Source organism: Paenibacillus alba, from assembly GCF_013204855.1.
Taxonomy (GTDB): Bacteria; Bacillota; Bacilli; order Paenibacillales; family NBRC-103111; genus Paenibacillus_E; species Paenibacillus_E alba.
The window spans coordinates 1-461,373 of the sequence record NZ_JABMKZ010000003.1; the positions used below are offsets into that span (position 1 = coordinate 1).

Annotated in this window: 408 protein-coding genes, 3 tRNA genes, 1 other RNA gene, 3 pseudogenes, 2 riboswitches and 3 other annotated features (1 of these 420 only partly in view); of the genes and pseudogenes, 332 read left to right on the top strand and 83 right to left on the bottom strand. The window is 47.0% G+C overall.

All coding sequences use genetic code 11. The annotated features are described in order from the left end of the window. Positions 1–401: 401 nt before the first annotated feature. A complete protein-coding gene (locus tag HQN90_RS03575; protein WP_173216509.1) occupies positions 402–1,622 on the bottom strand; it encodes a PASTA domain-containing protein in 1,221 nt (406 codons plus the stop codon). A 229-nt stretch (positions 1,623–1,851) separates the two neighbouring features. Between HQN90_RS03575 and HQN90_RS03580 the strand changes: the two genes are divergently transcribed. From HQN90_RS03580 to HQN90_RS03590, 3 genes are all read left to right on the top strand, one after another. Next, positions 1,852–3,498: a hydroxysqualene dehydroxylase gene (locus HQN90_RS03580; protein WP_173216510.1), complete on the top strand. Its 1,647-nt coding sequence runs from the start codon at positions 1,852–1,854 to the stop codon at positions 3,496–3,498. Between the two features lie 37 nt (positions 3,499–3,535). Continuing rightward, positions 3,536–7,294 carry an ATP-binding protein gene (locus tag HQN90_RS03585; protein WP_173216511.1) on the top strand — a complete coding sequence of 1,253 codons (3,759 nt, stop codon included), beginning with the start codon at positions 3,536–3,538 and terminating at the stop codon, positions 7,292–7,294. A 195-nt stretch (positions 7,295–7,489) separates the two neighbouring features. Continuing rightward, entirely contained in the window at positions 7,490–8,728 is a 1,239-nt protein-coding gene (locus HQN90_RS03590) for an ATP-binding protein (RefSeq protein WP_420851031.1), read from the top strand. A 66-nt stretch (positions 8,729–8,794) separates the two neighbouring features. Here HQN90_RS03590 and HQN90_RS03595 read toward each other — a convergent pair whose 3' ends face one another. Further along, positions 8,795–9,133: a L,D-transpeptidase gene (locus tag HQN90_RS03595; RefSeq protein WP_173216513.1), complete on the bottom strand. Its 339-nt coding sequence runs from the start codon at positions 9,131–9,133 to the stop codon at positions 8,795–8,797. 168 nt (positions 9,134–9,301) lie between these two features. Between HQN90_RS03595 and HQN90_RS03600 the strand changes: the two genes are divergently transcribed. The 4 genes from HQN90_RS03600 (at position 9,302) to HQN90_RS03615 (ending at position 14,682) form a co-directional block, all read left to right on the top strand. Beyond that, on the top strand, positions 9,302–10,471 hold the full coding sequence (locus tag HQN90_RS03600; protein WP_173216514.1) for an iron-containing alcohol dehydrogenase: 1,170 nt from the start codon (positions 9,302–9,304) through the stop codon (positions 10,469–10,471). A 959-nt stretch (positions 10,472–11,430) separates the two neighbouring features. Beyond that, positions 11,431–12,894, top strand: a complete 1,464-nt coding sequence (locus HQN90_RS03605) for an RICIN domain-containing protein (RefSeq protein WP_173216515.1) — start codon at positions 11,431–11,433, stop codon at positions 12,892–12,894. 172 nt (positions 12,895–13,066) lie between these two features. Next, positions 13,067–13,834: an AAA family ATPase gene (locus tag HQN90_RS03610; RefSeq protein WP_173216516.1), complete on the top strand. Its 768-nt coding sequence runs from the start codon at positions 13,067–13,069 to the stop codon at positions 13,832–13,834. A gap of 32 nt (positions 13,835–13,866) precedes the next feature. Next, entirely contained in the window at positions 13,867–14,682 is an 816-nt protein-coding gene (locus HQN90_RS03615) for a sporulation protein (protein ID WP_173216517.1), read from the top strand. Positions 14,683–14,846: 164 nt separating this feature from the next. Here the strand turns inward: HQN90_RS03615 and HQN90_RS03620 are convergent, their stop codons facing one another. The 4 genes from HQN90_RS03620 to HQN90_RS03635 are packed head-to-tail and all read right to left on the bottom strand — an operon-like array spanning position 14,847 to position 19,386. Then, positions 14,847–15,542: an LrgB family protein gene (locus tag HQN90_RS03620; RefSeq protein WP_173216518.1), complete on the bottom strand. Its 696-nt coding sequence runs from the start codon at positions 15,540–15,542 to the stop codon at positions 14,847–14,849. Beyond that, on the bottom strand, positions 15,539–15,892 hold the full coding sequence (locus tag HQN90_RS03625) for a CidA/LrgA family protein (RefSeq protein ID WP_173216519.1): 354 nt from the start codon (positions 15,890–15,892) through the stop codon (positions 15,539–15,541). Before HQN90_RS03625 ends, HQN90_RS03620 begins: the two co-directional genes overlap by 4 nt. A gap of 38 nt (positions 15,893–15,930) precedes the next feature. Continuing rightward, positions 15,931–17,736 carry a cache domain-containing sensor histidine kinase gene (locus tag HQN90_RS03630; protein ID WP_173216520.1) on the bottom strand — a complete coding sequence of 602 codons (1,806 nt, stop codon included), beginning with the start codon at positions 17,734–17,736 and terminating at the stop codon, positions 15,931–15,933. Continuing rightward, complete coding sequence (locus HQN90_RS03635) at positions 17,737–19,386, bottom strand: response regulator (RefSeq protein WP_173216521.1); 1,650 nt, start codon at positions 19,384–19,386, stop codon at positions 17,737–17,739. A 216-nt stretch (positions 19,387–19,602) separates the two neighbouring features. Between HQN90_RS03635 and HQN90_RS03640 the strand changes: the two genes are divergently transcribed. From HQN90_RS03640 to HQN90_RS03665, 6 genes are all read left to right on the top strand, one after another. Beyond that, positions 19,603–20,988 (top strand): ABC transporter substrate-binding protein, encoded by a 1,386-nt coding sequence (locus HQN90_RS03640; protein WP_173216522.1) that lies wholly within the window; start codon positions 19,603–19,605, stop codon positions 20,986–20,988. A gap of 76 nt (positions 20,989–21,064) precedes the next feature. Further along, entirely contained in the window at positions 21,065–21,961 is an 897-nt protein-coding gene (locus HQN90_RS03645; protein ID WP_173216523.1) for a carbohydrate ABC transporter permease, read from the top strand. A 9-nt stretch (positions 21,962–21,970) separates the two neighbouring features. Next, a complete protein-coding gene (locus tag HQN90_RS03650; protein WP_173216524.1) occupies positions 21,971–22,864 on the top strand; it encodes an ABC transporter permease subunit in 894 nt (297 codons plus the stop codon). Positions 22,865–22,902: 38 nt separating this feature from the next. Further along, on the top strand, positions 22,903–23,832 hold the full coding sequence (locus HQN90_RS03655) for a dihydrodipicolinate synthase family protein (protein ID WP_173216525.1): 930 nt from the start codon (positions 22,903–22,905) through the stop codon (positions 23,830–23,832). Continuing rightward, positions 23,829–24,509 (top strand): N-acetylmannosamine-6-phosphate 2-epimerase, encoded by a 681-nt coding sequence (locus tag HQN90_RS03660; protein WP_173216526.1) that lies wholly within the window; start codon positions 23,829–23,831, stop codon positions 24,507–24,509. Before HQN90_RS03655 ends, HQN90_RS03660 begins: the two co-directional genes overlap by 4 nt. Positions 24,510–24,526: 17 nt before the next feature. Beyond that, positions 24,527–25,513: an ROK family protein gene (locus HQN90_RS03665; RefSeq protein WP_173216527.1), complete on the top strand. Its 987-nt coding sequence runs from the start codon at positions 24,527–24,529 to the stop codon at positions 25,511–25,513. A gap of 396 nt (positions 25,514–25,909) precedes the next feature. On the opposite strand, the gene HQN90_RS03670 is transcribed toward HQN90_RS03665, so the two are convergent. The 4 genes from HQN90_RS03670 to HQN90_RS03685 all read right to left on the bottom strand — a co-directional run bounded on the left by HQN90_RS03670 (position 25,910) and on the right by HQN90_RS03685 (position 28,627). Continuing rightward, on the bottom strand, positions 25,910–26,269 hold the full coding sequence (locus HQN90_RS03670; protein WP_173216528.1) for a hypothetical protein: 360 nt from the start codon (positions 26,267–26,269) through the stop codon (positions 25,910–25,912). Between the two features lie 354 nt (positions 26,270–26,623). After that, positions 26,624–27,511 (bottom strand): LysR family transcriptional regulator, encoded by an 888-nt coding sequence (locus tag HQN90_RS03675; protein WP_173216529.1) that lies wholly within the window; start codon positions 27,509–27,511, stop codon positions 26,624–26,626. 82 nt (positions 27,512–27,593) lie between these two features. Further along, on the bottom strand, positions 27,594–28,352 hold the full coding sequence (gene tatC / locus HQN90_RS03680) for a twin-arginine translocase subunit TatC (protein ID WP_173216530.1): 759 nt from the start codon (positions 28,350–28,352) through the stop codon (positions 27,594–27,596). A gap of 44 nt (positions 28,353–28,396) precedes the next feature. Beyond that, positions 28,397–28,627 (bottom strand): MerR family transcriptional regulator, encoded by a 231-nt coding sequence (locus HQN90_RS03685; RefSeq protein ID WP_173216531.1) that lies wholly within the window; start codon positions 28,625–28,627, stop codon positions 28,397–28,399. 224 nt (positions 28,628–28,851) lie between these two features. Here HQN90_RS03685 and HQN90_RS03690 point away from each other — a divergent pair, with 224 nt between their 5' ends. The 9 genes from HQN90_RS03690 (at position 28,852) to HQN90_RS03730 (ending at position 36,424) form a co-directional block, all read left to right on the top strand. Next, a complete protein-coding gene (locus HQN90_RS03690; RefSeq protein ID WP_173216532.1) occupies positions 28,852–30,459 on the top strand; it encodes a flavin monoamine oxidase family protein in 1,608 nt (535 codons plus the stop codon). A 21-nt stretch (positions 30,460–30,480) separates the two neighbouring features. Next, on the top strand, positions 30,481–31,041 hold the full coding sequence (locus HQN90_RS03695; protein ID WP_326075011.1) for a RidA family protein: 561 nt from the start codon (positions 30,481–30,483) through the stop codon (positions 31,039–31,041). A gap of 21 nt (positions 31,042–31,062) precedes the next feature. Continuing rightward, a complete protein-coding gene (tatA, locus tag HQN90_RS03700; protein WP_173216533.1) occupies positions 31,063–31,275 on the top strand; it encodes a twin-arginine translocase TatA/TatE family subunit in 213 nt (70 codons plus the stop codon). Between the two features lie 191 nt (positions 31,276–31,466). Further along, positions 31,467–32,312 (top strand): helix-turn-helix domain-containing protein, encoded by an 846-nt coding sequence (locus HQN90_RS03705; protein WP_173216534.1) that lies wholly within the window; start codon positions 31,467–31,469, stop codon positions 32,310–32,312. 118 nt (positions 32,313–32,430) lie between these two features. Continuing rightward, positions 32,431–34,227: a CBM96 family carbohydrate-binding protein gene (locus tag HQN90_RS03710; RefSeq protein ID WP_216855196.1), complete on the top strand. Its 1,797-nt coding sequence runs from the start codon at positions 32,431–32,433 to the stop codon at positions 34,225–34,227. A 125-nt stretch (positions 34,228–34,352) separates the two neighbouring features. Next, on the top strand, positions 34,353–35,198 hold the full coding sequence (locus HQN90_RS03715; RefSeq protein ID WP_173216536.1) for an SDR family oxidoreductase: 846 nt from the start codon (positions 34,353–34,355) through the stop codon (positions 35,196–35,198). A gap of 38 nt (positions 35,199–35,236) precedes the next feature. Next, positions 35,237–35,746, top strand: a complete 510-nt coding sequence (locus HQN90_RS03720; RefSeq protein WP_173216537.1) for a methyltransferase — start codon at positions 35,237–35,239, stop codon at positions 35,744–35,746. A gap of 98 nt (positions 35,747–35,844) precedes the next feature. Then, complete coding sequence (locus HQN90_RS03725) at positions 35,845–36,198, top strand: VOC family protein (RefSeq protein WP_173217042.1); 354 nt, start codon at positions 35,845–35,847, stop codon at positions 36,196–36,198. Positions 36,199–36,214: 16 nt separating this feature from the next. Continuing rightward, entirely contained in the window at positions 36,215–36,424 is a 210-nt protein-coding gene (locus HQN90_RS03730; protein WP_173216538.1) for a hypothetical protein, read from the top strand. A 470-nt stretch (positions 36,425–36,894) separates the two neighbouring features. On the opposite strand, the gene HQN90_RS03735 is transcribed toward HQN90_RS03730, so the two are convergent. Both HQN90_RS03735 and HQN90_RS03740 read right to left on the bottom strand, forming a co-directional pair. Continuing rightward, entirely contained in the window at positions 36,895–37,206 is a 312-nt protein-coding gene (locus tag HQN90_RS03735; RefSeq protein WP_173216539.1) for a hypothetical protein, read from the bottom strand. Beyond that, a complete protein-coding gene (locus tag HQN90_RS03740; protein WP_173216540.1) occupies positions 37,203–38,219 on the bottom strand; it encodes a LacI family DNA-binding transcriptional regulator in 1,017 nt (338 codons plus the stop codon). Before HQN90_RS03740 ends, HQN90_RS03735 begins: the two co-directional genes overlap by 4 nt. A gap of 124 nt (positions 38,220–38,343) precedes the next feature. Between HQN90_RS03740 and fucU the strand changes: the two genes are divergently transcribed. The 7 genes from fucU to HQN90_RS03775 all read left to right on the top strand — a co-directional run bounded on the left by fucU (position 38,344) and on the right by HQN90_RS03775 (position 52,393). Further along, on the top strand, positions 38,344–38,769 hold the full coding sequence (gene fucU / locus HQN90_RS03745; RefSeq protein WP_173216541.1) for an L-fucose mutarotase: 426 nt from the start codon (positions 38,344–38,346) through the stop codon (positions 38,767–38,769). A gap of 261 nt (positions 38,770–39,030) precedes the next feature. After that, on the top strand, positions 39,031–45,579 hold the full coding sequence (locus tag HQN90_RS03750) for an S-layer homology domain-containing protein (protein WP_173216542.1): 6,549 nt from the start codon (positions 39,031–39,033) through the stop codon (positions 45,577–45,579). 175 nt (positions 45,580–45,754) lie between these two features. Further along, on the top strand, positions 45,755–47,077 hold the full coding sequence (locus HQN90_RS03755) for a response regulator (RefSeq protein WP_173216543.1): 1,323 nt from the start codon (positions 45,755–45,757) through the stop codon (positions 47,075–47,077). Between the two features lie 111 nt (positions 47,078–47,188). Next, positions 47,189–48,613 carry an ABC transporter substrate-binding protein gene (locus HQN90_RS03760; protein WP_173216544.1) on the top strand — a complete coding sequence of 475 codons (1,425 nt, stop codon included), beginning with the start codon at positions 47,189–47,191 and terminating at the stop codon, positions 48,611–48,613. A gap of 64 nt (positions 48,614–48,677) precedes the next feature. After that, positions 48,678–49,589 carry a carbohydrate ABC transporter permease gene (locus HQN90_RS03765; protein WP_246362058.1) on the top strand — a complete coding sequence of 304 codons (912 nt, stop codon included), beginning with the start codon at positions 48,678–48,680 and terminating at the stop codon, positions 49,587–49,589. Beyond that, on the top strand, positions 49,586–50,467 hold the full coding sequence (locus HQN90_RS03770) for a carbohydrate ABC transporter permease (protein WP_173216545.1): 882 nt from the start codon (positions 49,586–49,588) through the stop codon (positions 50,465–50,467). Before HQN90_RS03765 ends, HQN90_RS03770 begins: the two co-directional genes overlap by 4 nt. Positions 50,468–50,617: 150 nt before the next feature. After that, positions 50,618–52,393 carry a sensor histidine kinase gene (locus HQN90_RS03775; RefSeq protein WP_173216546.1) on the top strand — a complete coding sequence of 592 codons (1,776 nt, stop codon included), beginning with the start codon at positions 50,618–50,620 and terminating at the stop codon, positions 52,391–52,393. Between the two features lie 599 nt (positions 52,394–52,992). Here the strand turns inward: HQN90_RS03775 and HQN90_RS03780 are convergent. Together HQN90_RS03780 and HQN90_RS03785 are read right to left on the bottom strand one after the other, a co-directional pair. Then, entirely contained in the window at positions 52,993–53,187 is a 195-nt protein-coding gene (locus HQN90_RS03780) for a hypothetical protein (RefSeq protein WP_173216547.1), read from the bottom strand. A 105-nt stretch (positions 53,188–53,292) separates the two neighbouring features. Next, positions 53,293–54,174 (bottom strand): AraC family transcriptional regulator, encoded by an 882-nt coding sequence (locus HQN90_RS03785; RefSeq protein WP_173216548.1) that lies wholly within the window; start codon positions 54,172–54,174, stop codon positions 53,293–53,295. A 324-nt stretch (positions 54,175–54,498) separates the two neighbouring features. On the opposite strand from HQN90_RS03785, the gene HQN90_RS03790 reads away from it, so the two are divergent. The 21 genes from HQN90_RS03790 (at position 54,499) to HQN90_RS03890 (ending at position 75,325) form a co-directional block, all read left to right on the top strand. Further along, positions 54,499–55,698 (top strand): LLM class flavin-dependent oxidoreductase, encoded by a 1,200-nt coding sequence (locus tag HQN90_RS03790; protein WP_173216549.1) that lies wholly within the window; start codon positions 54,499–54,501, stop codon positions 55,696–55,698. 15 nt (positions 55,699–55,713) lie between these two features. Continuing rightward, a complete protein-coding gene (locus HQN90_RS03795) occupies positions 55,714–57,009 on the top strand; it encodes an ABC transporter substrate-binding protein (RefSeq protein WP_173216550.1) in 1,296 nt (431 codons plus the stop codon). A gap of 1 nt (position 57,010) precedes the next feature. Then, positions 57,011–57,886, top strand: a complete 876-nt coding sequence (locus HQN90_RS03800; RefSeq protein WP_173216551.1) for a carbohydrate ABC transporter permease — start codon at positions 57,011–57,013, stop codon at positions 57,884–57,886. Positions 57,887–57,908: 22 nt separating this feature from the next. Then, a complete protein-coding gene (locus tag HQN90_RS03805; protein ID WP_173216552.1) occupies positions 57,909–58,724 on the top strand; it encodes a carbohydrate ABC transporter permease in 816 nt (271 codons plus the stop codon). Positions 58,725–59,514: 790 nt separating this feature from the next. Next, positions 59,515–59,679, top strand: coding sequence for a hypothetical protein (locus HQN90_RS03810; protein ID WP_173216553.1), 165 nt, complete (start codon positions 59,515–59,517; stop codon positions 59,677–59,679). Between the two features lie 19 nt (positions 59,680–59,698). Further along, the gene (locus HQN90_RS03815) at positions 59,699–59,914 is read left to right on the top strand and encodes a hypothetical protein (protein WP_173216554.1); all 216 of its coding nucleotides are present in this window, start codon (positions 59,699–59,701) and stop codon (positions 59,912–59,914) included. 126 nt (positions 59,915–60,040) lie between these two features. Next, entirely contained in the window at positions 60,041–60,334 is a 294-nt protein-coding gene (locus tag HQN90_RS03820; protein WP_173216555.1) for an HPr family phosphocarrier protein, read from the top strand. 31 nt (positions 60,335–60,365) lie between these two features. Then, on the top strand, positions 60,366–61,241 hold the full coding sequence (locus tag HQN90_RS03825; RefSeq protein ID WP_173216556.1) for a LysR family transcriptional regulator: 876 nt from the start codon (positions 60,366–60,368) through the stop codon (positions 61,239–61,241). Between the two features lie 202 nt (positions 61,242–61,443). Further along, positions 61,444–62,778 (top strand): LLM class flavin-dependent oxidoreductase, encoded by a 1,335-nt coding sequence (locus tag HQN90_RS03830; RefSeq protein WP_173216557.1) that lies wholly within the window; start codon positions 61,444–61,446, stop codon positions 62,776–62,778. Between the two features lie 60 nt (positions 62,779–62,838). Then, on the top strand, positions 62,839–64,167 hold the full coding sequence (locus tag HQN90_RS03835) for an NtaA/DmoA family FMN-dependent monooxygenase (RefSeq protein ID WP_173216558.1): 1,329 nt from the start codon (positions 62,839–62,841) through the stop codon (positions 64,165–64,167). Between the two features lie 32 nt (positions 64,168–64,199). Continuing rightward, on the top strand, positions 64,200–65,846 hold the full coding sequence (locus HQN90_RS03840; protein WP_173216559.1) for an ABC transporter substrate-binding protein: 1,647 nt from the start codon (positions 64,200–64,202) through the stop codon (positions 65,844–65,846). A 21-nt stretch (positions 65,847–65,867) separates the two neighbouring features. Further along, a complete protein-coding gene (locus HQN90_RS03845) occupies positions 65,868–66,794 on the top strand; it encodes an ABC transporter permease (RefSeq protein WP_173216560.1) in 927 nt (308 codons plus the stop codon). Between the two features lie 34 nt (positions 66,795–66,828). Then, positions 66,829–67,722 (top strand): ABC transporter permease, encoded by an 894-nt coding sequence (locus HQN90_RS03850; RefSeq protein WP_173216561.1) that lies wholly within the window; start codon positions 66,829–66,831, stop codon positions 67,720–67,722. A gap of 15 nt (positions 67,723–67,737) precedes the next feature. Next, entirely contained in the window at positions 67,738–69,789 is a 2,052-nt protein-coding gene (locus tag HQN90_RS39250) for a dipeptide ABC transporter ATP-binding protein (protein WP_173216562.1), read from the top strand. Positions 69,790–69,925: 136 nt separating this feature from the next. Further along, entirely contained in the window at positions 69,926–70,789 is an 864-nt protein-coding gene (locus HQN90_RS03860; RefSeq protein ID WP_173216563.1) for a transporter substrate-binding domain-containing protein, read from the top strand. Continuing rightward, the gene (locus HQN90_RS03865) at positions 70,790–71,488 is read left to right on the top strand and encodes an amino acid ABC transporter permease (protein WP_173216564.1); all 699 of its coding nucleotides are present in this window, start codon (positions 70,790–70,792) and stop codon (positions 71,486–71,488) included. A gap of 9 nt (positions 71,489–71,497) precedes the next feature. Further along, complete coding sequence (locus HQN90_RS03870) at positions 71,498–72,208, top strand: amino acid ABC transporter permease (RefSeq protein ID WP_173216565.1); 711 nt, start codon at positions 71,498–71,500, stop codon at positions 72,206–72,208. A 25-nt stretch (positions 72,209–72,233) separates the two neighbouring features. After that, complete coding sequence (gene solA, locus HQN90_RS03875; RefSeq protein WP_476739321.1) at positions 72,234–73,379, top strand: N-methyl-L-tryptophan oxidase; 1,146 nt, start codon at positions 72,234–72,236, stop codon at positions 73,377–73,379. 19 nt (positions 73,380–73,398) lie between these two features. Then, positions 73,399–73,896, top strand: coding sequence for a GNAT family N-acetyltransferase (locus HQN90_RS03880; RefSeq protein ID WP_173216567.1), 498 nt, complete (start codon positions 73,399–73,401; stop codon positions 73,894–73,896). Between the two features lie 89 nt (positions 73,897–73,985). Continuing rightward, the gene (locus HQN90_RS03885) at positions 73,986–74,993 is read left to right on the top strand and encodes an LLM class flavin-dependent oxidoreductase (RefSeq protein ID WP_173216568.1); all 1,008 of its coding nucleotides are present in this window, start codon (positions 73,986–73,988) and stop codon (positions 74,991–74,993) included. A 110-nt stretch (positions 74,994–75,103) separates the two neighbouring features. Continuing rightward, entirely contained in the window at positions 75,104–75,325 is a 222-nt protein-coding gene (locus HQN90_RS03890; protein ID WP_173216569.1) for a hypothetical protein, read from the top strand. 590 nt (positions 75,326–75,915) lie between these two features. Here the strand turns inward: HQN90_RS03890 and HQN90_RS03895 are convergent. Beyond that, positions 75,916–76,506 carry a TetR/AcrR family transcriptional regulator gene (locus tag HQN90_RS03895; RefSeq protein WP_173216570.1) on the bottom strand — a complete coding sequence of 197 codons (591 nt, stop codon included), beginning with the start codon at positions 76,504–76,506 and terminating at the stop codon, positions 75,916–75,918. 189 nt (positions 76,507–76,695) lie between these two features. Here HQN90_RS03895 and HQN90_RS03900 point away from each other — a divergent pair, with 189 nt between their 5' ends. The 6 genes and pseudogenes from HQN90_RS03900 (at position 76,696) to HQN90_RS39530 (ending at position 84,767) form a co-directional block, all read left to right on the top strand. Further along, entirely contained in the window at positions 76,696–77,358 is a 663-nt protein-coding gene (locus HQN90_RS03900; RefSeq protein ID WP_173216571.1) for a nitroreductase family protein, read from the top strand. Between the two features lie 325 nt (positions 77,359–77,683). Continuing rightward, on the top strand, positions 77,684–78,682 hold the full coding sequence (locus HQN90_RS38515; protein WP_246362060.1) for a helix-turn-helix domain-containing protein: 999 nt from the start codon (positions 77,684–77,686) through the stop codon (positions 78,680–78,682). Positions 78,683–78,888: 206 nt separating this feature from the next. Continuing rightward, entirely contained in the window at positions 78,889–79,833 is a 945-nt protein-coding gene (locus HQN90_RS03910) for an ABC transporter substrate-binding protein (RefSeq protein ID WP_173216572.1), read from the top strand. An 18-nt stretch (positions 79,834–79,851) separates the two neighbouring features. Further along, positions 79,852–81,675, top strand: a complete 1,824-nt coding sequence (locus tag HQN90_RS03915; protein WP_173216573.1) for an ABC transporter ATP-binding protein — start codon at positions 79,852–79,854, stop codon at positions 81,673–81,675. Next, entirely contained in the window at positions 81,656–83,395 is a 1,740-nt protein-coding gene (locus HQN90_RS03920; RefSeq protein WP_173216574.1) for an ATP-binding cassette domain-containing protein, read from the top strand. Before HQN90_RS03915 ends, HQN90_RS03920 begins: the two co-directional genes overlap by 20 nt. Positions 83,396–83,589: 194 nt before the next feature. Beyond that, a pseudogene (locus tag HQN90_RS39530) lies at positions 83,590–84,767 on the top strand (IS3 family transposase). A gap of 81 nt (positions 84,768–84,848) precedes the next feature. Here the strand turns inward: HQN90_RS39530 and HQN90_RS03930 are convergent. Beyond that, positions 84,849–85,454 (bottom strand): DJ-1/PfpI family protein, encoded by a 606-nt coding sequence (locus tag HQN90_RS03930; RefSeq protein ID WP_173216575.1) that lies wholly within the window; start codon positions 85,452–85,454, stop codon positions 84,849–84,851. 60 nt (positions 85,455–85,514) lie between these two features. Beyond that, positions 85,515–85,593: riboswitch (ZMP/ZTP riboswitch) on the bottom strand. 166 nt (positions 85,594–85,759) lie between these two features. Between HQN90_RS03930 and HQN90_RS03935 the strand changes: the two genes are divergently transcribed. Next, a complete protein-coding gene (locus HQN90_RS03935) occupies positions 85,760–86,233 on the top strand; it encodes a GlcG/HbpS family heme-binding protein (protein ID WP_173216576.1) in 474 nt (157 codons plus the stop codon). A 63-nt stretch (positions 86,234–86,296) separates the two neighbouring features. Here HQN90_RS03935 and HQN90_RS03940 read toward each other — a convergent pair whose 3' ends face one another. Genes HQN90_RS03940 through kduI form a run of 4 tightly spaced genes read right to left on the bottom strand, consistent with a single transcriptional unit; the run spans position 86,297 to position 89,522 of the window. After that, entirely contained in the window at positions 86,297–87,127 is an 831-nt protein-coding gene (locus HQN90_RS03940; protein WP_173216577.1) for a sugar phosphate isomerase/epimerase family protein, read from the bottom strand. Then, on the bottom strand, positions 87,128–87,880 hold the full coding sequence (gene kduD, locus HQN90_RS03945) for a 2-dehydro-3-deoxy-D-gluconate 5-dehydrogenase KduD (RefSeq protein WP_173216578.1): 753 nt from the start codon (positions 87,878–87,880) through the stop codon (positions 87,128–87,130). Positions 87,881–87,898: 18 nt separating this feature from the next. Then, positions 87,899–88,654 (bottom strand): DeoR/GlpR family DNA-binding transcription regulator, encoded by a 756-nt coding sequence (locus HQN90_RS03950; RefSeq protein WP_173216579.1) that lies wholly within the window; start codon positions 88,652–88,654, stop codon positions 87,899–87,901. Positions 88,655–88,688: 34 nt separating this feature from the next. Beyond that, positions 88,689–89,522, bottom strand: coding sequence for a 5-dehydro-4-deoxy-D-glucuronate isomerase (gene kduI, locus HQN90_RS03955; protein WP_173216580.1), 834 nt, complete (start codon positions 89,520–89,522; stop codon positions 88,689–88,691). A 175-nt stretch (positions 89,523–89,697) separates the two neighbouring features. Here kduI and HQN90_RS03960 point away from each other — a divergent pair, with 175 nt between their 5' ends. The 5 genes from HQN90_RS03960 to HQN90_RS03980 all read left to right on the top strand — a co-directional run bounded on the left by HQN90_RS03960 (position 89,698) and on the right by HQN90_RS03980 (position 94,271). Next, positions 89,698–89,862: a hypothetical protein gene (locus HQN90_RS03960; RefSeq protein WP_158082052.1), complete on the top strand. Its 165-nt coding sequence runs from the start codon at positions 89,698–89,700 to the stop codon at positions 89,860–89,862. Positions 89,863–89,976: 114 nt separating this feature from the next. Beyond that, positions 89,977–91,185, top strand: coding sequence for an aspartate aminotransferase family protein (locus tag HQN90_RS03965; protein WP_173216581.1), 1,209 nt, complete (start codon positions 89,977–89,979; stop codon positions 91,183–91,185). Between the two features lie 92 nt (positions 91,186–91,277). Continuing rightward, positions 91,278–92,189, top strand: a complete 912-nt coding sequence (locus tag HQN90_RS03970; RefSeq protein WP_420851028.1) for an AraC family transcriptional regulator — start codon at positions 91,278–91,280, stop codon at positions 92,187–92,189. Positions 92,190–92,295: 106 nt separating this feature from the next. Beyond that, positions 92,296–93,801: an alpha-glucosidase/alpha-galactosidase gene (gene melA / locus HQN90_RS03975; protein WP_173216582.1), complete on the top strand. Its 1,506-nt coding sequence runs from the start codon at positions 92,296–92,298 to the stop codon at positions 93,799–93,801. 152 nt (positions 93,802–93,953) lie between these two features. Further along, complete coding sequence (locus HQN90_RS03980; RefSeq protein WP_079411866.1) at positions 93,954–94,271, top strand: cupin domain-containing protein; 318 nt, start codon at positions 93,954–93,956, stop codon at positions 94,269–94,271. Positions 94,272–94,338: 67 nt separating this feature from the next. Here the strand turns inward: HQN90_RS03980 and HQN90_RS03985 are convergent, their stop codons facing one another. After that, the gene (locus HQN90_RS03985; protein WP_173216583.1) at positions 94,339–94,944 is read right to left on the bottom strand and encodes a LysE family transporter; all 606 of its coding nucleotides are present in this window, start codon (positions 94,942–94,944) and stop codon (positions 94,339–94,341) included. Positions 94,945–95,061: 117 nt separating this feature from the next. Here HQN90_RS03985 and HQN90_RS03990 point away from each other — a divergent pair, with 117 nt between their 5' ends. After that, complete coding sequence (locus HQN90_RS03990) at positions 95,062–96,519, top strand: aminotransferase class I/II-fold pyridoxal phosphate-dependent enzyme (protein WP_173216584.1); 1,458 nt, start codon at positions 95,062–95,064, stop codon at positions 96,517–96,519. 108 nt (positions 96,520–96,627) lie between these two features. Further along, positions 96,628–96,963 (top strand): L-rhamnose mutarotase, encoded by a 336-nt coding sequence (locus tag HQN90_RS03995; RefSeq protein ID WP_338042274.1) that lies wholly within the window; start codon positions 96,628–96,630, stop codon positions 96,961–96,963. A 1,427-nt stretch (positions 96,964–98,390) separates the two neighbouring features. On the opposite strand, the gene HQN90_RS04000 is transcribed toward HQN90_RS03995, so the two are convergent. Together HQN90_RS04000 and HQN90_RS04005 are read right to left on the bottom strand one after the other, a co-directional pair. Further along, positions 98,391–100,169, bottom strand: coding sequence for a cache domain-containing sensor histidine kinase (locus HQN90_RS04000; protein ID WP_173216585.1), 1,779 nt, complete (start codon positions 100,167–100,169; stop codon positions 98,391–98,393). Further along, on the bottom strand, positions 100,166–101,740 hold the full coding sequence (locus HQN90_RS04005) for a response regulator (protein ID WP_173216586.1): 1,575 nt from the start codon (positions 101,738–101,740) through the stop codon (positions 100,166–100,168). Before HQN90_RS04005 ends, HQN90_RS04000 begins: the two co-directional genes overlap by 4 nt. Positions 101,741–101,925: 185 nt before the next feature. On the opposite strand from HQN90_RS04005, the gene HQN90_RS04010 reads away from it, so the two are divergent. The 15 genes from HQN90_RS04010 to HQN90_RS04080 all read left to right on the top strand — a co-directional run bounded on the left by HQN90_RS04010 (position 101,926) and on the right by HQN90_RS04080 (position 117,417). Next, the gene (locus HQN90_RS04010) at positions 101,926–102,843 is read left to right on the top strand and encodes an ABC transporter permease (RefSeq protein ID WP_173216587.1); all 918 of its coding nucleotides are present in this window, start codon (positions 101,926–101,928) and stop codon (positions 102,841–102,843) included. Between the two features lie 27 nt (positions 102,844–102,870). Beyond that, positions 102,871–103,770, top strand: coding sequence for a carbohydrate ABC transporter permease (locus HQN90_RS04015; protein WP_173216588.1), 900 nt, complete (start codon positions 102,871–102,873; stop codon positions 103,768–103,770). 61 nt (positions 103,771–103,831) lie between these two features. Further along, positions 103,832–105,391: an ABC transporter substrate-binding protein gene (locus tag HQN90_RS04020; protein WP_246362062.1), complete on the top strand. Its 1,560-nt coding sequence runs from the start codon at positions 103,832–103,834 to the stop codon at positions 105,389–105,391. Between the two features lie 166 nt (positions 105,392–105,557). Next, positions 105,558–107,327: a sensor histidine kinase gene (locus HQN90_RS04025; protein ID WP_173216589.1), complete on the top strand. Its 1,770-nt coding sequence runs from the start codon at positions 105,558–105,560 to the stop codon at positions 107,325–107,327. Between the two features lie 6 nt (positions 107,328–107,333). Further along, positions 107,334–108,887: a response regulator gene (locus tag HQN90_RS04030; RefSeq protein ID WP_173216590.1), complete on the top strand. Its 1,554-nt coding sequence runs from the start codon at positions 107,334–107,336 to the stop codon at positions 108,885–108,887. 116 nt (positions 108,888–109,003) lie between these two features. Beyond that, positions 109,004–110,332: an ABC transporter substrate-binding protein gene (locus tag HQN90_RS04035; protein ID WP_173216591.1), complete on the top strand. Its 1,329-nt coding sequence runs from the start codon at positions 109,004–109,006 to the stop codon at positions 110,330–110,332. Between the two features lie 85 nt (positions 110,333–110,417). Further along, on the top strand, positions 110,418–111,305 hold the full coding sequence (locus HQN90_RS04040; protein WP_173216592.1) for a carbohydrate ABC transporter permease: 888 nt from the start codon (positions 110,418–110,420) through the stop codon (positions 111,303–111,305). Between the two features lie 12 nt (positions 111,306–111,317). Next, positions 111,318–112,163 carry a carbohydrate ABC transporter permease gene (locus HQN90_RS04045; protein WP_420851029.1) on the top strand — a complete coding sequence of 282 codons (846 nt, stop codon included), beginning with the start codon at positions 111,318–111,320 and terminating at the stop codon, positions 112,161–112,163. 53 nt (positions 112,164–112,216) lie between these two features. Next, positions 112,217–113,242 carry a glycoside hydrolase family 88/105 protein gene (locus HQN90_RS04050; RefSeq protein WP_173216593.1) on the top strand — a complete coding sequence of 342 codons (1,026 nt, stop codon included), beginning with the start codon at positions 112,217–112,219 and terminating at the stop codon, positions 113,240–113,242. A 10-nt stretch (positions 113,243–113,252) separates the two neighbouring features. Then, positions 113,253–114,368 carry a rhamnogalacturonan acetylesterase gene (locus tag HQN90_RS04055; protein ID WP_173216594.1) on the top strand — a complete coding sequence of 372 codons (1,116 nt, stop codon included), beginning with the start codon at positions 113,253–113,255 and terminating at the stop codon, positions 114,366–114,368. Positions 114,369–114,477: 109 nt separating this feature from the next. Next, complete coding sequence (locus tag HQN90_RS04060) at positions 114,478–115,299, top strand: prenyltransferase (RefSeq protein WP_173216595.1); 822 nt, start codon at positions 114,478–114,480, stop codon at positions 115,297–115,299. 95 nt (positions 115,300–115,394) lie between these two features. Then, complete coding sequence (locus HQN90_RS04065) at positions 115,395–116,126, top strand: DUF6081 family protein (RefSeq protein WP_173216596.1); 732 nt, start codon at positions 115,395–115,397, stop codon at positions 116,124–116,126. A 41-nt stretch (positions 116,127–116,167) separates the two neighbouring features. Beyond that, positions 116,168–116,407 carry a hypothetical protein gene (locus tag HQN90_RS04070; RefSeq protein WP_173216597.1) on the top strand — a complete coding sequence of 80 codons (240 nt, stop codon included), beginning with the start codon at positions 116,168–116,170 and terminating at the stop codon, positions 116,405–116,407. An 83-nt stretch (positions 116,408–116,490) separates the two neighbouring features. Then, a complete protein-coding gene (locus tag HQN90_RS04075; protein ID WP_173216598.1) occupies positions 116,491–117,249 on the top strand; it encodes a C1 family peptidase in 759 nt (252 codons plus the stop codon). A gap of 27 nt (positions 117,250–117,276) precedes the next feature. After that, a complete protein-coding gene (locus tag HQN90_RS04080; protein ID WP_173216599.1) occupies positions 117,277–117,417 on the top strand; it encodes an N-acetylmuramoyl-L-alanine amidase in 141 nt (46 codons plus the stop codon). A 177-nt stretch (positions 117,418–117,594) separates the two neighbouring features. Here HQN90_RS04080 and HQN90_RS04085 read toward each other — a convergent pair whose 3' ends face one another. Beyond that, positions 117,595–117,801 carry a DUF1657 domain-containing protein gene (locus HQN90_RS04085; protein WP_079411817.1) on the bottom strand — a complete coding sequence of 69 codons (207 nt, stop codon included), beginning with the start codon at positions 117,799–117,801 and terminating at the stop codon, positions 117,595–117,597. A gap of 195 nt (positions 117,802–117,996) precedes the next feature. On the opposite strand from HQN90_RS04085, the gene HQN90_RS04090 reads away from it, so the two are divergent. The 19 genes from HQN90_RS04090 (at position 117,997) to leuS (ending at position 135,193) form a co-directional block, all read left to right on the top strand. After that, a complete protein-coding gene (locus HQN90_RS04090) occupies positions 117,997–118,857 on the top strand; it encodes a DUF421 domain-containing protein (RefSeq protein WP_173216600.1) in 861 nt (286 codons plus the stop codon). A 27-nt stretch (positions 118,858–118,884) separates the two neighbouring features. Continuing rightward, positions 118,885–119,358 (top strand): stage V sporulation protein AC, encoded by a 474-nt coding sequence (gene spoVAC, locus HQN90_RS04095; protein WP_173216601.1) that lies wholly within the window; start codon positions 118,885–118,887, stop codon positions 119,356–119,358. 4 nt (positions 119,359–119,362) lie between these two features. Then, complete coding sequence (gene spoVAD, locus HQN90_RS04100) at positions 119,363–120,382, top strand: stage V sporulation protein AD (RefSeq protein WP_173216602.1); 1,020 nt, start codon at positions 119,363–119,365, stop codon at positions 120,380–120,382. Then, entirely contained in the window at positions 120,379–120,729 is a 351-nt protein-coding gene (spoVAE, locus tag HQN90_RS04105; protein WP_079411808.1) for a stage V sporulation protein AE, read from the top strand. Before spoVAD ends, spoVAE begins: the two co-directional genes overlap by 4 nt. Positions 120,730–120,973: 244 nt before the next feature. Continuing rightward, on the top strand, positions 120,974–121,933 hold the full coding sequence (locus tag HQN90_RS04110; RefSeq protein ID WP_173216603.1) for an AAA family ATPase: 960 nt from the start codon (positions 120,974–120,976) through the stop codon (positions 121,931–121,933). A 4-nt stretch (positions 121,934–121,937) separates the two neighbouring features. Beyond that, positions 121,938–123,221: a DUF58 domain-containing protein gene (locus HQN90_RS04115; protein WP_173216604.1), complete on the top strand. Its 1,284-nt coding sequence runs from the start codon at positions 121,938–121,940 to the stop codon at positions 123,219–123,221. After that, the gene (locus tag HQN90_RS04120) at positions 123,214–123,699 is read left to right on the top strand and encodes a hypothetical protein (protein ID WP_173216605.1); all 486 of its coding nucleotides are present in this window, start codon (positions 123,214–123,216) and stop codon (positions 123,697–123,699) included. The genes HQN90_RS04115 and HQN90_RS04120 overlap by 8 nt, the downstream gene beginning before the upstream one ends. A 12-nt stretch (positions 123,700–123,711) precedes the next feature. Continuing rightward, complete coding sequence (locus HQN90_RS04125) at positions 123,712–125,445, top strand: DUF4129 domain-containing transglutaminase family protein (protein WP_173216606.1); 1,734 nt, start codon at positions 123,712–123,714, stop codon at positions 125,443–125,445. Between the two features lie 56 nt (positions 125,446–125,501). Further along, positions 125,502–126,278, top strand: a complete 777-nt coding sequence (locus tag HQN90_RS04130) for an alpha/beta hydrolase (protein WP_173216607.1) — start codon at positions 125,502–125,504, stop codon at positions 126,276–126,278. A 93-nt stretch (positions 126,279–126,371) separates the two neighbouring features. Next, positions 126,372–126,866 (top strand): YqeG family HAD IIIA-type phosphatase, encoded by a 495-nt coding sequence (locus HQN90_RS04135; protein WP_173216608.1) that lies wholly within the window; start codon positions 126,372–126,374, stop codon positions 126,864–126,866. Positions 126,867–126,874: 8 nt separating this feature from the next. Then, the gene (gene yqeH / locus HQN90_RS04140) at positions 126,875–127,990 is read left to right on the top strand and encodes a ribosome biogenesis GTPase YqeH (RefSeq protein ID WP_173216609.1); all 1,116 of its coding nucleotides are present in this window, start codon (positions 126,875–126,877) and stop codon (positions 127,988–127,990) included. A gap of 17 nt (positions 127,991–128,007) precedes the next feature. Next, on the top strand, positions 128,008–128,868 hold the full coding sequence (aroE, locus tag HQN90_RS04145) for a shikimate dehydrogenase (RefSeq protein WP_173216610.1): 861 nt from the start codon (positions 128,008–128,010) through the stop codon (positions 128,866–128,868). Between the two features lie 23 nt (positions 128,869–128,891). After that, positions 128,892–129,185: a ribosome assembly RNA-binding protein YhbY gene (gene yhbY / locus HQN90_RS04150; protein WP_173216611.1), complete on the top strand. Its 294-nt coding sequence runs from the start codon at positions 128,892–128,894 to the stop codon at positions 129,183–129,185. Between the two features lie 12 nt (positions 129,186–129,197). After that, the gene (locus tag HQN90_RS04155) at positions 129,198–129,785 is read left to right on the top strand and encodes a nicotinate-nucleotide adenylyltransferase (RefSeq protein ID WP_173216612.1); all 588 of its coding nucleotides are present in this window, start codon (positions 129,198–129,200) and stop codon (positions 129,783–129,785) included. Then, positions 129,775–130,344, top strand: a complete 570-nt coding sequence (gene yqeK, locus HQN90_RS04160; protein WP_173216613.1) for a bis(5'-nucleosyl)-tetraphosphatase (symmetrical) YqeK — start codon at positions 129,775–129,777, stop codon at positions 130,342–130,344. The genes HQN90_RS04155 and yqeK overlap by 11 nt, the downstream gene beginning before the upstream one ends. 15 nt (positions 130,345–130,359) lie before the next feature. Further along, the gene (rsfS, locus tag HQN90_RS04165) at positions 130,360–130,707 is read left to right on the top strand and encodes a ribosome silencing factor (protein ID WP_173216614.1); all 348 of its coding nucleotides are present in this window, start codon (positions 130,360–130,362) and stop codon (positions 130,705–130,707) included. Beyond that, a complete protein-coding gene (locus tag HQN90_RS04170; protein ID WP_173216615.1) occupies positions 130,704–131,597 on the top strand; it encodes a CvfB family protein in 894 nt (297 codons plus the stop codon). The genes rsfS and HQN90_RS04170 overlap by 4 nt, the downstream gene beginning before the upstream one ends. A gap of 1 nt (position 131,598) precedes the next feature. After that, the gene (locus tag HQN90_RS04175; protein WP_173216616.1) at positions 131,599–132,360 is read left to right on the top strand and encodes a class I SAM-dependent DNA methyltransferase; all 762 of its coding nucleotides are present in this window, start codon (positions 131,599–131,601) and stop codon (positions 132,358–132,360) included. A gap of 70 nt (positions 132,361–132,430) precedes the next feature. Next, positions 132,431–132,667 (top strand) — a binding site (T-box leader). 66 nt (positions 132,668–132,733) lie between these two features. Then, the gene (gene leuS / locus HQN90_RS04180) at positions 132,734–135,193 is read left to right on the top strand and encodes a leucine--tRNA ligase (protein WP_173216617.1); all 2,460 of its coding nucleotides are present in this window, start codon (positions 132,734–132,736) and stop codon (positions 135,191–135,193) included. 26 nt (positions 135,194–135,219) lie between these two features. Here leuS and comER read toward each other — a convergent pair whose 3' ends face one another. Continuing rightward, positions 135,220–136,047, bottom strand: coding sequence for a late competence protein ComER (comER, locus tag HQN90_RS04185; RefSeq protein ID WP_173216618.1), 828 nt, complete (start codon positions 136,045–136,047; stop codon positions 135,220–135,222). Between the two features lie 171 nt (positions 136,048–136,218). Between comER and HQN90_RS04190 the strand changes: the two genes are divergently transcribed. The 4 genes from HQN90_RS04190 to HQN90_RS04205 all read left to right on the top strand — a co-directional run bounded on the left by HQN90_RS04190 (position 136,219) and on the right by HQN90_RS04205 (position 142,127). Continuing rightward, positions 136,219–136,647: a ComEA family DNA-binding protein gene (locus HQN90_RS04190; protein ID WP_246362064.1), complete on the top strand. Its 429-nt coding sequence runs from the start codon at positions 136,219–136,221 to the stop codon at positions 136,645–136,647. Positions 136,648–136,749: 102 nt separating this feature from the next. Continuing rightward, positions 136,750–137,262, top strand: coding sequence for a deoxycytidylate deaminase (locus HQN90_RS04195; RefSeq protein ID WP_173216619.1), 513 nt, complete (start codon positions 136,750–136,752; stop codon positions 137,260–137,262). A 106-nt stretch (positions 137,263–137,368) separates the two neighbouring features. Then, on the top strand, positions 137,369–139,942 hold the full coding sequence (locus HQN90_RS04200) for a DNA internalization-related competence protein ComEC/Rec2 (protein ID WP_173216620.1): 2,574 nt from the start codon (positions 137,369–137,371) through the stop codon (positions 139,940–139,942). Positions 139,943–140,090: 148 nt separating this feature from the next. Next, a complete protein-coding gene (locus HQN90_RS04205; RefSeq protein ID WP_173216621.1) occupies positions 140,091–142,127 on the top strand; it encodes a methyl-accepting chemotaxis protein in 2,037 nt (678 codons plus the stop codon). 70 nt (positions 142,128–142,197) lie between these two features. Here the strand turns inward: HQN90_RS04205 and HQN90_RS04210 are convergent, their stop codons facing one another. Genes HQN90_RS04210 through HQN90_RS04225 form a run of 4 tightly spaced genes read right to left on the bottom strand, consistent with a single transcriptional unit; the run spans position 142,198 to position 146,265 of the window. Then, the gene (locus HQN90_RS04210; RefSeq protein WP_173216508.1) at positions 142,198–142,404 is read right to left on the bottom strand and encodes a hypothetical protein; all 207 of its coding nucleotides are present in this window, start codon (positions 142,402–142,404) and stop codon (positions 142,198–142,200) included. Positions 142,405–142,408: 4 nt separating this feature from the next. Next, complete coding sequence (locus HQN90_RS04215) at positions 142,409–143,593, bottom strand: Ger(x)C family spore germination protein (protein WP_173216622.1); 1,185 nt, start codon at positions 143,591–143,593, stop codon at positions 142,409–142,411. After that, complete coding sequence (locus tag HQN90_RS04220) at positions 143,583–144,692, bottom strand: GerAB/ArcD/ProY family transporter (RefSeq protein ID WP_173216623.1); 1,110 nt, start codon at positions 144,690–144,692, stop codon at positions 143,583–143,585. Before HQN90_RS04220 ends, HQN90_RS04215 begins: the two co-directional genes overlap by 11 nt. Position 144,693: 1 nt before the next feature. Further along, a complete protein-coding gene (locus tag HQN90_RS04225) occupies positions 144,694–146,265 on the bottom strand; it encodes a spore germination protein (protein WP_173216624.1) in 1,572 nt (523 codons plus the stop codon). A gap of 169 nt (positions 146,266–146,434) precedes the next feature. On the opposite strand from HQN90_RS04225, the gene HQN90_RS04230 reads away from it, so the two are divergent. From HQN90_RS04230 to holA, 7 genes are all read left to right on the top strand, one after another. Then, positions 146,435–147,319 (top strand): ABC transporter ATP-binding protein, encoded by an 885-nt coding sequence (locus tag HQN90_RS04230; protein ID WP_173216625.1) that lies wholly within the window; start codon positions 146,435–146,437, stop codon positions 147,317–147,319. A 26-nt stretch (positions 147,320–147,345) separates the two neighbouring features. After that, positions 147,346–148,086 (top strand): ABC transporter permease, encoded by a 741-nt coding sequence (locus tag HQN90_RS04235; RefSeq protein WP_246362066.1) that lies wholly within the window; start codon positions 147,346–147,348, stop codon positions 148,084–148,086. Positions 148,087–148,089: 3 nt separating this feature from the next. Next, positions 148,090–149,220, top strand: a complete 1,131-nt coding sequence (locus HQN90_RS04240; RefSeq protein WP_173216627.1) for a sensor histidine kinase — start codon at positions 148,090–148,092, stop codon at positions 149,218–149,220. A 6-nt stretch (positions 149,221–149,226) separates the two neighbouring features. Next, positions 149,227–149,829, top strand: a complete 603-nt coding sequence (locus HQN90_RS04245; protein ID WP_173216628.1) for a response regulator transcription factor — start codon at positions 149,227–149,229, stop codon at positions 149,827–149,829. Positions 149,830–150,144: 315 nt separating this feature from the next. Then, a complete protein-coding gene (locus HQN90_RS04250) occupies positions 150,145–150,693 on the top strand; it encodes an RNA polymerase sigma factor (RefSeq protein WP_079411753.1) in 549 nt (182 codons plus the stop codon). Then, a complete protein-coding gene (locus tag HQN90_RS04255) occupies positions 150,690–151,913 on the top strand; it encodes an anti-sigma factor (protein WP_173216629.1) in 1,224 nt (407 codons plus the stop codon). The genes HQN90_RS04250 and HQN90_RS04255 overlap by 4 nt, the downstream gene beginning before the upstream one ends. 217 nt (positions 151,914–152,130) lie before the next feature. Continuing rightward, a complete protein-coding gene (holA, locus tag HQN90_RS04260; protein ID WP_173216630.1) occupies positions 152,131–153,150 on the top strand; it encodes a DNA polymerase III subunit delta in 1,020 nt (339 codons plus the stop codon). 69 nt (positions 153,151–153,219) lie between these two features. Here the strand turns inward: holA and rpsT are convergent, their stop codons facing one another. Then, positions 153,220–153,489: a 30S ribosomal protein S20 gene (gene rpsT, locus HQN90_RS04265; RefSeq protein ID WP_079411747.1), complete on the bottom strand. Its 270-nt coding sequence runs from the start codon at positions 153,487–153,489 to the stop codon at positions 153,220–153,222. Positions 153,490–153,685: 196 nt separating this feature from the next. Between rpsT and gpr the strand changes: the two genes are divergently transcribed. The 20 genes from gpr (at position 153,686) to HQN90_RS04365 (ending at position 174,033) form a co-directional block, all read left to right on the top strand. Beyond that, a complete protein-coding gene (gene gpr / locus HQN90_RS04270; protein ID WP_246362068.1) occupies positions 153,686–154,684 on the top strand; it encodes a GPR endopeptidase in 999 nt (332 codons plus the stop codon). Positions 154,685–154,787: 103 nt separating this feature from the next. Continuing rightward, on the top strand, positions 154,788–155,294 hold the full coding sequence (locus tag HQN90_RS04275; protein WP_173216632.1) for a TIR domain-containing protein: 507 nt from the start codon (positions 154,788–154,790) through the stop codon (positions 155,292–155,294). After that, complete coding sequence (locus tag HQN90_RS04280) at positions 155,291–156,268, top strand: TIR domain-containing protein (protein WP_173216633.1); 978 nt, start codon at positions 155,291–155,293, stop codon at positions 156,266–156,268. The genes HQN90_RS04275 and HQN90_RS04280 overlap by 4 nt, the downstream gene beginning before the upstream one ends. Beyond that, positions 156,240–156,407 carry a hypothetical protein gene (locus HQN90_RS04285; RefSeq protein ID WP_173216634.1) on the top strand — a complete coding sequence of 56 codons (168 nt, stop codon included), beginning with the start codon at positions 156,240–156,242 and terminating at the stop codon, positions 156,405–156,407. The genes HQN90_RS04280 and HQN90_RS04285 overlap by 29 nt, the downstream gene beginning before the upstream one ends. A 451-nt stretch (positions 156,408–156,858) precedes the next feature. Then, a complete protein-coding gene (spoIIP, locus tag HQN90_RS04290) occupies positions 156,859–158,091 on the top strand; it encodes a stage II sporulation protein P (protein WP_173216635.1) in 1,233 nt (410 codons plus the stop codon). A gap of 53 nt (positions 158,092–158,144) precedes the next feature. Next, positions 158,145–158,543, top strand: coding sequence for a DUF3679 domain-containing protein (locus HQN90_RS04295; RefSeq protein ID WP_173216636.1), 399 nt, complete (start codon positions 158,145–158,147; stop codon positions 158,541–158,543). Positions 158,544–158,618: 75 nt separating this feature from the next. Further along, positions 158,619–160,433 (top strand): translation elongation factor 4, encoded by a 1,815-nt coding sequence (gene lepA / locus HQN90_RS04300; RefSeq protein ID WP_173216637.1) that lies wholly within the window; start codon positions 158,619–158,621, stop codon positions 160,431–160,433. 76 nt (positions 160,434–160,509) lie between these two features. Beyond that, complete coding sequence (gene hemW / locus HQN90_RS04305; protein WP_173216638.1) at positions 160,510–161,661, top strand: radical SAM family heme chaperone HemW; 1,152 nt, start codon at positions 160,510–160,512, stop codon at positions 161,659–161,661. A gap of 168 nt (positions 161,662–161,829) precedes the next feature. After that, positions 161,830–162,303 (top strand): N-acetyltransferase, encoded by a 474-nt coding sequence (locus HQN90_RS04310; RefSeq protein WP_338042275.1) that lies wholly within the window; start codon positions 161,830–161,832, stop codon positions 162,301–162,303. A 112-nt stretch (positions 162,304–162,415) separates the two neighbouring features. Continuing rightward, positions 162,416–163,444, top strand: coding sequence for a heat-inducible transcriptional repressor HrcA (gene hrcA / locus HQN90_RS04315; RefSeq protein WP_173216640.1), 1,029 nt, complete (start codon positions 162,416–162,418; stop codon positions 163,442–163,444). Beyond that, entirely contained in the window at positions 163,441–164,985 is a 1,545-nt protein-coding gene (locus HQN90_RS04320) for a TCP-1/cpn60 chaperonin family protein (RefSeq protein ID WP_173216641.1), read from the top strand. Before hrcA ends, HQN90_RS04320 begins: the two co-directional genes overlap by 4 nt. Before the next feature lie 60 nt (positions 164,986–165,045). Continuing rightward, complete coding sequence (gene grpE, locus HQN90_RS04325; protein ID WP_173216642.1) at positions 165,046–165,615, top strand: nucleotide exchange factor GrpE; 570 nt, start codon at positions 165,046–165,048, stop codon at positions 165,613–165,615. 67 nt (positions 165,616–165,682) lie between these two features. Further along, entirely contained in the window at positions 165,683–167,521 is a 1,839-nt protein-coding gene (gene dnaK, locus HQN90_RS04330) for a molecular chaperone DnaK (RefSeq protein WP_173216643.1), read from the top strand. Positions 167,522–167,659: 138 nt separating this feature from the next. Further along, positions 167,660–168,778 carry a molecular chaperone DnaJ gene (gene dnaJ / locus HQN90_RS04335; RefSeq protein WP_079411717.1) on the top strand — a complete coding sequence of 373 codons (1,119 nt, stop codon included), beginning with the start codon at positions 167,660–167,662 and terminating at the stop codon, positions 168,776–168,778. A gap of 214 nt (positions 168,779–168,992) precedes the next feature. After that, positions 168,993–170,735 carry an alkaline phosphatase gene (locus HQN90_RS04340; protein ID WP_173216644.1) on the top strand — a complete coding sequence of 581 codons (1,743 nt, stop codon included), beginning with the start codon at positions 168,993–168,995 and terminating at the stop codon, positions 170,733–170,735. Positions 170,736–170,819: 84 nt separating this feature from the next. Beyond that, positions 170,820–171,497, top strand: coding sequence for an ABC transporter ATP-binding protein (locus HQN90_RS04345; protein ID WP_173216645.1), 678 nt, complete (start codon positions 170,820–170,822; stop codon positions 171,495–171,497). Beyond that, positions 171,494–172,693: an ABC transporter permease gene (locus HQN90_RS04350; protein WP_173216646.1), complete on the top strand. Its 1,200-nt coding sequence runs from the start codon at positions 171,494–171,496 to the stop codon at positions 172,691–172,693. The genes HQN90_RS04345 and HQN90_RS04350 overlap by 4 nt, the downstream gene beginning before the upstream one ends. Before the next feature lie 10 nt (positions 172,694–172,703). Further along, a complete protein-coding gene (locus HQN90_RS38520; protein ID WP_246362070.1) occupies positions 172,704–173,519 on the top strand; it encodes a hypothetical protein in 816 nt (271 codons plus the stop codon). 84 nt (positions 173,520–173,603) lie between these two features. Beyond that, positions 173,604–173,756: a YfhD family protein gene (locus tag HQN90_RS04360; RefSeq protein WP_173216647.1), complete on the top strand. Its 153-nt coding sequence runs from the start codon at positions 173,604–173,606 to the stop codon at positions 173,754–173,756. Between the two features lies 1 nt (position 173,757). Then, positions 173,758–174,033, top strand: a complete 276-nt coding sequence (locus HQN90_RS04365) for a hypothetical protein (RefSeq protein ID WP_173216648.1) — start codon at positions 173,758–173,760, stop codon at positions 174,031–174,033. A 61-nt stretch (positions 174,034–174,094) separates the two neighbouring features. On the opposite strand, the gene HQN90_RS04370 is transcribed toward HQN90_RS04365, so the two are convergent. Beyond that, on the bottom strand, positions 174,095–174,901 hold the full coding sequence (locus HQN90_RS04370; RefSeq protein ID WP_173216649.1) for a glycerophosphodiester phosphodiesterase: 807 nt from the start codon (positions 174,899–174,901) through the stop codon (positions 174,095–174,097). Between the two features lie 240 nt (positions 174,902–175,141). Here HQN90_RS04370 and prmA point away from each other — a divergent pair, with 240 nt between their 5' ends. The 5 genes and pseudogenes from prmA to HQN90_RS04395 form a co-directional block, all read left to right on the top strand. Further along, entirely contained in the window at positions 175,142–176,116 is a 975-nt protein-coding gene (gene prmA / locus HQN90_RS04375; protein WP_173216650.1) for a 50S ribosomal protein L11 methyltransferase, read from the top strand. A gap of 10 nt (positions 176,117–176,126) precedes the next feature. Continuing rightward, positions 176,127–176,798 carry a site-2 protease family protein gene (locus HQN90_RS04380; RefSeq protein WP_173216651.1) on the top strand — a complete coding sequence of 224 codons (672 nt, stop codon included), beginning with the start codon at positions 176,127–176,129 and terminating at the stop codon, positions 176,796–176,798. 105 nt (positions 176,799–176,903) lie between these two features. Then, complete coding sequence (locus HQN90_RS04385) at positions 176,904–177,671, top strand: 16S rRNA (uracil(1498)-N(3))-methyltransferase (RefSeq protein WP_173216652.1); 768 nt, start codon at positions 176,904–176,906, stop codon at positions 177,669–177,671. Positions 177,672–177,676: 5 nt separating this feature from the next. Further along, complete coding sequence (gene mtaB, locus HQN90_RS04390; RefSeq protein WP_173216653.1) at positions 177,677–179,017, top strand: tRNA (N(6)-L-threonylcarbamoyladenosine(37)-C(2))-methylthiotransferase MtaB; 1,341 nt, start codon at positions 177,677–177,679, stop codon at positions 179,015–179,017. 99 nt (positions 179,018–179,116) lie between these two features. Then, a pseudogene (locus HQN90_RS04395) lies at positions 179,117–179,215 on the top strand (deoxyribose-phosphate aldolase); the annotation flags it as partial. Here HQN90_RS04395 and HQN90_RS04400 read toward each other — a convergent pair. Next, positions 179,178–180,185, bottom strand: coding sequence for a Na/Pi cotransporter family protein (locus tag HQN90_RS04400; RefSeq protein ID WP_173216654.1), 1,008 nt, complete (start codon positions 180,183–180,185; stop codon positions 179,178–179,180). The pseudogene HQN90_RS04395 and the gene HQN90_RS04400 sit on opposite strands and share 38 nt — an antisense overlap. A 123-nt stretch (positions 180,186–180,308) precedes the next feature. On the opposite strand from HQN90_RS04400, the gene HQN90_RS04405 reads away from it, so the two are divergent. The 16 genes from HQN90_RS04405 to HQN90_RS04480 all read left to right on the top strand — a co-directional run bounded on the left by HQN90_RS04405 (position 180,309) and on the right by HQN90_RS04480 (position 216,036). Further along, positions 180,309–181,679, top strand: coding sequence for a class I SAM-dependent rRNA methyltransferase (locus tag HQN90_RS04405; protein WP_173216655.1), 1,371 nt, complete (start codon positions 180,309–180,311; stop codon positions 181,677–181,679). A gap of 381 nt (positions 181,680–182,060) precedes the next feature. Beyond that, positions 182,061–183,176, top strand: a complete 1,116-nt coding sequence (locus HQN90_RS04410) for a citrate synthase/methylcitrate synthase (protein WP_173216656.1) — start codon at positions 182,061–182,063, stop codon at positions 183,174–183,176. Between the two features lie 188 nt (positions 183,177–183,364). Beyond that, positions 183,365–186,892 carry a helicase-exonuclease AddAB subunit AddB gene (gene addB / locus HQN90_RS04415; RefSeq protein ID WP_173216657.1) on the top strand — a complete coding sequence of 1,176 codons (3,528 nt, stop codon included), beginning with the start codon at positions 183,365–183,367 and terminating at the stop codon, positions 186,890–186,892. A 25-nt stretch (positions 186,893–186,917) separates the two neighbouring features. Beyond that, complete coding sequence (gene addA / locus HQN90_RS04420) at positions 186,918–190,880, top strand: helicase-exonuclease AddAB subunit AddA (RefSeq protein ID WP_338042276.1); 3,963 nt, start codon at positions 186,918–186,920, stop codon at positions 190,878–190,880. Positions 190,881–190,896: 16 nt separating this feature from the next. Beyond that, positions 190,897–192,075, top strand: coding sequence for an exonuclease SbcCD subunit D (locus HQN90_RS04425; RefSeq protein WP_173216658.1), 1,179 nt, complete (start codon positions 190,897–190,899; stop codon positions 192,073–192,075). Between the two features lie 671 nt (positions 192,076–192,746). Then, positions 192,747–196,196: an SbcC/MukB-like Walker B domain-containing protein gene (locus tag HQN90_RS04430; protein ID WP_173216659.1), complete on the top strand. Its 3,450-nt coding sequence runs from the start codon at positions 192,747–192,749 to the stop codon at positions 196,194–196,196. A gap of 388 nt (positions 196,197–196,584) precedes the next feature. Continuing rightward, on the top strand, positions 196,585–197,682 hold the full coding sequence (locus HQN90_RS04435; protein ID WP_246362074.1) for a S1 family peptidase: 1,098 nt from the start codon (positions 196,585–196,587) through the stop codon (positions 197,680–197,682). A 140-nt stretch (positions 197,683–197,822) separates the two neighbouring features. Then, the gene (locus tag HQN90_RS04440) at positions 197,823–199,769 is read left to right on the top strand and encodes a stalk domain-containing protein (RefSeq protein ID WP_216855202.1); all 1,947 of its coding nucleotides are present in this window, start codon (positions 197,823–197,825) and stop codon (positions 199,767–199,769) included. A gap of 287 nt (positions 199,770–200,056) precedes the next feature. Then, a complete protein-coding gene (locus tag HQN90_RS04445; protein ID WP_079411675.1) occupies positions 200,057–201,082 on the top strand; it encodes a LacI family DNA-binding transcriptional regulator in 1,026 nt (341 codons plus the stop codon). Positions 201,083–201,116: 34 nt separating this feature from the next. Further along, positions 201,117–202,001 (top strand): carbohydrate ABC transporter permease, encoded by an 885-nt coding sequence (locus tag HQN90_RS04450; RefSeq protein WP_079411673.1) that lies wholly within the window; start codon positions 201,117–201,119, stop codon positions 201,999–202,001. After that, entirely contained in the window at positions 201,991–202,821 is an 831-nt protein-coding gene (locus HQN90_RS04455) for a carbohydrate ABC transporter permease (protein WP_173216660.1), read from the top strand. The genes HQN90_RS04450 and HQN90_RS04455 overlap by 11 nt, the downstream gene beginning before the upstream one ends. Before the next feature lie 99 nt (positions 202,822–202,920). Beyond that, on the top strand, positions 202,921–204,264 hold the full coding sequence (locus HQN90_RS04460; RefSeq protein ID WP_173216661.1) for an ABC transporter substrate-binding protein: 1,344 nt from the start codon (positions 202,921–202,923) through the stop codon (positions 204,262–204,264). 94 nt (positions 204,265–204,358) lie between these two features. Next, entirely contained in the window at positions 204,359–208,060 is a 3,702-nt protein-coding gene (locus HQN90_RS39535; RefSeq protein WP_173216662.1) for a TIM-barrel domain-containing protein, read from the top strand. Beyond that, the gene (locus HQN90_RS04470; protein ID WP_173216663.1) at positions 208,057–208,683 is read left to right on the top strand and encodes a thioesterase domain-containing protein; all 627 of its coding nucleotides are present in this window, start codon (positions 208,057–208,059) and stop codon (positions 208,681–208,683) included. The genes HQN90_RS39535 and HQN90_RS04470 overlap by 4 nt, the downstream gene beginning before the upstream one ends. A gap of 162 nt (positions 208,684–208,845) precedes the next feature. After that, the gene (locus HQN90_RS04475; protein ID WP_173216664.1) at positions 208,846–212,121 is read left to right on the top strand and encodes a TIM-barrel domain-containing protein; all 3,276 of its coding nucleotides are present in this window, start codon (positions 208,846–208,848) and stop codon (positions 212,119–212,121) included. Between the two features lie 51 nt (positions 212,122–212,172). Beyond that, complete coding sequence (locus HQN90_RS04480; RefSeq protein WP_246362075.1) at positions 212,173–216,036, top strand: TIM-barrel domain-containing protein; 3,864 nt, start codon at positions 212,173–212,175, stop codon at positions 216,034–216,036. 78 nt (positions 216,037–216,114) lie between these two features. On the opposite strand, the gene HQN90_RS04485 is transcribed toward HQN90_RS04480, so the two are convergent. Then, positions 216,115–218,037, bottom strand: a complete 1,923-nt coding sequence (locus HQN90_RS04485; protein WP_246362077.1) for an FAD-dependent oxidoreductase — start codon at positions 218,035–218,037, stop codon at positions 216,115–216,117. A gap of 191 nt (positions 218,038–218,228) precedes the next feature. Between HQN90_RS04485 and rsgA the strand changes: the two genes are divergently transcribed. The 26 genes from rsgA to rnpB all read left to right on the top strand — a co-directional run bounded on the left by rsgA (position 218,229) and on the right by rnpB (position 240,346). Further along, positions 218,229–219,293 carry a ribosome small subunit-dependent GTPase A gene (gene rsgA / locus HQN90_RS04490; RefSeq protein ID WP_246362078.1) on the top strand — a complete coding sequence of 355 codons (1,065 nt, stop codon included), beginning with the start codon at positions 218,229–218,231 and terminating at the stop codon, positions 219,291–219,293. An 82-nt stretch (positions 219,294–219,375) separates the two neighbouring features. Further along, positions 219,376–219,684, top strand: a complete 309-nt coding sequence (locus tag HQN90_RS04495; RefSeq protein WP_173216665.1) for a hypothetical protein — start codon at positions 219,376–219,378, stop codon at positions 219,682–219,684. 161 nt (positions 219,685–219,845) lie between these two features. Continuing rightward, complete coding sequence (locus HQN90_RS04500) at positions 219,846–220,196, top strand: histidine triad nucleotide-binding protein (RefSeq protein WP_173216666.1); 351 nt, start codon at positions 219,846–219,848, stop codon at positions 220,194–220,196. A gap of 114 nt (positions 220,197–220,310) precedes the next feature. Beyond that, positions 220,311–220,484 carry a 30S ribosomal protein S21 gene (rpsU, locus tag HQN90_RS04505; RefSeq protein WP_029195880.1) on the top strand — a complete coding sequence of 58 codons (174 nt, stop codon included), beginning with the start codon at positions 220,311–220,313 and terminating at the stop codon, positions 220,482–220,484. A gap of 8 nt (positions 220,485–220,492) precedes the next feature. Then, the gene (locus tag HQN90_RS04510; RefSeq protein ID WP_173216667.1) at positions 220,493–220,936 is read left to right on the top strand and encodes a GatB/YqeY domain-containing protein; all 444 of its coding nucleotides are present in this window, start codon (positions 220,493–220,495) and stop codon (positions 220,934–220,936) included. Positions 220,937–221,066: 130 nt separating this feature from the next. Further along, positions 221,067–221,732, top strand: coding sequence for an NfeD family protein (locus HQN90_RS04515; RefSeq protein WP_173216668.1), 666 nt, complete (start codon positions 221,067–221,069; stop codon positions 221,730–221,732). Between the two features lie 11 nt (positions 221,733–221,743). Then, positions 221,744–222,733, top strand: coding sequence for a flotillin-like protein FloA (gene floA, locus HQN90_RS04520; RefSeq protein ID WP_216855203.1), 990 nt, complete (start codon positions 221,744–221,746; stop codon positions 222,731–222,733). 20 nt (positions 222,734–222,753) lie between these two features. Further along, positions 222,754–223,215 (top strand): hypothetical protein, encoded by a 462-nt coding sequence (locus tag HQN90_RS04525; RefSeq protein ID WP_173216669.1) that lies wholly within the window; start codon positions 222,754–222,756, stop codon positions 223,213–223,215. Positions 223,216–224,051: 836 nt separating this feature from the next. Beyond that, positions 224,052–224,330, top strand: coding sequence for a sporulation protein YqfC (yqfC, locus tag HQN90_RS04530; protein ID WP_079419892.1), 279 nt, complete (start codon positions 224,052–224,054; stop codon positions 224,328–224,330). A gap of 38 nt (positions 224,331–224,368) precedes the next feature. Beyond that, positions 224,369–225,562 carry a sporulation protein YqfD gene (yqfD, locus tag HQN90_RS04535; protein ID WP_173216670.1) on the top strand — a complete coding sequence of 398 codons (1,194 nt, stop codon included), beginning with the start codon at positions 224,369–224,371 and terminating at the stop codon, positions 225,560–225,562. A gap of 6 nt (positions 225,563–225,568) precedes the next feature. Beyond that, on the top strand, positions 225,569–226,534 hold the full coding sequence (locus HQN90_RS04540; RefSeq protein ID WP_173216671.1) for a PhoH family protein: 966 nt from the start codon (positions 225,569–225,571) through the stop codon (positions 226,532–226,534). A 38-nt stretch (positions 226,535–226,572) separates the two neighbouring features. Then, positions 226,573–228,801: an HD family phosphohydrolase gene (locus tag HQN90_RS04545; RefSeq protein WP_173217056.1), complete on the top strand. Its 2,229-nt coding sequence runs from the start codon at positions 226,573–226,575 to the stop codon at positions 228,799–228,801. Positions 228,802–228,830: 29 nt separating this feature from the next. After that, positions 228,831–229,364 (top strand): rRNA maturation RNase YbeY, encoded by a 534-nt coding sequence (gene ybeY / locus HQN90_RS04550; RefSeq protein ID WP_173216672.1) that lies wholly within the window; start codon positions 228,831–228,833, stop codon positions 229,362–229,364. After that, positions 229,364–230,068, top strand: a complete 705-nt coding sequence (locus tag HQN90_RS04555) for a diacylglycerol kinase (protein WP_173216673.1) — start codon at positions 229,364–229,366, stop codon at positions 230,066–230,068. Before ybeY ends, HQN90_RS04555 begins: the two co-directional genes overlap by 1 nt. 32 nt (positions 230,069–230,100) lie before the next feature. Continuing rightward, positions 230,101–230,514, top strand: coding sequence for a cytidine deaminase (locus HQN90_RS04560; protein WP_173216674.1), 414 nt, complete (start codon positions 230,101–230,103; stop codon positions 230,512–230,514). 6 nt (positions 230,515–230,520) lie between these two features. Continuing rightward, a complete protein-coding gene (gene era / locus HQN90_RS04565; protein WP_079419909.1) occupies positions 230,521–231,420 on the top strand; it encodes a GTPase Era in 900 nt (299 codons plus the stop codon). 98 nt (positions 231,421–231,518) lie between these two features. Continuing rightward, on the top strand, positions 231,519–231,671 hold the full coding sequence (locus HQN90_RS04570) for a YqzL family protein (protein WP_079419911.1): 153 nt from the start codon (positions 231,519–231,521) through the stop codon (positions 231,669–231,671). A gap of 45 nt (positions 231,672–231,716) precedes the next feature. Further along, positions 231,717–232,466: a DNA repair protein RecO gene (gene recO / locus HQN90_RS04575; RefSeq protein WP_173216675.1), complete on the top strand. Its 750-nt coding sequence runs from the start codon at positions 231,717–231,719 to the stop codon at positions 232,464–232,466. A 185-nt stretch (positions 232,467–232,651) separates the two neighbouring features. Beyond that, complete coding sequence (locus HQN90_RS04580; RefSeq protein ID WP_173216676.1) at positions 232,652–233,467, top strand: pyruvate, water dikinase regulatory protein; 816 nt, start codon at positions 232,652–232,654, stop codon at positions 233,465–233,467. Between the two features lie 92 nt (positions 233,468–233,559). After that, positions 233,560–234,024, top strand: coding sequence for a YaiI/YqxD family protein (locus tag HQN90_RS04585; protein WP_173216677.1), 465 nt, complete (start codon positions 233,560–233,562; stop codon positions 234,022–234,024). A gap of 48 nt (positions 234,025–234,072) precedes the next feature. Then, on the top strand, positions 234,073–235,920 hold the full coding sequence (gene dnaG, locus HQN90_RS04590; RefSeq protein ID WP_173216678.1) for a DNA primase: 1,848 nt from the start codon (positions 234,073–234,075) through the stop codon (positions 235,918–235,920). A 36-nt stretch (positions 235,921–235,956) separates the two neighbouring features. After that, on the top strand, positions 235,957–237,072 hold the full coding sequence (gene rpoD / locus HQN90_RS04595) for an RNA polymerase sigma factor RpoD (protein ID WP_028558036.1): 1,116 nt from the start codon (positions 235,957–235,959) through the stop codon (positions 237,070–237,072). Positions 237,073–237,182: 110 nt separating this feature from the next. Then, a complete protein-coding gene (locus HQN90_RS04600) occupies positions 237,183–238,013 on the top strand; it encodes a hypothetical protein (RefSeq protein WP_173216679.1) in 831 nt (276 codons plus the stop codon). Positions 238,014–238,016: 3 nt separating this feature from the next. Then, entirely contained in the window at positions 238,017–238,781 is a 765-nt protein-coding gene (locus tag HQN90_RS04605) for a tRNA (adenine(22)-N(1))-methyltransferase (protein WP_173216680.1), read from the top strand. Then, a complete protein-coding gene (locus tag HQN90_RS04610) occupies positions 238,757–239,866 on the top strand; it encodes a Nif3-like dinuclear metal center hexameric protein (RefSeq protein ID WP_173216681.1) in 1,110 nt (369 codons plus the stop codon). The genes HQN90_RS04605 and HQN90_RS04610 overlap by 25 nt, the downstream gene beginning before the upstream one ends. A gap of 62 nt (positions 239,867–239,928) precedes the next feature. Then, positions 239,929–240,346: RNase P RNA component class A (rnpB, locus tag HQN90_RS04615), an RNA gene on the top strand. A gap of 144 nt (positions 240,347–240,490) precedes the next feature. On the opposite strand, the gene HQN90_RS04620 is transcribed toward rnpB, so the two are convergent. Continuing rightward, the gene (locus tag HQN90_RS04620; protein ID WP_173216682.1) at positions 240,491–242,428 is read right to left on the bottom strand and encodes a S8 family peptidase; all 1,938 of its coding nucleotides are present in this window, start codon (positions 242,426–242,428) and stop codon (positions 240,491–240,493) included. A gap of 171 nt (positions 242,429–242,599) precedes the next feature. Here HQN90_RS04620 and HQN90_RS04625 point away from each other — a divergent pair, with 171 nt between their 5' ends. The 15 genes from HQN90_RS04625 (at position 242,600) to HQN90_RS04695 (ending at position 258,713) form a co-directional block, all read left to right on the top strand. Further along, positions 242,600–243,100 (top strand): YpuI family protein, encoded by a 501-nt coding sequence (locus HQN90_RS04625; protein WP_173216683.1) that lies wholly within the window; start codon positions 242,600–242,602, stop codon positions 243,098–243,100. Between the two features lie 76 nt (positions 243,101–243,176). Further along, positions 243,177–244,271 carry a glycoside hydrolase family 15 protein gene (locus HQN90_RS04630; RefSeq protein ID WP_173216684.1) on the top strand — a complete coding sequence of 365 codons (1,095 nt, stop codon included), beginning with the start codon at positions 243,177–243,179 and terminating at the stop codon, positions 244,269–244,271. A 47-nt stretch (positions 244,272–244,318) separates the two neighbouring features. After that, on the top strand, positions 244,319–244,534 hold the full coding sequence (locus HQN90_RS04635; RefSeq protein ID WP_079419937.1) for a DUF1540 domain-containing protein: 216 nt from the start codon (positions 244,319–244,321) through the stop codon (positions 244,532–244,534). Between the two features lie 21 nt (positions 244,535–244,555). Continuing rightward, a complete protein-coding gene (locus HQN90_RS04640; protein WP_173216685.1) occupies positions 244,556–244,993 on the top strand; it encodes a fatty acid desaturase family protein in 438 nt (145 codons plus the stop codon). A 333-nt stretch (positions 244,994–245,326) separates the two neighbouring features. Then, complete coding sequence (locus tag HQN90_RS04645; RefSeq protein WP_173217057.1) at positions 245,327–246,619, top strand: hemolysin family protein; 1,293 nt, start codon at positions 245,327–245,329, stop codon at positions 246,617–246,619. Positions 246,620–246,738: 119 nt separating this feature from the next. Then, positions 246,739–247,458 carry a lytic transglycosylase domain-containing protein gene (locus HQN90_RS04650; RefSeq protein ID WP_173216686.1) on the top strand — a complete coding sequence of 240 codons (720 nt, stop codon included), beginning with the start codon at positions 246,739–246,741 and terminating at the stop codon, positions 247,456–247,458. Positions 247,459–247,581: 123 nt separating this feature from the next. Beyond that, positions 247,582–248,760 carry a cysteine desulfurase family protein gene (locus HQN90_RS04655; protein WP_173216687.1) on the top strand — a complete coding sequence of 393 codons (1,179 nt, stop codon included), beginning with the start codon at positions 247,582–247,584 and terminating at the stop codon, positions 248,758–248,760. Further along, on the top strand, positions 248,757–249,965 hold the full coding sequence (thiI, locus tag HQN90_RS04660) for a tRNA uracil 4-sulfurtransferase ThiI (protein ID WP_173216688.1): 1,209 nt from the start codon (positions 248,757–248,759) through the stop codon (positions 249,963–249,965). Before HQN90_RS04655 ends, thiI begins: the two co-directional genes overlap by 4 nt. Positions 249,966–250,033: 68 nt before the next feature. After that, positions 250,034–250,714, top strand: coding sequence for a TerC family protein (locus tag HQN90_RS04665; protein WP_173216689.1), 681 nt, complete (start codon positions 250,034–250,036; stop codon positions 250,712–250,714). A gap of 125 nt (positions 250,715–250,839) precedes the next feature. After that, positions 250,840–253,263: a DUF7408 domain-containing protein gene (locus HQN90_RS04670; protein WP_173216690.1), complete on the top strand. Its 2,424-nt coding sequence runs from the start codon at positions 250,840–250,842 to the stop codon at positions 253,261–253,263. After that, positions 253,263–254,216 carry an ABC transporter ATP-binding protein gene (locus HQN90_RS04675; protein WP_173217058.1) on the top strand — a complete coding sequence of 318 codons (954 nt, stop codon included), beginning with the start codon at positions 253,263–253,265 and terminating at the stop codon, positions 254,214–254,216. Before HQN90_RS04670 ends, HQN90_RS04675 begins: the two co-directional genes overlap by 1 nt. Next, complete coding sequence (locus HQN90_RS04680; protein WP_246362080.1) at positions 254,188–255,024, top strand: ABC transporter permease; 837 nt, start codon at positions 254,188–254,190, stop codon at positions 255,022–255,024. The genes HQN90_RS04675 and HQN90_RS04680 overlap by 29 nt, the downstream gene beginning before the upstream one ends. 62 nt (positions 255,025–255,086) lie before the next feature. Then, positions 255,087–256,796, top strand: a complete 1,710-nt coding sequence (locus tag HQN90_RS04685) for a hypothetical protein (RefSeq protein ID WP_173216691.1) — start codon at positions 255,087–255,089, stop codon at positions 256,794–256,796. Positions 256,797–256,824: 28 nt separating this feature from the next. Next, entirely contained in the window at positions 256,825–257,814 is a 990-nt protein-coding gene (locus HQN90_RS04690; protein WP_173216692.1) for an AAA family ATPase, read from the top strand. Continuing rightward, entirely contained in the window at positions 257,811–258,713 is a 903-nt protein-coding gene (locus HQN90_RS04695) for a DUF58 domain-containing protein (RefSeq protein ID WP_173216693.1), read from the top strand. Before HQN90_RS04690 ends, HQN90_RS04695 begins: the two co-directional genes overlap by 4 nt. Here HQN90_RS04695 and HQN90_RS04700 read toward each other — a convergent pair. Further along, on the bottom strand, positions 258,710–259,918 hold the full coding sequence (locus HQN90_RS04700; protein ID WP_173216694.1) for an MFS transporter: 1,209 nt from the start codon (positions 259,916–259,918) through the stop codon (positions 258,710–258,712). The genes HQN90_RS04695 and HQN90_RS04700 overlap by 4 nt on opposite strands. A 136-nt stretch (positions 259,919–260,054) precedes the next feature. Between HQN90_RS04700 and HQN90_RS04705 the strand changes: the two genes are divergently transcribed. The 8 genes from HQN90_RS04705 to HQN90_RS04740 all read left to right on the top strand — a co-directional run bounded on the left by HQN90_RS04705 (position 260,055) and on the right by HQN90_RS04740 (position 268,932). Then, positions 260,055–262,010, top strand: coding sequence for a vWA domain-containing protein (locus tag HQN90_RS04705; RefSeq protein WP_173216695.1), 1,956 nt, complete (start codon positions 260,055–260,057; stop codon positions 262,008–262,010). Further along, on the top strand, positions 261,994–264,858 hold the full coding sequence (locus tag HQN90_RS04710; RefSeq protein ID WP_173216696.1) for a VWA domain-containing protein: 2,865 nt from the start codon (positions 261,994–261,996) through the stop codon (positions 264,856–264,858). The genes HQN90_RS04705 and HQN90_RS04710 overlap by 17 nt, the downstream gene beginning before the upstream one ends. Before the next feature lie 100 nt (positions 264,859–264,958). Then, entirely contained in the window at positions 264,959–265,441 is a 483-nt protein-coding gene (locus HQN90_RS04715) for a hypothetical protein (RefSeq protein WP_173216697.1), read from the top strand. A 164-nt stretch (positions 265,442–265,605) separates the two neighbouring features. Beyond that, positions 265,606–267,447: a translational GTPase TypA gene (gene typA, locus HQN90_RS04720; RefSeq protein WP_173216698.1), complete on the top strand. Its 1,842-nt coding sequence runs from the start codon at positions 265,606–265,608 to the stop codon at positions 267,445–267,447. A 125-nt stretch (positions 267,448–267,572) separates the two neighbouring features. Beyond that, positions 267,573–267,857, top strand: coding sequence for a YlaH-like family protein (locus tag HQN90_RS04725; protein ID WP_420851030.1), 285 nt, complete (start codon positions 267,573–267,575; stop codon positions 267,855–267,857). Between the two features lie 34 nt (positions 267,858–267,891). Further along, positions 267,892–268,329, top strand: a complete 438-nt coding sequence (locus HQN90_RS04730) for a hypothetical protein (RefSeq protein ID WP_173216699.1) — start codon at positions 267,892–267,894, stop codon at positions 268,327–268,329. A 1-nt stretch (position 268,330) separates the two neighbouring features. Continuing rightward, positions 268,331–268,612, top strand: coding sequence for a hypothetical protein (locus HQN90_RS04735; RefSeq protein WP_173216700.1), 282 nt, complete (start codon positions 268,331–268,333; stop codon positions 268,610–268,612). Between the two features lie 176 nt (positions 268,613–268,788). Beyond that, positions 268,789–268,932: a hypothetical protein gene (locus HQN90_RS04740; RefSeq protein ID WP_173216701.1), complete on the top strand. Its 144-nt coding sequence runs from the start codon at positions 268,789–268,791 to the stop codon at positions 268,930–268,932. 43 nt (positions 268,933–268,975) lie between these two features. On the opposite strand, the gene HQN90_RS04745 is transcribed toward HQN90_RS04740, so the two are convergent. Beyond that, a complete protein-coding gene (locus HQN90_RS04745) occupies positions 268,976–269,521 on the bottom strand; it encodes a YhcN/YlaJ family sporulation lipoprotein (RefSeq protein WP_173216702.1) in 546 nt (181 codons plus the stop codon). 113 nt (positions 269,522–269,634) lie between these two features. On the opposite strand from HQN90_RS04745, the gene HQN90_RS04750 reads away from it, so the two are divergent. Next, complete coding sequence (locus tag HQN90_RS04750) at positions 269,635–270,966, top strand: PhoH family protein (RefSeq protein ID WP_173216703.1); 1,332 nt, start codon at positions 269,635–269,637, stop codon at positions 270,964–270,966. A 317-nt stretch (positions 270,967–271,283) separates the two neighbouring features. Here the strand turns inward: HQN90_RS04750 and HQN90_RS04755 are convergent, their stop codons facing one another. The 3 genes from HQN90_RS04755 to HQN90_RS04765 all read right to left on the bottom strand — a co-directional run bounded on the left by HQN90_RS04755 (position 271,284) and on the right by HQN90_RS04765 (position 273,972). Then, positions 271,284–271,775: a hypothetical protein gene (locus HQN90_RS04755; protein ID WP_173216704.1), complete on the bottom strand. Its 492-nt coding sequence runs from the start codon at positions 271,773–271,775 to the stop codon at positions 271,284–271,286. A gap of 36 nt (positions 271,776–271,811) precedes the next feature. After that, entirely contained in the window at positions 271,812–272,906 is a 1,095-nt protein-coding gene (locus tag HQN90_RS04760) for a coiled-coil domain-containing protein (protein ID WP_173216705.1), read from the bottom strand. Between the two features lie 100 nt (positions 272,907–273,006). Next, a complete protein-coding gene (locus HQN90_RS04765; protein ID WP_173216706.1) occupies positions 273,007–273,972 on the bottom strand; it encodes a hypothetical protein in 966 nt (321 codons plus the stop codon). Between the two features lie 87 nt (positions 273,973–274,059). On the opposite strand from HQN90_RS04765, the gene HQN90_RS04770 reads away from it, so the two are divergent. Then, positions 274,060–275,190, top strand: a complete 1,131-nt coding sequence (locus HQN90_RS04770; protein WP_173216707.1) for a class I SAM-dependent methyltransferase — start codon at positions 274,060–274,062, stop codon at positions 275,188–275,190. Between the two features lie 46 nt (positions 275,191–275,236). Here the strand turns inward: HQN90_RS04770 and HQN90_RS04775 are convergent, their stop codons facing one another. Continuing rightward, a complete protein-coding gene (locus HQN90_RS04775) occupies positions 275,237–275,467 on the bottom strand; it encodes a DUF2626 domain-containing protein (RefSeq protein ID WP_028558057.1) in 231 nt (76 codons plus the stop codon). Positions 275,468–275,837: 370 nt separating this feature from the next. Here HQN90_RS04775 and HQN90_RS04780 point away from each other — a divergent pair, with 370 nt between their 5' ends. The 38 genes from HQN90_RS04780 (at position 275,838) to ileS (ending at position 319,546) form a co-directional block, all read left to right on the top strand. Continuing rightward, a complete protein-coding gene (locus HQN90_RS04780; RefSeq protein WP_173216708.1) occupies positions 275,838–276,491 on the top strand; it encodes an RsfA family transcriptional regulator in 654 nt (217 codons plus the stop codon). A gap of 105 nt (positions 276,492–276,596) precedes the next feature. Further along, positions 276,597–277,544, top strand: coding sequence for a ketopantoate reductase family protein (locus HQN90_RS04785; RefSeq protein WP_173216709.1), 948 nt, complete (start codon positions 276,597–276,599; stop codon positions 277,542–277,544). Positions 277,545–277,557: 13 nt separating this feature from the next. Continuing rightward, positions 277,558–277,959, top strand: a complete 402-nt coding sequence (locus tag HQN90_RS04790) for a DUF3397 domain-containing protein (RefSeq protein ID WP_173216710.1) — start codon at positions 277,558–277,560, stop codon at positions 277,957–277,959. A 398-nt stretch (positions 277,960–278,357) separates the two neighbouring features. Continuing rightward, the gene (locus tag HQN90_RS04795; protein ID WP_173216711.1) at positions 278,358–280,034 is read left to right on the top strand and encodes a peptide ABC transporter substrate-binding protein; all 1,677 of its coding nucleotides are present in this window, start codon (positions 278,358–278,360) and stop codon (positions 280,032–280,034) included. 105 nt (positions 280,035–280,139) lie between these two features. Continuing rightward, entirely contained in the window at positions 280,140–281,072 is a 933-nt protein-coding gene (locus HQN90_RS04800; RefSeq protein ID WP_173216712.1) for an ABC transporter permease, read from the top strand. Between the two features lie 3 nt (positions 281,073–281,075). Beyond that, positions 281,076–282,008, top strand: coding sequence for an ABC transporter permease (locus tag HQN90_RS04805; protein ID WP_173216713.1), 933 nt, complete (start codon positions 281,076–281,078; stop codon positions 282,006–282,008). A gap of 13 nt (positions 282,009–282,021) precedes the next feature. Beyond that, positions 282,022–283,062 carry an ABC transporter ATP-binding protein gene (locus HQN90_RS04810; protein WP_173216714.1) on the top strand — a complete coding sequence of 347 codons (1,041 nt, stop codon included), beginning with the start codon at positions 282,022–282,024 and terminating at the stop codon, positions 283,060–283,062. Next, positions 283,052–284,008, top strand: a complete 957-nt coding sequence (locus tag HQN90_RS04815; RefSeq protein WP_173216715.1) for an ABC transporter ATP-binding protein — start codon at positions 283,052–283,054, stop codon at positions 284,006–284,008. The genes HQN90_RS04810 and HQN90_RS04815 overlap by 11 nt, the downstream gene beginning before the upstream one ends. A gap of 152 nt (positions 284,009–284,160) precedes the next feature. Further along, positions 284,161–285,795 carry a bacillithiol biosynthesis cysteine-adding enzyme BshC gene (bshC, locus tag HQN90_RS04820; protein WP_173216716.1) on the top strand — a complete coding sequence of 545 codons (1,635 nt, stop codon included), beginning with the start codon at positions 284,161–284,163 and terminating at the stop codon, positions 285,793–285,795. 12 nt (positions 285,796–285,807) lie between these two features. After that, complete coding sequence (locus HQN90_RS04825; protein WP_173216717.1) at positions 285,808–287,070, top strand: adenosylhomocysteinase; 1,263 nt, start codon at positions 285,808–285,810, stop codon at positions 287,068–287,070. Positions 287,071–287,632: 562 nt separating this feature from the next. Next, positions 287,633–288,790, top strand: coding sequence for a DUF4349 domain-containing protein (locus tag HQN90_RS04830; protein ID WP_173216718.1), 1,158 nt, complete (start codon positions 287,633–287,635; stop codon positions 288,788–288,790). Positions 288,791–288,909: 119 nt separating this feature from the next. Further along, positions 288,910–289,347, top strand: a complete 438-nt coding sequence (gene mraZ, locus HQN90_RS04835) for a division/cell wall cluster transcriptional repressor MraZ (RefSeq protein WP_079420022.1) — start codon at positions 288,910–288,912, stop codon at positions 289,345–289,347. Between the two features lie 50 nt (positions 289,348–289,397). Next, positions 289,398–290,348, top strand: coding sequence for a 16S rRNA (cytosine(1402)-N(4))-methyltransferase RsmH (gene rsmH / locus HQN90_RS04840; RefSeq protein WP_079420024.1), 951 nt, complete (start codon positions 289,398–289,400; stop codon positions 290,346–290,348). Positions 290,349–290,368: 20 nt separating this feature from the next. Continuing rightward, positions 290,369–290,803 (top strand): cell division protein FtsL, encoded by a 435-nt coding sequence (ftsL, locus tag HQN90_RS04845; RefSeq protein WP_173216719.1) that lies wholly within the window; start codon positions 290,369–290,371, stop codon positions 290,801–290,803. 15 nt (positions 290,804–290,818) lie between these two features. Further along, a complete protein-coding gene (locus tag HQN90_RS04850) occupies positions 290,819–293,101 on the top strand; it encodes a penicillin-binding transpeptidase domain-containing protein (RefSeq protein WP_173216720.1) in 2,283 nt (760 codons plus the stop codon). 85 nt (positions 293,102–293,186) lie between these two features. Beyond that, a complete protein-coding gene (locus HQN90_RS04855; RefSeq protein WP_173216721.1) occupies positions 293,187–295,115 on the top strand; it encodes a stage V sporulation protein D in 1,929 nt (642 codons plus the stop codon). A 106-nt stretch (positions 295,116–295,221) separates the two neighbouring features. After that, a complete protein-coding gene (locus HQN90_RS04860; protein ID WP_173216722.1) occupies positions 295,222–296,709 on the top strand; it encodes a UDP-N-acetylmuramoyl-L-alanyl-D-glutamate--2,6-diaminopimelate ligase in 1,488 nt (495 codons plus the stop codon). Further along, the gene (locus tag HQN90_RS04865; protein WP_173216723.1) at positions 296,706–298,112 is read left to right on the top strand and encodes a UDP-N-acetylmuramoyl-tripeptide--D-alanyl-D-alanine ligase; all 1,407 of its coding nucleotides are present in this window, start codon (positions 296,706–296,708) and stop codon (positions 298,110–298,112) included. The genes HQN90_RS04860 and HQN90_RS04865 overlap by 4 nt, the downstream gene beginning before the upstream one ends. A 99-nt stretch (positions 298,113–298,211) precedes the next feature. After that, a complete protein-coding gene (gene mraY, locus HQN90_RS04870) occupies positions 298,212–299,147 on the top strand; it encodes a phospho-N-acetylmuramoyl-pentapeptide-transferase (RefSeq protein WP_144028644.1) in 936 nt (311 codons plus the stop codon). A 3-nt stretch (positions 299,148–299,150) separates the two neighbouring features. Beyond that, positions 299,151–300,545 carry a UDP-N-acetylmuramoyl-L-alanine--D-glutamate ligase gene (gene murD, locus HQN90_RS04875; protein WP_173216724.1) on the top strand — a complete coding sequence of 465 codons (1,395 nt, stop codon included), beginning with the start codon at positions 299,151–299,153 and terminating at the stop codon, positions 300,543–300,545. Positions 300,546–300,635: 90 nt separating this feature from the next. Continuing rightward, on the top strand, positions 300,636–301,733 hold the full coding sequence (spoVE, locus tag HQN90_RS04880) for a stage V sporulation protein E (protein WP_173216725.1): 1,098 nt from the start codon (positions 300,636–300,638) through the stop codon (positions 301,731–301,733). A 7-nt stretch (positions 301,734–301,740) separates the two neighbouring features. Continuing rightward, complete coding sequence (locus HQN90_RS04885; protein WP_173216726.1) at positions 301,741–302,811, top strand: undecaprenyldiphospho-muramoylpentapeptide beta-N-acetylglucosaminyltransferase; 1,071 nt, start codon at positions 301,741–301,743, stop codon at positions 302,809–302,811. A 206-nt stretch (positions 302,812–303,017) separates the two neighbouring features. Further along, on the top strand, positions 303,018–303,923 hold the full coding sequence (murB, locus tag HQN90_RS04890) for a UDP-N-acetylmuramate dehydrogenase (RefSeq protein ID WP_173216727.1): 906 nt from the start codon (positions 303,018–303,020) through the stop codon (positions 303,921–303,923). Positions 303,924–303,938: 15 nt separating this feature from the next. Next, the gene (gene murA / locus HQN90_RS04895; protein ID WP_079420051.1) at positions 303,939–305,207 is read left to right on the top strand and encodes a UDP-N-acetylglucosamine 1-carboxyvinyltransferase; all 1,269 of its coding nucleotides are present in this window, start codon (positions 303,939–303,941) and stop codon (positions 305,205–305,207) included. Between the two features lie 123 nt (positions 305,208–305,330). After that, a complete protein-coding gene (locus tag HQN90_RS04900) occupies positions 305,331–306,245 on the top strand; it encodes a cell division protein FtsQ/DivIB (protein WP_173216728.1) in 915 nt (304 codons plus the stop codon). Between the two features lie 275 nt (positions 306,246–306,520). Beyond that, the gene (gene ftsA / locus HQN90_RS04905; protein WP_173216729.1) at positions 306,521–307,768 is read left to right on the top strand and encodes a cell division protein FtsA; all 1,248 of its coding nucleotides are present in this window, start codon (positions 306,521–306,523) and stop codon (positions 307,766–307,768) included. 30 nt (positions 307,769–307,798) lie between these two features. Then, positions 307,799–308,923 (top strand): cell division protein FtsZ, encoded by a 1,125-nt coding sequence (gene ftsZ, locus HQN90_RS04910; RefSeq protein ID WP_173216730.1) that lies wholly within the window; start codon positions 307,799–307,801, stop codon positions 308,921–308,923. 232 nt (positions 308,924–309,155) lie between these two features. After that, complete coding sequence (gene spoIIGA, locus HQN90_RS04915) at positions 309,156–310,079, top strand: sigma-E processing peptidase SpoIIGA (RefSeq protein WP_173216731.1); 924 nt, start codon at positions 309,156–309,158, stop codon at positions 310,077–310,079. Between the two features lie 321 nt (positions 310,080–310,400). After that, complete coding sequence (gene sigE, locus HQN90_RS04920) at positions 310,401–311,123, top strand: RNA polymerase sporulation sigma factor SigE (protein ID WP_079420064.1); 723 nt, start codon at positions 310,401–310,403, stop codon at positions 311,121–311,123. Positions 311,124–311,285: 162 nt separating this feature from the next. Continuing rightward, a complete protein-coding gene (gene sigG, locus HQN90_RS04925) occupies positions 311,286–312,068 on the top strand; it encodes an RNA polymerase sporulation sigma factor SigG (RefSeq protein WP_079420066.1) in 783 nt (260 codons plus the stop codon). 136 nt (positions 312,069–312,204) lie between these two features. Continuing rightward, the gene (locus HQN90_RS04930; RefSeq protein ID WP_173216732.1) at positions 312,205–312,504 is read left to right on the top strand and encodes a YlmC/YmxH family sporulation protein; all 300 of its coding nucleotides are present in this window, start codon (positions 312,205–312,207) and stop codon (positions 312,502–312,504) included. A gap of 112 nt (positions 312,505–312,616) precedes the next feature. After that, positions 312,617–313,489, top strand: coding sequence for a peptidoglycan editing factor PgeF (gene pgeF, locus HQN90_RS04935; protein ID WP_173216733.1), 873 nt, complete (start codon positions 312,617–312,619; stop codon positions 313,487–313,489). 18 nt (positions 313,490–313,507) lie between these two features. Continuing rightward, a complete protein-coding gene (locus HQN90_RS04940; protein ID WP_173216734.1) occupies positions 313,508–314,194 on the top strand; it encodes a YggS family pyridoxal phosphate-dependent enzyme in 687 nt (228 codons plus the stop codon). Between the two features lie 52 nt (positions 314,195–314,246). Then, a complete protein-coding gene (locus HQN90_RS04945; protein ID WP_079420075.1) occupies positions 314,247–314,669 on the top strand; it encodes a cell division protein SepF in 423 nt (140 codons plus the stop codon). 65 nt (positions 314,670–314,734) lie between these two features. After that, positions 314,735–314,974, top strand: a complete 240-nt coding sequence (locus HQN90_RS04950) for a YggT family protein (RefSeq protein ID WP_173217060.1) — start codon at positions 314,735–314,737, stop codon at positions 314,972–314,974. 2 nt (positions 314,975–314,976) lie between these two features. After that, entirely contained in the window at positions 314,977–315,759 is a 783-nt protein-coding gene (locus HQN90_RS04955; RefSeq protein WP_216855205.1) for a YlmH family RNA-binding protein, read from the top strand. A gap of 154 nt (positions 315,760–315,913) precedes the next feature. Further along, a complete protein-coding gene (locus HQN90_RS04960; RefSeq protein ID WP_079420079.1) occupies positions 315,914–316,390 on the top strand; it encodes a DivIVA domain-containing protein in 477 nt (158 codons plus the stop codon). Between the two features lie 74 nt (positions 316,391–316,464). Continuing rightward, positions 316,465–316,708 (top strand) — a binding site (T-box leader). A 69-nt stretch (positions 316,709–316,777) separates the two neighbouring features. Next, the gene (gene ileS / locus HQN90_RS04965) at positions 316,778–319,546 is read left to right on the top strand and encodes an isoleucine--tRNA ligase (protein WP_173216735.1); all 2,769 of its coding nucleotides are present in this window, start codon (positions 316,778–316,780) and stop codon (positions 319,544–319,546) included. Between the two features lie 55 nt (positions 319,547–319,601). Here the strand turns inward: ileS and HQN90_RS04970 are convergent, their stop codons facing one another. Next, the gene (locus HQN90_RS04970; protein ID WP_173216736.1) at positions 319,602–320,345 is read right to left on the bottom strand and encodes a TraR/DksA C4-type zinc finger protein; all 744 of its coding nucleotides are present in this window, start codon (positions 320,343–320,345) and stop codon (positions 319,602–319,604) included. Positions 320,346–320,475: 130 nt separating this feature from the next. Here HQN90_RS04970 and lspA point away from each other — a divergent pair, with 130 nt between their 5' ends. From lspA to HQN90_RS04985, 3 genes are read left to right on the top strand one after another with little or no spacing between them, the layout of a single operon-like run. Further along, positions 320,476–320,994 carry a signal peptidase II gene (gene lspA / locus HQN90_RS04975; RefSeq protein WP_173216737.1) on the top strand — a complete coding sequence of 173 codons (519 nt, stop codon included), beginning with the start codon at positions 320,476–320,478 and terminating at the stop codon, positions 320,992–320,994. Continuing rightward, positions 320,969–321,919: an RluA family pseudouridine synthase gene (locus tag HQN90_RS04980; RefSeq protein ID WP_173216738.1), complete on the top strand. Its 951-nt coding sequence runs from the start codon at positions 320,969–320,971 to the stop codon at positions 321,917–321,919. The genes lspA and HQN90_RS04980 overlap by 26 nt, the downstream gene beginning before the upstream one ends. Before the next feature lie 31 nt (positions 321,920–321,950). Beyond that, positions 321,951–323,108 carry an aminotransferase A gene (locus tag HQN90_RS04985; RefSeq protein ID WP_173216739.1) on the top strand — a complete coding sequence of 386 codons (1,158 nt, stop codon included), beginning with the start codon at positions 321,951–321,953 and terminating at the stop codon, positions 323,106–323,108. 345 nt (positions 323,109–323,453) lie between these two features. Here HQN90_RS04985 and HQN90_RS04990 read toward each other — a convergent pair whose 3' ends face one another. The 4 genes from HQN90_RS04990 to HQN90_RS05005 all read right to left on the bottom strand — a co-directional run bounded on the left by HQN90_RS04990 (position 323,454) and on the right by HQN90_RS05005 (position 329,083). Beyond that, positions 323,454–324,581: an N-acetyldiaminopimelate deacetylase gene (locus HQN90_RS04990; protein WP_173216740.1), complete on the bottom strand. Its 1,128-nt coding sequence runs from the start codon at positions 324,579–324,581 to the stop codon at positions 323,454–323,456. A gap of 21 nt (positions 324,582–324,602) precedes the next feature. Further along, positions 324,603–325,313: a 2,3,4,5-tetrahydropyridine-2,6-dicarboxylate N-acetyltransferase gene (gene dapD, locus HQN90_RS04995; RefSeq protein ID WP_173216741.1), complete on the bottom strand. Its 711-nt coding sequence runs from the start codon at positions 325,311–325,313 to the stop codon at positions 324,603–324,605. A 165-nt stretch (positions 325,314–325,478) separates the two neighbouring features. Beyond that, complete coding sequence (locus HQN90_RS05000; RefSeq protein ID WP_173216742.1) at positions 325,479–327,362, bottom strand: ABC transporter ATP-binding protein; 1,884 nt, start codon at positions 327,360–327,362, stop codon at positions 325,479–325,481. Continuing rightward, positions 327,359–329,083 carry an ABC transporter ATP-binding protein gene (locus HQN90_RS05005; protein WP_173216743.1) on the bottom strand — a complete coding sequence of 575 codons (1,725 nt, stop codon included), beginning with the start codon at positions 329,081–329,083 and terminating at the stop codon, positions 327,359–327,361. The genes HQN90_RS05000 and HQN90_RS05005 overlap by 4 nt, the downstream gene beginning before the upstream one ends. Positions 329,084–329,484: 401 nt before the next feature. Here HQN90_RS05005 and pyrR point away from each other — a divergent pair, with 401 nt between their 5' ends. From pyrR to HQN90_RS05045, 8 genes are all read left to right on the top strand, one after another. Beyond that, positions 329,485–330,033: a bifunctional pyr operon transcriptional regulator/uracil phosphoribosyltransferase PyrR gene (pyrR, locus tag HQN90_RS05010; protein ID WP_079420508.1), complete on the top strand. Its 549-nt coding sequence runs from the start codon at positions 329,485–329,487 to the stop codon at positions 330,031–330,033. Between the two features lie 11 nt (positions 330,034–330,044). Then, positions 330,045–330,944, top strand: coding sequence for an aspartate carbamoyltransferase catalytic subunit (locus HQN90_RS05015; protein ID WP_420851032.1), 900 nt, complete (start codon positions 330,045–330,047; stop codon positions 330,942–330,944). Positions 330,945–330,964: 20 nt separating this feature from the next. Continuing rightward, the gene (locus tag HQN90_RS05020; RefSeq protein WP_173216745.1) at positions 330,965–332,248 is read left to right on the top strand and encodes a dihydroorotase; all 1,284 of its coding nucleotides are present in this window, start codon (positions 330,965–330,967) and stop codon (positions 332,246–332,248) included. Positions 332,249–332,404: 156 nt separating this feature from the next. Further along, positions 332,405–333,577, top strand: coding sequence for a glutamine-hydrolyzing carbamoyl-phosphate synthase small subunit (gene carA / locus HQN90_RS05025; protein ID WP_173216746.1), 1,173 nt, complete (start codon positions 332,405–332,407; stop codon positions 333,575–333,577). Then, a complete protein-coding gene (gene carB / locus HQN90_RS05030; protein ID WP_173216747.1) occupies positions 333,564–336,773 on the top strand; it encodes a carbamoyl-phosphate synthase large subunit in 3,210 nt (1,069 codons plus the stop codon). Before carA ends, carB begins: the two co-directional genes overlap by 14 nt. Positions 336,774–336,827: 54 nt before the next feature. Further along, on the top strand, positions 336,828–337,517 hold the full coding sequence (gene pyrF / locus HQN90_RS05035) for an orotidine-5'-phosphate decarboxylase (RefSeq protein ID WP_216855224.1): 690 nt from the start codon (positions 336,828–336,830) through the stop codon (positions 337,515–337,517). A 42-nt stretch (positions 337,518–337,559) separates the two neighbouring features. Then, a complete protein-coding gene (gene pyrE / locus HQN90_RS05040; protein ID WP_173216748.1) occupies positions 337,560–338,201 on the top strand; it encodes an orotate phosphoribosyltransferase in 642 nt (213 codons plus the stop codon). Positions 338,202–338,294: 93 nt separating this feature from the next. Further along, positions 338,295–338,381, top strand: a riboswitch (cyclic di-GMP riboswitch). A gap of 20 nt (positions 338,382–338,401) precedes the next feature. Then, entirely contained in the window at positions 338,402–338,602 is a 201-nt protein-coding gene (locus tag HQN90_RS05045) for a putative motility protein (RefSeq protein ID WP_173216749.1), read from the top strand. 59 nt (positions 338,603–338,661) lie between these two features. Here HQN90_RS05045 and HQN90_RS05050 read toward each other — a convergent pair whose 3' ends face one another. Further along, positions 338,662–339,543, bottom strand: a complete 882-nt coding sequence (locus tag HQN90_RS05050) for a LysR family transcriptional regulator (protein WP_173216750.1) — start codon at positions 339,541–339,543, stop codon at positions 338,662–338,664. 123 nt (positions 339,544–339,666) lie between these two features. Between HQN90_RS05050 and dapA the strand changes: the two genes are divergently transcribed. Both dapA and HQN90_RS05060 read left to right on the top strand, forming a co-directional pair. After that, a complete protein-coding gene (gene dapA / locus HQN90_RS05055; protein WP_173216751.1) occupies positions 339,667–340,542 on the top strand; it encodes a 4-hydroxy-tetrahydrodipicolinate synthase in 876 nt (291 codons plus the stop codon). Between the two features lie 19 nt (positions 340,543–340,561). Then, positions 340,562–340,945: a RidA family protein gene (locus HQN90_RS05060; RefSeq protein WP_173216752.1), complete on the top strand. Its 384-nt coding sequence runs from the start codon at positions 340,562–340,564 to the stop codon at positions 340,943–340,945. 1,181 nt (positions 340,946–342,126) lie between these two features. Here the strand turns inward: HQN90_RS05060 and HQN90_RS05065 are convergent. Then, a complete protein-coding gene (locus tag HQN90_RS05065; RefSeq protein WP_173216753.1) occupies positions 342,127–342,633 on the bottom strand; it encodes a GNAT family N-acetyltransferase in 507 nt (168 codons plus the stop codon). Positions 342,634–342,655: 22 nt separating this feature from the next. After that, positions 342,656–344,032: a dipeptidase gene (locus HQN90_RS05070; protein WP_173216754.1), complete on the bottom strand. Its 1,377-nt coding sequence runs from the start codon at positions 344,030–344,032 to the stop codon at positions 342,656–342,658. Between the two features lie 339 nt (positions 344,033–344,371). Here HQN90_RS05070 and HQN90_RS05075 point away from each other — a divergent pair, with 339 nt between their 5' ends. The 15 genes from HQN90_RS05075 (at position 344,372) to HQN90_RS05145 (ending at position 362,834) form a co-directional block, all read left to right on the top strand. After that, complete coding sequence (locus tag HQN90_RS05075; RefSeq protein WP_173216755.1) at positions 344,372–345,142, top strand: ABC transporter ATP-binding protein; 771 nt, start codon at positions 344,372–344,374, stop codon at positions 345,140–345,142. Beyond that, complete coding sequence (locus tag HQN90_RS05080) at positions 345,105–346,205, top strand: efflux RND transporter periplasmic adaptor subunit (RefSeq protein WP_173216756.1); 1,101 nt, start codon at positions 345,105–345,107, stop codon at positions 346,203–346,205. Before HQN90_RS05075 ends, HQN90_RS05080 begins: the two co-directional genes overlap by 38 nt. Next, a complete protein-coding gene (locus tag HQN90_RS05085) occupies positions 346,205–349,123 on the top strand; it encodes an ABC transporter permease (RefSeq protein ID WP_173216757.1) in 2,919 nt (972 codons plus the stop codon). Before HQN90_RS05080 ends, HQN90_RS05085 begins: the two co-directional genes overlap by 1 nt. Before the next feature lies 1 nt (position 349,124). Beyond that, positions 349,125–350,039 carry an ABC transporter ATP-binding protein gene (locus HQN90_RS05090; RefSeq protein ID WP_173216758.1) on the top strand — a complete coding sequence of 305 codons (915 nt, stop codon included), beginning with the start codon at positions 349,125–349,127 and terminating at the stop codon, positions 350,037–350,039. Continuing rightward, the gene (locus tag HQN90_RS05095; protein WP_173216759.1) at positions 350,036–351,514 is read left to right on the top strand and encodes an ABC transporter substrate-binding protein; all 1,479 of its coding nucleotides are present in this window, start codon (positions 350,036–350,038) and stop codon (positions 351,512–351,514) included. Before HQN90_RS05090 ends, HQN90_RS05095 begins: the two co-directional genes overlap by 4 nt. Positions 351,515–351,572: 58 nt before the next feature. Next, complete coding sequence (locus HQN90_RS05100; RefSeq protein WP_173216760.1) at positions 351,573–353,723, top strand: hypothetical protein; 2,151 nt, start codon at positions 351,573–351,575, stop codon at positions 353,721–353,723. Positions 353,724–353,999: 276 nt separating this feature from the next. Continuing rightward, on the top strand, positions 354,000–357,110 hold the full coding sequence (locus tag HQN90_RS05105) for an efflux RND transporter permease subunit (protein WP_173216761.1): 3,111 nt from the start codon (positions 354,000–354,002) through the stop codon (positions 357,108–357,110). A 29-nt stretch (positions 357,111–357,139) separates the two neighbouring features. Beyond that, on the top strand, positions 357,140–358,396 hold the full coding sequence (locus HQN90_RS05110) for an efflux RND transporter periplasmic adaptor subunit (RefSeq protein WP_246362081.1): 1,257 nt from the start codon (positions 357,140–357,142) through the stop codon (positions 358,394–358,396). Positions 358,397–358,420: 24 nt separating this feature from the next. Next, positions 358,421–360,172, top strand: coding sequence for a hypothetical protein (locus HQN90_RS05115; protein WP_173216763.1), 1,752 nt, complete (start codon positions 358,421–358,423; stop codon positions 360,170–360,172). A 163-nt stretch (positions 360,173–360,335) separates the two neighbouring features. After that, entirely contained in the window at positions 360,336–360,500 is a 165-nt protein-coding gene (locus tag HQN90_RS05120; RefSeq protein ID WP_167356966.1) for a hypothetical protein, read from the top strand. Between the two features lie 92 nt (positions 360,501–360,592). After that, a tRNA-Met gene (locus tag HQN90_RS05125) sits at positions 360,593–360,669 on the top strand. A 14-nt stretch (positions 360,670–360,683) separates the two neighbouring features. Beyond that, positions 360,684–360,757: transfer RNA gene (locus HQN90_RS05130), tRNA-Ile, on the top strand. Between the two features lie 78 nt (positions 360,758–360,835). Next, on the top strand, positions 360,836–361,114 hold the full coding sequence (locus tag HQN90_RS05135) for a DUF2277 domain-containing protein (RefSeq protein ID WP_173217063.1): 279 nt from the start codon (positions 360,836–360,838) through the stop codon (positions 361,112–361,114). 146 nt (positions 361,115–361,260) lie between these two features. Further along, positions 361,261–362,007: a DUF1906 domain-containing protein gene (locus tag HQN90_RS05140; RefSeq protein ID WP_173216764.1), complete on the top strand. Its 747-nt coding sequence runs from the start codon at positions 361,261–361,263 to the stop codon at positions 362,005–362,007. 77 nt (positions 362,008–362,084) lie between these two features. Continuing rightward, the gene (locus HQN90_RS05145) at positions 362,085–362,834 is read left to right on the top strand and encodes a stalk domain-containing protein (protein WP_173216765.1); all 750 of its coding nucleotides are present in this window, start codon (positions 362,085–362,087) and stop codon (positions 362,832–362,834) included. A 48-nt stretch (positions 362,835–362,882) separates the two neighbouring features. Here HQN90_RS05145 and HQN90_RS05150 read toward each other — a convergent pair whose 3' ends face one another. After that, positions 362,883–364,079, bottom strand: a complete 1,197-nt coding sequence (locus HQN90_RS05150) for a hypothetical protein (RefSeq protein WP_173216766.1) — start codon at positions 364,077–364,079, stop codon at positions 362,883–362,885. An 85-nt stretch (positions 364,080–364,164) separates the two neighbouring features. Here HQN90_RS05150 and HQN90_RS05155 point away from each other — a divergent pair, with 85 nt between their 5' ends. From HQN90_RS05155 to HQN90_RS39850, 3 genes and pseudogenes are all read left to right on the top strand, one after another. Continuing rightward, positions 364,165–364,998, top strand: a complete 834-nt coding sequence (locus tag HQN90_RS05155) for an alpha/beta hydrolase family protein (protein WP_338042277.1) — start codon at positions 364,165–364,167, stop codon at positions 364,996–364,998. Between the two features lie 39 nt (positions 364,999–365,037). Further along, positions 365,038–365,547 carry a metallophosphoesterase gene (locus HQN90_RS05160; RefSeq protein WP_173216767.1) on the top strand — a complete coding sequence of 170 codons (510 nt, stop codon included), beginning with the start codon at positions 365,038–365,040 and terminating at the stop codon, positions 365,545–365,547. 120 nt (positions 365,548–365,667) lie between these two features. Further along, a pseudogene (locus tag HQN90_RS39850) lies at positions 365,668–366,989 on the top strand (IS91 family transposase). A gap of 378 nt (positions 366,990–367,367) precedes the next feature. On the opposite strand, the gene HQN90_RS05170 reads toward HQN90_RS39850, so the two are convergent. Then, positions 367,368–367,595: a hypothetical protein gene (locus tag HQN90_RS05170; protein ID WP_173216768.1), complete on the bottom strand. Its 228-nt coding sequence runs from the start codon at positions 367,593–367,595 to the stop codon at positions 367,368–367,370. Between the two features lie 265 nt (positions 367,596–367,860). Between HQN90_RS05170 and HQN90_RS05175 the strand changes: the two genes are divergently transcribed. From HQN90_RS05175 to HQN90_RS05185, 3 genes are all read left to right on the top strand, one after another. Beyond that, positions 367,861–368,160 (top strand): hypothetical protein, encoded by a 300-nt coding sequence (locus HQN90_RS05175; protein ID WP_173216769.1) that lies wholly within the window; start codon positions 367,861–367,863, stop codon positions 368,158–368,160. 358 nt (positions 368,161–368,518) lie between these two features. Beyond that, positions 368,519–368,659, top strand: a complete 141-nt coding sequence (locus HQN90_RS05180) for a hypothetical protein (protein WP_173216770.1) — start codon at positions 368,519–368,521, stop codon at positions 368,657–368,659. 2 nt (positions 368,660–368,661) lie between these two features. Next, positions 368,662–368,889 (top strand): hypothetical protein, encoded by a 228-nt coding sequence (locus tag HQN90_RS05185; protein WP_173216771.1) that lies wholly within the window; start codon positions 368,662–368,664, stop codon positions 368,887–368,889. Positions 368,890–369,088: 199 nt separating this feature from the next. Here the strand turns inward: HQN90_RS05185 and HQN90_RS05190 are convergent, their stop codons facing one another. Together HQN90_RS05190 and HQN90_RS05195 are read right to left on the bottom strand one after the other, a co-directional pair. After that, positions 369,089–369,784 carry a hypothetical protein gene (locus tag HQN90_RS05190; RefSeq protein ID WP_173216772.1) on the bottom strand — a complete coding sequence of 232 codons (696 nt, stop codon included), beginning with the start codon at positions 369,782–369,784 and terminating at the stop codon, positions 369,089–369,091. Between the two features lie 299 nt (positions 369,785–370,083). Beyond that, positions 370,084–370,156 (bottom strand) — tRNA-Val (locus HQN90_RS05195). 360 nt (positions 370,157–370,516) lie between these two features. Between HQN90_RS05195 and HQN90_RS05200 the strand changes: the two genes are divergently transcribed. Continuing rightward, entirely contained in the window at positions 370,517–370,711 is a 195-nt protein-coding gene (locus HQN90_RS05200; RefSeq protein ID WP_079420361.1) for a hypothetical protein, read from the top strand. A gap of 129 nt (positions 370,712–370,840) precedes the next feature. Here HQN90_RS05200 and HQN90_RS05205 read toward each other — a convergent pair whose 3' ends face one another. From HQN90_RS05205 to HQN90_RS05215, 3 genes are all read right to left on the bottom strand, one after another. After that, positions 370,841–371,131: a hypothetical protein gene (locus HQN90_RS05205; RefSeq protein ID WP_173216773.1), complete on the bottom strand. Its 291-nt coding sequence runs from the start codon at positions 371,129–371,131 to the stop codon at positions 370,841–370,843. Positions 371,132–371,329: 198 nt separating this feature from the next. After that, entirely contained in the window at positions 371,330–371,539 is a 210-nt protein-coding gene (locus tag HQN90_RS05210; protein WP_057302991.1) for an alpha/beta-type small acid-soluble spore protein, read from the bottom strand. A gap of 177 nt (positions 371,540–371,716) precedes the next feature. Beyond that, entirely contained in the window at positions 371,717–371,872 is a 156-nt protein-coding gene (locus HQN90_RS05215) for a hypothetical protein (RefSeq protein ID WP_158082356.1), read from the bottom strand. Positions 371,873–372,144: 272 nt separating this feature from the next. Here HQN90_RS05215 and HQN90_RS05220 point away from each other — a divergent pair, with 272 nt between their 5' ends. From HQN90_RS05220 to HQN90_RS05235, 4 genes are all read left to right on the top strand, one after another. Then, a complete protein-coding gene (locus HQN90_RS05220; protein ID WP_173216774.1) occupies positions 372,145–372,471 on the top strand; it encodes a hypothetical protein in 327 nt (108 codons plus the stop codon). Between the two features lie 162 nt (positions 372,472–372,633). Continuing rightward, positions 372,634–373,185 (top strand): superoxide dismutase family protein, encoded by a 552-nt coding sequence (locus HQN90_RS05225; RefSeq protein WP_173216775.1) that lies wholly within the window; start codon positions 372,634–372,636, stop codon positions 373,183–373,185. Between the two features lie 22 nt (positions 373,186–373,207). Next, positions 373,208–373,933 (top strand): hypothetical protein, encoded by a 726-nt coding sequence (locus tag HQN90_RS39855; RefSeq protein ID WP_173216776.1) that lies wholly within the window; start codon positions 373,208–373,210, stop codon positions 373,931–373,933. A gap of 212 nt (positions 373,934–374,145) precedes the next feature. Next, complete coding sequence (locus HQN90_RS05235) at positions 374,146–374,310, top strand: hypothetical protein (protein ID WP_173216777.1); 165 nt, start codon at positions 374,146–374,148, stop codon at positions 374,308–374,310. Position 374,311: 1 nt separating this feature from the next. On the opposite strand, the gene HQN90_RS05240 is transcribed toward HQN90_RS05235, so the two are convergent. The 4 genes from HQN90_RS05240 to HQN90_RS05255 all read right to left on the bottom strand — a co-directional run bounded on the left by HQN90_RS05240 (position 374,312) and on the right by HQN90_RS05255 (position 378,447). Beyond that, positions 374,312–375,400 (bottom strand): Ger(x)C family spore germination protein, encoded by a 1,089-nt coding sequence (locus HQN90_RS05240; protein ID WP_173216778.1) that lies wholly within the window; start codon positions 375,398–375,400, stop codon positions 374,312–374,314. Then, positions 375,397–376,371 carry a hypothetical protein gene (locus tag HQN90_RS05245; protein ID WP_173216779.1) on the bottom strand — a complete coding sequence of 325 codons (975 nt, stop codon included), beginning with the start codon at positions 376,369–376,371 and terminating at the stop codon, positions 375,397–375,399. The genes HQN90_RS05240 and HQN90_RS05245 overlap by 4 nt, the downstream gene beginning before the upstream one ends. A gap of 135 nt (positions 376,372–376,506) precedes the next feature. Beyond that, complete coding sequence (locus tag HQN90_RS05250; RefSeq protein ID WP_246362083.1) at positions 376,507–377,826, bottom strand: spore germination protein; 1,320 nt, start codon at positions 377,824–377,826, stop codon at positions 376,507–376,509. Between the two features lie 189 nt (positions 377,827–378,015). Next, complete coding sequence (locus tag HQN90_RS05255; protein WP_173216780.1) at positions 378,016–378,447, bottom strand: CBS domain-containing protein; 432 nt, start codon at positions 378,445–378,447, stop codon at positions 378,016–378,018. 180 nt (positions 378,448–378,627) lie between these two features. On the opposite strand from HQN90_RS05255, the gene HQN90_RS05260 reads away from it, so the two are divergent. Together HQN90_RS05260 and HQN90_RS05265 are read left to right on the top strand one after the other, a co-directional pair. Continuing rightward, complete coding sequence (locus HQN90_RS05260) at positions 378,628–379,086, top strand: divergent PAP2 family protein (RefSeq protein ID WP_173216781.1); 459 nt, start codon at positions 378,628–378,630, stop codon at positions 379,084–379,086. A 72-nt stretch (positions 379,087–379,158) separates the two neighbouring features. Beyond that, positions 379,159–379,599 carry a GNAT family N-acetyltransferase gene (locus HQN90_RS05265; protein ID WP_173216782.1) on the top strand — a complete coding sequence of 147 codons (441 nt, stop codon included), beginning with the start codon at positions 379,159–379,161 and terminating at the stop codon, positions 379,597–379,599. Here HQN90_RS05265 and HQN90_RS05270 read toward each other — a convergent pair. Both HQN90_RS05270 and HQN90_RS05275 read right to left on the bottom strand, forming a co-directional pair. Then, entirely contained in the window at positions 379,592–381,208 is a 1,617-nt protein-coding gene (locus tag HQN90_RS05270; RefSeq protein ID WP_338042279.1) for an ATP-binding protein, read from the bottom strand. The two genes, HQN90_RS05265 and HQN90_RS05270, sit on opposite strands and share 8 nt — an antisense overlap. Positions 381,209–381,368: 160 nt before the next feature. Beyond that, positions 381,369–382,121, bottom strand: a complete 753-nt coding sequence (locus HQN90_RS05275) for an MBL fold metallo-hydrolase (protein WP_173216783.1) — start codon at positions 382,119–382,121, stop codon at positions 381,369–381,371. A 152-nt stretch (positions 382,122–382,273) separates the two neighbouring features. On the opposite strand from HQN90_RS05275, the gene HQN90_RS05280 reads away from it, so the two are divergent. The 3 genes from HQN90_RS05280 to HQN90_RS05290 all read left to right on the top strand — a co-directional run bounded on the left by HQN90_RS05280 (position 382,274) and on the right by HQN90_RS05290 (position 384,271). After that, the gene (locus tag HQN90_RS05280) at positions 382,274–383,170 is read left to right on the top strand and encodes an alpha/beta hydrolase (RefSeq protein ID WP_173216784.1); all 897 of its coding nucleotides are present in this window, start codon (positions 382,274–382,276) and stop codon (positions 383,168–383,170) included. 80 nt (positions 383,171–383,250) lie between these two features. After that, positions 383,251–383,868: a stalk domain-containing protein gene (locus tag HQN90_RS05285; protein WP_173216785.1), complete on the top strand. Its 618-nt coding sequence runs from the start codon at positions 383,251–383,253 to the stop codon at positions 383,866–383,868. A 91-nt stretch (positions 383,869–383,959) separates the two neighbouring features. Beyond that, a complete protein-coding gene (locus tag HQN90_RS05290) occupies positions 383,960–384,271 on the top strand; it encodes a DUF1292 domain-containing protein (RefSeq protein ID WP_173216786.1) in 312 nt (103 codons plus the stop codon). Positions 384,272–384,332: 61 nt separating this feature from the next. Here HQN90_RS05290 and HQN90_RS05295 read toward each other — a convergent pair whose 3' ends face one another. Continuing rightward, a complete protein-coding gene (locus HQN90_RS05295) occupies positions 384,333–384,752 on the bottom strand; it encodes a DUF1885 family protein (protein WP_079420391.1) in 420 nt (139 codons plus the stop codon). A gap of 86 nt (positions 384,753–384,838) precedes the next feature. After that, positions 384,839–386,308 carry an aminotransferase class I/II-fold pyridoxal phosphate-dependent enzyme gene (locus HQN90_RS05300; RefSeq protein ID WP_173216787.1) on the bottom strand — a complete coding sequence of 490 codons (1,470 nt, stop codon included), beginning with the start codon at positions 386,306–386,308 and terminating at the stop codon, positions 384,839–384,841. A gap of 171 nt (positions 386,309–386,479) precedes the next feature. Here HQN90_RS05300 and HQN90_RS05305 point away from each other — a divergent pair, with 171 nt between their 5' ends. Next, entirely contained in the window at positions 386,480–387,730 is a 1,251-nt protein-coding gene (locus tag HQN90_RS05305) for an MFS transporter (RefSeq protein ID WP_173216788.1), read from the top strand. Positions 387,731–387,764: 34 nt separating this feature from the next. Then, a complete protein-coding gene (locus tag HQN90_RS05310; protein WP_173216789.1) occupies positions 387,765–388,934 on the top strand; it encodes an MFS transporter in 1,170 nt (389 codons plus the stop codon). Positions 388,935–388,994: 60 nt separating this feature from the next. Here the strand turns inward: HQN90_RS05310 and HQN90_RS05315 are convergent, their stop codons facing one another. The 5 genes from HQN90_RS05315 to HQN90_RS05335 all read right to left on the bottom strand — a co-directional run bounded on the left by HQN90_RS05315 (position 388,995) and on the right by HQN90_RS05335 (position 393,783). Continuing rightward, complete coding sequence (locus HQN90_RS05315) at positions 388,995–389,594, bottom strand: TetR/AcrR family transcriptional regulator (RefSeq protein WP_173217067.1); 600 nt, start codon at positions 389,592–389,594, stop codon at positions 388,995–388,997. Positions 389,595–389,706: 112 nt separating this feature from the next. Continuing rightward, the gene (locus HQN90_RS05320; protein WP_173216790.1) at positions 389,707–390,735 is read right to left on the bottom strand and encodes an ABC transporter permease; all 1,029 of its coding nucleotides are present in this window, start codon (positions 390,733–390,735) and stop codon (positions 389,707–389,709) included. Then, complete coding sequence (locus HQN90_RS05325) at positions 390,732–391,460, bottom strand: ABC transporter ATP-binding protein (protein WP_173216791.1); 729 nt, start codon at positions 391,458–391,460, stop codon at positions 390,732–390,734. The genes HQN90_RS05320 and HQN90_RS05325 overlap by 4 nt, the downstream gene beginning before the upstream one ends. An 879-nt stretch (positions 391,461–392,339) precedes the next feature. After that, complete coding sequence (locus HQN90_RS05330) at positions 392,340–393,032, bottom strand: DUF2680 domain-containing protein (RefSeq protein ID WP_173216792.1); 693 nt, start codon at positions 393,030–393,032, stop codon at positions 392,340–392,342. A gap of 118 nt (positions 393,033–393,150) precedes the next feature. Beyond that, positions 393,151–393,783: a YktB family protein gene (locus HQN90_RS05335; protein ID WP_173216793.1), complete on the bottom strand. Its 633-nt coding sequence runs from the start codon at positions 393,781–393,783 to the stop codon at positions 393,151–393,153. Between the two features lie 190 nt (positions 393,784–393,973). On the opposite strand from HQN90_RS05335, the gene HQN90_RS05340 reads away from it, so the two are divergent. Beyond that, complete coding sequence (locus tag HQN90_RS05340) at positions 393,974–394,831, top strand: stalk domain-containing protein (protein ID WP_173216794.1); 858 nt, start codon at positions 393,974–393,976, stop codon at positions 394,829–394,831. A 1-nt stretch (position 394,832) separates the two neighbouring features. Here HQN90_RS05340 and HQN90_RS05345 read toward each other — a convergent pair whose 3' ends face one another. Together HQN90_RS05345 and HQN90_RS05350 are read right to left on the bottom strand one after the other, a co-directional pair. Beyond that, entirely contained in the window at positions 394,833–395,489 is a 657-nt protein-coding gene (locus tag HQN90_RS05345) for a response regulator transcription factor (RefSeq protein WP_173216795.1), read from the bottom strand. Positions 395,490–395,510: 21 nt separating this feature from the next. Next, positions 395,511–396,647: a sensor histidine kinase gene (locus tag HQN90_RS05350; RefSeq protein ID WP_173216796.1), complete on the bottom strand. Its 1,137-nt coding sequence runs from the start codon at positions 396,645–396,647 to the stop codon at positions 395,511–395,513. A gap of 190 nt (positions 396,648–396,837) precedes the next feature. Between HQN90_RS05350 and HQN90_RS05355 the strand changes: the two genes are divergently transcribed. The 3 genes from HQN90_RS05355 to HQN90_RS05365 are packed head-to-tail and all read left to right on the top strand — an operon-like array spanning position 396,838 to position 400,114. Continuing rightward, positions 396,838–397,773, top strand: a complete 936-nt coding sequence (locus HQN90_RS05355; RefSeq protein ID WP_173216797.1) for an ABC transporter ATP-binding protein — start codon at positions 396,838–396,840, stop codon at positions 397,771–397,773. A 12-nt stretch (positions 397,774–397,785) separates the two neighbouring features. Then, positions 397,786–398,967 (top strand): ABC transporter permease, encoded by a 1,182-nt coding sequence (locus HQN90_RS05360; RefSeq protein ID WP_173216798.1) that lies wholly within the window; start codon positions 397,786–397,788, stop codon positions 398,965–398,967. Continuing rightward, positions 398,960–400,114 (top strand): ABC transporter permease, encoded by a 1,155-nt coding sequence (locus HQN90_RS05365; protein WP_173216799.1) that lies wholly within the window; start codon positions 398,960–398,962, stop codon positions 400,112–400,114. Before HQN90_RS05360 ends, HQN90_RS05365 begins: the two co-directional genes overlap by 8 nt. 54 nt (positions 400,115–400,168) lie before the next feature. Here the strand turns inward: HQN90_RS05365 and HQN90_RS05370 are convergent, their stop codons facing one another. Next, positions 400,169–400,273: a YjcZ family sporulation protein gene (locus HQN90_RS05370; protein ID WP_079420421.1), complete on the bottom strand. Its 105-nt coding sequence runs from the start codon at positions 400,271–400,273 to the stop codon at positions 400,169–400,171. Between the two features lie 224 nt (positions 400,274–400,497). Here HQN90_RS05370 and HQN90_RS05375 point away from each other — a divergent pair, with 224 nt between their 5' ends. From HQN90_RS05375 to gndA, 13 genes are all read left to right on the top strand, one after another. Beyond that, the gene (locus HQN90_RS05375; protein ID WP_167388055.1) at positions 400,498–400,734 is read left to right on the top strand and encodes a DUF6953 family protein; all 237 of its coding nucleotides are present in this window, start codon (positions 400,498–400,500) and stop codon (positions 400,732–400,734) included. A gap of 214 nt (positions 400,735–400,948) precedes the next feature. Continuing rightward, a complete protein-coding gene (locus tag HQN90_RS05380; RefSeq protein WP_173216800.1) occupies positions 400,949–401,545 on the top strand; it encodes a hypothetical protein in 597 nt (198 codons plus the stop codon). A 249-nt stretch (positions 401,546–401,794) separates the two neighbouring features. Further along, the gene (locus HQN90_RS05385; protein WP_338042280.1) at positions 401,795–402,727 is read left to right on the top strand and encodes a carbohydrate ABC transporter permease; all 933 of its coding nucleotides are present in this window, start codon (positions 401,795–401,797) and stop codon (positions 402,725–402,727) included. Further along, positions 402,724–403,572 (top strand): carbohydrate ABC transporter permease, encoded by an 849-nt coding sequence (locus HQN90_RS05390; protein ID WP_173216801.1) that lies wholly within the window; start codon positions 402,724–402,726, stop codon positions 403,570–403,572. Before HQN90_RS05385 ends, HQN90_RS05390 begins: the two co-directional genes overlap by 4 nt. Positions 403,573–403,621: 49 nt before the next feature. Next, entirely contained in the window at positions 403,622–404,974 is a 1,353-nt protein-coding gene (locus HQN90_RS05395; RefSeq protein WP_173216802.1) for an ABC transporter substrate-binding protein, read from the top strand. Between the two features lie 140 nt (positions 404,975–405,114). Continuing rightward, positions 405,115–406,110 (top strand): LacI family DNA-binding transcriptional regulator, encoded by a 996-nt coding sequence (locus tag HQN90_RS05400; RefSeq protein ID WP_173216803.1) that lies wholly within the window; start codon positions 405,115–405,117, stop codon positions 406,108–406,110. Positions 406,111–406,138: 28 nt separating this feature from the next. After that, positions 406,139–407,137 (top strand): N-acetylglucosamine kinase, encoded by a 999-nt coding sequence (locus HQN90_RS05405; protein WP_173216804.1) that lies wholly within the window; start codon positions 406,139–406,141, stop codon positions 407,135–407,137. A 5-nt stretch (positions 407,138–407,142) separates the two neighbouring features. After that, entirely contained in the window at positions 407,143–408,444 is a 1,302-nt protein-coding gene (locus HQN90_RS05410; RefSeq protein WP_173216805.1) for a 6-phospho-beta-glucosidase, read from the top strand. 102 nt (positions 408,445–408,546) lie between these two features. Beyond that, on the top strand, positions 408,547–409,551 hold the full coding sequence (locus HQN90_RS05415) for a LacI family DNA-binding transcriptional regulator (protein ID WP_173216806.1): 1,005 nt from the start codon (positions 408,547–408,549) through the stop codon (positions 409,549–409,551). Between the two features lie 17 nt (positions 409,552–409,568). Next, positions 409,569–410,840: a nickel pincer cofactor-dependent isomerase, group 22 gene (locus tag HQN90_RS05420; RefSeq protein WP_173216807.1), complete on the top strand. Its 1,272-nt coding sequence runs from the start codon at positions 409,569–409,571 to the stop codon at positions 410,838–410,840. Further along, positions 410,837–412,444, top strand: a complete 1,608-nt coding sequence (gntK, locus tag HQN90_RS05425; RefSeq protein WP_173216808.1) for a gluconokinase — start codon at positions 410,837–410,839, stop codon at positions 412,442–412,444. Before HQN90_RS05420 ends, gntK begins: the two co-directional genes overlap by 4 nt. A 58-nt stretch (positions 412,445–412,502) precedes the next feature. Further along, complete coding sequence (locus HQN90_RS05430; protein ID WP_173216809.1) at positions 412,503–413,270, top strand: SDR family oxidoreductase; 768 nt, start codon at positions 412,503–412,505, stop codon at positions 413,268–413,270. A 36-nt stretch (positions 413,271–413,306) separates the two neighbouring features. Further along, the gene (gndA, locus tag HQN90_RS05435) at positions 413,307–414,719 is read left to right on the top strand and encodes an NADP-dependent phosphogluconate dehydrogenase (protein ID WP_173216810.1); all 1,413 of its coding nucleotides are present in this window, start codon (positions 413,307–413,309) and stop codon (positions 414,717–414,719) included. A 12-nt stretch (positions 414,720–414,731) separates the two neighbouring features. Here the strand turns inward: gndA and HQN90_RS05440 are convergent, their stop codons facing one another. Further along, the gene (locus HQN90_RS05440) at positions 414,732–415,031 is read right to left on the bottom strand and encodes a hypothetical protein (protein WP_079420446.1); all 300 of its coding nucleotides are present in this window, start codon (positions 415,029–415,031) and stop codon (positions 414,732–414,734) included. Positions 415,032–415,172: 141 nt separating this feature from the next. Between HQN90_RS05440 and HQN90_RS05445 the strand changes: the two genes are divergently transcribed. Beyond that, on the top strand, positions 415,173–415,727 hold the full coding sequence (locus HQN90_RS05445) for a shikimate kinase (protein WP_216855207.1): 555 nt from the start codon (positions 415,173–415,175) through the stop codon (positions 415,725–415,727). 5 nt (positions 415,728–415,732) lie between these two features. Here HQN90_RS05445 and HQN90_RS05450 read toward each other — a convergent pair whose 3' ends face one another. Further along, complete coding sequence (locus HQN90_RS05450; protein ID WP_173216811.1) at positions 415,733–416,023, bottom strand: rhodanese-like domain-containing protein; 291 nt, start codon at positions 416,021–416,023, stop codon at positions 415,733–415,735. A gap of 272 nt (positions 416,024–416,295) precedes the next feature. On the opposite strand from HQN90_RS05450, the gene aroA reads away from it, so the two are divergent. Genes aroA through HQN90_RS05465 form a run of 3 tightly spaced genes read left to right on the top strand, consistent with a single transcriptional unit; the run spans position 416,296 to position 418,884 of the window. After that, positions 416,296–417,591 carry a 3-phosphoshikimate 1-carboxyvinyltransferase gene (gene aroA / locus HQN90_RS05455; protein WP_173216812.1) on the top strand — a complete coding sequence of 432 codons (1,296 nt, stop codon included), beginning with the start codon at positions 416,296–416,298 and terminating at the stop codon, positions 417,589–417,591. Between the two features lie 34 nt (positions 417,592–417,625). After that, the gene (locus tag HQN90_RS05460) at positions 417,626–418,447 is read left to right on the top strand and encodes a C39 family peptidase (protein WP_173216813.1); all 822 of its coding nucleotides are present in this window, start codon (positions 417,626–417,628) and stop codon (positions 418,445–418,447) included. A gap of 11 nt (positions 418,448–418,458) precedes the next feature. Then, positions 418,459–418,884 carry a CoA-binding protein gene (locus HQN90_RS05465; protein ID WP_079420454.1) on the top strand — a complete coding sequence of 142 codons (426 nt, stop codon included), beginning with the start codon at positions 418,459–418,461 and terminating at the stop codon, positions 418,882–418,884. Between the two features lie 554 nt (positions 418,885–419,438). On the opposite strand, the gene HQN90_RS05470 is transcribed toward HQN90_RS05465, so the two are convergent. Beyond that, entirely contained in the window at positions 419,439–420,005 is a 567-nt protein-coding gene (locus HQN90_RS05470; protein WP_173216814.1) for an FAD-dependent oxidoreductase, read from the bottom strand. A 203-nt stretch (positions 420,006–420,208) separates the two neighbouring features. On the opposite strand from HQN90_RS05470, the gene HQN90_RS05475 reads away from it, so the two are divergent. The 7 genes from HQN90_RS05475 to HQN90_RS05505 all read left to right on the top strand — a co-directional run bounded on the left by HQN90_RS05475 (position 420,209) and on the right by HQN90_RS05505 (position 427,828). Then, entirely contained in the window at positions 420,209–420,949 is a 741-nt protein-coding gene (locus HQN90_RS05475; protein ID WP_216855208.1) for a hypothetical protein, read from the top strand. Positions 420,950–421,147: 198 nt separating this feature from the next. Beyond that, positions 421,148–423,037, top strand: coding sequence for a glucose PTS transporter subunit IIA (locus HQN90_RS05480; RefSeq protein ID WP_173216815.1), 1,890 nt, complete (start codon positions 421,148–421,150; stop codon positions 423,035–423,037). Next, entirely contained in the window at positions 423,034–424,773 is a 1,740-nt protein-coding gene (gene ptsP / locus HQN90_RS05485; protein WP_173216816.1) for a phosphoenolpyruvate--protein phosphotransferase, read from the top strand. Before HQN90_RS05480 ends, ptsP begins: the two co-directional genes overlap by 4 nt. 2 nt (positions 424,774–424,775) lie before the next feature. Continuing rightward, a complete protein-coding gene (locus HQN90_RS05490) occupies positions 424,776–425,318 on the top strand; it encodes a type 1 glutamine amidotransferase domain-containing protein (RefSeq protein WP_173216817.1) in 543 nt (180 codons plus the stop codon). A gap of 125 nt (positions 425,319–425,443) precedes the next feature. Next, the gene (locus HQN90_RS05495; protein WP_079420463.1) at positions 425,444–425,851 is read left to right on the top strand and encodes a hypothetical protein; all 408 of its coding nucleotides are present in this window, start codon (positions 425,444–425,446) and stop codon (positions 425,849–425,851) included. A 179-nt stretch (positions 425,852–426,030) separates the two neighbouring features. Further along, positions 426,031–427,038: a catabolite control protein A gene (ccpA, locus tag HQN90_RS05500; RefSeq protein ID WP_173216818.1), complete on the top strand. Its 1,008-nt coding sequence runs from the start codon at positions 426,031–426,033 to the stop codon at positions 427,036–427,038. Between the two features lie 88 nt (positions 427,039–427,126). Continuing rightward, complete coding sequence (locus HQN90_RS05505; protein ID WP_173216819.1) at positions 427,127–427,828, top strand: 5'-methylthioadenosine/adenosylhomocysteine nucleosidase; 702 nt, start codon at positions 427,127–427,129, stop codon at positions 427,826–427,828. Positions 427,829–427,961: 133 nt separating this feature from the next. On the opposite strand, the gene HQN90_RS05510 is transcribed toward HQN90_RS05505, so the two are convergent. After that, on the bottom strand, positions 427,962–429,149 hold the full coding sequence (locus HQN90_RS05510; protein ID WP_173216820.1) for an acetoin utilization protein AcuC: 1,188 nt from the start codon (positions 429,147–429,149) through the stop codon (positions 427,962–427,964). A 69-nt stretch (positions 429,150–429,218) separates the two neighbouring features. Continuing rightward, on the bottom strand, positions 429,219–429,857 hold the full coding sequence (locus HQN90_RS05515) for a GNAT family N-acetyltransferase (RefSeq protein ID WP_173216821.1): 639 nt from the start codon (positions 429,855–429,857) through the stop codon (positions 429,219–429,221). Between the two features lie 222 nt (positions 429,858–430,079). Between HQN90_RS05515 and acsA the strand changes: the two genes are divergently transcribed. After that, the gene (acsA, locus tag HQN90_RS05520) at positions 430,080–431,804 is read left to right on the top strand and encodes an acetate--CoA ligase (protein ID WP_173216822.1); all 1,725 of its coding nucleotides are present in this window, start codon (positions 430,080–430,082) and stop codon (positions 431,802–431,804) included. A gap of 706 nt (positions 431,805–432,510) precedes the next feature. Here acsA and HQN90_RS05525 read toward each other — a convergent pair. Continuing rightward, positions 432,511–435,702, bottom strand: coding sequence for a transglycosylase domain-containing protein (locus HQN90_RS05525; protein ID WP_173216823.1), 3,192 nt, complete (start codon positions 435,700–435,702; stop codon positions 432,511–432,513). 128 nt (positions 435,703–435,830) lie between these two features. After that, positions 435,831–436,104, top strand: a binding site (T-box leader). Positions 436,105–436,153: 49 nt separating this feature from the next. On the opposite strand from HQN90_RS05525, the gene tyrS reads away from it, so the two are divergent. Further along, complete coding sequence (gene tyrS, locus HQN90_RS05530; protein WP_173216824.1) at positions 436,154–437,413, top strand: tyrosine--tRNA ligase; 1,260 nt, start codon at positions 436,154–436,156, stop codon at positions 437,411–437,413. Between the two features lie 288 nt (positions 437,414–437,701). On the opposite strand, the gene rpsD is transcribed toward tyrS, so the two are convergent. After that, entirely contained in the window at positions 437,702–438,301 is a 600-nt protein-coding gene (gene rpsD / locus HQN90_RS05535) for a 30S ribosomal protein S4 (RefSeq protein ID WP_079416295.1), read from the bottom strand. A gap of 352 nt (positions 438,302–438,653) precedes the next feature. On the opposite strand from rpsD, the gene HQN90_RS05540 reads away from it, so the two are divergent. The 4 genes from HQN90_RS05540 (at position 438,654) to HQN90_RS05555 (ending at position 442,287) form a co-directional block, all read left to right on the top strand. Then, a complete protein-coding gene (locus HQN90_RS05540; RefSeq protein WP_246362084.1) occupies positions 438,654–440,642 on the top strand; it encodes a sensor domain-containing diguanylate cyclase in 1,989 nt (662 codons plus the stop codon). A 342-nt stretch (positions 440,643–440,984) separates the two neighbouring features. After that, positions 440,985–441,515 carry a TVP38/TMEM64 family protein gene (locus tag HQN90_RS05545; RefSeq protein WP_246362086.1) on the top strand — a complete coding sequence of 177 codons (531 nt, stop codon included), beginning with the start codon at positions 440,985–440,987 and terminating at the stop codon, positions 441,513–441,515. A gap of 114 nt (positions 441,516–441,629) precedes the next feature. Continuing rightward, a complete protein-coding gene (locus HQN90_RS05550) occupies positions 441,630–441,878 on the top strand; it encodes an HPr family phosphocarrier protein (RefSeq protein ID WP_079416288.1) in 249 nt (82 codons plus the stop codon). A gap of 121 nt (positions 441,879–441,999) precedes the next feature. After that, positions 442,000–442,287, top strand: coding sequence for an Fpa/YlaN family protein (locus HQN90_RS05555; protein WP_079416286.1), 288 nt, complete (start codon positions 442,000–442,002; stop codon positions 442,285–442,287). 38 nt (positions 442,288–442,325) lie between these two features. Here the strand turns inward: HQN90_RS05555 and cax are convergent, their stop codons facing one another. Further along, positions 442,326–443,372 (bottom strand): calcium/proton exchanger, encoded by a 1,047-nt coding sequence (gene cax / locus HQN90_RS05560; RefSeq protein ID WP_173216825.1) that lies wholly within the window; start codon positions 443,370–443,372, stop codon positions 442,326–442,328. 160 nt (positions 443,373–443,532) lie between these two features. Here cax and HQN90_RS05565 point away from each other — a divergent pair, with 160 nt between their 5' ends. Beyond that, on the top strand, positions 443,533–443,910 hold the full coding sequence (locus tag HQN90_RS05565; protein ID WP_173216826.1) for an Asp23/Gls24 family envelope stress response protein: 378 nt from the start codon (positions 443,533–443,535) through the stop codon (positions 443,908–443,910). A 32-nt stretch (positions 443,911–443,942) separates the two neighbouring features. Here the strand turns inward: HQN90_RS05565 and ftsW are convergent, their stop codons facing one another. After that, positions 443,943–445,091 carry a putative lipid II flippase FtsW gene (gene ftsW / locus HQN90_RS05570; protein WP_173216827.1) on the bottom strand — a complete coding sequence of 383 codons (1,149 nt, stop codon included), beginning with the start codon at positions 445,089–445,091 and terminating at the stop codon, positions 443,943–443,945. Positions 445,092–445,104: 13 nt separating this feature from the next. Continuing rightward, positions 445,105–445,452, bottom strand: a complete 348-nt coding sequence (locus HQN90_RS05575; protein ID WP_173216828.1) for a YugN family protein — start codon at positions 445,450–445,452, stop codon at positions 445,105–445,107. Positions 445,453–445,655: 203 nt separating this feature from the next. On the opposite strand from HQN90_RS05575, the gene HQN90_RS05580 reads away from it, so the two are divergent. The 5 genes from HQN90_RS05580 to HQN90_RS05600 all read left to right on the top strand — a co-directional run bounded on the left by HQN90_RS05580 (position 445,656) and on the right by HQN90_RS05600 (position 451,995). Then, on the top strand, positions 445,656–446,825 hold the full coding sequence (locus tag HQN90_RS05580; protein WP_173216829.1) for a M20 family metallopeptidase: 1,170 nt from the start codon (positions 445,656–445,658) through the stop codon (positions 446,823–446,825). Between the two features lie 63 nt (positions 446,826–446,888). Next, positions 446,889–447,329, top strand: coding sequence for a CBS domain-containing protein (locus HQN90_RS05585; RefSeq protein WP_173216830.1), 441 nt, complete (start codon positions 446,889–446,891; stop codon positions 447,327–447,329). Positions 447,330–447,479: 150 nt separating this feature from the next. Further along, a complete protein-coding gene (locus HQN90_RS05590) occupies positions 447,480–449,588 on the top strand; it encodes a PAS domain-containing sensor histidine kinase (RefSeq protein ID WP_173216831.1) in 2,109 nt (702 codons plus the stop codon). Positions 449,589–449,745: 157 nt separating this feature from the next. After that, the gene (locus HQN90_RS05595) at positions 449,746–450,894 is read left to right on the top strand and encodes a Gfo/Idh/MocA family protein (protein WP_173216832.1); all 1,149 of its coding nucleotides are present in this window, start codon (positions 449,746–449,748) and stop codon (positions 450,892–450,894) included. A gap of 27 nt (positions 450,895–450,921) precedes the next feature. Continuing rightward, a complete protein-coding gene (locus HQN90_RS05600; protein ID WP_173216833.1) occupies positions 450,922–451,995 on the top strand; it encodes a Gfo/Idh/MocA family protein in 1,074 nt (357 codons plus the stop codon). On the opposite strand, the gene HQN90_RS05605 is transcribed toward HQN90_RS05600, so the two are convergent. Then, positions 451,940–452,866, bottom strand: coding sequence for a LysR family transcriptional regulator (locus tag HQN90_RS05605; RefSeq protein WP_173216834.1), 927 nt, complete (start codon positions 452,864–452,866; stop codon positions 451,940–451,942). The two genes, HQN90_RS05600 and HQN90_RS05605, sit on opposite strands and share 56 nt — an antisense overlap. Positions 452,867–453,236: 370 nt before the next feature. Between HQN90_RS05605 and HQN90_RS05610 the strand changes: the two genes are divergently transcribed. From HQN90_RS05610 to HQN90_RS05620, 3 genes are all read left to right on the top strand, one after another. Then, a complete protein-coding gene (locus HQN90_RS05610) occupies positions 453,237–454,946 on the top strand; it encodes a DNA repair helicase XPB (RefSeq protein WP_173216835.1) in 1,710 nt (569 codons plus the stop codon). Continuing rightward, the gene (locus HQN90_RS05615; RefSeq protein WP_173216836.1) at positions 454,936–456,933 is read left to right on the top strand and encodes a helicase-associated domain-containing protein; all 1,998 of its coding nucleotides are present in this window, start codon (positions 454,936–454,938) and stop codon (positions 456,931–456,933) included. The genes HQN90_RS05610 and HQN90_RS05615 overlap by 11 nt, the downstream gene beginning before the upstream one ends. 127 nt (positions 456,934–457,060) lie before the next feature. Continuing rightward, positions 457,061–457,510: a YlbF/YmcA family competence regulator gene (locus tag HQN90_RS05620; protein ID WP_173216837.1), complete on the top strand. Its 450-nt coding sequence runs from the start codon at positions 457,061–457,063 to the stop codon at positions 457,508–457,510. A 5-nt stretch (positions 457,511–457,515) separates the two neighbouring features. Here the strand turns inward: HQN90_RS05620 and HQN90_RS05625 are convergent, their stop codons facing one another. After that, the gene (locus tag HQN90_RS05625) at positions 457,516–458,520 is read right to left on the bottom strand and encodes an asparaginase (RefSeq protein ID WP_173216838.1); all 1,005 of its coding nucleotides are present in this window, start codon (positions 458,518–458,520) and stop codon (positions 457,516–457,518) included. 47 nt (positions 458,521–458,567) lie between these two features. On the opposite strand from HQN90_RS05625, the gene HQN90_RS05630 reads away from it, so the two are divergent. From HQN90_RS05630 to HQN90_RS05645, 4 genes are all read left to right on the top strand, one after another. Next, positions 458,568–458,831, top strand: coding sequence for a YlbG family protein (locus tag HQN90_RS05630; protein ID WP_029195610.1), 264 nt, complete (start codon positions 458,568–458,570; stop codon positions 458,829–458,831). A gap of 211 nt (positions 458,832–459,042) precedes the next feature. Then, entirely contained in the window at positions 459,043–459,480 is a 438-nt protein-coding gene (locus HQN90_RS05635; protein ID WP_079416258.1) for a hypothetical protein, read from the top strand. A 111-nt stretch (positions 459,481–459,591) separates the two neighbouring features. After that, on the top strand, positions 459,592–460,503 hold the full coding sequence (locus HQN90_RS05640; protein ID WP_173216839.1) for a selenium metabolism-associated LysR family transcriptional regulator: 912 nt from the start codon (positions 459,592–459,594) through the stop codon (positions 460,501–460,503). Between the two features lie 76 nt (positions 460,504–460,579). Next, positions 460,580–461,373: the 5' portion of a PHP domain-containing protein gene (locus HQN90_RS05645; RefSeq protein WP_173216840.1), read on the top strand. 64 nt of this gene lie beyond the right edge of the window; 794 of the gene's 858 nt are visible here — the first part of the coding sequence; the start codon lies at positions 460,580–460,582; its stop codon lies beyond the right edge, outside the window.

Here is a 461,373-nt window from a genome sequence, read left to right on the forward strand (position 1 = left end):
CATAATCCGATCAATTTCTTCTATATTCATTATGCCTCTCACCTCGTTCACTCTAAGTATTGGTACTATCTATTAAACCAAATTTTAGAATTTGAATAAGGTCCTGAGTAGTAACCATTTTTGCAGGCTTTCGCGTATTGGGACCCTACGCCCTGAGCGAATAGAAGCACAAAATCTCAAATGATGTGTGCGAAAGTCATTAGGCTATTCACTGCTTAGCATGCAGGCGTATCTCATTTTATCAACTCACGTTCGTCATTTACGTAAGCAAAAGATCTCGGTTTATCGAAAAAAGCCTATAAGTCCCTTTATGAGGGGGCTTATAGGCTTTTTTAAGTATCAATGCTTATAAGGGTGACTTCGTAGCGGAAGCAGGCGCAGGTACTGAATTAGATTACCTTCTAATTATTTCCCTTGCTCAACCAGAAGGTGACATTGTCGCCCTCTAAGCCTTTGGTGCCAGCCGGCGGGTCTTGTCTAATGACGGTTCCCTTCGGCAAATCGCTTGCCTCAATGAAAAATTCATAGTGCAGCCCTGCAGCCAGCACTTGCTGGTGAGCGTCTTCTTGGGATAGGCCGATGAGATTCGGAATGACGACTTCTTCGGCTTGTTTGGTTGAATCTCCTCGAAGCTTCGGAGTTGGGCTAGCCACCGGAGTTGCTGTCGGAGGCAATTGCTTTGTGTCTGTTTGGGTTGGTGGCACCTCAACAGGCTGACTTGGCTTATTTGCAGGCCATAGGGCCCAGACGATAATAAGGACTACGACGAATAGAGCGATTGCGCCAAGCGCGGCTTTTTTTAGCCAGCTGGCGGATTGTTCTGGTTTTCGGTTTGAGCGTGTTTCTGCTGTTTCCATAGGTTCATCATCCTGAGGCTTATCGACCGACCGATTTGGATGTACAATCTCGCTATGTATAGGTTCTGAGTCTTGCTGATGTGCGGATGAAGGCAAGCTTCGCAAGCCGAATATCAGCGAGGAGAGAGAGGCTTGGCCTTGGCAGACAAGCTTCACCAGCCGAATCAGGGCCAACTTTTGCTCATAAGTGGCAGAAGGAATGGAAGCACGCTCCAAATGCGTATGCATCACTTCAAAAGCGCCAGGAATCGTGTCAGTTCCCGTGAAGAGTTGAATCATTAAGCGGCAAAGTCCCACAGCCCCTTGGTTCTGTGGATTGCCCAGGTCCCAGTAATTGATGACGGATAGCTTATCATGATCTGAAAGCCAGAGATTCTCGGGATCAACGGAGAAGCCTGTAATGCGCTCTTCCATGGCATCCAGCAAGGAAACTCCGAGATCGGCAATCAGTGTGACGATATGAGGATACGTCCAACCCTTCATTCTTTGGGAGAATAAGGAACCAGGTTTGGCTTGCAGGATGATTGTTACGGAAGCTTCATCAACCGAGGTGTCGAGGATATGCTGAAAGCCATCATGAATGAATGCTGCTTTATGATTAAGTTTGCGGATATAATCGACGCCAGATTGCCCGGCACTCAGCTCTATTTGATAAAGAAGGACCTTTCGTGTCAGAAATGTATCGTCACCGTACGTCAGTTTCCCCTGTGGTAAAGAGCGGATCGGAGCTCCCGGCATATACCTTGTTCCTATTTTGTTTTGCATGCGAATAACATCCTCTCCGAAGTAGCTCTTCAGGATTTCTCTCTATTATATATGATTCGTGCACTTTTAGGAATTTAGGATCAAACATATTCGGAATAGAAAACGGGATGGTTTGTCTTCTATTTTCTTTTTCTATTTCTATTGAACTAAAGTCTATGATTCGTATGACCTAGATGATATGATGGATTTACAGAATTATTTACAATAAGATCCAAATTGAGGAGGAAAAATGGTGAAAAAAGTCGCAATTTTGGGCGGCGGTGTCGCTGGATTAAGTGCCGCGCATGAGCTAATTATCAGAGGTTATGAGGTTTCAGTCTACGAGTTTAAGAGTATTCCAGGGGGAAAAGCCAGAAGTATGCCTTACGTCGGAAGCGGGACAGATGGCAGGAAAGATCTTCCCGGGGAGCATGGCTTCCGCTTATTTCCTCGCTTTTATCGGCATGTTATTGATACGTTGAAACGAATTCCATATGAAAATGGTTATGTGTATGATAACTTAATGGAAGTAACACGTTTAGACATTGCAACCTATACAGCTCCGCTGCTGCCGCTGCTGGCTAAAATCGAATTCAGCTTAGATAATTTCTTGGTCGTGCTTAAGGATCTTTTTGACAACGGTTTAGGACTTACGGTAGAAGACATAGAACAATACGGACGCAAGATGTGGCAGGTGATGACCAGCTGTGATGAACGTATTCGTGATGAATATAATCTTATTGATTGGTGGAACTTTATTGAGGCTGATCAACAATCCCCTGCCTTTCAAAAAATATTCGCTGGATTTACCAAAACCCTCGTTGCTTGCCAATCCAAAATCGCTAACACCCAGACGGTAGGCCCTGTCGCAGTGCAAATGACCCTAGATATTACAACACCAGGTACAAGCTTCGTACGTCTTTTGAACGGTCCAACGAATGATAAATGGATTAATCCTTGGCTCGCTTTTTTACAAGAGCATGGCGTAGATTATCATTTGGCAGCCAAAGTTGAAAGATTAGATTGCGCGGATGGCGTGATTCGTGGAGCCAAAATTACGGAAAATGGTCAAACCTTTGACATTGAGGCGGATTATTACATTGCTGCCTTCCCTGTGGAAGTGATGGGGAAATTCGTGACGGATGCCATGCTGCAGGCAGATCCTTCTCTTGCCGGCGTACAAAAGCTTGTAGATTCTGTTGCTTGGATGAACGGCATTCAGTATTATTTGAAGGAAGAGCTGCCGATCACGCATGGTCATGTTATTTACCTAGATGCGCCTTGGTCGCTGACATCGGTTTCCCAGAAACAGTTCTGGCCGGATGTTGATCTTAGCCAATATGGGGACGGCACCGTGAAAGGTGTTTTATCCGTTGATATTTCCGACTGGGACACCCCTGGTATTTTGTTCGGCAAGTCCGCTACCTATTGTACGGCTGAAGAAATTAAGGCAGAAGTATGGGCACAAATGAAGAAAAGTTTGAATGTAGATGGCGCTGTTATTTTGGAAGATGAAGTGCTGCATTCTTGGTTCTTGGATACCGATATACAGTTTGAGAACCCCGAACAAGCATGTACGAATATGGAGCCGCTGCTTATTAATCGTGTTGGTACTTGGGATTTAAGACCGGAAGCCTACACGGCAATTCCCAATCTGTTTCTTGCTGCTGACTACGTTCGTACGAATACGAATCTAGCAACTATGGAAGGAGCGAATGAAGCGGCGCGTCGGGCGGTTAATGCGATTTTGAAGCAAGACAATTCTACAGAAGAGCCATGTGAGATTTGGGATATGTACACGTTTGAGCTTTGGAATATTGATGTGTTGAAGCCTTATCATCACCATGACAAGCGTCGTTTTGAAAAAGGACTTCCTTGGGATGGCAAGCTTTTTTAGAGACGTACCTAGCTGCTTGTTTTACTAGGAGGAGTTTATGCTTATTTTGCCCGAATACGAATTAATCAGACAAATATATCAAGGTGACCGAACCGTGCTTTATCGGGCCGTTCATAAACCGACCATGGAAAAAGTGATTATCAAAACACTGCGCTCTGATTTTCCACTTTCCACGGATATTGCCAGATTGAAGCGAGAATTTGAAATTGGTAAAATGCTGGATATTCCCGGCATTGTTAAGCCGCTCGGGCTGCCCAAGCATCAGAACGGTGTCGCACTTATTCTGGAAGATTTTGATGGAGATACGTTATCTGCATATTTCCCGCTTTTTCGCCAGTCATTACAAGCGTTCTTAATCTATGCGATCCAATTGATCAAAATTGTCGGAGATATTCATCAACGCTATGTCATACATAAAGATATTAAACCTAGCAATATTATTATGAATCCGGAACGGCAGATTATGAAGCTTGCGGATTTCAGCATCTCGTCTTTCACTAGAGAACGGCAGGAAATGCTGGACCCCCTCATGCTTGAGGGGACGCTTAGCTATATGTCGCCCGAACAAACGGGGCGTATGAATCGGATTATCGATTATCGCTCCGACTATTACTCCTTAGGCGTTACATTCTATGAAATGCTCACCGGGATCCTTCCGTTTCAAACGGAAGATCCGGTAGAGCTGATTCATTCACACTTAGCGGTGACGCCAATCCCACCGGACAACATCCGAATGGATATTCCTAAGCCGCTTTCGGATATTGTGATGAAGCTGCTTGCGAAGAATGCGGAAGAGCGCTATCAAAGCGCCTACGGCATCATTCAGGATCTTGAGCATTGCTTGATGATCAGCAAGTCGCCGGATGAGCTGGAGCACTTTGCCATTGGACTCTATGACATGACCGATATGTTTCAAATCCCGCAAGGCTTGTACGGCCGCGCGAATGAAATTGAGAAGCTCCTTCATGTATATGGACGTGCTGTGCATGGATCACTTGAAGCCGTTTGGGTAACAGGGGAATCCGGGTATGGCAAGTCCTTTCTGATTGCCGAGACGATGAAAACCATCATGAAGGATAATGGTTGGTTTTTATCAGGCCGGTTCGAACCGAACAAGCAGCATGTTTCCTACCATGCTTTGGCGAGGGCCTTGCGGCAACTGGTTCGGCAGCTTTTGACAGAGAAAGATCAACAGATTGAAGAGTATCGCGGACGTTTGCTCAAAGCACTGGGGACAAGCGGTAAAGTCTTGATCGATCTTATACCGGAGCTTGTGCTACTTATCGGTGAACAGCCTAATGCCAAGCAACTGCCTCCGCAGGAGACGCAGAATCGATTACACTATTTGCTGCAGCAATTTTTGTTCATTTTCTGTGCCAAGGATAGGCCAATTGTCTTGTTTCTCGACGATCTGCAGTGGGCGGATGCCGCTTCTTTGCAATTTATTGAGCTGCTTTTGAACGATTCGCAGATGCGGCACTTCCTCTTCATTGGCTCCTATCGAAGCGAGTATGACAATCTGTTATCCTCTACGCATGTTCAACTGCTGGATAAGCTGCCAGCTCGACTTACTTCAGAGATGATCCGTCTGCAGCCGCTTGTCATTGGGGATGTTCAACTGCTGATTGCGGATTCATTGAAAACAGAGCATCAGCAGGTGGTGGAGCTGGCACAGCTCATCCTGCAAAAAACCGGCGGCAACCCCTTTTTCGTCAAGCAATTTCTAACGGCGTTGTATGAACAGAATTTGCTGACCTTCAGTTATGAAGCTAATCGTTGGATTTGGGATATGAATGAAATTCAGAAGCTTCGGATTACGGATAACCTGATGTTTCTCCTTGCGGAGAAGCTCCAGCGCATGCCGCCTAGAACACAGTATTTACTGCGGTTGGCTGCTTGTCTTGGCGCTTCTTTTGATTTGGAAGCACTGGGAATCATTGCTATGACCCCGTTTGCCGAGGTTTTGCAGGAATTGGAAATTTCAATTCAAACCGGCCTTATTATTCCAGTGGGAACCGATTATAAATTTTACACCGAAATACAGGGGAATTCAGCGGCGCAAGACATCCGGTTTATGTTTGTGCATGATTCAATTCAAGAAGCCGTTTATGGTTCCATTGAGCAAGCGCTGCTGCCTGAAATGCATTACACGATCGCGAATAAGCTGATGGAACATTTACATGAAACAGATATCGAACAGCGGTTGTTCGATATCGTGAATCATATGAACATCGGTTCTGCTCTAATCGCGGGGCGACAGGAGATTATCCAACTGCTCGAGTTTAATCTTCGCGCAGGCCGCAAAGCCAAATCCTCCAATGCCTACCGCTCTGCTCTGCAATACTACAATAAAGCTTTGGCCTTACTGAGGTTGGTAGAAGGTACAGAATTGGCAGAGCTTAGCTTTTCTATTCGATTGGAGAAATCTGAGGTGCTTTATTTGAACGGCCAGGCGGACGAGGCGGAAGCTTCCTACGAACTGCTGCTCTCCGACGCGCGGACGAACGAATTAAAGCTGGAAGTCTATAATTTACAAGTGATTTTGTATACGAATGTCGGGAAACAGCACAAAAGTGTGGAAGTGGGCTTGAAAGCATTAGCGGAGCAAGGACTTCGGATTCCGAAAGAGCCAACAAGTGTGAATATTTTCTTGGCTTATATGAATTTGAAAGCAAAGATTGGGCGGAAGAATACACTTCAATTGTATGATCTGCCACTGATGGAAGATGCCTACATGACGCGGCTCATGAATTTGATGATGAGTATAGCAGTCTCTGCTTATTTCGTGAATACGAATTTATTTGTGTTGTTTATGTTTATTATGACCAAGAGTGCGTTGAAACACGGGAATTCTTCCATTATGGCCTACGTATACGGGTCTTATGGATTGATCCTGGGATCAGGCTTCGGCGATTATCAGCTTGGCTATCAATATGGTCAGTTGGGGGACAGAATGAATGCCAGATTTCAGTCCCATCAGTTCCGCAGCAAAAGCCACTTTTCCTTCGGATTATTCGTTACCCCATGGGTTAAGCCTCTGCAAGTGTGCTTGGAGCATCTGCAAGAATCGTTCAAAAGCGGGATCGAGGATGGGGACTTGGTTTTTGCCGGGTATGCGCTTACGTATCAGGTCTTGGTGAAAGATTTTCAAGGTGTCGCCCTTGCTGAAGTGCAGGAGGATCTGGATAAGCACTATCGCATTCTAGAGCAAACGAATCATCATGATACGCTGCTTATGATGGAGATGCTTCGCATGGTCATTCTGAATCTGGAAGGGAAAGCAGCGAATCCCCTCATTATTGGCATTGATGAAGAAGACGAGGAACAATTCGTTCGCAAGCTGGAGATTCATTCGAATCAAGTTATCTTGCATGAATACAAAGTGAAGAAAATCATGATTAATTATTTGTTCGGACAATATGCGGAAGCGCTTAAAGCTGGCAAGGATGCCGAACCGATGCAAGCTGTTTCTTTCGGTTTGTTCCATATTCCTGAGAATTATTTCTATTACGCACTTTCGATTGCGGCTGTTTACAAGGATGCAGCCGTTGTTGAACAAAAGATGTTCGCTAAGTTGATGCGCAAAATGCTGCGCAAGATGGATAAATGGGCTGCGCATTGTCCGGAAAATTTCTCCCACTTGAGCTTGCTGATGCATGCTGAATGGAATCGCGTGACTGGCAATGTGCCGAAAGCGGAGCATGGATATGAACATGCCATTCGTCAAGCAAGGGAGCAAGGCTTTATTCAACATGAAGCCATTGCTTGCGAGCTGGCAGGGCGGCTGTATAAGTAAGCCGGCCGTGATAAAATCGCCAAAACCTATTTGATAGATGCTTACTACGGTTACTTGAGCTGGGGAGCGAAGGCCAAAGCTGATGAGCTGAAGATGAGGTATCCGAATTATTTAACCTCATTGAAGGAACAGCAGGATTGGAGTACAACGAATATTAGCGATTACTCGCTGCAGGCATTAGACTTCATGACGATTATGAACACATCCCGATCGTTGTCCAGTGAGGTCAATCTGGAGCAACTAATCAAGCGATTAATGGAGATTGTTACATTTTCCTCCGGCGCAGAGCGAAGCATTTTGGTTCTCAAAGAGAGAGACAACTTGTTTGTTGAAGCCGAAATGCTGGCTCTGGACGGGAAAGATTCTTGCATCGTGAACCCGGTTGCGCTAGAAACGAAAGAAGATCTCCCAGCAGCGGTCATTCAATTCGTAGCACGTACCAAAGAAGGTGTCGTACTGGACGATGCTGCGAATACCGGCTTCTTCACCCACGACCCGTATATTCGCGAGACTGACGCGAAATCCATTTTCTGTGAGCCTATCCTGCATCAAGGCAATCTCGTTGGGGTCTTTTATCTGGAAAATAATTTAATTCGCAATGCGTTTACTTCCGATCGTTTGGATATCATCAAGCTGCTTTCGGCTCAGGCGGCCATCTCCATTGAAAATGCAAGATTGTACAACGATTTGGAGTCCAAAGTGAAAGAGCGGACGAATGAATTGATCCTGATGGAAACATCGCGCCGGGATTTGTTGTCCAATATTTCACATGATTTGGGAACGCCGTTAACGTCGATCCAAGGCTATGTTGAGGCTATTCTGGATGGTGTGATTCAAGAGCCTGAAGAGCAAAGAAAGTATTTGTCAGTCGTTCATATGCGAATAGTGGGTATTCAGCGGCTTATTACGGATTTATACCAGCTTAGTCGACTTGAGACCAAACAGTTTCATTTCCAGCTGGCTCCAACTTCCTGCCAAACGATGGTTCGGCAATTGTTTGCCAAATACGAGCTGGACGCGGCAAATGCGGGAATTACGTATACCTTGGATATGTCTCCGACAGAAGGAGAAGATTTGCTTCTCACGGTAGATACGGATCGTATTGAACAGGTGTATGCGAATATTTTGTACAATGCGATTAAATTTTCTGCCCGAGGTGGATTTATTAATGTGCTTGTCACCATAAGACCGGAGCCTTTTGAACTCGTTATTCGAGTGACGGATACCGGTGTTGGGATTAGCGAAGAGGACTTACCGCATATTTTCGAAAGATTCTATAAGGTATCCAAATCACGGAGTACGTCAGGCGGCAGTGGACTTGGACTCGCGATTGCCAAGGAGATTGTCCAATATCATGGCGGGCAGATCTGGGCAGAGAGCCGGCTGGGCAAAGGCTGCAGTATTTCGTTTTCGCTGCCTGTGCATCGAATCTAATCGGCAGTTGGGTAAGAACCGTATGTCTCACATGATGGTATGTGACATATACGGTTCTTTTTTTCGTTAGGAGCGAATTGTAACCCGCGTGTGAATGGGGACGATAGCAGCTAATTGAAGCACATCCTCGTTAAACATCCGGATACAGCCATGGGAGGTTCTCCGGCCAACCGAGGAAGGATCATTGGTTCCGTGAATGCCATAGTGCGGCTTGCTTAAACCCATCCAGAATACGCCAAAAGGACCGCCGGGATTAGGCTGCTTGTTAATGATAAAATACTCGCCTGTGGGTGTTTTGGTTAGCATTTTGCCAATGCCTATGGTGAACGCGCGTACGACACGATTGACATCCAGCAGATACAATTGAAAATCGGTCAGGTCGACAATAATTCGATAGTTAGGCATGAATGGATCACCTCTGTCTATCTTATGAAAGATGGCTGGGGATGAACAGGGCGTTTGCTAATCGTGCATAGGATAATTGATACTTTGACATGGATTCACTCGTTTTCGGAATTTCTGTCTACATATGATATAATTTTGAAGAATTCAGTCATCAAAGGAGAGACAGACATGCAGTCATTTCTACAGTATAATCCAACCCGAATCTGGTTTGGTCAAGGGCAGATCAAGCAGTTAAAGCAGGAGCTGGGTACTGCCGGCAAAAAAGTATTACTCGTCTATGGCGGCGGGAGCATAAAAACAAATGGCGTTTATGATGCTGTCCGAGAACAGCTTGAAGATATGCAAGCCGAAGTCGTCGAATTATCCGGCGTTGAACCGAATCCGCGGCTTACAACGGTACAGAAGGGGATACAATTGTGCCGCGACAATCAGATTGACCTCATTTTGGCCGTTGGCGGGGGCAGTGTAATTGACTGTGTAAAAGCTATTGCCGTCGGCGCTTATTATGAGGGGGATGTCTGGGATATCATTACCCGCAAAGCGACGCCAACCCGAGCGCTTCCGTTCGGTACGGTTTTGACGCTTGCAGCTACAGGCTCAGAGATGAATAATATATCCGTCATTACGCATTGGGAACGGAACGAGAAACGCGGCTGGGGCAGCCCTTTTGCTTATCCGACATTCTCCATACTGGATCCGGAGTTCACCTTTTCGGTACCAAGGGATCAGACGGTCTATGGGATTGTCGATATGATGTCGCATGTGCTTGAGCAGTATTTCCACAGAACAGAGCATGCGGAGATGATGGACCGCTTCATGGAATCTGTCTTATTGACCGTCATTGAAGCCGCACCGAAACTGCTGGCTAATTTGAACAGCTATGAGCATCGAGCTACCGTAATGTATGCTGGTACAACGGCGTTCAATGGGCTTTTGTCCAGCGGCACGGATGGCGGAGACTGGGCATCGCATCAGATTGAGCACGGCTTGTCAGCGATCTATGACATTCCACACGGTGGCGGCTTAGCCATCGTATTCCCGAACTGGATGCGGCATTGTGCGGAAGAAGATCCGTCCCGAATGAAGAAGCTGGCCGTAGCCGTATTTGGCATAGATTCAACAGGTAAAACAGACTATGAAGTTGCTATTGAAGGGTGTCAGGCCCTTCGCGATTTCTGGAATTCGCTCGGAGCGCCGAATCGACTTGGCGATTATGGGATCGATGACAGCCGACTTGACGAGCTCGTGCATAAATCCTTCATGAAAGACCAAGTAGGCCAGTATAAAATCATGACTCGGGATACGGTTAGAGACATTTTGCTGCGATCTTTATCGTGAAAAATAGGGGCTGACGCGGGGGACAGCGTCAGTAGAAGGGGAAGAGCATCTAGCGCTGAGCCTGCCGAAAAGGCAGTCTCAGCAGCCGAAAAGCCTCCGACCCGCGCTGAGGCGGCGAAAAAAGCAGTCTCGCCCGGTGAAGCAGGCGGAATCTTCGCGAATGCCCGCTGAGCCTGCCGAAAAAGCAGTCTCGCCCGGCGAAGTGGGCGGAATCTTCGCGAATGCCCGCTGAGCCTGCCGAAAAGGCAGTCTCAGCAGCCGAAAAGCCTCCGCCCCGCGTTGAGCCGGCGGAAAAAGCAGTCTCGCCCGGCGAAGTAGGCGGAATCTTCGCGAATGCCCGCTGAGCCTGCCGAAAAGGCAGTCTCAGCAGCCGGAAAGCCTCCGACCCGCGCTGAGGCGGCGGAAAAAGCAGTCTCGCCCGGCGAAGTGGGCGGAATCTTCGCGAATGCTCGCTGAGCCTGCCGAAAAGGCAGTCTCAGCAGCCGAAAAGCCCCCGACCCGCGCTGAGGCGGCGAAAAAAGCAGTCTCGCCCGGCTGCACGTAAAAGAATCGTAAGGGGATAACTCAGATTCTCTTTCATTTTTTTTCGCCAGAAGTGGAAGGCAGCTCGAAGTAGAACAGAAGAGGGATGGGTGTGAGGGTGTAAAGGCGCTTTGCGATTGGAACCCCACATCCATTCCTACCCGCAGACAAAAGTATGGGTTTACACATAAAAGGACCGTCAGGATGTTTTTCCTGACGGTTTTTCTTACTTTAGCGCCCAAAAAGTTGCAAAAGTTCATACTTCTGCGGGATTATTCAGTAGAAATAAAGCCCGCTTTCCTTATATTGTAAGTCTAAGGAGGTGATGCATTCGTAATTATGTAAGCGCTTAATCGCCAGTGATCTTTGTAAAAGGAACAGCTTGTGAAGCCAAACCTATGTACACAAATGCAACCAAAGAGAGGATGGATTTTGTGATGAAAAAGACAATGCTTCGCTCTTTATGCTACCTGTTGGTCGTTGTGCTGGGATTACAGCTGGTGAGTGTTTGGTTATTTTCAAATGAAACAGAGGCTGCTGCCGTAAACGTGCAGAATGGCATTCAGTTCAAGGACACGAGTGGAAATATCATTCATGCTCATGGCGGTGGTATTCTTAAAGTGGGCAGCTATTATTACTGGTTTGGTGAAAATCGTAATGCGGACGGTACGTTCAATGCGGTGTCCTGCTACCGCTCGAGTGATCTCAAAACATGGGAGTTCCGCAGCAATGTCCTGACGAAAAACTCAGCAGCTGAACTGAATGTATCTAATATTGAGAGGCCTAAAGTTATCTATAACAGCTCAACGAATAAATTCGTCCTATGGATGCATTGGGAAAATGGCGTCGACTATGGGCAAGCGCGGACAGCAGTGGCTTCATCCAGCACAGTGGATGGAGCCTATACGTATCAAGGAAGCTTCCGTCCGCTTGGTTATGATTCGCGGGATATGACCGTTTTCAACGATAACGGGACCGCTTATTTGATTTCGGCAACAAGAGTGAATGCAGATATGAACATTTATAAATTAACGCCCGATTTCCTTGGTGTTGATTCGTTGGTTCAGACGTTATGGGTGGGGCAATACCGTGAAGCGCCGGCTATGTTTAAACGGAATGGCGTCTATTTTCTGGTAACTTCCGGTGCGACCGGTTGGGATCCGAACCAAGGGAAATACGCCACAGCTACGAGTATTACAGGAACTTGGAGCGGGCTCAGTAATTTCGGTGACGCCACAACCTATGATTCTCAAAGCGCCTATGTGCTGCCGATAGAAGGCTCCAGCTCAACGACTTATCTCTACATGGGGGATCGCTGGGCTGGTGCTTGGAGCGGCAAGGTGATGGAATCCCGATATGTTTGGCTGCCGCTGTCGTTTCCTTCCAGCACTTCACTATCCATGAGCTGGGGCAGCAATGTCAGTTTGGATATAAGCACAGGGACGGTGACGGCTTCCTCGCCGGCGATCGATACGAATGCTTATTACATTCTGGAGAACCGCAATGGGGGCAAAGCGCTCAACGTCCTGAATCAAGGGACAGCTGACGGCGATAATCTGGAACAATATATCGATAGCGGCTGGTATAGTCAGCAATGGAAATTCGTCAGTGTCGGCAGCGGATACTACAAAATTATGAATCGCGCCAGCGGCAAATTAATCGGCGTTGAGAGTGGTTCAACCGCAGATGGCGCAATCATCGAGCAGTGGGCAGATGGCGGCTGGACGAGTCAGCACTGGCAAATTGTGGATGGCGGAGCCGGGAATTTCAAGCTGAAAAATCGAGCAACATCGAAAATCATTGATATTTCCGGTGCTTCCAAGACGAATGGCGGCGCAGCGATTCAATGGACGGACAATGGCGGTAAAAATCAACAATGGCGGCTTTTGAAAGTTGAATAGGTAAACTTGAAAAACTATCCTTCGTACAATTTTACGAGGGATAGTTTTTTGCGTGTCATCGAATATCGTATATGGAAATTTTTATATGATTCTGCTAGGATAAAAGTGAACATCATGACGGGGAGAACGTCGAGGAATTAACGTCATACGCATGGAGGAGCTACCAACACGAATGCCATTTTTACAACGAGTTTCCCTAGATTGGTCCCAGTTGTCACAAGTGGAGAAAGATCAATATCCATATCATATCCCGACCATCCAGTCCTTTGATGAGTATCGGTTCGAATCCAATGTGACCTTCTTTATTGGCAACAATGGTTCTGGCAAATCAACGCTGCTGGAAGCCATCGGCGTGTCCTGCGGGTTTAGTGTCGTAGGAGGCAGAGATCTTACCATTACCAAGGAGAAAGACGATGTATCACTAGCCAAAATTATGAGATTGTCATGGCTGCCAAAGATCAGCAACGGTTTCTTTTTCCGGGCGGAGACTTTTGATACGTTTGCCGGCTATATAGATCAATTGGCGAAAGAACCTTTCGTGGGCCAATCGGCCTACGCGCCTTATGGCGGGAAATCGCTCAATGAGCAGTCGCATGGACAAGCGTTTTTGACCTTTTTTAAAAACCGATTGGATCGCAAGGGCATCTATTTGCTGGACGAGCCAGAGTCTGCTTTATCCCCCCAAAACCAGCTGGCGTTCTTGCGGATTATTTGGGAATTAGAACAGCAAGGCCAAGCACAGTTTATTATTGCTACCCATTCTCCGATCTTAATGGCTTATCCTCAGGCGCGCATTTTGCAATTTTCAGAAACATCCATTGAGCCAATCCAGTATGAAGACACAGATCATTTTAATTTGACGAGAGATTTTTTGAACCATAGAGAACGGTATTTCCGGGCGTTGTTTGCAGAGGATGATGACAGCGAGCAAGAAGATTAAATTTATGATACATATAGGGGGATTATTCAGCCGTGGCCTTTTTTAAGAAAATGTTAGCCCGAGTGGGAATTGGCAATGTGGATATAGATACGCAGTTTCATACGGAAGAATTTATACCTGGTGAGATCGTTGAAGGGATTATTAAAGCTAAAGGCGGAAGTGTTGAGCAAAAGGTAGATCGTATTTATTTTCAAATTATGACGGAATACTTGAAGCCAGTGGAGACGGATGCCAATCGCGATGGTCGCACGGAAGTGCGTTTAGAGAAAGAAAGCATCGTGGTAGCGAATATTTTGCTTGCGGAGAGTCTGGTTTTTGCGCCAGGGGAAGAGCTTGAAATTCCTTTTGAGTTCATGCTTCCACATGAAACGCCAATTTCAATCGGTGTAAGTCCGATTTGGATTCGAACGGGTTTGGATATTAATAATGCCGTTGATCCTTCCGATCGGGATGACATTGAAGTATTGGCCCATCCGCATGTTGCTGTCATTTTTGAAGCGCTGGAAGAACTGGGCTTTCATTTGCATCAAGCGGAGAACGAATACTACCCGCAAGCGGATTATCACTTGCCGTTTATTCAGAATTTCGAATTCATTCCTTATCAAAATGGGGAGTACCGAAGCACGGTGGATGAGCTTGAGCTTGTTTTGTACCCAGATGAAGATGGTGTTGACATCATTATGGAGTTCGACCGCAAAACGCGCGGCTTCAAAGGGCTTATGGCTGATATGCTTGATCTGGACGAATCTCATGAGCGTTATTATTTCGATGCGGAAGAGCTGGAGGAAGGTGCTTCCTCTGTGGCGGACCGATTCAGGGAGATTTTTGATGAGTTGCTGGAAGGCTGAAAGCAGCTTGGGTACGTTGTGAAGCAGCTTTGCGAGCACTTCCAGAGCCTGTATGCTGCTGCAGCCAAAAGAAGGAGCTGTCCCATAAGTAGATACATCTACTTGCGGGCAGCTCCTTCTTTTATTTTGCTCATTGCCTTGCTGCTAACCTGCTCCAGTCGCAGTCACCCTCGCAACCACCAATAGACCGGTATAAATAATACGGAGGTAATGATCCCTGCGGCCCCCATGGCAAAACCGCTAAGGCTGCCCTGTAGCTCGGAATCCTTAACGAGCTTAGCTGTTCCTATGCCATGAGCTGCGGTTCCTAGGGCGATGCCGATCGAAAGGCTATCCTTGAAGCCAAGCCACGTTAAGAGCTGTTTCCCGATCATACTGCCAAAAAGGCCGGTAAGCACAGTCAATACGGAGGTAAGCTCCGGCAAGCCTCCTAAGTGTCGCGATATCTCTATCGCGATAGGGGAACTGACCGACTTGGGCATCATGCTCAGCAGGATGTCGCGGCTTCCGCCAAGCAGCCCGATGAAGGCTGCGGCACTGATCATACCGGTCAGTGAACCGACGGTAACGGAAACGAGAATGCCGGCGAGATGGCGTTTGATCAAGCCTGCATGTTTATAAAGAGGAACACCAAGCGCAACGGTTGCTGGACCTAATAAGAGCGTTAGCATATCCCCGCCCATCTTGTAAGCAGAATAGGGGATGTGGCAAGCGAGCAGCAGAATGATAATAAAACCGGAACAAATAAACAACGGATGAAGCCAGCGCCAGCGCTGCTGAATAAGCTGGGCGCCTGTATAGGCCACTACGCTAAGGGCAATGCCAAACAAGGGCTGATTGACCCATTCGCTGAAGCTCATGATACATCACCGTCCGATTCCTTGCGCTGCAGCTTAGTTGTGAGAAATCCGGTTACGATAAGGACAGCCATAGAGCTGCCAATGATGCCAACGCTAATGGATAACCAATTGGATGCAATAAGTGGGAAAAAAACCATCGTTCCAACTACAAAAGGGGTAAAAAACAGCATCATATGCCCTGTAAGCCAGCCGGCTGCGGATTCGACCCAAGAGAGTTTAATCCACTTCGCAAACAGCGAGATCGTAAACAGGATGAGGCCAATGACATTTCCGGGAAGCGGAATATGCAGGCTCCATTGAAGCCAAGTGCCAAGTAAATGAAAAGCAAGCAAGATTGCAAAACCTAACATAAGATCACCTTCAAGTATAGGTATGGATAAAACAGGGATTAAGCAGGAATTCGGATCGTAACGGTAGTTCCTTCTCCCAGTTGACTGTCAATAGCTAGACCATACTGCTCTCCGAAATAAAAGAGGATACGATCATGCACATTTTTAACCCCGATATGATCTTCATCCAGCGTATCAGAAGGCAGAGAAAGCCGGAAGCGCAGCTGCTCAAGCTTCTCCTCGCTCATCCCTACGCCATTATCCTTAATCATAATGAGCATATCATTGCCTGATTTCATGGATGAAACTTCGAGCAGGCCAGGTCCGTTTCGACGTTCCAATCCATGAACGATCGCATTTTCGATCAAAGGCTGAAGCGAGAAATGCATGACCTGCAGGTTTTCGCTGCCCTCAGCAAGCCGTTCTGTGTATTGAATTTTATCGCCAAAACGCAGCTGCTGTATGTTCACATATAGTCGAATATGTTCAAGTTCTTCCTTTAAGGGAACAGTCTCTTTCCCTGTTTGAATATGGATGCGGAACAGTCTGCCGATCATCCCGACCATTTCGCTAATTTCCCGTTGTTGATTGATGACAGCTTTCATCTGAATCGATTCTAGGACATTAGCAAGGAAATGAGGATTGATTTGGCTTTTTAAGGCACCGTATTGGGCTACTTTTTGCTGAACTTTGGCCATGGAGGAGCGCTCAATATAGATTTGCAAGTCTTCCACCATTTTGCGAATGCCTTGATAGAGCACGCCGAATTCATCCTGCCGGTCACTGCTTAAATCGACATCGAATTTGCCTAAACCGACCAATTTGACTTGTCTGCTTAATAAAATAATTGGCTTCGTCACGCGAGCGGACAGGATGAACATGAACAGGATCGCTGTGCCGAGTGAGAGGAAGGCGAGAGTCAGAACAATTTTGATCAGAACATCGGCTTGTTTGGTCATCTCTTTTTCATCAATATATTGGATAACCTTCCAGCCTGAATAAGGAGAAGTAACAAAGTTAATAAAGGAATCATTTCCGGAAAAATGAGCATAAAAGCTGCCCGCGTCTTCTTTGAGGACGGTATCCATATTCTGATTTTTAATGCTTGTCGACAAGGCCGGTTTGGATTCATTCCGCTCTGAATTGTAAATGACTCCGCCATTGTTATCAATAATAATGAAATTGCGCTTGCTGACCTCGGATAACTTTAAAATTTCCCGTAAAGAGTCCAGTCGAATGTCGATCAGCATAGTGCCGATGGGCTGCTTGCTGCCGACTTTATTAATCACTCTGGCAATCGAGATGACGTTATTTTTGGCATTCACGCGATGAAAAGGAAGGTGAGCGCCGAACAGGACGATGCCGCCATTGCGCGCCTGTGTTTGTACATACCAGTCTTCATGCGTGAAGTCCTTCACATCGTAATCAGACCGATTGAAATTGGTGGAGTAGAAGACGCGGGAACCGGCATAGATTTGTACGCTGTCGACATTCTTGATCGTCATTTCGATCGAGCTAATGAAATGCTCAATAATATTTCCATATTGAATTTTTTGATCATTTCCATTATCGTTTTTGTCCAGTGTCCAATTCTCCAAGGCTCCTTGAAGTTGTCCGTCCATTTGAGCATTAAGCGTACCTTTTTCGATGCTTTGCAAGTATTGGTCGATGTTGAAGGATAAATTCGTCAGAATTAAATTGGAGCTGCTTTGATACTCGTTTTTGACGGCTTGCATGGAAAATAGATAAATAATGACGGAAATAATCAATAAGGGTATGGTAATAATGAGAATCATCAGCATGAAAATTTGGTGATTCACATGCTTCATGCGAAGCTTTTGTTTCAATTGTCTCAATCTAGGCAATTAGGACCAACCCCATTTTTTCCTGTAGTCTGTTGGTGTCATTTGCGTGATGCTTCGAAACGTTTTGACAAAATGCTTGTAGCTTTTGTAGCCGCACATCGAGCAAACATCGGTTACCAGATGCTCCGGCTTTTTCAAGCATTCCTGTGCATATTCAATTCTAATTTCGGTCACAAACCGCATGTAATTTTTATCGAGCTTTCTTTTGAACAAACGGCTTAAATAAGAGGGATTGTAGAAGAAACGGTCTGCCACCATCTGCAAGGTCACATCTTGTGCAATGTGCTGCTTAATGAAGGAAGCGATATGCTCGAATATCAGTACGTCTTGCTGCTGATTGTGCGAGGAGCCGCCTTTGTAAACCGTTCCCAGATGAGCCATCCAAGCGCCAAGCCAATGAAAGAGAGCATCAAGTGTCGGGAAATCATCCACGCATGTCAGGGTTAATAGCTTATCACTATATACGCCTTCGATGGGGATACCATTTTTAATTGCAAAGCGAATGGAAACGCTAATGATTTCTTGTAAATAAGCTAGCCATTTCGCTGGCGAAATATGGGGCATATGGATTACGATTTCCTGTCCTAAGCGCTGTAAAAGCTGCTGAATGTCCACTTCGTTTGCGCTTTCAATACTGGCCAGGAGCTGTTTTTTATCATTCTCATTCAGTTGAATTAACGCCGTCTTATGGGCATGAGGTATATCGCCGGACGGAAGAAAGAAGAGAGAGCGATCCTTGTGATAATAACGCTGAAGCAAGGCTTTGTCCGTTTGCTGCAGCATTATACTTAACTCCGACAATTGATTCGTCAGCGTGCCGATGGCCATGAACAGTGAAACGGCAAGTGTTTGATTGACTTGCTCTATGAATTGCTTTAAGTGATCTCGGGCGCTTTCCTGCGCAGATGTGCTCCCCCCAGAATCCATGATCACAATGACGTATAATTTGGATTTGTACATATAGGTTAGAGTTTGTCTGTGAATCTGATTGCCATAAAGGAAAGATACAGCCTGTTCGATCATGGTTAAAGCTTGCTGTCTTAATATTTTTTTGGATGGAGGAAGCGCTGACATGACGGGCAGCCAAGTGACGACAAGTGGGAGATAGGTGTAATTGTCGCTGTCGAAATCATACAGATGCTGCAATCCGTCTTCTCCAATAAGCAGTTGTTCTTCTTCAAGCAGCAATTGAACAAACTCACTGCCTTTGTACAGCTTGCTTTCTCTGGAGGCTTGTTCCCACTGGGAATGGGTTTGCACGTTGTTATGATTGTGGACGACTTGCTTCATGCAGGCTTGAATGGTAGCCAAGCTATCTTCATATTCCAAGGGTTTAAGCAGAAAAGCGTGCACACCGCCCAAGCGGATGGCTCTCTGGGCATACTCAAATTCATTAAAACCTGTCAAAATGATAAATACGGTATCAGGCAGCTTCAAGCGAATTTGTTCAATCATTTGAAGTCCGTCCATCTCGGGCATGCGAATATCCGTGATCACCAGATCTGGCCGCTCTCGCCATGCTGTTTCTATGCCGGTCTTTCCATTATCTGCGTCGACAATGGAAGTAACGCCTAGTTCCTGCCAAGCAAAATAATGCTTAAGACCTGTTCTGATGAGTGGTTCATCCTCGACAATCATAAGTTTATACATGAATCCCCCACAAGGTTAAGACCTGTTTATTCTTTACACAAATTATATACTAAAAATCGCGATAAATCGTGATTGTAAATGTTAGGTAAACAAACAGGTCAGAATACGACCATGGAAGTAAAAACTCGGGGATTCTATCGATTTTCATTCTGCCTTATGCTAGGTGCAAGGAATGAGAGCAATTTACTATTCCAATAAATTCACGGGGGTACTTAGATGAGGGCAATGAAAAAAGGGTTAATGACAGTTTTAGGCGTCGCGCTTGTAGGATCACAGCTAGTAGCATGTTCCAATACGACTGATCAGAATAAGCCTGCAGCCACACAAGATGCTCAGAAGCCTGCGGCAACCCAAGCGGCTGCCAAGCCTGTAGAGATTACATGGTGGAACTTCCCTAACTTCCAAACGTTAGATGGCGAAGTTGGCAAATACGAGAAACAAATCATTGCTGCCTTCAATGAAAAACATCCTGAAATTAAAGTTAATCTGGAAATGATCACCTTTGATGGTGGTCCTCAGAAACTGAACGTGGCTATCTCCTCCAATACAGCGCCTGACGTTATCTATGACGCTCCAGGTCGTATTATCGACTGGGGGAAGAAGAAGCTTCTAGCTCCACTGAATGACATCATACCCGCAGACATCAAGAACGATATTGCTCCAGCTTTCTGGAAGCAATCCACCGTGGGCGACCAGATTGTCATGTATCCTTTGAACACAGGTCCATTCATGATGGCTGTCAACAAGACCGTATTTGAGAAAATCGGCGCTCTTGACTTGCTTCCATTAAGCAGACCGGATCGTACATGGACAGTCGCGGAATATGAGAAAGCCTTGAACGCGGTTAAAGAAAAAGCGCCGGAGATCATTCCGACCGGATTCTTCGCAAAAAGTACAGCAGGTGATCAAGGAACACGCGCCTACTTGGCTAACTTGGGTGTCTCCAGATTTTTGACGGAGGATAACAGCAAAGTAGCGATTAATACCGAGAATGCCGGCAAAGCCTTGGATTGGGTTGTGAAAGCTACCAAAGACAAAATCAGTGTAGCCGGAGCTGCTTCCCTCGCTGCTGCCGATGTGAATGACTTGTTCCTGCAAGGTAAGTTGGCGTTCACACTGAATTATTCACCGGTTCTCAAAGCTCAGAATGTGGCGAACAAAAAAGTGCAGTTTGACGATGTGCTGCTGCCATTCCCTACGCTTGATGGATCGAAGCCTAAATTAGAGCCATTCCTTGGCGGTTTAGCGATTTTCAATAACGGCAATGCCGATAAAATTGCCGCATCGAAGAAATTTATTGACTTCGTCGTGAACGATCCGGTTTGGGGTAAGAAAAACATCATTCAAACGGGTGGATTGTCGGCTCGTACATCCATTACAGGACTATATAATGATCCGGAATACAAATATGCCGATCTGGCACGTCAATTCATCACGGATCCTCCAACCATTGCAGACGGTTATGCAGAAATTCGCACATTCTGGTTCCCAGAATTGCAACGTGCTCTTACTGGCGGAGCAACAGGCAAAGAAGCTTTGGATGCCTTTGCCGCTAAAGCGAATGATGCGATTGCCAAAGCGAAAGCGCAAAATCAAAAATAAAGCAAATTTGGAGATTGGAGTAGCGTAGCAAGCAGCGCTGCTCCTTTCACTAAACACATGAAATGGGGAGAAGGAAATGGAGGCAACGGTTAGCAAATCGAGAAAATTTGTCATACGCGACTGGCTGATGAGCTATCTCTTTTTACTTCCAGCGTTTGGATTTTTTCTAGTTTTTGTCGCATATCCGATGCTAAGAGGCGTTTATATTAGTTTTTTTGATTATTCACTGCGGAATTTTGACTTCGTTGGACTAGATAATTATGTCTCTTTATTTCATAACGAAACGTTCCTGAAGTCCATGCGAAATACGATATTGCTTGTCGTTATTGCGGTTCCTATCGTCATTGTGTTTTCCGTATTCGTGGCTGTTAACATTTATAAAATGAAGGAATTGTCCAGATCATTTTTCAGAGGCGTTTTTTATTTGCCGGCTGTATCTTCGGTCGTAAGCATTACGGTCGTTTGGGGATGGATTTATCATCCAAACTATGGGATTCTCAATTATTTGACAGGCATGCTTGGGTTTGAGCCTATATCCTGGTTAGGCGATACGAGAACTGCTCTATTAGCCATCATAGCTGTTTTAATCACCACATCGGTCGGCCAGCCGATCATTCTGTATGTCGCTTCGTTGGGCAACATTCCCACTTCCTATATGGAGGCAGCGGAAATCGACCGTGCAACACCATGGCAGATTTTCTTGAAAATCGTGTGGCCGATGCTGATGCCGACCAATCTCTACGTCATTGTTATTACTACGATTAATACGTTTCAGTGCTTCGCGCTCATCCAATTGCTAACATCAGGTGGTCCTGTGTATAGCACATCCACTGTCATGTACGGCGTATATGAACAAGCGTTTCTACTCGGGCACTTCGGAATTGCTTCCGCGATGGGCATTCTGTTGGCGATCGTGATCGGAATCATCTCGACGATCCAATTCAAATATTTCGGCAGCGATGTAGAGTACTAGGAGGTCACCATGACATCAAATGCACATGTGCAAGTACATTCCCAACAGCTTAGGCGCAAAAGCAAAAACAGTTTAAAACGAGAATGGACCCCGATGAAGGTGCTTTCTACTGTTTTGTTGCTGATATCGACGCTAGTTTTTATCTTTCCGTTTTATTGGATTGTGACAGGAGCTTTTAAAATTCAAACGGTAGCGACAGCCATTCCGCCGGAGTGGTTCCCGCTTAAACCGACCTTGAGCAACTGGCTGGAACTGTTCAAAAACCCGATTTGGCGCTGGACGCTGAACAGTTTTATCATATCTATCGTTGAAATGGCGGCGGTGTGCCTTGTTTCTTCGACGGCTGGCTATGTGCTTGCCAAGAAATTATTTCCCGGCAGAAAAATCATCTTCACGATGTTTATTGCAGCGATGGCACTGCCTAAGCAAGTTATTCTTGTTCCGCTGTTTACCATGTTGGCTAACTTCGGTTGGGTCAATACGTACCATGGACTCATTCTGCCGGCGATCGGCTGGCCGTTTGGCGTGTTCCTGATGAAGCAGTTCGCGCAAACCATTCCAGGCGAATTGATTGAGGCGGCGAAGATGGATGGCTGCTCAGAAATCCGCTTGTTTTCAACGATTGTTTTGCCGCTGCTTAAGCCTGCTTTGGGTGCTTTGGCTATTTTCACCTTTATTGCTTCATGGAATGACTATTTCAGCCAACTGATTATGGTGCGCTCCACGTCCATGATGACACTTCCGCTTGGTGTCTCTATGATGACGACGCAAAGTGAATTTTTGACCAACTATGGCGTGTTGATGGCAGGTGCGGCACTGGCTTCCGTGCCGATGATTGCGATATTCCTCATCTTCCAGAAAGCATTTACACAAGGGATTACGATGGGTGCTGTAAAAGGGTAATGAACGAAGAGAGAAAAAAACTCGGAGGTAGGAACATAATGAAAACCTATGACTTAGAACGCTTTAAAGGGATAACGATTGCCATGTATTCAAGCTATAACGAGGCAGGTGACATTGATCAAAAAGCTGCGCGACAACTAGCGCGTTACTATGCCAAGTCAGGTGTCAAAGGGCTGTATGTAGGAGGAAGTTCAGGAGAAGGCATGCTGCAATCGGTGGAAGAACGCAAGCAAATGTTGGAGTCTGTTGTGGCAGAAGTTGGCCAAGAGCTGACGATTATCGCGCATGTCGGTGCTGCTGCTACCCGTGACAGTGTAGAGCTGGCTCGCCATGCCGAAGCTGTAGGGGCTCATGCGGTGTCTGCTGTGCCGGCCATTTATTACCGGCTATCGCCTCAAAGTGTGGAAACACATTGGCAAGAGATCGTTGACAGTACCGATCTGCCATTCATTATTTACCATATTCCACAAACGACGGGCTTCCAATTATCGAAGAGTCTTCTCGTCAAAATGGCGGAACAAGACAAAGTCATCGGTGTCAAAATCTCAGCCGAAAGCACCTTTGAGCTGCAGCAGTTCAAGGCTGCCGGAGGGAAAGATTTCTTGGTCCTTAATGGTCCTGACGAACAATACTTGGCTGGGCGAAGCATAGGCGCAGATGGAGGAATCGGCGGTACTTATGGCGTTATGCCTGAGCTTTTTCTGAAAATCGAAAGCTGCTATGTCCAAGGGCAAATGGCCGAGGCTCAGAAATGGCAGTTTATCGTTAATGAGCTTATAGTCGAATTGCTATCCTTCCCATCCTTATATGGAGCTTGCAAAGCTATTTTAAAACTTCGTGGCTATGATACCGGCGAACCAAGGCTGCCGCTGCTGCCCATCCCAGCTTCTGAATTGAAGCGTGTAGAGAAATTAAACCAGCGGATCTTAAGCTATATTTCGCAAGCTGAAGGGGTCGTACAAGAATGAACGGACCTCGCGATATTTTTACGGTCAAAGGATTAATTGTCTCTTGTCAGGCGCTTGCTGATGAGCCGCTTCATGGTGGAGATACGATGGCCAAAATGGCAAGAGCAGCGGTAAGTGCGGGTGCGATAGGCATTCGGACGAATGGAGTTGTCGATATTGTCAAGATCAAACAAGAGGTGGATGTGCCTGTCATTGGTCTTATCAAAAAGGATATCGAAGGGTCGGACATATTCATTACGCCAACGATAGATGAAGTGAAGGCAATTGTGATGGCAGGAGCGGACATTGTTGCTTTGGATGTGACGGATCGAGAAGGCCGATTGGATGCAGTAAAACCGCTCATTGCCTATGCCCACGAGATGGGGGTCGCCGTTATGGCGGATATTTCTACACTGGATGAAGGACTTGCAGCGGAGCAATTGGGTGTGGACTACATCGGCACCACCCTTTCCGGCTATACCTCTTACAGCAGGCAGGCTGAGGAGCCGGATTTTGAGCTGCTTCGGCAGTTAGTAGAGAAAGTGAAAGTCCCTGTTGTTGCTGAAGGACGTATTTGGACACCAGAGGATGCCGCTAAAGCGTTGGCAACTGGGGCAGCCTACGTCGTGGTGGGGAGCGCCATTACTAGGCCGCAATTAATTACCGCACGTTATGTTCAAGCATTGCGCAATCTTTAGGGGCAGGGGGATAATCCATGGAAATGAACCTTCATGATCCGGATTCGGACTATGCCATTGGTGTTGATATCGGCGGAACGAAAATTAATGCCGGTGTAGTCAATTCGCAGGGCGAGGTGCTGCACACCGTCAGCCTAGCGACATGCGCCGGTCAGGTGAACACCGCCGATCGCGTGCAGCAAGCCATTCAACAATTGATTGCTGAAGCAAGTGCGAAGCAGCCAAATCTTCGCTACAAAGGAATTGGCGTAGGCAGTGCCGGTCAAGTCGATTGGGAGGAAGGCAGCATTCGTTCAGCTTCCGATATCCTCCCCGGCTATGCGGGGACTCCACTTCGCAGCTTGCTGCAGAAGTGGTTTGCGTTGCCAACGATCGTGGACAACGATGTAAACGTATTGGCTTTGACAGAGAAGCATCTTGGAGCAGGCAAAGCTGTGGATCATTTCCTTTGTCTGGCGCTGGGGACTGGCGTTGGCGGAGCTATTGTTGTGAATGGTCAACTGGTTCACGGGTGTTGGGGAGCAGGGGGAGAGTTAGGCCACCTGTCCGTAGATTTTAACGGTCTGCCCTGCCTTTGCGGTGGGATCGGCTGCCTTGAGCAGTATGCGTCAGGAACGAATATAGCTCGGCGTATGCTGGAACGGCTGGCGCAAATCGGAAGCCGGGAGGAATCATTGGATTCTCGCATGGTGTTTGCGCGCTGGCGGGCAGGGGATGTTACGGCAACGGAAATTATGAATGAGACGATAGCTGCGCTTGGCGCCGCAATGGCGTCATTCATCCATATGTTCAATCCGGCATTAATCGTGATTGGCGGCGGGGTCGCTGAGGCGGGGGGGCCGTTGCTCGATGGGATCCGGAACGAAGTGACACGCAGATCCATGCCTTCGATGCGAGAGGGCGTTCAAATCGAATTGGCGTACCATGGCAATTGGAGTGGGATGATTGGCGCTGCGCTGCAAATCTGGGAGTATCCTTTCGTTAAGGCATCGAGCCTGCGTTGAGGTAGGCTGAGCCAGCCCAAAAGGCAGTCTCAGCAGGGGGAAAGCACCGAATCCGCTCTGAGCCTGCCGAAAAGGCAGGCTCAACTGGCGGAAAAGGCCGCATCCCCGCAAATGCAAGCTGAGCTAGCCAAAAAGGCAGTCTCAGCGGGGAGAAAGTGCCGAATCTGCTCTGAGCCTGCCGAAAAGGCAGGCTCAACTGGCAAAAAAGGCCGCATCCCCGCAAATGCAAGCTGAGCCAGCCGAATTTGCGAAAGCCAAAAGAAACCAAACCTTGGTAAAATGGAAGCGTCGAGCAACCATTGAACTCGGAGCGGTTTTTTTGGTTTTCTTTTGGTTTTCTTTTGTACGTACTAATATAGTAAAAAAAGGCCAAGCGGCCTCTATTATTATTAGCTGCTAAGCATGGACAACCTGCTTGAGTTCCAGTTTGACTGTGGTCAAATAGGTGAGCTCAGGTGTTGAGAAAAAGTCTGCCAAGCGCCGAAGTCGCATGTAAATCGTGCGTAAAATAACGGAATCCATTTCCGTGATCATACTCCGATTCGCGATATAATCCTGCATGCTTACCTTGATCAGGTAGTCGCTGTCGCGCAACTCGGCAGATCTTTGCTTATTTGAAAGGTCTCCGGGATTCAGGGAATATGTCGTTTGCCGGAGAGCGCTTTGATAAAGTTCGAGGCAAGCTTTGGAGATATGTACGAATCTTTTGGCTCCTATTGCATCCGTTACAGCAAGTAATTGATTTTTTGCATCCAATGAGCTTTTCTTCAAATAAACGATTTCGTGAGGGGCAATGCCCTCTGTCAGTAGACGAATAATGATTGCATCCTGCGGGTTGATGCACCGAGTCTCAATAAAATGGATTTTTTCTAGTGTAAGAATACGAAATCAGCATCCCTTCAAATAGGTGTAAGTAGTTGTTTTCAGCAACTTTTCATTGTGCTTTCAGTAATAAGCAACTATATATACTATGCGAAGGCGGAGGCAGTTATGACTATTTCTTAATGGTGCAGAAAAAGATTGCAGTTGGAAGAGCGAGGATAAGAGGGGGCTGCATACGTCGGTTGGATATGCATGTTGTGCATGCAGCTGCAAGTGTGGACTTGGATATTACAATGTCGTAATGATTGCTTTCAATTCTTTGATAAACTCTTTGCAAGCGAGGGATTGATGGCGCCCTTTTAATCGCAAGGTGCTGAAGATAACATCCATATCCTCGCCAGTGATTTCTAAGGGCACAATGCTGCCTGTTTGAACATAAGGATCATATTTTAAGCCAATTTCCGTATAAAATCCAATGGCAATACTCTCGGCAATGATTCGTTTGGACGCTTCTGAATTCCCCAGCTTGAATAAAATATTAGGCTCTCCATACTTTTTCAACTTGTTAATGAGAAATTCCGAATTTAAGAGAAGGGGTTGATGAACAAGCTCTTCGAATGAAAGGCTTGTCCGATGAGCAAACTTTGAGTTTTTCCCCACACAGGCCATGATCCGGCTCTCCAGCAAAAATTCTCTGATGAACGTCGTCGTCCGATCTTCATAATTCCGAGACTCAGCAATTAATCCAATATCCACTTTGCCAGATTGAACTTCTTGTTTAATTTGGGGATAATCCAGCACCGTCATGACAAGTTCAACGCCCGTGTGTTTCGCTTTGAATACAGCTAAGGTTGGAGGCAGCACGCTTAAACATAAGCTTGGTACGGAAGCGATGGAGAGGGATCCTGAGAGATGGTTGGCTTGAAATCCGGCCGTCTCGCGGAGTTCCTCTACTTTATGAATAATTTCTTCCGCTTTGCTAATGATTAATTTGCCTTCTTCCGTCGGGACGGCCCCATAACGTGAACGATTAAATAACTTGACGCCAAGTTCATCTTCCAAATTGACAATAGCTTGGCTAATATTGGGCTGGGAGACGTGCAGCTTTTCGGCGGCAAGGGAGATAGAGCCAGTTTGATTAATCTCAATCATATAGATCAGTTGTTCAATCCGCATAGTTCTCCTTTATTGGGAAGCTATTTGATGACGTAAATATATCCCAAAAGCCGATCCTAAGCAATGATAGAGAAGCCCTATTTTAAGAGACGCCGTATTCTACATTCCGTATGCTTTGCTCCTTCATTTGAGCTTTATTGACCAAACGAGACAGCAAGACGCTTATTTCATACAAGGCGAACAAGGGAATAGCGACCATAAGGTGAGAGATTAAATCAGGCGGAGAGATGAGACTGGCTGTGACCACAAGCAGAAGATAGGCGTATCTGCGAAACTGATGAAGCAGCTTTGGATTCAACACTTTCAGCCTAGTAAGAAACATCACGATGATGGGGAGTTCAAAAGCTGTGGATAATGGCAGGATAATATTCAGCATGAAGCTAAAATATGGGGCAACCCCGTAGGTTTGGGTTAAACCAAGGTTCTCGGTAATGGAGACCGTGAAGGCCATGCACATCGGGAAAACAATAAAATAGGAAAATGTTAAACCGATGATGAAGCACAATAAGCTATAAGGAATATAACGGAGTGCAGCAGTTTGTTCTTCCTTGGTCAGACCTTGCTTAACGAAGCCCCAGATTTGATACAGGATAAAAGGCAAGGTAAGAGTGAGGGAAATGACAAAAGCAATCATCATATAGAGGCGAATGCCATCCATGGGGGAAAAGACATGCCAAGCCATATCCGATGCCGGCGGAGTTTGCTTGAAATAGAGGAGAATCTTACGGGCGGCCAAAAAGCCAGCAATCATGGTTAAAATAAGTACGATCAGCACGCGAATGATGCGTGTTCGCAGTTCAGATAAATGTTGGGTGAGAGACATCATTTCTTTGATTGGCATCACAGACACCTCCTGAGCTAGGGGTAGATATCGCTATAATGAACTTAGCATCCAAGCATACGCTTTAATTCAACCGTATGGTAGCCATTGGTTAACTTTGTGTGAATGTCCATAATGGTCTGAATATCCTCGAACGAATATTTCCGAACGCCTCCTTTGCTTCTATCTGGGAAAACGAGTTTGCGATCCTCATAGTACCGAATCTGTCTCTCCGATAATCCTGTCAATTCGCTTACCACACCGATCTGAATCACTTTCTTCTTCGTCATCGACATAGGCATCATCCAACCTTTCTGTTATGTTAGATAAAATGACTTTAATGTGACGTTTGTGTGAGATAACTCTATCACCAAAGCCTTGATTTGATCAAATAAGCCGTTCTTATCTAGGTATAATTATAATTTATGTAATGTAATCTTACATGTAATGCTGACGGATACGTCATCTGCTGGTACGGTTAAGGAGCGGTTTATCCTAACTTAATCGAGGAGATGGAAGCATGGAGAAGACACCGATCAAAGAAAATGAGATTACACGTAGAGAATTTTTAACTACAGTCGGCAAAATAGGAGGGTCAGCCGCACTTTTTAGCGTTATGGGAACATTGGGTCTGTTATCTCCGGAAACGATGAAAGCGGCGGATTACACCCCGCCTTCCGGTTTTGATCTCACTTCAACGAACCGTAATGGGAAAAAGGTTATCATTCTAGGTGCAGGGATTGCTGGCATGACGGCTGCTTATGAGCTGGGTATGGCAGGGTATCAGTGCACGATTTTGGAAGCCAGAGCTCGCTCAGGCGGTAGAGCTTGGTCTGTTCGCCGAGGGACAACCGTAACGGAGCTTGGAGGCAGCAAGCAGGTTGCGCGTTTTGATAATGGGATGTTTTTCAATGCAGGGCCGATGCGGATCCCGCAGTTTCATGTGACGCTGGATTATGCTCGTAAATTTGGCGTTGCGATCGAGCCATTTAACAATGTGAATGAGAGCGGCTATTACTATAACGAGAATGTGGGCGAGTTGTCGGGCGTGAAAGTTCCCAAACGTCAAGCGAAAGCGGATGTGAGGGGGTATGTGGCCGAGATGCTGGCTAAGGCAGTCAATCAGAAGGCGTTGGATCTGCCGCTAACTACAGATGAGAAAGCGAAGCTAGTGACTTATTTGAAAACGGAAGGGGATCTGAATGCGGATCTGTTCTACAAAGGCTCAGAAAGAGCTGGCTATACAGAGGAACCAGGCGGGAAGTTCGATTCGGGTGTGCGCAAAGATCCATTTAGTTTAAAAGCCATTATTAATTCCGGTTTTGGACAATTTTTTAGCAGCGAATACAGCTATGATCAACAAATGATGATGTTCCACCCGGTTGGCGGGATGGATCAAATTGCCAAAGCCTTTGAGAAGCGGGTCGGAGACCGCATTGAATTCCATGCGGAAGTACAGGAAATTAAGCAGTCTTCCGACGGGGTGCGTATTCTATACAAAGATTTGAGCAGCGGCGCAGGCAAGGAAGTTGCCGGAGACTTTTGTATATGTACAATTCCGCTGCCTGTCCTTAAGGATATTAAGGCAGATTTCTCTGCTGAAATGTCAACGGCGATTTCCAAAATCAGCTACGCCTCCGCCGGCAAAATTGGTCTCCAATTCAAACGTCGATTCTGGGAGGAAGACGAGTACATCTATGGCGGAAGCTCGCTGACGAATATGGATATTTCCAGTATTTATTACCCGCCGAACGATTATTTTGCCAAAAAAGGCATCCTGTTAGGTTATTATGCTTTCGGTGGCAATGCTGACAAGCTTGGTAAAATGACGCCTGCCCAAAGGGAGGATTATGCTTTAAGCCAAGGGGCCAAAATTCATCCCCAATATTATCAAGAGTTCGAAGCTTCTTTCTCTATCGATTGGAAGAAAATCAAATATAACTTGGGCGGATGGGCTTCTTATACGGCGGATGACCGCAAAACGTATTACCCAACGCTGTGTAAGCCGGATGGCCGAATCTACTTGGCTGGCGAGCATATCAGCTATATCACTGCTTGGCAAGCTGGCGCTATTGAGTCTGCAAGGAAAGTGGTCACTGAAATTCACGAGCGTGTCATGAAAGAGTAGACGATTGAGGAGCGATGAACGATGATGATAACGAAAAAAGTGAAGACAATTGCGGCAGTCACGATTGGTTCATGCCTCATCTGTGTTAGCGCCTATGCGGCTGGCGCGGAAAAGTCCAGCAAGTATCCAGCGGAGCCGATTAATGAAGTGGAGTTTTATGGAAGTCCTGCCTCCTCCATATCTTCCGGTGTATCCGTCCCGGCCGGCTCAGCTTCTTTATTCACAAGCGGAACGGTGCCTCCTGTTTTGAATAAAGAGGGTAAAACGGTGTATGAGCGTTACGGTGACACGAAAACGCAAGGAATTGGCATTCTGAAAGAAATTGAGAAGCAGTTGAAAGAGAAGGGACTTACGCTTGCCGACGTTGCTTATCTCCGCGTCTATATAACGGCGGATGCTGCCAAAGAAGGCAAATTCGACTATCAAGGCTGGTTTGACGCTTATGCGCAATTTTTCGGCAATGAAGCGAATCCTGTCAAGCCGGCTCGTTCCACGGTTGGTGTCGCAGGTCTCGTTAGCGCCGATTGGCTTATTGAGATTGAAGCTGTAGCGGTATATCCGAAACGCCATAATCAAGACTAACGAAACGGAGATGATGTGTTTATGCTGCAAAATATTGGGTTTCCAGGTCTCATGCTAATCTTAGTTGTTGTTCTTGTCTTGTTTGGACCCTCCAAGCTGCCAGAGCTTGGTCGCGCAGTAGGCCGTACGCTGCATGAGTTTAAAAACTCAGCCCGGGAGCTTGTCGGCGAGGGCAAAGAAGTGCCTGAACACATCGAACCTTCCGATAAACGGATGGAGAAATCCAACGTTTAGCCCATGATCCGTTAGCCTGTATCCAGGAATGCTCCCAAGCTGGCGAGCAGTTGGATGCAGGCTTTTTTCATGCGTAAAAAACACTGGAAAGCCTTGGATTTACACAATCATTCCTGGCACAGTTGTGGTAAAGTGTGCTCACGATGGAACGTCCAAATCATTCCATTATCCGGAGTCTGGAGGGATGGCTGTTGAAGTTAAGCACAAGTGTTGATGTAAGGAAAGAACCATTTCATCTCAATCACTATAAGTGTTGTCGCAAGCAGGCTTGGGAAATTTATCATGCTCATCCTTGTATGGAATTTCTATTTGTCTTCGAAGGTCATGGAACTGTGGAAGTGAACAAGCAATTGCTCAGCATAGAACCTGGTACATTGCTTGTATTTCAGCCGTTTCAACTGCATCGCATACAAATGAAAGGACCTTTCATCCGTTCCATCCTCATGTTTGATCCATATAAGCTGGATGGTGCGCTGCTGGCTTTTAACGGTATCCGCAAATGGTTTAACATTCTTTGGAAGAAGGAATTAACATGTCAAGCTTTGCCGCAGCAACAGCATGTTGCCAATCTGTTTGAGAATTTGAATACAAAGCTTAAGAACGTTCCCGCTAACAAGCAGCAAGAAGAATTTATCCTCTGCCTGTTGTCTATTCTTCGGCATCTTGAGCCGTATGAGAAGGAAATTTATAAAGGCAAGGAAGATGCGGGCAAACCGCGTTTCAGTCATACAGCCATGCAAATGATCGAGTGGATTGAGCTTCACTACAAAGAGAAATTTGATCTGAGCAGGATGTCTGAGGACCTACATTTGTCTACGTATTATTTATCACATATGTTTCGGCAGTCGACAGGCAGCTCCATCACGGAGTTTATTATCTCGCGCAGATTAAAGGAAGCATGCCTGCTGCTTGAAACGACAACGAAAACGGCGAGCTTCATAGCTCAAGAGGTTGGATTTCTGAATGGCTCCTATTTCTGTCGGGTGTTCAAAGCTGTCTTAGGAATAACACCCAGAGTTTACCGCATGCAGCTCTAAATAACCGCAACACAGTGCAAATTTAGGGCAATAGACTGGCACATGGATGCTTTGCAATCTTTTATACTGAGAAATGTAAGCGTTGTCCAAAATAGAACTTATAGGAGGAATGATTCGTGTGATCAAACAATTCGCAAGTTTCACAGGTAGATCAGGGGTGATTACCTTGATATCATCCTTAATCGTTATGGCCGTCCCGACGGTTGCCAGCGCAGCTACGACTACGCTCAGCCCATCGGATGATTCTTACGTGCACCAAGGGAATGCGGCTTCCAATTTTGGGACAGCGACATCGCTCTATGTCAAAAATGATCCTAGCGCAGCTCGCCTTACCTTTCTGAAATTTAACCTAACAGGCTTGACTGGGGTGACAAGTGCCAAACTGCGTATTTATGGCAGCGCTTCCTCCTCGACTGTGCTTTCGGCTTATCAGACGACGGACAGCTGGACACAGTCAGCCATCACTTGGAATAACAAACCAGCGGTTGGCAGTTCCGCAGGCAGTGTACCCATTAACACAACAGACACATACAACGAGATTGACGTGACTTCCTACGTAACGGCAGAAGCAGCTGGGGATGCAGTTGTTTCGTTTGCCTTGCAAGAAAGCGTAGGGAAATATACAACGCTAAACAGCAGTGAAAATGCTGCGAACAAGCCGCAGCTTGTCGTCGTGAGCGGCGGAGGTACTACGGGAGATACGCAGGCGCCTACGGTTCCGACGGGATTGACAGGCACGGCAGCGTCCAGCAGTCAAATTAATTTGAACTGGAGCGCTTCTTCCGATAACGTTGGCGTGACCGGATATGATGTGTACCGGAATGGCGTTTTCCTCAAAAGCGTCAGCGGCACTTCGACCAGCGACACGGGTTTAACCGCCTCAACCGTTTATAGCTATTATCTCAAAGCGAAGGATGCAGCCGGGAATGTTTCGGCACAAAGCAGCAGCATTAATGTTACAACAACTGGAGGAACAGCACCGCCAAGCTGCTCGAATGCCCTGAATACAACAACGGCTATTCAAAATGCCCTGAAAAATGCGACGGCTGGCACGGTCATTTCCATTGCGCCAGGCACTTATGTCGGCAATCGTTCAACCAGCGGTGATCCAGGCGGGCAAGGTCTATTTTTCTCCGATAAAAATGGAACGTCCGCCAACCCCATCATCTTGAAAAGCTGTGATGCCGCCAATCCCGCTATCCTGAAAGGGGCGAATGTGAACGATGGTTCCTACGGGATTCACTTGACCGGTGACTACTGGCAAATTCGCGATATCGAAGTGACGAATGCGCAAAAGGGGATCATCATTGACAATGGGAACCGCAATCTTTTGAACAATGTCAACGTTCACAATGTAGGGGATGAAGGTGTGCATTTCCGTGATGGAAGTTCCTACAATACGCTGGAATATTCGTTGATCTACGATACAGGGAAGTATCAGGCGGGTTATGGCGAAGGCGCTTATGTAGGATCAGATTCCAGTTCCAACTACGAGCATGTGGTGACAGGCAATGTCATTAGCCATACGAATTTCAATGGCGGCATTACGGCTGAGCATATTGATGTCAAAGAAGGCGCCAGCGGTACGATTATTGAATATTGCACGTTTAACGGAACCGGCATCAGTGGTGAGAACAGCGCAGACAGCTTTGTTGATGTAAAAGGAGTAAATACGATTGTTCGCTATAATCAAGGCTATCGTAACGGCAATGCGAACATCCTGGATGCTTTCCAGGTTCGCACGCATGGAACTGACTATGCAACGGGCACGAACAATTCGTTTAACAACAATACGGTAAACTTGGACAATTCGAGTGGATATGTCGTCTTTGCGACAAGCGCGGCAACGGGTACAAAGGCAGTGAATGATACGCGTACAGGCGGCGGAAATTTATACAACAACAACGTGAACTAATGGCATCATAGGGAAGGGCCGGGGCGGCAGCGCTCCGGCTTTTTGGTGTGGAAATTCTTTTTCATATCGACATTGTGTGAGGAGTATGGGAATATGAAGGAATGAGAGAAATTTGGAGGGCGGCTATGGATCATTTCAGTAAACCTGTCGCGCTTGTGACAGGCGCATCGAGTGGATTTGGCCTCTTGACAGCTATAGCTTTAGCTCGAAAGGGGTATCAGGTTGTTGCGTCTATGCGTGATCTTGGCAAAAGCGGACTTTTGCTCGAACAAGCGGAACAAGTTGGCGTCAAGGACTGCGTGGAGACGGTGCAGATTGATGTGACCAATCATAGCTCGATTGAACAGGCTGTTTCTGATATCATGTATACATATGGAAGAATGGATGCGCTTATCAACAATGCAGGTTATGCTGTTGGCGGCTATGTGGAAGATGTGCCAATGGACGCGTGGAGAGCGCAGTTCGAAACGAATGTATTCGGCGTCATCGCGATGACCAAAGCCGTCCTTCCTCACATGCGCGTACAGAAATCCGGCTGTATTGTGAATGTAAGCAGCGTGAGTGGACTCTCCGCTTTTCCGGGCTATGCGCCATACAGTGCATCGAAATTCGCAATTGAAGGCTTTAGCGAGTCGCTTCGCCTAGAAATGCTGCCTTTTGGTGTTCGTGTCGTATTGGTGGAGCCCGGCGCTTACAAGACCGACATTTGGCGAAAAGGATTCGAGGCTGTTCATACTACGGAGGAATCTCCGTATTGGAAGCTGCTCAGCCGAATGCTGATCTATTCTCGCAAAGCCGCAGCCCATGCGCCTGATCCGCAGGAAGTCGCTGATGAAATCGCCAGGATTGTGGACAATCCTCGTCCTAAGCTGCGATATCCGCTGGGGCGGGGCGTGAAGCTGGGGCTGCGGGCAAGAAGTCTTTTGCCATGGAAGTGGTATGAAGGCGTGTTACAAAGGGTGTTGAAATGAAGCAAAAAGCAAAGCAGATATGTTGAGGAGTGAAATGAATGTCTCGCAAGTGGGAAAGAATGGTTAGTAAAAACTCGAAAAAAATCAACAAGGATCGCTCTAAAAAGGGGATTGCACCTATTTCCACAGATCCGGATCGCCCTGAAGTATTTAAAGGCCGCAGCATTATGCTTGCGCTGTTTTTTATACTGATTTCGATCTTTTTGCTTGCCACGTTGACGAAAACAGATGGTGATACCATGTATTGGTATACGACTTCCGCTTATTTGGTTGTTGGTGTTTTTATCTATTTTGTTCGTCGGCCTTATTTGAAAGTTTCGAAGACAAGCCTCTCCAAGAGAGGGCTGGCCAGGGAGCTTGTGCTGACGCCAAGTCATATCAAAGAGATTGTTTATTCGCCAGGCCAAGTCATTATTGACTTGAACGGCAAGTCACCGCGCTGGGTATATACCAAAACGTTGAATCGGTTCGACGTTGCGGCAATGGCGGGAAGATTGAAGAAATTCGCCGAACAGAACCAGATTTCATTTGTAGATAAAACGGTGTAAGCCGAACTTGCAAAGCCACCAAGAAAGCCTCTACTCCGTGTGTTCCAAGCCTGGGGATGGAGGTCTATTTTTTGCAGCTGAAAGGAGATGGATTAGTGATGAAGGTGACACGTATTGTTGCGAATATCGAGACGCAGGATGTGCAGGAAGCAAAAAAGTTTTACCAAGATATACTCGGGCTGGAAATTCTTATGGATCATGGATGGATCGCAACTTATGGCTCTAGTGAAGAGATGAGTGTCCAAGTTAGTTTTGCTTCTCAGGGAGGGTCTGGGACGCCAACACCAGATCTGTCGATTGAAGTTGACGATGTCGATGCTGCTTTAACGCGCATGCGGGAGGCTGGGGTTTCGATCCTGTATGGTCCGGTTAATGAACCGTGGGGCGTGCGTCGCTTCTATGTGCGCGACCCGTTCGGCAAGCTAATCAATATCCTTGCTCATGTAGAGTAGGGAGGACCCGACAGGTGTGGAGGGGCTCTCGATCCGCAATATTACAAAGAACCATAGCAGCTTCGTGACATACACGGGTGCTTATGGTTCTTTTTTGTATATACGTGTTGATGCTGTAAATGGGATTACTTTAAAAGAGGAGCTGCGGGCGGCAGTATGGAAGTGGATGGATGGTGATTGGGAGGGGATTTGTGTGCGGGAAATGTGTGGCAGAGACGGTGGGTGAGTGGGAAGGCACAAGTCAGTGGAAGTGTATGGCAGAGAAGCAGGATGATGAGTAGGAAGGTACTATTGAGCAGAAAATGCGTGGAAAGCGGGCTGAGTGACGAGTTAGGGGGATAGAGAGCGGAAAATGCGTGGTAGAGAGGGTGGATCGAGAAGGTACTATAGAGCAGAAATTGTGTGGCAGAGTGGGTGAGTGATGAGTAGGAAGGTACTATTGAGCAGAAAATGCGTGGAAAGAAGGCTGAGTGACGAGTGGGAGGGAACTACGGTACGCTAATTACTCGTAAATGGGGTGATTGGGGAGTGAGAGGGAACTGAGATACGCTATTTGAGCGTTTCCCCCCTTGAAGGGGGCATAAACCGTGAAATAGGGGAACGTAGTTCCCTTACGCCATGAAAATGGGCGGTTTTGCACGAAATAGAGGACCACAGTTCCCTTTGGGGGTGACGGGGGAAGCCGAAGCCGCCACCTCAATCATAGCTGTCCTCATCAACGCGCAGTTCGTTGTCCATAATCAACTCGGCTTCGGTTTCAAAATTCAAAAGAAGCGGGCCAGGGAGCCGCTCGGCAATCTCCTGCATGGTATCCATGGCCATCAGCTCATCTAGGGTCCGTGGTTTGGGGTCTAGGGCAAGCACCCATTCACGGAGCGCATCAATGAAAACATAAAAGGACGATTGGAATTGATCAGCAACGGCTTCCTGCTCATCGCTTTGGTAGGCAGTCATGGCCTTCCAGTTGGCTAAAGTTGCAAGCAAGGCTTGCTCTACATGTGTATTCATCGGTTCTCCTTAGGCGGTTGTGTCGATGCGCGAATTAAAAGCTCTGAGGGCAGAATCATCTTGCGATGCTCTTGCGCGGAATCCCCTTCGATCCGGTCGATGAGCAGCTGCATGCCCAGCAAGCCGAATTGATAAGCGGGTTGGGAGGCCACTGTCAAAAAGGGGTTGATGGCGTCTACCGGGCCAAAATCGTCAAAGCAAACAACCGAAATATCTCCCGGAACTTGCAGGCCGCGGTGCCGCAGCGATTGGATAATGCCTACAGCCAGCATATTGTTGGCCGCGAAGATAGCGGTTGGCGGATTTTCATGGTGCAGCAGGGCATCAAGCGCAGTCTCGTCGTGGAAGTCGCGGTAATTCAGATGGACGACCAAGGAATCCTCGACAGACAAGCCGCTGAGCAAATGGGCTTCGCGATAGCCGGTATAGCGCAAGCGAGCTGTTGACACATCCGGCGAACCATTGATTAAAGCGATGCGGCGATGGCCCAAGCCAATGAGATGGTCAACAAGCTTGCGAGCTCCTTCTTTGCTGTCCCCCAGCACGAGATCCGCCTCGATTTCCGGTATTTCCCGATCCAAGACGACGAAGGGGATTTGATGCTTCTGCAGCTGCTGCAAATTCTCGAGCGATTGGTCGCCGGTTGGCGCGAACAGCACGCCATCCACACGCGTGGAAAGAATCATCTCCACGTATCCTTTTTCTTTGGCGTAATCCTCGTCGCTATTGGCAAAAAGCAAGCGGTACCCCGCGCGAAGCGCTGCATCCTCCGCACCGCGGGCAAGCGTTGTATAGAACGGATTCGTAATATCCGTAATAAGCAAAGAAAGAATGTTCGTTTTCTGAAGGACTAAGCTGCGAGCCATCGAGTTTGGAATATAGTTGAGATCTTCCATAACTTTGCGCACCCGCTTGCGTGTAGCCTCGCTGATTCGTCCCGTTTGGTTAATGACGCGAGAGACGGTCATGGCCGAGACGCCGGCTTTTTCAGCGATATCATAAATTGTAATCATCGTTACGTTACCTTTTCGTGTCTTTCTATTTGTCTATTGTATAGAAATTAAGGATTGACAGCAAGGTATAAAATTGTTAATTTTGAGTTATCGATAACACACATTTTTCAAGGAGGTTCTGAATATGCTGAAAGGTATCCCTTCGATCCTGTCGCCTGAGCTTTTGAAGGTGTTAATGGAGATGGGGCATGGGGATGAAATCATCCTAGCGGATGGCAATTTCCCTGCTGCAAGTCATACGAACCGGTTGCTGCGCTGTGATGGGCATGGCGTTCCGGAACTATTGGAAGCGATTTTATCCTTGTATCCCCTCGATACATATAGTGAACAGCCTGTCGCGCTAATGGCTGTCGTTCCGGGAGATCAAGTAGAAACTCCGATTTGGGGCGTATACGAAGAGCTCATCGGGAAACATGCACCTCCGGCCATTGAATATGTCGAAAGGTTTGCCTTCTATGAACGCGCCAAGAAAGCGTATGCGATTGTAGCGACGAGCGAGAAGGCGTTGTATGCCAATATCATTTTGAAAAAAGGTGTCATTTCGAATTAAAAGAATTACCGATAACTCTAACATTGCCTATCGTGCTGATGAAATCGGCAGAATTTATTGCAGCAAATGAAATAAGTCTTAATGTCCATACACCTGTTCTCATCGAAAACGATGGGGATGGGTGTTTTTGCGTAAAGAAGTCGTAAAGAAGTAATGTTGGACATGATTTCCATAATATTACACATTGTTCAAGTGAAAGCGCATTCCTATACTGGAAGACAGGTACTCATCTTATCTATCCATTGGAGGTATTAAAGAGTCATGTTGAAGTGGAAACGGTTGCTTCTTATTTGGATGGCGATTCTGCTTATGCTGCCTTTTCAGAATGGCGCGGCACTGGCGGTTGATGCCCCTGCGGTGAATGACACAGGCGCACAGGGAGCTAGTGGCGCTGCTTTTGTGAAAATTAAGAACAAATGGCAGAGCAATTATTTATACGAGGATGCAGCAGGCGTTATTCGTTACGGTTTTACGAGTATGTCAGATCAAACCGCTCATTGGGTGATCGAGGATGTACCTGGCAACAGCAGCTTCAAGCGGATCAAAAACCGCTCAACCGGCCACTTTATCGTGATGGGCACCAGCGTTGCCAGGAGAGATGCCTTGCGAAGCGCTGCGGTTTCCGTTAGCACGGCTGCCGATCAGTGGCAGTTCAGGAACGGGACCGGGGAGAACTTTATCACGATTCGGAGCGTGACGGATCTCGCGCAGGACTTCTTTATTCATGAAGAAGACCAGCTTGGCTTTGCTCAGGTGAGCAGCGATATCAATGCGGCTTTCGACAGTCCGCAGTGGCAGCTTGAAGCCGTGTCTGACGAGGTTCCTGTGCGGATCTCCAACTTGTTTAGAGAAGGACAATATTTGTATGAGGATAAATTAACGAATGAAGTTAAGTTTGCCAAGCTGCCGATGGATGACATAAGCACTTATTGGGTCATTGAACATATCCAAGATGGCGGGAGCGGCGTACCCATTGTGCGGTTAAGGAATCAGCAAAGCGGCCATTACATTACGCAAGGCACGCTATGGGCTCCGATCAAGAGCTTGCCGATGGCAGCCACGACGAAAAATCAATGGCTCATGGCGGCTGGAACGTCCGATGGCTGGTTGACGTTTAGCAACGTTTATGCCAAAGGGACGGATCGTATCCCCGGAGATCCCGATGAAATTGATGCGGGCAGTCAAATCTACGTGTTGAATACACAGTTTGAGGATACTTCGGCACGCTCGAATAATTGGTCCGTTCTGGATCGGGCGAATGCGCAGTGGAGAATCGAACTTGTCTCAGAGCTCAAGCCGGTTCGGATCGCTAATTACACCTCAGAAGCTGTGAGCGATAAGTATCTGTATGAGGAGCAAGGCCTTGTGAAATATGGCGCTATAGCCTCGGGATCGGTCACAACGGCAGTGTATCAATGGGTCGTGGAAGATTACAACGGAAAGAAAAGACTGCGCAACGTAGGTACGGGTCATTACATGACGGAACCGAATCAGGCCCAGCCCGCAGCTCCTTTGCTAAGCACATCTTTGAACAGCGGGTCGACGGCAGGTCAATGGTCGATTGCAAATTCGAAGACGTATGATGATTACGTCACCGTCCAAAGCACTGTTTATGGAAATGCCTATATCCATACTTCCAATCAGCTTGGTTTCGCTCAGTCCAGCCTAGTGAGTCCCGATGCGGACGCTGCGCAGTGGCTTTTCGAAGATCCATCTGTGATCGCAGGCGTTGAGCAATTCGTGCAAATCACGAATGCATGGAATTCATTAGCCTTGATTGAAGATGCTGACAGCAATTTGAAGTATGGCAATGTCAAAGAAGATGATCAGCGCGCACAATGGGTCATTGAGAAATTTGCTGGACGCAAGCGGATTAAGAACCGAGCGACCGGTCATTATATCAATACGGAAAATCCTGTTAACGGCCACTTGCGTGTGACGCCAGTTGAGGATTCCTGGAGAAGTGCGGTATGGGTCATCGAAACGATCAATGGCAATACCAAGCAGATTCATAGCAGCAATGACGCCAATACAGATCCTAATCATCAGAAATTTATCAACGTTCAGAATTTGATTAAATATGCGGAGTACAGCGAAATTCCATCGTCATGGCAAAGCAAGAACTGGCGATTCGTTCCGGTAGCAGCGGGTGTGCCTAAGCCTATACGTTTTAAAAATAAAGCAACAAATCTCTATTTGTATGAAAATGCGGATCATGTACTGAAATACGGCGATAAGCCGGACAGTGATCTATCTTCTCTCTGGTTCCTGAATACGTCTCAAAATGATGCCAACTACAAGTATCTGATTAATGTCCAAAGCGGATCCGGCGTTACGTTGGAAAATGTTGTTCCTCATATTGAGCAAGATTCGCCGCCAGATTCGTTAATTACGTATCCAACTATAGATGTGAATTGGAAGAGTGCCAACTGGATTATAGAAGATGCAAACATTCCAGGTTATGTGAAGCTGAAGAGCGGCTGGACGCAAGCTCACTATATGTACGCAGATGTGAGCCAGCAAGATTTCAAAGTGAGCAAATTGAAAGGCAATGATGACAGCGCCTTATTTGCTATGGAAATCGTTACACTGCCTCCTAATTTGCCAAACGGTCAGAAACGGATTAAAAATGTAGACAATGGACAATATTTGTATGAAAACAGCAGAGGCATCGTGATGTACGGCTCGCCGGCTGCGAATGATGGCTATTCCCATTGGATTATCGAATCGGACAATGGTGTTCAGCGATTCAAAAATGCGGCAACAGGCCATTATATGTCGACGAATTCCGCGTATGAATTCATTTCTTATTCCCAAGCGCCGGATTTTCAATCGTCTCAATGGGTTATTGAGGATATCGCAGGGGCAGGGAAATACTGGATTCGCAGTTATCAGGCAGACTTCAATGATGAGTATTTAAATGTTGTCAACAATGCGGGCTACCCGGAGCGGGGACTGTATGCACGCAGTGCAGGCGGCAACGAGAAGAAGCTGCAATGGACGTTTGAGGAGGCTGTTCTGCCGCTGGTTAAGCCAGACCTCACAGAACAGCGCTATACCGATACGGGAACACCGATTATAGAGGACACAGGCTACATTCAACTGATTAATAAAGCTACGCAAGAAGCTGTTCAGGAGGTTAATGGGCAAGTGTCCACAGCGGCTTTGCCGAATAATTCGCCCAGCGCGCAATGGATCGTTCAGGATTTCAACGGACATAAGTTAATCAAGAATCGCGCGTCAGGTCATTGGCTGCAAGCTCTGCCAACGGCAGACGGAGCTATTGGCACCGGTTCTGATCGGAATCAGCTCAACAGCCAGTGGATGATTGATGATTTCCTGGGCTACAAGCTGATAAGCTCAGCGGCAGTACCGCAAATCTTATTTAGCGATGGTTCATCTGTCAAACAGGGAGTCGTCGACGCTAAACAAGCTGTGGCTGAGTGGACGTTTGAACCTGTTCGCGGTGATGCCATTTATGAAGCTGAATATGCTTTCGTTGGCGGCGGTGTTCAAGTCGCGGCAAGCAGCAGTTCTTTTACAGGATCAGGTTATCTTGACCAATTCTCGGCGGTTGGCGCCAAAGCCATTATCGCCGTCAATGCGCAAGAAGCGGCGTCATATCAAGCGGCTGTGCGTTATTTGAACAGCAGTACAACGAATCAAACGCTAAGTCTTGTGGTTAACGGGCTCAGCCTAAGTCAGCTAACGTTGGACGCTGGCAGCGGCTGGCAAGAGAAGGAGGTCACCCTCCCATTACGTGCAGGCTATAACTCGGTGTCTTTTGAACATTTGGCGGGGGATAGCGGGATGGTTGCGATTGATCGTTTGACGGTTCATGATTCCGTGAATAAAGCGTACCGTGGGGCCATTGAAACCTATACGACCTATGAAGCAGAGCACGGACAGACGAATGGCCAGCTAATCGGGCCTTCGCGTATTTACAGAGATTTGGCCGCTGAAGCATCTGGCAGGCAAGCGGTGAAACTTGACCAAACCGGTCAGTACGTGCAATTCCAGCTGGCGAAGAAGGCCAATTCACTCGTGCTGCGCTACTCTATTCCAGACAGTGCTGATGGGAATGGTCTCGAAGCTAAACTGGGGCTATATGTCAATGATGTCAAGGTGAAGGATCTTGATTTAACGTCCAAATACGCTTGGGAATATGGCAATTATCCTTGGTCTAATGAGCCTGGTCAAGGAAGCGCCCATCGCTTCTTCGATGAAATTCATACGTTGATTGGAAATGTAGAAGCCGGTGCAACCATCAAGCTTCAGAAGGACAGCGGCAATGACGCGAGTTCCTATGTGATTGATTTCGTCGAAATGGAGCAAGCGCCTGAAGCTTATTCACAGCCAAGCGGGTTCCTCTCCATTAGCGATTTTGGTGCTGCTGCGAGTGATGGCTTGGATGACTCGCAAGCCTTGAAGGCAGCTATTGCGGCAGCCAAGTTACAACACAAAGGAGTCTGGATTCCGGCAGGTGTGTTCGAACTTGCCAATGACAACGGCGGCTTTATTGCCGATGATAAGAAAGACGGCGAGGAAGATACAACCAAGTTGTTCATCTTGGATGATGTGACCATTCGTGGCGCGGGCATGTGGCATACGACGCTCAAAGGCGCCAAGTTCTTTGCCAATGGCAGCCATATCGGCGTCTATGATCTGGCTATCGACGGAGAGCTCAATGTGCGCAAGGATGATGCTCACACGAATGCTTTTGAGGGTGCGTTTGGAACGGGCTCGACCGTTCAGCAGGTGTGGATCGAACATACCAAAACAGGGATGTGGATCGCAAGACCGCAGCTGAGCTATGGGCTGAACAGCGATAACTTTACGAATGAATTCTATGTTGGCGGCTTAAGAATGCGCAATCTCATGGCTGACGGCATTAACTTCAGTACGAATACCAAGAACAGCATGGTGGAGCAGTCTCATGTGCGTTATGCCGGCGATGATGGACTTGCGATGTGGTCCACGGTGATCAAAGGGGCTTACCCTGATGATTATACGGATAATAATATGTTCCGTTACGACACGGTTCAGCTGCCATGGCTGTCTAATAATATGGTTGTGTTTGGCGGCAAAGACAACAAGATGCAGGACAATATTTTGCAGGATACGATTGGCTTGGGGGGCGGTATTGCGGTATCGACGCGCTTTAGCCCGCTGACTCCATTTAGAGGAACAACGCGTGTGGAACGCAATACCCTCATTCGCACAGGCAGTCGCGATGCAGGACTTCATGCGAATTTCGGCGCGATATGGGTCTATGCGGATACGAAAGCAATCGACAGCGATGTTCTTATCCAAGATAATATTATGCTGGATAATACGTATCAAGGTATTTCCATTCAAGGCACTTCCCCTGTAAGCAATGTGACATTCAAGAATAATGTCATTGACGGAGCGGGTACGAATGGTTTCGAAGTGGCTAGTACGATAACGGGATCTGTGAATGTAGACAATGTGATTATTCGTCAAGCACGTATTCAAGATGTGGCGAATAGCGCGGGTTCGAATTTGACAGTCGTTGAGTCAGGGCGCGGCTTCTCGAGCATTCATCCCGATCAGCCGACGGTTCCTCCCGTTTCCAGCGGTGGTTCAGGAGGAGGGGGAGGAGGTTTATCTGCAACACCAAATCCAACTCGCATATCAGTTGCAGATAAATGGTTTACGGATGCAATCGCTGACAAGCAGCAAGCGATTACGATCAGCAGCGGTTCAACGAGCGAAGCTGTGGAGTTCGAGATTTCGCTTGCAGCATTATTGAAGCTTTACTCTGCTCTTCCTGACGCTCATGTATCTCTTCAGCACTTGAATGCAAGCTACGAGCTTCCAGCGGATATTGCTTCATTGCTGAGCGCTGAAGCCAAGCTCCTTGATCCATCGCAGAGCAGGTTGAAAGTGAGAATAGAGAAAGTGAACGAGACAGACCTTGCTGCGATCAAGCAAGCAGCCGCCAAGCAGGAAAATGAGCTGGTTGGGTATCCGATCCGCTTCGAGCTTAGCTTAGTGAATGGCGATCAAACGATCACCCTAAAGCAGTTTGGCCGTATCTATGTGACGCGCACCATTACGCTCGATCGAGTGATCGATGCGAATACAGCATCAGCAGCCATTTATCATCCCGAAACAGGTGAATTCCAATACGTCCCGGCTGAATTCAAGGCCGTTAACGGGCAGACGGAAGCCGCTATCCACAGTACGGGCAATTCTATCTATACCATTATTCAACATGCCCGGACTTTCGGCGATCTGACAGGTCATTGGGCTAGGAAAGATATCGAGCTGCTTGCGGCGAAGCATATCGTGAACGGTCAAACAGCCTCTTCGTTTGCACCTGATCAGAGCGTGACCAGAGCTGAGTTAGCAGCCTTGTTAGTGCGTGCTCTGGGGCTTTCCGCAGGTGAGTCGGTTAAAGCTGACTTCCGTGATGTCAACTCGAAGGACTGGTATTACAGCGATATCCAGACGGCTGCTGAGTATGCACTCATCAACGGATATGAGGATCAGTCGTTCAAGCCTGATCAAACCGTGACAAGAGAAGAAATGGCTTTGATGGTTGTACGCGCCGGGAAGCTTCGGCCAGCTTCTGGGACGGAGACTGTGTCCTCGGGACGGCTAGCTGCCTACACAGATGCTGCTTCAATCAGCAGCTGGGCTCAAGACGCTTTCGCACAAGTGGTGTCTAGCGGCATTATCCAAGGGAAAAGTACCTCAACCCTGGAGCCTCAGGCACTCGCAACGCGCGCCGAATCAACCGTTATTTTGCATCGCCTGCTGCAAAGCATGCATCTCATGAATTAAGCGGATTTCATGCGTCACTGGAAAGGAGCTGTCGCTCTGTCTTCGCGGACGGAGCAGGCAGCTCTTCTTTATTCTCCCGAATATCGGACATGATTACCGTAATAAAATACCTATCCACAGCCATCGTTGTACACTAAAATAGTAATGATGCATATAAGAATGACGAGGTGGACCTATGGTTAATATTCTGGTTGTAGACGACGAACCGATGATTTGCAAAGGTGTTGCGTCCATATTGAAACAGTCGAAGCTGGACATCGCTGAGGTGTTCATCGCATATAACGGGTTTGAAGCCTTGGATTTTATACATTTGGAGAAGATTGATCTTGTATTTACCGATATCCAGATGGAAAAAATGAACGGGATCGAGCTCATTGAAAATATTTTTATGGAAGATCCGACGATTCCGATTGTTATTTTATCCGCCCATGGCGAATTCGAATATGCCCAGAAAGCGATCCGTTTCGGAGCGAAGGAGTATTTGGTGAAGCCGATCACGCCGCCTCATCTTATCTCCGTTGCCACGAAGCTGTTGCAGGAGAAGGAAGAGAAGCAGCAGCACTTCTCCGAATGGGAGGGCTACCGAGGACTTCCTGAGCATACGACGCTTGAGCTGAACTATTATTTGAATGAGCTTGTGACAGCTACGCTGCATGAGTCTGAGGTGCCGGACATTATGGAGAAGCTTGGCAATCGCATGACAGGAACCTTCTACAGCATGCTCGTTATTAAGCTGGCTTTGGATCGGGGCGGGATTCATGATCAGGCCATTGCGACCCTGAAGGACCGCAGTTTGCTGAAATATGCAGCGCTCAATATCATTGAAGAGACGGCCAATCAATGGCGCCATCTCGTATTCAACACCCATAACTCAACCTTCTCGCTGCTGCTGCAAATACCGGAAGAGGAGAATCGTGGCACTCAAAGCATTAACCAACTGCTTATGGTTGCTCAGATGATTCATACGAATTTGCAGAAATACGTCAACGTGAAATGCCAGATCGGGATTAGCCGCATACGCGAAGGCGTTACGCAGTGGCCTGTTATTTATCAGGAAGCGATAGAGAGCTTGACGTGGAGCGAGACGCATAAAGGCCACTACATGTTCTACATTGATGATATCGGCAAAACGACGAATGAACAAAATTTAACCCATACGCAAGTGGATGAGGCTAATAATCGCATTGTATTTGAGACGAAAACGTATATTGAAGGGCATTTTTGCGACAAAGGCTTGAAGCTTCAGGATATCGCAGATGCGGTGCATTTAAGCCCTAATTATTTGAGTTATTTGTTCAAAAAAGTGATGGGCATCAACATTTGGGACTATGTCACGCAGCTTCGCATGGAGAAAGGAAGGCAGCTGATCCTTACGACGGATAAGCGCAGATACGAAATTTCAGAGGAAATCGGCTATGAATCTCCAGAGCATTTCAGTAAAATTTTCAAGAAACATTTCGGGATGAATATATCAGAGATCAAACAAACGGGATCGTAACATGTGACACGATTAGCGTAATACGACACATCGTCGGCCTCAGACATTCCCTTTATAATCTAAATTGTAGCAGCAAAACATATGATGAAACGATTGAAAGGGGAACTACACATGAGAAAGAAGAATGCTTCCGCACTTGGTGCTATTGCACTGACGGTCCTATTAGCAGGGTGTGGCACCAGCACGACAACAACGAGCACAGCAGCGCCTACCTCGGCGGCAACTACAGGCAGTACAGCGACAACGGCACCGGCTGCAGCCAAAAAGGTGACAATTACGGCGCAAGGCTTCAAGCCTGACCAGAAGGAAAAAAATGATCAGCTGGATCAGCGTATTGCCCGCTTCAAGGCGAAATTCCCGAATGTTGATTTCAAGAAGGACGACTGGCAGTACAACCCGCTGGAAATCGGAATCAAAATGGCATCGAACAGTGCGCCAACGGAATATACGACTTATGCAACAGAAGGCAAGGTTCTCGTTGATAAGAAGTGGGTTGCTGACATTACCGATTCCATCAATGGCTGGGAGCATGCCAAGGATATGAATGATTTGCTTTCCAAGCCGTTTGTCGTTAATGGGAAAACCTACGGTGTGCCAATCGATGGTTATGTAATGACCATTACGTTAAATAAAAAGCTTTTCAAGGAAAAAGGCGTAGATCTTCCTCCTATGGATTGGACTTGGGATGATCTGTTGACGGCAGCTAGAAAAATCAATGATCCGGCCAAAGGGATCGCAGGCTTTATTCCGATGGGCAAAGGTCCGGAAGCCGGTTGGAACTGGACGAATTTCCTTTATGCTGCAGGCGGAGATGTCCAAAAGCTTGATAATGGCAAAGTCGTTGGTCTTTTCAACTCTGACGCAGGCTTGAAAGCGCTTGAATTCTATAAAAAGTTGAAAGATGAGAACTTGATTCCGCAGAACTGGGCACTTGGCTATGGCGATGCCTTGAATGCTTTCTCCCAAGGTCGCGGTGCGATGGTGATGTGCGGAAGCGGAAATGCCGCAGATACGGCGATTAATGAAGGCGGTATCAGCAAAGAAGATCTCGTTGTCTATCCAATGCCTTCGATTACCAAAGGCGGTAAGCATACAGGTGTTCTGGGCGGCAACTACCGTGTTATCAATCCGAAAAGCGACAAGGATCAACAGCAAGTGGCTTTCAAATGGATTACAGACGAGTACTTCACAGACGATTTCTTGAATTCCACGAAAAAAGAAATCGAAGATCGCAAAGGCAAAAATCGCGTTTACATTCCGCAACCGATCAACTACTGGAAGGATTCTTCCGACTTCGGTAAAAAATATACAGATTTACTAGCGAAATACGATAATGTTTTCAAATATGATCCACAACTGATCAGCCTTTGGGACGGCAAGCCGGAAGCGCAATATGAAGCGCAAAAATATTACACTGAGCTGGCTAATGTGATTCAGAAAGTGTTCACAACCAAAGACGTTGATCTGAAAAAGACGTTGGAAGAAGCTTCGAACAAAGTACAAACTGAAGTGTTTGATAAAGTAAAGGTCGAATAGGGACGGGAACATCGGATCTAAGCCGTTTCACGGTTTAGGTCCGATTTTATAAGGAGTGTTCAGGATGGATACAGAGCTGAATGTACGGCCAATCACAGCCGAGCGTGCTGTCAAAAAGAAAATGAATTGGTATTTGTGGGGAACATTGTTCATCCTGCCGGAAATTATTTTATTTATCATCTTTTTATGGGTACCCATTTTCAAAGGAATCTTCTATAGCTTTTACACGATTGATTTCGTGGATGGCAATCATTTTATTGGAATTGATAACTACCTGAGCATTTTTAAAGACAGCTTATTATTCACTTCGATAAAAAACACCTTGTATTATATGGGTTTAGGTATTGTACTCGGTTTCTGGATACCGCCTCTGATTGCAATTATTATTTCTGAATTAAAATGGTTCCAAGGCGCTGCCCGCATTATCGGTTATTTGCCTAGCGCGGTTCCGGCGATTGTACTTTATGGAATGTGGCAGTGGTTCTTTGATGCTGTAGGTCCGATCAATAGTCTGTTTCAAACCTTGGGCATTCCCAAAGTGGAATTCTTCAGCCCGAAGATGGCGATGGTTTCCATCGTATTGTTAGAAACGTGGCAAAACTTTGGCTCGGCAACACTCATCTACATTGCAGCCGTTGTGGGAATTCCAAGAGATGTGTATGAAGCTGCCGAAATCGACGGTGCAAGCGTTTGGCAGCGTATCCGTCACATTACGTTACCAAGTATTAAGACGCTGATGCTGCTCTTGCTCTTATTGCAAGTGATCACAACATCCCAGAATTTCCAGGCGCAGCTGTCGATGACGGACGGCGGGCCTAACAATGCGACGCTGACATATCTGTTATGGATGAACCACACAGCGTTCCGCGATCTTGATTTCGGCAAGGCGAGCGCAATGGGGAGCTTAATGTTCTTCTTCTTGATCCTGTTATCCATTATTTACAACTTGATGCAACGTAGGGGGGAAAAGGCATGAAGCCAGCAGAGCGAGGCATTATTTCGGGTTATGACATGAAAAAGGGTTCTGTGAAATTCGGCTATACCCTTATGATTCTGGTCATGATCGTGATTGCGATTACGACGTTGTATCCTTTTTTTAACACCTTTTTTGGATCGCTCAAAACGCGTGAAGAGTTTTTCGCTTTTCCGCCGACTTTTTTCCCGAAAAACTGGATTTGGACAAATTATAAAGATGCATGGAGCGGGTTCGACCTGCCGTTATTAACCTTTTTGAAGAATACGGTTTTCATCTACGTCGGAAATGTTGTTTGCTCGCTGCTGCTGATTGGTTTGGCTGCATATGCGCTGTCTCATCTAAGAGTACCTTTCAAGCGGGTGGTTACGCTATTCTTCTTCTCAACCTTGCTGATTCCGCCAGCGACGTATATCGTGCCTAACTTTCTGAATTTACAAAGCTTAGGGATGATTAACACGTATTGGGCTTTCTGGCTGCCGGCTGCGGCCAATGCCTATTTCATGCTGCTGCTGAAAAACTTCTTCGATGGCATTCACAAGGAAATTCTGGAAGCCGCACGAATTGATGGAGCCAGCGAGTTCAGCTCCTTCATCCGCATTGCGGTTCCGCTTTCGATGCCGATCATCGGGACCTTGTTAATGCTAACTTTCTCGACTACCTGGAACGAATTCTATTGGTCCAGCATCGTGATGACAGAGAAGGAAATGTACCCTCTGGCTACGGGCATTTACCGATACGTGATTTACTCAACTTCCGTCATCCCATGGAGTGTGCGGTTCGCCATCCTGATGATGGCGATGGCACCGCCGATTGTCTTTTTCCTTATTTTCCAAAAGTTTATTATCCGCGGTTTATCCGTTTCCGGAGTGAAAGGGTAACGAAAAGAACGCCCCTCAGAATGTTTATTCTGACGGCGTTTTCTTTTGCGTAAAGGAGTTTGTTCCCGCAGCATCGAAGCTACATAGATAGAGAAAGCAATGAATGAAGTTTGATCTAAGGTGATGGGTAGGAGAGGAAGGAATGCCGACATGCTAAAAAGGCTGCGCAATATGAATTTGATGAAAAAGTTGATCGTGCTGCTCATCATATTCGTCGTCATCCCAATTTTGGTTTTGGATCTGTTGGTCGCGAAGAAATTGGAGTCCATTACGGAAGAGCAAGTGGGCAATGCCCTTCTTCAGCTTGTGCAGGGGAGTCACTTGACGCTGGACCGGGAAACGAACGATTTTGAGGAAAAAACAGAGAAAATCATGATCTCTCAGGAAATTCAACAGCTGGCCAGCATTTCAACCTCATCGGAGTATGAGCGTTTTGAAATATTCAAAGCTTTGGATAAATATTTGAGCAACTATTCGACGAATGCGGTTCGCTATTCCTTATTTTTCTCGGATAAAGATAAGATGTACTCCTTCGTGCCGAATTCGGATCTTTTGAATAACGGAATCTTCTATTCAACGGATATGAATGCGCTATCTTGGTACAAAGAAGTGAGCCAAGCCAAGGGTAAAGGCATCATCAGCGTTATTGATAAATTTGGTTATAATCCCTACAATTTGCAAACGGTCGCTTATCTTCGGCAATTAAACAGCATCTATAACGGTGAGACCGTGATTGGCTACTTGGTTGTATCCGGCATTGAGACGCCGCTGCAAATGGATTTCACCCCCTTTGACCGCTATGCGGACGGTGAAGTGATGATGCTGAACCAAGACAATGTGGTTTTGGCGACGAATACAGAGAAATTTCAGATCGGTGCCAAGGCGTATGTCCCCACAGGCAAAGTGGAAGGTGTGTATAAGTTAAAAGAGGACGGTCATGAATATATGTGCGTGCTTCACACCAGTGAAAGTACGAATACGAAGCTGCTCATGCGCGTCCCGGTGCAGTCCATCATTATTGATCATATTAGTGTGCAACGCTTAGTGGACTGGATTATGCTTATTTATTTCCTTATTCTAATTTTGGCCAGTATGTACTTTATCCAATCCATTCTTAAACCGATTTCACGTCTAGCCCGAATTACGAATTCGTATCACCCTGGCAGACCGCTTGCGATTTCACTTCACTCGGATAGCAAAAACGAAATCGTGCTGCTGAACAATCAATTTATCCGCATGACGGATCGTTTGAATCAAACGATCTATGATCAATATGAGCTGGAGCTGAAGCATAAGGAGATTGAGCTTTCGATCCTGCATACGCAAATTAATCCCCACCTGCTGTATAACACGCTGGAGTCTGTCTATTGGCATACCTTGATGGAAGGCGCTAATGAATCGGCGGAAATGATTAAAGATTTGTCCCTCATCATGCGAATCGGGCTTAGCAAAGGCAAGCTGTTGATACCGGTGATGGAGGAGATCAACCATGCGGAGGCTTACGTTCGCTTGCAGCTTTTCCGCTACGAATATGCGTTTCAAGTGCATTGGGATATGGAAGAGGAAGCGAAGCATTTCCTTATTCCCAAGGTGATTTTACAACCAGTCATTGAAAATGCGATTCTGCACGGCATCAAAAATATGAGTCATGATGGTGAATTGTGGATTTCCGTACGCAAGCTTGAGGATAAAGTGATGATTAGTGTGGAAGATAATGGATATCGGCAGGCGAATATCGACTTGTTGAATGCGATTCTGAAAGGGAAGGAAAGCAGCCGCGGCTTCGGCATTATTAATGTTCAGAAGCGGATTCAGCTGCACTTCGGGGAAAGCTATGGCCTGCATTACAGTCATCGTGAAGGCAGCCAAGGGGTGCGAGCTTGGATCGAGCTTCCGGCGATTACGGATGAGAATGAATTGAAGTAGTCCTTCTATCTGGGACGCTGCCATTTCTTCCGGTAGGCATTCCATCGTCTGACAAATATCTTCGTCATCGCGAGGCTTGTCGCTTTCGGGCAGAATCTAATGGTGTGTTTCGAGCAAAAGCCCGGTTAGCCGTTCAACAAATCTATGGACGGGCCGGACATGCAAATCGGCTGCAAGGGAAGTGCCTCCATACCACTACAAAGGAGCCAGAGAAGCCTTATTCCCACGTCGTGTGGGATTAAGGCTCTTTGGCATACCTGCCAGGCGCCCAAGTTGCACACCCCCACACATTTACAGATCTACACCTCCATACCTCCATACCTCCATACCTCCACAGCTCCGAGCACCCAGCCCGCATCGAAAAGGAACTACGATCCGCTATTTTTCCGAAATAGCGGCATTCTGCTGCGAAACGGAACTAGGGTACCTTATTTCATGCCAGAATCGGTTAAATCAGGCATAAACGATGAAATAAGGGATCTGAATTCCCTTTGAGCGGAAAATCGCTCGTTTTTCAGCAAATAAAGGATCTGAGTTCCCTTTCGCAGTCTTTCGCAGCGCCAATCCCTTGTTTCACCGTCCATGTGCCTTGCAGTTCTTTAGTTCAGCGGAAAATCAGTTTGGGGATCCTCGCTGAGGCTGTTTTCCATCACCTCTACATAATTGTCAACCGTGTCCAGAACCTGGCTCAGCTGCCACCGGCTAAAAACAATGCCGTCAGCTTGTATAGCGTTATATGTGCTCTCTTGTTTGCTAATTTTGAAACCTCGGTAGTTCTCATAGATCGTTCTCATTCTGATCTCTCCCTCGCTTTGGTGTATCTCTTAAACTACCATCAATCGCAACATTTTGGTAGAGGTGTAAAATGATAGAAAATGTCTGTTTTTGACTATGACAAATTAGTTTGGTTTATTCGTTTTTCTGCATTGCTGTCGATATTGTGTAGGTGGCACGCCGATCTGCTTCTTGAATGCTTTGGAAAAACTGAATAAATCCGGATAACCGACAGAATTGGCGATTTCCGATAGCGTGTAGGAGGTTTGCTCGAGAAGCAGCTTCGCTTCGTCCATTTTCAGATTCTGAAGATACTGCATCGGGGTCACGCCATACGTTTTGCCGAATTGCTTGGTGAAATGGGTACGTTCCACACCAACATGCTCGGAAACCCGTTCTACTGTAATTCCTTCGGCATAATGGATCTGCATATAGGCGACGCCTTGCTCCAGCCATGACATTGCGCGATTGGCTTGCGCTGAGGTGGGCTTTCTGATGCCAGTCAGCTCATCAAACACGTGATAAAAACAACGTAACCGCGCTAAATCCGTGAGCTGCCGTTCACTGTCGCTAACCGCATTCATGAAGTCCCACATCAGCTGAATGCTAGCTGGGCTAAGGACGCCTGAGAGATGGGGGGTATGAGGATTCAGCCCGATGCGCTCGAGAAGCTGGAGTGATTGCTTGCCGTCAAAGGCGACGAAAATTTTGCGCAGCGGATTGTGGGCATCCGACATATATTCATGCGTGACCTGTGGAAATAAGCAAAACATATCATGTTGTCCTAGTGCAAAGGTTTGATTATTTTGCTGAAAGGTACCCTCGCCCTCCAAAACAAAAATTAAATAATAGTAAGGGGTTGTTCGAGGACCGATATGATAGTTGGATTTGGCCATGTTGTAACCGAGCCGGATGGGCCAGGCGCTCCCTGACTTTTCAAAGTCAGACGGGGTGAAATAATAAATTTCCAGAAATTCATGATGGTCTTCACGCATATTTGTTCTCAAAGGAAACACCTCTTTTTCACATGTCTTTGGAGAATTCGAATTAATGTTAATCACATATTTTACCTGTTGTAAAAGGTTTGATTAATAAATTTGGCTATTTCGAATCAAGTATAACCCACAAAATGACAAATGAAAAACAACGCGAAATGACATTGACCATCCATGCGGTTCGCTGATATGATACAAATGCATTCTATTCCTACTGTTTTTGTAGGGAATCAACCAGACAACTGGAGATGACAATGAGCGCTCGTTGTCCATACTTATTTATTGCAAGTTCTTGCAATTATACATAATGACATCAAGTCGACAGGAGAGCCTGAGATGACACTTCATAAAGAGATTGAATTTGGTTGGTTTTTACCGACTTCCGGGGACGGCAAATATGTCGGTGTTGCACCGGAAAGAGAAGCTACACTCGCGTATTTGATTCAAGTTGCCCAAGCGGCAGAGCAGTCTGGTTTTGGGTTTGTGCTCATTCCAACGGGCGGCGCCTGTTTGGATGCATGGGTTGTGGGTTCAGCTGTGATGAGTCATACGACAACGTTAAGACCGCTTGTAGCCGTTAGACCAGGCCTAGTTGCCCCCGTTCTGGCAGCACGCATGGGGGCCGCACTCGATGTACTGTCAGGCGGCCGAGCGATGATTAATGTTGTAACCGGAAGCTCTGTGCAGGATTTAGAAGAATTAGGGGATCCTTTGGCGCACGCTCACGACGAAAGATATGAACGGGCGAGAGAATATGTAGAAGTCATGCAGCAAGCTTGGACACAGACAGATGTGCTTTCGGCTTCGGAGTTTGCCGATACGGCGAATGCACAGTCAGTGAAAGAGAAACCCCTTTATCAAGGGAAATATTATCAGTTTAATCGACCAGTCAGCTCGCCGCTGACGATTCAGAAGCCTCATCCGCCTTTTTATTTGGGAGGCAGTTCGCCGGCTGCCAAGCGATTGGCTGTAGAGTGTGCGGACACTTATCTCATGTGGGGAGAGCCTCATGATTGGATTCGGGAGCAAATAGCCGAAATTGAAACGGTCCGTTCTGCATACCAGGAAGAGACCGGCACCTATCGCCCGCTTAAGTATGGCTTGCGTGCGCAAGTGTTGGTTCGAGATACAGAAGAAGCCGCATGGGCAGCAGCATGGGAATGCATTTCCAAAGTATCACCGGAAGCGATCGAGCAGGCTCAAGCTGCCTTCGCGAAAACAGATGCGACCAATCAGCAGCGCCAGAACGATTTAAGAGAGCTGTCGAAGAAACAGCAATTTGTGGCAGGACCTAATTTATGGACAGGACTTTCCCTTGTTCGCTCAGGCGGTGCCATTCTTATTGTGGGCACAGCGGATCAAGTAGCTGACCGTCTGGTGGAATATGCGGAGCTAGGCATATCTTCGTTTATTCTTTCCGGGTATCCGCATTTGGAGGAAGCAGAAACCTTTGGTCAAGCGGCATTACCTTTATTTCATGCAAAATGGCAGCAAAAGCTCGCATTAGCTGAAGCTTCATCTCTATCCAGCCATTAATCAGGAGGAATTATTATGCGAAAAACTAAAATAAGAGGCGGCTTTCTTATCGCTTCCTTAACGGTTCTATCTTTTTTGACGGCGTGTGCTTCGAGCTCGAACACTTCCGGCACATCCAGCCCGGCTGCATCAGCAGCAGCCACTGCGGCGACGGGCAAGCCTGTTACGATCAGCTTCTTGCACTGGCGCGGTGAAGACGTGAATTCCTTGAATGGCCTTATCACGAAGTTTCAAACGGAGAATCCGAACATTAAAGTTGAAATGCAGACGATGCCTTCCGAGCAGTACCAATCCACGGCACAGGCTAAGTTAGCTGATGGTTCAGTAGGCGATGTGTTTACTTCCTTCCCGGGCGCTCAGTTCGAAGCACTGTCGAAAGCAGGCCTATTCTCCGATCTATCCGGTGAAAAGTTTCTCAGCAATTTTAATGACACCCTTATTCAAGTTGGCAAAAAAGACGGCAAGCAAGTTGCTGTCCCTTATCAGCTCGTCTATAACGATCCCATCTATAATGTGAAATTGTTCCAAAAGCTGAATCTGACACCGCCGAAGGACTGGGAAGGTTTCCTTGCGCTTTGCGAAACGTTGAAAAAGAATGGACTCATTCCGATCGCTTTCGCTGGGACGGATATTGGCCCAGGTCAATTCATGAACACGATGGTTATGAACAATGAACCAAGTGCCGATATTTTCACCAAGGTTGAAGCAGGCCAAGCCAAATTAACCGACGAGTTCTGGGTCAAAACCTTAACGCAATTCAAAGAGCTAAACGATAAGGGCTACTTGCAGCCTGATGCGCTTGGCACGAAGGACGCAGCCGCCGGGGCTTTGTTTATTCAGGAAAAAGCAGCGATCCTAGCCAGCGGTTCTTACCAGCTTGCTCAAAACAAAAAGCAAAACCCGAACCTGGAACAAAAATTATTAGCGCCGATTACGGTAGCCGCGGATCAAGCCAAATTCGAAGGCGTTCATACAAGTACGTTCATGCTCGCCGTTAACAGTAAATCCAAGCATCCGGCTGAAGCGAAGAAATTCGTCGAGTTCCTTAGCCGCAAAGAGATAGCAGCCACCTATGCTAATGAAACCGGCCAAAACGTAACGGTGAAGGATGTTCAATATACATCGCCAGAGCTTCAAGTCGCAACAGAGTGGGCCAGCAAAAAAACGCTGTTCCAGCCGCGGTTCAGCATCACCAATGCCGATAATCAGAAGGCTGTAACGAACTCCATTCAAGCCGTGCTCAGCGGTAAATCGCCTCAGGATGCGGCTAAGGAAGCGCAAGCGATTATCGAGCAGCATCTCGTGAAATAAGATGACACACAATCGACCCGTCTTATGGTTGTTTCTGCTTCCAGGCACGCTGCTTTATCTAGCTTTGTTCGTGGTACCGACAATATCCGGGTTGTTTTATTCCTTTACGGACTGGGACGGCGTATCGCCGTCCTATCAGCTTGTCGGGCTGAACAATTATGCGAAAACGCTGCACAGTATCGTCTTTCAGAAAGCGCTCTGGAATAACACGAAGTTCATGCTTGCCGTTGTTATTGCCCAGACAATCCTGTCGCTGGTCTTGGCGCTGCTGCTCGTCAAAAACAGTAAAATCCATGTGACCCTGCGGGCGTTGTACTTTTTCCCAACGATCCTCTCCTCGGTTGCTGTGGGGTTGATCTGGTCGTTTATGTATGATCCGTCGCTTGGACTGATCAATACGTTATTGAACGAAACGGGGCTCAGCTCCTGGGGACAAAACTGGATCGGCGGCGTGAAGATTGCCTTGTATTCCATTGCTGGCGTTCAAGTTTGGGCGCATGCCGGACAGATGATGATTGTGTTCGTTGCCGGCCTGCATGCGATTCCCGTGGAATTGTATGAAGCCGCTAGGATGGATGGAGGCACCAAATGGCAAGTATTCCGCAAGGTCACTTGGCCGCTTTTAGCACCGTCAGCCACGATAGTCGTTGCTTATACAACGATTCAATCATTCAAGGCTTTCGACCTGATCTTTACCATGACAGACGGTGGGCCGAATTATGCCACTGAGATTTTGACCACTTACATTTATCATACCGCATTTGCGAATTATTCATTTGGAACGGCGTCTGCCGGATCTGTCTTGTTTTTGATTTTATTAGCAATCTTGACGGCGCTGCAGTTCAAAGCACTGCGAGCAGATCGTGTTTCGTATTAAGCCAAAAGAGGTCGTAGCAACTATGGGGATAAAATGGCTCGGTCGCGCTGTATTACTGCTCTATGCCGTGATAATCGCAGCACCTTTATATTTTGTATTTATCTCGTCGTTCAAAACGACGCAACGCTTTTTTGCTTCACCGCTCGGGTGGCCTAAGCCGTTCACCTTTGCCAATTTTTCGGCGATGTTCAAAGGGCAGACGTTAGGGACATATTTTGTGAACAGCATCGAAGTGACGTTGGGTACCGTGCTCATAGAGCTGCTGCTGGGCAGCTTAATTGCTTATGCCTTATTTCGTTTGGGCGGGAAAACGGCGAGAATCCTGTTTGGCTTATTTATAGCAGGCCTAATTGTGCCTTCGCAGGTGAACATGCTGCCGATTTATTCCCTGACGCATAAGTTAGGCTGGTCAGACAGCCTATATGGGCTGATTCTTGTATCTGTGGCAATGCTGATGCCTTTGTCCGTTTTCATGCTGAAGGGCTTCATGCAAGTGTTAAGCACAGAAATCTTGGAAGCAGGAAGCATAGATGGGGCTAACGAATGGAAGCTGTATTCGCGCATTGCGCTGCCCTTGTCCGCACCATCCTTGGCGGCGACCGCCACATTCTTGTTCGTGATGGTGTGGAATGATCTCTTAATTCCGATGCTGCTCATTAATAGCAAGTCGAAGCTGACACTGCCGCTGGCTATGCTGCAGTTCCGCGGCGAGTATGTCACTGATTATCCGATGCTTTTGACCGGTGTTGTTCTTACAGCTGCGCCGATGGTTGTGATGTTCTTGTTTCTGCAGCGATACTTTGTCGCGGGAGTTATGGCAGGGTCGTTGAAAGGATAGCACATGTACGGGGATGGGGATTCCCCGTACATGTGCCAATGAACAAGGCGCGCCAACGTTCAGTATGTGTAAAGCCTGCGATAATGCAGGCATTTTTCATTTGAATTGGCAGAAAGGGAGGAAAACCTGCAAAAAGGCAGGAATTTCCGGCCTTTTCACGCAGCAATCTGAAATGAGGCGCAAAAGGATGCACATTTGCAGGCATTCGTGAAAATTAGCCATTTTTGGAACAAAAAGATGCACATTTGCAGGTTTTCTCAATCTCTCCTGATCGCAGACGCCGCATCTCGGCAAGCCTCTGCTCTGCAACTCCCAGCCCGCGCAATCCCCAGCCCTCGTAACCCCCAGCCCGCGCAACTCCCGGCCCCCGCAACTTCCAGTCCCCGCCAACCCAGTCCCCGCAACCCCCAGCCCTCGTAACCCCCAGCCCTCGCAACTCCCAGCACTTGTAACTCGCAGCCCTCGCAACTCGCAGCCCGCGCAACTCCCAGCACTCCGTAACTCTCAGCACTCGCAACACCCAGTCCCGGCAAGTCCCAGCCCCAGCAAGTCGATGTTCCCAAGAACACAGTCCACAGTGCTTTATTCATTTCAGTATGCAACTGCGGTACAATTTTTCTTGGAGATTACGTTGACAAATATTGGGCACGGATGCTACAATTCAAATACATTATTAATACCAAGTAATCTTATTGGAATATAACAAAATCTAATTCTGACCGGAAAACCGGAAGCGTGGATGCTTAATCCATGCTTTTTTTTATTCAAAGTTAAAACGGAGGTGTAATCGATGGGACTGTTGTTGGATTCCATAAAGCTTATTAATAAACAAACAACGATATCCGATTTGACGCTTGAACATACATTTACGAAGCTGGAGCTTTCCTCGAACATACATGGCTCGGGAGCGGGATCTCAGATCCAATCGCTCGCACACGTCAACAAAAAACATTAATCCAAAGGTGGTAGCGGAAATGAATCGTACAAATATTTCTTATAATGATGTTCCTGTTGTCGTGAATTTGATCGGCACCGATCTCAAGCTGATTCCATCCTTGTTGTCCGCTCTAAAGCATAACAAAATTACGTTGGGAGCGATTCATAATCCACCGCTGCAAATTGATTTATTCAGCTCCGAAGCGCTTCTTTATTCCGATGACGGCGATAAATTTCGGATTCCTATTTTTTGATTCAGGTGGTGAAACCGTGGAATGATACTATCTACCAAACCAGTCAACTGGAGGTGCATGATCCTAAGCAGGATGAGATGTGCCTCTTTTTCGTTTCATCAGCATGCTAACTAAGGAGGTATTTGGATGAGAATCGAGTGGACTTTTGCGATGAACCAGCCGTGGACGCTTGATCGCGTTTTGGATTTTGTGGACATCGCGAATCGGTATTCTTGCCAAATTTATGTCGGAACTCAAGGCAAAATGCTTAATGCAAAAGGGCTGTTGGGGATCGTTTCCTTGAGCCTCTCCCTAGGCGCACAGTCTTCTATTGTATTACAGGTAGACGGCACAGATGCACAGGAAGCTTTCGATCAGGTGTCGATTTATTTGCAAGGTGGTGAATATGTAAGACCCGAGATGTTTTCCCGCAGTTTGTAGCCGCATAAGTCAGAGAGGAAGTTTATTAGGTATGAATATCGAAAACATTGAAGCTTTCGTCTACGTTATCCATTTCAATAGTTTCAACAAGGCAGCAGATGCCTTGTTCTTATCTCAGCCATCGGTGACGGCTCGCATTCAATCGTTGGAGCGAGAGCTTAATACGCTGCTGTTCGAACGGGAAGGCAGGAATTTCTCGATAACCGAGAAAGGGAAACAATTTCTGCCGTATGCGCAGCAAATTCTTCAGACCTACAAGAAAGGGAAGCAGCAGCTGCTTAATTTGAGTGCAGCCCCCAATGAGCTGAGAATTGGCAGTACGGTGTCTGTGTCTAATTATGTCATCCCTGATATCCTTCCGATTATTAAGAAAAAGTATCGCAATTTGCAAATTAAATTAACGACAGCGCCGACGGAAGTTATTCTGGAGAAGCTGCTTAATAAAGAATTAGATATCGGATTTGTTCGCAATGTGACTCATCCGTATATTGACTGCACAGGGTTTTATGAAGATCCGATTCGGCTATTCGTCCATCAAGGTCATCCTTTTGTGGAGAAAGAACAGATCACGATTGAAGACGTAAGCAGGGAGGCGCTCGTTTTTTTCGAATGCGGATCTTTGGATTGGATGAAAATTCATCGACTGTTCGCTACGCTCGACCATCCGCCGAATATCGATTATCACATTGATAATCTGGAGACCGCTAAGAAGCTGGTTGCCAAAGGAATGGGAATATCTTTTTTGCCGGAACTGTGCGCGCGCAAAGAAGTGAAGGAAGGGGTGCTGGTACCGATCCACGTTCCCGCACTTGGAGGCTTATCCCTTCGTACAAATTTGATTTCATTAAAAGATTCTTCGATGGATTTCTCACCGCTCTGCGTAGACGCGCTGAAACAAATTATCTAGAAAATTAGTGCTGTATAGAACAATTCTATCCATCAATAGAACATCCTAATTCCAAATTGACCGCACTGGGGCACGGTGATACATTAATAAAGTATTAAAACCGACAAAACCAATTGGAATTATAAATTATTGAATCGAAGAACCGATTTGTTCGTTGAAAGAGACGCTCTAATTATCCGTATTCATCTAAGGAGGAATCTCAATGTCCACAAGAAAACAACTGAAGCTCGGCGCCATTATTCATGGTGTTGGTGGGAATATGTCATCTTGGAAGCACCCTGACGCGATTGTTGATGCCAGTGTGAACTTTAAGTATTACAAACAGCAAGCTCAGAAAGCAGAGGAAGGAAAATTTGATTTATTGTTCATCGCCGATGGGCTGTACATTAATGAGAAATCAATTCCTCATTTCTTGAACCGGTTTGAACCCATTACGATTTTATCGGCTTTGGCGGCTGTAACCTCCAAAATTGGTCTTGTTGGCACATTGTCCACTTCGTACAGCGAACCCTTCACGGTTTCGAGACAGTTCTCATCGCTGGATCATATCAGCAGCGGCCGAGCAGGCTGGAATGTTGTGACATCCCCGCTTGAGGGGTCCGCGTTGAATTACAATAAGAAGCTTGAAGACCATCCGGATCATCCCAAGCGCTATCGCATTGCTTCCGAATATCTGCAAGTGACGAAGGGCTTGTGGGATTCCTGGGAAGATGATGCGTTTGTAAGAGATAAACAATCCGGCCAATTTTTTGACTCGCAGAAGCTGCACCGTTTGGATCATAAAGGTGATTTCTTTTCCGTGCAGGGTCCGCTCAATATCGGAAGATCGAAGCAAGGCAGACCGGTTATTTTCCAAGCGGGATCATCCGAGGATGGTAAAAACTTGGCGGCCAAAGAAGCTGATGCCATTTTCACCGGACAGCCGACAGTGGAGGATGCCAAGCGTTTTTATGCGGATGTAAAAGGCAGAGCGGCAGGCTTCGGACGAAATCCGGATGAAATCGTTGTGATGCCGGGTATCGGTCCTATTATTGGGGCGACAGAAGAAGAAGCGGAGCGTAAATATCAGGAAGTCGCCAACTTGGTGACGATTGAGGAAGCACTGGCTTATCTCGGACGTTATTTCGAGCATCATGATTTTACGCAATATGACTTGGATGTCCCATTCCCTGAATTAGGTGAGCTAGGCAAGAACAGCTTCCAAAGCACAACGGACCGCATCAAGCAAAATGCCAAAGAACAGGGACTTACTTTGCGTCAAGTTGCGCTGCAAGCGGCAACGCCGCGTCCGCTTTTTATCGGTACACCGGTGCAAATTGCCGATCGACTTCAAGCCTGGTATGAAAGTGGCGCAGCGGATGGATTTATCGTAGGTTCAGGAGTTCCAAACGGGCTGAATGATTTCGTCGATTTCGTGATTCCGATTCTGCAAGAACGTGGCATTTATCGGACGGAGTATGAAGCAGATACGCTGCGCGGAAATTTGGGTCTGCCTTTCCCAACAAATCGCTATGTGAAAGAAAAAGTAACTCATTAATGTGCTTGTAATTCCGACTTAGCTGATATGTATTGTTGTGAATGTGAAGGAGGAGATCGTGTGGCACTACAAAGGAAATTAAAGCTTGGAGCTAATATAAGCGGTGTCGGGAATAGCATGTCACTGTGGAGACATACTGAGGTTGCGAATGATGCAAGTGTTAATCTGGATTATTACAAGCAGCAAGCGCTGAAAGCAGAGTCAGGCAAATTGGATTTTGTTTTCATCGCAGATGGCTTATATATCAATGAGAAATCAAATCCACACTTCCTAAATCGCTTCGAACCGCTTACGATTCTTTCGGCGTTGGGTGCAGTGACCTCGCAAATCGGTTTAGTCGCTACCTTATCGACCTCTTATAGTGAGCCGTTCACGGTTGCCAGACAGTTCTCATCGTTGGACCATATCAGCGGGGGACGTGCCGGATGGAATGTCGTGACATCACCTCTGGAGGGATCAGCCAACAATTTTGGCAAAGGCGAGCATCCAAGCCATGCCTTGCGTTATCAGATCGCAGATGAGTATGTTCAAGTTGTTAAAGGGTTATGGGATTCTTGGGAAGATGATGCTTTTGTAAGGGATAAACAATCCGGTGTTTTCTTTGATCCTGATAAACTGCATACCTTGAATCACAAAGGTCGATTTTTCTCGATTCAAGGCCCTTTGAATATCGGTCGTTCCAGACAGGGGCATCCCGTTGTTTTCCAAGCCGGTTCATCTGAGTCCGGCAGAGATTTGGCGGCCCGAACTGCTGAAGCCGTATACACGGCGCATGAAACTATCGAGGAAGCAAAGCTGTTCTATCAAGATATTAAGCGCAGGGCAGCGGCGTATGGCCGCAATCCCGAGCAAATTCTTATCTTGCCGGGGATTAATCCGGTTATCGGTCGAACGCAGGAAGAAGCAGAACGCAAGTATCAAGAAGTTGCGGATCTGGTAACGATCGAGAGCGCACTGGATTACTTGGGTCGCTACTTTGAGCACCACGATTTCTCGCAATATCCGCTGGATGAGGCTTTTCCGGAATTAGGCGATTTAGGGGCAAACAGCTTCCGGGCCACAACGGATCGAATAAAAGCGGAAGCGAAGGAGCTTAACTTGACGCTGCGTCAAGCAGCGCTTAGAGCGGCAACGCCACGAGGGGATTTCCATGGAACGCCGGAGGCGATTGCCGATTTGGTGGAAGCATGGTTCAGGGAAGAAGCGGCGGACGGTTTCGTTATTCGTACAACGATTCCCAAAGCGTTGGATGATTTCGTGGATTTGGTCGTGCCCATTCTCCAAGAACGCGGCATTTATCGCACCGAGTATGAAGCGGATACGCTACGAGGGAATTTGGGGCTAGCTACTCCGGTGAACCGCTATGCCAAAGAGACCGTTAACAACTAAACGGATATAGATATATAGGGGAGTGTTCTATTTTGAGGAAAGTGAAGAGATTGGTTAGGTTAAGCACTTTGGCATTAGCGTTGATAATTGGATTAACCGGGTGTGGTTCAGCGAATAAAGAAAGCACAGATGCCTCATCTTCGTCGAAGTCTGATACGAAGCAAGCGGCTGTTGCCGGCGGGGAGCTTACTTTTGCGCTGGCGACATCGCCGGATACATTAGATCCGCATCGCAGCGGTCTTGCTGTAGCGGTTCGCGTGCTTCGCACGATCTATGACAGTTTAGTTGTACAACTGCCTGATGGTTCGATTAAACCTTGGCTTGCAACCGAATGGACGGTGGCTCCTGATGGACTGAGCTACACGTTCAAGCTGCGCAAGGATGTGAAATTCCATGACGGAACGCCGTTTAATGCGGAGGCGGTCAAATTCAGCTATGATCGCATTTTGGATCCGGCAACGAAAGCAGCGAATTCGGTCGCTCTGATCAAGCCTTACAAATCGTCGGAAGTCATTGATGATTATACGATAAAAATAAATCTGGAAACACCGTCCCGGGCGTTCCTCGGTAATTTGAGCCAAGCCTTGCTGGGAATTGTATCACCAACGTCTGCCAAGAAATCCGGGGATCAGTTTGGCAAGAATCCGGTAGGGTCAGGACCTTTTACTTTCGCGAAATGGGAAGAAAACGCAACGATTCAAGTGAAACGCAATCCGGATTATGCGTGGGCGCCTGAATTAGTGGAGAACAAAGGGAAATCTTATCTGGATCAAATTACGTTCAGTATTGTTCCGGAAGAAGCCACACGAATCGGCAGTGTGCAGAGCAAACAAGTGCTTGCCGGTGAGACTGTGCCTCCACAGAACGTTGTATCGTTGAAGTCCGATGCAAGCCTGCAAGTGCTGCAAGTGAATACGACGGGATTACCCTATACTTTGTTTATTAATCAGCGTAAAACGCCTTGGGGCGATGTGAAAGCCAGACAAGCGCTGCAAGCGGCTATTGATGTGGATGCGATTGTCAAAACATTGTACTTAGGCACTTATGCTCGCGCATGGTCGCCGTTGTCTCCAGGTGTTGTCGGTTATGATGCTTCCTTAGAGAACGGAATCAAGCCGGATGCTGCTAAGGCGAATAAATTATTCGACGAGCTTGGCTGGGTGAAGGGGGCGGACGGTATCCGCGTCAAAGACGGCAAAAAGCTAACACTGCATTATGTAGACGGCTCGCCGAACCGGGAGAAGCGCAATGATATTGCCGTGATGATCCAGCAGCAATTGAAGCCGATTGGCGTTGTCGTCGAGGTTGAGATTACGAAGGATACCGCGAACGTGGTGTATACCAAAGGCGAGTATGATATTTATGGCAACAGCCAGGTCAACTCGGATCCGAATGCGCTGTATGCGTTCTATCATACAAGTGATCCGAAGGCTCGACCTAGCTTGCCCGGTTTAACTGATCCGCAGGTGGATAAATGGTTGGAGCAAGGGGCAATCGAGAATGACGACAAGAAACGCGTGGAGCTGTATAAGCAAGTTCAGAAATCAATCATTGATCAAGCGGCCATCATTCCAATCTATGTGTTCCCGTATACGGTAGCCGCATCCAAAACGGTGAAAGGATTGAAATTCGATCCTCTCGGCTATCCGCTCTTCAACGATGCGTTTATCCAAAAATAATCAAAAGAGGAGCTAATCGCGATGGGCAGGATAATAACAGAACGGCTTGTAGTTTCCTTGCTAGTCATTCTCGGTTCCTTAGTTCTTGTTTTCAGCATTCTCTACCTACTTCCGGGAGATCCTGTTCTCTCCATGATTGATCCTTCCTCTATGACACCGGAGGCGATTGCGAATTTAAGGCACCAGCTAGGACTGAATGAGCCGTTCTATATCCAGTTTAGCAACTACTTTCTAGCCATCCTTCATGGTGATTTCGGGAAGTCCTTGCTTAACAGCGAGCCGGTGCTGCCCAAAATTATGAAGCATCTGCCAGCGACCTTGGCATTAACGTTAGCGAGCACTTTGATTTCAACCGTCGTGGGTGTAGGGCTTGGGGTGCTTTCAGCCATTCACCGCAACCGTCTGATTGATGTCCTCGCACGCATTGTTGGTTTGTTCGGAATTTCGATGCCAACCTTCTGGTCCGGTATTCTCTTGATCCTTATTTTCTCCGTATCCTTGGGCTGGTTCCCGGCGATGGGATCCAAAGGGCTGATTACGCTCGTTCTGCCTTCACTTGCACTCGGCTTTGTAGGAGCTGGTTTTATCGTCCGAATGGTTCGCAACTCGATGTTGGAAGTGATCAATGAGCATTTCATTGTAACGCTGCGAGCCAAAGGATTGTCAGAGAAACTAGTGATGTACCGCCATGCCCTTCGCAACGCTTTAATTCCAGCGGTGACGATTATCGGAATCCATATCGGAGATCTTCTGGCAGGAACCGTTGTTATCGAAACGGTGTTTTCAAGGCAAGGGATCGGCCGAATATTAGCGGACGCGATTATGTCCAAGGACTTGCCCGTTGTTCAAGGGGTTGTCTTTTTCTCAGCTATCATCTATGTCTTGGTTAATTTGCTTGTTGATATCTCTTACGTTTTCATTGATCCCCGAGTTCGAAGAACACAATAAAGCGTGAGGAATCACCTCAGAGAGGAGAATAATCATGAAAGAAGCCGTGTCCACAAGGGCTGTCTGGCACAAGGGGAACTGGCAGCTTCGCTTTCCCAAAGCAACCCGCAAGCTGAATCCTTCGGAAATCCTTGTGTATCTCGCTGTTATCGTGACTTTAGGCATCATTGGCTGTGCGGTTTTCCCGCAATGGATTGCGCCGTATGCGCCAACGGCGATGCTGACCGATCAGATACTGCAAGCGCCGAGCAAAGCTCACTTGTTTGGAACAGACTATTTTGGCCGAGATATCTTTAGTGTTGTTGTTTATGGCAGTCGCGACTCCTTGTTTATCGGTTTTGCTTCTGTTCTAACAGGAGGTCTGATCGGAGGCATCATTGGTTCCGTATCCGGTTATGTAGGTGGCGTGATAGACACGATTTGTATGAGAATTATTGATGTGCTGATGACGATACCTGGCATTCTGCTGGCTTTAGCTATCGCTGCTGCGCTGGGACCTCATCTATTCAACTTGGTTTTTGCTGTAGCCGCAGCTTCGATTCCACAGTATGCCAGAGTCATGCGAGGCCAAATTATTAGTATTAAGCATCGTTCCTTCATCACGGCTTCACGCTCTATCGGCGCTTCTGAGGTGAGAATTTTTTTCCGGCACGTTCTGACCAATGCTTGGTCACCGCTTCTGGTCATGTCGACCATTGGATTAGGGTCCTCCATCTTGATTGGAGCTGGCTTAAGCTTCTTAGGCTTAGGCGTGCTGAAGGAAATTCCGGATTGGGGAACATTATTATCCCAAGGCAGAGGTTATTTAACGGTTGCCTGGTGGATATGTACGTATCCAGGTCTTGCGATCACCCTATTCGTCCTGTCGGTCAATCTAATCGGAGATAAACTGCGCGATGCCTTGGATCCGAAACAGAGAAAGTCATAGCGGGGAGGCAGACATGTGAAGCAATTGCTTGAAATTACAAATTTAAGTGTGGAATTTGCTTCCAAACAAGGCGCGCTTAAGGCTATCGAGGACGTGTCTCTGACCATTGGCGAAGGGGAAACAGTGTGTCTTGTTGGCGAATCCGGCAGCGGCAAATCGGTCACTTCGAAGTCCGTGATGCGCTTAATCGATTATGAGAACGGGAAAATCGCCGGCGGGAGCATCTGGCTTGACGGGGATGACTTGACTCGATTGCCGCAAAAAGAGCTGCGAGCCTTGCGTGGTAAGAAGATGGCGATGGTTTTTCAAGAGCCAATGGCTGCTTTTGATCCTGTCTTTACTGTTGGGAGCCAAATTATGGAGGTTATCATCCAGCATAAGCAAGGCGACCGGCAGCAAGCATGGGAAAGGGCTGTGCATTTATTGCAGCGTGTCGGCATTCCTGAGCCGGAAATACGGATGAAACAATATCCAGGAGAAATGTCAGGCGGGATGCTGCAGCGGGCGATGATTGCCATGGCACTTGCTTGCGGGCCGCAATTGCTTATCGCAGATGAGCCAACGACTGCGCTTGATGTCACGATTCAAGCGCAAATTCTGCACTTGCTGCAAGAACTGAAAGCGGAATTCAACATGTCCATTCTGCTGATTACCCATGACATGGGGATTGCCGCCGAAATGGCGGACCGTATTATAGTGATGTATGCCGGTCAGGTCGTGGAACAAGCTACCGTTCAGCAGTTATTTACGAAACCGCATCATCCGTATACGAGAGGTTTGCTTCGTTCCATTACTACGATGGAGAGTGATCGTTCTTCCCGGTTATTTTCCATTGAGGGCACGATCCCTCCGTTATCCGATTTGCCTGCTGGCTGCCGCTTTCATCCGCGCTGCCCTTATGCAACGGAACGTTGTGAGCAGGAAAGCCCGCTGCTGCAGCTAGTGAATGACCGGTTAACGGCATGCTGGCATGCGGAAGATCTGGTGCAACGCGAAGAGTGGCAGCCGCAAGCTGGAACACAGGAAGCTCCTGTCATAGCTCAAAGCAATTCGGACGCTGCGACAAGTCATCCAGACGCCTTGAGAGAACAGAGATCAGCTCGCGAGACGCTTTTTGAAGTGCAAGGCTTAAGTAAGTTTTATCCGATTGGGAAAGGCAAGCTTCACCGTTCAAAGGCAGCTATTCGCGCTGTGGAAGACGTTAGCTTTCATATTAAAAAAGGCGAAACATTCGGTCTGGTCGGAGAATCGGGCAGTGGAAAGTCGACTTTGGGCAGAGTGCTGCTGCAACTGGAAAGAGCGACAGAAGGCAGCGTTCGCTTTGACGGCCAGGATTTAGCCAAGCTTTCAACCAAAGAGCTGCGGGCGGCAAGGCGAGATATGCAGGTCATCTTCCAGGATCCTTACGGTTCAGTGAACTCGCGCTGGCGGGTTGGCGATATTATCGGAGAGCCTTTTGATATCCACCATACGCTCAGTCAAGCCGAGAAACGCGAGAAGGTGGAGCAGTTATTAGAGCTAGTTGGTTTAAGCCGTTCCAGCTATGATCGGTACCCTCATGAGTTTTCCGGCGGTCAACGGCAGCGTATTGGGATTGCCAGAGCGATTGCCCTGCAGCCGCAATTTATTTTGGCAGATGAGGCGGTATCGGCTTTGGACGTTTCCGTCCAAGCCCAAATTATTAATTTGATGCAGGATTTGCAGAAAAAACTAGGCTTAACGTACCTTTTTATCGCTCACGGCTTGAATATTGTGCGCCATATTTCGGATCGTATCGGTGTTATGTATTTAGGCAAATTGGTCGAAATCGCACCGAGTGAAGAGCTGTTTCTTCATCCTGCCCACCCCTACACGAAGGGGCTGCTTTCCTCAATTCCTTCGTCTGATCCGACTAGGAAACGCGAGTGGCTGGCGATAGAAGGTGAGATACCTTCTCCGGCTAACCCTCCGTCAGGGTGCCGCTTCCATACCCGTTGTCCGGCAGCAACTGCCAGATGCAGAGATGAGCAGCCTGAGCTGGTCCAAATCCGGGACGAACACTGGACGGCATGTCATTATCCTTTGTAAGTTGGTAAGAGATTGTACATAGCAGTAAGACAGGCATATAACGGGGGAGGCCCGTTTTCTTTTTCGGTTTAATACATAGTTAACTCATTGGAATAATGAAGTATAAATTTGATTGACACAAAGGAGAATTTTTCTTATGAAAAAAATAACCGTACTTTCATCCCTTATTCTTACAGTAGCATTCGCAGCAGGCTGTGGCGCGCAAACGAAGACAGCCGGCACAACACCCGCAGCCTCGGCCGCTGCGACAGCTTCCGCAACAGGCACGCAGGCAAGCGCGGCAGCACCAAAAGCAGTTAAAAAAATTGTAGTAGGGACCGGAACGCAATTCCCCAACATTTGCTTTATTGATGACAAAGGCAATCTCACTGGATACGATGTAGAGCTTGTTAAAGAAATCGATAAACGATTGCCGGAATATGAATTTGAAATAAAGACGATGGAGTTCAAAAATCTTTTGCTCAGTCTAGAAACGAATAAAATCGATTTCATTGCCCATCAGATGGAAGTGAACGACGAGAGAAAGCAGAAATTTCTTTTTAATGATGAAGCCTACAATATTTTCCCTAACAAAATCATTGTTCACAAAGACAATAACACCGTGAAATCGATCGACGATCTCAAAGGCAAAAAGCTGCTGGTAACGGCGACGAGCAACGCGGCAGTACTGGCCGAAAAGTATAATAAGGAACATAATACCGGCATTAATATCATCTACACAGGAGCAGGGGAAGATGCCAAAACACTCATTAAACAAGGACGCGCTGACGCTTCCATCAGCACCCAGTTTGCGATTGATTTCGTCAACAAGTCGGTGGATGCCCAGCTGAAAACGGTGGGTGACCCATTATCCAACTCCAAAGTGTATTTTATTTTGCGCAAGGATGGCGAAGAATTGAAAAAGAAAATTGATGAGGCAGTGAAAGCGATCAAAGCTGACGGTACCCTAAGCAAATTAAGCACGCAGTGGCTGGGAGCCGACTATACTGTGGGGAATTAGATGGGAAAGTCATTCGATATTTCACTTGTTGTGGAGTTTCTTCCTAAGCTGCTGGTTTACTTGCCGTTAACCTTGCTCATTTTGGTTGCTTCTCTGGCATTAGGTCTCATTTTGGGCACGCTTATTGCCTTAACGCGTCTATACCGAATTCCGGTGTTAAACCAGATCTCCATCGTTTATGTTTCGTTTATCCGGGGGACGCCGATTTTGATTCAGCTGTTTCTTGTCTTCTATGGACTGCCGATGCTGCTGGAGATTTTCCATATCAACATATCGCGATGGGACCCGATCTATTTCGTCATTATCACGTACGGTCTTAGTATAGCTGCTTTTAAATCTGAAAATATCCGCGCTGCGGTCAATGCTGTCGATAGGGGACAGACGGAGGCTGCTTATTCGGTAGGGATGACCGGCCAACAATCCTTTACGCGGATCGTAGTGCCTCAAGCGCTGCTGATTTTCTTTCCTAACTTTGCGAACTCGGTGATCGGCTTTCTGAAAGATACGTCGCTAGCGTTTTCCATCGGCGTCATGGATATGATGGGACGGGGGCAAACCTTAATTGCAGCCACGGCGCACACATTGGAAGTGTACCTTAGCCTAACGATTATTTATTACGCAACGGTAATTATTTTGGAAAAAGTATTTAAGATAACCGAGTTCAGACTGCAAAGACATGACCGTCCGTTAACGGGGTGAGGTGAGAAGATGAAAATCGATATTTATTTTATTTACACATCATTTTTCGAGATTTTAAAGGCGCTGCCGCTGACGCTGGTGCTTACCTTTATTCCGCTTGTCATTGGCTTTGGCATTGGCTTATTGACGGCATTTGCCCGCATTTATAAAGTGAAGTATATATATCGATTGCTGGATTTTTATGTATCTTTTCTTAGAGGGACGCCGATCCTGCTGCATATTTTCGTTATTTACTTCGGTCTCCCGCTCATCATTGATCGATTATCCGCTTATTGGGGATGGAGCTTCAAATCGTCTTCTATCCCGTCGTTGCTGATCGTATTGACGGCGTTTTCGATCACGGCAGGGGCTTATATGTCGGAAATTATACGCTCAGGCATTCTCTCCGTTGATCGAGGTCAAATTGAAGCGGCCTATGCCATCGGGATGTCCACCCCGCAAGCGCTTTGGCGAATCGTGGCCCCGCAGGCGATAGGCGTCATTTTACCTAACTTATGCAACATTTTTGTAGGCTTTTTACATACGTCTTCGCTGGCCTTTACTGTGTCACAGATGGAACTGCTCGGCAAAGCCAGTATCGTTGCTTCTGTCAGCTTGAAATTTCTGGAGGCTTATATTGCTGCTGCTTTCATTTATTGGGGACTGACCCTGCTTGCGGAAAGGCTTACGGCCTTTTTGGAGAAAAAAGTTACAATCTATAATCGTGGCGGTGTTGTATGATTGGAGGAAAAAGAGGTGAGGACATATACCAACCTCATATGATGTGATTATCATTGGCGCTGGGTCGATGGGGATGAGTGCAGGGTATTATTTGGCAAAAAATAAGGTGAAAGTGCTGCTCATCGATAAATTCGATCCTCCGCATGTGTCCGGCAGTCACCATGGGGAAACCCGATTAATTAGGCATGCCTACTCAGGCAATGCGGCGTATTCGTCGATGGCGCTAAGGGCGGATAAACTGTGGACGGATCTCGAACAAGCAAGCGGGCAGCGGTTGTTAGTACGGAGCGGCGTCCTGAATATGGGAGCAGCGGAGTCTGCTAATCTGGGAAATAAACGACAGACAGCGGCTGCTTTTGGATTAAAGGTTGAGCTGCTTGCCGCGGATGAAATCCGCAAACGCTGGCCTGGTGTCAATCCCCCCGATAATTATGTGGGACTGTATGAGGAGGAGGCCGGTTATTTGCAAAGCGAAGCCTGTGTGCGAGCTTATCGTCAGCAGGCACTCGCCGCAGGTGCCAGACTTCTGGTCAACACGCAGGTGTCCAAAGTTAACGTAGGGAGCAGCGGGGTGACGGTACATACCCTGGACGGTACTTACCACGCAGATCAGCTGATTGTATCGGCAGGGGCTTGGTTCAGCGAGCTGGCAGACCTGATCGAGCTGCCGATTCGTTCTGTCCGCAAAGCGGTAGCGTGGTTCCAATCCGATGAATCCTTGTATGATTCGGCCAGGTTTCCGGGATTTACGTTTGGCGCGGAGCATGGCGGGTTTTATGGTTTTCCAAGCATTAACGGCTCTGGTGTGAAGATTGGCCGGCACGATGCTGGGCAGCTTTGGAAGCCGGGGCTGCCTTTCGAGCCATTTGGTCATTATGCGGACGATGAGAACGATCTAAGGCGCGCGCTGGAAGCTTTTCTGCCGCAGGCAGCTGGGAAAGTCGTTCGCTCGGCAGTTTGCAAATACGAAATGACACCAGACGAGGACTTCATTATTGATCATCATCCCAAATATAATCATGTGCTTGTTGCGGGAGGCTTCTCTGGGCATGGCTTTAAATTCGCCAGTGTCGTTGGTGAAATATTATCGGAGCTGGCCCAAGAGGGTACAACGGCTTTCGATATGTCCTCTTTTGCGATATCCCGGTTTCAAGAAGAGAGAGCTGTGTAGAGATAGGAGTGGTGAGTAAATGAGCGAAATTTATCGCCTAGCAACAATCGAAGACGCTGAGGAACAATTCAAAGTGATCCATGACGCTTATGCTTCGATTCGTGAGTTAGGCATAACGTTTAAAGCAGCGAATGCGGATATCGAGGTTATACGTGAGAATTTAGCGGCGAATACGAGCTATGTATTGGAGATCAACGGTTCAATTGCGGCAACCCTTTCCTTGAAAAACCTTCCCGAGCTGACAGATCTGCCTTTTCTGTATTGGTTTGCTGTCGCCCCGGCTTTCAAAAATCAAGGAGTCGGCAACCGGCTGCTTGCCTATGTGGAGGAGGTTATTGTCCGAGATACGCTGCTGGCTGCGGGCGTTGTGCTGGCAACGTCCAAGAAGCATCCGTGGCTGCTTCCGATGTATGAGCGCAAAGGCTATGCCGCCTTTTTTGAAAGACCGCTGGGGGAAACCGATACTTTGGTTTTTATGAAAAAGACGTTGTTCTCGCATGCAGATATCGCGCAATAACAGAAAAGGAAACAGTCGTGTGCTCCTGCATGACTGTTTTTTGCTATTCTGTGCTTCATTATGTTACAGTTAGTTTAGAGGTGATTTAGATGTTGAAATTGGGGATATTGGACCAATCACAAATAGGAGAAGGACGCACGGCTGCACAGACGCTGGTTGAAACGACAGAACTGGCTCAAGTTGCAGATGAGCTTGGTTATACACGGTACTGGGTGTCTGAGCATCACGCATCACAAGCACTTGCACATTCCAGTCCGGAGGTGCTTATCGCTCATCTAGCAGCCAAAACGAAGCGAATTCGCTTAGGCTCCGGCGGTATTATGATGCCTCATTACAGTGCTTACAAAGTAGCGGAAAATTTCCGCTTGCTTGAGGCGCTGCATCCAGGCCGTATTGATGTAGGACTTGGGCGCGCACCTGGGGGAATGCCCATCTCAACGAGAGCTCTCCAAGAGGGCAAGTACACTAGCGTTGATCAATACCCGCAGCAAGTAGCGGATTTGACGGGCTATCTCCACGATTCGCTGCCAGGGAATCATCGTTTCGCTGGGCTGCACGCATCGCCTGTCATTGCTACAGCACCTGACGTTTGGCTGTTAGGCTCTTCCTATGACAGCGCCAGAATTGCCGCTGATCAAGGGGCTGCTTTTGGCTTTGCGCAGTTTTTTGGCAATGCCGATTGCGAGCAAGCACTGCGTATCTATCGTGAGCACTTCAAGCCTTCGATCTTGAATGACCAAGCTCATTCGCTGGCGGCTGTCCTGGTCATTTGCGCAGATACGGAAGAGGAAGCCCAACGACTGGCGACGAGCACGGATTTGTTCTTCCTTTCGCTGGGCCGCGGCGCGCTGCTGCCGTCTTTTCCCTCGGTGGAGACCGCGATGAATTATCCGTACACAGAGTCGGATTTGAGTCTTATTCGCGGACGCCAGCATAAGCGGGTTGTTGGTACGCCGGAGCAGGTGAAAGCGGAGCTGCTGAAGCTGAATGAGGCGTATCAAGCAGATGAAATTATGGTTGTTTCGCCGATTCATGATATCCAAGCGCGCGTCCATTCCTATCGCTTGTTAGCGAAGTCATTCGAGCTGCAAGGATAATGGCGCTCGCTTTCAGCGACAGCACGACACCGGTCCTATGAATAGCTGCAGTAAATATTTGCGTTTTTTGTCGTCTGCCTTTACACTTAAAACAAAAATGGAGTGGTGAAATGAGTAAAGGCAGAGTGTGGAACAAAGGAAAACGGAATGGCGGCGGCGGACCGGCGCCTGGAACAAGCTACAAAGAAAAGCTGGCGGCTACCTTGCACGAAGAGGGCAAGTCCGTTGAAATTATTGATCTTAAGAATCCGATAAATCAAGTGAAGCGGATGAATCGTGATAACTGGGTCGAGCGTCCTGTACGTGTGACAGGGCAGAAGCCCAAAGTATAGGGAAGCTCTTCCGCTGATGAGTTCTATAGAAAACAGCATATTGGATAAACAAAGGAGCTAAGCGGCTTGTACGCTTAGCTCCTTTGTTTATTGTAATCACTTTGGTAAGCATCTTGGGATGATAGCTGTCCCAACCACCACCAGAGTAAGCGGAGTCAAAGGTGGCATCATTTAGATGACTCACTGCTGCATTAACGACGTTAACGAGGTGATTTTGAGGAATTGGCAGGCAAAGTTCTCAGAGTGATGATCCTCTAGGTGGGCGGATTTTGCATTTCACTGGATAAACTCCAGTCAAAGTAGCATTTCCTCTCCTCCTTCCGAAACCCGATAACACTGGAGTTCTTCCAGTGGAATTTGGGTTTGCTCCTCTAGGAAGGCATTTTTTTGGCATTTCACTGGATAAAATCCAGTCAAAGTAGCAGTCCACCTTCCCAAACCCGAAAACACTGGAGTTATTGCAGTGGAATTTGGGCTTGCTGATAAAGCGCTGGAGAAAAGCGAAGCAAGACATGGACGCGGAAGAATGTTGCTGCAGCAATTAGCTAACTGGCAGTATGCGAATCCAAATATCCGTCGCTGTTTCATTTCTATCCCAGCAGTTCTTTGGCTCCGTTCATGACTAAGGGCATAGTCTGTTTAACGAATGATTCGGGACTTGTTAGACGCCCCTCATTGTTCCAAACGTAAGCCGTCCCATACATCCCCCAACTTAACAGGATAGAAGCTGTATTTATTAAGAATTGCGCGTTTGGTCTCGATAGCATCTCGTCTTTGTCTATAAAAGAAAGAAGTATCGTTTGAATTTTTTCCTTTATTTGAATTTCGAATACATGTCCAAGCGATTTATACCTTCTTTTGCACATAGTGCTTAGACCCATGTGAAAATCGCATACGCCGAGAAAAATACTCTGAATTGTTGCTTCATTCAATACTTCATGACCGCTTATTCTACGATTTATGATTGTCATAAATGATTCCATTAGTTTGGCCTCAAGAATTTCGAATTTATCTACAAAGTGCGCATAAAAAGTCGCTCTGTTAACAGTAGCCCGCTCTGCAATATCCCTAACGGTTATCGATTCAAAGTCTTTTTCCTGTATTAATGAAGCAAAAGCGTCTTGAAGGAGTCGCCGTGTACGTATCACACGAGGATCAGCTTCATTCTTTTTAATTGTCATGGTTAAGATCTCCTCAATAAAACGACATTATAGAAATGGTGTTGTCTATACAACGGTTTATGGTTATTGATGATTGCGTACCATTCGGTTGTTATTATAACATATAAAAACAACAAGTGTTGTTCAAGCGACACTTGTTGTATTGAAACAAAATGCTGAATGCCGTTTTTACAAAAGGAGGAGAGAACCATGTCCGTTTCACAATCGTCGCAAACGATGGAACACCAACTTTATTTTGATGTTATTCGAGAACGCCGATCGGTACGTAGCTATGATCCTGAGATCAAGATTTCGCGGGAGGAATTGATCGAAACATTGCGGCAAGCCACGATGGCTCCTTCAGCCGCTAACCTTCAGCCGTGGAGGTTTCTCGTTATCGACTCGCCGGAGCTGAAGCAGAAGCTGCTTCCAATCGCATTCAATCAACAGCAAGTGGTTGAGGCTTCGGCTGTCATCGTCGTTCTTGGAGACCTCGAGAACATCGGGATGGCCGAGAAGATTTACAGCCAAGCAGTCGATGCGGGCTTCATGCCTGAGGATACGGCAAAATCGATGGTTGAACGCTATACCGGCATGTATTCGAGTATGCCTGAAGAGGCCATCCGCCAAAAAGTTTATACGGACGGTGGGCTAGTATCGATGCAACTCATGCTTGTCGCCCGCGCTAAAGGCTACGACACGGTACCGATGGCCGGCTACGACAAACAAAAATTGATGGAAGTTTTCCGCATATCAGAACGCTACGTTCCGATTATGCTGATCGCCATCGGCAAGGCGGCGAAGCCCGGTCATCCGACGGTGAGGCTGGCAGTCGATGATGTAGCTTTCTTTAACGAAATGCCTAAGGAATAACCAAATGTAAAAGACCTTGGCACCCGCATAAACAACGGGGCTAAGGTCTTTTACAGGTTCTAAATATCTTTCAACCGTCACGTACCAAAAAGTATTCACCCGCTGTTCTCATTTCCCTGCCGAATAAATCGCCCACTATATGCTTCAGGTCCGGAGCAGATTTCCAAGGATGTTTTTACTCAAATGAGCATTTAGTATCCTTAGGTGACATCAGCCCTCTTTTGCGTGCTGAGAAGATAGATTATGTCCATGTACATCGATTCAATATGACCTATAATTGGAGTCAGGGATAATCTTTAATTGAACATGAAGCGAGGTATTTGAAATGGGAAGCGCCGAGAGATGGTGTCTAATTGACAATACAGCAAATAAGGACTGTGAGCTTACTGGCGAGTTGAATCAGATGTATCAAACCTATTCATTCGATCAGATCGTCAAACTGCCTGAACAATTAGGCCAAGGCTATTGGCAGCGGGTGCAAACGAACTCTTATTTGGAAATAGTTATGTGTGATGTGACTTTTCATGAAAATATGCATATGAGCAGCAAAGAAGGGGGGAACAGCCTGAACCTTGGATTTTGCCTTGGCGAGAGCATTCGCTGGAGTGTTGAGGGGAGGAAAGGGGAGTTCGGGCTTGTATCTGGCGGCGTGTCTGCCTATGGCAACAATGAAGCAAGCAATAGCTGTCTGTATGACAGCAACCAACGGTTTCAGGGATTGACGATTAAATTCAATCACATCGCATCGAATGGAGCGCTGCAGCATCTGCCTTTGCACAAAATGTCATCTTGGCTACGTGCAAATTCTGGACTGTTCTATAACAGTCAATCGACGCCCGCAATGAACCGCATTGTTCATGAGCTTACGAATTGTCAGTACCAAGACGATATCAAGCGTATTTATTTGGAAGGGAAAGTCATGGAGTTGATTGCTGTGTATGTAAGCGAATCATTGTTGGAGAAGAAAGCGGCCACTTCCATATCGGGCCTATCCAGAACGGACATGGCAAGCCTTCAAAGCGCTAAAAACCTATTGGATGCGAATCTGATTTCCCCGCCAAGTTTGGCAGCACTCGCGCAGCGCGTATGTCTCAACGAGTTCAAGCTTAAGAGAGGGTTTAAGCTATTATTTGGCATGCCCGTTTATGCATATGTGATTGATCAAAGGTTGGAAGCCGCTTATAGGCTGCTTAGAGAAGAGCATTTGACGATTACGGAGGCCGCCTATGCGGTTGGTTTCGGGAAAGCTGGTCATTTCTCGGAACATTTCAAAAGAAAATTCAGTGTCAATCCTTCGGAGTATTTCCGGCATCTGCGGCGTTAAGGGCGCATTCAATCCGTTTTCGTGTCTTTTTACTCCCGATTGGGGTATCTGCTTCCTGAACTTATGTGAGATAGTAGGTTGCGACTGCTGATAATGGCTAAAGAAAAGCGAACTTTTTTTTCGGGTTCAATTGATAATGATTATTATTATCTATAATTCGGGGCGTTGGCTGTACAGCAGGAAGAGATACAGAGAGGAGAAAGTCAATGAAAATCGTAATGAGATTCGCTATTGTATGCGGCATTGTGCTGTTGGCAGGATGCGGGAGTTCACAGACAAGCGGAGGGAAAGAGGCTTCCAACCTGCAGGTGATTGAAAATCCGAATGGCCAGAAGGTCAGTGTTCCGATAAATCCCAAACGTATTGCCGATCTTTCGGGCTCAACGGAGGAGCTAGTGATCCTAGGCAAGAAGCCGGTTGCCTCTGCGAATGCTGATTTTGGGGATCGGAGCGTGTTTTCTCCCACGCTGAAGGACCGTTTAGGGGCAGATACCGTCAATATTGGGTGGTACGGAGAGCCCATCAGTATGGAGGCGGTAGTAGCGGTTGATCCGGATTTAATTATTCTTGGCAGCTTGTTTAATCAAGAAATGTATGATCAGTTATCGAAAATTGCGCCAACGGTTATTGTACCTCATCCCTATTATGAGTGGAGAAACCGGTTGACCTTTCTAGCCAAGATTCTGGGAGAAGAAGAAAAGAAAGACAAATGGCTGGCGGAATACGAAAGCAAACTGGCAGCTTGGACCAAGAAATTAGAACCAGTTCTTAAGGACGAGACTTTTGCCATCATTGAAACGTATCCCCAAAATCTGGTCGTTTACTCCTCGACAGGAACAGCAGAGCTTATGTATAAGGAGCTGGGCATGAAGCGGGCAGCAGGCATTCCAACTCCAGAAGCGTGGGGCGGCGTTCAAATCGTTTTGGAAGGATTATCCGCGATCAATCCCGATCATTTGATTTTAATGGAGAATAGTGAAAATAAAATGAGCGACTCCCAGGTTTGGAGTAGTCTGAAGGCGGTTCAGAACAAGAACATTTACAAAATCACGAATGTCGATAATTATAATTATTCGTATACAGCGCTGGGGCGAATGGCATTAGTTGACAAGCTTGGGCAGCTAATTTTGGATAAACAGAAAAAAGGCTAGAACGAAGGAGGAATGAAGATGGATTCTAAATTAGAAATGAAGAGCTTGCTGCACATTGCCGGTGAGAAAAAAGGGCTGCTGATCGTAGCGAGCCTCTTTTCAATTGTTTCCAGCCTGCTGCAAATCGCTCCTTTTGTCTCTGTGTACCAAATTGTGCAGGAGCTTCTACAGCATGCAGGCAATCCGGCTAGCGCTGATCAAGGGCTTATTCTGTATTGGGGTGTCTTTGCGCTGGTTACATTCATTGGCGCTTTAATCGCCTTGTATATCGGAGGAATGTGTTCGCATATTGCTGCTTTCAACATTTTGTATGAGCTTAGAGTTCGACTCACTGACCATATAGCCAAAGTGCCTATGGGTTACCTTACCCACACAGCGACAGGTGAATTAAAGAAAATTATTGAGGTTAGCGTTGAAAAAATCGAAAAATTTATCGCCCATCAATTACCCGATATCGTTAGTGCGATTACGATCCCACTGCTCTTAATCGGCTATTTGTTCTGGATGAATTGGAGTTTGGCGTTGGTGCTGCTCATTCCAATCGGCATTGGCTTCTGGCTGCAAACCCAACTATTTGGCAGTGAAAGCGGTCAGAAAGCTTATCGTGAATTTCAACATGCGATTGAGGAAATGAATGCGACAGGCGTGGAATACATCCGAGGCATGCCGGTGGTGAAAATATTTGGGATCAAGGCAGATTCTTTTTTAACGTTCAAGCATGCAGTTGCGAAATATCGGGATATATCGCTGCGAATTACGGATATATACAAGACACCGTATGGGCTTTTCTCCGTAGTTGTCAGCTCCTTGTTCACTTTCGTTGTCCCTGTTGGCATCCTGCTTTCAAGCGGCAATGCTGGCAGCCAGGCGTTTGCGGTTACTTTCATGCTGTTCATTATTCTTACCCCCAGTTTATCGATGCCTTTATTGAAATTGATGTTTGTGGGCAGCGGCATGAGAGAAGTTGTGGAAAACAAAAAGCGAATTGATGCCGTATTCTCTGAGGCTGTTGTGACTGAGCCGGCTTCGCCGCAAATTCCAGTCGTGCATGACATTGCTTTCAAGCATGTTTCGTTTGCCTACGAACAGCAAGCAAGCAAGGATTTCAAACCGATCTTGAAGGATATTCAGTTTGTGGCAAAAGCCGGCGAGATGACTGCGCTAGTTGGTCCTTCTGGAGGCGGCAAATCAACCATTGCCAGTCTTTTGCTGCGATTCTGGGACGTCCAGAAGGGAGAAATCGCCATAGGCGGCGTACCGCTTTGCGAGATGGGGACGGAAATGCTGATGGATAAAGTCTCTTTTGTTTTTCAGGATGTGCACCTGTTCTATGATACGATTGAAGCTAATATTCGAATGGGCAATATGAATGCAACGCAGGACGAGGTGGTTGCAGCTGCCAAGAAAGCTTGCTGTCATGAGTTTATTGAGAAGCTTGCTCTGGGTTATGCAACCAAAATCGGTGAAGGCGGCACGTATCTTTCCGGCGGCGAGGCGCAGCGGCTTGCGATCGCGCGGGCGTTGCTGAAAAATGCCCCCATTTTGGTGCTGGATGAAGCGACTGCCTATGCGGATGCCGAAAATGAAAAGAAAATCCAGCAAGCACTGATTGAGCTTGTAAAAGGAAAAACCGTCATCATCATCGCTCATCGCTTGTCCACGATTCGTGCTGCCGAGCAGATTCTGGTCGTCAAACAAGGAGAAATTGTGGAGCGGGGAACGCATGATGAATTGCGTGCGTTAAGCGGATTGTACGAACAGATGTGGCAAGCCCATATCAGTTCAGCTTCCTGGAAGCTGGGCGTGAAGGAGGGATCGAGCCGTGAATCGTTACTTTACTAACATTTCTGGAGGGAATGTCCGCAGTTTATGGCCTTCTGCTTTTGCGGCAGTGTTGGATGGCATCGTGAAAGTGATTCCGGCTGCGCTTTTGGTCGATCTATTTAACACCTATTATCGCTTCATTGCAGAACCGGATAAAGGGCTGAATATCGGACGGCTTTGGATAGACTGCGCAATATTGTTTGTTTGGCTGCTGATATCGTATGCCGCATTTGCTCTGTTGTATGACAAATCCTATCGGGCAGCTTATACGCTGGCTGCTGGCGGAAGGCTTAAATTGGCTGAGCATCTGCGTCATTTATCGCTAGGCTATTTTGGCAGACGGGATCCAGCCGATTTAACGAATTTGTTGCTAGGCGACTATGCTCAGGTTGAGCATACGATTTCTCATAACGTCCCGCAGCTGATTACTGCGATTATGATGCCTATACTGGCGCTTGTCGGATTGCTCTTCGTCGATTGGAGAATGGCGCTGGCCATGTTCGTTGCTGTACCGCTTGGCGTGCTGCTGCTTTGGCTGACAGATGCGCTGCAGGCCCAGCTGAGCAGGAATCATGTGCAAGCCAAAAATGAGGCGGCCAGCCGGCTGCAGGAATATTTAACCGGGATACGTGAAATTAAAGCGCATAATCTGGGAGGGAAGAGGTTCGAAAGATTACACTTGTCGTTCGACCGATTAAAACGCGCCTCTATTCGTCTGGAAGGGATCATGGGTCCTGTGATCATGGGAGCCATGCTGCTGACTCGTTCTGGGATGACGATTATGATTGTGGTCGGAAGTTATTTATTGGCCAGCGGCACGCTTTCGCTTCCTGTCTTTCTACTTTTCCTGTTGGTGGGAAGCCGAATTTTTGAGCCCTTGACCATGGTGTTAATGAGCTATGGCGAGATACGGTATTCCGCTTATAGTGCCCAGCGCATCATGGATGTACAGCGGGAACAACCGATGCAGGGGACACTAGCAATCGAGCCGCAGGGCTCGATTGTATTCGACCGGGTCACCTTTGGTTATGAAGCCGATACGCCTGTGCTGAAGGATTTGTCTTTTACCATCGAGCCTCATACGATCACGGCTTTGGTGGGACCCTCAGGCAGCGGGAAGAGTACCGTAACACGACTTATTGCCCGCTTCTGGGATGTCGAGACGGGTTCGATCCGCATTGGCGGGCAACCCATACGGGATGCCAATCCAGAGACGCTGCTCCAGCATATTTCGATGGTGTTTCAGGATGTGTATCTGTTTCAGGATACCATCGGCAATAACATACGAATCGGGAATATGGCCGCTACACAGGAAGAAATAGAAGCTGCGGCCAAGCGCGCGTGCTGCCATGAGTTCATCTCTCAATTGCCGCAAGGCTACAATACGCCGGTGGGAGAAGGCGGCTCGACGTTATCTGGCGGTGAGAAGCAGCGTCTTTCCATTGCCCGCGCGCTGCTCAAAGATGCCCCGATCGTGCTGCTCGACGAAGCGACAGCTTCGCTCGACCCGGAGAATGAATCCGCTGTGCAGCAGGCAATTAATGAATTAGTAGCCAATAAGACTCTAATCATCATCGCCCACCGCCTAAAAACCATCCAAAACGCGGACAACATCCTCGTGTTGGATCAAGGCCAACTCGTTCAAAGCGGGACTCACAATGAGCTATGCGCACAAGAGGGGATCTATGCCAATTTGTGGAGCTTGCAGCAGGATTCCGACGGTTGGCAGGTGAAATAGCGCAAGTAGGGATAAGGCGAATAGACGAGCTTACCGAGAGTGAACGCTAGGCAGCGTTAGGCAGAGTCGAGATTGCAGGGAGTTAAGGCTGTTTTTCGGCTTTAAAGTAGCTAGAATTGCAATTAGACTTAACAGTGGAAACAACGAATTGGGGAGTTAGATAATAGACCTATCCAAATGACGAGGTGTCCGAGATGAGTGAATTCCGCCAACGTTACAATGAAAAGTTCAAAGAAGAAACGGTTAAGTACATTCAGCAACATAGTAAATCGATCCCGGATATTGCAAATGAATTGAACATTCCAGCGAAGACATTGAGCAGATGGGTGAGTAAATACCGCCAATTTCCAGATGAGCCCTTCGTAGGCAGTGGGAATCTTCGTAGCCATGATCAGATCGTGAAAGACTTGGAGCAGCGAAACAAAGACCTAGAAGAAGAGCTGGCCATCTTAAAAAAGGCGCTGCACATCTTCAGCAAAGACCCGAAGTGAAATTCAAGTTCATTGATGACCACCGTTCAACATTTCGGGTTGAGAAGATGTGCAGTGTACTAGGTGTATCCAGGAGCGGCTATTATAAATGGCGAACCACACCCCCAAGTGAACGGAAAAAGCGCCGCGAAGCGTTGGCTAAAGAGGTGGAAACGGAGTACCTGGAATCGGATCGGAATTACGGGAGTCCGAAAATCACAGAGGAACTGAGAAAGAAAGGTTTCAAAGTCGCTGTCAAAACGGTTGGACGCATCATGAAAAAGATGGGCTTACGCTCACAAGCTATAGGGAAATTCAAGGTACAAACAACGGATTCCAATCACAGCCACCCGATTGCGCCAAATTGGTTAAATCAGCATTTTGATGTGTGTACAAGACCGAATCAAGTATGGGTTACCGACATCACGTACATCCATACTCGTCAAGGAAACCTTTATTTAGCAAGCGTTCTTGACTTGTTTACCCGCAAAATCGTTGGCTGGCAGCTTGGCAATCGCATGACCGTGGAACTGACGCTAGACGCCTAAAATCAAGCATACGAAGCCAAAAGGCCGCCTAAAGGCCTTATCCATCATTCAGACCGAGGATCGCAGTATGCGTCTAATGAGTACCGTAAACAACTGAAAGAATACCATATGATTCGTAGTATGAGCCGTAAAGGCAACTGTTACGATAATGCTTGTATAGAGGCTTTTCACAGTATTCTCAAGCGGGAATTGGTGTACAGATATAAATTTCAAAGCCGCCAAGAAGCACACCAACGAATCTACTGGTATATTGAGTTTTTCTACAACAGGAAGCGTACGCACAGTAAGCTCGGCTATTTGTCTCCAGACAAATTTGAATCGCAGTTTTACAAGCAAATAAAACTAATTTCTTAGCTCTTTTTTGTGTCCACTCTATTGACTCAGATACATTTTGCAGCGTTACAGTTTGGCCAACAGCGAGCAGCGAGCGAATCATCAGCCCTCAATTCCTTTTGTAGATATCTCAGAATACTCTCCTGCACGGTAGTAAGGATAATCCATCTTCAGTTGAACTTGCTGAACAAAGGGGATATCCGTGAGAGCTTCAACGACGAACAGCCCTAAATCAATCGAGGCCGAAACACCGCCGCCGGTAAAGAGACTCCCGTCTTTGACGATTCGAGTATGGACGACTTCGGCGCAATAGGGTGTCAACAATTTATAGGCTGACGGATTGGTGGTCGCCCTTCGCCCATGGAGAAATCCGGCTGCTCCAAGCAGTAGGGCTCCTGTACAGACCGAAACTTTGATGGGCACATCAGCAGCCGTGAGGAGCCAGGCAACAAAATCAGAATCAAAACGTAGATTTCGCGTCGCAAATCCGCCCGGCACAAAAAGGAGATCATAACGGGATAAATGAGGCGAAACAAGATTAGCCTTCATGGTTAGCCCACGATCATCCGTGATCTCATTCTTCATTGCACAGAAATCCCATGAGACATCTTGCTTTGCTCCCAAAATTTTCAACCATGTAATAGCTTCATAGAATCCAGTGAAATCTAGCGTGGTCATACCGTCAAATAGAATGAAAGCCATTTTCATAACAAACACCTGACCTTTCTTTTGTCCATAAAACAAAAAAAGCACTTGATCTAAGATCAAATACTTTGCCCAGGCGTACGGCTGTTCACAATGTGCTCCCTCATGGTACCCCATGTTTACGCCAGTTACACATCGGTTCAATTGCTATTATCTTACAATTTCACGAAAAGGATTTCAATCACTTTTTTCTAATTATGATTTTTTGAAGTGAGCTTACGACTTATTCCTTTGGCAATCCCATATGAATGGAAGAGAAGTTCGTGATCTGCCGAAAAATCACCTGCAAGAAAGGAGAACTGCTCCAAATGAAATCCGTATTTAAGCTGGAATTGGAGGAAGCGAAGATCATGATCGCGGCAGGCATAGAAGCCGCTAAAGCGGTTAATTCCGCAGAAACGATATGTGTCGTGGATGACGGAGGTTACCTGCTGGCGCTTGAGCGAATGAACGGGGCAAGGAATACGAGCCCGGATATGGCCATCGCCAAGGCGTTTACAGCCAGTGGACACAGGCGATCCACGCATCTGTTCACACAGCCGGGGGGGCCTGCGACGATCCACGGGGAAGCTTTTGGCATTCATGCCATGATGCCGGGCAAGTTTGCCATTTTCGTAGGAGGATTCCCGATAGTGGTTAATGGGACGGTAATTGGCGGCGTAGGCGTCAGCGGAGGGAACGGGGAAGATGATATTACGGTCGGCGTTGCAGCCCTAAGAGCGCTCCAGAGCTACTTGGGGAACTCCTACACGGTTGAAACGGAGCCGGATATTAAGAAATAGCCGCATATTGCAAGTAGAAAAAAGCCCCATTCTCTCTTCAACCGAGAGAGCGGGGCTTTCAATTTATTCCATAAGAGTCCTAACATATTGAATCGTTGCATCCAAATTGTCATGGGATACTTGTTCTAAAGAGATATCAATGCCAGGCTTTGCTTGCTGGAGCTTCGTTAGAAAGGATTTCGTTTGGAAAATGCCTTGTCCGGAACGAACCGCTTCCAGTCGATCATTTTGCACGATAATATCCTTCAAATGAGCAAGGACAATCCGATCGCCAAATGTGGCAAAGGCTTGATCAAGGAATGCGTCCTGCGAGTCAATCGCCTTGAAGGGGAGCAGGTTCACTGGATCAAAGACAACCCCCAGGTTGCTGGATGGAATTTCTTCCAAAATCCGCGCCATTTTCTCACTGCTGGATAAGGTATGCGTGGCAACAGGCTCAAGGCCGATGAAAACACCCCAGCGCTCTGCTTCCTCTGCTAGTTCCTCGACCGTTTGCTTAAGCGCTGACCAGCCGATCTGTTCATAACGCTCCGCATCGTGCGCGAGGTAGGTCGTTAGATCTGCCGTCTCGGTCGCAACGATGGAAGTGCCGAAATCCCGCGCATAACGCAGATGTTCTTTGAACCGATTGATTTCGTGGCGGCGCTGCTGCGGGTCAGGATGAATCGGGTTGATATAGCAGCCGAGCACGCCGATACGTAGGCCAGCTCTATGAAATTGCTCGCCAATATGATTAGCCAGAGCTGGACTGAGTTTGCCGATACTTGTGTCGATATCACTAATTGCTTTGTTGAGAGCCAGTTGAACGAAGTCAACGCCTCGTCCGCTTAGCTTCTCAGTGAGTTGCTTCAGTGGAAGTTGTCCGACAGTATGAGCTAACGTGCCGATTCCCATCTATCTCGCCATCCATCCGCCGTCGACGCATAACACGTGACCGTTCATATAGTCCGAAGCGTTGGAGGATAAGAAGACGACTGGGCCTTTAAGATCATCAGGCGATCCCCAACGGCCAGCCGGAATGCGGTCTGTAATGGATTGTGTCCGCTTCTCATCTTTCAAGATAGGAGCTGTGTTGTTCGTTGTCATGTAACCTGGCGCAATGGCATTGATTTGAATGCCTTTTCCAGCCCATTCATTGGCCAAAGCTTTCGTGACACCGGCGATCGCGTGCTTGCTGGCGGTGTAGCCAGGCACATTAATTCCGCCTTGGTAGGTCAGCATGGAAGCGATGTTGATGATTTTGCCGCTGCCGCGTTCAATCATATGGCGGCCGATCAGCTGGCACAGGAAAAACGCTGAGTTCAAGTTCAGGTCAATGACATCGTGCCAATCTTGACGTCCGTGATCGACAGCTGGCGTGCGGCGAATGATTCCGGCATTATTGACAAGAATATCGATGCTGCCATAGAGGCCGATGGCCTTGTTGACTACATCTTCAAGGATGTCTTCGTTGCTTAGATCTGCTGCAATCAGCTCGGCTTTACCGCCTAGAGCGCGGATAGCTTCAACGGTTTGAATGCTTTCCGATGAGGAAACGGCAATGACGTTTGCGCCCGCTTCTGCAAGTCCAATGGCCATCGCTTGGCCAAGGCCGCCGGAAGCACCGGTTACGAATGCGGTTTTGCCTGCTAAATTAAAAAGTGTCATGAGGAATACTCCTTTTCGCTATTGAGTTACGACTGTAATACCAGCGTCAGAGAATTGCCGCGCTGTATCGTCGGCGAGCGAGCTATCCGTAAGGATCATAGCGACCTCGGACAGTTCTGCGAAGGTGCGCAGGGCGCATTGTCCGAACTTGTAATGATCGACCACGCCATAGACGACTGCGCTGGACTTGATTAAAGCCCGTTTATAATCAACAAGATCGCTTGTGTAGATTGTAAAGCCGTGCTGCAAATGAACGCCGGTGGCGGAGAGAAAGGTTTTCTGTATATTGAGCTTGCTCACATAGTCGGAAGCCTCAGGACCTGCCAGCATATTGCGAAGCCGGTAGCCGCCTGGTACGACCAAACGGATCTCATCCTTATGAACAAGCTCGGAGATAATATACAAATCATTCGTTACAACAGTAAGCGGCTGATTATCCAGCCGCCTCGCAATTTCAAGTGTGGTACTGCCTCCGTCGAGTGCAATAATATCCCGCGACTGAATGTAGCGAAGAGCCAGCGTTGCAATCTCCGACTTCTGATCAGCATGCTTAATGATCGGCTCTTTCGCCGAAAGGATGCCAAGTTGATCGCTCTGAGCGAGCATGGCGCCGCCATGAATACGAAGAAGCAAGCCTTTCTCTTCGAGTTTGGCGAGATCCTCGCGAATCGTTTTGCCGGTTACATCCAGTCGCTCGCTAAGCTCGTTAACGGTGACTTCTTTCTGGGCAAGCAGAATTTCCATGATCGTTTCATATCTGCGTAAAGGGTTCATCGGTTGCCATCCATTTCTAAAAAGAGGTTACCGATTATTTTAAATCTTTCATGGCCACAGCGTCCATATCATCAAAAATTTGATTTTCGCCAGCCATACCCCAAATGAATGTATAGTTGTTCGTACCTACGCCACTGTGAATGGACCAGCTAGGAGAAATAACAGCTTGCTCGTTGCGCATCACAACGTGGCGAGTTTGCTGCGGCTCACCCATCATGTGGAACACGACAGCATCTTCAGGCATATCGAAGTACAGGTAAACTTCGGAGCGGCGGTTATGTGTATGCGATGGCATCGTATTCCACATATTGCCTGGCTTCAGCAGCGTCATTCCCATGACGAGTTGGCAACTTTGTGCGCCGCCTGTGTGAATATATTTATAAATGGTGCGTTCATTGGAAGTGTTGATGCTGCCCAAATGAGCAGGCGTAGCTTCGCTGATAGAGATTTTAACGGTTGGATATGTTTTGTGAGCCGGCGTCGAATTGAAATAAAATTTCGCGGGTTCAGCGGCATTGTCACTGGCAAAAGAAATGTCCTTAGCGCCAAGTCCGATATAAATACCATCTTTGGAATCCATCGTATAGACAGTGCCATCAACCGTAATGGTTCCGCGGCCACCAATGTTAATGATACCGATCTCGCGGCGCTCCAAGAAGTAATCAGCAGCCATTTCTTTCTTGTCAGCTTGCAAGTGAAGCGTTCCTGTAATGGGAAGAACACCACCAACGATGAAACGGTCTACGTGGGAGTATACTAATTTGATTTCATTAGGTGTGAACAGCGAGCTAATTTGAAACTCAGCTTGAAGGCGTTCAGTGTCAAATTGCTTGACTTCATTCGGGTGGGAAGCATAACGGATATCCATGGAATAATTGCTCCTTTGAGTTGGTTTATTTGAGTTGATATATGTTCATATAGGTTTAATTTACTCCAATCGAACAGATTAAGCAAGGCTTTTCCGTGCGATGTTTCAAAACTTAGCGTTAAGGTGAATAAAGGATACCGAATATGCAAACAACAACCGTACAGGAGGTTATGATATGGATAAAAGTCATTATTTCGATCACGTATGCAACGATACCATTCCCACGAAGCCCGATGAAGAAGATACAACACCAACGGATATGGTGAGTGAAGCGGTCGAGGAAATTATGGATAATGTGAAAGAGGCTTTCTCGACCGAAGATTCCGAAGACGATAAGTAAAATGAAAAGCTTCTCCCTGGACTTCTAGGGGAGGAGCTTTTTTGATTTATTTATTGAATAAAAATACTTAATTATGTATAATTATTCATTATAGAAAGTGAGGATGATGATAACATGGAACAATTAAAACAACCTACGGATGAATTGCTGCATGACGCAAGTTCATCCCTGTTATTTGTCGCAAACCGTCCTGAAGTGGTTATGGAACGCGGGGAAGGCATGCTGGTTTGGGATACCGAAGGGAAGAAGTATTTGGATTTCATCGGCGGTTGGGCGGTAACCTGCTTAGGCCATTCCCCAAAAGTGATAACGGATGCCTTGCAGCAGCAGTCCACGCAATTGGTTAATGTGAGTCCGGCTTACTATAATAAGCCAATGATTGAGTTCGCTCGCATGCTGACGAAGCTATCTGGATTAGAGCGAGTATTTTTCGGCAGCACTGGCGCAGAAGCGAATGAAAGTGCCATTAAGCTCGCTCGTAAATACGGCACCTTGCACAAAGGCGGCGCTTATGAGGTGATAACGACGACCCGCAGTTTCCATGGTCGAACGATGGCGATGATGGCGGCCACAGGGAAACCCAATTGGGATAAGATGTTTGTTCCCCAGCTGCCTGGCTTCGTGAAGGTGCCGTTTAATGATTTGGACGCCATGGCACAGGCGATTAACCCGAATACGTGCGCTATCCTTATTGAGCCCGTTCAAGGAGAGGGCGGCGTCAATGAAGCGAGCATCGCGTATATGCAAGGGCTGCGCAAGCTATGCGACGAGCACGGTATTCTTTTGATCCTCGATGAGATCCAAACAGGGCTGGGGCGCACAGGCAAGATGTTCGCGTATGAGCATTATGGCATAATGCCTGATGTGCTTACGTTAGCCAAAGGGATTGGAGGTGGCTTCCCGTTATCTGCCATGTTGGCCAAAGAGGCTTACAACCTGTTCGAGCCAGGTGATCAAGGAGGAACGTACACAGGACAGCCGCTTGGCATGGCAGTAGGCTTAGCGGTTGTAGGCGAGATTATTGGGCGCAAGCTGCCTGAACGAGCCGCTGAGCAGGGGGCCTATTTGCAAGCTAAGCTCAAAGAAATTCAAGCCAAATACGGCCTCCCCGAGATTCGCGGGAAAGGGTTGCTGCTCGCCTTCGACCTGCCTAAGCCGCTGGGAGCTGAACTGGTGTCAGCCTGCATGGCAGCTGGATTGTTAATTAATGCGCCAAGTCCAACGGCTATTCGTTTGATGCCTGCCTATATCGTAACCAAAGCTGAGATTGACGAAATGATACATATTTTATGCAAAGTGATGGATCAGCTTTTTGGAAAGTAAGTCGTTGAAAATCCCTACCTCGCGTAGGGATTTTCTTTTGGTCTTCAGCAAGCTACAATAGCTTTACATATCTATGGGGAAGGGAGATTCCAATGGAGAAGAAAGGGATGCTTTTCCCGGCGCATCTGACGGAGCCGCATGGTCATCCGCACGTGATGGCTTATTATTTTAAACAGTGGCAAGGCTTTCATATGCCTTTCCATCGTCATGATGCCATTGAGATTATGTACACGATTCAAGGGGTATGCGACATTGAAGTTCAAACAGAGCCTGCTCAAACTCAAAGTGTTCGTCTTAAAAAAGGGGAATTCATCGTCATAGATGCCAATGTGTCACATCGTTTGATTGTAGATGAGGCCCTTCCATGCCGGATGTTGAATGTTGAGTTTCGTTGGATGGAGCAAAAGGTTGTGTTTCCATCCATTCAGCAACTGGCTTCCGAGGATAAACTTCTGGCTTCCTTGATGGAGGTGCGGACGCCTTATCTTATTCTGCGCGACCCGGACGAAGTGTATCACATCATGAAAAGCTTGGTGCTGGAGCTGGATAAAGCGGCGGCCAAAAGCGAAACCATGGTGCAGCTGCTCTTTGCGCAGCTTCTCATTCGAATTGCGCGGCTGCGGCAGAAAGCAATGGCAGGCGGTCTAGCGCAGAGTGAGTGGTATGTGAAGCAAAGCATGGACTATTTGCATCAGAACTACGATCGTGACATCCAAGTGAAAGATATCGCGGGAGCTGTTAATTTGCATCCAGGCTACCTCCAGCGCATTTTCAAAACGGTCACAGGCCAAACCTTAATGGGTTATTTAACGGTCATTCGGATGGAGAAAGCCAAGATGCTGCTGCTGGAAACGGACGTACCGATTTCTGAAATCAGCGAATATATCGGGGTAGGAAGCCGGCAGTACTTTCATCTACTTTTCAAAGATTATACGAGCCTCACGCCTACGGAATTTCGCAATTCCATGAATAAGCAGCATATGGATTATCCGCAGGAAAGTTAGAATTTTTGACAAAATGCAGCGAAGGAAGTTAGGAATTTGATAACGTTTTCTCGAGGATGCTTGCTACAATAAACGTGTAGAGCAAACGAAAGAGAGGACGATTCATATGTCATTTAAAGTAGCTTTTATTGGCGCAGGAAGTATTGGTTTTACCCGCGGTCTTCTGCGTGATCTGCTGGCTGTACCGGAATTTCATGATATTCAAGTGGCTTTTACAGACATCAATCAACACAATTTAGATATGGTGACGGAGCTATGTCAACGAGATATTCGTGAAAATGGGTTAGCGATTACGATTCAAGCAACAACGGACCGAAGAGCTGCTTTGCAGGATGCAAAGTACGTTTTGTGTACAATACGCGTCGGGGGTTTAGAAGCTTTTGCAACCGATGTAGATATTCCGCTGAAGTATGGCGTTGACCAATGTGTCGGTGATACGCTTTGTGCTGGCGGCATTATGTATGGACAACGCGGCATTTGGGAAATGCTGCGCATTTGCCAAGATATTCGTGAAGTGGCCTCGCCTGACGTGCTGCTCTTGAACTATGCCAACCCGATGGCTATGCTGACCTGGGCCTGTAATACATACGGCAACGTGCGGACAATTGGCTTATGTCACGGTGTACAGCATGGGCATCAACAAATTGCTGATGTATATGGCTTATCGAAAAAAGAGGTCGATATCATCTGCGCAGGGATCAATCACCAAACGTGGTATATCGAGGCTCGCCATGAGGGGAAAGATTTGACGGAAGGGCTTCTTGAAGCTTTTGAAAATCATGCCGAATTCGCACGCACCGAGAAAGTGCGCATCGATATGCTGCGCCGCTTCGGGTACTACAGCACAGAATCCAACGGGCATTTGAGCGAATATGTGCCTTGGTATCGGAAACGTGCAAGCGAAATCCACGAGTGGATCGACATGGGCAGCTGGATTAACGGGGAGACGGGCGGTTATTTGCGCGTATGTACGGAAGGACGCAGCTGGTTTGAGACGGATTTCCCGAACTGGATGAAAGATCCAGCTGTTGTGTATGCGGCGGAGAAACGCAGTGAGGAGCATGGTTCGTATATCATTGAAGGACTCGAGACCGGACGCGTATATCGTGGACATTTCAATCAGATCAATAAGGGTGTGATCTCGAATTTGCCGGATGATGCGGTCATTGAGGCGCCAGGCTATGTAGATCGCAATGGCATTTCGATGCCGTTAGTAGGCGATCTGCCGCTTGGGCCGGCGGCTGTTTGCAATGTCAGTATTTCGGTGCAGCGTCTTGCCGTAGAAGCAGCAGTTCATGGCAATGACAAGCTGCTGCGCCAAGCGTTCATGATGGATCCGCTCGTTGGAGCGGTCTGCAATCCTAAGGAAATATGGCAAATGGTCGACGAGATGCTCGTCGCGCAGGAAGCATGGCTGCCGCAATATGGCAAAGCTGTCGCTGAAGCCAAAGAGCGCCTTGCTGCAGGGAATCTGGTGCCAACCCGGCAGAACGAAGGTGCTGCTCGCTTGAAGGTGAAGACAGTGGAGGAAATGCAGCAGGATCGTGATGCAGCCAACAAAAATGCCGGCGAAGCGGATAAAGGCAAAGATCGGGCGATTGTGAACTCATAGGTACTCATAGTTGACATGATGTTCGTTCGTTTATATTCATGTGTGTTCATTTGGGTTCTTTTAAGTTATAATGTGTGAGTAAGTGAAGGACCGCTTGCGGTCCTTTTTCTCATGAGTACCAAGATCGTTCCAAGACGAAAGGAGAAAGTCAGATGTCTAATATTGGCGTATGGGAAGCAGCAGAGCCTGGTGTGACACGCTGTATTCTGAAAGCGGAAGTTGGTTTAATGATGATGGAGGTTCACTTCGAGCCTGGTGCGATCGGATATCAACACAGCCATGTGCATGAACAAATGTCCTATTGTCTAAAGGGGAAAATCGAGTTTACCATAGATGGTGAAGTAACCATAATTACGCAAGGCCAGACAATCTACATCCCAAGCGAAGCTAAACACGGCGTGACGGCGTTAGAGGAATCTGCTTTATTAGACGTTTTTACACCAATTCGCGAAGATCTTGTGAAGCGATAATCCGCCAGCTGCATTTGCAGCTGTTTTTTTTGCCCAATAGCAAGCCTAATCGAACTTTAATACCGTTTTAAAAGAAGTGCAGCCCCATATAGATCGCTACTCCCCATATCATGCAAGCAGAAACCTTATTTATTTTGGCAATGAATATGCCTGTGGTATCTCGCTTCCCAACAAGTCGCCCTGCATAGGCCAAGCTAAAAAACCAGAGCCAGGAAACCAAGATTACGCTCAAGGTGAATGCCCATTTATCACCACCGACATAAGCTAAGGAGTTCGTGCCAATAATACCCAGTGTATCGAGAATGGCATGAGGGTTCATTAAAGAAACGGAAACAGCAAACAGGATTTGCTTTCGCGAGTCGTTGATCGGTTGGGCTGCAAGCTTGCTCGGTTTGCTGGTCCAAATCACCCATCCCATGTAGATGAGAAAGATGAACCCGAAGCCATAAAGCGCTGTTTGCAGCCAAGCGAAGGTTAGCACGATAAGTGAAACGCCAGCAACGGCGGCAACAATAAGAAGCGTGTCGCAAACCGCTGCTGTGAGAACAACAGGCAAAGCTTTGAAATAAGAACGCTGCCGGGCACCTTGGTTAAAAACAAAAACATTTTGGACCCCTAACGGTAAAATCAGACCAAAACTCAAAATAATTCCATGCAGAAATGCGGATATCACAACGAATCTCTCCTTTTGTTCGATCAGATCTCTTTAGTATAGGGCGTTCTTGTCCGTTGTCTCCCTCCAAATGGATGGTGATGGACCCAACCAAATGGTATAGTGAAACGGTAAGGAGTGGCGTCATTGAACTGGAAACCCGACTTCTCGTCAGAAATCCCTTTATATGTACAGATAAAAGAGTTCATCAAAACGAAAATAACGCTTGGCGAATGGTCGGTCGGCACCAAAATCCCCTCGCAGCGGGCTTTGGCTATCCTTTTTAACGTGAATCGCAGCACGGTCGTGACGGCGCTTCATGATTTAATCGCCGAAGGTTTGCTGGAAGGCAATACCAAAGGGGGGACAAGGGTTGTCAATAACTCTTGGAACCTATTAGCCGCTGCGCCGCCGCCGGACTGGAGCTCCTACGTGCAAGCCGGCACGTATTATCCGAACCAGCCTGTTATTCAACATATTAACCGCGCCGAATTTCAGCAAGGCATTGTCCGGTTGGGAACCGGGGAGCTTTCTGAAGATTTACTGCCCTCAGAGCAGATGAAAAGCATTTTTGCAGGAAGCTCGATGAATCCATTCTCGTTGGGTTATGAGGAGCCAAAAGGAAATCTCTACCTGCGGAAACAGTTGGCTGACTATTTACAAGGACGCGGCGTTTCCGCTTCGCCATCCAATATTTTAATCGTATCAGGATCTCTGCAAGCATTGCAGCTCATCTCCATGGGGCTATTGCCGCGTGGCTCATCTGTTCTTGTGGAAAAGCCATCCTACTTGTACTCTGTGCATGTGTTTCAATCAAACAACATTAAACTCGTTGGGCTGCCTATGGACGAACAAGGCGTGCAAACGAATCTGATCAGCCGTTACAAAGAGGGCTATCACGCATCGCTGCTGTATACGATACCTACTTTTCATAATCCAACGGGTACGTTGATGTCAGAAGCCAGGCGTCAAGAACTGATGAGGATTTGTACGAATGAAGGACTTCCTATCATCGAAGATGATGTCTATAACGAGCTTTGGTTCGATACCCCGCCGCCGCTGCCTTTGAAGGCTAGGGATCCACATGCTTTAGTCCTCTACCTGGGAAGCTTTTCAAAAACCTTAAGTCCAGGTCTAAGGATTGGTTGGGTCGTTGCCCCGGAGCCCGTCATTGATCGTTTAGCGGATATCAAAATGCAAAGCGACTACGGATCGAGTTCCATCTCCCAGTGGGCGGCAGCCGAATGGCTCCACAGAGGCTTGTATCAAGAGCATCTCGTTTCTCTGCGAGATCAACTGAAGAGGAGACGGGACCTGACGGTACAGTTATTGACGACCTATTTTACCGGAATGGCTGCTTGGCATGTGCCGGCCGGCGGTTTCTACATTTGGGTTAAATTGACAGTTGAGATCAAGATGCAGGTGCTGTTTGAGCGTGCTTTAAAAGCAGGGATTCTGCTCAATCCCGGAACCATCTATCATCGACAAACAGGCAATTATTTGCGGATTTCCTATGCCTATGCCAAACTGGATGAACTTGAATGGGGGATGGGGCAATTGGCTGCCTTGATGAGGGAGTTGGCGGACGGGAAATAAATCGTTGCGTCCATAGAACGATTCGGAATGAGCATTGACGGGACGAGGTTGGCGAAGTAAAGTATAGTTGAATTTTAAATGCTGTGCAGCAAACGGCAGAGGGGAAGGGTGATTCGCGTGATCAAAAGCGGGAAATTCGCATGGACATGGACGATTCGAGAGGAAGATTTGGAGGAGTATGTTCGTATGCATCTTGCTCCATGGCCGGAAATTATGGAAGAGCATAGCAAAGCAGGCATTCGAGACTATTCCATTTTTCAAAATGGAGCACAGTTTTTTTATTGCTTCCAGTGCGATGACATTGAGGCGGCATTTGCTTACTTAGCCGAAAGCGAAGCCTGCAACCGCTGGAACGCCATCACCTCGAAGATGGTAGTTGGTTCCTTCGATTTCCGCGAGGCTGTGCCGATTCAACCGATGCCTGAGGTTTTTTATTTGAAATAGGCGATGGAGCTGGCCTACCGCTGGGTGTGGATCCACACCCGGCAAGGCCGAAGAGTGGCGCCAGGGGGTGAAAGCCTGCAAAAGTGCAGGCTTTTTCTACGAAATCTTGTGAAAGATGGAAATGCCTGCGATAATGCAGGCATTTTAAGGTTTTTCTTCTTGGAATCCCGAAATGGCCCCGTAAAGATGCACAATCGCAGGAATTCCATGGTTTGCGTGACTTCATGAGCAAAAAAGATGCATAATCGCAGGCATTTATTGAGCTGAGTTACTTCGAGAACCAAAAGAAGCTTATATTCATAGGGAATACGCGAACAATGCTCGTTTGAGGCGTTACTGAGGATATGTGACATGCAAATGGCAGGTTGGACAAGACTATAGTCAGACTTTTAAGTAAGAGTCAGATACAAAAGGGGCTGTTCACAAGTAGGTTTCTACTTAGGAACAGCCTATTCGTATGATGAGCTGAAGGTTGGCATGGGTGGAAGGTAGAAGGTAGAAATTAGAAGGTAGAAGGTAGAAGGTAGAAGGTAGAGGGTAGAAAGTAGAAGGTAGAGGGTAGAAGGTAGAAGGTAGAAGGTAGAAGGTAGAAGGTAGAAGGTAGAAGGTAGAAGGTAGAAGGTAGAAGGTAGAAGGTAGAAGGTAGAAGGTAGAAGGTAGAAGGTAGAAGGTAGAAGGTAGAAAGTAGAAAGTAGAAAGTAGAAAGTAGAAAGTAGAAAGTAGAAAGTAGAAAGTAGAAAGTAGAAAGTAGAAAGTAGATTGTAGATTGTAGATTGTAGAGGTAGAAGGTAGAAGGTAGAAGGTAGAAGGTAGAAGGTAGAAGGTAGAGGGTAGAGGGTAGAGGGTGGAAGCTAGAAGGTAGAAGGTAGAAGGTAGAAGGTAGAAGGTAGAAGGTAGAAGGTGGAAGATAGAAGATAGAAGGTAGAAGGTGGAAGGTGGAAGGTAGAAGGTAGAAGGTAGAAGGTGGAAAGTAGAAAGTAGAAAGTAGAGAGTAGAGGTAGAAGGTAGAAAGTAGAAAGTAGAAAGTAGAGAGTTGAAGGCAGCAGCCGGGTGGTTACACTACTCAAGTCTTTGACTAGCTATTGTTCTATTTTGATGCGTACCTTGTATGGATGGGGGATGAGATTGTTTAAGCGGAACTACGATACGTTATATTAAGCAAATAGGCTACTTTAGAACTCCAAAAGGAACTGGAGTCCGCTATTTAGAGGAATTCGTGCTCGTAGTACCTAGTTTTGATGAAATAGCGTATCCTAGTTCCCTTTCAGCTGGGAATTGCCTGTTTTTGCTTAAATAGCGGACTGTAGTTCCCATTCGGGTTTGCTCAGAGCGTATCTTCCCCAAACAGTTCCTTTCGTGTATCCTCAGCTGCACTGCTCCTCAGCCGCATGCTCCCCAGCCTCACTCGTCCTCAGTCCCACTCCCCCTCACTCCCCATCCTCCACACGCGGAAACGTAATCTCCACTTCCGTTCCCGTTCCGGGGACGCTGCGGAAGATCAGGTTCGCGGGAGCGCCGAAGTAATGGCGGATTCGCTCCATGACATTTTTGACGCCGTAGCTGCTGCCCCCGATTTTGCTGCGGCTGATGCCAGCGAGCATATCTTCGATCTGGTTGGCGCTCATGCCGACGCCGTCATCTGTGATCAGCAAGCGAATGGTTCCATCCACCGACATCCCATGGATGGTGATTGTGCCTTCGCGCTGGGCTCGCCCTAAGATCCCATGCAGGATGGCATTCTCAACGAGCGGCTGCAGGGTAATTTTGGGAATGGGATGATTCAGCAGCTCTTCCGGAACATCAATTTGGAAATCAATCTTATTTTCAAAACGAATATTTTGAATTTGCACGTAGAAGGAAACATGCTGCAGCTCTTCGCGCAGTGTGATAATGTCTTTGCCATTGCTTAAGCTGACTTTGTAGAAGCGGGCTAGGGCTTTGACGACTTTTTTGATGTCGGTATTTAAGCCGCTGTCGGCCATCCAGTTAATCAGATCCAGCGTGTTGTATAGAAAATGGGGATTGATTTGCGATTGCAGAGCTTTCAATTCCGCATTTTTCACTTCTTGTCCCAGCCGGTATTGTTCCTTATTCATAGAGCTGATTTGTTCAATCATGTAGTTATAGGTTTGGATCAGTTCGCCGATTTCATCTTTGCCCTGTGTTTGGGCAAGCGCGATCAGGTTCCCTTTCTGCACATCCCGCAAACGGCTGGTCAATTGGGTAATGCGTCTTGTTACGGAAAAAGAGAATAAATAAGCGAGCAAGTAGGCAGTAGCGCTCACAATGAGTAGGATGACTAGCAAATCATTGCGCAGCTGATGGCTTTGCTTCACGACTTCATCGAGCGGAATGACGGTCACCATGCCCCAATTCGAAGGAAGCTGCCTGAATAAGTAGTAGTTGTTATTGGTTTGCCAGGTTGTGGAGACGGTGTCAGCCGTCGTTTCCGGCAAATCCATTTCGGTTAAATGGACTTGATCGGAAGCTAGGACGATTTGATGATTTTGATCAACAAGAAAGGTCGTGCTGTTCCTTACAACGTTGGCTTTGCGCAGCATAGACCGAATGGTTTCAGCCTGAACATCCACGCGTAATTGACCGATCGGCAAGGAATAATTGTTAGGATCCAAAATACTTCTGACTACATAAAGGGAAGAGTCGTCATGCGAGGCATGTTTGCCCAGCTCGGGTGCGGAGCACCACAAATATTTGGAATGAAGCTCCTTCAAGCGATCAAAGCAAGGGCTCTCCGAAGTTTCGCCTAAGGGGAGGAAATTCTCCGTCTCGTTGGCAAAAATGAAGCTGCTCGGGACATACAAAATAACACGCAAAATATCCAGGCTGTCCTGCATAGAGCGAAGCAGCTTTTTGAGATTGCTGTAATCCTGAAGCTCGCGATTAATATCTTGGGTCACATTTTTATCCATCAAGATATCGGAAATTGTGGAATTGGAAACTAAAATATTCGTCGTTTCAGCGATGCGCTGCACACGATAATTAAGAAAAGAGTAGGTTTGGTCGAAACCCTGTTTGGCCGAATAGGTGACATGATTGATAATGATTTCGGACATTTTCTCCGATGCGATGAATTGATAAAAGCCAAGTGGGAGCATGATGAGCAGCAAATAGCTGTACATGATTTTGTGGCGTAATTTGGTATTGTACAGCCATTTTCGGAAGATTTGAATGAAGGAGAATATCATAGCTGGCATCGCTCCCGGTATTCAGAAGGCGTCATTCCTGTAGATTTTCGAAATATTTTAGCGAAATGCTCCCCGTCCTTAAAGCCGACTTGAGAAGCTACATCAAGCACCTTCAGCCGATTGTTGCGCAGCAAATCCTTCGCTTTTTCCATCCGATATTCCGTGACATATTGCTTGATGGTTTTGCCAGTGGATTCTTTGAAAATCGAGATGAGATGAGAGGCGGTCATCTGCATATGATCGCTGACATCCTGCACAGACAAGTCATCCTCGGCAAAATGGAGATGAATATAACGAACGATACGGGAGCTGGTTGATGTCATGCCTCCGGCTGTTCGCTCTTTCAAGGCTCTTTTCAGCTCCTCTAGCTTAAGGGTCATCACACGATGAATATCATCCAAATAGTGGCATTCCAAGATCAGCTTCCAGGCAACATCGTTTTCCGCAGAGGTATCGAAAAGCGTAATATTGCGGCTTTGGGCGAATTTATCCATTTCGAGGAGGAAGCGATAGTACAGCTCTTTCACACTGACAATCAAGGTGCCAGGATGCTGGCGAATATCGGACGTGATGGCCGTAAGCAATTGAAGGACCGCATCGAAATTTTCTTCGATCAACGCTTCTGTGAAGCGGTTGAAGTGTTCAAGCTGGGCTTGATAATGCTGCGAAAGGGCATCGCTCCCCCTGTTGTCGTGCAGGATTAACGTACAAGGCTTATGGAAAAAAGACTCCTGAAGCCGAAGGACAGCGCTTGTGTAAGATTCTTGCAGTTTCTTGGCTGAAGCGGCAATGGACCCTGCGGCAATAGAAAATAAGCTGAACTCTTGCTTCAAAGCAGAGGAGAGCTCATAACACATATGCTGCAAGCTGCTGCTTTCAAGTACGTCCTGCTGAAGAGAGAAAAAATGAATGATGACATGGTTTTCATCTTTCCAAGCGTACAAGTAAGGCATGTCGCTGGGAGCAAGCGCGGAATCAAGCATTATCTCCAGTTTGTCCTTGCTAGGCTTGGGAGAAACCAACTTAATAAGCACAGTTGCAGCAGGGGCATGCAAGGGTGCTGTGAAGTCCGCAGCGAGCAGGCGACTGCGCAGGATGTCATCCTCGTATCCGCCTCGAATGAGCTGCAGCGCTGCTTCTTGCTTCATATAGCTCTTGTTTTCTTTGGCTACTGTATCATTCGCCACATGCCGCTGTTCCTCGAGGATGATGGTGATGGCGCCTTGCAAGGCATCCTCGAGTTCTTCAATATCAATCGGTTTCTCCACATAGCTAACCGCTTTCAAAGTGATGGCTGCTTTTAAATATTCTTTGTCGGCATATCCGCTCATAAAGACGATTTTGCACTGAGGATATTTCCGGCGCAGGTGAAAGGCAAGCTCTATGCCATCCATTCGAGGCATTCGTATATCAGTAAGAACGATGTCTGGCTTAAACTGCTCCGCAATGGCAACAGCCTCTAGTCCATCCACAGCTTCTCTAAGTTCTGTAATTCCCAGACGTTCCCAAGCGACAGATTTGAGCACGCCTTCTCTCGTAAATTTCTCATCTTCTGCAAATAATAGTTTCACTTCAGGCAGCCCCCTTAGACGTAGCTCTAGATTATCGCATATTCTCCTCCAATACCACTGGCTGAAGCAGTGATCTGCAAAACTTACAGGGAATCGATATTTTGTCGGGTTATCACGGTTCGCCGATCCTGATAATTTAAATACATGAGAGAGACAACTAGAACCGGATGGGGGATTGGATAGAGATGAGAACTGGGCTCCTGTACCGAATAAGGTCCAAGAAAACACTGTTGTTCATGATTGCGCCGGCTGTCATTTACTTCCTGCTTTTCAGTTATGTGCCGATGGCGGGAATTGTGCTGGCTTTCAAACAGTATCGCTATGATTTAGGAATTATAGGTTCGCCATGGGTTGGATTGGATAATTTCAAATTCTTCTTCATGACTGGCGACGCCTTTAGAGTGACGAGGAACACCATGCTGTATAACGCAGCTTTTATTCTAATCAACAATGTTTTGCAGATTATTGTCGCTATCTTTATGGCCGAGATCGGCTCCAAGCTGTTTCGCAAAACAGCGCAAACGCTGATGTTTTTGCCTTATTTCTTATCATGGGTTGTTGTAGGAGCGGTTGCGTATAACTTGTTCAACTTCGAGCATGGCACGATCAATACGCTGCTGCGCTCGCTGCACATGCCTGAATTAGACATCTACACAACGCCTGAATATTGGAAATATATTCTGATCTTCTTCTCAGCATGGAAAGCGGTCGGTTACGGCGCGGTCTTCTATATGGCTTCTATCTTGAGTATTGACCGTGAAACCTATGAAGCTGCTGAAATTGACGGTGCCAATGTGTTTCAACGGGTTCGTTACATTACCTTGCCATCGCTGCGTCCGACGATTACGATTCTGGTTCTATTGGCAATCGGCGGTATATTCCGTGGTGATTTTGGACTCTTTTATCAGCTTGTTGGCAATAATGGACTGCTCTATCAAACGACCGATGTCATCGACACGTATGTCTATCGTTCTCTTCTTGTTAATAACGAAATCGGGATGTCTTCAGCGATTGGTTTCTATCAGTCAATTTTATGCTTTGTGACGATTATGGCGACGAACTTCCTTGTGCGCAAATCGGATAAAGATAATGCCTTATTTTAAACATAAAGTCCATTGCGGGGTGATCCTATGAGTACGACTAGCGTAAAAAAAAGCCACATCGATCAGCGGGTGCTGGACATTATTGGCTATGTCTTTATTACTGTAATCTGTTTAGCTTGTTTAATCCCATTCCTGTTAATTATCAGTGGTTCCTTAACCAGTGAATCGTCGATTACAAGTGATGGCTTCCGCTTATGGCCGAAACAATTTTCATGGGGGGCTTATGCCTTTGCCTTGAAACATCCAGAGCAATTTGTGAGTTCGTATTTATTAACCATCGCCTTAACAGTAACAGGTACGATAGTGGGGCTATTCATTTCTGCGATGACAGCGTACGTGCTGCAGCGTCAAGATTTTGAATGGCGCAGCGGGTTCTCCTTCTTTTTCTACTTTACGACGTTGTTTAACGGCGGGCTCGTTCCTTGGTACATCCTGATGGTTAACTACTTGCACATGAAAAATACGTTTTGGGCGCTGCTGGTGCCTCCGCTGCTGAATGTGTTCTACATCATTATCCTGCGAACGTTTCTGCGGACGATACCGGACGCGATTACGGAATCTGCGAAGATGGATGGAGCAGGTGATTTCACGATCTTCCTTCGTTTGATTCTGCCTCTGGCTAAGCCAGGGCTTGCTACCATTGGGTTGTTCACGGCCTTGAACTATTGGAATGATTGGTTTAACTCCTTGCTGTTTGTGCAGAATGAGAAGCTGTACACGCTGCAATATTTATTATATAAAATGCTTGGCAATCTCGAGGGGATTCGCAAGGTGATGGCGATTACCGGCATGCAGGTCACGGAACTGCCTGGTGAAAGCTTGAAGATGGCGCTCGCCATTCTTGTCACAGGTCCGATTATCTTCTTGTATCCGTTCGTACAGCGTTATTTTGTTCAAGGCTTGACGGTTGGAGCTGTAAAAGGGTAACCCCGGGAATTTACATTCCCGGTTATCATAAACTATTATACTTTTATAAGGGGAGAATAATATGGCACATCCGAAGAAATTAGCCACACTGAGTCTTGCGTCGCTTTTTGTGATGGGAACGGTCCTGACAGCGTGCGGATCGAAAGATGCAGCACCAACGCCAAGCACTTCTGCGGCGCCTCAAGCAAGCGCTTCCGCGACGTCAAGCACGGGGATTGATACAAGCAAAGAAGTGAAGCTGAAGATGGTTTTACTGGGCTCCAAGCCCAAAGCGTTTGACGAGGTTTATGGGGAAGTCAATAAATTGATGAAGCAAAAGATTAATGCCACGCTCGATGTCAGCTTCCTAGATTGGGGCGAGTACCAACAGAAATATCCGCTGATGTTCGCAGCTAACGAGGATTTCGATCTTGTGTTCTCAGCGACTTGGTCCTATTATGCCCAACAAGCTACCAAAAACGGTTTTATGGAACTGACCGAAGACATGATTAAGAAGTTTGCTCCAAAAACGTGGGCAGAAGAGCCAAAGGTTGCATGGGAGCAAGCGAAAATTAACGGTAAAATTTATATGGTGCCGCAAAATAATTTTGAATACAGTTATCATATGGTGGGGATTCGCGGTGATTTGCGTCAGAAATACAATTTGCCGGAACTGAAAACGTATGATGATTATGTGACTTATTTGAAAACGGTTGCGCAGAAAGAGAAGGATTTCAAGCCTAGTATCGGTGTGAGTGAGTTTAATGCGGTTGAGCTGCTGCAGCCCAATGAGTGGAATTTCGTTGTTCCTCAGCTGCCTGTCGTTTATAAAGTAACAGAAGGTGCAGGCAAACTATTCAACTATGTGGATACGCCTGAATTTGCAACGTTCTCCAAGAAAATGTTTGATACGCAAAAAACAGGCGCATGGTCCCGTGATGCGATAGCCAACAAAGTGGATAAAACACAAGCGTTTAAAGACGGGAAATTGGCTTCTGTGGAATGGAATTTAGGAACGCTGCTGCGCACCAAATCCGAAATGCAAACGACTCATCCAGATTGGAAAGTAGAATTGTATGATTTGAGCTCCGATAAGAAGCGTCTGTCTAATCCTTTTATTAATAACGGCATGTCGATCCATGCGGGTTCCAAAAACTATGAGCGCGGCCTCATGGCGATTGACCTGCTTCGTTATGATCCTGACATTCATGATTTGACGAACTATGGCATTAAAGGCAAGCACTACGAGCCAGTAGGCAATGATCAGTTCAAGCCGCTTCCGGCTTCTGCGGATTTCCCGCCATCCGGTACGGATCCTTGGGGTTGGAACTCGCTGCATGAGCGTATGGATTCCACGGTTGCAACAGAAACACAGACATTTACAGAAAACTGGAAGAAGGCTGTTACGGTGAATCATCCGCTGGAAACGTTCACATTCGACGATTCCAAAGTGAAAAATGAGGTAGCCGCTGTCAGCAATGTGATGGATACTTACGGTAAACCGCTTTTCTATGGATTAGTAGATCCGAACGATGCTGCGCATGGTTTGAAAATATTCAATGACAAGCTGAAGCAAGCCGGCATTGATAAAATTGTCGCTGAGATGCAAAGCCAAGCTGATCCATTGATTGCGAAGAAATAGTTGGACAATGATCCGCCACTACAAAGCCTGATTTAAACCATATGGGGATGCCTGGAATTTGATTCCAGCATCCTTTTTATATACGCTTAGAGGAAAAAGCAGCCTTCATCACGAAGAAGCTCTCCAGATTAGTCCTTATTCAGCGAAGAAATGTGGTGAAATTCGAATGAGATCAGGTATCCGAATATGGTTTAATAAAGTTCGCAATTTACGCATTAAAGCGAAGCTGTTCCTGCTCATCACGGTATCCATGGCGGTCAGCTCGTGCATCTCCTTGGTAGGGCTGCAGATCGCCTATTCGATATATGATCAGCAGATTTACGAGAAATCCTCCCAAGTCCTTAATCTATCTTCGACCTTGATTGAAAACGAATTGAACAAAGTAGAGCGCCTGACGTTCAGCATCATGTCCGACGAGCAGATTCAACAAAATCTCATGGTGATGAACTCGAACGAATCGGACTATACGCGCATTCAATCCCGAGCAAAGCTGGTGGATCGGCTTGTCCAATATATCAATACGGAGACCTATATTACGGCAGCGGATATTACTGATTTACGGGGAAACAGTTATTCCAGCGGTAATTTGACAACGCTTTCTCCAGAGCGGCGAGCTTTAATAGAGCGAATTTCTGAACAGGGAGGCGGCAGCTTAGGCTGGGTGAACCCTGATGCTCAGGACTATAGTCTGATTACAACAAGGCAAATTCGTTCTTTTGATAATCTGGATTTAAATAAGCTGGGCACTCTTGTGCTGCATGTGAATTTAGACAAAATTGTCAACCAATATGCGCGGGAAGCGGTCATACGTGATGGCGAGCTGCTTATTGTTTCGGAAGGAAAGATGATTTATCCGCATACCGCTAACTTGAAGTCGTTCATGAATGACAGCTTTCCGTCTGAATCGGCATCCAAAGGCTTTCGGATCATGGAACAAGACGGTGAGAAATATTTCGTTTCTCATATCCACTCGGACTATTTGGGCTGGACGTACTACAATACGCTGCCGTTTCAAACGATTTTCAGCCATATTATTCTGATGAAAAATTGGATGATTGCCGCTTTTCTAGTCAGCTTCTTCCTCCTTGTTGGCTTTGGCATGACCGTTGCGCGCAGCGTAACTAGACCGATAGATGGCTTGATAAGCAGCATGCGCGGCCTACAGATCAGCGATCTGGAGAATTCAGAGCTGCCGACGCTTGCTCCTTTATCACAGCAAATGGATGAAGTGGGTTTGCTTCAGCGTACGTATCGGATGATGATTGTGCGGATTCAGGAGCTGATTAAAGAAAATTACACCAAGCAGCTGATCATTAAGGAAACCGAATTCAGATCCCTGCAAGCGCAAATTAATCCGCATTTTCTGTACAACACGCTTGAATCCATCAACTGGATCTCCAAGATGAATGGCCAGAAGCAGGTATCGCAAATGGTTGAATCGCTCGGCTATTTGCTCCGTTCGTCGATTAGCTTGAAGCAGGATATGATTTCTGTGGAAGACGAGCTGCAGCTCGTGCAGCACTATATTACGATCCAGCGCGTTAGATTTGAAGAGCGGCTTGATTTCAGACTGGATGTTCCCGCGCACTTGTTAAATCAAAGCATTCCGAAGCTGACGCTGCAGCCTCTTCTGGAAAATGCGATTAAATATGCCGTAGAAGTCATGCTTGAGCCCTGTGTAATTCAGATTAGCGGCAGGGAAGAGGGAGATGCTGTGGTTTTAATCGTGGAAGACAACGGACCTGGTATTGACGAAGTGTATTTGGAGCAAATTTTGACGGGAGAGCGCAAATCGAAGGGAACAGGAATTGGCCTGAAAAATATTGATGAACGAATTAAATTGTCCTACGGGGATGAATTCAGCATTCAAGTGGAGAATCGCTTGGATGGCGGTACGCGTATTTCAATTCGACTTCCAATGATGAAAAGAGGGTAACCGTCTATGTATAAAGTGCTGCTGGTAGATGATGAACGAATGATACTCGAGGGAATATCAACGATTGTGGATTGGCAATCGGTGGGAACAGAATTGATCGGAACGGCGCGAAATGGCCTTGAAGCGTATGACTTCGTCGCCGAGCATGCACCTGATATTATTATTAGTGATATTCGGATGCCGGGCATGGATGGCTTGCAGTTGGTGGCCAAGGTGAAGGAAACGCATCCGCATACCCGCTTCATCATGCTTTCCGGCTTCGATGAGTTTGAATATGCGCAAATCGCGATGCAATACGGTGTAAAGCATTATTTGCTGAAGCCCTGCAACGAGAACAGCATTCTGAATGCCCTGCGTGAAATTGTTGCCGAATACCAGATGGAGGAAAGCAAGGAAGATTTCGTCCAGTCCATGAAAGCAAATTTGCAGAAGGTGCTGCCGCATGTCAAAGAGCAGTTTCTGAAGGAATTTGTGACGAACAAATCGTATGGCAGCCGGGATTGGGACTATTATCAGGATCTTTTTGGACTGCAGGTCAGCGGAAAGAAAGTCCGATTGTTGTTATTCCGGTTAGAAGACAAGTTCGAATACGAGCATCTTTTTGCTGTGAAAAATATTGCCGAAGATCTGCTCGATGAGCCTTTGCTCAGTTCCACCATTGCCGAACAAATTCTGATTCTGATTGAGGATCAGCAGGAAATGGGGCGATTGCAAGAGCAAATTAAAGAAATTAGGCGTATTTTCACCCTCTACTACAAAATGGACACGACAGTTGCGCTGAGTGAAGCAGGGGAGATTGTGGAGGCGAGGCGGCTTTACTTGCAAGCGCTTGATTGCTTAAGTCACCGTTTCTATCTTGGCGAGGGCGGGCTGATTACCATGCGCGATATTTTGGATTCCAGCATGCCGAACAAGGCGGATTTCGTGTATGACGATGATCGAATTTTATTTCCTATCCGGGCAGGCAACTGGGAAGAAGCCGAGGCAAGTATCGATCTGTTTCACGATCAGCTCATTCATTCCCGACTTGATATACAAACGACCAAATCGTACGTCATTCAATTGTTTATTTCGATAACCAGACTATGCAGCGAGCACCAAATGAATATGTACATGGGACTTATTGGTCAAATTTCGCAATTGGAAACGATGCAAGCCATCATTCAGCAGCTGAAGCAGATGGCCTCCGAAATCACACATGCCAATTTTGAACAGAATAAAAATAAGCACTCGCAAGTCGTGCAGAAGGTGATTGATATTGTGAATGCAGAGCTTGCGAACGCAGAGCTTTCACTGAACTGGGTTGCTCACCGCATGCTGTATATGAACCCGGATTATCTCGGGAAATTGTTCAAAAAAGAGACTGGAGAACGCTTCTCCAACTATGTCGTTACCGTGCGAATTAAGAAAGCTATGGATCTGATCAAGCATAATGAGGATGTGAAAATGTTTGAATTAGCCGAGCAGCTGGGCTTTGGCGATAATCCGCAATACTTCTCTCAAGTGTTCAAAAAGATTGCGGGCTGCGCGCCCTCCGAGTATAAGAAACTATCGCAGTAGACATGGTTTTCACTGTTTTTTGAACATTTATCGCGGTAATTTAGATTCAACTTTCGCTCCTGCAAGTAGATAATAGAACATGTGGAGCGCAGGTGACGCATCGGAGGAAGCTAACTATGAAACACACAACCTTAACAATCCTGCTCCTCGCTCTGCTGCTCGCAAGCATCACTGGATGCAGCTCGAATCAAGGTTCAGCGAATGGGGGAACGGGGACACCACGAACGATTGAAACCGGGAAAACGGAAAGCAATAAGGAAGTAAAGCTGCGCATCGCCTGGTGGGGCGGTCAAGCACGGCACGATTACACGTTAAAGCTGATTGAGATGTATCAACAACTGAACCCGAATGTGAAGATTGATACGGAATACGCGGGATTCGATGATTATTGGAAAAAGCTGGCGCCGCAAGCTGCGGCCAATCAGCTGCCAGATATTATCCAGATGGATATATCTTACTTGACGCAATATGGGACGAAGGATCAATTAGAGGATTTGTCAACGCTGACGAGCAGCGGGACGATTGATGTTCATGCGGCAACGCCAGAAACGGTTAATTCCGGACGAGTCGACGGCAAGCTTTATGGCATTCCCCTTGGCATGAATGCAATGGGGGCCACCTTTGACGCCGCCATGCTGAAGCAAGCGGGAATTTCCTCCATACCGCCGAATTGGACGTGGTCTGATTTAGAATTCATCGCGAAGCGGATGAAAGCGCAGGGCAAGGTGCTCGATCACATGCGGTTTGATCAGTTTTTTCCGTACTACTTGCGAACGCAAGGTCAGCACTATTTTAGCTCGGATGGTACGAGTCTTGGGTATAAGGATTCCCGCTATTTTATAGATTACTTCAAGATGTATCTGAAATGGTACGAGGCTGGCTACATGCGCGATTGGGATAAAGAAGCTTTATCCAAATTGACGCCGGAAGAGAATCCGGTTGTACTGGGCGATGGGTTCATGACGATGGCTTGGTCCAATCAATTTGCTTCCTTGCAAGAAGCGGCGAAGAAACCGTTAACGCTCATCGGTCTTCCGGGTCCGAATGGGAAGTTGGGGCTATACCTTAAGCCCACAATGCTGTTCTCCATGGCCAAAAGCTCCAAGCAGAAAACGGAAGCAGCTAAGTTCATTTCATGGTTTCTGAATGATATCGAAGCGAACAAACTCATTAAAGGCGACCGTGGCATTCCCATTTCCAAAACGGTGAAAGATGCTTTGAAACCTACGCTGTCCGAGCAAGATCAGAAAATTTACAACTACATGACATGGGTAGAGCAAAACAGCAGCAGCATGGATCCTCCAGATCCGATTGGTGCCGCGGAAGTCAGCAAGCTGCTTCGGGATATGCAGGAGCAAATCCTGTATAAAAAGCTGTCGGTCGAAGAGGCCGCAGATAAATTCTCGAATGAAGCGAATGCCATTTTGGCTCGCAATAAGAAATGAAGTTTTGATCGTTTGAAGGGTGGCTTCATGAAGAAGCTGCCCAGCGCTAATAAATAGAAATTGACGAAGGCAAGGGAGTGGAACTATGAAACTACGTGAAAATGATCACATAGTCGGTTATGTGTTTATATCACCTTTCATCCTGGGATTTTTGATTTTCACGCTGTTTCCGATGATCTCATCGCTGTATTTTTCTTTTACCGAATATGACTTGTTATCTGCGCCTAGATGGGTTGGCTTCTCTAATTATGAGAAGATGTTTACGAACGATGATAAAATACTGGATTCGATCCGCGTTACGTTAACTTATGTGCTTACGTCTGTTCCCTTGCGACTCATCATTGCGTTGCTGGTCGCGATGCTGCTCAATCGGGCTGTTCGAGGCATTGGTCTCTACCGGGCCACGTATTACTTGCCTTCCTTGATTGGAGGAAGTGTTGCAGTCTCCATCATGTGGCGTCAAATTTTTGGCGATAAAGGGCTTATTAATGCTTTTCTCGGCAACATTGGCATCCACACGACGACATCATGGATCGGCTTCCCCGCTACCGCGCTTGGTACCTTAGTCTTGTTGTCCGTTTGGCAATTTGGTTCATCCATGCTCATCTTCCTAGCCGGGTTAAAAAATATCCCAGGCACCTACTACGAGGCAGCCAGTGTAGATGGCGCAGGGCCAGTCCGCAAGTTCTTTCATATAACACTGCCTTTGCTGAGCCCGATTATTCTTTTTAATTTAATTCTGCAAACGATTTCAGGCTTCCTGACCTTTACGCCGGCTTATATTATTTCCAATGGTGAAGGCGGGCCGCTGAACAATACATTGCTGTATTCACTCTATTTATTCCACCGCGCGTTTGTGTTTTTCGAAATGGGCTACGCTTCGGCTATGGCATGGTTCATGCTGATTTTGATCGGCGTCATTACCCTCGTTATTTTCAAAACATCGAAATATTGGGTTCACTACGAAAGCTAGGAGGGATCTGACATGGTTATACGAATGAAAAGTGTGCGTACCGTACTGTATCATGTGCTTGTCTGTTTGATCGCAATCACCGCGATTTATCCGATTCTTTGGTTGGTTGCCAGCTCGCTGAAGCCAAACGAGGAAATTTACACCACCGCAACCAGTTTGATTCCGAGCCGACTGGAGTGGAGCAACTACGTTTCGGGCTGGAAAGGCTTCGCCGGCATAACCTTTGCTACGTTTATGAAAAACTCGTTCATTATCGTTATTCTTTCCACGATTGGCGCGGTTGTTTCCTCCGCGTTGGTCGGTTATGGGTTTGCGCGCATCAAGTTTTTTGGGAGCAAATTCTGGTTCTCGGCGGTTATGCTGACGCTGCTTTTGCCTCAAGATGTGACGATCATTTCGCAGTACATTTTATTTGCCAAAATTGGCTGGTTATCTACGTTCAAGCCGATCATTGTTCCGCAGTTTTTTGGAATTCCGTTTTTCATCTTTCTGATCATGCAGTTTATTCGTACGATTCCACCGGAGCTGGATGAAGCAGCGAAAATGGATGGATGCAGCAAGTACAGCATCTTTTACAAAATTATCGTGCCGTTAATTGTTCCTGCGCTTGTGACTTCCGCTATTTTCTCCTTCTATTGGAGATGGGATGATTTCTATACCCCGTTGCTGTACTTGAATAATCCGAGTCTATATCCCGTTTCCTTAGCATTGAAGCTATTTTTGGACAGCGAGTCTTTGAACAACTGGGGTGGCATGTTCGCCATGTCTACATTATCCCTGGTTCCGATCTTTATCGTGTTCATTATTTTCCAGAAGTATATTGTTGACGGGATTTCAACGAGCGGTTTGAAAGGATAATTCGCATGACGAAGCTGATCAATACTACGAACCCACAGGGAGGAAATGAAGAGATGCCAGCCTTACAATTCGATGCAGATGAAATTCGCAAGGTGATTGACCGCGTAGTACGCCGAACGTTCCGGATGGACTTTAATTGGGATTGGCCGGGTGGAGTTGCTTTTTATGGTGTGACGGAAGCCTTCGAAGCAACAGGAAATGAGGAATATTTGCAGCTGCTGAAGGAATGGGTGGACGAGAAATTGGAAGATGGCTTGCCTAAGCTGTCTGTCAATGGGATCTCTATTGGTCACTCTTTATTGACGCTGTATAAGGAAACCGGTGAAGAGCGCTACATCGAAATAGCTACGCAAATGGCCGAATTTCTGACCCATGAAGCAGAACGTTTCGGAGAAGGGGTTTTCCAGCATACGGTCAATTCGGAAACGTATAATTTCCCGGAGCAGGCCTGGGTAGATACGATGTTCATGGCCGGGTATTTCCTGCTGCGCATTGGCGCTATGCTGAAACGCGATGATTATTTCGAAGATGGATTGAAGCAGTATCATGGACATGAAAATTATTTGCAGGATGCAACCACGAATCTGTACTACCATGGCTGGGATAATCTTGCTCAAACTCATATGTCCGGCATGTTCTGGGCTCGCGGCAACGCATGGGCGGCAATTACGATGGCTCGAGCGCTGCGTTTGGTCCATGTCACACATCCATCGTTTATGATTATGGAAGGCTCGCTGCGTGATCAGCTAAGCGCACTTGTCCGATTGCAGGACGAAAGCGGTCTCTGGCATACAGTTCTGACGGATAAAGAGTCCTATCTGGAAACGTCTGGTTCGGCAGGGATCGCCGCTGCCTTAATCGGCTCAGGTAATTTATACAACAAATACACGAATAAATCGATTCAAGGCATTTTATCCCGCATCACCGAGGATGGAACTGTTACACAGGTATCAGCAGGCACGGCGGTTATGCGAGATATTGAAGGCTACAGGGGAGTCCCCCACAAACGCATTCAAGGCTGGGGACAAGGACTAGGACTAACCTTTCTGTCATCCTTGCTCAACCGCAAAGACTGGTAGGCCGCGTACTATGAGTGTGCATTTGCGGTTTGATTTTGGTCCTGAAGCAAGCGCGGCGAAGGAAGGGTACACGAAAGTGAGCGCCAACACACGTTATGATGCCAAAGTAGGCGGTTATGGCTTTCTCGAGGGCTCTACGGTCTATGAACGTGATCGTGGACGTCCGGAGGCGCTGCGGCAAGATTTCTGCATCCCTGTAGGGGCTGTGTTCGTTGCAGACGTGCCAAATGGCAACTATACGATACATACCTTGATGGGTGATCTTATTACATCCACTTGTACAGGTCTGAAGGCTGGGCCTGGCAGGCTCCTGCTGTCTGATTTGATGACGGCTGCCGGTGAATTTGTGAGCAGCAGCTTTACCGTTCATGTGGCTGACGAGCAGCTTCGATTGGCATTTTCCGGTGTAGCGCCGCGCATCAATGCCTTAGAAATCGTATCGGCACCGCAAGCAGCCACGCTGTACCTCGCCGGTGATTCAACCGTGACAGATCAGCCTCAGGACGGCTATCCGTACGTAGGCTGGGGACAAATGCTGCCATTTTTCTTAAAAGCGGATGCTGCTGTAGCTAATTATGCGGTATCGGGCCGCAGCTCCAAAAGCTTTCTGGATGAAGGGCGGCTGGCTCCAATTCTGGCAAACATCAATGCGAATGATTACCTGCTCATTCAGTTTGGACATAACGATCAGAAGCGGGATGCGGAGCGGGCTACTTCTCCTTATACGACGTACAAAGAGCATCTGAACGTCTATATTCAAGAGGCCAGATTGCGAGGCGCTACGCCTATTTTGGTCACCTCGGTGCAGCGAAGATTGTATGATCAGATGGGAAAAATAGTGGATACGCATGGCGACTATCTCCTCGCGATGAAGCAGCTTGCTGAAGAAGAGCAAGTCATCTTGATCGACTTAGCCGAAGAGAGCAAGCAGTTGTTCGAGTCGCTGGGCGAAGAGGAAAGCAAATCCTTGTTCATGTGGGCGTGGCCTGGTGAGTTCCCTAACTTTCCGAAAGGGGCAGCGGACAGCACGCATTTCCAGGAAAGAGGCGGAATCGCCGTTGCCAGCTTAGTCGTTGCCAGTATCCAAAAGCAGCAGATTGAGCCGCTTAGCCGTTATTTTCGGTGAGAATATTCGATTAACCAGTCAGACCCCGGTCTATTTCCAGACTTGGATTTGACTGGTTTTTTCATATGTTTTGGCAATAGAATCGACTTGAAGCAGCTGGTAGATTGAGATGAGGTGCAAGATCCTATTTGTGCTCACCTTTATCAGTGCCATTGCTGCGCATTTATTTTCTAATATGATCAATGATTTATGGGATTTCCGCAACGGCATTGATACAGCAGCGAGAGAAACGGCCTCAACCATTTCTACCAACTCCGGCTTTCTGGCTAATGGGACGATTGCGGAGAAAACGTTCAGTTTGTTGACTTGGGGGCTGTTTGCAGTCGCCCTTATTTGCGTTTTGATCCTTAGCTTCCTATGTGGCTGGTTGGTCCTGCTATTTGGTGGATTAGGTGCATTGATTGCCTATTTCTACGTGGCTCCGCCTATCAAAATTGGCTATAGAGGCAAAGGCTACAGCGAGATTGCTATATTGCTTTCCTTTGGCGTGCTGCCAAGAGTGGGCAGCTACTATGTTCAAACCATGCAGCTAGATTATCGAGCTATCCTGTTATCCTTACCTATCGGCTTATTGACCACCTTAATATTGTTTAATCATCATTTCCTGGATTGGAAAGCGGACAAGAGCGCAGGCAAGCGGACATTAGTTGTTGTCTGGGGGGAGAAACGCGCGTTGGCTTTCTCTAAATTTCTTTGTGTATTGTCATATGCAGCCCTGCTCATGTGCGTATTCCTGCACGTATTTCCTTATTATGCGCTGATAGGATTGTTTACAGCAGTACCTTTCTGGCGGGTTTATGGGAAACTTAAAGCGGAGAATCCGTCGCCTGCTTACTTGCCGCTGATGGGCGCCTCCCTGAAGGCTACCGTGCGCTGCGGTGTGATTATGATGTTGTCATTGGTGATTGAAGCGGTTGTGCAGGCTTTATAGGGTATGTAGGTAGTGAGAGTGTGGAGTGAATGATGAATGATGAATGATGAATGATGAATGATGATATATCATCTATTAGGAGGAGTGGGTTTTTCATGAGCAGACAATTCACCATTGGCGATTTTCATACCATCTTATCGGAAGGTGAGGTTTGGAAAATAGGTGGTTTCCCGATGCCTGATGGCTCCTTCTGGGAATTCCGCGAGCCTAATGCGGTGGTGATCGTTCGCAATGGCCTGCTGTACGCGCGTGCGCCATTAAGCCGCAAAAATGATTACATCCAGTTTCTGGGCAACGCAAAGCATATGTACTATTCCGCTAGCGAAGTCGAAGTCCCGGAAGATGGAGAGATTTCTTTCGAGCTGCAAATTAGGGCACGCACGCAAAATACGGTGCCAGATGATCTCTACGACGGCTTCGTTTCGCTGAATTTATTGGACTTTACAGCTGGAGCAGCCCTTGATTTCTTCGCAGGCAATGACAAGTACGCGAGCGTCTATGCCGTTCTGCCATTCCCAGGCGTACAAGTGCCAGAAACAGATCAAACACGCTTCTTCTGTATTTTCAAAGAAGAAACCAACCACTTCCAGCCACGTGAGTTTAACACGTACCAAATAACCTATCATCGCGGCAACGATGAAGTTATCTTCTATATGAACGGCTTGGAAGTCCGCCGCGAAACCGGTGTGCCCATCAAGTTCAACCGTTTCACAGTTGCGCTGGGGCTCATGACCGAAAAAGACCTGACGCCGCAAGGAAGTGTCTCCCTCCACGGTCAAACCATAATCGGCGAATGGTCACCAGTAACCGTAACAGTCAGCGAGTAGTACCAGCGGAGCAAGCCTCAACAAAAACCCGATTCAGCGTGATGATTCCATCAGCTGAGTTGGGTTTTTGTTGTCTTGAGCCTGCCAAAAAAGGCAGTCTCGAGAGCGAAAACAATGAGCAGATTGCGATGGCTTGCGGGACAGCGGTTGTTGCCTTGAATCGCGGGGCGGTTCCCGAAGTCATGGCAGGCTTTCCTCATCTGATCTGCCGCTCCATTCCGGAAATGATCGCCAAAGTGAAACAAGCAAAATTTCCTGATCCAGCGCGCATCCCTTTTTGAGGGGGCGCGCTTTTGCACGCTCCTGCCTATGGGTGAATATACTGGCATAACATTCCACGAAGCAGCTCCAGGGGAGGAAACGAATGCGAATCTATAAAGTCAAACGAGATCAGCGTGATTTTCGTGATTATTTTTATCGCAGCGTCAATTATGTCCATGAAACGCAATTGCCCCGCAAAGTCGACTTAAGGAATAAGCTTTCACCGGTTGTGAATCAGGGTCAATTAGGGTCTTGTACCTCCAATGCGATCGTAAGCGGTTTGCGAGAATATTGGCTGCGCCAAGAAACGGATTCAGATAAACGGCTTTCCCGCCTGTTTCATTACTGGCATGAGCGCAAGCTCGAAGGCACGGTCAATCGAGATTCCGGAGCGACGGTTCGCGATGGCATGAAAGTTCTGCACAAAATAGGCGTGTGCCCGGAAACGGAATGGCCTTATCGCATAAATCAATATAAAATAAAGCCAGATGAAGAAGCAGAACAATCAGCAGGCGCCTACCGGATTCAAGGCTATCATCGCATTCATGACTTGGCTGGTATAAAAGCAGCTCTAGCTGATGGGCAACCCGTCGTTTTTGGTATTTGGGTGTATGAATCCTTCGAAGGCGCTGCTGCAGCCAAGACCGGGAAAATTCCCTACCCGAATCGCAAGAAAGAGCAGCTGCTCGGCGGTCATGCCCTGCTGGCTGTAGGCTATAAGGACGGCAAAAAGAAAGGCCAAGGTGTCATCATTGTGCGGAACTCGTGGGGCAAAGCATGGGGAGACCGCGGATACGGCTATTTGCCTTATTCCTTTTTCAAAAACAATGGACTGACATTTGATTACTGGACTGGGAAATAGATGGGTCCTGCAGGAGGGAATTGTGCGATGTTAAGTGTGGAAGATGCGAATAAAATCATTGCCTTTTTGTCCGCAGCGTATTTTGCGACGAACGATGCACAGGCAAGAGCAGAGTTTAATCGGTTGGCCAATGAGCTCAGAAAAGCTTCCGGCCAGCCTGAGGAATAAGTAGGTATTTCATTCGAAGCGAGGGCGGCGTTCATGCCAATCGAAATAACCAAAGAGGAGTTTATCTTTTTAATCCTGATTTTGTTCGTATTGCTTGTGTTATTTCTTCTTTTTGCCTTATAAATAAAACAAACAGCCGTTTGCGCAACTTGCGCAAGCGGCTGTTTTTGTTTGGCTCTAGAACCCTTTGTATTGGGGTTCTTCATTTTCCAATTGCTGAACGCGGGAAGAAACTTGAGTGACGATGTCTTGTGTGGATTTAGCTGCAGTCTCATACAACTGTTTCGCTTCTTGATTTTGTGTGCTGAGCGCGAATGTTTCTAAGCTTGCTTGAGCGCTTTTTAAAGAAGCCAACGTTGTTTTCACCTGTGCGGACACGGTCATGAAGGTTCACCTCGTAAAAGTTTTTTTGCAATCAGCAGCGATCCGTAAGGAAGCTGTCTTGTTTGCGATAATTAATATGCCCCGACTTGGCCATGACATAAATGACAAATAAACCCATGCGAAATTAATGATACTTGTCAGGCAAAAAGCGCATAATGACATGGATTGGAGTAAAAGGCAAGGGAGGATATGGGTATGCCGGATTGGTTGCATATTGTGGTAAGAGCAACTTCTGCTCTTGTCATTTTATTTGTTCTTACAAGGATTTTAGGGAAAAAACAAATATCCCAATTGACGTTTTTTGAATATGTCATCGGAATTACCCTAGGTGACCTAGCGGGTGTCATTTCGACGGATGTGGAAGCTAATTTCTTGCATGGCGTCATTGCCATCTTGGTGTGGTGTCTGATCCCGTTTTTTCTGGAGATTTTTACGCTCAAAAGCAAAACATTACGCACCTGGTTTGAGGGAAAAGGAACAGTTTTGATCAAGGAAGGGAAAGTGCTGGAGGATAATCTGAAAAAAGAAAGATATACCGCGGACGAATTGCTTGAGCAATTGCGCACCAAGAGTGTTTTTCGGCTTGCCGATGTGGAGTTTGCCATGCTGGAAGCCAGCGGGGATTTAAGCGTTTTGCTAAAAAGCGAGCACCAGCCACTGACACCTAAGCATTTGAATATGAAGCTGGTGACCGAGAAGCCTACCCAAACCGTCGTTATGGATGGCGTTGTCCAAAACGAGCCGCTTGCTGCAGCAGGAAGAGGCCCTGGATGGCTGCATACGGAGCTGGATAAAATAGGGGTAACCAAAGAAAATGTGTTCCTTGGACAAGTGGATACGCATGGAGAACTCACTGTGGATCTTTACGATGATAAGCTGCAAGTCCCTGAGCCTAGTGCAAGGCCTATGCTGCTCGCTACTTTGAAGAAATGTGAAGCAGACCTGGAGCTTTTCTCCCTCACAACGAATCGTGAGCAAGCTAAGCTGATGTATGAGGAATGCTCCCGGCAGCTAACGAAAGTGATTCAATCGGTCACGACAATATTAAAAAGCTAGGCGACGGAATGAACAGGAGGGAAAAGCATGGCGAATAACAAGAAAAAAACGATGACGATGACCCAACAAGAGTATCAGAAGCTTGCGAAGGAGCAAGAGCCTAAGCGCCCCGTTCTGAAAAATTGCCTGCGAGCCTTTTTAGTCGGCGGCCTCATCTGTTTGATCGGGGAATGCTTTACGCAAATGTACATCAGCTGGTTTGGTTTTACGGAGAAGACGGCTGGAAATCCGACCGTAGCTTCACTCATTATTATTTCTGTCATTCTGACAAGCTTGGGCATCTACGACAAAATCGCCCAATGGGCCGGGGCCGGCAGTGCCGTTCCTGTCACAGGCTTCGCCAATTCCTTGTGCTCCGCTGCGATCGAGCATCGTGCGGAAGGCCTTGTTCTTGGCGTTGGGGGCAATATGTTCAAATTGGCTGGGTCGGTTATTGTTTTTGGGACCGTTGCTGCTTTCTTGGTAGGGGTTGTGCATCTTATTATTATGGGCGGGAGTTGACCATATGCTGAAGGGGCATCAAAGCTGGGTCTTTAAGAGTCGTCCAGTCATTCTGTCGACGGGCACGGTGGTTGGGCCTGATGAGGGAAAAGGGCCGATCAGTGAAGATTTTGATATTGTGCATGACGATTTGACGGTTGGTCAGAAGACATGGGAAAAAGCGGAGAAGGCGCTGCTTGAAGAAGCCGCAATGCGAGCGCTTGATAATGCGGGGCTGACCGGCGGCCAGATTCAGTTCTATCTTGGCGGCGATCTGATGAATCAGATCATCTCCAATACGTTCGCGGCACGCACGCTGGGCATGCCGTATCTCGGCATCTTCGGCGCTTGCTCCACCTCGATGGAGGGGCTTGCGCTAGCCGCTCAGCTGATGGACTCCGGCGCCGCCAACTATGTGATGGCGGGGACCTGCAGTCATAACTGCACGGCGGAGAAGCAGTTCCGTTATCCGACGGAATACGGCTCACAGAAGCCGCCGACCGCGCAGTATACCGTAACTGGCGCCGGAGTTGCCGTGTTAGGCAAAACCGGTGACGGGCCCGTCGTCACCTCGGCTACGATCGGTCGGATCGTCGATATGGGCATCACCGATCCGTTCAATATGGGAGCTGCAATGGCTCCGGCAGCGGTGGACACGATCCAGGCGCATTTGCGCGATCTCGATCGCGAGCCTGGCTATTACGATCTGATCATCACCGGGGATCTGGCGACGGTCGGGGTGAACATTGCGCGTGAACTGTTCGCCAAGCACAAGGTGCCTATGGAACAAACGACGTTCAGTGATTGTGGACTGCTCATATACGATCGCGAGAAACAGACGGTTCAAGCAGGAGGGAGCGGCTGCGGCTGCTCGGCAACCGTCACCTATGGTCATTTGCTCAAGCGCATGAAGAAGGGCGAGCTGAAGCGGATTCTCGTCGTCGCGACGGGCGCATTGCTTTCTCCGCTGTCGTTCCAACAAGGCGAAAGCATTCCTTGCATTGCACATGCTGTTTCTATTGAGTCTGGGGGGTTGTACGCATGAGTTTTGTTTGGGCTTTTCTCATCGGTGGGGCTATTTGTGTCTTCGGTCAATTGCTCATGGATGTGGGGAAATTAACACCTGCGCATACGATGAGCACCTTAGTTGTGCTGGGAGCTATTGCGGACGGCTGCAACTTGTACGACCCTTTTATTGAATTTGCCGGTGCAGGGGCGACCGTTCCGATTACAAGCTTCGGCAATGCGCTTGTTCACGGGGCTCTGGAGGAGCTGCATAAGGACGGCTATATCGGCATTATTACCGGTATTTTCAAAGTGACCAGCGCCGGGATTTCCGCAGCGATTATTTTCTCGTTTTTGGCGGCAGTCTTTGTGAAACCCAAAGGATAAAAATATACAAAAACAAGCCTTTTCGGATCGAACCGAAAGGGCTTGTTTTGCGTCTATTACGCTGTGAGGGAAACTCTCTTCACATGGTTAATTTTAACAAATAAATTTAGAGGAAATACAAGTATACGGACGAAAAGCTTTGCTGTAAACTGGATTTACGTACTTTTTGTGATTATTCTAGCGTTTTCGGACATATGGGCGGAATTTCGCCAAAAGGCAACACAACTCTAAGGAGGATCAAGACATGGAAACTGCCACCCATCATCAAGTAGAAGTTCTGGCTAGGCTGAAAGCGAATTTGGAATCGTGCATACTTGGCAAGAGCTCTGAAATTGAATTATTGCTTACTGCGATGCTTGCCGGCGGACATGTTTTGCTGGAAGATGTTCCAGGCACGGGGAAGACCGTACTGATCAAAGCGCTCGCACGCTCGATCGAGGGTCAATTTCGCCGCATACAATGCAATCCTGATTTATTACCTTCCGATATTACTGGTGTTTCTATATATCATCCCAAAGAAGAGAAGTTTCTGTTTCGTTCAGGACCGATTATGACGAATATTTTGCTGGTCGATGAAATTAACCGCGCAACGACCAAAACCCAGTCAGCTCTCTTAGAGGCAATGGAAGAGCAGCACATCACGGTCGATGGCGATATTCATGAGCTTCCATCGCCGTTTCTCATGCTGGCTACCCAGAATCCGATTGATTTCGAAGGCACCTACATATTGCCGGAAGCGCAGTTGGACCGTTTCATGATCAAGCTCAGCCTGGGCTATCCGAGTGAAGCTGCCGAGAAGCTGATGATTGCTTCCCAGAGCAAGCTGCACCCGATGGAGTCTTTGCAGGCGGTTATGGATACTTCCCAAGTGCTGGCGATGCAAGAGCAAGTGCGGCGCGTTCATCTGGATGAAGCTGTAGCCGATTATTTGGTGGCGATAGCCAGAAAAACGCGGGAACATCAAGCTGTGTTTCTTGGCGCAAGTCCGAGAGCGACGCTCTCCTTAGTGCTCGCTGCCAAATCATATGCCTTCCTCCAAGGAAGAGACTACGTCATTCCAGATGATATTAAATATTTGGCCCCTTATGTGCTGGGTCATCGGATGATTCTTCATTCCGAGGCTCGGATGGACGGCGCTACGATTGCTTCCGTTCTCGGCGCGATTTTCGAGCAGGTCCGCGTGCCGGTGCGATTGGAGAAGTGAGCCTATGAATCGACCGGTATTCACAAGATTTGGGGTGCGACCCCGGTTTCCGGCAGCTTTATGGCTTCTGATTTCCTGCTTTACGGCGAGCTTATTGTTCATGCTGTTTCAAGGCGGCAAGCTTGCCTCCATGCTGTTTATCATTGTTACGCTTCTATCTATTTATCTGCTATCTGGCAATTGGAGCGGCGTGAGACGTGCCCAAGGGGTTCGCAAGCTGACGAATATCGGGCAGGAAGCCCATCTTGAGGCAGGACAATCGCTGCAGATTGGGATTGGGGTGCAAATTCCAGGCTTTTGGCCGATCCCCTACATCATGATCAAAGACCAACTTGTTCGGCTCAATGGAGAAGAAACGATTTTTGAAGGATCGCTTGTCCCGGATTGGAAGCGAAGAGGAGAACTTCTCTACAGCACGCCGCCTTTAAGGAGAGGGTATTACCGCTTCGGCAGGACGGAATGCTTGACTGAAGATATTTTTGGCTTTTTTCAACATAAAGGCCGCTTGGAGCTTGAACAGCCGATTACGGTATACCCACAAACGGTTACGATTCGGGAATGGGCGCAATTTCACCAAATGCTCAAGGGCATGCAGCATCATTCCACTACAACGCGGGCGCACCGGGAAACAACACAGATTAACGGAGTTCGGGAATATATCTACGGTGACCGCTTATCCCGTATTCACTGGAATGCTACCGCGAAGACTGGAACGTGGAAATCCAAAGAATTCGAGCGTGAATCGCTCCCCAAGACGATTATATTGTTGGATCGGACTGCGCGTGCGTATGGCGATGTGGCTGAATTTGAGTTAGCGGTGTCGATCGCAGCCTCCTTATTCCGCTATGGAGCCAGCCGCGACTTGGCACTGGGCTTGCTTTCCAATGGCAAGGAGTCTACCTTTATTGAAGCAAAACAAAGTCAGAATCATCATAAAATGATCCTAAAGCATCTGGTTGGTGTTGAAGCTGACGGCTATAGACCGCTGAATCAGATCCTCAAAGAGCATGCAAGAGATCTGCCTGCGGGCTGCTTTTTCGTTCTGATATCTCCGCAAAAAGGGTCCGTGATGATGCAGGTTTTAACGCATTTGGACCATTTGCAAATGAATCCTTGCCATATTTGGGTTCATGGCAAGCCTTCGCTTTCCCTAAAGCCTCAGCATACGGAGAAGGACAAGCAGGAGGATTGGATTAAAGCGATTCGCTCTCAAGGTTATATGGGCTATGAGGTCAGTCAATTAACAGACCTGCCTAACCTGCTGGGAGGGGCGAAACGATATGCTTAATACGATTTGGAGAAAGCTGCTGCTGGCTAACTGGGAACAGCGTGTCAGTGCTATTCTAACAGGGATTTTCCTATATCAATTTGTGATTTGGATTATGAAGGAAGATGGCCTATGGCTGCCGGAGACGGTTTCCTTCGTAACAGGCACTTTGTTCCTTATCGCCATTACTTACTTCATACCGCGCTTGCACGAAGGATGGCGCTCCATTATACAATTTTTGCTGATTGTATGGTTTCATGGCATTGGAATGGGGTACAGCTTCGTTCCGGTGAAGATTATTTCTTGGCAAGAAGCGGTGCGGTGGATTGCTCTCAATGCGGGGCAGCTGGAACCTTACATTTGGTTTAGCCTATGCGCCTGGATCATCTATCAATTCACGATGTGGTCCGTTCGATCCCGTTTCCGTGTATCCGTTCTGATTTTTGTCAGCATTATGTTTTTTGCCATTCGAGACTCGTTCAGCACGATCTTCTTATAGCCGCAAGTCGCGATGGTGATCTTCTGCGGTTTTGCTCTGCTGATGCAGCTGCATTTCGCGAAATTGAAGCAGCGGGCTCCTGTCATTTGGGAAACGATAACGGATTATCCATCAACGCTGATTATGCCTATTGTCTTGATCGTGGGTGTTACTTTTCTTGTCGGATATATAGCCCCAACTGTAAATCCAATCATTACGGATCCCTATACAGCATGGAAAGTGAGCCGCGGAGAGTCCGTGCCCCTCTTGGGCAAGGGGGTTACTGTAACAGCCTCTACAGCGGATGCGTCTTCCGGCTACAGTCGGGATGACAGTAGGCTTGGCGGCGGCTTCCGCTATGATTATACACCTGTCATGACGGTCGAAACGAGCAAACGCACTTATTTCCGCGGTGAAACCAGAGCGTTATATAATGGAAAAGGATGGGAGCAAAGCCCGGCAGAGAAGAAGCTGCCGATTAATCGGGTTAATCTCAATCCGCTCCCGCTCGATCCGCGATTCGATTTATCCTTGTTGGAGACTAAAGAAGTGACACAGAAAATCACTATGAACAGAGAAGAAGTATTTCCAGTTCTATTCGCAGGATTTGCGATCCAGAAAATCGATGAAGTCAATGAAGGGGAGAATCAATTTCAACGTATTTTGTGGTCACCCCGCCAATCAGAGCTCCGCTTTGTAGGCAAAAATAATTATCCCAAAGACTATTCGGTGACAACACAGGAACCGATTCTGGATGAAGCTTTATTACGGGAAGTGAAATCGGACTATACGAATAAGCCGGATTGGGCTGAGTATCTGGAGGTGCCTGCTGATTTGCCGGAACGGGTGAAGCAGCTCGCGGTCGATATTACCAAAACAGCTACAAATCCTTATGATCAAGCCAAATTAATTGAGAAATATTTGTCTGAGCATTACCCGTATACGAATACGCCGGATGAAAGCAAAGGCAAGAGCAAGGATTTTGTTGATCGTTTCTTATTTGAAGTCAAGCAAGGTTACTGTGATTATTATTCAACCGCTATGGCTGTGCTGGCGAGATCAATCGGGCTTCCGACACGCTGGGTAAAAGGCTACTCGTCCGGTGTTTCGCCAGTTCCTGACCAGATGAGAGAGCTCGGTTTCCTCGGCCAACTGGGCACGGATATCGACGCAAATGCTGCGGGCATCTATACCGTTCGAAATTCGGATGCGCATTCTTGGGTGGAAGTGTATTTCGAAGGTTACGGTTGGATTTCTTTCGAGCCTACCTCAGGTTTCAAGCTGCCTAATGTGTTTCCAGAGGCCACACCTCCGCCAGTTGAGCCTTCACCCGTAGCAGAGCCGGTAACTGTGCCAGATGTACCTGAAGCAGCACCGAGTTTGACTTGGCTGTGGCTGACCTTAGGCGGCGCAGCGGTTGTTATTGTGAGCGGTTTAGTCGTGTTCCTGGTACGAAGAAGCGGCGTTTGGCAAGCTTGGCGCACGCGCAGAAAGCAAGTTCAGGTCATTAATTTTAATCAAAAGATTATTGTGGAATTCGAAAAATTACTGCGCTTGAGTCGAAGAAAGGGCTATACGCGACTTGAGCACGAAACGATGAGAGAAGCGGTAACCCGGTGGTCGAACCAAAGCAAATGGATGAAAAAAGAGCTGGAAACCGTTATTGAACTGTTCGAACGAGCGAAGTACAGTCAAGCCAATTCGACGGAAACCGACTATCAAACCGTGAGCCAATCGATTACCAAATTAAAAGAACAAATGAAATAGGCGAAGAAGCCACTCCGCTGTATCGGGGTGGCTTCCCTATGAGAGGAGATATTCGCATGGCTTTTATTGACTGTCATTTTTATTCAGACTCCCTTGGTGTTTCTGCATCTATGTATGTTATTTTGCCGCAAGTGGCACGAAGCCAAATCGGTTTGGCCTCTTCCGTCTATGGCGGCAAGCATCCTACGCTTTATTTGCTGCACGGATTGTCGGACGATCACACGATCTGGATGCGCAGGACTTCCATAGAGCGCTATGCTTCCGAATTGGGAATCGCCGTCGTGATGCCTGCTGTGAACCGCAGTTTTTATGCGGATATGGCGAGCGGGCCCAAATATTGGACCTTCATCAGCGAGGAATTGCCGGCCTTGGCCCGTTCTTTTTTTCCATTAGCAGAAGAAAGAGAATTGAATTTCGCAGCAGGGCTTTCCATGGGCGGTTACGGGGCTATGAAGCTGGCGCTGACCCATCCTGACCGATTTGCTGCAGCTGCGAGCTTGTCCGGTGCCGTGGATATTTCGCAGCGAGCGATCAACTTCCCAGATGATTTTAAACTGATTTATGAGAATGTAACGCGTATTAAAGGGAGCGGAAATGACTTGTTTCATTTAGCTGATCAAGTGGCTGCGTACCAAGGAGAGGCGCCTCAACTCTATCAATGTTGTGGAACGGAAGATTTCTTGTATGAGGATAACGTCCGATTCCGTGATTATTGCCGAGAGTTGAAGCTGAATTTGACGTACGAGGAAGAGCCTGGACAGCATGAATGGGGTTATTGGGATCGCAAAATTCAAAATGTTTTGAAATGGCTGCCGCTTCCGGCGCGTTCCTAGAGCGAAAATATGTTCTTTTTTCTTTTTGCAACAAACGGGTCACTATGGTATAGTTTCACGTATATGTCGAGGAAGTAGTTGGAGGGAAGTTGTTTGCTGAAAAAGCTCGTACCCAGACAGTCCGTACATACAATCTATGATATTGACGCCAATCATCTTTGGGGATTTGGTGTTCGCGGTATTATTACAGATCTCGATAATACACTCGTAGGCGCACGTGATCCGCATGCGACTCCTGAATTAATAGAATGGTTGAAACAGCTGCAGAAAATGGGCTTCAAAGTCGTCATTGTGTCGAATAACAATCATGGACGAGTCTCTGCTTTTGCAGAACCGCTTGGTATCCCATTCATTCACCGTGCCAAAAAACCAACGAACGCATCTTTTCATAAAGCGATGAGGCTGCTCGGTACGAATACGAGACAAACAGCTGTCATTGGCGATCAGATGCTGACAGACGTTCTTGGCGGCAACCGAATGGGGCTTTACACGATCCTGGTTCAGCCCATCTCCATTCAGGATGAAGGCTTTTTCACAAAAATTAATCGCCGCATTGAGAAATGGGCTTTATCGAGGATGAAGAAATAGGAGGTTTCATGGTTATCGAAACAGTGAATCGTTGTGCAGGCTGTGGTGTTTTGCTGCAGACGGAAGAAAAAGGCAAGCTCGGTTATATACCGGCTGAAGCGATGGACAAAGAGCCGCTGATCTGTCAGCGCTGCTACCGTATTAAGCATTATAATGAATCTTCGAGTATCACGCTGCAGCAGGATGACTTCCTCAAGTTACTGGGGCATGTCGGTCAAACGAAAGCGCTTGTGGTGAAAATCGTAGATATTTTTGACTTTGAAGGCAGCATGATTAGTGGTCTATCGCGTTTCGTAGGCACGAATCCGGTTCTGCTTGTCGTCAACAAAATAGATTTGCTGCCCAAAGTAACGAACGCGAACAAGATTATTAACTGGGTGCAGCGAAGAGCCAAAGAGGAAAATCTGAAGGTCGTCGATATTATCCTTTGCAGCGCGAAGAAAAATATCGGCTTTGACCGAGTGATTACAGCCGTTCAGGAGTATCGCGGCAACATGGATGTGTATGTCGTTGGTGCAACGAATGTCGGTAAATCTACGCTGATTAACCGTTTGATCAGTGATTACAGTGACTTGGATTCAGAGCTCACTACGTCACAGTATCCGGGCACTACGCTGGATTTGGTGAAAATTCCGCTGGATGACGGTCGGTTTATTGTGGATACGCCGGGGATTGTGTATCAGCATCGCTTAACGGAGATCGTCAAAAAGCGTGATTTGGCGCGCATCATGCCGGATAAACCGCTCAAACCGATGGTTTTCCAGCTTAACGAAGCGCAAACCTTATTTTTTGGCGCCTTAGCGCGATTTGATTTTATTCAGGGTGAACATCAATCCTTTACCTGCTACACGTCGAATGCGATCCAAATTCATCGTACGAAGCTAGAGCGGGCGGATGCGTTATATGAAGAACACAAGGGTGTGATGCTGGCACCTCCTAACCAAGCGGATTTGGATGAGCTGCCTAAGCTTGTGAAGCATCCTCTGCACGTTCCAAAGGGGAAACAGATGGATGTGTTGATCTCAGGACTTGGTTGGATTCGGGTGAACAGTATGGCCGGAGCGGATCTCGCCGTTCATGCGCCGAAGGGGATTAAGGTTATCACGCGTGAAGCGTTGATATAGGGGGACCAGAGGAAACCATGGAGAAGAGCCGCACAATTGACAGTCACACGATCTTGTATGGGGTATTCGGGGATCCGATACGGCATTCCCGTTCCCCGATTATGCTGAACCGCGCCTTTCAGGAAGCCAACATCAATGCCGTTTATGCTGCATTCCATGTTCGTCCTGATGAGCTTGGCGATGCGGTTCGTGGTATTCGGGCGTTAGGCTATAGAGGCATTAATGTGACGATCCCGCACAAAGTTGAAGTGATGCAGTATCTGGATGAAATTGATGAAGGTGCGCAAATCGTAGGTGCGGTGAATACGATCGTCAACGAAAATGGCAAGCTCATCGGCTACAATACGGACGGCATCGGATACGTGAGATCGCTCTTGGAAGAGACCGGGATTGAATTGACAGGTAAAAGCGTTCTTCTCCTCGGAGCCGGTGGAGCAGCAAGAGGCGTGGCCTATGCACTTGCCAAAGAAGGAGCGGGCTGCATCTACATTGCGAATCGCACCAAAGAACGGGCTGTGGAGCTTGCGGAAACGATCAGCGTGTATACGAAGGCGATCGGACTTGGGTTGGATGAACTTGAAGAGGTTGTCGATGGCGTGCAGTTTGTATTGAATACGACATCTGCCGGCATGCATCCGCTTGTGGACGAGCTTCCGATGCCAACAGAGCTTCTTCGAGAGCATCATCTGGTCAGTGATTTGATTTATAACCCGCGAATTACGAGGCTGCTTCGTGAGGCGGAGGCCAAGGGAGCCCGGATTCATGGGGGTCTAGGAATGTTTATTTATCAAGGTGCTTTTGCCTTTGAATATTGGACTGGTACTCCAGCGCCCGTAGCGGCGATGAGACAAGTGGTAGAACAGTCATTAGCTGAATAAGAATGAATAGAGGGACATCATCAATGTTAACAGGCAAACAGAAACGTTATTTGCGCTCGATGGCGCACCATGTAGATCCGATTTTTCAAGTTGGAAAAGGCGGCGTGAACGAACATTTGATTCGTCATATTCAAGAAGCGCTGGAAGTACGCGAGTTGATCAAAATTACGGTACTCAACAACAGTGGGGAAGATCGTAATGAAGTAGGCGCGGAGCTCGCTGAGCAATCTGGAGCAGAGCTCGTGCAAGTTATTGGTAAAATCGTAGTGCTCTACAAAGAATCGCGTGACAAGAAGAAGATCGAACTGCCGCGCTAATGAGGTGGAAGCATGCTTGTCGGAATAATGGGAGGCACCTTTGATCCGATTCATACCGGTCATTTGATCGCGGCTGAGCGTGCGAGGGTGGAAGCAGGTCTGGACGAAGTGTGGCTGATGCCAGCTAATGTGCCTCCGCACAAACCAAACGCCCCAAAAGCTTCAACACAGCAGCGATGGGAGATGGTTTGCCTTGCTGCTGAGGGCAATCCTTTTTTTCGTCCAATTGATATCGAAATTACCAAAGGCGGCGTATCTTATAGTATCCATACGATTGAACTTTTGGTTCAGGCGTATCCGGATACAGAATTTGCTTATATTATAGGCGCAGATATGGTTCAATATTTGCCGCAGTGGCATCGAATCGATGACATCGTGCGGCATATTCGTTTTATTGGATTAGCTAGGCCTGGCTATGAGCTCGATATGGACCAAATCCCCGCACACATTCGAAGTCGCGTTAAACTCGTGCCGATGCCACAGGTTGATATTTCTTCAACCATCATTCGAGAGGAAAGACAGCGGAGCGGGTCTGTCCGTTATCTGGTTCCTGAGGCCGTGAATCGTTACTTGGAGGTGAACCGATTGTATGAAACGTGAGCAGCTTATTGCCGCAGTTAAGGAGCAAATGCCGGAACGCCGCTGGCTTCATACCCTTGGCGTGATGGAAACTAGCGTCATCTTGGCCAATCGGTTTGGCGGAGAGCCTGTGAAGGCAGATCTGGCAGCTATTTTGCACGATTATTGCAAGTATTGGCCTGTTCAAGAGCAAGCTAAGATTATTCGCGAGAATGATTTACCCCAAGATTTGTTGGCATTTGACAAAGAACTATGGCATTCTCACGCCGGGGCCTATATCGCCAAGGCGCAGTTTGGAATCGAAGATGAAGAGATTTTGGATGCCATCCGGTACCATACTTCCGGTCGTGAACAGATGACGCTGCTCGACAAAATCGTCTGTTTAGCCGATTATATGGAGCCTGGACGTGATTTCCCTGCTGTGGGCTTGATTCGTGAACTTGCGGAGCATAGTTTGGAGAAGGCTTTAATAGCCGGATTTGATTCTACGATTGGCTTTTTGCTGTCCAAGGGCAAGCGGATTTATCCGCTGACCATTTTGACCCGGAATGATTTGATTCATCAAATAAACAAAGAATAATTGGAGGATGATTGAATGAGTAAAAACCCTGAGGAAATATTGGCTTTCGTTGTTGAAGCGGCTGAAGATAAAAAAGCAGCAGATGTGGTGACTTTAAACTTGCAAGGCCTGTCCATTATTGCTGATTATTTCGTTATTTGCCACGGGAACAGCGAAACACAAGTGCAAGCTATTGCCAGCGAAGCCAGAAAGAAAGCGCATGAATACGGCGTAAATATCCGAGGCTTCGAAGGGATTGATACGGCAAGATGGGTTCTGCTTGATCTAGGGGATGTTGTTCTCCATGTTTTCCACCGCGATGATCGTGAATACTACAATATCGAAAGACTTTGGTCCGATGCCAAGGTTGTGGAGCGCGTATGAGACTGGAAGCAGGATCCCTTGTTACCCTAGAGGTAGCAAGGGAAGTTCCGCCTAATGGCTATTTCCTGAGCGATGGCTATCAGGATGTCCTTTTGCCATATGCGGAAATTGTAGGGAAAATTAAGCCTGGCGATCAAGTGGAAACTTTCTTGTTCCACGATACACAGGACCGTTTAATGGCTACGATGAAGCGTCCGCTTATTCAGATGGGCGAGGTCGGCCTGCTTGAAGTGGTCGATATCCATCCGCGATTTGGTTATTTTCTCGAAATGGGATTGGGTCGCAACCTGCTCCTTCCATACCGAAATGTACCCGAACTGGAAGAGCTTCGACCCTTGGTGGGAGATAAGGTTTTTGCGACATTAGCACATGATCGCCAAGGCCGTTTAATTGCAAAATTAGCGTTGGAAGAGGATTTGGCGCCATTATGTGTTCGCGCCCCATCCAGCTGGAGCCATCAGTGGGTCAAAGGACGTGTTTATCGACCGCTGCAAATCGGTACCTTCGTTATTTGTGAAGCCGGCGTGCTTGGCTACGGGGTTATTGGACTCATTGCTGCACCGGAACGAACACGCTTGCTGCGTGTTGGGGAGTTAGTCGATCTGCGCGTTGCTTTTGTCAGGGAAGAAGATGGACGAGTCAACCTGTCGATGCGTCTAGCGAAGGAAAAAGGCCGCGATGAAGACGCCGATAAGATTCTCAGTGTCCTGCGAGAGCGTCCGGGCAATGCAATGCCCTTTTCCGATAAAACGTCGGCAGACATCATCAAGGATCGCTTTGGTCTGAGCAAAGCAGCCTTCAAACGCGCTCTAGGCAAGCTGATGAAGGATGGGCTCATTTATCAAGAAGAGGACTGGACCTATCTGAAGCCAGAGGAGACGCAAGGCTGATATGAGTTATGAGAAATTTGCCTACACGTATGATCGCTTGATGAATAACATGCCTTACGAGGATTGGCTGCGGTTTGCCAAAGAAAGCTTCGATCGTTACGGCTTGCAGCCAGCAGTGATAGCTGATCTTGGCTGCGGGACTGGAAACCTAACGATTCCGTTAGCTGTGGCAGGATATCAGATGACAGGGATTGACTTGTCGGAGGACATGCTCGCGGTCGCTGAGCAAAAAGCAGCAGAACACAAAAGCCCGTTTCGCGGCGGAGCGATTCGCTGGGTTCAGCAGGATCTGCGGGAATGGGATTTGGGGGAGCCGGTAGATGCTGCGATTTCTTTCTGTGATAGTCTGAATTACTTGCTGGAAGAAGAAGACATTACAGATGCTTTCCGTCAAACGTTTGAGGGACTGAAACCAGGCGGTTTGTTTCTTTTTGATGTACATACGCCGGAGCAATTGTTCGCTTACGCAGAATCTCAGCCTTTTTTCCTGAATGAAGAAGATGTTGCCTACATCTGGACAAGCGAGCTTGATGAGGAAAGAGTCCAAATCGAGCATGATTTAACCATTTTTGTCAAAGAAAGCGGCCATAAGGATGTCTTCCGGCGAATCGACGAAATACACCAGCAGCGAGCGTATCCCCTGGATTGGCTTCACCAAATGCTGCTGGCAGCCGGTTTCTCTGAGGTGCATTTGGCTGCAGACTTTACATGGGATGAACCTACCCGCTTGACGGAGCGAGCTTTCTTCATTGCGAAGAAATAACGGCGAAGATGTCAGCAACTGCTTGACATTGCGGCATTATTTTACATATAATCAAAGACAATCAGATGTGCTTAAAGCTTAGAAGAGGAATAGTAACTTGCAGAGCATCTTTCAGAGAATCGGTTAAAGGGTGGAAGCCGGTAGATGTTAGTCTTGTGAACTCGCCTTGGAGCTAGAAGGTGAACACCAGCAGGCTTGGTGCTAGCCGGATCGTCTCACCCGCGTTAAGGGGCAGAGTGAACACAGGCAAAGAATGTCTTGTGTTAACTAGGGTGGTACCACGGGAATCTTACCTCTCGTCCCTAGCGATATCCGCTAGCGATGAGGGGTTTTTTGGTGCTTATAGCGCTTTGAACATAGGAGGCAATTGTAGATGACACAGGAATTGAAAGAAACAAGAGAAACGCAAGGTTATAATCCCCAAGCAATTGAGCCCAAATGGCAAGGCTATTGGGATGCTAAGAAAACGTTCAAGGTATTGGACAACTCGGATAAACCGAAGTTCTATGCGCTTGATATGTTCCCTTACCCATCCGGAGCAGGTCTGCATGTAGGACATCCGGAAGGCTACACAGCAACAGATATCGTATCACGCTTCAAACGGATGAGAGGCTTTAATGTCTTGCATCCGATGGGTTGGGATGCGTTCGGGCTCCCGGCAGAGCAATATGCTCTTGATACAGGGAACGATCCGCGGGAATTCACGAAGACCAATATTGACACTTTCCGTCGTCAAATTAAATCCTTGGGCTTTTCCTACGATTGGGATCGTGAGATCAGCACGACAGATCCGGAATATTACAAGTGGACGCAGTGGATCTTCATCCAGCTGTACAATAAAGGACTTGCTTATGTAGACGAAGTACCCGTTAACTGGTGTCCTGCGCTAGGAACAGTTCTGGCTAATGAAGAAGTTATTGATGGTTTGAGCGAGCGCGGCGGTCACCCGGTGATTCGCAAGCCGATGCGCCAATGGATTCTGAGAATTACCGAATACGCAGAAAGACTGCTGGAAGATCTAGAGGAGCTTGACTGGTCCGAAAGTATTAAAGATATGCAGCGCAATTGGATTGGGAAATCGACTGGGGCGGAAGTTCAATTCGCGATTGAAGGGCATGCAGAGAACAATTTAACTGTCTTCACGACACGTCCAGATACGCTTTTTGGAGCTACGTACTGCGTATTGGCACCTGAGCATGAGCTTGTCGCACAAATTACTACAGGCGAGCAAGAAGCTGCGATTAAAGAGTATCAAGAGAAAGCTTCCCGTAAAAGCGATCTTGAACGTACAGATCTGGCCAAAGACAAAACAGGTGTATTCACGGGCGCTTATGCGGTTAATCCAGTGAATGGGGCAAAAGTGCCAATCTGGATTGCAGATTATGTACTTGGCGGATATGGGACTGGAGCCATTATGGCGGTTCCGGGACACGATCAGCGTGACTGGGAGTTTGCGAAGCAATTCGATTTGCCGATTATTGAAGTCGTGCAAGGCGGAGATATTGAGAAGGAAGCCTATGCAGGGGATGGCGCTCACGTTAATTCCGAGCCGATCAATGGCATGAACATCGAGCAAGGGATCAGCCACATGATCGCATGGTTGGAGGAGCAAGGCAAAGGCCGCGGCAAAGTGACGTACCGTTTGCGCGATTGGCTGTTCAGCCGTCAACGTTATTGGGGAGAGCCGATTCCGATTCTTCACTTGGAAGATGGCACGATGAAGCCAGTTCCTGTGGATCAATTGCCATTGCTGCTTCCTCAGGTAGACGAAATTAAACCATCCGGCACTGGAGAATCACCGCTGGCGAACGTATCCGAGTGGGTAAATACGATTGATCCGGAGACCGGCATGAAAGCCCGCCGTGAAACGAATACGATGCCGCAATGGGCTGGCAGCTGCTGGTACTACCTGCGTTTCATCGACCCGCACAATGATCAGGAATTCTGCTCCCATGAGCTTCAACAGCAATGGCTGCCTGTAGACCTGTATATCGGCGGTGCGGAGCATGCCGTACTTCACTTGCTGTATGCGCGTTTCTGGCACAAAGTCCTGTACGACCTTGGTTTCGTACACACCAAAGAGCCGTTCCATAAGCTGGTGAATCAAGGGATGATCCTGGGCGAGAACATGGAGAAAATGAGTAAATCTCGCGGCAATGTTGTCAATCCGGATGATATCGTAAGCGATCAAGGTGCGGATACACTGCGTATTTATGAAATGTTCATGGGGCCGCTTGAAGCGACCAAACCTTGGAATACGACGGGCGTAGACGGGATCTACCGCTATTTGAACCGTGTATGGCGCTTGTTTGTGGATGAGAACGGTCAAGTTCAAGCCAAAATCAGTGCAGATGAGCAGTTGGGCAGCGATAGCTTCAAACGGACTTGGCACCGCAGCATCAAAAAAATTACTGAGGATTTTGAAGCTCTTCGGTTTAATACAGCCATCAGCCAAATGATGATTTTCGTCAATGAGGCTTACAAAACAGAACGCTTGCCGCTGGAAGCCATGAAGAACTTCGTTCAAATGCTTTCACCGCTTGCTCCTCACTTAGCAGAAGAGCTATGGGAGAAGCTTGGCGGCACGGAGTCCATCACGTATGAGCCATGGCCAACGTACGATGAAGCATGGACAGTTGATAATGAGATTGAAATCGTGGTGCAGGTCAATGGCAAAATTGTCGATCGAGTACTGATCAGCAAAGATACAGATGAAGCAGCGATGGAGAAAATCGCTTTTGATCTCGATAAAGTCAAAGAAGCGACCGCCGGAAAGGCCGTTCGCAAATTGATTGTCGTCAAAGGGAAATTAGTCAATATCGTTGTAGGTTAATAAGATAAGGGAGACGATGGGGAAGGCTATTGCTTCAAAGTAAAGCGAAGCTCGGCCTTCTCCAGATCCTCTTCATATTTGGCATGTGTCGCCGAAATGACCCGTGCGAATACCCCAGCAAGTTCTTCTTTTAAGATATGTAAACCTTCTTCTGTAATACCTCCCGGAACGGAAACACGCTTTTGCAAGGAAATTGGATTGAACCCCCCTGTTGTCAGCAGCTTACCTGTGCCAAGTGTCATTTCACTAGCTAACAGTGTGGCTTCCTCACTTGAAATACCGGTTGCCTCAACTGCAGCATCAATAAAGGATTGAATGAAATTGGCCAGAAATGCGGGGCCGCAGCTAGATAAATCAGAAGAAATGCGGGTATAATTTTCAGACACACAGATAGGCGAGGAAATATAGGCGAATAAGTTCTCGAGCCACTCTTTGTCTTCAGGCTGCATCCGATTTCCATGAATGCACAACGTGGCGCCGCTTAATACATAATTCGTGATGCTTGGGATAATTTTACTTATTTTAGCGGAGAGAAGGCCTTCCAAATGTTTGATCAGGACGGGACTTGTGATCGATACAACGAATTGAGAAGGAAGCACGTCCTCTTTAATTTCATCAATAACTGTTTTTAATTCAGATGGCTTCACACAAAGAAAAATGATATCGCTCTGTGCAGCCACTTCTCTATTCGATCGGGCAACTTGAAGCCCAGGATATGTCTGAGCAAGCAGCTCTACTTTACGAATCGTACGATTTCCAGCAATAATTTGCTCCGGATTGAAAGCCCCAGAATGAATAAAAGCTTCAATCAGAATACTTCCCATACTCCCAGTACCGATGAATCCTGCTTTCATCTAGTAATCCCTCCCGAAAAAAATCAGTCACTTTTGTGCATATTTATAAAACGGAGTCAGTTTAAGTTGCCATTCGGATGCTTTTTCATCTATATGCTCACAGATCATCGAATATGCTAGGAACGCTTGCTTGCCTGAAGAAAAGGGAAAGAATGGGGGGAATTTGTGAAGTTGGGTGGTTATAGAAAAGTTAAGGTTCTGCTGATCTTAGCTGTGCTTTGTTTATTGATCGGGGTCGTATGGCCATTCCTACGTGGCGGAAGGTCTCAGATCGAAACCGAGTTTGTCCCTATGAATAATCAAATGCAAGCGATGCTGGAAAAAGTGGCGGAAGAATCAATTGTAAGTTCGGAGTCCAAGCCAGTACATAGTGCTAGTCCTGCAGCCAAATCTACAGCAGCTATATTAGATTTGAATTCGGCTACATTTGAGCAATTAAACGAACTTCCCGGGATTGGGAACAGCAAAGCCCAGGCGATTCTGGACTATCGGTTGCAAAAAGGGCGATTCAGCCAAGTGGATGAATTGACGGAGGTCAAAGGCATCGGCGAGAAGATGCTGGAGAAATTAAAGCCGTTGGTGTATGTCAGTTCGCCATAGCCAGCTTTTATTTTGCTAGGAAGTATGAGAGAATACTAGAAATGAAAAAGGCAATCCATGTCAACGAATCAGGGGGCATGGGAAGGAGGAAACAGCTCCGTTATGAGCATTCGTAAAGATTGGGATACTTATTTTTTGGATATTGCTTACATGGCCTCTACACGCTCCAGATGCAACCGCCGGCATGTTGGCGCTGTATTAGTACAAGGAAAGAAGCTGCTCGGAACGGCCTATAATGGGGCCCCAATGGGCGTACCGGACTGCACGGAAGCAGGTTGTATGCTCGTGGAAGAAATTGAGCTGAAAGTTGTGGCGGATATCGAGGAAGTTATTCGCAAACAGCGCTGTATTCGAACCATTCATGCCGAACAAAATTTACTGCTATTCACGGATAGGGAAGATCGTGAAGGCTCAACAGTATATGTCACGGATCAACCGTGCTGGACCTGTGCGAACATGTTGGCAAATAGCGGTGTGACCGAGATTGTTTTTCATCGGGGATATCCGAAGGATCACGAGAAAGTCAGCGAGTTAATGGTGTCACGCGGCATTGCCTTCCGGCGAATGGAAGGCTACGAGCCTCCTCACGGAACAGTGTCTGAGGTTGTCAATTAAGCAGTGAAATTATGCAAAGCGAATGAGGAAGAACCTCTTTCCGGCTGTTGCCCATCGGGCAAGGCTGGAGAGAGGTTTTTTTCTTTGCAAGCAGAGGAGCTGGAGCATGACCAATCTTATGAAAAGGCCAGTTGTTCTAGGCTGCTGCCTGTGGATAACTGGGTATGTGCTTGCGCTATACAGCGAGCTCCGGTGGTTGACCTGGACGACGAGCGCGCTGCTGCTGGTCGCGCTGATCGTCATTTATGCGCTGCGGCTGCCTGGCAGACAGCCGCTGTGCGCCCTGCTGCTGGTCGGTGTAGCCTTCGGCTACTACCAAGGGGTCGACCAGCGCAATGTCACTGCGCTGCCGCTGGCGCAGCAGCAGCGGCTGAACCCGGACGGCAGCGAGGTCACGCTGCTCGGCCGTTTCTCCAGCCCTGTCACCGTCGACGGCGACAGGGCCAGCTTCACCGTGGAAGCGGCGACCGTCCGCTTCCAGGACGAGGCTTTCCCGCTTGGCGGGGAAAGCGTGCAGGTCTCGCTGCGCCTGCTGGAGCAGGCGCAGCAGGCTGGGGCGTCGGGCTGGCGCCGAGGCGACGCCTTGACGCTGACGGGGACGCTGCGCAGTCCGTCCCCGGCCCGCAACTTCGGCGGCTTCGACTACCGCCGATATCTGCGCCTTCACCACACCCATTGGCTGCTTGCGGCCAGTGGGGTGGATCAGGCGCAGGTCGAGCCTGCGGCAGCGCGCTTCGGCATCGTCCAGCTGCTGCGCTGGAACGATGAGCTGCGCGATGCGCTCAGCAGGCGCATGGACCTGATCTTCCCCGCGCCGCAGGCGGGGTTTATGAAGAGCATGCTCATCGGCCTGACCGATGATTTGGATCCAGAGCGCTTCCAGCAATTTTCGGAGCTGGGCTTGACCCACATTTTAGCTATCTCGGGCCTGAATATTGCCGTCTTTCTAGGGGTATGCATAGGGCTGATGCGCCGAATGAAGTTAACCAAGGAAACCTATCTGCTAATCTGCATCTGGCTGCTGCCATTTTATATTTTATTGACGGGAGCTTCGCCCTCGATTGTAAGAGCCGGACTCATGTCCATGGTTGGACTCTTTGCAGCCCGCAAAGGCTTGATGAAGGACGTCCTGCATATTATGGCGATCGTTGCTTGGATTATGCTGCTGTGGAATCCCTATTATGTGCTGGATATCAGCTTTCAGCTCTCTTTCTTGGTCACATTAGGGCTTATCCTTGGCGTCCAGCGCGTGAATGATTTGCTTATGCCATGCATTCCCTCTTCCATACTGCGAAATACCGCCTCCATTACCCTCGTTTCGCAAGTGATCTCGTTTCCTGTTTCGATCTATTATTTTAATCAGTTTTCGTTATTGTCTTGGCTGGCGAATGCCATCTTGGTACCTGTCATCAGTTTGGTGGTGTTCCCGGCAGGACTGCTTGCTACCGCTTCGGGGATTGTGTATGTGCCTGCTGGGAAAGGGCTGGGAATAGGTATCTCTTGGCTCAATGGGGCCATCTTCTGGTCGACAGATCAGCTTCAACAACTGCAGGTGTTTAAGCAAATTTGGCCAACGCCAAGCCTGATCTGGATCATTTTGTATTACCTGCTGCTGGTTGCGATCTATTGGTTATGGCGGCGTTTAGCTGAGTCAAGGCTAGAGCAGCAGCCGGTAAATCTGGAGAGTCCTCAAGCCCGAACAAAATTTAACGTTCCGATGTGGTTGGGTTGTACCTGCGGATGTTTCCTTATGTTGCTTTGGATAGGCTATACGCCGGAGCGATGGAATCGAACAGGAATCGTCCAGTTTATTGATGTTGGTCAAGGTGATGCGATTCTCATTCGTACGCCGTATGGAAAGCACATCTTGATTGATGGCGGGGGAACGCTGACTTTCAGGAAGGCAGGAGAAAGCTGGAAGACGCGAAAGGACCCCTATGAGGTTGGAGCTAAGCTGTTAGTTCCGCTGCTTAAGAAACGCGGTGTTCATCAATTGGATCTTGTTGTGCTCACACATGAGGATGCCGATCACAGCGGGGGATTGCAGGCTGTTGCTTCTCAGATGCGGGTTAGCCAATTCCTGTTTAACGGCACCTTTAAGCCTGGGGCTCAAACCGCCCAATTATTTGAGACGCTGGTTGCGCGCAAAGTACCGCTTTTGCCTGCCAATGCCAGTCACTGGATTCAGCTTGATCCGCAAACCAAATTTCGTATCTTATATCCCATGGAAGAGGAGGCGCAGCAGCTTGAAATTGTGAAGGAGCAAAATGCGCAATCCGTCGTTTTTTTATTGGAGATGCAGGGCACGCGTTGGTTGTTTACTGGCGACATGGAGAAGGAATCGGAACGGAAGGTACTGGACTTTATGAAAGGACATCCTGCGTTCCTAGAAAGGAATTCAAATGGAAATAAGGATGCCGCACATCTGGTGGATGTTTTGAAAATTGCCCATCATGGCAGCAAAACGTCAACCACGCAGGAGTGGCTCGATTATTGGCGGCCATCCTTGGCGGTTATTTCTGTAGGTGCTGTGAATAGCTATGGCCACCCTGCGCCTGATGTGCTGCAGCGCTTAAATGAAGGCGGCATCGCGGTATTTCGAACGGATCAGATGGGAGAGGTGCAGGTGGAGGTTAGGGAAACTGGCCTATTTTTCAGAAAAAAGCTATCTGGGCCGTAAGGCATAGGGCTTTATTTACAAGTGACAGCCAATGTTACATAAAATTGATTGAAATGGTCATTTTTGGGAAGGGTTTTAATGGATTGTGTCGAAATTGTAAATCGACCGTTTGCTAATTACATAAATCGACATGGTGGTGGGATGATTAATGTCAAAAAAATCCAGCGTACGTCTGTCCAAATTGAAATCAGTAGGAATGAAGATTAGTTTATCGATCATTGCAAGCAGTCTATTCTTTGTTATCTTCATGGGTGTTGCCTCGTACCAGATTTCGAAAAATGTGATGCAGACAAAAGTTACAGATGCTTCTCTCCAAACGATTGTACAGGCCGAGCAGAAATTGGATTTTGTCTATCAATTGTATCAGAAGCTGTCTCTTCAGCTTGTGATGGATGCTCCACTTCAGCAGCAAGTCGGGAAGGCTTCAAATTTAAAAAAAGATTCACGAGAATACAATGAAAATATGTCAATCTTAGAAGCAACGTTATCGGCTTACTTATATTCCAATGAGGGTATCCAGTCGATGGAATTGTTTACGTCCGATGGGGATATTATTCAAACCAAATCGAGCTTGATGTCTGAGAAAAACTATGCTGATCAAGATTGGTTTAAGGCTATTGTTGCCAAAGACGGAGAGCCGTTATGGTTGTCCACGAAGCCAAAGGACAATCGCAATACAACACCTGTAATTTCAGTTGGAAGTCTCATACATCAAGCGAATTCCAATGAATACTACATTGCTTTGTTTGATATCAGCTTGGATATTGTTAAGAATCAGCTCGCTTCTATTCAAATGGGGGACAGCGGGGCGATTCAAGTTGTAGATGGGGCAGGACTGGTTGTTTACAGTCAAGATTCCGCTCAAATGGGGGCTGCTTCCGGCTACCCGATCCGCGAAGAAAGCAAAGGCAAAAAGAGCGATTCCTTTGTTTCAGCAGATGGAACGAAACAAATTGTTTTGTCCAAATCAGAGGCGACTGGCTGGTTCACGGTCGGTATTATTCCGATTCATGATCTGACCAAAGATATGGAAGTGATCTATAATTTAACGCTTATTGTTTCCCTATGCGCGTTAGTTTTGGCCGCAGGGGTCGGATATTTGGTTGCCAGAATGATTGGGAAGCCATTGGGCCATATACGGAATTTGATGGAGGATGGAGCCGGAGGAGATCTGCGCATTCGTGTACAGACCAAATCCAAAGATGAAATCGGCCAATTAGGCAGCAGCCTCGATGCGATGATGAGGCAAATTACGGAATTGTTCAAACAAACGACGCATTCTTCCGAGGAAGTGTTGCAAACGGCTGCAGAATTGTCCGTGTCCTCCAAGCATACGGCTGCGGCAGCAAGTGAAATCGCCGCAGCGATCAATGAAATTTCCGGCGGTGCATCGGGCTTGGCCGCTCAGGCTGAACGAGGGAATGAGCTGACGATGCAAATCGGACAACAAATTACCAGTGTTGTACAAGCCAATGAAGTGATGGGGATTGCAGCAGAGGAGATGGAGAGCTCAAGCAGGACGGGGACCCGCTATATGGAAGAGCTTATCGCCAAAACTAGCATGACCGAAGAGATGACACGTTCGATGGTTGAGAAAGTCGATAAATTGAAGGATAGCACGCTGTCGATTCGAAAAGTGCTCGATATCTTAAGCCAGATGACCAAGCAAACGAATATTCTTTCGCTTAATGCCACCATCGAAGCCGCGCGCGCCGGGGAAGCGGGGAAGGGATTCATGGTCGTAGCCGATGAAATTCGCAAGCTGGCCGATCAGTCTCGCAAATCAATTGAAACCGTAGGACATATCACAGAAACGATTCAAAATGAAGTCATTGATACAGTGGCCGTTCTTTCGGAAGCCTATCCGATATATCAAGAACAAATTCAATCTGTGAAAGAAGCGGATTTGCTGTTCAAACAAGTGCAGGGGAGAACGGTTAGTTTCAGGGAACAATTGGGTTCCGTCAGTCAAACCGTCTTGAAGCTGGAAGCATCGCAAGGCGTGCTCAGTGATACCATGATGAGCGTTGGTGCGGTGTCCGAGCAGTCGCTGGCTAACTCTGAGCAAGTCGCTTCTTTAAGCTCCGATCAACTTAGCATTAGCAAAGGGCTGGTGCAGCTGTCGGACAAATTAGAGAAGCTTTCCGTTGCTCTCCAAGATTCCTTATCCAAGTTCAAAGTTTAAAATAGGAACAGCCCAAGAAGACGGTTTCCGGTAAAGGAATGTCTTGTTGGGCTGTTTTATTTGTTTCGTTTTATTCATTTTCTTTGAGCAATGCTTCTCCATAGTTTGTAGACTGCTGATCAACTTGTTCAGGTACGGCTGTTTGCATCCATGGCGGGTCGCCATATTTATGCAGCATTTGATTGATCGAGTAAATACCCAGTGGAACAACGTAGGACAAGATGGTGCAAAGCACGACTAAACCGGATGGAATTAAGCCAATGAAAGATGACCACATGGTCTTATCGCTCCTTTGAGACTTCAAATATATTTCCAACTCGTCGGATAATAACCTGAGCCTGTACTTCAACCTCCGTTTGGGAAAATAGATTCGAACCTGTATCCCAATTCTCAGAGATTGGCTTCCACATTTTGTAGTGATTTTCAAATAGATACGCGCCGAGTCCCAGAGCATCTTTCTTGTAAGTCTTTTGAAGTTTCGCAATGACTTTATTCGAATTCTTGATGAGTGTTTCTTCCAGTTTTTTTTGCAAGGATTCCAGTGTTTTGGATTCTGTTGGATCGCCGTCGGTAAGCGATTTATCGAGAACACCCTCAGCAACTAGTTTAATTGTAAATTTAAAGTGGTCTGGGCTTGTCTGTTTAACGATGAATTTGCGTCTTGCTCGCTCGACCTTAAAACCAATGATTTCATCGCCAAAATTAGCTTCAACAATTCCGCCCTTCACTCCTTTGGTGATAAAGTTGAGACCTTGCGTTTCTTCCCCATTCAAGAATCCAACCAATTGATTGGTTGCACCATCGAATAAGGCACTCCCATTCAAGCTTAGATCTTTATTTTCTCTTTTTACTTTTTGTATCACATAGCTTTCGCGTTTGATTAAACTCTCGTGGACATCTCCAATTCGCGACTGAGGCAGCATGTAGTTGGTTTTTTTATTATTTTTGGCAATCGAAGAGATGTAGTCAATCGGTGTGGTTTCATTGTTAGGCTCAATATCCAGGATATCCGACGCTTTTCCTTCCGCGATCAACACTTGGACGCCTCGGCGCATCTCGCTGTTCCTTAGGAAATAGTCCAGCATGCTGGGGAAAGCGGCTTTACTCTTCGCCACCTCGCTGGAGACAATGATAACCTTTAAATGTTCGAAATAAGGAGTGCGGCTTGTTTTGGCAGCCATTCTTGCGGCTATAGCGGGCATGGAGTTTTCCGAAGTTGAAATGTTGAAATAGGCTTGCGTGGCATGAGGCGCACTATTATTTTGGGTATTGCTTTGCTTCAAACCGCCTGGAACCATCATTTGAAAGGTGCCTGTGTACAGGTTTTTTTCTCCTGCTTCTTTATAGTCCACGGCAACCCCTACAACAAATCCTCGATCATTGATTTCTACGCGATCCCAGCACCCTGTTAAGAGCAAGACGGCACAGCCAAGTCCTAATAAGGTTGATAGGGCTTTAAGTGGCATCACTTTTCACTCCTCGAAGCTTTGCAACCATAAAAATGATGATAGGAAACAAGATGCTGACGATGACGCCGTAATGTGTGATAACGCTGCTTATTTTACCAAAATCCGTTAAGTTTTTTGGAAACATGCAAAATAAATAAATGACTGGACTTAATAGAAAAACCAATTTGATATGTTTTTTTTTAGGGAAAATCGAATGGAGCGCAAACACAGCACAATCAAAGGCCATAACGGTTGTTGTAAATACAGTCATTATCCATATTGTAAAAAAAATCGATTCAAACCGTTCAAAAAATTCGCCTGGAATTTGCATTTCTTTGGCTAATTCTACTGCGGGGTAAGTAATTTCCTGCAATGTCATCTGTGAAAATACGCCTACACATACAAGATAGATAGCTGCGTACAAAATGACGGGGAGTAGAATTCCGAAGACTACGGCTTTTGGGGCATCCTTGGGGCGGTTCATCAAGGTGATATAGAATAGGATGATTTCAAACCCCAAGAGCGAAAAGGTCGTATTTTTAATCCCAACGGTTATCGCTTTCCAATCGGTGATGAGAAACGGCTTTAATTCTTTGGAATCAACGATTCCCAGACTGAACAGAAGGACGAGTACCGTTATGGTGATGACAATCGGGATAAACAGGATATTTAATCGAATAAGGCCAACACGAGCGCCTGATACCCCATACACGACAACAAGCAAGAACGCTAAGGAAATGACTTCGACAGGTGTATTTTCAAATAAATATTGCTTGGAAATATTGGCTATCGCTCTAACCTCGTAGGCGGCAAAGCAGAGAAAATAAGCGGAAAGGGAAAATACAGCAACGATTGCGAGAGGTTTCGTAACGGCCGCAGTCGCATAGGCAAAATAGCCCTGTTTGCTAAAGTGAGTCGCAATATAGGCAAGCAGCCAGGCAAAGCCGGCGGCGATAATGCCTGCAAAAAAGATGGATACCCACCCATCCGACGATTGGACGGTTTTCGCCAAATCCCGCGGCAGCATAATGACGCCTACCCCAATAATCATCGAGGAAATGGTAATCACCATATCCAAAAAGCCGATCTCTCGATCTCCGTATTCAAAGGTTTTCATATTATTTTCTCCTCGGCAGCATGCGTTCTTCATTTTTGGTTTGCAGCATTTTGGGCCGTTTTCTCAGAAAGAAAAGGGGAGCCCTCAGGATGAGATCTTTCCAGTCGCGAATAAATATCGGCGCAAACGGCGTTGAGTACGGAATGCCAAAGCTCTTTAGATTAACGATGTGGATGTTGATCATAATGTAAGCCAGAATGATGCCGTAAAGCCCGAAAACGGCGGCAACCAGCATAATGCCGAACCGCATCATGCGCAGTGATATGGCGAAGGAGTAAGACGGCAAGGAGAAGGAAGCAATAGCTGTGACTGCTACCACAATGACCATAACGGGGCTGACCATGCCTGCGGCTACCGCAGACTCTCCGATGACTAGTCCCCCAACGATCCCTATGGTTTGACCAATTGGCTTCGGCAGCCGCAAGCCTGCTTCTCTGAGCAGTTCCAAGGTGAATTCCATGACAAAGGCTTCAATGACCGCGGGAAACGGCACACCTTCTCGCGCCCCGGCTATGGAGAAAGCTAGTTTGGAGGGAATCATGCCATGATGAAATTCGAGTAAAGCAATATAAAGAGCAGGCAAGAAAGTAGCGATGAAAGCGGAAATCATCCTTAAGGCGCGAGTTAGGGTACTAATCAGCCAATTTTGGTAAAAGTCTTCGGGTGATTGCATGCTGGAGGCGAAGGTAATCGGCAAAATGAGAGCGAAAGGGTCCCCATCCACCAAAATGCCCACTCGTCCCTGGAGAATGGAGCCAGACACTTTATCAGGCCGCTCTGTATTCAAAATAACCGGAAAGGGACTAAGAAAGCTGTCCGCGATCCACTGCTCTAAATATCCGGACCCTTCTATATCGTCGATATCAATTGTGTTTATTCTGCGCGTAACCTCCTTCACCAGCTCAGGATGGACGATATCCGCGATATAAGTAACGACAACTTCTCTTTTCCCTCTACGTCCGACTTGATAGGTATCGAAGACGAGGTTTTTATCTTTAATTCTCCTACGGATCATTGCCGTATTTGTCCTTAGATCCTCGGAAAAGCCTACACGGGGACCTCGAATGATGGACTCTGTTTGCGATTCTTCAACAGCGCGTGTTTTCCAGCCGCAGCTGGAAATTAGTATGCCTTGCTGCAGTTTGTCGAGCAGAAGAAGGGTGTTTCCAGACAATAAAGCCGTTAGCATGTCATCCACAACATCTTCGATTTCAAGATCATATGTCGTTAATATTTGCTGCGTCAAAATGGTCATCAGTTCAGTAGGAGACGCAGCTGTATGTTGATAAGAATGGAGCATCGGTTTGAGCAGCTGGTCATTGATAAGCGTGGTGTCCACCAGTCCGTCAAAGCTGACTAACGCACAGGGATGCTGTTCCTCGCCAATGGTGAACTCTCTTATCATCAGATCGCTTGGGTTATGCAGCTGCATTTTAATCATGGCGAGGTTATCTTGTAATTCAAGAGCAAGTCCTTGGTTGGAAGTGGAAGCGGATTGATTTTTTTGAATTTGCGTCGTTGCCGGAATGGTTGCTCGTCGGATCGGTTTTTTGCCGAATAATTGTTTGAACATGATGTGCTGCCTCCCATGTTACGCAAATGCATACCTTCAATATTTACCTTTTTGCCCTAAATTAACCGAAATGACATTTGTCATCTCAAATCGATGATACCTGTGAATGATGTCAGGGCGATATCTGCGATAAGATTGGTACATCAAAGAAAACGTTGTGAGGTGGCTTATGAAACCAATCATTCAAATTGACCAAGTAACCAAAGAGTTCAAAGGAAGAGCTGCTGTGGATAACCTATCCTTAACGATTGAAGAGGGAAGTGTCGTTGCGCTTCTAGGGCCTAATGGGGCTGGGAAAACAACGACGGTCTCTATGATGCTCGGCCTGCTGCTCCCAACCAAGGGAAACGTTCGTATCTGGGACAGAAATCCCCAGGACAGAGCCGTTCGGAATCGCTTGGGGGCGATGCTTCAAGAAGTCAATGTGATTGATGGTCTGACGGTTCTGGAAACGATTGACCTGTTCCGGCACTACTACAGCCATTCATTGCCGCTGGACCATTTGCTGCACATATCGGGGCTTGAAGCAGAGAAAAACAAGCGTGCTTCCTCGCTCTCCGGAGGCCAAAAGCGCAGACTGGGCTTCGCTCTCGCATTGGCGGGGGATCCTGGCTTGCTGTTTCTGGATGAGCCAACTGTCGGCATGGATATTACCGCGAGGCAACAATTCTGGGAAACGGTTCGCGGGATGGCGGCCAACGGCAGAACGATTATTCTTACGACTCACTATTTGGAAGAAGCAGACAGCATCGCGGACAGAATTGTTGTCATCAACAAAGGCAAGCTGATCGCGGACGGGACTTCGACGGAAATCAAAGCTTCTACGAATCGGAAAACGATTCTTTTCACAGCGGGTGCCCATTTAACAGAAGCTCAGCTTGCTTCGCTGCCTTGCGTTAACGATGTGACATGGAGTGGTCGCAAGGTGAAAATCACGAGTACGGACACGGATAAACTGATCTTCGCCATGGTTCAGCGGCAGCTGGATATCAAAGATATTGAAATCCATGCGGGCGGGTTAGAAGACGCTTTTCAGTTTCTGGTTCAACAATAAATAGGGATATGAAGGAGATGACGTCAATGAGAGCCATGATTGCTCAATGTAAAGCGGAGCTGCTCAGAACGTTTCGCAATAAACGATTTTTTATGTTTTCGTTGATTATGCCTGCCATTTTTTATTTTATTTTCTCCTCAACGGTTGGGGATAATACGGAGGTTGGAGGGGTTTCCTGGAAAGCGTATTATTTGATGTCGATGACCGTTTTTGGAGTTGTCGGAGCTTGTGTGAATACGCTCAGCATTAAGTTCGCCCAGGAAAGAACGCAGGGCTGGCTTCGGATGATTGAAATTACGCCGCTGCCGTCAAGCGCCTATGTTTTATCGAAAATTGTTTCTCATAGCATCATTAATTTGGTCACCATTATCTTTATGTTTCTGCTCGGCGGGCTTGTCAAAGGCGTGGAGCTTACGTTGTTACAATGGGTCGGCTGCGGATTGTGGATTTGGTTAGGTTCCTTGCCCTTTATGGCGCTTGGCCTTCTGATAGGCACATGCAAAACCGTTGAGGTGACACAAGTTGTAGCGCAAATTATTTTCATGGGTTCTTCTGTCCTTGGAGGATTATGGTTTCCAACGCAGGCGATGCCCAAAATCATGCAAACCATTGCGCAATATGTCCCTACGTTTCGTTATGGTCAAGGTGCTTGGAATATCATATCCGGCGTAGGTTTAACATGGAGCGGCGTACTCATTCTGATCGGTTACGGGGTCGTATTTGTGGTATTATCATCGTATATCCTGCAAAAACAGAAGGCGGCCTAAACGATGAGCAAGCTTCTCAAAAGCCGGAAATCTCCGGTTGATCTTTGGTATTTGTGGTTCTTCTACTTAATTTTTCCCATCATGACATTAACGTCAAAGCCGCTTCCACAAATGTGGGCCGGCTTTGCTTTATTAGCTGTTTTTGCGCTTTGTGTCACATTGGGATTTCGGGATGCCAAGCGGAGATTCATTTACATTGTGCTCATTTGTGCGATGATCCTGTTTTTTTCCACGACTTATAGTCCGTATTTGATCTACATGTTTTTCTATACAATTCCCTTAATGGGGCTGCTGCCAACGACAAGACAGTTTTTCTTAACCCTCGCTGTTTTGATAACGACGGTCATTTTCATTATTTTGCTGGATTTCGATCAATTTTATGGCGACGGGCTTTGGTATTTCTTGCCTTCTCTTGTCATTATGCTTATCCTTCCGTTCGGAATTCGATCGAGAATGAAGGAAAATGAGCTGAGGGAGAAATTAACGCTTGCCAACGATGAGATTGCTCGTCTGGCTAAGCTGGATGAACGGCAGCGGATTTCCCGCGATCTGCATGATACCCTCGGGCATACGCTGTCTTTGATCACGCTCAAAAGTGAGCTGGCAGAGAAATTGATCCTCAAGAATCCGGAGCGGGCTGTGCAGGAAGTGAAGGATATTCAAGCGACTTCCCGAGCGGCGTTGAAGCAGGTGCGTGAATTGATTTCAGGGATGAACATGGTCTCTATTACGGAAGAACTGAAGAAATCCGAAGAAATTTTACGTGCGGCCGGTATGGTATTTGATGTGGACAATCAGGTCGATTTATCCGAGATGCCTCCTATGGTTCAGAATATTTTGGGCATGTGTTTGAAAGAAGCCATCACGAATGTGATTAAACATAGCGGGGCGACGATTTGTACATTGAAGCTTCAGGAGGATCGGGCTTACTGGAACATGAGCTTGTCGGATAACGGCCCAGTTTGCGAGAGGAATAAACAACAGCTGCCTTCTTCGGGGCGCGGCTTGCTGGGGATGAGAGAACGTCTGGAATTAATTGAAGGCACAATGACGTTCCATATAGGCACAGAAGCCGAAACCAGTCTTGTCATCCAAATCCCCAGGATAATCAAACAATATGAAGCGAAAGGGTGAGCGTGAATGCGAGTTGTGGTTGCTGAAGACCAAGGTATGCTTCGAGGGGCACTGAGTGCTCTGCTGGATCTTGAGGATGATATTGAAGTTGTTGGTCAGGCAGCTAATGGCGAACAGGCTTTGGAAATGATTCAGGCGCTTCAGCCTGATCTCTGTATTATGGATATTGAAATGCCTAAGCTGACAGGCCTGGATGTTGCCGATAAAATAAAAGAAGCTAAAATGACTTGCCGCGTGGTCATCTTGACCACCTTCTCTCGTTCCGGCTATTTTCAGCGAGCGATGAAAGCCGGTGTTCACGGGTATCTGTTGAAGGATGCACCGATTCAGGAGTTAAGTGAAGCGCTGCGCAAAGTAGAGAGCGGGGGCCGGGCGATTTCACCGGAGCTTGCTCTTCAATTCTGGGAAGCGGAGAATCCGCTCACGAGCAGAGAACAGGACATTCTTAAGCTGATCGCACAGGGATTATCGGCAGGGGAGATGGCCAAGCAGCTATTCCTCTCGAGCGGTACCATTCGCAACTATGTGTCCGAGATATTGCAGAAGCTGGATGCCAAGAATCGCATTGATGCGATTGCGATCGCCGAAAAGAACGGTTGGCTTCAATAGATGAGGTTTGAGAAGAGCTCGTGAGCCCGTTAAGGGAGCACGAGTTTTTTGCTCTCTAGGTACTAGATAAACATAGTACTTTCCCAATGTGCAAAATCACTTACAATGAAAGTAATTTGACCAAAGTACAAAAGGGAGGCTTGGATTTGACAGAGATGAAACTAATATTGTTCATATGCGTCTAAGAAGTGTGTATTTATTCATGAAAGTTTGTTATTCTGTTAGTTGCAAGACGCTATTGTATTTTATTCTAAAAGATTTGCAACCTTATGAGCCGCAGCTGCGTCTGTAAGATTGCAAGAGGGAGGGATCCCAGTGGTAGCACCCGAACTGGTTAGATCAGCTCAAGCCGGTGATCGTGATGCTCTCATTACCCTATTGCGAGAAATTGAGTCTCACGTCTATAGAACCGCTTATTATATTTTGAATAATGAACAGGATGCCCTTGATGCTTCACAGGAGGCGCTCCTTCGGATTTATACAAAAATTAATTCGTATGAAGAAAAAGCGCTATTCAAGACGTGGGTACAGCGGATTGTAACTAACATCTGCATCGATAAATTTCGCAAGGCGAAACCAACGGTTTCTATTGATGAGCATGATATGACTTTTACTGCAGAGCATAATGTGGAATATGAAATTATGACCGGCTATTTAGCCAAAGACATTCGAGAGGCAATAGATAAGCTTCCCGAGCACCATCGATCTGTCGTTGTTCTTCGTTATTTGCAGGACTTTTCGTATCATGAGATTGCAGAATCGCTGAACTTGCCACTGAATACGGTGAAGTCATACTTATTTCGAGCGAGACAGCAATTGCAGTCGCTGCTCCAAGACTATCAGAAAGGAGGTGTTCGGGGATGAATTGTCAAGAGGTGATGGAATTTATGCAAAGACAACTGGATGGAGATCTGGATGTTCAGGAAGAAGATGAGCTTCACGCTCACCTGGCGCGCTGTTTGGACTGTGCACAGATGTTTGAACGTTTACAGAAATTGTCCGATGAGTTGACCCAATTACCCAAGGTTGTTCCTCCATACAGTTTAGTCGATGCTATTATGCCGCAACTAGCCGAATTGGATAGACAACATAGCGCGGCGTCCATTACTGACAAAGTGGCTGTCATCGGCGCGAATACGAGCCAGACCGCCCATGGGCAGACCTCTAAACTCCCTAGGACACGCCGAATTGGATCGCAATTCTCATGGAAATTCGCAGGCGGGATCGTGGCCGCGGGTCTCATCCTTGGCTTCTTCGTTTTTAATTTGAACCATCCTGTATTGGATAACGCGGATGGCCTGATGCAGCCACAAAGCAAGTCAGAGTCCAGAAGTGCTGGACAAGGTGGTGCTGGCGATCTTGGAAATAAGGCAGCCGCTAATTCGATGGCTGTGCAGCCATCCAGCAGCGCTGAAAGTAAGCCGGAAGGAACGCCAACACCGACGCAGGAAGCCACTTCGGACACACCGAAGACAGAGCGCAAAGCGGATGATGCAGCAGGAGCTGGAACAGCGCCTCAGGCGACAACAAGCGCGAAGCTGGAGGATCCGCTGGCCATCAGCAAAGATACGGTCAAAGGCTCTGATCAAGCGCCTGTGGCACCTTCGACAACCGAACCGGAGCGTATGAAGGATCCGAATACGAAGAAGGATTCAGAGAATAAGCCAGCTGCTGGTGCGATGAATCCACCGGTCCAAACGGAAACTCCCGCTAAGCGTGACGATGCCAAAGCAGCCAATCAGGCCAAAGCGGGAGAGCAGAAAACGGCGCCGCTTGAGAAGAAAAGTGAAGAGTCCAGTGATACCTTTGGCATTCAATCTTTATATGCTGCTCCACCGGCTGTGACTTCATTGAAATCTGCTTCAGAGGTTTATTTAGCCGTTGTTGAAGAACAGCATGTTGTCATTCGAAATAGTGCCACGAAAGACATTGTTTTCGAATCCAAGCATATTTGGCAAACGGGTGATCAGATTTCACTTCTGGAGTGGTCCAAGGATGATATCCTATTTTATCAAACGCAAAGTGGAGACACCCTCCAATCGTTTCGGATTGATCTGAAAGCCAAAACAGAAGTGGCTCCTTAAAAATTGCGACATTCATGCACCAAATGAGCAGTCTCTGTATATACTTTAAGAAGTAGAACACGCAGCGCCAATTGGTGGTTTGTCCACACGGTTTAAGGTTTCTAGAGCCTTTCACCGGTGTTTAAATAGACAAACAAAGGGATTACGACAGGGTCTTCGGACTTTGACGTAGTCCCTTTGTTGTTGGTAGAATGGAAGCAAGGAGTGAACGCTAGCCATGGATGCAAAGAGAGCATTGAAAGATATTCAAGCAGGCCGCCCGGCACCGGTGTATTTGTGCTACGGTCCTGAGAAATATAAGATGAGAGAGTTTATTCAAGTGTTGACTGATTTACTCATTGAACCTGAGCACAAAGAGTTCGCTGTGAGTAAATTTGATTTAAGTGAAATCAGCCTATCTGCTGTCTTGGAGGATGCGGAAACCCTTCCTTTCATGGTGCCGAAGAAGCTCGTCATTGCCAAAAACGCCTTATTCTTTACCGGCGCCAAGGAGAGCACGAAGATCGAGCATCACCTGGATCGGTTGACGGATTATTTGAAGTCGCCGGCAGATCATACGGTCGTTGTATTTACGGTAGATGCGGACAAGCTGGATGAACGCAAGAAAATTGTTAAAGCGGTCAAAGATCTCGAAGCAGCTGTTCCGTTCCTCTCGCTTAGTGCAGATGAATTGCAGGTTTGGGTGGCTAAACAGGCGGAGCAACTGGGCTTTGCATTCGCTAAAGAAGCTGCTGATCAGTTGATCCTGTATACCGGTGGCAATTTGCAGTCTCTTTCGGCAGAAATTGAGAAGATTTCCTTATACGTGGGTGTGGGTGCTGAGGCCTCCGTGCATGTGGTTGATGAGCTCGTAGCTCGGAGCACGGAGCAGAATGTGTTTATTCTCATTGAGGATATTGTCAATGTAAGACTGGAGAGAGCTTTTGTTATTCTGGAGGAACTGCTGAAACAGCGCGAGGAGCCCATCAAGATTGCATCGCTTATTGCTCGGCAATTCCGCATTATGCTTCAAGTTAAGGAGCTCAGCAAACAGGGCTACTCCCAGCAGCAGATGGCCTCGCAGATCGGCTTGCATCCGTTTGCCGTGAAAGTCGCAGAAGGACAAGCCCGACGGTACGATATTCAGAAGTTGAGCGCTATCATGTCGCAGCTGGCGGATCTGGATTATCAGATGAAAACAGGGAAAATTGATAAAGTGTTAGGTCTTGAATTGTTTCTTCTTCGGCTTGCAGCCTAAGGAGAAACAGCAGATAGAAAAAAGTCCAGCCCTCCGAAGAGAGCTGGACTTTTGCTTTATGTCCTTGTATTACGCTTGGGCCGTAAGAGCGTTTAGCTTTTTAGCCAGACGGGACTTCTTGCGGTTAGCGGCATTTTTATGGATTAAACCTTTAGAAGCTGCTTTGTCTAATTTCTTAGAAGCGTTAATCAGAGCATCTTTGGCAGATTCAACATTATTGCTTGCAGCAGTTTCGAAAGCTTTCACAGCAGTACGCAGAGCGGACTTTTGGGAAGCGTTGCGAAGACGGCGCTTTTCGCTAACTTTTACTCGTTTAATAGCGGATTTAATGTTTGGCATGAAATTCACCTCCTACTTACAAAACACGGTTCAACGTTACATTTGTATGTTTGCTGACAACTTTAAGTATTCTACCATGCAATATTTGAAAATGCAAGACCTGTCAATAGGTTTTCAGTGGTCTTCTTTTTTGTATAAGGCTGAAAAAATCGTCACACAATAAGGGATGCAAGGCACCAGAGAAAGGGGAACGTCAATGGACTTAGGCTCTTTTACAACACATACGGATCTCGCGTTAGATGCACGGGATATGGCGCATGCTGCGAATCACGGGCAGCCGCTTCCCGGCATTGAGCAGGAATCTACGCGGGAAAATGGGATTCGAGTGACCAAAATTAACGTTTTGAACGAAGAAGGTTCCAAAGCGCTTGGTAAGCTTCTCGGTCACTATATAACGATAGAAGTGCCGGCCTTGCGGGAAAAAGACAGCCAACTGCAGGATCGTGTCGCCACTAAGTTGGCTCAGGAATTCGAGCAATTTCTGCGCGAAATCGGCATCCCCAAACAAGCAAAGGCTCTCATTATCGGGTTGGGCAATTCCAATGTGACGCCGGATGCGCTTGGTCCTCTTGTGGTTGAGAACATCATGGTCACCAGACATTACTTTGAATTGGTTCCAGACGATGTTAGTCCCGGATATAGAGCTGTTAGTGCTGTGGCGCCAGGCGTGCTTGGAACGACGGGCATTGAAAGCAGCGATATCGTTCAGGGGATTGTTGACAAATCGAAGCCGGATTTCATTATTGCGATTGACGCCTTGGCGTCCAGATCTTTGGACCGTGTGAACACCACGATTCAAATTGCCGACACAGGCATTCACCCCGGCTCAGGGATCGGAAATAAGCGCAAAGGGTTGACCAAGGAGAATCTGGGTATACCTGTCATTGCGATTGGGGTGCCAACCGTTGTTTATGCCTCTACGATCGTGAGCAACGCATTTGACCTCATGCATAAGCATTTTAGCGAGCAGACAAGCAATACTGGGCAGATTTTGGGACTGTTGGACAATATCCATGAGGATGAACGATTGCAGTTGGTGAAGGAAGTCCTGAACCCTGTAGGACACGATCTGCTCGTCACACCGAAGGAGATTGACCAGTTTATTGAGGATATAGCCAATATAATCGCAAGCGGCTTAAATGCTGCACTACACGACGCTGTAAGCGTGGATAACGTTGCTGCCTATACGCACTAAAACGGGGATAAAGAGCTGAACCACGAAGATAAGTGGAACAGTTCTTTCTTTTTTGTCCAATTTAAGGAAATATGGAAGGAGATAGGAGAACAATGTCGAATTAATGACGATGATCTCTGACAAGGAAGTGATTTTGTTGAGCATTTCACAACAAGCGAAGTTATTTATTGGGTCATCTGCCGAAAGTATTGAAGTTGCAGAAGCCTTGCAGGCCAATCTTCATTATTCATGTGATGTTACGATCTGGAGCCAGCTTCTGTTTCCGCCTTCACATACCATCTTGGCTCCACTTATCCAACAGGCACAAGCTAGTGATTTTGCTATTTTTGTTTTTCAACCTAACGATTTGACCTTACTTAGAGAATCCCTGGTAAGCTCTGTGCGAGACAACGTCATTCTGGAGCTTGGTCTATTTATTGGACAAATAGGTTTAGAGAGAACCTATTTTCTGATTCCAGAAAGAGAAGAATTACATATTGCCACGGATTTACTTGGTCTCACGCCGCTTATGTATAATCCTAATCACTCTTCTGGCTTGCTGGCAGGCTTGGGTCCGGCTACTTTCATTGTGAAGCAGATGTTGGGGAGATTAGGGCTGAGACAGAAATGAAGCCTAAACTATTCATTGGCTGTTCCCCGGAGAGCTCGCTTTGGGGTGAATTCTATCAATCTCAATTGTCTCAGGCAGCCGAGGCGACGCTGATTAATCAAGGGGTGCTGACAGCCTCCCAGCAGAAATTGAAAATGCTCAAGCGGCACATCGAAGAAGCGGATTTTGCTTTGCTGATTGTTACGAAGACGGATTGTCATGATTCTCAGCGGTTTGCGAATATACTTGTGCTAATCGGATTATGTCTCGGGGAGCTCGGTCACAGCCGGACATTTCTTGTATTGTCCCATGAGGCTGAGCTGCCTGAATATTTGGAAGGCTATAGCCCTTTGAGATTGGATGATCAACAGGAGAATGCGCAGTTGGCGGAGATGGCCGGACCGCATCTGTATCCAATCAAGCATAGTATGAGTATGCAGAAGAAGCGATATAAGCCGTCTGATATGAAAAAGAATGATGCGATCCGCAGTTTTTTGTTTGATGCTTTGGATTCGTTGAGTGTGTCCAGCGTGGATTATGACCGCGTGCTGGATAAATTCCATAAGACATTTGATACCAATTGTGGTATAATCGAGCTTCAAGAAGTCACCGCGGCAACGCTCTTTGAGCTTCTAGTAGACGGTGTGACTCTACAACAATTTGGTCGTGCCGGCCAAGTGAGCAACAACCACAGTTTCCATGTGGATGACCCCAACAGTTATCTAGCAGAATGCTATCGAGGCAAAGATACGAACATCTACTTAGGCCGAGCCAAGGACAAGGAAGATGGCGAATATGAATATATTTATTGCATTAAGCTGCATCCAACGATCGTTTCATCCATCCATTTCAAAACGAAAGATGATATCCCGGCGCGCAGCCATCATCAAGTCATGATGGAACTATCCGAAAGAAATGCGAAGCTTGTGTCTTCTCTCAAATCGATTGTGAAAGGAAGGATTCTCTATGCTGAAGCACATGAAGAAAGTTCGTAACCGATCAACCCCCAAGAATGAACATAAACCGAGCGACAAGTCGCTGCTCAAACTATATACAGGTCCTACCGTTTTGAACAAAACAAGCGGGGTTACTATCGTAGCCAAAGGCTCATTTGATTTTGAATCGCTTGCATAGCTCCAGACCATGTGAAGAACCCCGAAAGGGGTTCTTTTTTTGTTTGTTCCTGTAAGGGGCAGGTGAAACGGAACTATGATCCTTTATTTGTACCAAAATAGCCGTTTTGCAGGCTGAATGGGAACTACGGTACGCTAAACCGCTTCGTATTGCTTCATTTCGCCATCGGAAGAGGAAATAGGGGATCGCAGTTCCTTTTCATCCTCCAAAACGGCTATTTTGGATCAAATAGGGGATCATAGTTCCCATTGGCCGGCATAAGCAGAGGCAGAGTGGTAGAGCACAGGTATTACAGGCATCACAGACAGCACAGACATCACACGCAGAATCCCGCGCTCATTCATGCTTGCTTTCTCTAAATGTCCCTCTATCAAATTTTCTAGTGATTCGAGTTCTAGCGAAGAGGCTCGTTTCATAGATTAAATTAAGAGAGATTAGGAGGAATCAAACGATGAAATGGACATCAGCTACATTAAATCTCAGCCATGTTCGAAAAACGTTTCAGAGCGCAAGTTCCGTCGGCAAAGCATTTTTCATTCTCAGCGCAGCTACCCTTGCTATTTTTGTGCTCATTGGCGTGGGAGGGGTGCTGCAAAATAGATTCATGACAACCTCCCCCGTTTCGTCCATGAAAAGCCTCGCTGCTTCCGTCACGAATCAATTTTTCATCGATATGCTGGGCATGGAAGTGCCGCATCTAAATAAAGATCAGAAAAAATTCACTTTCTCACAGCATAATGTTTTTCATTTTGCTTTCCAGTTCATGACGGATATTAACCCGAACGATCCGAGAAGTCTGGTCGCGAGTGAAGTGCCAGGCATGGACGCGAATAAAACAACGGTTTTGGTAAGAGGCAGTGCGCCCAATCCCAGTGACCCGATCGACTACAATCCCAATTCGCGGGATCTTCAGGCGGAAGCGATCAATCCAATTGCATCACAATTACCGGAGCCTTCACCGATAGCCAGCGCTACTCCAATTGCCAATCCGGTAGGACAGCCGCCCCGAACAGCGGGGGACAACGTGGCATTCATTTACCAAACGCATAGCAATGAATCTTATTTGCCGGAGCTGAAAGGCGTTACGAACCCAGACAAGGCCTATAGCGATAAAGTCAATGTCATTTCCGTTGGTCAACGCTTGGCGCAAAATCTGGAGAAGGACGGCATTGGCGCTGTTCATTCGCAAACCGTTTACCCGAGTACGGTCAAAAATTTTGATTACCCATACTCCTACAAATATTCGTTGAAAACGTTGCAGGAAGCCGCAGCCACACATCCAGACTTGCAGTATTTCTTCGATATTCACCGAGATTCCGCTGTTCGGGATAAGACGACCACCACGATCGGTGGCAAAGATTATGCCCAAGTCTATTTCATTATCGGAGGCAAAAATCCAAATTGGAAAAAGAATGAGGAATTTGCCAACATGATCCACCAAGTCCTAGAAGCCAAACATCCCGGAATATCGAAGGGGATTCATGCGAAGGAAGCGACAGAAGGCAATAATGGCTTATATAATCAAAATTTTTCGCCGAATTCACTATTGATTGAAGTGGGCGGTCCTTATAACACGCTCGAAGAGTGCTACCGAACAACCGACTGGCTGGCCGAAGCGATTTCCGAAGTGATTCTAAATGCGAAGAAAGTAGATATTCCCCTTACGACACCTAAACAATCTTAAGAATGCTAGCTTGGGAGCATAACAAGGCTTATAACGCTAAGGAGGTTTTCAGGATGAAGCTGAGGCAGTTTTATGTGAAAGTGGGCTTGTTCGGTCTGCTGCTGTTGTTTTGTATATTGTTCGGAGTTAGCTTGGCCTCGAACGGGATGGATCGCATTCAAGGGCCTCAGCCTTCCTCGCAAGCAGGACAGCCTGTGGCTGCTGCCTCTACAGGCAAGGGGAGTGCCGTACAAGCTTCGCCCGCGCCTGGGGCCAAAGCCAAGGGGGAGACGCCAGCCAAAGCTCAAGCTGCCGCCAAATCAGACGCAGGTGCAAAGTCTGAACCGGTAGCGGATCACGATAATTCCTTAAATCATGTAGGCAATAAATTAGGTGATCTGCTGCAAATTGCCTCCCATCATGGAATTCGCTTATTCGTCTCGTTGTTTGACGCGTTATTAGGCAAAGGTTAGAAGGCACATTGCTGACACTTCCCACAACTGCTATAATGAAAATTATTTGCATGTAGTGGGGGTTAGTACTTTAGCATGACAGACATTCGAGCAAGACAAGAACGAATTCGCAACTTTTCAATTATCGCGCATATTGATCACGGCAAATCAACATTGGCCGACCGTATTTTGGAATATACAGGCGCCCTCTCGTCACGCGAGATGCAAGAACAGGTGCTTGACCAGATGGATCTGGAGCGGGAACGCGGGATTACGATCAAACTGCAAGCTGTTCGATTAGGCTACCGTGCAGACGATGGTGTCGATTATATCCTTAACTTGATTGATACACCGGGACATGTAGACTTTACATACGAGGTTTCCCGAAGCTTGGCAGCCTGTGAAGGCGCATTGCTAGTTGTCGATGCTGCGCAAGGCATTGAAGCTCAGACATTGGCTAACGTATACCTTGCTTTGGAAAACAATCTGGAAATTTTACCTGTCATCAACAAAATTGATTTGCCAAGCGCCGATCCGGACAAAGTGAAGCAGGAGATCGAAGACGTCATCGGACTGGATGCCAGCGAGGCTGTTCATGCTTCTGCGAAAGCCGGTATCGGGATTAAAGAAATCATTGAGCAAATTTGTCAAAAGGTGCCGGCACCGCAAGGCAACCCGGACAACCCGCTTAAAGCGTTGATCTTCGACTCCCATTACGATAGCTACAAAGGCGTAATCGTATATGTGCGTGTCATGGACGGCTCGATCAAAGCAGGCTCGAAAATTAAAATGATGGCTACTAATAAGATTTTTGAAGTTATTGAAGTTGGGGCATTCATGCCAAGAATGTCATCGGTCCCTTCCCTTGAGGTTGGAGACGTAGGCTTCATTGTTGCAGGCATCAAAAATGTCGGAGATACGCGAGTCGGGGATACCGTCACCGAAGCGGCTCGCCCTGCACCTGAAGCGTTGCCTGGTTATCGCCGGATTAACCCGATGGTATTCTGCGGATTGTATCCGATTGAAACAACCGATTACAATGATCTGCGCGAGGCTTTGCAGAAGCTTGAGCTTAACGATGCTTCCTTGCGTTTTGAACCGGAAACCTCAACAGCCTTGGGCTTTGGCTTCCGCTGCGGATTCTTGGGATTGCTGCACATGGAAATCATTCAGGAACGGATTGAGCGTGAGTTCAACATTCCGTTGATTACGACAGCACCAAGCGTTATTTATCGCATCACCTTGACGAATGGTGATACGATGGAGATTGATAACCCGTCGAACTATCCGGATCCGCAACGCATCGACTTCGTGGAAGAGCCTTATGTGAAAGCGTCCGTTATTGTGCCAAATGATTATGTAGGTACGATTATGGAGCTTTGCCAAGGCAAACGCGGTGAATATTTGAACATGGAGTATCTGGACACCAATCGGGTGACATTGACGTACGAAATTCCGTTATCCGAAATTGTTTATGATTTCTTCGATATGCTGAAGTCAAGAACCAAAGGCTACGCTTCGTTTGACTATGAAGTGAGCGGCTACAAGAGATCCAATCTCGTGAAGATGGATATCCTTTTGAATGCGGAGCAAGTCGATGCGCTTTCCTTCATCGTTCACCGGGATACGGCGTATCATCGCGGGAAAATCATTTGCGATAAACTGAAGGAACTCATCCCGCGGCAAATGTTCGAGGTACCGATTCAAGCGGCGATTGGACAGAAAATTGTTGCGCGTGAGACGGTTAAAGCGATGCGTAAAAACGTCCTAGCCAAATGTTATGGCGGTGACATCTCACGGAAGCGTAAATTGCTGGACAAGCAAAAAGAAGGCAAAAAACGGATGAAGCAAGTAGGTAGCGTTGAGGTGCCGCAAGAAGCGTTCATGGCCGTCCTCAAAATTGACGAATAGTTTGGAATGAATGAGAAGCTGGGGTGGCAGAGTACTCTGCCCCTTGGCTTTTTCTCAATAGAAAGGAAATACCTTTATGTTAGTTAGCTATGCAGCTCCAACTGCGGTGTATATTCATATCCCATTTTGTACGAACAAATGTCATTATTGTGATTTCAATTCCTATGTGCTCAAAGGGCAGCCGGTCATGGAATACTTGGATGCGCTCGAGCGCGAGATGGAGCTGACGGTTCGCCAGCATCCGCCCGCCAAGGTGGAAACCATTTTCGTGGGAGGAGGGACACCGACGGTGCTGCTTCCTGATCAAATGGAGCGGTTTCTGCGCATTGTACGCACGTATTTCCCTGCTGACCCCGCACAGGTCGAATTCTCGATGGAAGCCAATCCGGGGACGACGGATATCGATAAATTGGCTGTTATGAAAGAAGGCGGCGTTAATCGGATCAGCTTTGGGGTGCAATCCTTCAATAATGACATCCTCGCGACGATTGGGCGTATTCATAATACAGATGATGTGCATCGAAGTATCGAGAATGCCAAAAAGCTTGGGTTTGACAATCTCTCCATCGATTTAATGTTTGGACTTCCGAAGCAAACGGTAGAGATCATGCAAGCAACCTTGGATGAGGCGCTTTCGCTGGATCTTCAGCATTACTCGATTTATAGCTTGAAAGTAGAGGAAAACACGCTGTTCCATACGTTGTTCAACAAAAATCAGCTGCCGCTGCCAAGCGAAGATGAGGAAGTTGATATGTATGAGCTCATCATGAAGCGGTTGGAAGCTGCCGGATATAAGCAATATGAAATAAGCAATTTTGCTAAACCAGGTCGTGAAAGTAGACATAATTCGATGTATTGGCGCAATCGCTCCTACTATGGGCTTGGTGCAGGCGCACATGGCTATATGAATAGGCAGCGACATGTCAATGTCAAAGGAATTCAGCCTTACATCGACGCTACGAAAGCAGGATTGCCGATCATGGAGCAATTTGAAGTCTCGCAGCAAGAAGCCATGGAGGATTTCATGATGGTGGGCTTACGGCTGTTGGAAGGCGTGCGCAATAGCGATTTCGCAGAGCAATTTGGCACATCCATTGAATCTCAGTTCGGAGATACACTGCAAGGGTGGCTGAAGAAGCAACTGCTTGAACAAACACCGGAAGGCTATCGTTTATCCAAGCAAGGCATCTTGCTGGGCAACGAAGTGTTTGCTTCTTTCTTAACCTAAAAGTGCGGATGAAACAACGCTGTAGCGGGTACAAAAAAACCTTGTGCAAATATACGGTTTGATGTATATTTATACATGAATCCACTAGTGGTACCGCGGTAGACCCGTAAGGTCTCTCGGAAGCTAGCCTGGATTTTATGCATTTTTGTAACGATTGGTGGGATGACCGTGAATTCATCAACGACAGTGTCCGTAAGAAAAGCGTCTATGAGCGACATAGATAAGCTTTTTGAAATTATACAAGGCTATGCCAAACAGGGAATCATGCTGCCTCGCAGCAAGGAGATGCTGGAGGATCAGATTGATACCTTCGTTGTCGCCGAATACGATGGGCTGCTTATCGGCTGCGGCTCCTTGACGAGGCTTGGGCCAGATCTAGTCGAGATCCGCTCGCTGGGGATGACCCAAGGCTACAAGGGGCAAGGCATTGGCGGCAAGCTTGTAGATTTCCTGGTTGAAGATGCGAGGAGCCAAGGCATTAAGAAAGTGATGGCACTCACGTATGAGGTTGCATTTTTCCAAAAAAACGGCTTTACCCTCGTACCGAAAGAGATTTTTCCAGAGAAGGTTTGGAAAGATTGCATGCATTGCAAAAAACAGTATTGCTGCGACGAAATCGCCGTACTTAAACGTTTGGATTGACTTGACAACAGACCTTAGGGTCTGTTATTTTTGTATTAGGATTTAGCACTCACTAAATACGAGTGCTAACGAAAGTGAACAAATAGCGATTTGTGAAGAGGAGGGGTACTTGATGCTGACAGAACGCCAGCGTATGATTTTAAGTGCTATCATTGATGATTATGTTCGTTCAGCTGAACCGATTGGTTCACGAAGTATTTCAAAACGGGGCAATGTTGGATTCAGTCCGGCAACGATCCGTAACGAAATGTCCGATCTCGAAGAGATGGGCTACCTGGAACAGCCGCACACGTCTGCAGGCCGCATTCCCTCACACAAAGGTTATCGCTATTATGTTGATCACTTGATGCAGCATGGTGCTTTGCATGAGAATGACTTGGATTCGATGAAGGGTGCTTTTGCCGAGCGGATTCAAGAGATGGAAGGCGTGATCCAGCATGTCGCCGGAATGCTCTCCAGTCTTACGAATTATACTTCGATTGTGCTCGGGCCCGAGGTGTTCAGTACGACACTGAAACATTTGCAGATTATTCCGCTTTCGGAGACAACCGCTGTTGCCATCATTGTCATGAATACAGGCCATGTAGAAAACAAAACCGTGACGATTCCAGAAGGCATCAAGATGTCTGAAATTGAAAAGGTCGTCAACATTCTGAACGCTAGACTCCAGAACGTGCCGCTGATTCAGTTTAAATCTAGGCTTTACAATGAAATTTCTGAAGAATTAGGCAAATATGTGAACGGGTATCAAGAGCTGCTGGCCGTTATCGAAAGCGTACTGCAGAGTGATGAGAAAGATCGTGTTTTCCTAAGCGGGATGACGAATATGTTGACTCAACCAGAGTTTAAAGACGTGGAGAAGGTCAAAAGCATTTTCGATCTCTTGGAAGAAGCCCCCACCCTCATCAAATTGTTTACACCGTCCAATGAAGGCATTGAGATCAAAATCGGTGCTGAAAATAGTATTGAAGCTATCAATAACTGCAGCTTAATAACAGCCTCATATTCGATCAGCGGTCAGCCGCTAGGTACGATAGGGATACTGGGACCAACGCGAATGGAATATGGAAGAGTTATTAATCTGATGGCTCATTTGTCCAAACATCTGGAAATTGTGCTCGGGCGCTGGTATGGCAAATGAGTGTAAATAAGACGATTCACAGCGAGGGCGAAGAACGTTATTCAACACTCGTTAATAACGCTGCAGCAGTAAGAGCCATTTGCTCCGCAGTCGAAGGCACCCTTGGTCCCAAAGGGCTGGACACGATGCTGGTAGGCGGGCAGGGTGAAGTGATCATTACCAATGATGGGGTAACCATTTTGGAAAAGATGGACGTCACGCATCCCGCAGCAAGGCTGATGATTCAAGTGGCCCGAAGCCAGCAGCGGCAGATTGGCGACGGAACAACAACGGCAACGGTGCTTGCAGGCGCCCTGGTACAGGAAGGCGTCGCGCAAGTGACGCGCGGCGTACCGGTAGCGAAGGTCGTCAGCGGGATGCTGCAAGGCATCGAGCTGGCGGTGACAAGCTTGCAAGGGCGCAGCCGAGCCATTGAGAGCTTGAGTGACAATGCGCTGAAGCGCATTGCGATTACGGCAGGCCGAGAGCAGGCGGATATCGCCGGGCTCATCATTCAAGCTGCCGAAGCCGTCGGTGAGGCCAAGCTTCGCGAAGACGGCTATCGTTTCGCGGACAGCGTGCTCGCCCACGAAGAGGCGAGCAGCGAGGTATGGACCGGCATTCTGCTGAACCAGAAGCCGATGAACCTGCATCTCGACGAGGAAGCGCGGCGAGATGTCCGCATCCTCGTGCTGCATGATGCCTTGGAGCCAGAGGCGGTCAGCGAGGAATCGCTGGTCACCGAGGCAGGCTTCCAGCGCTACATGCAGCTGCGGGAGCAGTTCCGCAGCAGCCTTGGCTTGCTGCAGGAGCTTGGCGTCGGTCTGATTGCTTCAGACCGCGGCGTTGATCCAGAGGCGGAGCAGTTCTGCTCCGACCATGGCATTCTCGTGCTGCAGCGGCTGTCCCGCCGGGACCTGCAGCTGCTGAGCGAGCACACCGGCGCTAGGCCGGTGCGGCGCACGGCGCTGCCCAAGAGCGCCCCGGAGCTGGGCGCGGCGCTCGGGAGCGCGGGCTATGCCGCTTACGATGAGCGGCTGGAGCGCGTGCGCGTTGCCGGCGGTCACGGCGATCAGCACGTGACCGTGATCGTTGGCGCCGCGACGCGCGAAGCGGCGCACGAGCGCTCGCGCATCGCCAAGGACGCGGCTTCGGCCGTACAGGCCGCCGTCCGCGGCGGGTACTTGCCAGGAGGCGGCGCCGCGGAGATGGCGGTCGCCCATGATCTGGAGCGCGCCCGGGAGACGATGAAGGGCATGGAAGGCTTCGGTGTTGCCGCTGTTGCGGGAGCACTGCGCAAGCCGCTGGCACAAATCGTTGTGAATGCAGGCTACAATCCACTGGAAAAGGTCGAGGAACTGAAAGCGGCGCAGCTAGCGCTTAGCACTGACAGTCTCGGCATCGACTGCGATACTGGTCAAGTGACGGATTTCGTCCATGCGGGTATCGTAGATCCGGCTGACGTTAAGATTCACGCCTTGCAAGCAGCAGGCGAAGTCGCAGCTGCTGTACTGCGTATTCATACAGTAATCAAGATGAAACAGCCTTTTGAAGAGGCCTAAAGCTGGGCAAACTGACGTTAGAGAGAATATGTTGTATTATGTTTAGGAGGTGAAGGACAATTGAGTACTGGAGATAACAAAACAGCCGAGCAAGATGTAAACCCTACATACGCAGCCGAAGGTGAGCAAGAAACAACGGCTCAAGATTCGCAAACAGAAGCTTCTGAAGAAGTGAAAGAGGTTAGCGAATTGGAAGCGGCGCGTGTGCAAGCCGAAGAAAACTATCAGCGTTTATTACGCGTTCAAGCGGACTTCGACAACTTCCGCCGCCGTGCTAGAGCGGAGAAGGAAGATTTCGCGAAATACGCTTCGCTTAAATTGATTGAACAGCTTTTGCCGATTGTAGATAACTTCGATCGCGCGCTGTCTTCAAGCAAAGAGACGAAGGATTTCGACGCTTTGGTGAAAGGTTTGGATATGACGTACCGTGGAATCGATCAACTGCTAACCGCAGAAGGGCTTAAACGTATCGAATCCGTAGGTCATCCGTTCAATCCGGAATTCCATCAAGCAGTCATGCAGGTTGAATCCGATGAGCATGAAGAAGGTATCGTCGTGGAAGAACTGCAAAAAGGCTACATGCTGAAAGATAAAGTCATCCGACCAGCCATGGTCAAAGTTAGCGTCTAAAGATCTTATTAATTAAAATTACAAATAACCAATATGTTCCCCAGGAGCAAAAGGAGGCAGCTTTAACATGAGTAAAGTAATTGGTATTGACTTAGGTACAACAAATTCTTGCGTTGCCGTAATGGAAGGCGGCGAAGCCGTCGTAATTCCGAACCCGGAAGGTAATCGTACAACCCCTTCTGTCGTTGGTTTCAAAAAAGATGGCGAGCGCGTTGTCGGTGAAACAGCCAAACGTCAAGCGATCACAAACCCAGACAAAACAATCAGCTCCATCAAGCGTCACATTGGTACGAACCACAAAGAAAACATTGATGGCAAAGATTACACGCCACAAGAGATTTCTGCGATTATCCTGCAAAAGCTGAAAGCTGATGCTGAAGCTTACCTTGGCCAAACTGTTACGCAAGCCGTTATCACGGTTCCTGCTTATTTCAATGACAGCCAACGTCAAGCGACGAAAGATGCGGGTAAAATTGCCGGTCTGGAAGTTCTTCGTATTGTCAATGAGCCAACAGCAGCAGCGCTTGCTTACGGTTTGGAAAAAACAGAAGATCAAACAATTCTTGTTTATGACCTTGGCGGCGGTACATTTGACGTATCGATCCTTGAACTTGGCGATGGCTTCTTCGAAGTTAAAGCGACAAGCGGAGACAACAAACTAGGAGGAGACGATTTTGACCAAGTCATCATCGATTACCTCGTAGCTGAATTCAAAAAAGAACAAGGCATTGACCTTAGCAAAGATAAAGCAGCTGTACAACGTTTGAAAGATGCTGCGGAAAAAGCGAAAAAAGAACTTTCCGGTGTTCTGACAACGACGGTTTCCCTGCCTTTCATCACGGTAGCTGACGGCGTTCCTCAGCATTTGGAGCTTAACTTGACTCGCGCGAAATTCGAAGAGATTTCCGCTGGACTTGTAGAAAGAACTCTTGGACCAACTCGCCAAGCGTTGACGGATTCCGGCTTGTCCACAAGCCAAATCGACAAAGTTGTGCTTGTTGGTGGATCCACGCGTATTCCGGCTGTTGTTGAAGCGATCAAAAAATTGATCGGCAAAGAGCCGCATAAAGGCGTTAACCCGGATGAAGTTGTTGCACTTGGTGCAGCAGTTCAAGCTGGTGTATTAACAGGTGAAGTGAAAGACGTTGTTCTTCTTGACGTAACGCCACTTTCCCTTGGTATCGAAACAGCAGGCGGCGTATTCACGAAAATGATCGACCGCAACACAACAATTCCTACAACCAAATCACAAGTGTACTCCACTTATGCAGATAACCAAACGAGCGTTGAGATTCACGTGCTTCAAGGTGAGCGCTCCATGGCTAGCGGCAACAAAACACTGGGCCGTTTCATGCTTGGTGATATTCCTCCAGCTCCACGCGGCGTACCGCAAATCGAAGTTAGCTTCGATATCGATGCCAACGGTATCGTTAACGTATCCGCTTTGGATAAAGGAACAGGCAAAAGCCAAAAAATTACGATTACTTCTTCCAGCGGTTTGAGCGATGCAGAAGTTGAGCAAATGGTGAAAGACGCAGAAGCTCATGCTGAGGAAGATCGCGTTCGCAAAGAGCTTGTAGAAGCTCGCAACGAAGCTGACCAACTCGTATATTCCGTTGACAAAACGATCAAGGATCTTGGCGATAAAGTAGACCAAGGCGAGATCGACAAAGCGAATGCGGCCAAAGAGAAAGTGACGGCTGCACTGGCTGGCAACGAACTCGAAGCAATCAAAAAAGCGACGGAAGAGTTGACGGAAATCATTCAACAACTTTCTGTGAAGCTGTATGAGCAAGCGTCTGCAGCACAAGGTCCTGATGGCGATGCTGGCGGAAACGATGCTCCTAAAGGCAGAGAAAATGTTGTTGACGCTGATTATGAAGTGGTTGACGATCAAAAAAAATAAACATATTCTAGAGTAAGGACGTTTAAGAAGTTAGCTTTTTAAACACTTATTTGAATGAAAACGAATAAGTCAAAGCCGTCCGGAGTCTCTCCGTGGCTTTGACTTTCCGTTTGTAGTCTTGAACATGGGAGTGGAACAATGAGTAAACGTGATTATTATGAGGTCCTTGGTTTAGGCAAGGATGCTTCTCCAGATGAAATTAAGAAGGCTTATCGTAAAATGGCACGTCAGTATCACCCTGATGTGAACAAAGCCGCAGATGCGGAAGATAAATTCAAAGAAGCGAAAGACGCATACGACGTCCTCAGCGATGATCAGAAGAAAGCTCAATATGACCGCTTCGGTCATGTGGACCCTAATCAAGGCATGGGCGGCGGTCAAGACTTTAGCGGCGGCTTTGGCGATATTTTTGATATGTTCTTTGGCGGCGGAGGCGGTGGAAACCGTCGCAACCCGAATGCGCCTCAGCGAGGCAATGATTTGCAGTATACGATGACCATTGAATTCAAGGAAGCGATTTTCGGGAAAGAAACCGATATTCATATTCCGCGAACAGAGAATTGCGATACGTGCAGCGGAAGCGGCGCTAAGCCTGGTACGAAACCGGAAACCTGCGGAACCTGTCATGGCAGTGGACAACAGGAAGTTGTACAAAATACAGCATTCGGTCGTATCGTGAACCGTCGTGTATGTTCAACTTGTAACGGTCAAGGCAAGATTATTAAAGAGAAATGTGGAACGTGTCATGGTGCTGGCAAAGTGAAAAAACAGCGCACGATTCATATTAAAATTCCTGCCGGTGTTGACGACGGCGCACAGCTTCGCGTTTCTGGCGAAGGTGAAGGCGGTACGCGCGGCGGTCCTGCCGGCGATCTCTATGTCGTCATCCGTGTGAAATCACATGAATTCTTCGAGCGTGAAGGCAATGATGTGTATTGTGAAGTTCCTTTAACTTTCATGCAGGCTGCGCTAGGTGATGAAATTGAGATTCCGACACTGACGGAGAAGGTTAAACTCAAAATTCCGGCTGGTACGCAGACGGATACGTATTTCCGCTTGAAAGGCAAAGGCGTTCCGCATCTTCGCGGATTTGGTCAAGGTGATCAACATGTGAAAGTCATCGTTATGACGCCAACGAATCTGAGCGAGGATCAGAAGGATCTGCTTCGTCAGTTCGGCAAGCAAAGTGGCGAGCATACGCATGAGCAGAATCAATCTATTTTTGAACGTATGAAAAGAGCCTTTTTAGGCGATTAATCTCTTGGTTTTCCAGCAAACATTCCATAGGAAGCCGTTAACAGATGCCATCTGTCAAACGCTTGCTATCGGGATGTTTTTTTGCGTTTTTTATTAACATTCCGCAAATAAATGTTGTTATATTTTACATTGCGCATATGTTCCTATGACGTCCTGTTAATCTCTGAGTATTATGCTAGAGAAGGTGAAATACTATTTTTGGAGGGAATACATCTTGAAAAAAAGTTTAAAACAAATCATGGGTTCCGGTTTATCGATTTCTTTACTGGCTCTTAGCGTAGCAGGCGTCGCATCAGCTGCTGAAACCACAGCAACGACACCAGGGGCACCCACGGCACCAGCGGCCGCGCAATCCAAAAACTTGATTGTACTTATCGGCGACGGCATGGGCCCAGCTGAAGTAACCGCAGCTCGGTATTACTCCAAAAAGTTTTTAAATAAAGATCGCTTAGAGCTTGATGGCGGTTACTACGTGGGGAAAGCAACTACATATTCGCAAGCAGGACCTTATACATCCGAATCCGGAGCTGTAACAGACTCTGCGGCAGCAGGAACAGCTTTCTCGACAGGAAATAAAACGTACAATAACGCAATCAGCGTATCGAACGGCGACGTGGCTAAACCTTTTGCTTCCGTTGTTGAAGCAGCGATGAAGCAAGGTAAAGCTACTGGACTCGTAACAACGGACAGCATTGTTGGTGCAACACCAGCAGTTTGGGCATCCCATGTTCGTCAACGAAGCAACCAAAATGCAATTGCTTCCCAATTCTTAACAAGCGGCGTTAATGTTTTATTCGGCGGCGGTAAAGTGAATTTCGTTACCAAAGATGATAAAGGCAAGCGCACAGACAAGAACATCATTCCTGACTTTGAAGCGAAAGGCTACAAAACGGCTTATGATAAAAACGGTTTGGATGCAATCCCGGCTACAGCTGGAAATGCACTAGGACTTTTCGCGCTTAATGAAATCCCTTATGTACTTGACCGCGATGCAAACACGCCAAGCTTGCCGCAATTAACGCAAAAAGCGCTTGACCTGTTATCCCAAAATAAAAATGGTTTCGTCTTAATGGTAGAGCAAGGGCGTATCGACCATGCAGGCCATGCGAACGATCTTCCTTCCAATATTCAAGAGATGCTGGAGTTGGATGCAACGTTCAAAACACTTGTTGATTTCGCTAAAAAAGACGGCAACACATCTGTCGTCGTAACAGCGGATCATGAAACAGGCGGCTTATCCTTGGGTATCAATAACGTTTATGAATTGAATGTAGATTTGTTCAACAAACAAAAGCATTCCTATGAGTACCTGGATGCGATTCTCAAAACAGCACAAACAGCTGACGATGTTCGTAAAATTGTTGCAGACAACATTGGCTTCACCGATTTGTCCGACGAGGAAATTGCTTTGATCCTCAAAGGTGACGGTTCTTCCTACGGCCGCGCAGGCGGTTACAATGCCGTTGTGTCCAAACGTCTAGCTGTTGGCTGGACAGGTCATGGCCACACGGGTGTGGATGTTGGTGTATGGGCTTACGGTCCGATTGCTTCCCTTGTTAAAGGCGATGTCGACAACACGGATATTGCCAAAAGCGGAGCTAAAGTGATTGGTGCAGATTTGGCAGCAGCAACCAAAGAGTTGCAAGACAAATATTTGTACCCGCTTTTCAAAGTAACGCGTGATAACAAAACCCTGTTTACAGCGAAATCATTGGCTGAAGCTTTGGATATTAAAGTAACGTGGGATGAAGCAACGAAATCCGTCGTACTTGCGAAAGATAGCCAGAAATTAACCGTACTTGTTGAAACGGGTGCTGTTACAGAGAACGGCGCAGCAAGCACAATTGCAGCAAATGTGGATAATGGCAAGCTCTACTTGCCGCTTGAAGCCTTTAATAAATTGACTGGAAAAAGCTTCACTTGGGATTCCGTCAATGAGCGTATCGTTAAAAACTAACAGATAGCAGGATAAGAAAGGACAGGGGTTTTTGATGCCCTTGTCCTCTTTTCTTATTGAAGAGCGTTGAGACGGAGGATCGTTATGATCGATATCAAAGGTGTTTCCAAATCTTTCATGATGCATGGCAAAAGCTTGCCGATATTAAGAGTTTCCAATTGGCACGTAGAGCAAGGCGAGCGTTTAGCACTTATGGGTCCGAGCGGCAGCGGGAAAAGCACGTTGCTGCACTTGATCAGCGGTGTGATGACGCCGGATGAAGGTGAAATATGGGTGGACGGCTTGCCGCTCCATACTTACTCAGAAAGCAAGCGTGACCGCTACAGAGCGGATCATGTTGGTTATATTTTTCAAGATTTCCATCTCATTTCATCCCTTACCGCCAAACAGAATGTGGAACTGATTGTGCCGCAAAGCTGGTCGAAGAAGATGATGAAAGAACAAGTAGACTATTGGTTTGAGCGAGTTGGTTTGAAAGATCGGCAGCATCATCTGCCCTCCGAGTTGTCTCGCGGGCAGCAGCAGCGTGCTGCTATTATCAGGGCAATCATTACGAAGCCGCAGCTTATATTAGCTGATGAGCCTACAGGCAGTCTCGATTGGGAGACAGCAGGAGACATTATGACATTGCTCCTGGATATTTGCGAAGCGGAGAAGCTCACTTTGCTAACGGTTACGCATGATCTGCATTTGGCGGAGATGTATCCGCAGCGGGTTCATATCCAAGATATCAATGTGCTGCCGAGGAGAGAAGCCATATGAATTTACTTACCTTGTTGTGGCGCAATGTCCTTCATCGCAAAACGCTTTCGCTGCTTACCATCATGTCGGTTGGGGTGACGGTAGCGCTTGTCGTTTTTCTGCTGCTTTGCAGCGACGGTCTTGAGAAAGGTGCCGAGAAAGGCTATGGTCCCTTTGAAGTGACAATAGGTGCCAAGGGAAGCGCTACTCAGCTTGCGCTCAACACGTATTATCATATCGGTGCTCCAACTGGCAATATACCGTATACATTGCTCGATGAGGTTCGAAAGGACCCTTCCGTTGATCGCGCTTATGCGATGACGACGGGAGATAATTATAATGGATTTCCCATTGTCGGTATGGAAGCGGAGTATTTCTTAACACGTTACGGTGCTGACAAGCAAATGGCACAAGGCAAAATATACGAGAAGCTGGGAGATACCATCGTGGGCTCACATGTTGCGTCAACACTGGGGCTTCATGTAGGGGATAAGTTTCAAGGCGCACATGGCTTAGTTAAAGGCGCTGTCGACGACGATGGGGATGAAGATGAGCATCATAGCTTTACGTATACGATTGTCGGCATATTGCCCCCTTTATTCACCTCAGACGATCGGGCAGTCTTTACGACGCTGGATTATGCTTGGGCTGTTCATGAAAGTCAAAAAACAGAGAAAAAGGAAGTAACGACGATACTGGTCAAGCCGAAGACTTTGCTCGGTGCGCAATCCATTAAAACAACCTATGGACAGATGAATAATGTTCAAGCCATTTATACGAGCAAAGCCGTAGCGGATGTTGTGAATGTGGTGGACAAAGGTACTCAGGCTTTGAGCGTTGTGACAGTGATCTGTATTCTGTTGGCTGCCGGATCTATTCTGCTTTCCTTGGTAGCTGCCGTGAATGAACGCAAGAAAGATGTCGGTTTATTGCGTCTTATTGGCAAAACGAAAACATTTATTTGGGTTTCCTTGATCGGCGAAGGGATACTCTTGACTTTCATCGGGCTCGTAGGAGGCCTATTGGCAGGTCATGCAGGCGGATATGCAAGCCGTGAAGCTGTATTTGAATATTCGGGATTACAAATCCAAACCTGGCACTTCATGCCTGGAGAAGGTTGGTTAATCGTCGGGACTTTGTTGATCGGTATTATAGCTTCTATCGGCCCGGCTTTGCAGGCTTATCGCGTAGATCCTTTGCAATTATTTAAATCATGAGGTGGTCCCTATGAGAAAACAGCAAGTCGTCATTGTGCTGAGCCTATGTGTGCTGCTTGTCACCTTGACAGGTTGCGGGCAGACGAAGAAAGAATCTGCTGGTCAGTCATTTGGCAGTGTAACACAAACAGCAGCGGCAACTATCGAGCCTTCGAGCCCGCCAGATTCAGCGATAAGTTCATTAAAGCCCGCTGCTTCGACAGCACCCATCGTATCGTCGCCAACACCTGCGCCTATTGTCAAAGAAGAGGAAAGTAAACCTGCTGCGCCTAAAGATGCACAAGCGACGCCTATTCCCTCTGCGAAAGCTTCTGAGCAGAAGACCGTAGAGGAGACAGCTCCGGTTCAGGCGAAGGAAGGTAAGGCGGCAGCGACTGCTCAAGCATCGGCAACACCTGCTGCGGATGCCAAGCCGAAGGATGAGAAACCGGCAGCGGAGAAGCCGAAGCCTGCCAGCTTGTCCAATGAAATCAACTGGACACAGTTTTTTGATGATGATAAACAAGATAAGCCATCGAATGCCTTCTGGGATATGAGCGGCAAGACGGTGCAAATCAAAGGTTTTATGGGTGAAGTGCTTTCTTTTGACAAGCACTGGTTTCTGTTGATTCCGAAGCCGGGGGCCGAATGCCCCTTTGATAATGGCGACGAAACCTACTGGAACAAGATCATGATCGTCTTCGTTCCTGATTCTGTGAAGCTGCGTTATACCTCAGGTCCGCTTCTTATTACCGGGAAATTAGATGTGGGAATCAAGCTGGATGAATCCGGCTACAAAACGATGTTCCGGCTCTATGATGCTTCGTTCGAGAAAATCAAGGAGTAGAAGGAACGCACGAGGTATAAAAATAAAGCTTTTCCGCAAACTAAAAACTGGATGTGACTATGAAGGTTTATGGGAGGTTAAGCGATGAGCAACATCAATGATGAGCAAGACACGCACAACGGACTGCCAGTGGTCAAAAATGAAGATGTTGAATTCGCGGCGGATGCAGCGGATCGGGATGATTTTGAAGCATCCGAGCGAGCGGCAGCTGCGGATCACAGACAGGAAGAAAGCTAGAATGGCGGAAAAAGCGATTTTAGCCTATTTTCGCTCCCCCGAGCAAGCTGAAGGTGCGGCAGCGAAGCTAAAAGCACTGAGAGCTGCTGAGGTGACAGTGGATCGCTTTAACAACGATATTGGCCAAGGTCTGGAATCGGCGATGGCTGACAGTATGTTTGGCGACAGCGGGGATATGGATGCCGTCGGGCTTGATATTGTCCTCGCGGCTGTTATTGATGAGACGATTTATGAACAAGCAGTTCGCGTCATCAAGAGTGCAGGCGGCTCGATATAAGTTGACAAAAAAGCATTCAGACATAGAGCATAGCTCTTTCGTCTGAATGCTTTTTTTGGGCTTAAGTATGCTCGTTCATCACTTGAACAAGCTGGTCTGGCACGTTGGTGATGATGCTGGAGACGCCCAATTGCAGCATGCGTTTCATCATTGTTTTGTCATTTACGGTCCATACATAAACTTCCTTGTTATGCAGAGAGGCTTGTTTCAAGAAATCTTCATTCACCATCGGGTAAGCCGCAGAAACGACTTCATAATCGGGATTATCCCAGAGCGTATTCTGGTCTGATTTTTGGCTTACGATGAGACCTGTTTTGATTTGCGGATTGATTTTCTTTACCGTATGAAGCAAGTTGGGATCGAAGGAAGTCACGGTACACTGTTTCACAAATCCATGAGATTGAATGATTTCAACGGTTTTCTCGGCGAGCCGCTTGCCATGGCCGTTATTTTTCATTTCGATGTTCAGCTTAATATGGTCTTTGGCCGTCTCTATGACTTCATCAAGTGTAGGCACATGGTCATCTTTGAATTTGGAATTGAACCATCTGCCTGCGCTTGCCGCTTTAAGCTCTTCGGATGTCGCTTCCCACATATTTTTGTTGATGCCCGTTGTGCGAAGGGCATTGTCATCATGCATGACCATCACGACGCCATCGGAGGTCTCTTGCACATCAAGTTCCGCATATCCGGCTCGATCCAAGATAGCTTGACGAAAAGCGCTTAATGTATTTTCAGGGGTATGCGCCGAACTGCCCCGGTGTGCCGTAACCTGACTATAATTATCTGCCAGCAGGGTCGTAGTCGTGAAGGGAGCCACTAGCTCGAAGGCAAAGATAACAAGAAAGAAAAAGAGTGTTTTAATCATAGAAAAAGACCCCATTCTGGATTCATGTAGGACAAGCTGAGAGAGGATTAAATAACTTCTTATTCAAATTAACATGCATGTATTAAGACAATGTTAGGATTCTAAAAATAAGTGTACAGCGCGTGCGGAGAAACGCCTATTTTACCCAGAAAGCGAAGTGTAGTACAATGATCATTGTGAAAATAGGCTGCAAGCGCTTGTTTTTGGCGAAGGTGATAACCGACAGGAGGAGCACGAGAGATGCTTTGGCAAGAAGTAACTGTACATACAACAGAAGAAGCAATAGAAATGATTACGAATTTTATTCATGAACTGGGCGCCGGCGGCGTTTCGATTGAAGAGTCAGGCACATTAAACAAAGAGCGAGATACTTCATTTGGGCAATTGTACGAAACGCCGTTTAACGATATTCCGGAAGGAAGAGCCGTTATTAAGGGTTACTTCTATCACGGTATAGATATGGAACCTATAATGGCTGATCTGAAAGCATCTGTGGAACAGCTGAGCGAGTTCGATATCGATACCGGCAATCCCTCTTTTGAATTAAAAGAAGTGGATGATGAAGACTGGGCGCATGCTTGGAAACAATATTTCAAACCCATCCGCGTATCCGATCGCTTGACGATTAAACCGACTTGGGAAGACTACACGGCTTCACCGGAAGAGTTGATTTTGGAGCTTGATCCAGGCATGGCGTTCGGGACAGGGACTCATGCGACAACTTCGCTATGCCTCAAGACGCTAGAGAAAGTCATGAAACCTGGAGACGATGTCATTGATGTTGGTACGGGTTCGGGCATTCTGTCGATCGCTGCGGCTAAATTAGGGGCGAAACACGTGCTGGCTGTGGATTTGGATCCGGTAGCGGTAACAAGTGCTTTAGACAATACGAAGCAGAACCAGCTCGAAGACCAAATTACCGTGAAATTGAGTGACTTGCTTGGCGTATTGAAAGAAAGCGAAACCGAAGATGCCGCGCAGCTTGGGGTTACCATTCCAGTTCAGCTGGTTGTAGCCAATATTTTGGCGGAAGTGATCGTACTTTTCGTGGATGATGTGTATGAAGTGCTTCAGCAGGGTGGGTATTACATCACGTCAGGGATTATTACAAATAAGGAAGCGGATGTAGAAAAAGCGCTGATTGCTGCTAAATTCACAATTGTAGAGAAAAACTATGATTCGAATTGGGTTGTGATCGTAGCCAGAAAGCTGTAGGTGCTAAGCCATGGGTGGATTATTATTTTATGACTTAAAAACATTGCCATTTGTTATTCTGGTACTCGTGCTTTCCTTCACGATCCATGAATTTGCACATGCGTACAGTGCTTATAAACTAGGAGATTCTACGGCGTATCAGTTCGGCAGAGTGTCCTTGAATCCAATGGTTCATTTGGATTTGTTCGGTACGATTATGCTGTTGATTGCTGGATTTGGTTGGGCGAAGCCTGTACCGGTGAATCGCGGAAATTTCAAGAATCCCCGCTTGATGGGGATTATCGTCACGGCCGCAGGGCCGATAAGCAATTTGATTCTGGCCTTTATCACGATATTCGTTGCGCTCTTATTCCAGAAATTCGGCTGGTTGGAAGGCATGTCCAAAGGAAGTGCAGACGCAATTGTTCTTTTTTTACGATTGATGTTAAGCATTAACATCACCTTGTTTCTGTTTAATTTAATTCCAATCCCGCCATTAGATGGCTACCGTATTATTCAGGATTTAGTAGACCTGAGATATAGTGAATCTTTGCAAAAGTTCGAGCAATGGGCATCGGTTATTTTTCTTCTGGTTGTATTTGTAAGACCTTTACGACAAGTAACATTGGATCCATATTTGAGCTTAGGCTCGGATATCATTCAATTCCTTTCCAGACCGATTGCTTGGATATTAGGCATGTAGCTCTCTCAGCAACCCGCTCTAGATTTTCTGAGTCAAAAAAGGTATGATGGTGAGTGGAAGTTCCAAACGATCACAGACATGAACGTAGATAGAGAGGCTTTAACGATGCAGCGATATTTTCTCCCGCCTGAGCAGTTTCACCAGACCACACAGACCGTCACCATAGAAGGAGACGACGCCCATCATTTGGCGCGAGTTATGCGAGCAGAAGTTGGCGACAAAGTCATTTGCAGCAATGGGATTGACCGTGAAGTGCTAGTGCGGCTTACCGAGCTGGACAAAGGGTGTGTAACCGCGGAGATTGTGGAAGAGCTGTCCATGGACGCGGAAGCAGCGGTTCAGGTGTGGATTGCGCAGAGCTTGCCCAAAGGCGATAAGATGGAAACGATTATTCAGAAAGGGACCGAGATCGGGGCAGCCCGGTTTCTTCCTTTTTTATCAGAGCGAACGATTGTGCAATACGATGCCAAAAAAGAAGCCAAACGGACCGAGCGGTGGCAGAAGATCGCCAAGGAAGCGGCCGAACAAGCCCATCGGAATCGGGTGCCGCAAGTTGAATCCGTGTATACGTGGAAGCAGCTGCTGCAGCGGGCGAAGGAAGCGGATATCGCTTGGATCTGCTATGAGAAAGAAGATGGACAGCAATTAAAGCCAGCTATTCAACAAGCGCAAGCCTCTGGTCAATTGACTGCTGGCAAACAAGTGTTGATTGCTGTTGGTCCAGAGGGCGGCTTTACCGAACAGGAAATCGCACAGGCAGAGGCCGCTGGATTTCGATCGGTGTCGCTTGGAGCAAGGATTTTACGCACGGAGACTGCTGCGATGGTAGGACTTACGTGTCTTTTCTATGAAACCGGAGAGATGGGAGGATAAGCGTTATGGCAACGGTAGCGTTTCATACATTAGGGTGTAAAGTGAATTTCTATGATACAGAAGCCATTTGGCAATTATTCAAAAATGAGGGTTACGAGCAGGTTGACTTCGAACAAACTGCGGATGTGTATGTGATCAATACATGTACCGTTACAAATACAGGGGACAAAAAAAGTCGTCAAATGATTCGGCGGGCAATTCGCCGCAATCCAGAAGCCATTGTAGCGGTAACAGGCTGCTATGCGCAGACTTCACCAGCCGAAATTATGGCGATTCCTGGCGTGGATATGGTGATCGGGACACAGGACCGAGAGAACATTTTGCCGCTTGTTAAACAATTTGAAAGCGATCGTCAACCGATCAATGCGGTGCGCAATATCATGAAAACACGCCAGTTCGAAGAATTGGATGTACCTGATTTCGCCGATCGGACAAGAGCGTTTCTGAAAATTCAAGAAGGCTGCAACAACTTCTGCACCTTCTGCATTATCCCGTGGTCGCGGGGCCTCATGCGCAGTCGTGAGCCGCAAAGCGTCATTGCCCAAGCTAGACAGCTAGTGGCAGCAGGGTATCAGGAAATCGTCCTGACGGGTATCCATACGGGCGGTTATGGCGAAGATATTGAGGAATACAGCTTGGCGAAACTGCTGTGGGATCTGGACAAAGTGGAGGGCTTGAAACGCATTCGGATTTCGTCGATTGAAGCCAGCCAAATCACAGATGAAGTCATTGAAGTTTTGAAATCGTCTGACAAAATGTGCCGTCATTTGCATATCCCACTGCAAGCTGGGGATGACCAAGTTCTGGCTCGCATGCGCAGAAAGTATACAACAGCTGAGTTCGCAGGGAAAATCGAGCGTTTGCATGAAATTATGCCGGATGTTGCGATTACGACAGATATTATCGTAGGCTTCCCTGGTGAAACGGACGAAATGTTCCGAAATGGCGTTGAATTCATGGAGCGTATGAAGTTCTCCGAGATGCACGTATTCCCTTATTCCAAACGGACAGGCACGCCTGCCGCACGGATGGAGGACCAAGTCGACGAAGAAATCAAAAATACGCGCGTACACGAATTGATTGATCTGTCTGAAAAGATGCAATTGGCTTATGCGCAGAAATTTATCGGTCAAGTACTGGAAGTCATTCCAGAACGCGCCTACAAAGGGGCTCCGGACAGCGGGTTGTACAGCGGTTATTCCGATAACTACGTCCAGTTGGTATTTGAAGGCTCGGAAGACATGATCGGTCAAGTCTGTCGTGTGAAAGTAACAGAAGCTGGCGTGAACGAAAGCAAGGGGCAGTTGGTGCGGGTATTGGAAACAGCAGCAGTTGTCAATTTGTAAGGCTTACCTTTAGGCGATGAAACCTACCTCTAAGCGTGGTCGCTCTTTCATGAATGACTGCGATAGAGGTTTTCTCTTTGAAGGATGACGAATTATACTAAAACCGCTGTTGCCATGATTGAAGCAGGGGCAACAAGGCTCGGAACGAGCTCCGGTGTTGCTATTGTGAACGGAACTCAAGACGCTTCCACATATTAAGATAACAAAGCGGCAAAGCGATCAAAGAGCAAGCGACATTGAAGATCGTTTGAGATCGGGCAATTTGTTCGGACGCGTCATTGGCCAGAAGCGCTGAGAGGCTAACGAGCTGATGGATGAACGGGTAAAAGAGGATCGCGCCTCCGACATTAAGGAGGATATGCGACCAGGCGACGTAGCGCCCGGCGCGCGAGCTGCTCATCCCAGCTATCAGCGCGGTTACGCAGGTGCCGACATTGGCACCGATTGTAATCGCGACACCAAGCTCAACAGGAATCCCTTGCACCGCGGCAAGGCCCATCGCCATCGCGATGACGGCGGCGCTGCTGTGCACGAGCGCGGTGACGGCGGCACCGGCGATGATGCCCCAGAGCAGGCTCGTTTGCGCCTCTTGGACGAACCAGGCGAAGAGCCCGCGGGTCTGCAGCGCAGGCCCGATCGTTTGCATGATCTCGATGCCGAGCAGCACGAGAGCGAAGCCCGCCACCGCCAGCGAGCCGTAGCGGACGCTGCGCAGCCAGCCCCGGCCGCCGCCACTGGCGGCCGCTTGGTCTAGGCCGAGCCCTTGCGCCGCAGGCGGCAAGGGTCCGGCCAGCCAGCTGGCGAGCCAGACGCCAGCGCTGGCCAGCAGGATCGGCACGCCGATGCCTCCGAGACTGAGCCCGATCAGCTCGGTGGTGAGGCACGTGCCAATGTTCGTGCCGAGAATGACGCCGAGCGTTCTCGGGAAGGTCAAGACGCCGGCGCCGACGAGGCCGATGGCGATCACCGTAATGGCGGTGCTGCTCTGCAGCGCCGCCGTCAAGATCGTGCCGGTGGCGAGGCCGCGTACCGGCGTGCGGGTGAACCGCTCCAGCCATAGCTGGAGGCGAGGGCCTGCCCAAGAGGAAAGCGCGGTTTCCATCAGCTTCATACCGAACAGAAACAAAGCTAAGCCTGTTAACACAGGCAAGATAATAGCATTCAGCATAGTAGGGATTCTCCTTCGTGAGCGGACTACTTATTTTCAACCAATATATGTGACCGTACAGACAAGCATGACAAGCAAGCTGATGAGGTGAACGGTTTCACGCAAAGGACGGCTAAGATCATAATGGCAGCAGTATTTCTATTTAAGAAACGCAAACCTCGTTTGGAGCAAGGACACCCTTGGGTGTTCAAGAGTGAAATTGAGCGTGTAGACGGAGACATCGAACCAGGACAGCTTGTCCCTGTGCAAACACATTTGGGTCAATATTTGGCAACGGGCTATTTTAACGAGGCTTCACAAATAACGGTCCGAATCGTATCCTACAAACCACTGGAAGCAATGACCACCGAGTTTTTCGTAGAGCGCTTTACACGCTGCTTGCAGCACCGCACGCGCTTCGTGAAAGATGCGCAATCCTATCGTTTGGTGTATGGGGAAGCTGACTTCCTTCCAGGGCTGATCGTAGATAAATTTGAAGATACGCTGGTCGTACAAATTCTTACGATGGGCATGGATCGCTGCCGCGAGCACATTGTTGCCGCATTGGTTCAGGTCATGAAGCCAAAGGGCATTTTTGAGCGCAGCGATGTCTCCATTCGTGAGCTGGAAGGCTTGAAGCAGACCAAAGGCTTGCTGTATGGCGAATGTGCGAAGCATGTAGATATTCTGGAGAATGGCTTGCGAATTCGCGTCGACATTGAAAATGGACAGAAAACTGGCTATTTCTTCGATCAAAGAGAAAATCGTGCAGCCATCGGCCCTTTAATGACAGGTTGGGGCCATCGCAGCGGCATTGAGCTGAAGGAAGTCGAAGAAGACGGAATAATCCAGATGCTTCCGGTCAATGCCAACGGAAAAGTCGTTACGTTCCCTTACTGGGATGGCGCTTCCGTACTGGAATGCTTCTCGCATACCGGAAGTTTCACGCTTAACGCATGTAAATTTGGGGCAAAAAAGGTAACCTGCCTCGACATTTCGGAGCATGCCATCGAGAGCGCGCGGACAAACGTTGCACTGAATGGCTTTGAAGAACGCGTAGAGTTCGTGGTCGCCGATGCTTTTGACTATTTGCGTACACAGGTCAAAGGCTTGGATGAGCGCAAGGTGCGCGCGAATGCCGGCAGCGGACAAACGAAAGTGGATACGTCAAAGCCTGTAGCAACAGGCGGTCGGACTTGGGATGTCGTCATTCTGGATCCGCCGGCATTCGCCAAAACGAAAAGCGCTGTAGAAGGCGCTTGCCGAGGCTACAAAGATATCAACCTGCACGGGATGAAGCTCGTGAATGAGGGAGGATACCTCGTTACAGCGAGCTGCTCCTACCATATGCACCCAGAGCTATTCCTTGAAACGATTCATGCCGCGGCAACAGATGCCGGTAAAATACTCCGGTTAATCGAGTTCCGTGAAGCCGGGATGGATCATCCCCGCATTCTTGGCGTGGATGAGGGCCATTATTTGAAATTCGCTATCTTCGAGGTGCGGAGCAAGTAAGTGGCTACTGCTTTGAAGAAATAAGAGTCTTTGAAAGCTTCTATTCGCGCGAAAAGAGGTCATTTGAGCGGAATAGAAGCCTTTGGGGGCTCTTATTTGCTGTGTAAAGGGCGAAAAGGTGGCTGCTCCGTGAAATAAGAGTCTTTGAAAGCTTCTATTCGCGCGAAAAGAGGTCGTTTGAGCGGAATAGAAGCCTTTGAGGGCTCTTATTTGTCTTACAGCCACGCTGCCTATATCGATAAATTTATATGATCAATAAAAATTAATTATTGAATTTTATTTATCAATGTGACAGAAAAAGCCAATTGGATGAATTAGCGCAAACCAACTAAGATGAGAAAAAGAAGTTAATTATTACTCATCGGAAGGAAGGGTAGCGCAATGGCATCAGTAACAGGATTAGAAGGGGTAATTGCAGCAGAAACGGAACTATCTTTGGTTGATGGACAGAATGGCAATTTGGTCTACAGGGGATACGAGGCCAAGGAGCTGGCATTGCACAAAAGCTTCGAAGAGACAGCTTATTTGCTGTGGTATGGCATGCTTCCCAGTCAAGAGGCACTCAAGGAATTTAAAGCGCAATGGGTCGCTGGACGCACCTTGCCGGCAACGCTGGAAAGCGTACTTGACCTGCTGCCTAATGAAAGCGATATGATGAGCATTCTCCGCACAGCGATCTCTGTACTGGGAACAGGCGATAGTACGCAGTCTGCTTGGCCGCCAAGCGAAAAGGCAATAATCGCCTATACGGCATTGCTTCCTACGATTATTGCGTATAAATATCGGCAATCATGTGGACTTTCGCCCATAGCGCCTCATACAGATTTGGATCATGTTGCCAATTACTTGTACATGCTGACAGGTGAAATCCCGCAACCCAGCCATGTGAAGGTGCTGACCGCTTATTTTATTCTAGCGATGGAGCATGGGATGAATGCTTCAACGTTTGCCGGGCGTGTGGTCTTGTCTACGCAATCGGATTTGGCTTCGGCACTCTGTGCGTCTATTGGTGCGATGAAAGGACCGCTGCATGGAGGGGCCCCTTCAGAAGTGCTTCATATGCTGGACGAAATAGGCAGCAAAGATCGGGCAGAGGAGTACTTGCGCAATCAACTGGCATCCGGCAAACGCCTAATGGGATTTGGGCATCGCATATACAAAACGAACGATCCGCGAGCAGAAGCATTAAGACAGATCATGACGGATTTGTCCTCCGAAGATCCATGGTTCGAGCTGGCTGTCCACGTTGAGAAGACAGCCGTTGATTTGTTAGCTGTTTATAAGCCTGGAAGGAATTTATATGTGAATGTGGAGTTTTATGCCGCAGCGGTGATGCGTGCCATTGAGCTGCCGCCACATTTGTTTACAGCCAGCTTCACGGCAAGCCGCATGGTGGGCTGGACCGCTCATCTTTTGGAACAAGCCAGCTGCAATCGGATTTTCAGACCGCAATCCACCTATATTGGCGAACTGCCTGCCACTCTTCGGCATTCCTAAGAACTGATTATCATAGAAGCTGATCTCTCCGTTAACGATAAATCGGGGGATCAGCTTCTTTGATTTGGGGAAGGCCCATCATCTGCCACGCCTCATTTCTACCAAAAGTATGATAGAATAGGAAAGATAGAGAAGTGAGAATTGCTAACGAAGCAAGCTTTCCGAGGAAAGCATGAAGGAGGCCCTGTATGTCTATTCGATTCGTGATCGGCAGAGCCGGTAGTGGAAAAAGTGAACGTTGTTTGGATGAGATGAAGCAGCTCTTGGCGGCAGAGCCGGAAGGTGATCCGCTTATTTTACTAGTGCCAGAGCAGGCAACCTTTCAAGCAGAGCATGCGCTGGTTTCGGATCCCAGCATTCGTGGGATGATCCGCGCACAAGTGCTGAGCTTCCATCGTTTGGCATGGCGCGTCATGCAGGAAGAAGGCGGCACGGCCAGACTGCCGATTGATGATACAGGCAAGAAATTGCTGCTAACAAGTATTTTACATAAATATAAAGATCAGCTTCGCCTATTCGGACATTCCGCTGAGCAAATGGGATTTGTCGACAGATTGAATCAGCTTTTTACGGAAATGAAGCGATATTGCGTGACGGCTCAGCAGCTCACAGAGCATGAGGCTAAACGTGCGGCAGCGCTGGGTGAAAGTGGTCTGCTGCGCGACAAAATGCATGATATACAGCTGGTTTACCGCCAATTTGAGGCAGAACTGGCACGTCAATATTTGGACGGTGAGGATTATTTGACGCTGCTGGCTGAGCAAATAGCCAAGTCTGCCTATTTGCGTTCGGCATCGATTTGGATTGACGGCTTCCACGGCTTTACACCGCAAGAATTTGCTGTCGTGGGCGCTTTATTTGCGAATTGCAGGCAAGTGACGGTTACACTTTGTGTGGATCGAGAGCTGCAAGCCGGAGATAGACCGGACGAGCTGGATCTGTTTCATCCGACAGCGATGACGATGGTTCGCATGCAAGAGATGATTTGGCAGCTTGGGCTAAAAGCGCCGGAGGTTCATTTGCTAGCGCCCGAGCATTCCCCTCGCTATGAAGACAGTCCGGCTCTTGGTTATTTGGAACGTAATTTCGATCGACGGATTGGCGGAGCGGCTCGGCGTTATCAACCGGCATCCAATGAGAAGCTAAACGACCAGCTTGTGATTAAAGAAGCGGTCCACCGCCGTGCCGAAGTTGAAGGAGCCATTCGTGATATGCTGCAGCTCGTTCGCGAGCAAGGCGTGCGGTGGCGAGAAATAGCCGTCATGGTACGAAATATGGAAGGTTATCAGGATCTGTTGAAAGCGATGCTGACCGACTATGATATTCCTCACTTTTTTGACCAAAAGCGCTCAGTGCTTCATCATCCCCTCGTAGAGTTTATTCGGTCTGCGTTGGAGGTCGTCCAGCATAATTGGCATTACGATGCCGTATTTCGTTGTGTCAAAACCGACTTATTGATCCCCGTAGAAGCAGCCGACCAACGAACCGAGCTGGATAAATTAGAGAATTATGTATTGGCTTTTGGAATTCAAGGATACAGGTGGACGGACGGCAAGCCATGGACCTTTAAGTTCCGGGCCAACTTGGAGCAAGTGGATGAGCAGGCGCAGGAGCCAACAGCGGAGCTGGATGCCTTGAACACAAGCAAAGAATGGGTAGTCAAGCCTTTGCTGGCTTTTTCCAAAAAGCTGCAGCAAGCCAAATCCGTCAAGGATCAAGTCGCTGCTTTATATGATCTCTTGGTCACGGTGCAGGCGCCGGAGAAATTAGAGGCATGGAGTGAGGCGGCAACCCGCGAGGGCAAGCCGGAAAAAGCCCGTGAGCACGGACAAATGTGGAACAGTGTCATGGATATGCTGGATCAACTGGTGGAGACAATGGGCGAAGATGATCTGTCATTAGAGCTGTTTAATGGCCTCATAGAGACGGGGATGGAGAGTATGAAGCTTGGTCTGGTTCCTCCTTCCATGGATCAGCTGCTCATTGGGAGCATGGATCGGACGCGTTCCAGCGGAATTCGCTATGCTTACATATTGGGTGTAAATGATGGGGTCATTCCCGCTCAGATGGCTGAAAAAGGAGTTTTGACGGAAGCGGAGAGAACGGTTCTAACAGATTCCGGTCTCCCGATGGCGGATGGAAGCCGCCGCAAGCTGCTCGACGAGCAGTTTATTGTGTATACCTCGCTAACCGTGCCAGGAAAAAGATTATGGTTGAGCTATCCGCTGGCTGATGAGGAAGGAAAATCACTGCTGCCCTCTGAGCTTATTAAGCAAATTCGCCAGCTATTTCCGGGAACAGAAGCTCCACTATTGTTGGCTGAACCTTCGAATGAGTCGTCAGCAAACGAACAGTCTTATTATATTGCTCATCCGAATCAGGCGATTTCTTATTTGGCCGTCCGCATGAAGCACTGGATGCTGGGTGGCCGGATGGATGATCTTTGGTGGGAAACCTTTAACTGGTATGCGGCCAAGCCAGAGTGGCAAATGAAGCTTCAATCCGTTGTTCAAGCTTTGCAATATACGAATAAAGAGGAAGGGCTCAGCCCCCGAACAAGCAAGCTGCTGTATGGTCACAATCTACGAGCAAGTGTTTCACGGATGGAGAAATATGTCGCTTGCCCATTCTCGCACTTTGTTTCACATGGCTTAAGGCTGCAAGAGCGCAGGGTCTACCGACTGGATGCCCCGGATATTGGGCAATTGTTCCACGCGGCGCTCAATCAGTTTGTCCAGAAGCTGCAGCAGGATCAACTGGATTGGGGTTCTCTGACGGCAGAGCAATGCATGGAGCGTTCCGCTCAGGTTGTTGATGAGCTTGCCCCAAGGCTGCAAGGCGAAATCTTGCTGAGTTCAAGCCGCTACGCCTATATTGCGCGGAAATTGAAGCAGGTTGTGGGAAGGGCGGCCGTCGTGCTTGGCGAGCATGCGAAGCATGGTCAATTTGAGCCGCTAGGTTTGGAAATTGATTTTGGACCTGGCAAAGAATTGCCGCCGCTGATCTTTGAACTCGAGAATGGCTGCACCATGGAAATCATTGGGCGTATTGACCGGGTCGATCGCGCAGACGGCGAACAGGGCGTCCTGTTACGGGTCATCGATTACAAATCGAGCACAACCTCGTTACAGCTATCTGAGGTGTATTATGGGCTTTCGCTGCAAATGCTGACGTATTTGGACGTCATTATTACCCATGCCGAGCAGTGGCTGGGCATTGCGGCCAAGCCGGCAGGCGTCCTCTATTTCCACGTCCATAATCCGATGCTGCAGCAAAAAAATGCGCTCGATCCTGCTCAAATTGAGAAGGAGCTGCGCAAACGTTTTAAGATGAAGGGTCTTATTACCGCTGATGCGGAAGTCGCCGGCTTGATGGATGATGAACTGTTAAAAAGTGCAGGACATTCTCAGCTGATTCCGGTCGCCTTAAAGAAAGACGGCAGCTTCTATTCCAGCTCATCCGTTGCAACGGACGAACAGTGGGATACGCTGCGCAAATATGTCCGCAAGCAAGTCAAGCAGATCGGTACCGATATTACGGATGGCCATGTCGATATTTCTCCATATCGTTTGGGCAAAAAAACAGCCTGCTTGTACTGTTCTTATAAATCGATTTGTCAGTTTGATCCTTTGTTTGAAGGAAACGAACTCCATGTCTTGAAGCAAAGAGGAAAAGATCAGCTTTGGTCCGATTTGGAGCAAGAGGTGAGCCATTAATACGGACGGAAAGGAGAATGTATACGTGAAGAAACAACAACAGCCTAAGCCTCCCGGAAGCACATGGACGGATGATCAATGGGACGCTATTACGCTTAAGGGTCAAAATATGCTGGTCGCCGCTGCGGCCGGCTCAGGAAAAACAGCCGTGCTCGTCGAGCGGATTATACGCCGGATCTCGGACGAGTGGGAGCCGGTAGATGTAGATCGGCTGCTGGTCGCAACGTTCACCAAAGCGGCCGCCTCCGAAATGAAGCATCGGATTCGAGATGCTTTGGAACAAGAGCTGATGAAGCAGCCGCATTCGCAGCATCTGCGGAAGCAGCTTGCGCTGATGGGGCGCGCCTCGATTACGACGCTGCATTCCTTCTGCCTGGAAGTCGTGCAGCGGTATTTCAGCCTGATTCGGCTTGATCCCGGCTTTCGCATCGCGAATGAAACGGAAGCCGAGCTGCTTCGCCAGGATCTGCTTGGCGAAATGCTCGAGGAATATTACGCCGCAAGCGGAGAGAACAGCGCCTTCTGGCGGCTGGTCGATTCGTTCAGCGGCGAGCGCAACGACGACGCGATCATGCAGCTGATTCAGAAGCTGTATGATGTGTCGCGTTCTCATCCGTGGCCGGAGCACTGGTTAAGAGCGACGGCTTCGATGTTTGGGCCGCCGGCTGCGCAGGAGATGCCGGAGGAGGCAGGCTCCGTGGTAGAGGAGGCGCTGCCTTACGTTGCGGCGGCTGCGGCGCCGGTGGATTATTCGCTCTGGGAACAGAGTCTGATTCGCGACCTGACGCTGGATTTGGAAGGCGCAGCGGATTTGCTGCGCCAAGCCGTAGACATCGCGGAATCCCCTGGCGGGCCAGCACCGTATTTGGACAATTTACGCGAAGATTTGCTGCTCGTGAACAACTTGCTAGAAACGACCACCTATCCTTGGTCCGTGTTGTATCTCGGCTTTCAGACCGTCGAATTTGGCAAGCTCAAAGCCTGCAAAGGCGACGACTACGACAAAGAGCTCCAAGAGGAAGTTAAGGAGCTGCGCAACAAAGCCAAAGAGCAAATCAATAAAATAAAGGAAGAGCTCTTCGGCCGCACACCGGAACAATTTCACCAAGAAATTGCCGATATGGCTCCGCTTCTGCACACCTTAGTGGACCTGGTTGCTGATTTCGGGCAGCGATATCAAACAGGGAAGCAGGCGAAAGGGCTGATCGGTTTTGCCGATTTAGAGCACTATTGTTTGCAAATCCTCAGTGCCCCTGGCGCTATCCCTGGTGAATTAATTCCTTCGGAAGCGGCTATTGCTTACCGCAGACAGTTTGCCGAGGTGCTTCTGGATGAATATCAAGACACGAATCGTGTACAGGAAGCGATCGTTGAATTGATTTCGAATGCTAAGCCTGGCAATCGCTTTATGGTGGGTGACGTGAAACAAAGTATTTACCGGTTCCGTTTGGCTGAGCCAGGTCTTTTTCTGGAGAAGTACAAGGCGTACCGTTCTAATAAAGATGAAACATCAGAATCGCCTGCTGAAGGCGGGAGAATTGATCTGGCGCGTAATTTCCGCAGTCGGCTGCAAGTCGTAGATGCGGTGAATTTTCTTTTTAAGCAAATAATGAACGAATCCGTAGGCGAAATTGCCTATGATGAGCGTGCTGAGCTTGTCTACGGGGCGGGTTACCCGCCATCTGCCTCGGATTGCTCCGTGGAAATGCTGCTGATTAACCGTGAGGCGGATACATCGGGGGCAAGCGAGTCCTTCGCTTCGGAAGCAGAAGATGAGGATGAGGGGAATAGTGAACAAGCGGGAGATGGCAATCCGGCTGCTATTGATCCTATTCTGGAAGCACAGGAGCTGGAAACTGCACAGCTGGAGGCCCGTACCATTGCTCGCCAGATTCGTGGACTTCTTGGAGCAGGCGGACAGGACATTTTTCAGGTTTTTGATAAAAAATCAGGTGGAGATCGCCCTGTGACGTATCGGGATATTGTCATCCTGCTGCGCGCTACGCAGATGTGGTCGCCGATCCTTATTGAAGAGCTCAAGAAGCAAGGCATACCCGCGTATGCGGAGCTTAGCACAGGCTATTTTTCGGCAACGGAAGTTGAAGTTATGCTCTCGTTATTGAAGGTCATTGACAATCCCTATCAAGATGTCCCACTGGCAGCCGTTCTGCGTTCTCCGGTCGTGCAGCTGACGGCAGAGGATTTGGCACAAATACGAGTGGCTGATAAAACGGTGCCCTTTTATGAGTCGGTCTTGCAGCTTGTGAAAGCTGAGAAGTCTGCGGAGAATGAGCCACTTTTACAGAAGCTGACTTATTTCCTAAGCTTTTTGGACAAATGGCGGACCGAAGCTAGGCAGGGCTCTCTTGCTGATTTAATTTGGAACATTTACAGGGAAACAGGCTATTATGATTTCGCCGGCGGCTTGCCGGGCGGCATGCAAAGACAAGCGAATTTAAGAGCCCTGTACGATCGGGCGAGACAATATGAAAGCACATCACTGCGCGGATTATTCCGCTTTCTCCGTTTTATAGAACGAATGAAGGAAAGCGGCGGCGATCTCGGGACCGCGCGTGCGCTTGGCGAACAAGAAGACGTCGTACGGATCATGTCGATTCATAAAAGCAAAGGACTGGAATTCCCTGTTGTCTTCGTAGCCGGCATGGCAAAAATGTTTAATCAACGCGATTTGAATGATGCGTTTCTGTTGCACAAGGAGCTTGGTTTCGGACCGCGTTTTGTCGATACCGCCTTGCGAGTCAGCTACCCGACCCTGCCTTCCTTAGCGATCAAACGGCGTATGAAGCTTGAGCTTTTGGCAGAGGAAATGCGTGTCTTATATGTTGCCTTGACCAGAGCCAGAGAAAAGCTGTATTTGCTCGGAACCGTGAAATCGCTCGATAAGCTGCTTCGTGGCTGGGGACGCCATCTTTCGAGGACGCAGTGGTATTTGCCTGACTTTGAATTGGCCAAAGCCAAAAGTTATCTCGACTGGGTTGGCCCAGCGCTGCTTCGTCACCCGGATGCTGCGCTCTGGAGAGAGCGTCTTGGGCTCAGTGAGTCATCCTCGGGGGTGCGGCTGCTGAGCGATCCTTCGCAGTGGAAACTAACCATCATTATGCCAGAGAGCTTGCAGCTGGAAGAAATAACGGAAGAACAAAGCAATGTGCCGGATGCGGCACGCATGGAGCGAGTTAGTCATTTGCAAGCTGTGGCTGTAGCGGGTGATTGGAAGGAATGGCTGGAGGATAAGCTATCTTGGGATTATACCTATTCCGAAGCGCCTAAGCTGTTTGCCAAAACAACGGTTTCGGAAATCAAACGGCTATCCGAGCTCAATCGAATTGCCGAAGATATGGAGCTTCCATTTGGTGGCGACATGGCTTCCTTGAAGGCAGATGTTCCGGAAAAGCACAATTCGCGAGCGACCATTTGGCGCAGACCCAGATTCATGGAAGAGAAGAAAATGACAGCCGCTGAAAAAGGCACCATTGTTCATGCCGTCATGCAGAATCTGTCCTTGCAGGAAATGCCAACGGAAGCGAGCATACAGGCTACGCTAGCTGAAATGCTGAGCAAGCAAACACTCACTTTGGAGCAAAGTGCGGTCGTGGATATTCCTGTTATTTTGCGCTTTTTTCAGACAGAGGTTGGCAGACGAATGGTACAGGCATCCCGAATACAACGAGAAGTTCCATTTAGCTATGGATTGCCCGCAGATGAGGTTTATCTGGGAACGGATCGTTCCACGTCAGGCGAGACGGTGCTGATTCAAGGGGTTATTGATTGCTTATTTGAGGACGAGCTAGGTCTTGTGCTGGTTGATTACAAAACGGATGCGGTCAAGGGCAGCAGCGATGCCGAGCTTCAATTGCGTTATGAAAAGCAAATAACGTTGTATTCACGAGCTGTGGAACAAATTTGGAAGCGGCCAATCAATGGGAAATTTCTGTATTTCTTTGATGGTGCGAAATTGTTGGAAATGTAGGGTGGGGGATTGAATTATGCGGATTTTACACACAGGCGATTGGCATTTTGGCCGATCCCTTGAAGGGCGCAGCCGATTGGAAGAGCAGACTGCATTCGTCGATGAGCTTGTGCGAATTGTACAGGATGAAGCCATTGATCTGGTGTTGATCGCCGGTGACATTTATGACAGCGTGAATCCGCCTGCCGCAGCAGAGCAGCTCTTCTACGAAGGCATCGCTCGCTTGGCAGAAGGCGGGAAACGGCATGTAGCAATCATTTCCGGCAATCATGATCATCCAGATCGGCTTGCCGCTTCAGGCCCGCTTGCGGCTAAGCAAGGTATCACATTAATCGGCCTGCCGGTAGCGGATATTCAGTCGATCGGCATTGCCCGAACGGGTGAATTAGCCCGTTTGATCGCGCTGTCGTATCCCTCAGAATCGCGCCTGAAAGAGCTGCTTTCCGATGTAGCGGAAGAAGAAGCACTGAGGAGCAAATATTCGGAGCGGGTTGGCGCGCTCATTCGCAAGCAGGCAGCTGCGTTTCAAACGGACACCGTGAATTTAATTATGAGTCACTTATACGTCCTTGGCGGACACGAAACCGAATCAGAGCGCCCGATTCAAGTCGGTGGGGCTTATACAGTGGATACTAGTGCTTTGACGGCGGGTGCGCAGTATGTGGCGCTTGGGCATTTGCACCGACCGCAGAACGTGAAGGCTGCTTCCCCCATCAGATACTGTGGATCGCCGATTGCTTACAGCTTCTCGGAGGCAGGACAGGCCAAATCGGTTACTTTATTGGATCTAACCCCTGGACAGGCTGCCGTGCCGAAGGAAATATTTCTGACTTCCGGACGTCCGCTCGTGAGCTGGAAAGCCAAAGAAGGCATAGGTCAAGTCCACCAATGGTTGGATGAGCGTAAAGATGCGACAGCGTGGATTGACTTGGAGATCACAATGACAGAAGCCATGTCGATTGAACAGATTCAATCGCTTCGCAAAGCGTATGAGGGATTCATCCATATTCGTCCGATTTATCCAGAGATGGAGGCGGCCAGAGCTGCTGTTCCGAAGGCGGATCTGTCCATGGAGGAGCATTTCACGCGCTTCTACGCCCGTCAAACCGGCGGTGCGCAGCCTGAGCCTGAGTTGGTGCGATTGTTCCTGGAGCTGTTGCAGGAGAAAGATTTGGCGGATGCTGTTGGTGACTAGGTAAGCGGTGTTGTGCAAGGTAGAAGATAGGTTGGAAGGTTATGGGGAAAATGACTTTTCGTAGGCAGTGGTGGGCCTGATCTGATCTGACCTGGATAAAGATATATCTGCCGGAGCATGTTCTGTTTACTATTGTACTATTCTGTTGTATCTACAAAATTCATGCGGCCGTTTGAGCAAGATTATTGCGATGATACTTTGTTTCGAATGCGTTTGTAATCATTGGACGTCCCTCCCTAACTATTCTTGTCAACTGGCTGTGTTTGAAATGTTCGTAGAGGTTTATTCGTTTAAATGTTTGTAGATACGACAGAACGTGCGTTTCAGAGGATACTTTGGGAATCAAAGACTGTTTATTAAAAAATCCATGTTGCTTGACGCCACATTTCATCCCAAAGATAGAAGGAATAGATTTCTGTAATCAAGCTTATAAGTATGCAAATAAATGCGTTGGTTTGTTTGAAGATGATTGAAACAAATAAGATTAATGCGGGGAGATCGTATTTGTAGATATCAAGAAGCAATTGCTCATGCCCCATTATGTTGGAGTTACTTATCATTAATATGACAATTGTTACTACAAAATAGAAGATGCCTATGAATATGCCAACAATCAACATGGATAAGTAGTCTAGAGTTTTCATTTGAAGGCAGGAAGGAGGAATGTCGCGTTGCGTCCAATTCAGTTGCAGATGTCCGGGCTTCAGAGTTATCGGGAATTGCAGACGATCAATTTTGGCCAATTAGTGGATGCGGGTGTTTTTGGTATTTTCGGGCCGACAGGCAGTGGGAAATCATCCATTCTGGATGCTATTACCTTAGCTTTGTATGGCAAGGTCGAGAGAGCCAGTGGCGGTACACAAGCGATTATGAATCATGCGGAACAAACGTTGTTTGTTTCCTTTACGTTTGAACTGACGAATGCGGCAGGGACTGAACGATACCATGTGGAGAGACAATTTAAACGTGGTACGGAAATGTCGATTAACGGGACCATTACGCGGCTTTTACATATCAAAGAAGGCGAAACCGTTGTGCTCGCGGATAAAGCTGGCGAGGTAAATCAGCAGGTACAGCATATTTTGGGACTTTCCATGCAGGATTTCACGAGAGCGGTTGTGCTTCCTCAAGGCAAGTTTGCTGAGTTTCTTACGTTAACCGGCAAAGATCGCAGACAAATGCTGCAGCGGCTTTTCCATCTGGAACAATATGGGGATCACTTGAGCGCTAAAGTGAGTTCCAAGGTGAAGGAAACGGACAGCGCTGTAAAGCAGCTTGCAGCGGAGCAGCAGGGGCTTGGGGACGCGTCGGAGCAAGCGCTGCAAGAAGCGAAGGAAAAGCTTTTGCAGGCGGAAGCGGAAGAGGTTCGAAGTCGAATTCAGTTGGAACAGCAGGAAATAAAAGCTGAGGAGCTTAAGCAAGTTTTTCAGTGGCAGCAGGATAAAGAACAGCTTGAAGCGGAATCGAAAAAACAGCAGGAGCAAGAAGATCAGGTTCGTGAGAAAGAGCTGCTGCTGCTCAAAGCCGAGCAAGCGGATCGAGTCAAACCGTATCTCGAACAATTTGGTTTGGCAGCTAGCGGGGTTCAAACCACGCAGATACAGCTTGAACAAGCTTCGAAGAGCCAGCATGCCGCAGAAACAGCTCATGAGGCGGCTGCTCATAAATCAGAACAAGCCCAGCTACACTTGGCACAGCAGGAAGGACCTCTTTTGCTGCGGTTGGATCAACTCGAACAAGCGCTTGTGATTGGGCAGGAATTGGATCAGGTCCAGCTGCAAATTCAAGCTGCTCAGCAGCAAGAAGCGGGAGTGAAGTCGAAGCTCACGCTGCTGCAGGCAGAAGTTTCCAAAAGTGCGGATACGAAGCAAAAGGCGATCCTAAAGCAATCGGATCTCAAAGAGCAGCTAAAGCAAGTCGAGACGAACGCAGCGTCCAGGCAATTGCTGCATTCGGCTGTTCAAGATAAGAAGGCGATTGAGCAACTGCAAGGTCAGGAGCTGGAAGCTAGGAAGACGAAAACGGAAAAAGCGGACGTTTATACAGCTGTTGAGCATAATCAGCGTCTTTTAGCCTCCAAAAGGCAAGCGATCCAAACGAAGCTATTTGAATGGTTGAAGCAATCTGCGGATTTAGGAACAGCAATACGAAGGAATCAACTAACGCTAACCGCATTCATTCCCAATTTGCAGCTTGGCATTGATCGCGAGAAGAAGCGTTGGAAGCTGGAAGAAAGGCACGCTTTAGCGGCTATTTTGGCTAATGATCTTCATGATGGCGAACAATGTCCGGTCTGTGGTGCAATTGAACATCCTTATAAAAAAGATCAAGCTGCACGCGGTACAGCAGCTCCTGCGCAGGATTCGGAATCTGCGGAAGAAAGAATTCGCCAAGGAGAAGAGCTTCTTCAGCTCGCCAAAGAAAAGCAATTCTCGCACAATCAATTGTTTCGTCGATTGGAGACAGCTGCGCAGCAGGCTGTGGAATTAGCGGAAGAGCATGATTCGCTTGCTTGGCAGCAAGCGGCTGTCAGCGATGATTCTCTTGCAGCGATGAGTATTCAAGAGCTTGATGAAGCAAGCAGCATGGATGATTTGTTTACCCAGTGGCATAAAACGGAAATATTTGCTGCGGATTATCGTTCATTTGAAGAGTTGGAGCGTGCTTTTCAGAGTTTGCTGAAGGAGCAAACGTTAACTGAACAACAAGTGGTACAAGCAGCAGTGCAGCAGGAGGCAGCGGCCAGCTTATTGACGGAGGCGACGAACAAGCTGACGCAGCTTGAGTTCTCGCGAAGCGAGCAGTTGAAGCTTTGGCAGCAGCGATATGCTGAGCTTGCATGGGAGGCTGTTGAGCAGCAGCTTGAGCAGCTTCTTGCGAATGAACGACTGGCGGAGGAGCTGCGCAGCCGCATCGAGAAAAGCATTCCATTCATGGACGAGCTGAATGGGAAGCTGGAGGAGCTCCAGCGTGCCGTTCTGGAGCAGGATCGCACTGCCCTGCAGCTGCACGAGCGGCTGCAGGGTCTGGCGCAGCTCGCCGCTGATAAGTCGCGGCAGCTCGCTTTGCGCGCGCCCGGCGCGGCTGTGCCGCAGCTCATCGCGGAGGCGACCTCCGCGCTTGCGCAGCTGCGGCAGCTCGCGCAGACGACCAAGCTCGCGCACGCTGAAGCTCAGCGCGAGCAGCTCTTGGCGGCGCAGCGCTTCAGCGCCGCCGCCGAAGCCGCTGCCGCTGCGGCGCGGCAGCAGACCCAGACCGAGCGCGCGCTGCACAGCGCGCTGGCCGAGAACGGCTTCGCGTCGCGCGAAGCCGCCGAAGCTGCGGTGCTGGCGCCTGAGCAGCGCCGCTTGTGGGCCCAGCTCGCGGCGGAGCACCGCGAGCGCGAGCAGGCGCTGCGCGCCCAGCTGGCGCAGCTGGCAGCGAAGCTGCAAGGCCGCGTGCTGAGCGCGGACGAGTGGGCGCTCGCGCAAGCGCAGCTGAGCGCTGCGAAAGCAAGCGCCGCGGCCGCGCTAGAAGCGCGGGCACAAGCGGCGCAAGGCGCAAGCGAGCTTGCTGCGCGGCATGCACGCTGGTGCGAGCTTGAATCGCGGCGTGCAGAGCAGGCAGCGCAGCTGGAACGGCTTGGCAAATTGCAAGCCGTCCTCAAAGCCAATGCGTTCGTCGAGTATCTAGCCGAAGAGCAGCTCATGCAGGTCAGCCGGGCAGCTTCCGAGCGGCTGGGGGAATTAACACGTCGACGTTATGCCATTGAAGTCGACTCGGGTGGCGGCTTTGTCATCCGGGATGACGCCAATGGAGGCGTGAAGCGTCCGGTCAGCACGTTGTCGGGCGGAGAAACCTTCCTGACCTCGCTGGCTTTGGCGCTCGCCCTCTCGGCGCAGATTCAGCTGAAAGGGGAATACCCGCTGGAATTCTTCTTCTTGGATGAAGGCTTCGGTACGCTTGATCAGGATCTTCTGGATATGGTGATTGGAGCGTTGGAGAAGCTTCATATGGACAGCTTGGCCGTAGGCGTAATTTCCCACGTGCCGGAACTGAGAGCGCGGTTGACACGCAAATTAATTGTACATCCTGCTGAACCATCCGGTCGCGGCAGCCGTATTGTTCTTGAAGAATTGTAGTAGACTGGCGGTTTTTCCGTCTGTTTCTCGCAAATTCCTGCGATTATGCATCCTTTTCGCCCTGGTAACATGCAAAATGGTGAAAAGCCTGCGATTGTGCATCCTTTTGTGGCCTTTTTTCCATTCCAGGATGAAAAAGCTCAAAAAGCCTGCATAATCGCAGGCTTTTCATGTTTTTACTCTCATTTGATCGAAAAGCCTGCATTTTCGCAGGCTTTCTTTCCAAATTTGGTGGAATCCTATATCGTAGTGGCAAGGTCACTACGCCGCACGCAGCTTTGCATCAGCCCCTTTTTTGCTGCCTGCACTCAGCTTTAGGTGAACACATCAAGCCAACTCGTACAAGTTGGCATAAACTGCTACATCTTTCCGGAAAAGGAGAATGTAGATGGCTACCTTTCAAGAGGCTCTTAAGCAGAAGAACAGGATTTCCCCTGTTTTACTGAAAAGAGCAGGAGTTACAGCGGTTGGTGTGGGTTATGCGGATCCTCAGAAGCCGGCATTGGGAGCGGGAGTAATTGTGTATACCCACCAGAAGATCATACCTTCCAGTCTCACTAGTTTAAAAGGCGTGTTAACCAAAGCGGGTACGTCGGTTCCTGTGCGTTTTGTGCATGCAGGCAAATTCAACGCTCATGCCTCATCTTCAAATGCGAAAGGCAGTAAAGCGACTTCGTTCACTGGCAGAGTTCGTCCAGTTCCGGGGGGCGTAAGTGTTGGGAAATTAAATCCCGATGCGACAGGGACGGCAGGTCTAATTGTAATCAAAAATAATCAGCTCTACGTTCTGAGCAATAACCACGTGTTAATCAACAATAATTCATCGGCTTTTTCAGCGACAGTGCAACCAGGTGCGGCTGATGGAGGTACTGGCAGCAGGGACACAATTGGACGGGCTTTTCAATTCGTGAGACTTGTTCCAGGAGGCGTGAATTTTCAGGATTCGGCGATTGCTCTCCCGAATTCAAACAGTTTATTGAATCCTCGCTACCAGATAAGCTCATCTGGCCAATTGATTACAGTTCCTGGGCATTTGCTCAGCTATCCGGTTGGCTTGCAAGTTATGAAATCAGGACGGACAACTGGCTTTGTTAGAGGAACGGTAGAAGCCAATAATGCGGATATTCGCGTTTCCTATGGAGGAACACTGGGCACACTGCTGTTCCGAAATCAGTCCATCATTCTCGGCAATAATGGACCCGTATCACTTCCGGGTGATTCTGGTTCCGTTTGGCTTCGGGCTAGTGACCGATTTGCCGCTGCGCTTAATTTTGCTGGCACTGCTGATGGGAAACGTTCGATTAGCAATCCGATTGGCATCATCATGTCGACTTATGGAATTCGTGTGGCTATTCCGGCTGCGAATAATACAGTTAGAAGCGGGTCCATTCGCGGGATTGCTCCAATCGGCAATCATGCTTACGTACAGCCGTTGACAGAGCAGCAAAGAAAACGGATGCGCGCCGTTTATGTCAAAGCCAGATAACCGCAGGGTTATTGCTAAACCAGTGAGCCCAGAGCTCATTGGTTTTATTTGTTTTAGGCCCCAAGTGCTACTTTCCTGCCTTTAAGACGTATCTAGTTAAAGACAGAGCACGCAAAACAGCGGGAAATGGGGCGATTGGCTTGAAAACGATAAGAAAAAGAGTAGCGATTTTAACATTGGTAGCAGGTTTTATAGCTGCTAGTCTTGCAAGCTCACCGGCACCTGCCCACGCAGATGTGGTTTGGGATCATTGGCAAAAAGCGGAATCACTGAGTTCCAGTGGGGATAAAGGCGGGGCTGTTCCGCATTGGGTATTTCTGGCCGATCATTATGCGAGTACAGGGGAATGGGAAAACGCTGCGCTATTCTGTGGGAAGTTGGACGCCTACTATGATGCTCTAGGAGATTACGATCAAGCGATTTATTATTATGAATTGGAGAACACCTACTGGGTAAAAGCGGGACGAGACTGGGGCGCCGTAAAGCTGCAGCGTGCAGATCAAATCCGCACAACGGTTGAATTATATAAGCAAGAGCGCAATCAGTCGGAACTAAAGCAATCAGCGCTGCCGGAAAATGGTCAATTGGCTAAGTTTGAACCTGCCTATGGCACGTATTTAGGCATGTATTCCGAGCAAGATCCTAAAGTAGGCAACTTATTTAGTAAAACGGAGTCTGTTTACGGTAAAAAGCATGCGATTTATTTGGCTTATGCGCATTGGGGACAAAGCTTTCCGTCGACCTATGCCAAACGCGCCAAAGAGGCAGGGGGAGCGTTGCAAATCGCTTGGGAACCCGACGATGGTCTAGATCCCGTATCAGACGGTGCTTATATACGGAAATGGGCGCAGGATGCCAAGGCTGCGGGAATTCCGATCTTCTTGCGCTTTGCCGGAGAAATGAATGGCGCTTGGGTTAAGTGGCACGGTGATCCTGCCCAATACATAGCCAAATTCCGCATGCTGCATGATGTATTCGCAGAGGAGGCTTCGAATGTCGCGATGGTGTGGAGCCCGGGAGATGTGCCAGCGAATGATATTGATCCCTATTATCCGGGAGATGCTTATGTCGATTGGGTTGGCGTTAGCTTATACATCGAACCCTATGAAAATGGAGATCCGTCTTTGCCCTCCATGCTTCCAACTAGCAGCGTAGAAAGATTGACAAGGCTTTACAACACGTATTCGGATCGTAAGCCATTAATGCTTAGTGAAACGGGAGTCCCGCATTATTCACATGCGGCACAGGAAGATTTCACGGAGTGGGCTAAACTGAATCTTCAACGGTTGTATGAAATTATGCCTTATAAGTATCCGAGATTAAAAGCGATCACTTATTTTAATGTGGATCAGCAAATGGAAAATGCCAAAAATGATTACTCCTTGTCTGACTCTTCAGAGATTCAGGCGTATTACCGGCAAATGATTGCGAATCCCTACTTGTTATCCAAGGTTGCCGATGCAGCGAAGCCTGCAGATGGCGTAGGTTATGTGCCTGTGGATGCCAATCATCAATCTTTCACGAAACAGACGAAGTTCATTCCTTTTGTGAAAATACCCGAGGTGTACATTGGTAAAATTGCTTATGTTCTGAATGGACGTGTAATTGCAACGCAGTCGGAGCTGCCTTACGGTCTGACGCTGCGAGCCGGAGAGGTTCCTGAAGGTTCTGTGCTGCAGCTCAAGGTTTACAACCGAGCAGGCACGCAAGTTGCCTTGCGTACGTTCGGTATCTCATCGCAAGTATCTGTTGAGATTAACGGAAAAGAGCAGCAATTCGAGCAAGCCCCTGTGATCAGGAATGGTTCCACGTTAACGCCTTTACGTGCTATTTTTGAAGCAATGGGGGCGAAAGTTGAATACGAAGCCGCAACGAAGACAGTTACGGCACACAAAGGCAGCACGACCGTTCGCCTGACAATAGGTCAGAAAACGGTTTATGTGAATGGCAAGCCAAGCGAGCTGGAGGAGCCTGCACAGCTGGTGAACGGCTATACGCTAGCTCCCGCCAGGTTTGTAGGGGAAACCTTTGGCGGGCAGGTCGCTTGGGACGGCTCAAGCAGGACGGTAACGATTGCAACAAAGTAGGAAATGAAAAAGCTGATCTATCTTCTGACAAGCTGTCAGGCGATGGGGCAGCTTTTTTTGTGCTCAGTCAGTTAACTTCCGTTAACCCCCTTAATTGATAGGCTTCATAGTGCTTTTATCACCACAAAACGGGTTTGAGGCTCATTTATGTATAGACATTAATTATAATTTAGTTAAACGCATAACTGATAAATGAATTTAATGGCAAAAAGATAGCGTTATCATATTGTAAAATAGGCTATTTCGTTCTATAATTCAGTTAAACGTGTAACTAAAGAGGGGAACTCATGAAAAAACCAACGATTAAAGATGTTGCTAAAGTCGCAGGCGTTTCCGCAGCCGCAGTTTCCTACGCCTTGAACGGCAGAACGGATAAAGTTTCAAATGAAACGATTGAACGAATTAAGGGGATTATCGAAACGTTGAACTACAAGCCGGATTTCTCGGCGAGAAGCTTGGTTAAGAACCAATCCAAACTTATTGGCATCGTCATTCCACAGACGGAATCTCACAAACAGCTCATTCTTGAAAACCCTTTCTACAGCGAAATGATCAGTGGCATTGAGGGCAAGCTGCGGGAGTACGGTTATCATCTGCTGCTATCCGGCGTGAATCAAGGTGAAAGCTATCTGGATTTGTCCATTCAACGCAATTTGGATGGCGCCATTATGATGGGGATTTATCCGGAACAATTTTATGACGGTTTTAAGAAGATCAATATCCCGATTGTACTCATCGACAGCTATATTAACGATAATTATTTTAAGCGCATTGGCATTGATGATGAGTATGGCGGTTATTTGGCTACGAAGTATCTCATTGACAAGGGACATTCCAACATCGGTTTGGTGACGGGGGCCATTCGCAAGGATGGGGTCGTGGAGAAGCGATTCCTCGGATATAAGCGAGCGATTCGCGAAGCGAATTTTTTCTACAATCCGGATTACGTGTTCGAAGAATCGATGAGCTATGAGCATGGGATGGCAGCCGGTCAATTAATCGCGAAGAAATTTCCTGAGATTACCGCCGTGTTTGCAACAGGGGATATGGTGGCATTTGGGGCGATAAGGAGCTTGGTGGATCAAGGGAAAAAGGTTCCCGAGGATATATCCGTCATTGGTTTTGATGATATTACGATGTCCAAAATGTTCATTCCTCCGCTAACCACGATTCGTCAAAACATTACGGAAAAGGGTGCGATTGCAGCTGAACATCTCATCAACATGATTCAAGGCGGCGTGGAACAAGAGGCGAATGAAATTATGCTGCCGCTAACGATTGTGGAGAGAGCTACTGTCAAGGTCAAGGAATAACCATCACCCCGGGATAACGGAAAAGGAGAACGTCATGGTCGGACAAAACAAACTATCCAAATTGGTTGTTATTATCGGATTTTTACTTCCCAGCTTAGCGGGGTTGCTGCTCTTCCAACTCGTCCCGATGCTTTCGTCGGCGGTCATCAGCTTCACGAATTGGGATTTGCTGACCCCGGCGAAGTTTGTTGGCTTCGATAATTATACAGAAGCTTTGCAAGATGAGAAAACGCTTACATCGCTGCTTAATATTATTCAGTACATTATCGGATATTTACCGTCCGTGCTCATTTTCGGCGTATTATTCGCCGTCTTGCTGAATAGAAAGCTCAGAGGGATAAAGCTGTACCGCATGTTCATCTTCGTGCCGGTCATTACGTCTTGGGTAGCCGTTTCCATCGTATGGCGCTGGTTGTTGAACGGGCAAAACGGGCTGATCAATTATTTGTTGTCGCTCGTCGGCATACAAGGGCCCGTCTGGCTGCAGGATTTTGTTTGGGCAATGCCCTCCATCATCGCAGTGAGTGTATGGAAGGATATCGGCTACGTGACGGTCATTCTTCTCGCCGGGCTGCAGGATATCTCCGAGGATTACTATGAAGCGGCGACGATTGACGGTGCGGGCGGCTTTCAGCAGTTTATCCGTGTAACATTGCCGCTGCTTACGCCAAGTATTTTCTTCGTGCTGGTCATCTCGCTTATTAATGGGTTTCAGCTTTTCGATCAGGTTCTTGTCATGACAGGCGGCGGTCCGGCAGGACAAACGAGCACGCTAGTGCAGCAAATTTATGGGAACGCCTTCCAAAGCTATAAAATGGGCTTCGCCTCAGCGCAGTCATGGATCTTGTTCGTCATTATTTTCATCGTCACTATTTTTCAGCAGAAGCTTCAGAAAAGGTGGGTTACCTATGACAGATAAATATTTGCCGTATCGGAACCTGCTTTCACATCTTATTTTGATTGTGGCAGCTATCGTTCTTATGTTTCCCTTTGTATGGATGCTATCCGGTTCCTTCAAGGATAATCTGGAAGTCGTCAGAATGCCTCCGAATCTCATTCCTGATACGTTTAAATTCAGCAATTATGTGGAGATTACCAAATTCTTTCCGATCTATCGCTTTTTGGGGAACAGCGTGGCCGTATCCATCATCACAACAGCAGCACAAATTGTTGTATGCGCGATGGCCGCATTTGTATTTGCCAAAATTCCTTTTCGAGGCAGAGAAACGCTGTTCGTGCTATATCTTATTACGATGATGATCCCGATGCAGGTCACAATGACACCGCTTTTTATCGTGTTTCAAAAGCTGCATTTGACCAATACGTATTTGGGTCTCATTTTACCAGGCATCTTCAGCGCTTACGGGACTTTCTTGCTCAGACAGCATATCATGACGATTCCCGATCCGTTGATCGAAGCGGCCAGAATGGACGGAGCTTCCTATCTCAGAGTATTCATGAGCATCATTTTACCGTTAAGCAAACCTGCTTTAGCGACGCTTGCGATCTTCGCTTTCATGGCGTCATGGAACAATTTCCTGTGGCCGCTCATTATTACAAGCGATAAGGAGTTAATGACTCTTCCGATTGGACTCAGTAAACTGCAGGGCAGATGGGCGACAGAATGGAACATTTTGATGGCGGGCAATGTGATCAGCTTTATACCGATTTTTATCGTATTTCTATTTGCTTCCAGATACTTTATTAAGGGAATGACGATGAGTGGTGTGAAAGGATAATGAGAGGGGTGATGTAAGTCGTTAATCGTTAGGTGAACGAAAGCGATTGAGCCGAAGGATAAAAGGAAGAAAATTCAAGTAGAAGAGAGGGTTTATTCCATGGTTACCACAAAAACAGGATGGGTCGTCGCGTTAGGTGTGGTTGTGTCTCTTGCAGCTACAGGATGTGGATCGGATACGAAACCGCAAGCAGCTTCATCGGCAACGCCAAAACAAGAGCCAACCGCTGCGGCAACGCCAGAGACAAAGAAAGAATCCGTAACACTCAAATTCATGCAGTATACGGCTAGCGGTTCACAAGAACAAACACTAGGCGATATGGTCAAAGCGTTTGAGTCGGCAAATCCGGACATTAAGGTCAAGGTGGATATCGTCGACTATAACAACTACTACACGAAGCTCAATACACAGCTTGCATCGGGGGATGCGCCTGACGTATTTGAGGTCGGTTACGAAAACTTTGTCTCTTATGCGGCCAAAAATACGTTAAAAGACTTGACGCCGATCATTGCGAAGGACACGACGTTCAAGCCGGAAATCTACAAAGGGCTCGCCTATGACTCTTTCAAGTACCAAAACAAGCAATATGGCGTCGTAGAGTCTTTTTCGGACGTAGTTCTTTTCTATAATAAGGACTTGTTTGACAAAAAGCAAGTTGAGTACCCGAAGGCGGATTGGACGTGGAAGCAGGAACTTGAAGCCGCTCAGAAGCTGACAGATGCCAAAAGCGGGGTATGGGGAACTTACGCGCCGATCCAATTCTATGAGTTCTACAAAACAATTGCTCAGAACGGCGGGGGCATCTGGAGCGCAGATGGCAAGCCTACTGTGAACAGCAAAGAAAATATTGAAGCTTTGAACTGGATGCTTGATAAAGCTAAGAAATATAAAGTATCTCCGGCGTTAAATGATGACACGTTCAATCAACCGGATGCCGATTTGAATGCGTTCAAAGCTGGGAAGATTGCGATGCTTCGCGGTGGCATTTGGAACTTTGGACGCTTTGCGGATGCGCCTTTCAAATGGGACATTGCGCTTGAGCCAGGCAATACGAAGAAAGCTCATCACTTCTTCGCGGATGGTCTGGTTGTGTCGGATAAGTCCAAAAATGCCGATGCGGCATGGAAATTTATCAAATTCATGTCCTCTGATCCTTCTGTAGTCAGCAAACGCATTGAAAAGGGCTGGAGTGTGCCGGCAGTCTCTGACGAAAAAGTGATGGATGCATATTTCAAACAAACGCCTCCGGAATCGAAGAAAATCGTTCTCGAAGCTTTGAATTCCCTCGTATTGACGCCTGTAGGGCCAATTCCGGACAAATGGAATGATTTGACGAAGGCGATCGGCGATGAGCTCGATAAAGCCAAATTAAAATCCGATTATACGGCGGAGAAGGCATTAAATGAAGCGCAGGCTAAAATTGAGAAGCTGGTAGCGAAATAGCAAAATACTGACAATCAGTCAGCAGGAAGAAGGGGCATTGTTGCGGCAAGGGCCCCTTTCTTTTTAACACACAAGTGGAGTAGGAGGCTTTATTGTGCAAACACAAGAAATACATCCATTTCTTAATTTCATTCTAGATGAACAGACAGGTCAAGTGACCATTTCCGGGCATTCAGCCACTTTGCGGGATATCGCTTTTTTGAGCTACGCGCTTATTCAGCAAGGTGAGACTCAACGTGTATTGCCGCTCTTGCGCTTGTTGAGCGGCAAAACTCAGAAAGCTCAACGTGCGCTAACGGACGCGGCACTTGCGCTATGGGTAATTGGAGAATATTTGAAGGTGACCGAAGATGCGTCAAGTAAAGTGGAACTGGAAGGTTTTCTGGAAGAGACGACGGCATTGCTGGATGCTAATTGGCAGAAGCCGCAGCCGCATTGGTTGATACCGGATAGCGAGGGCATCTTTTTGAGTCATCTGGCGATGTATTTTGCGGCGGTTCAAGCCAATGTTCAGCATGGCGTTGGTGAACAAGGGGTTCGTTTGCTTAAAGCGATTCGTGAGCTTGTCTTTGCCAAGTTTATTAAAGAAGGCCGGGTGATCAGTCAATTAGGGGATACGGCTATTCATGGGGATATCGTCACGGCAGCTATGCCGTTCGGCATGCTGGGGATTGAAGACCGCATACTTATTGAGGCGCTGTATAAACTGGAAGAGACTCTTGTTGATCAAGGCGTGAGATTCAAAATCGGCGATCTGTCGTATGGGGGCTGCGAACGGCCGGATCTTACGTGCTTTTTGGCTTGGTACTATGCCAAAAAAGGAGACACGGTTCGGGCTAAGGAGCTTTTGGCCCATGTGGAAACCTTGCAAGCGGAGCAGGGTGTGCTGTATGAGATGGATATGGCAACAGCGAATGAGCCATTGCTGCTTGCGTATGCCATGGAGCGGAGCGGGAAGCCGGCTGTCAGCAGCTGGAGTTCTGTCTTGCTCGGATTAGCGCAAGCTTCTTTGGGTTCAGGTGCGGTGCGCAGTGACAGTTTGGACAGTGTCAGAATGCTCCATTTGCCAACAGGCTATGACGATCCATACGTGATCCTTCCTTATGAACGTTTTCCTCGGGAACCGGAAGCGGGGGATGTCGTATCCGTGCGATTGCTGACCCAGCCGTTCCAGGCTAATCAGGTAGTTACGGTGCAGGCTGTCGTGGACGGTATTCCGGCTGCCGAGACTATTCAGGCTCTCATGAGAGTCACGGATGAGGGGGAGAAGGTCTGGGAAGCGCAGCTTGGCCCTTACCTCGCAGGAGACGAGGTTAGTTATACCTTCGCGCTTCAGAACGGAGACAAGTCGATCCGCTCAGCGACTTATGGTTTTCGCGTGCGGTCATGGACAGCGCTGGAGCGTGTGCATGCGCTTGAGACGACGGCGGATGGCTTCGTCGCCGAGCTTGTGTGCGGTGCGGATCCGCTGCGCAACGTATCGCTAGCTTTCCGCGCGGACGCAAGCGGCGCGGTGCAGTTGACGTTCGCCGCAGGGGGCGAACGCATAAGCGGCCAGCCAGTGCAGCAGGCGGCTGTCGCTGCTCAGCGCGCACGGCTGGAAGCCGAGGTGCGCGAGGGCAAGCTCGCGCTGACGCTGCGCAGCGCGGAGGGCGAGCTGCTGAAGGGCTTCGCCGCCGAAGGGAAGCCGCTCATCGAGGCGCTGACCGACGGCTCGGGCACGCTTCATAAGCTGCGATTGAATTGGCAAACGAAGCCGGAGCATCGTTGGTTTGGGATGGGGGAACGCTTTGCCCATTACGAATATTCGGGTCACGAAGTCGATCAATATGTGTACAATCAATATCGGGATCAGGGCTTGAAAACGTACATGCCGGTTCCCTTTGCGATCTCCTCCGGCGGGTACGCTATCTTCGTGGATACGCCGCTTTATTCGACCTTTCGCTTTCATACGCGGTTGTCTGATCTGGTTGAGGTGGAGGCGGATGTTTCCAGTACGCAGCAATTGACGGTTTACTTGTTGGCAGACGAGCCGCTAACGATGGTGGGGCAATTCACAGCGCTGTCGGGCAAGCCTAATCTGCCTCCGAAATGGTCGTTTGGACCTTGGATGTCCAGCAATAATTGGGATTCGCAGGAAGGAGTTATGAAACAGGCGGAGCTGACGGCCAAGTATCAAATTCCTTCTACGGTGCTTGTGATAGAGCAGTGGAGTGACGAGGCAACGTTCTATATTTTTAACGATGCCCAGTATGAGGTCAAAGAGGGCGGTCAGTCTTTCCGCTATGAGGAATTCCAGTTTCCCGAGTGGGGCCGTTGGCCTAATCCGAAGGCGATGGTGGAAGATCTGCACGAACAGGGACTTAAGGTACTTCTATGGCAAATTCCGATTCATAAACATATGTATGGTGTTGCCCATGGTCAGCGCGATCAGGATGAGAAAACTTTGCTTGAGAGGGGCTATTGCGTGAAGACGGCGGAAGGCATGCCGTATACACTGCCTTACAACTGGTTCAAAGACAGTCACATTATGGACTTTACGAACCCGGACGCGCTCAAATGGTGGTTCGATAAACGCCGCTACCTCGCGGAAGAGATGGGCGTGGATGGTTTTAAAACAGACGGCGGTGAGTTCGTATTTGGACATCAATTGCAATTCCATGACGGTTCTACAGGCCGGGAAATGCGGAATTTGTACCCCAATTTATATGTAGGCAGCTATTATGATTTCATTCAGTCCTATGCCAAAGATGGCGGAATTACGTTCAGCAGAGCGGGTTATACAGGAGCGCAGCGTTACCCCTTGCATTGGGCTGGTGATGAGCGTTCAACCTTCGAGGCGTTCCGATCTTCGATGATCGCGGGATTATCCAGCAGCATGTCGGGGATTCCGTTCTGGGGTTGGGATCTGGGGGGCTTTCATGGCGACATTCCGACAGCGGAGCTGTTCGTGAGATCGGCGCAAATGGCTGCTTTTTGCCCAGTCATGCAGTATCATGCCGAGACGAAAGGCGAGTTCAATCAAGATCGGACACCGTGGAATATCGCTGAGCGTACGGGGCAGATGATCGTTATCGACTTGTACAAAAAGTATGCCGATGTGCGCATGAACCTCTTGCCCTACATTTACGATCAAGCGATACGTACCAGCCGAACGGGGCTGCCTATGATGCGTGCCATGTCGCTTCAGTATCCTGCGGATTCGCGCTGCACTGAGATGATCAGTGAGTACATGTTCGGAGACAGCTTGCTGGTAGCGCCTGTCATGGACGAGGGCCATTTCTCCAAGGAAATTTATTTCCCGGAAGGCTCATGGCTTTCTCTGTTTGATCAGGAAGAAGTGCAGGGGCCTTGCTTGTTGAAGGTGGCTGCTCCATTGGATCGTATCCCTGTTTATCAGAAACAGGACAGTGTCATTGCCCTGAATTTGGCGGAAAACTATTCCCTCGGCGATCATGTTGGCAATCGGGTGGATCGCTATGAGCAATTGTGTTTCCGAGTGTATGTGGCGACAGAGCTGGAGACCGTGTTTGAAGATGATTTGGGCAATGTCCTGACGATTTCTGCGACGAAGGTGAAGGGGCAAACCCGGCTGCAATGGTCAGGCAACAGCTCCCAGCCGATAACCTTTATTCTCGCCCAACGGGATGTCGTATCTGTCGTGTCCACGTATGAAACAATGCTGTCTCCGGTTCAGCAGATGGCTCAGCTGCAAGATGGACATTACTTCATTTCTCCTGCGGAAGTGTTCATTGCGGTTCGGGATTCGGCAGGAAGTCTGGTGATTGACCGGTGATTTTGTTCGGATTCCCGCATTGCGGCGATGTCGCCAAGTCGTATCTTGCTTGGAGCCATGGATTGCCGGCACATATAAAGTTCCAATGTGTGGAATTGATTCATGCGGGACTGTCCATGCGCGAGGTGTACTCGGCTCGTTGGGAACAAGCGCTGGAAGAAGCCTGTGCTTTCATCAAACAGCATCTGGAACTGGGTGAGGAGTATGTGCTTATCGGCCATTGTTGGGGCAGCTTGCTTGCCTTTGAGGTCAGTCATCGCTTGAAAGAGGAGGGTTTGGCGGAACCTCGCCACTTATTTCTGTCTGGCTGCGGCGCCCCGCACTTGCTGCGACCTCGGGCTGAAGCCGGGGGCCCGCTGGGCAGAGCTGCTGAGCTTGGCTGCCAGCCTGCGGAGGAATACCGGACACCGCTCAATCGAGAACCGCTTCGGGCCCGCTTCAGTATTTTCACAGGCAATAAAGATGAGCATGCCCTTGCGGATCAGTTGGCGGAGTGGAGTCGTTATACATCGAAAATTTGCGATGTGCATGTTTGTGAAGGCGATCATGCCTTCTGGCGCTCTGATTCTGCCAAATGGCTCCAGCTAACGCAAACCATTGTGGAAAGGGAATATCTGATTTAGCGCCATCGGCGGCATCGAGCGATGAACTTTGGGATGCCGCCCCACTCGGTGAAAGGGGGGATGCCTGGAACTGCGCATAGAGGACGAGAAATAACGTCAGTTAGAGACTCATGGTGATCCCAGTTCAGACGAACAAATTTCAGTACGAAAGGGGAAACGTTCATGCATGTAAGGAAGCTGCCTGCATTATTGCGATTTACGATTTCTTTTTTGCTTTGTTTCTTTCTGGTAGTCCCCTCGATTTATGCCATTGATGGGGTGTATCATGCCCCTTACGGCATCGATGATCTGTATGAGATACAAGCGACAGAACGAAGTCCGAGAGATCCTGTGGCAGGAGACACGGTGTATGTCAAAATTACAACTTGGCCCATCGAATCGGGTCAAAGCGTTTGGGTGACCTGGACGAAAAATGGGGTCAATCAAACGGCGGTCGGAGCGGCATATAAGTACAACAGCGGCAATAATACTTATTGGGAGGCCAATCTTGGCACTTTTACCAAAGGTGATGCCATCAGTTACACCGTTCATGGCAACAAGGATGGCGCGAACGAGAAGACGAGTGGACCTTACACATTTACCGTGACCGGTTGGGAATCGGTCAGCAGCGTTAGTACAATTACGAACAACACCAATCGCGTAGTTCTCAACGCGGTAGCGAATACTGGAACGATGACACCGAAGATCAACCTTTCCTTTGCCGCCGATGATGTGCTTCGTGTTCAGGTCTCCCCGACAGGGACAGGAACGTTGAGCAGCGGCCTTAGTAACTATACGGTTTCGGATACGGCATCCACCACCTGGCTGACAACATCCAAATTAAAGGTGAAGGTCGATAAGAACCCATTCAAACTTAGTGTGTATAAACCGGATGGGACCACGCTGATTGCCCGCCAATATGACAGCACCACGAATCGCAACATCGCTTGGCTGACCAACGGCAGCACCATCATCAACAAGATGGAAGATCATTTCTACTCGCCTGCTTCCGAAGAATTTTTTGGCTTCGGCGAGCACTACAACAACTTCCGCAAACGCGGTACAGATGTGGACACGTATGTGTACAATCAGTACAAAAACCAAAATGACCGAACCTACATGGCAATTCCCTTTATGCTGAACAGCAGCGGTTATGGCATTTTCGTGAAATCAACGTACTATTCCAAGTTCCGATTAGCTACAGAGCGCGCGGATATGTTCAGCTTTACGGCTGATACAGGGGGAAGTGCTGCCTCAACACTGGATTATTATTTCATTTACGGAAATGATTTGAATAATGTCGTCGGCAACTATGCCAATATTACAGGCAAACCGACAGCATTGCCGAAATGGGCTTTCGGTTTATGGATGTCAGCCAATGAGTGGGATCGTCAATCCAAAGTGTCAACAGCGATAACGAATGCGAATACGAACAATATTCCGGCTACTGCTGTTGTTCTTGAACAATGGAGTGATGAGAACACCTTCTACATTTTTAATGATGCTACCTATACGCCGAAAACCGGCAGTGCTGCCCATGCTTATACGGATTTCACATTCAACGGCAAATGGACAGATCCCAAGGGGATGGCGGACAATGTGCATAACAATGGGATGAAGCTGGTGTTATGGCAGGTCCCGATCCAGAAATGGACATCAACCCCTTACACGCAGAAGGACAATGACGAAACGTATATGATCGCCCAGAATTATGCCGTGGGCAATGGCAGCGGAGGTCAATACCGGATACCAGCCGGACAATGGTTCGAGAATAGTTTGCTGCTTGATTTCACAAATACGAGCGCAAAAAACTGGTGGATGTCCAAACGCGCCTATTTATTTGATGGCGTTGGGATTGATGGCTTCAAGACGGACGGCGGTGAAATGGTGTGGGGCCGCTCGAATACGTTCTCCAATGGTAAAAAAGGCGATGAAATGCGCAATCAATATCCAAATGAGTATGTGAAGGCCTATAACGAATATGCGCGTTCAAAGAAAAGTGATGCGGTCTCCTTCAGCCGTTCCGGCACACAAGGTGCGCAAGCCAATCAAATTTTCTGGTCAGGAGACCAAGAATCGACGTTTGGCGCATTCCAACAAGCCTTAAATGCGGGTCTGACCGCCAGTATGTCAGGAGTTCCCTATTGGAGCTGGGATATGGCTGGCTTCACAGGTTCGTATCCTACCGCTGAATTGTACAAACGGGCAACCGAAATGGCTGCTTTTGCCCCGATCATGCAGTTCCACTCCGAGTCTAACGGCAGTTCCGGGATTAATGAAGAACGCTCCCCGTGGAACGCGCAGTCTCGGACAGGTGACAACACGATTATCAACCATTTTGCCAAATATACGAATACCCGAATGAATCTGCTTCCTTATATTTATAGTGAAGCGAAGAAATCAAGCGATACCGGTATTCCGATGATGCGCGCGATGGTGCTTGATAATCCGACTGACACGAACACATATGGATTAAATCAACAGTACATGTTCGGCAGCAATTTGCTTGTTGCTCCTGTAATGAATCAAGGTGAAACAAGCAAGAGTATCTACCTCCCGCAAGGGGATTGGATTGATTTCTGGTTCGGCGCGCAGCGTCCAGGCGGTCGGACGATCAGCTACAATGCCGGCGTTGATGATCTTCCTGTCTTTGTGAAATCCGGCAGTATTCTTCCTCTGAATTTGAATGCCCAATATCAGGTAGGAGGAACGATCGGCAATAGCTTGACGAGTTATACGAATCTTGCTTTCCGCATCTATCCATTTGGAACAACGACGTACGACTGGAATGATGATATTGGCGGTTCGGTGAAAACTATCACGTCTACAGAGCAGTATGGATTGAATAAAGAGACAGTCGCTGTACCGGCTATCAACTCAACGAAAACTTTGCAGGTGTTCACGACCAAGCCTTCATCTGTAACAGTCGGCGGTTCTGCGATGACCGAATACAGCACTTTAGCCGCTTTGATTGGCGCTTCGACTGGCTGGTATTATGACACTGTGCAGAAGTTTACTTACGTCAAGCTTGGCGCTAGCGCATCTGCTCAATCCGTTGTGTTAAGCGGCGTTAATAAAGTGGAGTATGAAGCCGAATTTGCGGCTCAAACGAGCGTATCCACGAACAGTAATCATACCGGTTATACAGGAACAGGGTTTGTGGATGGCTTCGAAACGTCTGGAGACAATGTGTCTTTTGATGTTTCTGTCAAAGCTGCTGGCACTTATACGCTGAAGGTTCGTTATTCTTCCGGGGCGGGCAACGGGTCGCGGGCGATTTATGTGAATAACGCCAAAATCACGGATCTTGCTTTACCGCAAACGACGAACTGGGACACATGGGGAACGGCGACGGTTAATGTTGCGTTAAATGCAGGCCTTAACACGGTAAAAGTTAGTTATGATAGCACAAACACACTTGGCCTTAATCTCGATAACATCGCTATCGTAGAGCATTAAAAGCTGGGAGGGCAGCGCCCTCCCTTATTTCCTTAATGAAAGGGAGTATCTATGATGCAAGTACATTTGCCCAATAAAAAAGCTCCACGATTGCTAGTTGTATTCACAGCTTGCATGTTATTTGCTTCTACCCTTGCGGTGCTTCCCGGCTCCCCTGCTCATGCTTATGTCAGCAGTCTCGGCAATCTGATCAGCTCGAGTGTGACCGGTGATACCCTGACGCTCACGGTTGATAACGGGGCAGAGCCAAACGATGATCTGTTGGTTATACAAGCCGTACAGAATGGAATTTTGAAGGTGGATTACCGGCCGAACGGCGTGGCATCCAGCGCTAAAACGCCGATGATTGATCCGAATAAAACGTGGTCAGCTGTAGGCGCAACGATCAATACTGCGGCTAATCCGATGACCATCACGACTTCGGCGATGAAAATTGAGATAACGAAAAGTCCCGTACGAATGACCGTGAAGAAGGCAGATGGCACTACGCTTCTCTGGGAGCCCTCTGGCGGTGGGGTATTCTCGGACGGCGTGCGTTTCGTCCATGGCACCTCGGACAATATGTACGGCATTCGCAGCTTTAATGCGTTTGACAGCGGAGGAGACCTGCTGCGCAACACCTCGACGGAGGCTGCTCATGCTGGTGAACAGGGAAATTCCGGTGGACCGCTGATCTGGAGTACAGCAGGCTATGGCGTACTTGTTGACAGTGATGGCGGTTACCCTTACACAGACGCCGCAACGGGCAAGATGGAGTTTTATTACGGAGGAACTCCTCCTGAAGGCCGTCGTTATACGAAGCAAAATGTGGAGTATTATATCGTGCTCGGCACACCGAAAGACATTATGAGCGGCGTTGGAGAGATTACGGGTAAACCGCCGATGCTTCCCAAGTGGTCGCTGGGCTTCATGAACTTCGAGTGGGATACGAATCAGACGGAATTCACGAATAACGTAGACACATACCGCGCCAAAAATATCCCGATCGATGCTTACGCCTTTGACTATGACTGGAAAAAGTACGGTGAAACGAACTATGGGGAATTTGCTTGGAATACAACTAATTTCCCAGCGGCTGCTTCGACGTCCTTAAAGACGACAATGGATGCTAAAGGCATCAAGATGATCGGAATTACAAAGCCTCGCATCGTCACGAAGGATGCTTCTGCGGCTGTTACTACGCAAGGGACTGACGCGACAAATGGCGGATATTTTTATCCGGGTCATAGCGAGTATCAGGATTATTTCATCCCTGTAACGGTAAGAAGCATTGATCCTTATAATGCCAGCGAGCGCAGCTGGTTCTGGAATCACTCCAAAGATGCTTTCGATAAAGGTATCGTTGGCTGGTGGAATGATGAGACAGACAAGGTCTCGTCAGGAGGCGCTTCTTATTGGTTTGGGAATTTTACAACTGGCCATATGTCTCAGACGATGTATGAAGGCCAACGGGCTTATACGAGCGGGGCGCAGCGCGTCTGGCAGACGGCGCGGACGTTCTATCCTGGCGCGCAGCGTTATGCGACAACGCTTTGGTCTGGCGATATTGGCATACAATACAATAAAGGCGAGCGAATCAGCTGGGCGGCGGGCATGCAGGAGCAGCGGGCAGTGATGCTTTCCTCGGTGAACAACGGTCAAGTGAAATGGGGGATGGATACCGGCGGATTCAATCAGCAGGATGGGACGACGAATAATCCGAATCCGGATTTATACGCCCGCTGGATGCAATTCAGTGCGCTGACACCCGTTTTCCGCGTTCATGGGAACAATCATCAGCAGCGCCAGCCTTGGTATTTTGGCTCGACGGCGGAGGAGGCCTCGAAAGAAGCTATCCAGCTTCGCTATTCATTGATTCCTTATATGTATGCCTACGAAAGAAGTGCGTATGAGAACGGCAATGGGCTTGTCCGGCCTCTCATGCAGGTATATCCGACGGAGGCTGCTGTGAAGAATTATACAGACGCTTGGATGTTCGGGGATTGGCTTCTGGCAGCGCCGGTCGTGGACAAACAACAGACGAGCAAAGATATTTATTTGCCGGCAGGCACTTGGATCGATTATGCGCGTGGTCAAACCATTGCTGGCGGCCAGACGATTCGTTATTCGGTCAACCCGGAGACATTGACAGACATGCCGCTTTTTATTAAAAAAGGTGCTATCATACCGACGCAAAAGGTTCAGGATTACGTTGGGCAAAGCGCTGTTACTTCTGTTGACGTTGATGTTTTTGCGAACACGACACAATCGAGTTTCACTTACTACGATGATGATGGAGCTAGTTATAATTACGAAGGCGGCGCCTATTTCAAACAAAATATGACGGCACAGGATAACGGCGCAGGCTCGCAAAGCTTCACATTAGGGGCAAAAAGTGGAAGTTACGCGCCAGCTCTTCAAACTTATTTGATTAAGCTTCACGGTTCAGCTGCGGCCTCTGTAACGAACAATGCGGCAGCCATGACATCTTACGCCAGCTTGCAAGCCTTGAAAGCAGCGGCCGGCGAAGGCTGGGCTACGGGTAAGGATATCTACGGCGATGTTACGTATGTGAAGGTTGCAGCAGGTTCCGCATCTGCCAAAGCAATTGCCACTTCGGGAACGGCTGTGGTGAGTGCGTCTTCTGCGCAATATGAAGCTGAGGATGCATCGCTTTCGGGCGGTACAACGGCTACCAAAGCTACGATTAACACGAATCATGCGGGATATACGGGGACTGGATTCGTAGATGGCTTGGGCAATGCAGGGGCAGGCGTCACTTTCTATCCGAAGGTGAGCACGGGCGGTGACTACAACGTTTCTCTCCGTTATGCGAACGCTTCAGGTGCTGCCAAGTCTGTCAGTATTTTTGTTAATGGTAAAAGGGTGAAATCCACATCGCTAGGCAATCTGGCTAACTGGGATACATGGGCTACGCAATCGGAGACGCTGCCTTTGACGGCAGGGGTGAATATTGTGACCTACAAGTATTACAGTGAAGCAGGTGATACGGGGAATGCGAATCTTGACAACATTACCGTGCCTTTCGCACCTGTAGTTGGCAAGTATGAGGCAGAAAGCGCAGAAATTTCTGGAGGAGGCACTCCAAACACGAATCACTGGTTCTACAGCGGTGCAGGTTTTGTTGATGGGCTCAGCGCAGCAGGTGCTCAGGTGAAGTACAATGTTAATGTTCCGAGCGCTGGATCCTATCAAGTCGCTTTGCGTTATGCCAATGGAAATAGTGCTATGAAAACACTAAGTACTTACATTAATGGAATTAAATTAGGTCAAACCAGCTTCACGAGTCCCGGAGGCAATTGGAACGTTTGGCAAGACAATGTACAGACGGTCTCTTTGAACGCTGGAGCTAATACGATTGCGTTTAAATACGATGCAGCAGATAGCGGCAGCATTAATCTAGATCGGTTGCTGCTGTCTACCGCGGCGCCGGGAACGCCATCTTCTGAGCAGAATTTGCTCGACAATCCGGATTTCGAGCGTGATACGAGCCAAAGCCACAATTGGGTCGAGTGGCATCCGAGCACGCAAGCCATTGCTTATGGCATTGACAGCGGCTCAACGACCAATCCGCCGGAGTCGCCATGGTCAGGCGACAAGCGTGCCTATTTCTTCGCGGCGGGTGCCTATCAGCAAAGCCTTCACCAAACGATTGCGGTACCTGTCAACAATGTGAAGTATAAGTTTGAAGCTTGGGTCCGTATGAAGAACACGACCCCAACGACAGCTAGAGCTGAAATTCAAAATTACGGCGGCTCTGCGATTTACGCAAATATCAGCAACAGTGGCGTTTGGAAATACATTAGCGTCAGCGATATTCTGGTGACGAATGGTCAGCTTGATGTTGGCTTTTATGTAGACTCACCGGGCGGAACGACCCTGCATATTGATGATGTGCGTGTGACAAAGCAATAAACAAAAACCAGCGGCTCCCGCATAACGGGGGCCGCTGGTTTGTTCATTCGAACGAGGGTTTGCTCGATGATAGTAGGATTAAACGCTTTGCAAGGCTTGCTGCACTTCTTGAACGATGGACAAGGCTGCGCTGCGTGCGCTGGAGAAGGCGCGTTCGGCAAGCTCGCCTTTGCCTGTACAGCCATCGCCGCAGAAGTAGAAGGGCACATTCTCTACGCGCGTTGGCAGGAGATTATTCGTAGCAATGTTCTTTACGCTGGCAACCATCGCTTTCTTCGAAACCCGCTTCACTGCGGTCACATCGCGCCAGCCTGGATAATGCTTGTCGAACAAAGCTTCCATTTGCTTATTTTTTTCTTCCAAGTAGGCTTTGCGATGCTCATCGTTTTCGAATTGATCGCTAAGGTAGGCGATGCCTTGCAGCAATTGGCCGCCTTCCGGTACCAAAGTATGGTCCGTTGCGGACACGTCGCTGATGAACAGCTTATTGTCCATATCGCTGATATAGCTGAAAGGTCTGGCGACAACTTGGCTTAAGCCTACGTCATATACCATAACTTCAGTGGCTGTATTGGATTCATAAGGGGCAAGGAAAGGTTCCCAGGCTGTGCCTTTTAATAGTTTGACGACTTGCTGGACAGGCATGGCGAAAATGACTTTATCAAACGCCAACTCCCGTGTTTTGGTTTGGAGAAAGAATTTGCGATCAGCGTATCGCAAGCTTTCGACGCCTTCCTGAAGGGCGATTTCCCATCTTCCTGAGGATGTCAGCTTTTGTTTTAGTTGATTCGTAATGACAGCCCAACTGCCTAACACGTAATTAACAGGCTTGGAGGAGAGGAACAGATTGTGGTAATACTCACTGATCACCGCTCCGGAAACATTGCGAGCATCTTCAGGCGTGATGAAGAAGTTCGAGCAAACGAGATGCTCCCAAAGCTCTTTAACGTCCTCGTCCGCATTGGATTCAGCCAAATAATCAGCCAAAGTGGCGTAATTTTTTAAATTATGAATGTTTGCGATGATCGCGGCAATTTCGCCTACGAACCGCACTTTTTGAGCTGTGCTGAGCAAATCGGTTTTCAAAAGGTTAATCGCATCAAGCGGCGCAGGTGTAAGCTGGTTATGTTTGGCGTAAAATACTTTGCGTTTGTCCACTTGCTTGGAGGAGAACGAAAGGCCCAGTTCCCGTTCCATGTTGGTTAACGTATGGCGATCAATGCCGTAGATGGCATGTGCTCCGTAATTAAGCGTGAAGCCTGCCTTCTCATAAGTAAAAGCGCGTCCGCCAAGCTGCGGGCTGCGCTCGAATAGAATACCTTCGATGTTAGGATTCTCGGATAAATAAGCTGCTGCGGTCAGGCCGGCGAGACCTCCGCCGATAATTGCAATTTTCATGTTGTTTTCCTCCTTGGGAACTGGATCTACCTGCAATGAGGCGAAAGGCGCTTCGGATCGAAGTCCTACCCATATCCAGGCTAAATTGTTTGTCATCATTTCGAGTAAGTCGGCATTATCCTGAATGCACCAAGTTCGGATCGTTCCTATATACATGCAGACCAGCAAATCGATTTTACGGGGATCAGGCAGCCAATGCAGCAAGCTTTCGGCAAGGATGTTAAGCTGCTGCTGCTCGACCATTTTGACGGTTTCATTTTGTAAGGAAATGGCTTGCAAGCTTCGAATAAGACGGGGGGACATCCCGATGTTAGACGATAAGTCTAAAAATAATCGATTGATATGTCCTTCAAGAGATTGAACCTTGGAAGGAGGCTGTTTGACCCAATCCTGAATTAATTCGATTTGCTTGCTGTAAAGGGCTGAGATGAGGGCGTCTTTACTTTTGAAATAATGGTAAAAAGTTCCTTTAGATGTATGGGTCGCCGCGATGATATCGTCTACGGATACATTCTCATACCCTTTTTCCATGAACATGGTTAAAGCAACTTCCATCATGACATCTCGTTTTTTGCGGGTAGTGGCTCGCATGAATTGACTCAACCGCTCACTCCGTTCCAAGCATCATTTATTCCTATTATATGCAAAAATAGACCGCTAGTCTACAATCGAATTAACCTTTGTTTAAAAAACGAAAGAGGAAAGATTAATCTAAACGATTGTTTCCCGTGTGGTACCGCTTTTCACCGTCTATACTTACATTTAGAAAGCGATGAGAGGATGGACTAACACACTTGATTAAAACCGATTTAGGCTGGAATTCATTTTTTGAAAAAGCGTTTGAATCTTATCAGAACGAAGGGTACCAAGCAGGAAGGGTTTCCTTGGAACATAAACATATGTACCGTGTTCTAACCGAATCCGGCGAGCAGTTGGCCGAAATTTCCGGTAAAATGCGTCACCTCGCGCTGCGGCGTGAGGATTATCCCGCTGTTGGCGATTGGGTTGTTCTTAGTGTTCGGGAAGAGGAACAGCGGGCGACTATCCATGCGGTATTGCCGCGTCAAAGTAAGTTTTCCCGGAAAGTGGCCGGTCAAGTCACAGATGAGCAAATCGTCGCGACCAATGTGAATACGGTCTTCTTGGTTACCGCACTCAATCAGGATTTTAATATCCGCCGGATTGAGCGTTATTTGGTATTGGCTTGGGAAAGCGGAGCAAGTCCTGTCATTGTGCTTAGCAAAGCAGATTTATGTGAAAACCCGGAAGCTCTTGCTGCAGAAGTTGAAGCTGTTGCCGTTGGTGTGCCTATTCATATTATCAGCGCCGCGGAACAGCGAGGATTGGAGCAACTAGGGGGCTATGTGACATCTGGCCAGACTGTTGCGCTGCTTGGCTCCTCGGGTGTCGGCAAATCGACATTAGCCAATCACCTGTTTGGCAAGGAAATTCTAGACGTCGGGGATATCCGCTTCGGAGATGACAAAGGGAAGCATACGACGACCCATCGTGAGCTTATTGTATTGCCTGGGGGCGGTATTCTAATTGATACGCCAGGGATGCGCGAGCTTCAGCTCTGGGATGCCTCTGACGGGCTTAGCACCTCGTTTCAAGATGTTGAGGATATCGCTCAGAGGTGCTTTTTTCAAGATTGCAAGCATGAGAATGAACCCAAATGCGCGGTCAGAATGGCGCTGGAAGAAGGGGCGCTTACTGCTGACCGTTTTCAAAGCTATTTGAAATTGCAGAAGGAACTCGCCTATATAGCCCGCAAAGAAGATAAAGGGCTGCAAGCGGCCGAGAAAGCCAAGTGGAAGAAGATCCACCAAGCGCAAAAAAAGCAGCATAACCGGATTTAATCGCTCGCATAAATTGATTAATGGCCCGAGTAGCCTTTTGCCTATAGCTGAATATGCTGTAGAAAAAAGGAGGCTTGAGCCTATGAATCATCAGGAAGCGCATGACCTGTGCAATAAACATATGCATCGTTATGTCGGTGTAACGATGTCAGACGGCACGATCCATGACGGGATTGTGGAGCATGTAGATGAAGTGAACCTTTACTTAGCTGTTCCTATTGGCAGCATGGAGTTGGAACAGATGCGTGCATTCGTGCCATTTCCAACCCCTTATCCGTACTTCGGCAACCCGTATTTTTATCCTGGCTATGGGTTTGGCAGACGGCGTTTTGCAAGACAGGTTCTGCCGTTAGCTGGACTATTAGCCTTGTCGCTTCTTCCTTATTATTAATAGATACGAGCGCATTTCGCTAGGGAACATTGATCGGAAACGGTGGTGTTTCTTTTTTTTGCAATTGTTCCAATTAAAAGTCCTGATTGGATTGGATTTTTTCGATGATTTCCGATAAAATTAAGGGAGAAGGTTACGAAAGTGGAGGGACAAGCTTAATTATGAGTGATTGTATTTTTTGTAAAATCGTCGCAGGTGATCTTCCTTCAAAGAAAGTATATGAAGATGATCAAATTCTAGCTTTTCACGACATTCAGCCTGCTTCGCCTATTCATGTGCTGATCATCCCCAAGAAGCATATTGCTTCTCTGGCAGAAGCAGGAGATGAGGACTGGGCGTTAATCGGTCAAATTCAGGGTGCTGCCGCACAAATTGCTAGAGAACTAGAAGTTGAACAATCTGGTTATCGCGTAGTTACGAATATCGGAGCAAATGCGGGGCAAATTGTTCATCATCTTCACTATCATTTAATGGCAGGGGCACGATTATCCCCTTTAGGCGTTCATAATTAAGGCTCTCTTTCAAGAATCGAAAGTATTCGATTGACACCCTAATTAGTATCACCTATAATGGGATTTGATGAACCGTTTGATCTTAGATGGTCTGTTCGGAGGGAGGGAAAACTGTTGTCAGAAACTCGAGTTCGTAAGAACGAAACTATAGATGCTGCACTTCGTCGCTTTAAGCGTTCCATCGCTAAGGATGGCATTCTAGCAGAAGTTAAGAAACGTAAACACTATGACAAGCCTAGCGTTAAGCGTAAGCTTAAATCAGAGGCTGCTCGTAAGAGAAAGTTCTAGGAGGCAACATGAGCTTAAGCGATCGATTGAACGAAGATATGAAGCAAGCGATGAAGAGTCAGGACAAGTTCAAACTCTCGGTTATTCGAATGGTAAGATCTACCATTAAGAATCAAGAGATTGATCTGAAAAGAGCCTTAGATGACAATGAAGTGCTTGACGTTCTAACTCGTGAAATCAAACAGCGTAAGGATTCCCTCCAAGAATTTACGAAGGCCGGCAGAGATGATTTGGCCGACAGCCTGAAGGCAGAACTTGTTATTCTAGCTGAGTACATGCCGCAACAGCTTTCTGAGGAAGAAGTGAAAGCCATTGTACAGCAGACCATCCAACAAATTGGTGCTTCTTCTAAAGCGGATATGGGCAAAGTGATGACGGCATTGATGCCTCAGGTTAAAGGACGTGCTGATGGTAAGCTTATCAATCAGTTAGTTCAACAATTATTGGGATAATACAAAATATGTTTGACAAGGCCGAGGGGATATTTATCTACTCGGCCTTTTATTTTTTTGTAAAATGAAACAGTTTGGTTGTTCAGGCGTACATATTAATGATAAGGAAGAATCAGGGAAGGAGTGAAAGATGATGTTTGCTGAAAACTTATCCGCTTTTCTGACTCATCCAGTTACTGCAACCGTACTGCTGTTAGTTGGTATTATTGGGATTGCATTAGAACTGCTTTTCTTTAGCGGCGGCTTGCTTGCTTTGGCTGGGGTTGCAGGTTTTGCGCTTTATTTCCTGGGTTTTTACTTGGCGGGATTCGCTGGATTTGGGGATTTGGCCGTATTTGGACTAGGACTTATTCTGCTTATTTTGGAATTAGTGGTTCCCAGTTTCGGGATACTAAGCGTCTTGGGGGCGATTTGTCTCTTTGGCGGCGTATTGATGGCTTCGTCCGATCCTAAAGAAGCCGCGCTTATGCTCGGAATCGCGCTGTTGATTGCTATTGTGGTTATCGCTTTTGCAATCAGGACTTTTAAACATCGTGGAGTATGGAACCGTTTTATTTTGAGAGAGCAGCTCACGACTGACAAAGGCTTTACATCGAGCCCGGATCGTGCGCATTTGATTAGCCTGACAGGAGAAGCGATTACGCCGCTACGGCCTGCAGGGACGGCGATTATTCAAGGCGAGCGCATCGATGTCGTAACGAACGGAAGCTTTATCCCAATTGGCACATCCATCGTTGTGGTGGAAGTGGAAGGATCTCGAGTGGTTGTGAAGGAAATGGAACCAAAACTTGATTAGGAGGAAACAAAATGAATATTGAACCAGGCTTATATTTAGTGCTGCTTGCAGCCGTTATTATCATCGCACTTTCGATTTTGTTAAGTATTGTACCCGTAATGCTGTGGATTTCGGCGCTTGCTTCCGGTGTTCGCATCAGCATTATTACGCTTATTGCTATGAGGCTGCGCCGGGTAACTCCGAGCAGGATTGTGAATCCTATGATTAAAGCGACGAAAGCAGGCATTGATCTCAGTGTGAATCAGCTGGAAAGTCACTTTCTTGCCGGCGGTAACGTGGACCGGGTTGTTAATGCTCTTATTGCCGCACATCGTGCGAAAATTCATCTGGAATTTGAACGTGCAGCAGCTATTGATCTTGCAGGACGGGATGTTTTGTTAGCGGTACAAATGAGTGTTAATCCACGCGTTATTGAAACGCCAAACGTTTCAGCTGTGGCTAAGAACGGTATTGAGGTTAAGGTTATTGCAAGGGTTACTGTACGCGCCAACATAGACCGTTTAGTCGGGGGTGCAGGCGAAGAGACGATTATTGCCCGGGTTGGCGAGGGGATTGTTACAACGGTAGGTTCAAGCGACTCGCATAAGGATGTTCTTGAAAATCCGGATTTAATCTCGCGGACGGTTCTTGGCAAAGGGTTGGATGCTGGCACCGCTTTCGAAATCTTATCCATTGATATTGCAGACGTTGATGTTGGCAAAAATATCGGCGCCCATTTACAGACGGAACAAGCGGAAGCGGATAAACGAATCGCTCAAGCGAAGGCCGAGGAAAGACGTGCAATGGCGGTTGCGGCCGAACAAGAGATGAAGGCCAAAGTCGTTGAAATGCGTGCAAAAGTTGTCGAATCGGAATCGCAAGTTCCGCTTGCTATGGCGGAGGCGCTCCGTAACGGCAAATTAGGCGTCATGGACTATATGAATCTCAAAAATATCGACGCAGATACACAAATGCGCTCTTCTCTTGGCAAATTAAACGACGGCAAGAGTGACAAAGAATAATAGGTTTATGAGGTGATCTCGTGGAACAACTCATTGAATTTCTGGTAAAGCATTGGTATCTAGTCATCATTGCAATCACCTTTTTGTATCAGCTTAACAACAAGAAGCGAAGTGGGAAGCAAGGAGCTCCGCAGTCGCGAATGCCTTCATTTGGCGAGACGTCTAGACCGTCTGCAAGGCCTGCTGAAGCAACGAAGCCAGACCGGCAAGGGTTTGGTGGGCCAGCTCCACAAAGCAGCACAGCGGACGATTTTGGCCGTTCTAACAACGGCAGCGCCAAAGCCGCAGCACCGAAGTCTAAAGCATCACCTTTTGGTTCCTCATCTCAAGCAGGTATAGAAAGCTCACCCATTTATGCAAATGCGATCTCTTCGTCGAATTCTTTCCCAGAAGAACTTAAGCAAGAACAACTGCTGCAGGGTGTTGTTTGGGCTGAGATACTCGGTCCCCCAAGGTCGAAGAAGCCTTTACGCAGGTCATAGTATACACAAGAGCTGCCCGATGAGTAGATAAACCTACTTCAGGGCAGCTTCTTTTTAATTCTAGCTAAGCCGCCAAACAGAAAAGTCGAAATCCTCGGTTTTCTTTAGACCCTAAACACCTCTCAGGCTCAATTATTTACTGGATGCAGATAGCCATCTTCGCTTAGCGGCGTCATTCGTGCTTGGCTTTTTTATCGTTCCTGCTCCGAGCTTCCTTTAATTTCTGGATTACGGGTTGCCGACCATGGTTTGAGCTTACATCCCTCACAGTGTCTCTGCCATCCCCAGGATTGGATAGTCTTAAGCAAAGGAACTGAAATTCCTGCTAAAGTGCAGGCTTTTTCAATCAAATTGTCTAAAAAAGTGGGAATTCCTGCTATTGTGCAGGCTTTTGAAGCTTTTCTCCCCTGAAATTAGATTGGAGACTCAAATTCCTGCATATTTGCAGGCATTTCCGAATTCTGGCGCAGTTTAACGAAAAAAAGATGCACATTTGCAGGTTTCACACAACAGCAGCTAACAGCAGCCCACTTTTCACATTGAAGCAACCGAACAATACGAAGAAGCAACCAAACAATACGAAAGTATCCTTCACCGTTACGTTTAACTTCCCCATTACGCACTGCTCACAAGGAGCTCACCCGAAATTTCTGTAATTGAGCAGTAATCAACTCCATAATCCAGCGGCGCTTTAAACATTAAAGCCGGCTTAGGACACAGCCCTTTACTTTGCAGGTTTTTCACATAAATTCAGCTCACTGAGCATAATTTGGTAGAAAGTCTATGCGCCTTTTCTGTCGTGATGATCATCTAGTTAGAGGGGGTACTGCCCAGCTATGCGTCGCTTGACCCGCAAATGGAACCAATTCACGGCCAAAATCCTCGATCTTCCGCAGGATGTTGTCCAGGACGTGCCGCGAATTACGATGATCGGCAACGTGCAGCTTTATGTGGAAAATCACCGGGGCGTGCTTCATTTTTCCAGTGAAAATTTGAAGCTTGAATTGACGAAAGGAACGTTGGAAGTGTTCGGCCAAAACTTGGTGATTCGAGCGATTCTTTCGGAGGAAGTTTTTATAGAAGGCATCATCGACCATGTGAAATATCTGCCATAGAGGGGCTAAGAAGATTAATGTACACAGGAGGCTGAGTTATGAAACAATCATTGTTCATAGCCCGTTTGCGCGGGTATGTGCGCATTCAGATACGTGGCACAGCGTGTGAGAAAATAATTAATCCCATGATGGAGAAGGGGCTCTCCGTATGGGATATTCAAGTCACTTCAGAAGGGAAGCTGGAGCTTCTCATTCTGCTCAGAGACTTCTTCCGGCTTAAGCCGCTTTTGAAACGGACAGGCTGCAGGATGCATGTACTTGAACGGTACGGGCTTCCTTTTTTTATGGACAGACTGGGTCAGAGGAAGTTCTTTTTCGGCGGTATGGCTGCATTCATCATTGGCTTGTACGTGTTGACTTCATTCGTCTGGCAGATTAGCGTGGAAGGAAACGACCGCATTACGGAAGCGGAAGTTTTGCAAGCTGCCTCCAAACAAGGGATATATCAGTTCCAGTGGAAGTTTAGGATGAAGAAAACTGAGGATTTATCGCGTGAAATTCAAAGCTTGCTGCCAACTACGGCATGGGTGGGTGTGGAAATTCGCGGCACACATGTTACAATCAAGATAGTGGAAGCGACGATCCCAGAGAAACAGCAATTGATGAATCCGCGGAATTTGGTTGCCTCCAAGAATGCATTAGTTACAGAGATTATTTCGGATAAAGGAAAACCGATGGTAAAGCCGAATACGTATGTAAAAAAAGGGGACGTGCTGATCTCGGGCACCATTGGCGATGAGCAGAATAATCAAGTGGTGGTGGCTAGCGGCAAAGTTAAGGGAGTTGTCTGGTATACCTCCCGAATTGAAGCTCCTTTGACGAAAACATATAAGGTGTATACGGGAGATACCACGAATCGTAATTATCTTGTATGGGGGACCAGGGCATTGCAAGTCAGCGGGTATGGGAAGCTGAAGTTCGAGCAGTTTGAAACGATTCCAGAACGTAAAACACTTGCCTGGCGATCATTTACACTCCCCCTGGGCTGGCTGCATGAGAGAGTATTGGGAGTTAATTTCGTAGAGGAGCCGATCGAAGCTGCGAATGCCAAAAAGTCAGGCTTGGAGCAGGCTAGAGCCAAACTACTGAAGGCTTCGGGGCCTGATGCTAGACTTGTAGGTGAAAAAATTTTGCATGAAAAAACAGAGAATGGTAAAATTTATATAGACGTTCATTTTGAAGTCGAAGAGAACATCGCTGAAGAACAACCAATTGTGATACGAGGAGAATGAGGCCTGTTGGTAGAAAACGCGCAGTCAGTCAAACTTACATTGAAAAATCCGGCTGAGGGACTTGCTCTATTCGGTCCGCAAGACAAATTCCTGCACGTGATTGAAGCGGAAATTCCTGCTCAAATCTTTACGCGTGAAGCCGAAATAACGATACAAGGAGCGGCTGCGGAAGTAAACTCACTTCAGCAGCTTTTTGAAGTTCTTTTACAGCTCATACGCAACAACTACACCTTAACAGAACGGGATGTTCTCTATGCGGTAGAACTCGCCAAACAAATGAAAGCGGAACAATTGCTTGATCTGTTCAAAGGCGAGATCACAACGACCCACAAAGGCAAGCCTATTCGCGTGAAAACGATCGGACAACGGAAATATGTGGAGACGATTAAGAAAAAGGATATCGTATTCGGAATTGGACCTGCTGGAACAGGTAAAACGTATCTCGCAGTGGTACTAGCCGTTACTAGGCTGAAAGAAGGAGCTGTCAAGCGGATCGTGCTGACTCGCCCGGCGGTTGAAGCGGGGGAAAGCTTAGGCTTCCTGCCTGGCGACCTTCAGGAAAAAGTTGACCCCTATTTACGCCCATTGTATGATGCTCTTAATGACGTGCTTGGCCCTGAGCAGGTTGCCAAATCCTTGGAGCGCGGTTTAATTGAAATTGCTCCTTTGGCGTATATGCGCGGCAGAACACTGGATGATTCCTTTATCATTTTGGATGAAGCCCAAAACACGACACCCGAACAAATGAAAATGTTTCTGACAAGACTTGGTTTTGGCTCCAAGATGGTTATTACCGGAGACGTCACACAAATTGATTTGCCGCGAGGGAAATCCTCCGGACTTGTTGAAGCTAATCGTATTCTCAGTGGAATTGAAGAACTGGGCTTTATCTATTTTGATGAGCAAGACGTAGTAAGGCATTCGCTCGTTCAGAAAATCATTGTTGCCTATAATGCTGAAAATGAAAAGTAATTGTGCAGGTTGTTAGGTAGAGAGGAATGACCTCCGTGATGAAAAATGAAGTGCAAATGAAGGGCAAATTTCATTATCAGCTAAGTGGCTGGAAATACAGTACTGGCATACGGGTACTGTTGTTTCTTTTGCTGGCTTTTGGTTTCTACATGTCCCTTTATGCTAAGCTCGTCCCGCAGGTGTATGATATTGTGCTCGGAACGACGAGCGAGAAAACGATCTATGCCCCAAGACAAATCGAGAATGCAATTGCAACGGAACAGGCCAAGGAAGACGCAGCCAAACGCGTGCAGCCTGTTTATCGAATTGTGAATCTCAAGAATGATGCGCTGATTGATGCTATTTATGATAAGTTATTGCAAATCAATGCCGACGACGAAGTGAAGTTTGACGACAAAGTCAGCATATACAGACGTGTAATTCCCCAGCTCATCAGTGATTTGGAGAACGATTCTGTCAAATCATTCCGCATCAGTGCGCAGTATAACGATTCGTTGCTGGAACAAATCCAGCAGGGATTGGCAGAGCAGCAATATGCACTGCCGGAGGAGTCGTATTTTAAGCTGCCGCGCTTAACCAAGGAAGATTTGGCGGCGATGCGCCCGGTGACGAAGGATATTGTCGCTAAGCTGATGAATGATCAAATTCTGGATGCGCAAACCGCGAGAGCCAAAGTCGCAGAGCTTGTTAATACGTCGAATCTGACGAAGAATACTTCACGTGAAATGGTGACGGAAATTGCGAGAGTCGTCATCACGCCTAATAAATTTTTTGATCAGAAGGGTACGGATGATGCAAAAGGACAAGCCCGCGAAAACGTAAAACCGGTCTATATCAACAAAAATGATGTGCTGGTCAAAGTGGGCGATAAGATTACAGAAGAGATTTACGCGAGGCTGGATAAATTGGAATTGTTGAAGGACAAAGCGAATTATTTGCCCCAGCTTGGCTTGAGCATTCTTTCCGCTTTGTTGTCCTTTATTGTTTTTATGTTCGTCAAACAAAGCACACTTCCGATTAAGTACAATAATTCTCAGCTTGTGATGCTTATTCTGATCTTTATCATCAATGTAGCCTGCATGAAAATTATTTCACTCGTTCAAAATTTGGACTACCCGTATATCGGATATTTGGCTCCGACGGCTCTTGGCAGTATCTTGATTGCCATTTTACTGGATGCGCAGCTTGCTTTTATTTCATCGGTTTTATTTTCGTTGATGGCCAGCATTATTTTTAATACGGAGCATACGCTGTTGTTTGACTTCCGTTATGGGTTAGTCAGCTTAGTCATCTGCTTCTGTGCGGTGTTCACGATTCAGCGGGCCAGTCAGCGTGCAACGATTTTGAAAGCGGGTGTGATGATTGCTTTCTTCTCCATGTTGACGATTACGTCAATGCTGCTGATGGAAGATCACTTCCAGCAAAAAGAAGCGCTTATCTCATTGGCGTTTGCCGCTGCCGGCGGATTGCTGACCGTTGTGTTTGTAATCGGGCTGCTGCCCTTTTTCGAAGTTGCCTTCGGGATTCTGTCTCCGCTCAAACTGGTGGAGCTTTCCAACCCGAATCATCCGCTGCTGCGCAAGCTTCTCACGGAAACACCGGGAACTTACCATCACAGTGTCATGGTGGGCAATTTATCGGAGGCCGCCGCTGAATCCATCGGAGCTGACGGTTTGCTCTGCCGGGTAGGCTCGTATTATCACGATATCGGAAAGACGAAGCGCCCTAGCTACTTTATCGAAAATCAGACAAATATCGAAAATCCGCATGATCGGATTGATCCGAATTTAAGCAAATCGATCATTATTGCCCATCCGCGTGATGGCGTTGAGATGCTGAAAGATTTCAAAATGCCCAAGCCGATCCGCGATATTGCTGAACAGCATCATGGGACGACCTTGCTGCATTATTTCTATCACAAAGCGAAGAAGCAAGCGGAAGAGGAAGGCAGCGAAAAAGAAATCCGCGAGGAGGATTTCCGTTATCCAGGCCCCAAAGCACAATCCAAGGAGGCTGCGGTTGTCGGAATTGCGGATAGTGTTGAAGCAGCCGTTCGTTCGCTGCGCAATCCGACCTTGGAGCAGATCGATTCGATGGTGCACAAGATCATCAAATCTCGATTGGATGACGGTCAGTTCAATGAATGCGACATTACGCTCAAGGAACTGGATAAAGTCGCCAAAACGTTGAATGAAACCTTGTTGGGAATTTTTCACTCACGGATTGAGTATCCGAGTGAGCTCTCGCCCAAGAAAACAGCAACATAAAGGTAATAGCTCTAAAGGAGGGCACAAGAATGGCAAGCTTAGATTTAACCTTAGCGTGGAGCAGTGAACAGGAAGTCCAAGAAATCACGCCTGCTTTTATAGAAAAAGTGGAAGAACTGCTGCGCTTGGCCGGTGAATTGGAAGGGGTTTCCGCTGGCGAAGTTGCACTTACCTTTGTCGATGATGAAACGATCCAAGAGCTTAACAAGCAATACCGTGATTTAGACAAGCCTACAGACGTGTTATCTTTCGCGATGAGTGAGTTTGGCGAAGATGAGCTCCAGATCAATTACGAAGATGATGGAGCTGACACGGAGGGATTGGATGACGAGGAGTTAGTGTCTGAGGCGTTCATTGAGCCTTTGGGCGATATTATCATTTCGGTTCCGCGTGCGATTGCACAGGCAGAAGAATACGGTCATTCCGTAGAGCGTGAGCTAGGATTTCTGTTCGTTCACGGCTTCTTGCATCTGATCGGCTATGATCACCAAAGTGAGGAAGAAGAGAAAGTCATGTTTGCTAAGCAGGAGGATATTTTGCTGAAAGCAGGTTTGACACGCTAATGACAGACGGCTTCCGTAAATGGCGCAGAAGCTTCAGGTACGCCTACGAAGGAATCAAATATGCTCTGGATACGCAACGCAATATGAAATTCCATTTTTGCGTTGCTTTTCTTGTTTTGCTGGCAGCGCTTTTTTTCAAATTGCCCAAAACGGATATTCTATTTATTTTGTTAGCGGTCACTTTGATGATTGTTACGGAACTCATTAATACGGCCGTAGAAAAAACGGTGGATTTGGCTATGCCGGATCGCCATCCGCTGGCCAAAATTGCTAAGGACGTCGCAGCGGCGTCCGTCTTGGTGTCTGCCGGCTTTGCGGTCATCGTAGGCATGGTTGTATTCTACGAGCCGATTGATCGCTTGCTTCGGAAGTCAAGTACGCAGGAAACTCAAATTTCCGCAGGAACGACGTGGGTGCTGCTTGCTTTAGTCATCTTAACGGTTATTGTTATCGAGACTCGCTTTTCAGATAAAGGGAAGCTGGTTCGTCCAAGTTTGTTGACCGCAATTGCCTTTGCTATAGCGACGGTAATTGCGATTTTCGTCTCACAGACCATTGTTGCTTTGCTTGCTTATACGATGGCCGCACTTATTTTTATTATGTTATATGATAAAAAAACGAGACCATTTCCTGCTTTATTTCTGGGAGCGTTAATTGGCGTAGTGGTAACAATCCTCGCTTTTTCCTGCCTAAACATGCTATAACTTACTATACAAAGGAAAGAAGGCTGCCCTCTATGAATCAACAAGAACTCATTGAACACGCGAAAGAAGCGATGAAACGAGCTTATACGCCTTATTCCAATTTTCAAGTAGGTGCCGCGCTGCTTGATACAGACGGCCATGTTCATTATGGCTGCAACGTTGAGAACGCAGCATACGGACCAACCAATTGCGCGGAGCGCACCGCGATGTTCAGAGCAATCGCCGATGGACACAAAGCAGGCTCCTTCAAAGCCATTGCAGTCATGGGAGACACAGAAGGACCGATTTCTCCTTGCGGTGTTTGCCGGCAGGTGCTTGTTGAGCTGTGTGCGCCGGATATGCCTGTATATTTAGGCAGTCTCAAAGGTGATTTTGTCGAAACAACGGTGTCCGCTTTGCTGCCGGGCGCTTTTACAACGAAAGATTTGCATTCAAATGGAGGATAACTAGAAGTGGCTAAAAAAGAATTTAAATCAGGTTTTGTCTCTATCATCGGACGTCCGAATGTAGGGAAATCGACACTTATGAACCAAATTATCGGACAAAAGATTGCGATTATGTCCGACAAGCCCCAAACAACAAGAAACAAAATTCACGGAGTTTACACTTCGCAGAACGGTCAAATTGTATTCCTGGATACTCCGGGTATTCATAAACCTACGTCCAAATTGGGCGATTACATGAGTAAAGTAGCGCATGGCACTTTGGGTGAAGTGGATGCTGTGTTGTTTCTGGTTGATGTTGCAGATGGTATTGGCGGCGGAGACCGCTATATTATTGAGCAGTTGAAGCATATTGAAACACCTGTCATTCTTGTGTTAAACAAGATTGATCTGGTGCAGCCGGAAGCTTTGCTGGCGGTTATAACGAATTACAAAGACTTGTATAATTTTGCAGAAATCGTACCCGTATCAGCGCTTAAAGGGAACAATGTAACGACGCTGCTGGAGCAGATTATTCGTTATTTGCCTGAAGGGCCGCAGTATTATCCAGCGGATCAAATTACCGATCACCCAGAGCAATTTGTTTGCGCTGAGCTTGTTCGTGAGAAAATTCTGCATATGACAAGGGAAGAAATTCCCCATTCCATTGCTGTACAGATTGAGGATATGCGTGTGGAGCCTAACGGCGTTGTTCATATTTCTGCGGTTATCTTTGTTGAGCGGGATTCACAAAAGGGCATTGTTATCGGGAAACAAGGTGCCTTGCTCAAAGAGATTGGAAGACAAGCGCGCAGAGATATTGAGACACTGTTAGGTTCAAAAACATTCCTCGAACTTTGGGTCAAGGTGAAGAAAGATTGGAGAAATCAAGACAGAGTCCTGAGAGACCTGGGCTTCCGTCATGATTGATTCTGTAATTACCTAAACAGTTCCAGTTATTGTCTCGCATAGAGAAGCATTCTCTGCACATCCTATGAACATCACGTTCGATGGGGAGGATGCTGAACATGAAAGACTTTTCGTGGACGTATTTTTCAAAGACCGGTGATGTAGACGCCTATTTACTGTACAAACAAGTTACCGGAGAACCAGGTATGGATACCGATGTGCAGGAAGAGGATCAAAGTAACGAAGAGCCGCTCGAGGGTTTGAATATGTAAACCAATGTTCATAAGTTCAGAGCGGCATTTCATGGGGGAAATCATTTGCTGCGTAGTGTACAGGGGATCGTGCTCCGTAGTATGGACTATGGAGAGGGGAACAAGATCATAAGTCTGTTCACCCCCGAGCTAGGTAAGGTTGGCGTTATGGCTCGGGGTGCGAAGAAAGTGAAAAGTAGACATGCCGCCGTTACGCAGCTTTTTACGTACGGCGATTTTGTTTTTTTTAAACAAAGGGGTCAAATGGGGTCGCTGAACAGCGCGGAAATTATTGAAGCTCATCATGCCCTGCGCGAAGACTTGCATATGTCCGCTCACGCTTCCTACTTGGTGGAGATGACGGATCGCATGTTAGGCGAAGAGGAAGGCAGTACGTATATATTTGAACAGCTGAAAGCTGGATTGATGGCGATTCAAGAGGGAAAGGACATGCAAATTGTCGTTCACCTTTATGAGATGAAGATGTTTGATTTGGCGGGCTATTTACCTGTAACGGACGCTTGTGTGTCCTGTGGAGAAACGTCGGGAATCACGAGTTTCAGCCCTGCTATGGGAGGAACGTTATGCACGCGCTGCCGTTATAAGGATGCAGTGGCAATTCCTATCGCAGAAGGAACGTTGAAATTGCTGAAATTATTTCCCCGTATGGATATGCGCAGGCTCGGAGCCGTCCAAGTAAAAGAAGAAACAAAAGCCCAGTTGAAAGCCTGCATGCGAGCCTATATGGATGTTCATATTGGCGTACAATGGAAATCAAGAGGATTTATTGAACAAATGGAGAAGTATAATATATAGCATGATTTCGCCAACTCTCTGATTTGACATGTGATTTGGCCTCTGCTATGATGTGGTGGAAATCACCTCGCCCTTGTGCTGCCCGCATATTGGTGAGTTTTTTTATGCTTTCGTTCTGTTCTCGTACACGTGACATACAAATGACAATGTAGGGCCTCGTCCCTGCTGAAAGGGGCTATGGGAATATGGATCATCCATTACCTACGCGCGTATATGTGGTATCTGACTCTGTTGGAGAGACCGGGGAGTCCGTCGTTCGTGCGGCTGCTATGCAGTTTCATCCAGTTCCAGTTGAAATTGTCAGAGCTCCATTTATTCATGATTTTGAGGGGATTGATAAAGTCGTGAATGCCATACGCATTCATGGAGGCATTGTTGTCTTTACCCTAGTGATTCCAGAACTAAGAGACGATCTCATAGCGAAAGCGAAAGAGTTCAACATTCCGCATATTGATCTTCTCGGCCCCGTTGTAGCTACCCTTGGGAAAGCTTTGCACCAAGAGCCGCGCAGACAGCCAGGCATGATCCATCCACTGGATGAGGATTATTTTAAGAAGGTGGAAGCTGTTGAATTTGCGGTTAAGTATGATGATGGCAGAGATTTTAGCGGGATTCAGAAAGCAGATATTATTCTATTAGGGGTGTCTCGTACTTCTAAAACTCCTTTGTCTATGTATTTGGCACATAAAAGATTCAAAGTAGCCAACGTTCCTTTGGTTCCAGAAATGCAGCCGCCTGCTGCGATCTATACGGTTCCGAAGGATAAGATTATTGGGCTGCGCATTGACCCGGACAAATTGAATGTGATACGTCAAGAACGTTTGCGTACACTTGGATTAGCAGAAAATGCAACCTATGCCAATGTAGAACGTATTAAATTAGAACTGGCTTTTGCTGATAAAATTATGAGCAAAATTGGCTGTGTGATCTTCGACGTCTCAAACCGCGCTGTGGAAGAAACAGCAAGTTTGGTTATGGATCATATTGAACGAATTCAATAAGGTTTTTATGTTTGTTCTAGCAGGATTTTTTGCAAGTTCATCGTATATAATAGTACGGTGAGATTTCATTTAATGGGCAGGGGCTGAAGGAAATGCGCACAAGAAGCATCATCGTTGATGCCGATGCTTGTCCTGTGAAATCTGAAATTGAGCTTGCAGGTAGGCAGTTTGGTGTACAAGTTGTCCTCGTTGCTTCGTTTGATCACCGAATGAAAGAAAATCCAGGTGTTAAGGTCGTACAAGTAGATCGGTCAGATCAATCTGTCGATCTGTACATTGCCAATCAAATTAAACCTGGGGATATTTTGGTCACACAAGATTTCGGTCTTGCGGCATTGGGATTGGCCAAAGGCTCAATTTGCTTGACGAATCGCGGGCAGGAATATACCAATAGTTCGATTGATTTCCTATTGGAACGTCGCCACGTATCGGCAAAAATGCGCAGAAGCGGCAAGCATACCAAGGGTCCAAAACCTTTTACCGAAGAAGATCGTAAAAATTTTCTACATGGTTTGACAAAACTTTTAAAATATTTGCAGGAAAACGAAAATGAGTAGCGAATAGTAATTAGTCGGAAAAGCGACCTGAATTGTAGGTGGAAGAAAATGAGGTACGGACGCATACCTGAAGAGGTCATTGAGGCTGTACTGGGACGCCATGACATCGTTGATGTGATTGGCAGGCACGTGCATTTGAGCAAGCAAGGGCATTATATGAAGGGACTATGTCCTTTCCATTCCGAGAAAAGTCCTTCCTTCACGGTTACACCGGAGAAACAGATCTATCGTTGCTTTGGCTGTAATGTAGGCGGCAATGTTATTCGATTTATTATGGAAATTGAAGGGCTTAGCTTCGCTGAAGCCGTCACCAAGCTTGCCGAAGATGCAGACATCCCGATCACATGGGAAGAAGCAACAGATGAGCAGAATGAACAGCAGCAAGAGAAAGCCAGCTTGCTTAAAGCGTATGATTTTGCAGCAAAGCTGTACCATTTTATTCTTGGCAATACCGAGCAAGGCAAAGCAGCCAAAGGGTATTTAACCTCAAGAGGCATATCGGATAAGCTGATTGATACGTTCCAAATTGGCTATGCCCCGGCGATGTGGGACACACTTGTTCAACAGCTTGATAAACGCGGATTCGATTTGGCGTTGATGGAGAGAGGCGGATTGATCTCTGCCAAACACGAAGGGAATGGCTATGTTGATAAATTTCGGGAACGCGTCATCTTTCCGATCTGCGATGCGACAGGCAAAGTCATTGCATTCGGCGGCAGATCAATGGGAGATGCGCAGCCCAAGTATTTGAACAGTCCGGAGTCGGTTCTTTTTAACAAGAGCAGAACGATGTACAATCTACATCAAGCTAGGCCAAATATGCGCAAACTACAACAAGCGGTTCTCTTCGAGGGCTATGTGGATGTAATCAAAGCATGGGAAGCCGGAATCAGCAATGGCGTTGCAACGATGGGAACGGCATTAACCAAGGAACATGCCGCACTTCTGAACCGAAACGCAGATCAGATCGTCGTTTGTTATGACGGAGATCAAGCAGGACAATCCGCAGCTTTCAAAAGCATCCCGATCTTGGAAGCGACAGGGAGTCGAGTCGCCGTAGCGATGCTGCCTGATGGCAAAGATCCTGATGATTATGTAAGAAATTATGGTTTTGACCGATTCGTACGGGAGATTATTGAACCTGCCGTGCCATCGATGAAATATAAGCTGCTCTACATCCGCAAAAATTTTAAGCTGCACGAGGATGGTGACCGACTTCGTTATTTGCAATCCGCTGTGAAATTAATCAGTGATCTCCATTCTCCTATGGAACGCGAACATTATTTGAAACAACTGGCTTCAGAATTCCCAGAATCTTCCTATGAAGCCATGAAGTTGGATCTTCATGAAATCTTGCTGCAATCGGAAAAAAACCGACCGGATGGGGATAATAAACCAATTCTGTGGAATAATGTTATGAATAATGGGAGAACAGCGGAACGAACACGCAAGAAAACGCCTTCTCTTTTGCCTGCTTATCACAATGCAGAACGATTAATTCTTGCTGTAATGATGCATGATCGAGATGTTTGTACCCATGTGGAAGCACAGTTGGGTGATCAATTCAATGTTGAAGCTCACGCAGTCTTAGCTGCTTATTTATATGCTTACTACGCTCAGAATGCTGAGCCGGATGCAAGCCGATACATTGCCATGCTGCAAGATGAACAGCTGGAGAGCTTGGCTAGTTCCATTGTTATGATGGGAGCTGGTCATGGAATGAACGAACAAGTGATTGACGACTATATTCGCCAAATTCGCAAAGTTCCCATGCAAGAAGAAGTTGAACGCAAGAAAGAAGAAAGAGTTCGCGCCGAGCGCGCGGGCGACCATCTAAGAGCAGCACAAATAGCAATTGAAATTATCGCCCTAGAAAAACGATTGAAGTCAACTTAGAATTGCTGAATGACTAGGGAGGAGGGAGTCCGTACTATGGCGAATGATCAGCGTACAGAATTAGAGACAGAGTTGACCCTGGACCAGGTGAAAGACCAGCTTATTGAGCAGGGTAAAAAGCGGTCCTCACTTACTTACAAGGATATTATGGAGAAATTAGCTCCCTTCGATCAGGATCCTGAACAAATCGATGAGTTTTTTGAACAGCTTTCCGAGCAAGGTATCGATGTTGGGAATGAATCCGATGAGGATTCCATGAATCCTGAAGAGAACGAGCGCGATGAATTCAACTTCGATGATGATCTGGCGTTGCCGCCGGGAATTAAGATTAATGACCCAGTTCGGATGTATTTGAAGGAAATTGGTCGTGTGCCGCTTCTTTCTGCGGAAGATGAAGTTGGTTTAGCCAAACGAATTGAAAATGGGGACGAAGAAGCGAAGAGACGCCTCGCTGAAGCCAACTTACGACTTGTTGTTAGTATTGCCAAGAGGTATGTAGGCCGCGGCATGTTGTTCCTTGACTTGATTCAAGAAGGTAATATGGGTTTAATTAAAGCCGTTGAAAAGTTTGATCATACTAAAGGCTATAAATTCAGTACCTATGCAACTTGGTGGATTCGTCAAGCCATCACCCGTGCCATTGCAGACCAAGCGAGAACGATTCGTATTCCTGTACATATGGTCGAAACGATTAATAAATTAATCCGTGTTTCTCGTCAATTGCTGCAAGAGCTGGGGCGCGAACCTACGCCGGAAGAAATTGCCAAAGAAATGGATTTAAGTACGGATAAAGTTCGTGAAATCATGAAGATCGCACAAGAGCCTGTGTCGTTAGAAACACCGATTGGTGAAGAAGATGATTCGCATTTGGGAGACTTCATTGAGGATCAGGAAGCACTTGCACCAGCGGACGCTGCTGCTTATGAGCTTCTGAAAGAACAGCTTGAGGATGTTCTGGACACGTTGACAGAAAGAGAAGAAAATGTGCTTCGGTTACGTTTCGGACTTGATGATGGACGTACGCGTACACTAGAAGAAGTAGGTAAAGTATTCGGTGTTACCCGCGAGCGGATTCGTCAGATTGAAGCTAAAGCGCTGCGTAAGCTGAGACACCCTAGCCGCAGCAAAAGATTGAAAGATTTCTTGGAATAAATCGCTGTGAGAGGGCCCTGCCAAATTCGGCGGGGTCTTTTTCTTTTGAAACTGCTATAAAAATTAAACCTAAAATCACCGATAAAGTAGCTAGGAAGGTGAGCGAATAAATGGATGCAGAGAAAAGGAAAGTGATTGTAAGGGAAATCGATCATTGGCGCAGAAGCAAATTGCTTCCTGAGCATTATTGTGATTTTCTTTTGAATTTGTATGTAGATGAGGCAACGCCAAAACCGGCTTCATTAATGGGGATATCGGCAACCTCGGTAACAAACAGTAATTGGAAAATATGGTTAGTCATTATGGCGGTTATTGCCGCTCTGGCCTTATCTGCTCTTAATTTTAACTCTTTTGGAATGCCAATGCAAATTGGAATTTCCACACTTTTTGTTATCATTTGTTACGCGTTTGCTTATCGGCAATATCATAAAGCGCCGGCCGTTTCCTATTTGCTTTGCGGTGTTTCTTCAATTGCCTTACTTTTGCTTGGATTATATTTAATGGATATGTACGATGTGCATTCATCGTTTTCATACATTGGATATTTAGCTTTTTGCAGTGTTGTTTGGTTATTTAATGGGCTAATAGGGCGTATGGCCATTTTCCAGATATGTGGATGGATGGGCTTGGTTGGGACCTATGGATGGCTGCTTCTGCATAAACTTGAGAATCCTGGTTGGTTCTCACTTGAAATTAGTTGGATTCCGGTTAGTATTGTACTTATATGGATTGCCTGGCTTGCGCATCATACGAATAAGCAAGCGGCGAGTGTGCTGCTCTTAGTAGGAGGCATCGTTTGGTTTGCGCCTGAAGCGATGACGTTTTTGGCGGATGTAGATATGAGCTCTCGCGTTATTCAATTGTCTTTCACAGGTAAGTTAGTTTCAGCAGGCGTAGCGTTGTTTTTGCTGCGTAAAAAATGGGTAGAGTGGGTAATGTAAACGATGGTGAAATTGTCAAACAGATTGCAAATGATTGCAGATCGTGTTCCAGCAGGATCAAGATTAGCGGATATTGGGTCAGATCATGCCCTGTTGCCAACGTATTTGGCGCAGCAGGGTATTATTTTATTTGCGGTGGCAGGAGAAGTAAATCCCGGTCCTTTCGAAGCGGCAACACGTCAGGTGCTTGAAAGCGGATTGTCGAAGAAGATTAGTGTACGCTCGGGAGATGGCTTAGCGGTTATTGAGGCAGGCGAAGTCGAAGTCATTACGATTGCCGGTATGGGCGGGAGCTTGATGGCGAGTATTTTGGAAGCTGGAAAGCATAAGCTGCAGGGGGTTACACATCTCATTCTGCAGCCGAATGTCGGAGAAGATTATGTGCGTCGCTGGTTGTTAGAGCAAGGATGGAAGCTGGAGTCAGAAACAATTCTGGAGGAGGACGGAAAAATTTATGAAATTTTGACGGCTTCAGCTGTACCGGATGAGGAGAAGGCGCAGCTCGAGGCGCTATATGTCGAGCGTATTTTATCAGGTGGAATAAAGGTAACGAAGGAGCGTTTGCTTCAAATGGGTCCCTATCTGATCAGTCAGGCTCCAGAGGTCTGGTTTACCAAATGGGGTAACGAACTGAACAAGTTAGCGATGATTGTCGATCAGCTCGGACGATCTAGCGCCGAAGCGTCAAAAGTGAAAGCTGAACAAGTTCGTCAAGAAATGATGGAAATAAAGGAGGTACTCGCTTGTTTGCAAAAGGTCAAACCGTAATCCAGCTGTTTGAACAGCTGGCGCCGAAGCATTATGCGATGCCTGATGACAAAATCGGATTACAGCTGGGTTCGCTGCAAAAGGAAATTCAGAAGGTGCTTGTGGCTTTAGACGTCACCGATGAAGTTGTGGAAGAAGCGATTCAGCTTGGGGCCAATCTCATTATTGCCCACCATGCCATCATCTTCAGACCGCTTGCACACCTGCAGACAGATACACCGGCAGGCCGCTTATATGAAAAACTAATTAAAAACGATATCGCCGTGTATATTGCCCATACGAATCTGGATGTAGCCGAAGGCGGCGTCAATGATATGATGGCGGATATGCTAGGCCTATCGGAGCTTACGCATCTAGAGGATGTACATACGGAGAAGCTGCAGAAGCTTGTGGTCTTCGTGCCTGAGACGCACCATCAGGCAGTGCTGGATGCCCTATTCACCGCAGGAGCGGGGTGGATCGGGCAGTACAGCCACTGCAGCTTCAACATCCCCGGAACGGGAACGTTCCTTCCGCAGGAAGGGACGCACCCGTATATCGGGGAAGCGGGCAAGCTGGAGCGCGTACAGGAAGTACGCGTTGAGACCATTGTAACCGCCAACGTTCAGCGCAAGGCGGTTCAGGCAATGCTGAAGGCCCACCCCTATGAGGAGGTGGCCTATGACCTCTACCCGATGGATCTCAAGGGTAGAGTGTTCGGTCTTGGCCGCGTGGGCAAGCTGCCCGCGGCCATCACGCTCCGCGAGCTGACGCAGCTCGCGAAGCAGGTCTTCGACGTGCCCGCCGTGCGCGTCGTTGGCGATCTAGCGCGGCCTATCCGCAAGGTGGCCGTGCTGGGCGGCTCTGGCGGCCGTTACATGCGGCACGCCATGTTTGCCGGCGCCGATGTGTTGGTCACCGGCGACATCGACTACCACACCGCGCATGATGCGCTCGCGGCGGGACTTACGCTCATCGACGTTGGTCACAACGTCGAGAAGATTATGAAGCGCGGCGTCGCCGAATATCTCGCCAAGCAGCTGATCAAGTCGGATACGCAGGTAATCGCTTCTGCTATAGAGACGGAACCATTTCAATTTCTGTAGCCGTGGAAATGAAGAATAGTTGTAATTCAAAGGCATTCCTAGTATACTAGCAAATGCGTCGGAAAGTTTGACAGACAATCGCTGGCTGTGGGTAAGCCACAGCGAGAGGAAAGTCCGGGCTCCATATGGCAGGGTGCTGGATAACGTCCAGTCAACGCGAGTTGAAGGATAGGGCCACAGAAATGGACCGCCGATGGCTTGTCTTCGGACAAGATCAGGCAAGGGTGGAACCGTGGTGTAAGAGACCACGAGGTTCTATGGTGACATAGATCCTGGTAAACCCCACTTGGAGCAAGACCTAGAGGAACGCTAGCCGCTTTCGAGGCGGCAGTCTTCGCCTGAGACGCGTTCGGGTTGGTCGCTTGAGCTGTGCAGCAATGTATGGCCTAGATAGATGATTGTCGCTTCAATGGTGGCAGGGGACAGACGCCCGCTATGACCACCGGAAGTACAGAACCCGGCTTACGGCAAACTTTCCATACTGTCGGTTACCCGCAAGGCTTAGGCCTTGCGGGTATTTAATTTTGTTCGAGAGCATATTGTGTTCTCCCTTATTTATGAAAAAACAGGGAAGGGCTGCCCATCAGGTTTTGTGACCTTTGGGCAGCCCTTTGTGTGTAACTGTTACTTTGCAAACTTCTTCGCAATCAAGCGCTGGGGAAGGAACCAATTTTGCGGAAAGGTAAAGGTAGTGCTTGTCCGCTGTTCTGCCAGTTGAATCGCTTTGGCAACGTCAATTAATCCGTACCCAAAGTATTTGTCAAAGCCCTTTGTGCCTAGGTCACGGGCCGAATCTCGCATAATTTGATAAACATCCGTGTTTTTCAAGTTGGGATTCGTTGAACGAATCAATGCGGCTAAAGCTGTTACGTGAGGGCTTGCCATGGATGTTCCTGATAAAGCTGCGTATTGATTGTCAGGATACGTACTTGCAATGCTAACACCAGGCGCGGTGACACCAATATAATCCCCATAATTCGAGAAGGAAGCTTTTTGATTCTGAGAATCACTGGCCGCTACGGCAAAAACCTCGGGATAAGCGGCAGGATAACCAGGTCTTTCGGTATTGTCATTGCCGCTGGCCGCGATGAGCGCTATATCTTTGTCATACGCATATTTAATGGCATCGTGCAAAAATCCAGAGTCGGCATAATTGCCAAGACTAAGATTCATCACTTTGGCGCCATGATCGGCAGCCCAAATGATCCCTTGCGCAACAGAGTAGGTGCTGCCAGCCCCTGTCTGATCAAGAACTTTGACGGGGAGAACTTTGTTGTACCACGTCATCCCGGCAACGCCTAAATTATTGTTAACTAAGGCTGCGATGACGCCCGTGACATGGGTACCATGTCCAACATCGTCTTGGGGGTTGTCATTATCTTTTATCACATTGTATCCAGGCAGCAATTGCCCTTTCAAATCGGGATGCTGCAAATCTACTCCGGTGTCTACTACAGCAATAACGACATCTTTGGCTCCGCGATTGAGCTGCCAGCCTTGGACAGTTTCCGTCGAAGGAAGGTTCCATTGATACTTGCTGAACAAGTTATCATTTGGTTTGAAATTCGGCGAAATGCTGGTTGTTTGTGTATCAGTAGAAACGGTGCCATTGGAAGAATTGGAATCACTTGAACTGGCATTTGTTGAATCGGTGGAATCAGACTCTTGATCGTCATAATAATCATTGGTTAGATATAGAAAATGGGGCTCCACATAAGCGACATCCCATTTGCCGAAATAAGCCATCAGCGCTTTGGCTTCCATACCTTCGGTACGGAATACATAGGTATAACCAAGCTTTTGAACAGAAGTGGCTTTGATTTCATTTTTGATCTGAGCAAGCTGGGCTTCTGTGGGGTCCTGCTTGAATTTGACAACAACTTCATTCTGATGGTAATGACTTGTTCCTTGATTATCTTCGGGATGATCGACGACCTTGTCTTTCAAGGTGTCTGTATCCACAGACTCAACCTTCCAACGATTTTCGTTGGGATAAGGCTCGAGACGCAGATTCTTCATTTGATGATCGGTGACCTGATGCAAAATATCTTGATGGATGACGCCAACCAGCGAGCTGTCTCCTGCTGAAGAGGGCATACCCTGTACAAAATAAACTTGCTGCGCCGCACCGAATTTGGGCGATTGATAATGCCTGCCGGCATCCGCTGCTCGTTTGGCCTCAATCAAATAGCTATTCGCTTGCTCTTTGTAAGAAATAGGAATTTCCCCTGCTTTGATCCCCTGGTCCAAGGGTTGATTGTTTTTGGACCAAATGAGGAGATCCATTTTCTCGTGCTGTGTCTTCATTGCGCTGAGTACTTGCGCCGCGGGTTCACCAGCCTCGATTTGACTTAGCACTTTACTATAATCGGTTGAACACTGGGTTCTGCACAGATCATCGGTTAGCTTCACATCTTGTTCCAGAAGAGCTAACTTGGAAGTGGTTTCGTGTTTGGCACTATACACTTCCGGTCCAGGTTTGGTCTCATTATTAGAGTGGTGAGGAAAGAGGATAATACCCAAACCAAGAGCTAGAGTTATAGCAGATAGATAACGCCGCATGAATAGACCTCCTTCTAGGCTTGCTTCGTATTCCGTAGACGAAACGATTACCTTTCCTTAGTGTTAGGCGCAGCGGAATGTTTTATGCTTGGAAACTGACGTATTGCATATACCTTTTCATCTCAATTTATGGTAGGATAGGAATAGCGCAATTAGAGGAGGTCTTCATAGATGGCTGTTTTTAATGTGAAAAATATTTGTGATTCAACACGTACGAAGTTAAAAGAAACAACTGCCAAAATGGAGCTGTTTCTGAATCAACATTCGCTCTCACTGTTAAATGTGGAGAATGATCCCGCTATGGATGAATTTTACCGAGGTTATCTTCAAGATACTCGTCATCTTTTAGTATTTTGTGAAGTCGCGTACGAGAAATTGGGCGTTAGCTTGAGACGTCCTACTTTTAATGTGGATTTTTCGGAAAAAGTGCTGTATGAAGTTTATCATACCTGCGTTAATACATTTTTCTATCCCAAAAATGAATGCTATTCCGAAGATGGTCGTTACGCTTATACAGGACAAGATGCTATTCGTTTCCGCAAAAAGCCTTCACGTGAAGTGCGCGATTTGACGATTGAGCTGTCCAAAGTATTTGAAGAGCTTCGTGAGGATCTTTCTTATTATGAAACAGATTACATCACACAGCGTCGTATGCAAGGCGAGAAAGTATAATTTAACATTAGAAACAAAAGATAAAAGGGATGCCGATACTCGCGCATCTCTTTTCTTTTAAAAGGGGAGCGAATGGATGGAACGTGACTCATTAATCAAAACCAGTATCGCACTAATAAAATGGAATCAGCATCCTCGTGGAGGCTACATTGCCTCGCCGCTTTTTCCTACATACGCCTATAGCTGGCTAAGAGACGGCACCTTTATTGCGAATGCGATGGACCGAGTTCACGAAGCGGAAAGCGCAGCCCTCTTTTATAGATGGGTTGGCCGTGTACTGAAGGATAAGCGTACTCAAGTCAATCTTCTGATTCAAAAGCATGAACGAAAAGAATGGATTGATCGTTCTGAATTTCTGGGAACCCGCTATCATCTGGATGGACGGGATGACGCTTCGGAATGGGGGCATTTCCAGCTGGATGGTTATGGCGCTTGGCTTTGGGGACTGACGGAGCATGTTAGACTGACAGGGAATCAGGCAATTCTGGAAGAGTTGAGAGACAGTATTGAGATAACGGTTGATTATTTGATGACGTTCTGGCATTACCCGAATTTTGATTGCTGGGAAGAATATCCCGATTATGTGCATCCTGCAACCTTGGCCTGCGTATATGGCGGTTTGAAGGCGCTTGGCAAGCTGGAGCATCGTACGGAGCTGCTGGAGAAAGCTGAAATGATTAAGGGATTTATTCTGGATCATTGTACCGAGGATGGCCGCTTCGTGAAATCCATTCATTGTGTGAACGAAGTTTGGCAGCCTGCCCTGCATGGCGTTGATGCAAGCCTGCTGTGGCTTTCAGTGCCATTTGGCGTATGTGATGCAGATGATCCTATTATGGTAAAAACAGTCCAAGCCATAGAAGCTGATCTCAAGCATGGCGGTATTCAGCGCTATGTGGAAGATCGCTATTTTGGAGGGGGCGAATGGATCCTGCTGACGGCGTGGTATGGATGGTATCAGACCAAGCTGGGTAATATTGAAGCCGCGCAGCGTGCGCTTTCATGGATTATAAGCCAAGCGGACTCGCTCGGGCGATTGCCTGAACAAGTCGCAGATTCCTTAAGAGAGCCTTCTGCCCATGCAGAATGGATATCCAAGTATGGCGAGCCCGCTGTCCCATTGCTGTGGTCTCATGCCATGTTCTTGGTGCTTTCTGACAGCTTGCAATAAGCATAGATCACCCTGATGACGGGCAAATTATTAAAGGGGTGATGACGATGCCAGATGTGAAATGTTCAGTTGCCAATTGCGAATATTGGAAGCAAGGCAACAACTGTAACGCAGGGACAATCATGATTGAAGTTGATCAGCATGCAACCGCCAATTATAAGGAAGAGTTTGCCGGGGAATCATTCGATACCGATCATCAGGATGCTGCAAGTAAAGTTGCGAATACATGTTGCCACACATTTAAAGCCAAAAAGAAACATTAGGTTGTTCAGCGTGGAGGCCGTATGACTCAAATCGACGAACCTTTAGACAAAGCCACGAAGGAGCGATTCCAACGGGATCAGCTTCGCACTGAAAGCGGATTGAACCATAAGGAAGAATACGCAGCCGAAATCACAGCGCCTTCACCGCCGCGAAGAATTCAATACGCGGAACCGTATGCAAGATCAGGGGCAGTAAGCCAGAATGCTCAGTCTGAGGTTTCCGATGAGGAAATTGAAGAATTGGTTGAAGTTGTGACGCGCAATAAGGCAGTAGGCTATATCGCCTTGTTCGTAGCCTTGGCTTCCCTGTTTGTCTGGCCCGTCTTGCTCGGTATTTCGGGAATTGTGCTGGGGATTATTGCGATCGTTATGGGAAACAAGGGGTTGGGCTCATGGTCCATAGCCCTTGGGTTTATTGCCGCCGCCGCCTATTTTTTACTAGTTCCCTATTATGGCTAATGGAAAAAACAAGCCGACTTATCGGCTTGTTTTTCTTTTTGTATGAAAAAATCAGGAGAATTCGGGATTCAGCGGGATAAATAGCGGGTAAAGACTCATTAAAGCATCATTTTAGTGCTTATACTCCCATTTGCTCGTACTATTTGGCTTCAGGAGTCATATTCGCACCTTTGAATGCTTACAGTATTATTATATAATAAAAAGTGATATTTCAAATTCAAATCGAAATTAAGGGAGGTGTACCTATTCTCCTTGGTGCGGCTTCGCGCTTGATAGGGGATAGGTAAGGTATTGGAAGATCCTTTGCCCGAAACGTTAATTAGTTTTCTATTAATGTTTGGACTGGTATTGTTAAACGGTTTTTTTGTTGCTGCTGAATTCGCGATGGTCAAAGTAAGAGGAAGTCGAATTGATTCACTTGTTGGTGAAGGTCGCCGCAATGCTAAATTCGCTCAAGGAATCATGAATAATCTCGATGCCTATCTAGGTGCATGTCAGCTTGGGATTACACTCACTTCGTTGGGGCTTGGTTATGTCGGGGAGCCGACGTTCGCCAAAATTCTGGAACCGTTATTTGCACCGCTGCATTTGCCGGATTCGGTGTTCCACACAATTACTTTCATTATTGCTTTTTCCTTAATGACGACATTGCATATTACGTTAGGTGAACAATTCCCTAAGACCTATGCAATTCGGAAGGCAGAACAAATAACGCTGCTTTCAGCGGGACCTATGGTTTTATTTTATAAAGTGATGTACCCGTTTATTTGGATCCTGAACGGTATTTCCAACTGGATGCTTCGCCGTGCAGGGATTGAACCTACAACGGAGCATGAAGCAGCGCATACCGAGGATGAAATTCGAGTCCTCATGAAAGAAAGTCACAAAAACGGACTTATAGATAATACAGAGCTCACGCTTGTTGATAATATATTCGGATTTGCGGAAACCACAGCCCGGGAGATCATGATTCCAAGAACAGAGATGGAATGTCTGTATGCTGGACTTTCCTATGCAGAGAATCTGGCGATTGCGATTAAAGAGATGCGCACGCGCTATCCCGTTTGTGACCCTGACAAAGACAACATCATCGGCTTCGTTCACATCAAGGATTTGCTCAAGCCAGATGCTAACCTGAAAGGGATTAAGAAAATTATTCGACCGATTACGACGGTCCCAGATTCCATTCATATCAGTGATTTGCTGAAAATGATGCAGAAAAGAAAGAGCCAGATGGCCTTGCTGATCGATGAGTATGGCGGTACATCCGGCCTTGTCACACTTGAAGACATTATGGAAGAGATTGTTGGCGAAATTCAGGATGAATTCGATGAAGAGCGCCCAACGATCGAAATCAAAGATGAGATTAGCTTCTCCATCGACGGTTTATTGCTTATTGATGAAGTTAACGAATACTTCGGACTTGAAATTGAATCCGATGACTATGATACAATCGGCGGCTGGATCTATTCCCAAACAGAGATTCCGCCAAGCAAGAACCAACAGGTCAACTATAATGATGAATTCATGTTCATCGTAGAAGAAACGGATCATTTGCGCATTTCGCGTGTCATTGTCCGCAAGCTGACAGATGAGAATGAAATGTTACAGCAAAATATTTCTTGAACGGGAAGAGGGACAGTCTAATGACTGTCTTTTTTTGAAATTTAGGGATGGTCGTCAGGGCGCAAAACGTGTACAATATACCTAACAATGATAAAAATGGTAGAAACGAGGCCTGACGGATGAACAGCACGAACAGCATAGACCCTAGAGTGATGAAAGAATTACTCCAGCTTCAGATGCTCAGTAAAATGAGCTTGCTCTCCGGTGACAACGCAGCTTCAAGCAAGGATGACTCGAACGACTTCAGCGCACTGCTTGAGACGGTCATGGGACAAGCTGCCGGAGCAGATCTTTCCGGTCAGTCAAGTCAAGATACGCTTAGCTCGCTGCTAGGTAATAACACAATGAATAGCGTTCCAAGCTCCTTGGCCGCTCTGAATAAGGCTTATTCACCTTTACAATCAACCAACAACAAGTCCATAGCCACCCAGTATGAAAGTATTATTCAAGAGGCTAGCAGCAAGTACGGGATTGATCCTTCGCTAGTTAAGGCGGTCATTCAACAAGAATCGGACTTTAATCATAAAGCCGTCTCTTCGGCCGGTGCCAAAGGTTTGATGCAGCTCATGGATGGAACAGGCAGCGGTTTTGGCGTGACGAATCCGTTTGATCCCCATCAAAATATAGATGCAGGCACGCATTTTCTCAGCAGCTTAGTTAAGAAATACAATGGGAATGAAGGCGTAGCGCTTGCCGCTTACAATGCAGGTCCAGGTCGAGTGGATCGTTTAGGCATTAAGACAGATCAGGATCTGTCCAACAAGCTGCATTTGTTGCCTGAAGAAACACAAGCATACGTATCCAAAGTATTTAATCGTAAGCACAATTTCTCCCTCTAATTAATAATTTTCAGAAGCTGATTTCCGCGAGTATCATGCGGCGATCAGCTTTTTGCGCTGCAAGGGAAGCTTGAGTTATGAGTGATAATAAGCTTTAATGGGAAAAAGGGGACTCAGTCAGTTATGCTTTATTGGGACTACGCGGCAACATCGCCGTTATATGAAGAAGTAATAGATACCATAGCGGAAGTAATGAAGCTTCACTATGGCAACCCATCTTCCATCCATCGGCTAGGCGTTCAAGCGGAGAAGCTGCTGCATAGCTCGAAAGAGGTCATAGCAGGAAGCTTGGGCGTGCTGCCGAGCCAAATTATTTGTACATCCGGCGGGACCGAGAGCAACAACTTGGCGATTAAAGGTGTGGCTTATAGCTATCGCAATCGCGGCAAGCATCTGATTACCACACAAATCGAGCATCCTTCTGTGAAGGAAGTGTTTCTGCAGCTAGAGCGCGAGGGATTTCGAGTCACTTATGTGCCTGTTAATCATAAAGGCTGTGTGGAGCTTGAAGCTCTAAAAGCGGCTATTTGCGACGATACCATTCTCGTCAGCGTGATGTTTGTCAATAATGAAGTCGGAACGATACAGCCTATTCAAGAAATTGGGCATTGGCTGGCTAATTATCCGAAAGTGTTGTTCCATGTCGATGCCGTACAGGGAATTGCCAAGCTGCCTTTTCATCCGAAGGAGTGGGGAGTGGATCTTTGCAGCGCATCTGCACATAAGTTTGGTGGGCCCAAAGGTGTTGGGTTCTTATACCGCAGAGAAGGCGTACAACTAACGCCGCAGCTTGTCGGCGGAGGACAGGAATATGGTCTTCGCTCAGGCACAGAAAATGTCCCGCTCATAGTCGGTATGGCGAAAGCGCTTCGGTTATCTATGGAGCACCTGCAAGTCAAAATGGAGCAGAAATATCGCGTCCGGCATTTGCTTGTTGAAGGAATCAGCAAGATTCCAGAGCTCACGTTGACCGGTTCGGATCTGGCTGAGGAAATGGCTCCCCATATCATTCATTTTGCCTTTGCCGGGATGAAGGCAGAAGTTGTTGTACATGCCTTGGAGCAAAGACACATTTACATATCGACCAAGTCAGCATGCGCCTCGGACGAATCAGATCCGAGTTCGGTTATGCTAGCTTTAGGCTGCAGTCGGGAGCAAGCGGTAAGCGGCCTAAGAGTCAGCTTCTCGGAAGAACATCAAGAGAAAGAGGCGGAGCAGTTTCTTGCAGCACTTCGTGAGGTTGTGAAGGAGCTGGCCCCGCTGTTAAAACAAACATCGGAAAGAAGAGGGAAGCGAAGATGAAACCGGATTGTTTGATTTTGCGTTTTGGCGAATTGACTCTAAAAGGGAAAAATCGCAAACGATTTGAGCGCAGCGTAATGGCACAAATTCGTAAGGTTTTAGGGTCTTTTCCCGATTTAAGGTATATTTCTGAATACGGACGCGTATATGTGGAGCTAGGGGGAGCAGCTTACGAAGAAGCTTCGGCGGCTTTGCAGCGCGTCTTTGGACTGGCGTCTTTCAGCCCTGCCTATCACGCGCCGATGGAGGTAGAAGCCATCCAAGAGATCGCTCTGCAGATCATGCAGGCTCTTCCAAAACAACCGAAAACCTTCAAGGTAACGGTACGCAGAGTGAATAAATCATTCCCGCTCGATTCGCAGAGAATGAATTATTTGGTAGGCGGGTATGTCCTGCAAGCAAGCCCTGGTTTACAGGTTGATGTGCATCAGCCTGAGGTCGAGCTTCGCGTAGAGATTCGCGAGGAGCAGGTGCTTTTGTATGCGGAAGTGATTGAGGGGGCAGGCGGCTTCCCGTCCGGAACGAGCGGCAAAGCGCTGCTAATGCTTTCAGGCGGTATTGACAGCCCAGTTGCCGGATGGCTTGCCATGCGCAAGGGACTTACGATTGAAGCGATTCACTTCCATAGCTTTCCTTACACAAGTGAGCGCGCCAAGGAAAAGGTCATTGATCTGGCACATCAGTTGGCTTCTTACACGGACTCGTTGAAGCTTCACCTTGTTCCGTTTACAGAAGTTCAAACTTCGATTCACCGCGCTTATCAGGACAATTTATTAGTAACGCTTATAAGAAGAGCGATGTACCGCATCGCAGAGCAAATTGCTGATCGCGAAGGATTGAACGGTTTGGTCACCGGAGAAAGCTTAGGACAAGTAGCCAGCCAAACACTGCCAAGCCTGAATGTCATCGGGCGAGTGGTGACATTGCCGCTTTTGCAGCCGCTGATGATGATGGACAAGCAAGAGATTATTCGTCTGGCCGAATCCATCGGCACTTTTCCAATCTCCATCTTACCTTATGAAGATTGCTGTTCCCTGTTTCTTCCGCCATCCCCGAGCACGAATCCAAATCTGCGGATGGTTGAGAAAATTGAGAATAGTATGGACTTCTTGCCAGAACTCATCAAGAGAGCCGCAGCGCAGACAGAAACCATTGAAATTGTTCATGGACAGTTGAAGAAGGTGTCAGACGCGCATTTATTTTAATGCGTTTATCGGCCTTCCGAAGGTGACCCCCGTCGCCGGCTAACCATGCATTCCGGGAGGTTGTTAGCATGTTGGATGCGCTCATTTTATTTTTGCAGATAATGTTGATCAATATTGTACTCAGTGGGGATAATGCCGTTGTGATTGCGCTGGCGAGCAAAAATCTGCCGGTCGAGCAGCGTAAGCTTGCCGTCTGGTGGGGGGCATTCGGAGCCATCGCATTGCGGCTGGTCTTGACCTTAGTAGCCGTAAGCTTGCTGGATATCCCTTACATACAGGCAGGCGGCTCGATTCTGCTTTTCTGGATCGCCATTAAGCTGCTGACCGATGATGACAGTCATGCGAATGTGAAAGAGGCATCAACGCTTGGCAAAGCGATTTGGACCATTATTGTGGCCGATTTTGTGATGAGTCTGGATAATGTGCTAGCCATCGCGGCAAAAGGAAACGGGAATAACACCGTCATTATTCTAGGCATCGGGCTCAGCATCCCTATCATTATTTGGGGGAGTACGCTTGTTATGAACCTGCTTCAGAAATATCCGATTCTGGTGTTCATGGGTGCCGGAATTCTAGGCTATACGGCCGGTGAAATGTTCGTGAAGGACGAGAAGATGATTGATTGGGTGCTGATGGATTATGAATATCTGCATGTCTGGATACCGATTGCAGCGGCAGCGCTGGTCATTATGATCGGATTAAGCGTCAAAGGGATGCGGATGCATCAGCTTAAAACCAGAAACGAATAGATGGGAAGGACAACCGCCAAGCTGGTGATGCAGCTTGGTGGTTTTTTTATACGACATAATTGAAACTTTTTTCCAGTTTTGTCGTCTACTTATGAGACAAGCAAGTTGAGAAGGGAGTCAATCGTGTGAATGTTAGTCCGATTAGCAAAGCTTCATTTCGTTTTATAGGCATGATTGGAAGTTTGATCATAGCCCTATGGCTGCAAGGAAACGCACTTTTTTTGGATAAAGCGTATGCTGAAACCGCGATGATTGAGATTCAATCGGAGATCGGATTTGGCGCATCGAACGTGAAACAAGGTGTTTGGACCCCGGTAAAGATAACTCTGCACAATAAAGGCACTGATCTATCGGGCGATTTGGTGATCAAGGTGGCTAATCCCAATGGGAACAAGGATTTTAGTTATGCGCAGCAGGTTGAGCTGCCCAAAGGCAGTACAAAAGTGGTCACGCTTCTGATACCTGGCTTTTCGTATACGAGCAGCAATAATTCCATAGCTTTTTATGAAAAGACCGTTAAAAGCGGGAAAAAAATCCCTTTAGATGGCAAAACCTATTTGGAAGCCTTCCAGTTCCCTAAGGAGACACTGCAAGTAGGCGTCTTAGCTCGGGATGTAGATACAATGAATTTCCTAAGTTTGCTTAACCAAGCAGGGAAGAAACTAAATCTCATTCACCTGAAGCAGCAGGAAATACCACAGGAGGCACTCGGGTTAGATAGCTTTGATGTGCTTGTTTTCAATGATTTTGCATCCGATACTCTGTCCAAAGAACAAGTGCAGGCTACTAAGCAATGGGTGAAACGAGGCGGTACGCTTATTCTTGCTGGAGGCGCAGGGTACTCCAAGACAGCAGCCCCATTTGCTGAGATGGCTCCTGTGGCTTATCAAGGAACAGAGTCGGTCCAAGCACTCTCCGAAGTGGCTAAAATGGGGGAGAAGGAGCTGCAGCTTACACAGCCTTTTACGCTTTCCAAAGCGTCATTGACGAAAGGCTCCGTAGCAATTGTATCTGAGAATACTTTGCCTATTTATGCTCGCAGCGCTTATGGAGCCGGTTACGTGGCTTATGCTGCGTATGATTTATCTCTGAATCCGATGGCCTCGTGGAACGGGAATTCGCGATTATGGGAACAGCTATTAGCTGAGCCAATTGAAAAGGCAAACGCATACGACTTGAATCAAATGCGTAATGGCAATAACGGTTACTGGGAAATGAATCAGGCATTGGAGTACTTTCCGTCTCTGCTGCCGCCCAAATTAGGTGGACTTGCTATCGTACTCTTGATTTACGCGATCGTTGTTGGACCGCTGCTTTATTTGATTTTGCGCCGCTTAGATCGTAGAGAATGGGCATGGTATATCATTCCGCTAGTTGCGATTGTTACAAGCGTCGGAATATTTCAATTCAGTGCCTCCAATCGGGGGAACAAGATGGCTCAGACGTTTAACACGATCGCTTTGAATGGATCCGGTTCCGGAATGAAACAATCCATGACGTCTGTCTTTCTGCCAAAGGGTGGGAATATTGAACTCAGATTCCCGGAAAAGGGAACGGTATCTCCGTTCTTCCAAAGCGATGTATACCCAAACTTGCAGTTGCATGACAGCAATGAGTTTATCATTCGCCAAGAACAAGAAGAGACAATCGTCGGTCTCCAGGATATTCCTTATTCATCCGTCAGCAAATTCGTCTTTAACAGGGAACAGCCAATAGAGCTGGGAAAACTTGACTATCACCTTACAGAGTTGTCAGCCAACGGGGCAAAAGGAGAAATTACAAACAACACGAAGAAGGATTTAACAGACGTTGCACTTCTTATTAATCAATCTTATGTCAACCTAGGACCTGTAAAAGCTGGCGCTTCATCGAGCTTTGATACAGCGATCGGCAATCGTAATTCAAATGGCATGAATTATGGACAGCTTGCGTTTCCATTTCCAACTACGAACAGCAATTTGGATTACAGCTTGCAGCAGCGTGCCATATTAAACACGTTTATCCAACGTAAATCCAAGATTTCCGGTGGATTCATGCCTATGATCGTTGGTTGGTACAAGGAACAGTCATCGTTGTCACTTACTTCAAATAGTACGGTGCCAACTGAAGAAATTACGCTGGTTGCGCAAGAGATGAAGCTTGATTATGTCACACCTGACGGTAGAATCGTGATTCCTAGCACGGCCATCCTACCAGATTTCGTTGATAACCATTTGAAAATGAGTGCTATTCAGATTCAGGAGGGACCTTTCATGCAGATGGCCAGTGGGGATATCACGCTGGTATACCGCCTGCCTCCTCTGCCAGGGGCTGCCTATCACAAGCTGGAGATAACTGGAGATCCAAATCCGGAAGTAACTTTGGACTTATGGAATGCACAAACAGGCGCATGGGAGCCATTCCCCTTAAAATCCTACCAGACATGGGAGGGAGATAAGCTGCAGCCTTATATCTTAGAGGGGAAAACGATTCGGATGAGAGCTGCAACGGTACAAAATAATACGATGTTCCGCATTCCGGCTGTTTCTCTGGAAGGAACGGTGAAATGATGATTACAACCACAGAGTTAACGAAAAGATATGGGAATTTTACGGCGCTAGATTCTTTAACCATGCAGATTGATAAAGGTACCGTTTTTGGCTTTGTAGGTCCCAACGGAGCCGGCAAATCAACCACGATGTCGATTCTGGCTACACTGCTGAACCCAACCTCCGGCTCCGCTCAAGTTGGCGGATACGATGTCACCGAGAAACCAAAGGAAGTTCGTAAACTGATCGGCTATATGCCTGACTTTTTTGGTGTCTATGACAATTTCAAAGCAACGGAGTATCTCGATTTCTATGGTGCCAGTTATGGCATATCGAGAGCTGACCGCATGAAGCTGATTCCACAGCTGCTGGATCTTGTCAATTTAACGGAAAAAGCGGATTTCTACGTGGATTCCTTATCACGAGGCATGAAGCAGCGTCTCTGCTTAGCCAGATGCCTCGTACATGAGCCAGAGGTGCTGATTCTCGATGAACCGGCCTCAGGGCTTGATCCAAGAGCGCGAATCGAAATGCGAGAGATCCTAAAGGAACTTAAGGCGATGGGGAAAACGATCATCATCTCATCGCATATTTTGCCGGAGCTAGCAGAGATGGTTGACGAAATAGGTGTTATTGAATACGGCAAATTGATTGCAAAAGGTAAAGTTTCAGACATCCAAAGCAGGATGAAAGCCAATCGTGTGCTGCAAGTTCGTATGGCAAACAGAGCGGAGGAGGCTGTCGTCTACTTGCAGCAGCAGCCGCATGTGACGATGGTGCTGCAAGATGAGAAAGGGCTGCATGTCCATTTTGGCGGGACGGACGAGGATCAGACGAATCTACTTGCGCGATTGATCCAAAATGGGTTTCCTCTCTTGTCGTTCAGCGAAGCATTAACGAATCTGGAAGATGTGTTTCTGGAAATCACGAAAGGAGGCGGCGCACATGATGAACAGCAAGTTAAATTGGATTAATCCTGTAATGGAAAAAGAATTCCGCTTGCGGATGCGGACAATCCGATCACCGATTTCCATACTGGTCTATCTACTGGCGATTGGCTTGATTGCGCTTGGTTTCGCTTATATCAATATGAGAAACATGCAATCCGGTGTGCTTAGCACGGCTAATAGCAGCCAGTTATTTTATTTCCTGAGCGGAACTCAATTAGTTCTTATCGCCTTCATGACGCCGGGTTTAACGGCTGGGGTCATCAGTGGCGAGCGGGAAAAACAAACACTCAACATGCTTTTGACGACGCAGCAAAGCTCAGGGACGATTATTTTGAGCAAGCTGTTTGCGTCGCTTAGTTTTATGCTGCTTACAGTAGTGGCGACAATGCCGCTTTACAGCATTGTGTTTCTGTATGGCGGAGTATCTCCGCTGCAAGTGCTGTCTGTTTTTGTTTTTTATATTTTTGTGATGCTGCTCTTAGGGGCAGTCGGGATCTTCTTTTCCACAATTCTGAAGAAAACAGTCATTTCGGTTATTGCCACGTATGGCTTTGTGCTTTTCATTTTTGGATTTACAGCTTTGGCGGGACTATTTTTTGGCAATATTGGCCGCAGAGGAATGAATGAAGAGGTACTGGGCTACTTCTTGAGCTTTAATCCGATGGCCGTTCTGGTCAGTTTGATGGTGCCGGATTTTGCCAAGGAGTTGTTTAAGGGACATACGCATCTGCAAATGTGGCATATTTTCGTAGCCGCGTATGCCGTGCTGCTGAGCCTTTTAATATGGCTGAGTGTAAGATATTTGAGACCGATTATGAAACGTAAAAAATAAATGGGTGTTACAAAAAAAGGTGTAACTATGGATAATGCTCATCAGGAAGGAGCTGTCTGCTTATGAAGTATAATTCGCTGGATGATCTGCTTCAGAACGTGAAACTACGTCTCTACAAAGCGAAAGGGTTGGATTACTTTTTTCGGAGTTTGACAATAGGCATTGCGTTTGCCTGTCTTTGGCTGCTTAGCGGTCGGTTCTTCCTGATCAGCGGTTATCGGTATGGAGCAATCATTAGTGTGGGTGCCGCGGTTGTTATTGGAGCTGCTTGGTTATTCCTACAGCGTCCAAAGATCATTGATGCGGCAAAGTTATTGGATCAACATGGCTTGGATGACCGTATTTCGACGGCGCTTCTAAGCACCCGGCAAACCTCAATCGTTGCCGCCTTGCAAAGACAGGATGCTCTTGATCAAGCAAATGGCTTTGTGGAAGAACGGTTAAAAACCGTTGTTGCGTTCTCTGTCCCGAGAAGACGCTGGATTCCCGTTGCTGCTGGTTTAATGCTCGTAGGAGGACTATTGATTCTACCGAATTCAAATGATGATGCTCTTCTGCACGTCAAGAAAGACAAGCAGTGGGTTGAAGACGAGCGGAAACAGGTCGATGAGCTGGTTAAGGAACTGGCCGCGAAACCGTCTCCACTGCCAATAACCAAGCAAATGACGGAAGATTTAAAGGAGCTGGAGAAGCGCTTAAGTCAAACGCCAACGACAGCTAAAGCATTGGAGGAGCTGGAGAAATCGCTGAAGAAAATGGAAGCAGCCATAGGAGAACTGGAAAAACAACAACGGCATGCTGAGCAGTGGGCCGAATCGATGCAGCGGACAGAAGCGCTGCGCGAGTTAGGGAAATCTCTCGCACAGAAGAGTGCGGAAAGCGTTCAGCGTGAGGCTGCTAAGCTTGCTGAGCAAGTTCAGAAGATGACGCCGCAGCAGAAGCAGCAGCTCGCCAGCGAGCTTGAGCGCTTGGCAGCCTCGGCTGCAGCCGGCTCGCCGGATGCTGAACAGCAGCTGCGCCAGCAGCTTCAGCAGGCCGCTAGCGCGCTGCGCAGCGGTGAGGACGCTGCTAAGCAGCTAAGCCAGCTGCAAGCCGGCCTTGCGGCTGCCAGCGCCGCGCAGCAAGCTCTGGCGCAGCAGCAAGCGCAGGCAGCGGGGGCGGCAGCAAGTCTCGCCGCCGGAGCCCTGCCGCAGGCGCGCGAGCTTGCGGCAAGCGGGGCGCAGCCGGGGCAGGCGTGGGCGCCCGGCGGCCGCGCCGAGCAGTTGGCCGCAGCTGGCAGCACGGCGGCCCCAAGCGCAAGTGCTCCGCCAGCCGCAGGTGTGGCGGGAGCGAGCGCAGCGCCGGGCAGCAGCGCTGGCGGTATTTCGCCCGGAGGCGGTGCAGGCACGGGCGGAGCCGGTGGCGCAGGCGGAGCGCCCGGGGGCGGCGCAGGAGCGAATGCTGCGGCTGGGGCCGGCGGCGCATCTGGCGGCAGCGGAGCCGGCGGGACGCAAGGCGGCACGGGCGCGGGTTCGCGCGGGCTTGTGGCAACGCCGAGGGAACGCTCCGGTACCGGAGGCAGCTACGTCGATGGCGGGCCCACCCGCGGGGGTGGCGGTGAAGTCAGTCGAGGCGGATCGGCTCCGGCCATGGATGGAGCCTCGCGTCCGTACGAAGATGTGTATGCCGATTACGCGGCAGAAGCTTCAAGCTCGTTGAATCGCACCGAGCTCCCGCAGCATATGCAAAGTATCGTGCGAGATTACTTCTTGGAAATTCAACCACAACGGTAGTTTGAGAGGAACGGGAGGGGCAGAATTAATGGTCGAATCCAAAGAACAATTAGATAGCTGGAGAGCAGCGGTCGAGCAAATGAAAGAGCAGATCGGTCAAGTCATCGTTGGCCAGCAAGAAGTCGTCGAGCAGATGCTTTGGTGTATTTTAGCTGGAGGGCATGCGCTGCTTGAGGGAATACCTGGTCTGGGGAAAACCATGCTTGTGAAAACGATCGCGGACACAGTGGATCTTAGCTTTTCACGCATCCAATTTACACCGGATTTAATGCCGGCAGATATTACAGGAACGAATGTGATTCAATTTGGGACTCAGGGTGAAACTTCTTACAAGTTCCAGCACGGGCCGTTGTTTGGTCATGTCGTTCTGGCAGATGAAATCAACCGGGCAACACCCAAAACCCAAAGTGCTCTGCTCGAAGCCATGCAGGAGAAAACCGTTACGGTGGGCTCAGAAACTTACAAGCTCCCGACGCCTTTTTTTGTTTTGGCCACACAGAATCCATTGGAGCAAGAAGGGACCTATCCGCTCCCTGAAGCACAGCTTGACCGATTTTTACTTAAAATTCATGTCACTTATCCGACCAAAAACGAACTAAAGGAAATTGTTATGCGAACAACCTCCGGTCAGCGGCTGCAGGCCGAAAAAGTAGCAGATGGCTCACTCTTGCAAGATATTCAATCCGGACTCAAAGAAATTCTTGTTTCTGATGATGTCCTTGACTTTGCGGTTCAATTGTTGATGAATACGCATCCAGAGGAAGCTGCGGCACCTGATGAAGTCAAAAGATACATTCGTTTTGGTTCAGGACCTCGTGGTGTCCAAGCTATGATTTCCGTGTCAAAAGTTAGAGCATTTCTCGCTGGTCGATATCATGTCTCGAAGCAGGATGTGTGTGTTGTCGCAGTTCCGGCATTGCGCCACCGATTATTTCTTAATTTCGAAGGTCAGGCTATGGGGATTTCGCCGGATCTTATTGTTCAAGCCATCATTAGCTCGATGGAGAATGGACGATGAATGGTGGTTTAAATTTACTGGACCCCGCCCTAATGCGACGATTGGATCAGATGAGTATCGCTGCAAAAAGCCGCATTCGCGGAACCATGCAGGGCAAAAGACGCTCAAAGCAGTTAGGTTCATCGCTCGAGTTTGCTGATTATCGTTTATACACGCCAGGTGATGATACGCGTCAATTAGATTGGCATGCCTACGGGCGAACAGGAAAACCGTTCATTAAGCTATTTATGGACGAGCAGGAGCTTCAGGTTCATTTGTGGCTAGATGCTTCAAAATCGATGGATTTTGGACGCAAAGAAGGAGTCTCCCCTTCTAAGTGGGAGTATGCCAGACAGTTGGCGGCAGGCATTGGTTATTTGTCATTAAACCGTTTTGATCGCGTAAGTGCTGCAATGTTCACGAATGAAATTACGAAGCAACAGAAGCTGCTTCGCGGAAAAGGGAGTTCATTGCGGCTTTTTGAATTTCTGGCAAGCACTGAACCAGAGGGGATTGGGGATATTAGCGCTGCATTTCGCAACCCATCCATTTTACCCCGGCAGGCAGGGATGACTTGGGTGTTTTCGGATTTTTTTTACGAACAAGGGCTTGAGGACGCCTTGAAATATTTGCTTGCAGCGAAGCAAGAAGTGGTTGTCGTCCAAGTGCTGGCGCCTGATGAGCTTGACCCTTTGCTCATGGGAGAGCTGCGTTTGCTTGACAGCGAAACAGGAGCAGCCAGAGAAGTGGCAATGAGCAGCAAAGTGCTTCAAGCGTATAAAGAGGCTGCGTTTCAATATACACAGACGCTAAAGTCGTTTTGCTATGAGCGGGGGATCACCTATCTGCTAGCCTTAACGGATGTGCCTGCAGCTGATTTTCTGCTTGGAGAGTTAAGGCGAAATGGACTTGTTCGTTAGCGCTGTGCCCATTGAGCGCTGCTGCGTCTTGCATGCCAGTAGCACCAGCCATAGATAAGGATGAAGACAACGATAAGTACAGTTGAGCAGCGGTACATGACCGCATAGCTTCCACTGACGCTGGCCAAAGCGCCTAAAGCCATCGCCCCTAAGCCAATGCCCAAATCGTTAGCTGAAAAAAAGGTTCCGTTAGCTGCGCCGCGGCGGTTAGGCGCAGCTCGCGCAATGGTCCAGGCCTGCAAGGCTGGCTGTATAGATCCGAAGCCAACTCCATAGCACAGCGCAGAAATTGCGAGGCTTACCTCGGAATGCGCATAGGACAGAAGAAGAAGTCCGGTTATCGTGAACAGCGCACCGGGAAGAAGCACCCACTGGGGTCCTTTTCGATCAAATAGAACGCCCGTTATCGGTCTTACGATCAGGACCATCGAAGCATTGCAAAGAAAAAACCAGCCGACATTGGGAATACCCGCTTCATGTCCGAACAAGGTAATGAAAGTGACAATACCTCCATAACATATCGCAGTACATAGTAATAAAACAGAAGGCAGCAAGGCCGTTCGCTCCCACAAACGATCCGTGAATTTCGGCGGTTGAGCCGACTTTTCCGGAGGCAGCGGTTTACTGTATGTGATAAAAAGTGAACTAAATAAAGAGAGCAGTGCCAGACAGGTTGAGATCAGCAGTACACGGGGGAACCCATAGGTTTGCATGATCCATAAGCCGGTCAAAGGAGCCAGCGCCATGGCAAAAGTGTTGGAAAGTCCGTAGTATCCCATGCCTTCCCCTCGCCGCTCAGGCGGAATAATATCAGCGATGACGGTGCCTAACGAGGTCGTTGACAGGCCCCAGCCGATACCGTGAACGAAGCGGGCAGCGAGAATCAGCGCAACCGCAGCCATATAGGAATACCCAGCTATCGTCAACGTGCAGATGGCTAATCCAACTAGCAGAACGTGTTTTCTGCCCAATAAATCAAGTGCTCTACCAGCGAAAGGCCGGGTAAGCAGCGAAGAAATCGTGAAAATGCCAATCACGAGGCCGACTTGAACATCGTTGCCTCCTAATTGTGAAACATGAGTCGGAATAGTCGGAATGAGCATTTGAAAGCTGAAGAAAAGCAATAAGTTTGACAATGATGTGATCAGAAAAGCTTTGGTCCAAAGCGGCTTTCTTTTCTTATCACTTACAGATACTGATTTCATGTTGCCTCCCATGTTGTTCATAAGCAAAGGTGTTAGACGAGGGAAAAACAGGTCTACGCCAAGTAGTATGCCCAAGCGGGTGGTATTCGAACGCAAGATAAAGTGAATGACAATTGCTGTGGAAAGGTGAGTACTTATGCAATTCGCATCGTTAAGCGGGCTATGGTTCTCGCTGGCTATCCCCATTATCTTATTGCTGTACATGTTAAAGCGCCGTTACATGGATACCGTTGTACCCAGCCATATGCTGTGGCAGCGGATTCTTCGAGAGCAAGAGGCTAATCGGCCTTGGCAGCGACTTCGCCAGCATGTACTGCTGTTTCTACAATTGTTGGCAGCTATATTGCTGATACTTGCTTTGATTCAGCCTTTGATCCGAGGTCAGCAAGCAGCTGCGAAGGCTCATGTTTTTTTCGTTCTCGATGCTTCAGCAAGTATGCAAGCTTCTTCTGGCATAAGAACAAGGTTGGATGCCGCAAAGCAAGGGATTCTTGATTATGCGGCAGATACAGCCGGGAATAGCAGCTACTCTCTTTTAGTTATGAAAGATCAGCCCGAGCTGCTCTTGCAGAAGGAAGCGAGTGTGGCGGCGCTCCAGAATGCGCTTGATAAGGTAGTGCCTTTTTACGGCAAAACAAAGGTGCAGGAGGCACTGTCGTTAGCCTCGGCATTAACACGTGAAGAAGCAGACGGAGAAGTGCGTATCTATACGGACCGGCAGTGGACGGATAAAATCGAGGGTATTACCTTTGCGATCCCAGTAAGTGTACAGGATTTCGGGGGTGCTTCGGCAAACGTGAAACGAGACACAAGCCAGGGAGGGACTCAATCAGAGCAAAGTTTGAGCAATGTGAGTATCGTGCAATTTGGGGTAAAGAGCAGTCCGCAAGCTGCGGATTCAAGAGCAGTAGCTGTATTGAAGAACTGGGGGACTGTGAGCACGACGGTCAAAATGACGTTTTATGCGGATTCGCAGGCGGTTCGCGAGGATTCCCTTCAGCTGAAGGCTGGAGAGCAAAAAACGTATGCCATTCAGCAGATGCAAGCGGCTAAGGTGTACAAGCTCCATTTGGACGCAAAAGACGCTTTGGAGATAGATAACACAGCTTATGCTTTCCCAGAAGGGACAGGCCGTTTGCAAGCCGTTTATGTGGGCGAGGGGAATTTGTTCATGCAAAAAGCCTTGTCTTTGGCCAATGTAGATGTGTTGCAAATGCAAAAAGGAAAAGATGGAGCCTACCCTATTCCTTTGGGGCTTGCTCCTGATTTGATCGTTCTGGACGGGATAAGTGAAGCGGATTCAGCCTTGCAATCAAACAAATGGCAGCAATTACTGCGGTCTAAGCCGTTGTGGGAGCTGGCATCTATGGCTGAAGCGGAAGTCGCTGTGCCTCAAAAAACATCTTTTACGATAGCGGAACATCCAGTAACTCGGTACCTTCGTCTTCAGGATGTCAATATTGTAAAAGCTCAGAACAACTCACGGCTCTCTTGGGGGAAAAGTATTGTTTCATCAGCTGAAGTTCCTTTGATCCTTGCGGGTACAGAAAATGGCCGGCCAAGGCTTTCCTTCAGGTTTCCGCTGGAACAATCCGATTTAGCGCTGCGATCTGAATTTCCCATACTTGTTCAAAATGCGGTCGCTTGGCTGACTGAACATCAAGGCGGCAATCTCGGTCGGGTCATAGCAGGCGAACGCTTGAGCATTGCGCTCCACCCGGAAGCGGTGAAAGCGTTTTGGCAAACAGAGATGTCAGGTGTTCCGAAGCAAGAAGCCGAGCTGGTGCAAAAAGGCTTGTCTGGTATCCAAACGGTGCCGCTGCTTCCCGGTTTATATGACTTTGCAGAGTATAATGCTGAGGGCCGTGAGCTGCAGTCGCGATTACTGGAAGTCGTTATGGACGCTAGGGAATCGAACATCAATGGGAAGCAAGAAAGTCCTCTGACGTTTCAGTCCGTGCAAGGGAATGCGGAGAAATCCAACACGGGGGATAGGATTGGTTTTATTGCTCTTCTACCTTGGCTCGTTGTGATTGTGCTGGGGCTGCTAGTTGTCGAATGGGAGGTGTACAGACGTGGGTATTCAGGTTGAGCATCTTCGCGTCCTGCTGCTGCTGCCGCTGCTTCTTATCTACATCGGATGGCTGTGGATAAGTCTTCACCGTCTCCAAGGACGTAGGAAAAAAGCAGTTGTTGCACTTCGCTCCATAATGTTGATCTTGCTTGTTTTTGCTCTAGCAGGCACACAGCTGTTCACAAAAACCAACCAAAGAAGTGTTGTGTTCGCGATAGACCGCTCTGAAAGTGTCAAGGAAGATAGGAAAGAGTTAGCATGGATTCAAGAGGCGGTGAAAGCGCGGACTTCAGAGAAAGATCAGGCAGGAGTTGTCTCGGCTGCGCTGCAAGCTTCCATTGAGAAACCCGTTGATGCCAGAAACTTGGATGGATTTCAGTTTACCGCGGAGGCCAACCCGCAGTTTTCTAATCTAGCTTCCGGTCTCCAGCTAGCAGCTGGATTACTTCCAAAAGGAAACTCAGGACGTGTGATTGTGATGTCGGATGGCGAAGAAAATGTGGGAGACCTTCTAAGTCAAGGGAAGCTTCTGCGCGATCGCGGCATTCAAGTGGATGTGGTTCCGCTTGTAGGCAAAGAACGCAAAGATGCTGCGATTGAAACCGTTCGTATACCAGACAAGCTCTATCAAGCGGAAGCTTACACGGTCCAAGTGGTCATTCGTTCCACAACCACAGGTCCAGCGCAATTGCGAGTGTTCGAGGACAACCGCGAAATGACGGTTCAGTGGGTGCAATTGAATAAAGGGGAGAATGTATTCGCCCTGCAATCTCTTGCCAAGGAGCCGGGATTTCATCGGTACCGAGCGGAGGTTTATCTGGAAGGCGATGAGCAGTCGGCCAATAATACACAGTATGGATTCAGCAAAGTGCAGGGTCCTCCGAAGGTATTAATCGTTGAAGGAACGGCAGGCAGCTCTCAAAATGTAGAAAGCGCTTTGCAAGCTGCAATGATTCCTTTTGAAACGATCGTTCCTGAGCTGCTCTCTAACGATTTGATCACCTACACAGGGTATGAAAGCATTATTTTAAATAATGTGGCCGCAACCCAAATTCCGCAGCTCCAAATGGACATGATCGAGCAGGCCGTGAGGGATTACAGCATTGGCCTTGTCATGCTGGGAGGGGATAACAGCTACGGTCTAGGCGGTTATTTCAAAACCCCAATCGAGCGGGCGCTCCCTGTATATATGGATTTGCGGGGAAAACGGGAAATTCCATCGCTGGGTATCGTACTCGTCATCGATAAATCGGGCAGCATGTCCGGTGAAAAAATGAAGCTGGCGCAAGAAGCGGCATCACGCACGGTGGATTTGCTGAGAGAGAAAGATACGATAGGCGTGCTTGGCTTTGATTCGTCGCCGAATTGGTATGTAGAACCTCAGAAGCTGACAGATAAAAAAGGGATCATTCAGAAAATTAATGCGATCCCGGCAGACGGAGGGACGGAGATATATACAGCCGTTGAAGAGGCTTATTCCAAGCTTTCCAAGGTAGAAGCTCAGCGGAAGCATATTATTTTACTGACAGATGGTCAGTCTGCCACGAATCAAAGTTATGCAGCACTTACCGAGAACATGCAAAAAGAACAAATCACGATGTCGACAGTTGCGATCGGAACGGATGCGGATCAATCATTGCTCAGCCAGTTAGCCGAGCTGGCAAAAGGAAGGTATTATGCGGCCGTGGATCAGAGTACGATACCGGCTATTTTTAGCCGCGAAGCTGTATTGATCTCGCGAACCTATGTAGTCAACCAGCCTTTTGTACCTGTCATAACCGGCGGGGCGGATTGGCGCAGCTTTATGGGTCAGGGGCTTCCTGTTCTGAATGGCTATATAGCCACAACGCCCAAAGAGGCGGCTGAAGTTGTTCTTGCAAGCTCTGAGCCGGATCCAGTTTTGGCTAGATGGCAGTATGGTTCAGGACGTTCTGTTGCCTGGACAAGTGATGTGACAGGGGCGTGGTCGGCCAATTGGGTGACGTGGCCTGCTTTCCCTCAAATGCTTGCGAGTATGGTCAAATGGACATTTCCGCAGTTTCAATCTTCTCCGATTGAACTGCAAACACATCTGACAGGCAATGAGCTGTCGCTGGAGGCTTCGAGCGGGAATCCAGAATGGATTGGCGGCAGCGGTGAAGAGGAGCTTCGAGCGATCGTGACGGATGAATCTTTGAGCATGCAGGAAATCAGCTTCACCTCTACAGCTCCAGGGAATTATTCAGCACAGCTGCCTGTGGATAAGTCAGGCGTATATATAGCGAAGACAGAGCTCCTCGCATCCGGCGGCGGAGAGGGAGCAGAGAAGCGCGTCATCGGCAGTTCGACGACGGGGTTCGTGATCCCTTATTCTCCGGAATATCGGATCACGGAAGGTCAAGGGCTCAGCAAACTTCAGCAGCTTGCTGAGCTTACAGGCGGACGGATGCTGTCGCTGGAACATCCGGAAGAAGCCTTTGCTTTCGCTTCTGCGCCGCAGAAGCGATTCACCCCCATCAGCGTGTATCTGCTGGTGGCGGCGCTCGCGCTGCTGCTGCTGGACATCGCAGCGCGTCGCTTGTCGCTGCCGCCCGGCCTGTGGGCCCGGGCGTTCAACGGGCGGGCCGCTGCTGCAGGCCCGCCCGAGCAAGCGGAGACGCCGATGGTGCGTCTGCGGGGACGCAAGCAGCTTGCGGAGCATAAGCTGCAGCGCAAGAGCGAGCGCCTCGCCGAAGGCGGCGCTCTGCGAGCCGCGGCTGCGCCGCCGCGGCCGCTCCCGGAGCAGCCTGCGGCAGCGGCTCCGGGGCCCCCTCCAGCGGCGGCTGCACCGGCGCCGCCGGACAGCATGAGCCGTTTGCTGGAAGCCAAACGGCGGGGCCGCAAATAGGAGATGACCCTAGCATTTTCGAGGAAGGTGCGATACACTATTTGTAGAAGGGTGTCGAAAACGGACGCCTTATTGACAAGTGAATTAGGAGGGGATTTGATTGGCTAGAAATAGCTACTCCATCGGTGTCCTGTTAATCGGCCTGGCCGTCGTATTACTTCTCGGAAAACTAGGTGTTTTTCATGTGCTTCTTTCCTTTTTTTGGCCGCTTGTTTTGCTCATTCCGGGGCTCTTGTTTCATTTTTTGTTTTTCAACCGCACGCTGCCGGTTGGCGTTCTTGTACCGGGCGGCATCTTGACGACGTACGCTGTCATGTTCTTCTATTGCAATCTTTTCGGATGGCATTCCATGAGTTATCTTTGGCCCGGCTTTATTCTAGGCGTAGCCATTGGTTTATACGAGCTTCATCTATTTGATCGCGGAAGTGATCGTGGTGTACTACTTGCCGCCATGGTTTTGGGAATTATTTCAGTTGTCTTTTTTGGACTTACTTTGCTTGTCCACTTAGGCGTCTATGTAATCGCTTTGATCCTTGTTTTTGCAGGACTTTTTATGATGTTTCGCAAGCGAAAAGTTTGGTAGTCACAGACAGCTATATGTAAAAGTTTTATGTTGCTGGGTTTTTACCTTGCATAATGTCGTAAATCTGCGTATAATAAGGGTAAATGTCAAGCGTCGGCGCTTATGTCCGACGCTTGTTTTATGAACAGAGACGAAAATTATAGGGTAGAGAGGGTTTGACATTCATGCACGCAAGAGACAAGATTCGCAATATTGCTATCATCGCGCACGTTGACCACGGCAAAACAACACTCGTAGATAAATTGCTTCAACAATCCGGAACATTCCGCGATAACGAGGCTATTCAAGAAAGAGCAATGGATTCCAACGATCTAGAGAGAGAACGCGGTATTACCATCCTTGCAAAAAATACGGCGATTAACTATAAAGATTACTTGATTAACATTGTAGATACACCTGGACATGCTGACTTCGGCGGAGAAGTTGAACGTATCATGAAAATGGTAGACGGCGTATTGTTGGTTGTTGATGCTTTCGAAGGCACAATGCCACAAACGAAGTTCGTTCTGCGTAAAGCATTGGAAAGCAACCTTTCTCCAGTTGTTGTTGTTAACAAAATTGACCGTCCAAATGCACGCCCTCAAGAAGTTGTGGATGAAGTTCTTGACTTGTTCATTGAACTTGGTGCAACGGATGAGCAGCTTGATTTCCACGTTGTATATGCTTCCGCTCTTCAAGGTACGTCAAGCTTGAATGCAGAGAAGCAAGATGATAACATGGAAGCTATTTATGAAACCATTGTTAGCCACATCCCGGCTCCTACAGAGGATGTTGAACAACCGCTTCAGTTCCTTGTTACATTGATGGATTACAATGAATACCTGGGTCGTATCGGCGTTGGCCGTGTGAACCGTGGTAAAATTCGTCAAGGGCAAACTGTTGCGGTTATGACGCGTGAAGGCGGACAAAAACAAGCGAGAATCGAAAAATTATTCGGTTTCACAGGCTTGAAACGGATTGAAATTGAAGAAGCAGCTGCAGGGGATATCATTGCGATTGCAGGGATCAAAGATATCAATATTGGTGAAACGGTCGCAGATCCTGCGAATCCGGAAGCATTGCCTGTCTTGAAAATTGATGAGCCTACGCTTCAAATGACCTTTATCGTAAATAACTCACCGTTCGCAGGACGTGAAGGGAAATGGGTAACTTCCCGTAAAATCCGCGAGCGTCTATACAAAGAGCTTGAAACGGATGTTAGCTTGCGCGTTGAAGATACAGACAGCCCGGATGCGTTTGTCGTATCAGGCCGCGGCGAGCTTCACTTAGGCATTTTGATTGAAAACATGCGTCGTGAAGGCTTTGAATTGCAAGTTTCCAAACCAGAAGTTATCATTCGTCAAATCGACGGACAAAAAATGGAGCCAATCGAGCGTTTAATCATCGACGTTCCAGAAGACAGCATGGGTTCCGTTATGGAGAGCTTAGGTTCCCGCAAAGCGGAAATGGTTAACATGATCAACAACGGCAGCGGAAACGTTCGTCTTGAGTTCTTAATCCCAGCTCGTGGCTTGATCGGTTACAGAACGAACTTCTTAACACTTACACGCGGTTACGGGATTATGAACCATGCTTTTGACAGCTATGGTCCTTACCAAGGCGCTGGTGTAGGCGGACGTCATGAAGGAGTTCTGGTTTCCAGTGAGTCCGGTGTATCGACACTTTACGGTATTCTTTCTGTAGAGGATCGCGGAATCTTGTTCGTACATCCACAAACAGAAGTTTACGAAGGAATGGTTGTTGGCGAGCATACGCGTGACAATGATATCATCGTTAACATCTGTAAGGAAAAAGCGGTAAACAATATCCGTTCTGCGAACAAAGAAGAAACGGTCAAAATGAAAACTCCTCGTATGTACTCTTTGGAGCAAGCGCTTGAGTATTTGAATGATGATGAGTATTGTGAAATTACACCAAAATCTGTTCGTATCCGTAAAAAGATTTTGAACAAAAGCGAGCGCGAGCGTGCAGAGAAGCACCGCAAAACTGCGGAAGCTAACGTATAATTCACAAAGTGTTCTTAATAGGGGGAATGTCAGCCTTTGGGCTGCGTTTCCCTTTATTTTTTTTGGCGTATGAGCGATAATGATGTAGACTTTATTTTTTGGAAATGGAATGGAGTGTATGTTCGATGACTGCCTTGAATGAGTGGTTTGGTAATCACATTTACATCACGTATCTATTAATCTTTATATTTATGTCTTATGTGTATAACAAGGTTTTCCGTACGCGAAAGCTCCCGGTCCTCAAAACAGCTCTCATCTATGTCTTGATGGCGCTAGGATCTGTGATGCTGCTAGGATTTCAACTGGTCGGCCTGCCGATTGTGCTTTGTTTGACGGTAGCGATTTCATTGATGTTTCTTGTGCGAATTCGTTACTTCATTGAGAAAAGAAGCGGGAATCGACCTACCTAAACGAACTTTTCTCTAAGGGAAGACGGGGGTACTCATGACGCGATACTGGTTAACGCCTATTCTGGGCTATTCGCCTCTGGTTTTAGGATCTGAACGGATCCATTGCACGCCGCTTGCCGACTTGGAAGCTTTTCGCCTTATTGCGAGTAGGAAGCATCCAAGGTTGCTGCCATTGTTCAAGTCTGGTCTGCTGCTAAGTGATGATGAAGACGTATGTGGTTCAGAGCTCGTAGAATTGGATTTATCGGAGTTAGAGGACATTGTATTTAATGGAGATCCTTACCATCTCTCCCATTGCGCAGAGGCTTTTCTGGACCGTCTCCTTACGCGTCAGGAAACGTGGGAACTGGTTTCTTCCATTTCGGAAATCGATTGGGACGACCAAGACCACGATGTCAAGTGGAAACAACAATGGTTGCGCTGGCTGGAAGCTGGCTTCGACGTTATTATGCTCAGAGAGGATGGGTACTAATTTGAATCTTCAGGATACTTTTTTCAATTGGCTCCAAATGCACATCGTTCATCAAGCAAGGCCTGACGATGAAGCCGCCAAAGAGACATTGGACTTTTTCGCGCTTATTTTACGTGAAGATCACGGCGTTCAGCATCTCGAGCTTGTGGATGAAACCGATCGTCAGAAGATTCACATCGCCTACGAGAAAGATGGCATTTCCAGCAAACAGAGCTTTGACCGGGAATCTGCGGAGAAGCTGTTGGATGATATTAATTCCAATCCGATATACAATAATCAATAAGGACAATTTGTTCATAACTTTTTGAATCAGACGTACAATAAGGTATATCTGGGTTAAAAAGGAGTGTTCACATGCGCCGAAAATAGATACATATGGGTGGAACGCTTGCCACCGGCTATGCTATACTGTAAGTGTAAGGATCGTTTTCAACCACCTTAGTAGGAGGCGCAGACGATATGGCTGAACACATCCCAGCTTTGCCGGAGCAAATGATTGAGCGCGCCCACATGATCATTAAACCTGAATATGAGAAAACTTGCACGAGCCGAGTAATGGTAAACATGCCCGGCCAAGTTTTTGTTGCGATAAAAAAAGCCTAGATCTGCGCTCTTGCAGTTAGGCTTTTTGTTATCTTTCCGCGAATTACGGGTTAGGATTTCCTGCTGGATTCGCGTTATTGGGTCCTTGATTATTCGATGGATTGCGAATATCACGAGGCAGCTGTGGCATCACACGGCCCATGATATCAGCCATTTGTTCAGCAAACCCGGTAATCGGCCTGCCAGCTTGGATGTTGTCCCGGATGTTGCGCAGCCGTTGATCCAAATCCATATCGGCTGTTACGATGGCATTCACGCCGTAAGGATCTTTCTTGAGCGCTTCGGCTACGGAGTATTTGACCGTACCGACTTTGGCGCGATCCAGTTCCTTATTAATGTTAATGCCAACGACAGCGGTATTGCCGAAGACAACGCAATGCGCGCTCTCAACCTGCGGGATGCTGGTGGCTAACTGCTCCAACCGCTGTGCAACAGCTTTTGAATCTTTTATCTCGAGCTTTTGCGGGGCAATTTGTTGAACTTTAACTTGTCTTTGATTTGTATCTTGAGAGGGGGCACCACTTTTCGGCGCTTGACTACATCCAGCCGCGAGGGCCAGTACCAACGAGCATACGTACAATAGTCTCACTAGAATCGATCCTTTCCTCAAATCTCGCGTTTAGTTTGTCCTGCACAGCTAGGTTGTATGTATCATCAAATATAACCAATGATCTAACGCCAAATCTGGGAGGGGACACACCAATGAAAAAAATTTACGTGTTAGATACCAATGTACTGCTTCAGGACCCTAATGCTTTATTCGCATTCGAAGATAATGAAGTAGTCATACCCGCCGTGGTGTTGGAGGAAATCGATTCGAAGAAACGAAATGCGGAAGAAATTGGCCGTAATGCACGGCATGTCTCTAGATTGCTGGATGGCCTCAGAACCAAAGGCAACTTATCAGACGGTATCACACTAGAGCATGGCGGCAGCATTAAAGTGGAGCTCAATCATCGCAGCTTTGCGAAGCTGCAAGATACATTTGCTGAATTAACGAACGATAACCGAATTCTAGCGGTCGCGCTCAACTACCATTTGGAAGAGCAGGAGAATGAGCTTCCGAGACCGGTCGTGATCGTAAGTAAAGATACATTAGTTCGTATTAAGGCAGATGTGCTAGGTATCCCTGCCCAGGATTATTTAACGGATCGCATTGTCGCACAAACGGATATGTATACGGGATATATCACCCTTTTTGTACATCCTTCTGTGATTGATGAATTTTATTCGTACCGCTTCTTGACGGTAAGCTCTCTTAATCTCAGCTATATGCTGCATCCGAATGAGTTTGTCATTTTGCGGGATGAGCTTGGGTCTTCCAAATCAGCCTTGCTGAAAGTGACGACAGACGCCAAAAAACTGGAACCGCTCTTTATGAGCAATGATCCCATCTGGGGAATTGCCGCGCGGAATGCGCAGCAACGCATGGCTCTTGAGCTCCTGCTCAATGACGATATCCCGCTCGTCACCCTGACTGGGAAAGCGGGTACAGGCAAGACCCTGCTGACGTTGGCTGCTGGACTTATGAAGATTGAGGATGACCGTAAATACAAGAAGCTGTTAATTGCTCGGCCTGTTGTGCCAATGGGCAAAGATATTGGTTATCTGCCTGGTGAAAAAGATGAAAAGCTGCGTCCGTGGATGCAGCCGATCTATGATAATTTGGAATATTTGTTCGACACGAAAAAGCCTGGAGACATTGAAAAAATACTCGCTGGACTCGGCAGTATTCAAGTAGAAGCACTTACGTACATTCGTGGACGTTCGATCCCCGGGCAATTCATCATTATTGATGAAGCTCAGAACTTATCGAAGCATGAAGTGAAAACAATTGTTTCTCGTGTAGGGGAAGGTAGTAAAATCGTTCTGCTCGGCGACCCCGACCAAATTGATCATCCTTATCTGGATGCATCCAGCAATGGTCTGACTTATGTGGTCGAAAGGTTCAAACAAGAAGGAATCAGCGGACATATTACGCTTGAGCGTGGCGAGCGTTCGCATTTGGCTCAGCTTGCGGCAGATTTGCTCTAAAACATGCAAAAGCTTCACACGAACCCGCTCCGAGCCTGCCGAAAAGGCAGTCTCAGCAGGGGAAAAGCGTCGAACCCGCTCCGAGCCTGCCGAAAAGGCCGTCTCAACCTCGGAGAAGGCTACCAGCCAGCAAAAGTAAACTGAGCCAGCCAAAAAGGCCGGCTCAGCAGGGAAGAAGCATCGAACCCGCTCCGAGCCTGCCGAAAAGGCCGTCTCAACCTAAAGAAAACCATAACAAACAGGCGGATATTCATCATTGGATGGATATTCGCCTGTTTGTGTTTTAGTGTATCTATTTTTGTATATTTCACACGATGTTAAGCAAGGATCTCGATACGGCAGCGATACGCTTTGGCAATGCCTTTCATCAGCTCTTCCAGCTGACGATCGACTACGAATACTTCGCGGTCTTGGCTGTCCTTGTATAAGGCAAGAAGATGCTCCTCAATTTGAAGAGCGGCTTGGTCAACCTCAGCTTGTGGACTATCCGTTGTGAAGCGGAAAGATACGACTAGTTTATCATACAAATAGTTATTCTCTATGCGGCTTGTGAACCCGTAATCACTGAAGAGGTCCGTTAATTCGGCGTTATTTGGCAGTAGTCGCAGGGCCATGGGATCTGTTTCGATGTTCAATTCCGCCATAACCGTTAAGGCCGCTAACTTCTGTGCTTCCTGGCTAAAAATAAGCATTTCTTTGTCGCGGTCGAATACGTCAGCTTTACCTGCGAGTGCTTTGTCAATCTGTGCAAACAATCCGGGGAGTTTATCATCCGGCAGGTCCATTAATAGACCGATTTTGGGTTCCATGGGTATTCCTCACTTTGGTTAGTTGTCCATGCTAGTTTACAAGGATAATTTAAGTTTCACAACTGCGACGCCATTTTTGGTTTCGACGCTAACCACATCAAGGTAACTGACCATTTTTTTGGGGACAAAGCCAAGTTGAAATTCTTTGGTGAAATCCTCAATTGTCGTGTCAGGAAGCTGGAAACCGTTGAATTCAAGTTTATTGACGACGAAACGGACTTCATTCATATCTGGATTTTCTTTTAAAACAAACTTTCCTTCTAAGGATGCTTCGATTTGATCTTTTTTACCTTTGGCAATAATGTGTCCATCGGAAAAAGTGAAATTCAAGTTTTGCAGCAGGTTATCTTTTTCGTGAATGTATGAATTGAAATCGGTGTCGCTGATGCTGATAACCGGATTTTTAATGGAAGACAGGTCCATGAATTTATTTTCTTTGGTGACGTATTGTGGAAGCTCGCGAAAGGCTATAGCCAAGCTGGTTAGATATTCTCTAAATAAAGGCACGCCTTCTTGTTTCCACTGCTCATTTAAATTTTTAATCTGATTTTGGATGACTTGCGCTTGCGCGCTGACGGCCAATTGTTTGTCCAACTCCGCTTGAAGGGTGACGAGACGTTCCCGCTGAAGAAGGAATTTCTCTTTGGTCGCCTGAAGCTCGGTTCGCGATGATTCTAGCTCTGTTTTTAGGCTTTTTAACTGGTTGAACGAATCGGTGAAAGCCGAAAGAGCGCGGTGATCGTTCGTGATAATCATTTGCAAATATTCAAACATGCGGAGTGCGTCTGAGAAGGATTTTACGCTAAACAGCAGCATCCAGATTGAATCCCGATCGCCTGTATAGTAAGCCCTCATCACTTTGCCGGCATGCTTCCGTGTACTGTCGACCTGGTTAGTCTGCTTAACGATATTTTGTTCATTTTGCCCGATTTGAACGACGATTTTGGCATCCTGCTCATTTAATCGGCTAACCTCTTTGTCAATTTCAAAAATGGTTAGTCCTTTCTGTACGAGCTCCTTAGCTTCATCGGAAGCGGAAGGCGGTTCTTCCGCAAAGACGGGATAGAAAGGCAGCGTGAATGGTGTGAATAAGAGTAAGGACAATAGTAAAAGTACAAATTTATATTTCATCGAACGAATTCTCCCCCTATGAACAGATTATCATATTTCTATTAAATGAAGCACAAAAAAATACTTACCTCTGGGGAAGAGGCAAGTATTGGGCTTACTTCTATTTCTTAGCTGGTGCAATAAGTTTGAGAATTTCGTTGAAATTTTTCACGTTTTTAGGTACTTCTCTCGTCAATGGGGAAGCTTGGTTGATAGCATCGTAGGTTTGATGAAGAACAATATGATTGTCCTGTGCCTTGCCATCTGTCGTCAGTGAGAAGGTGATATCAACGGTTTGATCACGAATAAAGCCTTTATCGTCAATAGCGACTACTAATTTGCTTGGCGCTTTAAGCTGAATGCCGTTAAGTTGTGTCTTTTTGAATTCATCGGCTTGAGCGGCTGTCAGCAAACCGTTATTTTGCAAAGTACCGATAAACTCGGGCAGCTTGGCTTGCAGTGCGGTATTGACCTCTTTTTCGTTTTTGCTGGTAAGCTCCACGCTAATGGATTTGGCGGAAGAGCCATCTTTCAGCTTGACGGGTTCTTTGGCTTCTTTGTACCATTTGGCGTCAATCCCGCTAAATACAAGATTGCCAAGCGTGGTAGACAACTGAGACGTATTTTTCAAAGTATCCAAGGAAAGTGGGCTTTTGCCTGCTTGGCTTATTTGCTGCATATCAATCGCATAGAACTCATCAGCAGTCTTATTTAATGCTGGCATATTAAAATACAATTTGCTATCTTTAATGAGAATTGGTATTTCAAAAGGCGATGTAGATCCCTTGGGCGTAATTTTTAAGTCCGTTTGGAATTGCAGCGGCTCCAGGTTGCTAATTCCTTTCCAATCGATCGTGCTTTCTTTGAACAATGACAGCAGGCCATTCGTTAAAGGGTTGGAAGATTTCATCAGGCCATCGCTAATGGATAACGTGGTACCCCCTTCAAACGTATAAGAGGTCATTTCTTTTTGCTTGCTCAGAGATTGCTCCAAGGCTTCTTTCACTTTTGTGTTGTCAGTACAAGCTGTGAGCGATATGAGGCTGATCGCTGTTACTGCTGTTAAGGTGATCCACTTCTTTGACATGCTAATCTGTCTCTCCTTCCATAATCCTACTTTATTATAATGGTTTCCTATAGGTTTGTCTGTAAGTAAACAATTGGAGGGCTCCTATTGAATTTGAAAAATCAGCTTGGACACCCGGATGTGGTGAAGGCTTTGCTCGCTGCTATCCATTCAGACGGCAGCGGAGCTGTCTCATTTCGCGATTATATGGATATCTGTCTCTATAACGAGCCTCATGGTTATTATCGGAATGAAAATCCGAAGATTGGCAAGCAAGGCGACTTCTATACAAGCTCCTCGATCGGCTCTGTCATGGGTGAAATGATCGCAGCATGCATTTGCAAGGAGCTGCCTGCGGATTATTCTGAGCATGAAGCCATTCACGTTGTGGAATGGGGGGGAGGGGCTGGGCGCTTAGCTCTACACCTTTTGGATGAATTGAAAAGAACGACTCCGGCTGTATATGAGCGGATAACCTACACGATTATTGAATCGAGTGCTTATCATCGAGACCTGCAGCGCGCGGCGCTTCAAGCGCATTCCTCGAAGCTTAGATTTACCGATGCAGCAGAGTGGCTTGGAGAAGAACCGCAAGAGAATGTCTATGTAGTTGCAAATGAACTCCTGGATGCCTTTCCTATCCATCGAATTCGTTGCAAGGATTCCGCTTTTCAGGAGTCCTATGTAAGCTGGCATGAAACAGAGCAGGTTTTCCAAGAAATTTGGCGTCCATTGCAATCAGAACATATAGTAGACTATCTAACTCATATCGAAGTTCAATGGCTGGACGGACAAATTGGTGAGATTAATCTTGCTGCGGATCGTTGGATAGCAAATATGGGTCAACGTATGGCGAGTGGTTGCTGCATTGTGATTGATTATGGAGACTTAGATACTGAGCTTTACGCAGCTCACCGCTTCCAAGGATCATTGATGTGCTATCGCCAGCATCAAGCGCATGACAATCCATGGATTCATCAAGGGGAGCAGGATATGACCGCTCATGTGAATTTTAGTGCTTGTGAACGGGCCGCGCGGAAGCAGGGATTTGCGCCCGTTGCAATTCAGACACAGCGTGAGTTTTTGGTGGAGCAAGGGATTCTGCAGAAGCTGCAGGACCATTTTGATCCGAATCCGTTCAGTGACGTCTCCAAACGAAATCGTGCCATTAGGCAGCTTTTGTTAAGCGATCAGATGAGCGAGCTGTTCAAAGTGCTTATAGCCATGAAAAAAAGGTGATCCGCAAGGCGGGTCACCTTTTTGCTTGTTGTTAAGGTAGTGGAAATTAGATTGACATTTTGAAAAATGACCAGTACGTAAATCCGCTGAAGGAAATAATCATATATCCCCAGAACAACAATATGTAGGTACGTTCTGACAAGCGCATATAGCCTAGAATAACGAATACGGCTGTTTGAAAAAAGAAAATTAGAGACATAGGTATCATATCGCCTGCTAAGCTCATCAGCGCGATAACAAGTGTCCAAAAACCTAGAACCCGAAACATGCGATCCATTCTCGTTACATCCCCCTCTCGTACCACGTTGCACTTTAACTACAACACATTATACCTTTTGAACTGAACCGTGTAAACCGTCAAACGGTGACGAAATTGAAAACATTTCATCAGATAGTAGTAGTATGTCTTTTTATCGGAATCCCATGTATGAGTGTCAAAAAATTTGGCAATACCATTTAGTATCAAATAGATTCTATGAACTCTAGTACGGGCATAGAAATAGTACTAATGGCACGAATCAATTTATACCTGTTATCTACGAATTGATTCTTCTTTATTCACTTTGGAAGCAAGCTCGGCAATGTTCCTGCGAGCCAGAAGCTTTCAGTTAGATGCATCTGTACATTATGTTAGGAGGTTTGACCTTATGTCGGCAATTAGACAAGATGCTTGGAGCGATGAAGACGACTTGATCTTAGCGGAGGTGACACTGCGTCACATCCGAGAAGGAAGCACGCAACTATCTGCGTTTGAGGAAGTTGGGGAACGCATTGGACGTACAGCAGCAGCCTGCGGTTTTCGTTGGAACAGCTTTGTACGGAAGAAATATGAGGCAGCCATTCAAATTGCCAAGGCGCAGCGTCAGAAGAGAACACAGCTTAAGAAGCATGCCGCGGTTTCCATTTCCGGCTCATCCTCGATTGGATTGCTGGATAATCCGGAGTTGTCAACGGGTAAAACAGAGACTTTTACCGAAGAGACGTTATCCATTGATGCTGTCATCCGCTTTTTGAGACAATGGCGAAGCACATATCAAGATATGAATCGTCATATCAAAAACTTGGAAAAAGAACTGCAGGACAAAGAGGATGAATTAGATAGGCTTGGAAGAGAAAACAACAAGCTGAACAAACAAGTCAATGAAGTAGAAACCGACTATCGAGTCGTCAATGATGATTATAAAGCACTGATTCAGATTATGGATCGAGCGCGCAAAATGGCCTTTTTAGTGGAAGAAGAGGAAGAGGAAAAGCCGCGTTTCAAAATGGACGCGAACGGAAATTTAGAAAGAGTAGAGTAGACTAGTTGTATGACCGTTAGCCAGAAGCTTCAGATCAAGGAGAATCCTTGGACTGGGGCTTTTTTGTTGGTTATAATGGAGTTTGCAACGAGAGGGGTTGAAGGGATGCGTATCATGATTGTAGGAGCAGGCTCCTTGGGACTATTATATGCTGCCAAGCTAGCGGCTTTATGTGAACATATAACGGTCATTGCAAGAACGAGAGAGCAAGCTGAGGAGTTGACTGCACGGGGGATTGCGATCATAGGTGCAGATGATGAGAAGCAAAATGGTTATAACGCGTCAATAACATTTAACTACTATATAGAAGAAGCGGAATTCACGGGGTCTTTGAAACCGTCATATGATTACCTTTTTCTCATGGTGAAACAGCCTGCCATCACACAGAAGCTTGTTGAATATGTGAAAGCGCAAATGAATGAAAGCACCTATTTGGTCAGTTTTCAGAACGGTGTTGGCCACGAAGAAATGTTGAAGAGCGCCATTAGTCCAAATAGATTGCTTTTGGCAGTCACGACAGAAGGGGCCAGAAAAGAGGGGATGACAGCTGTCGCTCATACCGGAGCGGGTACTACCTACCTGGGGCTATTAAAACAGGAGGAGGGTATAGGTCTATTTTCGCATATTTTGTTAGTGGAGCTGCTTCAGAAGGCAGGATTTCAGGCAGAGATGTCGAACAACATGGATGTAAGAATTTGGAGCAAACTGATCATCAATGCGGTCATTAATCCTCTTACAGCCATTATGCGTGTGCAAAATGGCGAGCTGCTGCATTCAACCTGGTCGCTAAGCCTGATGGAAAGCTTGTATCAAGAAGCACGTATCATAGCTGAAGCCAGAGCTGTGCAGCTTCCTGACACATTGTGGAACACCATACTTGATGTCTGCGCAGCTACAGCTAAGAATCATTCTTCGATGCTCCAAGATATACTTCATGCTCGTCCAACTGAAATAGATCGAATTAACGGAAGCCTTCTGGAGATGGCGAATTCGCTGAATCTTAAGCTTCCTACGCACCAAACGGTTTATCAAATCGTCAAAGCTCTAGGATAAGAAGGTGTCTCTGATGTGGAAACTGCTGTCCAGCTGGTTTATGAATTTATATGCCCTATTGGCTGTTGCGCCATTTATTACGTTTATTCTGTTGTGGCTTCTCGTTTATGCTTTTCTTCGGGATAAGAAGATGACAACGCGATTAACGATGGATGTGACAACGTTCTTTTTGCTGGGGTCAGTTTCTTTGATGTGGAACCAATTGTTCCATACGAATTTTGGGTTTTGGTTAATCGCACTCGTTCTGCTTATTGCTTTTGGCATTATTGGCGGTTATCAAACGAATCTCAAAGGCAAAACGGATTTAATGCGGGTGAGCAGGGTAGTCTGGAGACTTAGCTTTCTGGGGCTTTCGGCGCTGTATATTTTATTGTTTTTTCTGCATGTCGGGAAAAACTATATTTTCTTGACGTAGTCTTCCTTTATTCATGCTATTGGGAAGAAAAATTCATTTTTTTCTATGATCTTTGTAATATTTATTGCAGATTTGTAGAAAATAACAATGAATTTCGTCTAGATTTTATTGACCGATGGTTGTATAATTAGAATCCGTGAGGCGCTTTTCCGCCTTATATGATTATAACATTATTCTTACAAAGGTAAATTAATTCTGGACAAACTTTGGTAATATGTTATAATTCCTTGCGTAGAGTCTAGTAATTTTTTTTACCATAGCTTTACGTAAGATATCCTAACATGGTTGAAGCGGTTTCATTTATTAATGGGTTCATGGTGTAAAGTTTATGTAATAATAACTCTCAACACACCTAGCCATAAATATCTAGATATACATAATTTTAAAGGAGGAGTTTTATGAAAGCGACGAAGTGGGTTTCAACGGCAGTAGCATTAACCCTGATGGGTAGTGTAGCAATTGGTTGTGCTAAGAAAGAGGAAAGTCCTTCAACTACAGGGGATACGAAAGGTACGTCAGCTCCAGCTTCCAACAAGCCACAAGAGCTGAAAATCAATTTTACAGCTGAGCCTCCAATCATGGATAGTTCCAAAACAACAGCAAATGCTGCCTTCACGTTCCTTGGCGCATTTAACGAAGGACTTTATCGTACAGATAAAGATGGTAAGGCTACTCCAGCACTTGCCAAAGATTTCCCGAAAATCTCCGCAGATGGTCTGACATATACGTTTGACATTCGTGATAATGCAACTTGGTCGGATGGACAGCCTGTTAAAGCACAAGATTTCGTATATTCCTTCAAACGTACACTTGATCCTAGCACAAAAGCTCAATACAGCTTCATCGTTGCTTGGATTAAAGGTGGAGAAGCAGTTACTAAAGCGAAAACGCCTGAAGAAGTTAAAACGGCACAAGATGCTCTTGGCGTAAAAGCAATTAGCGATAAACAACTGGAAATCAAACTTGAAAAACCGGTAGCCTTCTTCACACAATTGCTTGCTTTCGCAACATTCTTCCCGCAAAGAGAAGATTTCGTTACTAAAGCTGGTGACAAATACGGCGCTGAAGTTGATAAAGTTATTGGTGCGGGTCCGTTCGTTCTGAGCAAATGGGATCACGGTCAAACGCTTGAACTTGTTAAAAACGATAAATATTGGGATGCTGCTAACGTGAAGCTTACAAAAGTTACAGCTAACATCGTTAAAGATTCCAATACAGGTCTTAACCTATATGAAACAGACGCAGCTGATTTGACAGAAATCAACCGCGATCAACTGACGCTTTACAAAGGTAAACCGGACAACCTGCCTAAACCAGAGTTGACGAACTCTTACCTGATGTACCAAACGAAAAAAGTTCCAGCTCTAGGCAACAAGAAAATTCGTCAAGCATTAGGTATGGCGATTGACCGTCAAGCTTATGTAGATACAGTTCTTGCTAACGGTTCCGTTGCTTCTACAGGTCTAGTACCAGGTGGTACTTCTGACGGTAACGGCGGAGACTTCCGTAAATCAGCTGGCGAAACACAACCGAAATTCGACGCAGCGAAAGCAAAACAATTGCTAGCTGAAGGTTTGAAAGAGCTAGGTTTAACTGAGCTTCCAAAAATGAAAGTGAATGCAGATGATACTGAAACTGCGAAAAAATCACTTGAGTTCATCTTGGCGCAATGGAAACAAAACCTTGGTTACGATGCTGTAGCGAACCCAGTTCCACATGCTTTGCGTATCGAGCTTTCCTCCAAAAAAGATTTCGATATCGTATTGTCCCTATGGGGAGCTGATTACAACGATCCAATGACGTTCTTGGATATGTGGGTAACAGGCGGAGAGTTTGACGAAGGCGATTACAGCAACCCAGAATACGATAAGCTGGTCAAATCCGCTCAAACCGAAGTTGATGCTGCTAAGCGTTCCAAAGCATTGATCGATGCTGAGAAAATCCTTATGGATGATCAAGGTGTAGCACCTCTTTACTTCCGTACACGTGCTTACTTGAAAAAAGAGAATGTAAACGGCTTGATTCTTCCGGCCTTTGGACAAGAGTGGGAATTGAAATGGACATCAATCAAGTAATCTAAGTTCGGATAGTGATTTAGTTAAAGAAGAGGCCTTTCGCACCTCGTGGGAGCGGCCTCTTCTAAATTTCTCAAGAGTTAATTTTAATAAAGGAGGAGCAATATGGTTAAGTTCATTCTTCGCCGTTTCTTATACGCGCTTATTACGTTATGGCTAATTGCATCATTTACTTTCGTATTGATGAAAAACTTACCAGGTAATCCACTTGGAGAAGGCGCCGAACGGATTCCTAAAGCTACGAAAGAGATGTTGTTGAAGCAATATGGCTTAGATAAGCCATTATGGGAACAGTACTTGACTTTCATGAACAACATCATCCATGGCGATCTAGGAGCTTCCTTTCAATTCCCGGCTCACAAAGTTACGGATATTATTAAACAAGCATTTCCTTCTTCACTGAAGCTTGGTTTAATTTCCATTGCTATTGCTATTGTAGTAGGTTTAACATTAGGTATTATCGCGGCACTGAAGCATAACAAAGCAGGCGACTATACAGCGATGTTCATTGCGATTTTGGGTGTATCTATCCCGTCTTTCGTTCTAGGGCCACTTTTATCTTATTATGTTGGCGTTAAATGGGGCATACTTCCTGCTGGATTATGGAAAGGACCCAAATACGTCATCTTACCGTCACTCGCGCTTTCCTTTGGTACCATTGCGATTCTAGCCCGTCTGATGCGAACGTCCATGTTGGATGTACTGAATCAAGATTATATTAAAACGGCGAAATCCAAAGGCTTATCCAATCTTACCGTCGTTGTTAAACATACAATTCGGAATGCGATTTTACCGGTTATCACAATTATCGGCCCAATATTTGTAAACGTCATCACAGGTACACTCGTTGTAGAGCAAATTTTCTCGGTGCCAGGCTTGGGGAAACACTTTGTGAGCTCGGTTACTTCCAATGACTACACGATGATTTCTGGATTAACCATTTTTTACTCAAGTATTCTAATTTTAGTAGTATTTCTTACTGACGTAGCGTACGGTTTTGTTGACCCTAGAATTCGTCTTGGGAAAGGCGGGAAATAATTGATGCAAACTCCAAATAACACATCTGAGGCTAACTTTAAGTTTGCTCCCGTATCGAATAAATCTTTAACTGGCGATAGAATTGTAAGACCTTCGCTCAATTACTGGCAGGACGCATGGAGACGACTTAAGAAAAATAGACTGGCTATGGCTGGCTTAATTATATTGGCAGCTTTGATCCTATTAGCGATTATTGCGCCTCTTGTTTCTAGCTACGATTATCAGACACAAAACTTAAAGTTGAAAAACGCGATGCCAAGCGCTGATCATTGGTTTGGAACAGATGATTTTGGACGCGATCTATGGACGCGTGTCTGGGTAGGTACACGAATTTCCCTTTTCATCGGTATTACCGCGGCATTGATCGATTTAGTGGTTGGTGTTATCTATGGTGGTATTTCTGCCTACTACGGCGGGAAAGTCGATGAAGTTATGCAGCGTACGATTGAAATCGTTTATGCGATTCCTTTCTTGTTGATCGCGATTCTCTTGATTATGGTTATCGGATCAGGGATTTCTTCGATCATCATCGCCTATAGTATTACGGGGTGGGTTCCAATGGCCCGTCTAGTGCGGGGTCAGATGTTGACATTGAAAGAGCAGGAATTTGTTCTTGCTTCCCGTACATTGGGTGCTTCTCCGATGAGAATTATTTTGCGCAGTCTAATTCCGAATGCTTTGGGCATCATCATCGTACAAATTACGTTTGTTGTCCCATCAGCGATCTTTACGGAAGCTTTCTTAAGCTTTATTGGACTAGGCGTTAGACCGCCGCTGGCTTCACTGGGTAACTTATTATCCGACGGTGCTAATGTTATGCGTTTATATGCTTATCGTTTGATTATCCCGACCATTGTTTTCAGTTTGATTCTAATAAGCTTTAACGTCCTTGGTGACGGGCTTCGCGACGCGCTTGATCCGAAAATGCGCAAGTAAGAAGGGGTGAATAATGATGAGCATCAAAGACAATTTACTTGAAGTTAAAGATTTAAGGGTTTCTTTCCAAACCTATGCGGGAGAAGTCCAAGCTGTTCGCGGCGTATCTTTTTCTTTGAAAAAAGGTGAAGTGTTGGCGATTGTAGGTGAATCCGGCTGCGGTAAATCCGTTACGGCACAAACGCTCATGCGTTTAATTCCTACTCCGCCTAGCTATATAAAAAGTGGCTCGATCCTGTTCGATGGGAAAAGTGATATTACAAAGCTATCCAACAGGCAAATGGAAAAAATTCGCGGATCCGAAATCGGCATGATTTTCCAAGATCCGATGACATCACTCAACCCGACGATGAAAGTCGGCGATCAAATCACAGAAGGTTTGATCAAGCATGAAGGTTTGAGCAGAAAAGCGGCAACAGAGAAAGCGATTGAGATTCTTAAATTAGTTGGGATCAATTCGCCGGAAGGACGTATTCATCAGTATCCGCATGAGCTTTCTGGTGGTATGCGACAACGTATCATGATTGCAATCGCACTGGCTTGTTCGCCTAAGCTGTTAATTGCCGATGAGCCGACGACTGCTCTGGATGTTACGATTCAAGCGCAAATCATTGATTTGATGAAGACCATTTCGGAGAAAACGGACTCTTCTATTATCTTAATTACACATGATCTCGGTGTCGTTGCAGATATGGCACAGCGTGTTGTTGTTATGTATGCAGGTAAAATTGTCGAGCAAGGAACTGTAGACGAAATTTTCTACGATCCACAGCATCCTTATACATGGGGCTTGCTTCGCTCGGTGCCTCGTTTGGATACGAATAGTAATGAAGAGCTTGTCCCGATTCCGGGTACGCCGCCAGATCTATTTGCACCTCCAAAAGGGTGTGCTTTTGCAGCCAGATGTCCATACGCGATGAATCATTGCTTGGAGGAAGATCCGGAGCATACAACGCTTTCGGAGACTCACAGTTCCGCGTGCTGGCTGTTGCATCCTGATGCACCGAAAGTTGAACGTCCTGTAGGAGTAGGAGGTCATCAACATGTCCAATAAACCTATTTTGCAAATTCGCAATATGAAGAAGCATTTTAATCTTGGCAATGGCAAGGTGCTTAAGGCCGTTGACAATTTCTCCATAGAAATCAATCGTGGTGAAACCTTTGGTCTTGTAGGGGAATCTGGTTGCGGGAAATCGACAGCCGGACGTACGATTATCAATCTGTATGACGTCACGGAAGGCGAAGTTATTTTCGATGGCGAAAATGTTCACAAAATGAAAGGCAAGAAGCTGAAGGATTTTAATCGGAATATGCAAATGGTATTCCAAGATCCTTACGCTTCCTTGAACCCGCGTATGACCGTTGGTAATATCATTGCAGAAGGCATTGATATCCATGGTCTCTACAAAGGGGCTAAACGGAAAGAACGCGTGATGGAATTGCTGCGTGCTGTTGGTTTGAACGACGAGCATGCCAGCCGCTTCCCGCATGAGTTCTCCGGCGGCCAACGTCAACGTATCGGGATTGCCCGTGCTTTGGCGATTGAACCTAAATTTATTATCGCGGATGAGCCGATCTCGGCCTTGGACGTATCTGTTCAAGCACAGGTTGTTAATCTGTTCAAAAGATTGCAAAAAGAAATGGGCTTGACCTATTTGTTTATTGCGCATGACTTGGCGATGGTGAAGCATATTTCTGATCGTATCGGCGTTATGTACTTGGGCAACCTCGTTGAGGTTACGACCTCCGATGACCTGTATGCGAAGCCGCTTCATCCTTATACGCAGTCATTGCTCTCGGCCATTCCGATCCCGGATCCGGAGATTGAACGTACGCGTGAGCGTATCATTCTTCAGGGAGACGTGCCAAGTCCGCTCAACCCGCCAAGCGGCTGTCCGTTCCGTACGCGCTGCCCGCAAGCAATGGCGAAATGTGCTGATTCGATGCCGCCTTCCAAAGAAGTGGAACCACACCACTTTGTTGCTTGTCATTTGTATTAATATCTTCGGCCGTCCCTTAGGGGGCGGCTTTTTGCCTTGTTCGAATTTTAATTGTAATTTTTAAAAATACAGTTTTGACGATTTCGGGGCTTACGTGTACAATCAAAGAATAGCTGTTTTATTTGTTGTGAAGAGGAGACACAAGAAAGCTTATGCAAATGGATACTTTTCATTGGAAGAAAAATCAGATATTAGCGGAAGATTATATTGGTCAATCGGATCAAGCAAAAACATTATATCCGTATCATTTTGGAAACCTGGAAGATTGGCAATCTCGTGTGGCTTGGCTACAGGATGGCGGAACTTCCCTGCGGGCTGATCGCGGGCGCCTGGTAGAAGTGCTGCAAGCTTATAATGAACGTATTGGCAACTCACAAGCTGCTGCCGTGCAGATTAAAGCACTTGCAGGGAAAGACGCGCTCGCGATTGTAGGAGGACAGCAAGCTGGCTTGTTCGGGGGTTCGCTTTTGGTCATGTACAAAGCGATTACGCTTATTCAATTGGCGCGTGAGTGGAGCGCGAAATTGGAGCGCCCAGTCGTGCCTGTTTTCTGGATTGCAGGCGAGGATCACGATTTCGATGAAGTCAATCATATACACATGTTATCCCAAGCCCAGCAGATTGAGAAAGTGAAAATGGATCATCCGACAGGCAAGCGGACATCAGTCAGCAGACTTCCACTTACGGCTGAAGCTTGGAAAGAAGCATTGAATGCCTTGGATCAATCATTAATGGATACGGAGTTCAAAGCTTCCTTGCTAGCGAAACTAGAAGGGACTGTGGTTGGCGAGGCTTCCTTGTCCGATGCTTTTGCACGATGGATGGCCATCTTATTTGGTGAATACGGACTTGTTCTCATTGATTCGGATGAGCCGAATCTGCGTGCGCTGGAAGCATCCATGTTTGAGCAACTAATCGTTCAAAATGAAGCGTTGACAGCCTCGCTGCTGAAAAGTCAGGATGAGGTCAAGCAAGCAGGTTATGGCGTTCAAGCGGAGATCACACAAGAGAGCGCTAATCTGTTTGTTTTTGCTGGTGAGCAGCGCCTGCTTTTGCACCGTGAGGGAGAATACTTTGCAGATAAGAAGAACGAGTATCGCTTTACTAAGGAGCAACTTCTTGATATGGCTTTGACAACGCCTACGCAATTGAGCAATAACGTCATGACGCGGCCGCTGATGCAGGAATTTTTATTTCCTGTACTGGCAACGGTTCTTGGAGCTGGTGAAATTGCCTACTGGGCGTTAACGAAACACGCTTTTGAACAATTTGGTATGAAAATGCCAATCTTAGCGCCGCGGCTGGAGTTTACGCTCATCGAAGGTACCGTTCATAAGCAAATGAATAAATATGAGTTCACTTTTGCTGACGTGCTTGAACGTTTCGAACAAAAGAAACAAGCTTGGCTCGATGCGCAAGATACGCTGCAGTTAAATGAACGTTTCGATGTTGTGAAAAAGGATTTCCATGCGAGCTATGCGCCGCTTGTCGAAACATTGGCTGCGATCAATCCCGGTGTCAAAAAGCTGGGGGACACGAATCTCTTAAAGATTCTTGAGCAGATCGAGTTTCTGCAGCACAAAGCAGGGGAAGCGTATAAAGCGCAGTTCGATGCAGCACTTAGACAGTTGGAGCGTATACGCCTTACAATATTACCGTTAGCAAAGCCGCAAGAAAGAGTGTATAATGGGTGTGCTTATCTAAACCGATATGGGAATGATTGGCTTCGTGATTTAGTGGAGAATGCAATACCAGTAGACGGTTTGCATCGTGTTTATTATTTGTAGGAGGAAACGACCATGACAACTGTTAACAAAAGTATTGTAACTGATATGGCTTTAGCCCCAGACGGACATTTAAAGATTGACTGGGTTCAGGCTCACATGCCTGTTTTGAATCGCATTCGGGAGCAATTTGAGAAAGAGCAGCCTTTCAAAGGGTTGAAAGTGACAATTTCTTTGCATCTAGAAGCGAAAACGGCCTATCTAGCCAAAGTGGTTAAAGCTGGCGGAGCGGAAGTTACAATTACGGGCAGCAACCCGCTTTCAACGCAAGATGACGTTTGTGCCGCGCTTGTGGAAGATGGCATCACTGTATTTGCCAAGTATAATCCAAGTCCGGAAGAGTACAAGGAATTATTGATTAAAGCGCTTGAAACAAAACCTGATCTTATCATTGATGACGGTGGTGACTTGGTTTCCATTTTGCATTCCGAACGCAAGGATTTGGCTGTGCAAGTTCGCGGCGGTGCGGAAGAAACAACAACAGGTATTCTGCGTCTGAAAGCGATGGAGAAAGAAGGAAAGCTTGAATTCCCGATGGTTGCTGTGAACGATGCTTTCTGCAAATACTTGTTCGACAATCGATATGGAACAGGGCAATCTGTATGGGATGGCATTAATCGTACGACGAACTTGGTTGTGGCAGGTAAAACCGTTGTTGTTGTCGGCTACGGCTGGTGCGGTAAAGGTGTTGCGATGCGTGCGAAGGGTCTGGGCGCGAATGTTATCGTTACTGAGATCGACGCAATCAAAGGCGTTGAGGCGTACATGGATGGTTTTGCTGTTATGCCAATGGTAGAAGCGGCTAAGCTGGGTGACTTCTTCGTAACCGTTACGGGGAATCGCGATGTTATTCGCGGAGAGCACTACAAGGTTATGAAAGATGGAGCTATTCTTTCGAATGCAGGCCACTTTGATGTGGAAGTGAATAAACCTGAACTTGAGGCGATGTCCTCTTCCAAACGTACCGTGCGACGCAATATTGAAGAATATCAGTTGACAGATGGCCGCAAAATCTACGTGCTGGCTGAAGGTCGTCTCGTGAACCTCGCTGCAGGTGATGGACATCCGGCTGAAATCATGGATATGACGTTCGCGCTGCAAGCGATGTCCTTGAAATATGTCAACGATGAGTATGAAAAGTTGGGCAAAACCGTTGTAAATGTTCCTTATGTTTTGGATGAGCAGGTGGCTAGATTCAAACTGGAATCATTAGGTACTAGTATTGATTTCTTGACGGAAGAGCAAAAAATGTACTTAGACAGCTGGGCTGAGCATTAAGCCATAATGATGAGCCTTTCAATCCACTTTGGTGGTTGGAAGGCTTTTTTGCTAATTTCCTGCAATTATGCATCCTTTATGGTCGTGGAAGGCCCCGAATCAGTAAATGCCTGCGATTATGCAGGCTTTTGAGGGTTTTTCTTGATTTGGGGACGGAAACACTTGAAAAGCCTGCATAATCGCAGGCTTTACTGTGTTTCAGCTGATTTTGCTGATAATACCTGCATTTTTGCAGGCTTTTGCTTTTGTTGTATTCATGTACCACGATTGTGGTGTCCGAAATGGAGGGGGGTATGCTCTTCTTCCGTTTGACAAATGTCTGTCTGCTGCCTGTGTTAGCAGAAAGATGACATCTTGCCATGAGAGCCGGACCTTCCAGATTGAAATTATCGAGTCGGGCCCCAAAAGAGGGTGCTTCATCCAAGTGGATGAATGGTAATCGTGCTTTTAAGATTGGAATTTTGTGTTCTTGCTCCAAATGAACAATCAAACATGCAACTTTTCTTAGGTGCACCCCGTTTATAGGGTGTATAGCCTATATTTGGAAAAGAGGAGTGTTATCATGGGGGGCTTGAAGCGTAAAGAGATCAACAGTCGCATGCGAGGGCAGAGGTACGGAGTGTTGACAGCAGGTGGAATGAAGCAAGGGAGGGAGCGAGGGAGGAAGTGGACGACGTGGTATGTATTAGTCGTTTGTATCGTAGTTATTGCGCTCTTGTCCGGCTGCAGCTCAGCTGCTCCCGACACAGCCAAGTCGTCGACAAACGAAACGAGCGATCAGATACGTATGGATGGCAAACAAGCTGAAACGGCCAAACGCTCCGAAGATAAGGCAGCTGCTGTACCTGCAGCTCAAGCTGGAAGCGGACAATTGGTTGTCGAGAAGTCGAAGGATGCTGCGCCGATTAGCGTGATGCCGGCAACAGGAAGCGATGAAGCGGCAGGCTTTAACCGAAAATTAATTTATCGTGCTAATTTGGTTATGCCTGTGGAGGATTACAGCAAGTCGCAAACGGCGCTTCGTGACCTAGTTGCATTAAGCGGCGCTTATATCCTGCAGTTCTCTGAAAATGCCAACACGGGGGAGCGGGGCGGTACGTATACGATTAAGGTAGCTGCGAACGGGTTTGTTTCCTTGTTAGACGGTTTAGAGAAAATTAGTCCCTCGCTGCAGCGGAATGTACAGGGGCAGGATGTGACAGAACAATACGTGGATCTAAGTTCCCGCCTTAAAGCCAAAGAGCTGGTTGAAGCCCGCCTGCTTAGCTTTATGGAAAAGGCATCGAAAACGGATGATCTCCTGGCCTTCTCGAATGAGCTTTCCAAAGTTCAGGAGACGATTGAACAGATCAAGGGTCAAATGAGATATCTAGATCAGAACGTAGCGTTCTCCACCATTGAGCTGAGGATGTATCAGCAAACTGGAAACAAACCGCTGCTCTCGGATCCGAATCAATTAACACTTCAAGAACGGCTTCACAAAGCTTGGAGTTCCAGTCTCAATGTTCTTGTTGCAGTGATGCAGGGAATTCTTGTTTTCTTGGCTGCAGCTTTTCCTGTTATTGTCATTGCATTGTTGATTGGGACGCCAATCTGGTTGTACAGACGTAAAAGAAATAGGGAATTACTGGCGGTGCGCAATGAGCTGAAAGCGCAAAATGCTTCGTTGAACACATTGGATGCTGAAAAACAAGAAGCAAAAGACATCGAATCGACCTAAAATTGAAAATAATTTTGAAAATCCTGCTCCCGAAGCAGGATTTATTTCATTTTTGGCGAATTATGATTAAAAAGTGGTGGAAAGTGGTACAAAGTGGAGGGAAAGGGGGCGCGCATGCTATGTTCATGGGTGAATATCAACATAGCATCGACGAAAAGGGGCGAATGATCATTCCCGCCAAATTTCGTGAAGCCCTTGGAGAATCCTTTGTTATCACCCGCGGCTTGGATCAGTGTTTATTCGTCTATCCGCAGTCGGAATGGGCGATACTCGAGCAGAAGCTCAAAGCGCTGCCGCTTATGAAATCGGATGCTCGGGCGTTTACCCGCTTCTTCTTCTCCGGAGCTACGGAGTGTGATCTTGATAAACAAGGGAGAGCGAACATCCCAGGTAATCTCGTTGATCACGCCAAGCTTGAGAAAGATTGTGTGGTTATCGGCGTTTCTAACCGAGTTGAGATTTGGAGTAAGCAAATTTGGGAAAGCTATGCCAATGAATCGGAACAATCCTTTAATGAAATAGCAGAGAAACTCGTCGATTTCAATTTTGATTTATAGATACTTACGAAGTGAGTTTTCCCAAAGGAAAACTCTTAGGAGGACAACAAGTGTTTCATCATGTGACTGTACTTAAGGAAGAATCTGTTGAAGGTTTACATATAAAGCCGGATGGCGTTTATGTGGATTGTACGATGGGAGGAGCAGGTCATAGCTCCCTGATTGCATCCAAACTAGGTCCCAATGGCTTGCTGATTGCGCTAGATCAGGATGATATTGCATTAGCCAATGCTCAAACGGTTCTTGCTCCTTATCTGGATCGCGTAAAAATTGTGAAAAGCAATTTCAGAGACTTGGAAAATGTACTCCGCAACGAGCCTAGAGCTCTTCGGGACGGCGTCCCTCAGGTTGACGGCATCTTATTTGATCTTGGCGTTTCTTCTCCTCAATTGGATGATGGAGACAGGGGATTCAGTTACAATCATGACGCAGAGCTTGATATGAGAATGGATCGTACGACGGCATTAACGGCCAAAACGATCGTCAATGAATGGTCGCCAGAGCAAATTGCTCGCATTTTGTTCGAGTATGGCGAAGAGAAGTTCTCCAGACGAATTGCAGGTGTCATTGCCGAAGCAAGAACCAAAAAAACGATTGAAACGACTGGGGAACTGGTCGAGTTAATAAAAGAAGGCATTCCAGCAGCAGCCAGAAGAACCGGCGGTCATCCGGCCAAGCGCAGCTTCCAAGCATTGCGCATTGCAGTCAATGATGAGTTAGGGGCTTTTGAAGAAGCGTTAGTACAGTCAGTTCGTTGTCTTGCACCGCAAGGGCGCGTTGCAGTGATAACATTCCACTCGTTGGAAGATCGTATTTGCAAACAGTTTTTCGTGAAAAATGTGGAGAAATGCACATGTCCTCCCGATCTTCCATTTTGCGTATGCGTGAAAAAAGGAACTGTCAAATTAGTGACGCGTAAACCGATCATACCTAGTGAGCATGAGCTTGAAGTGAATCAGAGGGCGAGATCAGCAAAACTGCGGATTGCAGAGAAGCTTTGAACCAAGGGAGGAACGAAGATATGCCATCTTACATCCAAGGCAATTTGGCTCTCGATCAGAAACGCGCTGTACCCAAGCAGAAGGTTAAGATCAAAGAAACGACTAAAGTTGTTTATCGCAATAAGTCATTGCCGACACAAGAGAAAATGCTCTACTTATTCACAGTCGTGCTATGTGTTATCGTAGCTGGTGTCATTATATGGCGCTACGCGGCCATCTATGAAATGAATGCGAATATTCTAAAAATGCAAAATGAAATTCGCGATATTCAAGCTCAGAACAGCGCTTTGAAGCAAGAAGTAGAGAAACTGCAAAGTCCAGATCGCTTAAAAGAGGAAGCTACGCGTCTCGGGTTTAATTTGCAAGATGAGAAGCAAGTTAGCCTAGTGACGCCTCCCAAACCGAAGTCTAGCACCAGCAGCAGTAAAAATACGAAAACAGCTTCTAAACCGTAACGGGCAGGTATGGATATGACTAAAAAAATTAAGCTGCGATCTTTACTCATCGGAGGGTTTTTCACCCTTCTTTTTGTTGTCCTTGTTGGTAGAGTCTATTGGATTCAAGTGGTAGAGGCGTCTTGGCTGCTGAAAGGCGCTGAGACTAGATGGGAGACAGATAAGATTATTGCCCCTGTCAGAGGGACCATCATGGATAGAAATGACAAGGCGTTGGCCGTTGAAGGGACCGCTTATACCATTGCCCTCAACCCTAAAGTGATAGACGGCTATAAAGTCTCTGAACCAATTGTGCAGGGGCTAGCAGAAATTTTGAAAGAATCGGAAGAAACGAAACCAGAACTTGTTAATAAAATCAGGAAATTAGCAACGAGATTGAAGCAGGATGGATCAGATTTTGCTGCCAATGTGGAGATCAGGAATGAAGGCTGGAAGATTGATAAAGAGAAAGCGGATAAGGTGCGTGAGTTGATCGCGACGCTTCAAATTAAGCTCAAGCTCTCTACCAGGGCGAATGTGGGAATTAGTATTTTAGAAGAGAAGAAAAGATATTATCCTGGTCAAACGCTAGCTTCGCATATTCTTGGTTACACGAATAAAGAAGGGGATGCCGCATTAGGCTTGGAGCTCAAGCTGAATGATACACTCAAGGGCATTCCTGGCATGCTAAGCTATGAAAAGGATGGAAAAGGCGTTGAGCTGCCTGACGCGAAGGTAGATTTTAAACCTGCGATTGATGGCAATAACGTGCGGCTTACGATTGATAAGAACATTCAGTTCTATTTGGAAAGCGCGTTGGCGAAAGTCAACGACAAGTGGCATCCTAAAGGCTTAACGGCTATTGCTGTCAATCCGCAAACGATGGAAATATTAGGCATGGCGAATACACCAACCTTTAATCCGAATACGTATTGGAATTTTAAGGATCAGGCCGATTTTAAAAATGGCGCTGTGGCTTCACGTTATGAGCCAGGGTCGACGTTCAAGCTGGTCACGCTAGCAGGTGCAATTGAAGAAGGTGTTTTCAATCCTGCGGAGATGTACCAGTCAGGTCAAATTCAGGTGGCGGACAGGGTCCTTCATGACCACAATTACGTTGGTTGGGGGAAGATCTCTTTTCTGGATGGATTGAAACGGTCAAGCAACGTGGCATTCGTCAAGCTAGGCTTAGAAAAATTGACTGAACCCAAGTTCAGAGATTATATTACCAAATTTGGTTTTGAGGAAAAAACGAATATTGATATGCCCAATGAAGTTTCGGGATTAGTCGATATGAAATATAAGCCAGAAATCGCAACAGCGACTTATGGTCAGGGGAAAGTTGTGGTTACGGCTATTCAACAAACAGCCGCATATGCAGCAATGGCAAACGGCGGGAAACTGATGTGGCCTCATATTGTCAAAGATATTATCGATCCGAAAACAGGGAAAACGATTCAATCTTTTGAACCCAAAGTGGTTAGACAAGTGGTTAGCGAAAAAACAGCGAATCTAGTAAGCGGGTATCTCGAGCAAGTGGTCTCTGACCAAGAGATTGGTACAGGTAAGCTTGCCTATATGGAAGGTTATCGGGTAGCAGGAAAGACCGGAACTGCGAATCTCGTTCGTCCCGGTGAAAAAACGTACTCACCGAATACGTGGGTTATTTCCTTTATCGGCTATGCCCCTGTTGAAAATCCACAAATCTTAGTTACCCTGATCGCGGACCAGCCGGATCTAGGCGGCAACTATCATTTGGGGGGACAGGTTTTGGCGCCTGCTTTTAAAGAAATTGTCGGAGAATCACTGCAATATATGGGCGTCGCGTCCAACAAGCAAACCAAGATGGTGGCAAAGGAAGCGAACAAGCTGACGGTTCCTAATTTCTCGGGATCAACGTCGGAAAGTGCCAAGGCAATCGCGAAAGAAAGTGGGTTATCACTTGAAGTCTTTGGCAAAGGCAATAAAGTCGTTGACCAATTTCCCAAAGCTGGAACAGAAATCTTGTCTACACAACGAATTTATGTAGCAATGCAACCTGTGGATGGAATGCCATTGCCGAATTTGGTTGGACGATCCTTACGGGATGCCGTAGAGGCTTGCTCCTTTTTCAAGGTGGATTGCCAAACCTCAGGAGAAGGCTACGTCTCGGATCAAGCTGTAGCCGGTGACGGAGAAGGGCGAAGCGCGACACTCCAGCTTAAGCCGCTTAGTGAGAAAACAGCAGCATCGGATGCTCAGTCGTCTGCTTCAACAACGACGCCGCCACCGAAAGCGAAAACGGAGGATCAACGTTCTACCGGCAAAAAGACCCCGTAACGTAGAGCTTGTTCTAACCCCTGTTTGTCCCGAATAGTCATGTTAGGAATGACTTGACTTATTTGGGAAGGGAGATTGAACGTTCATGCGTGTTTCTAACGTTACCGTTCGTCGCAGATTGTTTACTGCACTTATCATTAGTACCGTCATCTTCACTGCGCTAATCATTCGTCTGGCTTACGTTCAGCTATGGATTGGACAAGACTTGGCGAATAAAGCGGAAGATAGTTGGCGAAGGAAGATTGAATTTGCGCCCAAAAGAGGCGAAATTCAAGACCGCAATGGGATTACGATGACCTACAGTATGAGTACCCCGACGATTGTGGCCATTCCTGTTCAGGTTCAAGATGCCCGAAGTACCGCTGCGAAGCTTGCCGAAGTGCTTCAAGGAAATGAAGAGGACATCTTTAAGCAAATTACCAAAAGAACTTCCCAAGTCGATATAAAGCCTGCCGGGCGCAAAATAACGATTGAAAAGGCGCAGGAAGTCCGCAATCTTCATCTTCCGGGCATCGTTGTCGCAGAAGATAATAAAAGATACTACCCCTTCGGCAATTTAGCGGCGCATATTCTTGGCTTCGCGGGAATTGATAAAGGAATTACGGGGATTGAAGCGAAATATGACAGTCAATTGACCGGGATTCCCGGAAATATTTCTTATATGACAGATGCTGCGGGCAGAACGCTAGAGGGGACAACGGATACGTATACGAGTCCCAAGGATGGCCTGAATGTGAAATTGACCATTGACAGTCATCTGCAGTCTGTGTTGGAAAGAGAATTGGATCAAGCAATGGTGCAGTACCAGGCGCAAAATGTTGTCGCCATTATGATGGATCCGAATAATGGCGAAATTCTCGCCATGGGCAGCAGACCGACCTATGAACCAGGCAACTACAAGGATTTTCCGAGCGAAACGTACAATCGGAACTTGCCGATTTGGAAAACGTATGAGCCAGGCTCTACTTTCAAGATCATTACATTGGCGGCTGCGTTAGAGGAAAAAAAGGTCGATCTCAAAAATGAGCAATTTTTTGACCCTGGTTTTATTGAAGTTGGCGGAGCTAGGCTGCGTTGCTGGAAGCGTGGCGGTCATGGCAGTGAAACGATGCTGCAGGTGGTGCAAAATTCCTGTAACCCTGGCTTCGTTGTTATGGGGCAGCGCTTAGGCAAGGAGAAGTTGTTTGACTATATTTCCAAATTCGGTTTTGGCAAGAAGACGGGAATTGATCTCGGCGGGGAAGAAAACGGGATTATGTTTAAGCCGTCACAAGTCGGACCGGTTGAGCTGGCAACAACGGCTTTCGGTCAAGGGGTGTCGGTAACGCCAATCCAACAAATTACTGCGGTATCCGCAGCAATCAACGGCGGCAAGCTGTTTAAGCCTTATGTGGCCAAATCGTTCACAAAGCCGGATACGGGCGAGGTTGTCAATGTCGTTGAGCCGCAATTGGTGCGTAATGTGATCTCGGAAGGAACCTCAAAGCAGGTCCGTGAAGCGCTTGAAAGCGTCGTGGCTCTGGGGACAGGGCGAAATGCTTTCATTGACGGCTACCGGGTCGGGGGCAAAACAGGAACAGCGCAAAAGGTAATTAATGGTCGGTATTCACCGGATGAGCATATTGTTTCCTTCATCGGCTTTGCGCCGGCGGATAATCCGAAGATTGTTATTTATGCTGCTGTTGATGACCCGAAAGGCATACAGTTTGGCGGGCTTATCGCAGCCCCATTAGTGAAGAACATGATGGCTGACGCACTCCGATATATGAAGGTCGAACCCGATAAAGCGCAGCTCAATAAAGAGTACCGTTATGGGGAAATTCCGATTGTTGAGGTGCCGGACTTGGTTGGAGCGTCAGTTGATGATATATTAGAAGATCTGAACATGAATTTTAAGCTGGCGAAGTCGGGTAATGGCAACTATGTCATTAGTCAAGCGCCTAAGGCAGGCTCGCGTGTGGATCAAGGCTCAACGATTCGAATCTTTTTATCCAATACGCCGCCCCCGCAGTAGATGGGGAGGAACGGTCAAAAAAGATTTCTAATGTAGACATGTTTTGCTTTTCCAACTGCATAAAATTGTCCATAATAGATAGAAAACTGGTAAGGAGAGGTTGCTCATGAAACTGCAGGAGCTTGCTTCCGCATTGCTCATTACCCATATCCATGGTAATGCTGAAACAGAAATTACGGGGATTGAAGCAGACTCTCGTAAAATTAAACCAGGGTACTTATTCCTATGTATTCCTGGATTAACCGTAGATGGCCATGACTATGCCCCAAAAGCGATTGCGCTTGGGGCTTCTGCGCTTGTTACGGAAAGAGTGCTCGATCTGCCGATCCCGCAGCTGGTTGTCAAAGATGCCAGATATGCCATGGCTGCGTTGTCTGCCCATTTCTATGGCTATCCGAGCAAAGAAATGAAGATTATAGGTTTTACAGGAACGAACGGTAAAACGACTTCTACCTATTTGCTCGAAAAAATATTGCGAGACCAAGGCTTTATCACCGGACTTATGGGCACCATTGAGATGAAAATCGGGGACAACTATTACGAAATGGAGCGGACCACCCAAGAAGCGGTTGATCTGCAAAGCAGTTTTCGTAAAATGTGTGAGCACAAGACCGATTATTGCCTGATGGAAGTTTCCAGCCATGCTTTAGAGCTGGGACGTGTCAAGGGGATTCATTTCCGTTCGGGGATTTTTACGAATTTAACTCAGGATCATTTGGATTATCACAAAACGATGGAAGCCTATGCTGCGGCAAAAGGGTTGTTGTTCTCTCGATTAGGGAACGGCTTCACAAGCAATCCTGCTGAGCGTCAATATGCGATTCTCAATGCGGATGACGAAGCGTCTGCCCTATTTAGCAAATTAACTGCTGCGCAGATCATTACCTATGGAATCAGTCAGGAGTGCGATGTTCGAGCAGCGAATATTCGAATGTCGGCCAAAGGCACGGAATTCCAGTTGATCTCGTTTGCAGGCGAAGCTTATTTTCAAATGAAGCTGGTTGGTAAATTCAATGTGTACAACGCGCTTGGGGCGATTGCTGCGGCTTTGGCTGAGGGTATTTCGCTTGAAGCCATCCGGAATAGCTTGGAAAGCTTAAACGTGGTTGAGGGACGTATGGAGGTTGTGGACGAAGGTCAGGAGTACTTGGTCTTGGTTGACTATGCCCACACGCCTGACGGTTTGGAGAACGCGCTGTCAACGATTTCCGAATTCGCAGAAGGCAAGGTCATTACGGTATTTGGGTGCGGCGGTGACCGTGACAGAACGAAGCGTCCGATTATGGGGAAAGTGACTGCTGCCTACAGCGATTATTTATATGTGACTTCCGACAATCCTCGAACCGAAGATCCGGAGGCTATTCTTGCCGATATCCGGCCTGGCTTGCAAGAGGTAAATTATCCGGCCGAAAAGGCTGAATTCATCGTGGATCGCAAAAAAGCGATACAAAAGGCTATTGAAGGGGCAGGCCCCAAGGATGTAATATTGATAGCGGGAAAAGGCCACGAAACGTATCAGGATATCATGGGGGTTAAACATGATTTCGACGATCGTTTGGTGGCTAAGGCTGCGATAAGGGGGAGAGGACGATGATCCAACGTACACTAGAGCAAATCGCAGTGATGTTGGGGAGTGAGGTATCAGAGGGAGCCGGCGCTACTCAAGTAACCGGCGTTTCCACTGATACTCGCTCTATCCAGACAAGCAGCTTATTTGTTCCTTTAATCGGTGAAAATTTTGATGGGCATTCGTATGTTCAAGAAGCCTATGCCAAAGGAGCTTCTGCCATTTTGTGGCAGGATAATCATGGCGCGGCTCCAATCGGCATTCCTCATATCCGTGTTGCTGATACCTTGACAGCCCTACAGCAATTAGCCAAAGCGTATCGCAAGCAATTGTCAGTGCGCATTATAGGGATTACAGGCAGCAACGGTAAAACGACTACCAAAGATTTGGTTGCAGCCGTTCTGGGCAGTACGTATGAGGTGCATAAAACGAAAGGCAATTTGAATAATCACATCGGCTTGCCGCTTACGCTGCTCCAGTTGGAAGAAACCACGCAATTTGCCGTGGTTGAGATGGGGATGAGCGGGCGAGGCGAGATCGAGTTGTTGTCTGATCTGGCGGAGCCTGAGGCGGCGATCATCACGATGATCGGCGAGTCGCATTTGCTTCAGCTGGGCTCGCGGGACGAGATCGCACGGGCGAAGGCCGAGATTGCCAGCGGTATGCCCAAGGATGGGCTGCTCATCTACAACGGCGATGAGCCGCTGATTGAACAGGCCCTCGCTGAGCGAGGTCTGGGTGCTAATGAGGAGCAAGCTGAGGTTGAAGGGCTGCGCCGCATTCGCTTCGGCAGCGGCGCGGGCAATGATCTGTTCCCGACCGATATCCGAATGGATGCGGACGGGGCCTACTTCCAGATCAATTCGCCCGGCTATCCGGAATTGTTCATTCCCTTGCTCGGTACGCATAATGTCATTAATGCGTTAGCGGCCATTGCCATCGGCGAGACCTTCGGCGTCGCGCCAATCGCGATTGCAGCGGGACTTCGCTCGCTGCAGATGACGAGCATGCGCATCGAGAAGCTGACGGCAGCCTCTGGGCTGACCGTGCTTAACGATGCGTATAACGCCAGCCCCGCTTCCATGCGGGCGGCGATTGCGTTGACCGAGCAGCTCGGCGGCTTCGGTCGCAAGTTTCTTGTGCTCGGCGATATGCTGGAGCTTGGCGAGCATGAAGAGCAGTTTCATCGCGACATTGGTGCGATGATAGCTTCCGAACGTGTCGATTACGTCTTCACGTTCGGCCGTTTGGGCCGCTTCATTGCAGACGAAGCGGAGGCGCGGTTTCCGCAAGGGCACGTTCGCGCTTTCGATGAGAAAGATCAGCTTGCGGCTGAACTGGCCGCTTTAGCTCAGAAAGATGATCTTGTGCTCGTGAAAGGCTCACGCGGCATGAGGCTTGAACAAGTAGTGCAAGCTTTGCTCGCTTAATCGGCGGGTGAGTTGACGATAAGGAAGAAACAGTAGATCGTTTTCGGAAGGCGGAAACGAGCAGGGGGAACCGACGTGGAAAACGCAATTTTATTAACAATGGGCGTAGCATTCGTGCTCGCGCTAATTATGGGGCCGCTCTTCATTCCGATCTTGCGGCGCATGAAATTTGGTCAACAAATTCGGGAGGATGGCCCGCAAGGCCATTTGAAAAAACAAGGAACGCCTACCATGGGCGGTGTCATTATTTTGCTGGCGCTGGCGCTGGCTACCCTTCGTTTTGCCGATAAAAATACAGACCTGCTCATTTTGTTGATTGCTTCACTAGGCTATGGTCTCGTAGGCTTTCTCGATGATTACATCAAAATTATTTTCAAGCGCTCTCTGGGACTTACTGCGAAGCAAAAGCTGTTTGGACAGCTGTTGATTTCAGCCATTGTTTGTTACCTGCTAGTTATGAAAGGTCATAGTACGGACTTATATATTCCTTTCGTAGAGTTCCACTTTAACCCAGGCTGGCTGTACTTTCCGTTAATGGCGATTTTAATGTTAGGCGCATCTAACGCGGTCAATTTTACAGATGGGCTGGATGGTCTGCTAGCGGGTACAAGCGCGATTGCCTTCGGGGCGTACACCGTTATTGCGATGAACAACACACAGCCGGAAGCGGCCATATTCTCTGCGGCGATGGTTGGTGCTGTGCTGGGCTTTCTTGTGTTTAATGCTCATCCAGCTAAAGTGTTCATGGGAGATACCGGTTCACTCGGAATTGGCGGCGGTCTTGTGGCTGTTGCAATTTTGACGAAAGCGGAATTGCTGCTAGCGGTTGTCGGGGGCATTTTCCTGATTGAAATTCTGTCTGTCGTCATCCAGGTCGTTTCTTTCAAAACAAGGGGGAAACGGGTGTTTAAAATGAGCCCGATTCATCATCACTTTGAATTGGTCGGATGGTCGGAATGGCGTGTTGTGATTACATTCTGGGTCGTAGGTCTTGTGCTGGCGATACTCGGATTATATATGAATGAGGTGTTGTAGAGGATGAATCATCCGCGTGAATATCGTGGACTAGAAGTCATTGTTTTGGGCTTGGCTCGCAGCGGTGTCGCTGCAGCTAAGCTTTTTCACCAAAAAGGTGCCCTAGTTACTGTTAATGACAAAAAAGAGCGGAGCGCATGCCCTGAAGCCGACGAATTGGAGGCTCTGGGTATTTCTGTTGTATGCGGCTATCATCCGGACTCCCTCGTTCATGCAGGCATTGCGCTTGTCGTGAAGAACCCAGGCATACCGTATTCGGTAGAGCCTATTCGCAAGGCATTGGAGCTTGGTATCGAAGTGGTGACCGAAGTGGAAGTCGCTTATCAGTTCTGTGAAGCGCCGATTATTGGCATTACCGGCTCCAATGGCAAAACGACCACCACCACCTTAATTGGCTTAATGCTGGATGAAGCAGGCTTGTCGCCTGTGGTGGCGGGGAATATTGGACGCGCGCTGACGGAAGCAGCGCCGGAGGTGACGGCTGAGAATTGGATGGTCGTTGAGCTGAGCAGCTTTCAGCTGAAAGGTACGACCTCATTCCGGCCCAAGATGGCCTTATTATTAAATGTGTATGAGACCCATTTGGACTATCATGGCTCAATGGACGATTATATTGCGTCCAAAGCCAAAATATTCGCCAATCAAACCGAAGCGGACACGGCCATCTTGAATTGGGATGACGCCGTCTGTCGCTCTCTTATTCCGACTATACGGGCCAAGGTGTTCCCTTTTTCGATGAAGGAAATCTTAGCTTACGGCGTGTATTTTGACGAGAACACAGGGGCACTCATCTACGCAAATGGCGAGGATCAAGCTGTGCCTTTCATGCGCGCCAGCGAAATGGGGATTCCGGGCAGCTTCAATGTGGAGAATGCCTTGGCAGCCGCCGCGGCAGCCTTTACCGCGGGTGTTTCGCCTGAGATCATAGCTAATGTGCTTCGAAGCTTTCAAGGCGTGGAGCACCGCCTGGAGCTCGTTAAAGAGCTGAGTGGTGTGACCTTCTACAATAATTCCAAAGCCACGAATGCAGCAGCTTCCATCAAATCAATCGAAGTATTTGATCAGAAGATCATTCTCATCGCGGGTGGTCTAGATCGAGGCTCGGATTATATGGAATTGCTGCCTGTCTTCCGTGAGCGGATCAAAGGGATTGTTACGCTGGGTCAAACGAAAGAGAAAATTGCCCATATTGCCGAGCTGGCAGGGATTAGCCGCAGGCAAACCGTCGATACTGCTAAGGATGCAGCGGATGCGGTTTCACAAGCCGTCCAGCTTGCTTGGCAAATGAGTGAACCTGGCGATATTGTCTTGTTGTCGCCTGCTTGCGCAAGCTGGGATATGTTCCCCTCTTATGAGGACAGGGGACGCATGTTTAAGGAGTCCGTGCATAACCTTTAAGTAGGGCTTATCCACCTTTGGGGTGAAACATGTGACCACTCGCCTACGGATTCATGGATAAGGCCCACAACACACAAAGAGGTGTCTGTTATGGGTAAATCACGGTCCGCTCCTGATATTTGGATTATCATTCCAACCTTGTTGCTTCTGACAATTGGTATTATTATGGTTTACAGTGCAAGCAGTGTGCTGGCATTTCGCGAGTTCGGCGATTCGCTGTATTACTTGAAACGGCAATTGATCTTTGCTGTTTTGGGTGTTGTTGCCATGTTTGTTACGATGAATGTGGATTACTTAGTTTGGAAAAAGATTTCAAAAATCACGCTTTTTATCTGCTTTGGCATGCTCGTTATCGTTCTTATTCCCGGAGTGGGGGTCGTTCGAGGTGGGGCCAGAAGCTGGCTCGGGATCGGCGCCTTCGGTATTCAGCCTTCCGAGTTTATGAAGATCGGGATGATTCTGTATTTGTCCAAAATGCTCTCTGAGCAGCAGTCGAAAATCACCTTGTTCACGAAAGGCTTGCTGCCCCCGCTAGGGATTATGGGCTTGGCTTTTGGTCTTATCATGCTTCAGCCTGACTTGGGTACTGGCGCTGTGCTTGTCGGCGCATCTCTGTTGATCATTTTTACTTCAGGAGCGAGATTGCTTCATCTCTCTTATCTAGGTATGATAGGGATTGCTGGTTTTATTGGTCTGGTCATTGCGGCGCCATATCGGTTGAAGCGTATTACGGCCTTTTTGGACCCTTGGCAGGATCCGTTAGGCGCAGGCTATCAATCTATTCAATCCTTGTATGCGATTGGACCTGGCGGTCTAGTTGGACTCGGCTTAGGAATGAGCAGACAGAAGTACAGCTATTTGCCAGAGCCGCAAACCGATTTTATTTTTTCTATTATTGCTGAAGAGCTTGGTTTTATTGGCGGAACGCTGGTTCTGCTGTTGTTTACGATTCTCGTTTGGCGCGGGATGCGGGCGGCTATTACAGCCCCGGATACGTTTGCCAGCTTGATCGCCGTCGGGATTATCGGCATGGTTGCAGTTCAGGTTATTATTAATATCGGTGTTGTTATCGGCATGTTTCCGGTAACCGGCATCACATTGCCATTCATAAGTGCAGGAGGGTCTTCCCTGACGCTCATGCTGACATCGGTCGGCATCCTGCTCAATATATCCCGCTATTCGAGGTGACACGGAAATGAAAACAATTGTCTTCACCGGAGGTGGCTCCGCTGGACATGTGACCCCCAACATTGCGCTCATGCATCGTCTTGAGCAGCTAGGTTGGGAAATTAAATATATCGGTTCCGCTACGGGCATCGAGAAAGACATCATTGAACGGGAAGGGGTATCCTTTTACCCCATCTCGTCTGGGAAGCTGCGGCGATATTTTGATCTTAAAAATTTCAAGGACCCTTTCAGAGTGATGAAAGGCGTGTATGAGTCTTATAGATTGCTTCGTCGCTTGAAGCCCGCCATCGTCTTTTCGAAGGGCGGGTTCGTTTCCGTCCCGGTCGTTCTTGGCAGTCGGATGAATAAGGTGCCTGTGATCATTCATGAGTCTGATATGACACCAGGACTTGCCAATAAAATTTCCATTCCTTTTGCAACCAAAGTATGTGTGACGTTTCCAGAGTCCCTTCAGCATGTTCAGAAAGAAAAAGCGGTCTTAACCGGATTGCCGATTCGGGAACATATATTGAACGGAAAAGCAACTCGTGGCTACCAGCTCTGTGATTTTCACTCTCAGAAGCCTGTTATTCTGGTTATGGGCGGAAGCTTGGGCTCGCAAATCATTAACCAAGCGGTACGCGGCAATTTGGAACGACTGCTGGCACAGTTTCAGATTGTGCATCTTTGCGGAAAAGGGAACATCGCCTCCGAGCATGCTCATATACGGGGCTATAAACAATTTGAATATTTGAACGAGGAGCTGCCGGATGTGCTGGCGATGACGGATCTGGTTATTTCCAGAGCGGGCGCTACGTCTATCTATGAATTCCTCGTGTTGGAAAAGCCGATGCTGCTCATTCCATTATCCTTGCAAGCAAGCCGAGGCGATCAGATCTTGAATGCAAAGTCGTTTCAGAAAGCCGGCTATGCCGATGTGCTTCAAGAAGAGGAGCTAACTGCCGAGACGCTTGCTGCGCATGTGGAAGCTCTCCACGCCAACCGTTTGACTTATCAGAAAGTCATGCAGTCCCGCAAAGTGAACGACGCCGTAGCATCGATCATTGCCTTGATTGAATCCCACAGCCTTTCGTCTTGATTTTGCTAAAGCGAATAGGCGATTGTCACACTCTATCCGATTTTACATAAACTACACTATAACCGTGACAGACACCTACGGGCTTGATACGGCGCCAAGAAAAGGAGACCGGCCATCTTCGTCTTGGTCCGTATGATTGAAATTATAGAGCTTGAAGTACTATTTCAAGATCTTTTCGCCCTATGTTCTGTGAAGGAGGTTTTCCCATGCAACAGTTAATATCCGACTTACAGGCAGCAAATATTGGCGAGATTCGAACGAATGAACGATTGGCTCCTTTTACAACTTGGAGAATCGGAGGTCCGGCCGATTGTCTGATCCTCCCTCAAACGAAAGAGCAGGTTGCTGCGGTTATTCGTTTCTTGCATGAACGCGGCGTTCCGTGGACCGTTATCGGCCGTGGTTCCAATCTGCTTATCCGTGACAAAGGGATTAGAGGTGTCGTCATTAAACTGGGGTCTACACTCGAAACACTTCGTTTCGATGGTGCGACCGTATACGCAGGTGGTTCCTATTCGTTCATTAAATTGTCCGTACTAGCCGCCAAAGAAGGTTTAACCGGACTGGAGTTTGCTTCTGGCATTCCCGGTTCTGTGGGAGGCGCCGTCTACATGAATGCAGGGGCTCACGGGTCCGATGTGTCACGCATACTCAAGCAGGCTGAAGTCATCCTGGACACAGGGGAATTGGTCACGATGCAAGCGGAGGATCTGCATTATGCTTATCGACATTCCATTCTGCACACGCTGCCCGGCATTGTAACGGAAGCTGTCTTTGAATTACAGGTTGGAGATCGCAAAGAAATCGCCGGTGCCATGGCGGCCTACCGCGATCGGCGTCGACGCACGCAACCTGGCCACTTAGCTTGCGCAGGAAGCGTATTCCGCAACCCCGAAGGGGGATTCGCAGCTAAACTTATCGAAGAGGCAGGCTTGAAAGGCAGACGTGTCGGTGGAGCGGAAATCTCTACCTTGCACGCCAATTTCATTGTTAATACCGGAGATGCTACAGCCGAGGACGTTCTCACTCTCATAAGCGAAGTCCAGCAGATCGTACTGCAAAAGTACGGAATCTCGCTGGTACCTGAAGTTTTGGTGATGGGTGAGAGGTAAATCGGAGGTGGAACTTTGGAGAAGCTCGTTATCGAAGGTGGAAGACCTCTTACGGGAGCCATCCAGATACACGGCGCGAAAAACGCCGCATTACCAATCTTAGCAGCCTGCATCCTGGCTAGCGGCACTCATACTCTGCATAATGTTCCGAATTTGCTCGATATCGACACCATGCTGCGCATTCTATGTGCACTCGGTTGTCGTGCGGAGCAGCAGGGACATACCGTAACCATTACAACATCCACAGCTCATTCCTCACATATCCCGGAAGAATTGATGGGGCAAATGCGTTCCTCCATCTTTCTCATGGGTCCGCTGCTCGCGAGATTCGGCAGTGTCACCGTGTATCAACCAGGTGGCTGCGCAATCGGCGAACGTAAAATCGATTTGCACCTGAAAGGTTTGCAGGCTCTTGGAGCCAACATTGAAGAGTTCGCGAACAAAATTGTTTGTACAGCTGATTCGCTTCAAGGCAGTGAGATTGTGCTCGACTTCCCGAGCGTTGGTGCGACGGAAAATATTATGATGGCTGCTGTGCGAGCAGAAGGCATCACAACGATTTACAATGCAGCCCGTGAGCCGGAGATTCAGGATTTGCAAAATTTTCTGAATGCCATGGGCGCTGATATCATTGGAGCGGGTACGGATACGATTACGATCCGCGGAGTAGAGTCTTTGTCGCCTTGTACGTATGAAATTATACCTGATCGCATTGTCGCTGGTACCTTCCTGGTAGCAGCAGCTGCAACCAAAGGGAATATCACCCTCGAGAAGGTGAATCCGGCACATTTAACCTCTGTGATTCACGTCCTTAAGCGTGCAGGTGTTCAAATCATTACGGACGGTGATATAATACATGTAAGCTGCCCGACGAGACCGAAGGCAGTAGAACGAATTGTAACGTCACCTCATCCTTCCTTCCCAACCGATCTTCAATCGCAAGTTATGGTGCTGTTGTCGTTAGCAGATGGCCTTAGCGTGATGAAAGAAACGATTTTCGAAGGCAGATTCAAGCACGTCGATGAATTGTCCCGAATGGGAGCAGATATCCGTGTAGATATGAGCTCAGCCTTTATCCGAGGCGTTCCAAGATTGTATGGAGCAACGGTTGAAGCGACTGATTTGCGTGCTGGCGCCGCACTTGTTATCGCCGGTCTGGCTGCGCATGGCACAACGATCGTTGAGCAAATTCATCATATTGATAGAGGTTATGATAGAATTGAACATATGCTGTCCAGGTTAGGCGCTTCCGTTCATCGCCAAGCACCCGTACCGAGTGAGTAGAACATTGAATGACTTCCGCGGATCCCTTCCTGCTTACAGGTGGGGATACACGGCTTTCATTGCATCATCATACATGGATTTATTCTAGCAAACTTTATATGAAACTATTAGGTGGTGCCCATCTTGTCCGAAGACCGCAAAGTACCCGCTCTGCCTGCTGTACCTAAGCCACGTGCGCGTACCAATCGGAAGCTGCTTATTTTCTTGTTTATCTTTTTTGCGATCCTATTAGTTATTCTTTTTTTTCAGTCCTCACTGAGCCGTGTTAGCGCCATTGAGGTTCAGGGTAATGAACTAATGGCATCCGAAGCCATTGGACAAGCTAGTCAAATTGCCGTAGGAGATCGTTTCTTTGCCGTAAGCTCAGCTACGATTCAGCAGCGCATCGCTTCCATGCCAATGATTAAATCGGCTGAGGTCAAAAAGCATTTTCCAGGCATCATTCGCATTGCCGTAGAAGAATTCCCCAAAGTAGCTTTCCAAATAGCGGCTGACGGCAAGAAACAGGCTGTTCTAGCTGATGGTGCTGTTGTCCAGCTTGCTGCCGGGAGCAGCATTCCTTTGGATATGCCTATTCTTACAGGATGGACGGATGGTGATCCGAATAAAGCGGCATTATGCAAAGTTTTGGGAGAGATTCCTGAAAGCGCGCTATCGGACATTTCCGAAATTAAACCGGATCCATCCGAATCGTATCCTGATAAGATCAAGCTATACACGAGATCGCAGTTCGAAGTGTATACGACAATTGCCTATCTGCCTGAGAAAATTGACAACTTGCCTGCTTATATTGCAAGCTTACAAGAGGATCATATTACGAGTGGTGTGATCAAAATGCTAGAAGTAGAGTATCACGCTCCATTTGATCCAAACGAAGAGCCCAAAACCGACAAGGATGCGTCTGCCAGTCAGAAGACAGGGAACAGTACTTCGAGTCCAAATCCTGATACGAATAAGGATGGAGGCAAGGCAACTGCCAAGCCGACTACAAAACCGACTGCCAAACCAACGCCTAAAGAAACAGTAAAGCCATCTTGACAAAAAAACGGGTTAATGGACTACTCAATCATGAAAATTAATGTTAAAATTAGATTTATGGTTAAATAGGCATCTCTCAACTCTTTATATGTTTACCAAAAAATTACTAGTCAAAATTAAGTTCTAATTACACATTGGATGATTAATGAGGTTAAACATTTTTTTTGAGCAAAAAATTGTAGAAAAAAGAGGGAATATGGCGTTTGTGTGGAATGAATACAGAAGATATTGTGAGGAAATCACATTAATACCAAAGTTATAGGAGGTGCCAGGGCTTGAGCAACAATGACATCATTGTTAGTTTAGACATCGGTACATCCAAGGTTCGTGCTATTATTGGGGAAGTTGTTAACGGAACCATTAATATAATAGGAGTGGGATCTGCCGAGTCAGAGGGTATTCGTAAGGGCGCCATCGTGGACATTGATCAAACTGTGAATTCTATTCGCAGTGCTGTAGATCATGCTGAACGAATGGTTGGCGTACAAATATCTGAGGTTTATGTTGGAATTTCAGGAAATCATATTGCTCTTCAATCCAGTCATGGTGTTGTCGCTGTTTCTAATGAAGACCGAGAGATCGGTGAAGAGGATATTGATCGTGTTATTCAGGCGGCAAGAGTCATTGCATTACCTCCTGAGCGTGAAATTATTGGAGTCGTACCCAAACAGTATTTGGTTGATGGACAAGAAGGAATTAACGATCCTCGCGGGATGATTGGCGTTCGATTAGAAGTTGAAGCGACCATCATTACGGGTGCGAAGACCGGGATACATAATTTAATCCGTGTTGTGGAGAGATCTGAACTCAAGGTTGCTGGCGTTATTCTAATGTCACTGGCCTCTGGACAGTTAGCTCTATCCAAGGATGAGAAAGCGGTTGGCACAGTGCTTGTTGATATTGGAGCAGGAGCGGCTACAATCGCTATTTTTGAACTAGGCAATTTGTTGGCAACATCGACAATTCAAATTGGCGGCGAGTACATCAGCAACGATATCTCGATTGGCCTCCGTACTCAGCTCGAAATCGCAGAGAAAATAAAGCTGAAATACGGCTGTGCATCCGTCGAGGATTCAGCGCCTGATCAAGTGTTTAAAGTGACCCGCATGGGAAGCAATGTGGAAAAAGAATTTTCTCAAGTGGACCTTGCGAATATCATTGAACCCCGCGTCGAAGAAATTTTCCAGATGATTCGTGCAGAAGTACATCGATTGGGTTATGGCGATTTAGCCGGCGGTTATGTGCTTACTGGCGGTACTGTCTGTATGCCGGGTATACTTGCTATTGCACAAGCTGAACTCGCAACGTCAGTGCGTATTGCTGTTCCAGATTTCATTGGGGTGCGTGACCCTTCCTATACAAGTGGAGTTGGTATTATTCAATTCGTTTCCAAGTATATGAAAAACAGGAATTCTGGCTTTACCAAGAAAGTGGCTGCAAAAACGACTACAAAAAAATCCTCCGACAGCAATAAACCAGGTCTTATGGAACGAGTAAAGAACTTTTTTAGTGAATTTATATAGTGAACGCGAAGTTAGGGGGATATGACTCAGATGTTTGAATTTGATATGGATTTAGATCAATTGGCTCAAATCAAAGTTATTGGTGTGGGTGGCGGCGGAAGCAATGCCGTTAACCGGATGATCGAGAACGGTTTAAAAGGCGTTGAGTTTATTACAGTGAATACGGATGCTCAAGCTTTGCACTTAGCGAAGTCCGTGCATAAATTGCAAATTGGAGATAAGCTTACGCGTGGACTTGGCGCAGGTGCGAACCCTGAAGTAGGGAAAAAGGCGGCAGAAGAGTCAAGGGAGACGATTCTGAATACGCTTCGCGGTGCCGATATGGTATTCGTAACAGCCGGAATGGGCGGCGGTACAGGAACAGGAGCTGCTCCGGTTATTGCCGAAATCGCCAAGGAAGTAGGCGCTTTAACGGTTGGTGTTGTGACACGTCCGTTTACGTTCGAAGGGCGCAAACGTTCTTTACAAGCCGAGCAGGGGATTGCTGCTCTGAAGGAAAAAGTAGATACATTAATTATTATCCCGAATGATCGTCTCTTAGAGATTGTGGATAAGAAAACGCCAATGCTTGAAGCCTTCCTTCAAGCGGACAATGTTCTTCGTCAAGGTGTGCAAGGGATTTCAGACTTAATCGCGGTTCCTGGACTTATCAATTTGGATTTTGCAGATGTCAAAACGATCATGACCGAGCGCGGCTCAGCCCTTATGGGGATTGGGGTCGCAACGGGTGAGAATCGCGCAGCGGAAGCAGCCAAGAAAGCAATTTCCAGTCCTTTGTTGGAAACTTCCATTGAAGGCGCACGCGGTGTTCTGATGAATATCACGGGCGGTATCAACCTAAGCTTGTACGAAGTCAATGAAGCGGCTGATATCGTTGCATCTGCATCCGATATTGAAGTGAACATGATCTTCGGGGCGGTCATTGACGACAAGCTCAAAGACGAAATTCTGGTTACTGTCATCGCTACTGGTTTCGAGCACAAGGCTGCGCCTTCTCAATCCGCAGTGAAACGTCCAGTGAGTGGGCAACCTGAAGCGCCAGCTTCTTCGGATAATCGCTTGAACAACTTAAAACCATTTGGCGCTCAGCCATCCAATGACCAATTAGATATTCCGACGTTCCTGCGCAACCGCGGGCGGAATACCGACAAATAATTACACGAACTGTGTAAAGAGACCGAAGCCCTACATCATGTAGAGGCTTCGGTCTTTTTGTGTTTCAGGGCTTTTCTAGCGAATGCAGCACCGCGTCAACTGACAAAAAAAGTAATAGCCTACTAGCAAGTTTAGACAGACTTTGAAATTAGATTCCCCTATACTGATTTAGAACCTTAAAGTTTCGTCAGGAAATTGGATAAAAAGCATCACTCATGGAGGTGAGGAAATTGTGGTCGTCTATGCGGATCTCATTTTCCTACTGAACTTTCTGATGGATGCGGCCATACTGATTGTTACGGCTAAAACACGGAAAATATCGTTCAAGTGGTGGAGAATCGTAGGTTCGTCGTTTTTGGGAGCTTCCTATGTCGTGATCATGTTCCTGCCTGTGCCTCTCTTTTTATTTACATTTTCTGTGAAATGTATGTTCTGTATCGGTATGATTATGACTGCTTTCGGATTTGGTTCTCTACAAAATTTACTGAGAAACCTTGGAACGTTCCTCTTAGTGAATTTTGCAGTGGCCGGAGGGATGTTCGGCATTCATTATGTACTGGCATCCTCCTCGGATGTGATGAAAGGGATTGTATTTACACAATCAGGTGTAGCTTTATTTCAGTTGAATATGGGCGGTATTCTATTTGTTCTCGCTCTCTTGATTCCTTTGTTATGGTGGTTCAAAACGGTGTTTCAAAGCACGAAGCAGCGTGAAGTGATGACGACTTTTTTAGCAGAGATTACGATTCATGTAGGTGATTATACAGCCTCGTGCAAAGGACTAATTGATACGGGGAATCAATTATATGATCCGCTGACGCGTACCCCGGTGATGGTCATGGAAGTGTCAGAGTGGGGCGATGTGTTTCCTGCCCAGTGGCTCGAACGGATTCGGTCAGCCGATGTAGACCAAATCATTAGCGGTTTGGGGGAAGAAGAGTTTGTGTGGCAGGATCGATTGCGTCTTGTTCCTTATCGAGGTGTGAATCGGAATACGCAATTCATGCTGGCGATTAAACCGGATAAGGTGGTGATTACCCATAATCAGACGCAAACGGAAGCAATTAAGGTGCTTATCGGGCTCGACGGAGGTAAGCTTTGCAGTGACGGCTCCTATCAAGCTATTATTCATCCGGCATTAATTTCCGCAGTATAGCGCTTTCAGAACGGATTGCTGGCTATTAAAAACACGTTCGCTTGCCTGATTCAGTTTTGCACAAGCAAAACTCAGATTACTTACGGTGCAAGTTTTCCTACGGAAAACTCGGCAAGTGCTTACGAAGTCAGTTTTGCACAGCAAAACTCAGATTACGCTTACGACGCAAGTTTTCCTACGGAAAACTCGGCAAATGCTTACGAAGTCAGTTTTGCACAGCAAAACTCAGATTACGCTTACGATGCAAGTTTTCCTACGGAAAACTCGGCAAATGCTTACGAAGTCAGTTTTGCACAGCAAAACTCTTAGGAGGAAACTAACATGCTCTTGAAATGGAAAATGCTTTTTCAACTAGCGTATTATCGTATTTTAATGTTCTTAGGTCTTAAAGGAGAGGAAATCTACTACATAGGTGGTAGTGAAGCTTTACCGCCACCGCTTACGAGAGAAGAAGAAGAATACTTATTGGAAAAATTACCATCCGGGGATGCCGCGATACGAGCGATGCTGATCGAGCGGAATCTGAGATTGGTTGTCTATATAGCTAGGAAATTCGAGAATACGGGGATAAATATCGAGGATTTGGTTTCAATCGGTGCTATCGGATTGATTAAAGCTGTGAACACTTTTGACCCTGAGAAAAAGATAAAATTAGCAACCTATGCATCACGCTGCATCGAAAATGAGATACTTATGTACCTGCGACGCAACAGTAAGATTCGTACAGAAGTTTCTTTCGATGAACCGCTGAATATTGATTGGGATGGAAATGAACTCCTGCTTTCCGATGTCCTTGGAACCGAGAATGATACGATCTATCGTAACATCGAAGAGCAGGTAGATCGCAAGTTGCTGCATAAAGCGCTTGATAAGCTTAGTGAACGCGAGCGTATCATCATGGAGCTTCGGTTCGGCCTGCAAGACGGTGAAGAAAAAACACAGAAGGATGTTGCAGACCTGCTTGGTATTTCACAATCGTATATATCCAGATTGGAAAAGCGGATTATTAAAAGGCTTCGCAAGGAATTTAATAAGATGGTATAAGAAAATTTTTTTTGGCAGGTTATGTGGAATTTGTTCAGCAGTCACGGGAGGGAGCAAGTCGCTGACCTTTTGTCAAGTGCCTAGACAGAGGGAAGGACAGGAATAAATCGGTTACTCACGGGGATAATTAACAGTAATGTTTCTCCTTGGGAGGTAATCACGGTGACCCGAAATAAAGTTGAGATTTGTGGTGTTGATACCGCCAAACTGCCTGTTCTGACAAACGCAGAAATGCGTGAGCTGTTCTCTGATTTGCAGACCAAACAAGAACGGACTGCACGGGAGAAGTTGGTGAATGGGAACCTCAGATTGGTTCTAAGTGTGATTCAACGGTTCAACAATCGCGGAGAGTATGTGGACGATCTCTTCCAAGTTGGTTGTATTGGTTTGATGAAAGCCATTGATAATTTCGATTTAAGCCAAAATGTTAAATTCTCGACCTATGCTGTACCGATGATTATAGGTGAGATACGCCGCTACTTACGTGACAATAACCCGATTCGCGTTTCTCGTTCCTTGAGAGATATTGCTTACAAAGCTTTGCAAGTCAGAGACAGTTTGACGAATCAGAATTCTCGCGAACCGACGATTTATGAAATATCCGAAGCGCTTAATGTGCCCAAAGAGGATGTGGTCTTCGCTCTGGATGCTATTCAAGATCCGGTTTCCCTTTTTGAGCCGATTTATCATGATGGTGGAGATCCGATCTATGTGATGGATCAAATCAGTGATGAGCGGAATAAGGATATGTCCTGGATTGAAGGTATTGCCCTGCGGGAAGCGATGCGGAAATTGAATGCCAGAGAGAAAATGATCCTCTCCATGCGCTTTTTTGAAGGAAAAACACAAATGGAAGTTGCCGATGAGATTGGCATTTCACAGGCGCAAGTATCCAGACTTGAGAAGTCAGCCATATGCCAAATGCAAAAACATGTAAAATCGTAAGTTCTTACATAAAGACCGGATCGGCTGTGACAAGCCGTGAAGGTCTTTTTTTGAGTTTCAGGACATTTTGCCCACTCCGCACATATACTAGTACAAAATCAGTTAAAATCTATTGAGATTCGTGGTGAGCAGCCTCATGAAAATATCTGATTTTCAGACGAAGGATGTAATCAACATAGTAGATGGCAAAAAACTCGGCCAAATCAGTGATTTGGAGCTTGATTTGCGCCAAGGCCGTATTGAATCCATTGTTGTACCGAATCAAAGCCGGTTCTTCGGGCTGTTTGGTTCAGGCACGGACGTCATCATCCCATGGAAGCATATTGTGAAAATCGGTGCTGATGTTGTACTCGTTAAACTCGAGGATGCTCGTCCTTATCGTCAAACGGATGACACTGAAGGTGTTTATGAGTTTAACCGGCAGTTCCGTAATTGACCTGCGACACACGAGCGAAGGCTGCTGCGAAGCGCGATAGCCAAGCAGATATCGTGTGTCTTTTTGTTTTGTGCTAAAGTAGAAGTAGCTGAATGTGTAGGGAGAGAGACAGATGGAACCATTTATCAAACAACAGAATGAGAATAGGCCAGTCCTATTTACGATAGCAAGCTGGTTGGAGCAGTTTAATGAAATAACAGCAGGCTTTACTTCACGTCATGGAGGGGTGAGCATGGAGCCCTTTTCGACCCTTAATTGCGGGCTTCATGTTAATGATGTATCTGACCATGTAGTGAAGAATCGTGCACTCATTGCCGAAGCCCTTGAGCAGCCGTTTGAAGCCTTTACGTACGCAGAGCAAGTACATGGCAATGAGGTTGTCGTCGTAAGCGCTCAGGATAGAGGGAGAGGCCGGTCATCCAGAGTAGAGGCTATTCAGGCCAAGGACGGATTCATCACGAAGGAACGGGGGATTGTGCTATGTGCACAGTTTGCTGATTGCGTACCCTTATATTTCTATGATCCAGTTCAGCGTGTTGTCGGGCTAGCCCATGCCGGCTGGAAAGGGACCGTGCTAAACATTTCCATGGCTACAATATCCTTAATGACACATACTTTTGGTAGTCAGCCGTCTGACATTTATGCGGCCATAGGACCATCCATTGGGGCGTGCTGCTATGAGGTTGATACAGTTGTAGCCAGTCGAGTAAAAGAGGTGCTTGAAGGAGCTCAAGCAGCACCTGAAGAGGGGGCTCCTGTACTGATTGCCAAAGATAATGGCAAGTATATGCTGAATTTGCAAGAATTGAACCGAAAATTGTTGCGCCAAGCAGGAATTTTGTCGTCCCATATCGAAGTATCACAGTTATGTACGAGTTGTAACACCGATCAGTTCTTTTCACATCGAAAAGAAGGCGGTGCTACAGGCAGAATGATTGCTTGGATCGGACTTCTGCAAGAAGCGGATGAGCAAGCAATGCGTTGAAGTGAGGTGCTTTCGCAAATGAATATACGTAATCGTAAAAATGAAGTCGAAGTTCGTGTTGCCGCAGCCTGTGAGCGGTCCGGACGAAAGCAAGAGGATATCAAGATCATAGCTGTAACCAAATATGTTTCTTTAGAAACAACACGAAGTGTTTTGGATGAAGGTTTGCAGCACATTGGCGAGAATCGGTGGCAGGATGTTAAGCCTAAGTGGGAGGCGCTGCATGAGCGAGGAACCTGGCATTTCATCGGACATCTCCAAACGAACAAAGTGAAAGACGTCATTGGCAAATTTGCCTATATTCACTCGTTGGATCGTATGTCGTTGGCCAAAGAACTGGACAAACAGGCAGCAGCCCTAGGTTTGGAAGTTAATTGCTTGCTGCAAGTGAATGTTTCCGGTGAGGAATCCAAATATGGCGTAGCCCCTGAGCATTTCTTTGATCTCGCCGCAGAAGTTAGCAAACTAACACATATACATATCACCGGCTTGATGACCATGGCTCCGTATGAGATGGAAGCTGATGCAACGAGACCTGTTTTTCGTGGATTAAGAGAGCTTCGAGATCAATTGAATGATCGGCAAATTTTCCCTTATGAGATCACCGAATTGTCAATGGGAATGTCCGGTGATTTTGAGGTAGCTATTGAAGAAGGCGCAACTTGGGTGCGTTTGGGAACGGTTTTGGTGGGTAAAGAAGAGTAATGAAGAAATAATCACTGTTCTGGATGGAAGAACAAGACAGGAGGGAATTATAGTGGGTGTATATAACCGATTTATGAATTTTCTTGGACTGCAAGAAGAGGAAGAGGTTGTGGAGCGGGAACGGATTGTGGAAACAACAGAAGAACCTGAAACCAATCCATATGAATTGCGTAATAAAAATAAGGCGAATGTCGTCAGCATTCATTCACAGAAAAATGCACGTGTCGTGCTGAGCGAGCCTCGCACCTATGAAGAGACACAAGACATCGCAGATCATCTTCGATCTCGAAGAGCAGTGGTCGTTAATCTGCAGCGCGTTCGCGGCGATCAAGCTGTGCGGATCGTAGATTTTTTGAGCGGAACAGTATATGCTTTGAATGGGTCTATTTCCAAACTAGGACCGAATATCTTTCTGTGTACACCAGACACCGTCGATATTCATGGTCACATCTCCGAGATGATGGGTGAGGAATAGGCGCATATCCTAACACAGAGGTGGATGCTTACGTGGCTTACGTTCACTATTATTTAAGTATTTTGATGGAAATTTATTATTTCATGATTATTGGTTATTTGATTCTTTCTTGGTTCCCGAATGCGCGTGACAGCTTTATTGGTGGATTGTTGAGCAAATTGGTTGAGCCCTATTTAAGTCCTTTCCGGAAAATCATTCCGAGTATGGGCGTCATTGATTTCTCCCCAATCGTCGCTTTGATCGCCTTGCGATTTGTCGTGATGGGGATTTCAGCTGTGCTAGATTTCATTGTGGGGATGTTTTAATTTTGTCAAAAGAACTATACGGCCATTTTCATCCTGACGAACACCATTTTGTGGACAAAGCCTGGGACTGGGTTGAGCGGGCAGCGGAGCAGCATGCTGTGAAACTGACAGATTTCCTAGATCCCAGACAGGCATTTATTTTAACATCACTCGTTAACCGGCATCCCGATGTCCACTGTCGTTTGGATGGCGGATATTCGGCTGCAGAACGAAGGAGAGCATTGATTGCCCCTGACTACCGTCCATTGGATGGAGAGGATATGGCCATGTCGGTGCTGTCTGTTGCTTCCGGAGACGGTAAATTTCTAACCTTAGAACATGGAGATTACATGGGCGCCATTCTTGGACTCGGCATGAAGCGAGACAAGGTTGGCGATATTCATGTTATAGAGGGTGGCTGCCACTGCTTGGTAACACAGGATGCAGCCGATTACTTGCATTTGAATTTATCACAAGTTCATAAAGTGCATGTCCAAACTGAGTTATTGCCCCTGGATCAGTTGGAGCTGGCACAGGTGAGCTTGGACGAGATCACCTTGTCTGTGGCCTCGATGCGGATGGATGGTATCGTGAGTGATGTTTTTCGTCTCAGTCGTGCCAAGGTATTGACACCTATTCAAGCTGGTCGCTGCCGAGTCAATTGGAAGCTCGAGGAAGATCCGAGCAAGCCTTTGAAAGAAGGCGACATGGTTTCTATGCAAGGCTTTGGCCGGTTTAAGGTGCTCGAAGTCGAAGGCGTCACGAAAAAAGGCCGGATTCGCGTGAAAATCGGTAAATTTGCCTAAGTGGAACATTTATCCACGAACTTTGCAGGAATTGCTTATTTTCTGTCGAACTGAAACAGTAAGAGTTAGGTGTAAACGGGCTTTCAGAGGAAGCTTGTTCCGTTTATGCTTACGAAGTCAGTTTTGCTAAGCAAAACGCTAAGGAGGGGCACTGATGCCATTAACACCGTTAGACATACATAATAAAGAATTTTCCCGCTCGTTTCGCGGTTATGATGAAGATCAGGTCAACGAATTCCTCGATCAAGTCATTAAAGATTACGAAGCGTTGATTCGCGAGAATAAAGACTTACAGAATCAAACGGTGGCGCTTCAGGAGCGGCTGGATCATTTCACGAATATTGAAGATTCGCTTAGCAAGACGATCATTGTCGCGCAAGAGGCGGCAGATGAAGTAAGAAGCAACGCGAAGAAAGAAGCCCAGTTGATCTTAAAAGAGGCCGAGAAAAATGCAGATCGCATCATCAATGAATCGTTGACGCGTTCACGCAAGGTGTCTCTGGAGATTGAAGAGTTGAAGAAGCAGGCATCGATTTATCGGACCCGTTTTCGGACGCTGCTGGAAGCTCAGCTTGAACTGCTCAACACAGAAGGCTGGCAAAGCATGCAATTCGAGACCAAAGAAGAGTAGGAAACTACTGTCCTAGGTGGTTGTCATATTGACTATGCCTATTGAATTGGGTATACTCCTGTTAAATGTATCTCAGCAAAGCTATGACTGGAACGAGTAGGGCGTCATTGCAGTGTCAGCGAATTAGGGTATCGGTGTGAGCCTAATCTCTGCAGCGTATCGAATATCCCCCAGGAGCGTCTCTTGAATCAAGTAGAGAGAACCGGGTCATGCCGTTACACATGGTCGAGTGATTAAGCGATAGAGCTGCGCAATGTGCGCTGGTCCATTTGCTTAATAACGAGGGTGGTACCGCGAGTTGAGTTTCTCGTCCCTTTTTAGGGGATGGGAGGCTTTTTTTGTTTTTTGGACGCAAACAAGTTTAAGGTAAGAAATGGAGCGGTTGACATGGATTATGGCAAAACATTAAATCTATTACAAACGGAGTTTCCGATGCGAGGGAACTTGCCTCAAGCGGAACCGAAAATTCAAGAACAGTGGGAAGCCGAAGACATCTATGCCAAAGTGCAGGAAAGTCGTAAAGGCAGAACCAAGTTTATTTTGCATGATGGGCCTCCCTATGCGAACGGGGATATTCATATTGGACATGCGCTGAACAAAGTCCTGAAGGATATTATCGTGCGTTTCAAAACGCTGCAAGGCTACGATGCTCCTTATGTTCCAGGTTGGGACACGCATGGCTTGCCGATTGAACAAGTGATTACGAACAGCGGCAAGGTGGACCGGAAGAAAATGACCGTTCCAGAGTTCCGGGAATATTGCAAAGAGTATGCCCTGCAATCGGTTGAGAAGCAAAAAAGCCAATTCAAACGCTTGGGTATTCGCGGGGATTGGAAGAATCCATATATTACGCTGCAGCCAGAGTATGAAGCTAATCAGATTCGGGTTTTTGGTAACATGGTACAAAAGGGCTATATTTACAAAGGGTTGAAGCCGGTTTACTGGTCTCCGTCCTCGGAGAGCGCTCTTGCGGAAGCCGAGATCGAATACAAAGAAAAAACGTCCACATCTATCTATGTGGCTTTCCCTGTGAAAGATGGTAAAGGCAAGCTGCCGCAGGACGCGGCAATCGTGATCTGGACCACAACGGCTTGGACGTTGCCAGCCAATTTAGGGATTTCCTTGCATCCGGAATTTGAATATGCGGTTGTTCAAGCAAATGGCAAGAAATATGTGCTTGCGCAAGGTTTGCTTGCTGCTGCTGCCAAAGAAATTGGCTGGAGCGAGTATGAAGTGCTTTCAACGGTAAAAGGCAGTGAGCTGGAATATGTCACTTGCCAACATCCTTTCTATGACCGTGAATCATTGGTTATGGTTGGCGAGCACGTTACGCTGGAAGCGGGTACCGGCTGTGTCCATACAGCTCCAGGACATGGGGAAGATGACTTCGCGATTGGTCAGCGCTACAACATCGGTGTGTTGTGCCCAGTTGATGACCAAGGCCATTTCACGGCAGAAGCACCTGGGTATGAAGGCTTATTCTATGAAAAAGGCGGCAAGCTGATCATTGAGAAGCTGCAAGAATCAGGACTTCTTCTGAAAGCCGCAGACATTCAGCATCAGTATGCACACGACTGGCGGACGAAAAAGCCTGTCATTTATCGTGCTACAGAGCAGTGGTTTGCTTCGATTGATAAATTCAGACAAGAGATGCTGGATGAAATCAAACAAGTGAAGTGGACACCGGAGTGGGGCGAAGTTCGCCTGCACAACATGATTGCAGACCGTGGAGATTGGTGTATTTCGAGACAGCGCGCATGGGGCGTTCCAATTCCAATTTTCTACTGCCGCAGCTGTAACGAGCCGCTGGTCAATGAGCAAACGATTGAGCATGTAGCGCAGTTGTTTGAACAAGAAGGCTCTAATGCTTGGTTTATCAAAGAGGAGAAGGACCTTCTTCCAGCGGGAACGAGCTGCTCCAAATGCGGTCACGCAGAGTTCCGCAAGGAAACGGATATCATGGATGTTTGGTTTGATTCCGGTTCAAGTCATGTCGCGGTGTTGGAAGCACGCCCTGAGCTTGAATGGCCTGCTGATCTGTATTTGGAAGGATCCGACCAATATCGCGGTTGGTTTAACTCCTCCCTGATTACAGGTGTAGCCACAAGAGAGAAATCGCCATACAAAGGCATTCTCAGCCACGGCTTCACGCTTGATGGCGAAGGACGCAAAATGTCCAAGTCGATCGGGAATACGATAGATCCGAATGTTGTTTGCGGCAAGCTTGGCGCCGATATTTTGCGTCTTTGGGTATCTTCTGTTGATTATCAGTCCGACCATCGTATTTCAGATAATATTTTGAACCAAACGACGGAAGTATACCGGAAAATCCGCAATACATTACGTTTCTTGCTTGGGAACCTCAGTCATTTCAATCCGGCTGTCGATCGTGTTGCAGCTGAAAGCTTGTCAGAGCTTGACCGTTATGCGTTAATTCGCTTAAACCGGATGATTGATAAAGTGGTGAAAGCTTATGAAGCTTATGAATTCCATGTCGTTTATCAAACGATACATCACTTCTGTGCAGTAGAAATGAGTTCATTCTACTTGGACATCATCAAAGATCGCCTATATGCGAATGCGCCAAATGATCCAGCACGCAAAGCTTCGCAATCGGTGTTATATGCCTCGTTGATCGCGATCACCAAGCTGATTTCACCGATTCTTGCCCATACGGCAGATGAAGTTTGGAAGTACATCCCAGGTGTTGAATTAAGCAGCGTTCAGTTGGCTGAACTGCCGGAAGTAGACACAAGCTTGTACAACGAAGAATTAGAAAATAAATGGAACGGCTTCTTAAGCGTTAGAGATGAAGTGCTGAAAGCACTGGAGGAAGCGCGCAAAGAAAAAGTCATCGGCAATTCGTTGGGAGCATCTGTCCATTTGTATCCGAATGAAGCAACGTACAGCTTGCTGTCGAAGCTGGAACAGCTTGACCAATTGTTCATCGTGTCTGCCGTCACTGTGCATCCTGCTGGCTCGGCAGCACCTGAGGGGGCTTACCAAGCCAAAGAGGTTGCCATTGCGATTGCAGTTGCCGAAGGCGAGAAGTGCGAGCGCTGCTGGATAGTGACCCCGGAGGTTGGGCAAAGTAAAGAACATCCAACTCTATGTAAAAGATGTAATGACGTCGTAGACGCTCATTATCACGAGTAACTAAGGGAACAAACGAGCTTTCGCTAAGCAGCGAAGCTCGTTTGTCCTGTTTGTTCTAATCCTGCTCATCATCCGCTTTATGGAGATTTTCGGGTTCCAGAAAAGGGTCACCTTCGCCGCTCTGCAAGTAATCGCGATAAGATTTGCTCCGCACGATGGTCACATGCTCACCATAGAGATCAGTGGCGACAAAGCTTTCGAAGGATTCCACATAACCTTCGTTTTCATCAGCTTCAATATACATTTCGTTGTAATTCTCGACATTGGGATCTTCAGCAAAAGCAGGCGTATTCGAGGTGCCCCAGCTTTCAACAATTTGCCAGGCATCCTCACCGTCAAATTCGGTCTCATCGTCGCGTTCATCGAAGCTCGTCCGGCCAAAAGGGGGAAAGAGCACTTGTTCTTCGACAGGCCTTCTGAAAGACTGGTCAGGATCCGGTACATGTTCCAAGCTGTAAAGCGTCGTTGGTATGGCTTGGAGACGTTCGAAAGGAATGGGCTGTTTACTGAAAACGCAGATGCCATATTCCCCGCTTTCCATGCGAGATAAAGCTTCATTAACTTGTTCCAAATGCATTTCGGCATGTTCATTCAGCGAGATATCTTTCTCGCGTTCGTAAATTTCAGAGGCAATATCTCCAGGATGATTGTCGTACATGGAGAGCTCGCCTGTACTGTCAGAGAACGAATTGGCTAGGCCATAATGATCATTTGAAGCAAAATGTTTCTCAAGACCAAGCTTTTCCTCCAATAATTGCAGATATAATTGTTTGAGTTGTTCCTCGGTTAAATGGCTCATAGGTCGTACAGCTCCCTTCTTACAGCTGATCCTTACCGTTATAATGCCGAGTGGGAGCACTTTTTAGTGAGGTAATTCCTTGAAAATAAGGAACTGTTGTTTTTTGATGACGATTAGGAGGAAAAGATCAATGAAATATTATTTTTATGCGCTCATTGTATTTATTATGGATCAAGTGTCCAAATGGTTTATTACCAAACGAATTCCGCTGGGGGAAGAGCGCTCGGTCATTGGTGAATTCTTCATCATTACTTCGCATCGCAACAGAGGCGCGGCTTTCGGTATTTTGCAAAACCAAAGATGGTTTTTCATTGTCATCACAACGATTGTAGTGATCGGGATTATTTGGTACAGTCGCAAGACGATCCGCGAAGGCAAGGTTTTGCTATCTTTTGCGCTTAGCTTATTGCTGGGAGGAGCTCTTGGTAATTTCATCGATCGCGCTTTATTTGGCGAAGTTGTGGATTTCCTTCAGTTTACTTTTGATTTCAGCCTATTCGGCAAAGCCATCTACTATATATATCCGATTTTCAATTTAGCTGATTCAGCCATCGTGGTTGGGGTTATCCTCATCTTCCTTGAATCAATTCTGGCTTGGAGAAAAGAGAAAAAAGGAGCAGCACATGAACACAAATCAGACCTCGTCTGAAGCCGTACAGAGTGAGATCGTCGAATGGACGGTCGAAAAGCAGTTTGCCAAAGAACGTATTGATAAATTCATCACAGAAGCCTTGGAAGAAGATGTGTCGAGAACGTTAATCCAGCAATGGGTCAAGGACGGGCATGTTAAAGTCAACGGCAAAGAGATTAAACCTAACTATAAGCTGGCTGAACAAGATGTGATTGCCCTGCAAATTCCTGAACCGCAAGGCGTCGAGCTTGCCGCGGAAAATATTCCATTAATTGTCGTCTATGAAGATGCCGATCTTATTGTCATCAACAAACAACGCGGGCTTGTTGTTCATCCGGCGCCAGGACATTACTCCGGTACATTGGTGAATGCTCTGATGTATCATTGCAAGGATTTATCCGGCATCAACGGAGAGCTGCGTCCGGGTATTGTTCATCGGATCGATAAGGATACTTCCGGACTCATCATGTCCGCCAAAAATGACAAAGCGCATGCAAGTCTTGCTGAACAGCTGAAGGCGCATACCGTTAATCGCAAATATATCGCCTTGGTGCACGGGCATTTGCAGCACGATCAAGGAACGATTGACGCTCCAATCGGACGCGATCCTCATGATCGTAAAATGTACACCGTTACCGAGAAAAACAGCAAAACGGCGGTAACGCATTTCGTAGTGCTGGAACGTTTCGGAGATTTCACATTGGTCGAGTTGAAGCTGGAGACAGGCCGAACGCATCAAATCCGCGTGCATATGAAATTCATTGGGCATCCGCTAGTCGGTGATCCGATGTATGGCAAGAGTAAAGGAATGCTGATGGATGGACAAGCGCTTCATGCAGCTATTCTGGGCTTTAAACATCCTCGCACGGGGGAATGGCTGCAATTCGAAGCGCCAATGCCGGCGGATATGGACAATTTGCTGCAAACAATAAGAACAACCTAGGGTTCTTCTGAGTGGGAGAGGAGTGAATCATATGGAGCATTTAATCAACCCTTTAGTGAGGGACATTCAAATTTCTGGCATTCGCAAAATTTCCAATCTGGTCAGCACCATGCCAGGTGCTTTGACGCTAACGATCGGGCAGCCGGACTTTCCGACGCCGCGGCATATTATCGAAGCGGGTCAGAGGGCACTGGATCAAAATAAGACCGTGTACACCCAAAACCCCGGACTATTGGAACTGCGTGAAGCCGTGTCCCATTTCGTGAAGCTGAAATATGGACAAACGTATCGCGCGGCGGACGAAATCATCGTGACTGCTGGAGCGAGCCAGGCGGTTGACATCACGCTGCGAACCATTCTTACACCGGGAGCAGAGGTAATCATCCCAGCCCCGATATACCCTGGCTATGAGCCGTTGATTCGTTTGGCAGGCGGCGTTCCCGTCTATGTCGATACGCGGAATAATGGTTTGAAGCTAACGGCTGATATTCTGGAGCCTTATTTAACGGCAAACACGCGATGTGTGATTTTATGCTATCCGTCAAACCCAACAGGGCAGGTGCTCACAGAGAAAGAATTGGCTGATCTGGCGCAGTTGTTGGAAGATCGGGATCTCTTTATTTTATCCGATGAAATCTACAGTGAGCTGGTTTACGGTCAAAGTCATCATTCTATTACGACGATAGGCAAAATACGTGAGAAAACGATCGTTATTAATGGTTTATCCAAATCACATGCGATGACAGGCTGGCGGATAGGCTTCACACTCGCGCCGGCTTACCTCACTGAGCACATGATTAAGGTTCACCAATACAATGTGACCTGCGCCAGCTCCGTAAGCCAGTATGCGGCATTGGAGGCCTTGACAGTCGGTGTGGATGATGCACTGCCGATGCGCAGCGCGTATGAAGCGCGTAGAGACTATGTGTATGATCGCTTAGTAGCTATGGGGATTGATTTGGAAAAACCGGATGGAGCCTTTTACTTATTCCCTTCTATTGCCAAGTTCGGCCTCAGCTCCATGGATTTCACAATGAAGCTGCTTCAAGAGGAGCATGTTGCCGTTGTTCCAGGTGATGCATTTACTTCCTATGGGGAAGGCTTCATTCGTATATCTTATGCGTATTCTCAGGAAGTTTTGGAGCAATCCTTGGATCGCTTGGCGCGTTTTGTTGGCAAGTTGAAGTGATGTGCTGGAAAAAACTGCAAAAGTGCAGGCTTTTTCGATGATTTAGGGCTATAAAGCGGATAAGCCTGCAAATGTGCAGTTTTTTTAGGCTAGTAAGCGCTTGGAATAGAAATGAGCAGAGAAAACCTGCACTTTTGCATGAATTTTAGAAAAAGAACCATAAATGAACCGAAAAAGATGCACAATTGCAGGTTTTCATTAGCTATGAGGCTGATCTCGTTAATTAATTATTAGCAACGATAGTAATAGTGGTACGCTCCTGATCGTGATGAATTTGGAGCATGAGTAAAAAGAGTGAAACAAACAAAAACCAGTTACCTGCATGCAGGTTAACTGGTTTTTGTTTTACTTTTTCTCTGTTTTAAATCGCAGATAAGCCGTTATTGTCGTTATCGCGATATCAATCGCGCGTTCGTCGGGCTCAAGCTTGGCATGATGCAGACCATGTGGCGTGTCTACACCCAACCAGAACATGAAGCCGGGGATTTGCTCCAGAAAATAACCGAAATCCTCGCCGGTCATTGCTTCTGTGCATTCAACCAGCTGGATGTTGTCCCGATCCCGCAGCCAATCCATGAACTCGATCGTTAGCGGAGGATCATTAAACACTTGGCGATAATTGGAGCCATAATCAATCGCGACACTGCATTCGAAGGAGCTTTCAACGCCTGCGGCTACCGCTTCGATCCGCTTTTTGATCTTGCTCATGGAGTCTGCGGACAAGGTGCGGATCGTGCCTTCGAGACGAGCTTTTTCCGCGATGATATTTTGTTTGGTTCCTGCTTCCATTTTGCCGATTGTAATAACCGCTGAATCCAGCGGGTTTACATTGCGGGAAACGATGGTATGCAGTTGTCCTACCATTTGCGTCGCAGCGACAATCATATCATTGGCTTGATGCGGGTAAGCAGCATGTCCGCCTTTGCCAAGCAGGTCGATGAAAAGCTCGGAAGTGTTGGCAAACAAGATTTCCGGCCGCGTAGCGATGGTGCCTACCGGATATTCCGGCGCGATATGGAGGGCGACCATTTGGTCGGGCTTCCAATCCTGCAATTCCTCGGCAGCGAGCATTGGCAACGCACCGCCCGGACCTTCTTCGGCTGGTTGAAACAGGACGACCAAATCATCCTGCATTGGCTGCTGGACGAAGTGGGTGACTACGCCCATTCCAATGGACATGTGGAAATCATGCCCGCACGCATGCATATAGCCGGGATGCTGGGAAGGAAAGGCAAGAGAAGTTTCTTCAGCAATCGGCAATCCATCCATATCCGCCCGATAGCCGAATCTCTTCGTTGGGTTCGTTCCTTGAATGTAGACGAGAATGCCGGTACGCCACGTACGAACGGTTAGACGCTCTTGCGGCAGCTTGGCTAGATGATCAAGGAGCAGCTGTTGGGTCTTGAACTCTTGGAAGCCAGGCTCCGGTATTTGGTGAAGCTGACGTCGCAGCTCGATAAAAGGGCTAAGCATGGCGAAAACCTCCAGATCCTCTTACAGGGTGCGCAGATCTTGTAAAATTTCGGTTTTGGATTTCGTTTTGTCATCCACTTTCTTGATGACGCGTGCAGGCGCGCCTGCAACAACGGTATACTCTTCAACGTCTTGCGTGACGATAGCGCCAGCAGCGACAACGGAGCCTTTACCGATGCGTACGCCTTCCAAAATAACCGCATTTGCCCCAACAAGGACATCATCTTCGATCACGCATGGTTGTGCGGAAGGAGGCTCAATAACGCCAGCAACGACCGCGCCTGCGCCGATGTGACACATTTTGCCGACTTGTGCTCTGCCGCCAAGAACCGCGTTCATATCGATCATCGTGCCGTCGCCTACGGATGCGCCAATGTTGATGAGCGCGCCCATCATGATAACAGCGTTATCTCCGATATGTACTTTATCGCGAATAACCGCGCCTGGCTCGATACGGGCATTGATATGTTTCAGATCCAGCATAGGGATAGCAGAGTTGCGACGATCCGCTTCAACAACGAAATCCTCGATTTGCGCTTTGTTTGCTTCGAGAATCGGCTGGATTTCACTCCACTCGCCAAATACAACGCCGCTGCCACCGGAAAGGAAGGATTGACTGCCTTCTCCGAAGTTAATGCCATCGAGGTTTCCTTTTACATATACTTTCACCGGAGTTTTTTTCTTGCTCTCTTTAATAAATTGGATAATTTCTAGCGTATTCATTTCGCTCATGGTGACATCTCCTTAAAATTTAAATTGACTCTCCTATATTATCAGATAGGGAGCGTTTCAGCCAATGCGTATTCGTAGAAAAAGCGTGTTTGCCGGATGCAACTTATGACTTCATTGTGAAAAAGGCCGCGTCAGGAGTCGGATTGACTCTAACGCGGCCTTTATTTAGGAGATGGCTTTTTGAGCAAATTGACTATTGTAGAGATCTGCATAGAAGCCTTGTTGCTCCAAAAGCTCCACATGTGTGCCTTGTTCAATGACGGTTCCCTGATTCATGACGAGAATAAGGTCTGCATCGCGAATCGTCGAGAGACGATGGGCAATGACAAAGCTGGTACGATTCGCCATCAGGTTATTCATGGCTCGCTGGATCGATACTTCCGTTCTCGTATCAACGCTGCTCGTCGCCTCGTCGAGGATCAGAATCGTTGGATCCGCTAGGATCGCGCGGGCAATGGTAAGAAGCTGCTTTTGACCATGGGAGAGGTTGGATGCTTCTTCATTCAGAACCGTGTCGTACCCTTCCGGCAATGTTCGAATAAAATGATCTGCATAAGCAGCTCGAGCTGCGTTCACGATGTCATCTTCCGTCGCGCCGTCACGGCCATAAGCAATGTTGTTTCGAATGGTTCCGTTGAACAGCCATGTATCTTGCAGCACCATGCCGAAAAGTCCGCGCAGTTCGCTGCGTGACAGCTCGCGTGAATTCACGCCGTCGATAGAAATGATTCCGCTATTCAACTCATAGAAACGCATAAGCAGATTGACGATTGTGGTTTTGCCGGCGCCTGTAGGTCCAACGATGGCGACGGTTTGACCGGGTTCCACGGTGATATTCATATCTTCAATGAGTGGTGTATCCGCTTTGTAAGAGAAGGCAACATGCTCAAACTTGACAAGCCCGCGGACATTGGAAATCGATTTGACATTGGCGTTCTCCAAGACTTCTTCAGGTTCATCCAACAGCTCGAAAATACGTTCCGCCGCGGCGATGGTGGATTGAATGACATTGGCGATATTGGCAACTTGCGTAATCGGCATTCCGAATTGTCCGGAATATTGAATGAAAGCAAGGATGTCACCGATTTTAATAGCACCATGGGTAACCATGATCCCGCCGATTACACTAACAAGTACGTAGCCGATATTCCCGATAAAGGACATTAAGGGGAAAATCATTCCGGAGATGAACTGCGCTCTCCAGCCTGAATTGTACAATCGGTCATTAATTTCATTAAACTGCTCAACCGATTTATTCTCACGGCCAAAGGCTTTGACGATCGTATGACCCGTGTACATTTCTTCTACATGACCGTTTAGTTCGCCAAGTGTTTTTTGCTGTCCTTTGAAGTACTTTTGTGAACGGGAGGCAATTATTTTGGTTGCCCAAATGCTTAATGGCAAAGTAATAATGGTAGCTAAAGTCAGCAGGGGGCTGATCGTTAACATCATCACGATGATGCCTAGCAAAGTGACGATCGATGTAATTAATTGGGTTAAGCTCTGCTGCATTGTAGAACTAAGTGTATCTACATCATTGGTTGCACGGCTCATCGTGTCCCCATGACTGCGGGCATCGAAGAAGGATAAAGGAACCCGAGTCAACTTCTCGCTAATCGCCTTGCGTAAATTAAATACAATCTTCTGTGTAACGCCAACCATAATCCATTGCTGGATATAGGTTAGAGCAGCGCTAAGGACATAGAACGCTGCCAATATCAGAACGATTTGGAGAATCGCATCGAAGTCGATTTTCGCACCGGCGACCCCTTTTAATTTGGCTACAGAGCCCTCATATAATAGAGTAGTCGCATTACCCATCAGCTTCGGACTGATAATGCTGAACATCGTGCTAAGAACAGCTGCGATAAGAACAAAGGATATCGGCAATCGGAAGGGCTTCATGAAGCCCGCGAGCCTGCGAAGCGTTCCTTTGAAATCCTTGGCTTTTTGAACGGGTCTGCCCATGGCCCCCATCCCGCCGCGGCCAAAGTTTCCTGGGTTGACAGGCGGAGGGGACGGACGCTCATCTTTGCGTTGCTCACTCATGCGATTTCCTCCTCTGACAGCTGCGAAGCCACAATTTCTTGGTAGACAGCACAGGTATTCATCAGCTCAGCATGCGTTCCGATACCGGAGATACGGCCATCTTCCAACACGATGATACGATTCGCATCCATGATGGTGCTGACGCGTTGAGCGACGATAATTTTGGTCGCATAGTCGGTCTCGTCTTTGAGTGCTGCGCGGAGCTTGGCATCCGTCTTGAAATCCAGAGCAGAGAAGCTATCGTCGAACACAAAGATGTTAGGTTTGCGAGCCAGTGCTCGAGCAATGGCAAGACGCTGCTTCTGGCCTCCTGATAAATTCGTTCCGCCTTGGGCGAGAACAGACTCAAAGCCATCTTTCAATTCAGCGATAAAATCAGCAGCTTGCGCCGTAGCCGCCGCATGTCGAATCTCTTCGTCTGTTGCAGTTTCACGTCCAAAACGAATGTTTTCGGCGATCGTCCCGGAGAAGAGCGCAGCTTTTTGTGGAACATAACCGATTTGTTCTCTTAGGCTTTCTATTTTCAGCTTGTGCATAGATTGACCTTCAATGGTAATGTCCCCTGAATCGACATCATAGAAACGTAACAGTAAATTGATGAGTGTTGTTTTCCCAGAACCTGTGCCGCCAATAATAGCAGTAACTTCACCTGCTTCTGCCCGGAAGGAAATGTTGAGAAGCGCAGGCTGCTCGGCACCTGGATAACTAAACGTGACATTTTGAAACTCAATGGCGGCTTGGTTGGAATCCAGATTTTCTGCTGTTTGGCTGTCATGGATCGTAGACTCAAGGGCCAAAACTTCATTAATTCGCACGGCCGATGCCGATGCCCGGGGAATCATCATGAAGATCATCGTCATCATAAACATGGAAAACATAATTTGCATCGCATACTGGATGAAAGCCATCAGATCACCAATCTGCATCTGATTGTTATCAATCCGTATGCCGCCATACCATAGAATGACGACAACACCTAAATTGAATACCAGCATCATCACGGGCATCATGGTAGCCATTAAGGTATTAACTTTTACAGCGGTTTGGGTGTAGTCAAGGTTTGCCTTTTCGAATTTCTGTTTCTCATGGTCGGACCGATTGAAGGCACGGATTACGCGGATGCCGGTTAAATTTTCTCGCAGCACAAGGTTGATGCCATCAATTTTGAGCTGTAATAATTTGAAGAGAGGGAGACCTTTGCGCATAATCCAAATGATCGCAAGAACGAGAATCGGGATGACGGAGATTAAAACAATGGCCAGATGAGCGTCTTTGTAAGTCGCCATGATGACTCCGCCGATCAGCATCGTGGGCGCTCCGATGAACATTCGCATCATGACAATGACCTGCTGGACTTGGGCGATATCGTTGGTGGTTCTTGTAATGAGCGAGGAGGTTCCGAGCTTATCGAATTCATTCAGCGAGAAGCTCTCGACATGGCTGAAAAGCGTACGGCGCAGATCCCTGCCGAATCCTGTTGCCGTTTTGGCAAGCAAGTAGCTTGCGATGATAACGCAAACCATTCCGCCCATCGCGACTAGCAGCATGTAAGCTCCGTATCGAAGAATATACGAAACATCTCCTTTGACAACCCCCACATCAACAATGTCTGAAAGCAGTGTTGGCAAATACAACTGTGCCAGTGATTGCAGCAGCATTAAAGCAATGACGGCAGCCACTAAAAATTTGTAAGGCTTCAAAAGTCGAAACAATTTGAACATAGTTTCCTCCTTAGTGAGTTCGCAAGCATGTCTGTTTGTTTCAAAATAATATGTAAATTATAACACATGCCGGAACGCTTGCTCAAAGAGAAATGCGGATAAGATATTGACTTATCGTGTCGAAAATGGCATAATGCTTTTAATTACATACGTACCTTTAAAAACAGTCCAGAGAGGCTGGCAAGGTAAACGATAAGAAAAGACGGGATATCGAGAATCTTAGGTTCGCGATATGAAGAAGCTTGGGATGTGCGCATCCTTATGCCCCGCTCTGTATCTTTATGCACTCGTAACTCCTTGCCATGAATTGGGCAAGGAGTTTTTTGGTTATCCCAAAGGAATATGCAGCTTATTCTTACGATGTCCATTTTGCTGGAGATGAACTCTCAGGAGGCGAAAATATGAACGAAACAGCTGAACATACCATTATCGATGAAATGGGCATTCGAAGAGCACTTACGCGGATTGCGCACGAGATCCTGGAAAAGAATAAGGGTGTAGAAGATTGCACCTTGATTGGGATTCGGACCCGCGGCATTTATTTAGCCAAACGCGTGGCAGAGCTTATTATGGAAATCGAAGGCGTACCGATCCCGGTTGGCGAGATTGATATCACTTCTTACCGCGATGATCGCATCAAAGTGAAATCAGTGGAAGACGCCAGAGAAGGCGGCAACCTGCAAATCCAAGACCGCAAAATCATCCTCTTTGATGATGTCCTTTACACCGGACGAACGGTGAGAGCTGCCATGGACGCATTGATTGATCTGGGTAGACCGCAGATGATCCAACTGGCCGTACTTGTTGACAGAGGACATCGCGAACTGCCCATTCGGCCCGATTATGTTGGGAAGAACGTACCTACCTCCAAAAGTGAAAGCATCGAAGTGTTGTTAACGGAAATCGATGTTAAAGATGGGGTCATCATACTTCAACAGAGGGGGAAATAGGAGTGAGCATAGTGAGTACACAAGCAGCAAGACATTTTCTGGGATTAAAAGGTGTGAGTGCAGGGGAAATAACGAGCATTCTGGACCGCGCGGTATATTGGGAACAATCGCCAACGAAGGTGTCGAACCAGTTCCAAGGCAAATTCGTTTCCAACCTGTTTTTCGAAAATAGCACCAGAACCCGCTTCTCCTTCGAGTTGGCGCAGAAACGCCTAGGAGCTGACGTGCTTAACTTCTCTGCTGCTGAATCAAGCGTGCAAAAAGGGGAGTCCATCTACGATACGGTTCGCACGCTTGAATCTATGGGAATTGACGCTGGAGTTATCCGCTTGAAGCCAAATGGTGTTCTGCAGGAGTTAGCCGAGAAAATCAAAATTCCGCTAATCAATGCCGGCGACGGCAATAACGAGCATCCGACGCAAGCGCTCCTGGATTTCTATACAATGCGCAAACAGTTCGGCACCATCAAAGGGCTGACGGTTTCCATCATCGGTGATATCCTGCACAGCCGTGTAGCTCGCTCCAACCTATGGGGACTTATCGCCTTGGGAGCGAAAGTACAGTTCTGCGCGCCTCCAAGTATGCAAGCTCCTGAACTGGCTGAGTTCGCACCGTATATCTCTTTCGAGGAAGCTTTGAAAGCTGATGTCGTCATGATGCTGCGTGTGCAGCTCGAGCGCCACGACAAAGGAATTATTCGCTCGGCTGAAGAGTACCGCGAGCAGTATGGCCTGACCGTAGAACGCGCAAGCCGCATGGCGCCGCATGCCATCATCATGCATCCCGCTCCGGTGAATCGCAATGTGGAACTTGATGATGAACTGGTCGAACATGAAAAATCGAAAATTTTCACACAAATTGCTCATGGTGTTCCGATTCGTATGGCGGTCATTGAACGAGCTTTATCATAAAACAGGGGGACTACATCACAATGGGAATTTGGATCTTAAACGGACTTACCGTTGACGTCAATAATGTACAAGCAAAGAAACACATTTTGATCGAAAATGATAAAATCGCACAAGTGGTGGATGCGGCAAGCGGCTCAACGCCTCAGACGGAGGGACATGAAGTTATTGATGCAGCAGGCAAACTTGTAACACCTGGTTTCATTGATATGCATGTTCATTTGAGAGAGCCTGGCTTTGAACATAAAGAAAATATTGCGACGGGCACGCGTTCCGCGGCTCGCGGCGGTTTCACAACGATCGCCTGCATGCCTAATACAAGACCAGTGATCGATACGGTTGATACCGTGAACTACATATTGGATAAAGCCGCAACAGAAGGCGTCATCCGCGTAATTCCTTACGGCACGATTACGAAGAACCAGCTTGGTCGCGAACTGACGGATTTCGCAGCGCTCAAAGAAGCGGGCGTTATCGGCTACACCGATGACGGTGTTGGCGTGCAAAGCGCGCAGATGATGAAGGATGCGATGGCTTTGGCCGCATCCATGGACATGCCGATCATCGCACACTGCGAGGATGACACGCTTGTCGTTGGAGCGCCGGTGAGTGAGGGCTCGTTCGCGAAGAAGCACGGCCTGAAAGGGATTCCGAACGAATCTGAGGCGATTCATGTAGGGCGCGACATTCTGCTTTCCGAAGCGACAGGCGTTCATTACCACGTGTGCCATGTCAGCACGGAGCAATCGGTTCGCTTGATCAGGCATGCGAAGCAGTTCGGTATCAAAGTGACCGCAGAGGTCTGTCCGCATCACCTCGTGCTGTCCGATGAAGATATTCCAGGGCTCGATGCCAATTGGAAAATGAATCCTCCGCTGCGCACGCCGCGCGATGTGCAAGCTGTCATTGAAGGTCTGGAAGACGGCACGATTGATATCATCGTAACGGACCACGCACCGCATAGCGAAGAAGAAAAGGCCAAAGGCATGATGCTGGCGCCATTCGGAATCCTAGGATTCGAAACAGCGTTCTCGCTGCTGTATACGAAATTCGTTCTAACTGGACAATGGACGCTTGGCTTCCTTGTGGATCGGATGACGCAAAAGCCGGCAGACGTATTCGGACTTCCTTACGGAACGTTGGAAGTAGGCCGAGTAGCGGATATCACAATCGTAGACTTGGAGACGGAGCGTGAAGTTCTGAAAGATGAGATCGTGTCGCGCAGCAAAAACACACCGTTCATCGGTTGGAAGCTGCAAGGCTGGCCGGTTGTGACCATCGCATCTGGTAAAGTGGTTTATTCGTAAAATCCGCATAATGCGCTGTACGAGACCTCTGAAATCGTGTATATTTATACAGAATGATCATTTTTTATGCAAGTCTATGCATTTCTTAGGAAGTTGTAGGCATGACATCTGCGGTTCGTGAGAATCGTTTGACAATAGCGAAGGAGTTGAAAGAACATGCAGGCAAGATTGTTGCTGGAAGACGGCACTCTTTTTACAGGAAAATCGTTCGGTAGTGAAGGTGAATCCGTCGGCGAAGTTGTATTCAATACAGGGATTACAGGTTATCAGGAGGTGCTTTCCGATCCTTCCTACTGCGGTCAAATCGTGACGATGACGTATCCATTGGTGGGGAACTACGGTGTGATTCGGGATGACTTTGAATCCGTACGTCCTTTCATTCATGGTTTCGTCGTGCGTGAGCATGAAGAGATTCCAAGCAACTGGAGAGCGCAATATACACTTGGCAGCTTGCTCAAAGAATACGGCATCGTTGGCATCAGCGGCATCGACACTCGTATGTTGACTCGCAAAATCCGTCACTATGGCGTTATGAAGAGCTTATTGACAACATCCAATAAATCGGTTACGGAATTAACGGAAATTCTTCGCGGAACTTCCCTCATGACGGATCAAGTTGCTCGTGTATCCACCAAAAGCGTATACGGCGCGCCAGGCCACAAAGAGCGTATCGTGCTCGTTGATTACGGTGCAAAAAGCGGGATCATCCGCGATCTGAGCAAACGCGACTGCGACGTCGTCGTTGTCCCTCAAGATGCGACGGCTGAGCAAATTCGCCGCCTTGCGCCGGACGGCGTACTGCTGTCCAACGGCCCTGGGGATCCGAAGGATGTTCCACACGCGGTTGAAATGATCAAAGGCTTGCTCGGCGATATTCCCTTGTTCGGAATCTGCCTTGGCCACCAATTGTTCGCACTCGCTTGCGGCGCGGATACAGATAAATTGAAATTCGGCCACCGCGGCGGCAACCATCCCGTGAAAGATTTGGCTTCCGGTCGCTGCTACATCACATCGCAAAACCATGGCTATACCGTCAAGGAAGATTCCGTGAACGGAACAGACCTTGAAGTAACGCACATTAACAATAATGACCGCACCATTGAAGGTTTGAAACACAAGAAATACCCTGCATTCTCGGTACAATATCACCCAGAAGCAGCACCGGGGCCATTCGACTCCAGCTACTTGTTTGATGATTTCATCTCGCTGATCCGTCAGCATAAGCTTGATAACCCACAGCAGCCGCGCCAAGCGCAAATGCTTGCTCAGTGGAAAGCTTCCACGGCATCGACATCTGTGAAGGAGGAACTGCAATATGCCAAAAAATAATACACTCAAAAAGATCCTCGTTATCGGTTCCGGTCCAATCGTTATCGGTCAGGCAGCGGAATTTGACTATGCGGGCACGCAAGCTTGTCAAGCACTTAAAGAAGAAGGCATGGAAGTTATCCTGATCAACAGCAACCCGGCTACGATCATGACGGATACGAACATGGCGGATAAAGTATATATCGAGCCGATTACACTCGAATTTGTGACACAAATCATTCGTCAAGAACGTCCTGACGGTTTGCTTCCAACACTTGGAGGCCAAACTGGTCTGAACATGGCTGTTGAACTGGCTCGCGCCGGTGTACTGGAAAGCGAGAACGTGAAGCTTCTCGGAACGCAGCTTACGGCGATTGAGAAAGCGGAGGATCGCGATCTTTTCAGAGACTTGATGAGAGAATTAGAGCAGCCGGTACCGGATAGCGTTATCGTCACGACAGTTGCTCAAGCGGTTGATTTTGCTAACGAAATCGGCTTCCCCATCATCATTCGTCCAGCGTACACCTTAGGCGGAACTGGCGGCGGTATCTGTAATACGATGGAAGAACTGACGGAAATCGTAGCTTCCGGAATTCGTTACAGCCCGATCGGTCAATGTCTGGTTGAGCGCAGTATTGCCGGTATGAAAGAAGTCGAGTACGAGGTTATGCGGGATGCGAACGACAACTGTATCGTTGTGTGTAACATGGAGAACTTTGATCCAGTTGGTGTACATACCGGAGACAGTATCGTAGTAGCGCCAAGCCAAACGTTGTCGGATCGTGAATATCAAATGCTGCGTTCGGCATCACTGAAAATCATTCGCGCTTTGAATATCGAAGGCGGATGTAACGTACAGTACGCCCTTGATCCGCACAGCTTCCAATACTATGTCATCGAGGTTAACCCGCGTGTTAGCCGCTCTTCAGCGCTTGCATCCAAAGCTACTGGCTATCCGATTGCCAAAATGGCAGCGAAAATTGCGATTGGCTACACGCTCGATGAGCTGGTCAATCCGGTTACAGGCCAAACCTATGCTTGCTTCGAGCCGGCACTGGATTACATCGTTTCCAAAATCCCGCGTTGGCCGTTTGATAAATTCACAGCTGCCAACCGCAAATTAGGTACACAAATGAAGGCGACTGGCGAAGTTATGGCGATCGGCCGTACGTTCGAAGAGTCCATTCACAAAGCAGTACGTTCCCTAGAGATCGGTGTACATCGCTTATTCCTTAAAGAAACGGATTTGCTGGATACAGAAACATTGGAAACCCGCTTGCAAAAACCGGACGATGAGCGCCTGTTCTTATTGGCAGAAGCTTACCGCAGAGGCTACACGGTGGAGCAATTGCAGAATTTGACGAACATTGACTGGTGGTTCTTGAACAAGCTCGATGGTCTGATCAAATACGAGAAAGAAATCGCGGCAAGTGAATTGACGAATGAGCTGCTTTTCGAAACGAAGCGCAAAGGTTTCACAGATCGTGCTATTGCCGAGATTCGTACCCTAGCTGGTTGCTCGACATTCACCAAAGAAGCGGAAGTCAGAACACACCGCTTGAAGCAAAACATCAAGCCTGTCTACAAAATGGTAGATACTTGTGCAGCGGAATTTGAAGCTTCTACGCCTTACTACTATTCTACGTATGAGCAAGAAGATGAAGTAACCGAAACAACCAAAGAGAAAGTCGTTGTATTAGGCTCCGGTCCGATTCGTATCGGTCAAGGGATCGAGTTCGATTACTCCACGGTTCACGCGGTTTGGGCTATCCAAGCAGCAGGTTATGAAGCAGTTATCATCAATAATAATCCAGAGACGGTGTCGACGGATTTCAATACATCAGACCGCTTGTACTTCGAGCCGCTATTCTTCGAGGATGTGATGAACGTCATCGAGCGTGAGAATCCAATCGGAGTTATCGTGCAATTCGGAGGCCAAACTGCGATTAACTTGGCAGCACCGCTGCACAAAGCTGGCGTGCGCATCCTCGGATCTGACCTGGAAAGCATTGATACGGCGGAAGATCGCAAGAAGTTCGAAGCTTTGCTTAGCAAGCTTTCGATTGCTCAACCTCCAGGCGGTACCGTAACATCCGTTGACCAAGCCGTAGGAACAGCAGCGAAATTCGGTTATCCGGTTATCGTTCGTCCTTCTTATGTCTTAGGCGGACGTGCGATGGAAATCGTCTACTCCGATGAAGAATTGCTGAACTACATGGAATATGCCGTGAAAATCAACCCTGAGCATCCGGTTCTGATTGACCGTTACATGCTGGGCAAAGAAGTCGAAGTGGATGCGATTTGCGACAGAGAAACGGTTCTGATCCCTGGGATTATGGAACACGTTGAACGTGCAGGGGTTCACTCCGGCGACTCGATAGCGGTGTATCCGCCGCAATCGCTCTCGGATGAGCTTAAGCAGCAAATCATCGAGATTACGACGAAAATCGGGCTTGAACTGAACGTGGTTGGTTTAGTCAACATCCAGTTCGTCATTCATAACGATCAAGTGTACGTGATCGAAGTTAACCCGCGTTCTTCCAGAACGGTGCCATTCTTAAGCAAAGTAACGAATATCCCGATGGCCAATGTCGCGACACGCGTCATTATGGGTCAAAAGCTTACGGATATGGGCTACCAAAGCGGCCTATGGCCTGAAGATAAATATGTCTCTGTCAAAGTGCCGGTGTTCTCCTTTGCGAAGCTGCGCCGTGTAGATACAACTCTCGGACCTGAGATGAAATCAACAGGCGAGGTTATGGGGCGCGACATTAACTTTGCTAAAGCCCTCTACAAAGGCTTGATCGGGGCAGGCATGAAAATCCCAGCTGCCGGTTCCGTCGTAGTAACGGTAGCCGACAAAGACAAAGAAGAAGCGATTGAAATCTTGAGAGGCTTCTACCGCTTAGGTTATAAAATCATCGCAACAGGCGGTACCGCTACGGCGATTCAAGAAGCTGGCCTGCCGGTGACAACTGTCCACAAGCTGAGCGAAGGATCACCTAATATTCTGGATCTGATCCGCAGCGGGGATGCACAATTTGTTGTGAACACTTTGACAAAAGGGAAAGAGCCAGAGCGCGACGGCTTCCGCATACGTCGTGAAGCTGTTGAGAACGGTGTGGTTTGTATGACATCGCTGGATACGGTCAGAGCGCTAGTCAATATGCTTGAAGCGATTAACTTCTCCTCACGTGCAATGCCCATTCATGCTTAAGGGAGAGTGAAGATTGTGTCCGTATTAACACGTACTGAGATTGCTGGACGTATCATGGTTGCTTTGGATTATGCGAACGCAGAACATGCTGAAGGGCTGCTTAAGCAGCTCGAAGGCATTCCTTGCTTCGTGAAGGTGGGGATGCAGCTTTTCTACGCTGCAGGTCCTAGCTTCGTAGCTAGTCTGAAAGAACGCGGCTACAAGGTGTTCCTTGATGTGAAGATGCATGACATTCCGAACACGGTCAAAGGCGGCGCGGAGAGCGTGACGCGCCTCGGGGTTGATGTGTTCAATGTGCATGCTGCCGGTGGCAAGCACATGATGGAAGCCGCCTTGGAGGGGGTCGACAAGGGGCTTGCTCCTGGCCGCACACGCCCGATCGTGATCGGCGTGACGCAGTTGACCAGCACCAGCCAAGCTGTGCTGAATGAAGAGATCGGCCTGGCCGGTACAACCGAGCAGGCCGTCATTCGCTATGCCCGCTTGGCGCATGCCGCGGGGCTGCAAGGCGTCGTGGCGTCACCGCTTGAGGTGACGGCGATTAAGTCGGCGTGCGGCGACGCGTTCGTCACGGTGACGCCGGGGATTCGCCCGGCAGGAGCTGACGTGGGCGACCAGTCACGCATCATGACGCCGGCTGAAGCATTCGCGCAGGGGACGGACTACGTCGTGATCGGCCGACCGATCACTGGCGCAGCCGATCCTCGCGCGGCAATTGAAGCGATCATAGATTCGATCGCGTAACCAAGTCTTGAGCCTTACAACGGAAGGAACGGTGGAAGTATCATGAGTCAACTCGAAACTATTGCACAGCATATCGCAGCGTCTTTATTAGAAATCGAAGCGGTCGCGCTTCGACCGCAGCAGCCTTTTACATGGACATCGGGCCTGAAATCGCCTATTTACTGTGACAATCGTTTGACGATGTCGCACCCTGCGATTCGCGATGCGATCGCTGAAGGCTTCGTCCAATTGATTCAAGAGAAGTTCCCTGACGCTGAGGTTGTGGCGGGTACAGCAACTGCGGGGATCCCTCATGCTGCTTGGGTCGCTCAAAAGCTCGGTCTTCCCATGATCTATATCCGAGATAAAGCCAAAGGCCATGGCAAAGAGAACCTGATCGAAGGTTCTGTGAAGCCAGGTCAAAAGGTAATTGTGATCGAGGATTTGATTTCAACCGGAGGCAGTTCCTTGAAAGCGGCGATTGCTGTGAAAGAAGCAGGCGCTGAACCGCTTGGCGTGCTCGCTATTTTCTCCTATCAACTGGATAAAGCAACCGAAGCGTTCCAAGCTGCGGGTATGCCGCTGCATACACTATCCAACTACTCTGCGCTGCTGGAAGTAGCACTAGAGAAAGGGAAGATTCAACAATCCGATATGGAGCTTCTTCGCTCCTGGAGATCGAATCCTGCTGCTTTTGGCGTATAAGAGGCTGTGCCTAAGCTACGGTGAAGTTTCGCGAAGATTGACGAATTGTGTAAGAGTACCCTATACTGTAAGAGTGCTAGGTACGTCCTAACATCTGCGAAATGGCAAATGACGCGAAAGCGGCAGACGCAAAGCTACAGGGGCTAATCGGCTTGGTCCGCATGCCTGCCAGCTACCGAACGATGAGAGGAGGAGTGCTCGTGAATATCAATAGTGTTCTTACAGCCATTAATGGCGGTGACTCTTTGAAGCAAGCGGTTGGCATTCAGCTTTTGAGCAAAGCCAATGATTTGCAATCCGCTACAGCCAGTACTTTAATACAGGATTTTGCTAAAGCCCAGCAGCAGGTTACCGCTTCAGCGGCGCCGCACTTGGGTGGCAATCTCGACATCCGCATATAAGTCTATAACGCAAGAAGCTCTACCTTTACGAAAAGGAGAGCTTCTTTTTTTTTGTTGCGTTACTCTCGCTCTTCACTCGTCAACAGATGGATGAACGATTGGAGGGGCTGCGACATCCACTTTTTGGGATGAAGCAAGAGCTGGAGATCCATGCGCAGATTGGCATGCGAGAATGGAAGCTGTGCCAGCTTGCCCGCGGAGAGCTCGCTTTGCACGGCGATATGCGGCAGCAGGGCAATGCCCAGCCCATTCATGACGCATTGTTTGATCGTTTCCAAATTACCTAGCTCAAAACCGATGCGAAGCGGAATGGCATGATCTTTGAGCAGTTGCTCAAACATGCCGCGATAAATGCAGCCTTCTTCGGTGACGATAAATTCGGCTTCATGGAAGTCACCTAGCTCCACGGCAGCTTGCTGTGACAGGGTATGCGCAAGCGGAGCTATCAGCACCAAAGGTTCTTCACGAACTTTGGTACAGGTTAGCTGATTGTCAGCCGGATAGCGATCCAGTAGGAGACCAATATCGTAGTCGCCATTTTTGACCTTGCTCATCAAAGAGGATTCGCTGTCAGGGTACAGCTGAATATTGAGGCCCGGATACAGCTGTTTCATTTCATGCAAATAGGGAGGCAAATAATAGGCGGCAAGCGAGTTAATCGTTCCGATGGTCAAAGTTCCGCTGACTTGGCTGGCAATCATTTCTTTGGACTGATCGTAAAGATCGAGCATTTGCACAACTAACTTGAGCAAGTTTTCTCCTGGAACGGTTAATCGCAGCTCACGACCGTATCTTTCGAAAAGGGGAACCTTATATTCTCTTTCCAGCTTCTGAATTTGCATGGTGATGCTGGACTGCGCGTAGCCTAGTTCTTCGGCAGCTTTAGTAAAGCTTTTTCGCCGGGCGACTTCCCGGAAGGTTCGGAAATACGTTAAATCCATGGGAGTCCCTCGTTTCATTATCAATAATATTGATGATCGATATCATTTATTATAGCTAACTGTGATGATAAGTTCCATGCTAAAGTGTTTGTATGCAGGAACATAGCGAAGGAGATGAGTCAGATGTTAAAAGAGCAGGACATGAAAGGTGTTTATGTTCCGATTATTACACCATTTGATGAAGAATTTGAGATAGATGCGGCTTCTTTTTACAATCACGCCTATCAGTTGTTTCAAGATGAAGTGGATGGACTTGTTGTCAATGGGACTACAGGCGAGTCGCCGACGATCACGGGGGAAGAATTAGCGGTCTTGTTTGCAACCGCACAGGCGGCAAGAACGGCAGCCAATGTACAAGCGCCGCTCGTCGTCGGCACAGGGACGAATGACACATTATCTACGGTAAAAAAAACAGAAATGGCAGGCAATCTAGGGGCAGACGCTGCACTGGTGGTCGTGCCTTATTACAATAAACCAAGTCAGCAAGGAATTATCGCGCATTTTCGCCGAGCAGCAAGTGTTGGCGTGCCGATCATTGTATACGAAGTTCCCCATCGGACAGGTGTAACATTGGAATTGGATACCGTTCGTGAAATACTCGATATCGACGGGGTTATTGGTATGAAAGACAGTACGCCAAATACGAAACTGTTAGCAGAGCTGACTCGGATGGGCTCGAAGCCAATTCTTTGCGGGGAGGATACGCTGCTGTTTGATGCCCTTCAAGCAGGGGCCAAAGGCGTTATGAGTGCGTCAGCCAATATTGAAACGGAGCGATTCGTCACGTTCTATCGCCATTTCGCAGCTGGCAGGAACGAGCTGTGCAAAGAGCTTTTTGAAGGATTGCTGCCACTTATTCGGCTTCTTTTTGCAGAACCTAATCCGGCTCCGCTCAAATGGCTGCTTGAACAGCAAGGCGTTATAGTGAACGGTACGCTGCGTCTGCCGCTTTTGCCCGTCACCGATAATTTAGCCGAGAGATTAACGACTTTTATATAAGAGAAGAGGGGGAAGTGCGATGAATCGAACGAAAGTGTTTACAGGGTCGCCGTGGGAGCCGCAAGTTGGTTATTGTCGGGCGATTCGTGTGGGAAACCGGATAGAGGTTGCGGGCACGACTGCGATGAAGGATGGTGAAGTCGTTGGTGCGGGGAATGCGTATGAACAGGCGCGATATGTGCTTCAGACGATCGAACATGCCTTGCATGAGCTGGGGGCAACCATGTCTGATGTTATTCGAACGCGCATGTTCGTGACGAATATTTCCTTATGGGAAGAGTTCGGCCGTGCTCATGGCGAGTTTTTTCGCGAGGTGCAGCCCGTGGCTACGATGGTCGAAGTGAAAGCGCTGATTGATCCGGATTTGATGATTGAGATTGAAGTTGAGGCTGTTGTAGGCTGAACTATAAAGGGCTGTCTCCAGAGGGAGACAGCATCGAACCCACTCTGAGCCTGCCAAAAAGGGGGTTGTCCCATAAGTAGATAAACCTACTTGAGGGACAGCTTTTTTGATTGGGATTGGGATTCGGAGAGGATCAATCGCCTATTCCAAACTTACCTTTGCTATTCGATTACCGACAGCTCGGATTTGTACATTTTAACCTGACATAAACTGGCCGTTCTGACCATTCTGCGTGTGATCTTCATTCATGCGTATGAATATAGCGTCCGGATTTATTTCACTATAGCTGTTACGGGTTAGAGTTCTGATAATTTCTTGATGAGCCTCCTACTTTCTCTGACTCTAGCTCCAGTTGCTTTCTCTAAACCTGCAATTATACATCTTTTTTGCTCTTGGAATAGCCTTTACTATTAAATTCCTGCATTTGTGCAGGCTTTTGAGGCTTTTTCTGGATGAGTGGCCGAAAAAGATAAAAATGCCTGCACAATTGCAGGCATTTCCACTTTTTAACCGAATTTGCTCGGAAATTCCTGTATTTTCGCAGGCTTTTACACTTGGGTGAACGGATCTGATCGGGAAGCCCCTTCATCCCACATGGAATTATAAAGTAGTCATCTATCGACGCTTTCCTACTAAATTTGGCTTATGGGACAGCCTCATCGAATCCGCTCTGAGCTTGCCAAAAAGGCCGTCTCCAGAGGGAGACGGCATCGAACCCTGCTTGAGCCTGCCGAAAAAGCAGTCTCAACGCACGAAGGAAGCAGCATCCCGGCGGAAGCACGCTGAGCCTGCCAAAAAGGCCGTCTCCAGAGGGAGACAGCATCGAACCCTGCTTGAGCCTGCCGAAAAGGCAGGCTCAACGCGCAAAGCAGTCCGCCTCCCCGCGAAAGCACGAAGAGCCTGCCAAAAAGGCCGTCTCCAGAGGAAGACGGCATCAAACCCTGCTTGAGCCTGCCGAAAAAGCAGTCTCAACGCACGAAGGAAGCAGCATCCCAGCGGAAGGACGCTGAGCTTGCCAAAAAGGCCGTCTCCAGAGGGAGACGGCATCGAACCCTGCTTGAGCCTGCCAAAAAAGCAGTCTCAACGCGCGAAGCAGGCTGCATCCCCGCGAAAGTACGCTGAACCAAAAAGGACACTCAGGAGGAATTCCTCCTGAGTGTCCTTTTAATCATGCGCAGCTTCTAACTTACACGTTTACCTACAATAATAAGGTCGCGTTCAATGCCATCCAGCTCTGCAATGCCCGGCAAATGCGCCCAGTTCTCAAAGCCAAACTTGCGGAATAGCTGCAAGCTGGGCTCGTTATGGCCGAATATGAAGCCAAGCAAGCTTTTGATTCCTAATTCAGGACTAGCTTCAATCGCTTTTTCGATTAAATATCGGCCAATGCCTCTGCCGCGGTAGGCTTCATCCACATAAATGCTGACTTCTGCTGTAGCATTGTAGGCAGGTCGGCCATAAAAGGATTGAAAGCTGAGCCAAGCACAAATATGATCGCCGTCTTCCATGACCCATAAGGGGCGGAAGTCGGGGGAGTGCTCATGAAACCAAGCTTCTCGGCTTGCCGTTGCAACAGGTTCCGTATCAGCGGTGACCATACGGCCTGCTACAGTTGTATTATAGATGCGGACGATGTCTGCAAGATCTTCAAGCTGGGCATTGCGAATAGGGAGTGGTGAGGTGCTCATTGTGTCAGTTCATTCCTTTCACTTAGTTGCTCATTGCTGCAAGCTTCATCCAGAATCGGCTGATGGTTTCTGTGCCTTTACTCCAATTCATCAAATGAAAATGTTCATTCGGAGCATGCAAATTTTCACCTGGCAAGCCAAAGCCAAGAAGCACAACCGGAGCGTCCAACACGCGTCCTAATACTTCAATAATGGGGATCGATCCGCCGCTTCGTGTATAGACTGGCCATACGCCATAGGTGTCCTCATAAGCCTCGGCTGCTGCAACCATGACGGGCTCATCAATATGGGTTATAAAAGGATTGCCTCGCAGCTGGCGGTCCAGAGTGACTTTGACGCCAGGCAGTGATTGCGCATGAATATGCGTTTCAATGGCATCCATGATTTCTTCCGGCACCTGCGCCGCAACGAGGCGACAGGCTACTTTGGCCGTAGCCCGATTCGGTATGATGGGTTTAATCCCTTCGCCTTGGAATCCGCCAGCTACGGATGTAATTTCCAGTGTTGGCCTTGATGTGGTTTGTTCATAGAAGGAGAATCCTTTTTCCCCATACAGCGAATCCACTTGCAAATCAGTGCGTACTTTGTTTTCATCCGGTTCCACTAGTTTAAACGCTTCTCGTTCTTTGTCAGAGAGTTCGATAACGCGGTCATAAAATCCTTTTACTGCAACTTGACCCTCATCATCGTGAAAAGTGCTGAGAAGCTTTGATAAGGCATGAATCGGATTCTGAACGGCACCTCCAAACAACCCCGAATGCAGATCGCTATTCGCGCCATCCACCGTAATTTCGAAACCTGCTAGTCCGCGAAGACCATACATGAGGGCCGGTTTGCCAGGCCCGTGCATTTGCGTATCGGAAAGTGTGATGGCATCAGCTTGTAATTTGTCTTGATATTTCTCTACAAAAGCAGGCAAATGCTTGCTGGCAATTTCTTCTTCGCCTTCGATGCAGAATTTCAAGTTTACAGGAAGACTGCCATGTGTGCGGAGAAACGCTTCAACCGTTTTGACGTAAAGCAGCAGTTGACCTTTGTCATCGGTGCTGCCTCGGCCGAACAGCTTGCCATCGCGAATGACGGGATCAAAGGGCGGCGTCTCCCAGAGCTCAAGCGGCTCAGCGGGTTGAACGTCATAATGACCATAGATCAGCACGGTCGGCTTGCCTGGAGCATGCAGCCAATCTGCATAAACGACCGGATGCCCGCCAGTGGGCATAATTTCAATATGTTCAAGACCTGCTTGCTTCAACGATTGTGCCGTCCACTCGGCGCAGCGAAGCATATCGGGCTGGTGCTCGGCGACAGCACTGATGCTTGGAATCCGCAGAAACTGCATGAGTTCCTCTATGTGTTGATCCTTTTGCTCGTCCAAATAAGCTTTGATGGGTTCAATCATGTGTAAGTTCTCCTTCTTTGAAAGCAATAGTAGTTAGTTGCTCCTTTTAACTTCCCCAAATACAGGTGAAATCCTGCAAATTCGTCTTAAAGAGGTGCATATTTATCCGAGAATGGCCAATCTGACTCGCACCAATCGTGTTTTATAAGAGCATCTAAAATAGGTCATTGGTTGTATGGAGAAATCTTCCATTTAATAGTATCTTTTAATAGATTACACGTATGGATTTTATTGTAAAAAAATTTTCAGGAAATTTTCAGTTTCATGAAACTTTTTTGGAAGATTCATCGTCTACTTTAGCATACATACAGTTTATCAATGAAAGGGAGTCCTACGAGTATGGCGAGATGGTTTCGCAAAAAAAACACATCGGAGGCTTTGGCGTTCGAAGAAGAGCAGGCAGTTGAAGTCAGCTCATCTCCTTCTAGACAAATAAAATCTCCACTTTTGACCGTAAGTGGCGTCCATCGCTCCTTTCAAGTTGGAGGTCAGAGATTGGATGTATTGAAAGGGATCGAGATGGAGCTGAAGCCGCTGCAGTTGGTGATGCTCAAAGGCCGTTCAGGTTCTGGCAAAACAACGCTGCTCAATTTAATTGGTGGGCTTGATCAGCCGAATGAGGGGGAAATTCGGTTTCAGGAGCATGCCTTCCATCTTAGCAGTGATGATGAGCGGACTTTGATTAGACGCAAAGAGATTGGCTTTATCTTTCAATCCTATGCCTTGATGCCTCTGCTGTCTGCTTGGGAGAATGTGGAACTCGCACTGCGCATGGCAGGCATTCCGCGTTCAGAGTGGAAAGCCAGGGTTAAGCACTGTTTGGAGCTTGTAGGACTTGGCAAGCGGATGCATCATCGTCCCTTTGAACTTTCCGGAGGAGAGCAGCAGCGTGTGGCGATAGCCAAAGCGATTGCGCATCGGCCATCGCTAATCTTGGCTGATGAGCCTACAGCAGAATTGGATTCCCAGATGGGAGCACAAATTATGTCTGTATTTCGCAGTATTATGAAGACAGAGCAGATTACGATATGTATGACGACTCATGACCCTACAATTTTGGAGGTTGCCGATCATGTTTACGAAATGGTGGACGGGAAGTTCGTCTCTTAATTGGACGAAGAAGCCCCTAGCAGCAGCACTTATATGTTCAACTCTCATCATCGCTTCAGGCTGCTCGCTATTGCCTAAAGAGCAAGAGGAAGAAGCCATCCCGTCGATTAATCCACCGAAGCTTTCGAAGAAACCAGAATATACGGTGAAAACAGAAACGCTGGAAACGAAAGTCAGAGGAAGCGGGCGCCTTATGGCGTTGAAGGAGGAGAAGCTATTTTTCTCCGAAGATATGACGGGGAAACGAATTAGCGCCGTTCTTGTGAAGAATGGAGACGCTGTTGTACAAGGACAGCCGATTGCCGAGCTTGATGTTTCGGATATGGATAGCGATTTAAAGCGGAAAAAGCTGCAAACGCGCAAAGATGAGCTGACCATGATCGAAACGCTGCGCAAGGCGGACGAGATGACACCGGAGCAAATTGAGCAGGCGAAAATTGATTTCGAGCTGAAACGCGAGGAGCTTGCGAAGCTTGAATTGCAAGTAAGCAAAGCTCAATTAGTAGCACCTTTCAGCGGCAATATTGTGACAGTTGTTTCGAAAAAGGGTGATACCGTGAAATCAGGCGAATCCGTTGCAACGCTCGCTGATTTGAATGAGCTTACGGTTGCGGCAAGCATCAGCGCTGATGACGCCAAGAAGATCGCCATTGGCATGGAAGCGCAAGTAGATATCAATTCCTCAGGTCAGCACAAGGGAAAAGTGAAGCAGCTTCCGGTTGTGCAAGGGAATGACAATAACAATGGCGGAGGATTCCCTGGTGATGGACAAGGCGGCCAGCAGGATTCGATTGACAAATATTTGGTCGTACAGCTGGATGAATTCCCCAAAGGTTTAAATCGAGGAACACCGCTTAGTGTCACCATCATTACCCAAAGAAAAGAAAATGCCACAACGATTCCACTCGCAGCGCTTCGCACCTATTCCGGTCGCAATTATGTTCAAGTGATTGATGCGCAAGGGAATAAGAAAGAAGTGGACGTGGAGATCGGCCAACAGACGTCAACGGATGTGGAGATTGTAAAAGGTCTTACAGCCGGTCAGAAAGTAGTGGGTCGCTAATGTCCATCCCGATGCTGCGGTTTTTATTTCGGAAAATGTGGAATACCCGCTGGCTAACGCTAAGCACGTTATTAGGCCTTGTCATGGCTGTTGCCTTTACCACGAGTATCCCGATGTATGCAGATGGATCCTTGAAACGAGTCGTTGCCAAATCGCTGGAAGAGAAGTCCAGCGGATTGCCTGCAGGCTCTTTGCTTATGCGATATCAAGCCGTTGGGTCAGAACGTGCAGGACTAGATGAGCTTAAAGACGTCAATGTATATATACAGGATCAAATTCCTAAGGATATTGCTTTTCCAGTAGCAACTTTCGCAAGCACCTACACCATCAAAGGGGCTCAGCTGACACCGGCCGATCAGACGAAAGTGGATCCAAGCAAACGTCGTCAGATGACGTTGACTTCGATGAGCGGGCTCAATAATCAGGTGGAATGGACCATTGGGCAGATGGCAGCGGGACAATTGCAAAATGGCATGATTGAAGCTGTTGTTCTCGAAGAAGCTTTATATCGCAATGATCTGCATATCGGGGATGTCTTTAACTATTCCGTTACCGGTGCAGGTGGAAGCCAGCTTCTAAAGGTGAAAATTGTTGGCTCTTTCAAACCGAAGAATGACGCAGATTCCTATTGGTTCCAAGGGTTGGAAGGATTAGTCAATACACTTGTTATTCATGATGATGTGTTTATGAAGACGTTGTTAACGGAGAAGAAAATTCCGCTGCAGCTTGCTAATTGGTATTATGCTTTTGATTTGCGCAATATTCAAACGAGTCAATTATCGCAATTGGATAACCGTTTGGAGCGGCTGGATATCAACTTGTTCCAGAAGCTCAAAAATACGAAGGTAGATGTGTCCTTCAAGCCTATTCTTGCCGAATTTAAAGCGCAAAGCTTGCAGATGCAAATTTTACTGTTCACCTTAGCGGCACCGATGATTGCCATGGTTTTCTATTACATTGTGATGAATGCCAGACAATCCCTAGATCGCCAACGTGGCGTAATCGCTATTTTGCGAAGCCGTGGAGGCAGCACTAATCAAATTATCGGCATTTACTTTCTGGAAGGTTTGCTGCTTGGCATTATTGCGCTGGTTATCGGTCCGTTTATGGGCTGGTTCATGGCCAAAAGCATCGGTTCCTCGAGCGGATTCCTGACGTTCGTAGATCGCAAATCGATTCCAGTCAGCTTCACGTCGGAAGCGATGCTTTATGGCAGTCTCGCCGTTCTTATCGCGATTCTCGCCAGTGTGATTCCAGCCGTTATGTTTGCGCGATCTTCGATCGTGAACTACAAACAGCAGCTTGCGCGTTCCGATCGCTCGCCGCTCTGGCAGCGTTGGTTCCTTGACATCGCGCTGCTTGGTTTCGTCGGTTATGGCTTCTACTTATTTGATCAACGTCAAATATTATCCGTACAAACCGGGCTGACGACAGATCAGCTCCAAGTGCATCCGCTCTTATTTTTCGTGCCTGCACTTTCGATCTTTGCGCTTGGACTTTTCTTTCTGCGTATTTTTCCATGGCTGCTTCGATTGTTCGGCTGGCTTGGCCGCAAATTCCTGCCAGTGCCGCTGTACTTAACCCTTGCACAGCTATCCCGTTCAGCCAAAGCCTATTATCCGCTGATGCTGCTTCTGATCCTTACGTTGGGTCTTGGGGTGTACAATTCTTCAGCAGCACGCACGATAGATTTGAACTCGACGGAGAGAACCCTCTACCAGTATGGAACGGATGTCGTGATGCAGACTGTTTGGGAAGGCTTTTCGGATGATCTGCCCAAAGATCCAAACGCAGGCAAAAACGGCGGTTCGCAGGGAAGCGGAGGAAACGGCGGGAATGGCTCTAATGGCTCTAACGGCAATGGTGGTTCGGGTGGCGGCCAAGGCGGTCCCAAGCCAGGCGAAGAAACGCCAAGCAAGATCAGATATGTCGAGCCGCCATTTCAAGTATTCCGTGATTTAGAGGGCGTTAAAGCAGCTGCAAGAGTGCTGCAAACCAAAGGAAATGTCGTCGTATCCGGTAAATCGACCGGCCAAGGCATGGTTATGGGCATCGACAATGTCGATTTTGCCAAAGTAGCCTGGTTTCGACCAGACTTATTCCCAGCACCGCCGCATCAATATTTAAATTTGCTGGGAAGTTACGAGCAGGCCGTCATCATTCCTTCCAACTATGCGAATAAATATGCGCTGAAAACAGGAGATTTGCTCTCCATCACGATTGGACAGCAGCCTGTAGAATTCGTCGTTGTCGGCATCTTGCCTTATTGGCCAAGTCAATATCCAGATCAAATGCCATTTTTCATTACCAATCTGGATTATTTGTATGATCAGGCTCCGATTCTTCCTTATGAGGTTTGGCTGAAAATGAAGCCGGACGCGAAAGTGGCGCCTCTTGTTGCAGCCCTGCAAGCCAAAGGAATTGAGCTTGCCTCCGTAAAAGATGTGCGCAATGAGCTGATCATTCAGAACAAGCTTCCTGCCAGAGGCGGTGTATTCGGCATCCTCAGTCTAGGATTCTTGGTCTCGGTAACGGTATCTTTAATCGGCTACATGCTGTATTGGTTCTTCAATCTTTCCAGTCGTGTCGTACAATTCGGGGTGCTTCGTGCCATGGGGCTTTCGCGCAAACAATTGACCGGGATGCTCCTTCTCGAGCAAGGCTTTACAGCGGGCTTATCGATTGCCCTGGGGATAGGGATCGGTAAATTAACAAGCTATTTCTTCCTGCCTTTCTTGCAAACCTCACAAAATGTGAAGACGCAAGTGCCGCCTTTCCGTGTCGTTTTCGATTCCAAAGATACCTACCAGCTATATTTCGTCGTAGCTTTTATGATGATAACTGGGGCGCTGCTGCTGTTCTTGCACATTAGAAGGCTGCGTGTTCATCAAGCTGTGAAGCTGGGGGAGGAGAAATAGCATGATTACCTGTGAAGGCTTGGTCAAAATTTACAAAACAGATGAAATTGAAGTTGTCGCCTTACAAGGGCTGAACATCCAAATCGACGCCGGTGAGCTGATGGCGATTATTGGGAACAGCGGAAGCGGCAAGTCCACCTTCCTTAACATTTTGGGAGGGCTGGATCGCCCGTCTGCTGGTCAAGTGAAAGTCGGCGACTGGGATTTATTGAAGATTACGGATAAGCAGCTTGTTGAGTACAAACGGCATACAGTCGGATTCATCTGGCAAAATAATGCACGCAATCTTGTGTCGTATTTAACCGCACTGGAAAATGTCGAAATGCCCATGATGCTTAGCGGCAACTATGATCCGGTCTATGCCAAGCAATTATTGGAATGGGTCGGTCTGAGCCACCGAATGAACAACAAGCTGCAGGAACTGTCAGGGGGCGAACAACAGCGCGTCGCCATTGCGATATCGCTTGCGAATCGCCCACGGCTGCTGCTGGCTGATGAGCCTACTGGATCTGTAGATACGAAGACGGCAGATATGATTCTCTCTATTTTTCAACGGTTGAACAAGGAACTGGGGGTAACCATTGTTATTGTTACCCATGATTTATCCATGGCTGGCAAAGTGGGAAGAGTTGTCGCCATTCGAGACGGGATGACAAGCTCAGAGTTTATTGCAAGGAATCCTTCGATTGATGGCACGGCAACTGGATTTACGAGCGAAGACCACGAAGAGTATGTCGTTCTGGATCGAGCAGGCAGGCTGCAAGTTCCGAAGGCTTACTTGACAGCTCTGCAAATTGATGGCAAAGCATCGATGGAGTTCGATGGCGAGAAAATTATGATCAAAGCACCAAAAGGGCTAGCTGCGAATGAAGATGCAGCACCTATAACATCTACTGTTGGAGGGAAAACGAAATGAAATTGATGAATCGTAAAATGCTGGCTACAACCTTAACGCTTAGCTTGGTTGTGCCTTTAGCTGTTGCTTGTACAAAAGGGGATAAACCGGATGATAAGCAGGAACGTGTACTTCGCATCGCGAATTCCATGGGATATGGCGGAGATGATGAATATTTCAGACAACAATTCACGGAAATTTTTGAGTTTGCCAATCCAAATATCAAAATTGAGTTTATTCCTACGATGGACGACGCGTTCCGCTTTGGCGGGGGTCAACCTGGTGAAAAGATGCCTGATCCTATGGTGAAATTGAAGGAAGTTATGCAGGGTGACAATCCTCCGGATGTGGTCATGGTCGGTTATGAGCAACTGCCCGAAATTATTGAAAGCAATTTATTGACACAGCTTGATCCTCAGATTACGAAAGATAAATTCGATACATCCGGCATTGTGCCTGCGGTCATTGATGGCATCAAAAATGCAGGCGGCGGCAAGCTCTATGCCTTAGCGCCGACGTTTAGTTCATCAGCTCTCATTTATAATAAAAAAATGTTTCAGGATGCTGGTGTAGATTTTCCGAAGGACGGCATGACATGGGATGAAACTTTTGATCTTTCCAAACGTCTAGTTAAAGGGCAAGGAGAGAATCGCATTAACGGCTTCTCTTTCTCTACACAATCGCAAGGCGACAATTTATTTTATGGCATGCAAATGTATACAGCTCCCCTTCAGCTCAAAATGTTTGATGATGCCGGAGAGAAAATGACGGTAGACACGGATCAATGGGAAAAGGTTTGGGCGAAAATGGCGCAGCTGCAGAAAGACAATGTGTTCCCGGAATTGATGGATCCTCAGAAGCCGATGAACCGCCAATTCGATCAGAACAATCCATTCTCTTATGATGACTTCATGTCGAATCGTTTAGCGATGGGAATTATCAATTATGGACAGCTTCAGCAGATTACGAATGCGAACAAAAATGCAGCCAGCTACAAAGGTTATACCCCTATTGATTGGGATGTCGTAACGATTCCTTCCCATCCTGAAGCGAAGGGTGTCGGCGGATCTATCTACATGAATGGGATTATGGGGATCAATGCCAAAGCGCAAAATCCTGAAGATGCATGGAAATTCATTAAATTTATTAATGGCGAAGATTGGGCAAAGCTGAAGTCACACAGCTCTTATAATTTAGTAGCTCGTTCCAAGTATTTGAAACCTAAGGATGGATTGGATTTCCATATGGAAGCTTTCTATAATGTCGTGCCTGCTCCGATGGAAAATAACATGAAACTGTATCGTGATAATCCGAACATTTATCAGGTTCAAGAGATTGGGCGCCAGCAATTCTCGAACGTCCTGCAAGGGAAAACAACCGCACGCGAAGGACTTAAGCAGTGGCAGACACAAGGCGATGCGATGCTGAAACAAATGAAAGAAAACCCAACCACACCAATGCAACCCGGCGTGATGCAGGCTGTACCTGCCGGTTAAGGCAGATCAGCTTGACAGCTAACAGCCAGATAGACTTATAAGGAGGTCATTCATCCCCATGAAAATTAAGTTTCATCATATTCGCTTGGCCACTATTGCTTTGTCGGCAACCTTAGTCCTAGGAGCTGTTACGCCCGTATGGGCGGACAGCAGTCCAGCAGCAATCTCAGTTGCTATAGGCAAGGTGCCGATCACAGGCAGCAGCTATTTTGAATTAAAGCAAATTCACGTTCTTCCTGACCAAAGCGGGAAATTGGCGACATTCACCATCAGCATACACAACGAAGGCAGCAGCGAGCTGCAGTTTATTGATTACTGGGCCCGCTTGAAAAGCAAATCCGGCAATCAATTCTCGGCGCGTTTAGTACCTGCGGATAAAGATAAGAACCGTGTGGCCCCAGGGTCAACGACGGATTTAACCTTTTATGCGAATGTGAATGCAACCACGAATTTGCAAGATCTCGTTGTTCAATTCATCAAATGGGATTTCAGTCAGACCAATTTTGAACGTGTGCTTGGCGAAGTTGCCGTTCCTGCTGATTTCACGGATGTCACGCCAACCGACAGCGCTGCGTCCATTTCCATTGGGGGCGTTCAAGTCAATGCTTCGATTAAGAAGTTCGTCAGCAACAAAAATGAAAAATATCATGTTCCAACAGTCTACTTAACGTTAGAAAATGTGGGGAATAACGCAGTCACGATTCCTTCCTACCTCTTTTCCATCCGCACATCCGAGGGCCTGCTGTATCCTGTGGAAGCCAAAGGAATTAAGGATCTAAAGATTAATCCAAAGGAACAGAAAGAAATTCAATTATCCGGTTCGATACCGGTCGCGGTTGCTGCGGATGCTTGGCAGCTATCCGTGGCTGAGACAATTGCAGATCTGAAGTTGAATGTTGCGGTTGCCAATTTTCAATTGCCGGCTGTTTCCAAACAGGATGGCGGCTCAATCGGCAAAGAATATACCTTCACAAACAAATCAGGCGTGTATACGACGCAATTGAATGGACTTCATCGTTTGCCTTGGGATGATCAAGACATTTTAACGGCGGATTTAACACTTTTCAACAAAGGTGATGAGTCCTTGCCTATCCCCAAATTATCGGGCTACTTCATGCTGGATGATGCTGTGAAAATTGATGCGAAGCTCATTCAGACGGAAAAAGTAATCGGACTAGGGGCAAAAGGGAATGTGAATCTGCAGATTGCCGGAAAAGTCCCTTATACGTATGAATTTTCTAAAGTGAAGCTTGTCCTGCAGGAGAATGAAACGGACACACCGGCTTCAGGAACGGATAAGGGCAGCACAACGACTACGGATGTGTTGGAGTTCTCCGCACAGTCCGAGATACAGGCTATTCCTTTTGTTAACTCTGGAGAATCCTATACCACGAACGATGTGGGGCGCAAAGCTAAATATGCGGTTCGCAATGTCTCTACTTATGAAGACAAGACGAATATCATGTTTTCAGCTATGGTCGAGGTCACTAATTTAGAGAAACGATTCTCAACGGTTTCTAAGCTGGTTGCTAACTTCCGTTCTCCAGATGGGACGATATTCCCAGCTTCCGTTGCAGAAGTGAAAAACAAGATCAGTCCAACGGGGAAAGCTTTACTGAATGTGTGGGCTACCGTACCGAAAGGGTTTTCCACCGCTAATATGAACTTGCTTTTGGGAGAGGCAGTTACGGAAGGCAAATTGTCAGAGGGAGAAAAGGCCGTAGCCGATTCTTATGTTAATCCTGTTTCCTACTGGCTTCCGGACGAGAAGAAAGAGGTAGCGAAAACTCTCAAAAATGTTGATTTGTTCCCTTATACCATTTCAATTGATAAGATTAGCACGGCTGTTGAGGATAATCTGTTTAAGCTGAAGTTTAATTACGAGCTGACCAAGGAAAAATTAACGGAAATTAATACCGAAGGCCATAATTTATTGCTTGTTTTTGAAGATGGCGGCGGCATTAAGCGTTTTGAGAAAAAATTCGATTTTAAAGATTTTGATGTTTACAATGGTGACTCCACCGCTGACGAGGATACGAAGATCCGCCTTGGCAAACGAGAAAAATTCTTAATCTCCATTTCAGACCCAGGACTTATTTTCAATACTAAATACCTTGAGAAGTACAAGCTTAGTGTGTATGACGAGTTCCAAGGCCAAAGAAAACTGCTGGCCACACAGACTGCAGATTGGTTTATCACGACGGACTAGCACTGAAATTGAAGCGAAGGCACAGAGCCTTCGCTTTTTTTTGTATTCAGTCACATCAAGTCATAACCAATAAGTGAACGATATGACCATTTTATGACTGAGATATGACTTCCCTCACCTGTTTTTCTGGCAATGAAGCGATATAATAAATCCAGATCGCGAATAAACATAAAATTTCAATGCAACTTTATGTTTTGTTAAGAATTTCCAAGTATGATGAATGAGTGTGCATCACGGTAGTAACGTAATAAAGCTGGTGATAGGGGAGAAGTGAGAATGTCCAAGTTAACTGAGTTTTCCATGAAAAATATAGCAGCGATCTTTATTGTTATGCTGCTATTGGTCGTAGGAGGAACGTTTTCTACAACCACACTGAAGGTAGAAAGTATGCCGGATATTACGTTTCCTGTCGTCATTATTAGTACGACATATGTCGCACCTCCGAAGGATGTGCTGGACGAAGTAACGAAGCCATTAGAAAAGGCTGTCGCGGGGTTAGATGGATTGAAAACCCTAAGCTCAGGCTCACAAGACAATTACTCACAGATTATTTTGGAGCTGGAACAAGATAAAAAGCCTGAAGATGTCAAGAAAGATGTGGAGAGCTTGATCTCCAATGTGAAGCTGCCTCAAGGCTCCGAGAAGCCGAAGGTATTAACAGCTGGCTTCGCGTCCGAGCCGGTCTATTACTTAGCGGTTTACGGCGATGCGTCCACGAACCAAACCGAGCTGGATAAAGCCTACAAGGATACGATTCTTCCCGGCTTTAACGGCTTAAAAGGAATCGACCATGTGGATTCGGTCGGTAATCAAGACGCAGTACTTACGATTAAATTGGATGCGCCCGCGATTAACAACTATGGGCTGACTCCAGCAGAAGTATCGAGCTTGATTAAAGCTTCACTCGTTTCCAGCCCTGCGGGCACAGTGGACTTCAATGGGAACTCACAGATGGTTCGTGTCAAAGGCGAGCTGGATACGATTTACAACTTAGATAATTTGAAAATTTCAACCAAAACAGGCGACACGCTGCTATTGAAGCAAATTGCTAAAGTAGAAGCTATCAGCGAGTCGAAGTTTATCGCCCGATTAGATGATCAAGCAGCAATTGGGGTACTTTTATACAAAACGAAGGCAGCAAATGCCGTTGAGTTCGCAGATAGTGCCGATAAGCTGATGACGGACTGGGGAACAACACTCCCAGGGGTTAAATTCCATAAGATCTATAATTCAGCTAACGACATTAAGGATTCCATCCATGGCATGGTGCAAGAAGGCGGATTAGGCGCTGTGCTTGCCTCGCTTATGATTCTGCTGTTCCTGCGTAATATTCGTATGACGGTTATCGTTCTCGTTTCGATTCCTCTTTCGATTCTGGTCACCTTATTGGTAATGGGACCGCTCGGTATCTCATTGAACATTATGACGCTTGGCGGAATGGCGATCGCCGTTGGTCGGGTCGTCGATGACAGTATCGTCGTTATTGAGAATATTTATAGTCAGCTGCAGGCTGCTCAAGAGCGAAATGAATCTGTCATCAAGCTAGCTACGAAACAAGTCTCTAGCGCGATTACGTCCTCGACGATTACAACTGTAGGTGTATTTGGTCCTATCGGCTTCGTGAGCGGAGTTGTCGGTGAAGTATTCCGTCCATTCGCCATCACACTTGTGGTCGCTTTAATGTCATCTTTGATTGTTGCGTTAACGGTAATTCCAATGCTGGCGAAGTTATTAGTGCTGCGCAGCAAAAAACTAGGTTCACACGATGATAATCATGTGACACCGATGGCTAAAAAGTACAAAAAAGCACTTATCTGGTCATTGAACAACCGTATCAAAACCTTGTTGATTTCTTTAGTTGTTCTTGTTCTTTCAATCTTCATAACTGTTCCTAACTTGGCAGTTGCTTTTATGCCGAACAGTGAATCTGTTAAGCAAGGTGCTATCACGATTAAAATGCCGCGGGAAACATCCATCGAAATGATGAATGAGAAATCTAAAGAGCTCGAAAAAGATTTGAAGCAGCATACAGACAAAGCAGGCAAACCTGCGTTCAAGTACATTGAATCTCTCGTTGGTTACAACCAAAGCAGCGACCGTTTTGCCTACAGAACGATGATGTTTTTTGAATTAACACCAGAGACCGATGCAGATGCAGGGGTTAAGAAGTACAAAGAAGATATGCTGAAGCTCCTTCCAGCAGGCTCTGAAGTTAATATTCAACTGTTCACAGGCGGTCCGCCAACCTCGACGGGTGCCGATTTCTCTTATGCGCTTAAAGGAGATGACCAGCTTTATCTCAAGCAGGCGGCTCAGCTGATCAAGGATAAAATGAAGGAATTCCCAGAACTGAATGATATTAAAGACAGCCTAAGTGATTCCAAAACAGAAGTTGAAATCACCGTAGATCAAAACAAAGCACGCTTGTATGGTCTTTCAAGTTCACAAATTCTCCAGTCGGTGAATGCTTGGATTGCAGAGGAGAAGCTTGGTGATTTGAAATTCAACAATGTCACTTATGAGACTAAAGTGCTGTTAAATCCGATGTACAAAAATTCGGTCGATAAATTAGGTCTTTTCCTGATTAAAACGCCGACAGGCCAAACGGTGCAGTTGAATGAACTTGCTAAAGTCAGACAGATTGATGCGCCTAGCAGCATTAGTCGAGAAGATCAAGAGCAAATCATCAGCGTAAGTGCTAAAATTGTTAGCACAGACAAAGGCGGCGCAAGCAAGAAAATTTCAGATGAGCTTGCCAAAATTGAATTGCCATCCGGCGTAAGCCGTGAAGTCAAAGGCGTGTCCGACGATATTAACAAAAGCTTCATGGAAATGTTCATGGCCATCATCGCGTCCATCTTCATTGTATATACCGTCATGGTTATTGCTTTTGGAAACGCCCGAGCACCGTTAGCGATTCTATTCTCACTGCCGCTGGCAGCCATTGGGGGGCTCCTTGGACTTCTATTGACCGGGGAATCCATTAACGTAACCTCACTGATCGGATTCTTGATGTTGATCGGTATCGTAGTAACGAATGCCATTGTTCTTGTCGATCGTGTTCAACAGCTTAGAAATCAGAATTATTCCATCCGCGATGCCTTAGTTGAAGCGGGGATTACGCGCTTAAGACCGATTATTATGACGGCAGGCGCAACCATTATTGCTTTGCTGCCGCTTGGACTAGGTTTATCCAAAGGAACGATTATTTCCAAAGGCTTGGCGGTTGTTGTTATTGGCGGTCTGACGACTTCTACGCTGCTTACACTCGTCATTGTACCCATCATTTATGAAATGTTATTTAAGAAAAGAGAAGGCCGTTGGTTCAAAAGAAAAGGGAAGTCGGCAACTGTACAATCGGAGCAAGCAGCATCTGTTCTTCAATAAGCTGAATAGGGGAAAAGGAGAAAATGAATATGAAACGTCAGTTGTTTACGATTAAACAGAGTGCCAAATTATTCGGTATCGTCGCGCTTAGCGCGGCGATCGCCGTAGGATGTTCCGCATCGCCAGCGGCAAGCCCTGCCGCGACCACGGCAGCTGCTGAGCAAGGGGTTAAGGTCGTCAAGACGGCCAAGATCGTGAAGCAAAAGATTGGTGATCCGATTGAACAAGTGGGAGATGTTGAATCCTCTGTTCAATTGGATGTAGTGACGAAGTCTGGCGGCGAAGTCATTGAGATTGTGAAGAAGCGCGGGGATAAAGTTGAAAAAGGCGATGTCCTTTTCCGCTTGGATCCAACGGATACGTTGATTCAGAAAGATTTAAATACAGTGAGTATTAAAGGGGCTCAAGCTGGACTAACAGCTGCCAAGCAAAACACTTCAAATGGGATCGAGGATGCGAAGGATCGCGTTTCCAAGATGGAAACAGCCGTCAACGATCTACAGAAAGCCTATAATACGATTCATAACGATTATGACTTGGGAACTGCAACCAAAGCTCAGCTAGATCAGGCTCAAACGACATTAACGAATACGAAGAAGGATCTCGATAGTGCAAGAAGATCATTGAAAACCTTGCAAGAGACCAACTCGCTTGCGCAAGCGGAGACAAGTCTGGAATCCGCACAAGTCTCTGCACGCAGCATTGAAAGATCGCTGAGCAATCTGGATGTTAAGGCCCCGGCTTCAGGTGTCTTAACAGATCTTAACGTGACCGTTGGCCAATCATTGAATATCGGAGTTCGTGTTGGAGAAGTTCAACAAACGAACCCTGTCAAAATTAAGTCGCAATTAACCGAAGCTTCGGCTAATCTAATTAGAGGGAAAAGTGAATTGACGTTCTACATTCCGGACGTGACTCAGAAAGCTAGTGCAAAAGTCATTTACTTATCCGATGTCATTAACGGGCAAACCAAGACGTACGATCTTGAGCTGGAAGTTGCGAATCCCGATGGCAAGCTGAGACCAGGCTCCAAGGCGCAAGTAGAACTGACCAAGGATGATGAGCAAGTCGTGCCGGTTGTGCCAAGTTTAAGCATCGTCCGTGAGGGCGGGGATAATTTCGTCTACATCGCAAATGGTGAAACCGTACAAAAACGTAAAGTTGAACTCGGTCGTTTGAATGAAACGAATCAGGAAGTGATTTCCGGCGTAAAAGAAGGCGATGTGCTCGTTATTTCCGGGCAGCATCAATTGAAAGATCAAGATAAAGTCAAGATAAGCAACTAACTTATCCCTTAGGAGGAGAAATAAGTGAAGAAGACGATGAAGAGATCGCTAGCTACCATTATTCTATCCACTGCACTTTTAACTACAGCATCTTTTCCTGCATGGGCAGCTGAAGGATCTAACCTAACCGCTTTTGCGGCTACGAATGCTGTCACAAGCTATACGTTAACGGATAAAGTTGAAGTGGAAATCAAAAGCATACTCAACGAGCATGAATCCGACTCAACGAAGCTCGGAGCTGTCATCCGGGTGCGAAACACAAGTGGGAAAATAACCCGCGTACCTGATTTTGAATTGCGTGTTCATATGGCGGATGGTACGGACTACACCCTTCAGCCAAGCGCCAAAAATGTCAAATCGATTCAACCCAAAAGTCAACAGGAGCTAAGCTATTTGACCGTTGTAGACGGTGGCGATGATGTGGCTCTTACGGATCTCAGCTTCGTAGATGTTGATTTGGAAGTGTATCCTAAGAAAGAAACAACGCTGCTAGCCGTTAAAGTCGATGGCAGCAATGTATGGAACGGCAGCGACAGCTCGATCACAAAGCCTGCAGCTATTCTCAAATGGGGCGAAGCTTTTGCACTACCTTCCTTGCGTTCGCCGTTAGGATTCATCCCGATTGACATTCATAAAGAAATAACAGCAAAAGGTGTTTCGACAGTCGTTCAAATTCAAGTTGTGAACCCGACCAAAGAACGCCAGACCGTACCTAACTTCGGCATCGATGGCAAGACGGAAGATCGTGTGTATTCCGGAAGCCGTGCAGAAGCTTCCGTTACCTTGGAGCCAGGTGAGAAGAAGTATATCCATATTGTGATTCCAACGGATTTGGACACCGAATTCACCAGCTTGAATGTTGTGACGCCAGAAGTGTTTTCCGTAGCGGCTGGCGAAGGCAAGTTCGTGGATAATTCCTATCATGTGGGTCGTATCAACATTCTGCTGCCAAGCGGAGCTGCGACGCAAGGCGTCATTCCGGCTCCTGATTATGCGTTGGGTACTCCAGTTAAGCTGGATTCGACGAATAAATTTGTTCCATCGAATGTTGATGTATCGTTAGTTGAGCTTCATGTTACCAGCAATGAAGATGATGGTTTCAATACGGCTGTCGCTAAGTTTAAACTGACGAACAACAGCGATCGTCCAATTCCGATTCCGGCCATTCAAACGGAGCTGGTGAGCAAAGACGGATATGCCTACGGCGGCAAAAGACAGGCGCAGACCGCACTTAGTGTCGTTCCGAATGCTTCGTATGTAGTAAGCTACTCATACGCACTTCCTGCTTCCGAGACAGGGGACGGCTTGAAGATGAATCTTTACAGCCAACAATCGAGTGGAGAAACAACCTATAAGTCACTTCTTGCTACCGCTAAAGTACCTGTGCAGAAAAATGATTTTACAGGGAAAGAACTTCAGGTATATCCATATCAAATCACGATCAAAGATTGGAGCATTTCAGCAATTTTACAAGCTGCGATGATCTATGATTATAAGCTGAAGCTGGATCTGGATATTAAACCGGATAAAAAAGTAACCGTGGATAAATTCAACAGCAGCCTTTCCTTTGAATTGTTCGACAAAGTGGGCAATCCGGTCGGGAAAACCGTTCAAGCTTTATCTGGCGAAGGCCGATTGTATAATGGAACGAATACCATTGATCTGAATGCGAGATCTAATCAACTTGATTTCCCGATTCAAGTGAAGATATTTGAGACGTTCACGAATGAATACGGAGAAGTCGTCAAACGATTACTGACTACGTTCAAACAATAGTAGAAAATGAAGTGAAAGCCGCTTGGACTCTGATGCTCAGAGAACATCCAAGCGGTTTTTTGTTCTATGCACATGAAGAGCGCTGAGAGCTCATGCAACTCATAAGTTAATCCGTTTTTGGATAAGATAGGATTATCGATTTGAATAAAACGGAGTGATGGCGATGAACTGGATATATTGGGCAAAATTATATGATTCCAAGTTTCAAGCGGGCTGTTTAGCGAAAAGAATGGAAGAAGATTGGTGGATTTATGGCTATGAATGCCCGCAGGAAGTAGAAGTCTACAAGTCAAAAAAAGGCCGCTTCGGTGTTCGATACAACACATAAGCGGCTTGAATCTATCCTAAAAATTAACGCTTGACTTAGACCTCGCGATTGGTGTATATTTATTTTTGTCGCTGTTGAGCGACAGCTAATGACGCGGGGTGGAGCAGCCCGGTAGCTCGTCGGGCTCATAACCCGAAGGCCGCAGGTTCAAATCCTGCCCCCGCAACCAATTTATTTCATTTCGGGCCTATAGCTCAGTTGGTTAGAGCGGTCGGCTCATAACCGATTGGTCGGGGGTTCGAGTCCCTCTGGGCCCATAGCACGCAAACCCTTGGTATAAGGGTTTTTGTCGTTTATGGACATAAATAAAGCCCTCCCCCAGAAAGGAACAAATGATGTGCCGAAACATTAAGCCTTTATTTAACTTTGATCCCGTCGTTACGGATGAGGAGATTCGCGCTGCGTCTTTGCAATTTGTTCGCAAAATATCTGGCTTCACGGAGCCTTCGAAGGCGAACGAGGAAGCTTTCGAACTCGCGGTGAATGAAGTAAGTCTGGTCGCTCGCAAGCTGATGGAATCGTTGGTGACGAATGCAGAGCCGCGCAATCGTGAAGTTGAAATGGAGCGGGCTCGGGCAAGAAATGCCAAGAGATTCGGAACGGGAGAGGCCTAAATCACTTCTCCTTCCTTATAAAGGTTCTTTCCTTCTGGGAGAGAGCCTTTTTATGTTGGATCACTCTATATGTCTATTACGAGAGTAGCGTCCCAAGACTTTTAAGCATATGATGTAGGAAACTAGTAGAAAATAGGTGATTGAAAGTGACCAAAGGTTTTGATTGTTCAACGCCTTTAACGGTACCAACTGCCGCTGCTTTCGTCAATGACGGCTACTTGTTTGTGGCCAGATATCTGGTTCCAAGTGGATTCAAAGCGCTAACCAAAAGTGAAGCCGATGTGATTAGTAAAGCGGGTTTGCAGATCGTATCTGTCTTCGAGACAACAGCTAATCGGGCTCTGGGGGGGCGGAGCGCTGGCTTAGCCGACGGTGCAACTGCGCTGCAAGTAGCGAAACAAGTGGGCCAACCTGTGGGCAGCTGCATTTATTTTGCTGTTGATTTCGATGCTGCAAGTACGCAAATGCCGACGATTATTGCTTATATTCAGGCTGCGAGCGAAGCGACACCGGCATATACAACTGGAGTTTACGGATCTTACTCCGTCATGGAGGCAGTTCGCCAGGCAGGAGTTTGCTCGCATTATTGGCAAACCTATGCATGGAGCGGCGGGAAGAAGTCCGCATTTATTCAGATTTATCAATATTTAAATGATGTCACTGAACATGGCATCGGCATCGATCATGATGAATCTTATGGGAATGAAGGCTGGTGGAACACGATAACATCACCTGAACCACCCGTGTCATATCCTTTGACTGCCAGCGACGCGAATGCTATTATTCCTTTTCTTTCTGCGGGTTATGGGGCAACCTCCTCGCCAGATGCTCGTGAGGAGTTTCACCGCTTAGCGAATGAATTGCGGAAAGCTTCAGGTCAACCCGAACAATAATGACAACAAAGTAAACCGAATCCTCTTTTGATCCGTTTACTCTTAGGAGTGAAGGAAAATTCAAAGGAGGATTTTTGATGATGAAAAAAACTGTATTTGCCGTTGTTCTTAGTGTTGGGTTGTTCGCAGCCGGTATATGGCCAGTTTCCGCCCAAGAACATGATAGGAGTATGGCAGCGGATATGAGCATGAAGGCAGGAACTGCGCAACAAGTGAAGTCCGATATGAAACTCACTTTGAATGGGAAACCGCTTCAGCTAGACGAGGCTTACCTGATTGATAATTCCTTATTCGTGCCTTATCGCGCTTTTGCCGAAGGAATTGGATCCGAAGTGGGTTATGACGCGGCTGCTCAAAGGGTCACCGTTAAAAAAGATAATAAAACCGTCAAACTGACGATCGGTTCATCCGATGCCGAGGTCGATGGCTCCCCTCATACGATGATTGGACCAGCGCAGCTCATTAACAGCTCAACTTTCGTGCATTCGCGTTTTCTCGCAGAGGTTTTCGGGATTAAAGTGGTCTATGATGAGGCTTCACGAACGGTTAATCTGGTTTCTGGACAAGAAGCAGTAAACACGTATTACGTGAACATCGAAGGATTTGCCTTCAAAGATGGCGATATTACAGTAGAAGCAGGCTCGACGGTTGTTTTTACGAATAAGGACAAAGTGAAGCATAATGCAGTCGCTGATAATGGCAGCTTCCAAACCAATCTGTTAGCAACCGGGGAGTCGGAAAGCATCACATTGACTACGCCGGGAGAGTATACGTATTTCTGTGAGCCTCATAAGAACTTCATGAAAGGCAAGATCACGGTGAAGTGAAAAATAAACGGCCTGCCCCTCGTTAAACGAAGAGGGGCAGGCCGTTTCTCATTGCATGACCGCGCTGCGAATGTACCAGCGCGCATCAAGCGAGGCTCTTTCGAGACGAAAGAGCACGCGCCTGTTCACGACCGCGGAGGCGCCTTCCGGCGTAGCCGTGACGCTGACCGCGGTCTCCAGCTGCAGGAGCTGGGACACGTCCTGCTCCGGGAACTTGGACAAGCGGCGCATGCTGCGCACGTGCACCGCTTGTTCTGTTCCTGTGGTGGCCTGCAGAAGCTGCAGGTCACCTTGGTTCGCCGCGCTGATCCACACGTCGATCAGCGCCCAGGGCGAGAGCTTGCTGATGTAGGGGATCAGCAAGCCGGCAGCCCGGTGCACCATGACTTGGTGCGCCGGGTCTATGGAGCGGGAGCCGTGTGTCACACTCCCGAGGAAGTGAATGCAGAAATGACCGTTGAAGTCATTTCCGGGAATACCGTCTCCGCCATGCGGCATGCCATGCATGGAGCCGGCCAGCGTGCGGCCGTTCAGCTTCACGAGGACTGCTCGGCGGTCCCAGCTCCAGGCGCCGCCGTAGATGGCTTTGAGCGTCGCGGAGTCTTCTTTGGTCAGCGGCTGCACATCCGCATGACTGGAGCCCGCTCGGCGTTGCCCTTCAAAGCTGAGACCGCTCTGCACGTCTACAATCGTGAACTTGCTATATTTGGGGAGGACTAGGCTCGCTTCCTCCCAAGGAAGCATCTCACCATAGTGTTTGGCTCTTACCGCTTGCACGTGCGCGCTAAGCGAAGTCTGGACATTGTGAGGAAGCGTAATGATTGATTTGGAAACAGGATCAACGACTTCTCCATTGGTGGTGACCCCAAAGATGTAAGTTCGGCCATTGTCTTCAAAGAAAAGTGTCGTATCAGGAAGGAGCGCTTCTTCATAAGAGGAGCCAGAGCGAGACTGCCCTTCTTTCAGCACTTTGCCTAACTTCTTATCGGTAAAAGCAGCTTCCGTTCGATAAGCAGAACCGGCAGTCGCTTGGACGACTAGACGGAATGCACTGGCATTCGCTGTGGCCTGATCCATAGGCAGCAAAAAGCCTATTAACAGCAAAAACAACAACAGCGTGCAGATCAGCTTGGGGAGCAAGCTGGTTGCTCGGTTGTAACCCATAAATGAGCTTCCTCCTGAGGTAGATTTTGTTAGTTCAGCATAGTCAGTTTTTACATAAAGAGATGAAATTATTATCAGCATTCTCATTTAGGCTGTCTGTCAGAGATATGGTAAACTAGCAGTAATAACAATGCTTAAAGCATAATTTGGAAAGGAAGGGATCTGTGTGAAGCTGAACGCTGGCAAACCATTTGAACTTAAATTGGAACAAGATCGCATTGTGCGAGGCGATTACTTTGAAGCGAATATACAGCCTTCTCGAGGGCGGCTCATCATTTGCCATGGCTACAAAGGCTTCAAAGATTGGGGAATGTTCCCGCATGTCGCTCAAGGCTTGGCTAACGAGGTGGATGTGATTTCCATTAATTTCTCCCACAACGGCGTCGGGGAAGATTTACTTGAGTTTACAGAGCTTGAGAAGTTTGCCAAAGATACCTATTCCAAAGATCTGGAGGACTTAGCGGCAGTCATCCAATATAGCCAGCATCAAGACGATACTACCGTAGAGAAGCCCGTTTTTCTTTTGGGTCACAGCCGAGGTGCGGCAGTTTGTCTGATTTATGCACTGGACCATCCTGAGCAAATCTCCGGCGTCCTGAGTTGGAATGGTACTGCGAATGTTGATTTATTGACAGAGGAGAATAAGGCGGAAATACGGGCAAAGGGTCGAACCTATACATTGAATGGACGCACGAAGCAAAACATGCCGCTAGATCTTGAAATACTTGAAGATATGGAACGCAATGCTGAACGATTTGACATTGTAGGTCGTATTCGCGAAGCTGCTTGTCCAATCACGTTGATTCAAGGAACAGAAGATGGAGAGCGAGGTATCCAAGGATCAAAGCGATTAATCGAGCAAAATCCCGCTATTACGTGGATTCGTATCCCTGAGGGCAATCATACCTTTGGCTCTGTTCACCCGTTTAAAGGAGAATCACAGCCGCTGAGAGGAGCCATTGAAGCATCGCTCCAGACAATTCATGACATGTTGGAGTAACACGTTGTAGCCTATACTTGAAGAGGAGGCGGACCTTACATGTCCCAAACCTATTTTATATCCGACCATCACTTTGGTCATAAATCCATTATTGATTTCGAAGATCGTCCCTTCGCTGATGCAGATGAAATGAACGCAGCCATGATTGCCAAATGGAATGCGGTCGTGATGAAAGAAGATACCGTCTTTCATCTTGGCGACTTTTCCTTTCTTAACAAAGAGAAGACTGAGGCTATCGTTTCTCAACTAAACGGCTACAAGATTCTTATTTTGGGCAACCACGACCGGGGACGTTCGCGAACCTGGTGGCTCGATGCCGGCTTTGATGAAGTAAGTGAGTATCCTCTCATTTATAAAAACTTTTTCTTCCTGTCCCATGAGCCGATGTATATGAACAATCAGATGCCTTACGTCAATGTCCATGGCCATATTCACGGCCAGAAATATGCAGGCCTTCATTATTATAATGTGAGTGTGGAACAATTGGATTATACGCCAGTTTCTTTTGAGCAGATTCGTGATTCGGTTGTGGTGAGTGAGGAGCAATAGTGTTGAAGTGAAGGAACCGCAACTGATTTGGTTGCGGTTTTTTGGTCGACATATAAGAATTTATATGTTTTGGGGTGAGCGAAGCTTACCCCTTATTTAAATTTTTGGTAAAGTAGAGGTATGGACTCCAACGTAATGAAGCGAATATTTTTAGATGAGCATCAGCACTGGGATGCCTTTGTAGAAAAGCATAAAGAACATATGAGGCCAAACGTCATCAAAGAGGTACAAAAGTTCCGTGGCTGTGGTGATCCTAGAAATGGATTCAAAATTTTAGTCTGTGAAGGATGCCATGACATAAGGAGAGTGCCCTACCGCTGTAAAGGTCGTTTTTGCACAACATGCTCCTGTGGCGAAACGGAAGAATGGAGCCGCGTGTTGATGGAAGATGTCTTGCAAGTCAATCATCGACATGTGGTATTTACCATTGATGAAGGGTTATGGCGCGTCTTTTTGCAGCATCGGAAAATGCTGAAAGAATTCATGGACGAGGCCGTACGAATCATAAAAGAACATTTTGAAAAGAAACATAAGATTACACCTGGCATCATTGCGGGAGTACATACCTTTGGCTCACGTCTGAACTTTAATCCACATGTCCATATGCTGGTGACGATGGGTGGAATGAAATCAAACGGAGAATGGAAAACGTATGATTACGTGCCGTTTGAAATGCTTAGTGGCAAACCGTGGTGTTAAAGCTCATTCGAAGAAGCTTGAACGAAGAAGAGAAGAAACAAGTACAGTCCAGACTGCAGCAAGCCTACTCGGCCAATGGAGAAGGTTTTTATGTGCATGCGCCGAAACAAAAAGGGAACGTAAAGAACCAGCTAGGCTACATAGGACGCTACATAAATCGACCAGCTATTGCGTTAAAGCGAATCCAGTCCTATGACGGAGAATACGTCGTGTTCAGCTACCACGATAAAAAAAGTGGGGAAGAGAAGACGGAAAAAGTAACGGTCGAAGAATTTATTGCAAGGGTCATACGCCATATTCCGGATGAAAACTTTAAAACAATCCGGTATTATGGGGTCTATTCGCGCAGGCTGAAAAAGGTAAGTAAAATGCTGGTGACAAGTTGGCAGAAAGAAGCAAGGAAGTGGATCGTGCGCGCTCAAAGACGTCTGAAGCGCAGAAATTGGAGAGAACGAATACAAAGAATAACGGGTAAAGACCCCCTGGTGTGTCCAAAGTGCGAATGTTACTATGAATACAAGGGGGAAGTCTGTCTAGAAGAAGGCAAACTAACGATTAAATATGCAGTCTGCGAGAGAGCGCGAGGCTGTTTAGAAAGGATGATTGGAGATCTCACCGGGAAGCAAGAAAACAAAAAGCAAAAAGAAGAAACCCCAGTTGTCCCTAAGCAATTACGTCCTGTCGAAACAGACAGTGAAGTATATATGTTTGACCTGTTCGGAAGTGGAAAGCATACCGCTTAATGTGGTGCAAGATTTTGATCGAATGGATCGAGGGGATCCGGCAGTGCCGCCTCAATTTACATGTGAAAGCTGTGAAGGAGCTATGTATCCAGAGTATTACAAAGGGATATATGGATACGAATACCGGATCTCAGACCGGTTAGAAAACAAAGAAGTGGAAGGCAGCTCAAAGTAGAATAGAAGAGGGATGGGTGTGAGGGTGAAAAGTTTACGGGCCGCCTTTGAAATCGTTGTTTATACCGCATAATACATTCAAAAAACACGATTTCAACAGCGGTTGGAACCCCACATCCATCCCTCCCCATGGACAAAAGTAGGGGTTTACACGAAAAAGGACCGTCAGGATGTACTTCCTGACGGTTTTTCTTATTATCCTATCTATAGAGCAAAATACATGATTCTCTTTTTTATTTCATTATAATGTTCAATTAATTCCTTATCACCGCGGCTTAGTAATTCAAACTCGTTATTAACTCCGTACACTTGACAAAGGCATACAATGGCTGCTTCAGCTTGTTCAACTGTAGGCTTAGAAGATTGACTAAGCTGCATGTAACGATGAAGTGTAGCGAATGCTGAGATATTATCTATATCATTATTGCTCATAAATTGATTGCCTCCTTGGTTTATATATTGCTGAACGGAACGCATGTTCCTATGCGTGTCGATTTCTGTATTGTAATCCTATTTAATTGTTTTGTAAATATAAACAAATGTTTTGATTTACAAAACAACTAAAGGGCGCTAATATACAAATATGTCTTATTGCTGAATTTGTAATATTAAGTAATAAAAACTATTAAATTGAATGAAATACTGATTTAAATTGAACAAAACGAATGTTTTAAAATTATGAAAGGTGGAGGTTAATTTGTTTAAACAAGCTAAGAACCTTAGATATGTGTATAAAATAAACAGCAGTCTTCTGAAAAAGAGTAAATGGAACTTATCTTTAAATCCAAATATAGCGAGGAAATTAGGAGCAGTTGTATCTTTAGCCAATAGCCAAGCGATTGATTTTATTGATGATATCTCCAAGAGTGGTTATTCAGAGGATAAGGTAAAAGAACTTAAGATCAAAATAACAAATATTAAACTCTATACCAAACTCGATGAACTATTGGTAATCACACTTGTTAACGGACTAGAAAAAAATACGATCTACCAATGACTGATGTTAATTCATTCATTTCTTGGAACAACAACCAAGTAGCTGGAACAGGATCAGAGACCTATGCATTTACGAAAACTTACATATTAGCTAATTTCTTAAGCCGCAAAGATTATATAGCAAATAGCAAAATTGAGACGTTTGAAGTAAACGAGTACAAGGTAACTTCTCCTTAATTGACGAGTCCCCATTGCCTTAATTGGCACATGGGGCTTTTATCTTAAGTGAAAAAGTTCATTTTCATTTTCATTTTCATTTGAAGTTTACTGTTAAATATTTATTACTTCCAAAAATTGCAGACTTTGCTTCCCTTTTCTATACGCTATAATAACTATAGAAAATAAATGGAGGTAAAGAGATGAAATACCATGAAGTAGCAGTACTTAGTTATTTAGAGGTTAATGATATGGATTATGATTATGAAGGAAGAGTAGTAGTTTGTGGGACGGATAATGAAGCATACTTCTTATTTGCTGATTCTTCAGTAATAGCAGATTAACGATGTACGATCAATCTATCCTTTCAAAAATTATTGGTTTCCATCGAAAACATCAACGAATTCCTGTAATGGAAGAAGTTGAAAAAGCATACGAATCTGCAATACATGGAGATATTGACGGAGCAATTCGAATTCTAGATTGGAAAAGGCACTGTTTTTATGTTAAAAATAATGATCAACGAGAAATAATGTCGAAAATATTTGAATATGCAAGTATTATTATAAAATAATAAACACCATTTAACTTCGCAAACTTGTTGTTTTGGTGTATTTTATTATTAAAAGAGATATATAAGGGGAAACGTTATATTTTAGCGTTTTCTTCATTTTTATCTAATGAAATGTATCACTTATTAGCTGGTGACTATAAGCTAGATTTACCATAAAGAAATAGATGCTCCACATTGTTTGAGGAACATCTATTTCTTATTACTTCTCTATTTTAGTACCATCGCCTAGTATAATAATTTTTGGATCGAATTGAAATTTAATTTTGTCTAGTTCTGTATTTTTAAGCTGGTTGTGCTCATCCATGAATTGATTTAGCTCCAGTGATCCTCCATAGTCAACTGTTTCGTGTGCTTTAATTGGTTGGTCATATGACAAGTTAATTTTTAAGATGTTTGCATCAAAAATATCATTGTAAATTGTTGTACCTTTGATACCCTTAATGTCAAAATCATTGTTATTTGTTATAGAAAAACTAAAGTCTAAGACATCGCTAAATCTCCATTTATCAGTATCTTTGGGATATAATTTTTTCCCGACTAAGGAGACTGATATTCCATTAAACTTAGCGGCTTTTTCCTTCTCTTTCCTCTCATTTTCTTCTCGCAGTTTCTTTTCCTCTTCTTCTCTTTTTCGCTTCTCGTCTTCTTCTTTTTTCTTGATTTCATCTAAGCGTATTCGCTCATTTAGAATAATCTCAGATACTTTCTGACCTTCGAGAGTCGCATTTGTCTTTTCAGCATTGACAACAGCAGATTCAAATAATTTTTTATCACCTTCAGAAATAGAAGTGTTTGAGTTAACTTTTTCTTTTATTCCTGAAGAATACTTTTGGTCTAATGTACTACATCCTGAAATCAAGGCTAGAGATATTAAGGCAATTATAGTTTTTTTCAAATTGCTGCACCCTCTTTAAATTATTTATAGGTATATTTAACTATAATAACTCAAAGGTTTTTACAAATCTATACAAATTAAGACAAAAAAATTAAAAGAATTACAACTGAAGATAAAAGCGAATACAATATGTAAAATAGTGTCAGGTGATTGATACAGATGTTTACTTATAGCAAGAGTATTTCACCAATATTTATGCCCCCGATAATGCCCCAAAAAAAATTAATAAGACTATTACAAGAGAAAATAGGCAACAAAAAAACCCTCATGTACCAAGGGTTTCGTCGTTTAATTTGGTATGACCTGTAGTGGGCTCGAACCACTGACCCCTACCCTGTCAAGATAGTGCTCTCCCAGCTGAGCTAACAAGTCGTTTTTTGAAGACAATTAGTAATATACCAAGGATTTAGCTGATTGTCAACAGTTGAGCTTTGATTTAGCGATACAAAAATGGGAATATTTTCTGTATAAGGTGATTCGTCTTGCGTTTCTTTTTAGATCTAGGCAGATATGGAGAGTTCAGATGCTGAGTATAGAGGGTTTCATCATTTTTTCCATGCAGGATGTTAATTTCTTCTTCGGATAGGCCTTGTGCGGTCATGTCGATGACAACCTTTCTTGACGTTCATGCCTTTAATGTACCATAGATTGGTACTTGTTTAATAGTAGGGCTTTCATCTTGGCGAGATTTATGGTAACTTGTTGTCATTAGGGCTTGGGAGGAACAAGGAAATGACGAAACAACAGCATCGTTGGAATTTACGTTTGAAAAGCAGTAATGTTTATTTGGGAACGGTCTATTTAGGCGATCCGCTGCCGGAAGTGGAAGATGTTATTATGATAGGCGATAAGAAATATACGATTCTTGAACTGGGAAGCAATCGTGACGCAAGTGACGTATTTGTAGAAGAAGTAAAAAAGAAATAAGGCTTAAACGAAAGAGCTAATCCGGAGGGTCAAACCCATCGAGACTAGCTCTTTTTTGTTTGCCATTACACTCTTTTTTTATTTATCATCACACTCATTGTTTCCCAACTCACTTCATTGACTTGTTAATTACTTGATTTGGTATAGCGAAGCAAGGCAATCGACGAACATTTTATTGTATTCCTCGCGGGAATAGTCTTGGTTGCAGGCAATGTTTCGTCCAAGGAATTGGAACCAGGTGATTTCGGTGGGAACTTTTTTGTAAACAAATTTTTCGTTTTGGATGAGGAAGGTTTCGTTCTCGTAATACGGTACGTTGTCAAATTGGAGAGCTTGTTCACCTTTTTGTTCGCTTACTAATGTAGCCAATAGGATGAGCATTCGGTACGGATCACGGAATATTTCATATTGTTCAGTCATGGTTAACACTCCTTTAGCAGATAGCGGTCAAAGACATCATACTAAAGCTTCCAGCTGAAAAGAATACGCTCATGCAAACTGGTGAGGAATTTGAAGGAAGATAGGATAATTTTGAAGGTAAAAAAGAAAAAGACTGATAAACACTCTAAGGAGGATCGAGTGAATCAGTCTTTTTGAGCTTGCTCCTACATCAAAGGATTAGCGTTTAAAGCTGGAAAGTTGTTGCTCAGCTATTTGCACTAACCGTTTCGTAATGTTGCCGCCAATTGCGCCAGCATCACGTGTTGCCAAATTGCCGTTGTAGCCATTAGGGGAGAGAGGGACACCAATTTCCTGAGCGACTTCGTACTTCAGTTGATCCAATGCTGCCTTTGCTTGTTGCACGACTAAAGTGTTGTTTCTAGCCATTCAAATCATCTCCTTTTTTTTGGTACACCAGTATTATTTGAATGTTCAGATTATTTATTCGTGTTTTCCCAAAAAAATTTAATTTCTTTTTCTGATGACTGAAACGCGACCCTGCAAACGCAATAAACCCCCATCCTGTTAAGGGTGGGGGGAAATTTATATTTGAAAATAAAAGGATTATTCCTCTTCGGATTCTTCGCTTTCTTCTGCAGCAGCAACTTCTTCAAGCGCTTCTGCCACTTCTTCAGTCGCTTCTTCGCTCACCACTTCTTCGGCGGACTCTTCGGCGATTTCTTCTTCGTTCTGGGATACTACTTCTTCCTCTTGGCTCATGTATTGTCACCTCCTCTGATACGTATAGTAACATTCTAACACGTCTATTGGGCTATACAAGTAGCTAGAAAGCTGTCTTGATAGATTTAATTAAATCTTAATCTGTTTGTCATACTATGAAAAATAAGAGTAGCATTTGTTGTCATTCCATGCGGTAAAACCGTATATTTTCGCCGGCTTTTTCTAGGAAGCATGTTTTATTTTTCGGATGAATATATATGAGGCGAAGCAGCAAAAGGTTTACATTTGCTAAGCTGATTGGAGGATTCCGAATGAACCGGTCGGATGTGATTTTGGAGCTGCAGCTTGTACCCGAGTTGCTTAGGCAGGCAGAAGCGATTTATGTGGATGCGCTGTCTGAGTTATCCTGGGCAAAGCATCAGCTTTTGGCCAAGGAATGTGAAGTGATTGGGGATGGATTGGTCACAGGAAAGAATGAGCTTCAACGCCAAGCTGAAATGTGGCCACACACGAAAGAGCTGCAGCAACAGGTACTGCGGATGGAAGATGCTCTTGAGCATACGAAGGTTGAGTTCCATTTCTACAAGCGAAAGCTAGAGAATTTACAAACGATTGCCAAGCTAATGACAATTTTATAGGTGGAATGAATCTGGAAGTCTGCAATCATTGGATTGCAGGCTTTTTAATATGGAAGGAAGCAAATGAAAAATTTGTTTCTGATATACGGTTACAGTCCAAGGCAGTTGTGCATCCTAAGGGTAGAATATGTCAAATGCCAAGTTTCGGGAGGATTTTATCAAATGAAATCAATGAAGATGTTGATGACGGTTAGTTTAGGATTAATGGTGCTTACAGGATGCCAAAGTGTTAGAAGTGCTTCGACGAAAGAAGCGGCTGCACCACCCAAAGATGTGGAAGTTACGATGATTGGAACGAATGGCCAGTCAGTGGGAACGGCGAAGTTAAGTGCTGTTCCGGAGGGAGTGCTTGTTAACCTTCAGGTTAGCGGTTTAACTCCTGGTGCTCATGGTTTTCATATTCACGAGAAAGCCATTTGTGAAGCACCAACGTTTGATTCAGCAGGAGCTCACTTCAATCCGATGAAGAAAGAGCATGGTTTTCTGAATCCTAAAGGTTTTCATGCAGGAGATCTTCCTAATCTGATTGTTGATGAGAAGGGAGTTGGAACCATTTCTGCTATAACCAAAACGGTTGTGCTTCAACCGGACAAACCTAACTCCTTATTCAAGCCCGGAGGCACCAGTATCGTCATCCACGAACAGGCTGATGATCTGAAGACAGATCCATCCGGCAATTCTGGTAAACGGATTGCTTGTGGTGCTGTGAAATAAGGGAAGGAGCGATATTGACATCATGATCAAAACACAAGATCTCAAGCTGCAAATGGACGAGTTAACAAAGCAAAACGATATGGTGCTCATAGAGCTCGAACAAGTGAAGAAGATGTTGATCAATGGCGCTCAAAGCTCACAAGGCACCCAAGAGCAGCAGCAATCGTCAGGCGATGATCAACAGCAGCAAGGCCAAAGGCAGCAGGATCAAGGTCAAGGTCAAGATCAGAACTCAAATCAATTTCAAGATCAAAACCAAGGCAGTCAAGGTGGGCAAGGCAGTCAAAACAGTCAAGGAGGCCAAAGCAGTCAAGGCAGCCAAAGCGGTCAAGGCAGTCAAAGCAGTCAAGGCGGTCAAAGCAGTCAAGGCAGTCAAGGCGGTCAAAGCAGTCAAAGCAGTCAAGGTGGTCAAAGCAGCCAAAGCAGCCAAAGCGGTCAAGGCAGTCAAAGCAGCCAAAGCAGCCAAAGCAGCCAAAGCGGTCAAGGCAGTCAAAGCAACCAAAACAGTCAAGGCAGCAACGGATCAAATTCACAGCAAGTGACGGATCTGGCCAATGAGTTATTGAAAATCAAAGATTTAGTTGAGAAATTGGAACAAAAAACATCGCAATATGTCAGCAGTCAATCGAACGGAACGTTGACAGAGAAGGATGCCGTTAATCTTATTTTGACTTTAATGAATGGCATGGTGGATTGGGCAAGTGAGTTCGTCTCCTCCAAAGCATCCTCAAATGGACAGTTACAATAGAGCAATCAAAAAAAGACAAAAGAGCCGCCGACAGCAGCTATTTTGTCTTTTTTTGTCGAAATTATTTTACTTAAATTAACTATTCTTTATATTTAATTAACTTATTTTTTAGCCGATTCGACAATATGTCCATATTTACAGATGATAGATTGACCGATAAAGTAAGAGTAGATAATCAGAACGTGATTAAACATGGACGAGGTGCAGGAATCATGAGAGAAATCGATATTATTGAAGTGCTGCGTCAATTAGGCATTGAGCCAGCTCGATTACATAAATGGATTTCCACGCAAGTGGAGAATAAGGAACTGGAGAGCTCCGCTTTGGAAAGTCCTAGCAACTCTGTGGCTGCCGATGAGCTGATCCCAAGAACATAGCTTATTTGATAACTCCGATGCCTTCAAGCTTCATTTGGATATTCACATGAAATTCTAGCTCTGGATAGAGGGCTTGCCACGTATGCCATTCCTCCTCAACCTTGCCAAAATGATGCGCTCGATAATTCAATCCAAACCCCATGGGATCCAGATTCTCTTTTTGGAGTTTCTCTAATAGTTTTGACATAGCCTCTGAGTGTGTTTTTTCGACGGCTTTCTCGTAATCCGCTAATTCATTAGCATCTAGATGAGTAAAAGTTTCTTCGATGACACCACGCATTCGAACATCTATATTTGCATAAGGTCGCTGATTAGAAGGAGCATATACGCGGTATTTGGAACGAAGATTATCCACAGATATGAAAAACTTGGAATCATGATAAGGCGTCGCAATCTCCACTTTATTGAGGTTTCCTTTCATAATATTAAACAACCTGGTCTCATCCATGTTCAATGCTAATTTAGACCGCTCTTTATCGAAGACGAGAGATGTATTAATTGTGTAGTGTTTATTAGAAGCTTGGATAATCGGAATGATAGGGTCTAGGCCCAATTCTTTTTTTTTGCGATAAAAGTCGAATAAGTATTCAGAAATGATGTAGCCAGATTCCACCCCTGTTTTGCCAAAACTAAGGAGAAGGGCGTTGCCTGGGAGTCGTTCATGGGCGACCTCTGTCCCTAATACGGCTTCTGCGGAAGGGCTTCCGGCAGCTAACCAGGATACAAGTTGGATATCTCTGCGGCGATTTAACCAATCCGTCGTTTCGCTTATATTTTCCTTTAAAAGAGACTGCCCGAAGATGGCAATTTTGGAATGTCCAAAATCCAATTCCTTGTCTACTTTGGACTTGAGAAGTCGCACACAATCGGTAATGGAATTTCCGTCTTGTGTAACTAACTCGAATTTAGCGGTACCCATATCGATGTTATTCCCTGGGACAGCGAGTTTGAGGGTTAATCGATATTTGGTGTCTTTTTTTTCGGATTTATCGATTCCGATCGCAACTACGAAGAAACGTCTGTCAATATCTTTAAATCCACACGCACTGCAAAGGCAAATGAGAATCAGAATGATAACTAATTTCTTCATTGCTTTTTCCTCCTGGCCAGCATAAACATCGTAACAACTAAGGCTATTTCAGATGCAAATCGGATATTCAAGAAATACACGCCTGTTTGGTATAAGGTTTGATCATTAAATAGGTAGCTGAACAAATAAGTTGTTAGCCCCATCACGCCAATAACAATCCAAGAAAAATAGGATTTGTCTTTTATACGCGGCATTAGTTCTTTAACGAATTCCAAACATACATGCCAATGGATAAAAGAACCTGCCAAGCTGATGTTGGTATACAGGTACATAAAGATAAATAAGACCCTCTCGACTAAGCCAAATTCCACTCGCATGGAATCGGACGTTGATATCCAGGGATAAATATAAGCATTAACATTCATAGTCCCATGGAATCCCACAGGTATAAGAAAGCTGGTTGCAAGCACGCACGAGCCGACTATCGGAATTGTCCAGAGGAATGGCATTTTCTTGGCGGTTCCCATTAAGCGATTGAAAATAACTAAGTTTGTGTAGCCAGTGAAAATATAGGTTCCCGCAGCAAAAGTGTCCCAAGTTGGCACATTCCAGATATGGGATACTATCTCCATACAGGCATCGTAATTCATTGAATTGTTCGTTACTGCTTTGTAAAGCACCCAAAGAACGAAAGGGACATTCATGATAATCAGTATTTCCATGCTATACAGAATGGTATCAGAGCGCAGGCGAGCGATTAGCCCGATAATGCATATGAAGGCGAACGCGATAACCATTGATGAGATATCCGGATTGATATATTTTTTGGTAATTTCGCTAAAGGAGATAACGGTAATCATCCCGGCAACAAACCAGATGCTCAGGAAATAAATCATAAAGGGAATTCGAATCCAGTTTGGCGTGTGATTTTTTAGAATCTCAGGCAATCCTAGTCCTGGAAATTTCCTAATCGAATTCACGAACACAATTAAGAGTGTGGAGCCAATCGGTATCGAAAGAAGCATAGCCATAGTGCTTCCTTCAAATCTATGTGAAATCAGAATCCGGGGAGCGAAGAGTATAATATTCGCCAGCATATTCAGAAAAACCAAATAGTAAAAATAACGATACATTGGTGCATTCACCCCACTTAGGCTCAGCTCGCTTTATTTCCTATAGAAAAAAACACGCAAATAGGGCACGCCGAAGCTCCTTAAATTTGTCATATAGGCAATCATCCCGATAAGTCCAAGAACTAGGCCGGTAATGCCAAGCATGGAAGCAAGCAGGACAAGCGGATACTTCATAATTCTCATCGCGAAGCTCATCGAATTGATAGGAACTACAAAGTTGGAAATGGCTACAGTCGATACGATAATGATCATGATATTGCTGATTAGCCCTGCTGAAGTCGCAGCCTGTCCCAGAATCAAACCTCCAACGGTAGTCGCTGTGGATCCGACGGATTTAGGAAGGCGTATGCTCGCCTCTAACAGCAGTTCCATAAGCCCCAGCATCAGCAGCACTTCCACATAGGCAGGGTAGGGCACTGAAGCACGACTACCGGCAATGGAGAGCGCTAACTGAACGCGGAAAATCTCAGGATTATAAGCGGTTAGAGCGACGTAGGCGGCAGGTAAGACAAGGCTGAGAAATAAGGCGATATAACGAAGGAATTGCAAAAAATAGCCAACAAGCGAAAGCTGATAATTATCATCCATGGCAGAATAGAAATCAAAGAAGACAGCAGGCAGGATCAGGACAAAAGGGGTTCCTTCAAGCATAATAATGACTTTGCCTTGCGATAAGTTAAGAATGGCTCTGTCTGGGCGCTCCGTATTGATGAATGTAGGGAAAATGGTGTATTTCTGCTTCGTTAACAACTGGTGCAATTCAGTCACTGACTGCAAATTATCTACCTTAATTTCATCTAATTTCTTCTTAAGCTGATCCAGAACCTCGTGATCAACGTTCATGTCATCATACAGCAGGCAGAGTCTAGATTTGGACAAGCGGCCAAGCTCACGCGATTCTACACGTAATGAACTATTTTTGTAGCGGAATCTAATCAAGTTGATATTCGTATCAATATGCTCACTGAAGGCTGTTTGCGGGCCTTGGATCGTTGCTTCTACTTGAGCATCGCTTAAAGCGGCAGCTTTAATCTGCGCGGCTTGAAAGAGGAGGAAATGATCTTTGAACACGATAGCCACATAACCGGACATGATCTTATTCAGGGAATCAACATTAGAAGCGGGTCTATTGCAGCCAGGAAAGGAGAGTAAATAATCTTCCAGCTCTACTTCATTGTTCATTTGGAAAAAAGGTTGGATAATTTCTTCTCGGATCACCGCGCTGTCACAGATGTTTGTAATAAAAAGGAGCTCAACATACATGCGTGTTGATTTCATCGTGCGATGCTCCAAATCATCCGAGGGGCCCAATTTGTCAAGAAGCCACTGCTTGTTTTGGCTTGTTAGATCCAAGGATATCCTTCCTCTCCAAGCAAAGTTTTCCTCTTAGTCTGCCTTGTTGCTTCCTGATCTATCCATTTGAAGAACGGTTTATTTCCATGATGCGGAGGTTGGCTGAAGGCTTGAACAGCACTTCAAACAAAAGAAGCAGGCATCCATTCCTTAGCGGAACGGGTGCCTGCTTCTGAGGTACTGCTGCTATTAGATCTCTCCTGCAGTGGAAGGGGATCTGAACATCATCTGCTTTGCACAGTATTCAATGATTTCACTTCTTCGAACAATGCCAATAAATTTATCGGCATCGTCCACGATCGGGACGAAGTTCTGAATTTTCGCCAAATCAATGAGATCTTCCATATCGGCGTGAATATGAACGGGTTTATTGTTCATACGCAGAGGAACCTCGGAAAGGGTATGTCGATGCGTGTTTTGAAAACTTAATCCTTCTGAATTTTTGAGGAACCAGAGCAAGTCACCTTCTGTTATCGTTCCTACATAATGTCCGTCATCCGAAAGAATGGGAACCGCGGTATACCGATGATATTCCATTCGTTCTAATGTTTGGCGTAAAGTTGCTTGTAAGGTAGTCGTAATAACCTCAGATTTGGGTAGTAAGAAAAAAGCGATATTCATACTTGCACACTCCTTAGAGTTTTCCAAGGGAAAACTTTCTTCATGGATTAAAAGTATAAGATCATACTTGATACAGCTTGGTCATAACGAAATCTTTGTTTTGGGGCAGCATGTCTATTGTATCAAAGTTTAGGAATAGAATCTAAACCTGTGATGGATGCTAGTGAAGAGGTGAAGCAGATGAATCGAGCATTAACGACAGCACTGATAGGAATTGGGACGGCGCAGCTTATGAAAATTCCATGGCATTATGCGGCAAGCCGGCAGTGGGATTGGTCGCAAGTGATTCAAACGGGAGGAATGCCTAGTTCCCACTCCTCTGGTGTAAGCGCCCTTGCCACGTACATAGCGATGAAAAAAGGCGTTTCGGCGATTGATTTTGCGGTAAGCTCTGTTTTCGGCGCTGTTGTCATGTATGATGCAATGGGGATTCGGCGAGCAGCTGGTGAAATTGCGGTTGAAGTCAATGATTTGGATGAACAGGTCGAGCGATTAGCGAAACAGCAGCCCGGAATCTATCATGCACGCAGACGCAAAGCACTGAAGGAACGACTTGGCCATCTCCCTAGAGAAGTTCTAGGAGGGGCGCTCCTAGGCATTGCTGTGGGCGCATGCAGCTATTTGTTGGAGAAGAAGTAGAGCTGAAGATGTGGACAACTTTTCTGGAATGAGATAAGATCAAGGGACGTTCTCAGAAAGGAAGAAGTTCATATGGAAATCATTCGTGTTACTACTGAAGATCAATTAAAGGGCTGTTTTGAAGTTCGTTACAAGGTGTTTGTGGATGAACAACAAGTTCCTGAGCATTTGGAGATGGATGAGAAGGATGAATCACCCGAAGCATGTCATCATTTTCTAATTGTAGACGCCGATAAGCCCGTTGCGACAGCCCGCTGGTATGAATACCAGCCTCAAACAGCTAAGTTGCAGCGTGTTGCGGTATTGAAAGAATATAGAGGCCAGTCATTAGGCAAACAAATCCTACTTGCGATGGAAGAGCAAGCCAAAGAATTACAGTGTACTTCATCGATTCTGGATGCGCAGTGTCAAGCAGAAGGCTTCTACAGTCAGTTGGGGTATCATGTGATTTCGGAGGAGCCGTTCTACGATGCCGGCATTCTCCATGTTAGAATGAAAAAGCCGCTTATCTAAAAGCGGCTTTTTCTATGTAGGTTTCACTTTCTGCTAGTGGAAAAGTAAGAATAAATCGAGTGCCTTTTCCAGGCTCGCTTTCGACTTCGATGGTACCTTGATGATCTTGAACGATTTTGTAGCAAATGGATAAGCCTAGTCCCGTACCATTTGATTTGGTGGTGAAGAAGGGATGGAATATCTTTTCCAGCTGATCGCTGGGAATTCCGGGGCCATTGTCTTGAATGATCATGGTTGCCGTCTTTGGAGCAAGACTTAATTCCATCCGGACGATGCCGTTCTCTTCCATAGCCTCGCAAGCATTTTTAACGATGTTGAGGAGGAGTTGGGTGATTTTGTCCTGATCCATCCAAAGCAGAACCGGATCCAATGCTTCTTTGTAATGAATTTGATGCCCAAAGCGCGTAGCTTCCGATTCCATTAGGGCAATGACTTTGAGAATGCATTCATGAAGAGAATAGATGCGGAAATCGATGCTATGGGGCTTTGAGAATTGGAGAAATTCCCCTGTCAAATCACTCATGCGATCAATTTCATCCATAATCAGTCCATACCAGTTCTCAATGTTGTAACCGTTTGCTTTTGAAATTTGCAGAAATCCTTTCACCGTTGTTAATGGATTTCGTATCTCATGCGCCATTCCTGAAGCTAACTCCCCGATTACTCTAAGCTTATCTGACCTCAGCATATGCTCCTCACGTTTCAGCCAGGATTCACGTTTCCTTATAAATAAATTATGCTCGGCAAGCAGAATTAGATCATCTTTTGTTAAACCTTCGAGAGGATAGGAGGCAATTCCGTATGTGATTTGGATGCCCGTCAATTTCGGAAGCTCGGAATCGAGCTTAAGCTTGAGCGAGTCTGAGGATAATTGATCAGGACCGGGATGCAGCGGCATAACAACAGCGAATTCATCGCCGCCGTACCGTGAGATAAATAAAGCATCTTTGAATAAAATTTGCAAAAGCTCAGCCATTTGTTTCAAAATGAAATTTCCCGCTTGAAATCCGCCAGTCGTGTTCATCGCTTTCAGATCCGTGCAATCGATGAGAATCAAGACCAACTTCTGTTTCTGTTGAATAAGCTGCTCAAGTCTGCGATGAGCTTCCTCGTAATTGAACAAGCCTGTCAGTGAATCTTGCTGCGCATATAAGTAGCGTTCTTTCTTCAAACGGTCTGTTTTTTGGAGTGTGGAGTAAGTGGCTCTTGTTAGAAGAACGACGGTTGTAAAATATAGCGTACACTGAACATAGTAGATCCACAACACATGATAGATGCCTTTAATTAAACAAACATTAAGCAAAAAAACGATCGTGTAGGCTGCAGATAGCAGCCAGGACTTTTTTTGACTTTCCTCTGAATATATATCTCGAAGAAGCGTTAGGATGTATAGAGGAAGACAGAGACTTAAATGTCCCAAATAGTGCATTGAACCAATGATCAGCAGCCGAAGCCAAGGGATGGCAGGGTGTTTCGTTGGAAATATGAGACTAATGAGGTAAAGGCCAAAGGCCAGAATAAGTAAATTTGGATGCGGTGCTGTATGTAAGATCATGGTATACATGAAATAAACGGTTGCATAAGCCAAAAGAATCCAATTGATTACCACTGTATCATCTCCTGAATGTAAGTATAGACTTATTTTACACCCATTTGACAAGTTCTCTGTCTGTTTACCAATTCCTGCTGATTTCCAAAAAGATTAGCAAAAAAACACTTATTATCACGAAAAAGAACCTGGGGCACGTGTCCTAGGTTCGAAAAAAACATTATTTTGAAAGGATAAGAACTTCGTGTTGTTGGATAAACCTCATACTGCCGGTTTTTCCGATATAATTCATCATATTGTCGCCATAGTGCATGAGGTAAATTCGTTCCTGGATGTCATCGGGCAGTGTCAGCAATTGCTCCAGTGTTGCGTGAATCGCACCGTGACCGCTTAATTGGCAATCATGGAGGATCGTATGGCAATTCCGCTTGTTGACAACTTCTTGCGTTAAAAGTTCTGCATTAAACTGTGTGTCTGCACTGTAGAAGGTCTGATCATTAATGAACAAGGAGTAATTAGGTTTATGAGGAATATGCATGGTAGTAATCATTTCGACGGTAAACCCGGGAAGTATTTCTGTAGGCATATGTTCGTCAATTAACACGATTTCGAAATAATCTTCGATCCGAGTGAAGCCGTCTGAAGGGTTGTACATGCCGCCTTTTAAGGTGTTCTCCCAAAGGATCGAGGCGATGGATTTGGTTAGGAAAAGTTTGGTTTTCTTGTGATTAAACTCATATAATAGTCGAAAGGCCATTTCCTCTAAGCCGCCAACGTGATCGGCGTGAATATGAGAAATGATGATGCCATCAATTTGATCTGGTTGTATATTAATTTCATGAAGCGATTTAGGCGTTGAGTATCCACAATCGATTAGTACGTTTCCGTTAGTGGAGCGAACTAATGCGCTTGTATTATAAAGAGTTTTGGCAAATGCACTGCCAGTTCCCAACATTTGAATTTGCAAGCTCATTTAGTAGCCTCCCAGAATTCGACAAAAATCATCTTTTCCTAATGTAGCATGGGAGGTTATTGAATTCAACCTTTATCTCGTGCCCAGGAGATGAAATAACGCTAAATCGGCTAGCTATTTGTCATATTAAACAAAAAGTGAGGATGTCAATAATGCTATGGTTGATAAGTATTTTCATATTGGTCGTACTGATTGGATTCATTTTGGTAGGTATATCGACCTATGTAGGCTGGCAGTTAACGCACCCCAAACGCAAGGTGCTGGATGACTCGCCAGAGCATTACGGCTTAGAGCAGCAGGACGTTAAATTTGCCAGTTTGACTGGGGATGTTGAGCTGGATGGGTGGGTTCTGAAGCCACCTGTCGGGGCAAGGGCAGATAATCCTACAACCGTTATTATGTCTCATGGCTACGCGGGAACTCGTCTCGAGAAGGGATTGCCTGCGCTTGCTTTGGCTGAAGCGATTGTGGGAGCCGGTTATCCTGTGTTGATGTTTGACTTTCGAAACTCAGGACGTTCGGAAGGAAACCTGACCACTGTTGGCTATTTGGAGAAACAGGATGTGAGGGGAGCGATTGCGTGGGTTCAGAAGCATATTTCTGATAAAATCTGCCTGCTTGGGTTCTCTATGGGGGGCACAACCTCTCTATTAGCTGCAGCGGAAGAAGCTTCTGTCAGAGGGGTTATTACGGACAGCGCGTTCAGTCAGCTTAGTCCTTATCTCCAAGATAATTTGCCAGTGTGGTCTAAGCTTCCCAGGTTCCCATTTACGCCGCTTATACTAGCCATTCTACCAAAGCTTATCGGTATTAATCCAAGGCATGTGGATGCACTTGCTGCCGTTGATCAGATCTATCCGCGACCGATTCTTTTCATCCATAGTCAAAGTGATGACGCGATTCCTTGGTCGAACAGTGAAGCAATGTGGCTTAGGCATCCGGATGCTTTTGAGATCTGGCTAACCGAGCAGGGAAATCATGTCGGCTCTTACCAGAAACAACCCGAAGCCTATACGGAGCGAGTTCTTGCTTTTTTATCAAAATTATAAAATCATCGCAACTCTTCCAGAGCTTCGGAGTATAAAGATGCAGACACAAAGATTACTAACAAGAGCTGGAGGTTAAACGAATGAAAGTTCAGCGGATATTTGCGTTGATGCTGGTGTTTTTTGTTCTAAGCACGGCTGCAGTGGTGGCCTCATCGATATGGGGGGATTTTAAGGGTTATAACATTGCGCGTTTGGTTGTCAACAATACGACCTCAGAGTTCGGAGATTCAGATGTTCCCCCGCTAATTATCGAAGGCAAAACAGTTCTGCCTTTACGTGCAGTAAGTGATGCATTGCAAGCATTGGTGAAATGGGATAACTCCAACAAGACGGCTTACATGTACAAACCGAACGTTCACCTATTCTTTACGACCGAGGTGCGTAAAGATTCAGCTATCGTTCCATTTGGCGTCGTAGAGCGCGGGAAGCAAGCCGATTTTATTGTGTTTGCGCAAGTCGATAATTTGAAGACCACCATCAATTCGGTGCAAGTTTCAATCTACTCACCGAGTGGGAAAAGCGTTGTGACACCAGTGGTGAAATCCATTACAGATGCCAAAGAAGCTTTTTGGCTTAAAGTTCCTCTGTATGGTGTATCCTTTGATGAAGCGGGAACCTATGTCGTGAAATTCGCGATGAAGCAAGAGGGAGCTAGCGATTATTCGGTTGTTTCTGAGAAACAGATTCAATCGGAATAGCACGAAAGGCATAGAAAGTGGTTTGACCTCTTATTATGAACATGTTAGGATAATTACGTAACTAATTATTCGACGAAATGAGGTTCTGCCTGTGAGCGATGAGAAGCATGATCATGTACACGGCCCGGACTGTGACCACGATCACGAGCAAGGGGAAGATGTTTTTATCGTAACGGACGAGAACGGTGAAGAGCACGAGATGGTTATGGTATATACCTTCCAATCTCAAGAGCAAGCGTATGCTGTATTGCTTGATCGTAATGATCCTGAAGCAGACGGTGTTATTTTCCGCGTTGAGGAAGAAGACGATGAAGCCTTCCTTGTAAACATTGAAGATGAGCAAGAATGGGAACGCGTAGTAACCATTTACAACGAAATCGTAGCTCAAGAAGGCGAAGAATAAGAGCTGTACATAAGAACCCCCTAGCAGATTTCTCTGTTAGGGGGTTTCTGTTTGTAAACGTTCATTTTCTGGGATTGAAATACATGATTCTTCCATTGAAAAGATGAAGCTCCGCTTTCAGCAGCTTACCGAGGTATTTGCAGAATTCATTGCCTTTGCTCTTGTCGCCGTGCGTGGCGTCATCCGGTAGTACAACTTGAACATAATGCCGTTCTTCCTCTTGCTTCTGCTCATTGCCGACACCAATCACTATGTATTTGTATAAGGGATTGATACCTTTGAGATAGAACCATTTGCCTTCGCCTTCGGGCTTAGTTTCAATGGTATAAGGGAAGCCGGCTTCGTCGTACTCCCAGCCAAGCTGCTTGGCTGTCAAGGCAAGCTGCTCACGATAATGAAGCAGTCTTTCCTTCAATTCTTCCAAGGTGAGCGCGGCTACGGTGGAGCCTGTTACGAATTTAATATAAGCGCTTTGAGCCATTCCTTGATCACCTCATTCGCTAAACATCAACAACATCATAGCATCATGTAAACGGTTTTACAATATCTACCTGATTCGAGGAATGCCTAGAAAATAGCTTGCGTTTCAACGATGACTTTGACATTCTTCACGCTGCGGTCTTCTGGTCCCTTCACAGGCAAGCCAACTTCCACATGTTCTACGATGTAGTCTATCAATTCTTGGGTGATAACTTCACCTGGAAGCAGAATCGGAATACCTGGCGGATACACATAGATGAATTCAGCAATGATACGGTCGGCCGAGTCTTTAAAAGGCAGAATTTCGGTTTCCCCGTAGAAAGCATCTCGTGGAGTCAGTGTTAGTTGCGGTATAGCGGGAACCTTAATGACGACTTCTTTGACTTCAACGACATCATCATTGATATGGGAAAGCTCGCGAAACGCCTGCAGCAAGGTTTCAATGTTGTCCGGGGTATCTCCCGGTGTGATGAGACAAAGGATGTTGTACATATCGCTCATCTCAACTTCAATATTGTAGTGATCGCGGAGCCAGTTCTCAACTTCAAAGCCAGTAATGCCAAGCTTACGAACATGGACGCAAATTTTGGTTGGATCATAGTTGAACGTAGCTTCTTCGCCTAAAATTTCTTCTCCAAAGCAATAAAGATTAGGAATTTCATTGATTTGTCTGCGCGTGTACTGGGCTAATTCGATGGTGCGTTCAGCCATCTCTCGGCCATTCAAAGCTAAATGTCTACGAGCCGTATCTAGCGAAGCTAGTAAAATATAGGAAGTTGATGTTGTCGTAAGCATCGAAATAATGGTCTGGATGCGTTTCGGATTTACACGATTTCCTTTTACATTAAGCACCGAACTCTGCGTCATGGAACCGCCCAATTTATGTACACTGGTTGCGGCCATATCAGCTCCGGCTTCCATCGCAGACATGGGCAGCTTGTCATGGAAGTGAATAAGCACACCATGCGCTTCATCAACCAAAACTGGCATATTGAAGCTATGAACTAGATCCACGATCTCTTTCAAATTCGTACAAACCCCGTAGTAAGTAGGATTAATGACCAGTACTGCTTTGGCATCAGGGTGCTTCTCCAAGGCTCTGCGAACAGAGCGAGTTGGAATCCCGTGATCAATGCCTAAATTTTTATCACGCGCAGGTTGAATGAATACCGGCTTAGCGCCGACGAAAATAATCGCGGCAAGGACTGATTTATGAACATTCCGCGGGACAATGATTTTATCGCCTTCCGAGCATACCGTCATGATCATCGTCATGATGGCACCGCTGGTGCCTTGCACGGAAAAGAAGGTATGGTCGGCGCCGTAGGCATCCGCAGCAAGCCTTTGGGCTTCCTCGATCACGCCCATTGGTTGATGTAGGTCATCCAGCGGTGCTATATTGATGAGGTCGATGGACAAGGCATTGTCCCCAATAAAGGAACGAAATTCCGGGTCCATGCCAACTCCTTTTTTGTGGCCAGGAATATGGAACTGAATAGGATTTTTCTCTGCATGTGCGAGCAATGCAGTGAACAGTGGTGTACGGTTATGATCCACCTGATTATCGCTTCCCTTCTATTGTGGATTGCTTGTCACGTGATGTAACAAACAAAATGAGTATATCAAAATAGAGCTATCATGCAAGTTAATTTTTTCAAAATAGTTTGCGCACATTCAGGTAAAACTAACAGCAACGTGTTAAAATTCGCCAAAATAAGGAGAAACCCTATGATTTTGATGGAAAAATGGCGTAAAAACCGCTTATTTTCCCCATTTGTGATGGAATTGTTAATTATTATGTTTGTCGTCGAATTTGTGAAGGGAGCATTGCTTTTAACGATCTTGCCCGTGTATATGAAGACGACGCTAGGAGCCACAACTTTCATTATTGGTTGGACACTTGCAGCTCAATATATCGGCGATAATGTGCTGCGCACACCCGTTGGCTGGATTATTGACAAGTTAGGCTATCGCACAACGATGCTGACAGGTGTTCTTCTGACTTTTGTTTCTGTGGTTCTGATTGCCACGACGTCGCAATATAGCTGGATGATCATCGGATGCGCTTTGCTCGGATTCGGCACAGCGCCACTATGGCCCTGTGTCATTACAGGCACAACGGAAGTAGCGGGAGAAGAAGGAAAAGCTACAATCATGAGCGTAGTCTATATGGCATGGTTGTCAGGAGTCGGATTAGGTCCGGTGGCGATCAACTTTTTTGTAGGGGAAGCTCACTATAGTTCATCTTTTCGAATCTTAATCGGCTGTATGACGGTTGTGGTGCTTGTTGCTCTTCTGCTGCCAAGACGACAGATTGCCTCAAGTGGGAATCAGACTGTTAAAGCTGATATTGCAAGCAGAGACCGCGATCCCTTCTGGAGTCGGGTAACAACGTATTTAAAAGAAGTACGACGTTCAATGAATGTGAGTCCGCTACTGTTCCCTGCGATGTTCGCACAAACGTTTGCCCTTGGAATTCTAACTCCCATTCTTACCCTATATGCCAAAGAGGTGTTAAAGCTTACATCCTTTCAGTACAGCCTGTTTCTGATTGCAGGAGGAGCTGTTACGGTGATCTTTCTAGTGCCGATGGGGAAAATGGTAGATCGAATAGGGATACGTCCATTTCTTATAATTGGCTTTTCTTTGAGCGCTGCCGCGCTGTTATTCTTTACCTTCGCCAAAAGTATGCTGCTGCTCTACGTGCTGGTTGCTTTGCTTGGGATTGGTTATGCCTTCATTATTCCGTCGTGGAATGCGCTGATTGCTTCCGTGATTCCCCCAGAGAAAAGAGGCGCGGTATGGGGATTCTTTCTCACCATCGAGGGACTGGGCATGATCGTCGGCCCTATTGTTTCAGGGAAGTTATGGGATGTGTACGGTTATCATGCTCCATTCGTGATGAGCGGTTCTGTACTCGTTCTGCTGCTTGTTCTTCAAATGTTCATTTCCATCCCCAAAAAAGGTATGGTACGATAAGGGAAAATGACTTATTTGGAGGCTTAAAAGCTACATGAATAAACAGATTGGAATCATCATGCTGCTGTTGATGACCATATTCATTGGATTCGGTATTATTATCCCGATTCTGCCCGAAGTGGTGAAGGGTGCAGGCTCTGAATATCATAACGCACTGTTGTTATCGGTTTACTCCGCGGCTTCATTTCTCATGTCACCGATTTGGGGCGCTCTCTCCGATCGAATTGGACGACGCCCAATTATCCTAGTCGGCTTGCTTGGTTTTAGCATCAGCTTTCTGATTTTTGGATTTGCCAACGATCATTTGTGGATTATGTATGTGTCCCGTATTCTAGGCGGGTTGTTCTCAGGTGCTGCTACCGCATGTGCTGTCGCTTATGTGGCAGATATCACGACCGCAGAGAATCGCACCAAGGGCATGGGGATGGTTGGCATGTCGATCGGCCTAGGTTTTATCTTTGGACCTGCGCTTGGTGGTATTTTTAGCAAATGGGGGACCTATGTGCCTTTCTTCATTGCCTCTGCTTTATCGCTTGTTTCCTTTTTGTTCGCTTTTGCAATATTGAAGGAGTCGTTGACCGCCGATAAGCGAACTTCCGTGAAGACCAAAGCGGCTTCCCGCTGGACCGCATTCTCCGGAGCGTCCAAGTATCTCTACGTGTTATCGTTTTTTGTCACATTTACACTGGCCGGCCTTGAAGCTACGCTTCAGTACTACCAAATGGACAAAATTGGCGCAACGCCATTTGATATCGGCATGATGTTCCTTGCCAGCGGCGTCGTTGGCGCTTTGATCCAAGGCGGCGTGGTACGCCGTTTGGTGAAGCAGGGCGCCGAGCAAGTCGTGATTGGAATTGGTCTGGTGCTTTCAGCTGCCGGTTTCTTCCTTCTCTTGTACTCAAGCAGCGTTGTGACTGCCGCCATCTACTTATCAGTCTTCGGCGCGGGCAACGCCCTCATACGTCCTTGTGTGACTTCGCTGATTACACAGCGCACCAAAGTCGGGCAGGGCGTCGCAACGGGCCTGAGCTCCTCTATGGACAGTCTGGGCCGCATTGCTGGCCCACTTCTGGGTGGAGCCGTGTTCGCCATCGCCCATTCGCTGCCGTTCATCATCGGCGGGGTGCTCTGCCTAGCTGCGATTCTGCTGCTGCAGCGCTTCGTGCAGGTAGATCGTCAAACGCAGTCGCAACAGACTGCATAAAAAAAGCTGCGCCTAAGGTGGATTCACCTTGAGCGCAGCTTTTTTGTGAGTTGGCAAGATTCATTTCCTCAACGCCAAGCCGTTCATAATAAAATCAATCGTATATTGGATTTCTAGTTCTTCATCCCAATCGGCGTTGGGCGCCAATAGAAATCGAGTAACCAGAAAGCCGACAATGGTTGAAATAATCAAGCGCATGGTAGTTGGCGCAGGGAGCTGAATGATTTGACCTGCTGCCTGGAAATGCCGAACCGCTTTATAAGCTCTTTCCAAAACTAGTGTGGCAAACGTTTGTTGAAATTGTTCTCTAAGCTCGTTATGAAAGGGGATTTCATGCAGGAATATTTTCAAAACAGCAAAATGTTTACGAGCGAATTCCATCCGATTCACAATTATCGCGCGTAAAAACTGTTCAACGCTGGGATATTCTGCATCCAATACTTTGGTAAAATCTTTCACCGCGAATGGGGCGATGAGCTTCGTCATGATGGGGGCGACAATCGAGAGCAACAGTTCTTTTTTCGTTTTGTAATGTCGGAAAATGGTGCCTTCCGCGACGCCAGCTTTTTGAGCGATTTCACTCGTAGAGGAGCCTGCGAATCCTTTTTCAGAGAAAATCTCCACGGCTGCTTGAACAATCTTGATCTGTTTGTTGGTCATTTTCTCCTCTTCGTCATTCAGACGCAGCAGTTCTTGTAACCATGGCTCGACTTCGGACAAGGCATTCACCTCCTTTGCGATTTATCAGACTTGTCTTTTGCACATTTTCATATTATATCTTACGATGCTTCCGGAGTGCCAGTATATTCAAAATCATGAAGCAAATTGTGAATGCGGCCAATACGACAACATCAACCCAGATGGTCCCCCAGCCTGCGCCGCGAATCATAATGTTTCGCAGAGCTTCAGCGCCGTATTTAAGCGGCATGACAACACTGATCCATCGCAGATAGACGGACATCGTATCCAAACTGAATAGGCCGGAGAAAAAGACTTGCGGTACGATAATGAGCGGAATGAACTGAATCATCTGGAATTCATTATTGGCAAAAGCGGAAATAAGCGTACCTAGCGATAACGCCGTAAGAGCAAGCAGGACAGTGATCAGCAGGACGTACCAGAATGAACCAACTAACATGAGGCCAAGAACGCTGGTTGCGAACCACGCGATAAGGGCAGCTTGCAGGGTTGTGAATATGCCGAAGCCAAGAATATAGCCAGCGACAATTTCCCAGCGGCGCAGCGGAGAGGCGAGAAGGCGCTCTAATGTGCCGCCTGTTCGCTCCCGCAGGAAGGAAACGCCAGAGAGCAGGAAGACGAAGAAAAAGACGAAAAATCCGATCAGAACCGGGCCAAAGCTATCGAATGAAGCCATATCCGCAGATCCGTGGAGGTAGTTAATGGTTGGTGCTTGCGCTGCAGCTGCAGCCGGCGATACGTTTTGAACCGCTTTTTGCAGGAGGAAAATGACTGCTTTGTTCTTGGTTGGATCGCTGCCTTCCAAGGTCACTTGAGGGATTGCACCAGTCATCGCGATAATGGCATCCAGCCGCATATTGTTAAGCTCGTCTTGGGCTTCATTGGCCTTGTAGGATGTCACCTCAGCGCCACTATCCTGCAGATTCTGAATGAGCGGAGCAGGCAGCTCGACAGCACCAAGCTTAGGGACATACGTACTGCCGTTAAAAACCAACGACATTAGGAAAAGAATGAGCATAGGCGCTACCAGCATCATCATTAGTGTCCGTTTATCATGAAAAAACTGGCGCAAAATGCGAATAACAATGGCACGGATTCTCATGCTTCAACACCTCCGTAGTATAAAAATGCTTCTTCAATCGTGGAAGTGGAAGTAGCCTTTTTCAACGCCTCTGGGGTTCCAACAGCCGTCAGCTTGCCGTCCCGAATCATTCCCAGTTGGTGGCATTTCTCGGCCTCATCCATCACATGAGTAGTCACGAGTATGGTAGTTCCTTGCCGACTGAGATTCGTAAGTTCTTCCCAGATCGATTTTCTTAATAGCGGGTCGATCCCAACCGTAGGCTCGTCAAGGATCAGAATTTCTGGTTCATGGAGCAAAGAAACGGCCAGAGATAAGCGGCGCTTCATGCCGCCTGAGTAATTTGAAATTTGCTTTTTCATATGGGCGCTTAGATCAACAAGCTCCATCACTTCTTGGATGCGCTTTCTGCGTTTCGTTCCCGTCAACCCATATAAAGCCGCGAAGAATTCCAGGTTTTCGAGAGCTGTCAATTCTGCGTAAAGGGCATCGGATTGCGCCATATAACCGATTTGCGATAACATCGCTAATTGCGGCATCCGCTGGCCAAGCACATGAACAGTGCCGGAAGAGGGGGCATCGATTCCGGCAATCAGACGTACTAACGTGGTTTTGCCTGAGCCAGAAGGTCCCAGCAGCCCGAAAATGTGGGCTTTCGGAACAGCCAAAGTAATGTCGTGCAGAACTATTTTTTCTCCGAATTGCTTGCTGACGCTTTGTACCTGAATGGATAATTCATTTGTCATAGTTAGCACCTCGAATGAGAGTGAGTAATCACTCATTTTTATATGTTCATCATATGCTAATCTTATGATTTTGTGAAGTGAGTAATCACTCATTTTATTGTGATTGAGGAAAAAATAGGCAGAGCAAAGCGGAGGCATTACAGTGGCAAGGCAGAGCAGATCGTAGGCTGTTAGCGCCGAAAAACAGCCCTAACTACCAGCGCGGTGAGTTTTCGCGCGTACCACTTGCCTGTAAGGCTGTTTTTCGGCCTTACAGAAGCGATTGGCGCCGTTGCAGCGACGTTAGGGCTGAAAAACAGCCCTAACTACCAGCGCGGTGAGCTTTCGCGCGTACCAGCTTGCCCGTAAGGCTGTTTTTCGGCCTTACAGAAGCGATTGGCGCCGTTGAAGCGACGTTAGCGCCGAAAAACAGCCCTAACTACCAGCGCGGTGAGCTTTCGCGCGTACCACTTGCCTGTAAGGCTGTTTTTCGGCCTTACAGCAGCGATTGGCGCCGTTGCAGCGACCTTAAGGCTGAAAAACAGCCCTAACTACCAGCGCGGTGAGTTTTCGCGCGTACCAGCTTACCCGTAAGGCTGTTCTTCGGCCTTACAGAAGCGATTGGCGCCGTTGCAGCGATGTTAGGGCTGAAAAACAGCCCTAACTACCAGCGCGGTGAGCTTTCGCGCGTACCAGCTTGCCCGTAAGGCTGTTTTACAGCCTTACAGCGGCCAGGCCAAGCAAAACCACCGCTGCAACGCCGAAAAACGCGCTTGCAGATAAAGCGTCGATGCGCAATGCAGCACATCGGCGAAGCTAACGCTTTCGGCCTACAGCCGTCAATGCCGCTCAGCAAACAACAAAAAAAGCATCCCTAAGGAATGCTTTTTCAACAGTTTGTCAGTTTTTAGCTTTTGCATCTTTTTTGTGATCTACCCATTTCTCAATCGAAGGCGTTAGCTGCTCCTTGATGGAAGCGACAAGCTTGTCCTTCGAAATGCCTTTGGATTGGGCGATCTCTGCCAGTGATTTGCCTGAATGGAGCTGAGCATGCAGCTCGTCCTTGCTAAGACCCAGCGTTTTGGCAAGCTTGTCGGTGTCTGGCTTGAGACCGAATTTGTGCCACTTGCCGTGTCCAGCATGGCTGTCCAGCAAGTTTTTCTCGTTCAGGATGAACTTCAAATGCTCATCGAGCTTTTGCTTCATATGCTCGCCTTGGTCGGTTGTCAGCTTGCCGTCTTTCACGGCAACTTCAATCTTGCCGATGCGAAGCTCATGCAGCTTGGCGGTTAAGTCGACTTCGTTAATCCCCTTTTCTGCGGCGGCTTCTACGATACTTTTGCCGCTCTTCAGGGATTTCACGAGCACTTCTTTGTCAACACCGATCACAGAGGCGGACTCCTCGATTATCGGCCATTTCCGGCCTTGACGCCCTTGACCCTTCTCGTCATTTTGCTGCAAGGACATGACCTCTTGCGGGTCCCCGGATGAAGCATGAGCCGCAGCGGAGAGGGAAGGAAGCGCAGTACCTCCAAGTACAAGGGTGAGGGCGATCGAGCTCACAAGGAGCTTTTTCATATAAGGCTGATTCATCTTGGTGTGTTACCTCCTTTCCTTGTGGATTAGGAATTACAGCACTTAGTTTGTGCAGGAGGGATTAATTTTAGTTTAAATTAAGCTTAGTCTCACATAAAAATTTCCAAAAAAAGAATTATTTCGCGTCTACTGCTGTTTGATAAAGGGGAATAAGTTTCTCAAAGGTTTGTTTAATTAAATTCTCCAGCTCAGTAGGGTTAACCAGCACAGGATCTTGGAAATGGAGATTTCGGCCTATAAGGAGCTCGGCTTTTTTAACGTCACGGAAGCGAATCAAGGCATCTTTCCAGCCTTTTTGATCTAATTCGGACACTGGGGTTACATCCTTTTTCATATGGTCGAAGGACAGGACGAAGTCAGCAGGGATCTCCTTTTGCAAACGTGCAATCTCTTTCATATAGGAGGTTGCGATTTGGCTTTTGGTAGGAAGCTCATAGATCAAGGCAAGCCAGATAAACACACGATCGTCGAAGAGACCGACTTGGAAATGGGGAACCTGTTTGTACCCGCGTTTGTTAGGGCAAATAGCCATCCACGTATCTACTGGGGGATTAACCGTGCGTCTCAAATGTTTGGCGATATGCAGAAACATTTCCGTACCTGTCAGAAGTGACAAGTCCTCGACTAACGAATCACCTAAGGTTTTGAATTTGGGCTGTATGCGTTCGCGGATAGCGGCCATCCGGCCATCAAGGCCTTCTATAGCAAATGTATCGAATTCATGTTGGGCAAATCCAGTAAAACTCATGTCTGTTCCTCTTTTCATTGCGTTTTCAACTATTCTAAAGCAAATTGGATTATCCCGCAATGAATGACAAGTTTCCGAGATGGAGTCGTAGGGACTTAGACCTATTTTGTTGAAATAAGCAGGTAAAGCTAGTTTTTTGCCGAAATATGTTGAATAACATGAATTTGGATAGATAGGAGAATTTAACCTTATGCGCATGACAAAATGGTCCAAAGTTGCGGTTATTGGCACAATCATGGGAACTTGCTTCACAGCGGGTGTATATGCTCAGGATGTCCTGGAGCGCGTGGATGCTTATTTGCGGAGTGACTTTAAAGTGATGGTTGACGGTAAACAGGTGAATATGGCGAATCCACCCTTAATTTATAATAATACGAGTTATTTGCCTGTCAAAGAATTGGGAGGTTACTTGGGAGCTGCTGTGAATTGGCAGGATAGCACGAAGACGATATATATCAATCCGCGCATCAGTACCCAGCAGCCTGCCGAAGGCAATGAAACGAATTATACGGAAATTGTTCTGCAATATCCTTATCCGCAATATTTGGATTACTTGGGGAGGACTTATCCGATTTTAGTGAATATGACAGATCAATACTATTACCGTCTGAAAGATCTCGACAGAATGGGTGTCTCTACAGCGGGACTAAGAAAAGCGAAAGAAAAGTACACGGAAGAAATTTATGTTAGTGAACAAGAATTGAAGAAAAACTGGAAAGAAACCCCGCAAATTTCTTATATGATTAATGAGCCGATTGTCATTACAGGTGAAGAGGATCCCGCAAAGCTCAAGGCACTCAGGGAGTATGTAAAAAACTTCCGCTACTATGAACTTAACCAAGTGGCTTACATGACGAATCCGGTCATCATCGATGCTTTGCCCGAATTAAATACATACAGCTACATACTCTCCGAGAATAGGCATTTTTATAGAACGACGCTTAAGCTTACTCAAACGAATGACAACAACAACATCAATGATAAACCGATGTATGTGGTTGGCAGTTCGTCCAAAGAAGACATTGAAGTAACAAGAGTGAACAAATAAATTAATTGCCCGTTTGCTGCTTCAAATAAAATATAGCAATTTGTGTACGATCACGGAGACTCAATTTACTAAGAATTTCAGTAATATAGTTCTTTACCGTACCTTCGCTCAGGAAAAGCTCCTGGGCGATTTCTTTATTCGAAAGGCCTTCGGAGATTTTAACAACAACGGTCTGCTCGCTGGCCGTCAAGCCGTAGTCACTAAGCGCTTTGGGAATTCGTGCAGAGGGGACTGAACTCGGGTTGATGAATGTTGTCAATTTTTTGGCGATGTCAGCATGAATAAGCAGATTGCCTTGTTCAACTGTTTTGATGCCTTGGACGATCCGATCAGGCGAAATATGTTTGAGCAGATAACCGCTGGCTCCGTTCCGCAATGCTTGTATGATAAACTCGTCATCGTCAAATGTGGTAAGGATGAGGATGATAACGTGAGGATAGGCTTGTTTAATCTTCAGTGTGCCTTGGACACCGTCACAGATGGGCATCCGAATGTCCATGAGAATAACGTCAACCTGTCCGCCGTTTTGGAGAAAAGCCAGCGCTTCATCACCGTTCGTGCAGGTGCCGACGACATCTATATCTGCATCTAGTCCGATAATTAATTTCAAGCTTTCCCGGATAAAGGGATCATCATCTGTAATGAGTACTTGGATCATAGCTTTCGGATCAATCCTCTCTTAGTCGGTGTCATGGTGGCGAAACGTAGGCAAGATCGTCGTTATGGCGTAGTGGTCTTCGATCGTCACGAAGAGCTGCCCGCCAATGAGCTTGCTGCGTTCTTCCATACCTTTCATGCCAATGCCTTTGACATAAGGCTCTTGCGGTGCCTTGCCATTATTCGTTATACGCATGGTAATTTGCTTTGGCTCGTAAGTCAATTGAATATTCACGCGAGTTGCGCTGCCGTGACGAATTGCATTCGTGATGGCTTCTTGTGCATTGCGGTATAAAATAAAAGAGAGGCTCGGATACAGCACGTAAGGCATTCCGACAAGCGCTACCTCGATCGAGATGCCATTCTCTTGGGTCAGATCCTCGATGAGTCGATCTAGCGAGTAAGTTTGCAAGGATTCTTCATCCGGCTTCAAGCGACGAACCGTGGAGCGCAGCATCTCCATGCTTTCTGTTAGTTGGTCCCGCACGGATGCCAGCATTTCCATTCCCTTGCTTGGCTGAGTCGGTATAATTCGGAGGGAGGCCTCCATCATCATTTTGAGGCGTATGAGCTTGTGGCCCAATTCATCGTGTATATCACGAGAAATCCGATTGCGCTCTTCGATTTGTGCGATGTTTTCGACTTGTCGCGCATAATCCATCAGCTGCGAACGCGCTTCATCCAGTTCATAGTGCTGCCTTCGCAATTGGTCATAGAGCAGCTCAACATCATCTTTGTTTTGATTAATTCGCTGCATATGCAGCAGGAGCATGCTTTGAGTGAGGAAAATTAAATTCGCTATGACATAATCATTGCCAGACTGGTTATGTAGCGATAGATTCAGTACGATGATCTGAATACCTAAGAATGAGACACGAGTCCCCCGATTCATACTAGGAGCATAAGACAAAAGTGTGGAGTAAAAGAGCATGAACAAGATGCCGTCATAGTGATAACTCAGCCATCCGCTGAATCCTATTTCGAGTAGCAGCATCCAAGCTGATTTGGAGAAAACAATCCTGCGCAATTCGGCTATCCAAAGAAATAGGAGAATAACAAATACATAAGCGCCGTTGGACTTGTAGCTTTCAAGAAACATGGACGCGACGGCTGGAATGAGTATGAGCAAATAACGTGTAATGGGCAGTAAAGGCGTCAATCGGTTCCCTTCCTTTAGAGGCAAGTGTAAGCAAAGTATAGCATAGATAGGAAGCGGGTTTACACGCCTTTTCATGAAAGTATGACTTTTGTCACCTTGGATAATGACGATGTCTACCTGTCGCTGCAGGCATTCAAAGGTACAATAAGGTTAATAAGGGAGAAGGAAGCAGGAAGAGGGAGTGAATGCGATGAGTTTTGTTCAAATAAAAGATGTAGTAAAAAAATATAGCCACCAAATTTCAGTGGATCATTTGAATTTAACGATTCATGAAGGGGAAATCTTCGGGCTGCTTGGACCCAATGGCGCGGGGAAAAGCACAACGATCAAGATGTTAAGCGGCCTTCTGAAAATAGATCAAGGTGAGATGATTGTGGATGGGTTATCCGTAGCCAAGGATGTGCTGGAAGTGAAGCGCAAGATTGGTCTTGTACCACAGGAGCTGGCGATTTTTGAAACGCTAACGGCCCGAGAAAATGTCACCTTTTTCGCCAGATTATACGGGTTAAGCGGCAAGCTGCTGAAAGAACGCGTAGAGGAAGCGCTGGCCTTCGTTGGACTATCCGATCGCGCTCGTGATAAACCGAACTCTTTTTCCGGAGGAATGAAGCGGCGCTTAAACATCGCTTGTGCCATTATGCATCATCCCAAATTAATTATTATGGATGAACCCACCGTAGGGATTGATCCGCAGTCTCGCAATCACATTATGGACTCCGTAAGATCACTTAATCGCATGGGTTCGACGATCATCTACACCTCTCATTATATGGAAGAAGTTTCTGCGATATCTTCCCGGGTGGGCATTATGGATCATGGCCATCTCATTGCTTGCGGTACGCAGGAAGAACTGCGCAGTAAAGTGGCACAGGACAACAAAGTCGTCCTGCAAGTTGCCCATTTAAAGGATGAAGCCGTAAAGGAGCTTAGAGAGCATCCGCGGATTAAGCAAGTAACGGTCCAAGATCAGCTTATTGAGCTGCTGGTCGGCTCCTCGCAAGCCTATTTGCAAGATATCCTGTTCATTTTGGCCAAATATGATGTGAAGATTCAATCGCTCACACAGGTGGAGCCCGATCTGGAGGCCTTATTCCTGTCTTTGACCGGAAGAACCTTAAGGGACTAGGGAGGATTCAGGATGCAGATATGGACGATAGCGAGATATGAAGTGCTGCGAATGCTGCGATTGCGATATGTATTTATTATTCAATTTTTGATGCCGATGCTGCTTATTTTCATCTTGGGCTCGGCGCTTTCCGGCGAATTCAAGGTAGAAGATCACAATTTGAAGTCTGTGAAATTAGCCGTGGTTCAAGGGGATAGCGGGCCAATGAATACGGCGATTACCAGCTTTCTAGAGGCTCCTGAGATCAAAAAGCTGCTTCAGGCTGACCTCGTTGCGTCACGTGCTGAAGCTGTGGATCGGCTCAAAATAGGAACCTCGGAGTTTGCGCTCGTCATTCCAAGTGATTTCAGCAAACAGGTGCTTGCAGGGAACGAAGCGGAGTGGGAGATGATTCTCGGCAATGATTACGGCCAAAATCTGACCGCTCAGATGGTGCTTCGCTCCTTTTTGGATCAAGTGAACCTGAGCCAAGCGGCAATTATCGCAGCAGGTCCGAGTGCGGCTGGACAGCTTCAACGGCATGTCGTGCCTGCTGCTGCTCAGGGAGAAGCTGCATCCCATGTGCAGGTTGGCAATCTGACCACATCCAGTGCCAGTTATACGGCTATGCAGTATTATGCGGCATCCATGCTAGTCATGTTTTTGCTGTACTCCGGCATGTCCACTGCGTTAAGTCTTCAAGCAGAAAAGGAGAAGCATACCCTATCTAGACTAAATGCAATGCCTATTCATGAGTACAAAATTTTAGTTGGGAAAGTATTAGGAAATACGTTCGTTTCCATCTGTCAGGCAGCAGTTATCATTGCGGCTACGATATTATTTTATGGCGTGGATTGGGGGAATTCCTTTTTATTGCTTTTCCTTGTTTGCTTGGGAATCATTCTGGCTTCCATGAGTCTGGCGGTATTGATAACCTTTTTGACCAAAACATCCAAAGCCATCAGCACATCGTTTCAAATGATCATCCTAGTCATGTCTTTCTTAAGTGGAGGGTTCACGCCTTTGCCGGATGGATTGTTGCAGCAATTGGGTACATGTACACCTAATTATTGGGGCATGCAGGGAATGCTTCGCATTATGCTTGGAAGCGATCTGACGGTAATTGGCCACCATTTATTCGTCTTGGCATGTATAGGCGGCGGTTTGCTGCTTGTTTCCCTGATTGCTTACCGAAAGGCGGGATATCATGAATAGTTTATATATTGCGATGAATATGCTGCGCCGTACGCTTTTCCAGAAAAAAGGGTTCTTGATGTACCTGCTCATTCCAGCTGCCGCGGTTTCTCTCATTATCGGAGTGATGGGTAAGCAAACCGATAATCGCGTAGACATTGCTTATATCAACAAGGATCAGGGAACATTAGGGGCTCATCTGATTCATGAGTTATCCTTATTGCCGGAATATCGTCTGCAAGAGCAGCAATCGGAAGCAAGTTTAAAAGAGCATGTCGTAAAGCAAAAAGTCAGTGCGGCGTTTCAGATTCCTGACGGCTTTAGCGAGTCGCTGCTGCAGGGTTCTCCCGCGCAAGTTGATATGTTCCAATTAAACAGCAATGAGGCATCCATTACGCTCAAACTGGCCTTAGACAGCCAAATAGCCAGGTATCAAGATACGACGGATCTGTTTCGCAAACAAAGTCTTCAAGAAGCGGCACTGCGAGAGGCTGTGGAGAAGACGCTAACCCAAATGGAGAAACACCAAGTCAAGGCGCAAATCACGGATCTTGGCTTGTATGTGAATCCGAATATGCATATTGTCATTGGCTTCATGCTCATGTTCATGATGAGCGTCATTAATAATACGGTCTCCGTCATCATGGAGGATCGCAGGATGAGGACTCTGGCGAGAACCTTTACGGCGCCGGTTCGCTCCTTGGAAATTATACTTGGCAATTTCTTAGGCAGCTTCCTCGTAGGAACTTTGCAGGTTGTGGTCATTCTGTTCGTCACACGGTACGTAACGCATTATGAATATGGACTGCCGTTTCTTTCGCAGTTTATCATTTTGGAATTTTTCTTATTGGCGAGTATGGGCATTGCAAGTGCAGTTGCGGGAATGGTGAAAAGCTCGACCAATATGAGCGTCATCAACTCCCTCGTCGTGACCCCCACCTGCATGCTCGGAGGCTGCTTCTGGCCGGTCAGCTTGATGCCGGATTGGATGCAGAAAATAGCCAACTTCGTGCCTCAGAAGTGGGCCATCGAAGCCATTCAGCGGATGGCTTCTGGACAAACCTTGTCCCAAATGTGGATGCACATGGGCGTGTTGACACTGTTTGCTTTGATCCTGCTGGGCATTGGTTCGGTGATTCTTAGACCGGCAGATGCTGAGGCGGGGTAAAAGCAATAAAAGGGCTACCTGCGAAGGCGGGTAGCCCTTTTGTATTTGAATTATTTAGATAAAGAAAGCGCTGGAGATAATTACTAACAAGATGAAAAGTACCAAAATAGCTGCGGAAGAATTATAACCTACTCCGCCTACACCTGCTTCATAACCCATTCAAAATCACCCTTTCGTTTGATATCTCTGTTTCTTTTTCCTTGCATGGTTAGCATATGGCAGTAGGACTCTAAAGGAATGGGCTTTTCAGGTTGACATAGATGATTGTGCTCCTGTACCCATAGGGAAGATAAACTTGAGGGAAATATGGTACAATGTAACGATGTCATGACTTGCCTGCGAGCAGGCTTTTGAAATAGGGGAAGGAAAGGGTGAGAATCCAAATGGCTGTTACGGCAAATGAAGTGGCGGAGTGGATGCTGGAGAGGCTCAAATCCGCAGGAATTTTACATCAAAAAGAAGCCGTTGATTATATCACTCAGCATTATGGGGAATCGTTTATTTATGTAAATGAAAATGGCAATCAAGCGATCTCCAAAGAAGTGAAAAAAATCTTCAAGAAATTACATGGCGGCAAAGCAGCGTGGGAACGTGACGGTTTTTTCTGGGGATGGCAATAAAGAAGGAATATTTGGGAAAATAGGATAAATATTTTCTGTCCCATTAGGCTGAAGCCCGTTTGAACAGGCGTCAGCTTTTTTTGTGCTTTTTTCCTTAAAAAATGTCAATAATCCAAGTTGCTAAAACATAGAATTCATAATAAGATAAGATTAAGAAGATAAGTTGTCTGAATATTTAAACAAAACAAACGCACCAATTATGGAGGGGATTGCCGTGAGTAAGAGTCATGAAGTAGAGTACTGCAACCTAGAGTTACGATTTGATCGCCGGCTGATCCGGAACTTCATTAAAGCGCTCATTCAGGAAGGTTATTCTCTGTATTGGAACGAAAGCGACGTGCAGTTCATCATTTCCATTCGTACCGGACGAAAGCTCATCAAGCTGAAATTCGAACGGATCGGTGAGAAGTATAAAATCGTTGGCAACTATTCCTTCAAGGATGAGAAGCTGGCTGAGATGATGGAGAAGCTGATCGGAGACACACGTGGTCACGCTGTAGTGAAAAGATTCAAGGATCGGCAAATTCTCATTGAGAATATTATGTTCGGTGAAATTATTCGCATGGTAGAAATTAGCGGCATCGAGCATAAAGTGCTGTATCAGAAGGAGCCTGCCGTGACAGTAGAAGAAGTCATGCAAGCGCTGCGATCCAAACGGACTGACGAAAGAATTCCAATTTTGCGTATGGAATTGGATTATGAACTCGCTACGCTTCATGATGCGATGGCTTCAGGCGATGTCAAAGCAGTCGCGGAGAGCAAAATGAAATTAATTGAACTACGACAAGAAATGCTCTTATTGGAGATGTGAGAATGAATAGTGGATTTAAGTAAAAAGAGAGCCTGTATGTAACCATATGGACTCTCTTTTATGTTACAAAAAATTATACTTGTGAATTTAATTGACATCGCATATAATCAACTCATGAAAGTTAAAGCACTTAAACTTTGTGTGAATTCAAACTTTCGTTGAATTTTGAAAATGTTATTTTTATTCATTTTAAAAGGGGGATATCGCGACATAAAGTTAAAGCGGTTAAACTTTAAAAAGATTAAATGATTGCTTAGAAAAACAGTAGAAGGGGGAGCGGTTTCGCTGAGTGCTAGCAGAGGAAGTCGTCGAGAGAGCAAGTACTTTTATATGTTCGTTTCACCCTGGGTCATCGGCTTCATCGTTTTTGCTTTATTTCCAATTGGTGCATCGTTTTATTACAGCTTCACCGAGTACGATATTATTCACTCACCGGTGTTCGTTGGCGTGCAGAATTATACGGAACTTTTCAAAGACGAACAGTTCTGGAACTCGATTAAGGTCACATTGCAGTACACGTTTTTTAGTGTTCCGCTAACGCTTTTGCTATCCTTATCTTTTGCTATGCTGATTAATCAAAAAATTCCGTTCCGCGGCTTTTTTCGGACAGCGATGTATTTTCCCAGCATGATTTCGGGTGTTTCCATGTCATTGCTGTTTTTCTGGGTATTTAATCCGCAAGCTGGATTATTCAATTATGGACTGTCCTTCTTCGGTATAGAGCCGATACACTGGCTTCTCGATCAGAAATACGCTATGTGGGCGCTTATTATTATGTCCTTCTGGGGTATGGGAGCAGGGATGCTCATCTTCTTGGCAGGCTTGCAAGGTGTGCCAGCCAGCTTGTTAGAAGCAGCAAAACTTGATGGCGCAGGACGCTGGAGATCATTTTGGAATGTGACGTTCCCCATCATTTCACCTGTATTTTTATTCCAGCTGATTATTGGTATGATCGATTCTTTCCAGGTATTCACACAAGCGTATGCGATGACGCAGGGCGGTCCCAATTATTCCACATGGTTTTATGTGTACAACATTTATGTAAACGCATTTAAAAATTTCCGCTATGGCTATGCATCCGCCATGTCCTGGCTGCTGCTCCTTGCCGTTATGTTCGTCACCTTCCTCATTATGAAAGCATCCAATCGATTCGTGCATTATGAAGGAGGATCGAATACATGAATAGTACGAAAGCAAGGATTGATCCGATGCAGATCATTGGATTCTTAATCTTAATCATTGTGACGTTTATTATGTTATCACCGTTATGGTTCATGGTGTCAACTTCGCTGAAGACAACGAAAGAGATGCTGGCCTTTCCGCCAACTTGGATTCCGAAAACGTTTGCATTTAGCAATTTCAAAACGCTTTTTACGAATCAGGATTTGAAGTTTGGTCAGCAGTATTTGAACAGCTTCATTGTCGCAGGCTCCTCGGTCATTGGAACGGCGATTTCGTCCAGTCTTGTTGCCTTTGGCTTCTCACGCTATAACACTCGGTTGAAGTCATTATTCTTCATGCTTTTACTGAGTACAATGATGCTGCCGTATCCAGCCATTATGATCCCGCAATTTTTGCTGTTTCGTCAACTAGGCTTGCATGATTCCTTATTGCCGCTTATCCTGCCAGCTTTTTTTGGCTCCGCGTATATGATATTCCTGCTTAGACAGTTCTTTTATTCGCTGCCGAATGAATTGTTCGACGCGGGTAGGATTGATGGCTGCAGCGAGTTTCGCTTGTTCTGGAACTTAACTCTGCCGCTTTCAGGTCCTGTCCTAGCGACGGTATCTATCTTCACCTTCATTTGGTCGTGGAATGATCTGTTAGCTCCTGTCTTATATTTGGATTCGCAAGAGCATTTCACACTTCCGATCGGCATGGCTGCCATGCTTTCTTCCAAGTTCCGCATTTCACCGTGGAATTTGCTGATGGCTGCTTCGATTTTATCCATGCTGCCGATTATCACGCTATTTACGTTTGCTCAGAAACGATTTGTAGAAGGTATTGTGCTTACCGGTATTAAGTAATGAGAGGTTTACTTGATATGATAAATAGCAGACATGGGGAGGAAATAAGATGGAATTCGGCAAAAGAAAAGCTTTCTTGGCATTAAGTCTTGTTATGGCTAGCGCATCCGTGTTGTCAGCATGTTCAGATGGAGGAGATTCTGGGAAAAGCGGTGGCACGGTCACCATTACGCATTATACGATTGATTCGCCAGATCGCACCTTTGTGGAGAAATTGATTCCGGATTTTGAAAAGAAGCATCCGAATATTAAAATTAAAGTGACCAAGGCGCCTTATGAGCAGTTTGACTCCAAGCTGCAATCGGCCATCGCGGCCAAAAATGCTCCTGACGTCACCTCTCACTATGGGTATGGCGGATTCATGGAGTATTACAACAAAGGGATGCTGACAGATCTCAGCGCCATTATGCAAGCGGACGGTTTTAAATCCTCCGATTATAACATTCCCGATGATGTGATGAATATTTATAAAGTCGACGGAAAGTCCTATGGCATTCCCCTCAATAGCTATGTCACTGTTATGCTATATAACAAGGACCTGTTCGACAAAGCCGGGCTTCCTTATCCGCCAACGGATTACAACGATAAAAGCTGGACCTATGACAAAATGGTGGAGTATGCAGCCAAATTGACTGTAGATTCTACGGATATGAATAAAGCCCAGTATGGCCTGGATTTTGGGTGGGGCGAGCGTGATCAGAAGCCGCAGTATTTTGGTGGAAATGTCTACTCCGACGATACCTGGAAAAATGGCGGTAAGCCAACTGCGATCAATTTGAACAAACCTGAGGTCATTGAAGCTTACAAGAAGATTTATGGGTTGATTTGGGATAAAAAGGTATCCCCGACGCCAGCGTTTTCCAAATCGGTATCTGGACAATTTGGCGATCCGTTTCTGTCCGGCAAAATCGGGATGTCCGTCGTAGGTTCATGGAGTTTGGCGGCATCCAGTGATTTCAATTTCAAAGTTGGTGTCGCAGCCGTGCCGCAAGGTCCTAATTCGAAAGTACGCAGTGTCCTGTACGTTGACCCGTTGTTCGTTCTCAAAGATTCCAAGCATCCGAAAGAAGCTTACGAATGGATCAAGTATTTAATTACAGCAGACGTGCAGGAGAAATCCATTGAGCTTAGCGGTGGCAACCCTCCGGTCAACCAAAAAGCGGCTGAGAAGTACTATTCGAATTTTGAAGGCATTGATCCTAAACAAATTCAGCAAGTCTATGATGGGGCCTTCAAATACGGCTTCGAATCCTACAACCATATGATCTCGAACTACTCGCAAATTAATGAGCTGTTCATTAATGAGCTTGCCAGCGTTGAGAATGGTGACAAGAAGGTCGAAGAAGCTTTGCCTGTGATTCAAGATAAGCTAACGAAGTTATTGGAACGTGTGAATAAATAGCTTTGGTCTGTAAGCAGGAGGAATGCATCGCAAGGTGCGGATTTCCTCCTGTATATTTGCAGCGCTAATTGTGTTACTTTGGAATTATGCTGTGAATCACGTGATTACTGCAATAATTGAGCTACAGGAGTTGTTTTTATATGAAGGTAAGCATCTTTGACGTCGCTAAGAGAAGCGGATTGTCGGTCGTCACCGTTTCGCGGGTTATTAATCAAGCTGGCACTGTGCGCGAGAAAAATCGCCAAAAAGTGTTGGATGCCATGAAAGAGTTAGATTATCATCCGAATGCAGCTGCACGCAGCTTGGCTCGTGGCAAGACGGGGATCATTGGCCTTACTATTACCACTTTAAATGATTCTTTCTTGGATGCCGTCGTCAAAGAGATTAACGATCGGCTTGCCGAAAAAGGCTATTTCTTGGCTCTTTCGATATCGACAGAAGTATTCGCCTCTTTTGATAATTCTATGTTCCAAGAGGACCGTGTGGACGGAGTTATTATGCTTTCACCCGTTCATGAGGATGATTATGTCATGGAACTGAAAAAGAAGAAGATTCCTTTCGTCATGCTGGACAATCAGCATGTCCATCCATCTGTTTCCTCCGTAATTATTGATAATTATAAAGGCGGATACGATGCCACGAAACATTTAATTGATCTCGGGCATACGGAGATAGCGCATATTTGCGGCCCTGCTCCTTACTTAAGCAGCAGTGAACGGCTGCGCGGATTTGTAAGTGCGATGGAGGATGCCGGCTTGAATCCATCTTGGATCGAGCAAGGCGATTTCAGCATTACTTCCGGTTATAAAGCAACAAGCAGCTGGATAGAGTCTGGAAAACTGCCAAGCGCCATATTTGCTGCAGATGATTTAACCGCGTTTGGCGTCATTGACGCGCTTAAGAATGCGGGCTACAAAATACCGCAAGATGTTTCGGTGATTGGTTTTGACGATCAAATATTTTCAGCTGAGTTTCACCCGATGTTGACGACCATTCGACAACCGGCAGAGAGCATGGGGCGGCATGGCGTTGATCTGCTGTTGAAATGGATTGATGGAACCGTCAAGCGGAACACGACTGTGCAGCTGGAACCGGAATTAATTATCCGTGAATCAACAGGTAGAAAACTAAACTAGAAATGACGGACATTCAGGAGTTGTGAGTATGAAGTATTATTTGGGTGTGGATGCAGGTGGAAGCAAAACGTATACGTTAATAACCGATGAGCAAGGAAATATTATCGGCAAAGGGCACAGCGGGAATGGCAATCATCAATTAGGTGTGGATCAAGCTCGCGCTAATATCACGACTTCCGTTGAGATGGCGCTGCAGCAAGCTAATCTGACACGCAGCGATATTGAGTTTGCTTTTTTTGGTTTGGCTGGTGCAGATCGACCGATTGACTATACAATACTGCGTCCATTGATTGGTGAACTTGGGTTTCCGCAACATGAGATCGATTGTGACACTATGATTGCACTTAGGGCAGGGACGGCACAGCCTTATGGGGTTGTGCTTATTTGCGGAAGCGGGACGAATAGCGCCGGGAAAAATCAGCAAGGCCAGTTCTACCAATGCGGAGGTTTCAACTATCAATTCGGCGACTTCGGCGGGGGAGGAACCTTAGCGGTGGAAGCTTTCCGATCGGTGATCCGTGCTTGGGATGGCCGAGAAACGCCCACACTCTTGACCAATCTTCTATTGGAAGCTCTCGGATTCAGCAATGTAAAGGATATGTTTGATGATTTTATGGATAACAACAAGTCCGTTCCGCTGCATACAGCCAAATTGCTGTTTCAAGCCGCGCATCAAGGTGATGAAGTAGCTACGCGAATTCTCCGTATTCAAGGCGAGGAGCTGGGCAAAGCCGCAACAGCTATCATAAAGCGATTGAATATGGAACAAGAGAGCTTTAACGTCGTATTGGCTGGCAGTGTTATCGCTAGAGGCGAAGGAGCTTACATTCAAGCTTATATCGAACAAGCGGTTAGTGAAATTGCTCCAAATGCAACACTGGTCAAGTTGAATGTAGAGCCTGTAGTAGGCGCCGTATGGCTTGCAATGGAAGCCGGTGGCAAAGCACTTTCAGCTGAGGTCTATGAGAAGCTCAAAACCGTAAGTGATTATCAATCCATACAACTACTAGACAAGACAAGGATGTGAGTACAATGAGAGAAGCGTTGAAAATAGCGATCATTGGCGGAGGTTCCTCCTATACACCGGAAATTGTGGAAGGATTTATTTTAAGCTATGCAAAGTTGCCTGTGAGAGAGCTATGGCTCGTTGATGTGGAAGAAGGCAAGCATAAGCTGGAGATTGTTGGTAACCTGGCAAAACGAATGATTGCCAAATCGGGCCTGCCTATCGAGGTTCACTTAACGCTGAATCGTCGAGAAGCTATCGCAGATGCGGATTTCATCAGTACTCAGATGCGAGTAGGTTTGCTAGAGGCCCGCAAATGGGATGAGCATATCCCCAATAAACACGGCATTATCGGCCAAGAGACGACAGGTCCTGGTGGTATGATGAAAGCTCTTCGCACAATTCCCGTGCTGCTTGATATTTGCAAGGATATTGAAGAGTTAAGTCCGAACGCTTGGCTTCTGAACTTTACGAATCCTGCAGGCATGGTGACAGAGGCGATTCATAAATATTCGAAAGTCAAAAGTATCGGGCTATGCAATGCGCCAATTGGTCTTCACAAATGGTTGATGAACAAATATGAAGCCAAAGCCGACCAGATCTACACGGAATTCGTAGGCCTCAATCATTTGCACTGGGTCACTCGCGCAGAAATTAATGGTGAGGATAAACTGAGTGAGCTGCTTGATCGCCGAGAAGAATACAGCGGCAAAAACGTACCAGCCAGCGAGTGGGATGCAGATTTCTTGCGTTCATTGCAAGCATTGCCCTCTTACTATTTAAAATACTTCTATATGACGGATGCCATGCTGGAGGAGCAATTAGCTTCATTGAAGGAAAACGGCACGCGCGCCGAGGTCGTCAAACGGGTGGAGGACGAATTATTCGAGCTCTATCAGGATCCGGATTTGCAAGAAAAGCCCAAGCAGCTTGAGAAACGCGGCGGCGCTTATTATTCGGAAGCGGCTGTCAATCTGATGGTTTCCCTTTATAATGACAAGCGGGACATCCAGACGCTTAACGTGATGAACGATAACACGATTGATTTTCTGCCAAAAGATGCCTGCATTGAAGTGAACTGTATTGTAACCGCTCAAGGCCCGATACCCATCGGACTAACCAAAGTGCCAGAACATGTGAAAGGACTTATGCACGCAGTCAAAACGTATGAGCGCCTTACCATTGAAGCCGCGGTTACCGGCAGCAGAGATTTGGTGCTTCAGGCGCTTGTTCATCACCCGCTTGTGCCTTCCGTGTCCGTGGCTAAGACCTTGATGGATGAAATGTTAGAAAAGAATAAGCCATATTTGCCTGCATTTTTTGCTTAAATATGCGGCAAGCTAAACTCCCTGAGAAGGGAGTTTTTTTGTTGAAAAAGACTATTGTTAACGTGTGCATAGATGTGGTATGCTTCTGATAGAGGTGAAGCTATGAGCGTTACCATTAAGGACATTGCCAAGCTGGCAGGTGTGTCGCATACGACCGTGTCCAGAGCGCTGAACAACAGCCCGCTCATTCAAGAGGAGACGAAAGAACGGATTCGAGTCATTGCCGAACAGCTGGATTATACGCCGAATTATAGTGCGAAGAGCCTTGTGCTCGATCGTTCCTATAACCTAGGACTCTTTTTTACCACACTCAGCAAGGGGACATCCGCAGGCTTCTTCTATGAAGCGATACGTGGTGTCAATTCGGTCATTCAGGATCGCTATCAGCTCATTGTCAAAGGAATCGACGACTATACGAGCTTTCACTCGATCACCAGGAAAAGCTTCGATGGCATTATTATTGTCAGCCAAAGCGACGACGATCAAGCGATCATTGATCACATCGCCGCCAAAGGCATTCCGCTAGTGGTTCTCAATCGTCCTGTGACTACGTCAGGCGTACTGAATGTACTCTCGGACGAGGAACAAGGTGCATTTCTTGCAGCCAGCTATTTAATCGAGCAGGGTCACACACGGATAGCTTTGATTGAAGGCCGCCAAGGCTTCAAATCCGCACAGAACCGGAAAGACGGCTTCGAGCGGGCGATGGAACATCATCGCATTCAAGTGCCGGAGGCTTACCGAATGCCAGGTTTGTATGATTTGGAAAGCGGACATCAAGCGATGCAGCAGTTTTTGACGCTCAAGGAAAGGCCGACCGCTGTATTTTGCTGTAATGACGAAATGGCGCTGGGCGCAATGAAAGCGGTCTCGGAAGCAGGCTTGCAAGTGCCGCAGGACATGTCTGTTGTTGGGTTTGACGATACGGTATTTGCTGCCTATGTCACTCCTGCGCTTACAACGGTTCGCCGCCCGATTGAACAGATTAGCAAAGAAGGAGCTGTTCGCCTTCTTGGAAATATAGAAAACAAACAGCACGAAACGGAGCAGCTGCTCTTGAAAACAGAACTGATTGTGCGGGAATCCGTACGTTCACTTTCATTATAAAGAAAGAGGGATCACCTGTGAGCATTCTAAGAGAGTTATTAAATGATATTCCCATTCCGCAAATGGTCAAGATCCGCCAGAAGTTTGACCGCACTATTCTAGAAAATCCTGAGCTGGAGCTAGTGAATAAGCTGGCTAGCAGCGGTGTTATGGCAAGCATTCATCCCGGCCAACAAGTTGCTGTTGCGGTAGGAAGCAGAGGGATTGCCAATATCGCGGGCTTTACGAAGACAACGATTGACGCGATTAAAGACAGAGGAGCCTTTCCTTTCATCGTACCCTGCATGGGCTCTCACGGTGGAGCTACAGCGGATGGACAGACAGAAGTGCTGCAGCATTTTGGCATTACGGAAGCGACGATGGGGGCGCCCATTCGTTCTTCGATGGAAGTTGTGCAGATTGATCAGTTGCCTAACGGGTTGCCCGTGTATGTAGATCGCATCGCTTCTGAAGCTGATGCTATCGTCGTAATTAACCGCGTGAAGCCGCATACGGCCTTCCGTGGACGGATCGAAAGCGGCATCATGAAGATGATCGCGATCGGGCTCGGGAAGCAAAAGGGAGCTGAAGCGTGTCACCAGCTGGGCTTCAAGTATATGGCGGAGAATGTGCCAGCGATGGCCACTTTGATGATCCAGAAGCTGCCTATCGTTTTCGGTGTTGCTCTTGTTGAGAATGCCTATGATGAGACATGCCAGGTCGAAGTGCTGCCTGCGGCAGAAATTGAAGAGCGCGAAGAGCAGTTGTTGATTGAGGCGAAATCGCGCTTGCCCAAAATTTTGTTCGACGAAATCGACGTGCTGGTAATTGATTATATTGGTAAAAATATTAGCGGTGACGGTATGGATCCTAACGTAACTGGACGTTATCCGACGCCTTATGCGCATGGTGGTCCAGATGTCGCCAAAATGGTCGTATTGGACTTAACGCCTGAAACCAAAGGCAACGCCAACGGGGTCGGCACGGCTGATTTTACAACGCAACGATTGGTGGACAAAACGAATCTGGAATTCACCTATGCGAATGGACTAACTTCGACCGTATGTGCGCCAACGAAGATTGCCACTACACTCGAGAATGATTTCTACGCGATCAAGGCTGCAGTGAAGACCTGCAACATCTTGGATTATACAACCTGCAAGCTAGTAAGAATTCAAGACACCCTTCACCTTGGAGAAATTGAGATTTCAGTCAATTTGCTGGAGGTAGCGCGTCAGCACCCAGATATTGAAATTTTGTCAGAGCCCTACGAGCTTTTATTTGACGCAGAGGGGAATATTAGCAAATGACCGACTCATCATCAAAGCCTTCAGCGCAGGGAGAAGCTGTTGAATCCGTCAACAGCCAGCCCTATATCGTCGCGGCTGACATTGGTACTACGAGCACGAAGACGCTCATCATCTCCCGAGTAGGACAGGTTTTAGCGTCGCACTCGATTGAATATCCGCTTTTTACACCAGCCGCAGATCGTGCGGAGCAGGATCCGGATCAGATTTTCGAGGCGGTCGTGCAGGGCATTGGAGCTGTGGTCCGCAAGCTCAACCTAACCCCGGAACAAGTGTTATGCGTTTCGTTTAGCTCAGCGATGCACAGTCTTATTGCGGTCGACGAGCATGCGAAGCCACTGACGGCTTGCATTACGTGGGCTGATAACCGCAGTGCAAGCTATGCGGAGAAATTGAAACGCAGCGGTCTGGGGCAGCAGATTTATTCGCGTACAGGCACGCCGATTCATCCGATGTCTCCGCTTCTCAAGCTCATGTGGTTCCGCGATAACGAGCCTGAATTGATGAAGGAAACGCATAAATTCATCGGCATTAAGGAATACGTTTTCGCCAAGCTCTTTGGCCGCTATCTGATTGACCACTCGCTGGCGAGTGCTACGGGGTTATTTAATCTAGAGAACCTCATCTGGGATGAGGATGCCCTCAGTCATGCTGGCGTGAGGCAGGAGCAGCTCTCAGAGCTTGTTCCGACGACCTACCGCGTAGAAGGCCTTAGCAGCGAGTATGCGGCAGCTATGGGCTTGGCCGTGGACACACCGTTCGTCATTGGCGCCTCGGATGGCGTTCTTGCCAACCTTGGCGTCGGCGCTTTCGAGCCAGGTGTCATCGCCGTTACTATCGGTACGAGCGGTGCCGTTCGCACCGTAGTCAACAAGCCGCAAACCGACCCGGAAGGCAAGCTGTTTTGCTATGCGCTCACAGAGAACTTCTGGGTCGTCGGTGGACCCATCAACAACGGAGGGATTGTGTTCCGTTGGGTGAGGGATCAGATCGCTACGGCGGAGGCGGAAGAAGCACGCCGTCAAGGCATCGACCCCTATGACTACTTGACAGAGATAGCCTCTGAGGTCGGTGCAGGGTCGGACGGTCTTCTATTCCTGCCGCTGCTTTCCGGGGAGCGCGCCCCTTACTGGAATGCCAATGCAAGAGGCGTATACTTCGGGCTTTCCTTAAGCCACCAGAAGAAGCATATGATTCGCGCTGCTCTCGAAGGTGTGATGTTCTCCATCCAAGCCGTTGCTACGTCACTTGAACGGATGATGGGACCGGCATCCGTCATTCGGGCATCCGGCGGCTTTGCCCGATCTACGTTCTGGCGTCAAATGATGACAGATATGCTGGGCACGTCCGTAACCGTGCCGGATTCGATTGAAAGCTCTGGTATTGGAGCTGCATTGCTTGGTTTGCTCGCGATGGGTGAAATAGACGATCTCTCTCATGCCCATCAATGGATACAGGTAGGAATGGCTCACGAGGTGAATGAAAGCGATTATCGCATTTATCAACAATTGACATCTATTTATACAAGCGTATATCATCAATTAAAAGATCAATTCGATGCGATTACCGCTTTTCAAGGGCAGCACCTACGGAGTCCTCAATCATAAACAAGCTTAGGCGATTCAACAGTAATGGCCAAGTTAACATGCAGAGGGGATGAAGACGATGAATTTATTCGATCTTACAGGGAAAACAGCAGTAATTATTGGCGGCAACAGTACATTAGGTGGCTCGATGGCTCTTGCTTTAGCCGGGCATGGCGCGAAAGTTGCCATCGTTGGGCGCAATCAAGAGAAAAGCGATCAAGTCCGTCAAAGTATTGAAGCGATTGGCGGGGAAGCGAATACGTTCCAAGCGGATGCGACGAAACGCGAGGATTTGGAACTGGTTCTTAAAGAAGTTTTGGCCTGGTCAGGCTCTGCCGACATTCTGATGAATTGTCCCGGCAAAAATAGTGCTACGCCTTTCTTTGACATTTCCATGGAAGAATGGGATTCTATTATGGAGGTTAATTTGAAAAGCGTCGTGTTAGCCTGCCAAGTGTTTGGGAAATACATGGTTGATCGGAACGAAGGCGGAAGCATCATTAACATTTCATCCGTTTCATCTGATCCTCCGCTTTCTCGTGTATTCACTTATTCCGCTTCCAAAGCAGCTGTCAATAATATCACACAGAACCTTGCTCGCGAATTCGCTCCAAGTCGTGTTCGTGTGAACGCGATTATCCCTGGGTTCTTTCCGGCGGAACAGAATCGCAAGATTTTGTCTCCGGAACGGATTGAATCCATCATGCGCCATACGCCTATGAATCGATTTGGCGAAGCGTCTGAGCTCCAAGGGGCTGCTGTGTTCCTTGCATCTGAACAAGCTTCTAGTTTTGTCACAGGGTCTGTCTTAAGAGTGGATGGCGGTTTTGGCGCGATGACGATTTAAAACTTATATTTTTTTTCGGAAGGGTGTATGAGAGACATGTCTAAACAACAAATTGGTGTAGTCGGTCTAGCGGTAATGGGTAAAAACTTGGCTTTGAACATTGAAAGCAGAGGGTTTACGGTATCCGTATTTAACCGTTCTGCCGAAAAAACAAAAGAGCTTCTGCAAGAAGCCGAGGGCAAACAATTAGTAGGTACATACAGTGTGGAAGAATTCGTGCAATCCCTTGAAGTTCCGCGCAAAATTTTGATCATGGTCAAAGCTGGCGGTCCTACGGACGATACGATCAACCAATTGCTGCCGCATTTGGACAAAGGCGATATCCTTATCGATGGAGGCAACGCATTCTTCCCGGATACACAGCGCCGTAACAAAGAGTTGGAAGCACATGGTATTCGTTTCGTTGGAACAGGCGTTTCCGGCGGCGAAGAAGGCGCATTGAAAGGCCCGGCGATTATGCCAGGCGGTCAAGAAGATGCCTACAAATTGGTAGAGCCAATTCTGACGGCAATTTCCGCTAAAGTTGGCGATGACGCTTGCTGCACGTATATCGGACCTGACGGTGCCGGACACTATGTGAAAATGGTGCATAACGGGATTGAGTATGGCGACATGCAGTTGATTTGCGAAGCTTACCAATTGCTCAAGGATGTGCTGAATGTCAGCGTAGAAGAGCTTCATGAGATTTTCACGGAGTGGAACAACGGTGAGCTTGACAGCTACTTGATCGAAATTACGCGTGATATTTTCACCAAATATGATGCTGAAACCGGCAAACCAATGGTTGACGTGATTCTGGATTCCGCAGGTCAAAAGGGAACAGGAAAATGGACCAGCCAAAGTGCTCTGGACCTAGGCGTACCGCTTTCCATCATTACGGAATCCGTATTCTCCCGTTTCATCTCCGCTATGAAAGAAGAGCGCGTAGCGGCTAGCAAAGTTCTCAAAGGACCTGCTGCTCCAGCCTTCACAGGCGATCGCAAAGCGTTTATTGAGGCTGTTCGCCAAGCGCTTTACGCAAGTAAAATTTGCTCTTATGCACAAGGCTTCGCTCAAATGAGAGCAGCTTCCGAAGAATATAACTGGAATTTGAAATACGGCAGCATCGCAATGATCTTCCGCGGCGGCTGTATCATTCGTGCTCGATTCCTTCAAAATATTAAAGATGCGTACGACCGCGATCCAGAATTGAAAAACTTGCTGCTGGACAACTACTTCAATGGTGTTGTTGATAACTATCAACAATCATGGAGACAAGTTATCGCAGAAGCGGTAACTCGCGGTATCGCAGTTCCGTCTTTCGCTTCCGCACTTGCTTACTATGACAGCTACCGGACAGAAAGACTTCCGGCGAACCTGCTGCAAGCACAACGCGATTACTTCGGTGCTCATACGTTCCAACGTGTGGACAAAGAAGGTTCCTTCCACTTCAACTGGATGGAAAACTAAAAGGATTTGGCTTCAAGCTTCTTCCTGCAACCCATACGCCGCTTCGCGTAGCCACATTTTCAAACGATCGGCCTCTTGATCAAAGCCGTTCCGTCTGTGGATGAGCATTAAGGAGACTTCGGCAAAATAACGGAAATTTTTTAATAATCGTGGTTGAGCAAGGCCTTGCATGCGCGGGTCTTCTTCAGCCACTTTTTTCTTAATAAACTCCAGAATCCAGACGACATCCTCTTTGCAAAGGGTATAGCTTGGGTGTAAGATTTGCTCTAGTTTGCTTTGAGTACGGTTGGTATAGGCAACAGTTGGGTTCAAAGCTTCATCGCTCCTTGTCCATGTAAGATCTCTCTTAAAATCTTAACTGCGATTATTGGGATTTATTTACTCTACTATATGATTTTTTGATGGATTGTATTCATGATTAGTCTGCTATGGTATGATGTTGGGAATGTTTGTATGATTAGCATATGGGAAAAGGGGATTAACGTGACAGCAAGCAACATTGTACTTGTAGGTTTTATGGGGACTGGCAAATCGACCGTTGGTAAGCAACTGGCCGAGCGATTGCAATGGACTTTTCGGGATTCAGATGCCGTTCTGGAGGCTGAGGAGCAGACCAGTATTCCCGATTTATTTCGAATTCATGGGGAACCGTACTTCCGTACATTGGAGAGTAAGACCCTTGCACATATTCTTGACGGCAACAAGCAGGTAGTGGCCACAGGCGGCGGTGCTGTGTTAGCGGAGACGAATCGAAGCAATATGCTGAACAATGGCTTTGTCGTGGCGCTGAAAGCCTCACCAGAGATGATTATTCACCGAGTAAGCAGCGATTCGAATCGTCCATTGCTGCAAGGCAATTTGGAGGAACGTGTCCATACGCTGTTGGAGCAGCGGAAATCATCCTATGATTTCGCGCATATGGTTATTGACACTACGGAACTAACGACGGATCAAATTGTAGATATGATTGTAGGGGAAGCAGCGTCAAGAAAAGAGAGGACAAGCTAAAAAGCTTAGTCCTCCCATTCGAGCATACCGCCAGTCATATTTTTGAGGCCTTGGTAGCCTTGTGCTTCCAGAAAGCCAAGGGCACGTCCACTGCGAGCGCCGCTGCGGCATACTAGAATCACTTCATCCGCTTGAGGGATTTCCGTGAGACGTTCTGGCAGCTGAGCCAGCGGAATATGAATCGCCCCGGGAATGATGCCGGCAGCCACTTCTTCATCTTCACGAACGTCAATAATCGCGAGCTGTTCGCCGCGGTGAAGTCTTTCTTTTATTTCGGATGGTAAAATCGTATCCATGGTAGACCTCCAAGCTTGAAATATGAGGAATCATCCCCATTACAGGTAATGATAGAAACAATTAAAGGAGATGTCAACTAGTGGAGGGGCCCTGCACTTCATCGGCTATGGATCGGTCTTTGCGTGGTGTGCGAAGGTTCCCAAGTTCTATTCCGTATGGTACACTGACAATAAATCTTTTGGTTAGTTTTCAAGCATAGTTAACCTGATGGAATTCTATTATTTTTCATCAGATATTACATATAAACACTTACGAAGGAGTTATCAACGACATGAAAGCCATCGTGAAACCAACCTCCCAGCTACAAGGGGAAATCAATGCTTTGTCCTCCAAAAACTATACGACCCGGTATTTGCTCATCGGCGCTCTTGCAGACGGGACAAGCACCATCTATTATCCGGCGCATAGCGAAGATAGCGATGCTATGAGACGTTGTGTCCGTGATCTGGGCGCAATTATTGAAGAAGATGATGAGAAAATCGTCATTACAGGCTTCGGCAAGAATCCTAAGCATGTTTCGGAGCTCAATGTCGGCAATGCCGGTGCCGTACTGCGCTTTTTGATGTCTACGGCTGCTTTTTGTCCTGATGTGACATTCGTAAATACGTATCCGGAATCCTTGGGCAAGCGCCCTCATGATGATTTAATCGACACTTTGCAGCAAATGGGCGTGGAAGTACAACATTCTAACGGTCGTCTGCCGATAACTATTAAAGGGGGACAACCCCGCGGCGGCAAGCTTACCGTCTCAGGGAATGTCAGCTCCCAATTTCTAAGCTCTCTCTTATTCATGACGCCACTTCTGGAAGAAGATAGTGAAATTGAAGTGCTGCATGATCTGAAATCCAAAATTATCGTAGGTCAAACTCTGGAAGTTTTAGCGCAGGCAGGAATTATTGTGCATGCCAGCGAGGACTTGATGCATTACCGCATTCCTGGTGGACAATCCTATCAAGCCAAAGAATATGTGATTCAAGGGGATTATCCTGGATCTGCGGCTATTCTAGCTGCTGCTGCTGTTACGAATTCAGATGTACGCGTGCTTCGTTTGGAAGAGAACAGCAAGCAAGGCGAGAAGGCTTGTGTAGATGTGTTGCGCGCTATGGGCGTTAATTTGACGCATGAAGATGGTGTCGTGCATGTGCGTGGCAATCAGAAGTTGATTGCCGGCGAATTCGATGGCGATCATTTCACAGATGCTGTACTGGCGATGGTAGCAGCTGCTGTATTTGCAGAAGGCACGTCAAGATTCTATAATGTTGAAAATTTAAGATACAAAGAGTGCGACCGCATTACCGATTATTTGAATGAGCTGCGCAAAGCTGGCGCCGATGTGGAAGAACGCCAAAGCGAAATTATCGTCCATGGCAAACCACAAGGGGTGACAGGTGGAGTCGAAATCAATGCACATTTCGATCACCGTGTTATTATGGCCTTAACAGTTGTTGGCTTGCGTTCCGAGAAAGGTTTGATTATTCATGATGCTCATCATGTAGCCAAATCTTATCCGCAGTATTTTGACCATTTGCGTTCGATCGGTGCTCAGGTTGAACTTGTAAACGAGTAATAGATTTTCAAAACAACGAACGGGTGAGATCAGCATGACGATTATTTGGCAGGGATTAAAGGTGACGTTTGGGTTTTTTCTCGTTGCTGGACTTGTGTTTGCCAGCAGTGTGTTTGCTGTTTTACTCTACGCCAAAGCGACGGGCAAAGAACCGGCTTTATTCGCATCTGTTTCTACAGCTGTTGTGATGGCTAAGCCGACTGAATCCGCCCATGCAGTGCAAACGGCCACACCTGTACCGGCTGTCCAACCAAAGAAATCAGCAATGATTGATGCGCCTGTCTTCGCCCAGCTTCCTGAACTGCCGGCAGGTTGTGAAATCACCAGCTTAACGATGCTCCTGAATTATGTGGGGATTGCCAAAAACAAAATGGAGCTTGCTGCTGAAATGCCGAAGGACGAGACGCCTGCTGTCTTAAATACGGATGGATCTATCGCTTCATGGGGAAATCCGAATACAGGCTTCGTGGGGGATGTTACGCGCAAGAAAAGAGGCTTTGGTATTTATCATGCCGGACTTTTCCCGTTGCTGAAGAACTATATCCCTCAAGCTATTGATATTACAGGTGAATCTTTCGAGATGTATGAACAGCAGATAGCTAGGGATATTCCGGTTATCGTATGGACGACCATTGATTTCAATATTCCTTACAAGTGGGTTACGTGGGATACTCCGCTGGGACCTCTCAAGACAACCTATGCTGAGCATGCTGTATTATTAGTTGGGTATGATGAGAATAATGTATACTTGAATGATCCGATAAGCGGCAAGAAACAGGTGCAGGTGAACAAAGATCAGTTCATCGACAGCTGGACCGCTATGGGGAAACAAGGTCTCACATATTTGAAAAAATAGGAGGGAAGCGCATGGCTTTCGAAAATCCGTCAAGGGAACACATCAAGGAAATTTTGGCTAGTGCCGGCAATATTGCGGTCGTAGGCTTGTCTGATAAAGCAGATCGTACGTCTTACATGGTTTCCGCGGCTATGCAAAGCAGAGGTTATCGAATTATTCCTGTTAATCCCAATGCGACAGAAATATTAGGAGAAAAGTGCTATGCTACTTTATCTGATATTCCTGAGCCAGTGGACATTGTCAATGTATTCCGCAGAGCGGATCAAGTGGTTCCTATCGCCGAAGAAGCTGTGAAGATTAAAGCGAAGGTTTTTTGGCTGCAGCTGGAGATTGTGAATGAAGAAGCAGCACGAATTGCCACGGAAGGCGGGCTAGAAGTCATTATGGACCGCTGTATTAAAGTGGAAGATGCTATTTTAAACCCGAGAAATAACTAATCAGCTTTAATATCAAAATCATAGAGGCTGTCCCATAAGCTAAGTTTAATGTTTAAGCGTGGATAGATGATGGGGTTGATCTCTTTGCTGCTCCACGCGGGATTGTTGGTTCCCAGTTAGGTCAATTGACTGTAAAAACCTGCTAAAGTGCAGGAATTTTCGAGTAAATTCGGTGGAAAAGTAAAAATGCCTGCCATTGTGCAGGTATTTTTACTTTTTTCAGCCTCTAATCCAGATTAAGCCTCAAAAACATGTACAAATGCAGGAATTTCATGATTATGGCTATTGGATTAGTAAAAAAGATGCACAATTGCAGGTTTATATTAAGCAACTGGAGCTAGAACAGGGCGACATCGTGTCAATGAGGAAGCATCAATGAGGGCTGGTCTAAAGCAGTTTGTCTGCTTGTGGGGCTGGTTCTTTTTTTATTTCAGCATCTTCTCCAGATCGTAAAAGAAGCAGTGAATAATGGTCTGGCCTTAGACAACAATAAAAAAGGAGCTGCCCGCAAGTAGCATGATCTACTTAGGGGACAGCTCTTTTATTTATAAAAATTATGATTTTAGTACATCATGATCAACATAACGTGTGCCATTCAATTCACTAATTACGTTAATCGCAACTTTGGCGCCGTCTCCGGCGGTAACGATCGTATGCATGCTGACACCTGCTATTGTTCCTGCTGCCCATACGCCTTTGAGGCTTGTATTTCCTTGTGCATCAGCATCGACAACGGTTTTGATGCGTGGTTCTGTACCAGGTTTCGTCTGAATGCCTGAAGCTTCAGCGAGCTCTACAGAGAGGCCTGTCGCAAGGATAACATGTGTTCCTTCGTATGTACCATTCTCTGTCGTTACCTGGAAGCCTGCTTCCACTGAACTTAAGCCAGTGGCTTTGCCTTGCACGAATTCAGTACCGAATTTGGCAGCTTGCTTCTTGCCGATTTCAACCAGGTCAGGCCCTGATATTTCTTCGACGCCATAATGATTCTCAATCCATGCACGCTTGGTCACGCTTTGATCATTGTCGATGACCAGCGTTTTCTTGCCTGCTTTTGATGTGAATAAGGCTGCACTTGCTCCCGCGGGACCAGCGCCAATAACGATTACATCGTATGCCATGGGGGAACTCCTCCTTCAAGAGAATACCTACACTTGGATTATGTCATACCCGTTAAACATAGTCAATTTATGTGTTTAGAATGTATGGAATATAACTTTTCAAATCCAGTCGCTTCCATTCATAAAAAGTTAGCAAGAGGAGAGAATAAAAAAGGCCCTAAAAAGAGGTGCCAAAATAATGAAACTCTGAGGAGGATTTACACATGTATAACAACAATAATAGCAGCTATGGAGCATCGTCTTTTGGGAATGCGTCTCAAGGCAATCAAGGTAATAATCAAGGTAATCAAGGTTCCCAAGGGTATCAGTCTGCCAATATGCAGTATCAAGGAAACCAAAATCAATATCAAGGAAACAATGCACAATACCAAGGCTATCAGAAGCAATACCAGCCAGTTGGCTTCGTACAGTCCTTCTATGAACAGAATAGCCAAAATCAATCCAATCAAGCTTATAACCAATCCACATCTCAGGATGCGTTCCACACAGCTAATTATCGTGGGAATCAACAAGGTCATGATGCTTATCTGCGCAGTGATTCTTCTACGCCAGCACAGCATCAAACAAATTACCAAAGCGGGTATTCCTCCAACAACAGCGGTATAAACAGCCAAATTAATTCGTATCCTTCGCAATATAGTTATGCAACGACACAACAACAATCCTATATGCCAACGCAATACGGCAGCTCGATGCAGTCAAACCAGCCGTATGCCCAATCTAACATCTCGACCAATGCGTTTCACACAGCAAACTATCGCGGCAATCAACCTGGACATGACGCTTACTTGAGAAGTGATTCTTCTTCTCCTTCCCAACAATCCTACCAGTCCAACTACGGCGCACCTCAACAAAACTATCAACAACAAGGCATTCAATCGGGTGCACCAACATTTAACAATTCAGGAATTGGACAACAATACGGATATAACTCCTCCAACTAATTGCGAAAGCGATAGGTTGATGTCCATAAGCAGGTCGATAATCGACCTGCTTATTTTGTTTTGACAAACGGGCAAACAAGCTATACGATTTGATAAGAGAGGGCTTATGCTTATAGATGCAAGTTTTCTTTGAAAACGCTGAGCTTATGCTTACGGTTTCATTTTGCAAAAGCAAAACTTTTAGGAGGTAGCATTCGTTTGAACTGGATGGGGAACTTACAACAGCTTGGCCGCTCTTTAATGCTGCCCACCATTGCGCTTCCTATTGCTGCTGTGCTGCTTCGTCTGGGGGATTTACCTTGGGATGTCATTCATGCTTCCGGCTTCGGGGATATGCTGCTATTGGCTGGCAATACGATTTTTGATTATATACCGATTATTTTCGCTGTTGGTGTGGCGCTTGGCCTGACGGAAAGTGCCGGGATTGCCGGGCTGTCGGCTATGCTTGGGTATTTTATGTTCACGAGACTTATTGAACATGCGCTGGGTTCGCAGTTTCAATTAGGCGTATCAGGCGGAATATTAATAGGGCTGCTGGCTGCCATTATTTATCATCGCTGCAAGGAGATCAAGCTTCCCGAGTACATACAATTTTTTGGTGGACCCAGGATGGTGCCGCTTATCATGGGGCTGTCCACGTTAGTCGTGTCCTATATTATGATAGGAATAGGTCCCTATTTGGATATGGGGATGGGCAAGCTATCCAGTTGGCTGCTGGGTTTAGGCGGCTTTGGTGCATTTGTTTATGGCATCGCTCATCGTTTGCTTGTTCCTTCGGGCCTGCATCATATTTTGAACAACTTTTTCTGGTTCCAAGTCGGGGCCTACGAAACGCCAACCGGTCATATGGCCTACGGCGATTTGCCAAGGTATTTCGCTGGAGATCCGACGGCAGGCACATACATGGCAGGCTTGTATCCGATCATGATGTTCGCTCTTCCTGCTATCGCTTTCGCCATCATTGGCGAGGCACGTGAGGATTTGAAGCCGAAAATCAAAGCTACTTTTTTGACGGCAGCGCTGGCTTCTTTTTTGACAGGTGTAACAGAGCCTATTGAATTTGCTTTTCTTTTTGTAGCGCCGTATTTATTTATCATTCATGCTATTTTATCCGGTGCAGCGATGTGGTTGGCTTATGAACTGCATATTCAACATGGTTTCTCTTATTCCGCAGGTGCAATTGATTACATCATTAACTTGCATTTGTCACACAATGGGCTGCTTTTAATCCCGATAGGTTTGGTGTATGGGTTGCTGTATTATTTCTTGTTTCGCTGGGCTATCAGGCGGTTTCAAATTCCTACACCAGGCCGGGAAGAAGGTTCTTCACTTGAAGAATGGGCGGGGGATATTCCCTATCGGTCTCCGCTTATTTTGCAAGCACTCGGTGGGAAAGACAATATTAAGAAGATTGAAGCCTGCATTACCAGATTGCGACTTACGCTTGTCAATGATCGTTTGATGGACATCACGGCATTACGACACTTAGGAGCAGCAGGCGTCATTCGTCTTGGAGGAGGCAATGTTCAGGTCGTGTTCGGAACATTCTCAGAGCTGATTCGTGAAGAAATTATGAAAGTACTGCGCAAAGACATCCATGTAGTGCTATTCACCTCACCCATGCAAGGTCGCATGATTCCAATTGAGGAAGTGCCCGATCGTATCTTTGCTTCGCGGTTGGTAGGTAACGGAGTTGCTTTTATACCTGAAAAGGGGGAGCTTGTATCTCCTGTAGCCGGGACGATTATGCACATCTATCCGACGATGCATGCCCTTGGGATTTTGACGGAGGAAGGCTTGGAAGTGCTGCTGCATATCGGGATCGATACGTCGAGCTTGCCAGGCAAATGTTTTAATGCGGTCGTGAAAGAAGGCGATCGTGTAGAGCCGGGGCAGCTCCTGATTAAATTCAATTTCAACAAAGTGAAGAAATTTGCTTCATCCTTGGCGACACCGATGATTATTACAAATCCGGATCTTGTTAAATCCTGGAGCTATGCTCCTTTCAAAACTGTCAAAAAAGGCCAAGGTTCTGTGATGTCCGTTGTCTTAAAGCCTACTAAATCTACGGGGGGGACGAACGGATGATCAGAGGGATAGGTGCGTCATCAGGTATTGCGATGGGTCAGGCTTTTGTCATTCCTACCTGGGAGTGGGATTTTCCTGAGAAAATGATTGATGTGACAGATTTGGCGTATGAGTTCGAACGTTTGTATGATGGGATTCGCTCTTCGAAGGACGAGCTTGAATTGATTAAGCAAGAGATTAAGGATGTCGTCGGCCAAGATCAGGCGTATATTTTTGATGCTCATTTGGCCATTTTGGAAGATCCTATTTTCATGAATGAGATTCAAGGGATTATCGAGCTGCAGTACAAGGCAGCCGAAGTCGCTGTCAAAGAGGTCATTGATAAGTTCGTCGGCATGTTCAATATGATTGACGATGAATACATGAAGGAGCGGGCGCTGGATATCAAAGATGTCGGCAACCGGCTTCTGAAGCACTTGTTAGGGGATACCAGCACGACCGTACCGCCTATTGATCATCCTTACATCTTAGTGGCGAAGGAGCTGACACCGTCTCAATTAGCTCATCTGGATCCGACTAAGGTGCTAGGCTTGCTCACCATTCTTGGAGGCACGCATTCTCATGTTTCCATTATGGCCAGGGCGATGTCCGTTCCTTACGTGCTTGGTTTGGAAGGGAAGCTGCTGCGTCCTATCCAAAACGGCGATTTCTTGATCATTGATGGTCAAGAAGGTACGCTGTACATCAATCCGGATAAGACAATCATTGAACGCTATCAGGCCCGCAAAAGAAATTGGCTGGAGTTCAAGGAAAGCCTGCAAGAAATCGCGGACGTTGCGCCTGTGACGGTCGATAACAGCTATGTGAATCTGCATGCGAATATTAATTCGGTTTTGGAGATCGATCAGGTTTTGCGCAATGGGGCTTCAGGCGTTGGCTTGTTCCGCACCGAGTATCTGTATATGGATCGCGACTCTCTTCCAGGTGAAGACGAGCAGTTTGAAGTGTACCGACATGCTGCAAGGCAGCTCAAGGGTCGCCCCATTGTCATTCGCACCTTAGACATCGGCGGAGATAAAAAGCTGGATTACATGCCTCTTCCCAAAGAAGATAATCCGTTTCTTGGGTATCGGGCCATTCGGATCTCCTTGGACCGCACAGAATTATTCATGATACAGCTAAGAGCGATTCTAAGAGCGAGCCATTATGGGAATGTCAAAATCATGTATCCGATGGTCACTTCCCTTGATGAGGTGAGACAAGCCAAAGCGCTGCTAGAGAGAGCGAAGTCAGAATTGAGTGCGAATGGGATCCCTTTTAACGCGAATATTGAAGTCGGTTTGACGATTGAAGTGCCTGCCGCGGCACTCATAGCGGATGTTCTGGCCAGTGAAGTGAATTTCATGAGTATTGGGACAAATGATCTGGTTCAATATGTGCTTGCTGTAGACCGGATGAATGAGAACATCGCGCACTTATATAATCCTTACCATCCCGCCGTTATAAGGCTTCTGAAGCTGGTGATTGATGCGGCCAAAAGCGTAGGAATACCCGTAGGCGTCTGTGGTGAAATGGCAGGGGATATCCGTGCATTGCCGATATGGCTTGGGCTGGGCATTGAAGAGCTGAGTATTTCAGTGCAAACCCTTTTGCAAGTGAAACATCGCCTCTTAAGCAGTGACGCTAAGAAATGCAAAGATCTCGTTAATCAAATACTGGTTTGCAAAACAAGCGAAGAAATCATTGAGCTGCTAGCTCAAACCGAACAAACGGAATCCATTGTAGGAGGAAATTAGATATGGCATTGACAGGAACGAAAGTACTGGCTTTTGTGGATGAAGAGTTTGAAGATTTGGAGATGTGGTACCCTGTGCTGCGCTTGCGTGAAGCTGGGGTTGTCGTGGATATTGTTGGGCCTAAAGCCAAAGCCGTCTATCACGGCAAGTATGGTGTGCCCATTACGACGGATTACGCGTTTGACGAAGTCAAATCATCGGATTATATCGGACTTTATGTTCCGGGAGGCTGGGCGCCTGACAAGCTGCGCAGATACCCGGACGTCATTCGGTTGACACAAGAGTTTCATGCGGATGAGAAACCGATTGCTCAGATTTGTCATGCAGGCTGGGTGTTGATCTCAGCGAAAATCGTGAAGGGCTACACCATGACGTCTACACCGGGGATTCGCGATGATCTTGAGAATGCTGGCGCTACCTGGTTGGACGAAGAGGTAGTCGTTGACCGCAATATTATTTCTGGGCGCAGACCACCGGATCTTCCGGCATTTTCCAAACGATTTGTGGATGAGCTTATTCAATACAACAAGGAACAGGCAAAGTAACATTTCACTTCCATAGGTGGCAAAAACTACTACTCATAAGTCGGAAGGAAATTGACTGAGATAGTAGAATATCCATAGTACAAGAAACTAAGGTACATGCCGCCTGCCCGTGAAGGAGTGTTAGAATGCAAAAGTATTGCAAGTGCGGACGCACGATGAATCTTCGTCTGCGTACGGTTATTTATCAGAACAAAGTCGACATTGAGAATGTGCCTATTTACTCCTGTGAAGCGTGCGGTCGAAGTGAGGTTGTGCCTCATGTGAAGCCTGAACTTACGAGCCTAATCGGTAAGTTGGGAAGCAAGCCCGACAAACAGCAGCTGTTTTTCCATGAGCTTTCGGAGGTTGCCTTTCTTTTGCTGAAAGTGACAGAGAAAGAGCATATGAATGATTCCATGGAGAAAATCGTGGAAGAACGAATTAATGAGTTATTAGACATCTTATTGCTAGCACAATCGCTGGGTGACGAGCCTTGGACGGAAGAAATTCGCAAACGGCTTTCGCAAATTACACAGAGTGCTATTTCGACATAAGCATCGTCGGCCAATCCCTCTGGGGTTGGCTTTTATACATAATATGTGGTACTTTTGAAAATGAAATGAAATTATTTTCAAAGCATTTTCAATTTACATTGCAAGATGGATTAATTTGTCGTATCATAACTTTAATATACTAGGATCGCAGAATACTTTTGAAAATGGAGAGAGTAACCGTGACCGTAACCATTTATGATGTAGCAAGAGAAGCAGGAGTTTCCATGGCAACCGTTTCACGGGTTGTGAACAACAATCCGAACGTGAAGCCGCAGACACGCAAGAAGGTTTTTGAAGCGATTGAACGTCTTGGATACCGCCCTAATGCGGTAGCAAGAGGATTGGCCAGCAAGAAGACGACAACGGTTGGCGTTGTTATTCCCGATATCTCCAATTCGATCTTTGCTGAAGTAGCGCGTGGGATTGAAGATATTGCGAATATGTATCATTACAATATCATTTTGTGTAACGCCGATAAGAAGAAAGAAAAAGAAATTCGTGTTATTAATACGTTGCTTGAGAAGCAAGTTGATGGACTGCTTTTCATGGGCGGCGTTGTAACCGAGGATCATGCGCAAGCATTCCGCACATCATCCGTTCCTGTCGTGCTTTGCGGAACGAAGGATGAGAATCAAGTGATGGCTTCCGTAGATATCGATCATGAGAAAGCCGCTTTCGATGCTGTGAATGTATTGATCGCAGTGGGACATCGTGATATTGCCATGATTTCCGGTACGCTTCAGGATCCTGCGAATGGCTTTGCCCGTTATCAAGGCTACAAAAGAGCATTAGACGAAGCTGGAATTGAACTTCGTGATGAGTACGTACGTATTGGCAACTATCGTTATGAGTCCAGCGTGGATGCTGTGAATTACTTCTTGGAGCTTTCACCTAGACCAACAGCGATCTTCTCGGCGACTGACGAAATGGCAATTGGCGCTATTCATACGATTCAGGATAACGGATTAAGAGTGCCGGAAGATATCGCAGTCATCAGTGTGGATAATATCCGGATGGCGTCGATGGTTAGACCGACGTTAACAACCGTTGCTCAGCCTATGTATGATATCGGTGCAGTCTCGATGCGATTGCTCACAAAGCTGATGAACAAAGAGTCAACGGATAACATGCAGGTTATTCTACCGCATGAAATTATTTACCGTAATTCGGTTTCTCAACAATCTTAATCTAAAAACCTCTAATCGAGGTCGGCCCTTCTGGGCTGGCTGCGGTAGAGGTTTTCTCATGTAACCACCAGGAAAAGAGGAAAATGAAATGACTTGGACGAAGCTCGCCCTTATCGGCGCAATGAATGAGGAAATTGAACGATTGGTTTCACAGATGAGCGATGTGCGTGAAACGGTTAAAGCGGGGATTACATTTCGAGAAGGCACTTATTTAGGCAAGCAGGCTGTCGTTTGCAAAACAGGGGTAGGGAAAGTAAATGCGGCTGTGACGACGCAGATTCTGATTGATAGCTTTCAGGTAGAAGCCATTATTTTTACAGGTGTTGCGGGAGCGTTGGACCCTGAACTGAATATAGGGGATCTTGTTATTTCCAGCGAATGCATGCAGCATGATATGGATGTGACGGCGCTTGGATTTCCTCGCGGAATTATTCCCTATGAAGCCAAATCTGTATTTGAAGCCGATGCTAAGCTGGTTGAGCTAGCCGTTGCTTCAGGTGAGAAGCTGTTTGCGGGCAAGGTCAAAAAGGGGAGAGTGCTTTCCGGCGATCAGTTCATTGCCAGTCGAGAGGCCGTGGCAAGCCTTCATCAAGAGCTTGGCGGTGTTTGTGTTGAAATGGAAGGAGCTTCCGTGGCTCAAGTGTGCTCAATGAATGCCGTTCCTTACGTAGTGCTGCGCTCGATGTCCGACAAGGCTGATGGCTCTGCACATGTGAACTTTGCGGAGTTCACGGTTTTGGCTTCGGAGAATTCGTATAAAATGGTTGAGGAAATTGTAAAAAGCTTATAAAATTACAGATCAAGATTACGAATAAAAAATTACGAATAAAAAATGATAAATAATAAATAAAATATGATAAATAAAAATTACAAATCAAAAAGCTCAGTAATCGCCGAACGGCTGTTTACTGAGCTTTTTGATTTTATTTCAAGTAGAGCATGGACAGTTCTTTGGTATGTCGATTCTTCTCGGCAATCGCTTGGCGCCTCGGAATCGGCGCCCAAGTCTCGACAGGGTCCAGCCATGTATCGGCTAGCTGGACTGGGCTCTTGCTCTGCCAGGCGTCCAGCCACGCCTGCGGGAGCGCCAGCTGAGGCTGAGCCTCTAACTGGTCCAAGACTGCCTGCTCGCTCATCACGAGCCAGAGCAGGCTCCAGGCCCGCGGTACGACGCGCCAGATGTCGTACCCGCCGCCCCCGAGCGCCACCCAGCGCCCTGCGCACCATTGGTGCGCAAGTTGGTGGATCAGCTCGGGCATAGCCTTGTACACGCGCATGGAGCAATGCACATGCGCGAGCGGGTCCAACGCATGGGCGTCGCATCCATGCTGCGAGATAATGATGTCCGGCTGGAAGCGGGCAATCGTCTCGGTGAGGACCTCGCTGAAGCATTCCAGCCAGGAGTCATCCTCGGTGTAGGGCTCCACCGGAACGTTAATACTTGTACCGAACGCTTCGCCTTCGCCGCGTTCGTTCACAGCCCCAGTGCCGGGGAACAGAAATTTCCCCGTCTCATGAATGGACAGCGTGCATACCTGGGGATCGGTGTAGAAGCCCCACTGCACACCATCCCCATGATGCACGTCCGTATCGACGTACAGCACCTTCGCGCCGTACGTCTCTTTGGCATGCGCAATCGCCGCAGAGGCGTCGTTGTAGACGCAGAAGCCGGCACCCTTGCTTTGCAGCGCATGGTGCAAGCCGCCGCCCAGGTGGAGGGCGTGCGGGGCTTTGCCTGACATCACCAGATCGACTGCGGTAATGGAACCGCCTACAACCTTGGCTGTGATGTCATGCATCCCAGCAAAGTAAGGCGTATCGTCGGTATCCAGCCCGAAGCGGGTGGCTTCTCGGACCCAACGGTCCTCCGGCACGGAGCAGCTAAGTGCTTTCACAGCTTCCATATAAGCTTGGGAGTGGACCCTTAAAAGCTCGTTATCCGTGGCCGAGCGTGGCTTCCGAAGTGCGCTGTCAGGCAGGGCGCCTGACTTGCGCAGCAAATCAACCGTCATCGTCAGACGGTCTTGATTGAACGGATGGTTCTCATTAAATTTATAGTGAATTTCTTCCTCATCATAAATAAAGACTGGACCAGCTGCACCCTTGTTCATATCCCAAGTTCCCCCGAATTGGCTAACAATCTTGCTTGAAGCCCTAGAAATCTCTTGATCGTTCAGAAACTAATACATAAATCGCTGTTGAAAACGAATGCGATCGAACTGCTCTGCCGAAGAAATCGGCACCTGCTTGCCAATTCGCACCATCAGGCAGTTAGCCGGATGCGAGCAAATCTCTGGATCGTCTGTTGCGAACCAGATCATGTCGACGCTCTTCATTAATTTCTCCATCATTTGACGATATTCCCATACCGTTAGCTTGCTTGTTTCCAAATCCCAGTGCCAGTAGTACTCGGTGGTGAAACAGATGACATTCTCCATTTGATCTCCCGCAAAGGCAAGGCGAATCATCTTTTTACCCAAGCCAACCGCACGATAGTCGTCAGCGACTTCAATAGCCCCTAATTCAATTAGATCCTGCATATGACCTTGTGACCAGCGCTCAATTTCATCGGGATAATGGAAGGTGACGTAGCCTACGATTGTAGAAGCATCCCTTGCAATTATTATACGTCCTTCCGGTAATTGTGCGATCTCAATTAAGGCTTCCAGCTGCTCTTTGGGTCTGCGAAATGCGTCCAATTTGTTATGCATGGTTAGACCCTGCAAATGTTCAGCTGAAACGGGGCCTTCAATGATAATCTCTGGTTGATCAGGAGCGGCTTGCAAGCTGTGTGAGTGATAGATTTTGATATGCTGCATAACTTTAGCTCTCCTTTTGAAAAACAGCATGATGGAAGTATCCTTTTCCCTTAGGTCATAGTATTCTTATACCAAATTTTGCATGGGATTAAAAGCCGAATTTTTACGTATGCGAATAATTCCCAGTATGATATAATAGAATATGTCAAAAATCGATCACATTTTGCTCAAATACATCAGTAAAATGAAAGCGGTTTATAAGATGAGGAGGGTTTTACGTACATGGATCAAATGAAAGTTGAACTCATTGAAGCGGTATCCCCTAACCCAAACATGAAAAATTACGAACAAACACATGCAGCATTTGACTGGAAAGACATCGAGAAAAGTTTTTCGTGGTATGAAACAGGGAAAGTGAACATGGCCTATGAAGCGATTGACCGCCATGCTGAATCATCCAAAAAGGACAAAATCGCGCTTTATTACAGCGATAATGTTAGAGAAGAAGCGATTACCTTTGGTCAGATGAAAGAGAAGTCTAACCAATTCGGCAATGTGCTGCGTGGTCTTGGTATTGGGAAAGGCGAGCGTGTTTTTATTTTCATGCCGCGTACTCCTGAACTTTATTATGCCTTGCTTGGTACGCTTAAAGTTGGAGCCGTTGTGGGTCCTTTGTTCGAAGCTTTTATGGAAACAGCGGTGAGAGACCGCTTGGAAGATAGTGAAGCTGTAGCTATTATTACTACGCCAAGCTTGCTTTCCCGTGTACCTTATGATGAACTTCCTCATCTGAAACATGTCATTGTTGTAGGCGAAGATGTTCAGCTTGCTGAAGGTCAAGTGGATTTCTACAAGGAAATGGCAAAAGCATCAACGGAATTAGACATCGAGTGGTTGGATCGGGAAGATGGATTGATTATCCACTACACCTCCGGATCAACAGGTAAGCCTAAGGGTGTCTTTCACGTACAGAACGCAATGATTCAACATTATTATACAGGCCAAGTTGTATTGGATCTTCAAGAGGATGATATTTACTGGTGCACAGCCGATCCAGGTTGGGTAACAGGAACCTCTTACGGTATCTTTGCTCCATGGTTGAACGGCGCGACGAATGTGATTCGTGGCGGACGTTTTAGCCCGCAAGATTGGTACAGCACGCTGCAGAAGTATAAAGTTACCGTTTGGTATAGTGCTCCGACTGCTTTCCGTATGTTGATGGGTGCCGGTGATGATGTCGTTTCTGGTTACGATCTATCCTCACTGCGTCATGTGCTCAGTGTAGGTGAGCCGTTAAACCCGGAAGTTGTTCGTTGGGGACTCAAAGTGTACAACCAGCGTATTCATGATACATGGTGGATGACGGAGACAGGCGGACAGTTGATTTGCAACTACCCGTCGATGACGATTAAGCCAGGATCTATGGGCCGTCCGATTCCAGGTGTGGAAGCCGCGATTATTGATGATGCAGGCAATGTCTTGCCTCCTAACCGCATGGGGAACCTTGCGATCAAAACACCATGGCCATCCATGATGCGTAAAATTTGGAACAATCCTGCCAAATACGAGGAATACTTCCGTTTGACAGGCTGGTATGTTTCCGGTGATTCGGCTTATCAGGATGAAGAGGGTTATTTCTGGTTCCAAGGCCGAGTGGATGATGTTATCAACACGGCTGGCGAGCGGGTAGGTCCTTTTGAAGTGGAAAGCAAGCTTGTTGAGCATCCTGCTGTTGCAGAGGCAGGTGTAATCGGTAAACCTGACCCGATGCGGGGAGAGATTATTAAAGCTTTTATCGCTCTGCGTGAAGGCTTTACGCCATCGGATGAACTAAAGGCCGATATTTCTAAATTCGTTAAAGAAGGGCTGTCAGCTCATGCAGCGCCTCGTGAAATTGAATTTAAAGACAAGCTGCCCAAAACACGCAGCGGTAAAATTATGCGCCGTGTGCTGAAAGCTTGGGAGCTCAATTTGCCAACAGGCGACTTATCAACGATTGAAGACTAAATAGAGGATGAAAGCTTTCTTTGCGCCGGGATTGTTGGTGTGAGGGAAGCTTTTTTTTTTGAATAGCGCGCCTAGCCAAGCTAGGGACCGTCAGGATGGTTTTCCCAGGTTTTATTCTTATAGAAAGTATGAACTTTCAGGAGAGGACTGCGGAGTTACCTCGTTTTAAATGTGCGCAAATGAATGGAAAGCAGGGGCATCCTCCTTGGAAAGAGAAGGAATGGAGTGAAAAGCTGGTTTTTTCATTGGATTAATTCCAATGTAAGTTACTTTGAAGATCTTTAAGGACGGTTTCATTGGAGAAACTACAATGTTTAACCTAAAAAGCAGGGAGTTGGAGGTTTTAAGAGTATTTTCATTGGATTATTTCCAGTACAAGCAGGCAATCAGACCTTTACTGGCTGGATTCATTGTACAAATTCCAATAGAGAAGAATAAATAACTTCTTCCGAAACGTATGAGTAATAAAATTCCGCCCCATACAACGCTTTTATGTTTGATAACCGACGGCTGATCTCCAGCTGAAGATACAGATCAACTCTAATCGGAGGAAGTCTGTGTACGATTGGAAAAGATGAGGAGCTGCATGATCTGCTATACTGCTGCAAGTCTGTTGTATCCGCGTGCGGTATGAAAAGCACAGCAAGAGTCCTCTTTTCTTGCATGAAAAAAAAGAAGATCCGGGTGAGCGGATCTTCTTTCTTTTTTAATTATTAAATGCAATAGCAGCAGACGGTTTGGACTCTCCAGCATCATTCACAGCTGTTACTTTGTAATAACCGTTGTAGGCCGCTGCGTAGTAATGGAATTCGGTCGCATTATCCACAGAACCGAGCTTCGAAAAGGTTCCTTTTTCTTTGTCGCTGAAATAAACATTGTATTTCTTCACTTTGTCTTTGGCAGCATTCGCTTTCCAGGTTAGTGCAATACCTGCTCCGTCTTCTTTAGCTTTAAGGCCTGATGGTGCAGCAGGCAGATCTTTGGCTGACGGACTCGGACTCGTGGTATTGCCGTTGCCAGTACCAGTGCCAGTGCCAGTGCCAGTGCCTCCGTTATTCTCACCTGTTCCACCATTAGGCGTACCCGTAGGAGGAGGGGTTGAGCCTGGAATTTCGTTTCCGTCCAGAGGAGGCACGAATAAGGAATCTATGGAGCTTCCATCGGTAAAGGAAGAACGGCTGGCTGGCGATTCTTTGCCAGCAACGTCGACTGCTGTCACATAATATCCAACCAAGCTTGAAGCGGAGACATGGTCTACGAATTTCGTTTCTTCTCCGGCCATGACCACTTTGCCGCCCATGAGCTGGAATTTGCCACGGTTATCTGATCGGTAAAGGCGATAACCGACCAAGTCAGGGTTAGTGTTAGCTGCAAATGTAATGGTCGCAGTATCTCCGGACTTCGTCGTGACGACATTCGTTGGAGCCGGTGGCTCTTTGCCGTCGTCAACCCGTGGGTCGAGCTCTGATGGCGCATCGTCGTCGTAGTCTGTAGGCTTGTAGTTGTCAATCGATTTTCTGCTTTTCTCTGGAAGCTTGTTCATCGCATCTTGAACTTCTTTCAACAGTTGACTGATTGATTTCTGCCGTTTGATGACGGTTTTCTCTTGGACGAAATCTGCTGGCGTTGTGTCTTGCGCCATGTAATTTAGACCATTATAGGAGCTGATCTTCATTTTGACCATCACATTGTCAACTTCCGTTGGGACGAACTTCTTGTTGAAAATGTCGGTAACTTGATGGTCTGAACCGGATGTTAACTCGCTTGGCAGTTTCCCTGATAAGCTGGATACCGTTGCTGAGACAATGCCGTCCGGTTTGGCAAATGTTTTGGTTGGGAAGAGCTCTGGCTTCTGCTCAATCGTCCTGTTCATAATCAGCGCCCATACATCTTTGGCGTGATACGTTTGATGCGCTTGCGTTGATTTCGTCGACGATGACAATTTATTAATCGGTTGATCGTAACCAATCCACACACCTACTGTGATGTCTGGGGTGAATCCCATGAACCAAGCATCGGCATCGTCTTGTGTTGAACCTGTTTTGCCGGAAATCTCGATTTTGCCATAAGATTTATAATTTTTCATGAGGTCAGTCGCCGTACCTTGGCTAATGACCGTTTTCATCATATCCGTAATCAGATAAGCGCTTTGTGGTGAGTAGACTTGTGTAGGCTTCTGATCATGGCTATAAATGATTTTCCCATTGGAATCTTTGATTTCACGAATCATAAAGGTTTCATTATAGGCGCCTTTATTTGGAATGGATGCATACGCGCCAGTTAATTCTCTGACAGACGTACCGCGGCTAAGTCCGCCGATAACGCCGGTCTGAGCGTAATAATCTTCCTTTTGAATCGAAGTGATGCCCAGCTTCTTGGCGAAATCCCAAGCGTCATTGATCCCGACTTTATTCAGGAAGATATCGATAGCTGGGATATTATAGGATTGGTTTAACGCTTTTCTAGCGGTCATGAGACCATGGAACTTGTGGTCCCAGTTTTCCGGTAGATGGAAGCCTTTGACGCCATCCTTGAGAATAATCGGAATATCATCAACGATACTGGCCGGTTGAATGGCACCTTTTTCTAAAGCAGGGATATAGGCAGCGATCGGCTTCATAGTGGAACCTGGCTGTCTGAATGCCTGTGTGGCATGATTGAGCTGTTCATCAAAGAAATTGCGCCCCTCAATCATCCCTTTGATAGCCCCTGATTTGGAGTCGATCATAATGGCGCCAACTTGCTCGATACCGCCTTTTTTCTCGTCGGTAGGCGCGAAGTTTTTCTCGTTCGCAGCAATTTCGTGCATCGAATCATAAATGGTCTTGTCGATGGTTGTATAGATTTGATAACCGCCGCGCAAGAGCTGCGTATGTATGCCTTTTAATGCTTCATTATAAGCGGCTTGATTCTTCTTAGGATCAAGTTCAGGCTTCTGGATTTTCAACAAAATTTCGGCGGCTTCCTGCTCGGTTTCGATCATCAGATACGGATAAGTCGTATAGGCTTTTTGAGCGGCAGGGGCCATTGATGTTTTGAGATCAAACTTCAGGGCCTCTTGATACTGTTCATTCGTAATTTTCTTTTCTTCGAGCATCCGTTTTAATACTAATTGTTCACGTGTAACGGCTTTTTTGTAACCATCTTCATCGAATTCAGGCTTGCTCGTAAAGGCGGAGTACTGCGATGGCGATTGCGGCAATCCAGCCAAATAAGCGGCTTGCGCGACATTCAATTTGTCTAAGTCGTCGATGTTGAACAGTCCCTTGGCAGCGGCCTTGATACCGTAGAGGTTGTAGCCCGTAGCCCCGTTACCATAAGGAATTTTGTTCAAATAGGCGAGGAGAATTTCATCCTTGGACATCAGACGTTCCATCCGCAAGGCCAGCAGTAATTCTCTTGCTTTCCGGCCATCATCTCGGTCTAGCGTAAGAAATACCCGTCTGGCAAGCTGCTGTGTAATCGTGCTGCCGCCGGTTTGAACTTCTTCGTTCAGCAGTTTCTGTGTTACAGCCCGGTAAAGACCGCGGAAATCGATCCCGTGATGGGATTTGAAATCTTTGTCTTCAATGGACAATACCGCATCGAGCACGACTTGGGGAATATCATTGAGCTGCGCAAGGCGCCGATCTTCCTCTGTACGCAATTGGCCAATAGGAGTATCGTCGTTGAAATAAGCGAAGCCTGTTACGGCGTTTTCCTGTATCTGCTGACGAATGGATTCTTCGGAGCGTACAGGATCTTTTTTAACCAAGGCACTTACATATCCGAATGCGGCGGACCCACCCAATATTCCTGCCAAAAAAGCGCTGATGAGGGTCCATTTGAGAGTAATCCAAGTGACTTTGAATGTTGTTCTCACCCAAGGTCGATTCCATTTCGCGAAAAAATTGCGCATAAGTTCCAATATCCTCCTTACATGAACGCTAATAGTATACCATAATTGCACCTATTGCGGTAATGGTGATGCAAGAAACGACGACAGCATCGTTTGACAATAACAGCGGTCCTATGTTATAAATTGAAACAAATGCATGGATGGATCAGCAGTAGGTAGCTTGTGGATGCTTTCAGAGAGCCGGTGGAGGGTGCGAACCGGTACCTGCAGGTTAGTGAATTACGGTCTTGAGCAGTGAATGGGAACCTGCAGCCAATTGGAACTGCACTAGTAGTATTTGCCGACTAAACCCCGTTACAGGTTCTTGAGTGAAAATAGTGAGCCGTAGAACTTATTTATAGTTGTACGTAACTGCTGTTTTAATTAGGGTGGTACCGCGAGTCAAGTCTTCTCGTCCCTTGTGGATAAGAAGGCTTTTTTGTATTTTCTATGAAAAAGGAGACGATTGAACATGACAATTTTGAAGGATTTGGAGTTTCGTGGACTGCTTCACCAAATAACGGACCGTGAGGGCTTGGACAAAAAGCTAAGCGAAGAGCGGGTAGTGCTTTATTGCGGATTTGACCCCACAGCGGACAGTTTGCATATTGGGAGTTTATTGCCGATTTTAACATTGAGACGCTTTCAGCAAGCTGGACATATTCCGCTTGCACTCGTTGGCGGCGGTACAGGTCTTATCGGTGATCCTAGCGGCAAAGCCAATGAAAGAACGCTGAATGGACCGGAAACCGTAGTCGCATGGTCACAAAGCATCAAGGAACAGCTTTCCCGTTTTCTCAATTTCTCAACGGAGATCGAGAACAGCGCTGAGCTTGTCAACAACTATGATTGGCTGGGTTCGCTGAATGTCATTGAATTTTTACGGGATGTGGGCAAAAACTTCACGGTTAATTACATGCTGGCCAAGGATTCTGTGGATTCACGCATTACGAAAGGCATTTCATTCACGGAATTTAGCTACATGATTTTGCAATCTTACGACTTTTTGAAATTGAATGAAACGAAAAATTGCTCCTTGCAGATTGGCGGAAGCGATCAATGGGGCAACATCACAGCCGGACTCGAGCTTATTGGTAAAACAACGGATCAGCGTGCTTACGGAGTAACCTTGCCGCTTGTGACGAAGAGCGATGGTCAAAAGTTCGGGAAAACCGAAGGTGGCGCGATCTGGCTGGATGCCAGCAAAACGTCGCCGTACCAGTTCTATCAGTTCTGGTTAGGCACTGCGGATAGCGATGTGATTCGTTTCCTGAAATACTTCACTTTCCTCTCGCATGAAGAGATCGAACGGTTGGAAGAAGAAGTGAAATCGCAGCCTGAGAAAAGAGAAGCGCAGAAGCAGCTTGCCCGTGAGGTAACCGAGCTGGTACATGGGGGAGAAGCGTTGGAAAGTGCTTTGAACATCACGGCAGCTTTATTCAGCGGCAACATTCAAGATCTTTCCCGCCAAGAGATTGAAGAGGCCTTTAAGGATGTTCCTTCCACAACGCTGGAGCAAGACGACATCGCGCTGATAGATCTGCTAATCGCCGTTGGAGCTGCGCCGTCCAAGCGTCAAGCACGCCAGGATATTGAAAGCGGCGCTGTGACGGTTAACGGTGTCAAGGTGACTTCCCTTGAAGCGGTGGCCAATGATCTTGGCAAACTGGGAGAAGCTTACCTTGTCGTTCGCCGCGGCAAAAAGAACTACTACCTAGTACAGTTCGCTTAGGTAGGATAGAAGGAGTCTTTAGGACTCTTATTCCATGCGAATATCACCTTGTAACGCAAATAGCAGCTCTCAAAGGCTCTTATTCCTTTGAGAAGCTGCTATTTCTTGCTATTTACAATAGTTAGGAGTCCTTTGGGACTCTTATTTTGCGTGGAAACCCACTTTTATCGCAAATAGAAGCTCCTAAAGACTCTTATGCCATTGTGAAACTGGGTAAGGCTGAGGGGAATGAAAAAAGAGGACTGTCTCCAAGTAGATAAATCTACTTGAGGACAGCCCTCAGCTTTATTAACGGCTGTAGAACTCGACGATTTGTTTCTCGTCAATTTCTTGTGGAAGCTCGGAACGTTCTGGCAAACGGATGTACTTGCCTTCTACGCTTGCGTCGTTGAACTCAAGGTATGTTGGCAGGTAGTTACGGTTAGCAAGAGCTTCTTTCACTGCGGAAAGACCTTTGCTTCTTTCGCGAAGAGCGATTACGTCACCCGTAGATACGATGTAAGAAGCGATGTCTACTTTTTTGCCGTTCACAGTTACGTGACCGTGAGCAACTAATTGACGTGCGCCTGCACGGGAGTTGGAAAGACCAAGACGGTAAACCAAGTTGTCCAAACGGCTTTCAAGCAAGATCATGAAGTTCTCACCGGAAATACCTTTAAGTTTGGAAGCTTTGTCGAACAAGTTGCGGAATTGCTTCTCGTTCAAGCCGTACATGTGACGAAGTTTTTGTTTTTCATTTAATTGAACGCCGTAACCGCTCATTTTTTTACGTTGTCCTGGGCCGTGTTGACCTGGAGGGAATGGGCGTTTCATGTCTTTTCCGTTACCGCTCAAGGAAATACCAACGCGGCGGCTTAGTTTGAATTTAGGTCCTGTATAACGTGACATTTAGGAAAAACTCCTTCTTTTTAACAAATAGTTTAGTAGATAGCAGCTAAATGTTAGGGTGAAGACAAGTGCCTGGTTTTGCTTACGAATCATAATGTGATTCCCTGACAAGAGTAGTTCAGCCGCTGTCTTGGCAGGAGCAAAAGCAGTGAGGGTGATCACAAATGGCATTCACCGAAATCATGTTGTTACTCGACTTCTAATTTTATTAAAAACAAGAGCATGTGTCAAGTCTCAATCCTTTGCGGCTCTTTGAAAAAATCGTGCAATCAGGAAAGAAAAATAGTATGATATATGAGGTAACATTTAGCCTGAGTCAATAGGACTACAGTTTGTTAGTGAAGGAGAGCCTATGAGTGAATCACTTCGTAGTATGAAACAACATAGTCGCGCAGAGCACTTCGAAGAGTTTCTTCGGCAAGGACTTGTTCTTTCTAGCAACTTTTCCTATGGGGAAATCAATTCCCAACAATTAATCTATGATGCTTCGGCGTATTGGATTCATCAGTTTGGACAAGCGATGCTGCCGCAACAAACCGCACTGCTATGGGTTCATACAGACTTAAGCGTGATCAATTCCTGCTCGCTGAACGTCTCTTTTATGGATCATGTTTTGGCGGCCGGTGTTTCCTGGAGCTGCGCAGAGCGGGGCGATAATTCACTGTCGCGTTGCGCGGAATACCCTACTTTACAGATAATGACAAGCAATGAAATGAACATGGCAAGCTTCAAAAGTGTTCTTTCGGCCGCGGTTCCGGTGTGGGGTGCGGAAGGCAAGCTCGTTGCCTATCTAGGACTATTTTCCCAGTCGGGAATACAATCTGACGAAATTGTCGAGCTGTTGTATGCGCTTGCGATTTCTTTCCAAAGCTCTGTGCAAAGTGTCGAAGACCGCCGGAAATATGATCATTTATTTATGCAGCACCAGCAAAGAGAGCTTGAATTTAAAAAGCATGACATTTTATTTGAAGCTTCCAAGAAGCTGCATGCCAAAATTGACGTCGATTCTGTTCTGACAGAAGTGATTGAATGTATATATCGGTTTTATCCTAATATTCAAGTAGATCTTTTACTATCGCAAGATAATGATTCAAATAATTTGTACGTGAAGCCATTAAATTTTCAAAGTGCTGAGGACGATATTCGTACGCGTGCTTTTATGGAAGGGCAAGTCATTTTTGAGCCGACTTCCGATGCCCAAGGCGCAAGCACAGGCAATGTCGCGGCTCCGCTGTCGGGCAAGCAGGGCGTCTACGGTGTGCTCTACATGAAGTCTGAGCATGAATTGATTCATGCTTCGGACTTGCAATTCATTTCGCTGCTAGCGGATACAGCGGGTTCGGCGTTCGAGAATGCCAAGCTGTACGAGCAATCGAATTTGATGATTAATGAGCTTCGGCTGATTAATGAAATTACGAAGCAGTTGAATCAAAGCCTGCGGCTTAATGAGATCTTCAATTCGGCGTCGAGCGAGATCTTGAGTATTTTCGGCGCGGATTACAGCTGCATTCTGCAAACGGATAAGGACAGCGAAAGGTTGATTGTGCAAGCGACCAATTTGCCATCGATGTTCCATGAGGCGATCAGTTTGAATCAAGGCTTCTCGGGCCTTATTTACAACACCAAAGAGCCGGTTATTATTTCTGATTACATGCTGAACACCAAAATGAATTCCAAACTGATGCAGTTGACGAATTCCCGCTCACTTATCGGCTCGCCGATCCTTGCGAACGGACAAGTAGAGGGTGTTATACTAGTCGTACACAGCCAGCCTAACTTCTTTTCCTATGATAATTACAAATTGCTGCAGGTTCTCTGCGGACATATTGGTCTTGCCATGACGAATGCTTCGCTGCATGCTGAAGTGAGACGTATGGTCATTACGGACAATTTGACCGGTCTCTATGTTCGGCACTATTTGGACGAACAGGCTAACTTATTGCAGAAGAAAGATTTCTGCGGCTCCCTTATTGTGGTAGACATTGACAATTTCAAGCGCATCAACGATACGCATGGCCATCAGGTAGGCGACAAAATCTTGATTCAAGTTAGCCAGATAATCAAAACGAGTATCAGAGACAGCGATATCGCAGCACGTTGGGGCGGTGAGGAGTTGGCTGTTTATCTTCCGCAAGTGGCCAAGGACCAAACCATTCGAATCGCAGAGCGCATCCGTGTTCGCGTTATGGAAGAAACGAATCCGCAAGTAACCGTTTCCTGCGGCGTTTCCGATTGGAACTGGGAAGAAGATAAGATCAGTGTTGAATCGTTGTTCTACCGCGCCGATATGGCGCTCTATCAAGCCAAAAACAATGGACGTAACCAGATCCAAATCGGATAGCCTAATCAAAAGCACTTGTCTCATGGAGTTGGAAACAACTTTCCTCGGACAGGTGCTTTTATTTATGTCATAAAAAAATGTCAGAATGGAGAAACTGTCAATGGAAAGGAAATAATATCCCTATTTTTCTCTTCCTGAACCACCGGTAACATGTTACAATGGTTTGGTCTAAGGGAGGATGGTCGAATTTTGTCGGTGTTAAATAGAAAGCGCATACTACCTATTTTAGTTCTTTTGATTTTGCTCAGTGGCTTGATTTATTTTTTCTTCTATAACCCTATAGGCATCAAGCTTACTCACAGTAATATGCGACAGTTATCTGATCATTTAAGAGATCTTGGTATGCCTGGTAAAATTATTGGAATGGCTTTAGTCTTTTTTCAAACGTTTTTTCCGTTCATTCCGTTTGTTCTGGTTGCAGGGACGAATGTTGCTATTTTTGGAATCAAGGTAGGATTCCTTGTGAATTACGTGATGTCCTGCCTAGGAGCAATCGCGTCGTTTTACTTCGCCCGTTATTATGGACATGCTTGGGTGGAGAAGAAGTTGGAACGGTTCCCATTAGTTCAGCAATTTAGTTTGCGCATGGAAAGACGAGGCTTTCTTTTTGTGTTTCTAGGCCGGTTAATCCCAGTCTTGCCTTCCTCGGCGATTAATTTTGCTGCTGGGCTGACAAGAATGAAGTTTAGACATTTTCTATTAGGCACCTTGCTAGGGAAGCTGCCAATTGTTTTTTTGGAGTCGATGATTGCGCATGATTTATTTCATTTTCACAAGTATAAAGGGAGACTTCTTTTATTGCTTGGAATTTTCGTCGCGTTGATTATTATTGGCAATGGTGTGAAGAAAGCACTTTCAGCGAAGACGAAGTAAACGCTCTTTCTGGAGATTGCAGGAAATTTTCTAGTTGCGCTTAGTCACCCTTCCAAGTTATCATATAGAAAGCAAGGCGACCAACTCATACGCAAATAAATGGAGGAATGCAATATGCCAAGTGCTAATAACGCTGCAATTGTTGAAATTTCACAAACCGCTAATAAATTCAGATCCTCAATTGTTCTTCAATACGATAATAAGTATATCGACGTGAAAAGTATTCTGGGATTGTTCACGACTTTGCTTAGCTCAAGCAAGTACGATTTGCATGTTCATGGTCCTGACGAAGCAGAAGCGAAAATTGCGATGGCAGAAGTATTTGCTAAGCATGAACTGGGCGTAAACGTTGTAGAAGGCTAATTTATTAACAAAGAAGGTACTCTCAGAATCTCTGAGGGTACCTTCTCTTGTATATTGGAGCAATTTCGCTTAATATAGATCATATAAGGACGGATGACTATGTGTATAGGGGGAAGTGGGAATGTCTTCATCTGATCTATTGCTGGACATGAATCAAAAGGCGCTTAATCTTCTTCAGGAAGATGCAGATAAAATCGAGAAGCTGATCGAAGTGCAGATGGAGAATTTGACGACTCGTCAATGCCCACTGTATGAAGAGGTACTAGATACGCAAATGTACGGACTTTCGAGAGAAATTGATTTTGCCATTCGAGCGGGACTTATTGCCGAACAGCCTGGCAAACAAATTCTCAACAAGCTAGAACGTAACCTTGCCCAGCTATATGAAGCGCTAAATAACAAAAAGTAACCCTCTCTGGGGTTACTTTTTTTGTGGACTTGCTGAGGTTAGACAAGGAAGAATACGACGCCTAGGATAATATAGACGACAAGAAGCAGGAGACCCTCATACCAATTCGTTGAGCCGTCCTGGGTGATGGACTTGGTAATGAAGACCGCGACTCCAATAGCAGCCAGCTCATAGGTTGTGAAGACGATGTTCATCGGTGTCCCGCCCATGAAGAAGCTGGCGATGACGAGGACAGGTGCAACGAATAAGGCGATTTGCAGGGAGCTTCCAATGGCAATTTCGACGGCTGCACCCATTTTATTTTTCATTGCCATCATTACCGCAGCACTATGTTCCGCAGCATTACCGATAATTGCGATGAGGAAGGCGCCGACGAACAATTCAGAGAGACCGAATTTGTGCGTTACTTCTTCGAGCGTACCGACCATCCACTCACTGGAGAAAGCAACCATGACTGTCGCCAAGACGAGGAACAGAATGGATGTTGACTTGGACCATAGAGCCTCGCCGTGTTCGACGGCTGCATCGGAAAGCACATCCTTGTGGGTGACCATGGAAAACAGGAGCCAAAGCAGGTAGGCAGCTATGAGCAAGATCGCAACAATCAAGCTCATTGAGGATGTTTCTTTGGTTGTTAATCCACCGGCAAATATCGCTGGAATGAACAAGGCGATGACACCCAGAATCATTAAAGAAGAGTTATGGGAGGCCAGTTTCACGTTAAACGATTGTTCTTTAAATTTTAAACCGCCGGCGAAAATGCTCAGCCCCAGAACGAGCAGCAGATTCCCGATGATGGAGCCGGTTAAGCTGGCTTTGACGACCTCGAACATGCCGTCTTTGACCAAGAAGATCGCAATGATGAGCTCGGCTGCGTTGCCGAAAGTCGCATTCAGGAATCCACCCATGCGGTCGCCAGCATAATGCGCGACACTTTCCGTCGCTTTGCCAAGAAACCCGGCCACGAAAATAACGGCGATAGCCGAGATGACAAACTGTAAGGTTGCGTTTAAATGCGTGTAATGGGCTACTGCGCTCAAGATGAAAGCGAGAATTAAACCTACATAGAACAATTTTCCTTTCAATGCAAACCCTCCGACTTATTCATTTATTGGTACTTTTTGACTTCTTATAATATACCCACTTTGTCTAGTAATGTAAATTCGATTTGTTCGACAGCATTTCTTGCTTTCATCTTTTGAACTTATTACAATAGATTCATACCAAGTTTAGGGAGTGATCCGTATGTCCGAAGACAATCAAACCGGTTTAATTCGTATTTCTGATGATGTAGTATCGACTATCGCAGGTCTTGCGGCTCTGGAGACAGCAGGCATAGCAGGCATGTCAGGAGGCATCTCGGAAGGCTTAGCCAAGCGTCTGAGTGGGAAGAATGTGCAACGAGGCGTCTCTGTTGAAGTTGGACAAGTGGAGGCTGCCATCGATCTACGCGTTATCGTCAATTACGGTTCCCGTATTCAGGATGTATGCAGAGATCTCCAAGAGAACGTGCGAGAAGCTGTTGAGAATATGACGGGGCTAACGGTAGTTGAAGTCAACGTGAAGGTGGAAGGCGTTGCGTTCAAAGAAGAAGATATCGATGATCCACTTCGCGTAAAATAGAAAAAAGACCCAATCGAATGATTGCTCATCGATTAGGGTCTTTTTTTGGTGGGAGGTGCTTCTTTGTGCGTATGTTCACGCGAGATGCTCAGTAGGATTCCCATGCTTATGAGAGAGACCATCATAGACGAGCCCCCTGCGGATATGAAAGGCAAGGTTACACCCGTAAGTGGAATGGTTCCTGTTACGCCGCCGATATTAATAAAGGCTTGAAACGAGAACATCACCATAATGCCTACCCCCGTGAGCATGCCGAACATATCGGGACTGCGAACCGCTACGAGAATACCTCGCCAAATGAAAATAACGAAGACAAGAATGAATAACGTACTTCCAATGAAACCAAATTCTTCGCCGATGGTGGCAAAAATAAAATCGTTATGGGCTTCAGGCAAGTAGTGCAGCTTCTGGATACCTTGTCCGAATCCTGCGCCTGTTAAGCCGCCGTGCCCGAATGCAAATAAAGATTGCACAACTTGATGACCGGCACCTTGGGGATCGGCAAAGGGATCCATAAACGAGGTAATACGGCTTATCCGATAGTTTTTGGATTCCGCTCCGCCACTGAGCAAGAAAAGTGAAACACCTATCGCGGCTAAGGCCGTAAAGCTTGTCCCAAGCAAGAAGATGTGCTTTAAATTAGAGCCCCCGACCATAATGACAATCGCTGAGCAAACGAAGAGTATCATGCACGAGCCAAGATCCGGCTGCATCATAATCAGGAAACAGACAAAGCCAACAACAATCAATGCCGGGAGCAGTCCCTTTTTGAAGTTGCGGAACTTCTCGTCTTTATTGCTGATCATCGAAGCCAAGTACATGACAACAATTAATTTGGCGAACTCTGTTGGTTGGATCCCAAATCTGCCAAGTGTGTACCAACTGCTGGCCCCTTTTGTTGCGCTGGTGAATATAACGAAGATCAGAGCTACTACAACCAAGAAAAAGGCAGGTATGACCAATTTCTTAAACTTGGTGTAATGGATATTCATGCAGATGAGCATTCCAATTGATCCCATGCCGACTGCAATTAACTGCTTCTTTGTGAAATACCAAGTATCACCAAAGTACGCATCTGTCATCGAGCTTGCGCTGAATACCATGGCGAGTCCGAAACAAACGAGGACAAAGGTTAAAAAAAGCAGCAGAAAATCCGGCGTTCCTCTTCGAGGGGGATTCATGCTGAACCCTCGCCTAGTCTGCCAGTAATTGCTGCAGCTGCGCTAATTTTTGATTGGAAATTTTCAATACAGAATCCGGCACTGGGGAATTGTAGTCCAAGCCATGCGGGAATGTTTCTCTTCCTATGTAAGCTTCTTCCAAGAACAGGATAGCATAAGGAGATTCCAGCTTGCCGCTTTCCACACGTGCGTTTACGCGTAAGAAATACACGGATTGCGTTGCTTTATCTTCCATTTTAAAGTCATAAGTAGCACGTGTGTATTCCCACTGCCAACGCACAAAACCTAGTTTGGTCGTTACTTCATCCAGGTGAGCCAAGTCGCTTTTTAAGCCTTTTAAGCCAGTTGCTTCAATAATCACGTTAACGCCTCCATATTGTACGTATGCATTCTTTATTCATGATAGTATGTTTCCCATGGTTCTGCAAGTCGATAAGCACGTCTAATTTCTAATATTTGATGGCACTTTAGAGATGAAACCAAGCCTTTATTTTGGTAGAATAGGTTCAAAGACACCACAAAAGTGTAAAGATGAGAAACAAGGATGGGCGGAGGAGTTTCCTAATGAATGATTTTCAAGCAGGCTTGCAAGCGATTTATGACGAAATGGTTGCCTGGAGGCGCTACTTACATCAAAACCCGGAGCTCTCGTTCCATGAATATCGTACGGCTGAATTTATAGCGAATCACCTGCTTAGTTGGGATATAGAAGTTCGTCAAGGCGTAGGCGGCAATGGCGTTGTCGGTTTGCTTCGTGGAAGCAAGGAAGGCAGGACGGTAGCATTGCGGGCAGACATTGATGCCTTGCCTATTCAAGATGAGAAGAACTGCGAGTATTCTTCCCTCAAGAGCGGAATCATGCACGCGTGCGGACATGATGCACACACCTCTACGCTGCTAGGCATTGCCAAAGTGGCCAGTCAGCTTCGCGATCAGCTCAAGGGGAACTTGGTTTTCCTGTTCCAGCATGCCGAAGAAATTACGCCTGGCGGTGCGGATGCCATGATCAAGGATGGCGCCTTGGAAGGCGTAGACGCAGTATTTGGTGTTCATCTCTGGACGCCATTCCAAGTAGGTCATGTTTATAGCAAGGGCGGGCCTCTCATGGCTGCTCCGGATGAGTTCACCATCCACATTCAAGGCAAAGGCGGACATGGCGGTTTGCCGCATCAAACGATCGACAGCATTTATGTCGCTTCGCAATTGGTCGTTAATTTGCAATCCATTGTCAGCCGACAAGTGGATCCCATAGAGCCTTGTGTGGTCAGCATAGGCTCTTTCCATGGGGGAACAAGCTTCAATGTCATTGCAGAAACAAGTGTGCTTAGCGGCACGGTCCGAACATTCAATGCGGAGCTCAGAGCGGATGTGAAGCAGCGTGTTGAACGCATCGTAGCCTCTACTTGCGATATGCATCAAGCAACGTATCAGTTGGATTATAAGCTAGGTTATCCCACTGTGGTGAACGACGAAAAGGAAGCAGAACGGTTCTTCAGCGTCGGGCAATCCTTGTTCGGCGAAGAAGCGGTGCATGAATCTCCCCTTATTATGGCCGGTGAAGACTTCTCCTATTATTTGCACCACCGACCGGGCTGTTACATGTTTGTGGGAGCCGGTAATGTGGAGGATGGAATTATTCATCCGCATCACCATCCGAAATTTGATATTGACGAGAAATCCATGCTGCATGCAGCCAATTTATTGATTGGGATGGCTTTGGATTATATGGCATGAATGCCGCCTCCCCTTTGGAGAATGATAAGAGGTGTACGTTAACTCCAAGGAGGGATAGTGGCTATGTCAGGGAAAACAGTGAAAGACATCATGAGTACAGATTGCGTAACGGTTACGCTGCAGGATAATGTCTATGAGATTGCGGTAAAAATGAAGCAGCATGACATTGGATTTGTCGCCGTAGTTGATGGCAAAAAGCTAATTGGTGTTGTGACTGACCGTGATCTTGTCGTACGCGGCTACGCAGAGAAGAAGTCAGGCTCTACTGCTGTGGATGATGTGATTACGAAAGACATGGCGACCATTACGCCAAGCACTTCGATTGAAGAGGCCGCGAAAATAATGGCGAAGCAACAAATTCGCCGCTTGCCGGTCGTAGAAAATGGAGAGCTTGTTGGCATAGTCGCAATTGGAGATTTGGCTGTGCGAGGAAAGTTCGAGGATGAGGCAGGAGAGGCGCTTAGTCGCATTTCTTCCGACAAAACATTCGTTGGCAGCAAGTAAATCGTCCTTATTGGTTCATGAGAAAGCGGCTCTTTTCCATCGTGGAAGGGGCTGCTTTTTTATTGAAAATTCTGAAATCGATCTTTACTCCAGATAAGCCTATAGGAGATAATGAAAGCGTATAACTGTAGAGGTGGCTTACATCGTAAAATGGCAAATGAGAAAGAAAGCACGATGATAGGTGTAATTATCCTAGACGACCGTTGGCATTATACGTATGTAAATGAATATGCTGCAGCTCTCTTAGGGCGATGTTCTGCTGACTTAGTAGGTAAGGTGATCTGGGCTGAATTTCCTCTAGCTATGCGCTATGCTTGTTACGAACAGTTCCATAAATCTTTTCAACATAACACGGAAGTTTACTTCGATGAATACATACAATCGATCAACCAGTGGTTTCAGGTCAGTGCTTATCCATTTGAAGGCCATTTGCATATTAGATTGCACAAACAAATCTCCATGGAAATGAGTTTTCTACAGGAACGTACGGCTAAAATGTATATCGAACATGCACAGGATATCATCACGTTGACAACGAGAGACGGTATATTTCGATACGTCTCTCCTGCGATCCAGCGATTGCTTGGGTTTGAGGTTGATGAAATTCTAGGTATTCATATTTTCGCCTATTGTCACCCGGAAGACATAGAAGCGCTTAGAGGAAGCTTCATGGAAGAAGATGGGTTATTTCTCAATAACGATCAAGGCATCATGACCTGCCGGTTTCTTCACAAGAATGGTTGGTATGTTTGGTTTGAGATGAATTATAAATGGATGCTCAGTGAAGAGGGCGAGCGAAGTCAAAAGTTATGCATTTGGCGGGATATTACGGAACGCAAGCTTGTCGAGGAGCGATTCGTGCAGGCTCAGCGACTGGGTCAATTCGGCAGCTTCGAACGTGAATTAACGAAAAATTATATACTATGGTCGGATGAAATCTATCGTATTCATGGTCTTGCGCCTCAAGAGCAGATGAATCTGAGAGATGCGATCCAATTGATTGTGCCTGAGGATCGAGAGAAAGTCGGGCTGGCTCTTGAAAAGGCTGTTCGCCAAGGGAAAGTCGAGGTTGAGTATCGAATTACTCGTGCGGACGGTGAGCTGCGTTACATTAAGACGCAGATTGAGCGTTCTAGAACTGATAGCAATCGGCTCATCGTTCGTGGACTTATGCACGATATTACGGGGCATAAGCTCATTGAAGAGGAACTCAAAAAAAGCAAAGCGAACCTTCAAATCTCGCAAGAGATCGCAGGCCTTGGACATTATAGCTGGGATGTTATTCGCAATGAGCTGCAGTGGTCTGATGAATTGTTTACCTTACTCCATATCCAGCGTGATTCTTATACAAGTCAAATGGATCTTTTCATTCATATCGTTCATTCGGACGATATTCTCAAGGTGAAGGAAGCGTTGCGAGAAGCGCTGCAAGAGGGTTCGCTTGATATGACAGTCAGGATTATTGTGGATGGGGGCATCCGTACGATTCATACAATGGCCAAGACAACCTATGACGAATGGGGTAGGCCTCTGCGTGTATTCGGAACTGTTCAGGACATTACACTTCAGAAGCAGACGGAAGAACTGCTTCGACGGACAGAGAAATTGAATGTTGCCGGCCAATTAGCGGCAGGTATTGCGCATGAGATAAGGAATCCGCTTACAGCGCTTAAAGGCTTTGCAAAACTGATGTGTCATGCTAATGAAGAGAGTAAGCTGCGTTATTTTCAAATCATGCAGGAAGAATTTAATCGTATTGAATTGATTCTTGGGGAACTGCTCATCTTAGCCAAGCCACAAGTGTTAGCCTATCAACTGCATGATGTGATAGCAATTCTTCGTGAAGTGATTGAACTGCTCAATACCGAGGCCATTATCAGTAACGTCATCATTGATCTGACTTATGAACCCGATCTTCCATTGGTAAGAAGTGAGAGCAGTCAATTAAAGCAAGTGTTTATCAATGTCATCAAAAATGCGATAGAAGCAATGCCGACTGGCGGGAATTTGCGCATTATCGTTCGCAAAACGGCGAACCATGTAGCCTTCTTTTTTGAAGATCAAGGTCAGGGAATTTCAGAGGAACGGCTGCCGCGCATAGGGGAACCCTTTTATACAACCAAAGAGAAAGGCACGGGACTGGGGATGATGGTCAGCTTTGCGATTATTGATGAGCATCAGGGCCATATCGCGTATCAAAGCAAGCTTGGCGTGGGGACAACGGTGCATATTCAACTGCCGGCATCTGTGGAAGGGTAAATTCGCGGTAGCAGTCAATTTCAGTCATAGGACTTCTGCAACTGTCAAAGTTCGCAATAAGGTGGTCAATCTGAGACAAGATGCATGCTTATAAATATGCTACATTGGTAACGTGTTCAATGATTCCGAATCTGACAGGAAAAAGGTGACGTACAGGATGAACAAAGTAAGGATTGGTATTATTGGTCTTGGCAACATGGGAACCGGACATGCCAAATATTTGATCAACAACGAAGTGAAGGGCGCTGAGCTAACGGCTATTTGTGAGTTCAGAGCGGACCGTTTGGAATGGGCGAAAGAAAACCTTGGCGAAGGTGTCCAATTATTTGACAATCTCGATACGTTTCTTGCTTCGGGAACCATTGACGGTGTTTTGATCGCAACGCCTCATTATGATCACCCAGAAGTAGCTGCTAAAGCTTTCAAAGCGGGACTTCATGTCTTGTGTGAGAAGCCTGCGGGCGTTTACACGAAACAAGTTCGTCAAATGAACGAGGCTGCGCAAGCTTCCGGTAAAGTATTCAGCATGATGTACAATCAACGTACAAATCCTTTATATAAAAAGTTGAAGGACCTAGTTTCTTCAGGTGAGCTTGGTGAAATCCGCAGAACGAACTGGATTATTACAAACTGGTATAGATCCCAAAGCTACTACGATTCAGGCGGTTGGCGTGCAACTTGGGCTGGTGAAGGCGGCGGCGTTCTGATCAATCAGGATCCGCACCAATTGGACTTGTGGCAGTGGACGATTGATATGATGCCTAAACGCGTTCGTGCATTCTGCTATTTCGGCAAACATCGCAACATCGAAGTTGAGGACGATGTAACCGCATTCGTTGAATATGAGAATGGCGCAACGGGCTTATTCGTAACGACAACTGGTGAAGCTCCAGGAACGAACCGATTCGAATTGTCAGGCGACCGCGGGAAAATTGTGATCGAAGATGGCAAATTGACCTTCTGGCGCTTGCGTGTGTCCGAAAGAGAATTCAATGAAACCTTCAAAGGTGGATTTGGACAACCGGAATGCTGGAAGTGCGAGATTCCGATTGAAGGGCAAGAAACCGGCCACAAGGGCATTACGCAAAACTTTGTTGATGCAATTCTTCATGGGACTCCGCTGGTTGCTCCAGGCGAAGAAGGAATCAAAGGCTTGATGTTGTCCAATGCGATGCTATTGTCAACATGGACAGACAACTGGGTTGATCTGCCGATTGATGAAGAGCTCTTCGAGCAGCACTTGCAAGACAAGATCAAAAACTCCAAAGTCAACAAAGAAGCGGGCTTTAAAACGTTGGATGTTTAATATAAGCCGTTGGAGGAATGATTGGATATGCAAAAAAGCGATGGCATGAATTACGCGCCAAAAGGAAAACCGAACATTGTCGTTCAAAAAGGGGAGTTCGTCTTCGCGGCGATTGCTTTGGACCATGGTCATATCTACGGGATGTGCAATGGGCTTCAAGAAGCGGGAGCTGAGCTGAAGTGGGTGTATGACCAGGATCCTGCGAAAGTACAGGCTTTCATTGAGAGATATCCGCATGTCAAAGCTGCGGCGTCGGAGCAGGAGATTTTCGATGATGCAGAGGTTAAGCTCATCGCTTCGGCTGCTGTTCCTTCAGAACGCGGAGCCTTGGGAATTAGAGCCATGGAGCACGGCAAGGATTACTTCACGGATAAAACACCATTCACTACGCTGGAGCAGCTTGCTGCTGCTAAAGCTAAGGTGGAAGAAACGGGTCGCAAGTATGCCGTTTACTTCAGTGAGCGCCTTCATGTGGAGAGTGCCGTTTTTGCAGGCCAGCTGATTGAAGAGGGAGCCATTGGCCGTGTCGTTCAAGTCATTGGTCTTGGACCACATCGGTTGGGAGCAGCAGGTCGTCCGGATTGGTTTTTCAAGAAGGACAAATACGGTGGTATTCTCTGTGATATCGGCAGTCATCAAATCGAGCAGTTTTTGTTCTATGCCGGCTGTAAGGATGCTACGATTGCAAGCAGCAAAGTAGCGAACTATCATGCGAAGGACTATCCAGAGCTTGAGGATTTCGGAGATGCAACGCTAATTGGAGACAATGGGGCGACGAACTATTTCCGAGTTGATTGGTTAACACCAACTGGTCTAGGGACTTGGGGAGACGGACGGACACTGATTCTTGGAACCGAAGGGTACATTGAGCTTCGCAAGTATATTGACATTGCACGCGATCCGCAGGGAGATCAGTTATATCTCGTCAACCAGCAAGGGGAAAAGCACTACAGCCTGCATGGGCAAGTAGGCTTTCCATTCTTTGGTCAATTGATTTTGGATTGTCTCCACGGAACCGAGCACGCGATGACTCAGGCTCATACGTTCAAAGCGGCAGAGCTCTGCTTGCTTGCTCAAGAGAAAGCCGTTCGTGTGGAGTAGGGTGACACATAGATTGGATAAATGCTTTCATCGGCATAGATAATTGCCTTTTGGTATGATAGCACAGCTGCACTTGCAGCTTGAAATTCGGGTAGTCTAGCGGCAAAATCGCTAGCTGCCCATTTTGCGTTTCAGCGGCAACGGTCGTTATGGGCAGCAAAGTAATGCCTAATCCATGCATCGCGCATTTTTTCACTGTTTCATAATTATTGATTTCATAACTTAAGGTATATTGAATGTGATGGTTGCGCAGAAATTTCTCAAATAGATTACGGCAGCGGCTGCCCGTCTTGGACATGAGAATTTCGCTGCCATTTAAATCCTCGGGAACGATATAGGGCTGATCTGCTAAAGGATGATCCGGCGAGGCGATAATAACAAATTCCTCTTCCTGGACCTTCTCGAAAACCAAATCCGGATCCTTAATTTCCCGATCCACGATAAACCCCAGATCGCATTCTCCTGCCTTAAGGGCGCGGTAAATATCATTCTCAGGCACTTCATGGATGCTGATTGTAATTTGTGGATAGCGCCGTTTGAAGGCTCCCAAATAAGGCGGCAGCATATACGAGCATAACGTTGTCTCGTGGGTGCCGATACTGAAGCTCCCCGTCGTTTGACCTGCAACCGTAATTTTCGACTCTTCGACCAATTTGACGAGCTTCGCCGCATATCTCAGCAGAATATCCCCAGCAGGAGTAGGTCTCATCTTTTTCCCGATACGTTCAAAAATTTCGATGCCGTATTCCGCTTCCAGCTTTTGGACCTGGGAGGTTACACTAGATTGCGCGTAGCCCAAGCTTTCGCCGGCTTTCGTGAAATTCTGCCATTTGGCAACTTCCAATGCCGTTTTGTATAAGGTCAGATCCAATCTGTCCACCCTCCCTCAACTATCATTTTTTTCGATGGATACGATCATTTATTATAGATAACTCTGGTAGTTCCTCCCATGGTAAAATTCATTTCAACCAACGGATAGGGGGAGTTGCCATGTGGAATCTATATGAGATAGAGAAAAGATACGAGGAGCAGGTCAAAGAGATAGAGAGACGCTCGCGAAAGGCACATTGGTACGATAAAGCAGAGCAAAGGAGCTTCAGGCTCCTTCCGATAGCCGGGGGGCTATCACTGCTTACCTTGGTTGTGATCGGATATTTTTTATATTAGACATTAGCACGGTGATCATGTTTAAATCAAGCCTTTTCCTTTCATACTAAGGTAAAAAGGAGGTGGCATGCGATTTGACCTGGGATCCTATTCGTCCGCTGATCGTGCAGAGTGATTTGACGGTTTTGTTAGAAACGCATCACCCGGATTTTGAAGCGATTAGAGGTGAGCTTTCTCGCTTTGCAGATTTGGTCAAAAGTCCGGAGCATCTCCACACGTACCGAATCACCCCGTTATCACTTTGGAATGCAGCTGCCGCAGGTATGCCAATCGATCAGATGACAGCCTGCTTACAGCAATATGCGAAATTTGGAGTCCCGTCATCCGTGCTGAGCAGCATCCGCAAATATGCGAATCGCTATGGGGTGCTGCGCATGGAAGATGTCGGGAATGAGCTTTATTTGGTCAGCGACGATACGGTAGTGCTCAAAGAAATTTGCGCGTACGATTCGTTAAAAAAATATGTAAGTGATACCCGCGGCGAGCGGGCTATTGCTATTTCTCACGTTGCCAGAGGGGTTCTGAAGCAGGAGCTTATCAAATTAGGCTTTCCGGTTGAAGATTTGGCCGCGTATCGCAAGGGGGAGCAGCTTCCTATTCAACTGCTGGATGAAGAAGAAGGGCAAGCCCCATTCCAGCTCCGCGATTATCAACGGCATGCCGTCGATGCCTTTCATCGGATTGATGCAGAAGGCAGCGGCGTTCTCGTGCTGCCCTGCGGAGCGGGAAAAACGATTGTCGGCATAGCAGCGATGGCGAGATGCGGCTGCGCTACCTTGATCCTTACATCCAATGTGACATCTGTGAAGCAATGGAAACGCGAAATTTTGAGTAAAACAGGGCTATCTGAAGATCAAGTAGGGGAATATTCCGGTACGTCCAAGGAAGTGAAGCCGATTACCATTGCCACCTATCAAATTTTGACGCATCGGGGCAAGAAAGAAGACGAATTTTCACATATGCGGTTATTCAGCGAAAGAGACTGGGGACTTATTATTTATGATGAGGTGCATCTGCTGCCAGCGCCGGTATTTCGAGCTACGGCCGAGATTCAGGCGACGCGCAGACTTGGCTTGACAGCGACCTTGATTCGGGAAGATGGACGAGAAGAGGACGTTTTCTCTCTTGTAGGACCGAAGAAGTATGACATGGCATGGAAACAGCTTGAGTCCATGGGCTGGCTTGCCAAGGTCAGCTGTCAGGAGGTGCGAGTTCCCCTTTCGGGCATGGACCGCGATCGGTATAGCGTTTCTGGAGCCAGACAGCAGTTCAGGATTGCCGGGGAAAATTTGGCTAAGCTTGACGTCATTGATCACTTGTTGATTCAACATGCGAATGAACAAACACTCATTATTGGTCAATATATCGATCAATTGGAATTGATTGCAGCCCATACGGGTGCTCCTATGATTAGTGGCGGAATGCCCTATGAACGTCGGGAAGAGCTATATCAGCAGTTTAAAAAAGGTCAACTGCCGCTGCTCATTGTGTCCAAAGTGGCCAATTTCGCCGTCGACCTGCCTGATGCCGCGGTAGCGATTCAAGTATCCGGCAGCTACGGCTCCCGGCAGGAGGAAGCGCAAAGACTGGGGCGGATTCTTCGTCCCAAAAGGATAGGCACAGCCAACACAGCCGTGTTCTACTCCTTGATCAGCGAGGATACCAAAGAGCAGGATTTTGCACTGAAGCGGCAGTTATTCTTGGTTGAACAGGGCTATGAATATGGGATCTCCAGCTGGGAGCCGGTACGGAAGAAGCGAGAAGAGGTGCATCATGAGGTATGACCAAGCTGTAAAGAAAATGCCGCAAGCGCTAAAAGAGCTGATTGCGAAGCAAAATTGGTGCGCTGCTTACCTAGATCAAGGTCTAGAATTGTCTGAGGTAATGACGGACGCAAAGTATCTGGGGATCTTGGTTTCTCAGTTGACGGGAGATGAGAAGCAAACGCTGCGGCTTATCGTCTCTGCATTTGGCTGCGAACCGTTTACGCGAGAAGCGCTTGAGAAGCAAGCACTTCTTCGTATGGCTGGCGCGCAAGTGGCTGTGGGGCTGATTGGCCTGCGGAGATCAGGAGTGATTGCGGCTTTCCGCAAAGCATGGGGAGAGCAGCTCTTCGTTCTGCCGGAGGATACGTTTGCCGCCTGGCAGGAGCTGTTATTTCCGGCCATTACGCTGCGAACAGCAGAGGAGATAAGTACTATCCTCGCGGAAGACCCGCCGGCGCATCCAAGAGGCCTCGCCCAGCAGCTGTTTCACTTCCTGTCCGCTTGTTCAAAGCAGCCTGCGCTTCCTGTAACGAACAAGGGAACCTTGCATAAAAAACAGCTGCAAAAGCTGATGCAGCATGTGTCTCTCCCGCAAGACATTCTACGTGCCGCAGGAATCGCGTATGCATTTAGAGACAGCTATGATGAACAAACCGCGCTAATGCTTGAACTGGCGATACAACTGGAATGTTTGATGCTGCAAAGCGGTCAATATCTATTCAATCAGAACGCATGTCTAGCATGGTTTCAAGGTGACTATGATCAGCAGCAGGTTGTGCTTTATCGCATTTGGCGCCAATTATTGATTCCGGCTCCCGTGTGGCTGCAGCATGGCCTATGTCTGATGGAGAAAATGAGTGTCGGCAAGTGGTGTGCCGTGGATGACCTGGTTCAATGCATTGCAGTGTACTGCACCCTTGGCGGTGAGGGGAATGACACCAAATCCCTCTACGAAGCTATGTTGTCAGCGTGGCTTACTCCGCTGCAAACCTTCGGCTTCGTAGAGCTTGGCAAGGATCAAGACGGTATGAGATGGTTCAGATGGCTAATAACGATATCAAGTGAGATCACGTTGGCTTCTACTCATCATGCCTCTGAGAACGGCGCCACGGCTTCTGAGAGCCTGTCATCGCTTTATGTTCAGCCTGATTTTGAACTGCTGCTGCCGCCGGCTGCATCTTTACGGACAGAATGGGCGATTGCCTCATTTGCGGATCTTCGCTCGACCGATCTGGTACGTTCCTATCAATTGAGCAAAGAAAGTGTTTACCGTGCTTTGGAGATGGGAATTAGCTTGGAAGAGATGATTCGGGTTTTGGAACAGCATGCTTATTATGAGGTTCCGCCGCATCTGAAGGCTACTTTGCTGCAATGGGGAGAGCAGGCTGGACAGCTGTATTTCGATGAAGTCACACTGCTGCGCTGCCGTTCCGAAGAGATTGCTGACGCGCAGCTCAGAAACGCAAAAAGCCTGCCATTTCTGGGTGAGCGGGTAGGAGGTACGAATTTCATAGTGGCGAAAGAGCATGTAGCTGCTCTGACAAAATGTTTAGAGCAGATGGGATATTCTCCAAAATACAACAGGAAGGACCTTTCCACGACTACGACTGCATCAGCTGCCGATCCTTCTATTGCACAGTCTCAAGGCTTGTGTTATGCCAAAGACACCATTCTGCTCTACGATATGGATGCCCAAATACCGGAACGGAATGATGTGTACCCGGATATACAGGAAATCCCGGTAAGCTGGCTGCAAGAATTTCGCGCCTATCACGGCTCTACACGGAAGGAGATGATTCGCAAAGCGATCGAATGGAAGAGTGCTCTGCAGCTGCGCAAAGAAGGTCAGAACCGCTTCGTTATTCCTCGTTTTTTGCGGGAAGAACGCTCTGGCTGGATGTTGGAGGGGCTCGAGGAAAATCACGAGATTGCCCTAGCGAGCGATGATTGGGAAGAAATGAAATTAATTTTACCTGGCATTAATGATGAAGGCGTATACAGTTAGGTCGATGCATCCTGTTGTTTCATGGACAAGGGAATTTGTTGCAACGAGAAAAGGAAGAAACTCTTGGGGAACTGTGATATAGTAGAGAGGTTAGTTACTCTTCGAGAGGAAGGATTTGATTGTAGGTATGTTACAAACAATGGAAGCAGAAACAATAGATATGTCAGCTGTTCTTATGCAGGCTTATGACATGGGTGATATGATTAATTCCTCTGCAGAAGTGGCAGATTATTTATATTGGAAGAACGCTGTAGAGAATAGTGAAGAAGTGAAAAGTCTGCAAATTATTTTCAACAGAAAGAAAGATGCTTTCGAGGAATGTGAGCGTTTCGGACATTACCATCCAAGCTATCATGAAGCGTTAGCTGCTGTGAATGAGATTCAGGACAAGCTTCAAGCTGTTGAAGCGGTTCGCAAATTTAAAGAAGCGGAGGATCGTCTGGATGATTTATTGTTTACGGTATCCACAACGATCGCTCACGCGGTTTCAGATTCCATTAAAGTCCCAAGCAACAACCCACTTCCAACTGGCAAAGGCTGCAGTTCCGGTGGAAGCTGCAGCGGGAATTGCGGATAAATGAGTTATAGCTTGAAATCGGGGCGGATGATTCCGACCTCGGTTCCTTGCCAGTTATGAACAATGGGGTTATGGTAAGACGCCAGCTCATGTACTTCTGATTCTGAGAGCAGGTTTAGCTGCTTCAAGGCTTCTACGACAGCCGGATACATGGCGCGTTGATTGCCGTCCTCAATCTTCAGGACGAAGCCTAGGCTCTGCTCAGGAATCGTTAAGGCGAAAATGCCCTCGGCGCCCATTTTTCCGATGATTCGGCCACCCGTTACCTCGATTAATCGCGTATCGAAGCGGTCGCTTCCCGCGAGGAATTGAGGATATTTTCGCACCGCGGCGACAATTCTCTGGCAAGCGTTTGCACGCACCTCAGATAACCCTTCGGGGCTGCCTAATCTGGCAAAAGCAAGAGCTAGATGGCGAATCGGCATACCGAACACGGGTACCCCGCAGCCATCTATGCCAAGCTGCATCTGTGACTTAGGCACATCGGACATTGCGCATACGGCATCGAGCATCAGCTGTTGAACCGGATGCTGCAAGCTCATGTAGGTGTCCGGAGAAGCTCCGAGATGTGCGCTGAGTGTCAGCATACCCGAATGTTTGCCCGAGCAATTGTTGTGCAAGGTGGTCGGGGCTTCGCCCCGCTCGCGCATCGCTTGTGCGGTAGGCGCGTGGAAAGGCTCATGCGCACCGCATTGCAGGTGCGTATGGTAGAAACCAAGCTTGCCCAGTATTCCCTGGGCGGTGCTCACGTGCTCAGCTTCCCCATTGTGGGAAGCGCAGCACAGGGCGATTTCGGCCTCATCCAGGCCGAAATGATCAGCCGCGCCGGATTCAATCACCGGCAGCGTTTGGATCAGCTTCGCCGTGGAACGGGCGAAGGTCAGCAGTTGCGGGTCGCCTGCTTCGTGCAGCAGCGTCCCTTGTGCGTTCACAACCGCGAGGTGGACGCGGTGGATACTTTCTGTTATGCTTCCGCGATACACGCGGACAATGGTGTTAGAAGACTTCATGCCAAAGAATCACTCCATACTAGGATTATTGAAAAGAGGTAGCAATCATGATGATCGAGCGCAGCGGATTAATCATTTGGGTGAACGATATTAAAGCCGCGAGAAACTTGGAACGGTTTGGTTCGCTTCACTACATTTCGAAAAAAATGAACTATGCCGTACTTTATATACATGCCAGCAAAGTAGATGAGACAACACGGAACCTTTTGAAGCTTCCATACGTCAAAAAGGTAGAGAAGTCTTACCGCAATGAAATTAAAACTGAATACAGTAGTGATGTGCCGGACAAAACTAGATTTTACACCCTTTGAGGCTGCAGTGCAAAACGAAAGCTTCTCACGAAGCTTTTTTTATTTTTTGAATTTTTAGAAAATAAGCATTTTTTCACGAGTTCACAAATATTTATTAATAATTTTATATATTCTTTCATGGAAAAATTAGTTATAATCAAGTAAAGTATAACTTACATACAACTATGGAATAGGTACACGGTCTCATTTTAGTAGGAAAGGGGTTGTGATCATGAAAGACAAGGTGATGGGGAGATGGAGTACTTACGAACCATTTTTCGTACAACTGGGGGATAAGAAAGTGGCGGATGTCGTGATCACGAATCATGCCAAGCTAAGATGGACAGATCGTGTTTCTAGTGAAAACAATTCACTCGAGGAAATTTGTGCTTTTCTATGGGAAAAGCTGAAAAACGATAGCATTGTCCCTTATTACCGGAATGAAGAGGATGTCTACCTCATTGACGACGATCTTGTTGTTGTCGCTGAGTTTTCCCACTTGGAACATGAGACGGATCTGGTTGGAAATCCACTGCACAAGATGATTATTGTGACTTTCCTCGGAAGAATGTCCGAAACGATGGAGCTTCGTGACTTGAAATCCTATTATTCTTGGCTGCGGCATTCTCGCCGAATGACCTTGATCAAGAACAGCCGCAAACGTCGATAATCAGATATGGGGATGGCGAAGAGGGTGTCGATTCCGACATGCTCTTTTTTTGTCTTAATGGACGGTAAGCGTTCTATTTCATATAATGTAAACAAAGAGAGGCGGGTTTTCATGGCACTTAATTTTCATCAATTGCATATCTTCTATACCGTTGCGGAGAAAGGAAGCTTCTCTCATGCGGCTGGAGCTTTACATATGACTCAGCCTGCAGTCACCATGCAGGTGCAGTCGCTGGAAGATTATTTCGGCGTGAAGCTGTTTCATCGGAGTACCAAGAAGATTGAGCTGTCTGAAGCGGGACGAGCCCTTATGCCGTTCGCCAAAAACAGCATTGAGCTGATTCGGGAAACGGATGTCGCGATGTCCAAATTTACGAAGATGATTGAAGGGCGGCTGCAATTGGGTGCCAGCTTAACGATGGGAGAGTACATCCTGCCGAGGCTGCTTGGCCCTTTCAGCAAAGATTACCCGAATATTTCGGTTTCCATGAAAGTGATGAATACGACGCAAATCCTGGATGAAGTACTGGGTCATCAACTCAATTTCGGACTCGTGGAAGCGCCCATTCATCATCCCGATGTACATACAGAAGCGATTCTGAGCGACGAGTTGAAACTGATTGTGCCTGCCGATCATCCTCTGGCGGATATGGACGTCGTTTCGTTCGAGGAGCTTCTGAAATATCCGTTCGTTCTGCGCGAACAAGGCTCAGGAACGAGAAGAGTTATGGAAGAGGAATTCGCGCGCTGTCAGATGGACTGCTCTCCGATGAAGATTGTGATGGAGCTGGGCAGCACGGGTGCGATCAAGTCAGCTGTTGAAGCGGGGCTAGGAATTTCGATCCTGTCGCAATCTTCTGTGAAGCATGAAGTGACACTGGGGCTTTTTAAAGTGAAAACGATAGAGAATATCACTTTTGAGCGCAGCTTCTATGCGATCTATTTGAACTCTACGCTGCTTCCCATCTCAGCTGTCAGCTTCATGACTTTTCTGCGGCAGGAAGATTTGAGCCGTTTTCTTTAACATTTTACATAAATCTGCAGGTCCCTTAATGTTCTGTTCATAGATGTCATTTACGATAAAGGAAGTGTAAAGAAAAATGCCAGCAAGAATAGAAGCAGATCTACATACGCATACAACCGCTTCCGATGGGACTCAGCGTCCCGCAGCTAACGTTCAAATGGCTTTTGACGCCGGTTTAGGAGCGATCGCCATCACAGATCATGACACGGTTTCAGGAGTGGCTGAGGCGCTTGCAGAGGGCCTTAAGCTCGGTATTGAGGTTGTGCCTGGCGTGGAGATTTCGACAGTAGCGGGCGGACAGGATATTCATGTGCTGGGTTACTATATCCAAACGGAGGACCCGCAATTTCTGGAAAGATTATCGTCTTTGCGGGACACGCGAGATACCCGAAATCAAATGATCATTGACCGCCTGCAGCAGCTGGGCCTTGATATTACGATGGCCGAAGTGCTCAAAGAGGTAGAGAACATCAAGCGCAAAGGCGACACCGTGGGGAGACCGCATATTGCGGCTGTTTTACTTGGTAAAGGCTATGTAGCATCCATCAGCGAGGCTTTTGAGAAGTACTTAGGCACCGGGGCTGCTGCGTATGCGAATCCGCCAAGGATTGAGCCTGCGACGGCTATAGCCTGGATTCATGACGCAGGAGGGAAGGCTGTTCTTGCACATCCGGGCATTTATCATAATGATGCTCTCGTAGAGGCCATTGCCCAGCAAGGGTTAGATGGGATTGAAGTTTACCACTCCGACCATACACCGGAAGATGAGGCGAAGTATCTTCTTCTTGCACAGCGCTCCGGACTTCTCATTACAGCGGGTTCCGATTTCCACGGCGAACGAGGCGGTGTTGTCTTTCATGCACCGATTGG

What these genes read in the sequence shown, in the direction of transcription:
- HQN90_RS03575 (WP_173216509.1), bottom strand. Translation starts at nt 1,622, where the DNA reads ATGCAAAACAAAATAGGAACAAGGTATATGCCGGGAGCTCCGATCCGC.
- HQN90_RS03580 (WP_173216510.1), top strand. Translation starts at nt 1,852, where the DNA reads ATGGTGAAAAAAGTCGCAATTTTGGGCGGCGGTGTCGCTGGATTAAGT.
- HQN90_RS03585 (WP_173216511.1), top strand. Translation starts at nt 3,536, where the DNA reads ATGCTTATTTTGCCCGAATACGAATTAATCAGACAAATATATCAAGGT.
- HQN90_RS03590 (WP_420851031.1), top strand. Translation starts at nt 7,490, where the DNA reads ATGAACACATCCCGATCGTTGTCCAGTGAGGTCAATCTGGAGCAACTA.
- HQN90_RS03595 (WP_173216513.1), bottom strand. Translation starts at nt 9,133, where the DNA reads ATGCCTAACTATCGAATTATTGTCGACCTGACCGATTTTCAATTGTAT.
- HQN90_RS03600 (WP_173216514.1), top strand. Translation starts at nt 9,302, where the DNA reads ATGCAGTCATTTCTACAGTATAATCCAACCCGAATCTGGTTTGGTCAA.
- HQN90_RS03605 (WP_173216515.1), top strand. Translation starts at nt 11,431, where the DNA reads ATGAAAAAGACAATGCTTCGCTCTTTATGCTACCTGTTGGTCGTTGTG.
- HQN90_RS03610 (WP_173216516.1), top strand. Translation starts at nt 13,067, where the DNA reads ATGCCATTTTTACAACGAGTTTCCCTAGATTGGTCCCAGTTGTCACAA.
- HQN90_RS03620 (WP_173216518.1), bottom strand. Translation starts at nt 15,542, where the DNA reads ATGAGCTTCAGCGAATGGGTCAATCAGCCCTTGTTTGGCATTGCCCTT.
- HQN90_RS03625 (WP_173216519.1), bottom strand. Translation starts at nt 15,892, where the DNA reads ATGTTAGGTTTTGCAATCTTGCTTGCTTTTCATTTACTTGGCACTTGG.
- HQN90_RS03635 (WP_173216521.1), bottom strand. Translation starts at nt 19,386, where the DNA reads ATGTATAAACTTATGATTGTCGAGGATGAACCACTCATCAGAACAGGT.
- HQN90_RS03640 (WP_173216522.1), top strand. Translation starts at nt 19,603, where the DNA reads ATGAGGGCAATGAAAAAAGGGTTAATGACAGTTTTAGGCGTCGCGCTT.
- HQN90_RS03645 (WP_173216523.1), top strand. Translation starts at nt 21,065, where the DNA reads ATGGAGGCAACGGTTAGCAAATCGAGAAAATTTGTCATACGCGACTGG.
- HQN90_RS03650 (WP_173216524.1), top strand. Translation starts at nt 21,971, where the DNA reads ATGACATCAAATGCACATGTGCAAGTACATTCCCAACAGCTTAGGCGC.
- HQN90_RS03655 (WP_173216525.1), top strand. Translation starts at nt 22,903, where the DNA reads ATGAAAACCTATGACTTAGAACGCTTTAAAGGGATAACGATTGCCATG.
- HQN90_RS03660 (WP_173216526.1), top strand. Translation starts at nt 23,829, where the DNA reads ATGAACGGACCTCGCGATATTTTTACGGTCAAAGGATTAATTGTCTCT.
- HQN90_RS03665 (WP_173216527.1), top strand. Translation starts at nt 24,527, where the DNA reads ATGGAAATGAACCTTCATGATCCGGATTCGGACTATGCCATTGGTGTT.
- HQN90_RS03675 (WP_173216529.1), bottom strand. Translation starts at nt 27,511, where the DNA reads ATGCGGATTGAACAACTGATCTATATGATTGAGATTAATCAAACTGGC.
- tatC (WP_173216530.1), bottom strand. Translation starts at nt 28,352, where the DNA reads ATGCCAATCAAAGAAATGATGTCTCTCACCCAACATTTATCTGAACTG.
- HQN90_RS03685 (WP_173216531.1), bottom strand. Translation starts at nt 28,627, where the DNA reads ATGTCGATGACGAAGAAGAAAGTGATTCAGATCGGTGTGGTAAGCGAA.
- HQN90_RS03690 (WP_173216532.1), top strand. Translation starts at nt 28,852, where the DNA reads ATGGAGAAGACACCGATCAAAGAAAATGAGATTACACGTAGAGAATTT.
- HQN90_RS03695 (WP_326075011.1), top strand. Translation starts at nt 30,481, where the DNA reads ATGATGATAACGAAAAAAGTGAAGACAATTGCGGCAGTCACGATTGGT.
- tatA (WP_173216533.1), top strand. Translation starts at nt 31,063, where the DNA reads ATGCTGCAAAATATTGGGTTTCCAGGTCTCATGCTAATCTTAGTTGTT.
- HQN90_RS03715 (WP_173216536.1), top strand. Translation starts at nt 34,353, where the DNA reads ATGGATCATTTCAGTAAACCTGTCGCGCTTGTGACAGGCGCATCGAGT.
- HQN90_RS03720 (WP_173216537.1), top strand. Translation starts at nt 35,237, where the DNA reads ATGTCTCGCAAGTGGGAAAGAATGGTTAGTAAAAACTCGAAAAAAATC.
- HQN90_RS03725 (WP_173217042.1), top strand. Translation starts at nt 35,845, where the DNA reads ATGAAGGTGACACGTATTGTTGCGAATATCGAGACGCAGGATGTGCAG.
- HQN90_RS03735 (WP_173216539.1), bottom strand. Translation starts at nt 37,206, where the DNA reads ATGAATACACATGTAGAGCAAGCCTTGCTTGCAACTTTAGCCAACTGG.
- HQN90_RS03740 (WP_173216540.1), bottom strand. Translation starts at nt 38,219, where the DNA reads ATGATTACAATTTATGATATCGCTGAAAAAGCCGGCGTCTCGGCCATG.
- fucU (WP_173216541.1), top strand. Translation starts at nt 38,344, where the DNA reads ATGCTGAAAGGTATCCCTTCGATCCTGTCGCCTGAGCTTTTGAAGGTG.
- HQN90_RS03750 (WP_173216542.1), top strand. Translation starts at nt 39,031, where the DNA reads ATGTTGAAGTGGAAACGGTTGCTTCTTATTTGGATGGCGATTCTGCTT.
- HQN90_RS03755 (WP_173216543.1), top strand. Translation starts at nt 45,755, where the DNA reads ATGGTTAATATTCTGGTTGTAGACGACGAACCGATGATTTGCAAAGGT.
- HQN90_RS03760 (WP_173216544.1), top strand. Translation starts at nt 47,189, where the DNA reads ATGAGAAAGAAGAATGCTTCCGCACTTGGTGCTATTGCACTGACGGTC.
- HQN90_RS03765 (WP_246362058.1), top strand. Translation starts at nt 48,678, where the DNA reads ATGGATACAGAGCTGAATGTACGGCCAATCACAGCCGAGCGTGCTGTC.
- HQN90_RS03770 (WP_173216545.1), top strand. Translation starts at nt 49,586, where the DNA reads ATGAAGCCAGCAGAGCGAGGCATTATTTCGGGTTATGACATGAAAAAG.
- HQN90_RS03775 (WP_173216546.1), top strand. Translation starts at nt 50,618, where the DNA reads ATGCTAAAAAGGCTGCGCAATATGAATTTGATGAAAAAGTTGATCGTG.
- HQN90_RS03780 (WP_173216547.1), bottom strand. Translation starts at nt 53,187, where the DNA reads ATGAGAACGATCTATGAGAACTACCGAGGTTTCAAAATTAGCAAACAA.
- HQN90_RS03790 (WP_173216549.1), top strand. Translation starts at nt 54,499, where the DNA reads ATGACACTTCATAAAGAGATTGAATTTGGTTGGTTTTTACCGACTTCC.
- HQN90_RS03795 (WP_173216550.1), top strand. Translation starts at nt 55,714, where the DNA reads ATGCGAAAAACTAAAATAAGAGGCGGCTTTCTTATCGCTTCCTTAACG.
- HQN90_RS03800 (WP_173216551.1), top strand. Translation starts at nt 57,011, where the DNA reads ATGACACACAATCGACCCGTCTTATGGTTGTTTCTGCTTCCAGGCACG.
- HQN90_RS03805 (WP_173216552.1), top strand. Translation starts at nt 57,909, where the DNA reads ATGGGGATAAAATGGCTCGGTCGCGCTGTATTACTGCTCTATGCCGTG.
- HQN90_RS03810 (WP_173216553.1), top strand. Translation starts at nt 59,515, where the DNA reads ATGGGACTGTTGTTGGATTCCATAAAGCTTATTAATAAACAAACAACG.
- HQN90_RS03815 (WP_173216554.1), top strand. Translation starts at nt 59,699, where the DNA reads ATGAATCGTACAAATATTTCTTATAATGATGTTCCTGTTGTCGTGAAT.
- HQN90_RS03820 (WP_173216555.1), top strand. Translation starts at nt 60,041, where the DNA reads ATGAGAATCGAGTGGACTTTTGCGATGAACCAGCCGTGGACGCTTGAT.
- HQN90_RS03825 (WP_173216556.1), top strand. Translation starts at nt 60,366, where the DNA reads ATGAATATCGAAAACATTGAAGCTTTCGTCTACGTTATCCATTTCAAT.
- HQN90_RS03830 (WP_173216557.1), top strand. Translation starts at nt 61,444, where the DNA reads ATGTCCACAAGAAAACAACTGAAGCTCGGCGCCATTATTCATGGTGTT.
- HQN90_RS03845 (WP_173216560.1), top strand. Translation starts at nt 65,868, where the DNA reads ATGGGCAGGATAATAACAGAACGGCTTGTAGTTTCCTTGCTAGTCATT.
- HQN90_RS03850 (WP_173216561.1), top strand. Translation starts at nt 66,829, where the DNA reads ATGAAAGAAGCCGTGTCCACAAGGGCTGTCTGGCACAAGGGGAACTGG.
- HQN90_RS03860 (WP_173216563.1), top strand. Translation starts at nt 69,926, where the DNA reads ATGAAAAAAATAACCGTACTTTCATCCCTTATTCTTACAGTAGCATTC.
- HQN90_RS03865 (WP_173216564.1), top strand. Translation starts at nt 70,790, where the DNA reads ATGGGAAAGTCATTCGATATTTCACTTGTTGTGGAGTTTCTTCCTAAG.
- HQN90_RS03870 (WP_173216565.1), top strand. Translation starts at nt 71,498, where the DNA reads ATGAAAATCGATATTTATTTTATTTACACATCATTTTTCGAGATTTTA.
- HQN90_RS03880 (WP_173216567.1), top strand. Translation starts at nt 73,399, where the DNA reads ATGAGCGAAATTTATCGCCTAGCAACAATCGAAGACGCTGAGGAACAA.
- HQN90_RS03885 (WP_173216568.1), top strand. Translation starts at nt 73,986, where the DNA reads ATGTTGAAATTGGGGATATTGGACCAATCACAAATAGGAGAAGGACGC.
- HQN90_RS03890 (WP_173216569.1), top strand. Translation starts at nt 75,104, where the DNA reads ATGAGTAAAGGCAGAGTGTGGAACAAAGGAAAACGGAATGGCGGCGGC.
- HQN90_RS03895 (WP_173216570.1), bottom strand. Translation starts at nt 76,506, where the DNA reads ATGACAATTAAAAAGAATGAAGCTGATCCTCGTGTGATACGTACACGG.
- HQN90_RS03900 (WP_173216571.1), top strand. Translation starts at nt 76,696, where the DNA reads ATGTCCGTTTCACAATCGTCGCAAACGATGGAACACCAACTTTATTTT.
- HQN90_RS38515 (WP_246362060.1), top strand. Translation starts at nt 77,684, where the DNA reads ATGGGAAGCGCCGAGAGATGGTGTCTAATTGACAATACAGCAAATAAG.
- HQN90_RS03910 (WP_173216572.1), top strand. Translation starts at nt 78,889, where the DNA reads ATGAAAATCGTAATGAGATTCGCTATTGTATGCGGCATTGTGCTGTTG.
- HQN90_RS03915 (WP_173216573.1), top strand. Translation starts at nt 79,852, where the DNA reads ATGGATTCTAAATTAGAAATGAAGAGCTTGCTGCACATTGCCGGTGAG.
- HQN90_RS03930 (WP_173216575.1), bottom strand. Translation starts at nt 85,454, where the DNA reads ATGAAAATGGCTTTCATTCTATTTGACGGTATGACCACGCTAGATTTC.
- HQN90_RS03935 (WP_173216576.1), top strand. Translation starts at nt 85,760, where the DNA reads ATGAAATCCGTATTTAAGCTGGAATTGGAGGAAGCGAAGATCATGATC.
- HQN90_RS03940 (WP_173216577.1), bottom strand. Translation starts at nt 87,127, where the DNA reads ATGGGAATCGGCACGTTAGCTCATACTGTCGGACAACTTCCACTGAAG.
- kduD (WP_173216578.1), bottom strand. Translation starts at nt 87,880, where the DNA reads ATGACACTTTTTAATTTAGCAGGCAAAACCGCATTCGTAACCGGTGCT.
- HQN90_RS03950 (WP_173216579.1), bottom strand. Translation starts at nt 88,654, where the DNA reads ATGAACCCTTTACGCAGATATGAAACGATCATGGAAATTCTGCTTGCC.
- kduI (WP_173216580.1), bottom strand. Translation starts at nt 89,522, where the DNA reads ATGGATATCCGTTATGCTTCCCACCCGAATGAAGTCAAGCAATTTGAC.
- HQN90_RS03960 (WP_158082052.1), top strand. Translation starts at nt 89,698, where the DNA reads ATGGATAAAAGTCATTATTTCGATCACGTATGCAACGATACCATTCCC.
- HQN90_RS03965 (WP_173216581.1), top strand. Translation starts at nt 89,977, where the DNA reads ATGGAACAATTAAAACAACCTACGGATGAATTGCTGCATGACGCAAGT.
- HQN90_RS03970 (WP_420851028.1), top strand. Translation starts at nt 91,278, where the DNA reads ATGGAGAAGAAAGGGATGCTTTTCCCGGCGCATCTGACGGAGCCGCAT.
- melA (WP_173216582.1), top strand. Translation starts at nt 92,296, where the DNA reads ATGTCATTTAAAGTAGCTTTTATTGGCGCAGGAAGTATTGGTTTTACC.
- HQN90_RS03980 (WP_079411866.1), top strand. Translation starts at nt 93,954, where the DNA reads ATGTCTAATATTGGCGTATGGGAAGCAGCAGAGCCTGGTGTGACACGC.
- HQN90_RS04000 (WP_173216585.1), bottom strand. Translation starts at nt 100,169, where the DNA reads ATGATATTCTCCTTCATTCAAATCTTCCGAAAATGGCTGTACAATACC.
- HQN90_RS04010 (WP_173216587.1), top strand. Translation starts at nt 101,926, where the DNA reads ATGAGAACTGGGCTCCTGTACCGAATAAGGTCCAAGAAAACACTGTTG.
- HQN90_RS04015 (WP_173216588.1), top strand. Translation starts at nt 102,871, where the DNA reads ATGAGTACGACTAGCGTAAAAAAAAGCCACATCGATCAGCGGGTGCTG.
- HQN90_RS04020 (WP_246362062.1), top strand. Translation starts at nt 103,832, where the DNA reads ATGGCACATCCGAAGAAATTAGCCACACTGAGTCTTGCGTCGCTTTTT.
- HQN90_RS04025 (WP_173216589.1), top strand. Translation starts at nt 105,558, where the DNA reads ATGAGATCAGGTATCCGAATATGGTTTAATAAAGTTCGCAATTTACGC.
- HQN90_RS04030 (WP_173216590.1), top strand. Translation starts at nt 107,334, where the DNA reads ATGTATAAAGTGCTGCTGGTAGATGATGAACGAATGATACTCGAGGGA.
- HQN90_RS04035 (WP_173216591.1), top strand. Translation starts at nt 109,004, where the DNA reads ATGAAACACACAACCTTAACAATCCTGCTCCTCGCTCTGCTGCTCGCA.
- HQN90_RS04040 (WP_173216592.1), top strand. Translation starts at nt 110,418, where the DNA reads ATGAAACTACGTGAAAATGATCACATAGTCGGTTATGTGTTTATATCA.
- HQN90_RS04045 (WP_420851029.1), top strand. Translation starts at nt 111,318, where the DNA reads ATGGTTATACGAATGAAAAGTGTGCGTACCGTACTGTATCATGTGCTT.
- HQN90_RS04050 (WP_173216593.1), top strand. Translation starts at nt 112,217, where the DNA reads ATGCCAGCCTTACAATTCGATGCAGATGAAATTCGCAAGGTGATTGAC.
- HQN90_RS04055 (WP_173216594.1), top strand. Translation starts at nt 113,253, where the DNA reads ATGAGTGTGCATTTGCGGTTTGATTTTGGTCCTGAAGCAAGCGCGGCG.
- HQN90_RS04060 (WP_173216595.1), top strand. Translation starts at nt 114,478, where the DNA reads ATGAGGTGCAAGATCCTATTTGTGCTCACCTTTATCAGTGCCATTGCT.
- HQN90_RS04065 (WP_173216596.1), top strand. Translation starts at nt 115,395, where the DNA reads ATGAGCAGACAATTCACCATTGGCGATTTTCATACCATCTTATCGGAA.
- HQN90_RS04070 (WP_173216597.1), top strand. Translation starts at nt 116,168, where the DNA reads ATGATTCCATCAGCTGAGTTGGGTTTTTGTTGTCTTGAGCCTGCCAAA.
- HQN90_RS04075 (WP_173216598.1), top strand. Translation starts at nt 116,491, where the DNA reads ATGCGAATCTATAAAGTCAAACGAGATCAGCGTGATTTTCGTGATTAT.
- HQN90_RS04080 (WP_173216599.1), top strand. Translation starts at nt 117,277, where the DNA reads ATGTTAAGTGTGGAAGATGCGAATAAAATCATTGCCTTTTTGTCCGCA.
- HQN90_RS04085 (WP_079411817.1), bottom strand. Translation starts at nt 117,801, where the DNA reads ATGACCGTGTCCGCACAGGTGAAAACAACGTTGGCTTCTTTAAAAAGC.
- HQN90_RS04090 (WP_173216600.1), top strand. Translation starts at nt 117,997, where the DNA reads ATGCCGGATTGGTTGCATATTGTGGTAAGAGCAACTTCTGCTCTTGTC.
- spoVAC (WP_173216601.1), top strand. Translation starts at nt 118,885, where the DNA reads ATGGCGAATAACAAGAAAAAAACGATGACGATGACCCAACAAGAGTAT.
- spoVAD (WP_173216602.1), top strand. Translation starts at nt 119,363, where the DNA reads ATGCTGAAGGGGCATCAAAGCTGGGTCTTTAAGAGTCGTCCAGTCATT.
- spoVAE (WP_079411808.1), top strand. Translation starts at nt 120,379, where the DNA reads ATGAGTTTTGTTTGGGCTTTTCTCATCGGTGGGGCTATTTGTGTCTTC.
- HQN90_RS04110 (WP_173216603.1), top strand. Translation starts at nt 120,974, where the DNA reads ATGGAAACTGCCACCCATCATCAAGTAGAAGTTCTGGCTAGGCTGAAA.
- HQN90_RS04115 (WP_173216604.1), top strand. Translation starts at nt 121,938, where the DNA reads ATGAATCGACCGGTATTCACAAGATTTGGGGTGCGACCCCGGTTTCCG.
- HQN90_RS04120 (WP_173216605.1), top strand. Translation starts at nt 123,214, where the DNA reads ATGCTTAATACGATTTGGAGAAAGCTGCTGCTGGCTAACTGGGAACAG.
- HQN90_RS04125 (WP_173216606.1), top strand. Translation starts at nt 123,712, where the DNA reads ATGGTGATCTTCTGCGGTTTTGCTCTGCTGATGCAGCTGCATTTCGCG.
- HQN90_RS04130 (WP_173216607.1), top strand. Translation starts at nt 125,502, where the DNA reads ATGGCTTTTATTGACTGTCATTTTTATTCAGACTCCCTTGGTGTTTCT.
- yqeH (WP_173216609.1), top strand. Translation starts at nt 126,875, where the DNA reads ATGGTTATCGAAACAGTGAATCGTTGTGCAGGCTGTGGTGTTTTGCTG.
- aroE (WP_173216610.1), top strand. Translation starts at nt 128,008, where the DNA reads ATGGAGAAGAGCCGCACAATTGACAGTCACACGATCTTGTATGGGGTA.
- yhbY (WP_173216611.1), top strand. Translation starts at nt 128,892, where the DNA reads ATGTTAACAGGCAAACAGAAACGTTATTTGCGCTCGATGGCGCACCAT.
- HQN90_RS04155 (WP_173216612.1), top strand. Translation starts at nt 129,198, where the DNA reads ATGCTTGTCGGAATAATGGGAGGCACCTTTGATCCGATTCATACCGGT.
- yqeK (WP_173216613.1), top strand. Translation starts at nt 129,775, where the DNA reads ATGAAACGTGAGCAGCTTATTGCCGCAGTTAAGGAGCAAATGCCGGAA.
- rsfS (WP_173216614.1), top strand. Translation starts at nt 130,360, where the DNA reads ATGAGTAAAAACCCTGAGGAAATATTGGCTTTCGTTGTTGAAGCGGCT.
- HQN90_RS04170 (WP_173216615.1), top strand. Translation starts at nt 130,704, where the DNA reads ATGAGACTGGAAGCAGGATCCCTTGTTACCCTAGAGGTAGCAAGGGAA.
- HQN90_RS04175 (WP_173216616.1), top strand. Translation starts at nt 131,599, where the DNA reads ATGAGTTATGAGAAATTTGCCTACACGTATGATCGCTTGATGAATAAC.
- leuS (WP_173216617.1), top strand. Translation starts at nt 132,734, where the DNA reads ATGACACAGGAATTGAAAGAAACAAGAGAAACGCAAGGTTATAATCCC.
- comER (WP_173216618.1), bottom strand. Translation starts at nt 136,047, where the DNA reads ATGAAAGCAGGATTCATCGGTACTGGGAGTATGGGAAGTATTCTGATT.
- HQN90_RS04195 (WP_173216619.1), top strand. Translation starts at nt 136,750, where the DNA reads ATGAGCATTCGTAAAGATTGGGATACTTATTTTTTGGATATTGCTTAC.
- HQN90_RS04200 (WP_173216620.1), top strand. Translation starts at nt 137,369, where the DNA reads ATGACCAATCTTATGAAAAGGCCAGTTGTTCTAGGCTGCTGCCTGTGG.
- HQN90_RS04205 (WP_173216621.1), top strand. Translation starts at nt 140,091, where the DNA reads ATGTCAAAAAAATCCAGCGTACGTCTGTCCAAATTGAAATCAGTAGGA.
- HQN90_RS04210 (WP_173216508.1), bottom strand. Translation starts at nt 142,404, where the DNA reads ATGTGGTCATCTTTCATTGGCTTAATTCCATCCGGTTTAGTCGTGCTT.
- HQN90_RS04215 (WP_173216622.1), bottom strand. Translation starts at nt 143,593, where the DNA reads ATGCCACTTAAAGCCCTATCAACCTTATTAGGACTTGGCTGTGCCGTC.
- HQN90_RS04220 (WP_173216623.1), bottom strand. Translation starts at nt 144,692, where the DNA reads ATGAAAACCTTTGAATACGGAGATCGAGAGATCGGCTTTTTGGATATG.
- HQN90_RS04225 (WP_173216624.1), bottom strand. Translation starts at nt 146,265, where the DNA reads ATGTTCAAACAATTATTCGGCAAAAAACCGATCCGACGAGCAACCATT.
- HQN90_RS04230 (WP_173216625.1), top strand. Translation starts at nt 146,435, where the DNA reads ATGAAACCAATCATTCAAATTGACCAAGTAACCAAAGAGTTCAAAGGA.
- HQN90_RS04235 (WP_246362066.1), top strand. Translation starts at nt 147,346, where the DNA reads ATGAGAGCCATGATTGCTCAATGTAAAGCGGAGCTGCTCAGAACGTTT.
- HQN90_RS04240 (WP_173216627.1), top strand. Translation starts at nt 148,090, where the DNA reads ATGAGCAAGCTTCTCAAAAGCCGGAAATCTCCGGTTGATCTTTGGTAT.
- HQN90_RS04245 (WP_173216628.1), top strand. Translation starts at nt 149,227, where the DNA reads ATGCGAGTTGTGGTTGCTGAAGACCAAGGTATGCTTCGAGGGGCACTG.
- HQN90_RS04255 (WP_173216629.1), top strand. Translation starts at nt 150,690, where the DNA reads ATGAATTGTCAAGAGGTGATGGAATTTATGCAAAGACAACTGGATGGA.
- holA (WP_173216630.1), top strand. Translation starts at nt 152,131, where the DNA reads ATGGATGCAAAGAGAGCATTGAAAGATATTCAAGCAGGCCGCCCGGCA.
- rpsT (WP_079411747.1), bottom strand. Translation starts at nt 153,489, where the DNA reads ATGCCAAACATTAAATCCGCTATTAAACGAGTAAAAGTTAGCGAAAAG.
- gpr (WP_246362068.1), top strand. Translation starts at nt 153,686, where the DNA reads ATGGACTTAGGCTCTTTTACAACACATACGGATCTCGCGTTAGATGCA.
- HQN90_RS04275 (WP_173216632.1), top strand. Translation starts at nt 154,788, where the DNA reads ATGACGATGATCTCTGACAAGGAAGTGATTTTGTTGAGCATTTCACAA.
- HQN90_RS04280 (WP_173216633.1), top strand. Translation starts at nt 155,291, where the DNA reads ATGAAGCCTAAACTATTCATTGGCTGTTCCCCGGAGAGCTCGCTTTGG.
- HQN90_RS04285 (WP_173216634.1), top strand. Translation starts at nt 156,240, where the DNA reads ATGCTGAAGCACATGAAGAAAGTTCGTAACCGATCAACCCCCAAGAAT.
- spoIIP (WP_173216635.1), top strand. Translation starts at nt 156,859, where the DNA reads ATGAAATGGACATCAGCTACATTAAATCTCAGCCATGTTCGAAAAACG.
- HQN90_RS04295 (WP_173216636.1), top strand. Translation starts at nt 158,145, where the DNA reads ATGAAGCTGAGGCAGTTTTATGTGAAAGTGGGCTTGTTCGGTCTGCTG.
- lepA (WP_173216637.1), top strand. Translation starts at nt 158,619, where the DNA reads ATGACAGACATTCGAGCAAGACAAGAACGAATTCGCAACTTTTCAATT.
- hemW (WP_173216638.1), top strand. Translation starts at nt 160,510, where the DNA reads ATGTTAGTTAGCTATGCAGCTCCAACTGCGGTGTATATTCATATCCCA.
- hrcA (WP_173216640.1), top strand. Translation starts at nt 162,416, where the DNA reads ATGCTGACAGAACGCCAGCGTATGATTTTAAGTGCTATCATTGATGAT.
- HQN90_RS04320 (WP_173216641.1), top strand. Translation starts at nt 163,441, where the DNA reads ATGAGTGTAAATAAGACGATTCACAGCGAGGGCGAAGAACGTTATTCA.
- dnaK (WP_173216643.1), top strand. Translation starts at nt 165,683, where the DNA reads ATGAGTAAAGTAATTGGTATTGACTTAGGTACAACAAATTCTTGCGTT.
- dnaJ (WP_079411717.1), top strand. Translation starts at nt 167,660, where the DNA reads ATGAGTAAACGTGATTATTATGAGGTCCTTGGTTTAGGCAAGGATGCT.
- HQN90_RS04345 (WP_173216645.1), top strand. Translation starts at nt 170,820, where the DNA reads ATGATCGATATCAAAGGTGTTTCCAAATCTTTCATGATGCATGGCAAA.
- HQN90_RS04350 (WP_173216646.1), top strand. Translation starts at nt 171,494, where the DNA reads ATGAATTTACTTACCTTGTTGTGGCGCAATGTCCTTCATCGCAAAACG.
- HQN90_RS38520 (WP_246362070.1), top strand. Translation starts at nt 172,704, where the DNA reads ATGAGAAAACAGCAAGTCGTCATTGTGCTGAGCCTATGTGTGCTGCTT.
- HQN90_RS04360 (WP_173216647.1), top strand. Translation starts at nt 173,604, where the DNA reads ATGAGCAACATCAATGATGAGCAAGACACGCACAACGGACTGCCAGTG.
- HQN90_RS04365 (WP_173216648.1), top strand. Translation starts at nt 173,758, where the DNA reads ATGGCGGAAAAAGCGATTTTAGCCTATTTTCGCTCCCCCGAGCAAGCT.
- HQN90_RS04370 (WP_173216649.1), bottom strand. Translation starts at nt 174,901, where the DNA reads ATGATTAAAACACTCTTTTTCTTTCTTGTTATCTTTGCCTTCGAGCTA.
- prmA (WP_173216650.1), top strand. Translation starts at nt 175,142, where the DNA reads ATGCTTTGGCAAGAAGTAACTGTACATACAACAGAAGAAGCAATAGAA.
- HQN90_RS04380 (WP_173216651.1), top strand. Translation starts at nt 176,127, where the DNA reads ATGGGTGGATTATTATTTTATGACTTAAAAACATTGCCATTTGTTATT.
- HQN90_RS04385 (WP_173216652.1), top strand. Translation starts at nt 176,904, where the DNA reads ATGCAGCGATATTTTCTCCCGCCTGAGCAGTTTCACCAGACCACACAG.
- mtaB (WP_173216653.1), top strand. Translation starts at nt 177,677, where the DNA reads ATGGCAACGGTAGCGTTTCATACATTAGGGTGTAAAGTGAATTTCTAT.
- HQN90_RS04400 (WP_173216654.1), bottom strand. Translation starts at nt 180,185, where the DNA reads ATGCTGAATGCTATTATCTTGCCTGTGTTAACAGGCTTAGCTTTGTTT.
- HQN90_RS04405 (WP_173216655.1), top strand. Translation starts at nt 180,309, where the DNA reads ATGGCAGCAGTATTTCTATTTAAGAAACGCAAACCTCGTTTGGAGCAA.
- HQN90_RS04410 (WP_173216656.1), top strand. Translation starts at nt 182,061, where the DNA reads ATGGCATCAGTAACAGGATTAGAAGGGGTAATTGCAGCAGAAACGGAA.
- addB (WP_173216657.1), top strand. Translation starts at nt 183,365, where the DNA reads ATGTCTATTCGATTCGTGATCGGCAGAGCCGGTAGTGGAAAAAGTGAA.
- HQN90_RS04425 (WP_173216658.1), top strand. Translation starts at nt 190,897, where the DNA reads ATGCGGATTTTACACACAGGCGATTGGCATTTTGGCCGATCCCTTGAA.
- HQN90_RS04435 (WP_246362074.1), top strand. Translation starts at nt 196,585, where the DNA reads ATGGCTACCTTTCAAGAGGCTCTTAAGCAGAAGAACAGGATTTCCCCT.
- HQN90_RS04445 (WP_079411675.1), top strand. Translation starts at nt 200,057, where the DNA reads ATGAAAAAACCAACGATTAAAGATGTTGCTAAAGTCGCAGGCGTTTCC.
- HQN90_RS04450 (WP_079411673.1), top strand. Translation starts at nt 201,117, where the DNA reads ATGGTCGGACAAAACAAACTATCCAAATTGGTTGTTATTATCGGATTT.
- HQN90_RS04455 (WP_173216660.1), top strand. Translation starts at nt 201,991, where the DNA reads ATGACAGATAAATATTTGCCGTATCGGAACCTGCTTTCACATCTTATT.
- HQN90_RS04460 (WP_173216661.1), top strand. Translation starts at nt 202,921, where the DNA reads ATGGTTACCACAAAAACAGGATGGGTCGTCGCGTTAGGTGTGGTTGTG.
- HQN90_RS04475 (WP_173216664.1), top strand. Translation starts at nt 208,846, where the DNA reads ATGCATGTAAGGAAGCTGCCTGCATTATTGCGATTTACGATTTCTTTT.
- HQN90_RS04480 (WP_246362075.1), top strand. Translation starts at nt 212,173, where the DNA reads ATGATGCAAGTACATTTGCCCAATAAAAAAGCTCCACGATTGCTAGTT.
- HQN90_RS04495 (WP_173216665.1), top strand. Translation starts at nt 219,376, where the DNA reads ATGAATCATCAGGAAGCGCATGACCTGTGCAATAAACATATGCATCGT.
- HQN90_RS04500 (WP_173216666.1), top strand. Translation starts at nt 219,846, where the DNA reads ATGAGTGATTGTATTTTTTGTAAAATCGTCGCAGGTGATCTTCCTTCA.
- HQN90_RS04510 (WP_173216667.1), top strand. Translation starts at nt 220,493, where the DNA reads ATGAGCTTAAGCGATCGATTGAACGAAGATATGAAGCAAGCGATGAAG.
- HQN90_RS04515 (WP_173216668.1), top strand. Translation starts at nt 221,067, where the DNA reads ATGATGTTTGCTGAAAACTTATCCGCTTTTCTGACTCATCCAGTTACT.
- floA (WP_216855203.1), top strand. Translation starts at nt 221,744, where the DNA reads ATGAATATTGAACCAGGCTTATATTTAGTGCTGCTTGCAGCCGTTATT.
- yqfC (WP_079419892.1), top strand. Translation starts at nt 224,052, where the DNA reads ATGCGTCGCTTGACCCGCAAATGGAACCAATTCACGGCCAAAATCCTC.
- yqfD (WP_173216670.1), top strand. Translation starts at nt 224,369, where the DNA reads ATGAAACAATCATTGTTCATAGCCCGTTTGCGCGGGTATGTGCGCATT.
- HQN90_RS04545 (WP_173217056.1), top strand. Translation starts at nt 226,573, where the DNA reads ATGAAAAATGAAGTGCAAATGAAGGGCAAATTTCATTATCAGCTAAGT.
- ybeY (WP_173216672.1), top strand. Translation starts at nt 228,831, where the DNA reads ATGGCAAGCTTAGATTTAACCTTAGCGTGGAGCAGTGAACAGGAAGTC.
- HQN90_RS04555 (WP_173216673.1), top strand. Translation starts at nt 229,364, where the DNA reads ATGACAGACGGCTTCCGTAAATGGCGCAGAAGCTTCAGGTACGCCTAC.
- HQN90_RS04560 (WP_173216674.1), top strand. Translation starts at nt 230,101, where the DNA reads ATGAATCAACAAGAACTCATTGAACACGCGAAAGAAGCGATGAAACGA.
- HQN90_RS04570 (WP_079419911.1), top strand. Translation starts at nt 231,519, where the DNA reads ATGAAAGACTTTTCGTGGACGTATTTTTCAAAGACCGGTGATGTAGAC.
- HQN90_RS04580 (WP_173216676.1), top strand. Translation starts at nt 232,652, where the DNA reads ATGGATCATCCATTACCTACGCGCGTATATGTGGTATCTGACTCTGTT.
- HQN90_RS04585 (WP_173216677.1), top strand. Translation starts at nt 233,560, where the DNA reads ATGCGCACAAGAAGCATCATCGTTGATGCCGATGCTTGTCCTGTGAAA.
- dnaG (WP_173216678.1), top strand. Translation starts at nt 234,073, where the DNA reads ATGAGGTACGGACGCATACCTGAAGAGGTCATTGAGGCTGTACTGGGA.
- rpoD (WP_028558036.1), top strand. Translation starts at nt 235,957, where the DNA reads ATGGCGAATGATCAGCGTACAGAATTAGAGACAGAGTTGACCCTGGAC.
- HQN90_RS04600 (WP_173216679.1), top strand. Translation starts at nt 237,183, where the DNA reads ATGGATGCAGAGAAAAGGAAAGTGATTGTAAGGGAAATCGATCATTGG.
- HQN90_RS04605 (WP_173216680.1), top strand. Translation starts at nt 238,017, where the DNA reads ATGGTGAAATTGTCAAACAGATTGCAAATGATTGCAGATCGTGTTCCA.
- HQN90_RS04620 (WP_173216682.1), bottom strand. Translation starts at nt 242,428, where the DNA reads ATGCGGCGTTATCTATCTGCTATAACTCTAGCTCTTGGTTTGGGTATT.
- HQN90_RS04625 (WP_173216683.1), top strand. Translation starts at nt 242,600, where the DNA reads ATGGCTGTTTTTAATGTGAAAAATATTTGTGATTCAACACGTACGAAG.
- HQN90_RS04630 (WP_173216684.1), top strand. Translation starts at nt 243,177, where the DNA reads ATGGAACGTGACTCATTAATCAAAACCAGTATCGCACTAATAAAATGG.
- HQN90_RS04635 (WP_079419937.1), top strand. Translation starts at nt 244,319, where the DNA reads ATGCCAGATGTGAAATGTTCAGTTGCCAATTGCGAATATTGGAAGCAA.
- HQN90_RS04640 (WP_173216685.1), top strand. Translation starts at nt 244,556, where the DNA reads ATGACTCAAATCGACGAACCTTTAGACAAAGCCACGAAGGAGCGATTC.
- HQN90_RS04645 (WP_173217057.1), top strand. Translation starts at nt 245,327, where the DNA reads ATGTTTGGACTGGTATTGTTAAACGGTTTTTTTGTTGCTGCTGAATTC.
- HQN90_RS04650 (WP_173216686.1), top strand. Translation starts at nt 246,739, where the DNA reads ATGAACAGCACGAACAGCATAGACCCTAGAGTGATGAAAGAATTACTC.
- HQN90_RS04655 (WP_173216687.1), top strand. Translation starts at nt 247,582, where the DNA reads ATGCTTTATTGGGACTACGCGGCAACATCGCCGTTATATGAAGAAGTA.
- thiI (WP_173216688.1), top strand. Translation starts at nt 248,757, where the DNA reads ATGAAACCGGATTGTTTGATTTTGCGTTTTGGCGAATTGACTCTAAAA.
- HQN90_RS04665 (WP_173216689.1), top strand. Translation starts at nt 250,034, where the DNA reads ATGTTGGATGCGCTCATTTTATTTTTGCAGATAATGTTGATCAATATT.
- HQN90_RS04675 (WP_173217058.1), top strand. Translation starts at nt 253,263, where the DNA reads ATGATTACAACCACAGAGTTAACGAAAAGATATGGGAATTTTACGGCG.
- HQN90_RS04680 (WP_246362080.1), top strand. Translation starts at nt 254,188, where the DNA reads ATGATGAACAGCAAGTTAAATTGGATTAATCCTGTAATGGAAAAAGAA.
- HQN90_RS04685 (WP_173216691.1), top strand. Translation starts at nt 255,087, where the DNA reads ATGAAGTATAATTCGCTGGATGATCTGCTTCAGAACGTGAAACTACGT.
- HQN90_RS04690 (WP_173216692.1), top strand. Translation starts at nt 256,825, where the DNA reads ATGGTCGAATCCAAAGAACAATTAGATAGCTGGAGAGCAGCGGTCGAG.
- HQN90_RS04695 (WP_173216693.1), top strand. Translation starts at nt 257,811, where the DNA reads ATGAATGGTGGTTTAAATTTACTGGACCCCGCCCTAATGCGACGATTG.
- HQN90_RS04700 (WP_173216694.1), bottom strand. Translation starts at nt 259,918, where the DNA reads ATGAAATCAGTATCTGTAAGTGATAAGAAAAGAAAGCCGCTTTGGACC.
- HQN90_RS04705 (WP_173216695.1), top strand. Translation starts at nt 260,055, where the DNA reads ATGCAATTCGCATCGTTAAGCGGGCTATGGTTCTCGCTGGCTATCCCC.
- typA (WP_173216698.1), top strand. Translation starts at nt 265,606, where the DNA reads ATGCACGCAAGAGACAAGATTCGCAATATTGCTATCATCGCGCACGTT.
- HQN90_RS04725 (WP_420851030.1), top strand. Translation starts at nt 267,573, where the DNA reads ATGACTGCCTTGAATGAGTGGTTTGGTAATCACATTTACATCACGTAT.
- HQN90_RS04730 (WP_173216699.1), top strand. Translation starts at nt 267,892, where the DNA reads ATGACGCGATACTGGTTAACGCCTATTCTGGGCTATTCGCCTCTGGTT.
- HQN90_RS04740 (WP_173216701.1), top strand. Translation starts at nt 268,789, where the DNA reads ATGGCTGAACACATCCCAGCTTTGCCGGAGCAAATGATTGAGCGCGCC.
- HQN90_RS04750 (WP_173216703.1), top strand. Translation starts at nt 269,635, where the DNA reads ATGAAAAAAATTTACGTGTTAGATACCAATGTACTGCTTCAGGACCCT.
- HQN90_RS04755 (WP_173216704.1), bottom strand. Translation starts at nt 271,775, where the DNA reads ATGGAACCCAAAATCGGTCTATTAATGGACCTGCCGGATGATAAACTC.
- HQN90_RS04760 (WP_173216705.1), bottom strand. Translation starts at nt 272,906, where the DNA reads ATGAAATATAAATTTGTACTTTTACTATTGTCCTTACTCTTATTCACA.
- HQN90_RS04765 (WP_173216706.1), bottom strand. Translation starts at nt 273,972, where the DNA reads ATGTCAAAGAAGTGGATCACCTTAACAGCAGTAACAGCGATCAGCCTC.
- HQN90_RS04775 (WP_028558057.1), bottom strand. Translation starts at nt 275,467, where the DNA reads ATGGATCGCATGTTTCGGGTTCTAGGTTTTTGGACACTTGTTATCGCG.
- HQN90_RS04780 (WP_173216708.1), top strand. Translation starts at nt 275,838, where the DNA reads ATGTCGGCAATTAGACAAGATGCTTGGAGCGATGAAGACGACTTGATC.
- HQN90_RS04785 (WP_173216709.1), top strand. Translation starts at nt 276,597, where the DNA reads ATGCGTATCATGATTGTAGGAGCAGGCTCCTTGGGACTATTATATGCT.
- HQN90_RS04790 (WP_173216710.1), top strand. Translation starts at nt 277,558, where the DNA reads ATGTGGAAACTGCTGTCCAGCTGGTTTATGAATTTATATGCCCTATTG.
- HQN90_RS04795 (WP_173216711.1), top strand. Translation starts at nt 278,358, where the DNA reads ATGAAAGCGACGAAGTGGGTTTCAACGGCAGTAGCATTAACCCTGATG.
- HQN90_RS04800 (WP_173216712.1), top strand. Translation starts at nt 280,140, where the DNA reads ATGGTTAAGTTCATTCTTCGCCGTTTCTTATACGCGCTTATTACGTTA.
- HQN90_RS04805 (WP_173216713.1), top strand. Translation starts at nt 281,076, where the DNA reads ATGCAAACTCCAAATAACACATCTGAGGCTAACTTTAAGTTTGCTCCC.
- HQN90_RS04810 (WP_173216714.1), top strand. Translation starts at nt 282,022, where the DNA reads ATGATGAGCATCAAAGACAATTTACTTGAAGTTAAAGATTTAAGGGTT.
- HQN90_RS04815 (WP_173216715.1), top strand. Translation starts at nt 283,052, where the DNA reads ATGTCCAATAAACCTATTTTGCAAATTCGCAATATGAAGAAGCATTTT.
- bshC (WP_173216716.1), top strand. Translation starts at nt 284,161, where the DNA reads ATGCAAATGGATACTTTTCATTGGAAGAAAAATCAGATATTAGCGGAA.
- HQN90_RS04825 (WP_173216717.1), top strand. Translation starts at nt 285,808, where the DNA reads ATGACAACTGTTAACAAAAGTATTGTAACTGATATGGCTTTAGCCCCA.
- HQN90_RS04830 (WP_173216718.1), top strand. Translation starts at nt 287,633, where the DNA reads ATGGGGGGCTTGAAGCGTAAAGAGATCAACAGTCGCATGCGAGGGCAG.
- mraZ (WP_079420022.1), top strand. Translation starts at nt 288,910, where the DNA reads ATGTTCATGGGTGAATATCAACATAGCATCGACGAAAAGGGGCGAATG.
- ftsL (WP_173216719.1), top strand. Translation starts at nt 290,369, where the DNA reads ATGCCATCTTACATCCAAGGCAATTTGGCTCTCGATCAGAAACGCGCT.
- HQN90_RS04850 (WP_173216720.1), top strand. Translation starts at nt 290,819, where the DNA reads ATGACTAAAAAAATTAAGCTGCGATCTTTACTCATCGGAGGGTTTTTC.
- HQN90_RS04855 (WP_173216721.1), top strand. Translation starts at nt 293,187, where the DNA reads ATGCGTGTTTCTAACGTTACCGTTCGTCGCAGATTGTTTACTGCACTT.
- HQN90_RS04860 (WP_173216722.1), top strand. Translation starts at nt 295,222, where the DNA reads ATGAAACTGCAGGAGCTTGCTTCCGCATTGCTCATTACCCATATCCAT.
- HQN90_RS04865 (WP_173216723.1), top strand. Translation starts at nt 296,706, where the DNA reads ATGATCCAACGTACACTAGAGCAAATCGCAGTGATGTTGGGGAGTGAG.
- mraY (WP_144028644.1), top strand. Translation starts at nt 298,212, where the DNA reads ATGGGCGTAGCATTCGTGCTCGCGCTAATTATGGGGCCGCTCTTCATT.
- murD (WP_173216724.1), top strand. Translation starts at nt 299,151, where the DNA reads ATGAATCATCCGCGTGAATATCGTGGACTAGAAGTCATTGTTTTGGGC.
- spoVE (WP_173216725.1), top strand. Translation starts at nt 300,636, where the DNA reads ATGGGTAAATCACGGTCCGCTCCTGATATTTGGATTATCATTCCAACC.
- HQN90_RS04885 (WP_173216726.1), top strand. Translation starts at nt 301,741, where the DNA reads ATGAAAACAATTGTCTTCACCGGAGGTGGCTCCGCTGGACATGTGACC.
- murB (WP_173216727.1), top strand. Translation starts at nt 303,018, where the DNA reads ATGCAACAGTTAATATCCGACTTACAGGCAGCAAATATTGGCGAGATT.
- ftsZ (WP_173216730.1), top strand. Translation starts at nt 307,799, where the DNA reads ATGTTTGAATTTGATATGGATTTAGATCAATTGGCTCAAATCAAAGTT.
- sigE (WP_079420064.1), top strand. Translation starts at nt 310,401, where the DNA reads ATGCTCTTGAAATGGAAAATGCTTTTTCAACTAGCGTATTATCGTATT.
- HQN90_RS04930 (WP_173216732.1), top strand. Translation starts at nt 312,205, where the DNA reads ATGAAAATATCTGATTTTCAGACGAAGGATGTAATCAACATAGTAGAT.
- pgeF (WP_173216733.1), top strand. Translation starts at nt 312,617, where the DNA reads ATGGAACCATTTATCAAACAACAGAATGAGAATAGGCCAGTCCTATTT.
- HQN90_RS04940 (WP_173216734.1), top strand. Translation starts at nt 313,508, where the DNA reads ATGAATATACGTAATCGTAAAAATGAAGTCGAAGTTCGTGTTGCCGCA.
- HQN90_RS04950 (WP_173217060.1), top strand. Translation starts at nt 314,735, where the DNA reads ATGGAAATTTATTATTTCATGATTATTGGTTATTTGATTCTTTCTTGG.
- HQN90_RS04960 (WP_079420079.1), top strand. Translation starts at nt 315,914, where the DNA reads ATGCCATTAACACCGTTAGACATACATAATAAAGAATTTTCCCGCTCG.
- ileS (WP_173216735.1), top strand. Translation starts at nt 316,778, where the DNA reads ATGGATTATGGCAAAACATTAAATCTATTACAAACGGAGTTTCCGATG.
- HQN90_RS04970 (WP_173216736.1), bottom strand. Translation starts at nt 320,345, where the DNA reads ATGAGCCATTTAACCGAGGAACAACTCAAACAATTATATCTGCAATTA.
- lspA (WP_173216737.1), top strand. Translation starts at nt 320,476, where the DNA reads ATGAAATATTATTTTTATGCGCTCATTGTATTTATTATGGATCAAGTG.
- HQN90_RS04980 (WP_173216738.1), top strand. Translation starts at nt 320,969, where the DNA reads ATGAACACAAATCAGACCTCGTCTGAAGCCGTACAGAGTGAGATCGTC.
- HQN90_RS04985 (WP_173216739.1), top strand. Translation starts at nt 321,951, where the DNA reads ATGGAGCATTTAATCAACCCTTTAGTGAGGGACATTCAAATTTCTGGC.
- HQN90_RS04990 (WP_173216740.1), bottom strand. Translation starts at nt 324,581, where the DNA reads ATGCTTAGCCCTTTTATCGAGCTGCGACGTCAGCTTCACCAAATACCG.
- dapD (WP_173216741.1), bottom strand. Translation starts at nt 325,313, where the DNA reads ATGAGCGAAATGAATACGCTAGAAATTATCCAATTTATTAAAGAGAGC.
- HQN90_RS05000 (WP_173216742.1), bottom strand. Translation starts at nt 327,362, where the DNA reads ATGAGTGAGCAACGCAAAGATGAGCGTCCGTCCCCTCCGCCTGTCAAC.
- HQN90_RS05005 (WP_173216743.1), bottom strand. Translation starts at nt 329,083, where the DNA reads ATGTTCAAATTGTTTCGACTTTTGAAGCCTTACAAATTTTTAGTGGCT.
- pyrR (WP_079420508.1), top strand. Translation starts at nt 329,485, where the DNA reads ATGAACGAAACAGCTGAACATACCATTATCGATGAAATGGGCATTCGA.
- HQN90_RS05020 (WP_173216745.1), top strand. Translation starts at nt 330,965, where the DNA reads ATGGGAATTTGGATCTTAAACGGACTTACCGTTGACGTCAATAATGTA.
- carA (WP_173216746.1), top strand. Translation starts at nt 332,405, where the DNA reads ATGCAGGCAAGATTGTTGCTGGAAGACGGCACTCTTTTTACAGGAAAA.
- carB (WP_173216747.1), top strand. Translation starts at nt 333,564, where the DNA reads ATGCCAAAAAATAATACACTCAAAAAGATCCTCGTTATCGGTTCCGGT.
- pyrF (WP_216855224.1), top strand. Translation starts at nt 336,828, where the DNA reads ATGGTTGCTTTGGATTATGCGAACGCAGAACATGCTGAAGGGCTGCTT.
- pyrE (WP_173216748.1), top strand. Translation starts at nt 337,560, where the DNA reads ATGAGTCAACTCGAAACTATTGCACAGCATATCGCAGCGTCTTTATTA.
- HQN90_RS05050 (WP_173216750.1), bottom strand. Translation starts at nt 339,543, where the DNA reads ATGGATTTAACGTATTTCCGAACCTTCCGGGAAGTCGCCCGGCGAAAA.
- dapA (WP_173216751.1), top strand. Translation starts at nt 339,667, where the DNA reads ATGTTAAAAGAGCAGGACATGAAAGGTGTTTATGTTCCGATTATTACA.
- HQN90_RS05060 (WP_173216752.1), top strand. Translation starts at nt 340,562, where the DNA reads ATGAATCGAACGAAAGTGTTTACAGGGTCGCCGTGGGAGCCGCAAGTT.
- HQN90_RS05065 (WP_173216753.1), bottom strand. Translation starts at nt 342,633, where the DNA reads ATGAGCACCTCACCACTCCCTATTCGCAATGCCCAGCTTGAAGATCTT.
- HQN90_RS05070 (WP_173216754.1), bottom strand. Translation starts at nt 344,032, where the DNA reads ATGATTGAACCCATCAAAGCTTATTTGGACGAGCAAAAGGATCAACAC.
- HQN90_RS05075 (WP_173216755.1), top strand. Translation starts at nt 344,372, where the DNA reads ATGGCGAGATGGTTTCGCAAAAAAAACACATCGGAGGCTTTGGCGTTC.
- HQN90_RS05080 (WP_173216756.1), top strand. Translation starts at nt 345,105, where the DNA reads ATGTTTACGAAATGGTGGACGGGAAGTTCGTCTCTTAATTGGACGAAG.
- HQN90_RS05085 (WP_173216757.1), top strand. Translation starts at nt 346,205, where the DNA reads ATGTCCATCCCGATGCTGCGGTTTTTATTTCGGAAAATGTGGAATACC.
- HQN90_RS05090 (WP_173216758.1), top strand. Translation starts at nt 349,125, where the DNA reads ATGATTACCTGTGAAGGCTTGGTCAAAATTTACAAAACAGATGAAATT.
- HQN90_RS05095 (WP_173216759.1), top strand. Translation starts at nt 350,036, where the DNA reads ATGAAATTGATGAATCGTAAAATGCTGGCTACAACCTTAACGCTTAGC.
- HQN90_RS05100 (WP_173216760.1), top strand. Translation starts at nt 351,573, where the DNA reads ATGAAAATTAAGTTTCATCATATTCGCTTGGCCACTATTGCTTTGTCG.
- HQN90_RS05105 (WP_173216761.1), top strand. Translation starts at nt 354,000, where the DNA reads ATGTCCAAGTTAACTGAGTTTTCCATGAAAAATATAGCAGCGATCTTT.
- HQN90_RS05110 (WP_246362081.1), top strand. Translation starts at nt 357,140, where the DNA reads ATGAAACGTCAGTTGTTTACGATTAAACAGAGTGCCAAATTATTCGGT.
- HQN90_RS05120 (WP_167356966.1), top strand. Translation starts at nt 360,336, where the DNA reads ATGAACTGGATATATTGGGCAAAATTATATGATTCCAAGTTTCAAGCG.
- HQN90_RS05135 (WP_173217063.1), top strand. Translation starts at nt 360,836, where the DNA reads ATGTGCCGAAACATTAAGCCTTTATTTAACTTTGATCCCGTCGTTACG.
- HQN90_RS05145 (WP_173216765.1), top strand. Translation starts at nt 362,085, where the DNA reads ATGATGAAAAAAACTGTATTTGCCGTTGTTCTTAGTGTTGGGTTGTTC.
- HQN90_RS05150 (WP_173216766.1), bottom strand. Translation starts at nt 364,079, where the DNA reads ATGCTGATAATAATTTCATCTCTTTATGTAAAAACTGACTATGCTGAA.
- HQN90_RS05160 (WP_173216767.1), top strand. Translation starts at nt 365,038, where the DNA reads ATGTCCCAAACCTATTTTATATCCGACCATCACTTTGGTCATAAATCC.
- HQN90_RS05170 (WP_173216768.1), bottom strand. Translation starts at nt 367,595, where the DNA reads ATGAGCAATAATGATATAGATAATATCTCAGCATTCGCTACACTTCAT.
- HQN90_RS05180 (WP_173216770.1), top strand. Translation starts at nt 368,519, where the DNA reads ATGAAATACCATGAAGTAGCAGTACTTAGTTATTTAGAGGTTAATGAT.
- HQN90_RS05185 (WP_173216771.1), top strand. Translation starts at nt 368,662, where the DNA reads ATGTACGATCAATCTATCCTTTCAAAAATTATTGGTTTCCATCGAAAA.
- HQN90_RS05200 (WP_079420361.1), top strand. Translation starts at nt 370,517, where the DNA reads ATGACGAAACAACAGCATCGTTGGAATTTACGTTTGAAAAGCAGTAAT.
- HQN90_RS05205 (WP_173216773.1), bottom strand. Translation starts at nt 371,131, where the DNA reads ATGACTGAACAATATGAAATATTCCGTGATCCGTACCGAATGCTCATC.
- HQN90_RS05210 (WP_057302991.1), bottom strand. Translation starts at nt 371,539, where the DNA reads ATGGCTAGAAACAACACTTTAGTCGTGCAACAAGCAAAGGCAGCATTG.
- HQN90_RS05215 (WP_158082356.1), bottom strand. Translation starts at nt 371,872, where the DNA reads ATGAGCCAAGAGGAAGAAGTAGTATCCCAGAACGAAGAAGAAATCGCC.
- HQN90_RS05220 (WP_173216774.1), top strand. Translation starts at nt 372,145, where the DNA reads ATGAACCGGTCGGATGTGATTTTGGAGCTGCAGCTTGTACCCGAGTTG.
- HQN90_RS05225 (WP_173216775.1), top strand. Translation starts at nt 372,634, where the DNA reads ATGAAATCAATGAAGATGTTGATGACGGTTAGTTTAGGATTAATGGTG.
- HQN90_RS39855 (WP_173216776.1), top strand. Translation starts at nt 373,208, where the DNA reads ATGATCAAAACACAAGATCTCAAGCTGCAAATGGACGAGTTAACAAAG.
- HQN90_RS05235 (WP_173216777.1), top strand. Translation starts at nt 374,146, where the DNA reads ATGAGAGAAATCGATATTATTGAAGTGCTGCGTCAATTAGGCATTGAG.
- HQN90_RS05240 (WP_173216778.1), bottom strand. Translation starts at nt 375,400, where the DNA reads ATGAAGAAATTAGTTATCATTCTGATTCTCATTTGCCTTTGCAGTGCG.
- HQN90_RS05245 (WP_173216779.1), bottom strand. Translation starts at nt 376,371, where the DNA reads ATGGCTATGCTTCTTTCGATACCGATTGGCTCCACACTCTTAATTGTG.
- HQN90_RS05255 (WP_173216780.1), bottom strand. Translation starts at nt 378,447, where the DNA reads ATGAATATCGCTTTTTTCTTACTACCCAAATCTGAGGTTATTACGACT.
- HQN90_RS05260 (WP_173216781.1), top strand. Translation starts at nt 378,628, where the DNA reads ATGAATCGAGCATTAACGACAGCACTGATAGGAATTGGGACGGCGCAG.
- HQN90_RS05265 (WP_173216782.1), top strand. Translation starts at nt 379,159, where the DNA reads ATGGAAATCATTCGTGTTACTACTGAAGATCAATTAAAGGGCTGTTTT.
- HQN90_RS05275 (WP_173216783.1), bottom strand. Translation starts at nt 382,121, where the DNA reads ATGAGCTTGCAAATTCAAATGTTGGGAACTGGCAGTGCATTTGCCAAA.
- HQN90_RS05280 (WP_173216784.1), top strand. Translation starts at nt 382,274, where the DNA reads ATGCTATGGTTGATAAGTATTTTCATATTGGTCGTACTGATTGGATTC.
- HQN90_RS05285 (WP_173216785.1), top strand. Translation starts at nt 383,251, where the DNA reads ATGAAAGTTCAGCGGATATTTGCGTTGATGCTGGTGTTTTTTGTTCTA.
- HQN90_RS05295 (WP_079420391.1), bottom strand. Translation starts at nt 384,752, where the DNA reads ATGGCTCAAAGCGCTTATATTAAATTCGTAACAGGCTCCACCGTAGCC.
- HQN90_RS05305 (WP_173216788.1), top strand. Translation starts at nt 386,480, where the DNA reads ATGATTTTGATGGAAAAATGGCGTAAAAACCGCTTATTTTCCCCATTT.
- HQN90_RS05310 (WP_173216789.1), top strand. Translation starts at nt 387,765, where the DNA reads ATGAATAAACAGATTGGAATCATCATGCTGCTGTTGATGACCATATTC.
- HQN90_RS05315 (WP_173217067.1), bottom strand. Translation starts at nt 389,594, where the DNA reads ATGACCAACAAACAGATCAAGATTGTTCAAGCAGCCGTGGAGATTTTC.
- HQN90_RS05320 (WP_173216790.1), bottom strand. Translation starts at nt 390,735, where the DNA reads ATGAGAATCCGTGCCATTGTTATTCGCATTTTGCGCCAGTTTTTTCAT.
- HQN90_RS05325 (WP_173216791.1), bottom strand. Translation starts at nt 391,460, where the DNA reads ATGACAAATGAATTATCCATTCAGGTACAAAGCGTCAGCAAGCAATTC.
- HQN90_RS05330 (WP_173216792.1), bottom strand. Translation starts at nt 393,032, where the DNA reads ATGAATCAGCCTTATATGAAAAAGCTCCTTGTGAGCTCGATCGCCCTC.
- HQN90_RS05335 (WP_173216793.1), bottom strand. Translation starts at nt 393,783, where the DNA reads ATGAGTTTTACTGGATTTGCCCAACATGAATTCGATACATTTGCTATA.
- HQN90_RS05340 (WP_173216794.1), top strand. Translation starts at nt 393,974, where the DNA reads ATGCGCATGACAAAATGGTCCAAAGTTGCGGTTATTGGCACAATCATG.
- HQN90_RS05345 (WP_173216795.1), bottom strand. Translation starts at nt 395,489, where the DNA reads ATGATCCAAGTACTCATTACAGATGATGATCCCTTTATCCGGGAAAGC.
- HQN90_RS05355 (WP_173216797.1), top strand. Translation starts at nt 396,838, where the DNA reads ATGAGTTTTGTTCAAATAAAAGATGTAGTAAAAAAATATAGCCACCAA.
- HQN90_RS05360 (WP_173216798.1), top strand. Translation starts at nt 397,786, where the DNA reads ATGCAGATATGGACGATAGCGAGATATGAAGTGCTGCGAATGCTGCGA.
- HQN90_RS05365 (WP_173216799.1), top strand. Translation starts at nt 398,960, where the DNA reads ATGAATAGTTTATATATTGCGATGAATATGCTGCGCCGTACGCTTTTC.
- HQN90_RS05370 (WP_079420421.1), bottom strand. Translation starts at nt 400,273, where the DNA reads ATGGGTTATGAAGCAGGTGTAGGCGGAGTAGGTTATAATTCTTCCGCA.
- HQN90_RS05375 (WP_167388055.1), top strand. Translation starts at nt 400,498, where the DNA reads ATGGCTGTTACGGCAAATGAAGTGGCGGAGTGGATGCTGGAGAGGCTC.
- HQN90_RS05390 (WP_173216801.1), top strand. Translation starts at nt 402,724, where the DNA reads ATGAATAGTACGAAAGCAAGGATTGATCCGATGCAGATCATTGGATTC.
- HQN90_RS05395 (WP_173216802.1), top strand. Translation starts at nt 403,622, where the DNA reads ATGGAATTCGGCAAAAGAAAAGCTTTCTTGGCATTAAGTCTTGTTATG.
- HQN90_RS05400 (WP_173216803.1), top strand. Translation starts at nt 405,115, where the DNA reads ATGAAGGTAAGCATCTTTGACGTCGCTAAGAGAAGCGGATTGTCGGTC.
- HQN90_RS05405 (WP_173216804.1), top strand. Translation starts at nt 406,139, where the DNA reads ATGAAGTATTATTTGGGTGTGGATGCAGGTGGAAGCAAAACGTATACG.
- HQN90_RS05410 (WP_173216805.1), top strand. Translation starts at nt 407,143, where the DNA reads ATGAGAGAAGCGTTGAAAATAGCGATCATTGGCGGAGGTTCCTCCTAT.
- HQN90_RS05415 (WP_173216806.1), top strand. Translation starts at nt 408,547, where the DNA reads ATGAGCGTTACCATTAAGGACATTGCCAAGCTGGCAGGTGTGTCGCAT.
- gntK (WP_173216808.1), top strand. Translation starts at nt 410,837, where the DNA reads ATGACCGACTCATCATCAAAGCCTTCAGCGCAGGGAGAAGCTGTTGAA.
- HQN90_RS05430 (WP_173216809.1), top strand. Translation starts at nt 412,503, where the DNA reads ATGAATTTATTCGATCTTACAGGGAAAACAGCAGTAATTATTGGCGGC.
- gndA (WP_173216810.1), top strand. Translation starts at nt 413,307, where the DNA reads ATGTCTAAACAACAAATTGGTGTAGTCGGTCTAGCGGTAATGGGTAAA.
- HQN90_RS05445 (WP_216855207.1), top strand. Translation starts at nt 415,173, where the DNA reads ATGATTAGCATATGGGAAAAGGGGATTAACGTGACAGCAAGCAACATT.
- HQN90_RS05450 (WP_173216811.1), bottom strand. Translation starts at nt 416,023, where the DNA reads ATGGATACGATTTTACCATCCGAAATAAAAGAAAGACTTCACCGCGGC.
- aroA (WP_173216812.1), top strand. Translation starts at nt 416,296, where the DNA reads ATGAAAGCCATCGTGAAACCAACCTCCCAGCTACAAGGGGAAATCAAT.
- HQN90_RS05460 (WP_173216813.1), top strand. Translation starts at nt 417,626, where the DNA reads ATGACGATTATTTGGCAGGGATTAAAGGTGACGTTTGGGTTTTTTCTC.
- HQN90_RS05465 (WP_079420454.1), top strand. Translation starts at nt 418,459, where the DNA reads ATGGCTTTCGAAAATCCGTCAAGGGAACACATCAAGGAAATTTTGGCT.
- HQN90_RS05470 (WP_173216814.1), bottom strand. Translation starts at nt 420,005, where the DNA reads ATGGCATACGATGTAATCGTTATTGGCGCTGGTCCCGCGGGAGCAAGT.
- HQN90_RS05475 (WP_216855208.1), top strand. Translation starts at nt 420,209, where the DNA reads ATGTATAACAACAATAATAGCAGCTATGGAGCATCGTCTTTTGGGAAT.
- ptsP (WP_173216816.1), top strand. Translation starts at nt 423,034, where the DNA reads ATGATCAGAGGGATAGGTGCGTCATCAGGTATTGCGATGGGTCAGGCT.
- HQN90_RS05490 (WP_173216817.1), top strand. Translation starts at nt 424,776, where the DNA reads ATGGCATTGACAGGAACGAAAGTACTGGCTTTTGTGGATGAAGAGTTT.
- HQN90_RS05495 (WP_079420463.1), top strand. Translation starts at nt 425,444, where the DNA reads ATGCAAAAGTATTGCAAGTGCGGACGCACGATGAATCTTCGTCTGCGT.
- HQN90_RS05505 (WP_173216819.1), top strand. Translation starts at nt 427,127, where the DNA reads ATGACTTGGACGAAGCTCGCCCTTATCGGCGCAATGAATGAGGAAATT.
- HQN90_RS05510 (WP_173216820.1), bottom strand. Translation starts at nt 429,149, where the DNA reads ATGAACAAGGGTGCAGCTGGTCCAGTCTTTATTTATGATGAGGAAGAA.
- HQN90_RS05515 (WP_173216821.1), bottom strand. Translation starts at nt 429,857, where the DNA reads ATGCAGCATATCAAAATCTATCACTCACACAGCTTGCAAGCCGCTCCT.
- acsA (WP_173216822.1), top strand. Translation starts at nt 430,080, where the DNA reads ATGGATCAAATGAAAGTTGAACTCATTGAAGCGGTATCCCCTAACCCA.
- HQN90_RS05525 (WP_173216823.1), bottom strand. Translation starts at nt 435,702, where the DNA reads ATGCGCAATTTTTTCGCGAAATGGAATCGACCTTGGGTGAGAACAACA.
- tyrS (WP_173216824.1), top strand. Translation starts at nt 436,154, where the DNA reads ATGACAATTTTGAAGGATTTGGAGTTTCGTGGACTGCTTCACCAAATA.
- rpsD (WP_079416295.1), bottom strand. Translation starts at nt 438,301, where the DNA reads ATGTCACGTTATACAGGACCTAAATTCAAACTAAGCCGCCGCGTTGGT.
- HQN90_RS05540 (WP_246362084.1), top strand. Translation starts at nt 438,654, where the DNA reads ATGAGTGAATCACTTCGTAGTATGAAACAACATAGTCGCGCAGAGCAC.
- HQN90_RS05545 (WP_246362086.1), top strand. Translation starts at nt 440,985, where the DNA reads ATGCCTGGTAAAATTATTGGAATGGCTTTAGTCTTTTTTCAAACGTTT.
- HQN90_RS05550 (WP_079416288.1), top strand. Translation starts at nt 441,630, where the DNA reads ATGCCAAGTGCTAATAACGCTGCAATTGTTGAAATTTCACAAACCGCT.
- HQN90_RS05555 (WP_079416286.1), top strand. Translation starts at nt 442,000, where the DNA reads ATGTCTTCATCTGATCTATTGCTGGACATGAATCAAAAGGCGCTTAAT.
- HQN90_RS05565 (WP_173216826.1), top strand. Translation starts at nt 443,533, where the DNA reads ATGTCCGAAGACAATCAAACCGGTTTAATTCGTATTTCTGATGATGTA.
- ftsW (WP_173216827.1), bottom strand. Translation starts at nt 445,091, where the DNA reads ATGAATCCCCCTCGAAGAGGAACGCCGGATTTTCTGCTGCTTTTTTTA.
- HQN90_RS05580 (WP_173216829.1), top strand. Translation starts at nt 445,656, where the DNA reads ATGAATGATTTTCAAGCAGGCTTGCAAGCGATTTATGACGAAATGGTT.
- HQN90_RS05585 (WP_173216830.1), top strand. Translation starts at nt 446,889, where the DNA reads ATGTCAGGGAAAACAGTGAAAGACATCATGAGTACAGATTGCGTAACG.
- HQN90_RS05590 (WP_173216831.1), top strand. Translation starts at nt 447,480, where the DNA reads ATGGCAAATGAGAAAGAAAGCACGATGATAGGTGTAATTATCCTAGAC.
- HQN90_RS05595 (WP_173216832.1), top strand. Translation starts at nt 449,746, where the DNA reads ATGAACAAAGTAAGGATTGGTATTATTGGTCTTGGCAACATGGGAACC.
- HQN90_RS05600 (WP_173216833.1), top strand. Translation starts at nt 450,922, where the DNA reads ATGCAAAAAAGCGATGGCATGAATTACGCGCCAAAAGGAAAACCGAAC.
- HQN90_RS05615 (WP_173216836.1), top strand. Translation starts at nt 454,936, where the DNA reads ATGAGGTATGACCAAGCTGTAAAGAAAATGCCGCAAGCGCTAAAAGAG.
- HQN90_RS05620 (WP_173216837.1), top strand. Translation starts at nt 457,061, where the DNA reads ATGTTACAAACAATGGAAGCAGAAACAATAGATATGTCAGCTGTTCTT.
- HQN90_RS05625 (WP_173216838.1), bottom strand. Translation starts at nt 458,520, where the DNA reads ATGAAGTCTTCTAACACCATTGTCCGCGTGTATCGCGGAAGCATAACA.
- HQN90_RS05630 (WP_029195610.1), top strand. Translation starts at nt 458,568, where the DNA reads ATGATGATCGAGCGCAGCGGATTAATCATTTGGGTGAACGATATTAAA.
- HQN90_RS05635 (WP_079416258.1), top strand. Translation starts at nt 459,043, where the DNA reads ATGAAAGACAAGGTGATGGGGAGATGGAGTACTTACGAACCATTTTTC.
- HQN90_RS05640 (WP_173216839.1), top strand. Translation starts at nt 459,592, where the DNA reads ATGGCACTTAATTTTCATCAATTGCATATCTTCTATACCGTTGCGGAG.